At 58.9% G+C, this 450,876-nt stretch carries 435 protein-coding genes, 6 tRNA genes, 2 other RNA genes, 10 pseudogenes and 2 riboswitches (1 of these 455 only partly in view); of the genes and pseudogenes, 234 read left to right on the plus strand and 219 right to left on the minus strand.

From position 1 onward, the window contains the following. The 10 genes from MKS11_RS00580 to MKS11_RS00625 all read right to left on the minus strand — a co-directional run. A protein-coding gene (locus MKS11_RS00580; protein ID WP_048325837.1) for a hypothetical protein crosses the window boundary here: on the minus strand, positions 1–294 show its 5' end (the start). Its footprint begins 810 nt before the window's first position; 294 of the gene's 1,104 nt are visible here — the first part of the coding sequence; it begins with the start codon at positions 292–294; its stop codon lies off the left edge, out of view. 16 nt (positions 295–310) lie between these two features. Next, the gene (mdcE, locus tag MKS11_RS00585) at positions 311–1,192 is read right to left on the minus strand and encodes a biotin-independent malonate decarboxylase subunit gamma (protein WP_017899904.1); all 882 of its coding nucleotides are present in this window, start codon (positions 1,190–1,192) and stop codon (positions 311–313) included. After that, positions 1,192–2,121, minus strand: coding sequence for a biotin-independent malonate decarboxylase subunit beta (locus MKS11_RS00590; RefSeq protein ID WP_017899903.1), 930 nt, complete (start codon positions 2,119–2,121; stop codon positions 1,192–1,194). The genes mdcE and MKS11_RS00590 overlap by 1 nt, the downstream gene beginning before the upstream one ends. After that, positions 2,114–2,446: a malonate decarboxylase acyl carrier protein gene (mdcC, locus tag MKS11_RS00595; RefSeq protein ID WP_017899902.1), complete on the minus strand. Its 333-nt coding sequence runs from the start codon at positions 2,444–2,446 to the stop codon at positions 2,114–2,116. The genes MKS11_RS00590 and mdcC overlap by 8 nt, the downstream gene beginning before the upstream one ends. An 11-nt stretch (positions 2,447–2,457) precedes the next feature. After that, entirely contained in the window at positions 2,458–4,125 is a 1,668-nt protein-coding gene (gene mdcA / locus MKS11_RS00600; RefSeq protein ID WP_064187867.1) for a malonate decarboxylase subunit alpha, read from the minus strand. A 12-nt stretch (positions 4,126–4,137) separates the two neighbouring features. Then, the gene (gene madB / locus MKS11_RS00605; protein WP_284109345.1) at positions 4,138–5,346 is read right to left on the minus strand and encodes a Na+-transporting malonate decarboxylase, carboxybiotin decarboxylase subunit; all 1,209 of its coding nucleotides are present in this window, start codon (positions 5,344–5,346) and stop codon (positions 4,138–4,140) included. 167 nt (positions 5,347–5,513) lie between these two features. After that, positions 5,514–6,392, minus strand: a complete 879-nt coding sequence (citG, locus tag MKS11_RS00610; RefSeq protein ID WP_043520976.1) for a triphosphoribosyl-dephospho-CoA synthase CitG — start codon at positions 6,390–6,392, stop codon at positions 5,514–5,516. 203 nt (positions 6,393–6,595) lie between these two features. Next, entirely contained in the window at positions 6,596–7,603 is a 1,008-nt protein-coding gene (locus tag MKS11_RS00615) for a luciferase-like monooxygenase (protein WP_284109346.1), read from the minus strand. Between the two features lie 143 nt (positions 7,604–7,746). Further along, a complete protein-coding gene (locus MKS11_RS00620) occupies positions 7,747–8,625 on the minus strand; it encodes a U32 family peptidase (RefSeq protein ID WP_284109347.1) in 879 nt (292 codons plus the stop codon). Between the two features lie 5 nt (positions 8,626–8,630). Further along, entirely contained in the window at positions 8,631–9,626 is a 996-nt protein-coding gene (locus MKS11_RS00625) for a peptidase U32 family protein (protein ID WP_004206164.1), read from the minus strand. A gap of 221 nt (positions 9,627–9,847) precedes the next feature. Between MKS11_RS00625 and MKS11_RS00630 the strand changes: the two genes are divergently transcribed. Then, positions 9,848–10,372, plus strand: coding sequence for an SCP2 domain-containing protein (locus MKS11_RS00630; RefSeq protein WP_002918231.1), 525 nt, complete (start codon positions 9,848–9,850; stop codon positions 10,370–10,372). Continuing rightward, on the plus strand, positions 10,366–10,869 hold the full coding sequence (locus tag MKS11_RS00635; RefSeq protein WP_004206163.1) for a GNAT family N-acetyltransferase: 504 nt from the start codon (positions 10,366–10,368) through the stop codon (positions 10,867–10,869). The genes MKS11_RS00630 and MKS11_RS00635 overlap by 7 nt, the downstream gene beginning before the upstream one ends. Here the strand turns inward: MKS11_RS00635 and MKS11_RS00640 are convergent. After that, positions 10,856–11,146 (minus strand): GIY-YIG nuclease family protein, encoded by a 291-nt coding sequence (locus MKS11_RS00640; protein WP_025999208.1) that lies wholly within the window; start codon positions 11,144–11,146, stop codon positions 10,856–10,858. The genes MKS11_RS00635 and MKS11_RS00640 overlap by 14 nt on opposite strands. Before the next feature lie 49 nt (positions 11,147–11,195). Here MKS11_RS00640 and MKS11_RS00645 point away from each other — a divergent pair, with 49 nt between their 5' ends. After that, complete coding sequence (locus tag MKS11_RS00645) at positions 11,196–11,639, plus strand: YhbP family protein (RefSeq protein WP_065903871.1); 444 nt, start codon at positions 11,196–11,198, stop codon at positions 11,637–11,639. On the opposite strand, the gene MKS11_RS00650 is transcribed toward MKS11_RS00645, so the two are convergent. Further along, positions 11,601–12,137: a type 1 glutamine amidotransferase domain-containing protein gene (locus tag MKS11_RS00650; protein ID WP_004206160.1), complete on the minus strand. Its 537-nt coding sequence runs from the start codon at positions 12,135–12,137 to the stop codon at positions 11,601–11,603. The genes MKS11_RS00645 and MKS11_RS00650 overlap by 39 nt on opposite strands. A gap of 128 nt (positions 12,138–12,265) precedes the next feature. Here MKS11_RS00650 and MKS11_RS00655 point away from each other — a divergent pair, with 128 nt between their 5' ends. Then, a complete protein-coding gene (locus tag MKS11_RS00655) occupies positions 12,266–12,913 on the plus strand; it encodes an NAD(P)H-binding protein (protein WP_048325826.1) in 648 nt (215 codons plus the stop codon). 75 nt (positions 12,914–12,988) lie between these two features. After that, a complete protein-coding gene (locus MKS11_RS00660) occupies positions 12,989–14,029 on the plus strand; it encodes a permease (RefSeq protein WP_284109348.1) in 1,041 nt (346 codons plus the stop codon). A gap of 121 nt (positions 14,030–14,150) precedes the next feature. Here MKS11_RS00660 and dolP read toward each other — a convergent pair whose 3' ends face one another. The 4 genes from dolP to MKS11_RS00680 are packed head-to-tail and all read right to left on the minus strand — an operon-like array spanning position 14,151 to position 17,804. After that, on the minus strand, positions 14,151–14,726 hold the full coding sequence (gene dolP, locus MKS11_RS00665; protein WP_002918214.1) for a division/outer membrane stress-associated lipid-binding lipoprotein: 576 nt from the start codon (positions 14,724–14,726) through the stop codon (positions 14,151–14,153). A 9-nt stretch (positions 14,727–14,735) separates the two neighbouring features. Beyond that, positions 14,736–15,326 carry a DnaA initiator-associating protein DiaA gene (gene diaA, locus MKS11_RS00670; RefSeq protein WP_002918211.1) on the minus strand — a complete coding sequence of 197 codons (591 nt, stop codon included), beginning with the start codon at positions 15,324–15,326 and terminating at the stop codon, positions 14,736–14,738. Positions 15,327–15,351: 25 nt separating this feature from the next. Continuing rightward, complete coding sequence (locus MKS11_RS00675; protein WP_087770958.1) at positions 15,352–15,738, minus strand: YraN family protein; 387 nt, start codon at positions 15,736–15,738, stop codon at positions 15,352–15,354. Continuing rightward, on the minus strand, positions 15,696–17,804 hold the full coding sequence (locus MKS11_RS00680) for a penicillin-binding protein activator (protein WP_064187864.1): 2,109 nt from the start codon (positions 17,802–17,804) through the stop codon (positions 15,696–15,698). Before MKS11_RS00680 ends, MKS11_RS00675 begins: the two co-directional genes overlap by 43 nt. 63 nt (positions 17,805–17,867) lie before the next feature. On the opposite strand from MKS11_RS00680, the gene rsmI reads away from it, so the two are divergent. Beyond that, positions 17,868–18,731, plus strand: a complete 864-nt coding sequence (rsmI, locus tag MKS11_RS00685) for a 16S rRNA (cytidine(1402)-2'-O)-methyltransferase (RefSeq protein WP_004144878.1) — start codon at positions 17,868–17,870, stop codon at positions 18,729–18,731. Between the two features lie 200 nt (positions 18,732–18,931). Here rsmI and garD read toward each other — a convergent pair whose 3' ends face one another. Then, positions 18,932–20,503 carry a galactarate dehydratase gene (gene garD, locus MKS11_RS00690; protein WP_057212880.1) on the minus strand — a complete coding sequence of 524 codons (1,572 nt, stop codon included), beginning with the start codon at positions 20,501–20,503 and terminating at the stop codon, positions 18,932–18,934. 564 nt (positions 20,504–21,067) lie between these two features. Between garD and garL the strand changes: the two genes are divergently transcribed. The 4 genes and pseudogenes from garL to rnpB all read left to right on the plus strand — a co-directional run bounded on the left by garL (position 21,068) and on the right by rnpB (position 23,387). Then, a complete protein-coding gene (gene garL / locus MKS11_RS00695; RefSeq protein ID WP_048295626.1) occupies positions 21,068–21,838 on the plus strand; it encodes a 2-dehydro-3-deoxyglucarate aldolase in 771 nt (256 codons plus the stop codon). Between the two features lie 26 nt (positions 21,839–21,864). Then, a complete protein-coding gene (gene garR / locus MKS11_RS00700) occupies positions 21,865–22,755 on the plus strand; it encodes a 2-hydroxy-3-oxopropionate reductase (protein WP_004206137.1) in 891 nt (296 codons plus the stop codon). A 71-nt stretch (positions 22,756–22,826) separates the two neighbouring features. Next, positions 22,827–22,972, plus strand: a pseudogene (locus tag MKS11_RS00705) (glycerate 2-kinase); the annotation flags it as partial. A gap of 32 nt (positions 22,973–23,004) precedes the next feature. After that, positions 23,005–23,387: RNase P RNA component class A (gene rnpB, locus MKS11_RS00710), an RNA gene on the plus strand. A gap of 225 nt (positions 23,388–23,612) precedes the next feature. Here the strand turns inward: rnpB and MKS11_RS00715 are convergent. After that, positions 23,613–24,077 carry an OB-fold putative lipoprotein gene (locus tag MKS11_RS00715; RefSeq protein WP_080936100.1) on the minus strand — a complete coding sequence of 155 codons (465 nt, stop codon included), beginning with the start codon at positions 24,075–24,077 and terminating at the stop codon, positions 23,613–23,615. Positions 24,078–24,391: 314 nt separating this feature from the next. Between MKS11_RS00715 and MKS11_RS00720 the strand changes: the two genes are divergently transcribed. After that, positions 24,392–24,802, plus strand: a complete 411-nt coding sequence (locus MKS11_RS00720) for a Spy/CpxP family protein refolding chaperone (RefSeq protein ID WP_004206135.1) — start codon at positions 24,392–24,394, stop codon at positions 24,800–24,802. A gap of 73 nt (positions 24,803–24,875) precedes the next feature. Here the strand turns inward: MKS11_RS00720 and MKS11_RS00725 are convergent, their stop codons facing one another. Both MKS11_RS00725 and MKS11_RS00730 read right to left on the minus strand, forming a co-directional pair. Continuing rightward, the gene (locus MKS11_RS00725; protein ID WP_004206134.1) at positions 24,876–25,043 is read right to left on the minus strand and encodes a hypothetical protein; all 168 of its coding nucleotides are present in this window, start codon (positions 25,041–25,043) and stop codon (positions 24,876–24,878) included. A gap of 24 nt (positions 25,044–25,067) precedes the next feature. After that, positions 25,068–25,769, minus strand: coding sequence for a pirin family protein (locus tag MKS11_RS00730; protein ID WP_017900661.1), 702 nt, complete (start codon positions 25,767–25,769; stop codon positions 25,068–25,070). Between the two features lie 104 nt (positions 25,770–25,873). Between MKS11_RS00730 and MKS11_RS00735 the strand changes: the two genes are divergently transcribed. Next, positions 25,874–26,770 carry a LysR family transcriptional regulator gene (locus MKS11_RS00735; RefSeq protein ID WP_004144865.1) on the plus strand — a complete coding sequence of 299 codons (897 nt, stop codon included), beginning with the start codon at positions 25,874–25,876 and terminating at the stop codon, positions 26,768–26,770. Between the two features lie 40 nt (positions 26,771–26,810). Here MKS11_RS00735 and MKS11_RS00740 read toward each other — a convergent pair. The 11 genes and pseudogenes from MKS11_RS00740 to MKS11_RS00790 form a co-directional block, all read right to left on the minus strand. Next, positions 26,811–27,179 (minus strand): annotated as a pseudogene (locus tag MKS11_RS00740) (DUF805 domain-containing protein). Between the two features lie 126 nt (positions 27,180–27,305). Continuing rightward, complete coding sequence (locus tag MKS11_RS00745) at positions 27,306–28,292, minus strand: glutathione S-transferase family protein (RefSeq protein WP_064178183.1); 987 nt, start codon at positions 28,290–28,292, stop codon at positions 27,306–27,308. 76 nt (positions 28,293–28,368) lie between these two features. Continuing rightward, positions 28,369–28,761 (minus strand): DoxX family protein, encoded by a 393-nt coding sequence (locus MKS11_RS00750; RefSeq protein ID WP_002917920.1) that lies wholly within the window; start codon positions 28,759–28,761, stop codon positions 28,369–28,371. Positions 28,762–29,116: 355 nt separating this feature from the next. Further along, positions 29,117–29,413, minus strand: coding sequence for a YqjK-like family protein (locus MKS11_RS00755; protein ID WP_017900664.1), 297 nt, complete (start codon positions 29,411–29,413; stop codon positions 29,117–29,119). Then, positions 29,410–29,808 carry a phage holin family protein gene (locus MKS11_RS00760; protein ID WP_004206125.1) on the minus strand — a complete coding sequence of 133 codons (399 nt, stop codon included), beginning with the start codon at positions 29,806–29,808 and terminating at the stop codon, positions 29,410–29,412. The genes MKS11_RS00755 and MKS11_RS00760 overlap by 4 nt, the downstream gene beginning before the upstream one ends. A 2-nt stretch (positions 29,809–29,810) precedes the next feature. Continuing rightward, positions 29,811–30,116 carry a YqjD family protein gene (locus MKS11_RS00765; RefSeq protein ID WP_002917916.1) on the minus strand — a complete coding sequence of 102 codons (306 nt, stop codon included), beginning with the start codon at positions 30,114–30,116 and terminating at the stop codon, positions 29,811–29,813. A 45-nt stretch (positions 30,117–30,161) separates the two neighbouring features. Further along, positions 30,162–30,530 (minus strand): DUF1090 domain-containing protein, encoded by a 369-nt coding sequence (locus tag MKS11_RS00770; RefSeq protein WP_004206124.1) that lies wholly within the window; start codon positions 30,528–30,530, stop codon positions 30,162–30,164. 149 nt (positions 30,531–30,679) lie between these two features. After that, entirely contained in the window at positions 30,680–31,057 is a 378-nt protein-coding gene (gene mzrA / locus MKS11_RS00775) for an EnvZ/OmpR regulon moderator MzrA (RefSeq protein WP_072096611.1), read from the minus strand. An 8-nt stretch (positions 31,058–31,065) separates the two neighbouring features. Then, a complete protein-coding gene (yqjA, locus tag MKS11_RS00780; RefSeq protein ID WP_004206121.1) occupies positions 31,066–31,728 on the minus strand; it encodes a DedA family general envelope maintenance protein YqjA in 663 nt (220 codons plus the stop codon). 341 nt (positions 31,729–32,069) lie between these two features. Then, complete coding sequence (gene exuR, locus MKS11_RS00785; protein ID WP_004206120.1) at positions 32,070–32,846, minus strand: transcriptional regulator ExuR; 777 nt, start codon at positions 32,844–32,846, stop codon at positions 32,070–32,072. A 130-nt stretch (positions 32,847–32,976) separates the two neighbouring features. Then, positions 32,977–34,278 carry an MFS transporter gene (locus MKS11_RS00790; protein ID WP_004206119.1) on the minus strand — a complete coding sequence of 434 codons (1,302 nt, stop codon included), beginning with the start codon at positions 34,276–34,278 and terminating at the stop codon, positions 32,977–32,979. 480 nt (positions 34,279–34,758) lie between these two features. Here MKS11_RS00790 and uxaC point away from each other — a divergent pair, with 480 nt between their 5' ends. The 3 genes from uxaC (at position 34,759) to MKS11_RS00805 (ending at position 38,361) form a co-directional block, all read left to right on the plus strand. Then, positions 34,759–36,171 (plus strand): glucuronate isomerase, encoded by a 1,413-nt coding sequence (uxaC, locus tag MKS11_RS00795; protein WP_004206118.1) that lies wholly within the window; start codon positions 34,759–34,761, stop codon positions 36,169–36,171. 18 nt (positions 36,172–36,189) lie between these two features. Beyond that, on the plus strand, positions 36,190–37,677 hold the full coding sequence (locus tag MKS11_RS00800; RefSeq protein WP_004206117.1) for a UxaA family hydrolase: 1,488 nt from the start codon (positions 36,190–36,192) through the stop codon (positions 37,675–37,677). Positions 37,678–37,806: 129 nt separating this feature from the next. Beyond that, entirely contained in the window at positions 37,807–38,361 is a 555-nt protein-coding gene (locus MKS11_RS00805; protein WP_004206116.1) for a YgjV family protein, read from the plus strand. A 15-nt stretch (positions 38,362–38,376) separates the two neighbouring features. Here the strand turns inward: MKS11_RS00805 and sstT are convergent, their stop codons facing one another. From sstT to MKS11_RS00830, 5 genes are all read right to left on the minus strand, one after another. After that, complete coding sequence (gene sstT / locus MKS11_RS00810; protein WP_004206115.1) at positions 38,377–39,624, minus strand: serine/threonine transporter SstT; 1,248 nt, start codon at positions 39,622–39,624, stop codon at positions 38,377–38,379. Between the two features lie 267 nt (positions 39,625–39,891). Then, complete coding sequence (locus MKS11_RS00815; RefSeq protein ID WP_087770956.1) at positions 39,892–40,863, minus strand: TerC family protein; 972 nt, start codon at positions 40,861–40,863, stop codon at positions 39,892–39,894. A 272-nt stretch (positions 40,864–41,135) separates the two neighbouring features. After that, positions 41,136–42,125 carry a Gfo/Idh/MocA family protein gene (locus MKS11_RS00820; protein WP_023319189.1) on the minus strand — a complete coding sequence of 330 codons (990 nt, stop codon included), beginning with the start codon at positions 42,123–42,125 and terminating at the stop codon, positions 41,136–41,138. A gap of 73 nt (positions 42,126–42,198) precedes the next feature. After that, the gene (locus tag MKS11_RS00825) at positions 42,199–42,699 is read right to left on the minus strand and encodes a M48 family metallopeptidase (protein ID WP_004206113.1); all 501 of its coding nucleotides are present in this window, start codon (positions 42,697–42,699) and stop codon (positions 42,199–42,201) included. Between the two features lie 19 nt (positions 42,700–42,718). Continuing rightward, positions 42,719–43,321: a helix-turn-helix domain-containing protein gene (locus MKS11_RS00830; RefSeq protein ID WP_064178188.1), complete on the minus strand. Its 603-nt coding sequence runs from the start codon at positions 43,319–43,321 to the stop codon at positions 42,719–42,721. Between the two features lie 43 nt (positions 43,322–43,364). On the opposite strand from MKS11_RS00830, the gene MKS11_RS00835 reads away from it, so the two are divergent. After that, on the plus strand, positions 43,365–44,072 hold the full coding sequence (locus MKS11_RS00835) for a B3/4 domain-containing protein (RefSeq protein ID WP_087770955.1): 708 nt from the start codon (positions 43,365–43,367) through the stop codon (positions 44,070–44,072). 85 nt (positions 44,073–44,157) lie between these two features. Further along, on the plus strand, positions 44,158–45,288 hold the full coding sequence (gene rlmG, locus MKS11_RS00840; protein ID WP_017900669.1) for a 23S rRNA (guanine(1835)-N(2))-methyltransferase RlmG: 1,131 nt from the start codon (positions 44,158–44,160) through the stop codon (positions 45,286–45,288). A gap of 131 nt (positions 45,289–45,419) precedes the next feature. Here rlmG and MKS11_RS00845 read toward each other — a convergent pair whose 3' ends face one another. The 3 genes from MKS11_RS00845 to lsrR form a co-directional block, all read right to left on the minus strand. Beyond that, on the minus strand, positions 45,420–47,441 hold the full coding sequence (locus MKS11_RS00845) for an NADPH-dependent 2,4-dienoyl-CoA reductase (protein WP_101865369.1): 2,022 nt from the start codon (positions 47,439–47,441) through the stop codon (positions 45,420–45,422). A 364-nt stretch (positions 47,442–47,805) separates the two neighbouring features. Next, positions 47,806–49,404, minus strand: coding sequence for an autoinducer-2 kinase (gene lsrK / locus MKS11_RS00850; RefSeq protein WP_080882060.1), 1,599 nt, complete (start codon positions 49,402–49,404; stop codon positions 47,806–47,808). A 37-nt stretch (positions 49,405–49,441) separates the two neighbouring features. Then, the gene (gene lsrR, locus MKS11_RS00855; protein WP_087770953.1) at positions 49,442–50,413 is read right to left on the minus strand and encodes a transcriptional regulator LsrR; all 972 of its coding nucleotides are present in this window, start codon (positions 50,411–50,413) and stop codon (positions 49,442–49,444) included. 218 nt (positions 50,414–50,631) lie between these two features. On the opposite strand from lsrR, the gene lsrA reads away from it, so the two are divergent. Genes lsrA through lsrG form a run of 6 tightly spaced genes read left to right on the plus strand, consistent with a single transcriptional unit; the run spans position 50,632 to position 56,357 of the window. After that, positions 50,632–52,119, plus strand: a complete 1,488-nt coding sequence (gene lsrA, locus MKS11_RS00860; RefSeq protein WP_048295619.1) for an autoinducer 2 ABC transporter ATP-binding protein LsrA — start codon at positions 50,632–50,634, stop codon at positions 52,117–52,119. Further along, entirely contained in the window at positions 52,116–53,150 is a 1,035-nt protein-coding gene (gene lsrC, locus MKS11_RS00865; protein WP_057212898.1) for an autoinducer 2 ABC transporter permease LsrC, read from the plus strand. The genes lsrA and lsrC overlap by 4 nt, the downstream gene beginning before the upstream one ends. Further along, a complete protein-coding gene (gene lsrD, locus MKS11_RS00870; RefSeq protein WP_032456642.1) occupies positions 53,151–54,155 on the plus strand; it encodes an autoinducer 2 ABC transporter permease LsrD in 1,005 nt (334 codons plus the stop codon). Beyond that, positions 54,152–55,165: an autoinducer 2 ABC transporter substrate-binding protein LsrB gene (lsrB, locus tag MKS11_RS00875; protein WP_032456641.1), complete on the plus strand. Its 1,014-nt coding sequence runs from the start codon at positions 54,152–54,154 to the stop codon at positions 55,163–55,165. The genes lsrD and lsrB overlap by 4 nt, the downstream gene beginning before the upstream one ends. 11 nt (positions 55,166–55,176) lie before the next feature. Next, complete coding sequence (gene lsrF / locus MKS11_RS00880; protein ID WP_004206100.1) at positions 55,177–56,064, plus strand: 3-hydroxy-5-phosphonooxypentane-2,4-dione thiolase; 888 nt, start codon at positions 55,177–55,179, stop codon at positions 56,062–56,064. After that, the gene (gene lsrG, locus MKS11_RS00885; protein WP_004181386.1) at positions 56,061–56,357 is read left to right on the plus strand and encodes a (4S)-4-hydroxy-5-phosphonooxypentane-2,3-dione isomerase; all 297 of its coding nucleotides are present in this window, start codon (positions 56,061–56,063) and stop codon (positions 56,355–56,357) included. The genes lsrF and lsrG overlap by 4 nt, the downstream gene beginning before the upstream one ends. A 70-nt stretch (positions 56,358–56,427) precedes the next feature. On the opposite strand, the gene ygjG is transcribed toward lsrG, so the two are convergent. Both ygjG and MKS11_RS00895 read right to left on the minus strand, forming a co-directional pair. Beyond that, the gene (gene ygjG / locus MKS11_RS00890; RefSeq protein ID WP_032426172.1) at positions 56,428–57,807 is read right to left on the minus strand and encodes a putrescine aminotransferase; all 1,380 of its coding nucleotides are present in this window, start codon (positions 57,805–57,807) and stop codon (positions 56,428–56,430) included. A 257-nt stretch (positions 57,808–58,064) separates the two neighbouring features. Beyond that, on the minus strand, positions 58,065–58,619 hold the full coding sequence (locus tag MKS11_RS00895; protein ID WP_087770952.1) for a PadR family transcriptional regulator: 555 nt from the start codon (positions 58,617–58,619) through the stop codon (positions 58,065–58,067). Positions 58,620–58,857: 238 nt separating this feature from the next. Here MKS11_RS00895 and MKS11_RS00900 point away from each other — a divergent pair, with 238 nt between their 5' ends. Continuing rightward, a complete protein-coding gene (locus MKS11_RS00900) occupies positions 58,858–59,634 on the plus strand; it encodes a siderophore-interacting protein (RefSeq protein WP_176377249.1) in 777 nt (258 codons plus the stop codon). A 163-nt stretch (positions 59,635–59,797) separates the two neighbouring features. On the opposite strand, the gene MKS11_RS00905 is transcribed toward MKS11_RS00900, so the two are convergent. The 5 genes from MKS11_RS00905 to MKS11_RS00925 all read right to left on the minus strand — a co-directional run bounded on the left by MKS11_RS00905 (position 59,798) and on the right by MKS11_RS00925 (position 65,026). Continuing rightward, complete coding sequence (locus MKS11_RS00905; protein ID WP_017899724.1) at positions 59,798–61,447, minus strand: glycerone kinase; 1,650 nt, start codon at positions 61,445–61,447, stop codon at positions 59,798–59,800. 74 nt (positions 61,448–61,521) lie between these two features. Further along, a complete protein-coding gene (gene dhaM, locus MKS11_RS00910) occupies positions 61,522–62,943 on the minus strand; it encodes a dihydroxyacetone kinase phosphoryl donor subunit DhaM (RefSeq protein ID WP_087770949.1) in 1,422 nt (473 codons plus the stop codon). 10 nt (positions 62,944–62,953) lie between these two features. Continuing rightward, positions 62,954–63,586, minus strand: a complete 633-nt coding sequence (gene dhaL, locus MKS11_RS00915) for a dihydroxyacetone kinase subunit DhaL (RefSeq protein WP_017899726.1) — start codon at positions 63,584–63,586, stop codon at positions 62,954–62,956. A 10-nt stretch (positions 63,587–63,596) separates the two neighbouring features. Next, positions 63,597–64,667, minus strand: a complete 1,071-nt coding sequence (dhaK, locus tag MKS11_RS00920) for a dihydroxyacetone kinase subunit DhaK (protein WP_004206091.1) — start codon at positions 64,665–64,667, stop codon at positions 63,597–63,599. A 173-nt stretch (positions 64,668–64,840) separates the two neighbouring features. Continuing rightward, the gene (locus tag MKS11_RS00925) at positions 64,841–65,026 is read right to left on the minus strand and encodes a hypothetical protein (RefSeq protein ID WP_087770974.1); all 186 of its coding nucleotides are present in this window, start codon (positions 65,024–65,026) and stop codon (positions 64,841–64,843) included. A gap of 251 nt (positions 65,027–65,277) precedes the next feature. Here MKS11_RS00925 and MKS11_RS00930 point away from each other — a divergent pair, with 251 nt between their 5' ends. Beyond that, positions 65,278–66,375 carry a glycerol dehydrogenase gene (locus MKS11_RS00930; RefSeq protein WP_008806556.1) on the plus strand — a complete coding sequence of 366 codons (1,098 nt, stop codon included), beginning with the start codon at positions 65,278–65,280 and terminating at the stop codon, positions 66,373–66,375. Positions 66,376–66,476: 101 nt separating this feature from the next. Next, positions 66,477–68,402, plus strand: a complete 1,926-nt coding sequence (gene dhaR, locus MKS11_RS00935) for a dihydroxyacetone kinase operon transcriptional regulator DhaR (RefSeq protein WP_087770947.1) — start codon at positions 66,477–66,479, stop codon at positions 68,400–68,402. Here the strand turns inward: dhaR and MKS11_RS00940 are convergent. The 3 genes and pseudogenes from MKS11_RS00940 to MKS11_RS00950 form a co-directional block, all read right to left on the minus strand. After that, positions 68,380–68,511: pseudogene (locus tag MKS11_RS00940) on the minus strand (cobalamin adenosyltransferase); the annotation flags it as partial. The gene dhaR and the pseudogene MKS11_RS00940 overlap by 23 nt on opposite strands. Before the next feature lie 80 nt (positions 68,512–68,591). After that, a complete protein-coding gene (gene hdeB / locus MKS11_RS00945; protein ID WP_004206087.1) occupies positions 68,592–68,897 on the minus strand; it encodes an acid-activated periplasmic chaperone HdeB in 306 nt (101 codons plus the stop codon). Between the two features lie 26 nt (positions 68,898–68,923). Next, positions 68,924–69,499 carry an HdeD family acid-resistance protein gene (locus MKS11_RS00950; RefSeq protein ID WP_023319177.1) on the minus strand — a complete coding sequence of 192 codons (576 nt, stop codon included), beginning with the start codon at positions 69,497–69,499 and terminating at the stop codon, positions 68,924–68,926. Positions 69,500–69,738: 239 nt separating this feature from the next. Between MKS11_RS00950 and MKS11_RS00955 the strand changes: the two genes are divergently transcribed. Then, positions 69,739–70,401, plus strand: coding sequence for a YfdX family protein (locus MKS11_RS00955; protein WP_072140371.1), 663 nt, complete (start codon positions 69,739–69,741; stop codon positions 70,399–70,401). A gap of 89 nt (positions 70,402–70,490) precedes the next feature. Here MKS11_RS00955 and MKS11_RS00960 read toward each other — a convergent pair whose 3' ends face one another. Beyond that, the gene (locus MKS11_RS00960; protein ID WP_284109349.1) at positions 70,491–73,733 is read right to left on the minus strand and encodes an ATP-binding protein; all 3,243 of its coding nucleotides are present in this window, start codon (positions 73,731–73,733) and stop codon (positions 70,491–70,493) included. Between the two features lie 4 nt (positions 73,734–73,737). Beyond that, positions 73,738–74,352, minus strand: coding sequence for an acid-sensing system DNA-binding response regulator EvgA (gene evgA / locus MKS11_RS00965; protein ID WP_004205283.1), 615 nt, complete (start codon positions 74,350–74,352; stop codon positions 73,738–73,740). A 300-nt stretch (positions 74,353–74,652) separates the two neighbouring features. On the opposite strand from evgA, the gene MKS11_RS00970 reads away from it, so the two are divergent. Then, positions 74,653–75,018, plus strand: coding sequence for an HdeA/HdeB family chaperone (locus tag MKS11_RS00970; protein WP_072140372.1), 366 nt, complete (start codon positions 74,653–74,655; stop codon positions 75,016–75,018). 68 nt (positions 75,019–75,086) lie between these two features. Here MKS11_RS00970 and MKS11_RS00975 read toward each other — a convergent pair whose 3' ends face one another. Both MKS11_RS00975 and MKS11_RS00980 read right to left on the minus strand, forming a co-directional pair. Then, on the minus strand, positions 75,087–75,359 hold the full coding sequence (locus MKS11_RS00975; protein ID WP_087770945.1) for a hypothetical protein: 273 nt from the start codon (positions 75,357–75,359) through the stop codon (positions 75,087–75,089). 568 nt (positions 75,360–75,927) lie between these two features. Further along, a tRNA-Ile gene (locus MKS11_RS00980) sits at positions 75,928–76,003 on the minus strand. 124 nt (positions 76,004–76,127) lie between these two features. Between MKS11_RS00980 and mug the strand changes: the two genes are divergently transcribed. Further along, positions 76,128–76,634 (plus strand): G/U mismatch-specific DNA glycosylase, encoded by a 507-nt coding sequence (mug, locus tag MKS11_RS00985; protein ID WP_004205266.1) that lies wholly within the window; start codon positions 76,128–76,130, stop codon positions 76,632–76,634. A 99-nt stretch (positions 76,635–76,733) separates the two neighbouring features. Here the strand turns inward: mug and rpoD are convergent, their stop codons facing one another. The 3 genes from rpoD to rpsU form a co-directional block, all read right to left on the minus strand. Further along, the gene (gene rpoD / locus MKS11_RS00990) at positions 76,734–78,575 is read right to left on the minus strand and encodes an RNA polymerase sigma factor RpoD (RefSeq protein WP_004174339.1); all 1,842 of its coding nucleotides are present in this window, start codon (positions 78,573–78,575) and stop codon (positions 76,734–76,736) included. A gap of 219 nt (positions 78,576–78,794) precedes the next feature. After that, entirely contained in the window at positions 78,795–80,540 is a 1,746-nt protein-coding gene (dnaG, locus tag MKS11_RS00995) for a DNA primase (protein WP_017899733.1), read from the minus strand. A 111-nt stretch (positions 80,541–80,651) separates the two neighbouring features. After that, positions 80,652–80,867 (minus strand): 30S ribosomal protein S21, encoded by a 216-nt coding sequence (rpsU, locus tag MKS11_RS01000; RefSeq protein ID WP_001144069.1) that lies wholly within the window; start codon positions 80,865–80,867, stop codon positions 80,652–80,654. A gap of 237 nt (positions 80,868–81,104) precedes the next feature. On the opposite strand from rpsU, the gene tsaD reads away from it, so the two are divergent. Beyond that, positions 81,105–82,118, plus strand: coding sequence for a tRNA (adenosine(37)-N6)-threonylcarbamoyltransferase complex transferase subunit TsaD (tsaD, locus tag MKS11_RS01005; protein ID WP_002916879.1), 1,014 nt, complete (start codon positions 81,105–81,107; stop codon positions 82,116–82,118). A 44-nt stretch (positions 82,119–82,162) separates the two neighbouring features. On the opposite strand, the gene MKS11_RS01010 is transcribed toward tsaD, so the two are convergent. The 8 genes from MKS11_RS01010 to MKS11_RS01045 all read right to left on the minus strand — a co-directional run bounded on the left by MKS11_RS01010 (position 82,163) and on the right by MKS11_RS01045 (position 88,873). Continuing rightward, positions 82,163–83,770 carry a cytosine permease gene (locus MKS11_RS01010; protein ID WP_004205264.1) on the minus strand — a complete coding sequence of 536 codons (1,608 nt, stop codon included), beginning with the start codon at positions 83,768–83,770 and terminating at the stop codon, positions 82,163–82,165. A gap of 152 nt (positions 83,771–83,922) precedes the next feature. Continuing rightward, entirely contained in the window at positions 83,923–84,540 is a 618-nt protein-coding gene (gene ureG, locus MKS11_RS01015) for an urease accessory protein UreG (protein WP_002916877.1), read from the minus strand. An 8-nt stretch (positions 84,541–84,548) separates the two neighbouring features. Continuing rightward, the gene (locus MKS11_RS01020) at positions 84,549–85,223 is read right to left on the minus strand and encodes an urease accessory protein UreF (protein WP_017899735.1); all 675 of its coding nucleotides are present in this window, start codon (positions 85,221–85,223) and stop codon (positions 84,549–84,551) included. A gap of 1 nt (position 85,224) precedes the next feature. Further along, on the minus strand, positions 85,225–85,701 hold the full coding sequence (gene ureE, locus MKS11_RS01025) for an urease accessory protein UreE (protein WP_017899736.1): 477 nt from the start codon (positions 85,699–85,701) through the stop codon (positions 85,225–85,227). Positions 85,702–85,710: 9 nt separating this feature from the next. Then, positions 85,711–87,414, minus strand: coding sequence for an urease subunit alpha (gene ureC, locus MKS11_RS01030; protein ID WP_087770944.1), 1,704 nt, complete (start codon positions 87,412–87,414; stop codon positions 85,711–85,713). After that, positions 87,407–87,727, minus strand: coding sequence for an urease subunit beta (locus MKS11_RS01035; protein WP_017899738.1), 321 nt, complete (start codon positions 87,725–87,727; stop codon positions 87,407–87,409). The genes ureC and MKS11_RS01035 overlap by 8 nt, the downstream gene beginning before the upstream one ends. Positions 87,728–87,736: 9 nt before the next feature. Continuing rightward, complete coding sequence (locus MKS11_RS01040) at positions 87,737–88,039, minus strand: urease subunit gamma (RefSeq protein ID WP_002916871.1); 303 nt, start codon at positions 88,037–88,039, stop codon at positions 87,737–87,739. Between the two features lie 9 nt (positions 88,040–88,048). Next, positions 88,049–88,873: an urease accessory protein UreD gene (locus tag MKS11_RS01045; protein WP_048325760.1), complete on the minus strand. Its 825-nt coding sequence runs from the start codon at positions 88,871–88,873 to the stop codon at positions 88,049–88,051. On the opposite strand from MKS11_RS01045, the gene MKS11_RS01050 reads away from it, so the two are divergent. Continuing rightward, entirely contained in the window at positions 88,863–89,009 is a 147-nt protein-coding gene (locus tag MKS11_RS01050) for a hypothetical protein (RefSeq protein ID WP_032426100.1), read from the plus strand. The genes MKS11_RS01045 and MKS11_RS01050 overlap by 11 nt on opposite strands. Positions 89,010–89,019: 10 nt before the next feature. On the opposite strand, the pseudogene MKS11_RS27560 reads toward MKS11_RS01050, so the two are convergent. Beyond that, positions 89,020–89,120: pseudogene (locus MKS11_RS27560) on the minus strand (hypothetical protein); the annotation flags it as partial. A gap of 149 nt (positions 89,121–89,269) precedes the next feature. Next, on the minus strand, positions 89,270–89,887 hold the full coding sequence (plsY, locus tag MKS11_RS01055) for a glycerol-3-phosphate 1-O-acyltransferase PlsY (RefSeq protein ID WP_004205257.1): 618 nt from the start codon (positions 89,885–89,887) through the stop codon (positions 89,270–89,272). A gap of 107 nt (positions 89,888–89,994) precedes the next feature. Between plsY and folB the strand changes: the two genes are divergently transcribed. Further along, on the plus strand, positions 89,995–90,378 hold the full coding sequence (folB, locus tag MKS11_RS01060; protein ID WP_004150923.1) for a bifunctional dihydroneopterin aldolase/7,8-dihydroneopterin epimerase: 384 nt from the start codon (positions 89,995–89,997) through the stop codon (positions 90,376–90,378). A gap of 198 nt (positions 90,379–90,576) precedes the next feature. Next, on the plus strand, positions 90,577–91,398 hold the full coding sequence (gene bacA / locus MKS11_RS01065) for an undecaprenyl-diphosphate phosphatase (protein WP_004205255.1): 822 nt from the start codon (positions 90,577–90,579) through the stop codon (positions 91,396–91,398). 11 nt (positions 91,399–91,409) lie between these two features. Here the strand turns inward: bacA and MKS11_RS01070 are convergent, their stop codons facing one another. Then, a complete protein-coding gene (locus MKS11_RS01070; protein WP_017899740.1) occupies positions 91,410–92,651 on the minus strand; it encodes a multifunctional CCA addition/repair protein in 1,242 nt (413 codons plus the stop codon). Positions 92,652–92,712: 61 nt separating this feature from the next. Further along, positions 92,713–93,333, minus strand: coding sequence for a TIGR04211 family SH3 domain-containing protein (locus tag MKS11_RS01075; protein WP_004205252.1), 621 nt, complete (start codon positions 93,331–93,333; stop codon positions 92,713–92,715). 214 nt (positions 93,334–93,547) lie between these two features. Between MKS11_RS01075 and MKS11_RS01080 the strand changes: the two genes are divergently transcribed. Genes MKS11_RS01080 through hldE form a run of 3 tightly spaced genes read left to right on the plus strand, consistent with a single transcriptional unit; the run spans position 93,548 to position 99,196 of the window. Continuing rightward, positions 93,548–94,846 carry an inorganic triphosphatase gene (locus tag MKS11_RS01080; protein WP_087770942.1) on the plus strand — a complete coding sequence of 433 codons (1,299 nt, stop codon included), beginning with the start codon at positions 93,548–93,550 and terminating at the stop codon, positions 94,844–94,846. Between the two features lie 20 nt (positions 94,847–94,866). Then, positions 94,867–97,704, plus strand: coding sequence for a bifunctional [glutamate--ammonia ligase]-adenylyl-L-tyrosine phosphorylase/[glutamate--ammonia-ligase] adenylyltransferase (glnE, locus tag MKS11_RS01085; RefSeq protein ID WP_176377248.1), 2,838 nt, complete (start codon positions 94,867–94,869; stop codon positions 97,702–97,704). A 58-nt stretch (positions 97,705–97,762) separates the two neighbouring features. Further along, complete coding sequence (gene hldE, locus MKS11_RS01090; protein ID WP_017899743.1) at positions 97,763–99,196, plus strand: bifunctional D-glycero-beta-D-manno-heptose-7-phosphate kinase/D-glycero-beta-D-manno-heptose 1-phosphate adenylyltransferase HldE; 1,434 nt, start codon at positions 97,763–97,765, stop codon at positions 99,194–99,196. 80 nt (positions 99,197–99,276) lie between these two features. On the opposite strand, the pseudogene MKS11_RS01095 reads toward hldE, so the two are convergent. Then, positions 99,277–99,423, minus strand: a pseudogene (locus MKS11_RS01095) (hypothetical protein); the annotation flags it as partial. Between MKS11_RS01095 and glgS the strand changes: the two are divergent. Next, on the plus strand, positions 99,415–99,612 hold the full coding sequence (gene glgS / locus MKS11_RS01100; protein ID WP_004205248.1) for a cell surface composition regulator GlgS: 198 nt from the start codon (positions 99,415–99,417) through the stop codon (positions 99,610–99,612). The pseudogene MKS11_RS01095 and the gene glgS sit on opposite strands and share 9 nt — an antisense overlap. A 34-nt stretch (positions 99,613–99,646) precedes the next feature. Here the strand turns inward: glgS and ubiK are convergent, their stop codons facing one another. After that, on the minus strand, positions 99,647–99,919 hold the full coding sequence (gene ubiK, locus MKS11_RS01105) for a ubiquinone biosynthesis accessory factor UbiK (protein WP_049015101.1): 273 nt from the start codon (positions 99,917–99,919) through the stop codon (positions 99,647–99,649). A gap of 120 nt (positions 99,920–100,039) precedes the next feature. Continuing rightward, positions 100,040–100,191, plus strand: a riboswitch (FMN riboswitch). Positions 100,192–100,296: 105 nt separating this feature from the next. Here ubiK and ribB point away from each other — a divergent pair. Continuing rightward, positions 100,297–100,950, plus strand: coding sequence for a 3,4-dihydroxy-2-butanone-4-phosphate synthase (ribB, locus tag MKS11_RS01110; RefSeq protein WP_017899745.1), 654 nt, complete (start codon positions 100,297–100,299; stop codon positions 100,948–100,950). Positions 100,951–101,013: 63 nt separating this feature from the next. On the opposite strand, the gene zupT is transcribed toward ribB, so the two are convergent. After that, positions 101,014–101,784, minus strand: a complete 771-nt coding sequence (zupT, locus tag MKS11_RS01115; RefSeq protein WP_017899746.1) for a zinc transporter ZupT — start codon at positions 101,782–101,784, stop codon at positions 101,014–101,016. Between the two features lie 185 nt (positions 101,785–101,969). On the opposite strand from zupT, the gene ygiD reads away from it, so the two are divergent. Then, positions 101,970–102,761, plus strand: coding sequence for a 4,5-DOPA dioxygenase extradiol (ygiD, locus tag MKS11_RS01120; protein WP_049093667.1), 792 nt, complete (start codon positions 101,970–101,972; stop codon positions 102,759–102,761). Positions 102,762–102,805: 44 nt separating this feature from the next. Here ygiD and MKS11_RS01125 read toward each other — a convergent pair whose 3' ends face one another. The 3 genes from MKS11_RS01125 to tolC all read right to left on the minus strand — a co-directional run bounded on the left by MKS11_RS01125 (position 102,806) and on the right by tolC (position 106,271). Further along, the gene (locus MKS11_RS01125; protein WP_017899748.1) at positions 102,806–103,966 is read right to left on the minus strand and encodes a glutathionylspermidine synthase family protein; all 1,161 of its coding nucleotides are present in this window, start codon (positions 103,964–103,966) and stop codon (positions 102,806–102,808) included. Between the two features lie 5 nt (positions 103,967–103,971). Continuing rightward, positions 103,972–104,643 carry a DUF1190 family protein gene (locus tag MKS11_RS01130; protein ID WP_284109350.1) on the minus strand — a complete coding sequence of 224 codons (672 nt, stop codon included), beginning with the start codon at positions 104,641–104,643 and terminating at the stop codon, positions 103,972–103,974. A gap of 167 nt (positions 104,644–104,810) precedes the next feature. Further along, positions 104,811–106,271, minus strand: a complete 1,461-nt coding sequence (gene tolC / locus MKS11_RS01135; protein ID WP_004205242.1) for an outer membrane channel protein TolC — start codon at positions 106,269–106,271, stop codon at positions 104,811–104,813. A 196-nt stretch (positions 106,272–106,467) separates the two neighbouring features. On the opposite strand from tolC, the gene nudF reads away from it, so the two are divergent. Genes nudF through parE form a run of 5 tightly spaced genes read left to right on the plus strand, consistent with a single transcriptional unit; the run spans position 106,468 to position 110,872 of the window. After that, positions 106,468–107,100 (plus strand): ADP-ribose diphosphatase, encoded by a 633-nt coding sequence (gene nudF / locus MKS11_RS01140; protein WP_004205241.1) that lies wholly within the window; start codon positions 106,468–106,470, stop codon positions 107,098–107,100. Next, positions 107,097–107,519 carry a DUF1249 family protein gene (locus MKS11_RS01145; protein ID WP_004205239.1) on the plus strand — a complete coding sequence of 141 codons (423 nt, stop codon included), beginning with the start codon at positions 107,097–107,099 and terminating at the stop codon, positions 107,517–107,519. Before nudF ends, MKS11_RS01145 begins: the two co-directional genes overlap by 4 nt. Positions 107,520–107,543: 24 nt before the next feature. Continuing rightward, on the plus strand, positions 107,544–108,371 hold the full coding sequence (gene cpdA / locus MKS11_RS01150) for a 3',5'-cyclic-AMP phosphodiesterase (protein ID WP_004205237.1): 828 nt from the start codon (positions 107,544–107,546) through the stop codon (positions 108,369–108,371). Beyond that, on the plus strand, positions 108,371–108,946 hold the full coding sequence (yqiA, locus tag MKS11_RS01155; protein ID WP_004205236.1) for an esterase YqiA: 576 nt from the start codon (positions 108,371–108,373) through the stop codon (positions 108,944–108,946). The genes cpdA and yqiA overlap by 1 nt, the downstream gene beginning before the upstream one ends. Before the next feature lie 30 nt (positions 108,947–108,976). Then, entirely contained in the window at positions 108,977–110,872 is a 1,896-nt protein-coding gene (parE, locus tag MKS11_RS01160) for a DNA topoisomerase IV subunit B (protein ID WP_087770941.1), read from the plus strand. Positions 110,873–110,945: 73 nt separating this feature from the next. Here parE and MKS11_RS01165 read toward each other — a convergent pair whose 3' ends face one another. The 4 genes from MKS11_RS01165 to qseB form a co-directional block, all read right to left on the minus strand. After that, positions 110,946–111,260, minus strand: a complete 315-nt coding sequence (locus MKS11_RS01165) for a putative quinol monooxygenase (RefSeq protein WP_004205233.1) — start codon at positions 111,258–111,260, stop codon at positions 110,946–110,948. An 81-nt stretch (positions 111,261–111,341) separates the two neighbouring features. Then, the gene (locus MKS11_RS01170; protein WP_023319164.1) at positions 111,342–111,923 is read right to left on the minus strand and encodes an NAD(P)H-dependent oxidoreductase; all 582 of its coding nucleotides are present in this window, start codon (positions 111,921–111,923) and stop codon (positions 111,342–111,344) included. 106 nt (positions 111,924–112,029) lie between these two features. Beyond that, entirely contained in the window at positions 112,030–113,379 is a 1,350-nt protein-coding gene (qseC, locus tag MKS11_RS01175) for a quorum sensing histidine kinase QseC (RefSeq protein ID WP_087770940.1), read from the minus strand. Further along, a complete protein-coding gene (gene qseB, locus MKS11_RS01180; RefSeq protein WP_023319162.1) occupies positions 113,376–114,035 on the minus strand; it encodes a quorum sensing response regulator transcription factor QseB in 660 nt (219 codons plus the stop codon). Before qseB ends, qseC begins: the two co-directional genes overlap by 4 nt. 149 nt (positions 114,036–114,184) lie before the next feature. On the opposite strand from qseB, the gene MKS11_RS01185 reads away from it, so the two are divergent. The 6 genes from MKS11_RS01185 to MKS11_RS01210 all read left to right on the plus strand — a co-directional run bounded on the left by MKS11_RS01185 (position 114,185) and on the right by MKS11_RS01210 (position 122,650). Further along, positions 114,185–114,592 (plus strand): YgiW/YdeI family stress tolerance OB fold protein, encoded by a 408-nt coding sequence (locus tag MKS11_RS01185; RefSeq protein WP_023319161.1) that lies wholly within the window; start codon positions 114,185–114,187, stop codon positions 114,590–114,592. Positions 114,593–114,669: 77 nt separating this feature from the next. Beyond that, entirely contained in the window at positions 114,670–115,539 is an 870-nt protein-coding gene (locus MKS11_RS01190; protein ID WP_284109351.1) for a GyrI-like domain-containing protein, read from the plus strand. A 120-nt stretch (positions 115,540–115,659) separates the two neighbouring features. Next, positions 115,660–117,918 carry a DNA topoisomerase IV subunit A gene (gene parC / locus MKS11_RS01195; protein ID WP_004205224.1) on the plus strand — a complete coding sequence of 753 codons (2,259 nt, stop codon included), beginning with the start codon at positions 115,660–115,662 and terminating at the stop codon, positions 117,916–117,918. A 191-nt stretch (positions 117,919–118,109) separates the two neighbouring features. Then, positions 118,110–118,847 (plus strand): 1-acylglycerol-3-phosphate O-acyltransferase, encoded by a 738-nt coding sequence (gene plsC / locus MKS11_RS01200; RefSeq protein ID WP_004205223.1) that lies wholly within the window; start codon positions 118,110–118,112, stop codon positions 118,845–118,847. A gap of 83 nt (positions 118,848–118,930) precedes the next feature. Beyond that, on the plus strand, positions 118,931–120,343 hold the full coding sequence (gene ftsP, locus MKS11_RS01205; RefSeq protein WP_004205222.1) for a cell division protein FtsP: 1,413 nt from the start codon (positions 118,931–118,933) through the stop codon (positions 120,341–120,343). 33 nt (positions 120,344–120,376) lie between these two features. After that, positions 120,377–122,650 (plus strand): YgiQ family radical SAM protein, encoded by a 2,274-nt coding sequence (locus MKS11_RS01210; protein ID WP_176377247.1) that lies wholly within the window; start codon positions 120,377–120,379, stop codon positions 122,648–122,650. Positions 122,651–122,736: 86 nt separating this feature from the next. Here the strand turns inward: MKS11_RS01210 and dkgA are convergent, their stop codons facing one another. Then, the gene (gene dkgA / locus MKS11_RS01215; RefSeq protein ID WP_087770938.1) at positions 122,737–123,564 is read right to left on the minus strand and encodes a 2,5-didehydrogluconate reductase DkgA; all 828 of its coding nucleotides are present in this window, start codon (positions 123,562–123,564) and stop codon (positions 122,737–122,739) included. A 144-nt stretch (positions 123,565–123,708) separates the two neighbouring features. Beyond that, positions 123,709–124,872 carry an alcohol dehydrogenase gene (gene yqhD, locus MKS11_RS01220; RefSeq protein WP_087770937.1) on the minus strand — a complete coding sequence of 388 codons (1,164 nt, stop codon included), beginning with the start codon at positions 124,870–124,872 and terminating at the stop codon, positions 123,709–123,711. 196 nt (positions 124,873–125,068) lie between these two features. Between yqhD and MKS11_RS01225 the strand changes: the two genes are divergently transcribed. After that, complete coding sequence (locus MKS11_RS01225; protein WP_023319156.1) at positions 125,069–125,968, plus strand: AraC family transcriptional regulator; 900 nt, start codon at positions 125,069–125,071, stop codon at positions 125,966–125,968. Between the two features lie 50 nt (positions 125,969–126,018). On the opposite strand, the gene yghB is transcribed toward MKS11_RS01225, so the two are convergent. Next, a complete protein-coding gene (gene yghB, locus MKS11_RS01230; protein WP_004205217.1) occupies positions 126,019–126,678 on the minus strand; it encodes a DedA family general envelope maintenance protein YghB in 660 nt (219 codons plus the stop codon). 131 nt (positions 126,679–126,809) lie between these two features. Next, on the minus strand, positions 126,810–127,997 hold the full coding sequence (gene metC / locus MKS11_RS01235; protein WP_004205213.1) for a cystathionine beta-lyase: 1,188 nt from the start codon (positions 127,995–127,997) through the stop codon (positions 126,810–126,812). 250 nt (positions 127,998–128,247) lie between these two features. Here metC and exbB point away from each other — a divergent pair, with 250 nt between their 5' ends. The 7 genes from exbB (at position 128,248) to MKS11_RS01270 (ending at position 134,547) form a co-directional block, all read left to right on the plus strand. Further along, entirely contained in the window at positions 128,248–128,979 is a 732-nt protein-coding gene (gene exbB, locus MKS11_RS01240) for a tol-pal system-associated acyl-CoA thioesterase (protein ID WP_004174395.1), read from the plus strand. Positions 128,980–128,985: 6 nt separating this feature from the next. Then, a complete protein-coding gene (gene exbD / locus MKS11_RS01245; protein WP_002916785.1) occupies positions 128,986–129,411 on the plus strand; it encodes a TonB system transport protein ExbD in 426 nt (141 codons plus the stop codon). Positions 129,412–129,615: 204 nt separating this feature from the next. Beyond that, positions 129,616–131,034 carry a glycoside-pentoside-hexuronide (GPH):cation symporter gene (locus MKS11_RS01250; protein ID WP_002916782.1) on the plus strand — a complete coding sequence of 473 codons (1,419 nt, stop codon included), beginning with the start codon at positions 129,616–129,618 and terminating at the stop codon, positions 131,032–131,034. A gap of 13 nt (positions 131,035–131,047) precedes the next feature. Beyond that, on the plus strand, positions 131,048–132,571 hold the full coding sequence (locus MKS11_RS01255) for a glycoside hydrolase 43 family protein (protein WP_023319155.1): 1,524 nt from the start codon (positions 131,048–131,050) through the stop codon (positions 132,569–132,571). Positions 132,572–132,677: 106 nt separating this feature from the next. Continuing rightward, entirely contained in the window at positions 132,678–133,172 is a 495-nt protein-coding gene (locus MKS11_RS01260; protein ID WP_004105804.1) for a TIGR00645 family protein, read from the plus strand. Between the two features lie 121 nt (positions 133,173–133,293). Further along, on the plus strand, positions 133,294–134,181 hold the full coding sequence (gene yghX, locus MKS11_RS01265; RefSeq protein ID WP_043520944.1) for a YghX family hydrolase: 888 nt from the start codon (positions 133,294–133,296) through the stop codon (positions 134,179–134,181). Between the two features lie 78 nt (positions 134,182–134,259). Then, positions 134,260–134,547, plus strand: a complete 288-nt coding sequence (locus tag MKS11_RS01270; RefSeq protein ID WP_004205207.1) for a DUF2623 family protein — start codon at positions 134,260–134,262, stop codon at positions 134,545–134,547. 35 nt (positions 134,548–134,582) lie between these two features. Here MKS11_RS01270 and yghU read toward each other — a convergent pair whose 3' ends face one another. Beyond that, the gene (yghU, locus tag MKS11_RS01275) at positions 134,583–135,449 is read right to left on the minus strand and encodes a glutathione-dependent disulfide-bond oxidoreductase (protein ID WP_002916742.1); all 867 of its coding nucleotides are present in this window, start codon (positions 135,447–135,449) and stop codon (positions 134,583–134,585) included. Positions 135,450–135,496: 47 nt separating this feature from the next. Further along, complete coding sequence (locus MKS11_RS01280) at positions 135,497–136,057, minus strand: thioredoxin domain-containing protein (protein WP_284109352.1); 561 nt, start codon at positions 136,055–136,057, stop codon at positions 135,497–135,499. A gap of 34 nt (positions 136,058–136,091) precedes the next feature. Here MKS11_RS01280 and MKS11_RS01285 point away from each other — a divergent pair, with 34 nt between their 5' ends. The 3 genes from MKS11_RS01285 to MKS11_RS01295 all read left to right on the plus strand — a co-directional run bounded on the left by MKS11_RS01285 (position 136,092) and on the right by MKS11_RS01295 (position 139,473). Beyond that, positions 136,092–136,199 carry a hypothetical protein gene (locus tag MKS11_RS01285; RefSeq protein ID WP_032426103.1) on the plus strand — a complete coding sequence of 36 codons (108 nt, stop codon included), beginning with the start codon at positions 136,092–136,094 and terminating at the stop codon, positions 136,197–136,199. Positions 136,200–136,275: 76 nt separating this feature from the next. Further along, positions 136,276–138,141 (plus strand): bifunctional glutathionylspermidine amidase/synthase, encoded by a 1,866-nt coding sequence (gene gss, locus MKS11_RS01290; RefSeq protein ID WP_004205206.1) that lies wholly within the window; start codon positions 136,276–136,278, stop codon positions 138,139–138,141. A gap of 150 nt (positions 138,142–138,291) precedes the next feature. Further along, positions 138,292–139,473: a PLP-dependent aminotransferase family protein gene (locus tag MKS11_RS01295; protein WP_004205205.1), complete on the plus strand. Its 1,182-nt coding sequence runs from the start codon at positions 138,292–138,294 to the stop codon at positions 139,471–139,473. A gap of 195 nt (positions 139,474–139,668) precedes the next feature. Here MKS11_RS01295 and MKS11_RS01300 read toward each other — a convergent pair whose 3' ends face one another. The 3 genes from MKS11_RS01300 to MKS11_RS01310 form a co-directional block, all read right to left on the minus strand. Then, entirely contained in the window at positions 139,669–139,857 is a 189-nt protein-coding gene (locus MKS11_RS01300; RefSeq protein ID WP_065696808.1) for a hypothetical protein, read from the minus strand. Positions 139,858–140,062: 205 nt separating this feature from the next. Continuing rightward, positions 140,063–140,401, minus strand: coding sequence for a hypothetical protein (locus MKS11_RS01305; protein WP_032426102.1), 339 nt, complete (start codon positions 140,399–140,401; stop codon positions 140,063–140,065). Between the two features lie 86 nt (positions 140,402–140,487). Then, entirely contained in the window at positions 140,488–141,090 is a 603-nt protein-coding gene (locus MKS11_RS01310) for a short chain dehydrogenase (protein WP_087770935.1), read from the minus strand. A 97-nt stretch (positions 141,091–141,187) separates the two neighbouring features. Between MKS11_RS01310 and MKS11_RS01315 the strand changes: the two genes are divergently transcribed. Continuing rightward, entirely contained in the window at positions 141,188–142,099 is a 912-nt protein-coding gene (locus MKS11_RS01315) for a LysR family transcriptional regulator (RefSeq protein WP_053809955.1), read from the plus strand. On the opposite strand, the gene MKS11_RS01320 is transcribed toward MKS11_RS01315, so the two are convergent. The 4 genes from MKS11_RS01320 to MKS11_RS01335 all read right to left on the minus strand — a co-directional run bounded on the left by MKS11_RS01320 (position 142,100) and on the right by MKS11_RS01335 (position 146,089). Next, positions 142,100–143,248 (minus strand): PLP-dependent aspartate aminotransferase family protein, encoded by a 1,149-nt coding sequence (locus tag MKS11_RS01320; protein WP_284109353.1) that lies wholly within the window; start codon positions 143,246–143,248, stop codon positions 142,100–142,102. Positions 143,249–143,258: 10 nt separating this feature from the next. After that, positions 143,259–144,635, minus strand: a complete 1,377-nt coding sequence (locus MKS11_RS01325) for a cystathionine beta-synthase (RefSeq protein ID WP_074194133.1) — start codon at positions 144,633–144,635, stop codon at positions 143,259–143,261. Positions 144,636–145,194: 559 nt separating this feature from the next. Further along, positions 145,195–145,270 (minus strand) — tRNA-Phe (locus tag MKS11_RS01330). A gap of 105 nt (positions 145,271–145,375) precedes the next feature. Continuing rightward, positions 145,376–146,089, minus strand: coding sequence for a DUF554 domain-containing protein (locus MKS11_RS01335; protein WP_004205197.1), 714 nt, complete (start codon positions 146,087–146,089; stop codon positions 145,376–145,378). Between the two features lie 419 nt (positions 146,090–146,508). Here MKS11_RS01335 and MKS11_RS01340 point away from each other — a divergent pair, with 419 nt between their 5' ends. Next, entirely contained in the window at positions 146,509–148,647 is a 2,139-nt protein-coding gene (locus MKS11_RS01340; protein WP_004900586.1) for an ornithine decarboxylase, read from the plus strand. 42 nt (positions 148,648–148,689) lie between these two features. Here MKS11_RS01340 and MKS11_RS01345 read toward each other — a convergent pair whose 3' ends face one another. From MKS11_RS01345 to mutY, 4 genes are all read right to left on the minus strand, one after another. Next, on the minus strand, positions 148,690–149,943 hold the full coding sequence (locus MKS11_RS01345) for a nucleoside permease (protein WP_023319141.1): 1,254 nt from the start codon (positions 149,941–149,943) through the stop codon (positions 148,690–148,692). Positions 149,944–150,133: 190 nt separating this feature from the next. Further along, on the minus strand, positions 150,134–151,216 hold the full coding sequence (gene mltC / locus MKS11_RS01350; RefSeq protein WP_002916629.1) for a membrane-bound lytic murein transglycosylase MltC: 1,083 nt from the start codon (positions 151,214–151,216) through the stop codon (positions 150,134–150,136). A gap of 48 nt (positions 151,217–151,264) precedes the next feature. Then, the gene (locus MKS11_RS01355; protein WP_004105744.1) at positions 151,265–151,540 is read right to left on the minus strand and encodes an oxidative damage protection protein; all 276 of its coding nucleotides are present in this window, start codon (positions 151,538–151,540) and stop codon (positions 151,265–151,267) included. 27 nt (positions 151,541–151,567) lie between these two features. After that, entirely contained in the window at positions 151,568–152,626 is a 1,059-nt protein-coding gene (mutY, locus tag MKS11_RS01360; protein WP_017899765.1) for an A/G-specific adenine glycosylase, read from the minus strand. A gap of 136 nt (positions 152,627–152,762) precedes the next feature. On the opposite strand from mutY, the gene trmB reads away from it, so the two are divergent. The 3 genes from trmB to MKS11_RS01375 are packed head-to-tail and all read left to right on the plus strand — an operon-like array spanning position 152,763 to position 154,578. Beyond that, positions 152,763–153,482 (plus strand): tRNA (guanosine(46)-N7)-methyltransferase TrmB, encoded by a 720-nt coding sequence (trmB, locus tag MKS11_RS01365; protein ID WP_004205192.1) that lies wholly within the window; start codon positions 152,763–152,765, stop codon positions 153,480–153,482. Continuing rightward, positions 153,482–153,808, plus strand: coding sequence for a YggL family protein (locus MKS11_RS01370; protein ID WP_002916620.1), 327 nt, complete (start codon positions 153,482–153,484; stop codon positions 153,806–153,808). Before trmB ends, MKS11_RS01370 begins: the two co-directional genes overlap by 1 nt. Before the next feature lie 50 nt (positions 153,809–153,858). Then, positions 153,859–154,578 (plus strand): DUF2884 domain-containing protein, encoded by a 720-nt coding sequence (locus MKS11_RS01375; RefSeq protein ID WP_004205190.1) that lies wholly within the window; start codon positions 153,859–153,861, stop codon positions 154,576–154,578. Between the two features lie 47 nt (positions 154,579–154,625). Here the strand turns inward: MKS11_RS01375 and MKS11_RS01380 are convergent, their stop codons facing one another. From MKS11_RS01380 to MKS11_RS01415, 8 genes and pseudogenes are all read right to left on the minus strand, one after another. Next, positions 154,626–155,927: a TRAP transporter large permease gene (locus tag MKS11_RS01380; protein WP_087770933.1), complete on the minus strand. Its 1,302-nt coding sequence runs from the start codon at positions 155,925–155,927 to the stop codon at positions 154,626–154,628. Further along, positions 155,920–156,429, minus strand: coding sequence for a TRAP transporter small permease (locus tag MKS11_RS01385; protein ID WP_004205188.1), 510 nt, complete (start codon positions 156,427–156,429; stop codon positions 155,920–155,922). Before MKS11_RS01385 ends, MKS11_RS01380 begins: the two co-directional genes overlap by 8 nt. 46 nt (positions 156,430–156,475) lie before the next feature. Beyond that, positions 156,476–157,462, minus strand: a complete 987-nt coding sequence (locus tag MKS11_RS01390; protein ID WP_087770932.1) for a TRAP transporter substrate-binding protein — start codon at positions 157,460–157,462, stop codon at positions 156,476–156,478. Positions 157,463–157,766: 304 nt separating this feature from the next. Then, complete coding sequence (gene hemW / locus MKS11_RS01395; protein ID WP_049116089.1) at positions 157,767–158,903, minus strand: radical SAM family heme chaperone HemW; 1,137 nt, start codon at positions 158,901–158,903, stop codon at positions 157,767–157,769. Further along, positions 158,896–159,489 (minus strand): XTP/dITP diphosphatase, encoded by a 594-nt coding sequence (locus MKS11_RS01400; RefSeq protein ID WP_004205185.1) that lies wholly within the window; start codon positions 159,487–159,489, stop codon positions 158,896–158,898. The genes hemW and MKS11_RS01400 overlap by 8 nt, the downstream gene beginning before the upstream one ends. 12 nt (positions 159,490–159,501) lie before the next feature. Further along, positions 159,502–159,792 (minus strand): DUF167 family protein YggU, encoded by a 291-nt coding sequence (gene yggU, locus MKS11_RS01405; protein WP_004205183.1) that lies wholly within the window; start codon positions 159,790–159,792, stop codon positions 159,502–159,504. Next, positions 159,789–160,355 (minus strand): annotated as a pseudogene (locus MKS11_RS01410) (YggT family protein). Before MKS11_RS01410 ends, yggU begins: the two are co-directional and overlap by 4 nt. A 20-nt stretch (positions 160,356–160,375) precedes the next feature. Next, on the minus strand, positions 160,376–161,077 hold the full coding sequence (locus MKS11_RS01415) for a YggS family pyridoxal phosphate-dependent enzyme (RefSeq protein WP_004205181.1): 702 nt from the start codon (positions 161,075–161,077) through the stop codon (positions 160,376–160,378). A gap of 16 nt (positions 161,078–161,093) precedes the next feature. On the opposite strand from MKS11_RS01415, the gene MKS11_RS01420 reads away from it, so the two are divergent. Together MKS11_RS01420 and MKS11_RS01425 are read left to right on the plus strand one after the other, a co-directional pair. Continuing rightward, on the plus strand, positions 161,094–162,074 hold the full coding sequence (locus MKS11_RS01420) for a type IV pilus twitching motility protein PilT (protein ID WP_087770931.1): 981 nt from the start codon (positions 161,094–161,096) through the stop codon (positions 162,072–162,074). A 347-nt stretch (positions 162,075–162,421) separates the two neighbouring features. Then, on the plus strand, positions 162,422–163,075 hold the full coding sequence (locus tag MKS11_RS01425) for a LuxR family transcriptional regulator (protein WP_004205179.1): 654 nt from the start codon (positions 162,422–162,424) through the stop codon (positions 163,073–163,075). Positions 163,076–163,126: 51 nt separating this feature from the next. Here the strand turns inward: MKS11_RS01425 and ruvX are convergent, their stop codons facing one another. The 8 genes from ruvX to metK all read right to left on the minus strand — a co-directional run bounded on the left by ruvX (position 163,127) and on the right by metK (position 170,384). Then, positions 163,127–163,543, minus strand: coding sequence for a Holliday junction resolvase RuvX (gene ruvX, locus MKS11_RS01430; protein ID WP_049004129.1), 417 nt, complete (start codon positions 163,541–163,543; stop codon positions 163,127–163,129). Then, complete coding sequence (locus tag MKS11_RS01435; protein WP_002916603.1) at positions 163,543–164,106, minus strand: YqgE/AlgH family protein; 564 nt, start codon at positions 164,104–164,106, stop codon at positions 163,543–163,545. The genes ruvX and MKS11_RS01435 overlap by 1 nt, the downstream gene beginning before the upstream one ends. 174 nt (positions 164,107–164,280) lie before the next feature. Then, on the minus strand, positions 164,281–165,231 hold the full coding sequence (gene gshB / locus MKS11_RS01440) for a glutathione synthase (protein ID WP_004205176.1): 951 nt from the start codon (positions 165,229–165,231) through the stop codon (positions 164,281–164,283). Positions 165,232–165,251: 20 nt separating this feature from the next. After that, positions 165,252–165,983, minus strand: coding sequence for a 16S rRNA (uracil(1498)-N(3))-methyltransferase (gene rsmE / locus MKS11_RS01445; RefSeq protein ID WP_017899770.1), 732 nt, complete (start codon positions 165,981–165,983; stop codon positions 165,252–165,254). A gap of 91 nt (positions 165,984–166,074) precedes the next feature. Continuing rightward, positions 166,075–166,782: a deoxyribonuclease I gene (gene endA / locus MKS11_RS01450; RefSeq protein ID WP_004205174.1), complete on the minus strand. Its 708-nt coding sequence runs from the start codon at positions 166,780–166,782 to the stop codon at positions 166,075–166,077. 94 nt (positions 166,783–166,876) lie between these two features. Further along, positions 166,877–167,377 (minus strand): SprT family zinc-dependent metalloprotease, encoded by a 501-nt coding sequence (locus MKS11_RS01455; RefSeq protein ID WP_284109354.1) that lies wholly within the window; start codon positions 167,375–167,377, stop codon positions 166,877–166,879. Positions 167,378–167,454: 77 nt separating this feature from the next. Further along, positions 167,455–168,849 (minus strand): sugar porter family MFS transporter, encoded by a 1,395-nt coding sequence (locus MKS11_RS01460; protein ID WP_004205171.1) that lies wholly within the window; start codon positions 168,847–168,849, stop codon positions 167,455–167,457. Positions 168,850–169,229: 380 nt separating this feature from the next. Next, positions 169,230–170,384 (minus strand): methionine adenosyltransferase, encoded by a 1,155-nt coding sequence (gene metK, locus MKS11_RS01465; protein WP_004205170.1) that lies wholly within the window; start codon positions 170,382–170,384, stop codon positions 169,230–169,232. 701 nt (positions 170,385–171,085) lie between these two features. Between metK and yqgB the strand changes: the two genes are divergently transcribed. The 3 genes from yqgB (at position 171,086) to speB (ending at position 174,356) form a co-directional block, all read left to right on the plus strand. After that, positions 171,086–171,217, plus strand: coding sequence for an acid stress response protein YqgB (gene yqgB / locus MKS11_RS01470; RefSeq protein WP_002916578.1), 132 nt, complete (start codon positions 171,086–171,088; stop codon positions 171,215–171,217). A gap of 8 nt (positions 171,218–171,225) precedes the next feature. Further along, positions 171,226–173,202, plus strand: coding sequence for a biosynthetic arginine decarboxylase (speA, locus tag MKS11_RS01475; RefSeq protein ID WP_004205167.1), 1,977 nt, complete (start codon positions 171,226–171,228; stop codon positions 173,200–173,202). A gap of 233 nt (positions 173,203–173,435) precedes the next feature. Beyond that, positions 173,436–174,356 carry an agmatinase gene (speB, locus tag MKS11_RS01480; protein WP_004205166.1) on the plus strand — a complete coding sequence of 307 codons (921 nt, stop codon included), beginning with the start codon at positions 173,436–173,438 and terminating at the stop codon, positions 174,354–174,356. 127 nt (positions 174,357–174,483) lie between these two features. Here the strand turns inward: speB and MKS11_RS01485 are convergent, their stop codons facing one another. Beyond that, the gene (locus MKS11_RS01485) at positions 174,484–175,704 is read right to left on the minus strand and encodes an MFS transporter (protein ID WP_087770930.1); all 1,221 of its coding nucleotides are present in this window, start codon (positions 175,702–175,704) and stop codon (positions 174,484–174,486) included. Positions 175,705–176,131: 427 nt separating this feature from the next. On the opposite strand from MKS11_RS01485, the gene MKS11_RS01490 reads away from it, so the two are divergent. The 14 genes from MKS11_RS01490 to MKS11_RS01555 all read left to right on the plus strand — a co-directional run bounded on the left by MKS11_RS01490 (position 176,132) and on the right by MKS11_RS01555 (position 188,847). After that, entirely contained in the window at positions 176,132–176,455 is a 324-nt protein-coding gene (locus MKS11_RS01490; RefSeq protein ID WP_004151769.1) for a non-heme iron oxygenase ferredoxin subunit, read from the plus strand. Further along, positions 176,452–176,760 (plus strand): recombinase-like helix-turn-helix domain-containing protein, encoded by a 309-nt coding sequence (locus MKS11_RS01495; protein ID WP_004144765.1) that lies wholly within the window; start codon positions 176,452–176,454, stop codon positions 176,758–176,760. The genes MKS11_RS01490 and MKS11_RS01495 overlap by 4 nt, the downstream gene beginning before the upstream one ends. A 10-nt stretch (positions 176,761–176,770) precedes the next feature. Beyond that, a complete protein-coding gene (locus tag MKS11_RS01500) occupies positions 176,771–177,793 on the plus strand; it encodes an aromatic ring-hydroxylating dioxygenase subunit alpha (protein WP_004205160.1) in 1,023 nt (340 codons plus the stop codon). After that, the gene (locus MKS11_RS01505) at positions 177,793–178,542 is read left to right on the plus strand and encodes an SDR family oxidoreductase (RefSeq protein WP_004205159.1); all 750 of its coding nucleotides are present in this window, start codon (positions 177,793–177,795) and stop codon (positions 178,540–178,542) included. Before MKS11_RS01500 ends, MKS11_RS01505 begins: the two co-directional genes overlap by 1 nt. A 13-nt stretch (positions 178,543–178,555) precedes the next feature. Then, complete coding sequence (locus tag MKS11_RS01510; protein ID WP_048325708.1) at positions 178,556–179,344, plus strand: IclR family transcriptional regulator; 789 nt, start codon at positions 178,556–178,558, stop codon at positions 179,342–179,344. A gap of 88 nt (positions 179,345–179,432) precedes the next feature. Further along, positions 179,433–180,359 (plus strand): VOC family protein, encoded by a 927-nt coding sequence (locus MKS11_RS01515; protein ID WP_087770929.1) that lies wholly within the window; start codon positions 179,433–179,435, stop codon positions 180,357–180,359. After that, a complete protein-coding gene (locus MKS11_RS01520; protein WP_114267668.1) occupies positions 180,356–181,552 on the plus strand; it encodes an NAD(P)/FAD-dependent oxidoreductase in 1,197 nt (398 codons plus the stop codon). Before MKS11_RS01515 ends, MKS11_RS01520 begins: the two co-directional genes overlap by 4 nt. A 26-nt stretch (positions 181,553–181,578) precedes the next feature. Further along, positions 181,579–182,835 (plus strand): MFS transporter, encoded by a 1,257-nt coding sequence (locus MKS11_RS01525; RefSeq protein WP_284109356.1) that lies wholly within the window; start codon positions 181,579–181,581, stop codon positions 182,833–182,835. A 10-nt stretch (positions 182,836–182,845) separates the two neighbouring features. Next, positions 182,846–183,376, plus strand: a complete 531-nt coding sequence (locus MKS11_RS01530) for a cupin domain-containing protein (RefSeq protein WP_025999198.1) — start codon at positions 182,846–182,848, stop codon at positions 183,374–183,376. A 9-nt stretch (positions 183,377–183,385) separates the two neighbouring features. Next, positions 183,386–184,156, plus strand: a complete 771-nt coding sequence (locus tag MKS11_RS01535; RefSeq protein WP_017899776.1) for an alpha/beta fold hydrolase — start codon at positions 183,386–183,388, stop codon at positions 184,154–184,156. Then, positions 184,140–184,934 carry an SDR family oxidoreductase gene (locus MKS11_RS01540; protein WP_017899777.1) on the plus strand — a complete coding sequence of 265 codons (795 nt, stop codon included), beginning with the start codon at positions 184,140–184,142 and terminating at the stop codon, positions 184,932–184,934. Before MKS11_RS01535 ends, MKS11_RS01540 begins: the two co-directional genes overlap by 17 nt. 9 nt (positions 184,935–184,943) lie before the next feature. Continuing rightward, positions 184,944–185,708, plus strand: coding sequence for an aspartate dehydrogenase (locus tag MKS11_RS01545; RefSeq protein ID WP_017899778.1), 765 nt, complete (start codon positions 184,944–184,946; stop codon positions 185,706–185,708). Positions 185,709–185,723: 15 nt separating this feature from the next. Continuing rightward, positions 185,724–187,193 (plus strand): aldehyde dehydrogenase, encoded by a 1,470-nt coding sequence (locus MKS11_RS01550; RefSeq protein ID WP_004205148.1) that lies wholly within the window; start codon positions 185,724–185,726, stop codon positions 187,191–187,193. A gap of 13 nt (positions 187,194–187,206) precedes the next feature. Beyond that, complete coding sequence (locus tag MKS11_RS01555) at positions 187,207–188,847, plus strand: thiamine pyrophosphate-binding protein (RefSeq protein WP_064187787.1); 1,641 nt, start codon at positions 187,207–187,209, stop codon at positions 188,845–188,847. A 136-nt stretch (positions 188,848–188,983) separates the two neighbouring features. Here the strand turns inward: MKS11_RS01555 and MKS11_RS01560 are convergent, their stop codons facing one another. Together MKS11_RS01560 and MKS11_RS01565 are read right to left on the minus strand one after the other, a co-directional pair. After that, positions 188,984–190,252: an OprD family outer membrane porin gene (locus MKS11_RS01560; protein WP_087770927.1), complete on the minus strand. Its 1,269-nt coding sequence runs from the start codon at positions 190,250–190,252 to the stop codon at positions 188,984–188,986. Positions 190,253–190,629: 377 nt separating this feature from the next. After that, positions 190,630–191,388 (minus strand): M48 family metallopeptidase, encoded by a 759-nt coding sequence (locus MKS11_RS01565; RefSeq protein ID WP_017899781.1) that lies wholly within the window; start codon positions 191,386–191,388, stop codon positions 190,630–190,632. A gap of 279 nt (positions 191,389–191,667) precedes the next feature. Here MKS11_RS01565 and tkt point away from each other — a divergent pair, with 279 nt between their 5' ends. The 7 genes from tkt (at position 191,668) to MKS11_RS01600 (ending at position 200,146) form a co-directional block, all read left to right on the plus strand. Next, positions 191,668–193,659, plus strand: a complete 1,992-nt coding sequence (gene tkt / locus MKS11_RS01570) for a transketolase (RefSeq protein ID WP_017899782.1) — start codon at positions 191,668–191,670, stop codon at positions 193,657–193,659. A 386-nt stretch (positions 193,660–194,045) separates the two neighbouring features. Further along, on the plus strand, positions 194,046–195,074 hold the full coding sequence (gene epd, locus MKS11_RS01575) for an erythrose-4-phosphate dehydrogenase (protein WP_004205289.1): 1,029 nt from the start codon (positions 194,046–194,048) through the stop codon (positions 195,072–195,074). A gap of 39 nt (positions 195,075–195,113) precedes the next feature. Next, complete coding sequence (pgk, locus tag MKS11_RS01580) at positions 195,114–196,277, plus strand: phosphoglycerate kinase (protein WP_004205291.1); 1,164 nt, start codon at positions 195,114–195,116, stop codon at positions 196,275–196,277. A 97-nt stretch (positions 196,278–196,374) separates the two neighbouring features. After that, positions 196,375–197,454, plus strand: a complete 1,080-nt coding sequence (gene fbaA, locus MKS11_RS01585; protein ID WP_004205292.1) for a class II fructose-bisphosphate aldolase — start codon at positions 196,375–196,377, stop codon at positions 197,452–197,454. A 190-nt stretch (positions 197,455–197,644) separates the two neighbouring features. Continuing rightward, positions 197,645–198,502: a small-conductance mechanosensitive channel MscS gene (locus tag MKS11_RS01590; protein ID WP_017899785.1), complete on the plus strand. Its 858-nt coding sequence runs from the start codon at positions 197,645–197,647 to the stop codon at positions 198,500–198,502. A 151-nt stretch (positions 198,503–198,653) separates the two neighbouring features. Then, positions 198,654–199,289, plus strand: a complete 636-nt coding sequence (gene argO, locus MKS11_RS01595; protein WP_048295582.1) for an arginine exporter ArgO — start codon at positions 198,654–198,656, stop codon at positions 199,287–199,289. Positions 199,290–199,378: 89 nt separating this feature from the next. Beyond that, a complete protein-coding gene (locus MKS11_RS01600) occupies positions 199,379–200,146 on the plus strand; it encodes an oxidative stress defense protein (RefSeq protein ID WP_004205295.1) in 768 nt (255 codons plus the stop codon). Positions 200,147–200,200: 54 nt separating this feature from the next. Here MKS11_RS01600 and argP read toward each other — a convergent pair whose 3' ends face one another. Then, complete coding sequence (gene argP, locus MKS11_RS01605) at positions 200,201–201,094, minus strand: DNA-binding transcriptional regulator ArgP (protein ID WP_002916497.1); 894 nt, start codon at positions 201,092–201,094, stop codon at positions 200,201–200,203. Between the two features lie 167 nt (positions 201,095–201,261). On the opposite strand from argP, the gene rpiA reads away from it, so the two are divergent. Further along, complete coding sequence (rpiA, locus tag MKS11_RS01610; protein ID WP_002916495.1) at positions 201,262–201,921, plus strand: ribose-5-phosphate isomerase RpiA; 660 nt, start codon at positions 201,262–201,264, stop codon at positions 201,919–201,921. A 269-nt stretch (positions 201,922–202,190) separates the two neighbouring features. Continuing rightward, positions 202,191–203,423 carry a phosphoglycerate dehydrogenase gene (gene serA / locus MKS11_RS01615; protein WP_043520934.1) on the plus strand — a complete coding sequence of 411 codons (1,233 nt, stop codon included), beginning with the start codon at positions 202,191–202,193 and terminating at the stop codon, positions 203,421–203,423. A gap of 83 nt (positions 203,424–203,506) precedes the next feature. Here serA and MKS11_RS01620 read toward each other — a convergent pair whose 3' ends face one another. The 3 genes from MKS11_RS01620 to zapA form a co-directional block, all read right to left on the minus strand. Then, positions 203,507–204,103, minus strand: a complete 597-nt coding sequence (locus MKS11_RS01620; protein ID WP_048295581.1) for a 5-formyltetrahydrofolate cyclo-ligase — start codon at positions 204,101–204,103, stop codon at positions 203,507–203,509. A gap of 99 nt (positions 204,104–204,202) precedes the next feature. Further along, positions 204,203–204,386: non-coding RNA, 6S RNA (gene ssrS, locus MKS11_RS01625), on the minus strand. Positions 204,387–204,427: 41 nt separating this feature from the next. After that, positions 204,428–204,757: a cell division protein ZapA gene (zapA, locus tag MKS11_RS01630; RefSeq protein WP_004205298.1), complete on the minus strand. Its 330-nt coding sequence runs from the start codon at positions 204,755–204,757 to the stop codon at positions 204,428–204,430. Positions 204,758–204,923: 166 nt separating this feature from the next. Between zapA and MKS11_RS01635 the strand changes: the two genes are divergently transcribed. The 8 genes from MKS11_RS01635 to MKS11_RS01670 all read left to right on the plus strand — a co-directional run bounded on the left by MKS11_RS01635 (position 204,924) and on the right by MKS11_RS01670 (position 214,986). Further along, a complete protein-coding gene (locus tag MKS11_RS01635; protein ID WP_002916486.1) occupies positions 204,924–205,502 on the plus strand; it encodes a YecA family protein in 579 nt (192 codons plus the stop codon). Between the two features lie 23 nt (positions 205,503–205,525). Next, positions 205,526–206,842, plus strand: a complete 1,317-nt coding sequence (gene pepP / locus MKS11_RS01640; RefSeq protein ID WP_048295580.1) for a Xaa-Pro aminopeptidase — start codon at positions 205,526–205,528, stop codon at positions 206,840–206,842. After that, the gene (gene ubiH / locus MKS11_RS01645) at positions 206,839–208,017 is read left to right on the plus strand and encodes a 2-octaprenyl-6-methoxyphenyl hydroxylase (RefSeq protein WP_043520932.1); all 1,179 of its coding nucleotides are present in this window, start codon (positions 206,839–206,841) and stop codon (positions 208,015–208,017) included. Before pepP ends, ubiH begins: the two co-directional genes overlap by 4 nt. A 10-nt stretch (positions 208,018–208,027) precedes the next feature. Next, positions 208,028–209,230 carry an FAD-dependent 2-octaprenylphenol hydroxylase gene (ubiI, locus tag MKS11_RS01650; RefSeq protein WP_017899791.1) on the plus strand — a complete coding sequence of 401 codons (1,203 nt, stop codon included), beginning with the start codon at positions 208,028–208,030 and terminating at the stop codon, positions 209,228–209,230. Positions 209,231–209,653: 423 nt separating this feature from the next. Next, positions 209,654–210,748, plus strand: a complete 1,095-nt coding sequence (gcvT, locus tag MKS11_RS01655) for a glycine cleavage system aminomethyltransferase GcvT (RefSeq protein ID WP_004205303.1) — start codon at positions 209,654–209,656, stop codon at positions 210,746–210,748. Positions 210,749–210,772: 24 nt separating this feature from the next. Next, positions 210,773–211,162 (plus strand): glycine cleavage system protein GcvH, encoded by a 390-nt coding sequence (gene gcvH / locus MKS11_RS01660; RefSeq protein WP_002916479.1) that lies wholly within the window; start codon positions 210,773–210,775, stop codon positions 211,160–211,162. 145 nt (positions 211,163–211,307) lie between these two features. Continuing rightward, a complete protein-coding gene (gcvP, locus tag MKS11_RS01665) occupies positions 211,308–214,181 on the plus strand; it encodes an aminomethyl-transferring glycine dehydrogenase (RefSeq protein WP_087770926.1) in 2,874 nt (957 codons plus the stop codon). Positions 214,182–214,242: 61 nt separating this feature from the next. Next, entirely contained in the window at positions 214,243–214,986 is a 744-nt protein-coding gene (locus MKS11_RS01670; RefSeq protein WP_043520930.1) for an SDR family oxidoreductase, read from the plus strand. 194 nt (positions 214,987–215,180) lie between these two features. On the opposite strand, the gene MKS11_RS01675 is transcribed toward MKS11_RS01670, so the two are convergent. From MKS11_RS01675 to MKS11_RS01700, 6 genes are all read right to left on the minus strand, one after another. After that, on the minus strand, positions 215,181–215,684 hold the full coding sequence (locus MKS11_RS01675) for a protein disulfide oxidoreductase (RefSeq protein WP_004205308.1): 504 nt from the start codon (positions 215,682–215,684) through the stop codon (positions 215,181–215,183). Next, positions 215,674–216,285, minus strand: coding sequence for a DsbA family protein (locus tag MKS11_RS01680; protein WP_017899795.1), 612 nt, complete (start codon positions 216,283–216,285; stop codon positions 215,674–215,676). The genes MKS11_RS01675 and MKS11_RS01680 overlap by 11 nt, the downstream gene beginning before the upstream one ends. Position 216,286: 1 nt before the next feature. Beyond that, complete coding sequence (locus MKS11_RS01685; RefSeq protein ID WP_109938289.1) at positions 216,287–218,296, minus strand: protein-disulfide reductase DsbD; 2,010 nt, start codon at positions 218,294–218,296, stop codon at positions 216,287–216,289. 49 nt (positions 218,297–218,345) lie between these two features. Then, on the minus strand, positions 218,346–218,705 hold the full coding sequence (locus MKS11_RS01690; protein ID WP_087770925.1) for a copper resistance protein: 360 nt from the start codon (positions 218,703–218,705) through the stop codon (positions 218,346–218,348). Between the two features lie 124 nt (positions 218,706–218,829). After that, positions 218,830–220,263, minus strand: coding sequence for a 6-phospho-beta-glucosidase BglA (gene bglA / locus MKS11_RS01695; protein ID WP_004205314.1), 1,434 nt, complete (start codon positions 220,261–220,263; stop codon positions 218,830–218,832). Positions 220,264–220,381: 118 nt separating this feature from the next. Continuing rightward, the gene (locus MKS11_RS01700) at positions 220,382–221,110 is read right to left on the minus strand and encodes a MurR/RpiR family transcriptional regulator (protein WP_004205316.1); all 729 of its coding nucleotides are present in this window, start codon (positions 221,108–221,110) and stop codon (positions 220,382–220,384) included. A gap of 49 nt (positions 221,111–221,159) precedes the next feature. On the opposite strand from MKS11_RS01700, the gene yqfB reads away from it, so the two are divergent. Next, positions 221,160–221,471, plus strand: coding sequence for a N(4)-acetylcytidine aminohydrolase (gene yqfB / locus MKS11_RS01705; protein WP_004205318.1), 312 nt, complete (start codon positions 221,160–221,162; stop codon positions 221,469–221,471). Between the two features lie 162 nt (positions 221,472–221,633). Further along, the gene (gene trhA / locus MKS11_RS01710) at positions 221,634–222,293 is read left to right on the plus strand and encodes a PAQR family membrane homeostasis protein TrhA (RefSeq protein WP_004205319.1); all 660 of its coding nucleotides are present in this window, start codon (positions 221,634–221,636) and stop codon (positions 222,291–222,293) included. A 98-nt stretch (positions 222,294–222,391) separates the two neighbouring features. Here the strand turns inward: trhA and ygfZ are convergent, their stop codons facing one another. Further along, positions 222,392–223,375 carry a tRNA-modifying protein YgfZ gene (gene ygfZ, locus MKS11_RS01715; protein ID WP_017899798.1) on the minus strand — a complete coding sequence of 328 codons (984 nt, stop codon included), beginning with the start codon at positions 223,373–223,375 and terminating at the stop codon, positions 222,392–222,394. A 245-nt stretch (positions 223,376–223,620) separates the two neighbouring features. Between ygfZ and sdhE the strand changes: the two genes are divergently transcribed. Together sdhE and MKS11_RS01725 are read left to right on the plus strand one after the other, a co-directional pair. Beyond that, positions 223,621–223,887 (plus strand): FAD assembly factor SdhE, encoded by a 267-nt coding sequence (gene sdhE / locus MKS11_RS01720; RefSeq protein WP_002916312.1) that lies wholly within the window; start codon positions 223,621–223,623, stop codon positions 223,885–223,887. Next, a complete protein-coding gene (locus tag MKS11_RS01725; RefSeq protein WP_004205323.1) occupies positions 223,868–224,278 on the plus strand; it encodes a protein YgfX in 411 nt (136 codons plus the stop codon). Before sdhE ends, MKS11_RS01725 begins: the two co-directional genes overlap by 20 nt. Positions 224,279–224,284: 6 nt before the next feature. On the opposite strand, the gene fldB is transcribed toward MKS11_RS01725, so the two are convergent. Further along, entirely contained in the window at positions 224,285–224,806 is a 522-nt protein-coding gene (gene fldB, locus MKS11_RS01730; RefSeq protein ID WP_004205324.1) for a flavodoxin FldB, read from the minus strand. 100 nt (positions 224,807–224,906) lie between these two features. Between fldB and xerD the strand changes: the two genes are divergently transcribed. From xerD to lysS, 5 genes are all read left to right on the plus strand, one after another. Continuing rightward, a complete protein-coding gene (xerD, locus tag MKS11_RS01735; protein ID WP_004144729.1) occupies positions 224,907–225,803 on the plus strand; it encodes a site-specific tyrosine recombinase XerD in 897 nt (298 codons plus the stop codon). A 22-nt stretch (positions 225,804–225,825) separates the two neighbouring features. Continuing rightward, complete coding sequence (gene dsbC, locus MKS11_RS01740; protein ID WP_004205326.1) at positions 225,826–226,539, plus strand: bifunctional protein-disulfide isomerase/oxidoreductase DsbC; 714 nt, start codon at positions 225,826–225,828, stop codon at positions 226,537–226,539. 5 nt (positions 226,540–226,544) lie between these two features. Then, positions 226,545–228,278, plus strand: a complete 1,734-nt coding sequence (gene recJ / locus MKS11_RS01745; RefSeq protein WP_087770924.1) for a single-stranded-DNA-specific exonuclease RecJ — start codon at positions 226,545–226,547, stop codon at positions 228,276–228,278. A gap of 85 nt (positions 228,279–228,363) precedes the next feature. Beyond that, positions 228,364–229,462 (plus strand): peptide chain release factor 2 gene (gene prfB, locus MKS11_RS01750; protein WP_095858446.1). Its coding sequence is split into 2 segments (ribosomal slippage): positions 228,364–228,438 and positions 228,440–229,462, totalling 1,098 coding nucleotides; the frame shifts between segments, so codons are not numbered across the junction. Between the two features lie 9 nt (positions 229,463–229,471). Then, a complete protein-coding gene (gene lysS / locus MKS11_RS01755) occupies positions 229,472–230,989 on the plus strand; it encodes a lysine--tRNA ligase (RefSeq protein ID WP_002916299.1) in 1,518 nt (505 codons plus the stop codon). A gap of 246 nt (positions 230,990–231,235) precedes the next feature. On the opposite strand, the gene idi is transcribed toward lysS, so the two are convergent. Beyond that, positions 231,236–231,790 carry an isopentenyl-diphosphate Delta-isomerase gene (gene idi / locus MKS11_RS01760; protein WP_004205328.1) on the minus strand — a complete coding sequence of 185 codons (555 nt, stop codon included), beginning with the start codon at positions 231,788–231,790 and terminating at the stop codon, positions 231,236–231,238. A 313-nt stretch (positions 231,791–232,103) separates the two neighbouring features. On the opposite strand from idi, the gene actS reads away from it, so the two are divergent. Both actS and MKS11_RS01770 read left to right on the plus strand, forming a co-directional pair. Beyond that, positions 232,104–232,817: an amidase activator ActS gene (gene actS, locus MKS11_RS01765; protein WP_017899801.1), complete on the plus strand. Its 714-nt coding sequence runs from the start codon at positions 232,104–232,106 to the stop codon at positions 232,815–232,817. An 80-nt stretch (positions 232,818–232,897) separates the two neighbouring features. Next, positions 232,898–232,971: transfer RNA gene (locus MKS11_RS01770), tRNA-Gly, on the plus strand. A 168-nt stretch (positions 232,972–233,139) separates the two neighbouring features. Here MKS11_RS01770 and MKS11_RS01775 read toward each other — a convergent pair. Further along, positions 233,140–234,528, minus strand: a complete 1,389-nt coding sequence (locus MKS11_RS01775; RefSeq protein WP_048295570.1) for an MFS transporter — start codon at positions 234,526–234,528, stop codon at positions 233,140–233,142. 129 nt (positions 234,529–234,657) lie between these two features. On the opposite strand from MKS11_RS01775, the gene MKS11_RS01780 reads away from it, so the two are divergent. Then, positions 234,658–235,575 carry a LysR family transcriptional regulator gene (locus MKS11_RS01780; RefSeq protein WP_004205331.1) on the plus strand — a complete coding sequence of 306 codons (918 nt, stop codon included), beginning with the start codon at positions 234,658–234,660 and terminating at the stop codon, positions 235,573–235,575. 247 nt (positions 235,576–235,822) lie between these two features. On the opposite strand, the gene MKS11_RS01785 is transcribed toward MKS11_RS01780, so the two are convergent. The 4 genes from MKS11_RS01785 to MKS11_RS01800 are packed head-to-tail and all read right to left on the minus strand — an operon-like array spanning position 235,823 to position 238,573. Further along, complete coding sequence (locus tag MKS11_RS01785; protein WP_048295568.1) at positions 235,823–236,626, minus strand: carboxymuconolactone decarboxylase family protein; 804 nt, start codon at positions 236,624–236,626, stop codon at positions 235,823–235,825. Between the two features lie 32 nt (positions 236,627–236,658). Further along, complete coding sequence (locus tag MKS11_RS01790; RefSeq protein WP_284109357.1) at positions 236,659–237,678, minus strand: aldo/keto reductase; 1,020 nt, start codon at positions 237,676–237,678, stop codon at positions 236,659–236,661. A gap of 20 nt (positions 237,679–237,698) precedes the next feature. Further along, positions 237,699–238,262 carry an NAD(P)H-dependent oxidoreductase gene (locus MKS11_RS01795; RefSeq protein ID WP_004205334.1) on the minus strand — a complete coding sequence of 188 codons (564 nt, stop codon included), beginning with the start codon at positions 238,260–238,262 and terminating at the stop codon, positions 237,699–237,701. A 2-nt stretch (positions 238,263–238,264) separates the two neighbouring features. Continuing rightward, positions 238,265–238,573 (minus strand): hypothetical protein, encoded by a 309-nt coding sequence (locus tag MKS11_RS01800; protein ID WP_017899806.1) that lies wholly within the window; start codon positions 238,571–238,573, stop codon positions 238,265–238,267. Between the two features lie 138 nt (positions 238,574–238,711). Between MKS11_RS01800 and MKS11_RS01805 the strand changes: the two genes are divergently transcribed. Both MKS11_RS01805 and MKS11_RS01810 read left to right on the plus strand, forming a co-directional pair. Then, a complete protein-coding gene (locus MKS11_RS01805; RefSeq protein ID WP_017899807.1) occupies positions 238,712–239,611 on the plus strand; it encodes a LysR family transcriptional regulator in 900 nt (299 codons plus the stop codon). Positions 239,612–239,771: 160 nt separating this feature from the next. Then, a complete protein-coding gene (locus MKS11_RS01810; RefSeq protein WP_017899808.1) occupies positions 239,772–240,035 on the plus strand; it encodes a hypothetical protein in 264 nt (87 codons plus the stop codon). 3 nt (positions 240,036–240,038) lie between these two features. Here MKS11_RS01810 and MKS11_RS01815 read toward each other — a convergent pair whose 3' ends face one another. After that, on the minus strand, positions 240,039–240,611 hold the full coding sequence (locus MKS11_RS01815) for a DUF1349 domain-containing protein (protein WP_087770923.1): 573 nt from the start codon (positions 240,609–240,611) through the stop codon (positions 240,039–240,041). A gap of 18 nt (positions 240,612–240,629) precedes the next feature. After that, the gene (locus MKS11_RS01820; protein WP_087770922.1) at positions 240,630–240,923 is read right to left on the minus strand and encodes a YciI family protein; all 294 of its coding nucleotides are present in this window, start codon (positions 240,921–240,923) and stop codon (positions 240,630–240,632) included. Positions 240,924–241,142: 219 nt separating this feature from the next. On the opposite strand from MKS11_RS01820, the gene MKS11_RS01825 reads away from it, so the two are divergent. From MKS11_RS01825 to MKS11_RS01845, 5 genes are all read left to right on the plus strand, one after another. Continuing rightward, entirely contained in the window at positions 241,143–241,472 is a 330-nt protein-coding gene (locus MKS11_RS01825) for a metalloregulator ArsR/SmtB family transcription factor (protein ID WP_004205342.1), read from the plus strand. A gap of 51 nt (positions 241,473–241,523) precedes the next feature. Further along, positions 241,524–242,816, plus strand: coding sequence for an arsenic transporter (locus MKS11_RS01830; protein WP_032456594.1), 1,293 nt, complete (start codon positions 241,524–241,526; stop codon positions 242,814–242,816). 9 nt (positions 242,817–242,825) lie between these two features. Then, a complete protein-coding gene (gene arsC, locus MKS11_RS01835; RefSeq protein ID WP_043520910.1) occupies positions 242,826–243,248 on the plus strand; it encodes a glutaredoxin-dependent arsenate reductase in 423 nt (140 codons plus the stop codon). A 471-nt stretch (positions 243,249–243,719) separates the two neighbouring features. After that, a complete protein-coding gene (locus MKS11_RS01840) occupies positions 243,720–245,273 on the plus strand; it encodes a peptide MFS transporter (protein WP_017899270.1) in 1,554 nt (517 codons plus the stop codon). A gap of 184 nt (positions 245,274–245,457) precedes the next feature. Next, complete coding sequence (locus MKS11_RS01845; RefSeq protein ID WP_004205347.1) at positions 245,458–245,757, plus strand: DUF1889 family protein; 300 nt, start codon at positions 245,458–245,460, stop codon at positions 245,755–245,757. A 264-nt stretch (positions 245,758–246,021) separates the two neighbouring features. Here the strand turns inward: MKS11_RS01845 and MKS11_RS01850 are convergent, their stop codons facing one another. Genes MKS11_RS01850 through MKS11_RS01865 form a run of 4 tightly spaced genes read right to left on the minus strand, consistent with a single transcriptional unit; the run spans position 246,022 to position 250,721 of the window. After that, positions 246,022–247,470 (minus strand): MdtP family multidrug efflux transporter outer membrane subunit, encoded by a 1,449-nt coding sequence (locus tag MKS11_RS01850; RefSeq protein ID WP_087770921.1) that lies wholly within the window; start codon positions 247,468–247,470, stop codon positions 246,022–246,024. Further along, the gene (gene mdtO / locus MKS11_RS01855) at positions 247,467–249,404 is read right to left on the minus strand and encodes a multidrug efflux transporter permease subunit MdtO (RefSeq protein WP_087770920.1); all 1,938 of its coding nucleotides are present in this window, start codon (positions 249,402–249,404) and stop codon (positions 247,467–247,469) included. Before mdtO ends, MKS11_RS01850 begins: the two co-directional genes overlap by 4 nt. A gap of 12 nt (positions 249,405–249,416) precedes the next feature. After that, positions 249,417–250,442: a multidrug transporter subunit MdtN gene (mdtN, locus tag MKS11_RS01860; RefSeq protein ID WP_023319101.1), complete on the minus strand. Its 1,026-nt coding sequence runs from the start codon at positions 250,440–250,442 to the stop codon at positions 249,417–249,419. A gap of 6 nt (positions 250,443–250,448) precedes the next feature. Then, positions 250,449–250,721 (minus strand): YtcA family lipoprotein, encoded by a 273-nt coding sequence (locus tag MKS11_RS01865; RefSeq protein WP_004205353.1) that lies wholly within the window; start codon positions 250,719–250,721, stop codon positions 250,449–250,451. A 224-nt stretch (positions 250,722–250,945) separates the two neighbouring features. Here MKS11_RS01865 and yjdI point away from each other — a divergent pair, with 224 nt between their 5' ends. Next, entirely contained in the window at positions 250,946–251,176 is a 231-nt protein-coding gene (gene yjdI / locus MKS11_RS01870) for a 4Fe-4S mono-cluster protein YjdI (RefSeq protein WP_004205354.1), read from the plus strand. Between the two features lie 11 nt (positions 251,177–251,187). Further along, entirely contained in the window at positions 251,188–251,460 is a 273-nt protein-coding gene (locus MKS11_RS01875; RefSeq protein WP_002916201.1) for a GNAT family N-acetyltransferase, read from the plus strand. An 83-nt stretch (positions 251,461–251,543) separates the two neighbouring features. On the opposite strand, the pseudogene MKS11_RS01880 reads toward MKS11_RS01875, so the two are convergent. The 10 genes and pseudogenes from MKS11_RS01880 to fimB all read right to left on the minus strand — a co-directional run. Continuing rightward, positions 251,544–252,194, minus strand: a pseudogene (locus MKS11_RS01880) (fimbrial protein); the annotation flags it as partial. Next, on the minus strand, positions 252,191–253,096 hold the full coding sequence (locus MKS11_RS01885; protein ID WP_004205356.1) for a fimbrial protein: 906 nt from the start codon (positions 253,094–253,096) through the stop codon (positions 252,191–252,193). The gene MKS11_RS01885 and the pseudogene MKS11_RS01880, both read right to left, overlap by 4 nt. Before the next feature lie 17 nt (positions 253,097–253,113). Then, entirely contained in the window at positions 253,114–253,599 is a 486-nt protein-coding gene (locus MKS11_RS01890; protein ID WP_072500825.1) for a fimbrial protein, read from the minus strand. Between the two features lie 27 nt (positions 253,600–253,626). Next, positions 253,627–254,154 carry a fimbrial protein gene (locus MKS11_RS01895; protein WP_004205358.1) on the minus strand — a complete coding sequence of 176 codons (528 nt, stop codon included), beginning with the start codon at positions 254,152–254,154 and terminating at the stop codon, positions 253,627–253,629. Positions 254,155–254,164: 10 nt separating this feature from the next. Further along, positions 254,165–256,777 (minus strand): fimbrial biogenesis usher protein, encoded by a 2,613-nt coding sequence (locus tag MKS11_RS01900; protein WP_080847500.1) that lies wholly within the window; start codon positions 256,775–256,777, stop codon positions 254,165–254,167. 81 nt (positions 256,778–256,858) lie between these two features. After that, entirely contained in the window at positions 256,859–257,542 is a 684-nt protein-coding gene (locus tag MKS11_RS01905; RefSeq protein ID WP_369707419.1) for a fimbria/pilus periplasmic chaperone, read from the minus strand. A 70-nt stretch (positions 257,543–257,612) separates the two neighbouring features. After that, positions 257,613–258,149 carry a fimbrial protein gene (locus tag MKS11_RS01910; protein WP_065696828.1) on the minus strand — a complete coding sequence of 179 codons (537 nt, stop codon included), beginning with the start codon at positions 258,147–258,149 and terminating at the stop codon, positions 257,613–257,615. 71 nt (positions 258,150–258,220) lie between these two features. Beyond that, positions 258,221–258,769, minus strand: coding sequence for a type 1 fimbrial major subunit FimA (fimA, locus tag MKS11_RS01915; RefSeq protein ID WP_004205364.1), 549 nt, complete (start codon positions 258,767–258,769; stop codon positions 258,221–258,223). A gap of 481 nt (positions 258,770–259,250) precedes the next feature. Beyond that, positions 259,251–259,859 carry a type 1 fimbria switch DNA invertase FimE gene (fimE, locus tag MKS11_RS01920; protein WP_004205365.1) on the minus strand — a complete coding sequence of 203 codons (609 nt, stop codon included), beginning with the start codon at positions 259,857–259,859 and terminating at the stop codon, positions 259,251–259,253. A gap of 454 nt (positions 259,860–260,313) precedes the next feature. After that, positions 260,314–260,919, minus strand: coding sequence for a type 1 fimbria switch DNA invertase FimB (gene fimB, locus MKS11_RS01925; protein ID WP_004205366.1), 606 nt, complete (start codon positions 260,917–260,919; stop codon positions 260,314–260,316). Positions 260,920–261,087: 168 nt separating this feature from the next. Here fimB and MKS11_RS01930 point away from each other — a divergent pair, with 168 nt between their 5' ends. Next, complete coding sequence (locus MKS11_RS01930; RefSeq protein ID WP_017899261.1) at positions 261,088–261,348, plus strand: hypothetical protein; 261 nt, start codon at positions 261,088–261,090, stop codon at positions 261,346–261,348. 348 nt (positions 261,349–261,696) lie between these two features. Here the strand turns inward: MKS11_RS01930 and MKS11_RS01935 are convergent, their stop codons facing one another. Further along, positions 261,697–261,942, minus strand: a complete 246-nt coding sequence (locus MKS11_RS01935) for a hypothetical protein (protein WP_043520897.1) — start codon at positions 261,940–261,942, stop codon at positions 261,697–261,699. A gap of 385 nt (positions 261,943–262,327) precedes the next feature. Between MKS11_RS01935 and MKS11_RS01940 the strand changes: the two genes are divergently transcribed. Further along, positions 262,328–263,284, plus strand: coding sequence for a nickel/cobalt transporter (locus tag MKS11_RS01940; RefSeq protein WP_053810906.1), 957 nt, complete (start codon positions 262,328–262,330; stop codon positions 263,282–263,284). Here MKS11_RS01940 and MKS11_RS01945 read toward each other — a convergent pair. Beyond that, positions 263,281–263,787: a MarR family winged helix-turn-helix transcriptional regulator gene (locus MKS11_RS01945; protein WP_004205381.1), complete on the minus strand. Its 507-nt coding sequence runs from the start codon at positions 263,785–263,787 to the stop codon at positions 263,281–263,283. The genes MKS11_RS01940 and MKS11_RS01945 overlap by 4 nt on opposite strands. A gap of 81 nt (positions 263,788–263,868) precedes the next feature. Between MKS11_RS01945 and MKS11_RS01950 the strand changes: the two genes are divergently transcribed. After that, positions 263,869–264,765 (plus strand): EamA family transporter, encoded by an 897-nt coding sequence (locus MKS11_RS01950; protein WP_048295557.1) that lies wholly within the window; start codon positions 263,869–263,871, stop codon positions 264,763–264,765. A gap of 95 nt (positions 264,766–264,860) precedes the next feature. Here the strand turns inward: MKS11_RS01950 and MKS11_RS01955 are convergent, their stop codons facing one another. Further along, a complete protein-coding gene (locus MKS11_RS01955) occupies positions 264,861–265,070 on the minus strand; it encodes a DUF1471 domain-containing protein (protein ID WP_002916131.1) in 210 nt (69 codons plus the stop codon). A 705-nt stretch (positions 265,071–265,775) separates the two neighbouring features. Between MKS11_RS01955 and mrkA the strand changes: the two genes are divergently transcribed. The 5 genes from mrkA to mrkF all read left to right on the plus strand — a co-directional run bounded on the left by mrkA (position 265,776) and on the right by mrkF (position 271,314). Further along, on the plus strand, positions 265,776–266,384 hold the full coding sequence (gene mrkA / locus MKS11_RS01960; RefSeq protein ID WP_000756959.1) for a type 3 fimbria major subunit MrkA: 609 nt from the start codon (positions 265,776–265,778) through the stop codon (positions 266,382–266,384). A 95-nt stretch (positions 266,385–266,479) separates the two neighbouring features. Further along, complete coding sequence (gene mrkB, locus MKS11_RS01965; protein ID WP_087770918.1) at positions 266,480–267,181, plus strand: type 3 fimbria chaperone MrkB; 702 nt, start codon at positions 266,480–266,482, stop codon at positions 267,179–267,181. A gap of 11 nt (positions 267,182–267,192) precedes the next feature. Beyond that, complete coding sequence (mrkC, locus tag MKS11_RS01970) at positions 267,193–269,679, plus strand: type 3 fimbria usher protein MrkC (RefSeq protein ID WP_004205384.1); 2,487 nt, start codon at positions 267,193–267,195, stop codon at positions 269,677–269,679. After that, complete coding sequence (gene mrkD, locus MKS11_RS01975) at positions 269,670–270,665, plus strand: type 3 fimbria adhesin subunit MrkD (protein ID WP_004205385.1); 996 nt, start codon at positions 269,670–269,672, stop codon at positions 270,663–270,665. Before mrkC ends, mrkD begins: the two co-directional genes overlap by 10 nt. A gap of 13 nt (positions 270,666–270,678) precedes the next feature. Next, a complete protein-coding gene (gene mrkF / locus MKS11_RS01980) occupies positions 270,679–271,314 on the plus strand; it encodes a type 3 fimbria minor subunit MrkF (RefSeq protein WP_023319092.1) in 636 nt (211 codons plus the stop codon). A 33-nt stretch (positions 271,315–271,347) separates the two neighbouring features. On the opposite strand, the gene MKS11_RS01985 is transcribed toward mrkF, so the two are convergent. The 6 genes from MKS11_RS01985 to MKS11_RS02010 form a co-directional block, all read right to left on the minus strand. Next, entirely contained in the window at positions 271,348–272,064 is a 717-nt protein-coding gene (locus tag MKS11_RS01985) for an EAL domain-containing protein (RefSeq protein WP_004205387.1), read from the minus strand. 143 nt (positions 272,065–272,207) lie between these two features. Beyond that, positions 272,208–272,780, minus strand: a complete 573-nt coding sequence (locus MKS11_RS01990) for a LuxR C-terminal-related transcriptional regulator (protein ID WP_004205389.1) — start codon at positions 272,778–272,780, stop codon at positions 272,208–272,210. 17 nt (positions 272,781–272,797) lie between these two features. After that, the gene (mrkH, locus tag MKS11_RS01995) at positions 272,798–273,502 is read right to left on the minus strand and encodes a transcriptional activator MrkH (RefSeq protein ID WP_004205390.1); all 705 of its coding nucleotides are present in this window, start codon (positions 273,500–273,502) and stop codon (positions 272,798–272,800) included. Between the two features lie 383 nt (positions 273,503–273,885). After that, the gene (locus MKS11_RS02000) at positions 273,886–274,764 is read right to left on the minus strand and encodes an aldo/keto reductase family oxidoreductase (RefSeq protein WP_017899257.1); all 879 of its coding nucleotides are present in this window, start codon (positions 274,762–274,764) and stop codon (positions 273,886–273,888) included. A 120-nt stretch (positions 274,765–274,884) separates the two neighbouring features. Beyond that, on the minus strand, positions 274,885–276,114 hold the full coding sequence (locus tag MKS11_RS02005) for an amino acid permease (RefSeq protein WP_064187434.1): 1,230 nt from the start codon (positions 276,112–276,114) through the stop codon (positions 274,885–274,887). Between the two features lie 123 nt (positions 276,115–276,237). Further along, positions 276,238–276,699: a multidrug/biocide efflux PACE transporter gene (locus MKS11_RS02010; RefSeq protein ID WP_087770916.1), complete on the minus strand. Its 462-nt coding sequence runs from the start codon at positions 276,697–276,699 to the stop codon at positions 276,238–276,240. Between the two features lie 102 nt (positions 276,700–276,801). On the opposite strand from MKS11_RS02010, the gene MKS11_RS02015 reads away from it, so the two are divergent. The 3 genes from MKS11_RS02015 (at position 276,802) to ompK26 (ending at position 279,913) form a co-directional block, all read left to right on the plus strand. Next, positions 276,802–277,671 carry a LysR family transcriptional regulator gene (locus MKS11_RS02015; RefSeq protein WP_087770915.1) on the plus strand — a complete coding sequence of 290 codons (870 nt, stop codon included), beginning with the start codon at positions 276,802–276,804 and terminating at the stop codon, positions 277,669–277,671. A 118-nt stretch (positions 277,672–277,789) separates the two neighbouring features. After that, a complete protein-coding gene (locus MKS11_RS02020) occupies positions 277,790–278,968 on the plus strand; it encodes an acetyl-CoA C-acetyltransferase (protein ID WP_004205397.1) in 1,179 nt (392 codons plus the stop codon). 249 nt (positions 278,969–279,217) lie between these two features. Continuing rightward, positions 279,218–279,913: a KdgM family porin OmpK26 gene (gene ompK26, locus MKS11_RS02025; RefSeq protein WP_284109358.1), complete on the plus strand. Its 696-nt coding sequence runs from the start codon at positions 279,218–279,220 to the stop codon at positions 279,911–279,913. Between the two features lie 134 nt (positions 279,914–280,047). Here ompK26 and MKS11_RS02030 read toward each other — a convergent pair whose 3' ends face one another. After that, complete coding sequence (locus MKS11_RS02030) at positions 280,048–281,223, minus strand: oligogalacturonate lyase family protein (RefSeq protein ID WP_004205399.1); 1,176 nt, start codon at positions 281,221–281,223, stop codon at positions 280,048–280,050. Positions 281,224–281,706: 483 nt separating this feature from the next. Here MKS11_RS02030 and kduD point away from each other — a divergent pair, with 483 nt between their 5' ends. Both kduD and MKS11_RS02040 read left to right on the plus strand, forming a co-directional pair. Further along, positions 281,707–282,468 (plus strand): 2-dehydro-3-deoxy-D-gluconate 5-dehydrogenase KduD, encoded by a 762-nt coding sequence (gene kduD, locus MKS11_RS02035; protein ID WP_012540639.1) that lies wholly within the window; start codon positions 281,707–281,709, stop codon positions 282,466–282,468. Between the two features lie 295 nt (positions 282,469–282,763). Continuing rightward, positions 282,764–284,184: pseudogene (locus MKS11_RS02040) on the plus strand (sugar porter family MFS transporter). Here the strand turns inward: MKS11_RS02040 and MKS11_RS02045 are convergent. Continuing rightward, complete coding sequence (locus MKS11_RS02045; RefSeq protein ID WP_064150848.1) at positions 284,181–285,176, minus strand: LacI family DNA-binding transcriptional regulator; 996 nt, start codon at positions 285,174–285,176, stop codon at positions 284,181–284,183. The pseudogene MKS11_RS02040 and the gene MKS11_RS02045 sit on opposite strands and share 4 nt — an antisense overlap. A 94-nt stretch (positions 285,177–285,270) precedes the next feature. On the opposite strand from MKS11_RS02045, the gene MKS11_RS02050 reads away from it, so the two are divergent. The 4 genes from MKS11_RS02050 (at position 285,271) to MKS11_RS02065 (ending at position 289,577) form a co-directional block, all read left to right on the plus strand. Next, entirely contained in the window at positions 285,271–285,405 is a 135-nt protein-coding gene (locus MKS11_RS02050; RefSeq protein WP_017899252.1) for a hypothetical protein, read from the plus strand. A gap of 12 nt (positions 285,406–285,417) precedes the next feature. Continuing rightward, entirely contained in the window at positions 285,418–286,659 is a 1,242-nt protein-coding gene (locus MKS11_RS02055) for an MFS transporter (RefSeq protein ID WP_004205406.1), read from the plus strand. A gap of 19 nt (positions 286,660–286,678) precedes the next feature. Further along, a complete protein-coding gene (locus MKS11_RS02060; RefSeq protein WP_087770912.1) occupies positions 286,679–288,112 on the plus strand; it encodes a glycoside hydrolase family 32 protein in 1,434 nt (477 codons plus the stop codon). 121 nt (positions 288,113–288,233) lie between these two features. Next, positions 288,234–289,577 (plus strand): carbohydrate porin, encoded by a 1,344-nt coding sequence (locus MKS11_RS02065; protein ID WP_087770911.1) that lies wholly within the window; start codon positions 288,234–288,236, stop codon positions 289,575–289,577. A 71-nt stretch (positions 289,578–289,648) separates the two neighbouring features. Here MKS11_RS02065 and MKS11_RS02070 read toward each other — a convergent pair whose 3' ends face one another. From MKS11_RS02070 to MKS11_RS02090, 5 genes are all read right to left on the minus strand, one after another. Continuing rightward, positions 289,649–290,935: an ABC transporter substrate-binding protein gene (locus tag MKS11_RS02070; RefSeq protein WP_284109359.1), complete on the minus strand. Its 1,287-nt coding sequence runs from the start codon at positions 290,933–290,935 to the stop codon at positions 289,649–289,651. Between the two features lie 16 nt (positions 290,936–290,951). Continuing rightward, a complete protein-coding gene (locus MKS11_RS02075) occupies positions 290,952–292,079 on the minus strand; it encodes an ABC transporter ATP-binding protein (protein WP_017899248.1) in 1,128 nt (375 codons plus the stop codon). Between the two features lie 12 nt (positions 292,080–292,091). Then, complete coding sequence (locus tag MKS11_RS02080) at positions 292,092–292,994, minus strand: carbohydrate ABC transporter permease (RefSeq protein WP_004205418.1); 903 nt, start codon at positions 292,992–292,994, stop codon at positions 292,092–292,094. Then, positions 292,987–293,877, minus strand: coding sequence for a carbohydrate ABC transporter permease (locus tag MKS11_RS02085; RefSeq protein WP_004205419.1), 891 nt, complete (start codon positions 293,875–293,877; stop codon positions 292,987–292,989). Before MKS11_RS02085 ends, MKS11_RS02080 begins: the two co-directional genes overlap by 8 nt. A 452-nt stretch (positions 293,878–294,329) precedes the next feature. Next, complete coding sequence (locus tag MKS11_RS02090; RefSeq protein WP_004205420.1) at positions 294,330–294,656, minus strand: cupin domain-containing protein; 327 nt, start codon at positions 294,654–294,656, stop codon at positions 294,330–294,332. 139 nt (positions 294,657–294,795) lie between these two features. On the opposite strand from MKS11_RS02090, the gene MKS11_RS02095 reads away from it, so the two are divergent. Then, positions 294,796–295,491 (plus strand): aspartate/glutamate racemase, encoded by a 696-nt coding sequence (locus tag MKS11_RS02095; RefSeq protein ID WP_062914414.1) that lies wholly within the window; start codon positions 294,796–294,798, stop codon positions 295,489–295,491. Here MKS11_RS02095 and MKS11_RS02100 read toward each other — a convergent pair. Continuing rightward, positions 295,475–296,401 carry a LysR family transcriptional regulator gene (locus MKS11_RS02100; protein WP_053810907.1) on the minus strand — a complete coding sequence of 309 codons (927 nt, stop codon included), beginning with the start codon at positions 296,399–296,401 and terminating at the stop codon, positions 295,475–295,477. The two genes, MKS11_RS02095 and MKS11_RS02100, sit on opposite strands and share 17 nt — an antisense overlap. A gap of 136 nt (positions 296,402–296,537) precedes the next feature. Here MKS11_RS02100 and lysA point away from each other — a divergent pair, with 136 nt between their 5' ends. After that, entirely contained in the window at positions 296,538–297,800 is a 1,263-nt protein-coding gene (gene lysA, locus MKS11_RS02105) for a diaminopimelate decarboxylase (RefSeq protein WP_004205426.1), read from the plus strand. Here the strand turns inward: lysA and MKS11_RS02110 are convergent. Continuing rightward, positions 297,793–298,794: a LacI family DNA-binding transcriptional regulator gene (locus tag MKS11_RS02110; RefSeq protein ID WP_004229436.1), complete on the minus strand. Its 1,002-nt coding sequence runs from the start codon at positions 298,792–298,794 to the stop codon at positions 297,793–297,795. The genes lysA and MKS11_RS02110 overlap by 8 nt on opposite strands. 299 nt (positions 298,795–299,093) lie before the next feature. On the opposite strand from MKS11_RS02110, the gene MKS11_RS02115 reads away from it, so the two are divergent. The 4 genes from MKS11_RS02115 (at position 299,094) to MKS11_RS02130 (ending at position 303,183) form a co-directional block, all read left to right on the plus strand. Next, positions 299,094–300,431, plus strand: coding sequence for a PTS sugar transporter subunit IIC (locus MKS11_RS02115; RefSeq protein WP_004205429.1), 1,338 nt, complete (start codon positions 299,094–299,096; stop codon positions 300,429–300,431). A 7-nt stretch (positions 300,432–300,438) separates the two neighbouring features. Next, positions 300,439–301,866, plus strand: coding sequence for a glycoside hydrolase family 1 protein (locus tag MKS11_RS02120; protein ID WP_087770908.1), 1,428 nt, complete (start codon positions 300,439–300,441; stop codon positions 301,864–301,866). Between the two features lie 67 nt (positions 301,867–301,933). Continuing rightward, entirely contained in the window at positions 301,934–302,707 is a 774-nt protein-coding gene (locus MKS11_RS02125) for a GntR family transcriptional regulator (protein WP_004205433.1), read from the plus strand. After that, positions 302,704–303,183, plus strand: coding sequence for a GNAT family N-acetyltransferase (locus tag MKS11_RS02130; RefSeq protein ID WP_284109360.1), 480 nt, complete (start codon positions 302,704–302,706; stop codon positions 303,181–303,183). The genes MKS11_RS02125 and MKS11_RS02130 overlap by 4 nt, the downstream gene beginning before the upstream one ends. Here MKS11_RS02130 and galR read toward each other — a convergent pair. Then, positions 303,144–304,160, minus strand: coding sequence for an HTH-type transcriptional regulator GalR (galR, locus tag MKS11_RS02135; protein WP_002915981.1), 1,017 nt, complete (start codon positions 304,158–304,160; stop codon positions 303,144–303,146). The two genes, MKS11_RS02130 and galR, sit on opposite strands and share 40 nt — an antisense overlap. Before the next feature lie 93 nt (positions 304,161–304,253). Here galR and MKS11_RS02140 point away from each other — a divergent pair. The 3 genes and pseudogenes from MKS11_RS02140 to lplT all read left to right on the plus strand — a co-directional run bounded on the left by MKS11_RS02140 (position 304,254) and on the right by lplT (position 308,127). Further along, positions 304,254–304,518, plus strand: a pseudogene (locus tag MKS11_RS02140) (hypothetical protein). 263 nt (positions 304,519–304,781) lie between these two features. Continuing rightward, positions 304,782–306,941 carry a bifunctional acyl-ACP--phospholipid O-acyltransferase/long-chain-fatty-acid--ACP ligase gene (gene aas, locus MKS11_RS02145; protein WP_004205437.1) on the plus strand — a complete coding sequence of 720 codons (2,160 nt, stop codon included), beginning with the start codon at positions 304,782–304,784 and terminating at the stop codon, positions 306,939–306,941. After that, a complete protein-coding gene (lplT, locus tag MKS11_RS02150; RefSeq protein ID WP_023319080.1) occupies positions 306,934–308,127 on the plus strand; it encodes a lysophospholipid transporter LplT in 1,194 nt (397 codons plus the stop codon). Before aas ends, lplT begins: the two co-directional genes overlap by 8 nt. Before the next feature lie 198 nt (positions 308,128–308,325). On the opposite strand, the gene MKS11_RS02155 is transcribed toward lplT, so the two are convergent. The 5 genes and pseudogenes from MKS11_RS02155 to MKS11_RS27565 form a co-directional block, all read right to left on the minus strand. Beyond that, positions 308,326–309,366, minus strand: coding sequence for an NADP(H)-dependent aldo-keto reductase (locus MKS11_RS02155; protein ID WP_004205439.1), 1,041 nt, complete (start codon positions 309,364–309,366; stop codon positions 308,326–308,328). A gap of 221 nt (positions 309,367–309,587) precedes the next feature. Beyond that, entirely contained in the window at positions 309,588–309,806 is a 219-nt protein-coding gene (locus MKS11_RS02160) for a YgdI/YgdR family lipoprotein (RefSeq protein ID WP_002915974.1), read from the minus strand. A gap of 123 nt (positions 309,807–309,929) precedes the next feature. Next, positions 309,930–310,643 carry a TerC family protein gene (locus tag MKS11_RS02165; RefSeq protein ID WP_004205441.1) on the minus strand — a complete coding sequence of 238 codons (714 nt, stop codon included), beginning with the start codon at positions 310,641–310,643 and terminating at the stop codon, positions 309,930–309,932. A gap of 63 nt (positions 310,644–310,706) precedes the next feature. Then, positions 310,707–311,402: a DNA mismatch repair endonuclease MutH gene (mutH, locus tag MKS11_RS02170; RefSeq protein ID WP_023319078.1), complete on the minus strand. Its 696-nt coding sequence runs from the start codon at positions 311,400–311,402 to the stop codon at positions 310,707–310,709. An 88-nt stretch (positions 311,403–311,490) separates the two neighbouring features. Beyond that, positions 311,491–311,631: pseudogene (locus tag MKS11_RS27565) on the minus strand (hypothetical protein); the annotation flags it as partial. Positions 311,632–312,084: 453 nt separating this feature from the next. Here MKS11_RS27565 and rppH point away from each other — a divergent pair. The 12 genes from rppH (at position 312,085) to recD (ending at position 330,572) form a co-directional block, all read left to right on the plus strand. After that, positions 312,085–312,615 carry an RNA pyrophosphohydrolase gene (gene rppH, locus MKS11_RS02180; protein WP_004205443.1) on the plus strand — a complete coding sequence of 177 codons (531 nt, stop codon included), beginning with the start codon at positions 312,085–312,087 and terminating at the stop codon, positions 312,613–312,615. Between the two features lie 12 nt (positions 312,616–312,627). Next, a complete protein-coding gene (gene ptsP / locus MKS11_RS02185) occupies positions 312,628–314,874 on the plus strand; it encodes a phosphoenolpyruvate--protein phosphotransferase (RefSeq protein WP_004205444.1) in 2,247 nt (748 codons plus the stop codon). 243 nt (positions 314,875–315,117) lie between these two features. Then, positions 315,118–315,993 (plus strand): prolipoprotein diacylglyceryl transferase, encoded by an 876-nt coding sequence (gene lgt, locus MKS11_RS02190; RefSeq protein ID WP_004205445.1) that lies wholly within the window; start codon positions 315,118–315,120, stop codon positions 315,991–315,993. Between the two features lie 6 nt (positions 315,994–315,999). Continuing rightward, positions 316,000–316,794, plus strand: coding sequence for a thymidylate synthase (gene thyA / locus MKS11_RS02195; protein ID WP_023319077.1), 795 nt, complete (start codon positions 316,000–316,002; stop codon positions 316,792–316,794). Positions 316,795–316,984: 190 nt separating this feature from the next. Beyond that, positions 316,985–317,536, plus strand: a complete 552-nt coding sequence (locus tag MKS11_RS02200) for a prepilin peptidase-dependent protein (protein WP_284109361.1) — start codon at positions 316,985–316,987, stop codon at positions 317,534–317,536. Next, positions 317,533–318,090: a prepilin peptidase-dependent protein gene (locus MKS11_RS02205; RefSeq protein WP_087770907.1), complete on the plus strand. Its 558-nt coding sequence runs from the start codon at positions 317,533–317,535 to the stop codon at positions 318,088–318,090. The genes MKS11_RS02200 and MKS11_RS02205 overlap by 4 nt, the downstream gene beginning before the upstream one ends. Next, positions 318,087–318,494, plus strand: a complete 408-nt coding sequence (locus MKS11_RS02210) for a DUF2509 family protein (protein ID WP_087770906.1) — start codon at positions 318,087–318,089, stop codon at positions 318,492–318,494. The genes MKS11_RS02205 and MKS11_RS02210 overlap by 4 nt, the downstream gene beginning before the upstream one ends. Then, positions 318,479–318,802 carry a prepilin-type N-terminal cleavage/methylation domain-containing protein gene (locus MKS11_RS02215; protein WP_023319073.1) on the plus strand — a complete coding sequence of 108 codons (324 nt, stop codon included), beginning with the start codon at positions 318,479–318,481 and terminating at the stop codon, positions 318,800–318,802. Before MKS11_RS02210 ends, MKS11_RS02215 begins: the two co-directional genes overlap by 16 nt. A gap of 12 nt (positions 318,803–318,814) precedes the next feature. Further along, entirely contained in the window at positions 318,815–322,192 is a 3,378-nt protein-coding gene (recC, locus tag MKS11_RS02220; RefSeq protein WP_087770905.1) for an exodeoxyribonuclease V subunit gamma, read from the plus strand. A 120-nt stretch (positions 322,193–322,312) separates the two neighbouring features. Further along, entirely contained in the window at positions 322,313–325,198 is a 2,886-nt protein-coding gene (ptrA, locus tag MKS11_RS02225; protein ID WP_284109362.1) for a pitrilysin, read from the plus strand. Continuing rightward, positions 325,195–328,731, plus strand: coding sequence for an exodeoxyribonuclease V subunit beta (gene recB, locus MKS11_RS02230; RefSeq protein ID WP_087770903.1), 3,537 nt, complete (start codon positions 325,195–325,197; stop codon positions 328,729–328,731). The genes ptrA and recB overlap by 4 nt, the downstream gene beginning before the upstream one ends. Next, positions 328,728–330,572 carry an exodeoxyribonuclease V subunit alpha gene (gene recD / locus MKS11_RS02235; protein ID WP_114267677.1) on the plus strand — a complete coding sequence of 615 codons (1,845 nt, stop codon included), beginning with the start codon at positions 328,728–328,730 and terminating at the stop codon, positions 330,570–330,572. The genes recB and recD overlap by 4 nt, the downstream gene beginning before the upstream one ends. A gap of 57 nt (positions 330,573–330,629) precedes the next feature. Here the strand turns inward: recD and MKS11_RS02240 are convergent, their stop codons facing one another. Both MKS11_RS02240 and argA read right to left on the minus strand, forming a co-directional pair. Beyond that, complete coding sequence (locus MKS11_RS02240; protein ID WP_053809986.1) at positions 330,630–330,950, minus strand: hypothetical protein; 321 nt, start codon at positions 330,948–330,950, stop codon at positions 330,630–330,632. Positions 330,951–331,177: 227 nt separating this feature from the next. Further along, positions 331,178–332,509 carry an amino-acid N-acetyltransferase gene (argA, locus tag MKS11_RS02245; RefSeq protein ID WP_004149616.1) on the minus strand — a complete coding sequence of 444 codons (1,332 nt, stop codon included), beginning with the start codon at positions 332,507–332,509 and terminating at the stop codon, positions 331,178–331,180. A 227-nt stretch (positions 332,510–332,736) separates the two neighbouring features. Between argA and amiC the strand changes: the two genes are divergently transcribed. Continuing rightward, the gene (gene amiC / locus MKS11_RS02250) at positions 332,737–333,990 is read left to right on the plus strand and encodes an N-acetylmuramoyl-L-alanine amidase AmiC (protein ID WP_017899228.1); all 1,254 of its coding nucleotides are present in this window, start codon (positions 332,737–332,739) and stop codon (positions 333,988–333,990) included. A gap of 17 nt (positions 333,991–334,007) precedes the next feature. Then, positions 334,008–335,084, plus strand: coding sequence for a threonine-phosphate decarboxylase CobD (gene cobD / locus MKS11_RS02255; protein ID WP_043520857.1), 1,077 nt, complete (start codon positions 334,008–334,010; stop codon positions 335,082–335,084). A gap of 3 nt (positions 335,085–335,087) precedes the next feature. On the opposite strand, the gene MKS11_RS02260 is transcribed toward cobD, so the two are convergent. From MKS11_RS02260 to pduA, 21 genes are all read right to left on the minus strand, one after another. After that, complete coding sequence (locus tag MKS11_RS02260) at positions 335,088–335,954, minus strand: L-threonine kinase (protein ID WP_065696839.1); 867 nt, start codon at positions 335,952–335,954, stop codon at positions 335,088–335,090. A 92-nt stretch (positions 335,955–336,046) separates the two neighbouring features. Then, a complete protein-coding gene (locus tag MKS11_RS02265) occupies positions 336,047–337,261 on the minus strand; it encodes an acetate/propionate family kinase (RefSeq protein ID WP_004205466.1) in 1,215 nt (404 codons plus the stop codon). Further along, positions 337,261–337,701: a propanediol utilization protein PduV gene (pduV, locus tag MKS11_RS02270; protein ID WP_004205468.1), complete on the minus strand. Its 441-nt coding sequence runs from the start codon at positions 337,699–337,701 to the stop codon at positions 337,261–337,263. Before pduV ends, MKS11_RS02265 begins: the two co-directional genes overlap by 1 nt. Positions 337,702–337,705: 4 nt before the next feature. Continuing rightward, on the minus strand, positions 337,706–338,056 hold the full coding sequence (pduU, locus tag MKS11_RS02275) for a propanediol utilization microcompartment protein PduU (RefSeq protein ID WP_004205469.1): 351 nt from the start codon (positions 338,054–338,056) through the stop codon (positions 337,706–337,708). Next, the gene (gene pduT, locus MKS11_RS02280; RefSeq protein ID WP_284109363.1) at positions 338,056–338,610 is read right to left on the minus strand and encodes a propanediol utilization microcompartment protein PduT; all 555 of its coding nucleotides are present in this window, start codon (positions 338,608–338,610) and stop codon (positions 338,056–338,058) included. Before pduT ends, pduU begins: the two co-directional genes overlap by 1 nt. Before the next feature lie 2 nt (positions 338,611–338,612). Then, positions 338,613–339,968, minus strand: coding sequence for a cobalamin reductase PduS (gene pduS, locus MKS11_RS02285; protein ID WP_087770901.1), 1,356 nt, complete (start codon positions 339,966–339,968; stop codon positions 338,613–338,615). Further along, positions 339,965–341,077 carry a 1-propanol dehydrogenase PduQ gene (pduQ, locus tag MKS11_RS02290; RefSeq protein WP_087770900.1) on the minus strand — a complete coding sequence of 371 codons (1,113 nt, stop codon included), beginning with the start codon at positions 341,075–341,077 and terminating at the stop codon, positions 339,965–339,967. The genes pduS and pduQ overlap by 4 nt, the downstream gene beginning before the upstream one ends. Before the next feature lie 11 nt (positions 341,078–341,088). Beyond that, positions 341,089–342,483 carry a CoA-acylating propionaldehyde dehydrogenase PduP gene (gene pduP, locus MKS11_RS02295; RefSeq protein WP_087770899.1) on the minus strand — a complete coding sequence of 465 codons (1,395 nt, stop codon included), beginning with the start codon at positions 342,481–342,483 and terminating at the stop codon, positions 341,089–341,091. After that, positions 342,480–343,490: a two-domain cob(I)yrinic acid a,c-diamide adenosyltransferase PduO gene (gene pduO / locus MKS11_RS02300; RefSeq protein WP_048295513.1), complete on the minus strand. Its 1,011-nt coding sequence runs from the start codon at positions 343,488–343,490 to the stop codon at positions 342,480–342,482. Before pduO ends, pduP begins: the two co-directional genes overlap by 4 nt. 9 nt (positions 343,491–343,499) lie before the next feature. After that, a complete protein-coding gene (gene pduN / locus MKS11_RS02305; RefSeq protein WP_000549823.1) occupies positions 343,500–343,775 on the minus strand; it encodes a propanediol utilization microcompartment protein PduN in 276 nt (91 codons plus the stop codon). 3 nt (positions 343,776–343,778) lie between these two features. Continuing rightward, complete coding sequence (pduM, locus tag MKS11_RS02310; protein ID WP_043520838.1) at positions 343,779–344,270, minus strand: microcompartment protein PduM; 492 nt, start codon at positions 344,268–344,270, stop codon at positions 343,779–343,781. After that, positions 344,267–344,899, minus strand: a complete 633-nt coding sequence (locus MKS11_RS02315; protein ID WP_087770898.1) for a phosphate propanoyltransferase — start codon at positions 344,897–344,899, stop codon at positions 344,267–344,269. Before MKS11_RS02315 ends, pduM begins: the two co-directional genes overlap by 4 nt. After that, positions 344,899–345,381, minus strand: a complete 483-nt coding sequence (locus tag MKS11_RS02320; protein ID WP_087770972.1) for a BMC domain-containing protein — start codon at positions 345,379–345,381, stop codon at positions 344,899–344,901. The genes MKS11_RS02315 and MKS11_RS02320 overlap by 1 nt, the downstream gene beginning before the upstream one ends. Positions 345,382–345,384: 3 nt before the next feature. Continuing rightward, positions 345,385–345,660: a propanediol utilization microcompartment protein PduJ gene (gene pduJ, locus MKS11_RS02325; RefSeq protein ID WP_001057755.1), complete on the minus strand. Its 276-nt coding sequence runs from the start codon at positions 345,658–345,660 to the stop codon at positions 345,385–345,387. A gap of 19 nt (positions 345,661–345,679) precedes the next feature. Next, entirely contained in the window at positions 345,680–346,030 is a 351-nt protein-coding gene (gene pduH / locus MKS11_RS02330; RefSeq protein WP_087770897.1) for a propanediol dehydratase reactivase beta subunit PduH, read from the minus strand. Then, on the minus strand, positions 346,020–347,852 hold the full coding sequence (gene pduG, locus MKS11_RS02335) for a propanediol dehydratase reactivase alpha subunit PduG (protein WP_284109364.1): 1,833 nt from the start codon (positions 347,850–347,852) through the stop codon (positions 346,020–346,022). Before pduG ends, pduH begins: the two co-directional genes overlap by 11 nt. 15 nt (positions 347,853–347,867) lie before the next feature. Further along, positions 347,868–348,389, minus strand: a complete 522-nt coding sequence (gene pduE / locus MKS11_RS02340) for a propanediol dehydratase small subunit PduE (RefSeq protein WP_043520826.1) — start codon at positions 348,387–348,389, stop codon at positions 347,868–347,870. A 14-nt stretch (positions 348,390–348,403) separates the two neighbouring features. Then, positions 348,404–349,078, minus strand: a complete 675-nt coding sequence (gene pduD, locus MKS11_RS02345) for a propanediol dehydratase medium subunit PduD (RefSeq protein ID WP_043520824.1) — start codon at positions 349,076–349,078, stop codon at positions 348,404–348,406. A gap of 10 nt (positions 349,079–349,088) precedes the next feature. Continuing rightward, complete coding sequence (gene pduC / locus MKS11_RS02350; protein WP_004105132.1) at positions 349,089–350,753, minus strand: propanediol dehydratase large subunit PduC; 1,665 nt, start codon at positions 350,751–350,753, stop codon at positions 349,089–349,091. Between the two features lie 18 nt (positions 350,754–350,771). Beyond that, positions 350,772–351,584: a propanediol utilization microcompartment protein PduB gene (gene pduB, locus MKS11_RS02355; RefSeq protein WP_004205485.1), complete on the minus strand. Its 813-nt coding sequence runs from the start codon at positions 351,582–351,584 to the stop codon at positions 350,772–350,774. Further along, the gene (pduA, locus tag MKS11_RS02360) at positions 351,581–351,865 is read right to left on the minus strand and encodes a propanediol utilization microcompartment protein PduA (RefSeq protein ID WP_001183618.1); all 285 of its coding nucleotides are present in this window, start codon (positions 351,863–351,865) and stop codon (positions 351,581–351,583) included. Before pduA ends, pduB begins: the two co-directional genes overlap by 4 nt. Positions 351,866–352,390: 525 nt before the next feature. Here pduA and pduF point away from each other — a divergent pair. The 21 genes from pduF to cobT all read left to right on the plus strand — a co-directional run bounded on the left by pduF (position 352,391) and on the right by cobT (position 370,610). Further along, positions 352,391–353,191 (plus strand): propanediol diffusion facilitator PduF, encoded by an 801-nt coding sequence (pduF, locus tag MKS11_RS02365; RefSeq protein ID WP_004105118.1) that lies wholly within the window; start codon positions 352,391–352,393, stop codon positions 353,189–353,191. A gap of 188 nt (positions 353,192–353,379) precedes the next feature. Further along, entirely contained in the window at positions 353,380–354,291 is a 912-nt protein-coding gene (gene pocR / locus MKS11_RS02370; RefSeq protein ID WP_004205486.1) for a transcriptional regulator PocR, read from the plus strand. A gap of 280 nt (positions 354,292–354,571) precedes the next feature. Next, a riboswitch (cobalamin riboswitch) is annotated at positions 354,572–354,750 on the plus strand. 91 nt (positions 354,751–354,841) lie between these two features. Next, complete coding sequence (locus tag MKS11_RS02375; protein WP_087770895.1) at positions 354,842–356,218, plus strand: cobyrinate a,c-diamide synthase; 1,377 nt, start codon at positions 354,842–354,844, stop codon at positions 356,216–356,218. Beyond that, entirely contained in the window at positions 356,215–357,174 is a 960-nt protein-coding gene (gene cbiB, locus MKS11_RS02380) for an adenosylcobinamide-phosphate synthase CbiB (RefSeq protein WP_087770894.1), read from the plus strand. Before MKS11_RS02375 ends, cbiB begins: the two co-directional genes overlap by 4 nt. Positions 357,175–357,184: 10 nt before the next feature. Then, entirely contained in the window at positions 357,185–357,820 is a 636-nt protein-coding gene (locus MKS11_RS02385) for a cobalt-precorrin-8 methylmutase (protein WP_004205491.1), read from the plus strand. Next, on the plus strand, positions 357,817–358,956 hold the full coding sequence (cbiD, locus tag MKS11_RS02390; RefSeq protein WP_048295501.1) for a cobalt-precorrin-5B (C(1))-methyltransferase CbiD: 1,140 nt from the start codon (positions 357,817–357,819) through the stop codon (positions 358,954–358,956). The genes MKS11_RS02385 and cbiD overlap by 4 nt, the downstream gene beginning before the upstream one ends. Continuing rightward, entirely contained in the window at positions 358,950–359,555 is a 606-nt protein-coding gene (locus tag MKS11_RS02395; protein ID WP_017899210.1) for a cobalt-precorrin-7 (C(5))-methyltransferase, read from the plus strand. The genes cbiD and MKS11_RS02395 overlap by 7 nt, the downstream gene beginning before the upstream one ends. Further along, positions 359,545–360,114: a decarboxylating cobalt-precorrin-6B (C(15))-methyltransferase gene (locus MKS11_RS02400; protein ID WP_023319048.1), complete on the plus strand. Its 570-nt coding sequence runs from the start codon at positions 359,545–359,547 to the stop codon at positions 360,112–360,114. Before MKS11_RS02395 ends, MKS11_RS02400 begins: the two co-directional genes overlap by 11 nt. Beyond that, on the plus strand, positions 360,107–360,880 hold the full coding sequence (locus MKS11_RS02405; RefSeq protein ID WP_004149602.1) for a cobalt-precorrin-4 methyltransferase: 774 nt from the start codon (positions 360,107–360,109) through the stop codon (positions 360,878–360,880). The genes MKS11_RS02400 and MKS11_RS02405 overlap by 8 nt, the downstream gene beginning before the upstream one ends. Further along, entirely contained in the window at positions 360,861–361,916 is a 1,056-nt protein-coding gene (gene cbiG / locus MKS11_RS02410) for a cobalt-precorrin 5A hydrolase (RefSeq protein ID WP_087770893.1), read from the plus strand. Before MKS11_RS02405 ends, cbiG begins: the two co-directional genes overlap by 20 nt. Further along, positions 361,916–362,641 (plus strand): precorrin-3B C(17)-methyltransferase, encoded by a 726-nt coding sequence (locus MKS11_RS02415; protein WP_064795100.1) that lies wholly within the window; start codon positions 361,916–361,918, stop codon positions 362,639–362,641. The genes cbiG and MKS11_RS02415 overlap by 1 nt, the downstream gene beginning before the upstream one ends. Continuing rightward, on the plus strand, positions 362,638–363,423 hold the full coding sequence (locus MKS11_RS02420) for a cobalt-precorrin-6A reductase (RefSeq protein WP_064795101.1): 786 nt from the start codon (positions 362,638–362,640) through the stop codon (positions 363,421–363,423). Before MKS11_RS02415 ends, MKS11_RS02420 begins: the two co-directional genes overlap by 4 nt. Before the next feature lie 10 nt (positions 363,424–363,433). After that, a complete protein-coding gene (gene cbiK / locus MKS11_RS02425) occupies positions 363,434–364,228 on the plus strand; it encodes a sirohydrochlorin cobaltochelatase (protein WP_087770892.1) in 795 nt (264 codons plus the stop codon). Further along, a complete protein-coding gene (locus tag MKS11_RS02430; RefSeq protein WP_087770891.1) occupies positions 364,225–364,935 on the plus strand; it encodes a cobalt-factor II C(20)-methyltransferase in 711 nt (236 codons plus the stop codon). The genes cbiK and MKS11_RS02430 overlap by 4 nt, the downstream gene beginning before the upstream one ends. Continuing rightward, positions 364,935–365,672: a cobalt ECF transporter S component CbiM gene (gene cbiM, locus MKS11_RS02435; protein ID WP_004205506.1), complete on the plus strand. Its 738-nt coding sequence runs from the start codon at positions 364,935–364,937 to the stop codon at positions 365,670–365,672. Before MKS11_RS02430 ends, cbiM begins: the two co-directional genes overlap by 1 nt. 1 nt (position 365,673) lies before the next feature. After that, on the plus strand, positions 365,674–365,955 hold the full coding sequence (locus MKS11_RS02440) for an energy-coupling factor ABC transporter substrate-binding protein (protein WP_004205507.1): 282 nt from the start codon (positions 365,674–365,676) through the stop codon (positions 365,953–365,955). Next, positions 365,942–366,619 (plus strand): energy-coupling factor ABC transporter transmembrane protein, encoded by a 678-nt coding sequence (locus MKS11_RS02445; RefSeq protein WP_064187447.1) that lies wholly within the window; start codon positions 365,942–365,944, stop codon positions 366,617–366,619. The genes MKS11_RS02440 and MKS11_RS02445 overlap by 14 nt, the downstream gene beginning before the upstream one ends. A gap of 8 nt (positions 366,620–366,627) precedes the next feature. After that, a complete protein-coding gene (locus tag MKS11_RS02450) occupies positions 366,628–367,452 on the plus strand; it encodes an energy-coupling factor ABC transporter ATP-binding protein (protein ID WP_064187448.1) in 825 nt (274 codons plus the stop codon). Further along, positions 367,449–368,972 carry a cobyric acid synthase gene (locus MKS11_RS02455; protein WP_064187449.1) on the plus strand — a complete coding sequence of 508 codons (1,524 nt, stop codon included), beginning with the start codon at positions 367,449–367,451 and terminating at the stop codon, positions 368,970–368,972. Before MKS11_RS02450 ends, MKS11_RS02455 begins: the two co-directional genes overlap by 4 nt. After that, positions 368,966–369,511 (plus strand): bifunctional adenosylcobinamide kinase/adenosylcobinamide-phosphate guanylyltransferase, encoded by a 546-nt coding sequence (gene cobU / locus MKS11_RS02460; RefSeq protein WP_064187450.1) that lies wholly within the window; start codon positions 368,966–368,968, stop codon positions 369,509–369,511. Before MKS11_RS02455 ends, cobU begins: the two co-directional genes overlap by 7 nt. A gap of 43 nt (positions 369,512–369,554) precedes the next feature. Further along, on the plus strand, positions 369,555–370,610 hold the full coding sequence (cobT, locus tag MKS11_RS02465) for a nicotinate-nucleotide--dimethylbenzimidazole phosphoribosyltransferase (RefSeq protein WP_043520794.1): 1,056 nt from the start codon (positions 369,555–369,557) through the stop codon (positions 370,608–370,610). A gap of 95 nt (positions 370,611–370,705) precedes the next feature. Here the strand turns inward: cobT and MKS11_RS02470 are convergent. The 3 genes from MKS11_RS02470 to MKS11_RS02480 all read right to left on the minus strand — a co-directional run bounded on the left by MKS11_RS02470 (position 370,706) and on the right by MKS11_RS02480 (position 371,001). Continuing rightward, positions 370,706–370,782: transfer RNA gene (locus MKS11_RS02470), tRNA-Met, on the minus strand. Between the two features lie 32 nt (positions 370,783–370,814). Further along, a tRNA-Met gene (locus MKS11_RS02475) sits at positions 370,815–370,891 on the minus strand. A gap of 33 nt (positions 370,892–370,924) precedes the next feature. Next, positions 370,925–371,001, minus strand: a tRNA-Met gene (locus MKS11_RS02480). Between the two features lie 210 nt (positions 371,002–371,211). Here MKS11_RS02480 and mltA point away from each other — a divergent pair. Together mltA and tcdA are read left to right on the plus strand one after the other, a co-directional pair. Then, the gene (gene mltA / locus MKS11_RS02485; protein WP_002915579.1) at positions 371,212–372,309 is read left to right on the plus strand and encodes a murein transglycosylase A; all 1,098 of its coding nucleotides are present in this window, start codon (positions 371,212–371,214) and stop codon (positions 372,307–372,309) included. 87 nt (positions 372,310–372,396) lie between these two features. After that, the gene (gene tcdA / locus MKS11_RS02490) at positions 372,397–373,206 is read left to right on the plus strand and encodes a tRNA cyclic N6-threonylcarbamoyladenosine(37) synthase TcdA (protein WP_012540708.1); all 810 of its coding nucleotides are present in this window, start codon (positions 372,397–372,399) and stop codon (positions 373,204–373,206) included. A 141-nt stretch (positions 373,207–373,347) separates the two neighbouring features. On the opposite strand, the gene csdE is transcribed toward tcdA, so the two are convergent. Then, entirely contained in the window at positions 373,348–373,785 is a 438-nt protein-coding gene (csdE, locus tag MKS11_RS02495) for a cysteine desulfurase sulfur acceptor subunit CsdE (protein WP_087770890.1), read from the minus strand. Beyond that, the gene (gene csdA, locus MKS11_RS02500) at positions 373,785–374,990 is read right to left on the minus strand and encodes a cysteine desulfurase CsdA (protein WP_080838198.1); all 1,206 of its coding nucleotides are present in this window, start codon (positions 374,988–374,990) and stop codon (positions 373,785–373,787) included. Before csdA ends, csdE begins: the two co-directional genes overlap by 1 nt. 197 nt (positions 374,991–375,187) lie before the next feature. Here csdA and MKS11_RS02505 point away from each other — a divergent pair, with 197 nt between their 5' ends. From MKS11_RS02505 to rlmM, 4 genes are all read left to right on the plus strand, one after another. After that, positions 375,188–375,412, plus strand: a complete 225-nt coding sequence (locus MKS11_RS02505) for a YgdI/YgdR family lipoprotein (RefSeq protein WP_002915549.1) — start codon at positions 375,188–375,190, stop codon at positions 375,410–375,412. 351 nt (positions 375,413–375,763) lie between these two features. Beyond that, entirely contained in the window at positions 375,764–376,681 is a 918-nt protein-coding gene (gene gcvA, locus MKS11_RS02510) for a glycine cleavage system transcriptional regulator GcvA (protein ID WP_002915545.1), read from the plus strand. 19 nt (positions 376,682–376,700) lie between these two features. Beyond that, positions 376,701–377,096 (plus strand): DUF423 domain-containing protein, encoded by a 396-nt coding sequence (locus tag MKS11_RS02515; protein WP_002915543.1) that lies wholly within the window; start codon positions 376,701–376,703, stop codon positions 377,094–377,096. Then, complete coding sequence (gene rlmM / locus MKS11_RS02520) at positions 377,089–378,189, plus strand: 23S rRNA (cytidine(2498)-2'-O)-methyltransferase RlmM (protein WP_004205518.1); 1,101 nt, start codon at positions 377,089–377,091, stop codon at positions 378,187–378,189. Before MKS11_RS02515 ends, rlmM begins: the two co-directional genes overlap by 8 nt. Before the next feature lie 52 nt (positions 378,190–378,241). Here rlmM and fucR read toward each other — a convergent pair whose 3' ends face one another. From fucR to fucP, 5 genes are all read right to left on the minus strand, one after another. Continuing rightward, positions 378,242–378,952 (minus strand): L-fucose operon activator, encoded by a 711-nt coding sequence (fucR, locus tag MKS11_RS02525; RefSeq protein WP_087770889.1) that lies wholly within the window; start codon positions 378,950–378,952, stop codon positions 378,242–378,244. 58 nt (positions 378,953–379,010) lie between these two features. Further along, a complete protein-coding gene (gene fucU, locus MKS11_RS02530; RefSeq protein ID WP_017899197.1) occupies positions 379,011–379,433 on the minus strand; it encodes an L-fucose mutarotase in 423 nt (140 codons plus the stop codon). Position 379,434: 1 nt separating this feature from the next. After that, the gene (gene fucK, locus MKS11_RS02535) at positions 379,435–380,853 is read right to left on the minus strand and encodes an L-fuculokinase (protein WP_023319036.1); all 1,419 of its coding nucleotides are present in this window, start codon (positions 380,851–380,853) and stop codon (positions 379,435–379,437) included. A 107-nt stretch (positions 380,854–380,960) separates the two neighbouring features. Then, positions 380,961–382,736 (minus strand): L-fucose isomerase, encoded by a 1,776-nt coding sequence (gene fucI, locus MKS11_RS02540; RefSeq protein ID WP_062913570.1) that lies wholly within the window; start codon positions 382,734–382,736, stop codon positions 380,961–380,963. Positions 382,737–382,768: 32 nt separating this feature from the next. Further along, complete coding sequence (fucP, locus tag MKS11_RS02545) at positions 382,769–384,079, minus strand: L-fucose:H+ symporter permease (RefSeq protein ID WP_023319034.1); 1,311 nt, start codon at positions 384,077–384,079, stop codon at positions 382,769–382,771. Positions 384,080–384,645: 566 nt separating this feature from the next. Here fucP and fucA point away from each other — a divergent pair. Further along, positions 384,646–385,293, plus strand: coding sequence for an L-fuculose-phosphate aldolase (fucA, locus tag MKS11_RS02550; RefSeq protein WP_002915470.1), 648 nt, complete (start codon positions 384,646–384,648; stop codon positions 385,291–385,293). 27 nt (positions 385,294–385,320) lie between these two features. Beyond that, positions 385,321–386,469 (plus strand): lactaldehyde reductase, encoded by a 1,149-nt coding sequence (gene fucO / locus MKS11_RS02555; protein ID WP_053810008.1) that lies wholly within the window; start codon positions 385,321–385,323, stop codon positions 386,467–386,469. A gap of 58 nt (positions 386,470–386,527) precedes the next feature. Here fucO and xni read toward each other — a convergent pair whose 3' ends face one another. Together xni and MKS11_RS02565 are read right to left on the minus strand one after the other, a co-directional pair. After that, positions 386,528–387,283 (minus strand): flap endonuclease Xni, encoded by a 756-nt coding sequence (gene xni, locus MKS11_RS02560; protein WP_023319031.1) that lies wholly within the window; start codon positions 387,281–387,283, stop codon positions 386,528–386,530. Positions 387,284–387,379: 96 nt separating this feature from the next. Continuing rightward, the gene (locus MKS11_RS02565) at positions 387,380–389,323 is read right to left on the minus strand and encodes a sigma-54-dependent Fis family transcriptional regulator (RefSeq protein WP_087770888.1); all 1,944 of its coding nucleotides are present in this window, start codon (positions 389,321–389,323) and stop codon (positions 387,380–387,382) included. Between the two features lie 272 nt (positions 389,324–389,595). Between MKS11_RS02565 and ssuD the strand changes: the two genes are divergently transcribed. From ssuD to MKS11_RS02605, 8 genes are all read left to right on the plus strand, one after another. Next, on the plus strand, positions 389,596–390,768 hold the full coding sequence (gene ssuD / locus MKS11_RS02570) for an FMNH2-dependent alkanesulfonate monooxygenase (protein ID WP_004205532.1): 1,173 nt from the start codon (positions 389,596–389,598) through the stop codon (positions 390,766–390,768). Between the two features lie 46 nt (positions 390,769–390,814). Next, entirely contained in the window at positions 390,815–392,212 is a 1,398-nt protein-coding gene (locus MKS11_RS02575; RefSeq protein WP_087770887.1) for an FAD/NAD(P)-binding protein, read from the plus strand. A gap of 73 nt (positions 392,213–392,285) precedes the next feature. Then, positions 392,286–393,692, plus strand: coding sequence for an LLM class flavin-dependent oxidoreductase (locus MKS11_RS02580; protein ID WP_023319027.1), 1,407 nt, complete (start codon positions 392,286–392,288; stop codon positions 393,690–393,692). Further along, positions 393,689–394,711, plus strand: coding sequence for a methionine ABC transporter ATP-binding protein (locus MKS11_RS02585; protein ID WP_023319026.1), 1,023 nt, complete (start codon positions 393,689–393,691; stop codon positions 394,709–394,711). Before MKS11_RS02580 ends, MKS11_RS02585 begins: the two co-directional genes overlap by 4 nt. Further along, complete coding sequence (locus tag MKS11_RS02590; protein ID WP_017899192.1) at positions 394,708–395,406, plus strand: methionine ABC transporter permease; 699 nt, start codon at positions 394,708–394,710, stop codon at positions 395,404–395,406. Before MKS11_RS02585 ends, MKS11_RS02590 begins: the two co-directional genes overlap by 4 nt. After that, positions 395,403–396,281, plus strand: coding sequence for a MetQ/NlpA family ABC transporter substrate-binding protein (locus MKS11_RS02595; protein WP_004205538.1), 879 nt, complete (start codon positions 395,403–395,405; stop codon positions 396,279–396,281). Before MKS11_RS02590 ends, MKS11_RS02595 begins: the two co-directional genes overlap by 4 nt. Positions 396,282–396,474: 193 nt before the next feature. Then, positions 396,475–397,896 carry an MFS transporter gene (locus tag MKS11_RS02600; protein ID WP_017899191.1) on the plus strand — a complete coding sequence of 474 codons (1,422 nt, stop codon included), beginning with the start codon at positions 396,475–396,477 and terminating at the stop codon, positions 397,894–397,896. A gap of 10 nt (positions 397,897–397,906) precedes the next feature. Next, entirely contained in the window at positions 397,907–399,130 is a 1,224-nt protein-coding gene (locus MKS11_RS02605; protein WP_032456532.1) for an acyl-CoA dehydrogenase family protein, read from the plus strand. Positions 399,131–399,175: 45 nt separating this feature from the next. Here MKS11_RS02605 and MKS11_RS02610 read toward each other — a convergent pair whose 3' ends face one another. From MKS11_RS02610 to queF, 5 genes are all read right to left on the minus strand, one after another. After that, positions 399,176–400,117, minus strand: a complete 942-nt coding sequence (locus MKS11_RS02610) for a sulfonate ABC transporter substrate-binding protein (RefSeq protein WP_032456530.1) — start codon at positions 400,115–400,117, stop codon at positions 399,176–399,178. Between the two features lie 131 nt (positions 400,118–400,248). After that, positions 400,249–401,616 carry an L-serine ammonia-lyase gene (locus MKS11_RS02615; protein ID WP_017899189.1) on the minus strand — a complete coding sequence of 456 codons (1,368 nt, stop codon included), beginning with the start codon at positions 401,614–401,616 and terminating at the stop codon, positions 400,249–400,251. 65 nt (positions 401,617–401,681) lie between these two features. Then, entirely contained in the window at positions 401,682–402,971 is a 1,290-nt protein-coding gene (locus tag MKS11_RS02620; RefSeq protein ID WP_004205549.1) for an HAAAP family serine/threonine permease, read from the minus strand. A 500-nt stretch (positions 402,972–403,471) separates the two neighbouring features. Further along, positions 403,472–404,839 carry a nucleotide 5'-monophosphate nucleosidase PpnN gene (gene ppnN / locus MKS11_RS02625; protein ID WP_004205551.1) on the minus strand — a complete coding sequence of 456 codons (1,368 nt, stop codon included), beginning with the start codon at positions 404,837–404,839 and terminating at the stop codon, positions 403,472–403,474. Positions 404,840–404,950: 111 nt separating this feature from the next. Further along, a complete protein-coding gene (queF, locus tag MKS11_RS02630) occupies positions 404,951–405,796 on the minus strand; it encodes an NADPH-dependent 7-cyano-7-deazaguanine reductase QueF (RefSeq protein WP_004205552.1) in 846 nt (281 codons plus the stop codon). Between the two features lie 68 nt (positions 405,797–405,864). On the opposite strand from queF, the gene syd reads away from it, so the two are divergent. The 8 genes from syd (at position 405,865) to MKS11_RS02670 (ending at position 414,351) form a co-directional block, all read left to right on the plus strand. Continuing rightward, complete coding sequence (gene syd, locus MKS11_RS02635; RefSeq protein WP_004205553.1) at positions 405,865–406,410, plus strand: SecY-interacting protein; 546 nt, start codon at positions 405,865–405,867, stop codon at positions 406,408–406,410. Positions 406,411–407,042: 632 nt separating this feature from the next. Then, entirely contained in the window at positions 407,043–407,372 is a 330-nt protein-coding gene (locus MKS11_RS02640) for a YqcC family protein (RefSeq protein ID WP_002915249.1), read from the plus strand. Then, on the plus strand, positions 407,372–408,166 hold the full coding sequence (gene truC, locus MKS11_RS02645) for a tRNA pseudouridine(65) synthase TruC (RefSeq protein ID WP_004205557.1): 795 nt from the start codon (positions 407,372–407,374) through the stop codon (positions 408,164–408,166). The genes MKS11_RS02640 and truC overlap by 1 nt, the downstream gene beginning before the upstream one ends. Before the next feature lie 4 nt (positions 408,167–408,170). Further along, entirely contained in the window at positions 408,171–408,614 is a 444-nt protein-coding gene (locus tag MKS11_RS02650) for a flavodoxin (protein ID WP_004205560.1), read from the plus strand. 470 nt (positions 408,615–409,084) lie between these two features. After that, entirely contained in the window at positions 409,085–410,437 is a 1,353-nt protein-coding gene (locus MKS11_RS02655; protein WP_004205562.1) for an MFS transporter, read from the plus strand. A 2-nt stretch (positions 410,438–410,439) separates the two neighbouring features. After that, positions 410,440–411,780, plus strand: coding sequence for an enolase C-terminal domain-like protein (locus MKS11_RS02660; RefSeq protein ID WP_087770885.1), 1,341 nt, complete (start codon positions 410,440–410,442; stop codon positions 411,778–411,780). 18 nt (positions 411,781–411,798) lie between these two features. Beyond that, positions 411,799–413,139 carry a glucarate dehydratase gene (gene gudD, locus MKS11_RS02665; protein WP_032456528.1) on the plus strand — a complete coding sequence of 447 codons (1,341 nt, stop codon included), beginning with the start codon at positions 411,799–411,801 and terminating at the stop codon, positions 413,137–413,139. Positions 413,140–413,211: 72 nt separating this feature from the next. After that, entirely contained in the window at positions 413,212–414,351 is a 1,140-nt protein-coding gene (locus MKS11_RS02670; RefSeq protein WP_064150787.1) for a glycerate kinase, read from the plus strand. 227 nt (positions 414,352–414,578) lie between these two features. Here the strand turns inward: MKS11_RS02670 and barA are convergent, their stop codons facing one another. Further along, positions 414,579–417,329 carry a two-component sensor histidine kinase BarA gene (gene barA, locus MKS11_RS02675; RefSeq protein ID WP_004205572.1) on the minus strand — a complete coding sequence of 917 codons (2,751 nt, stop codon included), beginning with the start codon at positions 417,327–417,329 and terminating at the stop codon, positions 414,579–414,581. Positions 417,330–417,441: 112 nt separating this feature from the next. On the opposite strand from barA, the gene rlmD reads away from it, so the two are divergent. The 5 genes from rlmD to eno all read left to right on the plus strand — a co-directional run bounded on the left by rlmD (position 417,442) and on the right by eno (position 425,306). Further along, complete coding sequence (rlmD, locus tag MKS11_RS02680; protein WP_004205574.1) at positions 417,442–418,746, plus strand: 23S rRNA (uracil(1939)-C(5))-methyltransferase RlmD; 1,305 nt, start codon at positions 417,442–417,444, stop codon at positions 418,744–418,746. A 121-nt stretch (positions 418,747–418,867) separates the two neighbouring features. After that, entirely contained in the window at positions 418,868–421,105 is a 2,238-nt protein-coding gene (relA, locus tag MKS11_RS02685) for a GTP diphosphokinase (RefSeq protein WP_004205575.1), read from the plus strand. Between the two features lie 111 nt (positions 421,106–421,216). Next, positions 421,217–422,008, plus strand: a complete 792-nt coding sequence (gene mazG, locus MKS11_RS02690; protein WP_087770884.1) for a nucleoside triphosphate pyrophosphohydrolase — start codon at positions 421,217–421,219, stop codon at positions 422,006–422,008. A 280-nt stretch (positions 422,009–422,288) separates the two neighbouring features. Then, positions 422,289–423,926 carry a glutamine hydrolyzing CTP synthase gene (pyrG, locus tag MKS11_RS02695; protein WP_004205579.1) on the plus strand — a complete coding sequence of 546 codons (1,638 nt, stop codon included), beginning with the start codon at positions 422,289–422,291 and terminating at the stop codon, positions 423,924–423,926. A gap of 81 nt (positions 423,927–424,007) precedes the next feature. Further along, positions 424,008–425,306 (plus strand): phosphopyruvate hydratase, encoded by a 1,299-nt coding sequence (gene eno, locus MKS11_RS02700; RefSeq protein WP_002915213.1) that lies wholly within the window; start codon positions 424,008–424,010, stop codon positions 425,304–425,306. Positions 425,307–425,369: 63 nt separating this feature from the next. Here the strand turns inward: eno and MKS11_RS02705 are convergent, their stop codons facing one another. After that, positions 425,370–426,479 (minus strand): SDR family oxidoreductase, encoded by a 1,110-nt coding sequence (locus tag MKS11_RS02705; protein WP_004205581.1) that lies wholly within the window; start codon positions 426,477–426,479, stop codon positions 425,370–425,372. Between the two features lie 478 nt (positions 426,480–426,957). On the opposite strand from MKS11_RS02705, the gene queE reads away from it, so the two are divergent. After that, a complete protein-coding gene (gene queE, locus MKS11_RS02710; RefSeq protein WP_049004707.1) occupies positions 426,958–427,629 on the plus strand; it encodes a 7-carboxy-7-deazaguanine synthase QueE in 672 nt (223 codons plus the stop codon). Between the two features lie 40 nt (positions 427,630–427,669). On the opposite strand, the gene queD is transcribed toward queE, so the two are convergent. Continuing rightward, positions 427,670–428,035 (minus strand): 6-carboxytetrahydropterin synthase QueD, encoded by a 366-nt coding sequence (queD, locus tag MKS11_RS02715; RefSeq protein WP_162825595.1) that lies wholly within the window; start codon positions 428,033–428,035, stop codon positions 427,670–427,672. Between the two features lie 316 nt (positions 428,036–428,351). On the opposite strand from queD, the gene cysJ reads away from it, so the two are divergent. From cysJ to cysH, 3 genes are all read left to right on the plus strand, one after another. Next, a complete protein-coding gene (gene cysJ / locus MKS11_RS02720; RefSeq protein ID WP_087770883.1) occupies positions 428,352–430,151 on the plus strand; it encodes an NADPH-dependent assimilatory sulfite reductase flavoprotein subunit in 1,800 nt (599 codons plus the stop codon). Further along, positions 430,151–431,863 (plus strand): assimilatory sulfite reductase (NADPH) hemoprotein subunit, encoded by a 1,713-nt coding sequence (gene cysI, locus MKS11_RS02725; RefSeq protein WP_004205585.1) that lies wholly within the window; start codon positions 430,151–430,153, stop codon positions 431,861–431,863. The genes cysJ and cysI overlap by 1 nt, the downstream gene beginning before the upstream one ends. Positions 431,864–431,961: 98 nt before the next feature. Continuing rightward, a complete protein-coding gene (gene cysH / locus MKS11_RS02730; RefSeq protein WP_004205586.1) occupies positions 431,962–432,696 on the plus strand; it encodes a phosphoadenosine phosphosulfate reductase in 735 nt (244 codons plus the stop codon). Between the two features lie 67 nt (positions 432,697–432,763). Here the strand turns inward: cysH and MKS11_RS02735 are convergent, their stop codons facing one another. Next, entirely contained in the window at positions 432,764–433,810 is a 1,047-nt protein-coding gene (locus tag MKS11_RS02735) for an aminopeptidase (protein ID WP_017899183.1), read from the minus strand. 246 nt (positions 433,811–434,056) lie between these two features. Here MKS11_RS02735 and cysG point away from each other — a divergent pair, with 246 nt between their 5' ends. From cysG to rpoS, 13 genes are all read left to right on the plus strand, one after another. Then, a complete protein-coding gene (cysG, locus tag MKS11_RS02740; protein WP_165455571.1) occupies positions 434,057–435,463 on the plus strand; it encodes a siroheme synthase CysG in 1,407 nt (468 codons plus the stop codon). Between the two features lie 9 nt (positions 435,464–435,472). Beyond that, on the plus strand, positions 435,473–436,381 hold the full coding sequence (gene cysD, locus MKS11_RS02745) for a sulfate adenylyltransferase subunit CysD (protein WP_002915160.1): 909 nt from the start codon (positions 435,473–435,475) through the stop codon (positions 436,379–436,381). Positions 436,382–436,390: 9 nt separating this feature from the next. Next, positions 436,391–437,818, plus strand: coding sequence for a sulfate adenylyltransferase subunit CysN (cysN, locus tag MKS11_RS02750; RefSeq protein ID WP_004205589.1), 1,428 nt, complete (start codon positions 436,391–436,393; stop codon positions 437,816–437,818). After that, a complete protein-coding gene (gene cysC, locus MKS11_RS02755) occupies positions 437,818–438,423 on the plus strand; it encodes an adenylyl-sulfate kinase (RefSeq protein WP_002915158.1) in 606 nt (201 codons plus the stop codon). The genes cysN and cysC overlap by 1 nt, the downstream gene beginning before the upstream one ends. A 50-nt stretch (positions 438,424–438,473) precedes the next feature. Next, complete coding sequence (locus tag MKS11_RS02760) at positions 438,474–438,800, plus strand: DUF3561 family protein (RefSeq protein ID WP_004205590.1); 327 nt, start codon at positions 438,474–438,476, stop codon at positions 438,798–438,800. 140 nt (positions 438,801–438,940) lie between these two features. Continuing rightward, positions 438,941–439,258, plus strand: a complete 318-nt coding sequence (gene ftsB / locus MKS11_RS02765; protein ID WP_002915156.1) for a cell division protein FtsB — start codon at positions 438,941–438,943, stop codon at positions 439,256–439,258. Between the two features lie 19 nt (positions 439,259–439,277). Continuing rightward, positions 439,278–439,988 (plus strand): 2-C-methyl-D-erythritol 4-phosphate cytidylyltransferase, encoded by a 711-nt coding sequence (ispD, locus tag MKS11_RS02770; RefSeq protein ID WP_087770881.1) that lies wholly within the window; start codon positions 439,278–439,280, stop codon positions 439,986–439,988. Beyond that, positions 439,988–440,467, plus strand: coding sequence for a 2-C-methyl-D-erythritol 2,4-cyclodiphosphate synthase (gene ispF, locus MKS11_RS02775; protein WP_004181093.1), 480 nt, complete (start codon positions 439,988–439,990; stop codon positions 440,465–440,467). The genes ispD and ispF overlap by 1 nt, the downstream gene beginning before the upstream one ends. After that, positions 440,464–441,513, plus strand: coding sequence for a tRNA pseudouridine(13) synthase TruD (truD, locus tag MKS11_RS02780; RefSeq protein ID WP_004205599.1), 1,050 nt, complete (start codon positions 440,464–440,466; stop codon positions 441,511–441,513). Before ispF ends, truD begins: the two co-directional genes overlap by 4 nt. Continuing rightward, entirely contained in the window at positions 441,494–442,255 is a 762-nt protein-coding gene (surE, locus tag MKS11_RS02785; protein WP_004205600.1) for a 5'/3'-nucleotidase SurE, read from the plus strand. Before truD ends, surE begins: the two co-directional genes overlap by 20 nt. Next, positions 442,249–442,875 carry a protein-L-isoaspartate(D-aspartate) O-methyltransferase gene (locus tag MKS11_RS02790; RefSeq protein WP_004205602.1) on the plus strand — a complete coding sequence of 209 codons (627 nt, stop codon included), beginning with the start codon at positions 442,249–442,251 and terminating at the stop codon, positions 442,873–442,875. Before surE ends, MKS11_RS02790 begins: the two co-directional genes overlap by 7 nt. A gap of 125 nt (positions 442,876–443,000) precedes the next feature. After that, the gene (gene nlpD, locus MKS11_RS02800; RefSeq protein WP_004205605.1) at positions 443,001–444,131 is read left to right on the plus strand and encodes a murein hydrolase activator NlpD; all 1,131 of its coding nucleotides are present in this window, start codon (positions 443,001–443,003) and stop codon (positions 444,129–444,131) included. Positions 444,132–444,289: 158 nt separating this feature from the next. After that, positions 444,290–445,282 (plus strand): RNA polymerase sigma factor RpoS, encoded by a 993-nt coding sequence (rpoS, locus tag MKS11_RS02805; protein WP_002915106.1) that lies wholly within the window; start codon positions 444,290–444,292, stop codon positions 445,280–445,282. Between the two features lie 52 nt (positions 445,283–445,334). Here rpoS and MKS11_RS02810 read toward each other — a convergent pair whose 3' ends face one another. Together MKS11_RS02810 and MKS11_RS02815 are read right to left on the minus strand one after the other, a co-directional pair. Then, positions 445,335–445,712: a DUF4440 domain-containing protein gene (locus tag MKS11_RS02810; RefSeq protein ID WP_032456524.1), complete on the minus strand. Its 378-nt coding sequence runs from the start codon at positions 445,710–445,712 to the stop codon at positions 445,335–445,337. Beyond that, entirely contained in the window at positions 445,709–446,911 is a 1,203-nt protein-coding gene (locus tag MKS11_RS02815) for an MFS transporter (RefSeq protein ID WP_004205608.1), read from the minus strand. The genes MKS11_RS02810 and MKS11_RS02815 overlap by 4 nt, the downstream gene beginning before the upstream one ends. A gap of 108 nt (positions 446,912–447,019) precedes the next feature. Here MKS11_RS02815 and MKS11_RS02820 point away from each other — a divergent pair, with 108 nt between their 5' ends. Beyond that, positions 447,020–447,907 carry a LysR family transcriptional regulator gene (locus tag MKS11_RS02820; RefSeq protein ID WP_004205610.1) on the plus strand — a complete coding sequence of 296 codons (888 nt, stop codon included), beginning with the start codon at positions 447,020–447,022 and terminating at the stop codon, positions 447,905–447,907. 8 nt (positions 447,908–447,915) lie between these two features. Here MKS11_RS02820 and MKS11_RS02825 read toward each other — a convergent pair whose 3' ends face one another. Next, positions 447,916–448,323: a MarR family winged helix-turn-helix transcriptional regulator gene (locus MKS11_RS02825; protein WP_004205611.1), complete on the minus strand. Its 408-nt coding sequence runs from the start codon at positions 448,321–448,323 to the stop codon at positions 447,916–447,918. Between the two features lie 172 nt (positions 448,324–448,495). Between MKS11_RS02825 and MKS11_RS02830 the strand changes: the two genes are divergently transcribed. The 3 genes from MKS11_RS02830 to MKS11_RS02840 are packed head-to-tail and all read left to right on the plus strand — an operon-like array spanning position 448,496 to position 450,763. Next, positions 448,496–449,089 (plus strand): non-oxidative hydroxyarylic acid decarboxylases subunit B, encoded by a 594-nt coding sequence (locus MKS11_RS02830; RefSeq protein WP_002915099.1) that lies wholly within the window; start codon positions 448,496–448,498, stop codon positions 449,087–449,089. After that, complete coding sequence (locus MKS11_RS02835) at positions 449,089–450,516, plus strand: non-oxidative hydroxyarylic acid decarboxylases subunit C (protein ID WP_004205612.1); 1,428 nt, start codon at positions 449,089–449,091, stop codon at positions 450,514–450,516. The genes MKS11_RS02830 and MKS11_RS02835 overlap by 1 nt, the downstream gene beginning before the upstream one ends. A gap of 10 nt (positions 450,517–450,526) precedes the next feature. Continuing rightward, complete coding sequence (locus tag MKS11_RS02840; protein WP_002915098.1) at positions 450,527–450,763, plus strand: non-oxidative hydroxyarylic acid decarboxylases subunit D; 237 nt, start codon at positions 450,527–450,529, stop codon at positions 450,761–450,763. Positions 450,764–450,876: the final 113 nt, after the last annotated feature.

The raw sequence follows: 450,876 nt of genomic DNA on the forward strand, positions 1-450,876 counted from the left end.
CACCATATGCTGCCCTGCGGTTACGCCGCATTCCGCCAGCACACGCCTACCCGCCGCGATACGCAACGGCAGTTCGTTCTGCGTTACGCCGACGATGTTTTGAAATGCGCTGCTGCCGGTGGTAAAGGTAACCAGCGCCAGATTCAACGGCGTATGGATCTCCTCGATAACGTGAGCCGCCGTGGGGCCAGCGATGCCTTTATCGCTCAGCGTGCGGCGCGGCATCTCCGTCAGCGTGGGGATACCCTGCTGGGCGTCAACCAGCCATTCGAGTGTGGCGATGGGATCGTTCATAGCGCGAACTCCAGAATCAGGCCGGTTGATACCGCGCCGCGACCGCCCGATACTCCTCGCGCATCTGCGCCAGAATCACGTTGCGCATTTTTCTGCCGCCGCGCGCTTCGCCTGCGATCCCACGCCCCTGCGGACCTGTCGCCGTCACGCCAGCCGCCTGTTTCTGCTGGCGCACTTCTGCGATATGGCGAACGATCGTCCCTTTCATCTCCGGGATCGCCTGGATCAGCGCTTCCACCCCGCCCAGTTGCCAGAAGAACTCCGGCCCGGCCGCGAAGACCGGATTGGTTCGGGAAAGTTCGCTCAGACGCTCCACGTCCTGGCGGGTAATACGCGCGATACTGCTCAGCGGCATAACGTGGATCATGGTGCCAAATTCCGACGTCAGGCTCAGGATATGATCGGCCTGTAAACCGTGGCAGAGAAACGCGCCGCTAATGGCGCGACCGATAACCATCGCGATAATCGGGTGCCCGGCATGGCGCGCCTCAGCCAGCGCCAGCTGATAGGCACCGGTGGCTTTATTCATGCCGATGATCTCTTCCAGCTTGCCCGGCCCGTTGCCGGGAGTGTCGACGATCAGCACCAGCGGACGTTTCTCGCCGACGGGCTTGTCTTTATCCATGGCCAGCGTGCGATAGACCGCCAGCGCCATTTTGTAGCCCTCTTCCAGCCCGATAACCCCGGCGTAGACCACCGGAAAACGCGGGTTAAAGGTCATGGCGTCGTTAGCAATAACGGTGCAGACTTCACCGCTAATGCGGGCGCTGCCGATGACGGCCCCTGGTCCGTAATCCTCATAAGGCAGCTCGAGATCCGCCAGCGCGTTCTCTTCGAAGCTGTTTTCGTCAACAATCAAATCGATAGCGGCGCGGCCCTGGCCGAGTAAATTTTCCATTATGCTTCCTCCACCGGCAGGCGTTTAACGTTGCTCAGGAACGTGTCGAGATCCATATCCACCAGAGACTGGGGCGCGGTATTGCCCGCCATCGCCCAGACATCCCGCGCATCTGATGGCTCTGACTCGCTGATTTTTTGCGTGAGCGCCATCTGGGCGCGTACTTTTGCTTCGCTGCCGATGCGGCGCATGGCTTCAATCTGCGGCCAGGGCAGGTCGGCAATCAGCGCGGCCTGCTGGTGGAAGGCTGCCAGCGAGTCGGCAATCAGATAGTTGCAGTCGCCGACGATATACTTGTGCTTACCGCCGGTGGTGCGGAACACCAGCGCGCGGTCAGAAGCGTCGAACTCGCTGCGGCCCATCTCCTGTTCGATGACCTCAGGCCCGGTCAGCCCCAGGCGGCCCGATTCGCTCATCACGATGACGTCGGTAGCGGCAGCGACAAACCCCATCCCGCCAAAGCAGCCGATCTTGCTGCCAATCATTGCCACCACCGGTACGCGACCGCGCAGGGTTTGCAGCATGTCCATGCACTCGGCGTGGGCCAGCAGTCCGGCGTTAGCCTCATGCAGACGCACGCCGCCGGTTTCAAAGGAGATGAGGACGATCGGGCGGCGGGCAGGGTCGGTGGTCTGCGCCGCCAGTTCGTCCGCCAGCATCAGCGCGCCGACCATCTTGGCGCCGCCCACTTCACCCACTGCCCCCCCGATAAAGCGCCCCTCCTGGGAGATGACGATGGCCGGGTGCTGGCCCAACAGGCCGATACCGGTGACGATACCGTCGTCAAATTCAACCGCCTCATTGAGCACGGGCAGGTGCGGGCTGGTTCGTTTGGCCGCCGGGCCGATCAGTTCAGTAAAGGTGCCTTTATCCACCAGCGAACTGGCGCGAACCCGGGCGCTGGCTTCCAGAAAACGCAGATCATTCATGATGGGTTTCTCCCGGCATAGCCTGCTGTAACGCTTGCTGAATTCGTAAAGCCACTACCGCCGGCGTGGCGTTATTGTCATTGATGCTGACCTGCATGTTGCCCAGCGGTCCATTTTCCAGAAACCGTTTCAGCACAATCTCCCAGATATGATCGAAACCGGTCACCGGCGTGGATATAGTGACTTCAATACCGCCCGCCAGCGCTTTCGGCTCCAGCAGGACCTCCAGATCGCCAGAGCCTACCACGCCGCAGTGCACGGTTTGCGGCAGAGATGCTCTTTCGCGGGTGCCGCTGAAATGATGTGATATTTGATGTAGAGCCATGTCCTTTTCCCCTACCAGTTACGGAATCGAGCGGGCGGGTTATAGAGTCCGCCAGACCAGTCAACCAGATCGCGAATGCTTTTCGCCGCCAGCATCTGACGGTTGGCGCGGCGGCGATCAATGCCTAAATCTTCCGGCGTTTTGACAATGCCAGCCTCTCGCAGCTGTGCGGTCTGTGCCGGATCGGCGGCAAGGCCAATGCCGGTGTAGCCCGCCACGGCGCGAATGGCCGCCATGCGCTGTTCCAGCCCTTCGCAGCGGTGCAGATAGGCGATGCCCTCTTCGGTCAGTACGTGGGTGACGTCATCGGCGTACACCATGACCGGCGGCAGGGCGAGGTTGGCTTTTTCCGCCAGTTCCCAGGCGTCCAGCTTGTCGACGAAAGCGGGCTGGCGCTTCTCGCGGAAGGTTTCCTGCATCTGCACCACCAGACGTTTGCCGCGCGGCATATCGCCAATCAGCTGCTGTTGGGTGGCCTTGAACTCTTCGCCGCATTTCAGCCAGGATTGCGTTGCATGACGGCGGCCTTTGGCGTCGCAGCCCATATTCGGCGCGCCGCCAAAGCCTGAAACGCGGCTGGCGGTGGCGGTGCTGCTGTTTCCGTACTTATCGATCTGCAGCGTGCCGCCGATAAACATATCGAGCGCGTAGTGACCCGCAGCCTGGGCGAAGGCGCGATTGGAGCGAAGCGTGCCGTCCTGGCCGATATAAAAGACGTCCGGGCGTTCGGCGACATATTTCTCCATGCCCAGTTCACCGCCGAAGCAGTGCACCGACTGGATCCAGCCGCTTTCGATCGCCGGGATCAGCGTCGGATGCGGGTTGAGTACCATATGGGTACAGACCTTGCCTTTCAGCCCCAGCTCCTCGCCGTAGGTGGGCAGCAGCAGCTCAATGGCAGCGGTGAAGAAGCCAATGCCGTGGTTAATGCGCTCAACGCCGTATTCGGCATAGATACCTTTCAGCGCCATCATTGCCATCAGCACATGGGTGTCGGTAATAAGCCCTGGATCGCGGGTAAAAAGCGGCTCGACGTAGAACGGGCGCGGCGCTTCAATCACCGCATTTACCCAGTCGCCGGGGATATCAACGCGCGGCACTTTATCGACAATCTTGTTGACCTGCGCGATCACAATCCCCTGGCGGAAATGGGTGGCTTCGGCAATAACAGGCGTATCTTCGGTGTTAAAGCCGGTGTAGAGATTGCCGTCTTTATCCGCTTCAAAGGCGGTGATTAGCGACACGCGCGGCGTGAGGTCGACAAAGTAGCGGCTGAACAGCTCCAGATAGGTGTGGATGGCCCCGAGCTTAATCTTACCGTCCTGGATCAGCTTCGCCAGACGGCCATCCTGCGGTCCGGCATAGGCGAAATCGAGCTTTTCAGCGATGCCCTTTTCAAACAAATCCAGATGGCTGGACAACGGTACGGATGACTGCACCATATGCAGGCCGGAGATCTTTTGCGGATCAAGCTGGCACAGGCATTCGGAGAGAAAATCCGCCTGTTTCTGGTTATTGCCCTCAATATTGACGCGATCGAAGCTTCGAATAACGGCTTCCAGCGCGGCGACAGTATCTTTGGCGTCGATAATTTTGCCGTCACGGAAATACGGGGCCAGCTGATTCAGGCGCTGTACCGTATCGTCCTTGAGTTGATGCCAGTTGTGCTCTTTTAGCATGGGTTGACTCCATTAATTCAGCAGGAATAGCGTGGAGATAAAGATCCCGGTGGCGATAGCCGAGACGATCAGACCGCTCACGCCCGCACCCATTGCCAGCGGCAGAATGATGGCGTAGGGGTTCTCATGGTTAACCTCTTTCTGCGCGATTTTTGCCGTCGTCGGCAGGCAGGAGACGCCCGCGATACCGATAGCCGGGTTATAACGCCCCTTCGAGATAAACCAGATAAACCAGCCGCCCAGCAGAGCGCCGACGGCGGAAATGGCCAGCGCGCCGATACCAAGGATCAGGATGATGGCCACTTTCGGGTCGAGAATCGTTTGCGCTTCGCACAGTGTGCCCAGCAGCAGGCCGAGAAACAGCGTTACGGTATAGGTCAGCGTGGATTCCAGTAATTTCTGGAACGGTTCGATCTCCGCTTCTTTAATCGCGATTCCGAGGAAGAACGAGAGGATCAGCGGCGCGGCGACCGGCAGCAGCAGGCACAACAGCAGGCAGGCGCAGACGGTAAAGATGAATTTCGCTTTCTTCGATACGGTGGGGTATTCAATTTCAACTTCCATGCCACGGTATTTTTTCGGTACCAGCAGGCGCACCAGGTACGGATAACCGGCATAGGTCAGGCTCAGGTAGAGATAAGCGATAATGGCGATGGGGACGAACAGATTCGGTGCGAGGATAAGGGAGGCAAAGAGCACCATCGGCCCATCTGCGCCGCCGATAGTGGCAATCGACGCGGCTTCGTTGGCAGGCAGGCCGAATACTTCAATACCCAGCAGCAGCGCGGCGAAGGTTCCCGCCTCGGCGAACAGGGCGACAACAATGCTGGCCCAGGGACGGAGCAGAATAAAGCTGATGTCGCTCATTGCGCCAATGCCGAAGAAAACGATACAGGCGATGAGGCCATTGCTAAAGGTGAAGTTATAGACCGGCTGCAGAAAGTTTACCTGCATCAGGTTTACCAGCTCGTTAGGCTCGCTGACCATCGGGTCGAGAATTAAGGTCCCGGTTTGTCCCCCCGCCAGAAACAGTACCCCGGCGTTAACCGCGATCATACCGAGGCCCATCGGCACCATAATTAACGGTTCAAGCTTACGGCGGAATCCCATCCAGGCCAATATAAAGCCGAGAACAATGAGCAGAAAACGTGCAATGGCTATTTTCGGATCTTCTATAAAAAAAGTGCCAATGCCCGAAAAGAGCTTAACAAAGATATCCATAACTATATTCCTGATGGCAAAGGTAAAGTTCGTAAATTAATCGTCGGTGATATTTAATTTATTCATCATCTTGTTGACGCCAACAATGATGCCGACAACCGCAAATGAAATTACAATCGTTAAGCCATACGTTAATAAAGTATAAAAATAGATGTTCATATTCTTCCTTATGTCATATCTCCTTGCGGCTGGCGGCAAAGAAAATACATCGCCAGACACAGCGCTAATAAATCGGCCGAACCGCCAGGGCTGACCCACCTATCCAGGCACCATGAATTAAAATCAGCCAGTTCCTGCTCGATCGCAGGGTTAAACATTCCGCCCTGCGTCATCAGACGCCGGGCATATTGCTTCATTTCCGCCAGCGCCTGCTGGCCGCCGCGAAACAGCACGGTTGTGTCATCGCAATGGGCCATTAGGGTGAGCAGCGTATGAATTAGCGCTTCCCGCCAGGCCAGCCCGTTGTCCAGCGCCTGATGCAGCGCGGGTAAGCCAATCTGGCAAACCAGTGGGAAGCCTTGCTCTGCCTCGCCGCGCACGCCGGTAATGCCGAATCCGACATACAATTTCTCACCGTGGGTTTGCGCCGGGCGTTCGGTCAGGACGGAGAAATCCCGACGGCAGAGATCGCGGCAGAGTTCAGCGACGCACTGGCTTAAGGCGTGATAAGAGAGGGTTTTCCCGCGCCCGGAAAGCCATCCTGCCGCTGTCGCCAGAACCGCGCCGGAAAAAAGAATGCCGCGCTGAGTATTAACCTGCTGTGTTGCCCGCAACAGCGTATTTTCATATTGAATGCCAATGGCACGTATTGTTGTAAAGAGTTCCCCTGGTGAGCCCTGATGATTTTCCCCGGCATGGGCGCAGGCGCTAAAACAGGGGGCAATAGCCGATGTGCTGGTAATAAATAACCAGATATCCATATCTTTATGCGCCCCTTGTGAATGGGGTGTAACAAGGCCGGGTTTAGGCCAGGCGGAGACCTCCATTAACAGCGCTTTTAATAAGCACTCGCCGATCCACATAGCACGGGCAGTTGGTTGGCTCATGGGTATTCTCTTTTACCAGATTCAGGGTTGAAAAATAAAACAGAGGAAAATTAACACCGTTGAATGAGGGGGACAATTACGCCAGAGGTAATGTAATTACGCTCAACGTAATAAGACGGGGGTTATGCGAAAATATGAATGAAGACGATCACAAAATGGTTTAGCGGGCGAAAAGAAATGCGGCAAAAATGCCGCATAGCTCACTATCCCAACAATTCCTCTTTCACCTGCATCGCTAAATCGAAAGAATGCAGCCGCGCCTGGTGGTCGAAGATCTGGCCATTGACCATGATTTCGTCCGCCTCGGTTTCCCGCATAATCGACTCTAAGCCGTGGCGGACTTTAGTTTTATCACCCACCAGCGACATGCGCAGCGCCTGCTGCACGCCATACTGCTCGGACGCTGACCATAGCTGATGCATATTTTCCACCGGCGGCGGCAGCTGTCCGGTTTCGCCGCGACGCAGCTTCACAAACGCCTGCTGCATGGAAGTGAAGAGAAACTCCGCATCGCGGTTGCTGTCGGCGGCGATGATATTGATGCACACCATGGCATACGGTTTTTCCAGCCGCGCGGAGGGCGTAAAGTTGCTGCGATACAGGTGCAGGGCCTGGAACAGCATATCCGGCGCGAAGTGCGAGGCGAACGCGAACGGCAAACCGAGCTGCGCCGCCAGCTGGGCGCTGTAGAGGCTTGAACCCAGCAGCCACACCGGAATGCGCTCCCCGTAGCCGGGAACCGGGCGCACGTGCGGGTTCGGATCGCGGGCGTCAAACCAGTCCACCAGTTCCGCCACGTCGCGCGGGAAGTTATCGACATCGCCGCTCATATGGCGACGCAGGGCGCGCATGGTGGGCTGATCGCTGCCCGGCGCGCGGCCAAGGCCGAGGTCGATACGCCCGGGATAGAGGGTGTTCAGGGTGCCGAACTGCTCGGCGATCACCAGCGGCGAATGGTTGGGCAACATCACGCCACCGGAACCCAGATGCAGGGTAGTGGTATTGGCGGCGAGATAGCCAATCAGCACCGAGGTCGCTGCGCTGGCAATGCCGACCATATTGTGGTGCTCCGCCAGCCAGTAGCGGTGATAACCGCGCGATTCGGCCAGCCGGGCGAGATCCAGAGAGTGGGTAAAGGCTTCTTTGGCAGAAGATCCTTGCGGGATCGGCGCCAGATCGAGCACCGAGGACGGAACAGATTTGTCAGTCATAAAGGCTCACTTTGCTACAGCATCGTCATCAGATTGAAGGTCTTCTTCCAGCCTGGCGCATCCAGGACGCGCCAGCCAGAAAAGCTGCATCTTTAATAATGCATTAAAATCTGAGCACTGCTGTTAACAAAGTGAGCGGTTTATCAGGCCTGCAGCGCCAGCCCGGGCAGCCGTTTCCAGTAGCCGTTGCAATCGCTGTTGCCGGTGAGCGCCAACGGCGCAGCGCCGTTTTCATTGGCGCGGAAGGCGTCGAGCATGGCGAAGGTCTCGTTGCCCATCGGCGACAGGCGTACCATATCCACCAGTCCGTGCATGGACGTCAGCTCATTGCCCAGGTTGTAGACACAGCCGCTCATGGTCTGGATACCGTTGAGCACGAACACCTGCTGGTTCTCCTGGGACAGCATGCTGCGTCCGGTTGGGTATTTGATGCAGCAGGTCTCGCACTCATCCTTTGGCCTATCTTCCGAGCGGGCGGTAAAGCAGCGGGCGGAATAAGCCAGCGGCAGATGGCCGTAGCTCAGCACTTCGACTTCAAACTGATTGCGAATGCCCAGCTCTTCGCACTGGGTCAGTAAATTAGCCAGCCAGTCGCGGGAAAGCTCCACCGGCATGCACCAGCGCACCATGCCCTGTTTTAACAGCAGGCGCAGGGTAACGGCGTTGTAGCAGTTCAGCGCATGCCCGGCGACGAACGGCAGCTTGCGTTCGGCGCAGAGGTTAACCACGCCCAAATCGCTGGCCTCAATCAGGAACTCCCCGTTATCGACATAGCGCTTCAGCTCGCCCAGTTCGGAGGAGGCCTGCACCAGCGCGAGGGTAGACAGCACCACCTGTTTGCCGTTGCTCGCCAGCGCTTTCGCCATCTCAATCCAGTCGCCGACTTTGGTGGCACGGCGTTTGCTGCACACCGCTTCGCCGAGATAAATGGTGTCGGCGCTGCAGTTGGCTGCCTGCTGGTAAAAATCTTCCAGCGTCTCTTTTGGCCAGTAGTAAAGCACTGGCCCTAATGAATATTTCATGTTTCTCACTGCCATTTACGGTGGTAGGCGCCAAGGGTGGTTTGTGTCCCTTCGGACATGGAGCCAAGGGTTTCCATCCATGCGGATTGCGGCACGAAATTCTGTGGATCGGCTTTGCAGCGATCGATCGCCTGGCGCCAGACTTTCGCTACCTGGGTGACGTAGGCCGGGCTGCGCTGACGGCCTTCGATTTTCACTGAGGCGATATTGGCGGCCATCAACTCCGGCAACAGTTCCAGGGTATTGAGGCTGGTGGGCTCCTCCAGCGCGTGATAGCGCTCGCCATCGACCAGGTAGCGGCCTTTACACAAGGTCGGATAACCGGCGTTTTCCCCATCCTGATAGCGGTCAATCAGCACTTCATTGAGGCGCGATTCCAGCCCCTGTGGGGTTTGCTGCCAGCGCACGAAGCGGGCAGGCGAGCAGGCGCCGACGGTGTTGGGCGATTCGCCGGTCAGGTAGGAAGAGAGATAGCAGCGGCCTTCCGCCATGATGCACAGGCTGCCGAAGGCAAAGACTTCCAGCGGCACCGGCGTGGCGCGAGCCAACTGTTTCACCTGGTGAATAGATAACACCCGCGGCAGTACGACGCGCGCCACGTCGAAGTTGCGATGATAGAAGCGAATGGCCTCTTCATTGGTGGCGGAAGCCTGTACCGACACATGGCGTTCTATATGCGGATAGCGCTCCGCGGCGTACTCCAGCATGGCGATATCGGCCAGAATGAGCGCATCGGCGCCCAGCTGAGCTGCCATATCCACCGCGCGCTGCCAGCGGGCGTAGCCGTCGGGGTGGGCGAAGGTGTTGATGGCGATATGCAGCTTACGACGGTGCTGATGCACAAAGCTGACGGCTTCCTGCAGTTTCTTTTCGGTGAAATTAAGGCCGGCAAAGTGGCGGGCGTTGGTGTCATCTTTCAGCCCGATATAGACGGCATCGGCGCCGTTTTCGATGGCCGCCTTAAGCGCCGGAAGGTTACCGGCTGGGCAGAGCAGCTCCATAATTTTTCCTGAAAAATGCGGCCCGTCAGGGACGCTGAATGGTTAACGAGCAGGGATTTTAGTTAACCTTCTGGTGACAATTTTTGATTTGAGGCAGTTAAAAGTGTATTGGCGGCGCCAATAACGGGCTGCCGTCATCGCGTTTTTGTTGATTTACGCCGCTATGTTGTTTATGTGATATGGCACAATAGCGGCACAATTGCATTCATGGAGTAAAGCTTGTGTTGGATAAACTGCGTTCCCGGCTGGTCCACTTTGGCCCGTCTTTAATGAGCGTGCCGGTTAAGCTGGCGCCTTTTGCCCTCAAGCGCCAGGTGCTGGAGCAGGTGCTTAGTTGGCAGTTTCGCCAGGCGCTGGCGGAGGGAGAGCTGGAGTTTCTCGAGGGGCGCTGGTTAAGTATTCATGTGCGTGACATCGGTCTGCTGTGGTATACCTCGGTAGTCGATGGTCGCCTGGTGGTCAGCCAGCAGGCGGACGCCGACGTCAGCTTCAGCGCCGACGCCAGCGATCTGTTAATGATCGCCGCGCGCAAGCAGGATCCGGATACGCTATTCTTCCAGCGTCGTCTGGTTATTGAAGGCGATACGGAGCTGGGGCTGTATGTAAAAAATTTGATGGACGCCATTGAGCTCGAGCAGATGCCCAAAGCGCTGCGCGTGATGTTGCTGCAACTGGCGGATTTTGTCGAAGCTGGACTGAAGAGCCCGCAGAAACCTGAACAGACATCGGTAGGTGAGGCATGCTGATTCGAGTGGAAATTGGGATTGATGCACCGGGAATCGACGCGCTGCTGCGTCGTACCTTCGGCCGCGATGCCGAAGCGCAGCTGGTGCACGATCTGCGTGAAGATGGACTGATCACGCTGGGGGTAGTGGCGACGGATGATGAAGGCCAGGTGATCGGCTACGTTGCCTTCAGCCCGGTTGCGGTGGAAGGTGAAGAGCTACAGTGGGTCGGCCTGGCGCCGCTGGCGGTGGATGAACGCTACCGTGGACAGGGCATTGGCCGGCAGCTGGTCTATGAAGGGCTGGATTCGCTGAATGAGTTTGGCTATGCCGCGGTGGTGACGCTGGGCGACCCGGAGTTATACCGTCGCTTTGGTTTTGAACCGGCCGCGCGCTTCGATCTCCGCTGCCGCTGGCCGGACAGCGCGGAGGCGTTCCAGGTGCACCGCCTGGCGGATGACGCCCTCGAAGGTGTCCACGGCCAGGTCGAATACAGCGACCACTTTAATCGTTTTTGAGCCTTGCCAGCAGGGTTTCGACGGTATCTTCTCCGGCAACGAGGCGCTCTTTTTCGCGCTTCGTTAGCTGCTTAATGCGGTATTCCAGCCGCAAAGCAAGTGAGTGTTCACCAACTTCATGGCTAAAGGCCAGCTGCAGGTCGCCTTTGCCGCGCAACGCCTTCGCGCCTTTCCCTGCCTGATGCTGGCGAAAGCGGCGCGGCACATCGGTGGTGATGCCGGTATAGAGGCGATTATCCGCGGTTCGAATGAGATACAGAAACCAGCACACGGTTATAAAGTCACTATGGTAAGGTGTAGGCACCATAGCATAATGGAGAAGAAAGATGGATACGCTTGCCGCCATTGGCCGCTGGCTGAGTAAACAGCACGTCGTCACCTGGTGCGTCTCCCACGACGACGAGCTGTGGTGTGCGAACGCCTTTTACGTCTATGACCCGGATAGCGTGGCCTTTTACGTGCTCAGCGATGAGCACACCCGCCACGGCCAGATGACCGGCGAGCGGGCAAAGGTGGCCGGCACGGTCAACGGCCAGCCAAAAACCGTGGCCCTGATCCGCGGCGTGCAGTTCCAGGGCGAGATCCGCCGACTGCGCGGCGACGAAGAGGCGCGTATGCGTCAGCGCTACGTCAAGCGCTTCCCGGTGGCCCGCATGTTGTCGGCGCCGGTTTGGGAGATTCGTCCGGACGAAATCAAGTTTACCGACAACACGCTGGGGTTCGGGAAAAAGCTACACTGGCGGCGCGATGCCGGCGCCGAGCAGGCGTAGCGCTTCGCGATTGAAGGCCGGCAGATCGTCCGGCGTTCTGCTGGTGACCAGCTGTTCGTTATCGACCACCACCTCCTGGTCGTAAAACTCGCCCCCGGCGTTTTTCACATCCACCACGATAGGCTTCACCGCCGTGAGCTTACGCCCGCGGATCACATCGGCGCTGATCAGCAGCTGCGGGCCGTGGCAGATGGCGAAGACCGGCTTCCCGCCGTTGACAAAATCGCGGGTAAAGGTGACAAAGCGTTCATCCCCGCGCAGCTGGTCAGGGGAATAGCCCCCGGGCAGCAACAAGGCATCAAATTCACCCGGTGTGACGTCATCAATGGCCCGATCGATGGCGACCTCTGCTTCTCCCTGTTTACCCTTCACCGTCTTGCCAGCCTGCTTTTCGATGGTCACGACCTGATGCCCGGCGAGCTTAAACGCCTCGGCGGGAGAGGTAAATTCAGAATCTTCAAAGTCGTCGGTAATGAGCACGGCTATCTTTTTACTCATGTTTCCTCCGCTATCTGGATGGTCAATGAGGTAATTCCATGATGATGGTGGATACTTACCTTGTAAGGTATTAAGCCTGGAACATGAGCCCGAAAGTGCAAGGCGGAGAATTCTGTAAAGGAGAATCAATGAGTCAGGTATTATTGACCGGCGCGACCGGGTTAGTTGGCGGTCACTTACTTCGGCTGCTGCAGAATGAGCCGAGCATCAGCGCCATCGCCGCCCCGACGCGTCGCCCACTGGCGCCGGCGGAAGGGGTTTTTAATCCGCACGATCCCCAGTTGACCGATGCCCTGGCGCAGGTGGTTGACCCGGTGGATATCGTTTTCTGCTGTCTGGGAACGACGCGCCGGGAGGCCGGGAGCAAAGAGGCCTTTGTCCATGCTGACTACACGCTGGTGGTTGATACCGCGCTGACCGGCAAACGGCTGGGTGCGCAACATATGCTGGTGGTCAGCGCGATGGGCGCCAACGCCCACTCGCCGTTTTTCTACAATCGGGTGAAGGGGGAAATGGAGGCGGCGCTGATCGAGCAGGGTTGGCCGCGGCTGACCATTGCCCGGCCGTCGATGCTCTCAGGCGAGCGGGAAAAAAAGCGGGCCAATGAGACTTTCCTCGAACCGCTGTTCCGACTCTTACCGGGGAACTGGAAATCCATTGCGGCCCGCGACGTGGCGATTGCCCTGCTGGCGGAGGCGCTGTCGTCTACTCACGAAGGGGTGCAAATTCTCTCATCGTCCGAGCTACGGGAGCGTGCCGCGCGGCAGGCGGAATAGCGGTTTGCAAACGCAGGCTTCCGGCGTAGTATTCACGGCTTCAATTCATATCCACATTTCTTGCTGGGGAATGCTATGGCTGGTCAGTCTTCATCTCAGGCGGCGTCACCATTTCAATGGTGGAAGCCCGCGCTTTTCTTTCTCGTCGTGATTGTCGGCCTGTGGTTCGTCAAATGGCAGCCATACTACGGGAAAGCCTTCACCGCTGCGGAAACCCACAGTATCGGTAAATCCATTCTCGCCCAGGCCGACGCTAACCCGCTGAAGGCGGCGTGGGACTACGCGGTGGTTTACTTCCTTGCCGTCTGGAAAGCGGCGGTGCTCGGCGTGCTGCTCGGGTCGCTGATCCAGGTGCTGATCCCGCGCGACTGGCTGCTGCGCACCCTGGGACAATCGCGTTTTCAGGGGACGCTGCTGGGGACGATTTTCTCGCTGCCAGGCATGATGTGCACCTGCTGCGCCGCGCCGGTCGCGGCCGGGATGCGCAAACAGCAGGTGTCGATGGGCGGGGCGCTGGCGTTCTGGATGGGCAACCCGCTGCTCAACCCGGCGACGTTGGTGTTTATGGGCTTCGTGCTGGGCTGGCAGTTTGCGTTGGTTCGCCTGGTGGCGGGCCTGGCGACGGTGTTGATTGTCGCGACGCTGGTGCAGAAATGGGTAAAAGAGGCGGCGACGCAGCCTGCCGTGGTGCCTGAAGCGCAAGCGAAAGCGGCCCAGGGCGGCTTCTTTAGCCGCTGGCTGCGGGCGCTGTGGACGTTGTTCTGGAACACCATCCCGGTTTATATCCTCGCGGTACTGGTGCTGGGGGCGGCGCGCGTCTGGCTGTTCCCGCACGCCGATGGCGTGGTGGATAATACCTTGTTCTGGGTCATCGCGATGGCGATTGCCGGCTGTCTGTTTGTGATCCCTACCGCGGCGGAAATTCCGATTGTCCAGACGATGATGCTGACGGGGATGGGCGTTGCGCCGGCGCTGGCGCTGCTGATTACGTTGCCGGCAGTGAGCGTGCCATCGTTGATTATGCTGCGCAAAGCCTTTCCGGCTAAAGCGCTGTGGCTGACTGGCGGACTGGTGGCGCTGTGCGGGGCGATTGTCGGTGCGCTGGCGCTGGTGTAGTTTGCCGTAAACGTACGCATAGCCGGATTGGATGCCGGGTGGCGGCTACGCCTTACCCGGCTCACAACGGACAGGGGGCGGTAGCCCGGCTAAGCGCAGCGCCAGCCGGGAAATTGCAGCTTTATTTAATATAGGTAAAGGCGGTGGTCACCCGGGACACGCCGCTCACCCGGCTGGCGATATCCGCCGCCGCGCGGCCTTCACGGTCGGTCACCAGTCCCATCAGGAAGACTTCGCTGTTTTCCGTGGTCACCTTCACGTTCGAGGATTTGACCTGATCGGTGCTCAGCAGCTGCGAACGCACCTTGGTGGTAATCCAGGTATCAGAAGAGGCGGTGCCTAAACCAATCGGCTGGCCCTGGCGCACTTCGTTAAACACTTCCGTGGTTCCTTCCACGCCCATGGCGATTTGCTTGGCGCGGGCAGAGAGATCCGGCGTCGGCGACTGACCGGTCAGCAGGACTTTGCCCTGATAAGCGGTAACGTTGATGCGGGCCTGTTTCTTAATCTGTTCATCTTTCGACAAGGCGCTATTGACGCGCAGTTCCAGGGTGCTGTCATCGACCTGGGTTCCCACCGTACGCGGGTCCGTTGCGGCTTTAGTGCCGACTGCTGCCGTTCCGACAACCGCGGCGGCAACGCAGCCCTGCAGCAGTAGTGCTGAAAGCAGGATGGCGAGGGGCGAGAGAGCCTTCATGTGTTCTCCTTAATCGTCCTGGTGTGGAAAAAGAGTGTTATCTATCAAATCGCACAGACAGTTGACGGTCAGCATATGCATCTCCTGGATACGCGCGCTGCGGTGTGAGGGGATGCGGATTTCGACATCCTGCTGACCTAACAGGCCCGCCAGCTCACCGCCGTCATAGCCGGTTAACGCGACGATGGTCATGTCGCGGGTCACGGCGGCTTCCACCGCCTTGACGATGTCCCGACTGTTACCGCGTGTGGAGATTGCCAGCAGCACATCGCCAGCGTGTCCCAGGGCGCGCACCTGCTTGGCGTAAATCTCGTCATGCAGGCGATCGTTAGCGATGGCAGTTAAGACCACATTATCGGTGTTTAGTGCAATGGCGGGTAAACCAGGGCGTTCCGTTTCAAAACGATTAATCATGCTGGCAGCAAAATGCTGTGCGTTGGCGGCGGAAGTGCCATTACCACAACAGAGGATTTTGTTGCCGTTGAGCAGGGACTGCACGAGCGTCATCGCCGCCCGGGAGATGGCGTCCGGGAGTGCTTCTGCTGCGGCAATTTGGGTTTGAATGCTTTCGGTAAAGCAGGCTTTGATTCTGTCGAGCACGGGATCCCTTACTTCTGGTATTACGCTATTCGCCAAAGGCGTTTTTTAGCCATTGGATGTCGTTTCCGGTGAAGGCTACCACATCGAAACGGCAATCCACAGTCTCAAAGCTCCCATTCTGTCGGCAGAGCCACAAACGGGCGGCTTTAAGCAGGCGTTGCTGTTTTTGCGGGGTGACGCTGGCCGCCGCGTCACCGTACAGAGCGCTGCGGCGGTAGCGCACCTCGACAAAGACGGTGACGGCGCCGTCGCGCATAATGAGGTCAATTTCGCCGCCACGCTCGCGAGCATTGGCTGCAATAAAACGCAGGCCCTGGCTTTCCAGCCAGCGGCGAGCACGGTTTTCCCATGCATGGCCGGTCTGTTTGCTTAGCTGGCCGGGACGATTTGTCCCTGCTGGTATTTGAGCCATGACAGTTTCCTGGTAATCACGCAGTCCTGAGTCGCCGTCAGATCGCCGGTATTCCCGTTCAGCTCGAAGCCCGGCGTCTGGCGCATTTGCGTGAAGTGGTTTGCCAGCGACCAGGCGTCAGCGCCCATCGCATACAGACGCGCCAGCGAGTAGTCATTGCGCACCGCAGACAGCGCCTGCTGCATCAACGCCGGGTTGCTGCCAGCCAGCATCGGGATTTCGCTATACTGCAGGCCTTCCATCTCCAGACGGAAATCCGGACCTGCGGTGCCCTGTGCGCTGCGCGAGCTGGCGTACAGGGTGACATTGCTCTGGCTGCCGTTGCGCATCGCGATCATGGGTTTGATATAGCCAATCTGTTCCGGGGTGGCGAGGATATAGGCCGCGTCGACGCTGCCGCCGCTGCTAACCGGCATTTCATCCGCCGTGCCGAGGACGCTGTTCTGCGCTGATGGCAGGGTGGAGACTGGGGTGCCGCTCAGCGCAATGCCCCCTCCGCCGTTAACGCCGGCGCGCAGCTCCGCCGTGGAGCCAAAACGCTGCTGCAGGACGCTGGCGCCGCCCAGCTTCAGCCACTCGTCGGCAAACGCGTTGACCACACGATCGCCCAGCGCGCCGCGCGGAACCAGCAACAACGGCGTCTGTTTGCCCTGTTGATGGATGTGTCGGGCGGCGTCACGCGCTTCGTCTTCCGGTGACAGCGCGAAATAGCAGATATTAGCGCGGCCTTCGACCTTCTCCGGCTGGTTGAGCGCCAGCACGTTGAGCGGCGTATTGCTCTTGAGAACATCTTCGACATTCTCTTTTAGCAGCGGCCCGACGACGAGGGTGGCGCCGTCCTGCTGAGCCTGGGCAAGGAGCTGGCCGATCGGCTGGCTGGTGGTATCGTAAATTTTCAGTTCCGCAGAGGGATTGGCGGCGGTGGCGACCACTGGCTGCGGCTGTGCGGCCGGGGCGGTGACCGGCTGGGTGACCGGGGACGCGGTGGTCTGCGGCGTGGTGGTCGCTTCCGGCGCCTGAGCCGCCGGCTCCGCCGCTGGCGTTGCCTGAGTTTGCGCCGGGGCCTGCACCGGTTCGGCGCGACTTCCGGCAGCCGTCAGATCGCTAATTTCCGCCTGCGACGGGCTTACCACGTCATCGTTACCGGACGTGTTCGCCGCCTGAGCGACCTGAGCGGGAACCGCGCTGCCCGTCACCGACGGCGCGCCGTTTTTGGCGGCTTCGAAGCCCTGCTGGATGGTGCGGCCGAAGATCGAGGCCTGGCCGTTCAGCGGCAGGAAAAGCGCAATCTTGTTGATGGAGGCGGGCTTATAGTTTTGCATGTTCACCAGCGCCGTTGGCAGCATTTTGGCGCCAGGGTTTTGCGGGTAGCGCGTCTGCCAGTCTTTGACGCCGGCTTTCAGCAGCGTGGGATCGTTGCGGTTGTCAAACCACATCCGCTGCAGATCCAGCCAGCCCTGGAGGGTGTTTTCATCGGCATTGATCACCAGCGCATTGGCCTGATCCTGGGTCATCGCAGTCAGCGCTTGCCAGGTCGCGTCAATATTTTGCTGGCGCTGTTTGGCATCGCTCAGCAGCGGCTGCTGGGCGATTAAGGCGCGCAGCAGAGTCACCGAGGGTTTGCCCTGGCTGGCATCGATTTGCGCCTGCCAGTAGCGCGCCTGCTGAGGCTGCTCCAGGCTTGCCGGGTCAAGCTTAGCCAGCAGAGTACGGGCCCCCTGATAGTCGTTCTGCGCCAGCTTTACTTCTATTGCCAGCAGTGACTGTTCACGGGCCTGGGTGCTGTCCAGGTTTGACGGCAGCTGGTTAAACAGGTCGATGGCCTGCTGCTGCTTTCCTTCCTGCAGCAGTGCACGAATGGCGAGTAATTGCCAGTTGGTCTTGCTATCATTCGTGCTTTGCTGCATCTGCTGCAAGTAGAAACTGGAGTTTGCCTGCGACGTACCCTGCATAAACGCCGTGCTTTGATCCTGCGTGTGGGTGCCGCAGCCAGCAAAAAGAAGAGTCGCCAGCAATACGGGCAGACAGCGCGCGGGCTTAGAACGAAGAAATGTTGACGGTACCATAAGTGTCCAGTGATATTTTTTTGGCTCAATGCTCAATATTAAATCGGCAATACGGACGAGACAATGAAACAACACGAATCAGCGGATAATTCTCAGGGGCAGCTCTATATTGTGCCCACTCCGATAGGAAATCTGTCTGATATCACGCAGCGCGCACTGGAAGTGTTGCAAGCCGTTGATTTAATTGCTGCGGAGGATACCCGCCACACCGGTTTGCTGCTGCAACATTTTGCGATTAACGCCCGTTTATTTGCGCTTCACGACCATAACGAGCAGCAAAAGGCGGAAACACTTCTCGCTAAACTGAAAGAAGGGCAAAACATCGCGCTGGTCTCCGATGCGGGCACGCCGCTGATTAACGACCCAGGCTATCATCTGGTGCGTACCTGCCGCGAAGCCAATATCCGCGTCGTGCCGCTGCCGGGTCCTTGTGCGGCTATCGCCGCCCTGAGCGCCGCTGGCCTGCCTTCCGACCGTTTCTGTTATGAAGGCTTCCTGCCGGCGAAATCGAAAGGCCGTCGCGATACCCTTAAAGCGCTGGAAGAAGAGCCGCGCACCCTTATCTTCTATGAGTCGACCCACCGGCTGGTGGAGAGTCTGGAAGATATCTGCGCGGTACTGGGAGAATCTCGCTATGTGGTGCTGGCCCGCGAGCTGACCAAAACCTGGGAATCGATCCACGGCGCGCCGATTGGCGAGCTGGTGGCGTGGGTCAAGGAAGACGAAAACCGTCGCAAAGGCGAGATGGTGCTGATCGTCGAAGGTTTTAAGGCGCAGGAAGAGGCGCTGCCGGCAGCCGCGCTGCGGACTCTGGCGCTGCTGCAGGCGGAACTGCCGCTGAAGAAAGCCGCCGCGCTGGCCGCGGAAATCCACGGCGTGAAGAAAAATGCGTTGTATAAGTATGCCCTGGAGCAGCAGGGGGAGTGATCCTGTAGACCCAATTGAAGTCTGGCAAGCAGCCCTTCAGATAGTGAAGAGCTGCTTGAGCGTCATCCGACATGTCGGAAGAAATGTCGGAAGAAATGTTGGATGAAAAGTGCAGCCCCGCCTTCCTTGCCGCACAGCATTCCTAGCCAACAAGCCCGGATAAATCCGGGCTAAAAATGGTTAAAGCCTTACGCTCTCGATCAGGTCACCGGCGCCGGGTTGAATACCGCCAGTTGGTTATGCAAGCCCCACTGATCGGAGAAGGTTTTCTTGCGTCCGCTGGCGACGTCGAGAATAAATTCGAACAGCTTCAGCCCCACCTCCTCAATCGTCTCTTCGCCGGTGGCGATGGTGCCGGCGTTAATGTCCATTAAGTCATACCAGCGGTTAGCCAGCTCGGTGCGAGTCGCCATTTTTATCACCGGTACCGCCATCAGTCCGTAAGGCGTGCCGCGGCCGGTGGTGAACACCTGCACCGTGATGCCAGAGGCCACCTGCTGGGTGCCGCAGACAAAATCGCTGGCGGGGGTGGCGGCGTAAATCAGGCCACGTTTGGTCGGGCGCTGCCCGGGGGAAAGCACCTCAACGATGGCGCTTTTTCCTGATTTGGCAATCGACCCCAGCGCTTTTTCCACCACGTTGGCCAGGCCGCCTTTCTTGTTACCGGGTGAAGGGTTGGCGCTGCGGTCGGTTTTGCCCATATCGAGATAGTTATCGTACCAGGCCATCTCTTCCAGCAGGCGTTTACCCACCTCTTCGTTGATCGCCCGCGGCGTCAGCAGATGGATAGCGTCGCGGACTTCGGTCACCTCTGAGAACATCACCGTCGCGCCGCAGCGCACCAGCAGATCGGAAGCGTAACCCACCGCCGGGTTGGCGGTCACGCCGGAGAAAGCGTCGCTGCCGCCGCACTGCATACCCACCACCAGTTCAGAAGCCGGGCAGGTTTCCCGCTGACGCTGGTTGAGTTTCGCCAGATGGCGCTCGGCGACCTGCAGAATGTCATCGACCATCGATTTAAAGCCCACGTGCTTTTCATCCTGCAGGCTGACGATACTGGCGCTGTCCACCGGGATGCTTTTGACATCTTCCGTCCCCTGCAGCAGCCGCTCGGGCTGCAGCTTTTCACAGCCAAGGCCAATGACCATCACTTCGCCGCCGAAGTTCGGGTTAAGGGCGATATTGTGGATGGTGCGTATCGGCACCACCGCCGCTGGCGCATTAATCGCAACGCCGCAGCCATAGAGGTGATTCAGACCCACCACGCCGTCGACGTTGGGATATTTCGGCAGCAGGTCGCGTTCAATGAGTTTCACCACGTAATCGACCACGCCCGCAACGCAGTGCACGCTGGTGGTGATACCCAGCAGATTTTTGGTGCCCACGCTGCCGTCGGCATTGCGGTAGCCTTCGAAGGTGTAGCCTTCCAGCGGCGGCAGCGGGGCGGGCACTTTGGTGGCCAGCGGCAGGGTGTTCAACGGCGGGGCGGTGGGCAGCTCCACTAACGACTCGTCAATCCAGCTTCCCTGGGGGATGTCGCGCACCGCGAAGCCAATGACTTCTCCGTAACGGATAATTTCACCGTGGGCTGGGATATCCACCAGGGCGACTTTATGACCCTGTGGAATGTGCTCGATGAGCGTCAGGCCGTCCGGGAAACGCGTTCCGGCGGTTAATCCCCGATCGTTGACAATAATCGCCACATTATCTGTCGGGTCAACTTTTATATAAAACGCGGTAGGCGATTGTTGTCGAATTGAAATATCAGCCATTGTCCAGTTATCTCCAAACAGGTGCTAAAAATATCATTAAATGGTAATTCTGGCGCTGTTAAGCGGAATAATGAAATAAAGCATGTCAGGTGTGTCGGCGTGAAGATGTGATCTGAATCACTCCTTGTCGCCATGGACGCGCGCGGAGGGTGGGGAATCGTAAGAAGTGTGGATTAGCGCCCATAGCTTAAGGCGATTGCCCAACTAAGGCTTTAAAAAATGTGTTTATATTGTGTTTATGCATAGTGTCTGGCGAGTGGGAGCTGACTATACTGAGTCGTGTTTTTGTGACGTCCGATATGCGCATGGTTTGCCTTTTAATCGCGGGTTAATAATTTAGCAGTCACCTAACGAATATTAAAAGATGGTTAATTTGCGATGGGCTTACATTTTCCGGACTCAAGGGCAGGAAATAAAAAAGGACACCCATTCGCTGGTTTATTCTGCGGATAATATTTGGGGTCAGGCGATACGCTTTTCCAGCCTAATGGGGCTCTCTCGCCGGGCTGGTGATATAACGAATGAATTGCAGAAGTTAGCAACGATTAACGCAAGGTAAAAATCATGGATAACGCAATTTTCCCGAACAAATTTAAGGCCGCGCTGGCGGCTCATCAGGTGCAGATTGGCTGCTGGTGCGCGCTGGCCAATCCGATCAGCACCGAGGTGTTGGGTCTGGCGGGTTTCGACTGGCTGGTACTGGACGCGGAACACGCGCCGAACGACGTCACCACGCTTATCCCACAGCTTATGGCGCTGAAAGGCAGCTCCAGCGCTCAGGTGGTGCGCGTGCCGACCAACGAGCCCATCATCATTAAACGCATGCTGGATATCGGCTTCTATAACTTCCTGGTGCCATTTGTCGAGACAGCGGAACAGGCGGCGCAGGCGGTGGCTTCTACTCGCTACCCGCCGGAAGGGATCCGCGGAGTCTCCGTTTCCCATCGCGGCAATATGTTCGGCACCGTGCCGGACTACTTCGCCCAGTCCAATAAAAACATTTCCATTCTGGTACAGATTGAGAGCCAGACTGGGGTGGACAACGTCGAGGCGATTGCCGCGACCGAAGGTGTCGACGGCCTGTTCGTCGGCCCGAGCGACCTGGCCGCCGCGTTAGGTCATCTGGGCAATGCCGCCCATCCTGAGGTGCAGCGCGCCATCCAGCATATCTTCGCCAGCGCGAAGAAGCACGGTAAGCCAAGCGGCATTCTGGCGCCGGTAGAGGCCGATGCGCGGCGCTACCTGGAGTGGGGCGCCACTTTTGTCGCCGTCGGCAGCGATCTGGGGGTCTTCCGTTCCGCAACCCAGAAACTTGCTGATGCCTTTAGAAAATAATCACCAGGATGAAGAGAGAGAACAATATGACAATCAAAGTGGGTTTTATCGGTCTTGGCATTATGGGCAAGCCGATGAGCAAAAATTTGCTGAAGGCGGGTTACTCGCTGGTGGTGTCTGACCGTAATCCGGAAGCGATTGCCGACGTGATTGCCGCGGGCGCAGAGACCGCGGCCACGCCGAAGGCGATTGCCGAGCAGTGCGATGTGATCATCACCATGCTGCCGAACTCGCCGCATGTCAAAGAGGTGGCGCTGGGGGAAAACGGCATTATTGAAGGCGCGAAACCGGGCACCGTGGTGATCGACATGAGCTCTATTGCGCCGCTGGCCAGCCGGGAAATTAGCGAAGCGCTGAAGGCCAAAGGTATTGATATGCTGGACGCGCCGGTAAGCGGCGGCGAACCAAAAGCGATCGACGGCACCCTGTCGGTGATGGTCGGCGGCGACAAGGCGATCTTCGACAAATATTACGATCTGATGAAAGCGATGGCCGGCTCCGTGGTGCATACCGGCGACATTGGCGCGGGCAATGTGACCAAACTGGCCAATCAGGTGATCGTCGCCCTGAACATCGCTGCCATGTCCGAAGCGCTGACCCTGGCCACCAAAGCCGGCGTCAATCCGGATCTGGTTTATCAGGCGATCCGCGGCGGTCTGGCGGGGAGTACCGTGCTGGATGCCAAAGCGCCGATGGTGATGGATCGTAACTTCAAGCCGGGCTTCCGGATCGATCTGCATATTAAAGATCTGGCCAATGCGCTGGATACCTCCCATGGCGTGGGCGCTCAACTGCCGCTGACAGCGGCGGTAATGGAGATGATGCAGGCGCTGCGTGCGGACGGTCTGGGCACCGCTGACCATAGCGCGCTGGCATGCTACTACGAAAAGCTGGCGAAAGTGGAAGTGACTCGCTAACAAGAAGAGCCCCTGCGCGGCCTGGTGGTTATGCCTGGTGCAACAGTGCCAGACTGCCACGGCGGGGCTAGCATGGACGCGGTATTGATGCCGTTTCCGCGTGTTAACCTCAGTTGTGACGCAGGAAGCGGCGTTTCGCGGCGCGTTTGATAATATTTATCATGCATCGCGCAATATCGCCGCCACCCTGCTGGTCGGGATGACGACAGAGGGATGACAACGGGCGGTAAACCCACTATACTGCGCGCCGAAGCTGACCAGACAGTCGCCGCTTCGTCGTCGTCCTCCTTCGGGGGGAGACGGGCGGAGGGGAGGAAAGTCCGGGCTCCATAGGGCAAGGTGCCAGGTAACGCCTGGGGGGTGTCACAGCCCACGACCAGTGCAACAGAGAGCAAACCGCCGATGGCCCGCGCAAGCGGGATCAGGTAAGGGTGAAAGGGTGCGGTAAGAGCGCACCGCGCGGCTGGTAACAGTCCGTGGCACGGTAAACTCCACCCGGAGCAAGGCCAAATAGGGGTTCATAAGGTACGGCCCGTACTGAACCCGGGTAGGCTGCTTGAGCCAGTGAGCGATTGCTGGCCTAGATGAATGACTGTCCACGACAGAACCCGGCTTATCGGTCAGTTTCACTCCTTAGAAAACCCCGCTTCGGCGGGGTTTTTGCTATCTGAATACCGGACGCAGGATGAATGACTGTCCACGACGCTATACCAAAAGCACGCGGCTTACCGGTCAGTTTCACCTCTTTATGTCAAAACCCCGCTCCGGCGGGGTTTTTGCTATCTGAATCCGTGACGCGAATGAATGACTGTCCACGACGCTATACCAAAAACGCGCGGCGTAGCGGTCAGCTAGCGTTATTTAACCACCTTAGGATTCTGCAGCGTCGGTACCGTAGAATCTTGCACCTGATGAACCTGGCCGATAATCGTGGCGATGCTGCCGTTGCTTAAAGACTCGACGTCTGCGCTGTTATGCGATCCAAAATTAAAGGTCAGACGTTTATCCGTTTTATTCTGCTCATCGCGCATGGTCACGGTAAAATAGTAGCTGCCGGCGATGCCGCTCATTCTGCGAATGTCGACAATCACGCCGCGCACCTTAACCCATTTACCCAGATAATCGCTGCTGGCCTTCGCCGGATTGAGAGTAAACGGCTGCAGAAACTGCGCGACGGAATACGTTTGCATCGAAGCGACGGCGTCATCTCCCGGCTGAAATAATTTATCGCCTGCGGAATAAAAGGCTTTAGAGGCCAGGCCGCAGCCGCTTAACAACGATATGAAAAATACCAACGGTAATACACGAAAGCGTAATAACATACCTATCTCCCTATTTATTTTTTTAATGATATCCCTGATTCACTGGATAACGTGATGTGCGCTGATTAAATTAAAGAAAAAGTCACCACTGTCAACTATTTGATCTGCTTCTTTAATTGAAAGTAATGAGTTAATGTTGTTGTATGGAGTGTACGAATTAACATAGTGACCTCATTCATGTAATCAATGTGTTTGGTGTTTTTATTCTTATCACGAATGAAAATAATCTTTAGGTATTATTTTTTACAATTATTCACTCCCGGCTGTAAAATAATAAACCGCTATTTCTGGCAATTTCACATCAGGATAAGACAATGAAATTAATAACCCGTATTGCGTTCGCCACCCTTCTGACCAGCGGTTTCTCTCTGACGGCACAGGCCGCGGACGTGCAGGCGGCGCCAGCGCCAGCGCAGGATCCTATTGTCCAGCACTTAAAACTCACCAGCGATCAGGTGGCGAAAATTAAAAGCCTGCATCAGCAGCTGGAAAATAATGTGCAGCAGATTTCACAGCAAGACATTAAAGATGGCGCGCTGATTAACGTGATTGATTCCGGTAAATGGAATGAGAAAGCGGTGAAGGATCAGCTGGCGGCTTTCAGTAAAATTGATCAACAGGTACGTTATTATCGCGTGAAGTACTATTTTGATGTGAATCAAGTACTAACACCCGAGCAGCGTACCCAGGTGAAAAAAGATCTTGCCGACGCGCTGAGTGAATAATGCCATCGGCCCCTTTCGGGGCCGATATAAGTGGGAAGTCATCAAGGATAGCCGAATAATCCATACTGCAGGTTCAGGCGAGACTTTCTTCATCCCGCAGGCGAATCTCCGCCTCGGCAACAATGGCTTCCAGTTCGCTAAGCATCTCATCATAACCAAAGCTGACGACGCCGACGGTTTCCGGCGGCGTCGGGGCTAGCGGCGTCGGAGACGCCTTTTTTCTGTTTTTCTTCTTACTCACTGACAGACTCCATCACTTCCGTTGTTACACCGGTAAATCTATCAACAAAGCGCGCAGCGGCGTATCGGCGACGAGGGTAATGTTAGCTTCGTCACGAATAAATGCCCCATCACCACAGGTGAGAGCCTGTTTTGGTTGTTCCTGCGCGATGGCATGGACCGTGCCGTGGATCGACTGCAGGTAGGCGCGTGGCCCATGCAATTGCACGTTGATCTGCTCACCTTTTTCCAGCGCGATATGATAGACCCAGGCTTGCTGGCGAAGCTGGAGGCTATTATTCCCCCCATCCGGTGAGGCCAGCAGCTGTAGCGGCGCGTTGGCGACCTCGATTTTCTGCTGCAACGGGTTTTCCCGCTGCGGGCAGGCATCGAGCCACAGCTGCATCCGCGTTAACGACTGCTCTTTGCTCAGATTATGCTCGCTATAGCTCACGCCAGGCTGGGTGGCGATAAGCAGTGCTTCACCGGCTTTTGCCTGCACGTGGTTGCCGTCGCTGTCGCGATACTCCGCTTCGCCTTCCAGAATCAGGTTCAGGATATCGACTTTTGGGTACGTTCTGGCCTGGAAGGAAGCGCCTGGCGCCAGCACTTCCTGATTGAGAACGCGTAAGGACGCGAAGCCCAGTAATTTCGGGTCGAAGTAGTGGCCAAAGGAGAAGGTGTAGCGGGCCTGCAGCCAGCCGAAGTCTGCTTGTCCGCATTGTTTGGCTGTTCGGGTAGTAATCATGTTCTTGACCTCTCTTTACACTAAATCAATGGTAAAGGTATGGACGCTGTATTGTTAGCCAGATATTCTGCCCGGTATGTTCAAATTTCCTGAATGAGAAAGCGATGGCCAAAGAGAGAGCATTAACGCTGGAAGCGTTACGCGTGATGGATGCGATCGACCGTCGCGGGAGCTTCGCTGCCGCGGCTGATGAGCTGGGACGCGTGCCTTCCGCCCTGAGCTACACCATGCAAAAACTGGAGGAGGAGCTGGACGTGGTGCTGTTTGACCGCTCAGGTCATCGCACAAAGTTCACCAATGTCGGACGGATGCTGCTGGAGCGCGGGCGCGTGCTGCTCGAGGCGGCGGACAAGCTCACCACCGACGCCGAAGCCCTGTCACGCGGCTGGGAAACTCACCTGACGATCGTCACTGAAGCGCTGGTGCCCACGCCGGATCTGTTTCCGCTGATTGAGAAACTGGCGACCAAGTCCAACACCCAGCTGTCGATTATCACCGAGGTGCTGGCCGGTGCCTGGGAGCGGCTGGAGCAGGGGCGGGCGGATATCGTTGTCGCGCCGGATATGCATTTTCGTTCCTCCTCGGAGATTAACTCGCGCAAACTCTATTCGGTGCTCAGCGTGTACGTCGCGGCGCCGGACCACCCGATCCACCAGGAGCCTGAACCGCTCTCTGAGGTCACCCGCGTGAAATACCGTGGCGTCGCGGTGGCGGATACCGCGCGCGAGCGGCCCGTTCTCACCGTTCAGCTGCTGGATAAACAGCCGCGCTTAACGGTGAGCACCATTGAAGATAAGCGCCAGGCGCTTCTGGCCGGGTTAGGCGTGGCGACCATGCCCTATCCGCTGGTGGAGAAGGATATTGCCGAAGGACGCTTGCGGGTGGTTAGTCCGGAATATACCAATGAAATTGACATTATCATGGCCTGGCGACGGGACAGCATGGGCGAAGCGAAGTCCTGGTGCCTGCGCGAGATCCCTAAGCTTTTTGCCGGCAGATAGTCGAGAACGCTCCTCCCGCTAGCGGGAGGAGCAGGAAGATTTAGTATGAAAAGGGTTTTGGATCGGGCCCGAATCGGTTGTTGCCTTCCGTTCCGCGCTGGCAGTTAAAGATCAGAATCACCAGCCAGCCGATGACCGGGATCAACAGCAGCAGCAGCCACTATGCCGAGCGGTCGGTGTCGTGCAGACGCCGAAACTGCACCGCCCACCACGGTAAAAAGACCAGTATGCCATAGATGGTCGTCAGAATGCCTTCGCCGCCCGCCCGCTGCCAGCCCAGCATTTTATCGATGATGCTCAATACGCCGGTCAGGATGAGGTTGACCAGAATAAACATCCAGTACTCTTTGCGCCGCGCACGGCCGCCAAATCCTATATAGTTTTTTAATACCTTGAGATACCAGTCCATTTCTACGCCTCAATTAACCGTCAATCACTTGTTTTTTAAGCGATCGCAATAAGAATAGACGTGAATGAATGGTGGGTAAATATCTGTTTTATGAATTATTGGGCGCCATCACTGGCGCCCGACGGATCAACGGAAGCGCTGGTCGCGACCGTGCGGTTCGCTGAGATCCTGCTGCGGCCCAATGGAGATGATGCCGGTAGGGTTAATGGTTTTATGGCTGCGGTAATAGTGGTGACGAATATGCGGAAGACTCACCGTCTCCGCGATACCCGGCATCTGGTAGATGTCGCGCAGGAAACCGTAGAGATTGAGATAATCGCTGATGCGTCGTTTGTCGCATTTAAAATGGGTCACATACACCGGGTCGAAGCGTACCAGCGTCGTCCACAGGCGAATATCCGCTTCCGTCAGCTGATTGCCCGTCAGGTAACGATGCTGACCGAGGATCTGCTCCAGCCGCTCCAGTGAGGTAAACACCGCATCCACCGCTTCGTCGTAAGCCTGCTGACTGGTGGCAAAGCCGGCTTTATACACGCCGTTATTGACGTTGTCGTAGATCCAGCCGTTCAGCTCATCAATTTGTTCCCGCAGCGCCGGCGGGTAGTAATCCCCGGCTCTGGCGCCCAGGCCATCGAAGGCGGTATTAAACATACGGATGATTTCTGCCGACTCATTGCTGACGATGGTCTGCTGTTTTTTATCCCAGAGTACCGGGACGGTGACGCGGCCGGTGTAGTGCGGGTCGGCGTGCAGATACAGCTGATAGAGAAAATCGTGCTGATAAAGGTTGTCACCGGTGGCTTCCGGGAAGCTGTCGTCAAAGGTCCAGCCGTTTTCCAGCATCAGCGGATGTACCACGGAGACAGGAAGAAAGGGCTCCAGTCCTTTCAGCTTACGCATAATTAACGTGCGATGCGCCCACGGGCAGGCGAGAGAGACGTACAGATGATAGCGATCTTTTTCCGCCGCAAATCCCCCTTCGCCACTCGGGCCGGCCGCGCCATCGGCGGTGAGCCAGTTACGGAAGGCGGAAACGGAACGCTTAAAACGCCCACCGGTGGATTTTGTGTCATACCAGGTATCCTGCCAGACGCCGTCGACTAATTGTCCCATCTTTGTTCCTCCTTCAGACTTCAGATAGCAAAAGCGAGGAGTGGTCTCCTCGCTTTTTTCATTCAGTATAGTGCGCTTACCATTTCTTATTCAGTACACGGTCGATGCTGAATGCGCCCGGTCCGGTAATGGCCAGCAGCAGGTAACCGCCAGCGATGGTCAGGTTTTTCATGAACATCAGGGAGTTCACGCCTTCCGCAAAGTTGCTGTGGAACAGGAACGCGGTCAACAGGGTAAAGCCTGCGGTGAACAGCGCGGTGGTCCGGGTCAGGAAACCGAACAGAATCGCCAGTCCGCCGCCGAATTCAAGGAGGATGGTCAGTGGCAGCAGCGCACCCGGTACGCCCATGGCTTCCATATACTGCTGGGTTCCCGCATAACCGGTGATTTTGCCCCATCCTGCAGTGATAAACAGAATCGGCATCAGAATGCGCGCTACCAGTACACCAACATCTTCTAATTTTTTCATTTCTTACTCCAGAAAACCCAAAGGGCGGCGGTTTTGTTTTTTAGCGCAATCCCGCGTAGTTACACGGTGTTGCTGTCGATGGAGAGGATAGTAGCGAGGCGGAGAGGGAATTGTTAGCAAGGAAAACTGTAGATCTAGTTCAAAGTTTCTGAGTAATCGGCAAGAGGGGGGGGGGGCGAAAGATTCCTGAACGCGATAGATCACTACCGCTCCTGGTATAGGCCTGGCCAGGCGGGTAAGAGGACTGGCTGACCGCGGATGGCGGCCAGGAGGCAAGCTGTTACGAACGGCGTTGCGTATCGGGCGGGGAAGTGGCAGAGCGGGGCGCCGGGAAAAGCGCCCGCGCTCCGGGCGGCTAGCGGACTGTCGACTGGCGCAGGATCCCGCGGACCAGCCGCCAGGTACTCCATAAACCCAGTCCGCGTTTGGTCCAGCGCATTAAAAAATGCGGGTGCCGTACGGACCACACGGCCATCAGACCGCTGCCTACCATCAGCCACGAACGTAAACTGAGCAGCGTATGCCAGCCTCGGTCTAAGGGCGCAGTCGCATCCAGCCAGTGGCGGCGACAGGCGCTCAGCTCCAGCCGTTGCTGCTGGATCTGGCGCAGCAGCTGCGCCTTTTGCCGTTCACGCTCCTGTCGGCCATTCATGGTTTATCTTCCTCCAGAAGGGCACGGTCGTTCTCCAGCTCTTTCCGAGTCAGGCGCAGCAGCGTGGAGCGTCGCGCCTTACGTAAGGTAAGGATTCCGACAATCGCGGCGGCGAGTAGCAGCACGACGGTGGTGGCGATCATGACGTGCAGGCGGTACTGAGCGTCAACGGCCCAGATAACCAGCACCAGCAGACTCATGAGGCCAAACGCGGCAAATAGCAGCGTCAGTCCGGTCATGATCAGCAACTGGAAGAGGTTGGCTTTCTCCTCCTCCAGCTCCACGACGACCAGGCGCAGCCGTGTTTCCACCATTTCGACCAGCAGCGTAACGATACGCTGGCCAATGGAGAAGACGCGCTGACCCGGCCCCTGCGTGTGTTGTGTATTCGCCATAATCAGCGACGCGACAGCAGGACACCCAGCACCAGCCCGACGGCGGCGCCAATCCCGACCCCAGTCCACGGATTTTCGCGAACATAATCATCCGCTCGCGCGGCGGTCTCACGAGTTTGACGCAAAATCGCTTCGCTGGTCTCACCCAGGCGGGCGCGGCTCTCTTTCAGCGCGCTCTCCGCTTTACTGCGCAGTTTACCCATCTCTTCTTTCGACTTGTCCGCCGAGGAATTCAGTACTTCCTCCAGGGTGTCCGCCAGCGTTTTCAGTTCTGCACGAAGGTCGTCAGTCACATTCTCTTTAGCCATGTCGTTCTCCTGTAGCGTGGTCCGTATTGCGAAAGTTAATGGTGATTAGTAATCCCGAGACTCCAGCGTTTTCAACTCCTGTTGCGCTTCATTGAGTTTATGCTGGCGTTTGTTGATTTTGTCCGCATCGCCTTTCTTCCGGGCTTCCTGCAGATCGCGCTGACGTTCAGCGATCTCTTCCCGCTGTTTGGCAATTTTTTGCTGATGATCGGCTTTGAGTTTACTGTCGCTGCAGTTCTCCCGTACCTGACGTAGCGCGGTATTTAGCCCATCAATGCGACTTTGATTGTGATGCTTTTCGGCATAGCTGATCTCTCGTTGAATATCCTGCTCTTTTTCCTGGCAGGGAGAGGCGGCTATGGCGCTGGCGCTAAGTGAAGACAGGGCCAGAAGCAGAGCGATGCGGTGTTTCATGGATAGTACCTTCCATTGTCTTAGGGTATACCCGGAGGATAAACCCGTTCCCGTTGGTAAACGTGAATGCGTTGATTCACGCAGGTTTAAGCATAGTAACAAATGCGGGAAACCACCAGACTGCGTTGAAAACGCAGTCTGACGGCCGTTTACCCGAGCCGATGCGGCGCGTCGCGCAGGCGGGATAACCAGGCGGTGGGCGAGTTATCGTCCTCCAGCAAGGCGATAATATAACCATGTGGCAGAGCGCGACCGAGAACCTCTTTCGCCGCCGCGCCCTGGGCGGTGGAATCAAACTTAATCAGCAGGCCATCCTTTTGCGGCGTAATGCTCTTGAAGCGGATACCGTTAGCGTCGAGGTGATGCCAGACGGAGAAACCATCCGGCATACTGACGCCCTGGCCAACCGGACGGATCGCCAGCGTGGCCTCCTGCTGCTGCACCGCCAGCCAGAGCCAGAACAGCGCGCAGAGCAAAAGAGAGCCACCCAGCAGCCAGCTGAGCTGGCGCAGGGAAGGGCGTTTTATGACCATCATCAGCCCCGGCTTCTGTATTTTTTCTTCCACAGCACCACCAGCGAGCCGATCAGTCCGAAGACCAACAGCGCAACCGGCAGGAGCATCAGGCAGGACATCAGCTGATCTTCATACTTAAGGAATACCGGGGTTTTGCCCAGCAGATAGCCCAGCGAGGTCAGGATGAGCACCCACAGCAGGCCGCTCATCCAGTTAAAGAACTGAAAGCGGGCGTTATTGAGACCGGAAAGCCCGGCGATGGTCGGCAGCAGCGTGCGCACGAAGGCGATGAAGCGGCCGATCAGCAGCGCGGAGAGGCCATGCTTATGAAACAGGTGATGCGCGCGCTGATGATAGTGAGAGGGCAGATGCGACAGCCAGTTTTGCACGATCCGTGTGTTGCCTAGCCAGCGCCCCTGGATATAGCTCAGCCAGCAGCCGAGGCTGGCGGCGGCGGTGAGCAGCAGCAACGTTTCCGGAAAGCCCATCGCCCCTTTGGCGATCAGCACGCCCACGAGCACAAGCAGGCTGTCCCCCGGCAAAAACGCGGCAGGCAGTAACCCGTTCTCAAGGAACAAAATCATAAACAAGACAAAATACAGCATGCCAATCATGGAGGGATTCGCGAGCGTTTCGTAATCCTGAGCCCACAAGGCATTCAATAACTGGGTTAATAGTTCCATTCACGATTCCTGGTACATCGGTTAACGGCACGTCTGAGCGCGTGGCATGTAGGGCGACAAGATTTTTATGAGATTATGGTCGCTGCTTCGGCGCTCTGAACGCTTCCCTGTATAAAACTGAAGTAAGTCAATACCTACTCCCAGAACGGCAAAATGCATCTAATTGTAACAAATCGCCTGACTTTCCGTCAGAGAAATTGCAAGGTGTTGCTCGTTGATTTTGCTGATTGCGGCGATGTGAGGCGAGAGGATTTACACAGGCTGACACTATATATGTTTTGCTTACCTCAGCCTGCCTGGGGAACAGGCGCGCAGGGGCCGCGCGCCGGGGGGATAAAGGCTTATTTCGCGCCGTTGGCCGCCGTATCGAGATGAACCACCGGGTTTTCGGCAAATAAGTAGCGATCGGCATTAAATTCAAAGTCGTCGCTGGTTTCGTTAAACAGCATTTGCTTGGTATTTTCCAGATGCTGCCACATCGCCAGTTTGGCGGCGTTCGGATCTTTTCGCAGCAGCGCCTTCAGGATCTGATCGTGGTCGTCGCACCAGTTATCGACGGTGCGCAGGTCAATATGCTCATGCAGCTTTTTCCAGTACGGGTTATGCACGCGCTGGGTCCACATTTTTTCCACGATCGCCGCCAGGGCGCTATTCTGCGTGGCCAGCGCCACCTGGACATGAAACTGCAGATCCCACTCGGAGTCGCGGAAACACTTCTCGTTGCGCGCTTTCTCCTGAATCTCCATCAGCTTCATGATGTCCTGCTTGGTCACCTGAGTGGCCGCGAATTCGGCGATATTGCTTTCAATAAGCTGCCGCGCCTGCAGCAGCTCAAAGGGGCCATAGTTGGCGAACTCAAGGCTTTCATCGGCCACTTGCTGGTATTTCGGATGGTTAGAGATAACGTGAATGCCCGACCCTTTGCGGACTTCGACATACCCTTCCACTTCCAGCATGATAATGGCTTCACGAACCACGGTGCGGCTAACGTTTTTTTCATCGGCGATAAAGCGCTCGGCGGGCAGCTTATCCCCTACAAGGTAGACACCTTGTTCGATGCGCGTCTTCAGCTCAGCGGCAAGCTGCTGATAAAGACGGCGTGGTTCAATGATTTCCATATTCGCTCCCGCAAGATGGCGACAATATTCGATTTGTTATACCACTTTTACGCGATTTCCACCACTGGCAGGGATGAAAAAGCCGCCTGAGAAGGCGGCTTGGCAGGCGATCACCTTAGCATCAGCGTCTCTAACTCTGGGTGGCCGGTTTGCGGCTGCTAAGCGGCGGCGTGTCATCGTCAGCCGGTTTGTTTTTCAGCACCGTCCAGATGACCAGCGCGCCCAGCAGGTCAAAGACCGCCAGTACCGCAAACAGCGGGCTGAAGCCGATGGTGTCTGCCAGCGCGCCGACGACCAGGGCGAACATGGTGCTCGCCAGCCAGGCGGCCATCCCGGTCAGACCGTTGGCGGTAGCGACTTCGTTACGGCCAAAGACGTCGGAAGAGAGGGTAATCAACGCCCCGGACAGCGCCTGGTGAGCGAACCCGCCGATGCACAGCAGGGCAATCGCCACGTACGGGCTGGTGAACAGGCCGATCATCCCCGGGCCAATCATCAGCAGGGCGCCCATGGTGACCACCATTTTACGCGACACGATCAGATTGACGCCGAACCAGCGCTGGAACAGCGGCGGCAGGTATCCACCGACGATGCAGCCGAGGTCGGCGAACAGCATCGGCATCCAGGCGAACATGGCGATCTCTTTCAGGTTAAAGCCGTAAACCTTAAACATGAACAGAGGGATCCAGGCGTTAAAGGTACCCCAGGCCGGCTCGGCGAGAAAACGCGGCAGGGCGATACCCCAGAACTGACGGTTGCGCAGGATCTGCCACGGCGACATTTTCTTCGCGTTATTGGTCTGGTGTTGAGACTCCTGGCCGCCAATGATGTAGTCGCGTTCTTCGTCAGATAATTTCTTCTGATCGCGCGGGTGTTTGTAGAAGATCAGCCAGGCGATGGCCCAGGCGAAGCTCAGCACCCCGGAGATAATGAACGCCATCTGCCAGCTGTGCATGACAATCGCCCACACCACCAGCGGCGGCGCGATCATGGCGCCGATAGAGGAACCCACGTTGAAGTAGCCCACCGCGATAGAGCGCTCTTTCGCCGGGAACCATTCGGAGCTGGCTTTCAGCCCGGCGGGGATCATCGCTGCTTCCGCCGCGCCCACCGCGCCGCGGGCCAGCGCCAGGCCACCCCAACTGCCGGCGAGGGCGGTCGAGCCACAGAATATCGCCCAGGCGATAGCGAAGAAGGCATAGCCGACTTTAGTCCCCAGAATATCAAGGACATAGCCTGCGACAGGCTGCATGACGGTATAGGCAGCGGAATAGGCTGCAATGATATAGGAGTACTGTTGGGTCGAGATGTGTAACTCTTCCATCAGCGTCGGCGCGGCCGCCGCCACGGTGTTACGGGTCAGGTAGCCCAGCACGGTGCCCAGCGTCACCAGTGCGATCATGTACCAACGTAACCCTTTAATTTTACGCATGTAAACCTCATCGTCTGTAATTTCTCCGCACCAGGTGCGGCCTCTCCTGACGGCGATACGCGGTCGGGAAAGCGAAACGGAGGGTTCAGGAGGGCGGTCCCCTCTGGCCCGAACCTTACCATCAGTTGTTATGTAAAAAGTCGGTATCCATTCCGTATAAGCCGATGCCATCAACACCGGTAAAGCATTCCGTCGGTTTATATGTTGCGACGGCAGAAAGATAACTTGTCATACAACTTTAAAAGTTGAGTGCTGTCACAAAAGTGGGAAAGTTAGTGTGGTCTTTATGACTGGCGAGGAAAGCCAGATACGGCGCGCCCTGGCGAGACGTTTGCCGTGGAGAGGCGGTTTTTTTTATCAACGTTTATTGATCTAACTCACGAAAAACAGTTCGGTCTGTGGAAATTGGTGTGATAACTTTGTCAGCATTGTAGTCAATCATCTGAAAGGCTCCTGTTCCGGAGCGAAGAGGACACACGAATGACACCGTTTATGACCGAAGATTTTCTACTCGATAGCGAATTTGCCCGCCGCCTGTACCACGATTACGCGAAAGATCAGCCTATTTTCGACTACCATTGTCACCTTCCGCCGCAGCAGGTTGCCGAAAATTATCGTTTCAAAAATCTGTATGACATCTGGCTGAAAGGCGATCACTACAAATGGCGCGCGATGCGCACTAACGGCGTGCCGGAGCGTCTGTGTACCGGGGATGCCTCCGATCGCGAGAAATTTGACGCTTGGGCAGCCACCGTGCCTCACACGATTGGCAACCCGTTATACCACTGGACCCATTTAGAGCTGCGTCGCCCATTTGGTATTACAGGTAAGCTGCTGTCACCTTCCACCGCCGATGAGATCTGGGAACAGTGCAATGCGTTACTGGCGCAGGACGCCTTCTCCGCCCGCGGGATCATGAAGCAGATGAACGTGAAGATGGTCGGCACCACCGACGATCCGATTGATTCCCTGGAACACCATGCGGTTGTCGCCAAAGACACTTCATTTGATATCAAGGTGTTGCCGAGCTGGCGCCCGGATAAAGCGTTCAACATCGAGCAGGCGACCTTCAATGACTATATGGCTAAGCTGGGTGAAGTGTCCGACACCGATATTCGCCGTTTTGCGGACCTGCAAAGCGCGCTGACCAAACGTCTGGACCACTTTGCCGCTCACGGTTGCAAAGTCTCCGACCACGCCCTGGACGTGGTGCTGTTTGCGGAAGCGACTGACGCCGAGCTGGACGCCATTCTGGCGCGTCGCCTGGCTGGCGAAACCCTCAGCGAACGCGAAGTGGCGCAGTTCAAAACCGCGGTGCTGGTGTTCCTCGGCGCAGAGTATGCTCGTCGCGGCTGGGTGCAGCAGTACCACATCGGCGCGCTGCGCAATAACAACCTGCGTCAGTTCAAATTGTTAGGCCCGGACGTGGGCTTTGACTCGATCAACGATCGTCCAATGGCTGAAGAGCTGTCTAAGCTGCTGAGCAAGCAGAACGAAGAGAACCTGCTGCCGAAAACCATTCTCTACTGCCTGAACCCGCGCGATAACGAAGTGCTGGGCACCATGATCGGTAACTTCCAGGGCGAAGGGATGCCGGGCAAGATGCAGTTCGGCTCCGGCTGGTGGTTCAACGATCAGAAAGACGGCATGGAGCGGCAGATGACCCAGCTGGCGCAGCTCGGCCTGCTGAGCCGCTTTGTCGGGATGCTGACCGACAGCCGCAGCTTCCTCTCCTACACGCGCCACGAATACTTCCGCCGCATTCTGTGCCAGATGATCGGCCGTTGGGTGACCGCCGGCGAAGCGCCTGCGGATATCGCGCTGCTGGGCGAGATGGTGAAAAACATTTGCTTTAACAATGCGCGTGACTATTTCGCCATTGAACTGAACTAAGACCAGAGGTCGGTTGATATGCAATACATCAAAATCCATTCGCAGGATAACGTCGCGGTCGCGCTGGCGGATATGACGGCCGGTAGCGTGGTGACGATCGACAATGACCCGGTCACCCTCGGTCAGGATATCGTTCGCGGACACAAGTTTGCACTGCGCGCTATCGCGAAAGGGGAAAACGTCGTTAAGTATGGGCTGCCGATTGGCCATGCGCTGGCGGATATCGCGCCGGGCGAGCATGTCCATGCGCACAATACGCGCACCAATCTCAGCGACCTTGACGCGTATCGCTATCAACCGGAGCAGGTTGCCCAACCGCCGCAGCCAGCGGATCGCGACGTGCAGATTTATCGTCGCGCCAATGGTGACGTCGGCGTGCGCAATGAGCTGTGGATCCTGCCGACCGTCGGCTGCGTCAACGCCATGGCCCGCCAGATGCAGAACCGTTTTCTGAAAGAGGCAAACGGCGCTGAGGACATCGATGGAGTGCATCTCTTCAGCCATACCTATGGCTGCTCGCAGCTCGGGGACGATCACCTCAATACCCGCACCATGCTGCAGAATATGGTTCGCCATCCGAACGCCGGGGCGGTGCTGGTGGTGGGCCTTGGCTGTGAAAACAACCAGGTGGAGGCCTTTCGCGAAACGCTGGGCGAGTATGATCCGCAGCGCGTGCACTTTATGGTTTGTCAGCATCAGGACGATGAAGTGGAGGCGGGAGTGGCGCATCTCCACCAGCTGTATGACGTGATGCGTCAGGATAAACGTCAGCCGGGTAAGCTGAGCGAGCTGAAGTTTGGCCTCGAGTGCGGCGGGTCTGACGGCCTGTCCGGTATTACCGCCAACCCGATGCTGGGGCGCTTCTCAGACTACGTGATCGCCAACGGCGGCACCACCGTGCTGACCGAAGTGCCGGAGATGTTCGGCGCTGAACAGCTGCTGATGAGCCACTGCCGCGACGAAGCGACCTTCGACAAGCTGGTGACTATGGTCAATGACTTTAAGCAGTACTTTATCGCGCACGACCAGCCTATTTACGAAAACCCCTCGCCGGGCAACAAGGCCGGGGGGATCACCACCCTCGAGGATAAGTCGCTGGGCTGTACCCAGAAAGCGGGCTCCAGCCAGGTCGTGGATGTCCTGCGCTACGGCGAACGTCTGAAGGTTCATGGTCTGAACTTGCTGAGCGCGCCAGGCAATGATGCCGTCGCCACCAGCGCGCTGGCCGGCGCCGGCTGCCATATGGTGCTGTTCAGCACCGGCCGCGGCACACCGTACGGCGGCTTTGTGCCGACGGTGAAGATCGCCACCAACAGCGAGCTGGCGGCAAAGAAAAAGCACTGGATCGACTTCGATGCCGGACAGCTGATCCACGGCAAAGCGATGCCACAGCTGCTGGAGGAGTTCGTGGATACCATTGTGGCTTTCGCCAACGGCAAACCGACCTGTAATGAGCAGAATGACTTCCGCGAGCTGGCCATCTTTAAAAGCGGTGTTACCCTGTAAAGGCGCATTCATATTGGCGCCCGGGCGGCGTTGATCGCGCATTGGCCTGATAGCGCAGCGTCATCGGGTAAGCAGCAGCGGCGTTTCAGCCTGTGAAGCGCCGTTTGTTTTTTCTCTCAGGGAGCTTTCATGACCGCGTATTGGCTGGCTCAGGGCGTCGGCGTCATCGCCTTTCTTATCGGCATTACCACCTTTATCAACCGCGACGAACGTCGCTTCAGGCTTCAGCTGGCGGTCTATAGCGCCGTTATCGGCGTCCATTTTTTCCTGATGGGCGCCGCGCCTGCCGGGATGAGCGCCGGGCTTAATGCGCTCCGCACGGTCATTTCCCTGCGCACCCGCAGCCTGTGGGTGATGACAGTCTTTATCCTGCTGACGTTGATCCTCGGCCTTGGCAAGCTGCAGCATGCTATGGAGCTGCTGCCGATTATTGGCACTGTCGCCAGCACCTGGGCGCTGTTTCGCTGTAAAGGGCTGACCGTCCGCTGCGTGATGTGGTGCTCCACCGCCTGCTGGGTGACGCATAACCTGTGGCTGGGTTCGATTGGCGGGACGCTGATTGAAGGCAGTTTCCTGATCGTCAACGGCCTGAATATCATTCGCTTCCGCCGGATGCAAAAGCGGGGTATCGATCCGTTCAGGGTTGAAAACGCGGTGCAGGAAGAGAGCCCCTCCGCGCGGTAGCGGAGGGGAAAGGCATTAACTGCGCAGGGCGTTTTTCGCCAGCTGGTCGTCTTCCGCCATGCAGGCGGCGGCGGTAAACAGGGCGTCGGTGGAGGAGTTCAGCGCGGTTTCGCAGGAATCCTGCAGCACGCCGATGATAAAGCCGACGGCAACCACCTGCATCGCCACATCGTTCGGAATACCAAACATATTACAGGCCAGCGGGATCAGCAGCAGCGAACCGCCCGCCACGCCGGAGGCGCCGCAGGCGCACAGCGAAGCGACCACGCTCAGCAACAGCGCCGTCGGCAGATCCACCGGAATGTTCAGCGTATGGACCGCCGCCAGCGTCAGCACGGTAATCGTGATTGCCGCGCCCGCCATATTGATGGTCGCCCCCAGCGGAATGGAGACCGAATAGGTATCGCGATCCAGGTTCAGCTTCTCGCATAGCGCCATATTCACCGGAATATTGGCGGCGGAGCTGCGGGTGAAAAACGCGTAGACGCCGCTTTCGCGCAGGCAAGTCAGCACCAGCGGATAGGGGTTACGGCGAATCTTCCAGAACACCAGCAGCGGGTTAATCACCAGCGCCACCAGCAGCATACAGCCCACCAGTACCAGCAGCAGCTGGGCGTAGCCCCACAGCGTTTCAAAACCGGTGGTCGCTAGGGTGGAAGAGACCAGGCCGAAGATCCCCAGCGGCGCAAAGCGGATCACCACTTTAACGATAAAGGTCACCGCGTGGGAGATATCGTTGATCAGGTTTTTCGTGGTGTCGTTACCATGGCGCAGGGCGAAGCCAAGCCCCACCGCCCACACCAGAATACCGATATAGTTGGCGTTCAGCAGGGCGTCGACCGGGTTGGACACCATGCTCATCAGCAGACTACGCAGCACCTCAACAATCCCCGACGGCGGCGTGATGCTGTCGGCGGCGGTGGTTAAGTGCAGAGTCGACGGAAAGAGAAAACTGAACAACACCGCAGTCAGCGCCGCGCTAAAGGTGCCCAGCAGATAGAGAAACAGAATAGGGCGAATACTGGTTTTTTGTCCGTGCTGATGGTTGGCGATCGAGGCCATGACGAGCATCAATACCAGCACCGGCGCTACCGCCTTTAACGCGCCGACGAACAGGGTCCCCAGCAGGCCGACGGCGATAGCCGCTGGCTTAGAGACCAGCGCCAGCAGCACGCCAAGCACCAGGCCGATTAAAATTTGTTTCACCAGGCTGCCTTGCGCCAGGCGGGAGAGCCACCCTGATGGGGGAGTGCGTGTTGTCATAATTCATTCCTTCCAGTGATGTAGCAAGCCATCCCAGCCACGTATTATTTGTTACGTTTATGTCAGGATGTAAATAGATGTTTGCATAGCCGAGTATACGGAAAGAAAGCCTGGCGGGAAGCGTAAAATACTGTGATTTTAATCTGGATCTTATTTTTTAACTACGCAGTAACATAATTGTGACATGAGCAGGCATTCTCGTTATGAGAAGGTCTGCTATAGCCGATTACCGCGCCGCCAGCGGGAGCCGACGGCGCGCCAGGCAGGTTATTCAGGCAGTTTGCGCTGCTTGTCGTGCTGCTTGTTGACCCAGGCGTTAATCAACAGCGTGACGGTCAGGATGCCGCCCACGACCCCCAGCGAGATGGCGACCGGGATATGGTAGAAGTCGACGATCAGCATCTTCACGCCAATAAACACCAGGATCACCGACAGGCCATATTTGAGCATCGAGAAGCGCTCAGCGACCCCCGCCAGCAGGAAGTACATGGCGCGCAGGCCGAGAATGGCAAACAGGTTCGAGGTCAGCACGATAAACGGGTCGGTGGTGACCGCGAAGATCGCCGGGATACTGTCGACGGCGAATATCACATCGCTCAGCTCGACCAGAATCAACACCAGCAGCAGCGGCGTGGCGAACAGCACCCCGTTTTTACGGGTGAAGAAGCGCTCGCTCTCGATTTTATCGGTCATTCGCAGATGGCTGCGGATCCAGCGCACCAGCGGTTTGTCGCCGATGCCGGAATCATCCTCTTTCGCCAGCGCCATCTTCACGCCGGTAAACAGCAGGAAGGCGCCGAAGACGTACAACAGCCAGTCGAACTGGGAGATAAGCCAGCTGCCGGCGAAGATCATAATGGTGCGCAGAATAATCGCCCCGAGGACGCCATACACCAGCACCCGGCGCTGCAGAGCAGGCGGCACGGCGAAGTAGCTGAACAGCATCAGCCAGACGAAGACGTTATCGACCGCCAGCGCTTTTTCAATCAGATAACCGGTGAGGAAGGCCAGGGCCTGCGGATCGGCGACGGCGCGGCCCTGGGTTTGCACCAGATACCACCAGAACGCGGCGTTGAACAACAGAGAAAGTGTGACCCAGAGGATAGACCAGCCAGCGGCCTGCTTCATGGTCATGCTATGCGAACCGCGTCGTCCCTGAAGCAGCAGGTCGATCGCCAACATGATCGCGACGACGACAGCGAATCCACCCCATAGCAACGGCGTGCCGACAGTATTCATTTGATATTCCTTACATAAAAACAAAAACGGCTGACGTCGGAAGACGGCAGCCGCTGCGCTTTTATGCATAGACCTCGCCTTCCGGCAAGGTCTCACTTACAACAACCAAAGTTCATCGCGATGGGCTTTGGTGATTGCCCGGCGACCGGATGCGGTATTACACGCATCGTAATGACGATCGGCCGGCAAGGAAGTTACTCCCCTTTGCTCGTAACAAAATATGTCACGAGGCGGTTTTCGTCAATGGCGGCCAGACGGGCCTTTACACTCTTTTACGCCAGCGGCTGCGTATCGGCCGGGAAGATCACCCCGGTCTGGCGACGAATTTCGCTCGACAGTTTCGCCGTGATACGGCTCACAGCCAGGCCCGGATGGTCGACATCCTCTGTTTCCACCAGCCGCGCGAAGGTCTCCGCCTCATACAGCATAGTATTGATATGCTGCGGCTGCGTCAGGTCCTGGGCTTTGCCGCCGCGCGGCACAAACGCCAGCTTCTGGCACTCGGAGATTTTTTCGATCACCAGTACCCCCTCTTCCCCCTGAATTTCGCTGGGGATCGCCGAGTCGCTCACCTTGGAGTGATGCAGCGTCACGTCGAAGTCGTCATAGCTCAGCACCACGGTGCCCTGGGCGTCCACGCCGCTGTCCAGCAGGCTGGCGGTGGCATGAACGGCCCGCGGTTCGCCCCACAGCGCCACAGCGGACGCCAGGCAATAGAAGCCGATATCCATAATCGAACCGTTGGAGAACGCCGGATTAAAGGTGTTGGGGTTTTCGCCGTCGAGGTAGCGCTGGTAGCGCGAAGAGTACTGGCAGTAGTTAATGAAGGCTTTACGCAGTTTACCCACTTTGCCGAGGGTTTCCTTCAGCAGCAGAAAGTTGGGCAGGCTGGCGGTTTTGAAGGCTTCAAACAGCACCACGTGGTTGGCTTTCGCCACCGCGATGGCCGCCTCGACCTCCTGTAGATTCGACGCCAGCGGTTTTTCGCAAATGACGTGCTTCTTGTGGCTCAGGAACAGCCGCGTCTGCGGGAAGTGCAGGGAGTTCGGGCTGGCGATATACACCGCATCAATGGCGTCGCTTTGCGCCAGCGCCTCCAGCGAGGTATACAGATGCTCGACCGGATAGTCATTGGCGAAGGCTTGCGCCTGTTCGAGGCTGCGGGAGTAGATGGCGGTAAGTTTATATTTGCCGGTTTCATGGGCGGCATCGACAAACTGCTTAGTGATCCAGTTTGTGCCAACAACTGCGAAACGTATCATAAACGGTGACGAACTCCATTAAAGGGAACCTGTCGCCACTCTATCATGCCCCCATGACAAAACCAGTGCGTGACTACGCAGAACGCTTCAACGAAAGGTGCGTCAGCCACAGGCGGGTGTCGAACTCCAGCTGGTGGTATTGCGGCTCCATATGGCAGCACAGCTGATAGAAAGCCTTGTTGTGATCCTTCTCTTTCAGATGCGCCAGCTCATGAACCACGATCATCCGCAGAAAGGCCTCCGGCGCGTCGCGAAATACCGTCGCCACGCGGATCTCCGCTTTGGCTTTCAGCTTGCCGCCCTGAACGCGCGAAATGGCGGTATGCAGGCCGAGCGCATTGTTCAGCACGTGGATCTTACTGTCATACATCACTTTGTTGATCGGCGCCGCGCCGCGCAGAAAGCGGTTTTTCAAATCCTGGGTGTACTGATATAGCGCTTTATCGCTGTTAACGTCGTGCCCATGCGGATAGCGCTTTTGCAGCACCTCTCCAAGGCGGTTTTGCTCGATTAACGTGGTCACCTGCGCCAGCAGCGATTCAGGATAGCCCTGTAAATAAATGAGTTTTGTCATCGTCTTATCATTATGTCTGTCAGGAGGGCAGTTCAGCCACGGTCATGGTAAAGACCAGCGGCGCGGGTCCCGCATTCCGGTACCCGTGCTCTGTTTCGGTGCGGGCCACCGCGGATTCTCCGACCGCCACCGTGCGGCAGGTCTCGCCAAGCGTCAGCGTCAGCGCGCCGGCTTCCACGTGCAGCAGCTCGAAGGTCGTCGCCGGGTGGCCGGGCGAGGTAAAGGCTTCGCCGGGCTGCATCTCCCAGCGCCACAGCTCAATCATATTCGGCCCGGCGGTGCCGGCGAGAAGCCTGGCGCTGCCTCCCAGCGGGCCTTGCCAGAGGGTGGGGATCTGCTCGGCGGGAATAATATGCAACGCGGGTTCGCTTGCCACATTGACGATATCCGCCACCGAAACGCCCAGCGCGGCGGCGAGTTTGCAGAGGATCGCAATGCTGGGGTTGGCGGCCTCTTTTTCCATCTCGACCAGCATACCTTTGCTGATGCTGGCCCGGCGCGACAGCTCGTCCAGCGACATTTTTTTCGCTTTACGGTAGGCCTTCAGCCGCGTGGCGACGGCGCGACTTACCTGGTCGACATCAGCTCCTGAATCGGTCGTTATATTGACTTTTACGTTCATTGGTCACTATGATGAAACAAATTGGTCATTACAGGATTATCGAATGCGTAGCGTAACGCCGTCAATCGAATCTGCGGTCAGCCGCCTGGCGCCGGGCTTTCGGGCATTAAGTATTGTGGTGGAGAGTGCGCCGGTGGCCAACCCCGCCATCGCGGAGCAGGCGCTGGCCGAGGCCTGCCAGGCGGTGCAGCAGGATGATGTGCCCTGGGCGCAAGCGCACCTGGCGGCATGGGATGAAGCCTTCAGCGCCTTCGGCGCGAAGGCGAAACGTACCCCCTGTTCGGCGCAGGCGCTGCGCAAGCGGGTGCTGAAAGAGGGGAGCCTGCCGGCCATCGATCCGGTAGTGGATATCTACAACGCGATCAGCATTGGCTATGCCGTCCCGGTCGGTGGGGAAAATCTGGCCGCCTACCGTGGCGAACCGCGGCTGGCCATTGCCCGCGGCGATGAGCCATTCGATACGCTAAAATCGGCAGAGCCGGTGGTGGAATATCCGGAGCCGGGCGAAGTCATCTGGCGGGATGATATAGGCGTAACCTGCCGACGCTGGAACTGGCGACAGGGCGTACGTACCCGGCTAGACAGCGGCGCGCATACGATGTGGTTTATTCTCGAAAGCCTGCCGGCGATGCCGTTGTCGGCCCTGCAAGAGGCGGGAGAGCGGCTGGTAGGCTATCTGCAGCAGCTGATGCCCGGTGCCCGCGCGTCGATAACGCTGCTGCAAGCCGATGGCGAGGGCGATCTACGCTGAGCGGCGATGATCAGCGATCTCTCTTCAACTGGACAGGATTTGCGTATAAACTCGCGGGTTTTACTATTCCGGAGGCGGAGAGGCGATGAGCCAGGCAGAGTTAAACGGTGAGTTATTCACATTAGAGCGGTTCCCACCTAACGCTGAAGAAGAAGCGCTTCAGGCGTGGGAAGCGGCGGATGAATATCTGCTGCAACAGGTGAATGACGTCGACGGCCTGACGCTCATCTTCAACGACGGCTTCGGCGCGCTCGCCTGCGCGCTGGCGGAGCGCAACCCCGTCAGCATCAACGATTCCTTTATTTCCGAGCTGGCGACCCGCCACAACCTACGGATGAACGGCATTGATGAAGAGAGCGTGCGCTTTCAGGATAGCCTGAGCCCGCTGCCGGCCTCGCCGGCGCTGGTGCTGATTAAGGTGCCAAAGCAGCTGGCGCTGCTGGAACAGCAGCTGCGCGCCCTGCGCCAAGTGGTGACGCCGGAAACCCGCATTATCGCCGCGGCGAAAGCCCGCGATGTGCATAACTCGACGCTGGCGCTGTTTGAAAAAATTCTCGGTACCACCACCACCTCGCTGGCATGGAAAAAAGCGCGTCTGATCCACTGCGTTTTCACCGCCCCTGAGCTGGCCGATGCGCCGCAAACCTACAGCTGGAAGCTGGACGGCACGCCGTGGACCATCCACAACCATGCCAACGTTTTTGCCCGCAGCGGTCTGGATATCGGCGCGCGCTTCTTCCTGCAGCATTTACCGTCTAATTTAGAAGGCGAGATCGCCGATCTCGGCTGCGGCAACGGGGTGATTGGCCTGCAGGCGCTGGCGCAGAACCCGAACGCGCGGGTCATGTTCACCGATGAGTCGCACATGGCGGTGGCTTCCAGCCGGTTGAACGTCGAGCACAACCTGCCGGACGATATCGACCGCTGTGAATTTATGGTCAACAACTCGCTCTCCGGCATTGAGCCGGACCGCTTTACGGCGATCCTGTGCAATCCGCCGTTCCATCAGCAGCACGCCATTACCGACCATATTGCCTGGCAGATGTTTAACGACGCCCGCCGCAGCCTGAAATACGGCGGCGAGCTGTACGTCGTCGGCAACCGCCACCTCGATTACTTCCGTAAGCTGAAGCGCGCGTTTGGTAATTGCACGACGATTGCGACGAACAATAAGTTTGTCATTTTGAAAGCGACCAAGGTGCGTAAGCAGCGCTGATGCTTGTCGCAGTTTACCCGGCTTGCGGCTGTCGCCTTAGCCGGGCTACCGGCTGACGCCTTCGCCGGGCTAGCGTGCGGGATTATCGTGGTAGCCCGGGGAAGGCGCATCGCGCCGCCCCCGGGACACGGCTAAATCGTCAGCGCCAGCTTCGTGCCCTGGGCAATCGCCCGGCGCGCATCCAGCTCCGCCGCCACGTCGCAGCCGCCGATCAAATGCACCGTTTTCCCTGCCTCGCGCAGCGGTTCCGCCAGATCGCGGCGCGGCTCCTGACCGGCGCAGACAATCACATGATCCACCGCCAGCAGCTGGCGTTCACCGCCGATAGTCACATGTAACCCCTCATCATCGATCTTCTCATAGCTGACCGCCGGGATCATTTTCACGCCGCGCGCCAGCAGCGTCGCGCGATGGATCCAGCCGGTGGTTTTGCCGAGCCCTTCGCCCGGTTTGCTCGCTTTGCGCTGCAGCATCACAATTTGTCGCGGGCTTTGACTCAGTTGCGGGCCCTCAGGACTCAGCCCTCCCGCCGTTTGCAGGCTGGTATCGATACCCCATTCGCGACAGAATTCGCCGATATCCTGGCTGGTGGCCACGCCCGACTGGCTTAGGTACATCGCGGTGTCGAAGCCGATGCCGCCGCAGCCGATGATCGCCACCTTCGCGCCAACCGGCGCTTTGTCGCGCAAGACATCCAGGTAGCTGAGCACCTTGGGATGATCGATCCCGGCGATCGCCGGCAGGCGCGGGGCGATACCGGTGGCGAGGATCGTCTCATCGAAAGCCAGCAGATCATCTGCCGTAACGCGGGTGTTCAGGCGCAGATCGACGCCGTTAAGATCGAGCATGGTGCGGTAGTAACGCAGCGTCTCGTGGAACTCCTCTTTGCCAGGGATCTGTTTGGCGATATTAAACTGGCCGCCGATCTCCAGCAGCGCATCGAACAACGTGACCTGATGGCCACGGGCGGCGGCGTTAACGGCAAAGGCCAGACCGGCCGGCCCGGCGCCGACCACCGCCAGCCGTTTAGGCGCGTTGGCAGGCAGGACCGGCATCAGGGTTTCATGACAGGCGCGCGGGTTGACCAGACAGGAGGTGACTTTGCCGACGAAGATCCGATCGAGACACGCCTGGTTGCAGCCGATGCAGGTGTTGATCTGATCGGCACGATCGTTCTGCGCTTTTGACATAAATTCGGCGTCGGCGAGGAACGGGCGGGCCATCGATACCATATCGGCATCGCCGCGGGCGAGAATATCCTCCGCGACCTGCGGATCGTTGATGCGGTTGGTGGTGATCAGCGGGATCGACACCGCGCCTTTCAGCTTGCGGGTGACCCAGCTAAAGGCGCCGCGCGGTACCGGCGTGGCGATGGTTGGAATGCGCGCTTCGTGCCAGCCGATCCCGGTGTTGATGATGGTCGCTCCCGCCGCTTCAATCGCTTTGGCCAGTTCAGTGACTTCCGCCAGCGTGCTGCCGTCGTTGACCAGATCGAGCATCGATAGGCGGTAGATGATAATGAAATCGTGACCGGCGCGCTGGCGCACGGCCTTGACCACTTCAACGGCGAATCGCATACGGCGCGCGTAATCGCCGCCCCATTGATCGCTGCGCTGGTTGGTGCGCGCGGCGAGAAATTCGTTAATCAGATAGCCCTCAGAGCCCATCACCTCGACGCCGTCATAGCCTGCTTCCCGCGCGAGCTGGGCGCAGTGGGCAAAATCATCGATCAGCGTGAGGATCTCGTCGTGGCTCAGCTCATGAGGGGTGAACCGGTTAATCGGCGCCTGCAGAGGCGAGGGGGCGACCAGCGCGGGCTGGTAGCTGTAGCGCCCGGTGTGCAGGATCTGCAGGGCGATTTTACCGCCCTCCTGATGTACCGCGTCGGTGATCTGGCGATGATGCGCCAGGTGGCTGGCATCGTTGAGCACCGCGCCGCCGGCCATGGTCACGCCGGACGGGGCGGGAGCGATGCCGCCGGTGACGATCAGTGCCACGCCGTGACGCGCGCGCTCGGCGTAAAAGGCCGCTAACCGCTGCGCGCCGTCGGGCAGTTCTTCCAGACCGGTATGCATGGAGCCCATCAACACGCGGTTTTTAAGGGTGGTGAAGCCCAGCTCAAGCGGGGCGAAAAGCGACGGATAGCGGCTCATAATGGCTTCCAATGTAAAATTATTGTTATGTGGTCGGATGAGTTACTAATTTAGCCGTCGTGGAGAAAAAGGGAAAAGGGGAGTGCGGTGATTGTGATGGGATTCAAAGAACGGCGAAGCGTTGCCCCTCACCCCGGCCCTCTCCCAAAGGGAGAGGGAGAAAGGCGGACCAGCACTGGTATTCAGGCTTGCGCCAGACGGTTCCTTCTCCCGCCGGGAGAGGGTTAGGGTGAGGGCGAAGACGGGCACCGATATCCAGGCCAGCGCCGGACGGTTCCCTCTCCCGCCGGGAGAGGGTTAGGGTGAGGGCGAAGACGGGCACCGATATTCAGGCCAGCGCCGGACGGTTCCCTCTCCCACCGGGTTAGGGTGAGGGGGAAGACGCAACGCGCTGGCGGCGTTCCAGACCCGGCGCCTGCCACATCGATGTTGTCAGCCCGCTATCGACAAGACCAAGCTGATCGGCATACACCGACTGCCATTTACTCATCATCTCCTGATAAAGCTCGCGATGTTGCGGATTAGGGCTGAATTCGCGGTGCCAGCTCACTAACTTTTCTCCAGCGCTGGCCATATCGCCGTACAGCCCGGCGCCAGCGCCGGCGGCAATGGCGCAGCCGAGGGCAGTGGCTTCGCGGACCACCGGTACCCGCACCGGCAGGCCGGTGACGTCGCTGAGGATCTGGCTCCACAGCGCGCCTTTAGAGCCGCCGCCGGCAAACACCAGGCTGTCGAAAGTCACCCCGGAAAACTGCGAAATCTGCGCCAGGTTGCAGGCGGAGACAATCGCCGCGTTCTCCTCCAGGGCCCGGAACAGGGTGGCTTTATTGCACTTCTCCGGATCGATGGAGAGGTTAATAAACGATGGCGCAGCGTGGTACCACTGCTTAAAGTGCATGGCGTCGGAAAAAATAGGCATCACGCCGTGGGAACCGGCGGGTACGCGGCTGGCCATCTCCTCCAGCAGCGAATAGGCATCGACGCCGAGACGCTCGGCAATCAGCTTTTCTTCAGCGCAGAAGGCGTCGCGGAACCAGCGCATGGTCAGTCCGGTAAAGAAACTGATCGATTCCGCCTGCGCCATGCCGGGGATCACGTGAGGATTGACGCGGATATTCATCTGCGGGTCGGTGCGCACCTGCGGCAGATTGACCACCTGCTGCCAGAAAGTGCCGCCGAGTACCGCGCTTTGCCCGGCGCGTACCACCCCGAGCCCGAGGCAGCCGAGCTGCACGTCGCCGCCGCCCATCACCACCGGCGTCCCGGCGCGCAGGCCGCTCTGCTGGGCTGCCGCTTCGGTGACGGCGCCCAGCAGCGTGCCGGTCTCTTTCACCGGCGAGAGCATATCGGCGCGCAGCCCGGCCATATCCAGCAGCGCCGGGCGCCAGTCGCGGCTGAACAGATCGAGCATGCCGGTGGTGCCTGCGTTTGACGGGTCGACCGCCAGCTCGCCGGAAAGCTTCGCCGCCAGCCAGTCGCTGATCATGGTGATAGTCGCCGCCTTGCGGTAGATATCGGGACGATGGTGCGCCAGCCACAGCAGGCGTGGCATGGCGCTGAGCGCCAGCGTTTGCCCGGAGACCTCGTACACCTCGGATTCAAAACGATAGTCGTGGATCTCCTTAAGCTCCGCCACTTCGCGGCTGGCGCGGGCATCAACGTTGGCGCAGGCCCAGATGGCCTCGCCGTTGCGGTCATAGAGGACGATCCCTTCGCGCATCGAACAGCAGGCGACGGACTGAATATCGGCGGCAGAGAGCCGGGCGGCGTCGAGAGCCTGGCGAATGCACTGGCAGGCCAGCTGCCAGTTGGTGGTAAGGTCGAACTCCATCGAGCCGGGGACGTTATCGACGCTCAGGTGTTTCCATTCGGCCTGGCCCACCGCCAGCTGGCGGCCATTAAGATCGAAAATGACCGCCCGTATGCTGCCGGTCCCGGCATCTAACGCTAACAGGTAACTCATGACATGCGCCTCACTGTTGTCGCGCGGCGCCGGGCCGTCAGGAGGCCAGTGTGAGCACCGCGCGTGCTGTTGTCTCTTCCGTTACCAGGCCATTAATGCGCTTGCCAATCAGAGCGGCATGAATCGCCTGCGCTTTTTGTTCTCCCCCGGCGACGCCGACGATGGTCGGCAGCTGCGCCAGCTCATCAAGGGTCACGCCGAGCAGTTCCCGATGGATCTCCAGTCCTTCTACCGGCCGGCCGTCGGCCTGCAGGAAATAACCTAAAATGTCGCCGACCGCCCCTTTGCGGGCGTACATCAGCTGTTCGCCCTCGCTGATATAGCCGGAGCGCAGAATGGTCGCGTCGCGCCGCTGATCGATAGCGCCAATGCCAACCACCGCCGCGTCCGCCGCCGTCGCCGCCAGCATCACATCGCGCACGCTGGATTCGCGGCGCAGGATCTCAGCGACCTCCGCCGACGAGACCCGCAGCGGCGCCGGAATAATACTGACGCTGCAGGCGGCATCCAGTTGGCCGATGCCGGTCATATAGGGGCCGACGCCGCCGGAGAGAGTGACCAGTCGCACCTGCTGCGAGCCGATAAAGCCGCTGAGATGCTGCAGGCAGCTCATGGTGGCTTCGCCGAAGCCGACCGCCAGCAGCTGTCCCGGTTGCAGAATGCCCATCAGCGACTGCGCGGCACCGATCCCCAGCCGGGTATTCATCGGCGGGGTGTTGAGCGCCGGCAGCACACGGGCAATCTTGAGGCCAAAGCGCTGCTGGAGTTCACTTTCCAGCGCCAGACAGCCCTCATAGCGCGAGTTGATCTGCACGCGAATCACCCCGGACTGGCGGCCTTTCTCCAGCAGGCGGGAAATCTTCAGCCGCGGCAGCCCCAAACGCTCGCCGATGTCGTTTTGCGTCAGGCCGTCGTGGTAGTAACACCACGCCACCCGCGCCACCAGCTCTTCCTCGGCTAACGCCAGCCCGGCGTAGCGATGGTCTTCCGTAATGCGTTTTTCGCTCATAAATTGAACTCTTATAAAAATTTAGATCATATGTTCGCTATTGCGCGGCCGGAAAGTGTGAGCCGACTGGCAAAACGGATCTTTCATCTCTGGCCGCTTTTTTCCGGACGATCTAAAGCGCCAAACTGTGATCTTCGCACGGTTGTAAATATAGTTCACCGTCTACGCTTTTGAACATTATTAAATTTAAAAATCATTTGTTCAAACGAGGCGCGACGATGAAGCCACTGCTTGAAGCTCGCCAGATCCGCAAACAGTTCTCCGGCGTTGCCGTGCTGAAGGGCATCGACTTTACGCTATGCGCGGGCCAGGTGCATGCGCTGATGGGGGGCAACGGCGCGGGTAAATCGACGCTGATGAAGATCATCGCCGGCGTCGAAACCCCGGATAGCGGTGAACTGACGATCGGCGAACGCGCGTTTGCGCGCCTTAACCCGGCGTTGGCCCACCAGCTGGGCATCTATCTGGTGCCGCAGGAGCCAATGCTGTTTCCCAACCTCAGCGTGCGCGAGAACATTCTCTTTCGTCTGCCGAAGCGGGCGGATACCAACGCGCGGCTGCAGGAAAAACTGCAGCAGCTGAACTGCCAGATCAACCTCGATGCCAGCGCCAGCATGTTGGAAGTGGCCGATCAACAGATGGTCGAGATCCTGCGCGGCCTGATGCGCGAGGCGCGGATCCTGATCCTGGATGAACCCACCGCCTCTTTAACGCCGGGTGAAACCGAGAGACTGTTTAGCCAGATCCGCGCGTTACAGGCGCTGGACGTTGGGATCGTCTTTATCTCGCACAAACTGCCGGAAATCCGCCAGCTGGCCAGCCATGTGTCGGTGATGCGCGACGGGGCAGTGGTGCTCAGTGGCGAAACGGCGGGCTACGGCGACCAACAGCTTATCAGCGCCATGACGCCGGCCAGCCGCGACCATGCGCTGAGCGACACGCAAAAGCTGTGGCTAGCGCTACCGGGCAACCGCCGTACCCAGGCGCAGGATTTTCCCGTGCTGCGGGTGGAGGATCTCACTGGCGAAGGTTTTATCGATCTCAGTCTGGAGATCCGCGCCGGGGAGATCGTCGGCCTTGCCGGGCTGGTGGGATCCGGGCGCACCGAATTTGCCGAAACCTTATACGGCCTGCGTCCGCCGCGCGCCGGGAGGATCTGGCTGGAGAACCGCGAGATTAGTCAGGAGAGCACCCGCGCCAGGTTGGCCAGCGGGCTGGTCTATCTGCCGGAAGACCGCCAGGTCTCCGGGCTGTTTCTCGATGCGCCGGTGCGCTGGAACACGGTGATGTTCAATCAGCCGTCGTGGTGGCAGCAGGGGAAACGGGAGGCGGCGGTGGTCGAGCGCTATCACCGGGCGCTGGGGATCAAGCTGGCCGATGGCGACCAGCCGGTACGCACTCTCTCCGGCGGCAACCAGCAGAAGGTGCTGCTGGCGCGCTGTCTGGAAGCTAATCCGTTGCTGCTGATTGTCGATGAGCCGACGCGCGGCGTGGATGTCTCCGCCCGCGCCGATATCTATCAGCTGCTGAAAAGCGTCGCCGCGCAAAATGTGGCGGTGCTGATGATCTCTTCCGATGTGGAGGAGTTCGTCGGTCTGGCCGACCGGGTGCTGGTGATGCATCAGGGCCGCCACAGCGGCGAGCTGGCGCGGCAGGCGGTGACCGTCGATCGCATGATGACCCTGGCCTTCGGAGGGCAGGCATGAAAACGTTATTCAAGAATCGCGAACTGAGCGCCTTTTTTGCCATCGTGGCGCTGTTTGCCGTGCTGGTGGCGCTCAATCCGGCCTATTTCAGCCTGCAGACGCTGGCGATGATTTTCGCCAGCTCACAAATCCTGTGCCTGCTGGCGCTGGGGGCGACGCTGGTGATGCTGACCCGCAATATCGACGTGTCGGTGGGCTCCACCGTTGGCCTGAGCGCCATCGCCGTTGGGGTAGCGCTGAACAACGGCTACGGGCTGGCGACGGCGATCGCCTTCGCGCTGGCGATAGGCGCACTGGCCGGGGCTTTTAACGGCCTGCTGGTGGTGGGGCTGCGCATTCCGGCGATCGTCGCGACGCTCGGCACGCTGGGGTTGTATCGCGGGGTGATGCTGCTGTGGACCGGAGGGAAATGGATCGAAGGCTTGCCCGACAGCCTGAAATCGCTCTCGGAGCCCGCGTTTATCGGCGTCTCGCCGCTGGGCTGGCTGGTGCTGGCGCTGCTGCTGGCGGGCGGCTGGCTGCTGTCGCGCACCGCCTTTGGTCGTGATTTTTACGCCGTTGGCGATAACCTCGCCGCTGCCCGCCAGCTGGGCGTGGCGGTCAATCGCACACGGATGCTGGCTTTTACCCTCAACGGTATGCTGGCGGCCTGCGCCGGGATCGTCTTCGCCGCGCAGATTGGCTTTGTGCCCAATCAGACCGGCAGCGGCCTGGAGATGAAAGCCATCGCCGCCTGCGTGCTGGGCGGAATATCGCTGCTCGGCGGCACCGGTACGCTGCTCGGCGCGTTTCTCGGCGCCTTTTTCCTCACCCAAATCGACACCGTGCTGGTGCTGTTCCGCCTTCCTGCCTGGTGGAATGACTTTATCGCCGGCCTGGTGCTGCTCGGGGTGCTGGTGCTTGATGGACGCCTGCGCCAGGCGCTGGCCCGCCATCAGCGGGCGCTGAAGTACAGTCGTTTCCAGCCCGGCAACAAAGGGGGCAAACAGGTTGCCCGCTTTCCCGAACGCAAAAGCAAAGAGGTGGCTTAAATGAAGCTGAAGCTTAACTGGGAAAGCGCGCTGCTGGCGTTATTAGTCGTGGAAATCCTGCTGTTCGGCGCGCTGAATCCGCGCATGCTGGATCTCAATATGCTGCTCTTTAGCACCAGCGACTTTATCTGCATCGGCATCGTCGCGCTGCCGCTGACGCTGGTGATTATCAGCGGCGGGATCGATATTTCGCTGGGCTCGACCATCGGACTGTGCGCCATCGCCCTCGGGGTGATGACCCAGGCGGGCTGGCCGCTGTGGCTGGCGGTGTCGCTGACGTTGCTGCTGGGGCTGCTGTGCGGGCTAATCAACGCCGCGCTGATCCACTACACCGGCATCAGCCCGCTGGTGATCACCCTCGGGACGCTGTATCTGTACGGCGGCGGCGCGCTGCTGCTTTCCGGCATGGCCGGCGCCACCGGTTATGAGGGGATCGGCGGCTTTCCCGACAGCTTCACCGCCTTCGCCAATTTAACCCTGGGCGGGCTGCCGCTGCCGCTGGTGCTGTTCGCGGGTATCACCTTTCTCTTCTGGCTGCTGGCCCATCGCGGGCGCTTTGGCCGCCACCTCTTTTTACTCGGGCAAAACCCGCGCGCCGCCCGCTATGCGGCTCTGTCGGTGAACGGCATCCCGTATGTGCTGTATGGCCTGGTCGGTATTGCCTCGGCGGTCGCGGCGCTGGTGATGGTCTCCTATTTCGGCTCGGCGCGTTCGGATTTAGGCCGTGACCTGCTGATGCCGGCGCTGACCGCGGCGGTGCTCGGTGGGGCCAATATTTACGGCGGCTCGGGATCGATACTGGGTACCGCGCTGGCGGCATTGCTGGTGGGGTATCTGCAACAGGGTTTACAGATGGTCGGCATCCCCAACCAGGTGTCGAGCGCGCTGTCAGGGGCGCTGTTGGTTGTGGTGGTGATGGGGCGTTCGCTGAGCCTGCACCGTGAATGGGTGCACACGACCTGGCGGCGTCTTTTCTCGCGTAAAACAATCGGAGCACAACAATGAAAACAAAACGTATCCTGCAGGTCAGCACGCTGGCGCTGGCGATGAGCGTGGCAACCGCGCAAGCGGCGGACCGTATCGCCTTTATTCCTAAGCTGGTCGGCGTCGGCTTCTTTACCAGCGGCGGCAACGGCGCGAAAGAGGCGGGGAAAGCGCTGGGCGTGGATGTTACCTATGACGGCCCAACCGAGCCCAGCGTCTCCGGCCAGGTGCAGCTTATCAACAACTTCGTCAACCAGGGCTACAACGCGATTATCGTCTCAGCCGTCTCACCGGACGGCCTGTGTCCGGCGCTGAAGCGGGCGATGCAGCGCGGGGTGAAAGTCCTGACCTGGGATTCCGATACCAAGCCGGAGTGCCGCAGCATCTATATCAATCAGGGCACGCCGCAGCAGCTCGGCGGCCTGCTGGTGGAGATGGCGGAAAAGCAGGTGACGAAGCCCGCTGCCAAAGTGGCGTTTTTCTACTCCAGCCCGACGGTGACCGACCAGAACCAGTGGGTGAAGGAAGCCAAAGCCAAAATCGAAAAAGAACATCCGCAGTGGCAAATCGTCACCACCCAGTTTGGCTATAACGATGCCACCAAATCGCTGCAAACTGCCGAGGGGATCTTAAAAGCGTATCCGGATCTCGACGCCATTATCGCGCCGGATGCCAATGCCCTGCCGGCGGCGGCGCAGGCGGCGGAGAACCTCAAGCGTCAGGGCGTGGCGATCGTCGGCTTTAGTACACCCAATGTGATGCGCCCCTACGTGGAGCGCGGCACGGTGAAAGCCTTTGGTCTGTGGGATGTGGTTCAGCAGGGCAAAATTGCGGTTAACGTCGCCGATCGATTACTGAAAAAGGGCGATCTTAACGTCGGCGATAGCGTTGAGGTGAAAGATATCGGCTCGCTGAAGGTCGAACCGAACAGCGTGCAGGGCTACCAGTATGAGGCGAAGGGCAACGGTATCGTGTTGCTGCCGGAGCGCGTGGTGTTCAGCAAAGAGAACATCAATAACTACGACTTCTGACGGAGGATGAGATGGCTGATTTAGATGATATCAAAGAGGGCAAGGACTTCGGCCTCGACCGCCCGCAGCAGAACACGCTGTACACCCTGAAAGGCTGCGGCTCGCTGGACTGGGGCATGCAGTCGCGGCTGGCGCGCATTTTTAATCCGCACAGCAACCGCACGGTCATGCTGGCCTTCGACCACGGTTACTTCCAGGGGCCAACCACCGGGCTGGAGCGTATCGACCTGTCGATTGCGCCGCTGTTCGAGGAGACCGACGTGCTGATGTGTACCCGCGGCGTATTGCGCAGTCAAGTACCGGCGGCGACCAATAAACCGGTGGTGCTGCGCGCCTCCGGCGGTAACTCGATTTTGAGTGAACTCTCCAACGAATGCGTGGCGGTGGCGATGGAGGACGCCCTGCGTCTCAACGTTTGCGCGGTGGCGGCGCAGGTCTATATCGGCAGCGAATACGAACATCAGTCGATCAATAACATCATCAAACTGGTGGACGCCGGCAACCGCTACGGTATGCCGGTACTGGCGGTCACTGGCGTCGGCAAAGAGATGGCCCGCGACGCCCGCTACTTCTCGCTGGCCAGCCGGATTGCCGCCGAAATGGGGGCGCAGTTTGTGAAGACTTATTTTGTTGAGGACGGTTTTGAGAAAGTGACCGCCAGCTGCCCGGTACCGATCGTCATCGCCGGGGGCAAAAAGCTGCCGGAGCATGAGGCGCTGGAGATGTGCTGGCGGGCGATCGACCAGGGGGCGTCCGGGGTGGATATGGGACGCAATATCTTCCAGTCCAGCGCCCCACGGGCGATGCTGAAGGCGGTGAAAAAGGTGGTGCATGAGAATCTGAACGCGCGCGAAGCGTACCAGTTCTGGCAGGAAGAGAAACAGGGAGAGCGGAAATGAACGTGACGCTGGTGGAGATCAATATCAAACCGGAGCGGGTCGACGAGTTTCTCGAGGTATTTCGCGCCAACCACGAAGGCGCGCTGCGGGAGCCGGGCAACCTGCGCTTTGATGTCCTGCAGGATCCGGAAGTGAAGACCCGCTTTTTTATCTACGAAGCCTATAAAGACGATGAGGCGGTGCTGGCGCACAAGAAAACCCCGCACTATTTAGCCTGCGTCGAAAAGCTGGAGGAGATGATGTCGCAGCCGCGGCAGAAGCGCAGCTTTATCGGCCTGCTGCCGCAGGTGTGAGAGAAAACCAGAGGAGAAGGTAACCCCGGCCCTCTCCCATGGAGAGAGGGTCGGGGGGAGGGGCAGTGTATTACGCCTCTGCAACCGAGACGCGCAGGGCCGCCAGCGCCTTACGCGCCGCCTTCAGCACCTGCTCGCACTGCTCAAGGGTGAGCGTCAGCGGCGGTTCAACGCGGATCGTCTTGGCGTTGTTTAACGTCCCGGCGACCAGCACCCGCTGTCTGAACATCTCGCTGGCAAAGTCGTAGCCAATCTCGTTATCGACAAACTCGATGGCCATCAGCATGCCTTTCCCGCGCACATCATTCACCAGGTCCGGATACTCCTGCGCCAGCAGGCGGAAACCGTCCAGCAGTATATCGCCTTTCTGCGCCGCCTGCGCCGGCAGGTTTTGCGTCAACAGCACGTTGATGGTCGCCAGCGCCGCCGCACAGGCCAGCGGGTTGCCGCCGAAGGTGGTGGTGTGCAGGAACGGGTTGTCGAACAGCACCGAGAAGACCTCCTCCGTCGCCACCGTCGCGCCGATCGGCATCACGCCGCCGCCGAGCGCTTTCGCCAGACACAGGATGTCAGGCTGAACGTTCTCATGCTCGCAGGCGAACATCTTGCCGGTGCGGCCCATACCGGTCTGCACTTCGTCGAGGATCAGCAGGGCGCCAAACTCGTCGCACAGTTTGCGCACCGCCGGCAAATACCCCGTCGGCGGCAGGATCACCCCCCCTTCGCCCTGAATCGGCTCAAGGATCACCGCCGCGACGTCGTCGCCGGTTTTCTTGCACTCGCTCAGCATGGTGCGCATGGCGTTGATATCGCCGAACGGCACATGGCGGAAGCCCGGCAGCAGCGGCATAAACGGTTTGCGGAAAGTCGACTTGGCGGTGGCTGACAGCGCCCCCAGCGATTTGCCGTGGAAGGCGCCGCTGGTGGCGATGAAGGTGAATTTACCTCGCGGCGACTGATAGGCTTTCGCCAGCTTGATGGCCGCCTCTACCGATTCGGTACCGCTGTTGCAGAAGAAGCTGTACTTCAGTTTGCCGGGCGTTAAGGCCGCCAGGGTTTTAGCCAGCATCGCGCGTAGCGGGTCCAGCAGTTCCTGACTGTGAAGCGGTTGTTTCGCGAGTTGATTCTCGACGGCGGATACCACAACTGGATTACGGTGCCCTACATTGAAGATGCCAAACCCGCCAAGGCAGTCGATAAACTCCTGTCCCTGGGTGTCGACAAGCGTATTTAACCCTCCCGCTTGCCACTCTACGGCTCCGTAATCCCCGCCGGCTGTGACCGATTTTCGATACTCTAAAAACCCCGGATTCACATGCTCTTTAAAGTATTCTCTAACCTCCTGGTTAAGTGCTTTCATTTCCTCATGGTCAAGCGTGCGCTTTTCAATGAGATTCAGTGCGTGTGCGCTGCAGGCCAGAGCCGATGCGCTGGAAGGTAACCTGTTCAAAATGTGCTCCTGGGGCGGACGTATCACACGATACTGGATTAAGTATTGCAGGGATTACGCCAGTTCGGCAGAAGCGGTGAAAATCGGGATAAATGCAAAGTAAAAGACGAAATGTGTAAAATTTAATCTCATGGCGCCATTATTGGCACGTTTTATTCCTGAGCTGGCGAGATTTTCTGCCTTGCGGCCTTTAGCGGGACGAGCCGTCGTGGTGCGGGCTGCCCCAGCGCGGGGCAGCCGATGGTGAGAAAAGAGGCTTAATCTAGCTGGGAGATCTCCATCGCCGCATGGTCGATAATGCCAATGATCTGCTTGAGCTGGGCGGTGCTGCTGGCCTGCTGGTTCACTTTCAGGTCGAGGACCGCTTTGAAATTCTCCAGCGCGCGCTTCATCTGCGGATCTCTGCGCAGCTCGCAGCCGACCATCCGCGCCTGCAAACGCGCCTGGATATGGGCCAGGTGCTCCTGGTTCTCCGCGTGCAGCTGTTTCCCCTCTTCGCTGATGACGATTTTTTTGCGTCCGTTGTCGTCTTCCACGCTGATAAGGCCCTGGTCCTGGAGCAGATCCAGCGTCGGGTAGATCACCCCCGGGCTGGGGCTGTAGTTCCCCTGGGTGAGGGTTTCGATCTCTTTGATCAGCTCATAGCCGTGGCTGGCGCTGCGGCTGAGGATGTCCAGAATAATCAGCCGCAGTTCGCCGTGGCCAAAGAAACGCTGGCGACGTCCGCCGCCGCGACGGCCATGGTCGCCGTGTTCGCTGGGATCGCTGTGGCGCCCGCGTGGCCCACGCCCCTCTTCATGATGATGTCGCATGGTTACCTCTCGTTGTGTTTTGATATATCTAATTTATATCTAAAAAATGAATATTCGCAATGCAACTTACGATTTATTTTTTAATGTTTTGATATTTATATATTTATTTATGATGTGCGTATTTTAATGCGGTTTGTTTTGACTATATCAAAAAAAGACTTGCATTCTTTTTAGTTGGCAATCATTATCATTTGCATCGAGTTTAGATATATCTATTTACTGTTCACGAAGGCGATCGATGATGACAAAAACCAAAGCAGACAAGTACCCGCAGCGTGTCCGCAATGAGCTGCGTTTCCGTGAGCTGACGGTGCTGCGCGTGGAGCGCGCAGGCGCGGCCTTCCAGCGCATCGTGCTGGGAGGCGAGGCGCTGGAAGGTTTCGTTTCCCGCGGCTTTGACGACCACACCAAGCTTTTCTTCCCGGGACCGGGCGCGGCGTTTGCGCCGCCGCAGGTGACCGAGGAGGGGATCGACTGGGGTGAGGGCGTGCGGCCTGCTACCCGCGACTATACGCCGCTGTACGATGCCGAACGCCATGAGCTGGCGTATGACTTCTTTATCCACGATGGCGGAATTGCCAGCCGCTGGGCGCTGGAGGCAAAAGTGGGCGATAAGCTGGTGATCGGCGGTCCGCGCGGCTCGCTGGTGGTGCCGGAGGATTACGCCTGGCAATTATATGTCTGCGATGAGTCCGGTATGCCGGCGCTGCGTCGTCGCCTGCTGGGATTGCGTCAGCTGGCGGTGACGCCGCAGGTGACGGCCATCGTCACTATCGCTGATGCGTCATATAAAGATTATTTGGCGGATCTCGACGGCTTTAACATCGAGTGGGTGGTGGGCCACAATCCGGCGTTCGTCGCCGAGCGTCTGGCCCAGGAGAAGGTGCCGGCGGAGGATTATTTCATCTGGCTGACCGGTGAAGGCGCGGTGGTGAAATCGCTGCTGGCGCGCTTTGAAGATGAGAGCATCGATCAGCAGCTGGTGCGTTCGCAGGCGTACTGGCACAGCAAGTAAAGCAAGTAAAAAGCCATCGTGGTAAAACCCGGATAGCGGCGCGTAGTGCCTTATCCGGGCTAACCGCGATGCCGTTTTTTGTCGGGTGTCGGCTAACGCCTTACCCGACCTACCCTTCGGCGCTGTGACGTTGCCCCGGTAAGCGCAGCGCCACCGGGGAGGCTTATCGTTCCGCCAGCGCCTTAAACACCATCGCCACCGCGTGGGCGCCTGGGTCCATGTTGCCGAGCAGGCTGTCGCTGTTGAGATAGGACGCTCGTCCGGCGCCGGCTTTGCTCGACTGGCAGGTGCGATCCGCGCCGGCCTGCGCCGCGGCAAAAGCGGCCTGCAGGTTCTCCGGTTCGGCCAGCAGCGCCGTCAGCGCCGGCTGCAGAGCATCGATCATTGTCCGGTCGCCTTCATCGGCGCCGCCGTAAAATTTCATCTGCTCCAGACCAGCGTTCAGCGCCTCGGCCACGCTGGCGCCTTGCTCCAGTTTCTGCCCGGCAGCGGTGAAGAAGATCGACATCAATACCCCGCTGGAGCCGCCCATCACCACCGTCAGGCGTTCGCCCGTCAGCGCAAACAGCGTGGGCAGGTCGTTCAGCGGCAGCTGCTGGCGCTGCAGCAGGTCGGCAATCTCACGCGCCCCGGCGGCGAAGGTGGAGCCGGTATCGCCATCGCCCACTTTGGCATCCAGCGCGTTGAGATGATCTTCAAGCCCGACGAGGGTGCTGGTCACCTGCGCGACGTAATCGCCCACCTGCGGGTTGGCAGAGGGCGTAAAGTCGACGCGTGCGCTGGCGAGAGTGGAGGGCATGATGTTAACTGTCCGCGGCTGCACCGGCCGTGGCCAGCCGGCGGTTTCCACATCCGCCAGCAGCGCTTTCTCAATACTCTCTTCCAGCACGATGGCGCTCAGCGAGAAACCCTTCATATCCAGGGCCGTCACCAGCGAGGCCGGGCCAATCAGCCAGTCAACGCGTGCCTGCAGCGGCGTGTTAGCCAGTTCGCGGGTCAGGATCGCCATTTCGGCCACCGACACGCCGCCGAGGTTATTGAGCATCACCGCCAGACGGCCGGTTTCCGGCAGGGCGGCGGTCAGTTTTTCCACCATCAGGTTGATGATGTCCGCACTGTTTTGCGTGGCGATGGTGGAGGCGCCAGGCTCGCCGTGGATGCCCATTCCCAGCTCGGCGTGACCGGCCTGATGGCGCGGCGCGCTGTCGGCCTCCTGTGGCAGATGGCAGCTGGCCAGCGCCACCCCGATGCTGGCGGTGTGGTTGGCGGCGTACTGCGCTTCGCGCAGAACGGTGGCGAGGTTGTAGCCGCGTTCGGCAAAATAGCCCGCCACCTTATGGACGAACAGCGTACCGGCGATGCCCCGCGGCTGTTTATTATCCGGCAGCGAAATGTCGTCGCCAACGATCAGCATTTCCACGTTGTAGCCAAGACGGCGCGCTTTCTCCGCCGCCAGGCCAAAGTTCAGCCGGTCGCCGGTATAGTTTTTTACGATCAGCAGGCAGCCCGCCTCGCCGGTCACCGCCTGAATGGCGGTAAGCACCGCGTCGACGCTCGGCGAGGCGAACAGATCGCCACAGACTGCGGCGGTCAGCATGCCTTTACCAATAAAGCCGACGTGCGCCGGTTCGTGGCCGGCGCCACCGCCGGAGATCACCGCCACGTTGTTTTTATTCAGGTCGCGACGGACCACCACCCGGATCGCCGGGTCGCTCTCCAGCCGGGCGAGGTTATTCCACGGACTGGCGATGATGGTTCCCTCAATCACGTCGTTGACGAGGCTGGCGCGCTGGTTAAAAAAGAATTGAGACATAGTGGTTCCTGAAGAGTAAGCGAAAACTCACCCTCCGGAGGCAGACCTCCGGAGCGGTAATGGTCAAAGTGGATTTAGTGGCGGATAAGGCGCTGGTGGCGCATATCGAGCGTGATGGGCTCGCCGGGCTGCACGCTATTCAGCGCCTCGCCCTGCTGGCACAGCCAGGCGATCCCCGCCGCGCGGGCGATAATCGCGCCGTGGGCCTGTTCGCTGCCGTCGCGCAGGCACAGACCTTTGACGCGACTGGCATCCAGTTGCAGGACGGTCGACGGGAACATGTTGTCGGCGATAATGATGGTCGGCTCGCCGGGCGTCGGCAGCGTCTCCTGAACGTCCTGCAGATGGCGCAGGGTGCGCTGCAGAATATCTTCGATATCGATATAGCGCGCCTGCAGATAGGGGTCATCCAGCTGGCGATACTGCTGGCTGAGCTCCATCAGCACCTGATGCCACGCCCATTCCGCCGAGCACGGCTCGGTGAGCAGACGATCGTTGGCAGCATCAAACAGATCCTCATCGTCGAGCAGGGTGTGGTGCCCGGCGAAAATCGCCGCGATGTCGGCGTTAAATTTATTCTCCGCCAGCCCGGTCAGGGCGGTGAGCTCCGCCAGCGTCTGGTCGATGGCCCGGCGCAGTCGCTGCTGCTCGCGGGCGACATCGGCGGCGGCCGGACGCACAGGTTGGATCAGGGCCAGCGGATAGCGCAGCGCGATGCCTTCGACGCGCCCGGAGGCGGCAGGGGCTGCTGCCGGTTGCGCCGCAGGCGATTCGCCGAAGTTATCGGCGGCCAGCGCCTGAAACGCCGCCAGCGCCGCATCGGCCTCTGGCCCACGGGCCAGCAGGCGCAGCTTGTCGTTGCGTCGCACCTGCAACAGGGCGATTTGGTTGAGGCTGTCCGGTTTGACGCACTTCCCGTTTTTCTCCAGCAGCAGATCGGCGTTAAAGCCTGCCAGCGCGGCGACCAGCTTCGACGCCGGACGCACGTGCAGGCCGTTGTGGTTCTGTATGACCACCGCAAGCGATTTGCTGTCGCCATCGTCGGCAAGCGTCGGCGTCGGGGCGGCGTCAGGGGTTGGCGAAGGTAAACCCAGCTGGATCCGTTTGGCCTCCAGGGCGTTCATGGCGTCGGCGATCACTTTGTCGATCCCGGCGCCGGAAGCGGCGCTGACGGTGGCCGCCAGCGTCCCCTCCACCAGCGGCGCGGCGCACAGCCGCACCTTCGCGGCAATCGCCGGTTCGAGCAGATCGAGAGCGGTCTCGGCGCTGAGCAACGCGCTGCCGATATCCATCATCACCAGCACGTGGTCGGTGTCGGCGACGGATTCGATCGCTTCCATGACCTTGATCGGGTCGGTGCCGATCGGGCTGTCGGGGTCGTCGATCCCGGCGGCGATCGCCAGCTTGCAGCCGTCGTTGATTAACATCTGCCGGGCCAGTTCTCCGACACCTTCGCCCAGCCGGGCGCTATGAGAAACAATAACCAGGTTTACCATCGCGATTTCCTTACTCTTTGGCCGCGGCGGCCAACATCTGCATCATAAACATCACTGACGTGGCGCCCGGATCCTGATGGCCGATGCTGCGTTCGCCAAGGTAGCTGGCGCGGCCTTTGCGCGCCTGCATGGTGATGGTGCTGTGGGCGCCGGCTTCCGCTGCTTTGCAGGCGGCATCCAGCGCGGCGGCGATCGACAGGTGCTGCTCGCTGGACTGGCGCAGGGAGTCCACCACCGGCAGCCAGACGTCGCACATGGTTTTATCCCCCGGCTCCGCTTTGCCGCGGTTGACGACGCCGTCCGCGCCTTCGCGGATCATCAGGTACAGTTCGTCGAGCGTCAGGCTCTGGTGAGCCTGAGTGACCTGCGCGGCGCGAATGAAGAAGGTGCCGAACAGCGGGCCGCTGGCGCCGCCGACGTTGGAGAGCAGCGTCATGCCAGTGTTTTTGAGGATAAAGCCAATATCTTTATCGGCAATCGACGGCAGCTTTTCCACTACCTTGCTGAAGCCGCGGTGCATGTTCAGGCCGTGATCGGCATCGCCGATCTCTTTATCGAGGCCGGTGAGAAAATCGCTCTCTTTGGTGAAGATATCGCCGCAGCGGTACAGCCAGTCGACGATTTGCGTTCTGTTCAGTGACATGTCGTGCTCCTTAGTTTCCCCAGTTCAGCGCCGGGGTATGAACCGGGGCGTCCCATAGCGCCAGCGTCTCATCATCCACTTTCAGCAGAGTGATGGAGAAGCCCGCCATATCCAGCGAGGTGCAGTAGCTACCGACGAGGTTGCGTTCGATGATGATGCCGGACGCTTCGCAGCGCTGGGCGAGACGGTGATACACACCGTACAGTTCGGACAGCGGGGTGGCGCCGAGGTTATTGACCAGCGCGATGACCCGGTCGCCGTTTTGCAGCGCGGTTTTGCTCTGCTTCACTTCCTGCCACGCGCCCTTGACGGTATCCCACTGGCGCAGCGTGCGGCTGTAGGCGCCATTCTCCAGCAGGGTATCGAACATCTCATCGACGGTTTGGTCCAGCGAGCTGAAGCGACGGCGGTCGATGCCCGGCTCGCCGTGAATGCCGACGCCGAACTCCATTTCATCGTCCTGCAGGGTAAAGGAAGGTTGTCCGGCGGCAGGTACGGTGCAGGCGCCGAGGGCGATGCCAATGGAGTGGCCGAGATTATTCAGGCGGCGCCCCAGTTCAGCGCAGGCCTCCAGCGAATCGCCGCGCTCGGCGGCGGCGCCGACCAGTTTTTCGATCAGTACGGTATTGGCGACGCCGCGGCGGCCTGCGGTATAGAGACTGTCCTTCACCGCCACGTCGTCGTCGACCACCACGGTGGTGACTTTAATGCCGCTCTCATGCAGCAGCTCGGTGGCGGTTTCGAAGTTCAGGATGTCGCCGGTGTAGTTTTTGATAATCAGCAGGACGCCTTCGCCGCCGTCAATCTGCATCGCGCATTCGAACATTTTATCTGGCGTCGGCGAGGTGAAGATTTCCCCCGGGCAGGCGCCAGAAAGCATCCCCTGGCCGATATAGCCGCAGTGCATTGGCTCATGGCCGCTGCCGCCGCCGGAGAGGAGGGCGACCTTGCCGGCCACCGGCGCATCGGCGCGGGTGACGTACAGCGGGTCCTGATGCAGGGTAAGCTGCGGGTGGGCTTTAGCCAGCCCCTGTAATTGTTCATTCAGTACATCTTCAACACGGTTAATCAGCTTTTTCATTATTCAGTGCTCCGTTGGAGAAGGTTCGATGCGGCCTCTCTGCTGGCGGAGGCGGTCATCGCGTAGGGGTATCGTCTGACGGTGCAGCGTGCCTGGCGATATGATGATTCTGGCTGAGCGGACGAAAAAAAGAATGCCCCGGCGATTGGGTTTCATTACGAAACATCGCCTGCTTATTTTGTTTCTTTATGGAACGTTTTTGCTGAGGAAACGGTGAAAATGCGAGCTGGCGCGCTTTTTTTCCTCTGCCTTAAGCGCCGGTCATCGCGGCTGGCGCAGCGGGCGGAAAAAAAATTTTTGCTAAATTTCCCCCGGCTGTGGGGAAAAAGCCTGCCGCTAAAGGGGGATAGTAGGGGAATTATGCGGCAGAGGAGCGGATCGGGATCGCAATCCTGACGGAGAACAGGGCTTTTTGTTCCAATATGGAACGTAAGAATTTAACCTGTGTTTCATATCAGAACAAAAAGGCGAAAGATTTTTTTGTTCCCTGCCGGCCCTACAGTGATCGCACTGCTCCGGTACATTCCGTTGAGGCCGCGCTTTACCGGCCGGCGCGGATAACGCCAGGGCTCATCATGTCTACATGCGCACTTATTTGAGGGTGAAAGGAATGCTAAAAGTTATTCAATCTCCAGCCAAATATCTTCAGGGTCCTGATGCTGCTGTTCTGTTCGGTCAATATGCCAAAAACCTGGCGGAGAGCTTCTTCGTCATCGCTGACGACTTCGTGATGAAGCTGGCGGGGGAGAAAGTGGTGAATGGCCTGCAGAGTCACGATATTCGCTGCCATGCGGAACGGTTTAACGGCGAATGCAGCCATGCGGAAATTAACCGCCTGATGGCGATTTTGCAAAAACAGGGCTGCCGCGGCGTGGTCGGCATCGGCGGCGGTAAGACCCTCGATACCGCGAAGGCGATCGGGTACTACCAGAAGCTGCCGGTGGTGGTGATCCCGACCATCGCTTCGACCGATGCGCCGACCAGCGCGCTGTCGGTGATCTACACCGAAGCGGGCGAGTTTGAAGAGTATCTGATCTATCCGAAAAACCCGGATATGGTGGTGATGGACACGGCGATTATCGCCAAAGCGCCGGTACGCCTGCTGGTCTCCGGCATGGGCGATGCGCTCTCCACCTGGTTTGAGGCCAAAGCCTGCTACGATGCGCGCGCCACCAGCATGGCCGGGGGGCAGTCCACCGAGGCGGCGCTGAGCCTGGCCCGCCTGTGCTATGATACGCTGCTGGCGGAGGGCGAAAAGGCCCGTCTGGCGGCGCAGGCCGGGGTGGTGACCGAAGCGCTGGAGCGCATCATCGAGGCAAACACCTACCTCAGCGGCATTGGCTTTGAAAGTAGCGGCCTGGCCGCCGCCCACGCGATCCACAACGGTTTCACCATTCTGGAAGAGTGTCACCACCTGTATCACGGCGAGAAAGTGGCCTTCGGCACCCTGGCGCAGCTGGTGCTGCAGAACAGCCCGATGGACGAGATTGAAACCGTGCTGGGCTTCTGCCAGCGCGTCGGCCTGCCGGTGACCCTCGCGCAGATGGGCGTCAAAGAGGGGATCGACGCGAAAATCGCCGCGGTGGCGAAAGCCACCTGCGCGGAAGGAGAGACCATCCACAATATGCCGTTCGCGGTGACCCCGGAAAGCGTGCACGCCGCTATCCTCACCGCCGATCTGTTAGGCCAGCAGTGGCTGGCGCGTTAATTCGCGGTGGCTAAACCGCTGGCGCCGGTCAGCGGTTTTTCTTTCTCCCCTCTGGCAGTGGCTGCCGGAGGGGTTCTCTATGGTAAAACGCGGAAAACAGTATGACTGTTCAGACTCAGGATACCGGGAAGGCGGTCTCTGCCGTCATCGCCCAGTCATGGCATCGCTGCAGCAAGTTTATGCAGCGTGAAACCTGGCAAACGCCGCACCAGGCCCAGGGCCTGACTTTTGACTCTATCTGTCGGCGTAAAACCGCGCTGCTGACCATCGGTCAGGCGGCGCTGGAGGACGCCTGGGAGTTTATGGACGGTCGCCCCTGCGCGCTGTTTATTCTTGATGAGACCGCCTGCATCCTGAGCCGCTGCGGCGAACCGCAAACGCTGGCGCAGTTGGATGACCTGGGATTTCGCGACGGCAGCTACTGCGCGGAGAGCATTATCGGCACCTGCGCGCTGTCGCTGGCCGCGATGCAGGGGCAGCCGATCAACACCGCCGGCGATCGGCATTTTAAGCAGGCCCTGCAGCCATGGAGCTTTTGTTCGACGCCGGTGTTCGATAACCACGGGCGCCTGTTCGGCTCTATCTCGCTTTGCTGTCTGGTGGAGCACCAGTCCAGCGCCGACCTTTCCCTGACGCTGGCCATCGCACGCGAGGTGGGCAATTCCCTGCTCACCGACAGCCTGCTGGCGGAATCCAACCGCCACCTTAATCAGATGTACGGCCTGCTGGAGAGTATGGACGACGGGGTGATGGCGTGGAACGAACAGGGGGTGCTGCAATTTCTCAATGTTCAGGCGGCGAGTCTGCTGCATCTTGATGCCCAGGCCAGCCAGGGGAAAAATATCGCCGATCTGGTGACCCTTCCGGCGCTGCTGCGCCGGGCCATCAAACACGCCCGCGGCCTGAATCACGTTGAAGTTACCTTTGAAAGCCAGCACCAGTTTATCGACGCGGTGATCACCTTAAAACCGATCGTCGAGGCGCAAGGCAACAGCTTTATTCTGCTGCTGCACCCGGTGGAGCAGATGCGGCAGCTGATGACCAGCCAGCTGGGCAAAGTCAGCCACACCTTTGAGCAGATGTCAGCCGACGATCCGGAAACCCGGCGGCTGATCCACTTTGGCCGCCAGGCGGCGCGCGGCGGCTTCCCGGTGCTGCTGTGCGGTGAAGAAGGGGTGGGGAAAGAGCTGCTGAGCCAGGCCATCCACAATGAAAGCGAGCGGGCGGGCGGCCCCTATATCGCCGTCAACTGCCAGCTGTATGCCGACAGCGTGCTGGGCCAGGACTTTATGGGCAGCGCCCCCACTGACGATGAAAATGGCCGCCTGAGCCGCCTTGAGCTGGCCAATGGCGGCACCCTGTTTCTGGAAAAAATTGAGTATCTGGCGCCGGAGCTGCAGTCGGCCCTGCTGCAGGTGATTAAGCAGGGAGTGCTTACCCGCCTCGACGCCCGCCGCCTGATCCCGGTGGATGTGAAGGTGATCGCCACCACCACCGTCGATCTGGCCAACCTGGTGGAACAGAACCGCTTTAGCCGCCAGCTGTACTATGCGCTGCACTCCTTCGAGATTGTCATCCCCCCGCTGCGCGCCCGGCGCAACAGCATCCCGTCGCTGGTGCATAACCGGCTGAAGAGCCTGGAGAAGCGTTTCTCTTCGCGGCTGAAAGTGGACGATGACGCGCTGGCCCAACTGGTGGCCTACTCGTGGCCGGGAAATGATTTTGAGCTTAACAGCGTGATAGAGAACATTGCCATCAGCAGCGACAACGGCCACATTCGGCTAAGCAACCTGCCGGAATATCTCTTTTCCGATCGGCCGGGGGTCGATAGCGGCTCATCGCTGCTGCCGGCCAGCCTGACCTTTAGCGCCATCGAAAAAGAGGCCATCATTCACGCTGCCCGGGTGACCAGCGGGCGGGTGCAGGAGATGTCGCAACTGCTGAATATTGGCCGCACCACCCTGTGGCGCAAAATGAAGCAGTACGATATCGACGCCAGCCAGTTCAAGCGCAAGCATCAGGCCTAGCCTCCTCGATACGCGCCATGGAGAACAGGGCGTCCGACAGACGATTGCTGTAGCGTTTGAGCGCGTCGCGCAGTGGGCCAAATTGACCATCCTCTGCCGTGCGAATGCGCTAGCGATGAGTGTGACGGGGCCCGCCGCATAACGGCGGGTAACGAGGTTAACTTTCCCCGGCAAGCGCCGGGGGAAGGCTTATTTTTTAATAACCGAGTTGAGGTCGCCGAGTTTAGCGGCGGGGTTCTTGTGGCACTGCTGCAGCATTTTCGGCACCGAGACGGTCTCGACTTCATGCCAGTCGACATAGTCCCCGCCGCTGAAGTCGGTGTTGCGATTCACTACCCAGAAGGCCACCGGGGTCATGCTTTTCGGGTTCATATCCATAAATTCCTGACAGGTCATATTCTGCGGTGTGGTTTCCTGTACCGCGAATGCCGGGCTGGTCATCAGACAGAATGTGGTCGCCGCCACGGTCAATACGAGTGCTTTAGGTAAATTCATTTTCTTCTCCAGTCATAAAATACGGCTTAAGCCCGAGCATGCTTCATCTTATTTCTCAGGACCAGAAAGCCGATGGCGCTAAATATCATTTCAACGCCGATAAATGCGGTAATAAATAACCAGCTTTGCTGCGGGTTCATTGCCAGCCACAGGCAGGCGATAATTAAATCCAGCAGGCCGATAAAAATATTCCAGCCAGCGCCGCTTTGTTTTCGGGTTTTACATCCGCTGACGATGCGGGAAATACCGCCGAGAACAAATAAAAAGCCGAATAAAAAGGCCAGACTGCTCATGCCGTTGAGGGGATTGACGACAAAACTCAGGCCGAGCACGATCCAGGCGATGGCGAAGATCAGCGCCACCAGGCGTGATTTCCAGTGCTGCTGACGGAAAACAATCAGGCTGTATAGCGAATAGAAGCCGCAGATCATGAACAACATGCCGGTCACCGTGGCGAGATACCAGCCGGCGACCAATGGCCAGGCCAGACAACAGGCTCCGCAGATAAACAGCAGGGCGGCCATCATGCCGGCATGCCGTTTATATCGAATGAAGACGCGTGGGCTAAACGCATTTAAGGTGTAATGGCTAAACATAAACATAATTGCTCCGCAGATCCGGTTGGCGGCCTGACGCTGAATAAAATACGTTATGATTTATTCAGCGGGCCAAAAGAAATGTCTGAGGAAAATAGTAGGCCGTGCCATCGCCAGGCGTAAATAAGAGTGCTGAGGTCACTTTATACGCCTTGTCTGACAGCTGTCAGACAAGGCCCGCAATATCGATTCCGGGCTCTGATTCTCAATAACCACGATATTTTTTAAGCTGGCTGCGTTTGGTGATGCTTACCGATTTTAATCAGGAGTTAACGATGAAAAAAGTCATTCTGGCGAGCCTGCTGGCAACCATGATGGGTACCTCTCCGGTGTGGGCAGCAGATAACGCGACGGCAGCGCCTGCCGCGGCAGCCACAGCGCAGGTGCAGAAAGAAGCCGCCGATGTGTTACAGGTGGCGGTTCAGGGCGCGAACGCGATGCGCGACGTCCAGTTCGCCCGTCTGGCGTTGTTTCACGGCCAGCCGGAGAGCGCCAAAAAACTGACAGACGACGCCGCCGCGCTGCTGGCCGCCGATGACGCCAGCTGGGCGAAGTTCGTGAAAACCGACGCGACAGCCAAAATGATCGCCGATCGCTATGTGGTGATCAATGCGACCATCGCCTTGTCTGAAGACTATGTGGCCACCCCGGAAAAAGAGAGTGCCATTAAATCTGCCAACGAAAAACTGGCGAAAGGCGATCAGAAAGGGGCTATCGATACCCTGCGCCTGGCCGGTATTGGCGTGATTGAGAACCAGTATCTGATGCCGCTTAACCAGACCCGTAAGGCGGTGGCGCAGGCGCAAAAACTGCTGAAAGCCGGGAAGTATTACGAAGCGAATCTGGTGCTGAAAGGCGCTGAAGAGGGCATCGTGGTGGACAGCGAGATGCTGGTGGCGGGTAACTGATACCTGTTCCACCCTGAGAGAGCGCAGAGGAAGAGACTGACAAGGATGTCCCCTTAACGGTCGGGCAGCGGACTGCCCGACCGGAACGGCTAGCGGCCGATGAGGGCGTCGATTTCGCCATCGATCTCGCGCATGACGCCGGTGATGCGCTGTACCACCTCCAGACAGCTTGCCGGCGTCAGCGAATCAGGCCGCTTAGCCTCAAAAGGGGCGCACAGTTGTTGTAGCGCAGTAATCCCCAGGATTTGTGCTGAACCGTGCAGACGGTGCAGCGCCCGCAGAAAGGTCTGCGGTTCATGCCGGGCGATAGCCTGTCCGGCGGCCTGTAAATCTGTGGCCGACGCATCGCGGAACGTCTCCAGCATCTCAGCCATCAGCGCCTGGTCTCCCCCCGTATTTTCGGTCAGCACGCTGAGCTTCAGATGCCGGGCGGCGTTAGGTGATGCGTGGCCCACCGCTAAGCGGCTGAGCTCATGGCTCAGCGTCTGAACCGACACTGGCTTAAACAGACACATATTCATGCCGCTGGCCAGACATGCCTCCCGCGACTGCGGCAGCGCGCTGGCGGTCACTCCCCAAATCACCAGGCTCGGGTAGCGTCGGCGTAACGACGCCGCCAGCGCCAGGCCATCTTTCTTCGGCATATTGAGGTCCGTGATCAGCAGATCGTAATGTTTGCCGGCGAGCTTATTCTCCGCTTCTTCACCGTCGCAGGCTTCATCGACACTGTAGCCGATAGTGTTGAGCTGGCGTTTGAGCAACAGCCGGTTGGTGGGGTGGTCGTCCGCTATCAATATCGACAGCCCGGGCAGGGCCTGCGGCCTAGCGGGCAACGCCTGTGGCGCGTGAATCGCGCAGCGACTCACCCTGACCGGCAGCGTGATGGTGAAAGTGGTCCCCACACCCGGACGGCTGACCATCTCCAGCCGGCCCTGCATCAACGTAACCAGCTCCTGGCAAATGACCAGCCCCAGCCCGGAGCCGGTCTGCTGGCGTCCCTGGCGCGCCTGGGCATAGCGATGAAAGAGGGTGGCCTGCTCTGCTTCACTGATCCCGCAGCCGCTGTCGCTAACGATGAGGGTCAGCTCTCCCTGTGTCTCATCCGCCTGCGCCAGCCGGCAGGAGATCTGAATCGCGCCCTCGGCGGTAAACTTCAGCGCATTGCCGATGAGATTATTGAGAATTTGCCGCAGCGCCTGAGGGTCGACCCACAGCGCGATCCCCTCCTGCAGAGGGAGATGGCTATGCAGCGCGATCCCCTTCTGCTGCGCCAGCGCGCCGAAGGTGTGGCACTGCTGCGACACCACCTGCGCCACATCGCTCCACTGTGGGGTGATCTGGTATTTTCCCGACTCAATCTTGTCGATATCGAGAATATTGCCGATAAGTCCCAGCAGGGTTTGCGCCGTCGACCCCGCCAGCTCGATCGCCTCTTTACGCTGACCGACGTTCAGCTCCGGTTTCGCCAGCAGTTCCAGAAAGCCGACGATGGCGCTCACCGGCGTGCGCAGCTCGTGGCTCATGCTGGCCAGAAAGCGACTCTTGGCTTTTGTCGCTTGAATCGCTTTGTCTTTTTCCCGCTCCAGCGCGCAGGAGAGGGCTTCCTTCTGCGCCAGCTCCTCTTCCAGCCGCTGCTGAGAGTCTTTGCGTTTGCGTACTTCCCGGCACAGGGAGAGTCCCCAGCCGAGGCTGATGGCGATCAGCACCAGCGCGAAGGCGATCAGCTGGTAAAACTGGCGGCTGTACTGGCTCCAGTTCTCTATTTGCTGGCTGGAGATTTTCGACCACTTCTCGGTCATCTGCAGAATATCCCGCGGCGGAATGGCCTGCAGCGCTTTGTTGAGCACGGCGGCCAGCACCGGTTCATCGCGTGGGATCGCCAGCCGAATGGCGGCGACCGGGAGTCCATCGATGCGGGTGTAGTGAAGATCTTGCGGATAGTAGTGATCGATCATATAGCGGGCGGAAAGCTCCGAGGCCACGGCGGCATCCGCCTCGCCTTCCTCCACCATCTTCATGGCGACACCAACGTTATCCGTCTCCACCCAGTTAACCTGCGGAAAGCGCGCTTTCAGGTCGTGGGCGGCGATCGGCCCCACCGGCAGGGCGATCCGTGCCGGGCGCGTCAGCAGATGCGGGTCGGGCGCGCTGCCGCGGGCGACCAGCACAAAGGCCACGTTAATGAGCGGCTCGCTGAGGGTGACGTAAGCCTGCGGCTGCGGGGTCAGGGTCGCGGCGGGCATGATCGCCCAATCCTCTTTTTCCATGCGCTTTGCCAGATCCTGACGATTGCGCACCAGAATAGGGTCAAACTGCAGCCCGGTCTGTAGTGAGAAAATATTCAGCATATCGGCCATGATGCCGCGCAGCTCATTTTCGTCATCCACCAGGGGAAAAGGTGGAAAGTAGGGGTTAACCAGCAGGCGGATGTGACGATGCTTCCGCAGCCAGCGCTGCTCCTCAGCGGTAAAAGGCAACGGGGTATTAAGAAACGACAGATCGCCGCGGTTGAGCCAGTTTTGCATGATCCGCATCGCGGTATCGCTGTCGATGGCGTGGATAAAACGGTCAAGGAGCTGGTGCAGCGCCGGTCGATCTTCACGGGTGACAAAGCGGTTGTGCTGCTCCTGCTGACGAAAATAGTGCGTGATGACCAGCGATTGCGAGAAATATTTCGAGATGCAGTGGCCGGTGGTGATGTTATTGCCGATGAAATACTGATTCTCGCCGCTGACCACCGAGGCGAGGGCCTGATAGTCGCTATCATAAAGGGTGATTTTGGCGTTGGGAAACGCCTGTTGAATAATATCGAAAAAGGCGCAATCGCGGGTGCAGGCTAGCTTGACGCGGCGGTCGGTGGTTAGCGGCGGCAGGGGGGATTTTAGCGAGGTGACCAGCGTCGGCCAGGTTTTGATCAGCGGTGCGGATTGAACCAGGCCCGGGGCGAGCGCATCCCGGTGCGCCACCTGAGTGAGCAGGGTATCGACCTGGCGGTCGGCCAGGGCGGCCAGCGCCTGCTGCTCGGTGTCATATTGGCGGATAACCACCTTTAGCCCGAGGCTGTGCGCCATCAGCGCCAGATAGTCGGCGTTAATCCCCTGATAGCTTTCTTCGTCGCTGTCGTAGACGACGGGCGTCATCTCAGGGAGCCAGGTGCCGACGATCAGCGTTGGCTGGGCGGCCAGCCAGGCCTTTGCCTTATCGTTGAGCGGAATGTCGATCGCCGCAATGTGGGCATGGCTTTTCAGCTCCAGTTGCTTCATGGCAAACGCGGAGGGAGAGAGACTCAGCGCCAGCCCGACAATCAGGGATAAAATAAGACGAATGACCATGCCATCACCCTATTTTATTGCGTTGCGCAAAGTCATAAAGCTCAAGCAGGGAGCTGCAGCCTAATTTATCCATCAGACGGACCTTATAGGTGCTTACCGTCTTATTGCTGATATTCATTTTGCTGCCGATGGTGGTGTAGTCGATGCCGCTGAGAATATAGCGGAAGACCTTCATCTCCTGCGTTGACAGCGTATCCAGTCGGTCCTGATCGGTGATGCCGTGGGTGCAGAAGCGCTCCAGTGAAAAAGGGAAATAGCTGTAGCCATTATTGGCCGCGTCGATCGCGGCGAGGATATTATTCATTCCCTCTTTTTTACTCACAAAACCATTGGCCCCGCAGTCGGCGCTACGTTTGCCGTAAAACAGTTCATTCTTGGCGGAAATGACGATGATTTTTCCCCGGTAGCGGCGTTTTCGCAGCTGCTCCAGAACGTCTATGCCGCTGAGTTCCGGAATATCAACGTCGACGATCAGCAGGTCAGGCTGCATGGTTTCGGCGGTCTGTACCGCATGGGCGCCGCTGTCGAGTTCCGCTGCGACGGTAATGCCGTTGCTGTCGAGAAGGTTGCGAATGGCGATACGTGCCAATGGATGATCGTCAATGATTATCGCATTCATGGGGGCGTAAATCCTGATATGAAAAAAGAGGGCGATGCCTGATGCAGGTGCGGCGGGGGTTATTTTTATCGGTGCCGTAATAAGGCGCAATTGTAACACAAATCGTTTTCGGCCGGGAAAATATTGTGGATGTGTGCCTGCCGAATATATTTGCATATCGGGATGACAGCTGTAGGAAAAGGCGTTCGCTTGCTTCAGCGCTGTCTGCTGTTAAAAAAAATGCAAACGATTAATCTGCGCTTTTTAAGGTGAGGTGCCGGGAATATCGTCCGGTGACAGCTGGCAGGTAAAATAATAACAATGGTAAAAGCAAAGCGCCCCCTCTGGCGAAAATGGGCTTGGAAACGTCTGATGGCAGGAATAATCGTCCTGGCAATAAGTAACGCCGCGGTGGGAAAGGACGTGACGACCACTGAGGCGCGGACGCGCGATATGATGCGCTGTCAGGATTATCTGCAGCTGGATCCGCGCACCTGGACGCCGATGGTGATCTGGCTGATGAACGATCCTTTTTCCCTGCAGCCGCCGGAGTGGACCGACTTCCATGAAGCCGAGCTGGTGCTGACGCCGATCCTCACCGAAATCTGCCGTCAGGAGCCAGATGCCTGGCTGACTTCGCTGCGGGAACGGCTCAATTCTTATCAGCAGGTGCGGTCGCTGAACTAAGCGACCGCGGTAAAGCGGCAGAAAAAGTGACTAAACGTGCAGTTAGCGGCCAATTTCTGCGCCGAAGATCAGCAGCGGCCCGCTTTTTTCGACAGGGCGTCGCAGGTTTTGCTCGCTGGCGTCGGGTTGGCGCCGGCACAGATGGCATCCGAGACGGTGCTACTGCCGCCCAGCGGGATCAGTCCATACAGTTTCGGCTCGGCGGCTTTAGTCACATAGCAGCGATGGCGGTTGTTGCCGATGGTCGCCACAAAGTTGGTTTTCACATCCTGCTGCTTCGCATCGGAAATGGTCACCTGCGAAACATCGACATTAAAGGCAAAAGCGGCGGCTTCTTTCATTTCGCTTTCCGTCGCCATCGGTGGTTTAGCTACGCAACCCGTTAATAACAGTGCCAGACAGGTACTGACTGATATATCCCGTATTTTCATATTTTCATCCTTTTGTGTGAGTCAGCGGGTTGTATATATGAGCGACGGGAGGGGGGTGTTGATTTTGATCAGCTGGTACAGGGAAGGGGTATTTTTCGGAAATTGGCCTGAATTGTTAAAGTTATCGTGAGCAGTATGAATTCCAGCGTTGCGGGAATGAAAGGTGTTTTATGCCGACCTTGCGTAGTAAGACAGAGTAAACAGGAACGCGGCAATGATGGACTGGTTTCGGGAGGTGGGCAACGCAGATGGCCTGCGCAAACTTTTGCCAGGATAGAGCACTGTCTATTTTAGCGTAAGCGTAAATTTTCCTTTTCGCGATAACGGATTTTTTATCCTCTTAGCGGAATGGCAAGAAAATGCTGACCACGCGCATTACTCAACGGCTTATGTTGCCATTTTATCGCTATTCTAAAATTTAGAAACAAAAAAGCCACTCTTTAGAGTGGCCTAACTGTATGTATTTACTGCTAAAATTTGGTGGCCCCTGTTGGGTTTGAACCAACGACCAAGCGATTATGAGTCGCCTGCTCTAACCACTGAGCTAAGGGGCCGTGGCGAGGGATTATAAAGTAACTGACGGTTGCAATCCAGCGTAAAGCGCGCAGCTGCTGTTTTTATAAACAATGCATTTTCAATCCTTTATAATCATGTTTTAGCCATACAGCCGGAGAAAACATGATTAGCGATATCCTTGCGCCGGGCCTGCGCGTCGTCTTTTGCGGTATCAACCCGGGGAAGTCTTCCGCCCATACCGGCTTTCATTTTGCCCATCCTGGCAACCGCTTCTGGAAGGTCATCCATCAGGCCGGTTTTACCGATCGGCAGCTCAGGCCGGAAGAGGAGCTGCAGCTGCTGGATACGCGCTGCGGCATCACCATGCTGGTTGAGCGTCCGACGGTGCAGGCCAGCGAGGTTGCCCTGCAGGAGCTGCGCAGCGGCGGCCGTGAGCTGGTGAAGAAGATTGAGGAGTATCAGCCGCAGGCCCTGGCGGTGCTCGGCAAGCAGGCCTTCGAGCTGGCCTTTAACCAGCGCGGGGCGAAGTGGGGGAAACAGGCGATGACCATTGGCACGACCCAGGTGTGGGTGCTGCCCAATCCCAGCGGTTTAAACCGGGCGACGCTCGATAAGCTGGTGGCGGCCTATCGTGAACTGGATGATGCCCTGGCGACCCGCGGTCAGTAGCGGAGAGCGGCGGCTTTCCCCGAGCGGCCAGCGAAACGCCATAAAAAAAGCTCCCCGCAGGGAGCTTTTTAACCGGCTTTGGACGCTGTTCCGCGACGATTAATCGTCGAGGAAGCTACGCAGCACTTCAGAACGGCTCGGGTGGCGCAGTTTACGCAGCGCCTTCGCTTCGATCTGACGGATACGTTCGCGAGTAACGTCGAACTGTTTACCCACTTCTTCCAGCGTGTGGTCGGTGTTCATGTCGATACCGAAACGCATACGCAGGACTTTCGCTTCACGAGCGGTAAGGCCGGCCAGCACGTCGTGCGTTGCCGCACGCAGGCTCTCGGTGGTCGCGGAATCCAGCGGCAGCTCGAGGGTGGTATCCTCGATGAAATCCCCCAGATGCGAATCTTCATCGTCGCCGATCGGCGTTTCCATGGAGATAGGCTCTTTGGCGATCTTCAGCACCTTACGGATTTTGTCTTCCGGCATCAGCATGCGCTCGGCCAGCTCTTCCGGGGTCGGTTCACGGCCCATCTCCTGCAGCATCTGACGGGAGATACGGTTGAGCTTGTTAATGGTCTCAATCATATGCACCGGAATACGGATGGTGCGCGCCTGATCCGCGATAGAGCGGGTGATCGCCTGACGGATCCACCAGGTAGCGTAGGTCGAGAACTTGTAGCCGCGACGGTATTCGAACTTATCCACCGCTTTCATCAGACCGATGTTGCCTTCCTGAATCAGATCGAGGAACTGCAGACCGCGGTTGGTGTATTTCTTGGCGATCGAGATAACCAGACGCAGGTTCGCTTCCACCATCTCTTTCTTCGCACGGCGGGCTTTCGCTTCACCGATGGACATACGGCGGTTGATGTCTTTAACCTGCTCGATGGTCAGGCCGGTCTCTTCTTCGATCTGCTGCAGCTTCTGCAGGCCGCGCTGCACGTCTTCTTTCACTTCCAGCAGCTTCTCGGACCACGGCTTGTTCATCGCCACCGCGGCGTTGAACCAGGTTTCGCTGGTTTCGTTGCCGGTGAACAGGGTGATGAAGTTTTTCTTCGGCATTTTGCACTGCTCAACGCACAGCTTCATGATGATACGTTCCTGAGTACGAACGCGATCCATCATGCTACGCATGCTGTTGACCAGGTAATCGAACTGCTTCGGCACCAGGCGGAACTGCTTGAAGACTTCAGACAGCTTCAGGATCTCTTCCTGGGCGGCGGCATGGCTACGACCTTTGGCTTTGATAGTGTCGCGGGTCAGCTCGTACTGGGTACGCAGCTCGGCGAACTTCTCACGGGCCAGCTCAGGGTCGATGCTGTTGTCGTCATCGCTGTTGTCGTCGGCGTCTTCATCTTCGTCTTCGTCTTCGTCGTCATCCATCTCTTCCTGAGACAGCTCGGAGCCAACGTGGGTGGCGGTCGGCGCCATATCTTCTTCGGCGTTCGGATCGACGAAACCGGTGATCAGATCGGACAGACGGGCTTCTTCCGCTTCCACGCGGTCGTACTGCTCAAGCAGGTAGGTGATCGCTTCCGGGTATTCGGCAACGGAGCACTGCACCTGGTTGATGCCGTCTTCAATGCGTTTGGCGATGTCGATTTCGCCTTCACGGGTCAGCAGCTCTACGGTACCCATTTCACGCATGTACATGCGCACCGGGTCGGTCGTACGCCCGATTTCGGATTCCACGCTGGAGAGCACCTGCGCGGCGGCTTCGGCAGCATCTTCATCCGCGGTGTTTTCGGCAAGCATCAGATCATCGGCATCCGGTGCTTCTTCCATCACCTGAATGCCCATGTCGTTGATCATTTGGATGATGTCTTCGATCTGATCGGAATCGACGATATCTTCCGGCAGATGGTCATTGACCTCGGCATAGGTCAGATAGCCTTGCTCCTTACCACGTTGGACAAGAAGCTTCAGCTGTGACTGCGGGTTTTGCTCCATAAGACGGTATCCACACTTAATTCGTTTGATTGGTGTCGACAGGCGGGCTGTCGACATTTAAAGCGAGGGCGTACTTATATTATTGCCGCTGCGCCTCTGCGCGGCTGTCGGGGGCTTCCCGATCGATACTCGGCACTTAAGCCGTTAAATACGGTGTCCTTCACGTTGCTCTGCGTTCTGCTGCTGCATCAATGCAACGTGAATGACTGAGTCTGTCATTTATTTCTTCGCCAGCTCCTGGCTGATGGTCCAGAGCTCCCGGCGTTCCTCACTGCTTAAACCGTGTGTGCGATCGCGAGCAATCAACTCTTCCTGTCGCAGTTCCAGCAGTGAATCAAACATATGGTTGAGCGAGTCGGTGAAGGTTTGTTCAGCGATATCTTTATCTGCTATATCGTCCCACATCGACAGTTTTTCAAGGGTTGCGGCCTCTTTTGTGCCGCGATATTGCTCTAAAAGTTGCCCGGTAGTCAGACCAGGCTGCGCCAGACAGCTCTTCACCAGCTCGCCGAACAGGCTCAGCCCCGGCATTTTGCGCGAGTCCAGCCCCTCCAGCGGTGGGACTAACGGCGCCAGATCCGGGTTTTGCACCAGCAGTCCTATCAGTATACGCATGGTCGTGCGTTTTAGCTGTGGTGCGGGGCGCGGGGCGCCATTTTCCGCCTGTTTTGGCATTAAACGTTCAAGCTGGGCGTCATCTAAAATGCCCAGCTTGTTGCCCAGCTCCTGACGCAAATAGATGCGCAGGGTTTCGCCCGGTACCTGGGTTATCAGCGGCAGCGCCAGCGTGCTCAGCTGCGCGCGCCCGTCCGGCGTGCTGAGGTCGACCTGCGGCAGCAGGCTGTTAAACAAGAACGTGGAGAGCGGCTGAGCCTGCTCCATCCGCGCCTCGAACGCCGCTTTGCCCTCTTTACGCACCAGCGTATCCGGGTCTTCGCCGTCAGGCAGAAACATAAAGCGCAGCTGGCGACCATCGGTCATGTACGGCAGCGCCGTCTCCAGCGCGCGCCAGGCGGCATCGCGGCCGGCCCGGTCGCCGTCGTAGCAGCAGATGACGTTATTGGTCACCCGGAACAGCAGCTGGATATGATCGGCCGTGGTCGAGGTACCCAGCGAGGCGACAGCATAATTGATGTCGTACTGCGCCAGCGCCACGACGTCCATATAGCCTTCGACAACCAGCAAACGCGGTGGTTCGGGGTTGTCCTGCTGCGCTTCATACAGGCCATATAGCTGACGGCCTTTATGGAATATGTCGGTTTCCGGGGAGTTGAGATACTTCGGCAGGGCATCGCCCAGCACCCGTCCGCCAAACCCAATCACCCGGCCTCGCTTATCGCGGATGGGGAACATCACCCGTTCGCGGAAGCGGTCGTAACTGCGTCCCTGATCGTTGGTGACCAGCATGCCGGCATCAATAAGCGACTGGCGGTTTTCCTGATTGCCGCCAAAACGTTTTAAAACGTTATCCCAACCTGGGGGAGCATAGCCGATGGCAAAGCGCGTAATCACCTCGCTGCTTAACCCCCGTTTTGCCAGGTACTGGCGCGCAGGGTCGGCGGCGGGCTGCATCAGAGACTGTTGATAAAACGTATTCAGACCATCCAGTAACTGGTAGAGGTTCTGCCGTTGATGGCGCTCTATCTGGCTGGGTCCGTTGCCTGCTTCATAAGGCACTTCGAGGTTGTGCATGGCGGCCAGCTCTTCGACCGTTTCCACGAACTCGAGCTTGTCGTAGTTCATCAGGAAATCGATAGCATTGCCGTGCGCCCCGCAGCCGAAGCAGTGGTAAAACTGTTTTTCACCGTTGACGGTGAAAGAGGGGGTTTTTTCGTTATGGAACGGACAGCACGCGTGAAAATTTTTGCCCTGCTTTTTCAGCTTTACCCGCGCATCGATCAGATCGACGATGTCGGTTCTGGCAAGCAGATCGCTAATAAATACACGTGGAATTCGTCCAGCCATAAGCCCCGTTATTTCTGATGACTATAAACGAAAATAAGCCGCGCATTCCTTTCGGAAGCACGGCCTTACAACTACAACTCGGTCTGAATTGAGAGCGTCGCTCTCAACAGATTAGTACAGACGAGTACGGCGTGCGTTTTCGCGAGCCAGTTTCTTCGCGTGACGTTTCACTGCAGAAGCTTTAGCGCGCTTACGTTCGGTAGTCGGTTTTTCATAGAACTCACGACGACGAACTTCCGCCAGAACACCTGCTTTTTCGCAGGAACGCTTGAAGCGACGCAGAGCTACGTCGAACGGCTCGTTTTCACGTACTTTAATTACCGGCATGTGCCTCTCACCTTTGATTAATTCGGTTTGCCGCTGGCCGCAATGCCAGCTTATTTCAAAATGGTGCGGAATTTTACTGCAACTACTGCTGCTTTGTAAAGCACCTGCGCCTTTTTTGAAAGGGACTTTTATAAGGGTGGGGAGTATACACGAAGAGAACACCAGGGGTGAGCAAAGTTTTACATCGCCGGTCATTGGACCTACACTGCGCGGTATTGAAGCGAGGTAAAACAACTCATGCGTGTACTGGGCATTGAAACATCCTGCGATGAAACCGGCATCGCGATTTATGACGACCAGCAAGGTCTGTTAGCCAACCAATTGTATAGTCAGGTGAAACTGCATGCGGACTACGGCGGCGTGGTGCCGGAGCTGGCATCGCGCGACCACGTGCGCAAAACGGTGCCGCTGATCCAGGCGGCGCTGAAAGAGGCCGGCCTGACGGCGAAAGATATCGACGCCGTCGCCTATACGGCGGGTCCTGGCCTGGTCGGCGCGCTGCTGGTCGGGGCGACCGTTGGCCGGTCGCTGGCCTTCGCCTGGAACGTGCCGGCGATCCCGGTACACCATATGGAAGGGCACCTGCTGGCGCCGATGCTGGAAGATAACCCGCCGGCGTTCCCGTTCGTCGCGCTGCTGGTTTCCGGCGGCCATACGCAGCTGATCAGCGTCACCGGTATCGGCCAGTACGAACTGCTGGGCGAGTCGATTGACGATGCGGCGGGCGAAGCCTTTGATAAAACCGCGAAACTGCTGGGGCTGGATTATCCCGGCGGGCCGATGCTGTCGAAAATGGCGTCCCAGGGTACTGAAGGCCGCTTCGTCTTCCCGCGTCCGATGACCGACCGTCCGGGGTTGGACTTCAGCTTCTCCGGACTGAAGACCTTCGCCGCCAACACCATTCGCAGCAACGGCGACGATGAACAAACCCGCGCCGACATCGCCCGCGCGTTTGAGGATGCGGTTGTCGATACGCTGATGATTAAATGTCGCCGCGCGCTGGAGCAAACCGGCTTTAAGCGTCTGGTGATGGCGGGAGGCGTGAGCGCCAACCGCACCCTGCGGGCGAAGCTGGCGGAGATGATGCAAAAACGCGGCGGTGAGGTATTCTACGCCCGCCCTGAGTTCTGTACCGATAACGGCGCGATGATCGCCTACGCCGGCATGGTGCGTCTGCAAACCGGCGCCAAAGCTGAGCTCGGCGTGACGGTCCGCCCGCGCTGGCCGCTGGCCGAACTACCTGCCGCCTAAAGCGTCCTGAAACAGGCCGACGTCACGTCGGCCTGCCTACCTGACTACTCCATACTTTTACACAGTGAGCAGATGGCACCCTGATGCTTATGTGAATGCATCACGTCCGGGCGCTCGTACTCTTCCTCACAGCTAACGCATTGATACACGGTGGTCGAGGCGTTCCCCGCCGCGTCATAGCGCGGTTCGGCGATCCCGTCATCCACCTGCTTAATATAGTAGCGCCCGCGGGTGAGGATCCCCATCAGCGGGGTCATGACAAAGGCGACGACCAACGCGATCAGCGGCGAGAACGGCGCCAACGTCGTCCCCAGCAGGCCGAAGAAAGCGCAGATCGACAGCCCGGCGGCCAGGCCAAAGGAAACCACGCCCACCGGGTTAACGTTGTAGATCATGCCGCGACGATATTCCGGCTGCGCCGGGGCCAGCTTGAGCAAGCCTTTATTAAAGGTGATGTCGGTCGCCACCACCACGACCCAGGCGATAGCGAAGTTGGAGTAAAAGCCGAGGATCCACGACAGGGCGCTGAACATATCGCCTTCCATCAGCGCCAGGGCAATCGCCAGATTGACCACCACAAAAATAATCCGCCCCGGATAGCGTTTGGTGGTGCGGGTCCAGGCGCTGGTCCACGCCAACGAGCCGGAGTAGGCATTGGTGACGTTAATTTTGATCTGCGAGATCACCACCAGCACCACCGCCAGCGTCAGGGCCAGCCAGCCGGGCACCAGATTATCGAAGACGCTGACGAACTGCTGCACCGGTTCGGTATTGTGCACCGCCGGAAAACGGGTCAACAGATAGAAGCCGAGGAAGGCGCCGATGATCTGTTTGATCGCGCCTAGCACCACCCAGCCCGGACCGGCGGAAAAGACCGCCAGCCACCAGCTTTTACGGTTCTCCGCGGTTTTAGGCGGCATAAAGCGCAGGTAATCAATTTGCTCGCCAATTTGCATGATCAGCGACAGGCATACCCCGGCGCCGAGCATGATGGCGGTGATATCCACCGTCGACGCGCTGTTTTTACCAGCGAAATGCAGGAAGCCGTCCACCAGCTGCGGATCTTTGACAATCAGCCACACCACCGGCACCACCATCAGCACCAGCCACAGTGGAGTGGTCCATACCTGCAGGCGGGTCAGGGCTTTCATGCCATAGACCACCAGCGGGAGCACCATCAGGGTGGCGATCAGATACCCCATCCACAGCGGTATCCCGAGGCCCACCAGCAGCCCCTGGGCCATGATCGAGCCTTCGAGGGCGAAGAAGATAAAGGTGAAGCCGGCAAAAATAATGCTGGTGATCACTGAGCCGAAATAGCCGAAGCCGGCGCTGCGGGTGATCAGGTCAAGGTCAATGTTGTAGCGCGCGGCAGTGATCGCCAGCGGAATGCCGGTGAGGAAGATCACCAGCGCCGCCACCAGGATCGAATAGATGGCGTTGCTGGTGCCCCAGGCCATACCGATGCTGGCGCCGATGGAAAAGTCCGCCAGATAGGCGATGCCGCCCAGCGCCGTGACCGCGACGACGCCCGGTCCCCAGCGGCGGAAGCTCAGCGGGGCGTAACGTAAGGTGTAATCTTCTAAGGTTTCCCGGGAGCCGGAAGTCCGCGCTGTCGCGGGTAATTCAGGGTTGAGATCCAGTGATGACATAGTCATTCCTTAATGGTTAGGCATGACTTGAATTAGCAAACCTTATGCCATATTGCAGGGCAGGCGTGGCGGGGAGGGGAGCGCAGGGTGATAGAAGAGAGAGCATGGGTTGCACCATCCGGACGCGTCTGCGCCCGGCTGGTGCAACAGGCCTATTTGCCGAGCATGCCTTTGTCTTCGAGGAAGGCGATAATGGTGCTCAGGCCGTCTCCCTGCTTCAGATTGGTGAAGGTCCATGGGCGATCGCCGCGCATACGCTGGGTATCGCTGGCCATCACCTCCAGCGAAGCGCCGACATAGGGGGCAAGGTCGGTTTTATTGATCACCAGAAAATCGGATTTGGTGATCCCCGGCCCGCCTTTGCGCGGGATCTTCTCCCCTTCGGCCACGTCAATGACGTAGATGGTCAGATCCGCCAGCTCCGGGCTGAAGGTGGCGCTCAGGTTATCGCCGCCGCTTTCCACGAAGATAAGGTCGAGGTTACCGAACTTTTCACTCAGCGCTTCCACGGCGGCGAGGTTCATCGAGGCATCTTCGCGGATCGCCGTGTGCGGGCAGCCGCCGGTTTCTACACCGACAATGCGTTCAGGGGCCAGCGCGCCCGCTTCGGTGAGGATGCGCTGATCTTCTTTGGTATAGATGTCGTTAGTGACCACCGCCAGCTGCCAGGTATCGCGCATGGCTTTGCACAGCGCTTCCAGCAGGGCGGTTTTACCGGAGCCGACCGGGCCGCCGACGCCGACGCGCAGCGGGTGTTTATAAGAATTCATGGCTTCTCCTAGGAACGGAATAATCGGGAGTATTGGGTTTCATGCCGGGCAGAGGCGATGGCGGCGAGCGGCGTGGCCGATCCGATATCGCCGTCCGGCGCGGCCAGTGCGCGGGGCATCGCCGCCGCGTAGTGGTCGCAAAGACGTAAAATGAGCTGCTGGGCGGCCTGCTGGCCGAAGGGCACCAGCTTGACGCCGGCCATTACGGCGCTCTCAATCCAGCTGTAGCCCAGGCTTAAGGCCATCTCGGGCAGCGCGATGCGCCAGCGCACGCCGAGCCAGGCCATCCCGGCGAGCTGGCTTTGCTGGCACAGCGTGCGCCACGGCGGCGGGCAGTCCGGCTGCCAGTCGCTCAGCAGGCGGGCAAACGCCGCGCCGCGGTTGCGCTCTTCCTCCCGCAGTTCACGGGTCTCCCGGCAGGCCAGCAGATAAGCCGTCCAGCGCCGGGCCGCGGCGATATCGCCTTGTTCGCAGGCGCGGTACAGGCGGGCGAACAGCGGCAGGTCAACGGTAAAAAAGCCTTCCGTCATCTGCCGTCGCTGCCAGCGCTCGAAGGCCGCGACGTCCGGCACCCAGCCGGCTTCCACAGCCCACTCCAGCCCCTGGGACCAGCTGTAACCTCCTACCGGCAGGTTGCTGCTGGCCAGCTGCATCAGCCGCAGGCGTTGTTCCGCTGTCGACATGCTAGTGGCTGTGAGCGTGGTGGTCATGATGAGCATGATGATGACCGTGGCTTTCGCTGGCGTAAGCGCCGGCTTCCGGCTCGAACGGCAGCTGGCCAAAGGTCACCGTCAGGCCGAACTGGCGCAGCATATCGTCCAGCACGTGATCGTGATGGTAGCGCAGCTCGCCTGGCATAATCTGCAGCGGTACGTGACGGTTGCCGAGGTGATAGCAGGCCTTCGCCAGCATAAACGGGTCGTCGCAGCGCACCACCGACACCCCTTCATCAGCGGCAATCACCTGCACAAATTCGGTGCCGTCTTCGTTACTCAGCACATCGCCGCCGCGCAGCAGCAGGCCGCGGGGCAGCAGCAGACCGGCTTCCCGGCCATCGTTGAGGGTGACTTTTACCCGGCTTTTGACGCGAACATCAATCGGCAGCGTAACGCTGGCGGTCGCGGCGGCGGGGGTCTCCAGACGTTGAGTTAAATAAAGCATCCGCACTCCTTAAAACAGAAAATAACGTTGCGCCATCGGCAGAACCTCTGCCGGCTCGCTGGTGATGAGTTCGCCATCCGCCCGCACCTCATAGGTCTGCGCGTCGACGGTGATGTTAGGCTGCAGGCTGTTGTGCACCATGTCGGCTTTCTGCACCGTGCGGCAGCCTTTCACCACGGCAATCGCGCTGCGCAGGTTCAGCCGCTCGGCTACGCCATGGTCCGCCGCTGCCTGCGACAGGAAGGTGAGGCGGCAGTGATGGCGGGCGCTGCCCAGCGCGCCAAACATCGGACGGTAGTGTACCGGCTGCGGGGTCGGAATAGAGGCATTGATATCGCCCATCGGCGCGATGGCGATCATGCCGCCCTTGATCACGGTGGCCGGTTTCACGCCGAAGAAGGCAGGCGACCAGACCACCAGGTCCGCCAGCTTACCCACCTCAATGGAGCCGACTTCGTGCGCGATGCCGTGGGTCAGCGCCGGGTTGATGGTGTATTTGGCGATGTAGCGCTTCACGCGGAAGTTGTCGTTATCCCCGGTCTCCTCCGCCAGCGCGCCGCGCTGCACCTTCATGCGGTGCGCCACCTGCCAGGTGCGGAGAACCACTTCTCCGACGCGGCCCATGGCCTGCGAATCGGAGGAGGTGAGCGAGAAGGCGCCAAGGTCGTGCAGCACGTCTTCTGCGGCGATGGTTTCCCGGCGAATGCGCGACTCGGCAAAGGCCACGTCCTCGGCGATGTCCGGGTCCAGATGGTGGCAGACCATCAGCATATCGAGATGTTCGTCGATGGTGTTGAGGGTGTAGGGCAGCGTTGGGTTGGTGGAGGACGGCAAAATGTTCGGGTGGGCGCAGGCGGTGATGATGTCCGGCGCATGGCCGCCGCCGGCTCCTTCGGTATGGAAGGTGTGAATGGTGCGCCCGCCGATGGCGGCAAGGGTATCTTCCACAAAACCGGACTCATTGAGGGTGTCGCTGTGCAGGGCGACCTGAATATCCATCTCATCGGCGACGGTTAATGCGCAGTCGATCGCCGCCGGGGTGGCGCCCCAGTCCTCATGGATCTTCAGGCCAATAACACCCGCCGCCACCTGCTCGCGTAGAGCGTCCGGCTGAGAAACGTTGCCCTTGCCCAACAGGCCGATATTAACCGGCAGGCTGTCGGCCGCCTGCAGCATGCGTGAGATATACCATGGCCCCGGGGTGCAGGTGGTGGCATGGGTACCCGCCGCCGGGCCAGTACCGCCGCCGACCATGGTGGTCACGCCGGAGACCAGCGCCTCTTCCGCCTGCTGCGGACAGATCCAGTGAATATGGGTATCGATCCCGCCGGCGGTGACGATTTTTCCTTCGGCGGCAATCACTTCCGTCGCGGCGCCGATGGGGATGGTGACGTTGGGCTGGATGTCGGGGTTGCCGGCTTTGCCGATGGCGAAGATCCGGCCGTCCTTCACGCCGATATCGGCCTTAACGATGCCCCAGTGATCGACGATCAGCGCGTTGGTGAGCACCAGGTCAACACAGTCGGCGGCCAGCATCTGTCCCTGGCCCATCCCGTCGCGGATCACTTTGCCGCCGCCGAATTTGACCTCTTCCCCGTAGGTGGTCAAATCGTCCTCCACCTCGATCCACAGCTCGGTATCGGCCAGGCGCACCTTATCGCCGACGGTGGGGCCGAACATGTCGGCATAGGCCTGGCGTGAAATATTACTCATCGTTTGCCTCCAGTGGGCCCATGACTTCGCCGCGGAAGCCGAAGACGGCGCGGTGACCGGCGAAGGCCACCAGCTCAATCTCGCGTTTCTGGCCAGGTTCAAAGCGTACCGCCGTGCCGGCCGGGATATTCAGGCGATAGCCGGTGGCCTGCTGACGGTCGAACTTCAGCGCCGGGTTGACCTCGGCGAAATGGTAGTGCGAACCGACCTGAATCGGACGATCGCCGTGGTTTTCAACGACCACGCGACAGGTCGCCCGGCCGGTGTTGAGGGCTATCTGGCCGGGCTTAACGTGATATTCACCAGGGATCATGGCGCTGCCTCAGATAATCGGGTTGTGAACGGTGACCAGCTTCGAGCCGTCCGGGAAGGTGGCTTCGACCTGGATATCCGGGATCATTTCCGGGACGCCTTCCATCACCTGCTCGCGGGTCAGGACGTGACGACCTTCCTCCATCAGCGAGGCCACGCTTTTGCCGTCGCGGGCGCCTTCCATAATAAAGGCGCTGATCAGGGCCACGGATTCCGGATAGTTGAGCTTCAGGCCGCGGGCCAGGCGGCGTTCTGCCACCAGCGCGGCGGTAAACAGCAACAGCTTGTCTTTTTCTCGGGGGGTCAGTTCCATAACGTTCTCTTAAGTCAGCCAGATTCGGGGGAGTACGGGGGACTTGCCGGTGAGATGAGGGCGCAGAAACTGCCAGACGTCGCGCATCACCTGCTGGCAAATCAGATTATCGTCACTGAGGAAGCGCACCGTCAGCAGGCGGTCGGTCAGGCTGGCGCCGGCGTAGAGGCCGAGCGGCGCCAGCGCGTCGCGCACCCCGTCGAGCAGGGCATCGGTTGCCGGATAGCACAGCAGCGTGCCGACCCAGGGACGTCCAGCGATGCTGGAGAGCTCTCCCTCCTGCAGGTGCAGGCGCTCGACCAGCAGCGGCTCATTGTCCACCCATACCTCCAGCCGGTTGCTGAGGGTGCCGTGGCTGAAGGTTTCGCCGATCACCGGGCGGCCAAGGCAGAGCAGATCCCAGGCCAGCAGGGTGCTGGAGGCACACAGGTGAAAGGTGGTGGACAGCCGGGCGTTCGCCCCGGGAAAGAAGATGGCATCCTGCGGGAGCCACTCCAGGGTCGCCTGCGGGGCGAGGGTCAACTGCTGGCGCAAAAGCGCTTGCGCGCCGCTGCTGCGGTAAAACTTGCTGGCGCCAGGCATGGTGATCAGGGTATGGCAGCCGGGATCAAGGTGGGCGCTAATCGTCAGTTCATCACCGCCGACGATGCCGCCGGGGGGGTGAAGCAGATAGAGGTGACAGGTCTCTTCTTCCGGGTAAAACGGGCGCTGGACGGTCAGCGGGCCGACGTGTTGGGCGCTGGCGAGAACGGTCTTGCCGCCGGCCTGCTGAAAGCGCAGATCCAGCGTGGCCTGCCAGCCTTTTTTGAGTGGTGGTAACACGGTGCCGTGCAATGTTGCGCCCCTGCAAAATCAAGATAAAACAGCAGCAATGAGTATTGATCGGCGGGAGATTATCCCGGTCATACGAAACGCTTATGTCATCTGTTACCCGCAGCGTCGCATTGGGCGCGAGGGGAAAGCGGCATAACCGCTCCGGATTATTCACCCGGATAATCATTGCCGTCAATATCCTGATCCGCTGCCTGGCCGCTGCGGAAAAGGCGCCAGCGGGGGGACGCCGCGCCGCTGGTCGCTGGCGTGATTTTTGCTGTGGGTCACCGCTAACGCATTGTTACAAAAGAGGGATGTGGTGAAGATCGCCAATCATGACGACGTAAGGCGAAAAGGCGGGTGAGACAGGTAAATAGAGGCGGGGATCCCTCCGGCTGGCGGGGCCGGGAGGGGAGATTACTTCTCTTCTGGCGTTTTTTTCTTCTTCACACGCGTCCAGATTTTGCTCTCCTGGCGGCGCCACAGACGCTGAATGTTGTCGTGATGGCGCAGGAGGATCAGGCAGGAGAGCATCGACACCGGGAAGGTGTACTGCGGTTTAAACCACCAGACGTAGAACGGAGCGATCAGCGCGCTGACGATAGCGCCAAGGGAAGAGTAACCGCTGAGCAGGATGGTCAGCAGCCAGGTCCCGGCCATCACGCCGGTCAGGTCGAGGCCGATGGGGGCGATAGCGCCGAAGGCCGTGGCGACGCCTTTACCGCCGCGGAAATGAAAGAAAACCGGCCAGATATGGCCCACGCAGGCGGCAATCGCCACTAAACCCAGCCAGAACGGCGTCAGGCCCAGCGCCCAGGCGCCCCATACCGGCAGCATGCCCTTCAGCACATCAAAAATAAGTACCGCTACGGCCGCCCCTTTTCCGCCAATTCGTAGTACGTTAGTGGCCCCGGGGTTGCCTGAGCCGCTGTCGCGTGGGTCGGGCAGGCCAGCAAGGCGACATACCAGAATGGCGCTGGAAATGGAGCCGCAGAGGTAGGCGAGGAGTACCAGTCCAGGCGCGATTGCACTCATAACGCTGTTCCGTTTTGAAAATGTCGTTGTATTCTCTGCATCTGTGGATAATACGCATAATTCGCCGGAAGTGGTATCCGGTTTAGCTAAAAAGCAGGCAGGGCGTGATGGATATTGTATTTATAGAGCAACTTTCGGTAATCACCACCATTGGTGTTTATGACTGGGAACAAACCATTGAGCAGAAGCTGGTGTTCGATATCGAAATTGCATGGGATAACCGCAAGGCGGCCGCCAGCGATGATGTCAGCGATTGCCTCAGCTATGCTGATATCAGCGAGCGCGTCATCGCGCATGTTGAGGGGGGAAAATTCGCGTTAGTGGAGCGGGTGGCGGAAGAGGTGGCCGACCTGCTGCTGGAGACATTCCAGTCGCCATGGGTGCGCATTAAAGTCAGCAAACCTGGCGCCGTGGCTCGCGCGGCAAACGTCGGGGTGATTATTGAACGTGGCCTTAATCTGAAACAAAACTTTTCAGGTCATACTTGTTAAACAAATTGCGTTTATACCGGTCATAGCATCCGGTCATCAGGCAATTTTACTGGCGATCTTCTACCAGAACGGCAGGCGAATCCTTGTGTACGCCGTGTATGCTGCGGATTGCGCGCCCTCTGGCAGTCGGGTTGTGCCTGTTGAACGATACCGTGTTCCTGGTTTTTTTCATTTTACTTTTTTAAAGGGTTTAATTGGATGAGCGATATACACTCGCTGCTGGTGGCGGCAATATTGGGTGTGGTTGAGGGGTTGACAGAGTTTTTACCTGTTTCCAGTACCGGTCATATGATTATTGTTGGTCACCTGCTGGGGTTTGAAGGTGATACGGCAAATACCTTTGAAGTGGTTATTCAGCTAGGCTCGATACTCGCCGTGGTGGTCATGTTCTGGCGTCGCCTGTTCGGCCTGATCGGCATCCATTTCGGCAGGCCGCCGGAGCACGAAGGTAAAGGCAGCGGTCGCTTGTCGCTTATCCATATCCTTCTCGGCATGATCCCCGCGGTGGTGATGGGGCTTATTTTCCACGACACCATTAAATCTTTGTTTAACCCGGTAAACGTGATGTACGCCCTGATTGTCGGCGGTGTGCTGTTAATTGCGGCGGAAGTGCTGAAGCCGAAACAGCCGCGCGCGGTCGGGATTGACGATATGACCTATCGTCAGGCGTTCGTTATCGGCTGCTTCCAGTGCCTGGCGCTGTGGCCGGGCTTCTCCCGCTCAGGGGCGACCATCTCCGGCGGCATGCTGATGGGCGTCAGCCGCTACGCGGCGTCGGAATTCTCATTCCTGCTGGCGGTACCGATGATGATGGGCGCCACGGTGCTGGACGTCTACAAGAGCATCGGCTTCCTCAACATGGGCGATGTCCCGATGTTTGCCGTCGGCTTCGTGATGGCGTTTATCGTGGCGCTGATTGCGATTAAAACCTTCCTGCAGCTGATCAAACGGATCTCGTTCATTCCGTTCGCTATCTACCGCTTTATCGTCGCGGCAGCGGTTTACGTGGTCTTCTTCTAAGGCCTGCGCCCTCAGCCTTGCGGCTGGGGGCAACGCTGTTCCTTCCACTGCGCCACCGCCGCAATTCTCCGCCGCGTCAGCTCCTCGCGAATTTCCGCCCCTTTAAACCCCGCCGCCACCACCTCTTTGGTGGAGACTGACCTCGCCACCTCCCAGGCCTCTAATAGCAGGCGCCCCTGCGGATAATCGCTAGCCTCGAAACCGGTGCGCCCGCGAACGTCGGCTTCGCTGGTGAGGGCGATCTGCTGCACGCGCTGCGGTTTACGCCAGGCGTCAATGCTGTCGAAGAGTTTGACGAGGGTTTTCGGCTGCAGGATCGGCAGGGTGTGGATCAGATCATGATACTCCGCCACCAGTTTCGCGAGATCGCGGATATCGTTCGGCACCCGCAGACGCGCGCAGAGCTGTTCCACCAGCTTGACTCCCGCCGGGCCATGGCCGTGGTGACGCGGCCAGAGCGCTTTCGGCGTCAGCCCTTTGCCGAGGTCATGGCATAGGGTGGCGAAGCGCACATCGACGTCCGGCGACAGCATCGCGGCCATCGTGACGGTCATCAGGGTGTGCAGGCCGGTGTCGATTTCCGGGTGCCATTTGGCCGGGGCCGGCACGCCGTACAGGGCGTCAATCTCCGGGAACAGCACCTTGAGGGCCTGGCAGTCGCGCAGCGTCTGAAAAAAGACCTGCGGGTTGCGGGTGGTCAACGCGCTTTCCGTCTCTTTCCACACCCGCTCCGGCGTTAAATGGGCCAGTTCGCCGGCCTCAACCATGGCGGCCATCAGGGTCTGGGTCTCTTCGGCAATGCGAAAACCGAGATGGGCATAGCGGGCGGCAAAGCGCGCCACACGCAGCACGCGCAGCGGATCTTCGCTAAAGGCGGGGGAGACATGGCGCAGCAGACGCTGGCGGAGATCGTTTTGTCCGCCGTAGGGGTCGATAATTGCGCCGTCGGCGTCCTGGGCGAGGGCGTTGACCGTCAGGTCACGGCGCAGCAGATCCGCTTCGAGGGTGACGTCCGGGGCGGCATAGCAGGTAAAACCGGTATAGCCTGCGCCGGATTTGCGCTCGGTGCGGGCCAGGGCATACTCTTCCCGGCTTTGCGGATGAAGGAACACGGGAAAGTCGCGGCCTACCTGCTGATAGCCCGCGTCAAGCATCTGTTGCGGGGTGGCGCCCACCACCACCCAGTCTCGGTCTTTGACCGGCAGTCCTAACAGCGCGTCGCGCACCGCACCGCCGACCAGATAACTCTTCACGCCTGATTCTCCCGTATCTGTTTTTTGCAAGATGATACGTAAGTCTGGCAGAGAAGACGAATTAGTTCATCCACCGGTCTTTACGTTTGCGGCTTGGCACCAGATGCGGCAGCACCAGACCCAGCAGCAGACCGACGCCCAACACGCCGCCGCCGTACATAAACCACTGCATGATAATGGTGCGCTGTTTGTCATCAAGCTGCAGATTCGCCGCATTCACCTTCTTCTGCGCGACAACCAGCTCATTTTTCAACTTTTGGTTCTCGTCTTTCAGCGCGTTGATCACGCTGTCGCTGCCGGCGACTTTCTTCTGCATATCCGCCGTGCGCTGGTTCCAGGTGGCGTCGATATTATTCAGCTTATCGGTCAGCGTTTTGACCTGGTTTTCCAGATCCGGGACGCGGGTGCGCAGGCTGGGCTCGTTGCTCAGCTCTTTCAGCGGGATCCAGGCAGTACGCCCATTGGCGTCGCGGATCTGCGCGTAACTGGTGCTGTCGTTGGTTTGCAGCACCGCCACTTCTTCCCCGGCGTTGATGGTGCCGACCAGACGATAATTATCGCCCGGGCCGCTGCGAACCCAGGTGTTCAGCTCATCGGAAACGTAGCGCTTTTCTTCTGCGTGAACCGCCGTGGCGGCGCTAAGCGCGAGCAAAGTAAAAGTAATCAGGCGTAATTTTGGCATCAGGTCATCGTTTGGTCATAAAAAGTGGAACGATAGTAGAGGCATCGCCAGAGCGACGCAAAGTTTTCCGCCACAATCGGAATCATCCAGGAGGTGGCCCGGCAAAAAGCGCGTTGCATGGCGATTCGCCGCAAAATACTATCTACTGACAAAAAATATCGTCGTAAGTTCGCCGCAATTTGTCGGCGCAGCACAGAAGCGGAAGAATTCAGTCATGGCTCAAGAAATCGAACTTAAGTTTATCGTCGCTCAGGATGGGGTAGAGACGCTGCGCGAGCAGCTCAATGCGCTCGAGGCGAAACATACGCCCGCGGGCCAGTTGCTGAACATTTATTACGAAACCGCCGATAACTGGCTGCGTCGTCACGACATGGGGCTGCGCATCCGCGGCGATCAGGGGCGTTATGAAATGACGCTGAAAATCGCCGGTCGGGTGGTGGGCGGCCTGCACCAGCGCCCGGAATACAATATTCCCCTGGATAAACCGGAGCTGGCGCTTGAGCGCCTGCCGGCGGAGGTTTGGCCGCAAGGGGAACTTCCGACCGCGCTGGCGGAGCATGTCCAGCCGCTGTTCAGCACCGATTTTGCCCGTGAACGCTGGGTGATCCAGGAAGGAAAGAGTGAGATTGAGATTGCCCTCGATCGCGGCGAAGTGAAGGCGGGCGAGCATCAGGAGCCGATCTGCGAGCTGGAGCTGGAGTTGCTCGCCGGGGAGACCGCCGATCTGCTGCGCTTCGCGCAGCGTTTGCTGGAGAGCGGCGTCCTGCGTCAGGGGAGCCTGAGCAAAGCCGCGCGCGGGTATCATCTGGCGCAAGGCAACAATGAACGCCCGGTGGCCCGGTTGGCGGTGCTGCCGGTGGCGGCGAAGGCCAGCGTGGAGCAGGGGCTGGAGGCGGCGCTGGAGAGCGCCCTGGCGCACTGGCTGTATCACGATGAGGTCTGGCTGCGCGGCAACGCGAAAGCTAAAGCGGAAATCCTGCTGGCGTTGGCCCGCGTGCGCCATGCCCTCGTGCTGTTCGGCGGCATCGTGCCGCGGAAGGCGACCACCCACCTCCGCGCCTTGCTGAACGACGCCGAAGCCGCGCTGCTGGCCGCGGACACCGCCGAGGAGGCGTTATTCTGCCCCGAGGTCGTCGCCGCCAAACTGGCGCTGACCGAATGGCTGGTCCAGCGCGGCTGGCGTCCGTTCCTCAACGAGGCGGGAGAGAAAAAAATAGCCGGATCGTTCAAACGGTTTGCCGATATTAACCTCTCGCGGGTGGCGGCCGAGCTGCGCGGCGCCGTGCAGCATCTGGCGGTTGAAGATGCCGCCGACCAGTTGCCGAAGCTGTCCCGCGATATCGACAGCGTCCAGTTGCTGGCGGGCGCCTATGGCGACGCCGTCGCGCCGTGGCTGGAGAACTGGCAGGAGCTTCAGCGTGCGATAGAGCATGACGACCGCAGCGTCTTTGAATATTTCCGTCGCCAGGCGCTGGCTGCCGAGCCGTTCTGGCTGCATAGTGGAAAACGATAATTACAGGCCAGGGAGCCCCTATGATGCCGCTTTCTTCGCAGTTACAGCAGCACTGGCAGACGGTCGCTGACCGCCTGCCAGCGGATTTTCCCGTCGCCGAACTGAGCCCGCAGGCCCGGTCGGTGATGGCGTTCAGTGATTTTGTCGAACAGAGTGTGATCGCCCAGCCAGGCTGGCTGAACGAGCTTGCGGACTCCTCGCCGGAGGCGGAAGAGTGGCGGCATTACGAGACCTGGCTGCAGGAGCGCCTGCAAGCGGTGGCTGACGAAGCGGGGTTGATGCGAGAGCTGCGTCTTTTCCGCCGCCAGATGATGGTCCGCATTGCCTGGGCGCAGGCGCTGTCGCTGGTAAGCGAAGAAGAGACGCTGCAGCAGCTGAGCGTCCTGGCAGAGACCCTGATTGTCGCCGCTCGCGACTGGCTGTATGCCGCCTGCTGTAAGGAGTGGGGAACGCCCTGCAACGCCGAGGGCCAGCCGCAGCCGCTGCTGATCCTCGGGATGGGAAAGCTGGGCGGCGGCGAGCTGAACTTCTCTTCCGATATCGATCTGATTTTTGCCTGGCCTGAGCATGGTGCCACCCGCGGCGGCCGCCGCGAGCTGGATAACGCCCAGTTCTTTACCCGCCTGGGGCAGCGGCTGATCAAGGCGCTCGACCAGCCGACGCAGGACGGCTTTGTCTATCGGGTGGACATGCGCCTGCGACCGTTTGGCGACAGCGGGCCGCTGGTGCTCAGCTTTGCGGCGCTGGAGGATTATTACCAGGAGCAGGGCCGGGACTGGGAACGCTACGCGATGGTGAAAGCGCGGATCATGGGCGATAACGACGACGCCTACGCCAGCGAGCTGCGCGCGATGCTTCGCCCCTTCGTCTTCCGCCGCTATATCGACTTCAGCGTGATCCAGTCGCTGCGTAACATGAAAGGGATGATCGCTCGTGAAGTGCGGCGTCGCGGGCTGAAAGACAACATCAAGCTCGGCGCCGGCGGGATCCGTGAAATTGAGTTTATCGTGCAGGTCTTTCAGCTGATCCGCGGCGGTCGCGAACCTGCGCTGCAGCAGCGGGCGCTGCTGCCGACGCTGGCGGCGATTGATGAGCTGCATCTGCTGCCGGAAGGCGACGCGGCGCTGCTGCGCGCGGCCTATCTGTTCCTGCGCCGGCTGGAAAATCTGCTGCAGAGCATCAACGATGAGCAGACCCAGACTCTGCCGCAGGATGAACTGAACCGCGCCAGGCTGGCGTGGGGGATGCATACTGACGACTGGGAGACGCTGAGCGCGCAGCTGGCGAGCCATATGGCCAGCGTGCGGCGGGTGTTTAATGAGCTGATCGGCGATGATGAGGCTCAGTCGCCGGATGAGCAGCTCGCCGAGTACTGGCGCGAGCTGTGGCAGGATGCGCTGGAAGAAGATGACGCCAGCCCGGCGCTGGCGCATTTAAACGACGCCGACCGCCGCAGCGTGCTGGCGCTGATTGCCGATTTCCGTAAAGAGCTGGATCGGCGCACCATCGGCCCGCGCGGCCGCCAGGTGCTGGATCAACTGATGCCGCATCTGCTGAGCGAAATCTGCTCGCGCGCCGATGCGCCGCTGCCTCTGGCTCGGATCACGCCGCTGTTGACCGGGATCGTCACTCGCACCACCTATCTTGAACTGCTGAGCGAATTCCCCGGCGCGCTGAAGCACCTGATTACGCTCTGCGCCGCGTCGCCGATGGTCGCCAGCCAGCTGGCGCGCCACCCGCTGCTGCTTGATGAGCTACTGGATCCCAACACTCTCTATCAGCCGACGGCGACCGATGCATATCGCGATGAGCTGCGTCAGTATCTGCTGCGGGTGCCGGAAGAGGATGAAGAGCAGCAGCTGGAGGCACTGCGCCAGTTCAAGCAGGCGCAGCAGCTGCATATCGCCGCGGCGGATATCGCCGGCACGCTGCCGGTGATGAAGGTCAGCGATCACTTAACCTGGCTTGCCGAAGCGATCCTCGACGCGGTGGTGCAGCAGGCATGGGGACAGATGGTGGCCCGCTACGGCCAGCCGACCCATCTGCACGATCGCCAGGGGCGCGGCTTCGCCGTCGTCGGCTACGGCAAGCTCGGCGGCTGGGAGCTGGGCTACAGTTCCGATCTCGACCTTGTGTTCCTCCATGACTGTCCGGCGGAGGTGATGACCGACGGCGAGCGGGAGATCGACGGCCGTCAGTTCTACCTGCGGCTGGCTCAGCGGATCATGCATCTGTTCAGCACCCGCACCTCGTCCGGTATTCTCTACGAAGTTGACGCCCGGCTGCGCCCTTCCGGCGCGGCGGGGATGCTGGTCACCACCGCCGACGCGTTTGCCGACTATCAGCAGAACGAAGCCTGGACATGGGAGCATCAGGCGCTGGTGCGCGCTCGCGTGGTCTATGGCGACCCGGCGCTGCAGGCGCGATTTGACGCCATTCGTCGCGATATCCTGACCACCGCGCGGGATGGCGCGACCCTGCAGACCGAAGTTCGCGAGATGCGTGAGAAGATGCGCGCCCACCTCGGCAATAAACATGCCGATCGTTTTGATATCAAAGCCGATGCCGGTGGGATCACGGATATTGAATTTATTACCCAGTATCTGGTCCTACGCTATGCCAGCGACAAGCCGAAGTTGACCCGCTGGTCTGATAACGTGCGTATTCTCGAGCTGCTGGCGCAGAACGACATCATGGACGAGGAGGAAGCGCGAGCCTTAACGCACGCGTACACCACCTTGCGTGATGCGCTCCATCACCTGGCCCTGCAGGAGCTGCCGGGACACGTGGCGCCAGAGGCATTCAGCCGGGAGCGTGAGCAGGTCAGCGCCAGCTGGCAGAAGTGGCTGATGGCTTAACTATAAAATCGGGTGTGCTATTATCGCGCGCAAAGTTTGCGTCTCGCAGGAGAGAGTCATGAAAGTAACGCTGCCGGAGTTTGAACGTGCAGGAGTGTTGGTGGTGGGTGATGTGATGCTGGACCGCTACTGGTACGGCCCCACCAGTCGTATTTCCCCGGAAGCCCCGGTGCCGGTGGTGAAGGTGGAAAATATCGAAGAACGTCCCGGCGGCGCGGCAAACGTAGCGATGAACATCGCCTCCCTGGGGGCAACGTCGCGCCTGGTGGGATTGACCGGGATTGATGACGCCGCTCGCGCGCTGAGCCAGGCGCTGGCCAACGTCAATGTGAAGTGCGACTTCGTCTCCGTCCCGACTCACCCGACCATCACCAAGCTGCGGGTGCTGTCGCGCAACCAGCAGCTGATCCGCCTCGACTTTGAAGAGGGCTTCTCCGGCGTTGATCCGCAGCCGATGCACGAGCGCATTCAGCAGGCGCTGGGCGCCATTGGCGCGCTGGTTCTCTCGGATTACGCCAAAGGGGCGCTGACCAGCGTCCAGACGATGATCAAGCTCGCCCGTGAAGCAGGCGTGCCGGTGCTGATCGATCCGAAAGGCACCGATTTCGAACGCTATCGCGGCGCAACGCTGCTCACCCCGAACCTCTCTGAGTTTGAAGCGGTGGTGGGCAAGTGCCAGGATGAAGCGGAGATCGTTGAGCGCGGCATGAAGCTTATCGCCGAATTCGAACTGTCAGCGCTGCTGGTGACGCGCTCAGAGCAGGGGATGACGCTGCTGCAGCCGGGGCGTCCGCCGCTGCATATGCCGACCCAGGCTCAGGAAGTGTACGATGTCACCGGCGCCGGCGACACGGTGATTGGCGTACTGGCGGCGACCCTGGCGTCCGGCAACACCCTGGAAGAGGCCTGCTATTTCGCTAACGCCGCGGCGGGCGTGGTGGTCGGTAAGCTGGGAACCTCCACCGTTTCTCCTGTCGAACTGGAAAATGCGGTTCGCGGCCGGGCTGAGACCGGCTTCGGCGTGATGAGCGAAGCGGAACTCAAACAGGCGGTAGCGGCCGCGCGCAAGCGCGGCGAGAAAGTGGTCATGACCAACGGCGTCTTCGACATTCTGCACGCCGGCCATGTCTCCTATCTGGCGAATGCGCGCAAACTGGGCGACCGTCTGATCGTGGCGGTCAACAGCGATGCCTCCACCAAACGACTGAAAGGCGAAACCCGCCCGGTAAACCCGCTGGAGCAGCGGATGATCGTGCTGGGGGCGCTGGAGGCGGTCGACTGGGTGGTCTCCTTCGAAGAAGATACACCGCAGCGCCTGATTGCCGGGATCCTGCCGGATCTGCTGGTGAAAGGCGGCGACTACAAACCGGAGCAGATCGCCGGCAGTGAAGAGGTCTGGGCGAACGGTGGCGAAGTGCTGGTGCTCAACTTTGAAGATGGTTGCTCAACCACCAACATTATTAAGAAAATACAAAAAGATAGCGAAAAATAACCGTTTCGTTATTCCCCCGCCATAACGGTGCGGCATCACGGCCTGCGATAGCGATATCGCGGGCCGTTTTTATTTAATGATGTGGAAAATGATTTGGCGCAATAAATAATCATATTAAGCGCATTTTTCGTACAAATGGCGTTAAGGTAAGCGTAAATACTGAAGTGAGTAAAAGGCATATGACTGATCAGAACATCCACCGCTGAAGGAGTATGCGCATGAACCATAACGACATGTATTCAATGAAGAATTTTGATTTTTTGGCGCGGAGTTTCGCCAGAATGCACGCCCAGGGCCAGCCAGTTGATCTTCAGGCCATTGTCGGCAATATGGATGAAGAACATCGTGAATGGTTTTGCCAGCGCTATGAACTGTACTGTCGTCAGGTGAACAGCCCGGCGGAAGCCGCACACTAAGCCAACGCAAACGGGCCCCTGAGGGCCCGTTTTTTTACTGCTGCTCTTCGCTGCCAGGCGTCGTCGCCGGGCGGTTTTCGAGGTCATTCAGGCGCTGTTCCAGCAGCGCCAGTTTTTCGCGGGTCCGCAGCAGAACCTGAGTCTGCACGTCAAACTCTTCGCGGCTAACCAGGTCCAGACGGGTCAGCTGCGACTGCAGCACCTGGCGGATTTTCTTTTCAACATCCTCACCCAGATCGCGAAGTCCTTTTGGCATCGACTCATGGACCTGGCGGGCGATTTGTTCAATTTTTTTCGGGTCAATCATGGTGGTTTCCTGCTCGGGTCGGATGATTGATCATTGTAGTGCGAACCAGGCCGCCTATAAACCAGAAATGTTTGAAGCTTATGCATTGCCGAGGATAGTCAATAGCGTTATAGTTATCTCGCTTATTCTCAGGGCGGGGCGAAATTCCCCACCGGCGGTAAATCAACCATGGCGTTGAAAGCCCGCGAGCGCTTCCCGTGACTACGGGAAGGTCAGCAGATCCGGTGTAATTCCGGGGCCGACGGTTAAAGTCCGGATGGGAGAGAGTAACGGCACAGTCGGGCCCAGGCCCGCTCGCGTTGACTTTTGCCGCTAAACCGGCGCTCCTAAGACTGCCCTGATTCTGGTAACCATAATTTTAATGAGGTTTTTTTACCATGAATCAGACGCTCCTTTCTTCTTTTGGTACCGCTTTTGAACGTGTGGAACACGCTTTGGACGCTCTGCGCGAAGGCCGCGGCGTGATGGTGCTTGACGATGAAGACCGTGAAAACGAAGGCGATATGATCTTCGCCGCCGAAACCATGACCGTAGAGCAGATGGCGCTGACCATTCGTCACGGCAGCGGCATTGTGTGCCTGTGCCTGACTGAAGATCGCCGCAAACAGCTGGATCTGCCGATGATGGTGGAGAACAACACCAGCGCCTACGGCACCGGCTTTACCGTCACCATCGAAGCGGCGGAAGGCGTGACCACCGGCGTTTCCGCTGCTGACCGCGTGACCACCGTCCGCGCGGCGATTGCCGACGGCGCGAAACCTTCCGATCTCAACCGTCCTGGCCACGTTTTCCCGCTGCGGGCGCAGCCGGGCGGCGTACTGACCCGCGGCGGCCATACCGAAGCCACTATTGACCTCGTGACCCTCGCTGGCTTCAAACCGGCAGGCGTGCTGTGCGAGCTGACCAATGACGATGGCACCATGGCGCGCGCGCCGGAGTGCATCGCGTTCGCTCAGCAGCACAATATGGCGGTGGTCACGATTGAAGATCTGGTGGCCTATCGTCGCGAACATGAGCGTAAAGCCAGCTAATCAGCGGCTCACAACGCCAGTGAAAACAGCCCGCTTATTAGTGGGCTGTTTTGTTTCTGTGCCTTAACCGATGCCCATCGTCTGGAGCACCACCAGACTCAGCCCCATCACCGACATCCCGCACAGGACGCCATAGCTCGGGTTGCTTTGCGGATCGATCTCTTTCGCCAGCGGCATCAGTTCATCGACCGACAGCGCCACCATAATCCCGGCGACGGCGGCCATGATTGCGCCCATGACCATCGGCGAGACCAGGCTACCCAGAATCAGCCACGCCAGCACGCCGCCCAAAATCTCCGCCATGCCGGAAAGACCGGCCCAGAGCACCGCCTTACTGCGCGATCCGGTGGCGGCATATACCGGCCCGGCAACGGCCAGTCCTTCAGGAATATTGTGCAGGGCGACGGCAAGCGCCACTCCCATGCCAAGCTCGAGGTTGTTGCTGGCCGTGACATAGGTGGCGATCCCTTCCGGAAAGTTATGCAGGCTGATACCCAACGTCAGTAGAATGGCGGTGCGGCGTAAATTGCGCGGGCGCGGCGCGGCGGGGGTCATCAAATCCTGCGGGTGGGCATGCGGCAGCAGGCGATCGAGACCAAAGTAGCCCAGCAGGCCGAAAACAAACATTCCGTAGCCGAGCAGCGGCGACATGTCCTCGGCGGCCAGCGCGGCAGGCAGCATTTCCATCAACGAAATCAACAGCATGATCCCGGCGGCAAAGCCGAGGGAGAAGCCCAGCAGGCGGTTAGAGGGTTTCTGGCCAATCACGCCGAAAATGGCGCCTATAAAGGTTGCGCTACCGGCTAACAGCGTCAATATTAAGGGTGATGACATCGCTTCTCTCCCTGCGAAAAAAGTGCATAGGAGTATATTGCCTGAGGATGCGCGTACGGGACAGCTCCCTTTACCGCGAATTACATTCAAATTTTCTGACGATCATCATCATGGTTATCTGAGTTTATCCTGGCGCAAAAGCGCGTAATGTGAGCACATCACATTGACACCCTAAGGATATCATCATGTCCCGTACCCGAATGCCCGCGTTGTTTCTCGGCCATGGCAGCCCAATGAACGTGCTGGAAGACAACCGCTATACCCGCGCCTGGGCTCACCTGGGCGAAACCCTGCCGCGTCCGAAAGCGATCGTGGTGGTCTCTGCGCACTGGTTCACCCGCGGTACGGGCGTGACGGCGATGGAGGCCCCGAAGACCATTCACGACTTCGGCGGTTTCCCGCAGGCGCTGTATGACACCCATTACCCGGCGCCGGGCTCCCCGGCGCTGGCGCAACGGCTGGTGGAGCTGCTCTCGCCGGTGCCGGTCACTCTCGATAAAGAAGCCTGGGGATTTGACCATGGCTCGTGGGGCGTGCTGATCAAGATGTATCCGCATGCGGATATCCCGATGGTTCAGCTGAGCATCGACAGCACCAAACCGCCGGCCTGGCATCTCGAAATGGGGCGAAAGCTGGCCTCGCTGCGTGATGAAGGGATTATGCTGGTGGCCAGTGGCAACGTGGTGCACAACCTGCGTACCGCCCGCTGGCATGGCGAGAACACGCCGTATCCGTGGGCGGAGTCCTTCAACAACTACGTGAAGGCGAATCTGCAGTGGCAGGGCCCGGACGATCAGCACCCGCTGGTTAACTACCTGGCACACGAAGGGGGCTCGCTCTCCAACCCCACGGCGGAGCATTTCCTGCCGCTGTTATACGTGCTGGGGGCATGGGATGGCGTGGAGGCGATTTCGACCCCGGTCGATGGCATCGAGATGGGCTCGCTGAGTATGCTGTCGGTGGTGGTTGGCGCCTGATAAAAATTGAGCTCCGGCGGCGATATCGTCGCCGGAGCGCGACATTATTCGACGAAAATGTGCGGATAGAAACGCGACAGATCCTGGGTAATCAGCGCCCGGTCTTCACGAATGCCGATCCCGGCGGGCTGATCGTTGATGAGCCAGCTGCCAATCAGCGTGTAGCTGTCACCAAACTTCGGCAGCGGGTAAAATTCCTGCACGATAGTGCCTTCTTCCCCATACGGACCTTCCACCGACTCCACCACCTTGCCCTGTTCAACGATCGATACGTTGGCGCCTTCGCGAGAGAAGATCGGCTTAATGACGTACTTCTCCATCTCCGGATGGGCATCTTCGCTGAAGTAAGCCGCCAGCAGATTTGGGTGATTGGGGAACATTTCCCACAGCATCGGCAGCAGCGCTTTGTTGGAGATGATGCTCTTCCACGCCGGCTCCAGCCAGCGAACGCCGGCGTCTTCCAGCTTGGTGGAGAACATCTCCCGCAGCATAAACTCCCACGGATAGAGCTTGAACAGGTTGCCAATCACCTGATCCTGGAGATCGGTAAACTGGCCTTTTTCACCCAGCCCAATATCTTCGATGTAGAGGAATTCCGTCGCCAGCCCCGCCTCGGCGGCGCAATCCTGCAGATATTGCACGGTGCCGCGATCTTCAACGGTATCGCGGCAGCAGGCCATATGCAGCAGCTGGAAGCCAAACTGCTCGCGCAGCTCACCGAAGCGATCGATCAGCTTCTCCTGCAGGCTATTGAACTGGTCGCTGCCCGCCGGCAGCTTGCCGGCGTTGAGCTGGTCTTCCAGCCAGATCCACTGGAAGAAGGCCGCTTCATACAGCGAGGTTGGCGTGTCGGCATTGTTCTCCAGCAGCTTCGGCTCGCCGACGCCATCCCAGGCCAGGTCGAGACGTGAGTAAAGTGACGGCTGGTTGGTTTTCCACGACTGGCGCACAAAGCCCCAGGTGTGTTTAGGGATGCGGAATTTGGCCATCAGCTCATCGCTGGCGATCACTTTTTCCACCACCTGAAGACACATCTGATGCAGCTCGGCGGTGACCTCCTCCAGCTTTTCCACCTGGGCGAGGCTCAGCTTGTAATAAGCCTCTTCGCTCCAGTAGGGCTCGCCGTACATGGTGTGGAAGTTGAAGCCGTATTCGGTCGCTTTCTCGCGCCAGTCCGGGCGCTCGGTAATGCTGACTCTTTCCATGTTGCTTAGCCGCCCATTGAGCGAGAAGAAGAGCTTGAGCCTGCGGCGCTACGCTGCATAGTCGACTGCTTCGCCACCGACTCGCCGAAGCCCCCGCGGGTGACGGTCGTGGTGGTTGCCGGTTTCGGCGCCATCGCGGTTTTCGGCACGTTCATGGTGCGGCCCGGCTGGGCGGCGCCATAGCTCTTACCGCTGGCGTCAGTGTACTGACCGTAGGCCGGGCTGGCAGGGTTTTTGGAGCTGAACAGCGGCTGCTGTTGCGCCATGCCGCCGCCCATCAGGCGGCCCATCATGTAGCCGGCCATCAGCGGCATCCAGAAGCTGCCGCTGCTTTGCGCCTGGGCCTGGTTTTCCGGGGCGACGCCCGCCTGGGCAGGCGTTTGCTGGCACTGACCTTCGCCAAACTCGGCGACGCAGTCTTCGCGGGTGGCATATTTCGGCGCGGTGCGCTCTGCCTCTTTCACCGCGTTGGTGTAGGCCGTGGTGCATTCGGCTGCTTTGCCCGGGTTGGCGGCGGAGCAGTCATCGGCGTTCTGGTACAGCGAGACCGTTTCGTCGCTTTTTTCACAACCGGCAAGCATAAAGACCGCGGTGACGGCCAGGGCGACCGGCGTCAGGTGGCGTGCGCTCCAGCTTTTGCGGAACGACGAATGATTAATATTTTTTGTCCGTTTCATATTTGTCTTCCAGGACCCAGTGGTATGGCGTGTGTTAACGCTCAGGATAGAGGATGAGTGGTGGAAAATGAAGCGAAGAGGGGCGCTAAGCGGGGGATCTTTACGTTGCCTTACGTTTAACGCATCGCCTGTCCGACGGACAGGCGATGCGCGTCACAGTATGAAAATTACTGACGGAACGGATTGCTGCCGCTGCTATGGGTCGTCGTCCGTGCGGACGCCGGCTTCATAGCCGCAGTCGTGTTGCCGTAACCATCGGCAGTAGCATCCTGCTGCGGATTTTCCGGCGCGACGCTGTCGGCAGAGGTCGAGATCGGTTTGCCCAAGGTATTGTTCAGGGCGATCAGATCCTGCTCGTTCAGCGTACCTAACGCCGACTTGATGTTCAGCTCGTTGATCAGGTAGTTGTAGCGCGCATTAGAGAGCTGCTGTTTGGCGTTGTACAGCGTGGTGGTGGCGTCGAGGACGTCAACGATAGTACGGGTACCCACCGAGTAGCCAGCTTCCATCGCATCCAGGGAGCTTTGCGCAGAGACCACCGCCTGTTTGTAGGCGTTGATGCTGCTGATAGAGGCATTCACGTTGTTAAACGAAGAACGCACGGTCTGGACCACGCTGCGGTGAGCGCTTTCCAGCTGCTCGCTGGCGCCGACGAAATTGTACTGCGCCTGTTTGACCTGCGAGTTAACCATCCCGCCCTGGTACAGCGGCAGGGAGAAGCTCAGGCCGATTTTATTCTGACCGATATCAGCATCTTGCGAGATGCTTTTTGAGCCGCTGTAGCGGTTGTTGGAAACGCCAGACGAGGCGTTTAAATCCAGGGTCGGCAAATGGCCGTCCTGCGCCTGGCGAATCTGCTCGCGGGCCAGGTCCTGATTCAGACGCGCCTGCAGCAGCGACAGGTTGCGGTTCTCCGCTTCCTTCAGCAGGGCGTTCACCGCCTGCGGTTTGCTGGTTTTGAAGCCGTCTACGTTCAGGGAGGCCAGCTCCGGGTAGTAGTTGCCGGTAACCTGGCGCAGTTCTTCCACGGCGTTGTCGAGATCGTTACGCGCGGTCACTTCGTTCGCCAGCACGGCGTCGTATTGTGAGCGGGCGTTCTGCACGTCGGTGATCGCCACCAGACCGACGTTAAAGCGCTGGGTGGTTTGATCCAACTGACGGTAAATAGCCTGTTTCTGCGCTTCGGTATAAGAGAGCGTATCGATGGCGGCCAGCACTTTGAAATAGGCCGTCGCGGTATTCAGAATCAGCGTTTGCTGATCGGTCTGATACGTGACATCCTGAATGCCTGCCGCTTTTTCCTGCAGCGTCAGGGCGCGCCATTTCGACATATCAAACAGAACCTGCGTTAACTGCAGCGAGCCGCTGGTGACGTTAGAATTCTGGTCTTTATAATCACGGAAGCCGCTGGTATAGGTATAATCCGCTCCCAGCCCGAGCTGAGGCAGTAATGGACTGCGCGCTTCGTTGATCTTTTCGAATGCGGCGTCACGATCGGCTGCCGATTTACGCAGATCGGGGTTGCTGATGCGCGCCTGCTGGTAAACCTGAAGCAGGTTTTCCGCCTGGCTCATGGCGCTGAACCCGGTCAGGCTCAGGCCGATAAGAATGGGGAGCAATTTCTTCATTTGCATTCCTTGTTGTGAAGCATTTAGCGCTGGTCTAATTCTAAGAAAAATTCCGCTGATTGTATCGATTCTGCCGCCGTAAAAAGTTGGCGTTACGTGCCATCCGGCGGTAATTTGCACCAATCTAACATACGGACCGTAAAACGGTAGCCAAACGGTCTGGAAATCCCTCATTTCGGATTAGCAGGACATAACAATGAGCAAACCCATCCACCAGGGAATTACCTTCTCCAAAAATGATGTAGAAATTATTGCACGCGAAACGCTGTATCGTGGTTTTTTTTCACTCGATTTATACCGTTTTCGCCACCGCCTGTTTAACGGCGGCATGAGCGGCGAAGTCACCCGTGAAATTTTTGAGCGCGGGCATGCCGCCGTCTTGCTACCCTTTGACCCGGTGCGGGACGAAGTGGTGCTGGTCGAACAAATCCGTATCGCCGCCTATGATACCAGCGAGAGCCCTTGGCTGCTGGAAATGGTCGCCGGCATGATCGAGGCGGGTGAGACGGTGGAAGATGTCGCCCGTCGGGAAGCGCTGGAAGAGGCCGGGCTTGAAGTTGGGCGGACGAAACCAATATTAAGCTATCTGGCCAGTCCTGGCGGCACCAGTGAACGGTTATCGATCCTGGTGGGCGAAGTTGATGCATCGACGGCAAAAGGCATTCACGGCCTGGCCGAGGAAAATGAGGATATTCGGGTGCATGTGGTAAGCCGGGAACAGGCTTACCAGTGGGTAGAAGAGGGGAAAATCGACAACGCAGCCTCTGTCATCGCCTTGCAATGGCTGCAATTGCATTATCACAATTTACGAAACGAGTGGACAAAATGAAGCGTTATACACCTGACTTCCCTGAGATGATGCGCCTGTGCGAGACCAATTTCGCCCAGTTGCGCCGCCTGTTGCCGCGAACGGATGCAGCGGGTGAGAAGGTGAGCTATCAGGTGGGAAGCGCGCAATATCGGTTAACGATAACGGAATCAACCCGCTACACTACTCTGGTGGCGATAGAGCAGACTCTGCCAGCGGTGAGCTACTGGAGTCTGCCATCCATGACCGTTCGCCTCTACCATGACGCCATGGTGGCCGAAGTGTGTTCGAGTCAGCAGATCTTTCGCTTCAAAGCGCGATATGATTATCCTAATAAAAAGTTGCATCAACGCGACGAAAAGCATCAAATTAACCAGTTTCTGGCCGACTGGCTGCGTTACTGTTTAGCACATGGAGCGATGGCGATTCCGGTTTGTTAGCGTCGTTAAACCTAAGGACACCATTTGGAAAGCCTGTTAAACCTACCTCTGGCTGGTGAGGCCAGAGTCAGGATCTTACAAATTACTGATACTCACCTGTTTGCTGAAAAACATGAAACGTTGTTAGGCATCAATACCTGGGAAAGCTATCAGGCCGTACTGTCGGCCATTCATGCCTCACAGCGTCCATGCGATTTGATTGTCGCAACAGGCGATCTGGCGCAGGATCACTCCTCCGCGGCCTACCAGCATTTTGCTGAGGGCATCGCGAGTTTTGCTGCACCCTGCGTCTGGCTACCGGGCAACCATGATTTCCAGCCGGCGATGTACAGCACCCTGCAGGAGTCGGGTATTTCCCCCGCCAAGCGCGTGTTTCTCGGCGACCACTGGCAGATCCTGCTGCTGGACAGCCAGGTGTTTGGCGTTCCCCATGGCGAGCTGAGCGACTTCCAGCTGGAATGGCTCGAACATAAGCTGGCGGAGGCGCCGGAGCGTTATACCTTACTTCTGCTGCATCATCATCCGCTGCCGGCCGGCTGCAGCTGGCTGGATCAACACAGTCTGCGCAACGCCGGCGCGCTGGACAGCGCGCTGAGCGCCTGGCCGCGGGTGAAGCATCTGCTGTGCGGCCATATTCATCAGGAACTGGATCTCGACTGGAATGGCCGACGTATGATGGCGACGCCGTCGACCTGCGTTCAGTTCAAGCCGCACTGCGCCAATTTCACCCTCGATACGGTGTCGCCGGGCTGGCGCTGGCTGGAGCTTCACCCTGACGGAACGCTGACCACCGAAGTGTGCCGCCTGGAAGGCGCGGCGTTTCATCCGGATATTGCTTCAGAAGGCTACTGATGGCGACGCTTCTTTATCTGCACGGCTTTAACAGTTCCCCGCGCTCGGCGAAGGCGACGGCGTTAAAGACCTGGCTGGCGCAGCACTATCCTGAGATCGCCATGGTGGTGCCTGAGCTGCCGCCTTACCCGGCGGAAACGGCGGAGCTGCTGGAGTCCATCGTGCTGGAGCACGGCGGCGAGCCGCTGGGGGTCGTAGGGTCGTCGCTGGGCGGCTACTACGCCACCTGGCTGTCGCAATGCTTTATGCTGCCAGCGGTCGTGGTTAACCCGGCGGTGCGGCCGTTTGAGCTGCTGAACAATTTTCTCGGCCACAATGAGAATCCGTACACCGGGCAGCAATATGTGCTAGAGTCTCGCCATATTTACGATCTCAAAGTCATGCAAATCGACCCGCTCGAAGCGCCGGATTTACTCTGGCTGCTGCAGCAGACCGGGGATGAAGTGCTTGATTACCGCCAGGCCGTTCATTACTACGCCTCCTGCCGGCAGACGGTGGAGGAGGGCGGTAATCACGCATTTGTCGGCTTTGACGATCATTTCACTCAGATTATCGAATTTCTCGGCCTGCGCTAAACGGCCCTGAACGACCTACGAATACACACCATGACGCAATCTTCATATAACGCTGATGCCATTGAGGTACTCACCGGGCTAGAGCCGGTGCGCCGCCGTCCGGGCATGTATACCGACACCACCCGTCCTAACCATCTTGGTCAGGAAGTGATTGATAACAGTGTGGACGAAGCGCTGGCAGGCCACGCCAAACGCGTGGAAGTGATCCTTCACGCCGACCAGTCCCTCGAGGTGATTGACGACGGGCGCGGGATGCCGGTCGACATTCACCCGGAAGAGGGGGTGCCGGCGGTTGAGCTGATCCTCTGCCGACTGCACGCGGGCGGTAAGTTTTCCAACAAAAACTACCAGTTTTCCGGCGGCCTGCACGGGGTGGGGATTTCGGTGGTCAACGCCCTGTCTAAACGCGTGGAGGTCAACGTGCGTCGCGACGGTCAGGTCTACAGCATCGCCTTTGAGAATGGTGAGAAAGCAGAAGACCTGCACGTCACCGGCACCTGCGGTAAACGCAACACCGGGACCAGCGTCCATTTCTGGCCTGACGAAAGCTTCTTCGATAGTCCGCGCTTCTCCGTTTCGCGTTTGACCCACTTGTTAAAAGCGAAAGCGGTGCTGTGCCCGGGCGTGGAAATTGTTTTCCGCGATCAGGTCAACAACAGCGAGCAGAGCTGGTGCTATGCCGATGGCCTTAACGACTACCTTAGCGAAGCGGTGAACGGCCTGCCGCTGCTGCCGGAAAAACCCTTCGTCGGCACCTTCTCCGGTGAGACGGAGGCAGTGGACTGGGCGCTGCTGTGGCTGCCGGAAGGCGGCGAGCTGCTGACCGAGAGTTATGTCAACCTGATCCCGACCATGCAGGGCGGGACGCACGTCAACGGCCTGCGCCAGGGGCTGCTGGACGCGATGCGTGAGTTCTGCGAGTACCGTAATATTCTGCCGCGCGGGGTGAAACTGTCGGCGGAAGATATCTGGGATCGCTGCGCCTACGTGCTGTCGGTGAAGATGCAGGATCCGCAGTTCGCCGGGCAAACCAAAGAGCGCCTGTCGTCGCGTCAGTGCGCGGCGTTCGTCTCCGGCGTGGTGAAAGACGCCTTCAGCCTGTGGCTGAACCAGAACGTGCAGGCTGCGGAGCTGCTGGCGGAGATGGCCATCTCCAGCGCCCAGCGTCGTCTGCGCGCCGCCAAGAAAGTGGTGCGCAAAAAGCTGACCAGCGGTCCGGCGCTGCCGGGTAAGCTGGCCGACTGCACCGCCCAGGATCTGAACCGTACCGAACTGTTCCTCGTCGAAGGGGACTCGGCGGGCGGGTCAGCCAAGCAGGCGCGCGATCGTGAATATCAGGCGATCATGCCGCTGAAAGGCAAGATCCTTAATACCTGGGAAGTCTCTTCCGATGAAGTGTTAGCTTCGCAAGAAGTGCACGACATTTCGGTGGCGATTGGTATTGACCCGGATAGCGATGATTTAAGCCAGCTGCGCTACGGCAAAATTTGTATCCTGGCGGATGCGGACTCCGATGGCCTGCACATTGCCACGCTGCTGTGCGCGCTGTTCGTGAGACATTTCCGGACTCTGGTGAAAGAGGGGCACGTCTACGTGGCGCTGCCGCCGCTGTACCGTATCGACCTCGGCAAAGAGGTTTACTACGCGCTAACGGAAGAAGAAAAGACCGGCGTGCTGGAGCAGCTGAAGCGCAAGAAAGGCAAGCCAAACGTCCAGCGCTTTAAAGGTCTCGGCGAGATGAACCCGATGCAGCTGCGGGAAACTACCCTCGACCCAAATACCCGCCGCCTGGTGCAGCTGGTGATCAGCGATGAGGATGAGCAGCAGACCACGGCGATGATGGATATGCTGTTGGCCAAGAAGCGTTCTGAAGACCGTCGCAACTGGCTGCAGGAGAAGGGCGATATGGCGGACCTGGAAGTGTAAGACCGCACGCTGCGCCAGACGTAAAAGGGAGCCTCAGGCTCCCTTTTCTTATTCCGTTTCAGCGTCGGCGGGCTTAGACGCCGGCCTGCAGGATACGGATGGTGGTCTCCAGCACATCGCCTTTGACCGCTTCCGACCAGGCTTTCATGTGCGGGGTCTGCAGGTGCGCTTCAAGATGCGCGACGCTTTCCCACTGCTCCACCATGACGATAGAGTCAGGAGCGGTGGTCTGGAAGCTGACGCCAGCGGCATGATCCACCATAGGCGCATAGCCGTGGCAGCCGGCTTCCTGCAAAACGGTCGGAATAATTTTCGCGAACTGATCGAGAACCGCCTGGCGGTGGTGCTGGCCCGGACGGGTACGGATTTCTGCAATCACTGTTAACATGGTTAACTCAACTCCTTCTGTGTGGATCTTGTCATACTCCAGGTTCCAATAACTCGAAATATGTAGAGCATAGACCCCTAGTTAACCAAAAATTTCCGCCAGATGCTTGCGATATTCTGCGATATACCGTGGGACATCAGGCATTTTTATCACGTCGTTGGCGATAAAGGTTGGCAGCGCCTCCATACCCAGGAACTGGTTGGCTTTATGGAACGGCAGGTAAACGCCGTCAACGCCAACGCCGTGGAAGAACTGCTCTTTGTCGGTGAAGGCCTCCATTGGCGCGTTCCAGGTCAGGGAGAGCATATATTTTTTCCCCTGCACCAGGCCGCCGGAGCCATATTTTTTGCTGGCGTCGGAGCGGGTACGGCCGTCGCTGGCGTACAGCGAACCGTGGCCTTCGGTAAAGACGTCATCCATATATTTTTTCACCGTCCACGGGGCGCCCATCCACCAGCCCGGCATCTGCCAGATCACCACATCGGCCCAGAGGAAATTCTGCACTTCGGCTTTTACGTCGTACTCGCTTTCGGCGCGAACGCTTTTAACATCGTGCCCGGCGTCGCGCAGATAACTCTCCGCGACCTCGGTCAGGGTGTCGTTCAGTTGGCCATTCGAGTGGGCGAATTTTTTTGCGCCATTGATAATCAGGATGTTGCTCATCATTTGTCCTCAATCTTGAAAATTTGCCGACGATCTTACCCCGCGAAGCGGGGCAGTAAAATGAGCAAAATGTGCAAAGTCTTTTGCTAAATGAGCAATAATCCCGCTACCAGCCAACGCGGGCTTCGAAGCCGCCGTCGCGGGCGTTGGCAAACTCGACGCGCATGCCATGCAGCGAGGCGATGCGCCGGACGATAGACAAGCCCAGGCCGCTGCCCGGAGCATCCTGACCCGGTGGGCGATAGAAACGCTCGCCGATGCGCGCCAGCGCCTGCGGGCTGATGCCGGGGCCGTTATCGCGGACCCGAAACTCGCGGGCGTTGAGGGTGATATCGACCTGGCTGCCGCGCGGGCTGTAGCGCACCGCGTTATCCAGCAGATTGCGCACCAGCAGGCTGAGGAGCAGCGGCTGGCCGGTGCGGGAGATGCCAGAGGCATTAAGATGCAGGCGCAGCTCAATCCCGGACTGCTGCGCCGGGTGGTACATCTCCATTACCGCCGACTGCAGCAGGTCGTCGAGGGCGACCGGCTGCAGGTCGTCCAGCTGGGCGAGCGAGTCCAGCCGCGACAGCGTCAGCAGCTGATCCACCAGACGGGTGGCGCGATCGATCCCCTGATGGAGCTGAGCCAGGGCTTTCTCCCACCCTTGTGGATCGTCCAGAGAGAGCTGGGCGACTTCAGTCTGCACCTTCAGCGCCGCCAACGGGCTGCGCAGCTCGTGGGCGGCATCAGAGGTAAACCGACGCTCGCGCAGCATGACGTCGTGGGTGCGCTGGAACAGCTGATTCAGGGCTTCGACCAGTGGGCGGACTTCAGGGGGGATCTTCTCCACGCTGAGCGATTCCGCCGAGTCCGGCGCGCGCAGACGCAGCGTGCGCGCCAGATGTTTCAACGGCGCCAGTTCGCGGCTTAACAGCACGATGAGCAGCACGAACATCAGCGGCAGGGCGACCATCCACGGAGTGAGCTGCGAGGTGACAATGTCCATCGCCATTTCGCGGCGATAATCCCACTCCTGGCCGACGGCGATGCGGTGGCGGCCATCGGCGGTGGTTAACCACAGGAAGCGCCACTCGTCATCATCGCCGCGCAGGTAGCCATCGCTAAAGCCCTCACGCTGCGAGTGCCACTGTATATCCTCTCCGTTCTCGCCGTCGTTAAGCACCATTTTGCCGTCGCGGGTGAAGATGGCGAACGCCAGCGCATCGTCGTCGATATGCCCGTGGCGCACCTTTTTCTTTTCCCCGAGCGATACCGGCGGGGCGCGCAGTTCATCGAAATGCATGGCGCTCAGGCGGCGGGCGAACAGCAGCTGCTGGGTATCAAACAGCTTATCCAGCTTTTTACTGGTCTGCTGCCAGGCGATCACGCTGGCCACGCCCCAGGCGGCGGCGGTCAGCACGGCAAACAGCAGCGTCAGGCGCAGGCGCAGGCTCAGGCGGGCAAGTCGTTTCATGCGTCACCCAGGGTATAGCCGATGCCGTGGACGGTGCGGATAAATTCACTGCCGAGTTTGCGCCGCAGATGGTGGACGTGAACTTCCACGGCGTTGCTGGAGACCTCGTCGTCCCAGTTGTAGAGCTTTTCTTCAATAAGCTTACGCGGCAGCACGCGCCCGGCGTTACGCAGCAGCAGTTCCAGCAGGGCGAACTCCTTCGGCTTCAGCGTCAGGCTTTCGCCGTCGAGGCTGGCGGTTAAGCGGTTCGGGTCAAGGCGTACCTTGCCGTGGCGCAACTCGCTGCTGCTCTGGCCGTGGGCACGGCGGATCAATGCTTCGAGGCGGGCCGCTACCTCAATCAGGGCGAAAGGTTTGCACAGATAATCATCGGCGCCCAGGCGCAGCCCCTCCACCCGCTGGCTGAGCGCATCGCGGGCGGTGAGGATCAGCACCGGTTCATGGCGGCCTTTGTCGCGCCACTCGCGCAGAATATCGAGGCCATCAACGCCAGGAAGAGTGAGATCAAGAATTGCCGCGTCGTAGGGGGCGCTGTATAGGGCGTTTTTGCCCTCCAGCCCGGCGGTAAACCAGTCGATGCTGAAGCCCATTTTGCTCAGCCCGGCCTTGATGCCATCGCCGATTAACTTGTCATCTTCCACCAATAATATGCGCATGTTTCCCTCTGACGATCCTGATTCTTTGCGCAGTAAACCGCGTTGAAGCGGGTGATGTACAGCATTAAAATTTCTTTTTTCCGCTTAAGAAGTCGTTAAGTTTTGTCGGGCGTAATAGGAGCCATATCAACACGAAGGGAGAACACATCATGAAGAAAATTGCTGCGATGACCGCGATCGTTGCCCTGGTTTCCATGCCGGTGCTGGCTGCCGGACAGGGCGGGTATACCGGTCCTTCTGCGACCACGCCGGCAAGTTCAACCACCCAGGGCGGCGGCTTCACCGGCCCGAGCGGCGCGGTCACCACCGTCACCAATGTCAAATCGCTGCGGGACGATACCTGGGTGACCCTGCGCGGCAAAATCACCGAGCGCGTTTCCGACGATCTGTATAAGTTCCAGGATGCTACCGGAGTGATCAATGTCGATATCGACCACAAACGCTGGAACGGCGTCACCGTCGGCCCACAGGACACGGTAGAAATTCAGGGGGAAGTCGATAAGGACTGGAACTCGGTGGAAATCGACGTTAAACAGATCCGTAAAATCGCGCCATAAGTCTCCGTCGGATAAGCGCAAGATCGGTCAGGCATCGCTATCCTCGCTCTGTCAGAGTATGTCGCGAGGAGGAGACGATGAACGATATTAAGGCCAGCCCGGCGTATGTCGGGCGCTTTCAGCGCGTCTGTAGGTACATTGCGCACCATCTTGATGAGCCGCTGTCGCTGGAGATGCTGAGCGCGATAGCGCACAGTTCGCCTTACCATTTTCACCGGCAATTTAGCGCTTATACCGGCATTCCCTTGTACCGGTATATTCAGTGGTTGCGTCTGCGACGCGCCTGTTGGCGCCTGGCGTTCAACCCCCGCGATAAAGTCATCGATATTGCCCTTGATGCCGGATTTCAGAATGCGGAGTCGTTCAGTCGTGCCTTCCGTACCGCGTTTGACCAAAGCCCGACCCAGTTCCGTCAGCAACCGGACTGGGCCGAGTGGCATCGGCGCGTACCGAAACATACGCTACAGGAGCAAACGTCGATGGACGTCAACATTATTTCGTTCCCCACCACCCGGATAGCCGTACTGCAACATCGCGGCAGCCCGGACCTTGTCAACGCCACCGCCGCGCGTTTTATTGCCTGGCGTAAAACGAGCGGATTATCGCCCATCACCACCTGCGATACCTGGGGGATCGCCTGGGACGATCCGCAGACCACCCCGCAGGGGGAATTTCGTTTTGACATCTGCGGTACGGTCGCACGGCCGGTCGGTCAAAACGCCTTTGGCGTGATTAACGGCGAAATCCCCGGCGGACGCTGCGCCGTCGTGCGCCATCACGGCTCGCTGGACACGCTGGCGAACAGCGTTTGGTTTCTCTATCGCGACTGGTTACCCGCTTCAGGCGAGACGTTACGGGATTTTCCGGTGTACTTCCGTTACCTCAATTTTGTCCATGAGGTGGCTGAGCATGAGCTGCAAACCGATATTTATCTGCCGCTGGCCTGATTAAGGTGACGGAATCCTCAACCGATCTCACGGCCTGTGACTCAGGGCGTGAGATCGGGTATTATCGCGGGTAGTTTTGCCGTCCGAACGGTCGGTACCCAGATTGAGGATCCACGATTAATGAGCGATATGGCAGAGCGCCTTGCGCTGCATGAATTTACGGAAAATGCTTACCTGAACTACTCCATGTACGTGATCATGGACAGGGCATTACCGTTTATTGGCGATGGCTTAAAACCGGTCCAGCGTCGCATCGTCTATGCGATGTCCGAACTGGGGCTGAACGCCAGCGCCAAATTCAAAAAGTCCGCCCGCACCGTCGGCGACGTGCTGGGTAAATATCACCCGCACGGCGACAGCGCCTGCTATGAAGCGATGGTGCTGATGGCGCAACCCTTCTCCTATCGCTATCCGCTGGTGGATGGCCAGGGGAACTGGGGGGCGCCGGACGATCCGAAATCCTTCGCCGCCATGCGTTACACCGAATCCCGCCTGTCGAAGTATGCCGAGCTGCTGCTCAGCGAGCTGGGGCAGGGGACGGTCGACTGGGTGCCAAACTTTGACGGCACGCTGCAGGAGCCGAAAATGCTGCCGGCGCGCCTGCCAAACATTCTGCTCAACGGCACCACCGGCATCGCGGTGGGCATGGCGACCGATATTCCGCCGCACAACCTGCGTGAAGTAGCGAAAGCGGCGATTACGCTGATTGAGCAGCCGAAAACGACCCTCGACGAACTGCTGGATATCGTCCAGGGGCCGGATTTCCCGACCGAGGCGGAGATCATCACTTCGCGGGCGGAAATTCGCAAAATCTACCAGAACGGACGCGGCTCTGTGCGCATGCGCGCGGTGTGGAGCAAAGAGGACGGCGCGGTAGTGATCAGCGCGCTGCCGCACCAGGTCTCCGGCGCCAAAGTTCTGGAGCAAATTGCGGCGCAGATGCGCAATAAAAAGCTGCCGATGGTGGATGACTTGCGCGACGAATCGGACCACGAAAATCCGACCCGTCTGGTGATCGTCCCGCGCTCCAACCGGGTGGATATGGAGCAGGTGATGAACCATCTGTTCGCCACCACCGATCTGGAGAAGAGCTACCGCATCAACCTCAATATGATCGGTCTCGACGGCCGCCCGGCGGTAAAAAACCTGCTGGAGATCCTCAGCGAATGGCTGGTGTTCCGTCGTGATACCGTACGTCGCCGTCTGAACCACCGGTTAGAGAAGGTCCTTAAGCGCCTGCATATCCTCGAAGGTTTGCTGGTGGCGTTCCTTAATATCGATGAAGTCATTGAGATCATCCGCACGGAAGATGAGCCGAAGCCAGCTCTGATGTCGCGCTTTGCCATCAGCGAAACCCAGGCGGAAGCGATTCTGGAACTGAAGCTGCGCCATCTCGCCAAACTGGAAGAGATGAAGATCCGCGGCGAGCAGAACGAGCTGGAAAAAGAGCGCGATCAGCTGCAGGCGATTCTGGCCTCTGAACGTAAGATGAACAATCTGCTGAAGAAAGAGCTGCAGGCCGATGCCGATGCTTTCGGCGACGATCGCCGCTCGCCGCTTCACGAGCGTGAAGAAGCGAAAGCGATGAGCGAGCATGACATGCTGCCGTCTGAGCCGGTGACTATCGTTCTGTCGCAGATGGGCTGGGTGCGCAGCGCCAAAGGGCACGACATTGACGCCCAGGGCTTAAGCTATAAGGCGGGCGACAGCTGGAAAGCCTCGGCGAAGGGCAAGAGCAACCAGCCGGTGGTGTTTATCGATACTACCGGGCGCAGCTATGCCATCGATCCGATTACTCTGCCCTCGGCGCGTGGCCAGGGTGAGCCGCTGACCGGTAAGCTCACGCTGCCGCCGGGCGCGACCGTGGAACATATGCTGATGGAAGGCGACGATCAGAAACTGCTGATGGCCTCCGACGCCGGCTACGGTTTTGTCTGCACCTTTAACGATCTGGTGGCGCGCAACCGCGCCGGTAAAGCGTTGATCACCCTGCCTGACAACGCGCATGTGATGCCGCCGCTGGTCATTGAGGACGAGTCCGATATGCTGCTGGCCATCACCGCCGCCGGGCGGATGCTGATGTTCCCGGTCAGCGATCTGCCGCAGCTGTCGAAAGGCAAGGGCAACAAAATCATCAACATTCCCGCGGCGGAAGCCGCCGCCGGACAGGACGGTCTCGCACATCTGTTTGTCCTGCCGCCGCAGAGTACGCTGACCATTCACGTCGGCAAACGGAAGATCAAACTGCGTCCGGAAGAGCTGCAAAAAGTCACCGGCGAGCGCGGCCGCCGCGGTTCGCTGATGCGCGGGCTGCAGAAAATAGACCGTGTTGAAATTGACTCGCCGCGCCGCGCCGCGGCAGGCGATAGCGAAGAGTAAGCGCTTCTCCTCCCGTCTTTGACGGGAGGAGGCGAAAAAATGCCGCAAAATCGTTGTTTATTCAGGCGTTGCGATTAACAATGTCCATCATCAGGGACCCAGGAAGAACGGTCCCGGCCTGCGCAGAACTCGTGAGCCTGCCTTCTGCCAGCAGCGAATAATTCTAAGCGGTTTGGGTTTTAGAGGTAGCTATGCTATTCATTTTTCGAGTAATTTTCGTGGTCATTTATTGCATCGTGGTGTGCATACTTGGCTGTCTGTACTGCTTGTTCAGCCCGCGTAATCCAAAACACGTTGCCACTTTCGGCCATCTGTTTGGCCGCTTATCCCCGGTGTTTGGCCTCAAGGTGGAGCTGCGCAAACCTGCCGACGCGGAAAGCTATGGCAACGCGATCTACATCGCTAACCACCAGAACAACTATGATATGGTGACGGCGTCTAACATCGTGCAGGCCCCGACGGTTACCGTGGGGAAAAAGAGCCTGCTGTGGATCCCGTTCTTTGGCCAGCTGTACTGGCTGACCGGTAATCTGCTGATTGACCGTAATAATCGAACCAAAGCGCACGGCACCATTGCCGAGGTCGTTAACGCCTTTAAAAAGCGTAAAATTTCGTTCTGGATGTTCCCGGAAGGGACCCGCAGCCGCGGCCGCGGTCTGCTGCCGTTTAAAACCGGCGCCTTCCACGCGGCTATTGCCGCCGGAGTGCCGATTATTCCGGTGTGTGTCTCGAATACATCGAATAAAATAAAGCTCAATCGCTGGAACAACGGTCTGGTGATTGTGGAAATGCTGCCGCCGGTGGATACCAGCCAGTTCGGTAAAGACAACGTGCGCGCGCTGGCGACGCATTGCCGCGAGCTGATGGCCGCCAAAATCGCTGAGCTGGACAACGAAGTGGCCGAGCGCGAAGCGGCCGGCAAGCAATAAGACAGGAAACGCCGCCACCGCGCGCGTATTGCTGGCGGGAAACGAATTCCCTTTTTCATTTGTCAGTATGTCATGGAGTTAATATGTCACTCAGTCGGCGTCAGTTTATTAAGGCTTCCGGCGTAGCGCTGTGCGCTGGCGCCGCGCCGCTGAAGGCCCATGCCGCCGGCCAGCAGCCTGCGCTGCCGGTTCCGCCGCTGCTGGAATCCCGTCGCGGTCAGCCGCTGTTTCTGACGCTGCAGCGTTCGCACTGGTCGTTTACGCCAGGCACCCGCGCCCCCGTCTGGGGGATCAATGGCCGCTATATGGGGCCGACGATCCGCGTCTGGAGCGGAGACGACGTCAAGCTTATCTACAGCAACCGTCTGACAGAGAACGTCGCGATGACCATCCGCGGCCTGCAGGTGCCGGGCCCGCTGATCGGCGGCGCGGCGCGCATGATGTCGCCGAACGCCGACTGGGCGCCGGTGCTGCCGATCCGCCAGAGTGCGGCGACGCTGTGGTACCAGGCCAATACGCCGAACCGGATGGCGAAGCAGGTCTATAACGGTCTGGCCGGCATGTGGCTGGTGGAGGATGAGGTGAGCAAGAACCTGCCGATCCCTAACCACTATGGCGTCGATGACTTCCCGGTGATAATTCAGGATAAACGGCTGGATAACTTCGGCACGCCGGAATATAGCGAACCGGGCAGCGGCGGCTTCGTCGGCGACACGCTGCTGGTCAATGGCGTGCAGAGCCCCTATGTCGAAGTGTCGCGCGGCTGGGTGCGACTGCGCCTGCTGAACGCCTCCAACTCCCGGCGCTATCAGCTACAGATGAGCGATGGCCGACTGCTGCATGTCATTTCCGGCGACCAGGGGTTCCTGCCGGCGCCGGTTTCGCTCAAGCAGCTGTCGCTGGCGCCGGGGGAACGGCGTGAAATCCTGGTCGATATGACCAACGGCGATGAAGTGTCCATTACCTGCGGCGAAGCGGCGAGCATTGTCGACCGTATCCGCGGCTTTTTTGAACCGTCCAGCATTCTGGTCTCCACGCTGGTGCTGACCCTGCGCCCGACCGGGCTGCTGCCGCTGGTCACCGACAGTCTGCCGGTGCGTCTGCTGCCGACCGAGCTGCTCTCCGGTACGCCGATCCGCAGCCGGGATATCACCCTCGGCGACGATCCAGGGATTAACGGCCAGCTATGGGATCCGCAGCGTATTGATATTACGGCGCAGCAGGGGACCTGGGAGCGCTGGACAGTGCGCGCCGACCGCCCGCAGTCGTTCCATATTGAAGGGGTGATGTTCCAGATCCGTAACGTCAACGGTTCGACCCCTTTCCCGGAAGACCGCGGCTGGAAGGACACCGTGTGGGTCGACGGGCAGGTCGAATTGCTGGTCTACTACGCCCAGCCGTCGTGGCCGCACTTCCCGTTCCAGTATCTGAGCCAGACGCTGGAGCTGGCCGACCGCGGTTCGATTGGCCAGATGCTGGTGAATCCTGCGCCATAATCTCTTCGACCCTGGCCGGCATACGGTCAGGGTTTGAGAAAATCCTCCTTCATTTCCACTATCATTCCGGCTTATAATCCACGCCCTTTTGGTTATTTTTTTATCATTTTCCCCGGAAGCAATATGAGCGCAATATCCCTGATCCAACCGGATCGTGACCTTTTTTCCTGGCCGCAATACTGGGCTGCCTGTTTCGGCCCTGCGCCATTTTTACCGATGTCGCGTGAAGAGATGGATCAACTTGGCTGGGATAGCTGCGACATTATTCTGGTGACCGGCGACGCCTACGTCGACCACCCGAGCTTCGGGATGGCCATCTGCGGCCGAATGCTGGAAGCGCAGGGGTTCCGCGTGGGGATCATCTCCCAGCCGGACTGGAACACCAAAGACGACTTCATGCGTCTGGGCAAACCGAACCTGTTCTTCGGCGTGACCGCCGGCAACATGGACTCGATGATCAACCGCTACACCGCCGACCGTAAGCTGCGTCATGATGACGCTTACACCGCCGGCAACGTAGCGGGCAAGCGTCCGGACCGCGCCACCCTGGTCTACACCCAGCGCTGTAAAGAGGCGTGGAAAGATGTGCCCGTGATCCTCGGCGGCATCGAAGCCAGCCTGCGCCGTACCGCCCACTATGATTACTGGTCCGATACCGTGCGCCGCTCGGTGCTGGTGGACTCCAAGGCCGATATGCTGATGTTCGGCAACGGCGAGCGTCCGCTGGTGGAAGTGGCTCATCGCCTGGCGATAGGCGAAACCATCGATCAGATCCGCGATGTGCGCAATACCGCCATCATGGTGAAAGAGGCCCTCCCGGGCTGGAGCGGCGTTGACTCCACCCGTCTGGATACCCCGGGCAAAATCGACCCCATCCCGCACCCGTATGGTGAAGATCTGCCGTGTGCAGACAACAAACCGGTGGCCCCGAAAAAAGCCGAGGCTAAAGCCGTTGTCGTGCAGCCGCCGCGGCCAAAACCGTGGGAAAAGACCTATGTGCTGCTGCCCTCCTTCGAGAAGGTGAAAAGCGATAAGGTCCTGTACGCTCACGCCTCGCGCATTCTGCACCATGAAACCAACCCCGGCTGCGCCCGGGCGCTGATGCAAAAGCACGGCGAGCGCTACATCTGGATCAACCCGCCGGCAATCCCGCTCTCCACCGAAGAGATGGACAGCGTTTTCGCGCTGCCCTACAAGCGCGTGCCGCATCCTTCCTATGGCGATGCGCGCATCCCGGCGTATGAGATGATCCGCTTCTCTATCAACATCATGCGCGGCTGCTTCGGCGGCTGTTCGTTCTGCTCGATCACCGAGCACGAAGGACGCATTATCCAGAGCCGTTCTGAGGATTCGATCATCAATGAGATCGAAGCCATTCGCGACACGGTGCCGGGCTTTACCGGCGTGATCTCCGATCTCGGCGGACCCACCGCCAACATGTATATGCTGCGCTGCAAATCGCCACGAGCCGAGCAGACCTGTCGCCGTCTCTCCTGCGTCTACCCGGATATCTGCCCGCACATGGATACCAACCATGAGCCGACGATCAACCTTTACCGTCGCGCCCGCGAGCTGAAGGGCATCAAGAAGATCCTTATCGCCTCCGGGGTACGCTATGACATCGCGGTCGAAGATCCGCGCTATATTAAAGAGCTGGCGACCCACCACGTCGGCGGCTATCTGAAGATCGCGCCGGAGCATACCGAAGAGGGCCCGCTGTCGAAGATGATGAAGCCGGGAATGGGCAGCTACGACCGCTTTAAAGAGCTGTTCGACACCTATTCGAAGCAGGCGGGTAAAGAGCAGTATCTGATCCCGTACTTTATCTCCGCCCACCCGGGGACCCGTGATGAAGACATGGTGAACCTGGCGCTGTGGCTGAAGAAGCACCGCTTCCGTCTCGACCAGGTGCAGAACTTCTATCCGTCGCCGCTGGCGAACTCGACCACCATGTATTACACCGGCAAAAACCCGCTGGGCAAGATCGGCTATAAGAGTGAAGAGGTGGTGGTGCCGAAGGGCGATAAACAACGCCGTCTGCACAAAGCGCTGCTGCGCTATCACGATCCGGCCAACTGGCCGCTGATCCGTCAGGCGTTGGAGGCGATGGGCAAGAAACACCTGATTGGCTCTCGTCGCGACTGCCTGGTGCCGGCGCCGACCCTGGATGAGATGCGCGAAGCGCGTCGCCAGAACCGTCATACCCGCCCGGCGCTGACCAAGCACACGCCGATTGCGCATCAGCGTTCTAACGGTGGCGCAACGGCGAAAAAGCCCGTCAAACGGGGTAAAGTCGCCGGGCGTTAAGCCTGACTTTGCGCCCGGCTGCGTTTCGCTGGCCGGGTGGTTTCTCAAGCCGGGCACGCATCAGCGCAGCCCGGCTTTTTTACCTGTTATCCGCCGAACTGATCCGGGTCAGGACCCAGACGCTTGCCCTGATCCAGCTTCGCAATCTCACCCAGTTCCTCTTTATCCAGGCGGAAATCCCAGACGTTAAAGTTTTCAGCGATGCGCGACGGCGTGACGGATTTCGGGATCACCACCAGACCGCTGTCGAGATGCCAGCGGATGACAATCTGCGCCGGCGTTTTACCATATTTATCAGCCAGCTGATGGATGACTTTCTGATCGAAGACGCCCTTACCGCCCTGGGCCAGCGGGCTCCAGGATTCGGTCTGGATCTTGTGGGTGGCGTTCCAGGCGTGCAGCTGCCGCTGCTGAAGCAGCGGATGCAGCTCTATCTGGTTGATCACCGGCGCGACGCCGGTTTCATCAATCAGCTTCTGCAGATGCGGCACCTGGAAATTACACACGCCGATGCTCTTCGCCAGCCCCTGCTGCTGCAGCTCAATCAGCGCCTGCCAGGCCTCGACGTAATGGCCGATAGCCGGCACCGGCCAGTGGATTAAATAGAGATCCACATAGTCCAGTTTCAGCTTGCTGAGACTCTCTTTCAGCGCCTCGTGCGGCCGTTTTTGATCGTCGTTCCATAGCTTGGTGGTGATGAACAGCTCATCGCGATTGACGCCAGCGCTTTGCAGCGCGTTGCCGACGCCAGCCTCATTTTGGTACGCGGCGGCGGTGTCAAAAGAGCGATAACCGACTTCCAGCGCCTTATGAATGGCGGAGACGACTTCCTCGTTGCCAGCTTTCCACACGCCGAGACCCAGCTGCGGCATCAGGTTGCCGTCGTTTAGTTTTATAACGGTTGGATGTGTCATGCCTTCCTCCTGTTAATGAACTCGGCGAAGCAGGATCCGCCGAGGGGTAGCATTAAGTCTGGACGAAATAGCTAAAAACGGTAGTAAAAACACCCCTCCCCGACGTTTGTTTAACGTAAGGAGAGGTGAATCAGGCGGGGTAACTTAGCGGGCAGCCTCGTAGATACGGCGGCTGACGTCCAGGGTGATATCCTGATGCTCGCCCAGTTTGGTCATGCCGTGCTCTTCCAGTTTCGCCAGCAGCGCCGGGATGGAGCTCCCGTCGAGACCGTAATCGGAAAGGCGGGTCGGCACGCCCATCTGCTCGAAGAACTGGCGCGTCGCGGCGATGGCGGCATCGATGCGCTGGTCGTCGGAGCCCTCGGTGATATGCCACACGCGCTCAGCATATTGCAGCAGCTTCTCGCGCTTGGTATCGCGCTTCTCATTCCACAGCGCCGGCAGAACGATAGCCAGCGTCTGGGCGTGATCGAGACCATGCATCGCCGTCAGTTCGTGACCAAGCATATGCGTTGCCCAGTCCTGCGGCACGCCAGCGCCGATCAGGCCGTTCAGCGCCTGGGTCGCGGCCCACATAATGTTGGCGCGCACGTTATAATTTTCCGGCTCCTGCAGCGCTTTCGGGCCATCCTCGATCAGGGTCAGGAGAATGCCTTCGGCGAAGCGGTCCTGAATTTTGCCGTCAACCGGGTAGGTGACGTACTGTTCGACGGTATGGACGAAGGCGTCAACCACGCCGTTGGCGACCTGGCGCGGCGGCAGGGTATAGGTGTAGACCGGGTCGAGGATCGCGAACTGCGGCTGAACGTGCGAAGACATAAACGCGCGTTTGTCGCCGGTAGTTTTCCGCGAAATCACCGCCCCTTTGTTTGATTCAGAACCGGTCGCCGGCAGAGTGAGAACCGAGCCCATTGGAATGGCGCTGGCGATCTTACTGCCATAGGTTTCCAGAATTTCCCACGGATCAATGTTGGCGTCATAGTGGGCTGCTGCCGCGATAAATTTGGTGCCATCCAGCACCGAACCGCCGCCGACCGCCAGCAGGAAAGTGACCTTCTCTTCGCGGGCGAGCTTCACCGCATTCATCAGGGTTTCGTAAGACGGGTTCGGCTCGATGCCGCCAAATTCAAGGACGTCCAGGCCATTCAGGGCGGTCAGTACCTGATCCAGGACGCCCGTTTTTTTCACGCTGCCGCCGCCGTAGGTGATCAGTACGCGAGCTTCCGCCGGGATCTGTTCACGCAGCTTTTCAATCGCGCCTTTGCCAAACAGAATGCGGGTTGGGATATGCAGGTCAAAATTATTCATTGCTTGGGTCCTCCAAAGAGTAAAACTGCCGACAGGGACGATACCGCTGCCCGATGACGGTTATTGTGGTCCTCGCGCCGCTGCCCCTCAATGCACATTTCTGCCTATGTCTTGCCTATTTCTCCATATGGCTGGAGAATCCGTGGCGACCTGCGCACAATATATAGGTGAAGAAACATCGGGAGAGACGGTGGCAATGCAACACGCAGAGATATGTCGGACACTGACAGAGAAGGTTAACCAGCTGAAAGATAAGCACGAAATGTTAAGTTCGCTGCTACCTGACGTTCGCCTGCTGTACGGGACGCAGCCGGGACCGCGGATGCCGGTGATGTACCAGCCGGGGATCGTTTTTCTCTTTTCTGGCCATAAAATTGGTTATATCAATGAGCGGACGTTTCGCTACGATACAAACGAATATCTACTGCTGACCGTACCGCTGCCCTTCGAGTGCGAAACCTTTGCCACCCCGGAGGTGCCCCTGGCCGGGATGCGCCTGAACGTCGATATCCTGCAGCTGCAGGAGCTGCTGATGGACATTGGCGAGGATCCGCTGTTTCAGCCCGCCGTTGCCTCCAGCGGGATAAACTCCGCAGTGCTTTCGGAGGACATCTTGTGCGCTGCTGAACGGCTGCTCGACGTGATGGAACGGCCGTTGGACGCGCGGATCCTTGGCAAGCAGATCGTCCGTGAAATCCTCTACTATGTGCTGACGGGACCCTGCGGCGGCGCGCTGCTGGCGCTGGTCAGCCGGCAGACCCACTTCAGCCTGATTAGCCGCGTGCTCAAGCATATCGAGAGTCAGTACACCGAAAACCTCAGCGTCGATCGGCTGGCGGCCGAAGCGAATATGAGCGTGTCGGCGTTTCACCATAATTTTAAAGCGGTGACCAGCACTTCGCCTCTGCAGTATCTGAAAACCTACCGTTTGCACAAGGCGCGCATGCTGATGATCCATGACGGTATGAAGGCCAGCGCGGCGGCGATACAGGTGGGCTATGAAAGTCCTTCCCAGTTCAGCCGCGAGTTTAAGCGCTACTTCGGGATGACGCCCGGGGAAGACGCCGCGCGTATTCGTATGATGCAGGGGATGTAAGACCGGGGGAGGGAGCAGGCCGGGCGGGCGCAGCCCCCCGGCAGTCAACGTCAGGCGCTGCAGTATTTCTTTTTGATCACCACGAACAGCGTGCCGAGCAGGCCAGCCAGCAGCAGGGCAATTGGCAGGATCATCAGGCAGGTCATCACCTGATCTTCATGACGTTTCACGAACGGGATCATGCTCAGCGCATAGCCGAGGCCCGTGACCACGCCGACCCACAGCAGGGCGCTCAGCCAGTTGAAGAACTGGAAGCGGCGGTTCGGCAGACCGGAAATCCCCGCCATGGTTGGCAGCAGGGTACGGACAAAGGCCAGAAAGCGGCCCGCGAGCAGCGCCAGCAGACCGTGGCGGTCAAACATGCAGGTGGCGCGCTGATGGTACTTATGCGGCAGGTGCGCCAGCCAGCCTTTCACCGTTTGCGTATTGCCCAGCCAGCGCCCCTGTACATAGCTCAGCCAGCAGCCGAGGCTGGCGGCGGCGGTCAGAATGGCGATAGTGGGCACAAAGTCCATGACGCCTTTAGCAATCAGCGCGCCGGCGAGCAGCAGCAGGCTGTCTCCAGGTAAAAAGGAGGCAGGCAGCAGCCCGTTTTCCAGAAACAGGGTCGCGAACATAACCAGATATACAACGCCCACAACATGAGGGTTCGCCAGTGCGGCAAAATCATGTTGCCACAGCGCGGCGACAATCTCTTGAATGACAACCATGGACTTTCCTAAGTGGTACCGTATTGTTGACTAGTGTACTCCTGAAGAGACCCGAGCACCTTGATCCCGGGCGCAACAAAAGCGGCCGCTCCGATAAAAAGCGTCCGCTATTGTTGCCACTGACTGTCACTTTACACGATACGCGCGAAGCCCGCTGCTAAATCCGCCTGCAGATCGTCAACATTTTCGAGACCAATGTGCAAACGGATCAGCGTGCCGCTGAAGTCGACTTCCGCATCCGGTCGGATGTGAGCGATTTGCTCCGGCTGATTGGCCAGTATCAGCGATTCAAAGCCGCCCCACGAGTAGGCCATGCTGAACAGGCTGAAGTTGTCGAGATACTCTGCCAGCTCAGCGTCGTTGAGACGCTTGTTGAGCACAAACGAGAACAGCCCGCTGCTGCCGGTAAAATCGCGTTTCCAGAACTCATGGCCTTTACTGCCGGGCAGGGCGGGGTGGTTGACCCGCGCCACCTGCGGATGCTGCGCCAGCCACTCGGCGATGCGCAGGCTGCTTTCATGATGCTGACGCAGGCGGACGCCCAGCGTGCGCAGGCCGCGGCTGGTCATATAGGCGGTATCGGCGTCCAGCATTTGCCCCATCAGATAGGCATTCTCACGCAGCTGCGGCCAGCAGCGCGCGTTCGCCACCGCGGTGCCGACCATGGCGTCGGAGTGGCCAATCAGGTATTTGGTGCCTGCCTGGATGGAAATATCAATGCCAAAATCCAGCGCTTTGAACAGGATCCCCGCCGCCCAGGTGTTATCGATCATGATAATCGCTTCCGGCGCGACCTGACGCACGGCGGCGACAATCGCTGGCACATCATGCACTTCCATGGTGATGGAGCCGGGTGATTCCAGGAACACCACGCGGGTCTCCGGCCGAATAAGTTGGGCAATATCAGCGCCGATTAAGGGATCGAACCAGCTGGTGGTGACGCCGAGTTTAGCGAGAATTTTGGTACAAAAGTCCTGGCTTGGCTCATAAGCGGTATTGGTCATCAGCACATGGTCGCCCTGCTCGACAAACGCCAGGATAGTGTTGGCTACCGCGGCGGCGCCGCAGGGGAAGAGGGCGCAGCCGGCGCCGCCTTCCAGCTCGCACATCGCTTCCTGCAGCGAGAAGTGGGTCAGGGTGCCGCGACGCCCGTAAAACAGCTCGCCGTTGGCCCGATTGCGAGTGGCGTGCTTTTTGGCCTCTACGGTGTCGAAAACCAGCGATGACGCGCGCTGGATCACGCTGTTCACTGAGCCCTGGGTGTACTTTTTGCTCCGCCCGGCGTTGACCAGCGCGGTATCAAGATGTTTATCAGCCATGTTGATGAACCTGTTTTTATACGTCTGGACGTCTAAACTAGCATGATTCTTCTTTTCTGTACCAGCGCGCTGCCGATACAGGCGAAAATTTTACCAGGCCCGCGGTTAGCCACTTTTTTACTGCGTAAGCGCAAGGAAAATAAACGTGATTTGCTGCACAGTGTAAATACTAATGAGAACCACTATCAATTCGATGTCGTTTTGATATTATTGAGGGCAGATTTTGTGATTATCGTCGTGGAGATAGAGCGTGGGTAATAATTTGATGCAGGCGGATCTCTCCGTTTGGGGTATGTATCATCATGCTGATATTGTCGTTAAGGTGGTGATGATTGGCCTGATTCTGGCGTCAGTCGTCACCTGGGCCATCTTCTTCGGCAAAGGGGCGGAAATCCTCGCCAGTAAGCGTCGCCTCAAACGCGAACAGCAGCAGCTGGCGGAAGCCCGCTCTCTCGATCAGGCCAGCGATATCGCCAGCGCCTTTGAGGCGAAAAGCCTCACCACCCAGCTTATCAATGAAGCGCAGAACGAACTCGAACTCTCCGCCGGCGCCGAAGACAATGAAGGCATCAAGGAACGAACCGGTTTCCGCCTTGAGCGCCGCGTCGCGGCCGTCGGTCGCCATATGGGGCGCGGCAACGGCTACCTGGCCACCATCGGCGCCATTTCGCCGTTCGTTGGCCTGTTCGGGACCGTCTGGGGCATCATGAACAGCTTTATCGGCATCGCTCAGACCCAGACCACCAACCTTGCGGTGGTGGCGCCGGGCATCGCGGAAGCGCTGCTGGCGACGGCCATCGGCCTGTTCGCCGCCATCCCGGCGGTGGTCATCTATAACATCTTCGCCCGCATGATCGGCAGCTATAAGGCCTCACTCGGTGACGTCGCCGCTCAGGTACTCCTGCTGCAAAGCCGCGACCTGGACCTCAGCGCCAGCGGCGTGAAGCCGGTGCGCAGCGCGCAGAAATTACGGGTAGGTTGATCGGCTATGGCGATGCGTCTTAATGAAAATCTGGACGATAACGGCGAAATGCATGAGATCAACGTGACGCCGTTTATCGACGTCATGCTGGTTCTGCTGATTATCTTTATGGTGGCCGCGCCGCTGGCGACGGTCGACGTGAAGGTGAATCTGCCGGCCTCCTCCAGCCAGCCGCAACCGCGACCGGAAAAACCTATCTACCTGTCGGTGAAGGCGGATAAGAGCATGTTCCTCGGCAACGACCCGGTGACCGAAGCGAATATGATTAACGCCCTGGATAGCCTGACCGCCGGCAAAAAAGATACCACCGTCTTCTTCCGCGCGGATAAAACCGTCGATTACGAGACGATGATGAAAGTGATGGATACCCTGCATCAGGCGGGATATCTCAAGATCGGGCTGGTGGGCGAAGAGACCGTCAAAGCGAAGTAACCTACCCCTTTTCACTTATCTCCTCAGGCTGGCCTTGCGCCAGCTTTTTAATAGGTGATGCAATAACTTGTAAGACCAATCTTATAGATGTGTGACAACTTTCTCAGTTAACAGAAAACATAAACCCGTTGCGAAAAATGACAATAGGATAGTTTTTATCCTGCCTCTACAGTGAATACCACTTCATCTGAGAGGGGTTATATTGTGAATCACGATAATAAACTGTCATTTGCGGAGAAGCTGGGATATGGCATGGGAGATGCAGCCTGCGGTATCGTTTACTCTTCGGTAACCATGTTTTTGACATGGTTTTATACGGATATTTACGGGCTCTCAGCTGCCGCAGTCGGAGTGATGTTCCTGGTGACGCGGGTTCTGGATGCGATTACCGATCCGCTAACCGGCATTGTTGCAGACCGTGTAAAGACCCGCTGGGGCCATTTTCGCCCGTGGCTTATCTGGTTTGCCGTACCTTATGCCGTGCTGGCGGTAATGACCTTCACGACCCCGGAATTTGGCGCATCGGGTAAACTGGTTTATGCCTACCTGACCTACACCTTACTCATGCTGTGTTACACCTTTATCAATATTCCTTACTGCGCATTGGGCGGAGTCATTACGCGTGATGAGAAGGATCGCCTTTCAGCCCAGTCATATCGTTTTACGATCTCTTCTCTGGCCGGTCTGATGGTTTCTGTCGCAACCCTGTTCCTGGTGGATTTTTTCGGTAAGGAAAATAAGCAGTTTGGTTTTCAGGCCACAATGGGAATCATGGGCGCGATCGCTATTGTAATGCTGGCTTTTTGCTTTTTCTCTACCAAAGAACGCGTGGCTCCAGCTGTTGAACAGCAGGGGAGCATACGCGAAGATCTCCGTCAGCTGCTGGCGAATGACCAGTGGCGTATTGTGGCGATAATTACTTTTTTCTCCAGTATGGCCGGGGTTATGCGCAGCGCCGCCACGCTCTATTATGCAACCTACCTGATGTTAGGCGGCGTGGAGTCAGCGGCAGGAACGGCCATGAAATCAGCATTTGTTTCCACCAGCGTCGTTGGCACGATTATCGGCAGCATCGCCGCCGGATGGCTGGCCAAGCGCTATCGTGCGGTATCGCTGTTTAAAAATATCAACCTCCTGCTGGTCCTGGTTGGCGTCGTAATGTTCTTTGTGCCGCCGACCTGGCTGCCGGTGGTGTTCCCTTTATACTTCCTGGTCGGCTTCTTCCATCAGATGTACCAGCCGTTTAAATGGAACATGATGGCCAACGCTGCCGATTATGGCGAATGGAAGTTTGGCCGTCGCATCACGGGATTATCCTATTCCGGTAATCTGTTTGCTTTGAAAATGGGCATGGCGGTTGCTGGTGCCGCCGTAGGTTTTTCGCTTGGGCTATTTGGCTATCAGGCGGGCGTAACGGCGCAGACTCCGCTGGCGACAATGGGAATTGTGGGGCTGTTAACGCTCGGTCCATCACTATCTTACCTGCTCCTGTGGTGGCTGGCGCGTTTCTATAAGCTGGATGACAAAATGATGCAGACAATTCAGCGCGAGCTGTCCATGCGTCAGCAGCAGGGGCATTCAGAGACGCATTTGCCGCTAAACGCCGTTCCGGAAAAGGCCTGAGGAGATGCGAAACATGACCCCTTCTGAATACCAGAATCCTATCTTATGCGCCGATTATTCCGACCCGGATATCGTGCGCGTAGGCGATGATTTCTTTATGGTCTCTTCCAGTTTTAACCATATGCCCGCTTTACCGATCCTGCATTCAACGGACCTGGTTAATTGGACTATCATCAACCACGTTATGGATGAACTGCCGCTACCTGGTTATGACCGGTATCAGCCGGGTAAGGGCGTATGGGCGCCGTCGATTCGCTGGCATGATGGCAAGCTGTGGGTCTGCTTCAGCACGCCAGATGAAGGTATTTTTATCTGCCATACCGAGGATCCATGGGGGGAATGGAGCGCTCCGCACTGCCTGCGCGAGGCCAGAGGTTGGATAGATCCCTGCCCGTTCTGGGACGACAATGGTCAGGCCTGGTTGGTACATGCCTTCGCCCATAGCCGCAGCGGCATCAAGCATAAATTGCAGTTGTTTGCGATGGCGCCGGACGCCAGCGAATTGCTGGGCGAAGGGCAGATTATCTATGACGGCTGCTGCGATTTACCTACCCTTGAGGGGCCAAAGGTTTATCAACGCGCCGGTTGGTACTACATCTTTGCTCCTGCGGGCGGGGTTGAAAATGGCTGGCAGACGGTACTGCGCGCGCGACAGATGACGGGGCCTTGGGAAGCCAAAAACGTGCTTTTCCAGGGAAACACGTCGATAAATGGACCACATCAGGGCGGCTGGGTGGAGGGTGAGAAGGGCGAATGCTGGTTTGTTCATTTCCAGGACTTACATCTCTATGGCCGCGTGGTTCACCTCCAGCCGATGTACTGGGGTAACGATGGCTGGCCGCGTATCGGTGAGCAGATTGGCAACTGCGGCGTCGGACAGCCGGTTTTACGTTGGCCGCGTCCTAAAGGGTTAACGCCTTCACCGGCATTGGCGCCGCAAACCAGCGACTATTTTGCGCAAGGCCAACCGGGTATACAGTGGCAGTGGCAGGCTAACCCCAGCCCTGAGTGGCTGTTGCCGGCGGAAGGCGAACTTCGATTACGCTGCGTCCCATTATCCGAAGTCGATGGACAGAGAGCGTTATACTGGGCGCCGCAGCTGTTGCTGCAGAAATTTCCGGCGCTAACTTTTAGCGCGAAAACAAGCGTAACGTTATATGCCGCTCAGGACGGTGATGCCGGAGGCCTGATCGTATACGGCGAACGCTACGCCGCTTTGCTGGTGGAGTTTGGGCAAGGGAGTTACCGGCTCGTGTGGCGACACGGTTGGATGAGCGATGCGGGCGTAGTGCGCGAAACTCGTCAGGTTCTTGCTGAGCTTAAGTGCGGCAAGTGTCAGCTGCAGGTTGCCGTAGGCGAAGGCGGCCTGTGTCAATTTTCCTGGCGAGCCGAGGAGGAGTGGCGGAAGGTTCCTCTTTGTTTTGCTGCCGGGAAGGGAAAATGGGTCGGTGCGAAATTTGGCCTGCTGGCTGCTTCAATGGTTGGCCTACAAAGCGAGGGCTACTCCGCTTTGCAGGACTTTGAGGTCATACTTTAAAGAAACCGTTTCTGGCCGCCTGCAGATGACGCGGGCGGCTGATGTTGCATAAGCGTTACCCTGTTGCGATATAATGGCGGCCGTTTATGTTAACTGACAGGATCTTATGGAACGCTTTCTGGAAAATGCTATGTACGCCTCGCGCTGGCTGCTGGCGCCGGTTTATTTTGGCCTCTCGCTCGGTCTGATTGCGCTGACCATCAAATTTTTTCAGGAGATCTTCCACATACTGCCGCATATTTTTAGCGTCAGTGAGTCGGATATGATTCTGACCCTGCTGTCGCTGGTGGATATGACCCTGGTGGGCGGTTTGCTGGTGATGGTGATGTTCTCTGGATATGAAAATTTTGTCTCGCAGCTGGATATTAACGAGGGTAAAGAAAAACTTAGTTGGCTGGGCAAAATGGACGCGACTTCGCTGAAAAATAAGGTTGCCGCCTCCATCGTGGCGATCTCCTCTATTCACCTGCTGCGGGTGTTTATGGATGCGAAAAACGTCCCGGACAATAAGCTGATGTGGTACGTGATTATCCACCTGACCTTCGTGCTGTCGGCCTTTGTGATGGGCTACCTCGATCGTCTGACCAAAGTGAAACACTAATCCCTTCTCTCCCGGCGGTGGCAGCTGCCGGGCTTTTTTCTCCCCGTTTCTGCTTTACTGCGCTGGCGTATGTCCGGGCTTCTGCTTTGCTTAAAAGGCGATAAACAACGGAGGCAGGGTGATGACGCGATTAACGGCCAAAGATTTCCCGCAGCAGCTGCTTGAGTATTATGACTACTATGCCCACGGTAAAATCAGCAAACGCGAGTTTCTCCAGCTGGCGGGGAAATATGCCGTCGGCGGGATGACCGCGCTGGCGCTGTTTAATCTGCTGAAGCCCGACTATGCCCTGGCAGAGCAGGTACCGTTCACTGACCCGGATATCCGCCCGGAGTATATTCATTATCCCTCTCCTGACGGCCACGGCGAAGTGCGGGCTTACCTGGTGACGCCGACGAAAATAGCCGATAAAGCGCCCGCCGTTGTGGTGGTACATGAGAACCGCGGCCTGAATCCCTATATTGAAGACGTCGCCCGGCGGGTAGCGAAAGCGGGGTATATTGCGCTGGCGCCGGATGGCCTGAGCTCCGTCGGCGGCTATCCGGGGAATGATGATGAAGGCCGCGCGCTGCAGCAGAAAGTCGATCCCGTGAAGCTGATGAATGACTTTTTCGCCGCGGTCGCGTTTATGGCGAAGCATCCGCAGGCGACGGGGAAGGTTGGTATCACCGGTTTTTGTTACGGCGGCGGCGTCAGCAACGCGGCGGCGGTCGCCATTCCGGAGCTGGCCTGCGCGGTGCCGTTTTACGGCCGCCAGCCGCCGCTGAAGGAGGTCGATAAAATTCAAGCGCCGCTGCTGCTGCATTACGCCGGACTCGATAGCGGCATTAATGAAGGCTGGCCCGCCTATGAACAGGCGTTGAAGGAACACCATAAAGTCTACGAGGCCTATCTCTATCAGGGCGTGAATCACGGCTTTCATAATGATTCTACGCCGCGCTACGATCGGGCTGCGGCGGATCTGGCCTGGCAACGCACGCTGGCATGGTTTGATAAGTATTTACGCTAACGCAAACGTCATAAATAGCGCTACCGCTCGCTCAAAAAAACGCTATATAATTTATTATATAACGATTGGGAGAGCTTGATGGAAAATCATTTTGGCAAAGGCTTAATGGCGGGGCTACAGGCATCCTATGCTGATACCGCCGCGCATGCGGCGAATTTTTGCGCCGACTATAAACGCGGGTTTGTGCTTGGTTACTCGCACCGCATGTTTGAAAAAACCGGCGACCGCCAGCTCAGCGCGTGGGAGGCGGGGATCCTGACCCGTCGCTATGGCCTTGACAGAGATATGGTGATGGACTTCTTCAAAGAGAGTGGTTCCTCGACCGCGATGCGCTACTTTATGGCGGGCTATCGGCTGGAAAGCTAACAACCGGAGGCGGTTGCCTCCGGTGGGTCAGAGCGTTACGCCTGGCGCTTATCTTCCGTTTGGGTGTCAAAGTCGCGGGCGTCGTGGCGCTCATGCAGCTGCTCATTGAGCGGGCCGTTGGTGCGGTTCACGATGCGTCCCCGCTTGACCGCCGGGCGGTTGCCCACATCCTGCGCCCAGCGCAGCACGTTTTTATAGCTCCCGGCGTCGAGAAACTCCGCTGCGTTATAGACATTGCCCAGCACGACGTTGCCATACCACGGCCAGACAGCCATATCGGCGATGGTGTACTCCTCGCCGGCTACATAGCGACCACGGGCGAGCTGTTTGTCCAGCACGTCGAGCTGGCGTTTGGCTTCCATCGTAAAGCGGTCGATCGCGTACTCGATCTTCACTGGCGCATAGTTATAGAAGTGGCCGAAGCCGCCGCCCAGGAACGGCGCCGCGCCCTGCAGCCAGAACAGCCAGTTGAGGGTTTCGGTGCGACCGGCAGGATCTTTCGGCAGGAAGAAACCAAATTTTTCCGCCAGATAGAGAAGAATGTTGCCGGACTCAAATACCCGGGTCGGCGGCGTGGTGGAATGGTCGCTGAGGGCCGGGATCTTCGAGTTCGGGTTGATCTCGACAAAGCCGCTGGAAAACTGATCCCCTTCGCCAATGCGTATCAGCCAGGCGTCGTACTCCGCGCCGCTGACGCCTAACGCCAGCAGCTCCTCCAGCATGATCGTCACCTTCTGGCCGTTGGGCGTGCCGAGTGAGTATAGCTGGAGCGGATGGGTTCCCACCGGCAGGACGCGTTCATGCGTCGCGCCGGAAACGGGACGGTTGATGTTGGCGAACGCGCCGCCGCTGTTTTGCTTCCATTCCCACACTTTTGGTGGCTGGTAGTTTTGCTCTGACATGCTGGTTTGCCTTTTTCGTGGATGTACAAAAAGTGTAGCAGGTGACCTCAGGCCATAATCCGCGCGGCCCACACGCTGACATCATCGCCGCTGCCCAGATCCGGCTGCACCAGGCCATTGACCATAAAGGTCGGCGAGGCATGGATGCCGTTCTGGCGGGCATATTTACTGTGCCATTTGATCACGTCCTGCAGCTCCGGGCGGGGAAAGGCGGCCCCCAGCAGCACGTGACTGTAGCGCTCAATGCGTTCAATGATTTGCTGCGGGGTGGCGTTCATGTTCGGCCCGCTGCAGTGATCGGTAAACTCAAACTCTTCCCGATGGTCTGCCACGGCCTGCATCACCTTATGCGCCTGCTCTCTGCCATGCGGCAGGGTGGACGCGGCGAGGATGCAGCGGACAATCACCCCGGAGAACAGATGCCACGGCTGCGATTGCAGCCGTATCTTGATGGTGACGTTATCGGCGCCGACCTCATCGAGCAGATCGTCGAGTTTATTAAACGCGCGGACAGAGTAGGGGCAGGTGGGCTCAAGGAACACCTCAAACGTCCGCGGGCCGTGTCCCCAGACCAGCGGTTGGGCATTCAGATGCGAGGGTGTGCTCATTGTCGACTCCTGATGTTGCGTTGTTTTTTGTTATATCACCGATAACGATATCACTTCTGCTTCCGGCTGCAGGGTTATTTTCCTTAACGGCACGATTAGCGAAACGAATGAGTGGTATCATCGTTACACCTCTGTCTGGTAAGTGCCTGCGGCAGGATAAGAAGAGGGAGTTTTGTTTCGCCAACTGCCCGGGCTGCATTAATTTGAGGTCAGGCTAAATGAGCAAAGGATCGACAAGCAGTGACGCCCCGTTTGGGACATTGTTAGGCTACGCGCCCGGCGGCGTAGCGATTTATTCATCGAATTACAGTAGCTTAAATCCACAGGATTATCCGGATGACGCGACGTTTCGCAGCTACATCGGCAATGAGTATATGGGGCATAAATGGCAGTGCGTGGAGTTTGCGCGCCGCTTTCTGTTCCTGACCTACGGGTTTGTCTTTACCGATGTGGGGATGGCCTATGAAATCTTCTCCCTGCGCTTTCTGCGCGAAGTGGTCAATGACAACATTCTCCCGCTTCAGGCCTTCGCCAACGGCTCCCGTCGTCCGCCGATCGCTGGTTCGCTGCTGATCTGGCAGAAGGGCGGCGAGTTCAAGCACACCGGCCATGTCGCGGTGATCACCCAGCTTGTCGGCAATAAGGTGCGTATCGCCGAGCAGAACGTCATTCACTCGCCGCTGCCGCAGGGCCAGCAGTGGACCCGCGAGCTGACCCTCGAGGTCAACGCCGGCCGGTACACCATCAAAGATACCTTTGCCGATACCGAAATTTTAGGCTGGATGATCCAGACCGCCGATACCGAACACAGCCTGCCGCAGCCGGTACTGCCGGGTGAGGCGATGGCGATCAAGGGCGCGCGGCTGCCGAACAACGGCCAGTTCCGCGGCAAATGGCTGAACGAGAAAGATCCGCTGCAGAAAGCCTACGTGGCGGCCAACGGCCATTTTATCAATCAGGATCCTTATCAGTATTTCACTATCAGCGAAAGCGCCGAACAGGAGCTGATTAAAGCCACCAACGAGCTGCACCTGATGTATCTGCACGCCACCGATAAGGTGATGAAGGATGATAACCTGCTGGCGCTGTTCGATATCCCGAAAATCCTCTGGCCGCGTCTGCGTCTCTCCTGGCAGCGCCGGCGTCATCATATGATCACCGGGCGCATGGATTTTTGCATGGACGAGCGCGGGCTGAAGGTATACGAGTACAATGCCGACTCCGCCTCCTGCCATACCGAAGGCGGGCTGATCCTCGAGCAGTGGTTGAAGCAGGGCTACTATGGCACTGGTCACAATCCGGCGGAAGGTCTGCTCGATGAACTGGCGGGAGCGTGGAAACACAGCCGGGCGCGGCCTTTCGTGCACATCATGCAGGACAAGGATCTGGAAGAGAATTACCACGCGAAGTTTATCCAGCGTTCGCTGACCCAGGCCGGTTTCGAGAGCAAAATTCTCTTTGGCCTCGATGAACTGCGCTGGGATGCGGCCGGCCAGCTGATCGACGCCGACGGGCGGCTGGTCAACTGCGTCTGGAAAACCTGGGCATGGGAAACCGCCATTGAGCAGGTGCGCGAAGTCAGCGCCGATGAGTACGCGGCGGTGCCGATTCGTACCGGGCATCCACAGAATGAGGTGCGACTGATTGACGTCCTGCTGCGTCCTGAAGTATTGGTATTCGAACCCCTGTGGACGGTGATCCCGGGCAACAAAGCGATCCTGCCGGTGCTGTGGTCGCTGTTCCCGCATCATCGCTATCTGCTGGATACCGATTTTGTGGTTAACGACGAGCTGGCGAAAACCGGCTATGCGGTGAAGCCCATTTCCGGGCGCTGCGGGAACAATATCGACCTGATCGGGCCTCAGGATGAGGTTCTGGATAAGACCAGCGGCCAGTTTGTCGATCGCAAGAATATCTACCAGCAGCTGTGGTGCCTGCCGAAAGTGGATGGCAAGTATATCCAGGTGTGCACCTTTACCGTCGGCGGTAACTACGGCGGTACCTGCCTGCGCGGCGATTCGTCGCTGGTGGTGAAAAAAGAGAGCGACATAGAGCCGCTGATCGTATTGAAAGACAAAGCGTGACGTGCTGACCCCGGATAGCGGCTCCTGCCCTGTCCGGGGAGAGCGCAGAGACACGAACAAGGATAGCCCGGACTGGTAAGCGCCGCCGGGGAACACCTGCAACAAAGCCAAGATAATTAACACAACAACAAGACAGAAAAGGAAAATAGTATGCACGATCGGCGTCTCGCCGCCCGCGCGGGTGAACTCAAGCCCTCCGCCGTCCGCGAACTTCTCAAGCACAGTAAACTGCCGGGCGTGATCTCGCTTGGCGGCGGCATTCCGGCCCCGGAACTGTTTGATACCGAAGGCCTGGAGCTGGCGGTGCAGAAGGTGATGAGCGAGCGTTTTCATGACGCATTTCAGTACGGTCTGACGGAAGGCTACCCGCCGCTGCGTCAGGCGGTGAGTGAAATCTGCCACTCCCGTGGCGTGACCTGTTCAGCCGCTCAGGTCTATATCACCTCCGGCTCCCAGCAATCGCTGGATATCGTTGCCCGCACGCTGCTCGATCCAGGCGATACTATCGTCGTTGAGCGACCCACCTATCTGGCGGCGCTGCAGGTGTTTCAGCTGGCGCAGGCCAATATTCTCAGCGTCGATACCGATGATGACGGGATGCTGGTGGAGCAGCTGGCTGACCTGCTGGAGACCACCCGCGTCAAAGCCGTCTACCTGGTGCCGACGTTCGGCAACCCCGGCGGTAAAACGCTGAGCGAGGCGCGTCGTCGCCGGCTGGTCGAGCTGGCGAAAAAATATGACTTCGTCATTCTGGAAGACGATCCCTACGGTGAAATTAGCTTTACTGACGCCGTGCGACGCCCGCTCTATCAGCACGCTGTTGAGCTGGGCTGTGAAGATCAAGTGGTTTACACCTCGACGTTTTCAAAGATCCTCGCGCCGGGGATGCGTATCGGCTGGATCGTCATGCCGGACTGGCTGGCGCAGCAGACGGTGATCGTGAAGCAGGCGGCGGATCTGCATACCAATATGCTGTCGCAGGTGATCACCGCGGAATACCTCAGCCTGAACCGGCTGGATAACCAGATTGCGTTGATTCGCGAAGACTATCGCAAGAAGTGCGTGGCGCTGGCCGATGCGCTGGAAAGCCGCCTTGGCGAGCACCTGGAATTCAGCCGCCCGCAGGGGGGGATGTTCCTGTGGGCGCGTTTCCGCTATCCGTTCGATACCATGGAATGGATGAAGAAAACGCTGGAAAACGGCGTGGTATACGTTCCGGGGGAAGCGTTTTATCACGATAATCCGGATACCCGTACCCTGCGTCTTTCCTACTCAACGGTGTCGGAAGCCGGGCTGCTGACCGCCGTTGAGCGGCTGGCGGCCTCCCTGTAACGGTCCTGCTGTGCGCCGCTTAGCGGCGGCGCATCCTCTTCGCTTCAATAGCGAGAGGGAGTGACGCTAGCGTTCAGCGCTGGGGTCACTCCGTATCGACGATGCGATCATCCAGCCAGACCAACATCAGCGCTGCGAGAAAAGCCACCGCAAAGGTACCAATAAACAACCACATAGATGTCCCTCACGGGTTAATTATTTTGCTGATTTTACCGGAGAATGATCGTTTCGGTCGGAGATGGAGATTTTTGTCCCAGCCGAATGGCTGGCGAGAGAGAAAAAGTCATCGGCATCAATATCGAAGTTAAGAATAATTTCCCTGTATTCCCCACCGTTAATTAACGCTTTGGCTTCTTTAACACTACTGGCAATAATGACAGGCATCAGTTTTATCTCATTTTGAAAACTGAGAAGCAAAATAAGAGTTAGTTCGTACCAGATCAACTACTTTTTATCGTATACGACTGCAGAAAAAAACGTCCTCCTGTGGCTCGGTGATAGAGGAGGATTTTGTGACAGCGATCGGCTCGTCAACAGCGGGATCTTATCGGGCGCTGTGACGGGCTGCGGTTTCGCCAGCCCGCCGGGATTATTTACCCTGCTGTTTTGCTCGTAATATCTCGCCACAGCGCTGCTGGTCCTGACGCAGCGCCTGCTGTTCCTGCGGGCTGAGCTGATGCCAGGTGTCCAGCATCCGCTGCCCCAGCGCCGGCAGGTAATGTGCTTTATGCAGCGCGTAGTCAGAATTCCCCCCCTCGACGATATTCTGCATATCGTGGAGGAACTGGCGGCTGTCGTCATGATCGATCACGCAAAATACCGCCCGGTAGTAAGCTTCGTCTTCCTCGGTGTAATGCGGAGTGAACCACCAGACCAGCAGCACGGTAAGCGCCAGCAGCGGGATAATTAAGGATAATTTTTTCAACATCAGTTTTTCGGCCGGAGACAATCAGCCGTCAGTGTACCTGCAACGACGGCCTGATGTAAGCGCCGGCCCCGGCGGGCCGGCACAGGCTAGTAGCCGACCGGGTAGATGCGGCCGGTTTGCACCCCTTCAATGCTGCGGCGATAGGCCTGTGCTACGGCGGCGGCGGGAACGCTGGCAAAGCCAGGGAAAAAGTCGCCGTAGGCCGCCAGCGACTCGCTGAGCACGGTGGGGCTGATGAGATTGATGCGGATCCCGCGCGGCAGTTCGCAGGCGGCGGCCCGCACAAAGCCTTCCAGACTGGCGTTGACCGTCGTGGCATTGACGCCCTGAGCAATCGGCTCCTGCGCGACAATGCCGCTGACCAGGGTAATCGACCCGCCGTCGCCCAGGAAATGCTGGCCGACCAGCGCCAGGCGAATTTGCCCCAGCAGTTTGTCCTGCAGACCGAGGTTGAACTGGCTGTCGGTCATGGTGCTTAACGGCCCAAAGTGTAGATTACCGGTGGTGGAGACGATGGCGTCTACTTCGCCGGTCTGCGCAAACAGCGCCTCGACGCTCTCCTGCGAGGTGATATCCACCTGATAATCCCCCCGGGTGCGGCCGACGCGGATAACGTCATGTCTCTGGCTCAGTTCTTCGCTGACCGCGCGACCAATGGTGCCGCTGGCACCGATAACGATAATTTTCATGGCAGACTCCTGATGAGGTGAGAGGCTATTCTTTAATAAAACGGATATCGGATAAACTGGCTAAAAGTTAGAACATTACTAACCAGAGGTTAGCAATATGGATAAGCTGCGAGGGATGGAGACGTTTATTGCCGTGGTGGAGTGCGGCAGCTTTACCGGGGCGGCGTCGCGCCTGGGGCTGTCGGCGGTGATGGTCGGGAAATATATCGCCCAGCTGGAAACCCAGCTGGCGACGCGCCTGCTGGAGCGTAACACCCGACGCCAGAGCCTCACCGACGCCGGGCGGGTCTATTTTGACGAAGCGAAACGGGTGATGGAGCAGGTCTCCATCGCCGAAAGCGCCGTTGAGCGGCTGCGGCTGGCGCCCACCGGCACCCTGCGGGTGAGCGCGCCCACCTCGTTCGGCGCCAGCGTGATCGCGCCCCTGACCGCCACCTTTCTGCAGGCCTGGCCAGCGGTCCGGGTGGAACTGGATCTGACCAACCGGATGGTCGATCTGGTGGATGAGGGGTTCGACCTGGCGATCCGCATTGGCGAGATCCATCAGGAGGATCTGGTGGCTCGCTACCTGGCGCCGTATCGGATGGTGATCTGCGCCGCGCCGGCTTATCTGGCGCGTTACGGAACGCCCGGGAGGCCGGAAGATCTCGCCGATCATCTCTGCCTGTCCCATACGGTCTGGACCGCCCGCAACGAGTGGCGGCTGCCGGGCATGGAAGGGGAAGTGCGCTGGAAGCGCGATGCGGTTTTGCGCTGTAACGATGGCTATGCGCTGCGCCAGGCGGCGATCGCCGGGGCTGGGCTGCTGATGCAGCCGGAGGTACTGCTGGCCGATGCGCTGGCCAGCGGCAGCCTGGTGCGGGTGCTGGAGGCGTGGACCCCACAGCCGAGGCCCGTGCATCTGCTCTGGCGCCAGGATCGCCGGCCCCTGCCGAAGTTGACGCAGTTTATCGCCCACCTTCAGCAGGGAATGCCTGACGCGCTGGCGACGACCCGCGCGTCGGAATAATCACTCCTCCCGAAGCGCCTGCTGCCAGTCGGCAATCAGATCGTGAGGATCTTCGATCCCGACCGACAGGCGGATCAGCTGCGGCGTGATGCCGTTCGCCAGGCGCTTCTCCAGCGGGATCGAGGCATGGGTCATGCTGAAGGGCTGGCTCACCAGGCTCTCGACGCCGCCCAGACTCTCCGCAAGGGTGAACCAGCGCAGCTTGCTGATGATGCGTTCGGCGTAACCGTCATCGCCTTTCACCACTACCGAAATCATGCCGCCGGGCAGGGCCATTTGCCGGCGCGCCAGCTGATGGTGCGGGTGCGAGGCCAGCCAGGGGAACCAGACTCGCTCTACCTCCGGCTGCTGTTCCAGCCATTCGGCGAGCTGCAGCGCGTTCGCGCTGTGGCGCTCCATCCGCAGCGCCAGGGTGCGGATGCCGCGTAGCGTCAGGAAGCTGCTGAACGGGTCGAGTACGCCGCCTACCGCATTCTGCAGGTAGCCAAGCTTCTCCGCGAGCGCGGCGTTATCGCCGACCACCGCCAGGCCGGCGACGACATCGGAATGGCCATTGAGGTACTTAGTCGCGGAGTGGACCACAATATCAAACCCGTGCTCCAGCGGGCGATGGATCGCCCGCGAGGCGAAAGTGTTATCGGCGACGCTGATCAGGTTATGGCGGCGCGCGATAGCGGCGATAGCGCTGAGATCCGCCAGCTTCAGCAGCGGGTTGGTGGGCGTTTCCACCCAGATCATGCGCGTATCGGGGCGGATCGCCGCTTCAATTCCCGCCAGGTCGTCGGGTTTCACCCAGCTCACCTGCAGACCAGCGCTACGGCGGCGAACGTTTTCCAGCAGACGGTAAGTGCCGCCATACACATCATCGACCGCCACCAGGTGACTGTCCTTATCCAGCAGCTCCAGCACGGTGGCGATGGCGGCCAACCCGGAGGCGAACGCGTAGCCGCGCGTACCGTTTTCCAGGTCGGCGATCGCCGTCTCCAGCGCATGGCGGGTAGGATTCCCGCTGCGGGAATATTCATAGCCGGTATGCTGCCCCGGCGCCGGCTGAGCGAAAGTGGAGGTGGCATAAATAGGCGGCATCACTGCGCCGTGGCTGTCGGTGAAGGTTCCGCTATGTACGCTCAGGGTGTGGATAGATGACATAAAAAATTCCTTATTGTGCTACTCGGTTACGCCAGGCGGTCAGTACATCGCTGCGGGTGACCAGGCCAAGAAAACGCGCGTTGTCAGCGATCACCGCCACCAGACCGCGATCGAGAATGGCCTGCAGTTCGCTCTCTGGCGCACGCTTATCGAGAGTTTCAACATGGCGGCTCATCGCTTCGCTGACCGGCAGGGAGAAGCGTTGGCGATCGCCCTGTACGTGGCGGATCAAATCCCACTCATCGACGATGCCGACCACGCGGCCATCCTCCAGAACCGGCAGTTGGGAGATGTCATACAGCCGCATGCGGGTAAAGACCGCGGCCAGGGTGTCGTCCGGCGCGGCCGTGACGGTAGCGCCTTCGTCATGGCGCAGGGCGATAAAATCACTGAGATCGCCCTGTTCGGGGCGGGCGATCAGCCCTTGCTGGCGCATCCAGTCGTCGTTGAACATTTTTGACAGGTATTTATTGCCGCTGTCGCAGGCGAAGGTCACCACCCGCTTCGGACGGCTTTGCGCCCGGCAGTAGCGCAGTGCGGCGCTGAGCAGGGTGCCGGTGGAGGATCCGGCCAGCACACCCTCGACCTGCAGCAGCTGGCGCGCGGTGTGGAACGCTTCGCGGTCGCTGACGCGATAGGCGGTATGCACCCCCTCCAGCCTGGCCAGCGGCGGGATGAAATCTTCTCCAATCCCTTCGACCAGCCAGGATCCCGTTTCGCCGTAGCGTCCGGTATCAACCTGATCGGCAAGGATCGAGCCCGCCGGATCGGCGAGGATAAATTCCGTTTTCGGCGAGTGTTCTGCAAACCAGGCCTGAAGCCCGCCCAGCGTGCCGCCAGAGCCAACGCCGACGACGATGGCGTCGATGTCGCCCTCCAGCTGCTGGAAAAGTTCTGGCGCGGTGGAGGTCGCGTGCGCCAGCGGATTAGCGTCGTTGTTAAACTGGTCGATATAAAAAGCCCCCGGCGTTTCATCGGCAAGGCGGCGGGCATAATCCTGGTAATAGGCCGGGTGACCTTTATTGACGTCGGAACGGGTGAGCAGCACCGTCGCGCCCAGCGCCCGCAGGTGAAAGATTTTCTCGCGGCTCATTTTGTCCGGCACCACCAGGATCAGGCGGTAATTTTTCTGCGCCGCGATCAGCGCCAGGCCGAGGCCGGTATTGCCGGCAGTGGCTTCGATAATTGTCCCGCCGGGCGCCAGTTTGCCCTCGCGCTCGGCTTCGTTAATCATCGACAGCGCAACCCGATCTTTAATTGATCCGCCCGGGTTCTGATTTTCCAGTTTTAAAAACAGACTGCAGGGCCCGGTATCCAGTTTGTGCAACTGGAGCAGGGGAGTATGACCGATCAGGTCGCTCACGGAATGAAACAGTGACATAACCATTTACCCACTCGTTTAAGATATTTTTGCATGGTAGGTCTGTGAAATCGGTAATTTAAAGAACATTTCTCTGTCATTTAGCGCAAAATGGAATATAAGATGCTGTTCAGCCATCCGGAGGGAAAGCAGGGTAGCCGCCTGGGCGGATCGATTGCCAGAAAAGGGCGTTTTTAGCCGCTTTTAACGACAGAATGGCGATTTGAATCAGCGGGTTATCTGATATTTGAAAATGTATTTGCGAAAAGATTCTATGGGGAGAGGCGGTCTGCGCTGGCCGTTAAGTGGCAGCTGGCTCACCAGGAGAAAAGTGCAGCAGAGAATCACGTGTTAGCGTTGTTCGATAAAGAGTCCGGCTACAGAAACGCAAAAACCCGCCTTGTGGGCGGGTTCTTTAAATAGTGGTGCCCGGACTCGGACTAACGCCGCAGGCGTTGAACAGCGCGCGTGTCGCGCTGGCCCCGAAGGGGTGAGCCGCTGCGCGGCGAATAATCGAACGGAGTTCGATGAAGAGTCCGGCTACAGAAAAGCAAAAACCCGCCTTGTAGGCGGGTTCTTTAAATAGTGGTGCCCGGACTCGGAATCGAACCAAGGACACGGGGATTTTCAATCCCCTGCTCTACCGACTGAGCTATCCGGGCAACGGGGCGCATTAAACCGTAATCGCCGCGCCTCGTCAACGAAATTTATCTGTTTTGCAGCAGACTGAACAATCTATCACCACATTGCGCTAAAAGCACGCGTCTTCAGGCAAAAAACAGCGTCCAGGCCGCTGAGATCGGCATCGCCAGCACCAGCGCAGGCAGCATATTCACCACGGCAAACATTTTTATTCCGCAGATGCGCAGCCCGGTGGCCACCAGCAGCATACCGCCGACGGCGCTGAAATCCGCCAGCATCATCGGCGTGGTGAGCGGCATAATGATCGCCGCGCAGGCCGCGAGAGTCAGCTGGATAAGTAGCATAGGTACGCTGATGGCGGCGACGGCAATGCCCAGGGTACAAGCGAAAATGGTGGCGGTGAAAAAATCGAGAAACGCTTTGGCAATCAGAATGCTGGCGTCGCCGGTCATCCCTTCGCGCATGGCGCCGAAGACGCCGGTGCCGCTGGCGCAGAACAGGACGATAATCGCCACATAGCTCTGAATATAGGAGTCATGAGCCGAGGCTTTTTTCTTACCCTTCGGCGTCAGCAACTGCTGGAGTTGACTGACCAGCGTATTAATCCCTTTTTCCATATTACAAATTTCGCCGAGCAGCGTTCCCACCAGGGTCGACAGCACCATCACCGGCAAATTGGCGCATTTGATCACCAGTAAAATGCCGATGCCTAATGACGCCAGACCAAAAATTGAGGTCATGGATGTGCGGATCCGTTCCGGCAACCGCTGGCTGAGTAAGGCGCCTAACACGCCGCCGACCAGCACCGCGCTGGCATTAATAAAAGGTCCTGTAACCACGCTGACTCCTGTTAAATATCCCTGATAACCGAATGATTATGACGTTAACCCGCCGTGAAAGCTTGTGTATCCGTGATATAAGTGCATACGGTTTTCATCTTGCGCCTGTCGGGGAAAGGTGCCATGATTGCGCGAATTTTCTCCTCCCTGATATGAGGCCGCCGATGACGACACTGCCATTACCTCGCCAGCGACGCCGCGCACAGATGCGTGGGCTGCCTCATCTTGCTACGCTTACCCCTCTGTTCACCATGCGGTGAAGGACACGTATGCTCACTGTAGGGCAACAGTAAGATCGGACGCGTCTGCTTTTACTGATGTCCGGCGGTCGGAGCTGAATCCGTCAGACCCGGACACATCGTTGGGCAAGGTTTCCCTTGCCTGAGATTTTTACACTCCCGATACGGGCATTTGCGCTTATGAAATCCATGCACATTGCCGCCAGCTGCGAGCTGGTCACCCGCTTGTCCACCCACCGTCGCGTTGTGGCGCTGGACAGTACCGATTTTACCGATGTGGCGGCAGTCGTCATCACCGCGGCGGACAGTCGCAGCGGCATCCTCGCCCTCCTCAGGCGTAGCGGATTTAACCTGCCGGTCTACCTGCTGAGCGAGACGGCGGTCGATAAGCCGGAGGGGGTACAGGCGGTGATCGCCGGTAAAGATCAGGAGTGGCTGGAGCTGGAAGCGGCGGCCTGCGATTATGAAGCGCGTCTGCTGCCGCCGTTTTTCAATACGCTGACCCAGTACGTCGAAATGGATAACAGCACCTTTGCCTGTCCGGGACACCAGCACGGGGCCTTTTTCAAAAAGCATCCCGCAGGCCGCCAGTTCTATGACTTTTTTGGCGAAAACGTCTTTCGCGCCGATATGTGTAACGCCGACGTAAAATTAGGCGATCTGCTGATCCACGAAGGGTCGGCCAAGCACGCGCAGAAGTTTGCCGCGAAGGTCTTTAATGCGGATAAAACCTACTTCGTCCTTAACGGCACCTCGGCGGCCAACAAAGTCGTGACCAACGCGCTGTTGACCCGTGGCGATCTGGTGCTGTTCGATCGCAACAACCACAAGTCAAACCATCACGGGGCGCTGATTCAGGCTGGAGCGACGCCTGTCTATCTTGAAGCCGCGCGCAATCCGTTCGGCTTTATCGGCGGTATTGACGAGCGCTGCTTTGATGAGCGCTACCTGCGGGATCTCATCCGCGAAGCGGCGCCAGAGAAAGCCACGGCCTCTCGCCCGTTTCGTCTGGCGGTGATCCAGCTCGGAACCTATGACGGCACGGTCTATAACGCCCGCCAGGTGGTCGATAAAATCGGCCACCTCTGCGATTACATCCTGTTCGACTCGGCGTGGGTGGGCTATGAGCAGTTTATCCCGATGATGGCCGACTGTTCGCCGCTGCTGCTGGAGCTGACCCCGGACGATCCGGGCATTTTTGTCACCCAGTCCGTTCACAAGCAGCAGGCCGGTTTCTCGCAGACGTCGCAGATCCATAAAAAGGATAACCATCTGCGCGGCCAGGCGCGCTTCTGTCCGCACAAGCGGCTGAATAACGCCTTTATGCTGCATGCCTCTACCAGCCCGTTTTATCCGCTGTTCGCCGCACTGGACGTCAACGCCAAAATCCACGAAGGCGAGAGCGGCCGCCGCCTGTGGGCCGAATGCGTGGCGCTGGGCATCGAGGCGCGCAAAGCGATCATCGCCAATTGCAAGATGATCCAGCCTTTTATTCCGCCGATAGTGGCGGGGCGCCCGTGGCAGGATCACCCGACTGAGGCGATCGCCCGGGAGCGCCGTTTCTTCAGCTTCGAACCGGGCGCGCGCTGGCATGGCTTCGAGGGCTATGCCGACGACCAGTATTTTGTCGACCCGTGCAAGCTGTTGTTGACCACCCCGGGCATCGACGCGGAGAGCGGGGAGTACAGTGAGTTCGGCATCCCGGCGACCATTCTGGCGCATTACCTGCGGGAAAACGGCATCGTGCCGGAGAAGTGCGATCTCAACTCGATTCTGTTCCTGCTGACGCCGGCGGAAAGCGCCGAAAAAATGGCGCAGCTGGTGGCGATGCTGGGGCAGTTTGAACAGCATATTGAAGCGGATACGCCGCTGGCCGATGTGTTGCCGACCATCTATAACAAATACCCGGTGCGTTATCGCGACTATACCCTGCGCGAACTGTGCCAGGAGATGCACGATCTGTACGTCAGCTTTGACGTGAAGAGCCTGCAAAAAGAGATGTTCCGTAAACGGAGCTTCCCGCGGGTGGTGATGAATCCCCAGGATGCCAACCGCGAATTTATCCGCGGCGACGTGGAGCTGGTGCGTCTGAGCGAGGCGGAGGGCCGCGTCGCGGCGGAAGGGGCGCTGCCGTATCCGCCGGGGGTATTATGCGTGGTGCCCGGTGAGGTCTGGGGTGGCGCTGTACTGCGCTATTTCCTCGCGCTGGAGGAGGGGGTTAATATGCTGCCGGGCTTCTCGCCGGAGCTGCAGGGGGTATATAGCGAGACGGATCCGGACGGCATTAAGCGGCTGTATGGCTACGTGCTGAAGGGATAAAAAATGCCCCGCTGAACCGGCGGGGCGTTTTGCTTTTGACGATCACGCGCTCTGCTGCGCGGCGGTCGGTTGTCTGACGTGTTTGTATTTGAACAGCGCCACGAAGGCAAAAGCCAGCACCAGCGAATAGCCGGCGAAAATCAGCCACACGCTCTGCCAGTTAGTGATCCCTTCGACGGTAAAGTGCTCCACCACTTTGCCGCTCACCATGCCACCGAGGATACAGCCGAAGCCGTTGGTCATCATCAGGAACATGCCCTGGGCGCTAGCGCGGATTTCCGGACGCACCTCTTTCTCCACGAACACTGAACCAGAGATGTTGAAGAAGTCGAAAGCGCAGCCGTAGACGATCATCGACAGCACCAGCAGCACGGTGCCGAACGGTGTCGGATCGCCGAAGGCGAACAGGCCGAAGCGCAGCATCCACGCCACGATACTGATAAGCATCACGTTCTTAATGCCGTAGCGGCTGAGGAAGAACGGAATGGTCAGGATAAACAGCGTCTCGGAGATCTGCGAGATCGACATCAGCACCGAGGCGTGTTCGACGATAAAGCTGCCGGCAAACAGCGGATCTTTATCGAAGCTGTGCAGGAAGGTATTACCGAACATGTTGGTGATTTGCAGCTCGGCGCCTAGCATCATCGAGAAGATAAAGAAGATTGCCATGCGCTTGTTTTTAAACAGCGCAAAAGCGTTAAGCCCCAGCATCTCCGTCCAGCTTTGATTACGCTGGGCGTTAGCCACCGGGATCGTCGGCAGCGTCAGGGTGAACAGCGTCAGCAGGACCGACAGCGTCGCGCCAATGTACAGCTGCATATGGCTCAGTTCGAAGCCGGAGAAGCTGACGCCCCACATGGCGAAGATAAAGCCGATGGTGCCCCAGATCCGGATCGGCGGGAAATCGGTGACGATATCCAGCCCCGCCGACTGCAGGCGGTAGTAAGAGATGGTGTTAATCAGCCCCAGCGTCGGCATATAGGCCAGCGAGTTGAGGAGGATCACAAGGAACATCTCGCCCGGCGTGGTGACCTGCGCCGCCAGATACAGCGTCAGCGCGCCCACCAGATGGCAAGCGGCATACACCCATTTGGCGCTGATCCACTTATCGGCGACGATGCCGAGCAGCGTCGGCATCAACACCGCGGCGATACCGAGCGAGCTATATACTGCGCCGATAGCCGCGCCATCAAACTTCAGCGTGACAAACATGTATGAGCCAAGCGTGGTGAGCCAGCTCCCCCAAAGGCAGAACTGCAGGAACGACAGTATTTTGAGCTGCAGCTTAAGATTCATGTAGTTATCCTCACGAATGTGGGCTTGTTATGTTTTTAAAATAACATTAATCCCGTTATTTTGATGCGATTCTATCATTCACCAGCTGAAGGCTTCTGTTAACTGCCGCAGAAAACCGAAAGATATTCCACAGTATGGCGCAGAAAAAAAGCGGCCTCAGCGCGTGGCAGAGGCCGGTGTCAGGAGGGGGTTATTTACGGCGGTAGCTTTTCTGCGCCGTGTTAACTTTATACAGATAGCGGCGCGATTCCGCCGACGGATGACGGGTGGTCAGCGTCTGGTAGACGTCACCTGGCGCCATGCTGTTGATGATATTGGCCGCCTGGACTTTATCGCTGGAGAAGACCCGCAGCACGCTGCCGGCGCCGCCGTTATAGGCGGTGATCACCGCGTAGCGACGCGAGGTGGGGTTATCGATGCCAGCAAGGTAGACATTGTTCAGCATCGCCAGGTAGGCAGTACCGGTGTCAATGTTATTCGCCGGGTCGAACAGATAGCTACGGCTTGGCAGGCCCGATTTACCCTGGGAACGGAAGACGTCTCTTCCGGCGCTGTGCTGGACTACCTGCATCAGCCCCATGGCGTCGGCATGGCTGACCGCATAAGGGTTAAAGGAGGATTCGGTCTGCATAATCGCGAGGATCAGCGACTCATCAACCCCGTACTTACGCGAGGCCTGACGCACCATGCCGAGGTATTTATGCGCACGTTTGTCGAGGTGGTTCGGCACCAGGTTGATGGTGATGCTGTAGACCACGCGCAGGCCGTTGTTGCGGCTCTTCAGGCGGGTTTGCAGCAGATAGTCGGCAAAGCGCGCGGCGCGCCACTCCCAACGAATCGATGCCCCGGTGTTATCCACCACCTGGCCATAGAGGAACGGCTCTTTGGAGATCTGAATGTCATCGACATCGGAATAGAGGTCGATGGAGTTGGGGTCATCGCCCATCAGCAGGGTTTTGACGATCGCCTGGCGCAGTCGTCCGCGCGGATCGGTGCCGGCGATGGTCTCGACGGTGATCGTCCCTTCATCGAAGTTGATGTGGCTGCGGGTTTGATACTGGTCGGTGTATTTGACGTAGTCCTTCGGCCCGGCGAGCAGGACTTCGTTGTACCCCCAAATGTTCTCGATGTTGTGGGCAAACTGGCCCATCAGGATATCAAAACCGTTGGTATCCTTGACCCAGGCCTCGTTGTATTCGGCGCCTTTTTTATTGGAGCTGGAACACGAAACGAGCAACGGCGCAATCAGCGCGAGCGCTAAGTATTTTTTCATCATTCCGGGCGTGCGTGTTGTGTTTGTTTTTAAAAGGCCGCAGGGCCCTTACTGTTTTTCCGGCGGCGTATAGCCTTCGATGTGCACGTCTTTCCCTTCGAACAGGAACTGCACCATCTCCTGCTCCAGCAGCTTGCGGTGCTCCGGGTTCATCATGCTGAGCTTTTTCTCGTTGATCAGCATGGTCTGCTTGTGCTGCCACTGCGCCCAGGCTTCTTTGGAGATTTCGTTGTAAATGCGCTTCCCGAGTTCGCCCGGATACAGCTGAAAATCCTGGCCGTCCGCTTCACGCTGCAGGAAGGTACAAAAAATGGTTCTGCTCATAATCAATCCTCTTTGATAGCCGAAAATTTATACCGGCGTTCCGGCTTTTAACTGTTGCAACAAACGCTCCACGGGAGCCGCCAGACCGACCGACGGCGGCTGCGCTAAGTTATACCAGAGTGCGTTGCCTTCATCCATGCATGCGCCAGATGAGTGCACTGTAAGCCACATCGGCACAATATCCAGGTGGAAATGGCTGAAAGTGTGGCGAAAAGCGGTGAGCTGCGTCAGATTATCGGCCTTAATCTGGCGCTGTGCCAGCCACTCGCGCAGGCCCGCTTCGTCGGCAAACTGCGGAAAACAGAACAATCCGCCCCACAGACCCACCGGCGGACGTTGGGCGAGAAACACCTCGTCACCGTGCTGCATCAGCAGAAAATAGCCGGTGCGTTCCGGAATGGTCTGCTTCGGTTTTTTGCCCGGATATTCTGCCCATGAATGATTGGCGTAGGCCACGCAGCCGTTGCTCAGCGGGCACAGTTCGCACTTCGGCTTCGAGCGGGTGCAAACCATCGCCCCGAGATCCATCATCGCCTGGTTAAAGCGCTCCACGCCCTTCGCCGGCGTGACCGCTTCGCTGATCTCCCACAGCCGTTTTTCCACCTCTTTTTTCCCCGGCCAGCCGCTGACAGCATAGCAGCGGGCGAGTACGCGCTTCACGTTGCCGTCGAGAATCGGATAATGCTGACCGAGCGAAAGCGATAAAATGGCCCCCGCCGTTGAGCGCCCGACGCCGGGAAGCGCCGCCACTTCGTCAAAAGTCTGCGGGAATTCGCCGCCGTGCTGCGTCGCCACCTGCTGCGCCGCTTTGTGTAAGTTGCGCGCCCGCGCGTAATAACCCAGTCCGGTCCACAGATGCAGCACTTCATCCAGCGGCGCGTTGGCGAGATCGACCACCGTAGGGAAACGCGCCATAAAGCGTTCAAAATAGGGGATAACCGTGGTCACCTGGGTTTGTTGCAACATCACTTCGGAGAGCCATACTTTGTAGGGCGTCTTGGCGATTTGCCAGGGCAGGGTTTTACGCCCGTATTTGTCGTACCAGTCCAGGACCTGGGCTGAAAATTGCGTGGCGAGAAAAGTCAAAGCTACGGCTCCGGGATCGCGATTACAGGGGGGCAGATTGCAGCATAAGGGCGAGTGGCTGTAAACCCTTGCATCCGCCGGGTAACTTTGGATAATGCCCGTTTTCCGAACACATTCACAAGCAGACCAAACTTTTATGAAAAACGACGTCATTTCTCCGGAATTCGATGAAAACGGTCGCCCGCTGCGCCGTATTCGTAGCTTCGTCCGTCGCCAGGGCCGCCTGACGAAAGGGCAGCAGCATGCGCTGGATAACATTTGGCCGGTGATGGGCGTTGAATTCAACGATGCGCCGCTCGATTTCGCCGCCCTGTTTGGCCGCGAAGCGCCGGTCACCCTCGAAATTGGCTTCGGGATGGGCGCCTCGCTGGTGGCGATGGCAAAAGCCAAACCGGAACAGAATTTCCTCGGCATCGAAGTGCACTCCCCGGGCGTCGGCGCCTGTCTGGCCTCGGCCGAAGAAGAAGGTGTGCAAAACCTGCGCGTGATGTGTCACGATGCGGTGGAAGTGCTGCACACTATGATTCCGGATAACTCGCTGAATATGGTGCAGCTGTTTTTCCCTGACCCGTGGCATAAAGCGCGCCATAATAAACGTCGTATCGTACAGCCGCCTTTCGCCGAGCTGGTGAAAAGTAAACTGAAGCTCGGCGGCGTCTTCCATATGGCGACCGACTGGGAAGCCTATGCCGTCCATATGCTGGAAGTGATGTCCTCGCTGGAAGGATATCGTAACCAGTCGGCAAGCAACGATTACGTACCGCGCCCGGAATCGCGCCCGGTAACCAAATTTGAACAGCGTGGCCATCGTCTCGGCCACGGCGTATGGGACTTAATGTTCGAGAGGGTGAAATAATGGCCAAGAATCGTAGCCGTCGTCTGCGTAAAAAAATGCATATCGACGAGTTTCAGGAGTTAGGCTTCTCCGTCGCCTGGCGTTTCCCGGAAGGGACCAGTGAAGAGCAGATCGACCAGACGGTCAACGATCTGATCGAAGAGGTGATTGAGCCGAACAAGCTGGCCTTTGACGGCAGCGGCTATCTCTCCTGGGAGGGGCTGATCTGCATGCAGGAGATCGGTAAATGCACCGAAGAGCATCAGGCCATCGTGCGCAAATGGCTGGAAGCGCGTAAGTTAGAGGATGTGCGCACCAGCGAACTTTTTGACGTCTGGTGGGACTAAGTTTGACAAGGGTCGGCAACTGCCGGCCCGTTTTGTCTTAAGGGAGTTTTATGATGCGTAAAACGCTGCTGGCGGTGGCGCTCTCCGTCACCGCTTTGTCTGCCCATGCGGACTACCAGTGTAGCGTCACGCCGCGTGACGATGTGATCCTCACCCCTCAGCAGGTACAGGTGAAAGGGGAAAACGGCAATCTGGTGATCAAACCGGACGGCAACCTGACCTTTAACGGCAAGGCTTATGCGCTCAGCGCCGCCCAGCGCGAACAGGCGCAGGATTACCAGGCCAGTCTGCGTAGCAGCCTGCCGTGGATTGACGAAGGCGCGCGTTCGCGAGTCGAAAAAGGCCGCAAGGCGCTAGATAAAATCATTACCGAACAGGTCGGCGCCAATAGCAGTATGCACGGTCGTCTGACCAAGCTGGACGCGCAGCTGAAAGAACAGATGAACCGCATCATTGAGCGCCGCAGCGATGGCCTGACCTTCCACTATAAAGCCATCGACCAGGTGCGCGCCGACGGCCAGCAGCTGGTAAATCAGGCGATGGGCGGCATTTTGCAGGACAGCATTAACGAGATGGGGGCGAAAGCGGTGCTCAAAGGCGGCGGCAACCCGCTGCAGGGCATTCTCGGTAGCCTCGGCGGTCTGCAAACCGCTATCCAGGATGAGTGGAAAAACCAGGAGGCCGATTTCCAGCAGTTTGGTAAAGACGTCTGCAGCCGGGTGGTCTCCCTTGAGGACAGCCGCAAAGCGCTGGTTGGCTCGTTAAAATAGCTTGATTTCGCTACCTGCGCCCGCAGGTAGCGACGACGCTCAGGCGATCACATCAGCCCTAGCAGCTGTGGAATAAACAGCGAGATCGGCGGGATATAAACAATCATCATCAGCGCGATCAGCAGGGCGGCGTAGAACGGCAGCAACGGTTTGATGAGCTGCTGAATTTTCACCCCTGAAATGGAGCAGCCGACAAACAGCGCGCTGCCAACCGGCGGGGTCAGCAGGCCGATGCACAGGTTAGCGACCATCATGATGCCGAAATGAACCGGGTTCATGCCCAAATCCTCAGCAATGGGCAGAAATATCGGCGTGAAAATCAGCACCGCTGGGGTCATATCCATAAAAATGCCGACGATTAGCAGCACAATGTTAATCAGCAGCAGGATCACCACCGGGTTTTCCGACACCCCCATTAGCGCATCGCTTATCATGTAGGGAATATCGGCATTGGTCATCGCCCACGACATGCCGACCGAAAAGCCAATCAGCAGCAGAACGATAGAGGTCATCACCACCGACTCCAGAATCAGCTGCGGCAGATCGCGCCATTTGACTTCACGATAGATCAGCACCGAGAGAATAAAGGTGTAGACCACGGCGATGGCGGACGCCTCAGTGGCGGTGAAAATACCGCCGAGGATCCCGCCCATCACAATAATGACCAGCAGCAGGCTGGGTAGGGCGTCGGAAAAAGCCTTTGCCGCCTGGGCACAGGTCGGCCGTTCGGAAACCGGATAGCCGCGGCGTTTAGCGATGCAACCGCAGACCAGCATGATGGACAGACCCATCAGAATGCCCGGCAGATAACCGGCCATAAACAGCGAGGCGACCGAGACGCCGCCGGCTGTCAGGGAAAAGACGATCAGCACGTTTGACGGCGGAATAAGCAGACCCGTGATGCAGGATGAGACGTTTACCGCTGTGGAAAAGGTCGGATCGTAGCCTTTTTGCCTCTGAATGGGATTCAGCGTCCCGCCTACCGCCGCGGCGGCCGCGACGGCTGAACCGGAAATCGAGCCGAACATCATATTGGCCAGCACGTTAACGTGCCCCAGCGATCCGGGCACTCGCCCAACCATCACCTGCGCCAGATTGATTAAGCGTATTGCAATCCCGCCGCTGTTCATCAGGGTTCCGGCAAAGATAAAAAAGGGGATGGCCAGCAGCGCGAAGTTATCAAGCCCGTTCGCCAGGCGTTGAGACACGGTTATCACCGCGATATCCCAGGGAAACATCAGCAGCATCGAGCCAACGGTAGCAATACCGATGGCGAAGGAGATGGGAACGCCGATAAAAACCAGAATAAAGAAAACGCCAAACAGCGTCAGTGCTATAGCGCTATCCATGAGTTGCTCCTTCTTCTGCATGTTTCATGTTTTTCAGGCCGTTATTGATAAAACACAATGCGTAAAACATCATCATGATGCCGGTGAGCGGCAGGATCAGATACACGTAGCCCATGGGGATCTGCATCGCGGCTGAGACCTGGGCGGTCGACAGCGTTTTTGCAATCAGTTTTACGCCGCCGGTCACAATCACTGCGCCGGCAAACAGCAGGATCAGCAGGTTAATAATGACGCTGAACAGCGCCTGCCTGCGGGGAGAGAGCGTCATGGTGAGTAAATCAATCGCCAGGTGACGCTGGGCGCCGACGGTGTAGGCCGCGCCCAGTAGCCCGACCCAGATCATTAAGAAGCGCGCCAGCTCATCGGTCAGGGTGCTTGGCTGGTTAAGCACGTAGCGGCTGAATACCTGCCAGACGACGCAGACAACCAGCGCAATCATAACAGCGACAGAGAAGGCGGCGATGGTGCGGTCCACCGCCAGCTTGATGCGGTTAAGTATCATCGTTGATTTCCTGGTGAAGACGGGCCAGCGGCTGGCCCGTTAATGGTTATTCCGCGGCAGCTTCAAATTTGGCCAGCAGGGCGGCCTGAGCAGGATCTTTTTTAAAGTCATCGAATAGCGGCTGCACGGCGGCGCGGAACGGCGCTTTATCCACTTTGATAATTTCGCCCCCCATGGCTTTGGCCTGCGCGCGGGTATCGGCGTCGATTTTCCGCCACAGCTGTTGCTGATAAACCTCTGACGCTTTCGCCGCTTTGATCAGGATTTGTTGCTGATCCGGCGTCAGCTTGTCCCAGGTTTTACTGGAGATAACGAGGAAATCAGGGATGGAGGCATGCTCATCTTCAGAGAATACTTTCGCGATTTCGATATGGCGCGTCTGCACCCAGGAGGGAACGTTATTCTCCGCGCCGTCCACCACCCCCTGCTGCATGGCGGTATAAACTTCACCAAAGGAGATGGGGGTTGGGGAACCGCCCATTAATTCGACCATTTTTAACGTTGTCGGACTGGCCTGAACGCGGATCTTCAGTCCTTTTAAATCTTCCGGCCTGGTGATGGGCTTTTTTGCATAAAAACTTCGCGTCCCGGCGACATAAGCGGAAAGGGCAAAAAATCCTTTCTCTTTCGTCGAGTTCATTATTTCTTTACCCACCTCGCCGAAGACCACGTTATTGAAGTGGTTCTGGTCGTTAAACAAGAATGGTAAATTATATATGGCGTAAATATTATCGAAAGATTCCAGATCGCTGGCGGAACCTTTGGTCATATCCAGCGCGCCATTTTGTAATAACTCCATGGTCTCGCGCGCGCTGCCCATCTGACTACTGGGGTAGGTGCGAATCTTCATCTTACCGTCAGAAAGCTGGTTTACCTCTTTGGACATCTCCTCAAACGCCTGATGCACCACATGGCTGCGCTCAAGGTTATGCGCCAGTTTTAATATTATTTTTTCAGCCGCGACGGCACCTGCAGAGAGTAGGGCCAGTAAAACTATACCTACCAGAGAACGAGAAAAAGGATATTTTTTCATGAGTTGGCTCCATGCACTTGGGGTAATGGGTCAATATCTTAAGCATCATGCTTTATTTCTGTATGACATATTATCTTTGTTGTCGTACATCTTTAAGTTGCCTGACTCACACTTTCTGGTAATGAGATGGTGAAATAACCGGTCTTATTGAAGAATTGATATTTGGATTGTATTAATTAATGCGAATTAATTTTAGGGTTAAATATTTAATAACAATGGAACGGATGTAATGAGGTATATATGGCGGAGGAATCGAGTGATTCCCATTCCCGAAATATTGCTGCCGGGAATGGGATGACGATATTTATTCGCTGAGGAATAGTTCGAGAAGAGAATTTAAAAACAGCTTTCCATGCACGGTAATCTGCCAGTTCTGCTCGTCTTCCTGCAGATAGCCCTGGGCTATCGCCGCGTCCAGCTGCGGACGGATCGCCGCTTCATCAAGACCGGTATATCGGCGGAATTCCGCGCGCGGCGCGGCCTCCAGCAGGCGAAAACGGTTCATAAAGAACTCAAACGGTTTATCCGCCTCCTCCACATCATGCTGACGTTCGAGGTAGCGGCCTTCCATATAGCCGCGCGGGTGGCGGGTTTTGGCGGTACGCAGGATGCGCCCGTCCGGGAAGGTTATCTTGCCGTGCGCGCCGCAGCCGATGCCGAGATAGTCGCCAAAGCGCCAGTAGTTGAGATTGTGCTGACACTGATAGCCCGGTTTGGCGTAAGCGGAAGTCTCGTACTGCTGGTAGCCGGCGGCGCTCAGCAGCTGATGTCCCTGCTCAAAAATATCCCATAGCGCGTCGTCATCCGGCAGCACCGGCGGCCGGGAACCGAACAAGGTGTTCGGCTCAATGGTCAGCTGGTACCACGAGAGATGCGGCGGGTTGAGAGCAATGGCCTGACGCAGATCGTCCAGCGCCTCCTCCAGCGACTGGTCCGGCAAACCGTGCATCAGGTCGAGATTGAAACTGCGCAGGCCCAGGCCGCTGGCGAGGCGTGCCGCGCGTTTGGCCTCTTCCGGGCCGTGGATCCGCCCCAGCCGCTGCAGCTTTGGTTCGCTAAAGCTTTGTACGCCGATAGAGATGCGATTCACCCCGGCGCGCTGGTAATCAACGAAGCGATCGGCCTCCACGGTGCCCGGGTTGGCTTCCATGGTGATTTCCGCCCCGGCAGCCAGCGGCAGGCAGGCGCGGACGCCATCGAGCAGGGTTTGCATGGCCGGGCCTGACAGCAGGCTCGGCGTACCGCCGCCGATAAAAATGGTGCCTATTTCCCGTCCCTGGGCATACTGCGCATCGGCCCGCAGATCGTTCAGCAGATGCTGGACGTAGTCATCGTGCGGCACCTCGCCTTTCAGTGCATGCGAATTAAAGTCGCAGTACGGGCATTTCTGCACGCACCAGGGAATATGGATATAGAGACTCAGCGGTGGCAAATTAGCCATTACGTAATGCATCCAGTAACAGTTTAAGCGCCTGCCCGCGATGGGAAATGGCGCTCTTTTCTTCACGGCTCAGTTCGGCCGCGGTTTTTCCCTCTGACGGGACGAAGAAAATCGGGTCGTAGCCGAAGCCGCCATGACCTGCGGCTTCCCGGGCGATCACCCCAGGCCAGCTGCCGTGGCACACCAGCGGCGTGGGATCTTCGGCATGGCGTAGATAGACCAGTACGCAGTGGAACTGCGCCTGGCGCTGGTCGTCCGGCACGTCCTGCAGGGCGTCGAGCAGTTTCTCAAGATTCTGCTGGTCGCTGGCGTCGACGCCGGCATAGCGGGCGGAGTAGATGCCCGGCGCGCCGCCAAGGGCATCGACGGCCAGACCGGAATCGTCGGCGATAGCCGGCAGGCCGGTGATCTGCGCCGCATGACGCGCTTTCAGAATCGCGTTTTCAATGAAGGTCAGGCCGGTCTCTTCCGCAGACTCGACGCCGAGCTCGGTCTGAGCGACGATATCGAGACCAAAATCTTCCAGCAGCGAGGCCAGTTCGCGCACTTTACCGGCGTTGCCGGTAGCGAGGACGACTTTTTGCATGATGAATCCTGTTTATTCAGTTAGCGCCGCGACCGCAGTCGGGATCTGTTGTGGGGCGATGATTTTAACTTGCTTATGGCGGCCCAGCTCGCCTTTTTCAATCAGTACCTGGCTTTTGGCGACGCGGAACTGTTTGGCGAGAAATTTCACCAGATGGGCATTGGCCTGGCCATCAACGGGCGGGGCGGTAATGGCGACTTTGAGCTCGTCGCCATGTACGCCCACGATGCTGTCACGGCTGGCCTTCGGCTGAATATACAGCCTCAGCACCAGCCCGTCAGCGCAGCTTTCAACGGCACTCATAGCGCCATCCACAGCCCCGGCAGCAGTACGTTACCGGTAGCCTGCAGCACCTCGGCGACCCCCATATTGATCACGTACAGCAGCAGCACCAGCACCATCGGTGAGAAATCGATACCGCCCATCGACGGCAGCAGGTTGCGGATTGGACGCAGCAGCGGGTCCGCCAGCTGCATCAGCACATACTCCACCGGGCTGCGTCCCTGGCTGACCCAGCTCATGATCGCCATCAGCAGCAGCACCCAGAAGATCAGCGAGCCGATGGTTTTCAGCAGAATAAGCAGGGCGGAGATCCAGATGATCGGCTGGAAGGTGATCACCATAAACAGGACGATCGCTTTGATGACGCAGAGGATGAATGCCACCAGCAGCGAGGCGCTGTCAATCGGCCCCATTGCCGGGATGATCCGGCGCAGCGGCCCGACAATCGGCTGGGTGGCCTTTACCACAAACTGCGAAAACGGGTTGTAAAAGTCGCAGCGCGCCCACTGCATCCAGACGCGTAACTACACGACCATTGTGTAAAGCTCAATGACCGTTGAAAGCAGGAAAGTCAACGTCTTCATGGCGTTCCTCAGATTCCTTATTATTTGCTGTAGTCGCGCGCACCAAAAATGGCCGTGCCGATGCGCACCATCGTGCTTCCCGCCGCGATAGCGGCTTCCATATCGTCCGACATTCCCAGAGACAACGTATCGACCGTGGGGTACCGCGTTTTTAACCGCGCAAATGCTACCGCCATTTGCTGGGCGACGGCAAACTGCCTTACATATTCTGACTCAGGCGCGGGGATCGCCATCAGGCCGCGCAGCTCCAGATGAGGTAACTCAGCGATCTCCGCGGCTAAGGCATCGAGCGCTTCCAGCGGGATGCCGGATTTACTCTGCTCATCGCTGATGTTGATTTGAATCAGCACCTTCAGCGGCGGCAAATGCGCCGGGCGCTGCTCGTTCAGGCGGGTGGCGATTTTCAACCGATCGACGGTGTGGCACCAGTCAAAATGTTCGGCCACCAGCCGGCTTTTGTTGGACTGCAAGGGACCAATAAAGTGCCACTGCAATCCGCTGACGCCTGCCTGCTGGAAATGGTTAATCTTCTCCACACCCTCCTGGACGTAGTTTTCACCAAATGCCCGCTGGCCTGCCGCGATGGCTTCTTCGATCGCGCTCGCAGGTTTCGTTTTACTCACTGCAAGCAATGTCACTTCTTCTGGCGCACGCCCGCAACGGGCGGCGGCACCGGAGATTTTGTCCCGGACCTGTGCCAGGTTATGCGCAATATCGTTCATATTCCGAGGATGAGTTATGAAGCTGGAAGAAATCGTAGCCCTTAGTGTAAAGCATAATGTCTCCGATCTACACCTGTGCAATTCCGCCGCACCGCGCTGGCGGCGGCAGGGTAAGCTGGAGCCCGCGCCCTTTCCCGCACCGGATATTGCGGATTTACTCAACGACTGGCTCGATGCCGCACAGTTACAGCACTGGCAGGAGCACGGCCAGATAGACTTTGCGCTGACTCTGGCCTATGGTTCACGGTTACGCGCCAGCGCTTTCGCCCATACGCGCGGAATATCGCTGGTGCTGCGCCTGCTGCCCAGCCAGTGTCCGCGCCTGGAGGCGCTGGGCGCGCCGCCTGCGCTAAGCGAGCTGCTGGCGGAAGAGAGTGGCTTGCTGCTGGTCACCGGGGCGACGGGCAGCGGCAAGTCGACCACCCTGGCGGCGATGGTCGGCCATCTCAACCAGCATCTTGATGGCCATATTCTGACGCTGGAGGATCCGGTGGAGTTTATTCATCACAGCGAGCGATGCCTGATTCAGCAGCGGGAGATTGGCCGGCACTGTCCTTCGTTCTCCGCAGCGCTTCGCGTGGCGCTGCGTCAGGATCCGGATGTGATCCTGCTCGGCGAGCTACGCGACAGCGAAACCATTCGTCTGGCGTTAACTGCGGCGGAGACCGGGCATCTGGTGATGGCGACATTACACACCCGCGGCGCGGCGCCGGCGGTGGAGAGATTGATCGATGTCTTTCCGGCAGAGGAGAAAGATCAGGTTCGTAGCCAGCTGGCCGGAAGCCTGTGCGCGGTGCTGGCGCAAAAATTATTACCCGCACGTCAGGGCGGCAGAGTTGCGCTATACGAGCTTCTGGTTAATACGCCGGCGGTAGCGAATTTGATCCGCGAAGGAAAAGTGCACCAGCTGCCCGGTGTAATGCAGACCGGGATGCAGGCCGGAATGTTGACATTTACCCAGAGTTTTCAGCAACGTGTGGCCGCAGGCGAGCTGTAAGGGGAGTGTGAAGCGAGTTGGGTGGTTGAAATGGTGTGTTAACTAAATGTTTAAAAGCTGTTTCTGGATATTATTTGATAATACAAATAATCTTTGTGAATAAATTCAAATAAGATATTCAGTTGAGATATGTCGGCAGTGAATACGCATTTCCAGGAAAAAAGTTTGATTACCTTTTGACAGCTTTGAGTCATTCGATTTATGCTGTTTACGGGAATAGGATGATTCTCATGGAATAACGTTTCAATTTGTAAATTGCCAATGCTATTTATAAATTCACGGCTGATTGTATATTTTTTTATTCATTTAACCACCATGACGGTGGATAACTGCTAAGGAGAATTTAAGTGATTAATTTAAATGGAAATTCATCATCTTCTCGTCAGGTAACCTTTATTACCCACCCGTCTATTCAAAGCAAAGCCTTTGCCAGCTATCTGAGCGAAACCCTGATGGCACCGGTGGTTTTACAAAATATTAATAAACCGCTGGCGCAGCGTCTGGCAAAAGATTCTGTAATATTATTTGATATTGCAGTGTCAAATAAGAAATTAAACGGGGTGTGGCGGGATATTATTCGCTTGCAGGCAGATAATCCTCGTTTGTTGATTATTAATAGCGCACAAAAGTATGAGTTATACGAAATGGCGCAGTGGCCGGCTTTATATGGCGTGTTCCGCCATGACGATGATGAATCGCGCTTAATTGAGGGCGTCAAGGCCGTGCTGAACGGCGAACAGACGGCTGAATTGAGCGTGATGCACCCGGCGATGTACGCTGCGGACCATGCATCGGCGCCGGTTGAGAACTCGCCGCTGACCGAACGAGAATGCGAGATCCTCAACGAACTGCGCTGCGGCGCGACCAACCTCGATATTGCCCGCGCGCTGTTTATCAGTGAGAACACGGTGCGGACGCACCTGTATAACGTGTTCCGTAAGCTGAGCGTTAAGAATCGCACCCAGGCGGTGAGCTGGGCTAACGAACATCTGCGCCACTAGGCGGGGGAGCTGCGCCGTCTGCGGTTCGCCGGCGGCGCAGAAGAGCAGGGCTTAAAAGCTCTGCTCGAAGTAGCTTTCCAGAATGACCACCGCAGAGGCCGAATCGACGCTGCCTTTATTCAGCGCCCGATAGCCGCCATGTTCGAACAGGCCCGCCCGGGCCTCAACCGTACTCAGACGTTCATCGTGGAGAAGGATCGCGACGCCAAAGCGGCCATGAATTTTATTGGCGAAATTACGCGCGCGCGCGGTCAGCGGTTGCTCAGTGCCGTCCATATTCAGCGGCAGGCCGACGACTACCGCCTCAGGCTGCCACTCCTTAAGCAATTTTTCGATGATATTCCAGTCCGGTTTACCGTCCTGCGCCTTCAGCGCCGGCAGTGGCCGGGCGGTTGCGGTGATCCGTTGCCCTACCGCCACACCGATGCTTTTGGTCCCGAAATCAAAGCCGAGAAAGGTACCGCTCATTATGCATGCCCCGCGACGCCTGGCATCGTCACGATGTCGATGCCAATCAGTTTAGCCGCCTCGCGCCAGCGATCGGCGATGGGTGTACGGAAGAGAATGTTCTGGTCCGCCGGGGCGGTGAGCCAGGCATTATCTAAAATCTCCTGCTCCAGCTGCCCTTTCTCCCACGAGGAGTAGCCCAGGGCAACCAGCACGTTGCCCGGTTGCCGGTCGGTGCCTAAGGTTTCGAGGACATCCCGCGAGGTGGTGATCACCGTGTTATCCGAGATACGGATGCTTGAGGAAAAGTCAGAGGGCGGGGTATGTAAAATAAAGCCGCGGTCTTCCGCCAGTGGGCCGCCCAGCATCACCGGTTTATCCAGGCGGATCTCCGGATTACGCGGCTCCGGGACAATTTTGAGCTTCTCAAGGATCCCTTCCACCTGCAGATTTTCCAGCGGCTTATTGATAATAATGCCCATGGCACCCTCGTCGTTATACTCGCAGATATAGACCACGGAGCGGCGGAAAATGGGGTCCTGAAGCGCAGGCATGGCAATCAGAAAGTGATGCTGTAAATTCATTGTCAGAGGTTCTGTTCCTGGTTCAAAAAGCAACACCCAGTATGCGGGCAAAGTAGAATGGTGTCGATGCACTTTATCTGGCAGGCGCCCGAGCGGCGCCTGGCTGGAAGGGTTTCACCAGCGCGGCAATCCGCGCTCGCTGTGCCCTGAGCGGACGTTCGTCCGCCGTAGTGCTTATCGGGCGAGACGTCTTTCGATAGCGTCCATCAACATGCCGGTGATCGAAATATCCGGGAAGGCGGCCTCGATCTCACGGACGCAGGTCGGGCTGGTGACGTTAATTTCCGTCAGACGGTCGCCAATGATATCCAGGCCAACGAAAATCAGGCCTTTAGCCTTCAGCGTCGGGCCGACGCGGCGGGCTATATCCCAGTCGCTTTCGGTTAGCGGGCGGGCTTCGCCGCGGCCGCCGGCAGCCAGATTGCCACGAGTCTCGCCGCCCTGCGGAATGCGCGCCAGGCAGTAAGGTACCGGCTCGCCATCCACCACCAGCACGCGCTTGTCGCCATCTTTAATGGCCGGCAGATAGTTCTGCGCCATGCAGTAGCGGCTGCCCAGCTCGGTCAGCGTCTCGGCGATCACGCCGAGGTTCGGATCGCCGGCTTTGACGCGGAAAATAGAGGCGCCGCCCATGCCGTCGAGCGGCTTCATGATGATATCGCCGTGCTTTTCCCAGAAGGCTTTCAGCTGGGCTTTATTGCGGGTGACCAGCGTTTCCGGGGTCAGTTCGGAGAACCAGGCGGTGAACAGCTTCTCGTTACAGTCGCGCAGGCTCTGCGGCTTGTTGACGATAAGCGTGCCTTTCTCTTCCGCTCGTTCCAGAATATAGGTCGCATAAATAAATTCGGTATCGAACGGTGGATCCTTACGCATCAGAATGACGTCAAGATCCGCCAGCGGCAGATCCTGCTCGCCGGTAAAGTCATACCATTTGTCGTAGTTCTGTTCGACGCTCAGTGTGCGCGTCCGGGCGCGGGCCTCGCCGTTGATCAAATAAAGGTCGTTCATCTCCATGTAATGGAGTTCATAGCCGCGACGCTGCGCCTCCAGCAACATAGCGAAGCTGGTGTCTTTCTTGATGTTGATGGTTGCGATGGGATCCATCACGATGCCGAGCTTGATCATGGTTCTTCTCCGTTAACGCCTCAACCTAAGTCGCCAAAACGCACCTGCAGGGCAGTAATGGCGGTGAGCGCAGTAGTCTCTGTACGCAGAACGCGCGGTCCCAACAGGATATCAGTAAACTGGTATTTCGCGGTCATTGCTATCTCTTCAGCCGACAGCCCGCCTTCCGGGCCAATCAGCAGACGGACGCGTTCAACCGGCAGCGGCAGCGTGTTAATGCTGGCGCTGGCGCGCGGGTGCAGGTTGAGCTTCAGCCCGCTGTCCTGCTCGGCGCACCACTCCTCCAGCTGCATCGCCGGACGAATTTCCGGTACCACGTTACGACCGCTCTGTTCGCAGGCGGCAATAGCGATTTTCTGCCACTGCTGGATCTTTTTCTGCAAACGTTCGGCGTCCAGTTTAACGCCGCAGCGCTCGGAAAACAGTGGCGTTATGAGGCTTACTCCGAGTTCGATCGATTTCTGGATGGTGAATTCCATTTTTTCGCCGCGGGACATCACCTGGCCTAAATGGATATGCAGCGGCGATTCCCGATCGTCGGGTTCGCCACTGAGGACTTCAACCGTGACGTTTTTCTTACCGGCCTCGGTAATGACGGCGTCAAACACCTGGTTACTGCCGTCGAATAGCTGAAGGTGCTGACCGGCGGTCATGCGCAGAACGCGCCCGACGTGGTTGGCCGCGTCATCACTCAGCGCGATCAGGCTGCCGACAATGAGGGGTTCTGGATGATGGATGCGAGGAATGCGCATGCTTGATATTCCGTTCTTTGCGCAGATGCCAGCTTCCCGCCATTAGGCGGGAAGCACAGGGCTGCAAATTAACAATTGCCGCTAGTGTAGGTTAGCTCTTTTGCGCCTGGCAAGCCTGCTGGACATAAGGATTATGGTTGCCCTGCACTTTCGCGATGCGCTCATCACGTTCACACTCCCAGGCGGTGACCGGATACTGTTTGTTCCAGGCGGTAAACAGCTGAGTTTGCTGGCGGGAAAGATTTAACTGGTAGCGGTCGCGCATATAGAAGTAGGTGCGGGCGATGGCGCCGCGGGCGCGGGCAGGGGGCTCAGCGATTTTATCTTTAAAATCGACCTTCATGGTGCACTGGCCGTACTGGCCTTCACCGCCGTTCCACTGGCTGTACATAAAGTTGCCGCGATCGCCATTCACTTCTCCCACCGCCGGCTGCAGATTGTGCATGTCGCTTTCCATCTTGCGGTACTCCGGATCTTTGGCGCAGTTTTTACGACCACCCTCCTGCCAGCACTGGCGCTGATGGCCGAACTGCCACGCCGGCACCACGTGTTCCCATTCAACCCGGCTGGCGCGGTTCTCATTTTTACGCACTTTATAGCCACAAGATTCCAGATCGATAACGCCTTTTTTACCCTGCCAGGCAATTTTACAGCCGCAGTAAAAGTCGCCGGGAACGTCGGCGTTTACTTTGACGCCAGCGGCCTTGGCCTGGGAAAAACTGGTAATTTCTGCGGCCGCAAGCGGGCCACTCACTGCCGTGCTCAATACTGCAACGGCTAAAACATGCATACGGGACATCGTTCACTCCGTGTCAAAACGAGCCCGCAACGTAGCGAATGAGGGTGCCGGATGCAATCAGTCAGATCAGAAAGTTTCTAATTAATTCCAATGGTTATTCTTCAGCCACCAGCAGATCGCCGCAGCGCACGCAGCGGTAAGTGGCTTCGCCGCGCATCACCCGGTTATGGCGACGGATGGTGAGCTGATGCTGCTGGCAGCGGCAGCGGTAGGGGAAGGTATTCTGGCGGACCGAATCGAGTTCAAAGCGATGGGTGCGACGCGCGGGAACGCCCAGCACGCTCTCCATCATCCATTTCCACTCTTTACCGTGCGGGGCTACCCGGCCAAAGTGTTGCCACACCAGCAGGTGCGCCAGCTCATGGGGCACCACTTCATCGATAAACGCCTGCTGATTTTCCAGCAGCAGCACCGGATTTAACCGAATTTCGTTTTTCTCCAGCCAGGCGGTGCCGGCGGAGGTACCGCGCTGCTGGTAGACCAACGTCGGCTCTGCGTAGCGGCGTTCCAGCTTGAGGTTCGCTTTGGCGAGATGCTCCCGCAGGCTGCGCATCACGGCCTGCTGAATAGCGATGGGAATACGGGGTGTTTTCATAGCGCCAGAGGATAGTGCGGCGGAGGGGGGAGAGCAAGCGGAAGCTTCCTCCCGGAAGGGGAGGAAGCTCAGACGGATTAATCGCGGGCGCCGATCTCGCGCAGCGGACGACCCTGCATCAGGTTGCGTTCGATATGTTCCAGCGAGACGTTTTTGGTTTCCGGGATCAGCCACAGCGTCAGCAGAATAAACAGCACGTTCAGACCGCCGTAGACCCAGAAGGTGTTGGCGCTGCCCAGCGAATTGAGCATGGTCAGGAAGGTGGCGCCGACAATCATGTTGGCAATCCAGTTGGTCGCCGTTGAGCAGGTGATACCGAAGTCGCGGCCTTTCAGCGGCTGGATTTCGGAACACAGTACCCAAATCAGCGGGCCGGCGCTCATGGCGAAACCGACGATAAACATCAGCAGCATCAGGACGGCGATGTACTGGGCGGTTGAGGAGTGAATACCGATGTGCATCATGCTGCCCAGGACGCCCATTCCCGCTGCCATGACGATAAAGCCAAGGATCAGCGTCGGTTTACGGCCCCAGCGGTCGACCAGACCGATGGCGATAAAGGTGGCCAGCACGTTAGTCAGACCGACAATGACCGTCCCCCACATCTGTTCGGTGGTGTTGGCGTAGCCTGCCAGCTCAAAGATCTTCGGCGCGTAGTACATGATGACGTTCATCCCGGTGAACTGCTGCATTACCTGCAGCAGTATGCCGAGGAACACCGCGCGGCGGAAGTTGCTGTTGTCTTTAAACAGCGACCAGCCGGACTGTTTTACCTTCAGGCTTTCGCGGATTTCGTCGAGCTCGCGTTTCGCTTCGGCGCTGGTATCGCGCAGGCGCAGCAGCACGCGCTCGGCATCGACAAAGCGGCGTTTGGCGGCGAACCAGCGCGGGCTGTCCGGCAGGAAGATAACGCCGATCAGCAGCAATACCGCCGGAATAATGATCACGCCGAGCATCCAGCGCCATGCGCCGCTGTAGCTAAAGGCGGTGTCGGAGAGGTAAGCGCCAAGGATCCCGATGGTGATCATCAGCTGGTACATGGAAATCATACTGCCGCGAATTTTCTCCGGAGCGATTTCCGATAGATACAGCGGCGCGGTGTATGAGGCGACGCCTACCGCCAGGCCCAGCAGCACGCGGGAAACCAGCAGGATCTCGACGTTTGGCGCGGCGGCGGAGAACAGAGAGCCGGCGACAAAGAGGATGGCGCCGATCATCAGGCTCTTTTTACGGCCCAGTTTGAAGGAGAGCCAGCCGCTGCCGACCGCACCGACGGCGGCGCCGAACATCATGGAGCTGACCACCCACTCCTGAGTGTGGGCGGAAATCTGGAACTCATTGGCAATAAAGGGTAAGGCACCCGCAATAACACCGATATCAAGGCCAAACAGCAGGCCAGCCAGCGCGGCGAGGAAACAGACGAAGAACGTCATGGTCTTGTTTGAACGCCCTTGTTTTTTGTTGTCAGGCATAACGCCCTCCAGTTGAGTTATTGATTCTGTCGATGGTTAGCGTAGGACACTCGTCGGTAAAAAAACGTGATTATAATCACGGCTGTGTAATCGTTTCCACAAAGGTAAAGAAAAGTAATGCATTAAATGCTTTTTAAATCAGCAATATAAACAAGGATAGTCGACAATTTGAAAAACGGTAATCAGAGTTAACCGAAACAATATGTAACATTGTGAAAAACACCCCTATGAGATGACGCACGCAGGCAGCAATCGACCATTACCATAATGTAATCGCTTTCATTGAGATGTTGCGCTACGTTGAAGCAAGGTTCGGCAGGGAAGGTCAGGGAATAAAAAGGCCAGCGCGAGGCTGGCCTTAAAGAGAGGAAGCGGAGAGATTATTTCAGACCGGCCGCTTCGCGCAGCAGGGCCGCTTTGTCGGTTTTTTCCCAAGGGAAATGTTCGCGACCAAAGTGACCGTAGGCAGCGGTTTCTTTGTAGATCGGGTGCAGCAGATCCAGCATCTGAATCAGGCCGTACGGACGCAGGTCGAAGAACTCGCGCACCAGCAGGGTCAGCTGTTCAGAAGGCACTTTTTCAGTACCAAAGGTTTCCACCATGATGGACGTCGGCTCTGCAACGCCGATGGCGTAGGAAACCTGAATTTCGCAACGGTCAGCCAGGCCTGCGGCAACGATGTTTTTCGCTACATAGCGAGCCGCATAGGCTGCAGAACGGTCAACTTTAGACGGATCTTTACCGGAGAACGCGCCGCCGCCGTGACGAGCCATGCCGCCGTAGGTATCGACGATGATCTTACGACCGGTCAGACCGCAATCGCCCATCGGGCCGCCGATGACGAAACGGCCGGTCGGGTTGATGAAGAATTTGGTGGACGCGCTCAGCCATTCGGTCGGCAGAATCGGTTTGATGATCTCTTCCATCACCGCTTCCTGCAGCGATTTCTGGTCGATATCTTCGGCGTGCTGCGTGGACAGCACCACCGCGTCGATGCCGACGATTTTGCCGTCGTCATACTGGAAAGTCACCTGGCTTTTCGCATCCGGACGCAGCCACGGCAGGGTGCCGTTTTTACGTACTTCAGCCTGGCGCTGCACCAGACGGTGAGCGTAGGTCACCGGCGCCGGCATCAGCACGTCGGTTTCGTTGGTGGCGTAGCCAAACATCAGCCCCTGGTCGCCTGCGCCCTGTTCCAGCGGATCGGCACGGTCAACGCCCTGGTTGATGTCCGGAGACTGTTTACCAATGGCGCTCAGTACGGCACACGAGTTGGCGTCAAAGCCCATATCGGAATGCACGTAGCCAATTTCGCGGACGGTGTTGCGGGTGATCTCTTCGATGTCAACCCATGCGCTGGTGGTGATTTCGCCGCCTACCAGCACCATGCCAGTTTTGACATAGGTTTCACATGCGACACGCGCTTTCGGATCCTGCTCGAGGATCGCATCCAGCACGGCATCGGAGATTTGGTCAGCAATTTTGTCAGGATGCCCTTCTGATACGGACTCAGACGTAAAAAGGTGTTTTGCCATATTTTATTTCACCTGTGGACGATTCGGATAGCTCATACTGTTGTGTAATGTGGCTTTGGTGGATAATCAGCGCAAAGCCGCGCAGGTAGCGACACGAGCAGTCTGAGTGTTAATCAGTATAGACGGATTAACTTCTGGACGGCCATTTTAGGTCAAATCTTGAGCCTATTTCCAGCCTTTTTTGATGGCGGTCGCATTTATCGAAAAACTCGCCTGGCAAAATTTCCTGACAACCGCGCAAACGGGCACATTTTTATTTTGCTTTTTACCCCGCTTCTCGGTATAAAACGCCGCGCGCGGCTCATTAAAAAAGCGCACGGGGCATGGCCCTGTGGTGCCACTTCCAGCCGGGTTAAGCAGTCTGTATTTACAGAATCTCGCAACGGCATAGCGCTTGTTGCCCGGTATGTATAGCTTTGGCTTGTCGCCGACCCTGTCGCAGGGCGGTGTGGAGGTGATACCAGATAATGAACCAACGTTTTTCGCTTGTTTCGTCGCGTCGTTCTGTCGCGCGTCAGCACTCCGCAACCTGCATCTCTCTCATGCAAACCAGCCGATGTTCACCCCATCTCGGCGCTTCTCAGGATTCCAGGGCCGGTCGGCCGTCAGAAAACTGAACAAGGGCGCTCTTGCCAGGCAAGAGTTTTCTCGTGGTTTCTCCGGACTGTCATACTCTGTTCGGCTACGTGTTTTACGATGATATGAATAAGAAACCGGTCGCGCAGTCGCAAAACCAGCAGATAGTGCTGGGCTTTAGGACTGTTCATGGGTTGTTATCGCATCTTTGGACTGCGATAGTAGTTAACTGTCTTACACTTATTATTAAAAATTGAGGTTCGCTATGTCTGACGACATGTCTATGGTTTCGCCTTCGTCAGCAGGCGAACACGGTGTACTACGTTCCATGCAGGAGGTAGCGATGAGCTCCCAGGAAGCCAGCAAGATGCTGCGTACTTATAATATTGCCTGGTGGGGCAATAACTATTATGACGTCAACGAACTGGGCCACATCAGCGTTTGCCCGGATCCGGACGTCCCGGAAGCGCGCGTTGATCTCGCTGAATTAGTCAAAGCGCGCGAAGCGCAAGGGCAGCGCTTGCCGGCGCTGTTCTGCTTCCCGCAGATCCTGCAGCACCGCCTGCGTTCAATCAACGCCGCGTTCAAGCGCGCGCGCGAATCCTACGGCTATAACGGCGATTACTTCCTGGTCTACCCGATCAAGGTGAACCAGCATCGTCGCGTCATCGAATCGCTGATCCATTCCGGCGAGCCGCTGGGTCTGGAAGCCGGTTCGAAAGCGGAACTGATGGCCGTGCTGGCGCACGCCGGGATGACCCGCAGCGTCATCGTCTGTAACGGTTATAAAGACCGCGAATACATCCGTCTGGCGCTGGTGGGCGAGAAGATGGGCCACAAGGTCTATCTGGTCATCGAGAAGATGTCGGAAATTGCCATCGTGCTGGAAGAAGCCGAGCGCCTGAACGTGGTGCCGCGCCTTGGCGTGCGTGCGCGTCTGGCCTCGCAGGGGTCCGGTAAATGGCAGTCCTCCGGCGGCGAGAAGTCTAAGTTCGGTCTCGCGGCCACCCAGGTTCTGCAGCTGGTGGAGATCCTGCGTGCCGCAGGGCACCTCGACAGCCTGCAACTGCTGCACTTCCACCTCGGCTCGCAGATGGCCAACATTCGCGATATCGCCACCGGCGTGCGTGAATCGGCGCGTTTCTACGTCGAGTTGCATAAGCTGGGCGTTAATATCCAGTGCTTCGACGTCGGCGGTGGCCTGGGTGTGGATTACGAAGGAACCCGCTCGCAGTCCGACTGCTCGGTGAACTACGGCCTGAACGAATACGCTAACAATATTATCTGGGCCATCGGCGACGCCTGCGAAGAGAATGGCCTGCCGCACCCGACGGTCATCACCGAGTCCGGCCGCGCGGTGACCGCGCACCACACCGTGCTGGTTTCCAATATCATCGGCGTGGAGCGCAACGAATACACCGAGGCGACCCCGCCGGCGGAAGACGCCGCGCGTCCGCTGCAGAGCATGTGGGAAACCTGGCTGGAGATGCACGAAACCGGCAATCGCCGCTCGCTGCGCGAATGGCTGCACGACAGCCAGATGGACCTGCACGATATCCATATCGGCTACTCCTCCGGCACTTTCAACCTGCAGGAGCGCGCCTGGGCAGAACAGCTGTATCTGAACATGTGTCATGAAGTGCAGAAGCAACTCGACCCGAGCAACCGCGCTCATCGTCCGATTATCGATGAGCTGCAGGAGCGCATGGCGGATAAAATCTACGTCAACTTCTCGCTGTTCCAGTCGATGCCGGATGCGTGGGGGATCGATCAGCTGTTCCCGGTGATGCCGCTGGAAGGACTGAACAAGTCGCCGGAACGCCGCGCGGTGCTGCTGGACATCACTTGCGACTCTGACGGCGCCATCGATCACTACGTGGACGGCGACGGGATCGCCACCACCATGCCGATGCCGGAATATGACCCGGAGAACCCGCCGATGCTGGGCTTCTTTATGGTCGGTGCCTATCAGGAAATCCTTGGCAACATGCACAACCTGTTCGGCGATACCGAGGCGGTGGACGTGTTTGTCTTCCCTGACGGCAGCGTTGAGGTTGAGCTGTCCGACGAGGGCGATACCGTGGCGGATATGCTGCAGTACGTGCAGCTGGATCCAAACACGCTGCTGACCCAGTTCCGCGATCAGGTGAAAAACACCGGCCTGGACGACGCGCTGCAGCAGCAATTCCTCGAAGAGTTCGAGGCGGGTCTGTACGGGTACACTTATCTGGAAGACGAGTAGCCGCTGATGCCCGGTGGCGCTGCGCTGACCGGGCCTGCGTATGTCGGCCGCATAAGGCGAAGCCGTCATCCGGCAGACGGCGATACTCACTTGAACCCGTATGCATTACCGGCGATAATTCACGCCAATAAGCGATTTATCTATCAAACCCTTCCTCGTCGGGCCTAACGACGCGGAGGGGTTTTTTTATACTTATTTTTTACGTTCCACGACTGTGAAAAGAGGTCATATCCATGAGCACTTTAGGTCATCAATACGATAACTCCCTGGTATCCAATGCCTTTGGCTTCCTGCGTTTACCAATGAATTTCATGCCTTACGACAGCGATGCTGACTGGGTCATCACCGGCGTACCGTTCGATATGGCGACCTCCGGGCGCGCGGGCGGCCGTCATGGCCCGGCGGCGATCCGTCAGGTGTCCACCAATCTCGCCTGGGAGCACAACCGTTTTCCGTGGAACTTCGACATGCGCGAACGCCTGAACGTGGTTGACTGCGGGGATCTGGTGTATGCCTTCGGCGACGCGCGCGAAATGAGCGAGAAGCTGCAGGCCCACGCCGAGAAGCTGCTGGCGGCCGGCAAGCGCATGCTCTCCTTTGGCGGCGACCACTTTGTTACGCTGCCGCTACTGCGCGCCCACGCCAAACACTTCGGTAAAATGGCGCTGGTGCACTTCGATGCCCACACCGATACCTACGCCAACGGCTGCGAGTTCGACCACGGCACCATGTTCTACACCGCGCCGAACGAAGGGCTTATCGATCCCAACCACTCCGTACAGATCGGTATTCGCACCGAATTCGATAAAGATAACGGTTTCACCGTGCTTGATGCGGGCCAGGTTAACGACCGCAGCGTCGATGATGTGATTGCCCAGGTGAAGCAGATCGTTGGCGATATGCCGGTGTACCTGACCTTTGATATCGACTGCCTGGATCCGGCGTTTGCGCCAGGAACCGGTACCCCGGTGATCGGCGGGCTGACTTCCGACCGCGCGATCAAGCTGGTGCGCGGCCTGAAGGATCTGAACATCGTCGGGATGGACGTGGTGGAAGTCGCCCCGGCCTACGATCAGTCCGAAATCACCGCCCTGGCGGCGGCGACTCTGGCGCTGGAGATGCTGTACATCCAGGCGGCGAAGAAGGGCGAATAAATCTGTTCCCGTCATATTTCAAGTTGCATAGGCGTGGGCAATAACTCGGCCCATCCCTGGGCCTCGTCCTTACAGGGCCAGCGCAAGCGCTGTTCAAAACGGCTAGCCGTTTTGTCCTGCAACTTATTTAGGGTATAGACGCGTTTACTGCTGCTGCGCGACGCATACGCAGCAGCAGTACGCCGCCGGCGCACAGCGTAATCAGCTGCGATGCCACCAGTACGGAAAAACCTGAACTGACCGATCCCACTGATTTCATTACCACTCCCATCAGCAGCGGAATAAACGCCGCGCAGATGTTGCCAATGCCGTTAATGATCCCATAGGCGCTGCCCACCGCTTCGCGCGGGGCGTGATGCTGAACCACCGCGGGGATCGCTGCCCCCTGTAATCCCCAGAACACGTTCGCCGCCAGCATAAACAGCGCCAGCATCGCCGGCTGTTCGCTGAGGATTAGCGCCAGCACGGAACCGGCGGTGAGTAGACCGCCAATAATAAACAACAGCGGCGCCTGCTCCGGGCGCATTTTGTCGAGGAGCACGCCGCCAAGGAACTTTGAGCCCAGGCTTAACAGAAAGGGGACAGCCGCCAGCAGGCCGGTGGCCTGTAGCGAGAAATGATGCTCATCGCGCAGCCAGGCTGGCAGCCAGGCGCTACTCCCCCACAGATAACTGAGGGTGGCAATTTCTATCAGCAGGATCCAGCCAAGCAGCGGCGTACGCCAGGCGAGGGCAAAAGTTTGGCTAAAGCCAGACTTCGCGCGCTGTGAGGTTACTTGTGGCGCGGGGAGAAACCGCCAGATTAACCCGCCGCCGAGCAGGAGATTCATCAGCGCCAGCGCATAGAAGGAGCCGATCCAGCCAACGTGCGCCATCAGCCAGGTGACCAGTGGGAAGCCTACCGCTAGCCCCAACGATACGCCAAGGGCGGTTACCGCATTCGGTTTGCCGATTTCATCGGCGCCAAAGTTGTCGTTGATAAAGCGTGTTTTCAGTGAAAACAGCGGTCCCTCCGCCACGCCAAGCACGATGCGCGCGATCAACATTCCCACCAGTGAACCGAGTAATGGGGAAATGGCGCACACCAGCGCCCATATAACAATGCTGATTAACAGCCCCTGACGATAATGCCATCTACTTTCTATAACTGGTGTTAATAATAATGCCGAAAACCCATAACCCAGAAGAAAGCATGTCATTAGCATGCCTTGTAACATTCTGTTTTCATTTAACTGGAAATGGGCAGCGAATTCCGGGTTAAGGATCATCACCGAGATATTTACCCGATCGACGTAGGAAATAATTATTAACAAAAGTAATGCTATTACCCCTTGCCATCTTGCCGCCATTCGTTGTCTCCACGCTTAATTTAATGATTGCCAGTTATTATTTTTTAACGCCAGAAATAGTTACGTGAGTAAAATGGTTTACCTGTGAAACTCATTGTTTTTAAATGATTAAATAAAGAGTTGTTTCATGGGTGAAACACCATGGTTTCCGCTGCTGCCCATTTTTAATGATCGATTTGAAAAGAAGTCAATAGTCGTATGTGAAATTTAAATCGGAATTTTTATTTATAATGGATCACCGCTTTAAATATCATCATTTCATCTGAATGCAGTTTTTCGTGATCAATTGCACACTTAGCTAATTTAAAAGCCATTCATTAACAAGTTCGTCACATTAACGCTTGACGAAACATTCGCCGCTTTTATATTGGTCGTATTAAATAAGAAACACAGTTTCATATATGAAACAACGGCCTGGAGGATTGCGATGAGCTGGATAGGCGTATGTGACGCGGAGCAAGTACAAGAAGATTTTCCATATAGCGGCAATATCGACGGTAAGGAGATCGGCATTTATCTGATTGATGGTGAATATTACGCGCTGGAAGACGTTTGTCCTCACGCCTATGCGCTACTGAGCCAGGGCTTTGTCGAAGATGGCAAAGTGGAATGCCCGTTGCATGAGGCGGTATTCGACGTGAAAACCGGCCAGTGCCTGCATGGCCCCGGCGGTCGCAACCTTAATCGTTACCCGGTGCGGGTATACGACAATCAGATCCAGATTACCTTTATCGAGGAGAACGTGGCATGAGCGAATCCCTGGATTTCAACCCGGCGCTACCGGAAAGCCGCCAGTTTACGCCACCGGCGGAAGGCGGAAACGGCAATATCCATAAGCCCGGCGACTATCACAATCTGATCTGGCAAACCCGCAGCCGGGTGCCGGAAAACTGGGAACTGCAGCTTATCGCCACCCTGGAAACGTTGTTCGAGCAGGGCGCGGAAAGTCTCGGTGAACTGGTGAACGGCCTCAATGGCGTCAGGATGCATGACCAACAGGGCGAACCATGGAGCGAAAGCAGCTTCCAGGCATTTTTACAGGTCAACGGCTACTGAGGATACAGCGATGACGACAACGGTACAAAACTATCTTGATAAAGGACTGCGCGGCCTGTGGTATCCGGTGCTGGCGAGCTGGGAAGTGCAGTCTGCGCCGGTAGGCATTACCCGTCTCGGCGAGCAGATCGTGGTCTGGCGGAATAAAGACGGTCAGGTGCAGGCCCTGGAAGACCGCTGCCCGCATCGCGGCGCGCGCCTGTCGATGGGCTGGAACTTAGGCGATCGTATCGCCTGCTGGTATCACGGCGTGGAAGTCGCCGGCAACGGCGAAGTGAAAGACGTCCCGGCGGTGGACCGCTGCCCGCTGGTCGGCCAGCAGTGCGTGCGCAGCTACAACGTGCAGGAAGCGCACGGGGCAATCTTCCTGTGGTTCGGCGTCACCGCCGACCAGCAGCCTGATGAACTGAGCTTCCCGGAGGAGCTGGCCGACCACAAAAAATACAGTCACTTCCTGTGCACCGCGGCGTGGAAATGCAACTACCAGTACGCGCTGGAAAACGTGATGGACCCGATGCACGGTACCTATCTGCACTCGTCATCGCACTCGATGGCGGAAGGCGATCGCAAAGCCGATATGGTGCTGCAGCCGACGAAAACCGGCTTTATCTTCGAGAAAAAAGGGCAGAGCGGCGTCAACTTTGACTGGGTTGAACTGGGCAACAGCGGCGCCTACTGGATGCGCCTGTCTATTCCGTACAAAAAGCGTTTCGGGCCGGGCGGCCACTTCTGGATCGTCGGCATGGTGGTTCCGGAAGATAACGACAACTGCCGCGTCTTCTTCTGGCGCATCCGCGGCGTTCAAGGTTGGCAGCGCGATCTGTGGCGCTTTATGTACCGCAACCGTCTGGAAAAACTGCACTGGGAAGTACTGGAGCAGGATCGCGTGGTGCTGGAAAGCCTGGCGCCGAACGCCCGCGATCATGAATACCTTTATCAACATGACGTCGGTCTGTCCCGCCTGCGCCGCATGATGCAGAAAGCGGCGAAAGAGCAGTTAGCGCTTCGCGAAGCGCAGCAGGGTGCCGCCTGATGAACGGCCTGCTGAACGGTAAACGTATTGTCGTCACCGGCGCGGCGCGCGGCCTCGGTTACCATTTTGCCGAATCCTGCGCCGCGCAGGGCGCGACGGTGGTGATGTGCGACATCCTGCAGGGGGAGCTGGCGGAAAGCGCTCATCGCCTGCAGCAGAAGGGCTATCAGATCGAATCCCACGCCATCGATCTTGCCAGTCAAGCGTCGATCGAGCAGGTCTTCAGCGCCATCGGCGCGCAGGGGCCTGTCGATGGCTTAGTCAATAACGCGGCGATGGCCACCGGCGTCGGCGGTAAAAATATGATCGATTACGATCCGGACCTGTGGGATCGGGTGATGACGGTCAATGTCAAAGGCACCTGGCTGGTGACCCGCGAGGCGGTACCGCTGCTGCGCGAAGGGTCGGCGATCGTCAACGTCGCTTCGGATACCGCGCTGTGGGGCGCGCCGCGGCTGATGGCCTATGTCGCCAGTAAGGGCGCGGTGATTGCGATGACCCGTTCCATGGCCCGCGAGTTGGGTGAAAAGCGGATCCGTATCAACGCCATCGCGCCGGGACTGACCCGCGTTGAGGCCACGGAATACGTTCCCGCCGAGCGTCATCAGCTGTATGAGAACGGCCGCGCGCTCAGCGGCGCGCAGCAGCCGGAAGATGTCACCGGCAGCGTGGTCTGGCTGCTGAGCGATCTTTCGCGCTTTATCACTGGCCAGCTGATCCCGGTCAACGGCGGTTTTGTCTTTAACTAACAAGTGAGGCGGTATGGCGAACGATCAGGAAGTGAAGTACCTGGTACCGGGTCTGGAGCGCGGTTTACAACTGCTGCTGGCGTTTGGCGAACAGCATCGCGATCTGACCTTTGCCGAGCTGCATCGGCTGGTGGATATGCCGAAAGCGACCGCCTATCGCGTGGTGCAGACGCTGGAATATATGGGCTTTCTCGAGCGTAACGCCCGCACCAATACCTTTTCGCTGGGTATGAACGTACTGCGTCTGGGCTTTGAATATATCGCCTCACTGGATGTCGCTCAGGTGGGTCAGCCGGTCATCGAGCAACTGCGCGATATCAGCCAGTGCAGCAGCCATCTGGCGATCCGCGACGGCCGCGACATTATCTACATCGCCCGCGTCAGCGCTGCCGGTTCGCGCATCAACCAGGTCAGCGTCGGAACGCGGCTACCGGTGCACTGCACCTCGCTTGGCCGCATGCTGCTGACCGATGTTTCCCGCAGCGAGTTTGAACAATTGTTCCCGGATGAACGGCTGCCGGGCAATACGCCGGGCCAGTTGCATGACCGCGAAGCGCTGTGGCAGATGGTGCAGCAGGATAAAGCTCGCGGCTACGTGATTGGCGAATCGTTCTACCGCCACGGTATCTCATCAATTGTCTATCCGGTCTTTGACCGCAGCGGTCGGGTGGCGGCGGTAGTCAGCATCCTGGTGCCGTCGGACGAGATCCCGCAAAGCGATCGCGAACGGTTACAGAACGAGGTCAGTATGGCAGCCGACAAAATTTCCGGCTTCCTCGGATATTTATCACAGGCAAGTTAAATCAATAAGTTAACAGCAGGCGCTTGATTGCGTCGGGCATGTCTTACGCCCAAATTCGGGCGACTGAACGGTAAAGAGGCGACGAATAATGAGTATTACCGGAATTGAAAAGCTGGAATTTGGCGTAGACGACCTGAACCACTGCGCCAAATTTATGCGCGATTTTGGCCTGACCGCCGACGCCAGCGGCCGCGCGTTTACCACCCTCAGCGGCGCGCGGGTCGAACTTAACCCAACCGATGCCGCTGACTTACCGCCAGCTTTTGAGGCGGGCAACACCCTGCGTCGCATGACCTGGGGCGTTGCGGATCGGGCGACGCTGGATGCGCTGCGCCCGAAGCTGGAACGTCAGCCCGGTTTCCGTGAAATCGATGGCGCGCTGGAGTGTCGTGACCCTAACGGTATGACGCTGCGGGTGCAGGTTAGCCAGCAAACAGCGGTGGAACTGAACGTCGAGCCGATTAACCAGTGGGGCGATGTGCGTCGCATCGACACTCCGAGCCCGGTATACGACCGCGCGCAGCCCATTAATGTCGGCCACGTCGTATTCTTTGTTGAAGAGCTGGCGGCGGTGGAAAGTTTCTATCGCGAAGTACTCGGCTTCCAGGTGTCAGACCGTTACATCAATCGCGCGGTGTTCCTGCGCTGCGGCGTGCGCGGCGGCCACCATAACCTCTTCTTATTGCAGTTGCCCAACCGCAAGCGCGGGCTAAACCACGTCGCGTTTACCGTACGGGATATTCATGAAGTGATCGGCGGCGGCATTGCGATGAATAAAAACGCGTGGAGTACTTTTATCGGTCCAGGTCGCCATCCGGTCTCCTCGGCCTACTTCTGGTATGTCAACAGCCCGACCGGCGGCGCTTTTGAGTACTACACCAACGATGATTATCTGACGGAAAACTGGCAGCCGCGCGAGCTGGAGCATTCACTCGTGTCCTTTACCGAATGGGCGGTGGAAGGCGGTATCGATCACGATACCCGTCGCCAGCAGAAAAAACCGGAGGCGGTATGACGGCGCGGATAGTCATTATCGGCGGCGGCCAGGCTGGCGGCTGGGCAGCGAAAACGCTGCGTGATGAAGGGTTTAGCGGCGAGATTTGCGTGGTTGCCGAAGAGCAATGGGATTTTTACGAGCGCCCGCCGTTGTCGAAGGCGGCGTTGCTGGAGGCCGAACCGGCGCTGCCGCGGTTATTTAGCGCCGAGGCGCAGCAGGCGCTGAACCTACGCTGGTATCGCCCGCTGCGTGCGGAATCGATCGATCGGCAAAATAAAACCCTGGCGCTGAGCAACGGTGAAACGCTGGCATATGACCAACTGTTGATCGCCACCGGCGGCCGGGCGCGACTGCCGTCCGAGGGCTGGGCGCAGCATCCGCAGGTTTATACCCTGCGCCACTGGCAGGACGCGCAGCGTCTGAAGCAGCGGCTGGCATCGGCAACGCGGCTGGCGATCGTTGGCGGCGGCTGGATTGGCCTCGAAATCGCCGCCTCGGCGCGCAAAAGCGACGTGGCCGTAACCCTTTACGAGCAGCAGCCGGCGCTGTGCATGCGCTCGGTCAGTATGGAGGTCTCGCAGGCGCTGGCGCAACTACATCGCCAGCAGGGCGTTGAGATTCGCGGCGGCTGCGGCGCGCTGGAGCTGGAAGAGGATAACGGCCTGCCGACTCTGCACTGCGACGGCCAGCGGGAAACCTTCGATGCGGTAGTGGTGGGGATCGGCGTCGATCTGAATCTCGAACTGGCGCGCGATGCCGGGCTCACTGTCGATCGCGGGATTGTCGTTAATGCCCAGGGGCGCAGTAACGATCCGGCGATTTTCGCCGCTGGCGATGTCGCTCAGCACCATCAGTACGGCCTGTGCATTCAGTCGTGGGCCTTTGCGCAAAATCAGGCCATCGCAACGGCGAAAGCGATGCTCGATCCGCAGGCCAGCGGCTACGACGAGGCGCCCTGGCTGTGGTCGGATCAATACGATCGCAATATCCAGATCCTCGGGATCCCGCAGGCGGGCAGCCGCACCATTGTGCGTGACGAGCCGCAGGGCGCGATCTACTTCTCCCTGAATGCCGATGGACGCTTAACTCAGCTGGTGGCCTTCAATAATGCACGTATCGTGAAGCTGGCGAAGCGCTGGATGGCGGCGGGAAGGGATCTCTCTAACGTCCCGCTCGCTGACCCGACTTTCTCGCTGATGTCATTGCGATAAGTAACGCGAACCCTTAAGGGGGAGAAATGACCACATTAGAGACCAACGCCGCGCCTGCAGAGGCGAGCGGCGAGGGCGTCCGCACGCCTGAAAAAGCAGTTCGTTGGGCCATTCCGCTGTCCCTGCTGGCCTGCGTGCTGCTGGCTTTTTTCGACAAAATCAGTATCGCCGCGCTGTTTTCCGATAATCACTTCCAGCAGGCGATGGGCATCGATTTCGACACCACCCGGCTGGGCATTCTGATGAGCGCCTTTTTGCTGAGTTACGGCTTCTCGTCAGTGTTATTAAGCGGCCTTGGCGACCGGATTGCGCCGCTGCGTCTGCTGACTGGAATGATGGTGGTGTGGTGCATCCTGATGGTGATCATGGGTTTCACCCACAACTACGCGCTGATGGTGATGCTACGCGTCCTGTTGGGCATCGCCGAAGGGCCGCTGTTCCCGCTGGCGTTTGCCGTGGTGCGCCACACCTTCCCGCAGCGGCTACAGGCCCGCGCCACCATGCTGTGGCTGCTCGGCACGCCGGTTGGCGCAGCGTTGGGATTCCCGCTGTCAATTTGGCTACTTAATACTTTCGGCTGGCAGAGCACATTTTTCGTGATGGCGATGCTGACGGTACCTGTGCTGATTTTTGTGCGCATCGGGCTGCGCGGCGTGCAACTGGAGGCGAGAGCGAGCAGCGATAAAACCTCGCAGGAAGCGCGGCGCAGCGCGCGTCGCGAGCTCTTTGTGAGTCCGCATTTTTGGATGATATGCATCTTCAACATCGCCTTTCTCGCCTATCTGTGGGGGATCAACGGCTGGCTGCCGGGCTACCTGATTAAAGGTAAAGGCATTCATCTGGAACACGCCGGCTGGCTGTCGTCGATGCCGTTTATCGCCATGTTGCTAGGCGAAATTATCGGCGCCTGGCTGTCCGACCGCGTCGATAGGCGCGCCGCAGCCTGCTTTATTTCCCTGGCAGGCGCGGGTATTGGCCTGGCGGCAGTGATGCATTTCACCACGCCGCTGCCGGTAATCGCGGCGATGAGCTTTAGCACCTTTATGTGGGGCACCGGCGCGCCGAACATTTTCGCCCTACTGGCTAAAGCGACCCATCCACGGGTCAGCGCCACGGCGGGGGGGATTTTCAACGGGCTGGGAAACTTTGCCGGGGCGCTATCGCCGGCGGTGATGGGCGCGCTTATCGCCTTCACCCATAGCATGGATTCCGGGCTGATTTTTCTGGCAGTGATGGCGGCGGTGGGTTGCGCCCTGTTACTGCCGCTGCTGAGACGTTACTGAGGATAAAACGATGACTGATTCAACCGTAACTGCAAAACAGAGTTTGAAACCTGACCATTTGACGATGGAAGAGTGGGTGGAGTCGCGTATCGCGCGCTTCGAAGGCCGTAAATACGACTGGAATGCGCTGAAATTCCAGGCCGATTTCGACCCCAAATATCGCCGCGCGCAGATGCGCTACATCGGCACCGGCGCCACCGGCGTCGCCAGCGATACCAACACCGTTCCGGCGGAGCACTTCACCTTTTCCACCATGGTGTTGCCGTCCAAATGTGAAGGCCCGCTGCATCTGCATGATGACGTAGAAGAGGTGTTCTTCATGCTCAAAGGGCAGATCACCCTGATGATTCAGGATGGCGACAACTATACCGAAACGGTACTGCGCGAACGCGATCTGATCTCGGTGCCGCCCGGAATCTATCGCGGTTTGTTTAACCACGGCGAAGAGGAGGCGCTGATGTGCGTGATGCTGGGCACGCCGAAACCGCATGTTCCGACTTATCCGGAAGATCATCCGTTGTCAAAAGTGAAGCGTAACTAAGGAGCGATGATGACGGGTTTTCGTGAACAAGGATGCGGGGTACCGCTGACGCTGCTGCACGGCATCAGTTCCGGCGCAGCCTCCTGGCATAAACAGATGGCGCTGCCCGGCTACCGCGTCCTGGCCTGGGATATGCCCGGTTATGGCGAAAGCCCGATGCTTGCGGCGGCGCCGGCGGATGCTGGCGATTACGCTGACGCGCTGGCGCTGATGCTGGACCGTGCCGGGGTAGAACAAACCGTACTGGTCGGCCATTCGCTGGGCGCGTTGGTGGCGGCTGCCTTCGCCGCGAAATATCCGCAGCGGGTGCTTTATCTGGTGCTGGCCGACGTCGCGCAGGGCTACGGTCAGGCGGAGGTCGCACAGCGGGAAAACGTCTGGCTAGGGCGTCAGCAGCAGATAGCGCAAGGCGGCGAGGCGATGGCCCAGGGGCGAGCGGCAAAACTTCTGCGCCCTGGCGCGCGCGAAGCTGATGTGGCGACGGTGGCGGCGGGGATGCGCAGGCTACGCCGCGACGGTTATCTCGCCGCGGCCTGGATGCTGGCTCATGACGACATTCACCGTTGGCTCGCCGACTATCGCGGTCGTCTCTCCGTGTGGTGTGGCGAGCAGGATGCCATTACCCAACCGGAGTTAGTGCAAGGAGTGGCGCTGCGTTACGGCGCTCCTTACATCGCCATCCCGCAGGCTGGGCATGCCAGCTATCTCGATAACGAAATCTTTTTTAATCAACAGCTTTTACGCATAGGGGAAGAGGTGCGCGATGAATGCACAAATTGAAGGACGCGTCGCGGTCGTCACCGGCGGTTCGTCAGGAATCGGCTTTGAAACGCTGCGCCTGTTGCTAGGCGAAGGGGCGAAGGTCGCCTTTTGCGGCCGCAACCCGGATCGTCTGGCCAGCGCCTATGCAGCACTGCAAAACGAATATCCAGAAGGCGAGGTGTTCTCCTGGCGCTGTGACGTACTGAACGAAGCGGAAGTTGAGGCGTTCGCCGCCGCGGTCGCCGCGCGTTTCGGCGGCGTCGATATGCTGATTAATAACGCCGGCCAGGGCTATGTCGCCCACTTCGCCGATACGCCACGCGAGGCCTGGCTGCACGAAGCCGAACTGAAACTGTTCGGCGTGATTAACCCGGTAAAGGCCTTTCAGTCGCTGCTTGAGGCGTCGGATATCGCCTCGATTACCTGTGTGAACTCGCTGCTGGCGTTACAGCCGGAAGAGCACATGATCGCCACCTCTGCCGCCCGCGCCGCGCTGCTCAATATGACGCTGACTCTGTCGAAAGAGCTGGTGGATAAAGGCATTCGTGTGAATTCCATTCTGCTGGGGATGGTGGAGTCCGGGCAGTGGCAGCGCCGTTTTGAGAGCCGAAGCGATAAGAGCCAGAGTTGGCAGCAGTGGACCGCCGATATCGCCCGTAAGCGGGGGATCCCGATGGCGCGTCTCGGTAAGCCGCAGGAGCCAGCGCAAGCGCTGCTATTCCTCGCTTCGCCGCTGGCCTCCTTTACCACCGGCGCGGCGCTGGACGTTTCCGGCGGTTTCTGTCGCCATCTGTAAGGAAAGATGATGAAAAAGGTCATGTTAATTGGCTATGGCGCGATGGCCCAGGCGGTGATTGAACGCCTGCCGCCGCAGGTGAGGGTGGAGTGGATCGTGGCGCGCGAATCGCATCACGCAGCGATCTGCCTGCAGTTTGGTCAAACGGTGACGCCGCTTACCGATCCGCTGCAATGCGGTGGGACGCCGGATCTGGTGCTGGAATGCGCCAGTCAGCAGGCGGTCGCGCAGTACGGCGAAGCGGTGCTGGCGCGCGGCTGGCATCTGGCGGTGATCTCGACCGGTGCGTTGGCGGACAGCGAACTGGAACAGCGTTTACGCCAGGCGGGTGGCAAGCTGACGCTGCTGGCTGGCGCGGTGGCCGGAATAGATGGCCTGGCGGCGGCGAAAGAGGGGGGGCTTGAACGAGTGACCTATCGGTCGCGTAAAAGCCCGGCCAGTTGGCGCGGTAGCTATGCTGAACAGCTTATCGACCTCAGCGCGGTCAATGAAGCGCAGATTTTCTTTGAGGGCAGCGCCCGCGAGGCGGCCCGGTTATTCCCTGCGAATGCCAACGTGGCGGCAACCATCGCGCTGGGCGGTATCGGCCTTGACGCGACCCGGGTACAGCTGATGGTCGATCCGGCTACGCAACGCAACACCCATACGCTACACGCCGAAGGATTGTTCGGCGAGTTTCACCTGGAGCTGAGCGGCCTGCCGCTCGCCAGCAATCCGAAAACATCGACCCTCGCGGCACTGAGCGCGGTACGCGCCTGCCGTGAACTGGCATAACGCAGAGAGGCTGAGATGGACGAATTAGACATTTTTATCGGCGGCCAGTGGCGTCGCGGCGGCGGCAATTTGATGCACAGCCAGTTTCCGGCGGATGGCGCTATTAACGCGGCGCTGCATGCGGCAAGCCTCGATGATCTGCAGGAGGCGATCGACTGTGCCGACCGCGCCTGGCGGGAGCCAACGTGGCGGGCGATGCTGCCGCATCAGCGGGCGAAGATCCTGCATAAGGTCGCGGAACTGATAGAGGTGCAACTTGATGAGTTAAGCCAAAAGCAGAGCCGCGATAACGGTAAGCCGCTGGCTGAGGCGCGGGGACTGGTGATGAGCGCGGCGGGGACGGCGCGCTATTTTGCCGCCGCCTGTGAACTGCTGGAAGGCGAGCTGCCGACGCCGCGGCAGGCGGATCTATTGACCCTGAGCCGCTATGAGCCGCTGGGCGTGGTGGCGGCGATCACCCCGTGGAACTCGCCGATCGCCAGCGAAATGCAGAAGGTGGCCCCGGCGATCGCCGCCGGAAATGCGGTGATCCTCAAACCGGCGGAAGCCACGCCGCTGATGGCGCTGGAGCTGGCGAAGATCTTTGAGCAGGCCGGTTTACCCGCCGGACTGCTGAGCGTGCTGCCGGGTAAAGGATCGATTATCGGCGATGCGCTGGCCCGCCATCCTAAGGTGCGCAAAATTTCCTTTACCGGCGGCACCACCACCGGACGTCACCTGGCGCATGTGGCGGCGGAAAAACTGATCCCGGCGTCGCTGGAGCTGGGCGGCAAATCACCGACCATCGTGCTGGAAGATGCCGATATCGAACAGGCGGCGCGGGGCATCTGCTACGGCATTTTCAGCTCCGGCGGCCAGGCCTGTATTGCCGGCTCGCGGCTGTTTGTTCATGACAGAGTGTACCCGCAATTAATGGCCCGCCTGCTGGAGTTAACCCAAGGGCTGCGGGTTGGTCACCCGTTCAACGCTGGCACCCACGTCGGGCCGCTGATCAACGATAAACACCGCCAGAGCGTGCAGGAGTACGTCGAGCTGGCGAAACGCGAAGGCGGCAGGGTGCTATGCGGCGGCGAGATCCCGGCGGATCCGGCACTGGCGGCAGGCAGCTATTTCCTGCCGACCATCATTGAAGGGCTGAACAATCAGGCCCGCGTTTGCCAGGAAGAGATCTTCGGGCCGGTACTGGTGGCGATGCGTTTTCGCGATGAAGCGGCGTTAATCCGTGAGGCCAATGATTCGGTCTTTGGGCTGGCGGCGGGGATCTGGACGCGCGATACCGGCCGCGCGCTGCGTCTGAGCGAGCAGCTGGAAGCCGGTACGGTGTGGATCAACACCTACAAAGTTTTCTCCATTTCGACCCCGTTTGGGGGCTTTAAAGAGAGCGGTCTGGGCCGCGAAAAAGGGATCCAGGGGCTGAAGGCCTGGATGCAGCAAAAGAGCATTTATCTGGCGACGGGTAATAGCGTCAACCACTGGTGCGACTGAGAAAGGGTGAGCAATGAGCGAAATGATAACCGTCGGCGATGCCATCGCCAGAACGCTGGAGCAGTATCACGTTGAAGCCATTTATGGCGTCATTTCTATCCATAACCTGCCGATCGCCGATGCCGTCGGCCAGCGGGAAAAAATCCGCTTTGTTCCGGCGCGAGGTGAAGCGGGCTCGGTGACCATGGCTGACGCCCACGGCCGTTTTTCCGGGCTCGGCGTGGCGCTGACCAGTACCGGCGCGGGGGCGGGTAATGCGGTCGGCGCGCTGGTTGAGGCGATGAACGCCGGTACGCCGCTGCTGCACCTGACCGGACAGGTCGAAAAAGCCTGGCTGGACGCCGACACCGGTTTTATTCACGAAACCCGCGATCAGTTGACCTTTCTGAAAGCCAGTTCGAAGCGCGCTTACCGCATTAGCAACGCCAACCAGGCGGTGGCTATCCTGCATAAGGCGATTCAGGAGGCGCAGACGCCGCCGTGCGGCCCGGTCTCGGTGGAGATCCCAATCGACATTCAGAGCGCCAAAATACCGCCTTCACTGCTGACCGCGCCGCTGAAACGCGCTCCGGCGGTTGAGCCGGAACCGGCGATGGTCGATGCGCTGTGGGCGCAGCTTAAGCAGGCGAAGCGGCCCTTGCTGTGGCTTGGCGGCGGCGCGTTAGAGAGCGGCGAGGCGGTGAAGACGCTGGCGGATGCCGGGGTGACGGTGATCTCCAGCACCCACGGCCGCGGCATTCTGGCAGACAGCCATCGCGCCAGCTTGCGCGCGTTTCATAATTCTCCCTCGGTTGAAGCGCTGATTTCACAATGTGATTTCACACTTGTGGCCGGTTCCCGGCTGCGCAGCAACGAAACGCGCTCGTGGACGCTGGCGCTGCCCACGCCGAGGGTGCAGATTGATATCGACCCGGCGGCGGCCAGCCGTAACTACCTGATGGACAACACGCTGGTGGCGGACTGCCGCGCTTTATTAGACGCGCTGGCGAAGCGGGTACAGGGCCGGATGTGGGGCGATGCGCATTGGGATAGCCAACTTAAAGAGGCGGTAGAGGCGGCGGAGCAGGGGCTGCGCGACCAGTGCGGCGCTTACGCTAAATTGAATGACGCGATTGCGCAGGCGCTGCCCGATGACGGCATTCTGGTGCGCGATATTACCGTTTCCGGCAGCCTGTGGGGCAGCCGTCTGTTCCGCGCTCACGGTCCGCTGATGAATATCCATTCTCTGGCCGGAGCCATCGGTATGGGGCTGCCGATGGCGGTGGGCACCGCGATTGCCAATCCGCAACGGAAAGTGGTCGGCCTGGTTGGCGACGGCGGCCTGAGCCTGAACCTTGGCGAAGTGGCGACTCTGGCGCAGGAGAAGGCCAACGTGACGCTGTTGATTATGAACGACGGCGGCTACGGCGTAATGCGCGGTATTCAGGATAAGTACTTTGGCGGTCGCCAGTATTACAACGAGCTGCACACGCCGGACTTTACCCTGCTGGCGCAGGCGATGGGTCTGCAGGCGTGGAGCGTGGATCGGGCTGAGGATTTTCAGGCGGTGATGACCGAGGCGCTGGCGATGCCGGGGCCATCGGTGGTGGAAGTGAAGATGGGCCAGATTGGCGCGCTGCGCTTTGCCGGCCCGCCGCAGAAGACGCTGTATTAATGATAACCCAGTGACCCCAACCCTCTCCCTTCCGGGGAGAGGGTACCGTACGGCACAGGGGGTTAATCAAGGCGCCGGACGGTTGCTCCTGCGCGCCGGGAGAGGGCCGACCCGCAGGAGAGGGTTCATGACGTGCTTAAAACACGTTAAACGGATATTCGACGTAGAACCGCACTTCATTGCCGCTGACGTTATAGTCGCTGGCGTTGCTGGAAACCCGCAGTACCGAATACCGGAGTCTGAATTTCAAATCTTTCGCCGCCCCGTTTTGCACCTGGTATTGAACCTGATTGAACCATTCGTGTTCTTTGCCGTTGCTGGTCTCTGACGTTTTAATGTTATCCCCGCGCACGTAGGCGGTGGTCCAGGTCAGCCCCGGTAGCCCCAGCCCGGCAAAATCCAGTCCGTACGATGCCTGCCAGGAACGTTCATCTTCCCCGTTAAAATCAGACCAGTAGGAGTTGGCCAGCCAGATGGTGTTCCCGCCATCGCCGACGCCGCCCTGGTTCTGGTAGCTGCCATAGTGGTAGCCAGTGCTGCCGCTGCTTTGCTGGTAAGCGACTTTAAAGGTGTGAATATCCCAGATATAGCTGGCGGCCAGACTCCAGATGCTGTTACTGCGTCCGGTGTCATTGGCATCGGCATATTCTTGATCCAGACGTGAGTGATAGCCGTTGAAATCGAGAATCAGCTGCTGGCTGGCGGCGAACGGCTGCTTAAAGTAGAGGCCAAGATACTGTTTGTTCAGCACATCTTCGACATGCGACGCGTACAGCGCGCCGCTGAGCTGGTCGTTGAACCGGTAGCTTGCCCCGCCGAAGGTGAGGCTTTTCAGACCGCTGTTGTGGCTGTCGTCACTTTTACGCTGCTGATCGGTCAGGTAGCCGGCGTTAATGTCCAGACCGTCGATTTCGCGTGAGGTCAGCATGGTGCCGGTATAGCTCTCGTAGAGCAGGCGCGAGTCGTCGGCGTAGACGATGGGCAGCATTGGGCGCTGGCTGCCGTAGCTGAGCACGGTATTCGAAAAGCGCATTTTGCCGGTGGCGCCGAATTTCGCGAGGTCGGATTTTGCCCGGCCGTCGTCATCCTGGGCGAAAAAGTCGATGCCGCCCGCGCCGCTACGGCCGCGGCCGCCGTCGAGGCGCACGGCGTACTGCGCAATGCCGTCAACGCCGAAGCCGACCGGCCCCTGGGTAAAGCCGGATGCGAAGGTGGCGATAATTCCCTGGCCCCATTCGGCTTTATCCGGCAGCCCATCGCGATAATCGCGTTTGATATAAGCGTTACGTAAAAAGAGATCCAGATGACTGTCGTCAATAAAGCCCTGGCTGGTCGATTGTTGGCTGGCGAAAGCCGGTGCGGCGGCAATAATGCCAAGTGCGATGAATGGTAATTCTTTTTTCACTGAGGGCACTTCTCTGTCTGTCGATATATTCAAGGGAATCACTGCAATCGCGATATTCTCCTGAAATAATGTCGAAAGCAATCATTGTGTGAGCAATGGTATCGGCAGGAAACAAGCGGTGTGGCGCGCGCTGGCTGCGTTTGGCGAAGAGGGGTGGACTATTTAATATTTGGTCGAACCCGGTTCTGAAAGGCGGATTGCGTACGCCGTTTTTCATTTGCCAAATAATATATTGCTGAGTAACAGCGTATAAAATAATTGGCTGCGACGAGGTGCAATCATAATTAACGGTTTGTGCGCTTAAGTTATCAATTGATGCGGCTAAATATTTTTACTGGTAGATAAAAAAGGGAGGCAGACATGCCTCCCGCTGGCGGTTATTTAATCCCGTCGGCCTTCATGCGATCGCGAATATGCTGGGCGCGCGCTTCGGATGCCGGGTGATCGTCAAACATCGAGCTCTGACGGCCGGCTTCCAGCTTGGCCAGTTTTTCGAAGCTGGTGGCCAGTCCCGACGGATTGATGCCGCGCTTACGCAGCAGATCGTAAGAGTAGTCGTCCGCTTCCGATTCCTGGCGCTGGGAGAACTGCGAGTTCACCAGTTTTTCACCCAGATCGCCGAGCTGCGACTGGGACAGGCTGCCGACGATGCCGCCGGCGGAGGCCGCCGCCGCGCGCACAGCGTTGGTGCCCAGGGCAACCTGCATCCCTTTCTTCACGTGGCCCAGCGCGACGTGGCCCATTTCGTGGCCGATCACCGCCTCGACTTCATTATCGTTCATCAGATCCATCAGCCCGCTGTAGACGCGGATGCAGCCGTTGGCCATGGCGAAGGCGTTGACATCCTTGGTCTCATAGACCTTGTAGTTCACGGGCTGACCATTGATGTTATCGCCCAGCGCAGCCGCGATTTTGTTCAGCCGCTGGCTGTATTCACTGCTGGCCGGGGCGATTTTCGCTTTGGCGTCCATCTCTTTACAGGCCTGGTCGCTTAAGGTTTTCACCTGCGCGTCGCTGAGGGAGTATGCCTGGAAGGCTTCGGCCCCTGAGCTGAGCAGACCGTTGGAGTCCATGTTCTGACATCCGGTGAGCGTTGCTGCGATCCCAAGAGCAAGTACGGTTGAGCGAATTTTCATTTTTTATCTTCCACAATCTTATGGTTGTTTATCCGACAATACGGCGACGGCAGGGAACCGTATTCTGCGTAAATTATAAAGAGTATCGCAGGATACGGGCGAGCGGATTCCGGCGTAGCACAACCTGTTCCAGAGATTTCTTAAAGGGCAAAAGGATGCTCCATGTACATGACTTGTCGCTTGGGTTACATTGTTCACACTTTTTTCCGGCGTAGCCCAAAACGCGCTCTCGTCAAGTCGTTAAGGGCATGGCCTTCAACAGTCCGAACTGGAGTCAAAATGTCCTCACGTAAAGAGCTTGCTAACGCTATTCGTGCGCTGAGCATGGACGCTGTACAGAAAGCCAAATCCGGCCACCCGGGTGCCCCGATGGGTATGGCTGACATTGCCGAAGTGCTGTGGCGTGATTTCCTGAACCATAACCCGAACAATCCGGCCTGGGCTGACCGTGACCGTTTTGTACTATCCAATGGCCATGGTTCGATGCTGATTTACAGCCTGCTGCACCTCACTGGCTACGATCTGCCGATTGAAGAGCTGAAAAACTTCCGCCAGCTGCACTCTAAAACGCCGGGCCACCCGGAAGTCGGCTACACCGCGGGCGTGGAAACCACTACCGGTCCGCTGGGCCAGGGTATCGCTAACGCGGTCGGGATGGCTATCGCCGAGAAAACTCTGGCGGCGCAGTTCAACCGTCCGGGGCACGACATCGTCGACCACTACACCTACGCTTTCATGGGCGATGGCTGCATGATGGAAGGCATTTCTCACGAAGTGTGCTCCCTGGCCGGTACCCTGAAGCTGGGCAAACTGGTGGCCTTCTATGATGACAACGGCATCTCCATCGACGGCCACGTTGAAGGCTGGTTCACCGACGATACCGCCAAACGCTTTGAAGCCTACGGCTGGCACGTGGTGCGCGGCGTTGACGGTCACGACGCTGACGCCATCAAACGCGCGGTAGAAGAAGCGCGCGCGGTTACCGACAAACCATCCCTGCTGATGTGCAAAACCATCATCGGTTTCGGTTCGCCGAACAAAGCCGGTACCCACGACTCCCACGGCGCGCCGCTGGGCGACGCCGAAATCGCCCTGACCCGCGAAGCGCTGGGCTGGAAACACGCGCCGTTTGACATCCCGTCTGACATCTATGCGCAGTGGGATGCCAAAGAAGCTGGCCAGGCGAAAGAAGCAGCCTGGAATGAGAAGTTCGCTGCCTACGCCAAAGCTTTCCCGCAGGAAGCCGCCGAATTCACCCGTCGTATGAAAGGCGAGATGCCGTCTGACTTCGACGCGAAAGCCAACGAGTTCATCGCGAAGCTGCAGGCCAACCCGGCGAAAATCGCCAGCCGTAAAGCCTCTCAGAACGCCATCGAAGCGTTCGGTCCGCTGCTGCCGGAATTCCTCGGTGGCTCCGCAGATCTCGCGCCATCTAACCTGACCCTGTGGTCTGGTTCTAAGCCGATCAACGAAGATACTGCCGGTAACTACATTCACTACGGCGTGCGTGAGTTCGGTATGACCGCTATCGCCAACGGTATCGCGCTGCACGGCGGTTTCCTGCCGTACACCTCCACCTTCCTGATGTTCGTGGAATATGCGCGTAACGCGGTACGTATGGCGGCGCTGATGAAGCAGCGTCAGGTGATGGTCTACACCCATGACTCCATCGGTCTGGGCGAAGATGGCCCGACTCACCAGCCGGTAGAGCAGGTGGCTTCCCTGCGCGTGACCCCGAACATGTCCACCTGGCGTCCGTGTGACCAGGTGGAATCCGCGATTGCGTGGAAATATGGCGTTGAGCGTCAGGACGGCCCGACCGCGCTGATCCTGTCCCGTCAGAACCTGGCGCAGCAGGAGCGTACCGCAGAGCAGCTGGCGAACGTGGCCCGCGGCGGTTACGTGCTGAAAGATTGCGCCGGCCAGCCGGAGCTGATCTTCATCGCCACCGGTTCGGAAGTTGAGCTGGCGGTTGCCGCGTGGGACAAACTGACCGCCGAAGGCGTGAAGGCGCGCGTGGTCTCCATGCCGTCCACCGACGCGTTCGACAAGCAGGATGCGGCTTATCGTGAATCCGTACTGCCGAAAGCCGTGACCGCGCGCGTTGCTGTGGAAGCGGGTATCGCTGACTACTGGTTCAAATATGTTGGCCTGAACGGCGCTATCGTTGGCATGACCACCTTCGGTGAGTCTGCGCCGGCTGAGCAGCTGTTCGAAGAGTTCGGCTTCACCGTCGACAATGTGGTCGCTAAAGCGAAAGCGCTGCTGTAATCGCTGGTACGGTGCGGGCTAATGCCCTCACCCCAACCCTCTCCCACAGGAGAGGGGGCAAGCACCAAAAACGGTAACCCCTGGGTTACCGTTTTTGCTTTTACCTCGCCACCCGGCTTTTTTGTATCTGCTATTCCTGAACCATGTAATACGGTTGTAAATTATTCCAGCAAAAATGTGATGTGAGTCATATAGCTGGTTTATTGCGCTGGACAAACATTCCTTTTATTCCTTGTTTGGCTTATTCTAGCTGAAGCGTTTCAGTCGTTTAAATGTTCGACAATTAATCAATCAGTCGCAGTTTGCAGCTGGTAAGGTTTCCCTCAGAGCGTAGCTGGATTACTCTGTCAGCCACCTCATCACAGGGACAGCCTTGCAGGAGATCTATGACCATTCGCATCGCGATTAATGGCTTCGGTCGTATTGGACGCAATGTGGTTCGTGCGCTATATGAATCCGGGCGCCGTGCGGAAATCACCGTGGTGGCAATCAATGAGCTGGCGGATGCTGCGGGCATCGCGCATTTGTTGAAATATGACACCAGCCATGGCCGTTTCGCCTGGGATGTTCGTCAGGAGCGCGAGCAGCTGTTTGTTGGCGATGATGCCATCCGTCTGCTGCACGAGCCGACCATTGCGGCGCTGCCCTGGCGCGAGCTGGCGGTAGACGTGGTGCTCGACTGCACCGGCGTTTACGGAAGCCGTGAGCACGGTGAGGCGCACCTGCAGGCGGGGGCGAAGAAAGTGCTCTTCTCCCATCCCGGCGGCAACGACCTCGACGCGACGGTGGTGTATGGCGTCAATCAGGATGAACTCCGCGCCGAGCACCGTATTGTCTCCAACGCCTCCTGTACCACCAACTGCATTATTCCGATCATTAAACTGTTAGATGATGCCTATGGCATCGAGTCCGGCACCGTCACCACCATTCACTCGGCGATGCATGACCAGCAGGTGATTGACGCCTATCATCCGGATCTCCGGCGTACCCGCGCGGCCAGCCAGTCGATCATTCCGGTGGATACCAAACTGGCGGCAGGGATAACCCGTATTTTCCCGCAGTTTAACGACCGTTTTGAAGCGATTGCCGTGCGGGTGCCGACGATAAACGTGACGGCAATTGACCTGAGCGTGACGGTTAAAAAACCGGTAAAAGCATGTGAAGTCAACCAGTTGCTGCAAAAAGCAGCACAAGGTGCATTTCATGGTATAGTTGACTATACGGAATTACCGTTGGTCTCGACAGATTTTAACCACGATCCGCACAGTGCTATTGTTGATGGCACGCAAACCCGGGTCAGTGGCGCGCATCTGATCAAAACGCTGGTCTGGTGCGATAACGAATGGGGCTTTGCTAACCGAATGCTCGACACGACGTTAGCGATGGCGGCTATTGGTTTCAGGTTCGACGCGTAAACGTCGACAAAACTTTATGAATCAACGAGAGGATTCACCATGTCTGTAATTAAGATGACCGATCTGGATCTGGCTGGTAAACGCGTTTTTATCCGTGCGGATCTGAACGTACCAGTTAAAGACGGGAAAGTAACCAGCGACGCGCGTATCCGTGCATCTCTGCCGACCATCGAACTGGCGCTGAAGCAGGGCGCGAAAGTGATGGTAACCTCCCACCTGGGTCGTCCGACCGAAGGCGAGTACAACGAAGAATTCTCTCTGCTGCCGGTTGTTAATTACCTGAAAGACAAACTGTCCAACCCGGTACGTCTGGTTAAAGACTACCTGGACGGCGTTGAAGTGGCTGCCGGCGAGCTGGTGGTGCTGGAAAACGTTCGCTTTAACAAAGGCGAGAAAAAAGACGACGAAGCGCTGTCTAAAAAATACGCCGCGCTGTGCGACGTGTTCGTGATGGACGCCTTCGGTACCGCGCACCGCGCGCAGGCTTCCACCCACGGTATCGGCAAATTTGCTGACGTGGCGTGCGCAGGCCCGCTGCTGGCCGCTGAACTGGATGCGCTGGGTAAAGCGCTGAAAGAGCCGGCTCGTCCGATGGTCGCTATCGTCGGTGGTTCTAAAGTATCCACTAAGCTGACCGTGCTGGATTCCCTGTCTAAAATCGCTGACCAGCTGATCGTCGGCGGCGGTATCGCTAACACCTTCGTTGCCGCCCAGGGCCACAACGTCGGCAAATCCCTGTACGAAGCGGACCTGGTTGATGAAGCCAAGCGCCTGCTGAGCACCTGCGATATCCCGGTTCCGACTGACGTTCGCGTCGCGACCGAGTTCTCCGAAACCGCAACGGCGACTCTGAAATCTGTTAACGACATCAAAGATGATGAGCAGATCCTGGACCTTGGCGACGTTTCCGCACAGAAACTGGCTGAAATTCTGAAGAACGCCAAAACCATTTTGTGGAACGGCCCGGTTGGCGTATTCGAATTCCCGAACTTCCGTAAAGGGACTGAAATCGTGGCTAACGCTATCGCGGACAGCGAAGGTTTCTCCATCGCCGGCGGCGGTGACACCCTGGCAGCGATCGACCTGTTCGGCATCGCTGACAAAATTTCCTACATCTCCACTGGCGGCGGCGCGTTCCTTGAATTCGTCGAAGGCAAAGTCCTGCCGGCAGTAGCGATGCTCGAAGAGCGCGCTAAGCAGTAATTCAGTTCAGGCGGGGAAACCCGCCTGTTTTTCAGCGCGCTTAAGGGCTCGCGAACCTTCTTCAACGGTCGAAGATACAGATACAGGACTAAGTAACATGTCTAAAATTTTTGATTTCGTAAAACCGGGCGTCATCACTGGCGACGACGTTCAGAAAGTGTTCCAGGTAGCGAAAGAAAACAACTTTGCACTGCCAGCGGTAAACTGCGTAGGGACTGACTCCATCAACGCCGTTCTGGAAGCTGCTGCGAAAGTACGCTCTCCGGTTATCGTTCAGTTCTCTAACGGCGGCGCAGCGTTCATCGCAGGTAAAGGCGTGAAAACTGACGTTCCTCAGGGTGCTGCTATCCTCGGCGCTATCTCTGGCGCGCACCACGTGCACCAGATGGCTGAGCACTACGGCGTGCCGGTTATCCTGCACACTGACCACTGCGCGAAGAAACTGCTGCCGTGGATCGACGGCCTGCTGGACGCGGGTGAAAAACACTTCGCCGCTACCGGCAAACCGCTGTTCTCTTCTCACATGATCGACCTGTCTGAAGAGTCCCTGCACGAAAACATCGAAATCTGCTCTAAATACCTGGCGCGCATGGCCAAAATGGACATGACCCTGGAAATCGAACTGGGTTGCACCGGTGGCGAAGAAGACGGCGTGGACAACAGCCACATGGACGCTTCCGCCCTGTACACCCAGCCGGAAGACGTGGATTACGCGTACACCGAGCTGAGCAAAATCAGCCCGCGCTTCACCATCGCCGCTTCCTTCGGTAACGTACACGGCGTGTACAAACCGGGTAACGTCGTTCTGACCCCGACTATCCTGCGCGATTCTCAGGAATATGTTTCCAAGAAACACAACCTGCCGCACAACAGCCTGAACTTCGTCTTCCACGGCGGTTCCGGTTCTTCCGCTCAGGAAATCAAAGACTCCGTCAGCTACGGCGTAGTGAAAATGAACATCGATACCGACACCCAGTGGGCAACCTGGGACGGTATCCTGCAGTACTACAAAGCGAACGAAGCTTACCTGCAGGGCCAGCTGGGTAACCCGAAAGGCGAAGACCAGCCGAACAAGAAATACTACGACCCGCGCGTATGGCTGCGTGCTGCACAGACTTCCATGGTGACTCGTCTGGAGCAGGCATTTAAAGAGCTGAACGCGATCGACGTTCTGTAAGAAAAATCTGTTTCTTACCCCGAAGCCCGCAGCAATGCGGGCTTTTTTATTATCTTAACAACAGGATAGCTCAGCAGAAAACTGTGATCCATTTGGCAAAACGTGCACTTATTGTTTACCCTATAACCTGACTGCCCTGTCGCAGGCTGAGTTATTTACTTCCCCCTGGGGGATTCATAAGGAATGTTAAATGGAAGATTTGAACGTTGTCGATAGCATCAACCACGCCGGAACGTGGCTGGCACGCAACCAGGAGCTGCTGCTGAGCTATGCCGTCAACATCGTCGCGGCTATCGCTATCCTGATCGTCGGGATGATCGTGGCGCGCGTCGTCTCTAATACCGTCAACCGCCTGATGCTGGCGCGTAAAATTGACGCCACCGTTGCCGATTTCCTCTCCGCGCTGGTGCGCTATGCGGTTATCGCCTTTACGCTGATTGCCGCCCTGGGACGCGTGGGCGTGCAGACCGCCTCGGTCATTGCGGTGCTGGGCGCCGCGGGTTTAGCCGTCGGTCTGGCGCTGCAGGGATCACTGTCTAACCTCGCGGCTGGCGTACTGCTGGTGATGTTCCGCCCTTTCCGCGCCGGCGAATATGTCGACCTTGGTGGTGTAGCGGGTACGGTGCTTAACGTACAGATTTTCTCCACTACCCTGCGTACCGCCGACGGTAAAGTGGTGGTGGTACCGAACGGCAAAATCATCGCCGGCAACATCATTAACTTCTCCCGTGAACCGGCGCGCCGCAATGAGTTTATTATCGGCGTCTCTTACGATGCCGATATCGACAAGGTGAAGCAGCTCCTGACCTCGATTATCGAATCTGACGATCGTATTCTGCGCGATCGGGAAATGACGGTTCGCCTGAACGAACTCGGCGCCTCGTCGGTGAACTTTGTGGTGCGCGTCTGGAGCAAAAGCAGCGATCTGCAAAACGTCTACTGGGATATCCTCGAGCGCATCAAGCGTGAATTTGACGCCAACGGCATCAGCTTCCCTTATCCGCAGATGGATGTTCATGTGGTGCGTCTGCCGGAAAAAGCCGAGTAAACCGCCACTCAGTGACTCAGGCCGGCGATGCCGGCCTTTTTTAATGGCTCATTATTAGCTTTGCTTATTAATGATTAATACTTTCAATTTCCGCTAATAATTTATTCGCGTTATAGTCAGCGCCACTCTCGAACACAGCGGAAAAATCCTCATGTTTACCTATTACTTTCAGGGCCTTGCCCTGGGGGCGGCAATGATTTTGCCGCTTGGCCCCCAAAATGCTTTCGTGATGAACCAGGGGATCCGTCGTCAGTATCACCTGATGATTGCCTTGCTGTGCGCCGTCAGCGACTTGCTGCTGATCTGCGCCGGCATTTTTGGCGGCAGCGCGCTGCTGATGCAGTCCCCCTGGCTACTGGCGCTCGTGACCTGGGGCGGCGTGGCCTTTTTACTGTGGTACGGCTTTGGCGCATTGAAAACAGCGTTCAGCCAGAATCTTGAGCTCGCCAGCGCCGAGGTGATGCAGCAGGGGCGCTGGAAAATCATTATCACTATGCTGGCGGTCACCTGGCTGAATCCGCACGTTTATCTGGATACCTTTGTGGTGTTGGGCAGCCTGGGAGGCCAGCTGGCGATGGAGCCGAAGCGCTGGTTTGCGCTGGGAACCATTAGCGCCTCTTTCCTGTGGTTCTTTGGTCTGGCGCTGTTGGCCGCATGGCTGGCGCCGCGGCTGCGTACCGCCGGAGCCCAGCGGATCATCAACATTGTGGTCGGCGCCGTCATGTGGTTTATTGCGTTTCAGCTGGCAAAAGAGGGCGTCGGCCATATCCAGGCGTTGCTCAACTAAGCGTTGTCCGATGGACTTTCCCGCTGTACGCGCTAAGCTTGCTGGCATGCGTCCCGTAAGGGCGATTTAAGTAACATGGAGAAACGACAGTGAAGTTAAAAGTCTTAGCCCTGGCGGCAACACTCGGATTTAGCACGATGGCGGCACAGGCCAGCGAATTGCCGGACGGTCCGCATATTGTGACTTCAGGCACAGCAAGCGTTGCTGCGGTTCCGGATATCGCCACCCTGGCGATCGAAGTGAACGTGGCGGCAAAAGATGCCGCATCGGCAAAAAAACAGGCTGACGATCGCGTTGCGCAATACCTCTCTTTCCTCGAAAAGAGCGGCATTGCGAAAAAAGACATCAACTCGGCGAATCTGCGCACCCAACCTGATTACGACTATCAGAACGGGAAAAGCATTCTGAAAGGCTACCGCGCGGTGCGCACTGTCGAAGTGACCTTGCGCCAGCTGGATAAACTCAACGGTCTGCTGGACGGCGCCCTGAAAGCCGGTCTGAACGAAATTCGCTCCGTCTCGCTGGGCGTTGCGCAACCGGACGCCTACAAAGATAAAGCGCGTAAAGCGGCGATCGACGACGCCGTGCATCAGGCGCAGGAGCTGGCCGCAGGTTTCCACAGCAAGCTGGGTCCGGTGTACAGCGTGCGCTACCACGTCTCTAATTATCAGCCGAGCCCGATGGTTCGCATGATGAAGGCCGCTGACGCTGCGCCGGTTTCCGCCCAGGAAACCTACGAGCAGGCCACAATCCAGTTTGACGACCAGGTCGACGTCGTGTTTGAACTGCAGCCGGCGCAGGCTGCGGCCCCGGCCACGCCGGCGAAACCGGCTGAAGCGCCGAAACCGGCCCAGTAAGCGATAGAAACAAAAAAGCCACTTCAGCGAAGTGGCTTTTTTTATGCCCGCGGCTTAATCCTGACGCAGCACCTTGTGGCCGTAGTCGATGAGCGCATCGGTCACCCGGCGCATCATGCGGCTTTCCGGGGCAAAGCGGTGCCAGTAAAGCATACGGCGCTGAAACAGGCCGGGAGTGAGGTCGATAAGCTCGCCGCTGTTGAGCTCTTTTTCGATCTGCAGATGGGGGATCATGCAGCAGGTGGTGCCCTGGCGCGCCAGCTGGACGAAGGCTTCCGACGAGTTGACGATATGGCAGGGGACGCTACCCGGCGGCAGGTCGAAGTTTTGCTGCAGAAATGCCTGATGCATATCATCCAGATGATCGAAAGCGACGACCGGCGCTTTCAGCAGCGCCGAGCGCGTTACGCCGTTGGGGAAATAGCGTTGCGCAAACTCTTTTGAGGCGACAAACAGGTAATCGAGCGCGCCGAGCTGATCCACCAGGCAGCTTGGCAGCGCCTGCGGCTGGATACTTACCGCGCCGACCACTTCGCCACGGCGCAGGCGTTCCTGGGTGCGGGTTTCATCTTCCACCTGCAGGTTGAGACGAATAGGGGAGTCCGACAGCACATTAGCCAGCGCCGGCAGCAGCCAGGTCGCCAGACTGTCGGCGTTCACCGCCAGCGACAGCAGCAGCGGCGTGGAGCCAGTCTGCTCGTCCCCCAGCCACTCTTCCTCCAGCAGTTCAACCTGGCGCAACAGCGCCAGCAATTTTTGCCCTTGCTCGGTTGGGCGCGGCGGCACGGTACGTACCAGCAGCGGCTGGCCGAACATATTTTCCAGTTGCTTAATACGCTGTGAGACGGCGGACTGGGTAATACATAGCTTCTGCGCGGCGCGCTCAAATCCTCGTTCTCTAATCACCGCGTCCAGCGCTTGTAGTGTCCTGTAGTCCGGTCGTTTCATTATTCTGGCGTGCCCCCATAACTAATCGTTATCTCGCACTATGACATAAATTTTTATTTGATACAGACGAAATTGGTCTGCTCTGTTGTGTGATCTGCATCGCAGGGACATTTCCACTGTCGATGTTCTATAATGCGCCACAGGCATTCACATCTCGGACCATAATTATGACGCAGGATGAACTGAAAAAAGCGGTAGGTTGGGCGGCGCTGCAATACGTACAGCCAGGGACCATTGTGGGCGTAGGCACCGGCTCGACGGCGGCCCATTTTATTGACGCGCTGGGCACCATGAAGGGGCAAATCGAAGGGGCGGTTTCCAGCTCCGATGCCTCCACCGAGAAGCTGAAAAGCCTCGGGATCACCGTCTTCGATCTCAACAGCGTCGATCGCCTGGGGATCTACGTTGACGGCGCGGATGAGATCAACGGCCACATGCAGATGATCAAAGGCGGCGGCGCGGCGCTGACCCGTGAGAAGATCATCGCCTCGGTAGCGGATAAATTTATCTGCATCGCCGATGCCTCCAAGCAGGTCGATATTCTGGGTAAATTCCCGCTGCCGGTTGAGGTCATTCCGATGGCGCGCAGCGCCGTGGCGCGCCAGCTGGTCAAGTTGGGCGGCCGTCCGGAATACCGTCAGGGCGTGGTGACCGATAACGGCAACGTGATCCTTGACGTGCACGGCCTGGAAATTCTCGATGCTATCGCGCTGGAAAACGCGATTAACGGCATTCCTGGCGTCGTGACCGTGGGGCTGTTCGCCAACCGCGGCGCCGACGTGGCGCTGATCGGCACCGCTGACGGTGTGAAAACCATCGTAAAATAGTCTGTCCGCAGGGAGCCAACCGGCTCCCTCGCAAATATTTTTTCACCTGGCGCAATTTAGTGACTTCTGTCACATTTGTGCAACCATTCTGATTAACGCGCTACCGTTCATTATCTTTCTGGTGTTTTGTCCTGCCATTTCCTTCTGAATGGCATTTCTTCAGGACAGCGACGCAAACGTTCATATTGCCGCGATAGTTTTTTTTGATATGTTGCTGAGACGAACTTTCGTTCAGCACGACATCAGTTAAGACAAAACAGGACGGGGAAATGGCTAAGGTATCACTGGAAAAAGACAAGATTAAATTTCTGCTGGTTGAAGGTGTGCATCAAAAGGCAATCGATAGCCTTCGCGCGGCAGGTTACACCAACATTGAATTTCATAAAGGCGCGCTGGATTCCGAACAGCTGAAAGCGTCGATCCGTGATGCCCATTTCATCGGCCTGCGTTCCCGTACCCACCTGACTGAAGAGATTTTCGCCGCGGCGGAAAAACTGGTTGCCGTCGGCTGCTTCTGCATCGGTACCAACCAGGTCGATCTGGACGCCGCCGCGAAACGCGGTATTCCGGTGTTTAACGCGCCATTCTCCAATACCCGTTCGGTGGCCGAGCTGGTGATCGGTGAGCTGCTGCTGCTGCTGCGCGGCGTGCCGGAAGCCAACGCCAAGGCGCATCGCGGCGTATGGAATAAGCTGGCGGTGGGGAGCTTTGAAGCGCGCGGCAAGAAACTGGGGATTATCGGTTACGGCCACATCGGCACCCAGCTCGGCATTCTGGCGGAATCGCTGGGGATGCATGTCTTCTTCTATGATATTGAAAACAAACTGCCGCTGGGCAACGCCACTCAGGTACAGCATCTCTCCGACCTGCTGAACATGAGTGATGTGGTTAGCCTGCACGTGCCGGAAAACGCCTCCACCAAAAATATGATGGGCGCGGAAGAGCTGGCGCTGATGAAGCCGGGCGCGCTGCTGATCAACGCCTCCCGTGGTACCGTGGTGGATATTCCGGCGCTATGCGATGCGCTGGCGAGTAAGCATCTGGCCGGGGCGGCGATCGACGTCTTCCCGACCGAACCCGCGACCAACAGCGACCCCTTCACTTCGCCGCTGTGCGAGTTTGATAACGTGATCCTGACGCCGCATATCGGTGGCTCCACTCAGGAAGCGCAGGAGAACATCGGTCTGGAAGTGGCCGGCAAGCTGGCGAAGTACTCTGACAACGGGTCTACCCTGTCGGCGGTCAACTTCCCGGAAGTTTCTCTGCCGCTGCACGGTGGACGCCGTCTGCTGCACATCCATGAGAACCGGCCGGGCGTCCTGACCGCCATCAACCAGATCTTCGCCGCGCAGAGCATCAATATTGCCGCCCAGTATCTGCAAACGTCGCCGCAGATGGGTTACGTGGTTATTGATATCGAAGCGGAAGAAGATGTTGCCCAGCAGGCGCTGCAGGCGATGAAAGCGATCCCGGGGACTATCCGCGCCCGTCTGCTGTTCTAACCATTTTTGCCTCTCGGGCAGGTCGCGTGCCTGCCCGTTTTTTTGTTAACACCTTCCAGGCAGAAATTCTTCTCCCCACGTACCTACCAACACCAGGTTTTGCCCGGGGTGATCACCGCCGGCAGCGGGATATCCCACTCTTCGCTCGGCAGGGTGTCCACCTGCTGGCAGTCGTGCGCGTAGCCCACCGGCTGCAGGCGATACTGCTGCCAGTTTTGCAGCGTCCGGTCGTAAAAACCTCCACCCATCCCCAGCCGTTGTCCGCCGGCATCGAAGGCCACCAGCGGGGTGACCAACACATCGAGATCAGCGAGCGGCAGCACGTCGCGCACGTCGAGCTTCGGTTCACGGATCTTCAGGCGATTCACTATCAGTTCGCTCTGCGGATGGTAATGTAAAAACAACAGGTTACCGTGGCTAAACGGATGCAGCACCGGGAGATACACCCGCTTGCCGGCCCGCCAGAGCTGGTCAATCAGCGGTTGGGTGTCCAGCTCGCCGTCAAAGGAGAGAAACAGCGCCACGGTGTGGGCGAGAACCACCGGCGGCCAGGCCATCATTCGCTCTGCGGCCTGCAGGGCAAACTGCCGCTGTTGCTCAGGGCTGAGCGCGCGTCGACGCTCGCGGATCTGCTGGCGAATATGCTGGCGGGAAAGCAGGGTATCGGGCTGTAGGGTCATGCAGGTCTCATGGCGAGCAGGCGAAACAATAGAAAGCAGTGTAATACAGTGCGGCGTCAGCCGAAAACAGGTGTGGGGAAATAATGCGAAGTGAGGAAGGGAATCTCCGAGATGCCGCCGCAGGCTGTAACCCTTGAACCCTTGGTTCAAGGTGAATGTGTCGTCACGGTTTTAAGGCTTCTCGGACGGACCGAGCATGCTCACCAACCGTGGAGCGCCACATTCTTGTGGTATGAAATATCGGCTCAGGGGACTGGCCCGCTTGCAAACATCTCAGAGAAATTTTGTTCCTGGAGTTACTCTAACACAGTTAACTGCAAAGTGTTATTCAAACTTCGACCCTGGTCTTTCGCTTATGCGACCTTGCTCAAGCAATGCTTGCTCGATGGTCTGCTGAAGCATGCGAATGCGCTGCTCCATGCTGGAAGCGTAGTCGCGGGTCTTCGCTTTTTCCTGAGTCAACTCATAGCTGATGTTCAACGCGGCGATGAAGACCAGCTGCTCAGTATTTGTGACTCTAGTGCGTTCTTTTAAATCTTGCAACCGCTGATTAAGGTCTTCAGCTGCCTGATTCAGGGCATCCCTTTGTTCAGGCGGGCAATTCACTCGCAGTGAACGGCCGAAAATTTGGAGATCTACGGGTTGTGCAGACATGCCACCTTCCTGCTGATTGACTGCGCTGCCTTCACACCCTGACCCGGGTCTGCGAAGGGGCGACACTATAGCTACCCTGGTGCGAAGATACAAGCCCTATTCTGGTTCACCAGGGTCCAAAGTGGTAGCATACCATGAATATTCCTCCCAACGATGACGAATGCGCATGTCTATACAGAACGAAATGCCTGGTTACAACGATGTAGACCAGTTACTGAACCAACAAGGGGTAGGGCTTACCCCGGCCGAGATGCACGGTTTGATCAGCGGATTGCTGTGCGGCGGCAACACGGACAGCAGCTGGCAGCCGCTGGTGCACGACCTGACCAACGAAGGTCTCGCCTTCGGCCATGAGCTGGCCCAGGCGCTGCGTAACATGCATTCCGCCATCAGCGACTCACTGGATGACGACGGCTTCCTCTTTCAACTGTATCTGCCGGAAGGCGATGCGGTGAGCGTCTTTGATCGCGCCGACGCTCTCGCCGGCTGGGTCAACCACTTCCTTCTTGGCCTTGGCGTGAGCCAGCCGAAGCTGGATAAAGTGAAAGACGAAACCGGGGAAGCGATTGACGATCTGCGTAATATTGCCCAGCTAGGCTACGATGAAGACGAAGATCAGGAAGAGCTGGAGATGTCTCTGGAGGAGATTATCGAGTATGTCCGCGTTGCCGCACTGCTGTGCCACGACACCTTTGCGCGTCAGCAGCCAACCGCACCGGAAGTCCGCAAACCGACATTACACTAACTAAAATTCGTTCAGGGGGCGTCATGACTCAGCAGGAATTTCTCTCGCGTCGCCAGGCGCTGTTGGCGCAGATGCAGCCAGGCAGCGCGGCGCTGATTTTCGCCGCACCGGAAGCGGTGCGCAGTGCAGATTCGGAATATCCCTACCGGCAGAACAGCGATTTTTGGTACTTCACCGGCTTCAACGAACCGGAAGCGCTGCTGGTGTTGATTAAAAGCGATGAAACCCACAACCATAGCGTGCTGTTCAACCGGGTTCGCGATCTGACCGCTGAGATCTGGTTCGGTCGCCGTCTGGGCCAGGAAGCCGCGCCGGCGAAGCTTGGCGTTGACCGGGCGCTGGCGTTCAGCGAAATCAACCAGCAGCTGTATCAGCTGCTCAACGGTCTGGACGCTATCTATTTCGCCCAGGGCGAATATGCCTATGCCGATCAGATTGTGTTCAACGCCCTCGAAAAACTTCGCAAAGGCTCGCGCCAGAACCTGCAGGCGCCGAACTCGGTCATCGACTGGCGGCCCATTGTGCATGAGATGCGCCTGTTCAAATCGGCGGAAGAGCTGGCCGTGATGCGCCGCGCCGGTGAAATTAGCGCTCTGGCCCATACCCGGGCGATGGAAAAATGCCGCCCAGGCATGTTCGAGTATCAGCTGGAAGGCGAAATTCTTCATGAATTCAATCGCCACGGCGCGCGTTTCCCCTCCTATAACACCATCGTTGGCGGCGGCGAAAACGGCTGCATTCTGCACTACACCGAAAATGAATCTGAACTGCGCGACGGCGATCTGGTGTTGATTGACGCCGGCTGCGAGTATCGCGGCTACGCCGGCGACATTACCCGCACCTTCCCGGTGAACGGCAAATTCAGCCAGCCGCAGCGCGAAATCTACGATATCGTGCTGGAATCGCTGGAGACCGCGCTGGAACTCTACCGCCCGGGCACCTCAATCTGCCAGGTGAATCAGGAAGTGGTGCGCATCATGATCACCGGCCTGGTGCGGCTCGGGATCCTCAAAGGCGAGGTTGACGAGCTGATCGCCAACAACGCCCACCGCCCGTACTTTATGCACGGTCTGAGCCACTGGCTGGGGCTGGATGTGCACGATGTCGGTAATTACGACACCGACCGTTCGCGCGTCCTGGAACCGGGAATGGTGCTGACCGTCGAGCCGGGGCTGTATATCGCCGCCGACGCCGACGTACCGGCGCAGTATCGCGGCATCGGCATTCGTATTGAAGATGACATCGTGATTACTGAAGACGGCAACGAAAATCTCACCGCCAGCGTGGTGAAGAAGGCGGATGAGATCGAGGCGCTGATGGCGGCGGCGCGCCAGTCATGAGCGTGCTGATTGTCGGCGGCGGGATGACCGGCGCGACGCTCGCCCTGGCCATCTCCCGTATGACCGGCGGCGCGCTGCCGGTCCATCTGATTGAGGCGCAGGATCCCCAGTCGGCTCGCCATCCCGGCTTCGACGACCGGGCGATCGCCCTGGCCGCCGGCACCTGCCAGCAACTGGCGCGCATCGGCGTCTGGCAACGTCTCGCCGAGCGGGCGACGCCTATCCAGCGGGTACACGTCAGCGACCGCGGCCATGCTGGTTTTGTGAATCTGGCGGCGGCGGATTATAGCCTGTCGGCGCTGGGTCAGGTGGTTGAACTCCACGATGTCGGCCAGCGACTGTTTAGCCTGCTGCGCGAGGCACCGGGCGTGACGCTACATTGCCCGGCGAAAGTGGAAGCGGTCAGCCGTCGCCAGGAGAGCGTCAGCCTTACCCTTGAGGGGGGCGAAACGATCAGCGGTAAGCTGCTGGTGGCGGCGGACGGTTCGCGTTCGTCGCTGGGCGCCCGCTGCGGCATCAGCTGGCAACAGCAGCCCTATGAGCAACTGGCGATTATCGCCAACGTGAGCACCGCGCTGCCCCACGAAGGCCGCGCGTTCGAACGTTTTACCGAGCATGGCCCGCTGGCGATGCTGCCGATGTCGCAAGGGCGCTGCTCGCTGGTGTGGTGTCATCCGCAGTCGCGCCGCGATGAGGTGCTGAGCTGGTCTGACGAACGTTTTTGTCAGGAGCTGCAGCAGGCGTTCGGCTGGCGGCTGGGGCGCATTACTCACGCCGGGAAGCGCAGCGTCTATCCGCTGGCTCTCACCACCGCCAGCCGCGCGGTGTCGCACCGCCTGGCGCTGGTCGGCAACGCGGCGCAGACGCTGCACCCGATTGCCGGGCAGGGCTTTAATCTCGGCCTGCGCGATGTGATGAGCCTGGCGGAGTTGCTCGCTGACGCCCATCTCAGCGGCGAAGATGTCGGCCATTATCCGCTGCTGTGTCGCTATCAGGCGCGCAGGGCAGGGGATAAAGCCGCCACCATCGGCGTGACCGATGGGCTGGTGCATCTGTTTGCCAACCGTTGGACGCCGCTGGTGGCGGGGCGCAATGTCGGTCTGATGGCCATGGAATTATTTACCCCGGCGCGCGATGCGCTGGCGCAGCGTACCCTCGGTTGGGTTCCCCGTTAAGGAGTAGAACGTGCAAAGTGTTGATGTTGCCATTGTTGGCGGTGGAATGGTGGGGCTGGCGGTAGCCTGCGGTTTACAGGGCAGCGGCCTGCGCGTCGCGGTGCTGGAGAAAGCGGAGCCGCAGCCGCTGGCCGCCGATGCGCCGCCGGCGCTGCGCGTGTCGGCAATTAACGCCGCCAGCGAAAAGCTACTGACCCGCATCGGCGTCTGGTCAGAGATCGTCGCCCAGCGCGCCAGCTGCTATCACGGAATGGAAGTGTGGGACAAAGACAGCTTCGGCCGCATTAGCTTTGATGACCAGAGCATGGGCTTCAGCCATCTGGGCCACATTATTGAAAACGCTGTGGTGCATTATGCGCTGTGGCAGAAGGCGCAGCGCTGCGCCGACGTCACCCTGCTGGCGCCTGCGCAACTGCAGCAGGTGGCGTGGGGCGAGAATGAAGCCTTTCTCAGCCTGCAGGACGGCAGCATGCTCACCGCGCGGCTGGTGATCGGCGCCGATGGTGCCAATTCATGGCTGCGCAATAAAGCCGATATTCCGCTGACTTTCTGGGATTACCATCATCATGCGCTGGTGGCGACCATCCGTACCGCTGAGCCGCATCAGGCGGTGGCCCGCCAGGCGTTCCATGGCGACGGGATCCTCGCCTTCCTGCCGCTCTGCGATCCGCATCTGTGCTCGATCGTCTGGTCGCTGTCGCCGGCGGAGGCGCAGCGGATGCAGGAGGCTGATGAAGCCACCTTTAATCAGGCGTTGAATATCGCCTTCGATAATGGCCTTGGCCTCTGCCAGCTGGAAAGCGCACGTGAAGTCTTCCCGCTGACCGGCCGCTATGCCCGCCAGTTCGCCGCCCACCGCCTGGCGCTGGTCGGCGATGCCGCGCATACCATCCACCCGCTGGCCGGGCAGGGCGTCAATCTCGGCTTTATGGATGCCGCCGAGCTTATTGACGAACTGAAGCGCCTGCACGCCCAGGGCAAGGATATCGGCCAGCATCTTTATCTGCGCCGCTACGAGCGTAGCCGCAAGCACAGCGCCGCGCTGATGCTGGCGGGCATGCAGGGCTTCCGCGACATGTTTTCCGGTAGCCATCCGGCGAAGAAATTCATCCGCGACATGGGGCTGAAACTGGCCGATACGCTGCCGGGCGTGAAACCGCAGCTGATTCGCCAGGCGATGGGCCTCAACGATCTGCCTGCCTGGTTACGTTAACCGCGTCACACTTCTTTCACCCGGCCTGCGCGCCGGGTTTTCCCCCTCATTTGAAATATTCTAATTTCACCTCTTTTTTCGCATTAGATTTATTAATGCGTCCTTTTTTTTGTTAAAGAAATTAGGACGATAAAATCGCACAAAACACCATCATTCCCTAATCAGTGCCGCCTTAATGTTAATTTTATGTGGCATAAATCGCTTTTTTCCAGTCAATAACTCTGTAGGCTTTTCGGCGGATTTTAGTCATAAGCTAATGTGATGCCCTGAATGAGCTTATGGTTTAGTGCCGGGTTCGGTGGTAAGTTCAGGCAAAAGAGAACGTTTGCGTCGGCGTTCGTCAGCGATGCCGACACCCGATTTCGTGGCGAAAAATCGCCGACAATCTTGTGGCTGGTTCCGTTTTTATTCGATGAGGAAAAGATGGCTCAACAGACTCCGTTGTATGAACAACACACGCTGTGCGGCGCGCGCATGGTGGATTTCCATGGCTGGATGATGCCGCTGCATTACGGATCCCAGATTGATGAGCACCATGCGGTGCGCGGCGACGCAGGCATGTTCGATGTGTCGCATATGACCATCGTTGATTTCCATGGCAGCCGGACCAGAGAGTTCTTGCGCTATTTGCTGGCCAACGACGTGGCGAAGCTCACCACCCCAGGCAAAGCGCTCTACACCGGCATGCTGACCGCCTCCGCCGGCGTCATCGACGACCTGATTGTCTATTTCCTCTCTGAAGATTATTTCCGCCTCGTTGTTAACTCCGCCACCCGCGAAAAAGACCTCGCCTGGATTTCCGAACAAGCTGAACCCTACGGCCTCGAAATCATCGTCCGCGACGATCTGTCGCTGATCGCGGTCCAGGGTCCGCAGGCGAAAGCGAAGGCGGCGACGCTGTTTACCGACGCGCAGCGTCAGGCCGTGGAAGGTATGAAGCCGTTCTTCGGCGTGCAGGCCGGCGAGCTGTTTATCGCCACCACAGGCTATACCGGCGAAGCGGGCTATGAAATCGCCATGCCGAACGAGCAGGCGGCGGATTTCTGGCGCGGTCTGCTGGACGCTGGCGTTAAGCCATGCGGTCTCGGCGCGCGCGATACCCTGCGCCTGGAGGCCGGAATGAACCTGTATGGCCAGGAGATGGACGAAGGCGTCTCTCCGCTGGCGGCGAATATGGGCTGGACTATTGCCTGGGAACCGGCGGATCGTAACTTTATCGGTCGCGAAGCGCTGGAGATGCAGCGTGAAAAGGGCACCGAACAGCTGGTTGGCCTGGTGATGACTGAGAAAGGCGTCCTGCGCGGCGGCCTGCCGGTGCGCTTTACCGATAGCGATGGTAACCAAAAAGAAGGCATTATCACCAGCGGCACCTTCTCGCCGACGCTGGGCTACAGCATCGCGCTGGCTCGCGTGCCGGCCGGGATTGGCGACACCGCGGTGGTGCAAATTCGTAACCGTGAAATGCCGGTAAAAGTGACTAAACCTGGTTTTGTACGCAATGGCAAAGCCATTGTGTGATTTCCCTTTTTTGGAGATGAATTGATGAGCAACGTACCAGCAGAACTGAAATACAGCAAAGAACACGAATGGCTGCGTAAAGAAGCGGACGGCACCTATACCGTCGGGATCACCGAGCATGCGCAGGAGCTGCTGGGCGATATGGTATTCGTTGATCTGCCGGAAGTGGGCGCCACCGTCGAAGCGGGCGCCGATTGCGCGGTTGCCGAATCCGTGAAAGCGGCTTCTGATATTTATGCCCCGATTAGCGGTGAAATCGTTGCCGTTAACGAAGAGCTGAACGACTCGCCGGAACTGGTCAACAGCGACCCGTACACCGACGGCTGGATCTTCAAGATCAAAGCCAGCGACGAAGCGCAGGTTGCCGCGCTGCTGGATGCCGCCGCCTATGAAGCTCTGTTAGAAGACGAATAAATACGCGTCATCCTTCACGCTGCAGGGGCGTTGGCTTCCTGCCGCGCGAATGATTTTGCGTATTCCGGCCCGGTAAGCATCAGCGCTTGCCGGGCAAACCAGTCAGACAATCACGATTCACCGCACGTTTCAGGAACCATCGCTCATGACTCAGACTTTAAGTCAGCTTGAAAACCGCGACGCCTTTATTGAACGTCACATTGGCCCGGACGCTCAGCAGCAGCAAGAGATGCTGAAGACCGTCGGCGCGGATTCGCTTAACGCCCTGATCGGCCAGATTGTGCCGCAGGATATCCAGCTGGCGACCCCACCGCAGGTGGGCGACGCGACAACCGAATTCGCCGCGCTGGCAGAGCTGAAGGCGATCGCCGGTCGCAACAAGCGCTTCAAGTCTTACATCGGCATGGGCTACACCGCCGTGCAGCTGCCGCCGGTTATTCAGCGCAACATGCTGGAAAATCCGGGCTGGTATACCGCCTATACCCCTTACCAGCCGGAAGTCTCCCAGGGCCGCCTGGAATCGCTGCTCAACTTCCAGCAGGTCACTCTCGATCTCACCGGGCTGGATATCGCTTCCGCTTCGCTGCTCGATGAAGCGACCGCCGCCGCCGAAGCGATGGCGATGGCCAAACGCGTCAGCAAACTGAAAAAAGCCAACCGCTTCTTCGTTGCCGCCGATGTCCATCCGCAAACCCTGGACGTGGTGCGCACCCGTGCGGAAACCTTCGGCTTCGACGTGATCGTCGATGACGCCGACAAAGTGCTCGATCACCAGGATGTCTTCGGCGTGCTGCTGCAGCAGGTGGGCACCACCGGCGAAATCCACGATTACAGCAAACTGATCGCCGAGCTGAAAGCGCGCAAAGTGATAGTCAGCGTCGCCGCCGACTTTATGACGCTGGTGCTGCTGACGGCGCCGGGCAAGCAGGGCGCGGATATCGTCTTCGGCTCCGCCCAACGCTTCGGCGTGCCGATGGGCTACGGCGGCCCGCACGCGGCCTTCTTCGCGGCGAAAGATGAATTCAAACGCTCCATGCCGGGCCGGATTATCGGCGTATCGAAAGATGCGGCGGGTAACACCGCGCTGCGCATGGCAATGCAGACTCGCGAACAGCACATCCGCCGCGAGAAAGCGAACTCCAACATTTGTACCTCGCAGGTGCTGCTGGCCAACATCGCCAGCTTGTACGCGGTTTTCCACGGCCCGGCGGGTCTGAAACGTATCGCAGGCCGCATACATCGCCTGACCGACATTCTGGCCGACGGCCTGCAGAAGAAAGGGCTGAAGCTGCGCCATGCTCACTACTTCGACACCCTGTGCGTGGAAGTGGCGGATAAAGCCGCGGTGCTGGCGCGTGCCGAAGCCCTGCAGATTAACCTGCGCAGCGATATTCATGGCGCGGTGGGCATTACGCTCGACGAAGCGACCACCCGCGAAGACGTGCTCAACCTGTTCCGCGCCATCGTCGGCGACGATCATGGTCTGGACATCGATACCCTGGATAAAGATGTGGCGCTGGACAGCCGTTCCATCCCGGCGGCGATGCTGCGCGACGATGCGATCCTCACCCATCCGGTGTTCAACCGCTACCACAGCGAGACCGAGATGATGCGCTACATGCACGCCCTGGAGCGTAAAGATCTGGCGCTGAACCAGGCGATGATCCCGCTGGGTTCCTGCACCATGAAGCTGAACGCCGCGGCGGAGATGATCCCGATCACCTGGCCGGAATTCGCTGAGCTGCACCCGTTCTGCCCGGTCGAGCAGGCGGAAGGGTATCACCAGATGATCGCACAGCTCTCCGACTGGCTGGTGAAACTGACCGGCTATGACGCCGTCTGCATGCAGCCGAACTCCGGCGCGCAGGGCGAATATGCTGGCCTGCTGGCGATTCGCCACTATCACGAGAGCCGCAACGAAGGCCATCGCGATATCTGCCTGATCCCAAGCTCCGCGCACGGCACCAACCCGGCTTCCGCGCAGATGGCGGGTATGCAGGTGGTGGTGGTTGCGTGCGACAAAAACGGCAATATCGATCTCGCTGACCTGCGTGAAAAAGCAGAGCAGGCGGGGGCGAATCTCTCCTGCATCATGGTCACCTATCCGTCGACCCACGGCGTATATGAAGAGACCATTCGCGAAGTGTGCGAGATCGTGCACCAGTTCGGCGGCCAGGTTTACCTTGACGGCGCTAACATGAACGCCCAGGTCGGGATCACCTCTCCGGGCTATATCGGCGCCGACGTTTCGCACCTCAACCTGCATAAAACGTTCTGCATTCCGCACGGCGGCGGCGGCCCGGGTATGGGCCCAATCGGCGTGAAAGCGCACCTGGCGCCGTTCGTGCCGGGTCACAGCGTGGTGCAGATTGAAGGGATGTTGACCCGTCAGGGCGCGGTTTCCGCCGCGCCGTTCGGCAGCGCGTCCATCCTGCCGATCAGCTGGATGTATATTCGCATGATGGGCGCGGAAGGGCTGAAGCAGGCGAGCCAGAACGCGATCCTTAACGCCAACTACATCGCCACCCGTCTGAAAGACGCCTACCCGGTGCTCTACACCGGTCGCGATGGTCGCGTGGCGCACGAATGTATTCTCGATATTCGTCCGCTGAAAGAAGAGACCGGCATTAGCGAACTGGATATCGCCAAGCGTCTGATCGACTTTGGCTTCCATGCGCCAACCATGTCCTTCCCGGTAGCGGGTACGCTGATGGTTGAGCCGACGGAATCGGAAAGCAAAGTGGAGCTGGACCGCTTTATCGACGCGATGCTGGCGATCCGCGCTGAAATCGACCGCGTCAAAGCCGGTGAATGGCCGCTGGAAGACAACCCGCTGGTGAACGCACCGCACACCCAGGGCGAGCTGGTGGGCGAGTGGAACCATCCGTACAGCCGCGAGCTGGCGGTATTCCCGGCTGGGTTGCACAACAAGTACTGGCCGACGGTGAAACGTCTGGACGATGTGTACGGCGACCGCAACCTGTTCTGCTCCTGCGTACCGATGAGCGAATACCAGTAAGTTTGCGTATTATCTATACTTTTAAAGGCGCTGCGGCGCCTTTATTTTTTGGAGGGAAGGTATGGGAATCGCTCTGATAAGCGGCGCGAGCCGCGGAATAGGCCGGGCGACGGCGCTGCTGCTGGCGCAGGAAGGGTATACCGTGGCGGTCAATTACCATCACAACATTAACGCCGCCACCGAGGTGGTGAATACCATTTTGGCGTCTGGCGGCAAAGCCACGGCGCTGCGGGCGGACATCAGCGATGAAGCGCAGGTGATGGCGATGTTTGAGGCGATTGACCGCATGGGCGAGCCGCTGACGGCGCTGGTCAACAACGCCGGGATCCTCTTTACCCAGTGTACGGTGGAGAGCCTGAGCGCCGAGCGCATTAACCGCGTGCTGGCGACCAACGTCACCGGCTATTTCCTCTGCTGCCGCGAGGCGGTCAAGCGCATGGCGCATCGGCATGGCGGTAAGGGCGGGGCGATAGTTAACGTGTCGTCGGCGGCGTCGCGCCTTGGCGCGCCGGGGGAGTACGTTGACTATGCCGCGTCGAAAGGGGCGGTAGATACCCTGACCACCGGGCTGGCGCTGGAGGTGGCGGCGCAGGGGATCCGGGTCAACGGCGTCCGTCCGGGGCTGATTTATACCGAAATGCACGCCTCCGGCGGTGAACCGGGGCGCGTGGATCGAGTGAAAGGTTCGCTACCGATGCAGCGCGGCGGCCAGCCGGAAGAGGTCGCTCAGGCCATTGCCTGGCTGCTGAGCGACAAAGCGTCGTATGTGACGGGTAGCTTCCTTGAACTGGCGGGCGGGAAATAACCCGTAGATGTCTATTGCCCGGCGGCGCTGCGCTTGCCGGCCCTACGGGGTCAAAGCCGAATGGTAGGCCGGGTAAGGCGTAGCCGCCACCCGGCATAAAAACCGCTAAAGCCCGACGGTCTAACAGGAGGCCGGCCACAGCCTCAGTACCCGTAGCCCGGCTAAGCGCAGCGCGAGCCGGGTAACCCGGCGGCCTACCAGGAGGCCAGCCACAGCCGCAGGCGCATTCCCCAACTGCTGGTCCAGCCGGTGGTAACCGACTTCACCTCGCCTCGATAAATCACCACCAGCGTTGGCGTCACCCGAATATCCCACTGCCGCGCCAGCTGGCCGCTCGGGTCATTTACCGTCGGCAGCGTCAGTTTCTTTCTGGCAAGCCACGTCTCCAGCGCGGCGTTATCGCCGGAGCGCAGGGCCACCGTCAGCACATTGCCGCCGTCGGCGGCAAGCGATGCCACCGACGGCGTGGTGTAGCGACAAACTCCGCACCAGGTGGCCCAAACGTACAGCAGCAGCGGCTTTTGCTGGCTCATGGCGTTCAGATCCACCGTCCTGCCGTCGAGGGCGTGCAGCGATGTGGCGCTGACGTTTTGCGGCAGCGCGGGCTGGCGAAAATAATCCACCGCCAGGCTCACCGCCGCGCCAATCAGCAGCCACACCGCCAGCTCGCGCAGCCAGCGCCTGATTTTACTGGCCACGGGCTTTCGCCAGCTGCTCTTTCACCAGCCCCTCCAGCTCATCAGCAGGGATCGCGCCGGCCACCATCTGATCGCCGATGATGGTCGCCGGGGTGCCCTGAATATTCAGCACCTGCGACAAAATCAGGTTCATCTTCAGCGAATCCATGGTCTTGTCATCGATATTTACACTATCGGTGGCGGTTTTCTTCTGCGCCGCGGCGATGCTGGCGTCATCGTGATAGCCTTTTTTCGCCATCAGCCGCTGATGCAGCGCCCAGAACTTATCGGGCTGCTGGCGCCAGGTCGATAGCGCCGCTTTGGCGGCATTGACCGAACTTTGCCCCTTGAACGGCAGCAGCTTAACGATCAGCTGAATGTCCGGGTTATCGTGGACGATTTTTTCCAGCAGCGGATCAAACTGTTTGCAGTAAGGGCAGTTGTAATCGGTAAACGAGACGATCGTCAGTTTTGGCGCTTTCGCGCCGGTGCGCGGGCTGTTCGGATCGTTAAACAGCAGCTGCGCCAGCTGGTCATTAGCGTTTGCTTGTGGTTCTTCCGCCGGGGCGGCGAAGCTGAAGGCGGATATGCACAGCAGCAATAAGGCGGTGATAGCTCTCATGTTATTTTCCTTGGGCGACGGACAGGGTGGCGAGAAGGTGTTCGCGATCTAACAGCGCAGGCAGGATCTCTCCCTGCGGCGATCCCGGTCCGTAAATCTGGTTAAACGGCACAGCGGCGCTGCCGCGAGTGGTTAAAAACTGACTAATCGTGGCGGAGGGGCGGCTCCAGTCGCCGCGCAGGGCGACCACGTCCGGCGCTAACAGCGCCTGCTGGACGTCATCGCGCAGCAGCACGTTGTATTTATTGGCTTTACAGGTCACGCACCAGTCGGCGGTGACATCAATAAACACCCGCTTATGTTCCGCCAGGGCGCTGGCGATAGCCTGCTCGCTGAGCGGCTGCCAGTTAACCCGGTCGCGGCGCGGGCCCTCGCCGTCAGATCGGGAGACTAAGGCGACGGCGCCCGCCACCACGATGGCCAGGGCGCCCGCGCGCAGCGCCGTCCGCCAGCGGTAGCGCCAGGCGGTGGCCACTAGCAGGGCGATGGACAGAATTACCAGCAGGGTAAGCACCGGCGTACGGCCGATGTGGATCGTCAGCAGGCTGACCAGCCATAGCGCTGAACCAAGCATCATTAGCCCCAGCAGTACGCGCAGATGATTCATCCAGCGGCCGGGACGTGGCAGTCGTTGCGCCAGCCCCGGCCAGGCAACGATCAGCAGCCACGGCAGGCTCATGCCGATCCCCATGGCGAAGAAAATGCCCCACAGCAGCGGCAGAGGCGCCACCAGCGCCACCGACACGGCGGTGCCAAGGAACGGCGCGGTGCAGGGGGTCGCCAGCAGGGTGGCGAAGGTGCCCTGCCAGAAATGGCCCATTAAGCCGTTGCCGCCGCGGGTGGCGAGGAAGGTACTGGCGCTGGAGGAGAGGCGGATTTCGAACAGCCCCAGCAGACTGGCGCTGAACAGGATCATCACCAGCGCCATGGCGCCGATAAACCACGGGCTCTGGAACTGGATCCCCCAGCCGAGCGCCTGATTACCCAGGCGTAGCGCGGTCATCATCAGCGCCAGTGCCAGGAACGAGACGACGATCCCGCACGCCGAAGCGAGGAACTGTCGGCGTACCGCGCCGCGTTCGCGATGTTCGGTTTGCACCAGCGAGCCGAGCTTCATGGCCAGCACTGGCAGCACGCAAGGCATCACATTGAGGATAAGCCCCCCGGCCAACGCCATCAGCAGCACCCAGCCTAACGTCAGCTCCGGCGCGGCGCTGCCGGCGCTGATGGCGATCTGGCTTTCCTGCGCCTGGCCGCTATCCGCCAGCACCAGCGACAAGGTTTTACCGCGCAGATCCGGTGCCGCTTCGCCCCAGCTATCGGTGACCGGTATGGTGGCGGTCAGCGTATCGCCGCGGCTGGTAAAGCTCGGCTTGCCGAAATCGACATCCTCCATGCTGTCGATAAACAGCGCTGGCTGCTGCCAGCCGGCATCGCGGCGAGCGGTCACCGTCAGTTTGCCGCTGACGTAGCTGGCGGTCAGCTGCGAAGTCAGACCATCGCCCAGCGGCAGCGTGCCCATCGCGCGGGTGAAATCGTAGCCAAAACCCTCCCCTGGCGGGGCCGTCATATCCAGCGAAAAGGGATAGTCAGTAAGAATGCAGACATTGCTGCAGGTGGATAACGTCAGTACGCCGCTGAGCGTCGGTGGTATCTTCCCGCGCAGCGTCATCGGGAAGCTGACGTCACCGTGATAGCCCTGAGTGGAAATGCCCGCGACGTCGAAGCGCTGCGGCGTCGGCCAGCGCCAGTCAACCTCCAGCGGCGTGTGCCAGGCGATAGCCGGCGCGATGCCGCCTTCCCCCGGCGAGCGCCAGTAGGTTTTCCAGCCCTTTTCCAGCGCCACGTCTAAAAGCAGGCGGGTATCGCCATTGCTCTCGGTTTGCGCCCGCAGGCGGACGCTGGCGTGTTGATTGTCGGCGGCGCGTAGCCAGCCGCTGTCGGCGGCCTGACTGACGGGCAGCCATAGCCAAAGCAGGCAGACCAGTAGTCGCCTGAATAACATAGACATAAATTTGCTCCATAAATGATGAATTAACCTGAACTGTCAGGAAAATCAGTCACTCACGGAAGACGCATAATCGCAGATGCACCCGCAATCGGGGCGGGGAGATAACGCGGGGAGGCCACTGGCGCTCGATACGCGGCGGGATCGCCGCCAGCACCGCCAGCAGCAGGGTGATAGCCAACAGCGCCCCTTCAAACAGCATCGGCGGGACGGCCATCAGCGACTTGGCGCTGAGTTCGCACGGCGTGACCGGCGCGTCGGCTTTATCCTGGGTTTGCTGTAGTGACGGGCTGTCGACGGTGAGGTTCATGACCAGCGCGTGCATCCCGGCCATTCGCTGGGCGGTGCAGACCAGCACCACCAGACAGGCCAGGAGGACAAAAAGAATGGCTTTGCGTTGTCGCTTAATCATGAGCGCCTCAAATATTCACGAGGCCTATCTTATCGGGCGAACGCGTTTTGGCAATGGTAAAGCTGTAAAGAAGTGTCTGGCAGATAAGCGATTTGCCCTCTCCCGGCCGGGAGAGGGCGGTCAATTACAGATTCTCGCCGTTGCTGGCGATGACTTCTTTGTACCAGTTAAAGCTCTTCTTGCGCGAGCGGGACATGTCGCCGGTGCCGTCGTCGTGTTTGTTGACGTAGATGAAGCCGTAGCGTTTGCTGTACTGCCCGGTAGTGAAGGAGACGCAGTCGATGCAGCCCCATGGGGTATAGCCCATCAGATCGACGCCGTCATAAGTGACCGCTTTGATCATCTCTTCGATGTGGGCGCGCAGATAGTCGATGCGGTAGTCATCGTTGATGCTGCCGTCGGCTTCGACTTTATCGTAGGCGCCAAAGCCGTTCTCGACGATAAACAGCGGCTTCTGGTAGCGCTCATACAGTTCACACAGGGAATAGCGCAGACCGACCGGGTCAATCTGCCAGCCCCAGTCGGAGGCTTTGACGTGCGGGTTCGGCACGCTGCCTTCGAAGCCGGAAATGGCGTCGCCGGTGCCGCCTTCGGCTTTCACCGCGTTGGTCATGTAGTAGCTGAAGCCGAGGTAAGCGCAAGTGCCTTCGCGCAGGATCTGCGCATCGCCATCTTCCATCTTGATGTTGAAGCCGCGGCGCTCCCACTCATTCAGCACATAGCTCGGGTAGTAACCGCGCAGTTGGACGTCGGTAAAGACGTAGCGCTCGCGCATCGACTCCTGGGCAAACATGACATCTTCCGGTTTGCAGGAGTAAGGGTAGAGGGCGACCATCGCCAGCATGCAGCCGACCTGCATGTCCGGGTTGATGCGCCGCGCCGCTTTCACCGCCAGCGCGCTGGCGACGAACTGATGGTGCAGCACCTGGTACATGGTCTCTTCCGGATTGTCATGCTCGGTATAGACCACCCCGGAGCAGCAGTAGCCGAACAGCGGCGCGCGCCAGTTGCGCTGGTTGTTGATCTCGTTGAAGGTCATCCAGTATTTCACTTTGTGCTTATAGCGCTCGAAAACCACTTCGGCAAAGCGCACAAAGAAATCGACCACTTTGCGGTTGGTCCAGCCGCCGTACTGCTGCACCAGGTGCAGGGGCATCTCGAAGTGGGAGAGGGTGATCACCGGCTCGATGTTGTATTTCAGCAGCTCGTCGAACATGTCGTCGTAGAACTTCAGTCCCTCTTCATTCGGCTGGGTTTCGTCACCCTGCGGGAAGATGCGGGTCCAGGCGATGGAGGTGCGGAAGCATTTGAAGCCCATCTCGGCGAACAGTTTGATGTCTTCTTTGTAGCGGCCGTAGAAATCGACCGCTTGGTGGTTGGGGTAATATTTGCCGGCTTCCACCTGGTGGGTGATTTCACGCGGCACGCCGTGCGCCCCGCCGGTCAGCACGTCGCAGATGCTGGGGCCTTTGCCGCCCTGATCCCAGCCGCCTTCAACCTGATGCGCGGCAACCGCGCCGCCCCATAAAAAATCTTTCGGAAGGGTTAATTTTTTCATCCTGGCTAATCTCTCTAATAACTATTGCGCTCGAGTCTAGCAAAGTGAAATTGAATGTCACGATATAACAAATTTCTCCAAAGGTAATATGTTACATCAAAAAAACAGGCTGTTATTTTTAGCTGATTTTGCGCGCTAATTTACGCCCGAGCGATTCGAGAATATAGATCACTGGAATTTGCGTGGTAATATCGTAGACGCCGCCAATGCGGGTCTGCGGGACGTGCCAGGAGAGATTGAAATCGGCCAGTTTGGCCAGCCGCGAATGCTCGTGACTGGTAATCGACATCACCTTGCAATGATGCAGGCTGAACTGGCTGGCGAAACGCAGGATCTCTTCTGTTTCGCCGGAGACGGAAAGCACGATCGCCAGCGCGTTGCGGGCCATATCGTTGGTCACCGGAAAATAGGGGTCGTCAATATGGTTGCTAAATTTCCCGACGTTGGAGAAGAAACGGGCGCCATATTTCGCCAGCGCGCCCGAGGTGCCCGCGCCGACAAAAATAATACGTTCTGAGGCGAGAATAATATCGACGGCCTGGTCTAGTAACCCATCGAACTCGTCATTATTAACGCTTTTAAAAAAGCTCATGATTTCACTGGCGCCGATATTTGCCTGTTGAGGCTCGTTCTGCTCAAGATATAATTTAAAACGTACGCGAAATTCAGAGTAGCCCTCGCACTGCAGTTTGCGGCAGAAGCGCAACACGGTGGTGGTGGAGACGCCGGCGGCTTCGGCCAGTTCGCGGATGGTCATGTACATCACTTTGTCGCGATTCTTTATGACGTAGTGGTAGACCATCATCTCAAGATTATTGAGACTGGCGACAGCGGCGTGGGAGAACATACTCACAGGGCGAACTCACAATTCATAATGACCAGGACGGAATTATATCATGCAGGCCAATGACATTACCTTTTTTCAGCGTTTTCAGAACGACATCCTCGCCGGGCGCAAAACCATTACTATTCGCGATGCGGCGGAGTCGCACTTTAAGGTCGGCGATGTGCTGCGCGTTGGGCGCTATGAAGACGACGGCTATTTTTGCACCATCGCCGTGACCGCGACCTCGACAGTGACCCTCGATACGCTGACTGAACAGCATGCTCAACAGGAGAATATGACCCTGGGGCAGCTGCGGCAGGTCATCAGCGACATCTATCCTGGCGAGAGCCAGTTTTATGTCATTGAATTCAAAACGCTTTAAGGTAAGCAGGAACAGCTGTGAGTTGAAATAAAAATTTAACCTTTTGATTTTAATGTATTTACAAATATACATCTTTTTATTTTAGCTAACAGGTGTTCACTGGAATCATTCTCAGTTACCCTAAGTGAGCAATGAAAGCGTTCTTGTTTTCAGGAGTCCAATATGGTGCGCAAACCATTAATCACTCAGGGATATTCTCTGGCAGAGGAAGTTGCCAACAGCATCAGCCACGGGATCGGGCTGGTGTTCGGTATCGTCGGGCTCGTGCTATTGCTGGTGCAGGCGGTGGACACCAACGCCAGCGCGACGGCGATCACCAGCTACAGCCTGTACGGCGGCAGCATGATTATGCTGTTCCTCGCCTCCACGCTCTATCACGCGATCCCGCATCAGCGGGCGAAACAGTGGCTGAAGAAATTCGACCACTGCGCTATCTACTTGTTAATCGCCGGGACCTATACGCCGTTTTTGCTGGTGGGGCTGAACTCGCCGCTGGCGAAGGGGCTGATGATCGTCATCTGGAGCCTGGCGCTGCTGGGGATCCTGTTTAAGCTGACCATCGCGCACCGCTTTAAAATTCTGTCGCTGGTGACCTATCTGACCATGGGCTGGCTGTCGCTTATTGTGGTCTATCAGCTGGCGGTGAAGCTGGCGGTGGGTGGCGTAACGCTGCTGGCGGTTGGCGGGGTGGTGTACTCACTGGGGGTCATCTTCTACGTCTGCAAACGTATTCCCTATAACCACGCTATCTGGCACGGCTTCGTGCTCGGCGGCAGCGTGTGTCACTTCCTGGCGATTTATCTTTACATCGGCCAGTCCTGATAAACATCCCACGGTGGCGCTGCGCTTACCGTGGCTACGATACTCTGCGGCCGGGTAGCCCGGCTAAGGCGCAAGCGCCGCAAGCCGGGAACTTTTCCTTAATCTTCTTCCAGCGAATACGGCAATGGTTTGATGCTCAGACTGCCGGCATCGTCGCGCACGCGGAACACGCTGTCCGGTTCCATGTCATTATTCATCACTACCTGGACCATCAGGCTTCCGTCATCCAACTGTACGGCTGCCAGCACCGTACCGGTGCGGCGCCAGTTGTCGCCCATCTTCAGCTCCAGGTCTTCCCCGGCCTCCGGCACCCGGCTGGCGGTACCTGACAGCGTCCACAGCGCGCGCTTATTGGCGCCGCGGAATTTCGCCCGCGCCACCATCTCCTGACCGGTGTAGCAGCCTTTTTTGAAGCTGATGCCGCCCAGCGCCTGCAGGTTGGTGGCCTGCGGAATGAACTGCCCGCTGTTGGCGCTGTCGATAACCGGCAGACCGGCTTCAATATTCAGCGCCAGCCACTGCTGGCTGTTGTTGAGCTGCGCTTCGCCGCGCAACGCGTCGGTGACGCGGTTGGCGGTGTCGACATCGGTCACCAGCAGGAAGCGCTCGCCCGGGTGCTCAAACCACAGCAGGCTGGTGGCGCCTTCGCTGACCACCGGAGTGGCGGCGTCGGGCAGAGCGGCGAACAGCGGCGCCAGCGCGGCGCGCGCCTGGAAGCCGGCCACCCCCAGCAGAACCAGATCGTCGTTGGCGGCGATGGTGACTTTGGAGAAGACGGCATATTTTTTCAGCTCGGTCAGCTGCGCGTCGCGCAGGCTGCGGCGTTCAATCCACGCGAAGCCGCCGTCGCGACGGAATACGCGCAGGTTGCTCCACATCTTGCCTTTGGCGTCACAGTGGGCGGCAAGCAGATGCTGAGCATCGGTGAGACTGCTCACATCGGCGGTAATCTGCCCCTGCAGGTATTTTTCGCTGTCTGGCCCGCTAATCGTCGCCAGCGCCCAGTCATCCAGGGTCATCAGCGTTAACGGCAGACGAGCGGAAGAGGAAGGCTGACGCGGAGGAAAAGGTGTAAAAGCCATAGTCATATCCTGAATCGCTTAACGCAGTGTGTGTGACCAATGGTAAAAGAGCTATAGTGCATTGCAAGTGCTTTCAACAGGCCATTTGTGCGCTGACGTTTGGTGAAGGCCCGGCGCGGGAAAACAATAAGCCCATCATTATTTTATGGTTTTTATGGAAGGATGCTCGCATTCAGCGATATTCCTGTAAAGTTACGGCAGAAAACGGGTTAAACTAACCAATATTTTGCTGCTGGAAGGTCAACATGGACATTAACAATAAAGCACGTATCCACTGGGCATGCCGCCGCGGGATGCGCGAACTCGACATCTCCATCATGCCGTTCTTTGAGTATGAGTACGATACCCTCAGCGACGCTGACAAACAGCTGTTCATTCGCCTGCTGGAAAATGACGATCCGGATCTGTTCAACTGGCTGATGAACCACGGCAAACCGGCCGATGCGGAGCTGCAGCGGATGGTAACCTTAATTCAGACACGGAATCGGGAACGTGGTCCTGTGGCAATCTGATCTCCGTATCTCCTGGCGCGCGCAGTGGTTTTCCCTGCTGCTCCACGGCGTTGTGGCGGCGCTGGTGCTGCTGGTTCCCTGGCCGTTAAGCTACACCCCGATCTGGCTGCTGCTGCTGTCACTGGTGGTCTTTGACTGTGTGCGCAGCCAGCGACGGATCCATGCCCGTCGCGGCGAGATAAAACTGCTCACCGATTCCCGGCTGCGCTGGCAAAACGCCGACTGGGAGATCCTCGGGACGCCGTGGGTCATCAACAGCGGAATGCTGCTGCGTTTGCGCCATGTCGATACCCGACGCGGTCAGCATCTGTGGCTGGCGGCGGACAGCATGGATGCCGGAGAGTGGCGGGACCTGCGCCGGTTGGTGCTGCAAAAACCGGCGCAGGAGTAAGCCGCGTCAGGAAAAGTGTTCGGCCATTTCGCCGAGGATCTGCTCGCACCAGCTCTGGATGCGCTCGTCGCTCAGGTCGTACTGGTTGGTTTCATCCAGCGCCAGGCCAACGAACAGTTGGCCATCCGCGATCACCGGTTTCGGGCTGGTGAACTCATAGCCTTCGGTTGGCCAGTAGCCGACAAACTTCACGCCTTTGGTCGCCAGCTTGTCATGCAGCATGCCCAGCGCGTCAAGGAACCATTCGCCGTAGCCCAACTGATCGCCCATGCCGTAGAGCGCGACGATTTTGCCCTCCAGGTCCAGGGTGTCCAGCTGGTCCCAGACCGCTTCCCAGTCTTCCTGAATTTCGCCGAAATCCCAGGTCGGGATGCCGAGGATCAGTACGTCGTACTGGCTCATCAGCGCGGGGGAGTCATCTTTCAGATTGTGCAGCGTCACCAGCTCGGGGCCGATGATATCGCGGATTTTCTCCGCGGCCATTTCGGTATAGCAGGTACTGGAGCCGTAAAACAGACCTATATTCATCGCGTAAACATCTCGATTCTTGCCGTGAATGGCGGGCAGTGTACCAGAAAGGCGTCCTCTTAAGGCATAATGAGAGCGTTTAACGAACAAAGAGGCCGATGTGAAACAGGATCTGGCACTAATCGAACAGTTTCTCGATGCCCTTTGGCTGGAGCGCAACCTGGCGGAGAATACGCTCAGCGCCTATCGTCGTGATTTGACGATGCTCGTGGAGTGGCTGCACCATCGCGGTCTGTCGCTGGCAAGCGTCGGCAGCGACGACCTGCAGGCGCTGCTGGCCGAGCGGCAGTCCGGCGGCTATAAAGCCACCAGCACCGCGCGCCTGCTGAGCGCTGTGCGTCGCTTCTTCCAGCATCTGTACCGGGAAAAAATTCGCCCGGACGACCCCAGCGCGCTGCTGGCCTCGCCAAAGCTGCCGCAGCGGCTGCCGAAGGATCTCAGTGAGGCGCAGGTTGAGCGTCTGCTGCAGGCCCCGCTGGTGGAGCAGCCGCTGGAATTGCGCGATAAAGCGATGCTGGAGGTGCTGTATGCCACCGGCCTGCGCGTTTCGGAGCTGGTGGGGCTGACGATGAGCGACATCAGCCTGCGACAGGGCGTGCTGCGGGTGGTGGGGAAAGGCAACAAAGAGCGGCTGGTGCCGCTGGGGGAAGAGGCGGTACTGTGGGTGGAAAATTACCTCGAGTATGGTCGCCCCTGGCTGCTGAACGGCGTGGCGTCGGATGTCTTATTTCCCAGTCAGCGCGCCCAGCAGATGACGCGCCAGACCTTCTGGCACCGGATTAAACACTATGCCGTGCTGGCGGGGATCGACAGCGAAAAGCTCTCCCCGCACGTGTTGCGCCATGCGTTCGCCACGCATTTGCTCAATCATGGCGCCGACCTGCGTGTGGTGCAGATGCTGTTAGGACACAGCGATCTCTCCACCACGCAGATTTACACCCACGTGGCGACCGAGCGTCTGCGACAACTTCATCAACAGCACCACCCGCGGGCGTGAGTGCTGAATAAAAGGACTGAGTATGAAAAAAGGTTTATTGATGTTCACCCTGCTGGCGGCTTCCCTTTCCGGGGCGGCGCATGCCGATAGCGCGGCAATTAAACAGTCGCTGGCGAAGCTGGGTGTACAGAGCACCGATATTCAACCGTCGCCGGTTTCCGGGATGAGCACGGTGCTGACCGACAGCGGCGTGCTGTATGTCACCGACGATGGCAAGCACATCATCCAGGGGCCGATGTACGACGTGAGCGGCGCGCAGCCGGTCAACGTCACTAACCAGCTGCTGCTGGGGAAGCTGAACGCGCTGAGCAACGAAATGATTGTCTACAAAGCGCCGAAGGAGCAGCACGTCATTACCGTCTTCACCGACATCACCTGCGGTTATTGCCACAAGCTGCATGAGCAGATGAGCGACTACAACGCGCTGGGGATCACCGTGCGCTACCTGGCCTTCCCGCGCCAGGGACTGCAGAGCCAGGCGGAGCAGGACATGAAGGCCATCTGGTGCGCGAAAGATCGCAACCAAGCGCTGGATGACGCCATGAACGGCAAGGGCGTGCAGCCGGCGAGCTGCAGCGTGGATATCGCCAAACATTACACCCTCGGCGTGCAAATGGGCGTCAACGGCACCCCGGCGATGGTCCTCAGCAACGGCATGGTGCTGCCGGGCTATCAGGGGCCGAAAGAGCTGAAGGCGTTCCTCGACGAGCATAAAAAACAGACAAGCGGTAACTGATTCGCGTGAAACAACAGATACAACTACGCCGCCGCGAGGCGGTTGACGGCGTCGATTTACCCGCCGATCTGCCGCCGCTGCTGCAGCGGCTGTATGCCAGCCGCGGGGTGCGCAGCGCCCAGGAGCTGGAGCGCAGCGTCAAAGGCATGCTCCCCTGGACACAGCTCACCGGCGTTGAAAAAGCGGTCGGGATGCTGCACGACGCATTTCAGAAAGGGCTGCACATTGTCGTGGTCGGCGATTTTGACGCCGACGGCGCCACCAGCACCGCGCTCAGCGTGCTGGCCCTGCGCGCGCTGGGCTACGACAACGTCTCCTACCTGGTGCCGAACCGTTTTGAAGACGGCTACGGCTTAAGCCCGGAAGTGGTCGATCAGGCTCACGCCCGCGGCGCGCAGATGATCATGACCGTCGACAATGGGATCTCGTCCCATGCCGGCGTCGATCATGCCCATGCCCTGGGGATCCCGGTGCTGGTGACCGATCACCACCTACCGGGGGAGACGCTGCCGGCGGCGGAGGCCATCGTTAACCCTAACCTGCGCGATTGCGACTTCCCATCGAAATCGCTGGCCGGGGTGGGGGTGGCGTTCTATCTGATGCTGGCGCTGCGCACCTTTCTGCGTGATAACGGCTGGTTCGACGCCCGCGGCATCGCCGCGCCGAACCTTGCCGAGCTGCTGGATTTGGTGGCGCTTGGCACCGTTGCCGACGTCGTGCCGCTGGATGCTAACAACCGTATTCTCACCTGGCAGGGGTTAAGCCGCATTCGCGCCGGCAAGTGCCGGCCCGGCATTAAGGCGATGCTGGAGATTGCCAACCGCGATCCGCAAAAGCTGGCGGCCAGCGACCTCGGTTTCGCCCTCGGGCCGCGCCTGAACGCGGCGGGACGGCTGGACGACATGTCGGTCGGCGTCGCGCTGCTGCTGTGCGATAACATCGGCGAAGCGCGCGTGTTAGCCAACGAGCTTGACGCGCTCAACCAGACGCGCAAAGAGATCGAGCAGGGGATGCAGGCGGAAGCGTTGACCCTGTGTCAACAGCTGGAACGCAGTAGCGACACCCTGCCCGGCGGGCTGGCGATGTACCATCCGCAGTGGCACCAGGGGGTGGTCGGCATCCTCGCCTCGCGAATTAAGGAACGTTTCCACCGGCCGGTGATCGCCTTTGCGCCCACCGGCGACGGCACGCTGAAAGGCTCCGGCCGCTCCATTCAGGGGCTGCATATGCGCGATGCGCTGGAGCGCCTTGATACGCTCTATCCGGGGCTGATCCTGAAGTTCGGCGGCCACGCGATGGCGGCAGGATTATCGCTGGAAGAGGCGCGCTTTGAGGAGTTTCAGCAGCGCTTCGGCGAGCTGGTGACCGAGTGGCTGGATCCCGCGCTGTTGCAGGGCGAGGTGGTCTCCGACGGCCCGCTGACGGCGGCGGAGATGAGCATGGAAGTAGCGCAGATGCTGCGCGACGCCGGGCCGTGGGGACAGATGTTCCCGGAACCACTCTTTGACGGCCGTTTCCGTCTGCTGCAGCAGCGGCTAGTGGGCGAGCGTCACCTGAAGGTGATGGTCGAGCCAGTTGACGGCGGCCCCCTGCTGGACGGTATCGCCTTCAACGTGGATACTTCCATCTGGCCCGACAACGGCGTGCGCGAAGTCCAGTTAGCCTACAAGCTCGACATCAATGAGTTCCGCGGCAACCGCAGCCTGCAGCTGATCATCGATCACCTCTGGCCAAATTGACAACAGTGTATGAATAAGGGCGCGAATCCGGTAGAATTCCGCTCTTATCACCGCATTTTGACAAATCCATTAAAAGAAACCGACCATGTTTGAAATAAATCCGGTAAAAAACCGCATTCAGGACCTCACGGAGCGCTCCGACGTTCTTAGGGGGTATCTTTGACTACGATGCCAAGAAAGAGCGTCTCGAAGAAGTAAACGCCGAGCTGGAACAGCCGGACGTCTGGAACGAACCTGAACGCGCTCAGGCGCTGGGTAAAGAGCGTTCTTCCCTGGAAGCCATCGTAGATACCCTGGATCAGATGTCCCAGGGGCTGGAAGACGTTGCCGGCCTGCTGGATCTGGCCGTGGAAGCGGACGACGAAGAGACCTTCAACGAAGCCGTCGCCGAGCTGGATACGCTGGAAGAGAAGCTGGCGCAGCTTGAGTTCCGCCGCATGTTCTCCGGCGAATACGACAGCGCCGATTGCTACCTTGATATTCAGGCCGGTTCCGGCGGCACCGAAGCCCAGGACTGGGCCAGCATGCTGATGCGCATGTACCTGCGCTGGGCGGAAGCGCGCGGCTTTAAGACCGAAATCATCGAAGAATCCGAAGGTGAAGTCGCAGGGATTAAATCCGTGACCATCAAGATCATTGGTGATTACGCCTACGGCTGGCTGCGTACCGAAACCGGCGTTCATCGTCTGGTGCGTAAGAGCCCGTTCGATTCCGGCGGCCGCCGTCATACCTCCTTCAGCTCCGCGTTCGTTTACCCGGAAGTCGAAGACGATATCGATATCGAAATTAACCCGGCCGACCTGCGCATTGACGTATACCGCGCCTCCGGCGCCGGTGGGCAGCACGTTAACCGTACAGAATCCGCGGTGCGTATTACCCACATCCCGACCGGGTTGGTAACGCAGTGCCAGAACGACCGTTCGCAGCACAAAAACAAAGACCAGGCCATGAAGCAGATGAAAGCGAAGCTTTATGAGCTGGAGATGCAGAAGAAAAATGCCGAGAAGCAGGCGATGGAAGACAACAAGTCCGATATTGGCTGGGGCAGCCAGATCCGCTCTTACGTGTTGGATGACTCGCGTATTAAAGATCTGCGTACCGGGGTGGAAACCCGCAACACTCAGGCGGTGCTCGACGGCAGCCTGGACCAATTTATCGAAGCAAGTTTGAAAGCAGGGTTATGAGGAACCAACATGTCTGAACAACAAGCACAGGGCGCTGACGCGGCAATTGACCTTAATAATGAACTGAAAACCCGTCGCGAGAAGCTGGCTGCGCTGCGTGAGCAGGGCGTCGCTTTCCCGAACGATTTCCGTCGTGACCATACCTCTGACCAACTGCACGCTGACTTCGATGGCAAAGAAAACGAAGAGCTGGAAGCGCTGAACGTTGAAGTGGCCGTGGCTGGCCGCATGATGACCCGTCGTATCATGGGTAAAGCGTCCTTCGTCACCCTGCAGGACGTTGGCGGCCGCATCCAGCTGTACGTGGCGCGTGACGATCTGGCGGAAGGCGTTTACAACGACCAGTTCAAAAAATGGGACCTCGGCGACATCATTGCCGCCCGCGGTAAGCTGTTCAAGACCAAAACCGGTGAGTTGTCTATCCACTGCACCGAGCTGCGTCTGCTGACCAAAGCCCTGCGCCCGTTACCGGACAAGTTCCATGGCCTGCAGGATCAGGAAGCGCGCTATCGTCAGCGTTACCTCGACCTGATCTCCAACGATGAATCGCGCAAGACCTTCAAAGTGCGTTCGCAGATCCTGGCGGGCATCCGTCAGTTCATGGTTGGCCGCGGCTTTATGGAAGTGGAAACCCCGATGATGCAGGTGATCCCGGGCGGCGCTTCCGCGCGTCCGTTTATCACCCATCATAACGCGCTGGATCTGGACATGTACCTGCGTATCGCGCCGGAACTGTACCTCAAGCGTCTGGTGGTGGGCGGCTTCGAACGCGTCTTCGAGATCAACCGTAACTTCCGTAACGAAGGGATCTCCGTTCGTCATAACCCAGAGTTCACCATGATGGAACTCTACATGGCTTATGCGGATTACAAAGATCTGATTGAGCTGACCGAATCCCTGTTCCGCACCCTGGCGCAGGACATCCTCGGCAACACTGAAGTGCCTTACGGCGACCAGGTGTTCGACTTCGGCAAGCCGTTTGAAAAACTGACCATGCGCGAAGCGATCAAGAAATACCGTCCGGAAACCGAGATGGCGGATCTGGATAACTTCGATTCCGCGAAAGCGATCGCTGAGTCTATCGGCATCAAAGTGGAGAAGAGCTGGGGTCTGGGCCGTATCGTGACCGAGATCTTCGAAGAAGTGGCGGAAGCGCACCTGATTCAGCCGACCTTCATCACCGAATACCCGGCGGAAGTTTCTCCGCTGGCGCGCCGTAACGACGTGAACCCGGAAATCACCGACCGCTTTGAATTCTTCATTGGCGGCCGTGAGATCGGTAACGGCTTTAGCGAGTTGAACGACGCCGAAGACCAGGCGCAGCGCTTCCAGGATCAGGTTGATGCGAAAGCCGCAGGCGACGACGAAGCAATGTTCTACGATGAAGACTACGTGACCGCGCTGGAGCACGGCCTGCCGCCGACCGCCGGTCTGGGTATTGGTATCGACCGCATGGTGATGCTGTTCACTAACAGCCACACCATCCGCGACGTGATCCTCTTCCCGGCAATGCGTCCGCAGAAATAATCGCGTCTTGTGCATTGCAAAAAACCCGGCTTGCCGGGTTTTTTTATGTCTGACGTGAGGTCTGAAGGCTGGCGTAACCCGACTCAGCGCAGGCCGGGGGCTCCCGGATGGCGGCGTAAACGCCTTATCCGGGCTACGCAACAGCGCAGAACCGTAGGCCTGTGCAAGCGTAGCGCCGCCAGGCAACGATGACCGTTATGGCGCCGCTTTTTACGCCGGGTGGTGGCGGCAGCGAGACGAGTCAGCTTACCCGCGCAGACGCGCAACAAAGTCGGTCAGCGCCTGGCGGGCGTCCCGATTTTCCGCTTCCAGCACCATCCACGGGCTAAACGCCCAGGGCGTGGCGGCCAGCGCGCTTAACATCGTTGCCAGGTCAACCCACTGATAATCCATGACTTCATCGTCATTAGGCTGCACTTCGCTCACCACGCGCGCGGCATACACCGGGCATACTTCGTTCTCAACGATACCGTTTGGGGCGACCGCCCGGTAGCGGAAGGCCGGGTGAACCGGCGCGATATCGGCGATCTCCACGCCGAGTTCGAAGCGGCAGCGGCGCGTGACGGCCTGCTCGAAGGTCTCGCCCTGCTGGGGGTGTCCGCAGACCGAGTTGGTCCATACCCCGGGCCAGGCTTTTTTGCCCAACGAACGACGAGTGACCAGCAACTGACCCTGCTGGTTAAACAGCCAGCAGGAAAACGCGAGATGTAAAGGGGTATCAAGCGTATGGGCGGCATACTTCTCCAGCATACCGGCAGGCTGATCCTGCTCATCCAGTAAAATGACGTGTTCCCCGGCCATGACGACTCCTGAAAATAAAAAAAGACCCGGCACAAACCCGCCGGGTCATGTACTCAGGCCACTAGGTTAGCCCATAAATGGCAGAAAGGCATTACCAAAACAAGCCCTGGAGGCGGCTCTGTGAGCGGCCACCCGCATGTTGGGGAAGACCATCATGACGTGCGGCACCAACAGCAATCACTGTTCGTCACGGGCCGTATTCGATGGCTGGGGGGATTGGTTTCGCCATCAGGGATGACGCCCTGCGCCGCGGACTGGTATGATATTCGCCCTGATTGCGAGGTAAGTGGTTGTGTTAAGTGCAGGATGCCTGATGATGAAACGCGTTTATATGACACTGATGCTGGTGGTAAGCCTGGCGCTGGCTGGCTGCTCCAGCACCTCCGATTCCGGTACGACCTACACCGTTAAACGCGGCGATACCCTGTATGGCATCTCCCGCACCACCGGCACCAGCGTTCGCGATCTGGCCCGCCTGAATAACATCTCCCCGCCTTACACCATTGAGGTGGGGCAGAAGCTGAAGCTTAACGGCAGCAGTTCAACGAAGACAACGAAGAAAAAATCTTCCTCTACGCGCACCGCGGCGGTCACGCCTTCGTCCGCAGTACCTCAGTCCTCCTGGCCGCCGGTGGGGCAGCGCTGCTGGCGCTGGCCGACCAGCGGCAAAGTGGTCCTGCCTTATTCCACCGCCGATGGCGGCAATAAAGGCATTGATATCGCCGGAACCCGCGGCCAGCCGGTGTATGCCGCCGGGGCGGGCAAGGTAGTCTACGTCGGCAATCAGCTGCGCGGCTATGGCAATCTGATCATGATTAAGCACAGCGAGGATTACATCACCGCCTATGCCCACAACGATAAGCTAATGGTGAATAATGGCCAGAGCGTGAAGGCCGGCCAGCAAATTGCCACCATGGGCAGTACGGATGCCGACTCAGTGCGGCTGCATTTCCAGATCCGCTACCGGGCGACGGCCATCGATCCGCTGCGTTACCTGCCGCCGCAGGGAAGTAAACCTAAGTGCTAAAAGGTTATTTTATCGCCAGTCAGCATCCGGCAGGCTTGTCACAGGGTGCGTAAGGGCTATAATGCTTCTCGCACCTCTTCGCGGGCGTAGTTCAATGGTAGAACGAGAGCTTCCCAAGCTCTATACGAGGGTTCGATTCCCTTCGCCCGCTCCAATTTCAAGTCTCCTGAAGTCTACCCAACTCAATTTTCCCTTGAAAAATAAGCGGTTATAGCTTTCTGTTAGTCTATTGAACTCCGACGGAGGACTCCACTTTGGTTGCCGGATCGGCGTTTTTGCTCTGCTGGCGCTGGAGTCGTAGCGTTTAGTGATATTTTCGCACTTATCCTGTTTCCGCAGGATGAGTGATTTTACGCAACCGGCTCGCGCTGACGACGACCGATACCGCAGAGGCCGCGGCGGCGCTCCACAGCGCAACATGAATTGCCCTTTCATCTGCTGCCAGCAGAACGCCTACAGCGGCGGCTCCCAGGCACTGCCCGAAAGTGCGCATAATGGATAAAACACCGGACGCATAACTCGCGTGCTCACGAATAACGTTTGAGAGCATTTCCCGGTTATTGGGACTCTGAAAGCAGCCAAACCCTATTCCGCACACCAGACTTCGCAGGCAGATATCCCACATTGAAGGGCTGGCGGGTAACGTCGCCAGCAGGATCAAACCGACGACAAATATCACCAGCCCCAGAGTGGATATCGCCGGGGCTGATATCGTGTCCGCCCAACGGCCTGCATGCGGCGCAATCACCACGATCCCTAATGGCCACGGCGTAAACAGCAGGGCAGACACTACCGGACTGTAGCCGTATTCGCTCTGAAACAGGAAGGGTAGCGCAATAAAGGTGATCCCCTGGCTGACAAAAGCAATCATCGACGTGAAGGCCGCGAGGGTAAAACGTTCATTTTTAAACATGGTCGGCGGCAGTAAGGGATGACCCGTACGGCGGATTTGCCAGATAAAAGCCATGCCGCTCAGCGCAGCGAGAGCCATCCAGCAAAGGCTGCCGAATTGATAAGTGGCGTTCTGTAGGCTGTTCGCCGCCATGATCGTCGAACCCAACAGCAGCGCCGACAATATGGCGCCCAGGGTGTCGAAGGGCGCCTGTATACGGATCGCATCCCGCGGCAGCGCTCTGACCGCCAGCAGTAAGGCGAGGGTGCCGGGAAGAACGTTTATCGCAAACAGCCATTGCCAGCTCAGGGTGTGAAGGATCGTACCACCCAATACCGGGCCGATAGCGGAGCTGGAGGCAATGAGCAGGGCATGGAACCCCAGAATGCGGCCAAGTAATCGTCCGGGAAATACGGACCTGAGTATTGCGGGGGCAATACTCAGCGTTGCCGCGCCGCCGATCCCCTGAAGCACGCGCATACCGATAAGCACTTCGGGCTTATTCGCCAGCGCGCAACCCAGTGATGTCAGGGTAAAGGTCGTCAGGCCCGCCAGAAATACGGGGCGATAACCCAGACGGGCCGCAAGCGCCGCGAATATCGCCAGCGTCATCGCAGCCGCCAGCAGATACCCGTTGGCGAACCAGACGGCAATACCGGCAGGTACCTGCATCTCCTGAGCCATTGAGGGCAGGGCAATGTTGATCATGGTGCCATCAAACACGCCCATTAAGGTGGTGGTCATGATTGCGGCCATCACCCGTGCGCGCGCCGGCCCAGGCAGTCCTTCGTCGCCGGGTTGGCTGGAAAAGAGCGTCATCATTTGTCCTCTGAGAAGAGTGTATGGATGACAAAACTATAAAGATGGCTTTTACTGGGCGGAAGGCGCACTATTTTCACTTTATTGTTGCATCAAACGCCTTATCTTAATGTGCTGGGAGAAAGGGTAATGTCTGATCCCGATTTTAATTTGCTGGTAGCTCTCGACATATTGCTGAGTGAAGCGAGTGTCGCAGGTGCGGCACGTCGTCTGAACCTCAGCACCTCGGCCATGAGCCGAACATTAAGCAGATTACGCGATGTCACAGGAGACCCGATTCTGGTGCGCGCCGGGCGTAACATGGTACTGACCCCGTGGGCCGAAGCGACCCGGGATCGCGCCAGGCGTGCAGTGCACGAGGCCAGGGCAGTATTGCAGCCCTCAACGGAAACGTTCTGCGCGCGAAGTCTGGCGCGTCTTTTTACCATCAGGGCAAACGATGGTTTTGTGGTGGCGTTTGGGCCTGCGCTCATCGCAGCGGTTGCCGACGCCGCGCCTGACGTCTGTATACGCTTCGCGCCTAAGCCGGAAAAAACGTCGCGCTATCTTCGGGAAGGGCTGGTTGATCTGGAGATTGGCGTTCAGAGTAATATGGGGCCAGAAATACGGCTGCAACGACTGTTTGAGGATCGGTTTGTTGGCGTCGTGCGTAAAGGGCACCCGCTGGCTAAGCAGGCAGAAATAGGCGTGGGTGATTATGTCGCCTGGGGCCATGTGGTAGCGTCACCCGAGGGCGCGTTGCACGGATCCGTTGACGATGCGCTGGCCGAACTGGGGACAAAACGTAAAATTGCGAGCGTCGTACCGGGATTTCCGACAGCACTGTCCGTGGCGCTGGAATCGGATCTTATCGCCATGATACCCGCACTCTATTTACTCAATCAGCAGGTAACGGACCAGGTACACGTTTTCGAGCTGCCGTTCAAAAGCCGTCGTATTACGGTATCGCAGATGTGGCACCCAAGGATGGAACGCGACCCCGGTCACCGCTGGCTGAGAAAGCAAATTCTTGCGATATGCGGTGGGGGGAGGTCAGTCATGGCCTGACCAAATAGACATGTCCGCGCTACAGTCTCGCCACAGCGATCGCTGCTTTCAAAGGATGAGACTCATGACGGCATACGGAACGGAAATTTTCTCAATGAGCGATCTGAACAGATTCACGTTCGAAGTCTCCATACTTCGATAGACCGTTTATGTTCTTTCCGTGAGACCTAATCGAAAGCCCTCGTGGTACCTTTAAATTAACAATTAACGACGAATAAAGGACAGCTTCCCTGTCCTTTATTCTTTTTTATTCAGTTTTGCTCTCGCGCGATCGCAATACCTCACCGACCACAGGAGCAGCGGTAAACGCATTTGGCCATCCCGCGTAGAACGCCGCCTGGGCAACCACTTCTCCGGCCTCTTCAGCCGAAAGCCCATTATCCATGGCTCTGTTTAGGTGGTAGCCAATCTGCGCGCTCTGTCCGGCGGCGATTAACGCGCTGACCGTCACCAGGCTTCTGTCGCGGGGCGTTAGCGCGGGCCGTTGCCAGAGGTCGAGAAACAGCGGGTCGGCGGTAAATTTAACCAGGCCAGGTGAAATGGGGCCGACATTTTTTTCGACGGTGTCTGCACGCTGTTTCTCTACCTGTTCATTGAGGGGCAGCAGCGTCGGCGAGGCGGCGGGGAGGGACTCTGCCGTCACGCCCCTGGCTTCAAAGATGGCTTTAGCGACGCTGACGGCTGACATCGCATTGGGCCAGCCAGCGTAGAAGGCGAGGTGAGTAATGATCTCTGACACTTCCGCTGGCGTCACGCCGCTATCGAGCGCGACGGCAATATAGTGCTTCAGCTCTTCTGGCTGGTTGCGGGCAATCAGCATCGCCATGGTCACGATGCTACGGTCGCGGGCGGACAGGGCGTCACGTTGCCAGAGGTCGTTGCTGATGGCCTCGCGGCCGAAGCGCGCCAGCGCCGGCGACACCGCTTGAATATCAGCGTCCGTAAGGGTAGAAGGGGTAATTTTCATCATAGCTTCATCTCTTTGTTCGTTGGCATAAGCAAAATCAGACAGCACAAGCGACAAGGCTGCCGCGGCAATCACGTTTTTCATATTTGCTCCTTTCCGATCCACTGGGCGGATCGTTATCGCGTCCACACCTGAGGATGGTCTTTGGCTTGCGGCGTGTTTTGCGCCATCACGCCTGTGAGGAAGTGCGGCTGATAGGCTTCTTCCAGATAGCGGATTTTTTCCGGGCTCAGTTGAAGGGCTACAGCGTTGACCGCGCCGTCAACATGATGCTTTTGCGTGGCGCCGACCACCGGGGCGGTGACTTTAGTCAGCAGCCAGGCCAGCGAAATTTCGGTCATGGAGACCTGATGCCGTTCGGCAAGTTCGGCGACGCGGGCAATAATGCTCCGATCCTGCTCTGCCGTGCGGTCGTATTTGCCCCGGGCATAATCATCTTCCACCGCTCGCCGCGTGTGGCCTTCTAAGCGGGCGAGACGGCCGCTGGCCAGCGCGCTATAGGGAGTCATCGCGATATTATCTTCCGCGCACAGCCCGAACAGCTCTCGTTCGTCTTCACGCATAATCAGGTTGTAGTGGCTCTGCACAGAAACAAAGGACGTCAGCCCTTCGCGTTCGGCAAGGGCGTTCGCCTTCGCCAACTGCCAGGCATAACAATTGGAAATGCCAATCGCGCGCACCTTGCCGGCGGCGACAGCGGCATGCAGCGCCTCCAGCACGTCGATAACCGGGGTGTTGTAATCCCAAATGTGGTAAATGTAGAGGTCGATGTAGTCCATCCCGAGGTTTCGCAGACTCTGGTCAAGCGAGCGGGTGATCGCCTGTTTTCCGCTGATCCCCCCGGCAATCTGGGCAGCGGTTCGTGGCAGAAACTTGGTGGCCAGCACCACATCCTCGCGTTTTGCCATCTCCCGCAGCGCCCGGCCAACGTACCGTTCGCTGGAGCCGTTCTGATAGGCGATGGCGGTATCGTAAAAATTGATGCCCTGTTCCAGCGCGTAGCGGATGATCTCCCTGCTGGCTGTTTCGTCCAGCGTCCAGCGATGCTGGCCCGTTGACGGATCGCCAAACCCCATACATCCCATGCAGATGCGGGAGACCAGTAAGTCACTCTTCCCGAGCCGGGTATACTGCATCTTTATTTTCTCCCTTTGGGTTATTCCACCAGAGTTTTAAGCCGTGCGATCAGTCTGGCCGCGTGTTCCCGGGCACGCGTTTTTTGCTGAGCGATTTTGTCGGCATCCCGGTCGGCGTAGCTAATGCCGCAGGTATAAACCGGCGCCAGCAGCTCAAGATTGCACAGCCTGGCCGTGGTCTCGAAGGGAAGGAGATACTCCTCAATGGCATAGCCAAAGAAACCGTCAGCGGTATAGAGCGTCTGTGGCGCTCCCGTGGTGAAGGAGAGGATCAGCTTTTTACCACCCAGTTTCGCCGTTGAGCCATGGGCGAAGCCGTGGACAAAGACCTCGTCCAGCCACTGTTTCATTAACCCGGGCAGCCCATACCAGCTAAAGGGAAACTGCCAGACAATCACATCCGCCTGCAGCAGGCTTTCCTGCTCTGCGGCGATGTTGAATTTGCCGTCCGGATAGAGCCAGTCCAGACGACGGATTTCCGCATCAGGCAGGGCGGTCGCCAGCTCATCGAGGATGGTGGCGTTGGCGATGGAATGGTTAAGATCCGGATGCCCGGAAACGATAAGGATATGAGGCTTTCTCATCGTTACTCCTGAGGTTTAAATTCGGCAGAGAAGAGGTTTTCCCAGTTAATAAACGAGCCGAGTGGAATACACTCGAAGGTTAATAAACCCGCCTTCGCCAGTGGAAATTCGGCCATGATGTTATTCGCCTCTTCCACGGTGTCGCACTCGAGGAAAATAGCGACGCCGGGTCGGTCCTGACGGAAATAGATGTCGCGGATAAAGCCAGATTTATACAGGCCCCAGGCATGGAGGGCTTCCGCGGTAAGGTGCGGCGCATAGTGTTCCAGCGTTGCGCCGGGCGCGGGGATATCCAGACATAAAATTCGCATCGTTGTCTCCGGAAAGTCGTTATCAGCGGGAAGAGACAAAAGTATACGAGCCACAGGGAGTGAAGATTAGGCGGTCATTGACTTAAGAATATTTAGCCTGTACTTAATAATCAGGCGAGACTGTCGCAAGGAGATGCTATGAATAACGCCCTTTATAATCAAATACGCATCTTTCAGAGCATTGCGCGCGAAGGCAATATCTCGGCCGCGGCGAGGAAATTAGAAATCACGCCGCCGTCTGTTAGCAATGCCCTCAAGTTGCTGGAGGAGCATATCGGTCATCCGCTTTTTGTGCGTACCACCCGGCGAATCGAGCTGACGGAAACCGGCCAACAGCTGCTGGAGCAAACCGCTGCGGCGGTCGAGGTCCTGGAAACATCGCTGGAGAGCCTCCGCGATCAGAATCGGGAACCCTCCGGGGCGGTGAGAATTACGCTCTCGCGCTTTGCCTACCTGCTTATTCTTAAACCGGCGATGGCGGCTTTCTGTCAGCAATACCCGGGGATCCAGCTGGAAATATCGGTCTATGACGGTACCGTCAATATCATTGAAGAACGATTCGACCTTGGGATCCGCTTTGGCGATATTCTCGAAGGCGGGGTGGTCGCCCGCCCGTTAATGAAACCGTTTCGCGAAGGGTTATATGCCTCCTCAACCTATCTGGCCGAATATGGCGTGCCTGAGTCGCCCGCCGATCTCAGCCATCACCGGCTGATTGGCTATCGCTTTATTACCAACCACCGCATCCTGCCGCTGATCCTCAATGACCACGGCGAGCAACTCACCGTGGAGATGCCGGGGCAGTTAATCAGCAATGATATTGACGTCATGGCAGACGGTATCCGCCATGGACTGGGGATTGGCCGCTTGTTTGAACCTATCTGGCGGCTACAGCCCGATCGTGAACAGTTTCTACCGGTGATGGAGGACTACTGGAAAACCTATCCGCCGGTTTATCTCTATTACCCGAAAAACGCGGGTAAAACGAAAAGGGTGAAAGCCCTGATTGATTTTCTGATAGCGCATACTGCGGCATAAAGGCTATTTTGCGTGCGAAATGTCTGAAGACACCGGCCCTGTCTTTCCCTCTGCCTTAACCCTATACTCCCTGCGGATAAAGCAGTTTTTTATCGCGGTGTAACGGCTTATCCCATCGTCAACGCGATGGACGGGGAATTTCAATAAGGGAGAGGCAGCAATGGGCAGACGCTTAATGGTCTGTGTGTTCGCGCTGGTGGCGTTTTCAGCGACTGCAGCGCATGGCCATCACGGCCAGTCGGTAATATCGGGCGCCGACGGCGGCAACGGTTCGGACGGCGGCAGTAGCGATAACTCCTCGGGGCGGGCAGGGTGCCCGGGCGGCACCGATCCCGATAAGCACGGCCATTTTTACCTGCCCGGCACCCGCGAACCCTGCAATCCTGGCCCTCAGGATGCAGAGAAAGTCGGGTCTTCCCGCTAGCGTTCAGCTCAGATCGTGCAGCGCTTTGTCCAGCGGCGGGGAAAGCTGAATATCCCGAAATGCAACCGCCAGTCCGCCGCGCTCCGGTGAGCAGCACATGACGCCGGCTTTTACCGGGCCTGACGGAAAGTAGCCGAGACGCAGCAGCGGCCAGCGCTCGCCGTCGGTCGAATACTGCAGCCTTAACGCATCGCCTTTGCGGGTCAGCCGTAGCCAGAAAGTGCGCGGGTCGCCGGGGAAAAGCCCGGTGGCCCAGTCGGAGCGGGTTAACGTCAGCACGCTGCCGATGGCCGGGGCATCGTCATTAAACTCAATCCCCGCCTTCAGCCAGGTCTGCTCGTTCGCCATCATCATCAGCCCGGCCTGGTCGTAAAGCGTGGTGAAATCCGCACAGATTTTTGCCTGCAGGGTAAAATCGCCCTCCACCTCAGCGGCATAAAGATGGCCGGAGAAGCGTTCGAAGCCATACCAGGTATGGCGCCAGAAGTCGGTATGCTTATCGGTGACCACCGTCAGGCCGTCGGCATCGCGGTGCCACTCGGCAGGTTCATTAATCCAGTGAAAGGATGGCTGCATTTTTCCTCCGGAACAGGCTTATAACAGCGACTGCAGCGCGGGCGACGCCATGCTGGCCTCAAAGGGAATAATCTCCGTATGGGCGAGGCCCAGCTGCTGGAAGGGATCCTGGCCCAGACGCGATTCCAGAATTTCCCGGCTGTCGCATTTCGCCAGAATCACCCCGCCGGTACGAGGACTACGGCGGCCGGAGGCGAGAAAGAGGCCGTCAGCATAGCATTTTTTGAGCCATTCGACGTGGGCGGGGATCGCGTTGTCAATCTCTTCGAGCGGTTTTATATACGTTAAAACAACCACATAAATCGTACTCATCCTGAAAACCCTGTCAATCCGATGGGATCTTCAGCCTGACACATTTCAATGATGGATAAAAGAAAACGCGGCATTTTTGCGTGCTATTGAGCAGGAGGCGCGTGCTGCAACTGCAGGGAGATTTATCGCAGCTGTGAAAAAAACATATATGTATTTTCGAATGTATATTGATCTTTAATCGTGGTCCCGTATGCTGTCCGTCACGCTTGAGGAGAAACCATGTCTTTATTACCCCTGCAACTGTTCAAAAACCTCGCCGATGAAACCCGGCTGGGGATCGTGCTGTTGCTCAAGGCGCGGGGAGAGCTGTGCGTATGCGATCTCTGTACGGCGCTCGCCCAGTCCCAGCCCAAGATCTCCCGCCATCTGGCAATGCTGCGGGAGAGTGGGCTGCTGCGGGATCGAAAACAGGGTAAGTGGGTCCATTATCGCCTCTCTCCGCAGATGCCGGCCTGGGCGGCGCAGGTGATTGAGCAGGCCTGGCTAAGTCAGCAGGACGATGTGCGGCTGATGATCAGCAGACTGACTGACGGGCCGGGTTGTCGGTAAAAAATTTATCTTATCATATATGATTTTTCGAATGTGATTGGTGGAGGAACGATGTTGCTGGCAGGTGCGATTTTTGTCCTGACCCTGGTGCTGGTGATCTGGCAGCCGCGGGGTTTAGGGATCGGCTGGAGCGCGGCCTTTGGCGCGGCGCTGGCGCTGGTCACCGGTGGCGTACAGATAGCCGATATCCCGGTGGTGTGGCATATCGTCTGGAATGCCACCGCCACGTTTATCGCCGTGATCATTATCAGCCTGCTGCTCGACGAGTCCGGCTTTTTTGAATGGGCCGCGCTACACGTTTCCCGCTGGGGAAGAGGGCGGGGTCGTCTGCTGTTTACCTGGATTATCCTGCTCGGCGCGGCGGTGGCGGCGCTGTTTGCCAACGACGGCGCGGCGCTGATCCTCACGCCCATCGTGATTGCCATGCTGCGGGCGCTGGGGTTCAGTAAGGGAACGATGCTGGCCTTTGTCATGGCTGCCGGGTTTATTGCCGATACCGCCAGCCTGCCGCTGGTGGTGTCGAATTTAGTGAATATCGTGTCGGCAGATTTCTTTGCCATTGGCTTCAGGGAGTACGCTTCGGTGATGGTGCCGGTCGATCTCGCGGCAATCCTCTCCACCCTGGCGATGCTGCACCTGTTCTTTCGCAAGGATATCCCACCCGCCTGGGATATGGCGTTACTGAAAGCGCCGGCCACGGCGATAAAAGATCCGGCGACGTTCCGTACCGGCTGGGGCGTGCTGCTGATGTTGCTGGTCGGCTTTTTCGTTCTTGACCCGCTGGGGATCCCGGTCAGCGCCATCGCGGCGCCGGGAGCGGGGATCCTGTTTGCTGTCGCGAAGCGCGGGCGAGTGATTAACACCGGCAAGGTGCTGCGCGGCGCCCCATGGCAGATTGTGATCTTCTCGCTGGGGATGTATCTGGTGGTGTATGGCCTGCGAAACGCCGGATTAACGGATTATCTGACCACGGTGCTAAACATGCTGGCGGAGCGCGGGCTGTGGGCCGCGACGCTGGGCACCGGTATCCTGTCGGCCTTCCTCTCTTCGATCATGAATAATATGCCCAGCGTGCTGGTCGGCGCCCTGTCGATTGATGGCAGCGCGGCAACAGGGACGATCAAAGAGGCCATGATATATGCCAACGTCATCGGCTGCGATCTGGGGCCGAAAATCACGCCGATTGGTAGCCTGGCCACGCTGCTCTGGCTGCATGTGCTGACGCAGAAGCACATCACCATCGGTTGGGGTTATTATTTCCGCTGCGGCATCACCATGACCCTACCGGTGCTGCTTGTGACGCTGGCCGCGCTGGCGCTGCGTCTCTCCTTCAATCAGCCATGAGAACGTGCTATGAGCATCACCATTTACCATAACCCTGAATGCGGCACCTCGCGTAATACCCTGGCGCTGATCCGCAACAGCGGCGCTGAGCCCACCATTATCTATTATCTGGAGACGCCGCCGTCGCGCGATGAGCTGCGTCAGCTGATCGCCGCGATGGCGATCCCGGTGCGGGCGCTGCTGCGGCAAAACGTCGAACCCTACGATGCGCTGGGCCTGGCGGAAGACCGGTTTACAGATGACCAGTTAATCGACTTTATGCTCCAGCATCCGATCCTGATTAACCGCCCGATCGTGGTGACGCCGCGGGGCACCCGACTCTGTCGCCCGTCAGAGGTGGTGCTGGAGATCCTGCCGGCGCCGCAAAAAGGCGCCTTCGTGAAGGAAGACGGTGAGCGGGTCATTGATCGGGCGGGGCAGCGTGTGAAATAGCGCGCAAAATGGCGCCGGCTATAGCAGCCGGCAAGCCTTGTAAATCCTGCCGCACGGTTGGCTCTCCGGGGGTAGCACCTGGATGGCTTAACAATATTCTCCCTTAGCGCTATTTCTGCCTCCTCCGGCCCGTTTCCCTTACTTTTCCTGTCGTTATATGCCCTGCCCGTACCGACGGTTTTTGTCCTTTGTTAATCAATCAACTTACTGTTTTTAATAAATAAAATTATGTATTCTGCACAATGGCATAATGTCAACGCCGTTTACGTTTTTGCGAACATTAAATCTATAAAACTAGATGTTTGTCGACTTTTCATCTAAAAAGGAACGGTAAGGGGCTGGACAAAACCACTGCATGGTTATCAAATGGTTAAAAATGCTCGTATCTGATGTTAAGACAAACAAATTATAAATCGTCAGCCCGCTTTATACGGTTAACTTGCGCTGCGGCGCACCTTTTCTGGAGAATTTATGCATTCCTCTGTTAATAAAAACGAAAGCCGTACCTTTTTCGGCCATCCTTATCCGCTGGGCTCCCTGTTCTTCACTGAAATGTGGGAGCGTTTCTCGTTTTACGGGATCCGTCCCTTACTGATCCTGTTTATGGCGGCGACGGTTTACGACGGCGGGATGGGGCTGGCGCGGGAGAACGCCTCGGCGATCGTCGGGATTTTTGCCGGCAGTATGTATCTGGCCGCGCTGCCGGGCGGGTGGCTGGCGGATAACTGGCTAGGCCAGCAGCGCGCCGTCTGGTACGGCTCGATTCTTATCGCCCTCGGGCACCTGTCGATCGCCCTGTCGGCATGGCTGGGCAACGACCTGTTCTTTATCGGCCTGATGTTTATCGTCCTCGGTTCCGGGTTGTTTAAAACCTGTATCTCGGTGATGGTCGGTACCCTGTATAAAAAAGGCGACGCGCGCCGCGACGGTGGTTTTTCGCTGTTCTACATGGGGATCAACATCGGCTCGTTTATCGCGCCGTTAATCTCCGGCTGGCTGATTAAATCCCATGGCTGGCACTGGGGCTTCGGCATCGGGGGGATCGGGATGCTGGTGGCATTGATCATTTTCCGTGTCTTTGCCGTACCGTCGATGAAGCGCTATGACGCGGAGGTTGGCCTCGATTCCACCTGGAACAGCCCGGTGGCGAAAAAGAATGGCGTTGGGGCGTGGCTGCTGGCGCTGGCCCTGGGAGTGGCGGTGCTGGTCACGCTCATTAGCCTGGGCACGATCGTGATTAACCCGGTGGCGGTGGCCAGCGTGCTGGTCTATGTGATTGCCGCCTCCGTGGCGCTCTATTTCATCTGGCTGTTCGTCTTCGCCGGCCTGAGCCGTAAAGAGCGGGCGCGCCTGCTGGTATGCTTTATTTTGCTGGTCTCGGCGGCCTTTTTCTGGTCCGCGTTTGAACAGAAACCGACCTCCTTCAACCTGTTTGCTAACGACTACACTAACCGGATGATCGGCGATTTTGAGATCCCCGCGGTCTGGTTCCAGTCGATTAACGCCTTGTTTATCATTCTGCTTGCGCCGGTCTTCAGCTGGGCGTGGCCAGCGCTGGCGCGCAAAAACGTCCGTCCAGGCAGTATGACCAAATTCGTCATTGGCATCCTGTGCGCGGCGGCGGGCTTTGGCCTGATGATGCTGGCGGCGCAGAACGTCCTGAACAACGGCGGGGCCGGTGTGTCGCCGCTGTGGCTGGTGGGCAGCATCCTGATGCTGACGCTCGGCGAACTGTGCCTGAGCCCGATTGGTCTGGCGACCATGACCCTGCTGGCGCCGGAGAGAATGCGCGGCCAGATGATGGGGCTGTGGTTCTGCGCCAGCGCGCTGGGTAACCTGGCTGCGGGGCTGATTGGCGGTCATGTGAAGGCCGATCAGCTGTCGCTGCTGCCGGACCTCTTTGCCCGCTGCTCTATCGCGCTGCTGATCTGCGCCGCCGTACTGGCCGTGCTGATTGTCCCGGTCCGCCGGATGCTGGAGAACAGTCAGTCCAGCGCCGCGCAAAAATCCGTCAGCAACGCCTGACGCGATCCCCAGGCCGGTCCCCCGGGACCGGCTTGTTTTTTGTCCAACCCCCGCCTCAGCTGTGCAAAATCCCCTTTTCTGAATGCGCGATGTCCCATAACGTGAGCGTGTTCTTTGAAATCACGTCGCTTTCCGGTCCATAGTGTAGTCAGGTTTACTATGTGGTTAATATAAGGACACACCTATGCCAGCAGTCATTGATAAAGCATTGGATTTCATTGGTGGTATGAATACGTCTGAGCCAGTACCACAGTCTATGGATGAAAGTACCGCGAAGGGAATTCTCAAATATTTGAAAGAACTGGGCGTGCCAGCCAGCCCGGCCGATGTCGCTGAGCGCGGTCAGCAGCAGGGCTGGAGCGCCGGGTTTACCGACAAAGTGGCGGAGTGGGCTGAACGGGTCGCCGCCGGCGAACGGCTGGTGATTAAGCATCCGGAATTCTTTTCCACCTACATGCGCGAAGAGCTGCGCGCGCTGGTGTAATCGCCGCGCATCAATCCCGCGTCTTCTGTTAAATGCCTTCCCCATCCGGGAAGGCATTCTTGCTGATGACAAACCTGTTTGGTTATTGTGCCCGCCTTTCTGCCGGGCGGCGGCTTCGCCTTACCCGGCCTACGAAAGGCAGCAATATCAAACCGTTATGCGGTTGGCTGTAGGCCCGCGCAAGCGCAGCGCCGCCGGGCAACCCCTGAAGATTGCCCTTTGGCTGCAGTCTGAATGCCTTCCCCTCCGGGGAAGGCATTTTTGTTACTGGCCGCGGTAGCCGCCGCCCAGGGCTTTGATCAGGGTAATGTCGATGCTCAGCCGCTGGGCCTCAATGTCCAGCAGCAACAGCTGCTGGGCAAGAACCGCCCGTCGGGCCTCTTCGGCGGCGTAGCGGCTGAGCAGGCCGCGCTGATAATGTGCGCGAGCGCTGTCGGTGGTGGTCTGCGCCGCGGTGACCTTCAGCTGCTGCAGCGCGCGCTGCTGATTCAGGTCGTTAAGCTGGCTGGAGCTGATGGCGACATCGCGAACCGCGTCCAGCACCGCCTGGTTGTACTGTTTGATCAGAATATTGCTGGCGGTGCGCACCGACTGCAGATTGGCGTTCAGACGACCGCCGTCGAAGATCGGCAGATAGAGCCCGGGCAGCAGGTTGATCTGCTGGAAAGAGGACTTAAACAGATCCCCGACGCTCAGGGCGTTATAGCCCCAGAACGCTTTGATATCAAAATGGGGATAGAAGGCCGCTTTCGCCGCGTCGACCTGGCTCAGGGAGGCGGTCACGTATCCGCGCAGCGCTTGCAGGTCCGGGCGGCGGGCCAGCAGCTCGAAAGAGAGCGACGGCGGCAGCGTCTCCTGGAGCGCAGGCAGCGCTACCGGATGGATCGCCGGCATGCTTTGCGCATCGGCGCCGATCAGCGCCCGCAGGGTTTCACGATACTGGGTCAGCATCCCCTCGGCGCTAATGATCTGCTGGCGGGCGGCGAGCTGTTCGGCCTGGGCGTTGGCCACGTCCACACTATCCTCCACACCGCGTTGGGTCCGGTGCTCGTGGGCCGCCACCGAGAACTGGGCAATGCCCTCCAGCTCCTGCAGCAGCGCGATTTTCTGGAATGTCGCCTGCATGGCGAAATAGAGCTGCGCCACGCTGCTGGCGATGTCGAGCTCAATGCCGGCGGTCTCCGCCAGCCGGGCGTTTTTCTCGCCAATGGCGGCGGCGACCCGGGCGCGATCGGCTCCCCAGAGATCGATATTCAGCTGCGCCCCGACGCCAACGGTGTTCAGCGTATACCACGGACCGTTCTTATCCACCGGCAGGGAGTAGGAGTAGGGCCAGCTAAAGGATTTGTCGGTGATCCGCAGGCGGTTTTGCGCCGCGACGGCGGTGGCCTGCAGGCCCATCGCCGACTGGGCGAGTTCCACCGTAGACTGCGACTGGGAGATGCGCAGCCGGGCGGCCTGCATGGTCGGCGAATTCTGCAGCGCCCGGTTGATCAGCATATTGAGCTGAGGGTCATCGTAGGCCTCCCACCAGCGGGCTGCCGGCCAGTTGCTGTTCGCCAGGTGGATCACCTGCGCCAGCTGGGCCTGCTGCGGATTGACGATGGCGACCTGGGCAGGCTCGTCCTGAATCAGCGCGCAGCCGCTGAGCAGCGTCAGCGTCAGGGTAAGGAGAGTGCCGCGCAGCCGCGCGGAGAAAGGAAGGATCATCATGACGTTTTAGCCTGTTGCTCAGTCGCTATCGGTGTCGGGCCCCAGTCGGGCAGGGTGGCCAGCGCGGCGGCCAGCGCTGGGCCAAAGGGGTTAGTCAGGTCGGTGGCCAGCGGTTCGGCAGGGGCCGTTGCCTCCTGTTCGATACGTTCGGCGTAGCGCCGCAGCTGTTCGGCGCAGCGGGCCAGGGTCGGGTCTCCCGGCGCGGCGTTGAGCCGGTATCCTTCGCTGAGGCGGGCGATCTCCTCGGCCCGGGCGAGGGTGGCGCGCATCGGCCAGTTTTTCGCCTGGGGCCAGGGGTGGGCATACGTGCCCAGCGGTTCGGCGCGAACCCGATGGATAAGTGCTTCGCTGTCGGTGAAGGCGACAAACAGAGGGGCCAGCGGCACCACATCGTGCGGGGCGGCGAGGCAGTCCGCCAGCCGGCGATAGAGTCCGGCGAGGCGCGATTTCAGCTGCGGCGCTTCGCTGTCCGGCCAGAGATATAAATGGACAATGGAGGAGACCAGCACCCCGAGCAGGATACCCAGCACCCGGTCCCGTAGCTCGGTGAGGTTAGTCAGCGGACCAAACCAGCTGAGGAAGGCCAGCGCAAAGGTGAAGCCAATCTGGATCCCGGCGTAGGCGATACGCTCCGAACCGGCGGCAATCCAGGCCGCCAGCGCCAGCACTGGCAGGGACATCGCCAGCAGCCCCGACAGCGAGTCGGTCCAGGGCTGGACAAAAACGATTAACAGCAGCGCCAGCAGAGTGGCGAACAGCGCGCCGCCGATGCGCAGCCACGTCTTTTGCATCGTGGCGCCCAGCCCGGGCTGGGCGACGATCACGCAGCTCAGCATAATGGTATGCAGTCCCTGCCAGTCGGCAGCGGTATAGAAGACATAGCAGATTAGCGTCGCCAGCAGGGTCTTGAGCGCAAAATGGAGATACGCCGGGTTGCGCCAGGCGTCCGGCGCCAGCAGGGGCGGCTTCTCCACCTCGCCCTGCGGCAGAGCAACGGGCTCACCCAGGGCCAGCCGCTGCAGAAGGGCTACCATCTCCTGCAGAACGGCGCGATTGACGCCGCGGCCGCTGAGCGCCAGGGGAGGAATAGCGCCGTCAAACGGCCCCTCGCTGAGGGCACTCTTCAGCTGCAGCACCGCCTGCGACAGCCGCAGGCGATCGTCGCTATCGGCCTCGTCCGCTTGCAGCAGCGCCGCCAGCTGGTAGCAGCGCAGGGTGGCGGCCAGCCGCGAGCGCCAGGCCTGGGGATCGGCGGCGATCTCCGGCGTCGCCCGGCTGGCCTGGGCGAACAGCGACTGCAGCTGGTTGAACTGCGCGGCGGTCTCGCCGAAGGTCGGTGGCGCTTCAGCGTCCGGGTCTGCCAGCCGGCTGGCGACCGCCTGCAGCATCTCCGCCAGACGCGCCTTAAACTGGTTGCCGGGAAAGGCCTGCTGAAAACAGGCGTTGACCAGCAGGGTGACGAGGATCGCGGTGTTAATCGCCACCCACAGCCAGAGCAGCAGCCGCACCAGGATTTCACTCTGGCTGGTCATCGACGGGAAGGTTTGGGCGTAAATCACCGCCAGCGCCACCACGAAAAAGGCCAGTCCCAGCTTGCCCAGCACCCGCATCAGATAGATGGCGCAGAAAAAGAGCGCCACGGAGGCCGCCAGGCGGATCAGCGGGTAGTCATAGGTCCACTTGATGATCAGCAGCACGCCGCCGAGCGCCACGCTGACGGTGACAAAAAAGACCACGCTGACTAACTTAATCATCAACACGTTAGGCTGGCTGACGTAGAACACGACGATCAGCGCGACGGCCAGAAAGGGGATCTGCAGGGTCATGAACAGGGTGATGAGCACCGCACAGCTCAGCGTCAGGCGCAGCGTGTAGCTGGCGCGTCCCGGTGCGTCGCGCAGTTCCTGGCGTAAAAAATGGGCGAGAGGAAACATCGCGTCGCCCGGCTACGGCTGCAGCACGGCGCTGGCCGAGGCGCCCATGCGGAACAGTTCAGGATCGGGATCGCTGACGGCGATTTTCACCGGGAAGCGCTGCGAGACGTGGACCCAGTTAATGCTTTTCTGGATCAGCGGCAGGCCTTCGATGACGCTCCCGCCTTCGGGCAGGACGCCGGAGCCGACCGAATCCACCACCCCGTTAAAGGTCCGGTTGTGGTTGGTCATCACGGTGATGCGCGCCGCCACCCCGGGGCGCACGTTGTTCAGGTCGGTTTCGCGGAAGTTAGCGATCACATACCAGCGGTCGTCATCCAGCAGGGTGAAGACTGGCTTCAGCGCCGAAGCGTACTGGCCGACGGTGGTTTTCAGCGCCACCACCACGCCGTTGAACGGCGCGCGCACTTCGGTGAATTCCAGATGCAGTTCGGCGAGGGCGATTTGCGCCAGGATCCCGGCGCGTTGCGCCACCATGGCATCCACGCCGGTCACAGCCGCCGAGGCCTGTCTGGCCTGCAGCAGCGTGGCCTCCAGCTCCGCCCGCGCCGCTTTCTCGGCGGTGCGCGCCTGATCGAGATCTTCCTGCGAGGCAAACCCCTGCGGCACCAGCGGCTCAAGGCGGATGCGCGTGGAGGTGGTCTGCTTGACCAGCGCTCTGGCGCGCTCGACGGCGGCCGCCACCGACTGGGCGTTATACTCCTGCGCTTTGATGGTGCGCTGGGTCAGCATAATCTGCGCGTCGAGGGTCGTCAGCCGCGCTTTCGCGTCATCGAGCATCGCCTGATAGGGGCGGGGGTCGATGCGGAACAGCAGATCGCCTTTTTTCACCCGCTGGTTATCGCGAATGGGCATCTCCACGATGCGCCCGCTGACCTCGGGCACCACATCGATGGTATCGGCGTAGACATAGGCGTCATTGGTCTCTGGCGACGTTTGCAACTGCCAGATAACCAGGATCAACGCCAGGATGGCGGCCAGGACCAGCGCCAGCAGAGGCCATTTCTTGCGTAACAGGGGAGTGCGGGAAGTAGTCATAAGCGATCAGTGAACAAAAAACAGAAACCACAGCAGTGTGGCGAACAGGAACATCAGCGCGACATAGCTGAAGACCAGGGGAGAAAAGCGCGGCTGCCAGCCTTTACGGGTAATCAGGATATGGCAGGGGATCAGTAAAAACGCCCCGCCCAACAAGCAGAAAAACCAGCCGGGGAATGCGGCGCCCAGTACCGGGATCGCTGGTGAGAGTGAGCAGCCGGTCAGCGGCAAGACGAGCAGTAGCCGCGCTGGGCGGGCTATGGTGGCAATATGATTCAATGGAACATCCCTGAGTGCTCTTACCAGTGTGTCATGAGTGTAATCGCCTCGTTGCGGGAATGAAAGTCAACCGTTCGTTGACTGCGGGATCCTTGCGCGCCGGGAGAGGGGGAGGATGCGCCAAATCGCTCTCCTCACGCCCATTACCGACTTGTGCATAGTCAGCCGTCAAGCGGAGGACTATGCTTAGCCTGAAAGTCATAAAACAAGACCGAGGCAATGTCATGGATAAGGAATTACTGGAAGCCGGCTACCGGGCCTACACCGGGGAGAAAATCGACGTCTACTTTAATACGGCGATCTGTCAGCATTCCGGGAACTGCGTGCGCGGCAGCGCGAAGCTGTTCAATCTCAAGCGTAAGCCGTGGATCATCCCGGATGAAGTAGATGTCGCGACGGTGGTGAAGGTGATCGATACCTGCCCGAGCGGCGCGCTGCAATATCGTCATAAATAAGCGAGGAGAAGATGGAAATACTGGAAGGGCACAACAAATTTTATGTTAACGACGCGCAGGGTAACCAGGTCGCGGAGATTGTTTTTGTTCCCACCGGCGAACACCTCAGCATTATCGAACATACCGATGTCGATCCCAGCCTGAAAGGCCAGGGGGTGGGGAAACAGCTGGTGGCGAAGGTGGTGGAAAAAATGCGCCAGGAGCAGCGGAAGATTATTCCTCTCTGCCCGTTTGCCAAACATGAATTCGATAACACCCGTGAATACGACGATATTCGCGCCTGACGTACCGGCACCGGTGTCAACCGGTGCGCTTTTCTCTCGCCAGCGAATCCACGCCTTTAGTCACTCATCGCTTCCCCTCATGCCTGTACAAATGCCGACCGTGAGTTTGCTGATGAACGAGGCGGCTGCCTGTGCGGAAAGCGAGGGGCCAGATGCGGGTGATATTCCACCAGCTTTTTCACTCCCGCCAGCCGCTGAGTGTAGAGCGTTTTCTGGCTCAATCCGAGACGTTGCGACTGCTCGCCTATCGTCTGCCCTTGCAGCAGGGCGAGGAGCGCTTTGAGCTCGGCATGACTTAAACCGGCGGCCCGTTTTCGGTGGATCAGGGCGGCTTCACTGGCAAGGCGTTCAAGCCGCGGCGCGTTCTTCAGCCGATGGATCAGTTGCGCGCAGGGGAGGTCGGCAGGAGCGGCATGGACGTTGCGCAAACGATCCGGATGGCTCACCTGATAAAGCAGCGTTCGCCACAGCCAGATGGCCGGGCTGCGGCTAAGCATCAGCATCGGCAACGGGCGTGATGCCTGGTCGAGCAGCCTGGCCGCCTGGCGCAGTGTGGTGAGCATCCACAGGGGATCGTCAGGAAGAAAGACCACGATCCGCTTCACCGCGGCCAGCTCCCGCAGAGAGACGCCCTCCACCGGCAGCACGACGGGCCGCTTCCCCGCGTTGTGCATCAGCTGGCTCAACCCACGGGCGGCCAGCGAGCAGGGAGAGAGGATGTACTCGGTCATCATTGATAGACAAAGGTAATGCCGATGATCGACTGCACGTTGCCGGCGGTGACCTGGCCTGTGGTCCGGGCGTAGGTCGCCGTCAGGCCGAGATTGACCGGCGAGGTTCCGACGGTGCCCAGTGAGACCGTGCTGTTCGCCGGCACGGCGCTGCCGTTGCGGGTAAGCTGGACGCCTATCCCTTGCGCCGGCGAGGCGGAGGCGGTGTTAGTGAAGATCGCGTTAGCGCTGTCCGCGGTGGCGCCGGAGAGGTAATACCCCAGCTGTTGGCTCTGCGCGCAGTGCACGGTGAGCGGCACGGCCATGGAGCCCGGGTAGTCGGGGAGGGTGACGGTGACATCGCGGGCGGAGACATCGCAGCCGCCGGTGGGGACCACCACGTCGTTATTGGCGTAGATATTCCAGATGAACTGGAAGGAGTCGCTATTGTAGTTGTTAGTCTGATGCAGGATCAGCACCGCGATTAACGATCCTGCGGTGATCGCCACCCCGCCGGCGGTGCTGACCGGCGTCAGATACAGGACGGCCGGCCAGGGCTTATCGGTCCGGGAATCGTAAATCACCCGCGCCGTTTCCGTGGTGGTCGGGAAGGGGTAAGAGGTGCCGTTATATTTCACGGTGCCAGAGAAACTTGACAGCACACCGCCATAGGCGGATCCGCGCTGCAGGGTCACGTAGTCAGTGATCGTTTCCGGATAGTCGTTATGGCAAAAAATCTGCGTGGAGAGGTCGACCACCAGGTTTTGCCCGACGTTGACCGCCGGGGTCAGGTTAACGTAGACGTTGGCTGAGCCGCCGCCGATGGGGATCGTCGCGCCGGTGGCTGTTTTGCAGGCGAAGGACCAGGCGTTCATCGACCAGCCCAACAGCAGCAGGGTGGTGAATAAAGGGATAATTTTTTTCATCATGATGCTCTCCTGGCTCAGGCGTAGGTATAGGTCACGTTAATCACCGCCTGAATGGTGCCTTGCGTGGCGCCGCCGTTGACCGACAGGGCCCTGACCTGCAACGGGAAGCGGGCGGACTGGCTGGCCTCATCCACCTGTACCGACTGGCTGCTGCCATTGTTCAGCGTGGTGCCATCCTCGCTCTGCAATTCGAGCTGAATATTGCCCGCCGTCCCCTGGTTTTTGTAATAGCCGGTGCTGTCCGCGGTCCCGCTGAAGGTGGCCTTCACCCGTGAGGTACCGACGGGGCAGTTGCTGAGATCCAGCGCCACGCTGTGCCAGGCCGATGCCGATCCTGCGCCAATCAGGCTGAAGGTGTAGAGATCGCCCAGCTCGACGGTGGCATTGACGGTGGAGACCGTGCAGGGTCTGGCCACCACTTTCCCGTTGACGGTAAGGGTGACGTCGGCCGACCGCAGGGAAGGGCTCGCGGTTAACAGGCCGGCCAGCAGCCAGCCCACGTGGGTCCATTTCATTTCAGCCTCCACTTACTGAAATTCCAGGGTGAATGTTGCTGTCGCATTGACATGCCCGGCGGTGACGGGCACCTGCGTGGCCATCAGACGGGCGTAAAAGTTCAGGATGTTGGTCTGGCCCGGCGTCAGCGTGGTCCAGGCGATGGCTGACGACGGGGCATTGACAGGCAGCCGGGACTGCTGCTGGTCGAGAATGTCCACCCCCATTCCCGCCGCCGCCGAGGCGCCGGCGTCAAGTTTTAACAGGCTGGTATTGACGCTGTCCGCCACGCCGGTGAAACCGACCTTCACCGCGGTGACGGAAGTGCCGCAGGGCGATAGCACGATACGGAACGGCACCGGCGGGGTCGTCGCCCCGACGGCGTAAAACTGCTTCGCGGCGTTGTCCTGCAAATCGACGGTGAAATCCTTCGACTCTCCGGCCACCGCGCAGGCGTTGTCGCGCACATAGCCGCTGATGGCGATCGTGCTGTCGGCAGCGAAGGCCAGCGGCGCAAACAGAGCGAGCAGGGCGCTCAGCAGAAACTGCGGTGTTCTCATCATCATCTCCTTAGCGACACGCGACGGACAGCTGGCTGAGCGACTGCTGCTGGCTCTCCGGCGGCAGACGATAATCGGCCACGCACTGGGCGTCCGGGCCATCGCCCCATTTCACCCGCACCTTGCCCGCCAGCGGCATCCCGCTGAGGTAGACCTGACCGTTATCCGCGACGATGCTGCCGCTCTGGTTGCTGTCGCTGGTGGCGAGGGCGCCAAACGGCACCGGTTTGCCGCGATGGGTCAGCGTCATCAGAATCTTCATTCCCACCTGGGCGTTAAAGCTGGCGCGGACGATCGCCCCATGGGTAGGCACCACGCTGACCACTGCATCGTCAAGATCGACATTGTCGGCCAGGGTATTGGTGTCCAGCGCGACCCGGTTTTCGCGATACTCGGTGGCATACGGCAGGACGGCATACCCGCGCCAGTCGGTGCGCACCCCGGTCTGGTTTTCTACCTTCACGCCGCCGGCGCCGGGGGCTTTCACCAGCACTACGGTATCGTTCAGCGGCTGGCTCAGGGTGATGCCGTTGGCGTGCGCCAGCACGCCGCCGCTGACCCCGTAGTAGAGCTGTTTGAAACCATCGCTGCGGCTGTAGCCGACGTTGGCGTTGCCGTAGCCGCCGCGGTAGTTGAGCGCGGTATAGCCGGTGCTCCCGCTGTCGCCGTTGCCGCCGCCCGCATAGCCGGTCTGCACGCTATAGCTGAGGTTATTGTCTTCCAGCAGGGTGCCGTACAGGCCCGCCAGATTGGTCATGCGGCCATTGAGATCGTGCGACAGGCTGTAGCTGGCGCTGGCGTGCCGCCAGACCGAACGGCTATCGGAACGCAGCCAGTGGCTGAAGGGGATATTGACGTTGACCGCCAGCATCTGATCGCGCCCCTGCTGCCAGGCATTTTTCGTCAGGCTGTAGCTTAGCGACCAGTTGATATCGTCTACGGCGGCGTTGAGGCCGGCCTGCAGTTGCTCATCGGCATCGTCGGTGCCCCAGTAGGTCTGGTGGCTGCCGCTCAGATAGAGGGTGGCGGTGCGCCCCAGCTGTTGGGTCACGCTCAGCTGCACCTTACCGCGCTTGCTGTAAGCCAGATTGTAGTAGTCGGTAAATTTGGGTTTCACCTGGATAACCCCGTCCTGGGTTTCCACGCTGTAGCCGCTCATCCGGCGGTAGGTGGTATCGGCAAAGTTATAGTAGCCGCGGGTGGAGTAGCGGTAGCCCACCAGCTGCAGGTTGGTGCCGGTCTCATCCAGTGACTTGTTATAGAGAAAACGCACCGACTGTCCCTGATGCTCGCTGTCGTCAGGCAGGGTGGCGTTGGCCTGGGTGATATCCAGCGATAAGGCGCCGAAATAGCCCATGTTTTTCCCCACCCCGAGGTTAAAGGCGCGATAGCGGTCCGCCAGCTGGGTGCCGCCGTACAGGGTCCAGCCGGCCGGCAGGCCATGCATGGCCGTGCTCTGGAAAAAATCGGGCGTTTCCTGCTGGCTGTTGCCGCTGCGGTACTCCCCGGCGGTGAGGGCGAAGCGGGTATGGCCTTCGCGCTGCAGCACCGGCACCGTTGACCAGGGCACGCTGAAGACCTGGCGGGTGCCATCCGCTTCTTTAATGGTGACCTGCAGATCGCCGCCGTTGCCCGCGGCGTAGAGATCGTCGATGGTAAACGGCCCCGGCGGCACCGTGCTCTGGTAGATTTCGTAGCCGTTTTGTTTGACTGACACCTGCGCGGTGCCGCGGGCGATCCCGTGGATCACCGGCGCGAAGCCTTTCTGGCTGTCCGGCAGCATATTGTCATCCGAGGCCAGCTGCGCGCCGCGGAAGTTGATCCCGTCGAAGACATCGCCGTTGGTGTAGCTATCCCCGAGGGTAAGCCGCGAGCGCAGGGAAATGATGTCCCGCTCAAGCCAGCTGTTGACGTGCTGCCAGCGGTTCTCATTGGATGACGCGCTGCCGCCGCTGCTGTAACTCCAGGTGCTGTTGTCGCGCAGGCGCCACGGACCGAAGTTCAGACCGCTCTGCAGGTTCAGATAGGCGTAACGGCTGTTGCCCCCGGTGGTGTTATGGACGTTATTACCGGTGAAGTTATAGTTAATCAGCCCGGCGGTGATGCCGTTATCCCATAGCTCCGGCGGGATATACCCGCGGGCGTGGCTGCCCATAAACGCCTGGGGTACGGTGAGATACAGGCGCTGTTGGCCGACATCGAAGCGGGTGGTGGCTTCGCTGATGAGCGTCGTTAGCGGCACGCAGGCCGTACTGTCCAGGGCCGCCATGCCCGTCACCCGTCCGGTATCCACCCCCATGCTCGCCAGCTGGCCGCGGGTCAGGCAGGGCGACAGGCCATTGCCTTGCGCATCGGCCTGGAAAGTGACGTCCCGGGTGGTCATATAGCCGTTATTGAGATAAATATCGACGCGATAGGTGCCCGGCGGGACCTCCTGGCCTTTTTCAAATCCCGACAGGTCTGCCACCGCCGCCGGATCGTCAGCTAAAAAGCGGGGGTTAAAATAGAGGTCCGCCTGCGCGGCGAACGGCTGTGAGCAGAGCCACAGCGTCAGCGCCGGCGTAATCAGGCGCCGGGCGCTTCGGCGACCCCCATGGTCCAGTCCATATTTTCGATGTGACATAATCCCTCCGGTCCGACGTTGCCCGGCTGTCAGTGCTTCTGGTCATGCGCAGCGTGGCCCGCGCGGCGGGGCACACCAGATTTAACGCAGTACGCCATTCATTTTCGGCGTCAGCGCGCCGTAATCGTTAATGGTGCGATAGGTGATGGTGTTGCCGGCATCCGCGGGCAGCTTGACGCTGGTTTTACCCATCGGCGGCACCAGGGCGTTTTCCAGAATGCGCGTTCCGGCGTTCAGTTCGGTCACCGTCAGGTAATAAGGGGTTGGATTCGTCAGCGTTAGCGACGATCCGTTGCGGCTAAAGGTCAGCTTGTCCGCCGCCTGATCCGGGGGCAGGGTCAGTTTTGCCGGTCGGTAGTAGAGCTTGATGCGGCTGATAATCGCCAACTGGAGGGTGTTGTCGCTGAGCTTCGATTTATCCATTGAGGGAATAGCCTTCACGTTCATCCAGAACAGGCTTTCCCGATCCTGCGGCAGCTGGTTATTGGTCGCATCGATAATGCGCAGGGTGTTCTCTTTTTTGCCCTGCATGGCAAACAGCGGGGGAGTGATAACAAACCGGCCGTCTCGCTGCCCATCGGCATTTTCCACCCATGACTGAATAAGCCAGGTGCTGTTGTCGTCGTTATTGGTCACCGCCAGCTGGACCTGTTTCTGACCCGCCGGGTAGATAACCCGGGTCGCGCCCAGCGCGACGCCCGCGTGCGCGCTGGCGCTCAACGCGCCGGCGGCGAAAAGCACACATCCCGTCAGTATGCCGCGTATCGTCGTTGCTGTTTTTCTCACATTATCTCCTTGTCTGCTCACGGTGTTGTCCTGCTGGTCTGCGGGTTGATTACTGATAAGTTAATGAGAACCAGGCCTGGGCGTTGGCCGCGCCGCCGATGACCTGGCGTCCGGTCGCCCGATATTTGGCGACGAAATTTAGCGTCGTCGGTCCGCGGTAGAGCGGTATCCAGCGATCCGGCGGACGATTGAGAGGCAGCTGCTGGCCGTGACTGTCGAACAGCGCGATGCCGATCCCGCTGGCGATCCCCGGGCCTTCACCCACCGACAGCACGTCGGGGTTTTTGCCGTCAGCCACGCCGTGAAATGCCACCCCGACATGCTGGCTGACTGCCGTACTGCAATCCTGTAAATGAATCGTGAAAGGGATCGGGTTGCTGTCTTCGCCCACGTCGTGAAATCGGTTACTGCTGATCTGTCCCAGATTGACCGTCATCTGCCGATCGCCGGCTTCGACGCGGCAGGAACTGGCCATAATCAGGCCCTGAAAGCGCATGCTGCCCCCCGGCAGCGTGACGTTCCACTGATTACCGGCCAGCGCCAGCGGAGGCAGCAGCAGTAGCAGACCCGATTTCATTCCCTGCATCGTTTCACCCCGGTTGCAAAATTAAGCGCGGGCCCTCCTGGCCCGGATGGCTTCCTTGCCTGATGTTTGCCTTACTCGTACTGCACTTTGAAGGTGGCGTCAGCGTTCGCGATACCGGCGGTCGCGGCGCCAGTGGCGTAGTAACGCGCCTGGAACGGAATGATGTTGGTGCCGTCATTCAGCGTGGTGGCTGCGCTGAAGGTGGCGCCGTCCAGCGCCAGCGGCGTGCCGGTGTTGTCGAGGATCTGCACGCCGACGTTGGTCGCGCTGCCGGCGGCAGAGTTTTGCAGCGCCAGAACGGTGGTATTGCTGCTGTCGATGGCCGTACCGGCGAAGGCGACGGACGCTTTGGTTGCTACCGTGGTGTCGCAATCATCCAGCTGAATGTTGAAACCAACGGACGAACTGGTGCTCCCCGCCGTGGCCAGCTTCGCGGAACGCACCTGGCCCAACTGGACGGTTTGATCGATAGAGCCGGCATCCACCGCACAGGCCGCGTTAACGACTTCCCCTTTAAAATGGACGGTCCCGCCGTTAACCGTGGTGGTATCGGCCAGGGCCGCCGCGGAGCTCAGAGACAGGGCTGACACAACAATCATTGCCAGTGTTTTGATTTTCATACTGTTTTCCTTTGAACGATGTCGAAATAACGAACCGGATTGGCAGCCGTTGTGCCTTCCAGGCATTTCAGATTTCAGCCGAGTGGTCCGGCTGCCGGCTCTGCACAGTTTTCGCCCAACCGATGAGACAATTGGGGCCATTTTGACTCGTTGAGATAAACGATCTGTTCGTTGTTTAATCTTGCCTGTTTTCCGGTATTAAACTCTGTTTAGTGTGGTTTTATTGGTTATTTAATCTGGTGGTATTGGCGAGAGTGCGAAAGGAAGAGAGATACCGCTGGCGAAGGCGCGCCAATGCAACGGGAGGGCAGGGTGGGGAAAAGTGCGTAATTGACGCTTTAAAAATATATTAAAAACATGTAGTTAATAATTTTTCTGCAGAAATATGGCGTGGTGAGTTGCAAAATATGTCAAAACATTTTTATGATATAAACAGTTTGGCCCCAATTGACCTGTTCACGGTTTATTTTTTTAATTAAATTCAATCAGTTGTATCAACTCCCGATTCTGCAATGCTTTCTCCAATAAGATTATTTCTTTCCCATATTCCAGCGAAACGCGCCGCATTGCTGGCGGTGTAGCGTACCGTGTGTCGAATATTACGATGACCGAGGTAATCCTGGATCAAACGGGTATCTGTACCTCTTTCCGCCAGTTCGTAGCCGCAGGCGTGACGCAGCATATGGGGGTGGGTCTGCGTCACGGTACCCGCCTTTTCCCCGGCGGAGCGAATAATACGATACGCCTGCTGGCGTGAGAGCGGGGTCCCGCGACGGGAGATAAAAAGCGCGTCGGTTTTGGCCGCCGCTTTCCAGCCGGCGCGGACCTGACTCCAGCGCTCAATGGCCTCACGTTCATCAAAGCGCAGCGGGTGAATAGTTGAAAAACCGTTCTTCAACCGCCGCACATTGACCCGGCCTTCCCGTAGATCCAGATCGTGATAGTGCAGATCCAGCAGTTCGCTGATGCGCATCCCGTGGCGAAAGGCGAGAAGGATGAGGCAGTAGTCCCGCTCGCCGGTGGCGCCCTGACGCGCGGCCTGCATCATAGCCTGAACTTCTTTGGCGGTAAGAAAACGACGTCGGTTCACAATAATTACTCCTGAAAAAGAGGTGAGGGGTCGTCATGGCGAAACCATACGCCATGACGGAAAAGATCCGTAATGTAAGAACGGTACAAGGTGAAGGCGATTAACCACGTATAGATAGCATATTATATTTACAGCCAGTCAAAATATCGCCTGGCGATAATTCTTAATTTTAGAGATTTTAAGCAAGGTCACAATAGATCTGCTCGGGTTTTATAGCATGTGCATAAAATAAAAGGGATTTTTCACTCGGTAGATTTTAAAAAATAGCGGGGTGGATTTTTAGCCAACAATAAAGAATCACGGCAAAACCGGAATTAATACAGGGTCAATTTAACGATGAGATCGCAGGATTAAATAAGAACTTGCGGGAACAGTAATCATAATTAACTGAGGGTTAATTTATTGCTATTTAATTTCCCCGCAACGCGGTACAACGCCATCCGTGGCGTCAGGCTTACTGAAGCAGCGACAGGCGCTGTTTGTCGCGCGTATTGTCCCAGATACCATAGAAGCGTCCCGCGTTGCTGGCGGTATACCAGACGGTATGGCGAATATTGCGGTGTCCGAGATAGTCCTGGATCAGACGGGTATCGATACCCATATTGGCCAGCGCAAAGCCACAGGAGTGGCGCAGCATGTGCGGGTGGATCTCCAGCGGCAATCCCGCCTGGTCGCCAGAGGAGGCGATAATTTGATAAAACTGCTGGCGGGAAAGGGGATTGCCTTTGCGGGAGAGAAACAGCCACTCGCTGGCGGCCTGTGGCCAGGTGTTGCGAATGGCCAGCCAGCGCTTTAGGGCGTGGATCTCTTTATTCAGCAAAGGGTGGGTGGTCGAAAACCCCTTTTTTAGCCGATGGATATAAACGCAGCGGGAAGCAAGGTCGATATCGGATATTCTCAGGCGACAGATCTCGCTGGCGCGCAGACCATGGATGAAGCACAGCAGCGTCAGGCAATAATTACGTGCGGCATAGGGACCGCTATCGGCGGCTTTAAGTAGTGACTCGATTTCATTCTGAGTCAGGAAGTTCCTTTTTTTAATCTCGGCGTTATTCGTCATAGTGTTCCCTTTTATGGCAGGCAAATATTACGCTTTCCAGGCCTGCGTCAGGTCATTGTTAAATGCGACTGCCTTTTTATTTTTAAACAGCGTGCTGATAACGTTTTTATTTGCTACGGGAGCATGCGGTATCATGGGCTATCGCCATCCCCAGCGATAAGACGCCGTATGCTGAAGGGTAAAGAAAGGGTTAGCTGGTTGAACTGGCGAATCTTTCCTGGAGGTTTCCACGTCCTGTACATCCCTGATCCTCTTGATGATGCCCGCTTGATGATGGAGGCACTGGCTTCCGGCCACGGCAAGGCGGCCATCAATGCCGTCATGATTTATTTCCCGGCAGTTGGGGCGGCACGGCGTCAGCCAGCCGGCCTCCCGTATCTCAGCGACGGGAATGGCATGAGTAATTTCTCAGACAGAATACAACCTTGAACCGTCTGGATAGCATTCACTGCAAAACTACAACAGAGATTAAACCATACTGCAAAAAGCCTGGGGATAATAGCCATTGTCTCTGTGAGGGCACTTTACGTCTTATTTAACGGGTTGAGCTTAATCTTAATGGTGCTGTGGGAGCGCGGGCGGTAATCGGCGGAAGCGGTGATATCAGGCGGTGGGTATAAGAGAGGCATAGGCTGCAGACTGGTGTGGGTAATATTCTGCTGCGAGCTAAGAATAAAGAGCAGGTAGGGGACAGACGCGACGGTCCGGTGTCGCAGGCGGTGTTAAAGGCTCCGGTGGCAGAAGTCCGCGATCTGATATCCACCGGAGCAGGCTGACTTACCATTTTTCGTCGCGGGCTTCCTGACGACCTTCGCGGCGGTTTTCCCGCTTATCGTGACGGCAGCTGGCGTTGCTTTGATTATTATTTCTGACGCACTCTTGCTTGGTTTCACGGCCCTGCTCGCGGCTATCCTGGCGGATATCGCGAGCGTCCTGGCGCTGGTCGCTGCGCCAGGTCGCCTGCGCCGAAAGCGAGGGCGTCAGCAGCGCGACGCACGCCAGGGCGAGTAAGCATCTTTTCATGGGGGTGGTCCTGTTAATGAATATATTAAATTAATAGCAGTTAATGAATATTCGTGCCTGATGCGCAGGATGATAAAGTACAAAAAGTGCCAGGATAGCGATAACTGATTTATTTTTATCTTTTTTAGGTGTGTAACGATTGCTCTAATATGTTATGCAGGGCGTCAACAGCAAAAACAAACGTCTGTGGTATGCTGAAAATATGAAAATGCTTTGTGCAAAGGTAGGGCAGAGGGTAGGTGTAGGAGCCCGCTGATGCTGATAATGCGGAGCCTTGTGACCTTAAGCATTGACGAGAAAAATCCGACAAATTATCCAGGCACTATTGTTCGCCGGGCATGAGATTGTCGTCTGGCGGTTGATCTCTTTTCACCATGGCTTACCGATGATGATACCGACTTCGCAACGCGACTGGCGCCTGCTGGCCGCCGGGAGCGGCGGCCTTCTTCTGCTGGCCGCCGGCATCACCTTGCACAGCCACTGGAGCGACTTCCTCCAGTGGTGCCTCGCCACGCAAATTACCTTGCATCGCTATCTGGTGATGTACCTTCTGCTGCTGAACAACCATCAGTACAGCGGCGGCGTCTGGCTGCTGGTGGGCGCTTTTCTCTACGGCGTGCTCCACGCTATCGGACCGGGCCACGGCAAGTTTATCGTCACCACTTACCTGAGCACCAATCAGGAGAGCCTGACCGCGGCGCGGGTGGTGCCTTTTCTCGGCAGCCTGCTGCAGGGCGTCAGCGCCATCCTGTTTGTCTTTATTCTCGCGGTGGGGCTGAATCTGGCCGCTGGCGATCTCAGCGCCAGCCGCTGGTACGTCGAGAAGATCAGCGCCCTGACCATCGCCGCCTTTGGGGTTTACGTTATCTGTCGTGCGCTGCAGAGCCTGCTGCCGGGTAAAAGGAGAATACGCGCCCTGAGGCCGGCGCATCAGCATGATGCCTCGTGCGGCTGCGGGCACCACGGCGTGGGACACGACCTGCAGGGCGCCGACTGGAAGACACGCCTGGGCGTGGTGCTGGCCATCGGCGCCCGGCCCTGCAGCGGAGCGATTATGATCCTGCTGTTCGCCAACGCGCTGGGGATCGTCAGCTGGGGCATCGCCGCGGTGATGACCATGGCGCTGGGCACCGCGCTGTCGATCCTTGGTCTGTCGCTGGCGGTGCACTATGCCCGTCACCGTACCGTCAACCGGCTGACGGCGACCAGCCGTCCGCGGCCCTGGCTGGTGCCGCTGGTGAAGATCCTCGGCGGGCTGGCGCTGATCCTCTTTGCCGCGACATTGTTTTTCACCGTGGTGCCGATCAGCGCTAACGGCGACTTTATCGCCGCCGGCTGTTAACGGCTCTCCAGCAGGCGCATCAATACCCGCAGCGCCTGATCCAGCTGCTGGCGCTCGCCATCGCTGAGCCCCGCCAGCAGCTGCCGTTCATTATCGACATGGGTCTCCACCGCTTCATCGATGCGTTCACGTCCGGCGGGCGTCAGGGCGACCAGCATACTGCGGGCGTCTTCCGGATTGGGCAGGCGGGTAATAAATCCGCGTTTCTCCAATGCCTTCAGGCGATGAGTCATGGTGCCGGAGGTGATCATCAGCGTGGAGAAGAGCTGGGTAGGCGAAAGAATAAACGGCGCCCCGGCGCGGCGCAGCGTCGCCAGCATGTCAAACTCCCAGCGCACCAGCTCATGGCGTGTAAAAGCCACTTCCACCTGCGGCTCCAGCAGCATGGCGCATCGTTTCAGACGGCCAATTGGCCCCATTGGGCTGCAGTCGAGGTCCGGCCGCTCGCGCTGCCACTGGGCGAGGATCCGATCAACGGCGTCGATCGGCGGTGATTTGTCCATAAGTGCTCACTTGTCTTGATATCAAGATAATTGCGTGTACATACTTGCGGCACCAATTTAACTTGAAGTGAAGATAAAATCATGGCTTTTCTCTCGCGTAGTCTGATGCTCGACCTGCTGCTCACGGCGCTGGCGCCCGCTATCTGGGGGACGACCTACATCGTCACCTCCCAGTTTCTTCCCCCCGACCGGCCGTTTATCGCCGCCCTTCTGAGGGTTTTGCCGGCAGGCATCGCCCTGCTGATCTGGAGCCGCCGCTTTCCACAGCGCGGCGAATGGCTAAAGCTTATCGTTACCGGCATCTTAAATATCGGCGCATTTCAGGCGCTGCTGTTTATCGCCGCCTATCGCTTACCCGGCGGTCTGGCGGCAGTGATTGGCGCGATCCAGCCGCTGCTGGTGATGCTTCTCGCCTGGTGCGTAGACCGGCAGCGCTCGCCCTGGCTGGCGGTATTCTCAGCCCTCGCCGGCATACTCGGTATGGCCATGCTGCTGCTGTCGCCGCGCACCGTCCTCGACCCGCTGGGCATCGGCGCGGCGTTTCTCGGGGCGATCAGTATGGCGCTGGGCACCTGGCTCTCCCGCCGCTGGGCGCTCTCCCTGCCGATCGTCGCGTTAACCGGCTGGCAGCTGGCGATCGGCGGGGTGGTGCTGGCGCCCGTGGCGCTGATCGTTGATCCCCCTTTACAACAGGTGACAGCGCTGCAGGTGGCCGGCTATCTGTGGCTGTGCGTGGCGGGCGCGATGCTGGCCTATGGCCTGTGGTTCCGGGGGATTGGCCGCCTCTCGCCGGTGGCGGTATCGGCAATGAGCCTGCTGAGCCCGGTGACCGCCGTGGTGTTGGGGTGGATTTTCCTTGGCCAAAAGATCCAGGGGATGGCGCTGGTCGGGCTGATCGTGGTGCTGGCGAGCGTGTTGTCTATTCAGCGCGCGCTGGCGCGTCAGGCGGCGGGGGCAAAAACGAAAAAAGCCCCATAACGGGGCTCGACATTGCTGTGTGCGGGGTGGGCGGCGGGAGCCAGACCAGCCGCCCGCAGGCGGCCTGTCCGGCAGCTCCCTCTGCAACCATTCGCTTATTTAGAGAGCTCGGCGGTCATATGGACCTGGTTGCCGGTGTACGCTTCAGTGATGTGGTAGGAAGCGCCTTGTTCTTTCGCAATGGTCGCGATTTTCGCTTCTGCGCTGTCCAGGGTGTCTGCTGTTACGCTCACCGGATGAGCGAAGCTAGCGAAAGAGACCAGGGAGAGCATACCGGCAGCGGCGAGTAATTTTACGTTTTTCATGGTGTTTGTCCTTTTAACTTTTATGGTGGAAAGCGTGTTTGCTTTCGATGGGCTTATAATAAGTCTGCTAACTATAACGCGCGTGGCAAAAAGTGCGATTTAGATCACATTTTTATGGCGGTTTGATGACGGAGATATGAATGTTTCTCTATTTTTTAATTTAAAAACAATGGATTATTGATTATTTTTTGATGGGAGTATCACGCGGACTGCCTGCGATCAGAATGTAGAATGCGCCTCATTTACGCGGTTACCATTCGTTGTATGAATTAGTTGGGCGGTTTTTAGCCGCCGTTGGGGCGGATTCGGACGATTCGCAATAGCCCTCTGGCGGCCATTTCGGCATGCTGAGACGGCCATTTCTCTCATGCCCTGGCGTTAGGCTTTCCGCGCTGTAAACATCCATCACCCCGTTTTGATCTATCAATAAGCATTTATTAATAGTTATCGATTATCTGTTATATAACTTAATGAAACGTGAACAAATGTATATTTGTCGGCGAATAAATAGCATTCTTTGACGCCGATAGCACCAGCGAACTTATATTTTTAAGTTCGTTACCTGACGCCTTAAATATTGCGGCTCCCGGTCAGTCGAAGATTCTATTAGCAGTGGCATAAATCAGCATCGCCTGATGTTTCTGGTTCTATGCGAATTCACAGTGTGCTCATTGATTCGTAATTCACTCTGACAAGGAAATGGCAATGAAAAAGGTTCTTCTCTCTGCAGCAATGGCAACCGCGTTTTTTGGCATGACTGCTGCCCATGCAGCTGATACCAATGTTGGCGGCGGCCAGGTTAATTTCTTCGGTAAAGTTACCGATGTATCCTGTACTGTTTCTGTTAACGGCCAGGGCAGCGATGCGAACGTTTACCTGTCTCCGGTAACTCTGACTGAAGTTAAAGCGGCAGCAGCGGATACTTACCTGAAACCGAAATCTTTCACCATTGACGTCTCTAACTGCCAGGCTGCTGACGGCACCAAACAGGATGACGTAAGCAAACTGGGCGTAAACTGGACCGGCGGTAACCTGCTGGCTGGCGCTACCAGCAAACAACAGGGCTACCTGGCGAACACCGAAGCTTCCGGTGCTCAGAACATCCAGCTGGTACTGTCTACTGACAACGCTACCGCACTGACCAACAAAATCATCCCGGGTGACAGCACTCAGCCGAAAGCGAAAGGCGACGCTTCCGCTGTCGCTGATGGCGCGCGTTTCACCTACTACGTAGGCTACGCCACCAGCGCGCCGACCACTGTGACCACTGGTGTGGTTAACAGCTACGCGACTTACGAAATTACTTACCAGTAATTCCGTCAGAAAATAAAACTGCCCCGCGATGGGGCAGTTAATAACAATAATAAAGCGGCGATGACCGCCGCTTGTATTTTTATTCTGAGGTCAGCATGAAGCGTATTGCCCTTTTTTTCTGTTTCATTTTTAGTTTTGCGGCCCACGCCAACAATATTATTGTTAACGGTACCCGCTTTATTTATCCAGGAAATGAAAAAGAAATAACGGTACAGCTTTCAAATAACGCCGACCGTCCGGCGCTGGCGCAGGCCTGGCTGGATAACGGCGATGCCGATGCCACACCGGATACCATTACCACCCCGTTTATTATCACCCCGCCGATTTCGCGCGTTGACGCCAAGAGCGGCCAGACGCTGCGTATTAAGCTCGACAGCAGCGCCGGTCTGGCGAAAGATAAAGAGACGCTGTGGTGGCTGAATCTGTTGGAAATACCGCCGGTGGTGGCCAATCAGAAAAATGAAGGCCAGAACGTGCTGCAGCTGGCGATCCGTTCGCGCTTTAAATTTATTTATCGTCCTGCCGGACTGGGCAACCGCGATGCGGCGGCCGAGAAGCTGACCCTGACCGCCAGCGGCAGTAGTCTCGCCATCAACAACCCGACGCCGTTCTACATTACCGTCAGCCGTATTTCCCGCGACGGCGGTAAAGCCCTGAACAGCAAAACCGTGATGCTGGCGCCGCAGTCCAGCCAGACGGTGGCGCTTTCCTCAGCCGTCAACCGCGGCGAAACCCTGACCGTTAACAACATTAATGACTATGGCGCCGATGTCGCAGTGAAAGTGGCCGTTAAATAAGGGAAAAGCTAATGAAGCAGAGGTCATTCTGCCCGGGAAGATTAAGCACCGCGATCGCCATCGCGCTGTGCTGCTTTCCGCCATTTTCCAGCGGACAGGAAAACCCGGGAACGGTATATCAATTTAACGACGGCTTTATTGTCGGCAGTCGCGAAAAGGTCGACCTGTCACGCTTCTCGACCAGCGCGATTACCGAAGGCACTTACTCCCTTGACGTCTACACCAACGACGAATGGAAAGGGCGCTACGATCTGCGCATCGCGCGCGACAAAGACGGTAACCTTGGGGTCTGCTACACCAAAGCGATGCTGACGCAGTACGGCATCGCGGCGGAAAAGCTCAATCCGCAGCTGAGCGAACAGGAAGGCTACTGCGGTAGCCTCAAATCCTGGCGCAACGAAGACAACGTCAAAGACAACCTGGTCCAGTCCTCCCTGCGGTTGAACATTTCGGTGCCGCAGATCTATGAAGATCAACGCCTGAAAAACTATGTCAGCCCGGAGTTCTGGGACAAAGGCATTACCGCGCTTAATCTTGGCTGGATGGCCAACGCCTGGAACAGCCACACCTCTTCGGTCGGCGGGTCGGATAACAGCAGCGCCTACCTTGGCGTCAATGCCGGCCTGTCGTGGGACGGCTGGCTGCTGAAGCATATCGGTAACCTGAACTGGCAGCAGCAGCAGGGTAAAGCGCACTGGAACAGCAACCAGACCTATCTCCAGCGGCCGATCCCGCAGATCAACTCCATTGTCAGCGGTGGGCAGATCTTTACCAATGGTGAATTTTTCGACACCATCGGTCTGCGTGGGGTTAATCTTTCCACCGATGACAATATGTTCCCGGACGGCATGCGCTCCTATGCCCCGGAAATTCGCGGCGTGGCGCAGAGCAACGCCCTCGTCACCGTGCGCCAGGGCAGCAACATTATCTATCAGACCACCGTTCCGCCGGGGCCGTTTACGCTGCAGGATGTCTATCCATCCGGCTATGGCAGCGATCTTGAGGTTTCGGTAAAAGAGGCGGATGGCTCGGTGGAAGTGTTCAGCGTGCCTTACGCCTCCGTTGCTCAGCTGCTGCGTCCGGGCATGACCCGCTACGCGCTCTCCGCCGGTAAAGTGGACGACAGCGGGCTGCGCAATAAGCCGATGCTCTATCAGGCGACCTGGCAGCACGGGATCAATAACCTGCTGACCGGCTACACCGGGGTCACCGGCTTTGACGACTATCAGGCCTTCCTGGTGGGCACCGGGATGAACACCGGGATCGGCGCCCTCTCTTTTGACGTCACCCATTCTCGGCTGAAAAGCGATAGCCATGATGACTCGGGGCAGAGCTATCGCGCCACCTTTAACCGCATGTTCACCGATACCCAGACCAGCATCGTGCTGGCGGCGTATCGCTACTCGACGAAAGGTTATTACAACCTCAACGACGCGCTGTACGCCGTCGATCAGGAAAAAAACAGCCGCAGCAACTACACCCTGTGGCGGCAAAAAAACGGCATGACCTTTACGGTAAACCAGAACCTGCCTGACGGCTGGGGCGGGTTTTATCTCAGCGGTCGTATTTCCGATTACTGGAACCGCTCCGGGACCGAGAAGCAGTATCAGGTCAGCTATAACAATTCGTTTGGTCGTCTCTCCTGGTCGGCGAGCGCCCAGCGCGTCTATACCCCGGACAGCTCCGGCCATCGCCGCGACGATCGCATTTCACTCAACTTCAGCTACCCGCTGTGGTTTGGCGACAACCGCACCGCCAACCTGACGTCGAACACCTCGTTCAACAACTCGCGCTTTGCCAGCTCGCAGATTGGTATCAACGGTTCGCTGGACAGTGAAAACAACCTTAACTACGGCGTGTCGACCACCACCGCCACCGGCGGTCAGCATGATGTGGCGCTCAACGGCAGCTACCGTACGCCATGGACCACCCTCAACGGCAGCTACAGCCAGGGCGAAGGCTATCGTCAGAGCGGCATTGGCGCCAGCGGGACGATGATCGCCCACAGCGGCGGCGTGGTGCTCTCACCGGAAAGCGGCTCGACGATGGCGCTGATTGAAGCCAAAGACGCGGCCGGCGCTATGCTCCCGGGATCGCCGGGCACCCGCGTGGACAGCAATGGTTACGCCATCCTGCCGTATCTGCGCCCGTACCGAATTAACGCCGTCGAGATCGACCCGAAAGGCAGCCATGACGACGTGGCCTTCGATCGCACCGTGGCGCAGGTTGTACCGTGGGAAGGCAGCGTGGTTAAGGTGGCGTTTGGCACCACGGTGCAGAACAACCTCACCCTGCAGGCGCGCCAGGCGAACCATGAGCCGCTGCCGTTTGCGGCGAGTATTTTCTCCCCCGACGGCAAGGAGATCGGCGTCGTCGGTCAGGGCAGCATGATGTTTATCAGCGATGCGAACGCCAAACGCGCGATTGTGAAGTGGAGCGGCGGGCAGTGTTCGGTGGATCTGGGACAGCAAACAACAAAGGATAGCGTATGTCGCTGAGGAAATTACTGACGCTTTTTATCGTCTTGATGGCGCTGGGCACCACCTCGTCCTGGGCCGTCTGTACGCGCCTTTCTTCGCCAACGGTGATGCTGGACATGGTGGTGGGCAGGGTGGTGGTACCCCCGGATCTGCCGGTGGGTTCGGTGATCCTTACCCGCGACTGGACGATGAGCGCCCCCGGCGGGGCGAGCTATCGCTGTACCTCCGGCACCAACCGCTTCGCGGCGAAGATCGTGTCGCCAGGGGCCACGGACCTGGGGAATAAAATTTATTCCACCAACGTGCCGGGAATTGGTATGCGTTTCAGCCGCGGCGGCGCGACGGTGAATATCGTCTATCCCGACGTCTATTCGTCCCGAGTGTATAACACCACCAACTATTCCCTTGAAGGATCACGTTTTACGCTGGAGATTATCAAAACCGCGGCAACCACCGGCAGCGGTACCCTCGCGGCGGGAAAATACACCTCCTACGACTGGGAGAGCGGCGGCAACCCGATCCTCGAAACCTATCTGAGCGCCAACGCGATCACCGTGGTCTCGCCCTCCTGTTCGGTATTGAGTGGGAAAAATATGAATGTTGATGTGGGCGCCATCAGACGTACTGACCTGAAAGGGGTTGGCACCACCGCGGGCGGGAAGGATTTTAATATTGAGCTGCAGTGCAGCGGCGGCCTGAGTGAAACGGGATATGCCAACATCAGCACCTCTTTCTCCGGCACCCTGGCTACCAGCACCACCGCCACCATGGGCGCCTTGCTGAATGAAAAGGCCGGCAGCGGGATGGCGAAAGGCGTCGGCATCCAGGTGCTGAAGGATGGATCCCCGCTGCAGTTTAATAAGAAATATACCGTTGGCCGCTTGAATAATCAGGAGACCCGCTACATCACCATACCGCTGCACGCGCGCTTTTATCAGTATGGCCCGACGACCAGCACCGGCGAGGTGGAGTCGCATATGATCTTTAACCTGACGTACGATTAATACGGGAGGGGGAATGAAGGGATTGCCGAAACATACTATCGCGTGGCTGCTGCTCTGCGGCAGCCTCGCCGCCCCCTCGGCGTGGGGTTTCGAGACCAATTACGACCGCGGACGGGTCGATTTTGCCGGGCGGGTGACGGATATCTCCTGCAGCGTCGCGCTCAATGGCGGCCAGCATGCCGGTAGCGGCAACGTCTGGCTGGCGCCGGTCAGCCTGGCGGAAGTGCACGATCGCGGGGCCGGCGCGTTTATGAAGCCGCAGCCTTTTACCCTGGCGCTGTCAAACTGCCAGCTACGTCATGACGGCGGCGCCGCTTCGCAGGACGAGGTGCGACGGGTCAGCGTTCGCTGGATCGACGGTTTTTTACTGACGGCGGTTGGCAATGAGAACGCGGGCTATCTGGCCAATACCTTGCCAGACGGCGCGCAGAATATTTATCTGGCGCTGTCGACCAATGATAATAATACGCTGGATAAGAGTAATAAAATTGTCCCTGCGGATCCGCAGCAAAATCAGGTGCATTTACAGGAAAACGCGGTCAGCGGCGGCCTGTTCACCTATTATGTGGGCTACGTTTCGCCGACCCCGAAAAGCGCCACCAGCGGGCCAATTACCAGCTGGGCAACGTGGGAATTAGTTTATAATTAAGCGGGACGAAAAAGCCGGGCAAGCCCGGCTTTTTTATATGCCAATATCGTCGGCAACCAGTTGCTCAATGCTGACTTCCTGCCAGTAATGCCCCTGAATAGCAAACCACTCCATACCCTGCAGCCATTTTTTATGGGCTTCGCTTTCCACGCCTTCAATAATCACGTTGTGATGATTGCGGGATAAAAAGGTGACCAGCGCATCCATCAGCTGACGGCCGGACTCTTTGCGCATCAGATGCCAGAAAAAATCTTTATCAATTTTGACATAGTCAAAATGATAACCGCTGATGGCGTTAATCCCCGCGTAGCCAGAGCCGAAGTCATCGAGCCACAGCGAGGTATCCTGCGGGCTTTGCCAGGCGGCCAGGGAATTATTCAGAAGTTTCTCGGCGTTTTCGGTCACTTCAAAATGGACGCAGGTCAGGGCGGCGATTTTCTCTTTTATTTCCTTCTGGCGCAGCAGAGTCAGGATATGGTCATCAACGTTAATGGTAGCGGAAATATGGTTACGTAAAAACCATGCTTTATGCTGTTCAATCAACCCCAGTTGCTCGAGAAAAATACGTTCACGAACTGCCGCGGTGGCATGGCGGAAAAAATATTCTGGCGAAACGGGAAGATTATCGAAGCGGCTTAAGCATTCAACCGCGACTAAGGTACCTTGTGGGGAAAACATTTTCTGAAAGACGTAGCGTACAGCGATATCATTACGAGATAAAATGTTGTCTTCGAATATTTTAGTGTTCATTATCCCTCTTCACGAGGTTAGTCAGACAATAAGCAGAGGATAGGTTAATTATAGGCTACCTGATGATTAATGGGAATGGCAGGAAATGTAAATCAACAACGAATAAGTACGCTTTATCCGCTATTGATTTACCTCTGCGTAATTTAGCATTGATGGAGGGCGGCAATACGCTGGTTCATCGTGCGGGAATTATCAATGCCCAGCTTTTGCATGATATGGATTCGATGGCTGTGGACCGTTTTATGGGCAATGCCGAGCAGGGCGGCAATCCGCTTATTATTATTGTTGGCAATCAGCAGCTCGAGGATCTGGCACTCCCGCGGCGACAGCTGTTTGCGCAATCGTCGCGGCGGTTGTTCGCTGGCGCCCTTCGCCCGCTGGATAATAGAAGCAAACATAGATAGCGGCGATTTTTCACTAATAATCATGGCATTATCGACGGTTATTAACTCTCTGCACAGTCCGGCAATGTCGCTTTTTATCATCAGCACCGGCTGCTGGCAGCGTTGCAGGGAAAGGCGGAGCGCATTCAATAGATCAACGATTCTGATGGCAGAAATATCCTTATTGATTAAATTGAAAATAACCGTTTGGGCCTCAGGCAGCTGTTTCCCATGGATGACTTCGTCATAGCCAAAACGGGTGGCGTTTTCATGACTATCAATAAGGTAGTGATAGATTGAGTGACCAATGAGATTATCATTGGTGTACAGCAATATACTTTCCAAGGGTATCAGATTCTCTTTTTTCGCTTGGCTTCTAAGATCAGGTCGAGCAGAATTTTCTCTATTCTGCGCTGGTCGTCGAGATGGCGGAACTTAAACTGGCAGGATATCTGATAGTAGCTTTCGCTCTCTTCATTAGGGTCATCAAGGGTGATAATAATGACATTCTTTACCACCAGGTCGATGGTGATCTCGCCATATTCCGCCAGCATCAGTACGGCGTTTTTCAGCAATGCGTTATGACTGAGGAATTTCAGATTCGGCGTTTTGGTCATCAGTGCGCAACCGCCGTCTGAAATGTCCTTGATGTCGAAAAGATAGTTTTCGCCATTTTTATGGCGACCGCGGCAATAAAAATCATGCTCGTGGCGTAAACGAAAGCGGGGATCGCGGCGACGCTGCACCACCTGCAGGCATTCAGGCAAGGAAAAGGCGTAGCGGATACCTTTATCGACACCGCTATTGTCATGTTTTGTCAGGGCCGCATTAAACTCTATTTTCCCTGAATCGCTATGCAGGAGAAAGCGAATTTTATGCCCGGGCGGGATTTTGCGATGGGTCTGAATATGGAACTCGGCAAAGTCCACGCGCGTCAGTTGGGTTATGATACTGGTGTTGTTAAAAAATATTTCAATTTCAGTACGTTTGCGCAACTCCTCTCTGAAAATAGCAATAATTTCATACTTACTGGTCTTTATCGTTCCCTCTGTCATGTGCATCCCTTGTAAATAGTTGTCGTGAGGCGTTTGATTTTTCTTATAGCAATAGCAACATTCTGATTGGGTTAATCAGATGTTTTTATGAGCGTTTGATGTTATTGACTATCTTTGCAGCCAGATTGATATGTATAAACTTGGAATTCGATATTGTGTTTCCTGTAATCAAGCGTTTCAAATTTTGGTCATGACAAAAACGACAACGGCCTCCAAGCTGGAGACCGGTCGAAGGATAAAAAACTTAAGTTTAATTAACGGGGATAATGAGAGAACGATCGTCGATCACGCCCCATTTGTAGGATCTATAGTGCCAGCAGTGATGAGGTTTTTCCAGGCAAATATTGAGGAGGGAAGTCGTTCCCTCCTTTCGGCCTGACGGGTCAGGGATGCTTGCGGGTGGCGATATTATCCAGGGTGCGCAGCGCATCCGCCGGCAAAATTAGCCCGGCGGCGGCAATATTTTCCGCCAGGTGCGTCCGGGATGAGGTGCCTGGGATCAGCAGAATATTGGGCGCGCGCTGGAGTAGCCAGGCGAGGGCGACCTGCATCGGCGTCGCCTCAAGCGAGGCCGCGACCTCGTTCAGCTCCTGCGCCTGCAGGGGAGTAAAACCGCCCAACGGGAAGAAGGGAACCCAGGCGATGTGCTGGGCGGCCAGCGCATCCACCAGCGCGTCGTCGGCGCGATGGGCAATGTTATAGAGGTTTTGCACGCAGACGATAGGCGTCATTTTCTGTGCATCCGCCACCTGCTTTGCCGTCACGTTGCTGAGGCCAATATGGCGGATCAATCCTCGCTCCTTCAGCTCCAGCAGGGTGGCGAGCGGCGCCTCCAGCGACCCTTCTACCGGGCCGTGGGGGCTCAGCATACTGCGCAGGTTCACCACCTCCAGCACGTCGAGCCCCAGGTGACGCAAATTGTCCTCGACGGCCTGGGTCAGTTCAGCGGGCGACATGGCCGGCAGCCAGTTGCCTTTCTCGTCACGACGGGCGCTGACCTTGGTGACAATGCACAGATCGTCGGGGTAGGGGTGGAGCGCTTTGCGGATCAGCTGATTGGTCACATGGGGGCCATAGAAATCCGAGGTATCGATATGGTTTACCCCGGCTTCGACGGCGGCCTGCAGCACGCGCACCGCTTCTTCTGGATCTTTCGGCGGGCCGAAAACGCCGGGGCCGGCCAGCTGCATGGCGCCGTAACCCAACCGATAGACCTGGCGATCGCCGAGCGTGCCGCGACCGGATAAGGTGACACTGGACATAGGAACTCTCCTCACGGTGGCTAAGCCGTAAGTGTAATGCGCTAACAAGGAAGAGAAGGGTGAGAATATTGTCAGAATGTGCGACAGCGGCTCAGGCAAGCCGCTGTCGCCGGAGACGGATTAGCCGAAGAACATCACGGAGACGCAGAGCAGGCCGACCACCAGAGTGATGGCGTTACCCACCGAGCGATACGCCTTCAGCGCCGGGATAAGCCAGGTTGACAGCGTGGGCATGATAAACAGGATCATGGCGATAAGCGGTCCGCTGATGGCGTAGATCATCGAGATCGCATTCGGGTTGATAAAGCACACCGCAAAGGTGAAGGCAGAGACCAGCATGATCGACATCGCGCGGTTGAAGGCGCGGCTCTTGCGCACGCCCATCAGGCCCAGCGAGCTTTTGACGATTTCGCTGGCGCCTTCAATGACCCCGAAGTAGGTGCCGAGAAAGGATTTCGACATGGCGACCACGGCGACAATAATGCCGGTCACCGCCAGCCAGCCCGGCGCGCCCGGCACCATCGACAGGGCGGAGAGGATGGTCACCCCCTGATCGCGGGCGGTCTCAATATAGGTCGCCGGGATGGCCAGCAGGCAGCTGAAGACGAAAAACAGCACGCTGGCGCAGATGATGGTATAGGCCACCTTCATGATTTTTTTGCATTTACCCATGGCCAGGTCGCCGTGCTTCTCCTGCTGGTCGATAGCAAAAGTCGAGATGATCGGCGTATGGCTAAAAGCGAAAACCATCACGGGTATGGAGATCCAGACCTGGTGGAGCGTCTGCGAGCTGAACTGCATCTGGCTGGTGAGATGTTCCGGATGCCAGTCGCGGATTAAATAGAGGGAGAGAAACAGGAAGCAGGCGATAAGCGGGAAGACCAGAAAGCCCATCACCTTGATGGTGATTTGCCGGCCCATGAGAAAGATCAGGTTAAGGACCAGCACGACCCCCAGGCTCAGCAGCGCGCGTAGCGCAGGCGTCATCGGCGTGCGATGTGCCACCTGCTCGGCCAGCGAGTTGGTGATGGCCACGGCGTAGATCAGCACGACCACAAAGAAGGCGAGGAAATAGAGCCCGGTGATCAGGTTGCCAATTTTCTTACCATAGTAGTGATTTACTGCGCCGGTGATCCCGGTTCCCGGCGCGATATTGGCCGAGAGAATAAACTGGCTCAGCGCTTTGTGAGGCCAGTAGGTGAGCGGCCAGGCGACCAGCGCGGTGATGAAAAGGACAATGGCGCCAGCCGAACCCAGCTGGATCGGTAGAAATAGCGTCCCAGCGCCTACTGCAGTGCCATATAAGGCAAAACTCCATAGAGTTTCTTCTTTAGACCAAATTTTAGACATTATGCGACTTTATCAACCGTCAAACCAAAAAAAAGGAGTGCAATTTACCATATTTATGGTTCGTCTGTTGCGATAGTTTTTGGTGATAAAGTGGCAGCGGATCGCGAAGGATCCGCCGCGAGGCTAGCCGCGCGCCGCCTGGCGCGGGCGGCGGTGACGGATAACGCGCTCGCGCAGGGTGTCCCAGACCCAGTTAAACGCCATGGTGTAGGGCAGGAAGAAGAGCATGAAGCCGATCTCCAGCATAAACGCCTGCAGCAGCGATACCCCCAGCACGATGGCTACCATGGTGACGCCGATGATAACAAAGCCGGTCTCGAAGCCGATCGCGTGCAGCGCCCGCACTTTCAGCTGGCGAGGGACGCGGGAGACTGGCCACAGGCGATCGAAAGCCGCGTTATAAATGATGTTCCATACCATCGCCAGGGTGGCGAGCAGAATGCTCAGTCCGCCCATCTCCACCACCGAACGCTGCATCAGCCAGGCGGCGGTGGGGGCGAGGATCAGCGTCGCCAGCCCTTCGAAGGTGATGGCGTGGATAACGCGCTCGGTGAGCGTCTTGCGCTGATGTGGGGTCTGTTGCATGGCGAGCTACCTCCAGTTTTAGCCTGAACAGGAAATTACCCGGCAGTTTATGGAAAAATGTGATAAACAAAAGATAGAAACCATCGATAAAGTAGATACATCATGCGTTATTCACCGGAAGCGTTAACCGCCTTTGTCGAGGCCGTTGACAGCGGGTCGTTCTCCGCCGCCGCCCGTCGCCTGCGCAAAAGCCAGTCGACGATCAGTACCGCTATCGGCAACCTGGAGGCTGACCTCGGGGTGACTCTCTTCGATCGGGCAACGCGGCAGCCGACGCTGACGCCGCAGGGGGAGCAGGTGCTGAGCTATGTCAAAGCGATCCTCGCCGCCAGCGAGCGGCTGGATGAGCTGGCGGTATCGCTGTCAGGCGAGACGGAGCCGCGGCTGACCTTTGTGCTCTCGGACACCCTGCACCCGGACGTGCTGGAAGATCTGCTTGTGCAGTTTGACCGCCGCTTCCCTCATACCGACTTTGAATGTTTGATTGGCGAAGATGAGGACGTGATCGATCTCCTGCAAAAATCCCGCGCCCAGGTGGGACTGATTGAGGCGAGAGAGCGCTACCCGACCGATATCGGCAGCACCCGCCTGCCGCTGCAGACGGCGATGGGCATTTACGTGGCGCCTGACCATCCGCTGGCGGGGCAGGGCAAGGTTGTCTGGGATGAGCTGCGCAGCTGGCGCGAGCTGCGTTTGAGCACCTTTCTGGCCAGCGCGACGGAGCCTGCCGCCGGGCAGGTCTGGTCGGCGCCAAACTACCTGCTGCTGCTCAGCATGGCGGTGCAGGGCTTCGGCTGGTGCATTCTGCCCTGTGCGCTGGTGGCGGAGTTTGCGCCGCAGGGCGGACTGGTGGCGCTCGATATCCCCGGCTGGCCGCGGGCGATTTCGGTGGATCTGCTGTGGAATAAGAAAGCGCCGCCCGGGGCGGCCGGCAGCTGGCTGCGTCAGCATCTGCAGCGGCGTGAGCGTTAACGAATAGCTATTTCTTTGTGATTGGCTTCACTTTTTTTAAACAATTACAAAGTTTTTTGATAACAATTATCTAGTATATCGCTGTTTCTTTGCGCAAAAGCACGGGCAGGGGTAGAGGATGAAGGATGTCGTGATCGTCGGGGCGCTACGTACGCCGATTGGCTGCTTTCAGGGCGCGTTATCACGCCATTCAGCCGTTGAGCTGGGCAGCGTGGTGGTGAAGGCGCTGGTGGAGAAGACGGGAATCGATCCGCAGAGCGTGGATGAGGTGATCCTCGGCCAGGTGCTGACCGCGGGAACCGGGCAAAACCCGGCCCGTCAGTCTGCTATTCGCGGCGGGTTGCCCAACACCGTATCGGCGATCACCATTAACGACGTCTGCGGTTCCGGCCTGAAAGCCCTGCACCTCGCCACCCAGGCGATCCAGTGCGGGGAGGCGGACGTGGTGATCGCCGGCGGCCAGGAGAACATGAGCCGCGCTCCGCATGTCCTCACCGACAGCCGCACCGGCGCCCAACTGGGCAACAGCCAGCTGATTGACAGCCTGGTCCATGACGGCCTGTGGGACGCCTTCAACGATTATCATATGGGCGTCACGGCGGAGAACCTCGCCCGGGAATATGGCATCAGCCGCGAACTGCAGGACGCCTGGGCGCTCAGCTCGCAGCAGAAGGCGCGCAAGGCGATTGATTCCGGACGCTTTCGCGATGAGATTGTCCCGGTCGTTACCGAGCATAACGGCGCGGCGCGCACCGTGGATACCGATGAACAACCGCGGGTGGATGCCAGCGCGGAAGGGCTGGCCAGCCTGCAGCCTACCTTCGATCGTCTCGGATCGGTAACCGCCGGCAACGCCTCCAGCATCAATGACGGCGCGGCGGCGGTGATGATGATGAGTGAGGCGAAAGCCGAGGCGCTGGGGCTGCCGATCCTTGCGCGGATCCGCGCCTTCGCCAGCGTCGGCGTCGATCCGGCGCTGATGGGCATCGCGCCGGTGCACGCCACTCGTCGCTGTCTTGAGCGGGCCGGCTGGCGGCTGGACGACGTCGATCTGATCGAAGCCAATGAGGCCTTTGCCGCTCAGGCTATCTCCGTTGGCCGGGTACTGGAGTGGGATGAGCGACGGGTCAACGTTAACGGCGGCGCGATCGCCCTCGGCCACCCCATCGGCGCCTCCGGCTGTCGGATTCTGGTGTCGCTGGTGCATGAAATGATCAAGCGCGATGCGCGTAAAGGGCTGGCGACGCTGTGCATCGGCGGCGGTCAGGGCGTGGCGCTGGCGGTAGAACGCGCGTAGCGCTGCATGTCGATTTCCATGGCCTCCTGCGGGAGGCCTTTTTTATGCGCCGCGCTTTGCCGACCCCCTCTTTTTTCTCCCGTATTTCCCTCACCCACCGCCAATTTATTGAGCTCCGTCACGTCTTGTTGTGCCACCTTTTTTGAAACAAATAACTACGATCCTGGTCACTAAAACTAAGGTGCTTAAAAAATAAAATAACGTTTCATAAAAACAAAATGACATTTTATTTATTATAAGGGGTACCCTATGTTGAAACGATCTCTGGTTCTGGCCGCCCTCTGCGGTATGTCTTTTGCGGCAACCGCGGTCACGATAGATTTACGTCATGAATTTATTGATGGCGGCAAGAGCGATAAAAGCAATGCTGACCGCGTCTCGGTGTCCCACCGCTTCGCCAACGGGCTAGGCTTTACCGTAGAGGCCAAATGGCGTTCAGGCGGCGACAACGGTTCGCAACCCTATTCGGACGTGGTGGGCAACGGCCATGAAGACACCATCAGCTGGCGCTGGAAAGCGACATCGAACCTGTTCCTCACCCCCGGGTTTACCATAGAGAGCAACGACAGCCGCTCCATCTACAAGCCGCACCTGCACGTACAATACAGTTTCGACAATGGCTTCTATGTCGCCGCTCGCTATCGCTATGAGTACACCCGCTATCCGAATGATGGCGGCAAAGATGATGACAAGGTGAATCGCGGCGACGCGTGGGCCGGGTTTGCTCTCGGCGACTGGCGCACCGAGCTGAACTATGTCTATGCCCGCAGTTCGGAAGGGGTGAACCGCAACGACAACAAACCCTACTCGCAGGAATATAACGTGAAGGTGGCCTATAAGCTGGATAACAACTGGTCGCCGTATGGTGAAATCGGCAACGTCGGCGTGAATGACCGCAGCGATCGCCAGACCCGCTTCCGCGTCGGGGTGGCCTACTCGTTCTGATTTCCATCAGGCACTCATCGTCTGTTTTCCCCGGCGCCGTCAGCCGGGGTTTTTTATGGGCCAAAGCGGGGGAACAAAAAAAAGCCCTCCGCGAAGGAGGGCAAGGCCAGTTACAGAAAAACGTTCGCCGGGGCTCAGGCGCTCAGCATCGGCGGATGGTCAGGTAATTTCGCGATATAGATGGCCGGCTTGCCGTCTTTATCGGAGCTGAACAGAATGGCGCTGTCGTCCGGCGTAAACGAGGGGTGCGGGTGCGTCACCTGGCGGCTGTTGGCCACCGTCGCCCACGAGGTATCATGGCGCGCGACGCGGAAGTAGCGCTTCTCCGCCACGTTAAAGACGTACAGATAAGGATCGTTATCAATGGAGTAGCCGCCGGTATCTTTGACATCCACCGGCGTGCCTGATCCATCGCCCACCAGCAGCGTACCGTCGAAATTGCTCATCAGATGCGAGCAGGCGGGCATCGTCATCAGGGCCTCGTTGACGCCGCTCTCCGGATCAAAGCGATAGATCGTCCGCCCCTGCTGGCCTTTCAGATAGGAGACGTAGATCAGCGCTGAACCGTCCGGGACCCAGAATTCATGGGTGCAGCTTTCCCCCGGGGCATGCGCTTTGACTTTACGCACGTTGCTGCCATCTTCATTGACCAGCCACATGCGGGCGTCAACCAGATCGTGCGGCCCTTCATGGCAGAAGGCGACGGTATGGTCGTCGAAGGGACGATAGATCGGGTGTCCCAGCCAGATTTTTTCCTCATGGATCACCTGGCTCTCACCGCTGCACAGGTCGACGCGCAGCAGGCGGCAATGCGGTCCTTTGTGGAAGAAGTCATGGAAAATCTGCCAGTCGTTGAGCGGCGTCCAGTCGCTTTTCGCAATCTCAATGCCTACCAGTTTGCTGCAATCGCTGTTTGCCACCCAGGTGCCATAGCCGACCCACGCCTCGCTGACGCGGTAAACTTCACGCTCGGCGAGGGTGGTGAGGTTCACCTCCAGCAGGGTACGGTCATTTTTCACGTAATAGAGTGACTTATCGTCCGGGGAGAGGAAGCCGCCGAAGGTGTTATCCCCGGCGCCTTCCGTCAGCTGGACGGCTTCGGCGCTGGCGATATTCAGCAGATAGTAGTTCCAGTGGCCGTCAAACTCGCCGGCGAACAGTAAATGGCTGCCATCGTTAAAAAAGCACTTCTGATAGAAGTAGTTGCGATGACAGGTGACCTCCGGGGGGGTTAAGCGGGTGACTTCCGCCCCGGTATCCGGATCGCGGCTGACGTGGTAATTCAGTTTGACCCGCATGCCTTTAGCCATGTAGTGCTCCTTTCTTTCCTGCGATGCCGCTGGACCAGAGGCGTGTCGCTGAGTGATATGTTTTAAAAGATGGGTGTTAATTTATCAAAACAACGTTTCATTATTTGTGATGTCCCACGCAGTTCGGCGTAATTCCTGCATCTTCTGCGGCCTGCTGGCCTCACTTTGGCCGCCTCTCCGGACAACCGATTGAATCATCATCCTTTTAAAACCGCTTCCTGTCCGGTGCGGGTTACCGGATCCGTTCGCGTTTTCTTTTTTTGTAATCGGCGTCATAAAAAATGAAACAACGTTTTAAATATCATTGAAAATGACAGAGGGCGGGGCTAAGATGGCACCCATCAGTAAAACGGAACTCTGTTTTATTTTTATGATGGGCTATGCCCGTGAGTTCGCCCTACGCTCAGTCGCGCCGCCGGCGCGAGCCGGGCCGAGAGAACCTTGCCTGCATACTGCAGGCTCTGAACGACTAAGGAACACATTATGATTCTTGATGCATTCTCCCTGCAGGGAAAAGTGGCCGTCGTGAGCGGATGCGATACCGGTTTAGGTCAGGGGATGGCCCTCGGGCTGGCGGAAGCGGGCTGCGATATCGTCGGTATCAATATTGTCGAGCCGGTGGAAACCATCGAGCGGGTGACGGCGCTGGGACGCCGCTTTCTCAGCCTGACCGCCGACCTGCGCCAGATCGACGGTATCCCTCAGCTGCTGGAGCGGGCGGTGGCGGAGTTTGGCCATATTGATATTCTGGTCAACAATGCCGGCCTGATCCGCCGCGAGGACGCGCTGGCGTTCAGCGAAAAGGACTGGGACGACGTGATGAACCTCAACATCAAGAGCGTATTTTTCATGTCCCAGGCGGCGGCGAAGCACTTTATCGCCCAGGGCAGCGGCGGGAAGATCATTAACATCGCCTCGATGCTGTCGTTCCAGGGCGGGATCCGTGTGCCGTCGTATACCGCGTCCAAAAGCGCGGTGATGGGCGTTACCCGCCTGCTGGCCAACGAGTGGGCTAAACACAATATCAATGTCAACGCCATCGCCCCGGGGTATATGGCGACCAATAACACCCAGCAGCTGCGCGCTGACGAGCAGCGCAGTAGCGAAATCCTCGACCGCATTCCCGCCGGGCGCTGGGGCCTGCCGGCCGACCTGATGGGGCCGGTGGTCTTCCTCGCTTCCCCAGCCTCCGATTACATCAATGGCTACACGGTGGCGGTGGACGGCGGCTGGCTGGCGCGCTAACCGACGGCGACGGCCGGCGCGGCACACACCGCTCCGGCCGTCTGAGCAATTATTGTCCATACCGTAAAATGAGGATCGTCCATATTCCATAATGCAGAATTAATGTTACCGCCCTGTATGAACAGGGTTATTAACGATGCGAAACGAATTTTTCGTTACGTTGAAAGTTTAATGTCCATCACAAACCCATCTTGCCAGCAAAATAGTCCATATCTTTGGCGTATCCAGCCTGACAAACTCCTCCGCCAGTCACGTACTTTCGTCCTATGTCTTTCTCTGTGTGGCAGGAATAAAAATGACTTCAATCAGTAACGACTCTGCATTAACGCCGCGGGCGCAACGTGACACCCGGCGGATGAACTGGTTTGTTTCTATCGCCGCGGCGGTGGCGGGGTTGCTCTTTGGCCTGGATATCGGCGTGATATCCGGGGCGCTGCCCTTTATTACCGACCACTTCACCTTATCCAGCCAGCTTCAGGAGTGGGTGGTCAGCAGCATGATGCTGGGGGCGGCGATAGGCGCGCTGTTTAACGGCTGGCTGTCGTTCCGCCTTGGCCGCAAATACAGCCTGATGGCGGGGGCCGTGCTCTTTGTCGCCGGCTCTATCGGCTCCGCTTTTGCCGCCAGCGTCGAAGTGCTGCTGGTGGCCCGCGTGGTGTTGGGGGTGGCCGTTGGGATCGCCTCTTACACCGCGCCGCTGTACCTCTCCGAAATGGCCAGCGAGAACGTGCGCGGCAAAATGATCAGTATGTATCAGCTGATGGTGACCCTCGGCATTGTGCTGGCGTTTCTTTCCGATACCGCCTTTAGCTACAGCGGTAACTGGCGCGCCATGCTGGGCGTGTGGCGCTGCCGGCGGTGATCCTGATCGTTCTGGTCGTCTTTCTGCCGAACAGCCCGCGCTGGCTGGCGGAGAAAGGGCGCCATATCGAAGCGGAAGAGGTGCTGCGGATGCTGCGCGATACCTCGGAGAAGGCGCGCGCTGAGCTTAACGAGATCCGCGAAAGCCTGAAGCTGAAGCAGGGCGGCTGGGCGTTGTTCAAGGTCAATCGTAACGTACGCCGGGCGGTGTTCCTTGGCATGCTGCTGCAGGCGATGCAGCAGTTCACCGGCATGAACATCATCATGTACTACGCCCCGCGTATTTTCAAAATGGCGGGTTTTACCACTACCGAACAGCAGATGATCGCCACCCTGGTGGTGGGCCTGACCTTTATGTTTGCCACCTTTATCGCGGTGTTCACGGTGGATAAAGCAGGCCGCAAGCCGGCGCTGAAAATCGGCTTCAGCGTGATGGCGCTGGGCACCCTAGTGCTTGGCTACTGCCTGATGCAGTTCGACAATGGCACCGCCTCCAGCGGCCTCTCCTGGCTTTCCGTCGGCATGACCATGATGTGTATTGCCGGGTATGCGATGAGCGCGGCGCCGGTGGTGTGGATCCTCTGCTCCGAGATCCAGCCGCTGAAATGCCGCGACTTCGGCATCACCTGCTCCACCACCACCAACTGGGTGTCGAACATGATCATCGGCGCCACCTTCCTGACGCTGCTTGACGCGATCGGCGCCGCCGGGACCTTCTGGCTCTACACGGTGCTCAACGTGGCCTTTATCGGCGTCACCTTCTGGCTGATCCCGGAGACCAAAAATGTCAGCCTTGAACACATTGAGCGCAACCTGATGGCGGGCGAGAAGCTGCGCAATATCGGTAACCGTTAATGTGAGGCGCGCGGCAACCACGGGCTGGCGACCTTGCGCGTCTCCCGATGGTTGTCGCCGTGAATGATATGCAGGGCGCTCAGGCGCCCGATGTCGTAGTGCGGCAGCTGCACCGTGGAGAGCGGCGGCAGAAACAGATCGCCAATGCCCACCATATTGTCGTATCCCACCACCGCCACGTCCTGTGGAATGCGTAACCCCTGGCCCAGCAGCGTCTGATAGACCATAAAGGCGATGCGATCGTTACCGCAGATCACCGAGTCGAAGCCGGGTTTACCCTCGCGGATATGCGCCAGCACCACCGCGGGAATATCGTGGTAATGCTCATCGCCCTGGGCCATATACGAGTGGGTCAGGCTCTCAGGTTCGATGCCCGCCTCCCGGCAGGCGCGCTCCAGCCCCTGGCGGCGGCGGATTGTCGCCAGCTGGCTGGCGGGTAAGTGCAGGCACAGCGGACAACGATAGCCGGCGGCAAGCAGGGCTTTTACCGCGTCGTACTGGCCCTGTTCATCGTCCGGGATATAGCTGGCCACCGGTTGGCTGAGGCTTTCGCAGTTAGCCAGCACGCAGGGCAGGGTCAGCAGTTTGTCCGGCAGCGGCACCTGACGCAGGCCCATGGTGGTAAAGATGATGCCGTCCGGACGGTGGGAGAGGAGCAGGTCGACCACTGCTTCCGGCCGATCGTCAGAAAACATATTGACCACAAAGCTGTTCCAGCCGTGGGCGCGGGCCGTTTCTTCGATCGACAGGGTGATTTCCACGGAAAAGGGCGTGGTGACGGTATCCAGCGCCAGCACGCCGATGGTGCTGGGGGTGGCCCGCGCCCCGCGGATCTTTTTCGCCGAGAGGTCGGGGACGTAGTTGGTTTCGGCGATGGCGGCCTGCACGCGGGCCAGCGTCTCCGGCTTGAGCCGCTCCGGGGTGTTCAGCGCCCGTGAGACGGTCATCAGAGATACATTCGCCAGTTTTGCTACATCTTTCAGGGATGCCATTTTTTCCTCCGCCATTGCTGTAGAGTACAGGCTATACAACTAAGTCGCTGATGTAAAAGCGTGAAACGATTTTCTGCTAACGCCGTCGTGAGCGATGTTGCGGTTGATTTTTGATCGCGATCGCATCTTCATTATGTTAACGTTAACTTTTGTGATTAACATCATATATCGCAGCGAATCCCTCTGCGCTTTGTTTTTTGTTAACGTTACCATAATTGCATTCCTCTAACACGAGAATGTCATGATGAAAGCGCATCACTCACACAGCTACCCGTTGCTCAGTGCCTTACTGTTTTTCTTTTTCGTGACCTGGTCGTCATCCGGCTCCTTGCTTTCCATCTGGCTGCACCAGGAGGTGGGGCTGAAGGCCGGCGATACCGGTATCATCTACGCCGTGCTGTCGGTTTCCGCGCTGTTTGCGCAAGTTTGCTATGGCTTTATCCAGGATAAGCTGGGGCTGCGCAAACATCTGCTCTGGTATATCACCGCGCTGCTGATCCTCTCCGGTCCGGCGTATCTGCTGTTCGGCCATCTGCTGAAAATTAACGTCCTGCTGGGCAGCATCTTCGGCGGGATCTACATCGGCTTGACCTTTAACGGCGGCATTGGCGTGCTGGAATCCTATACCGAGCGCGTGGCGCGCCAGAGCCAGTTTGAATTCGGCAGGGCGCGGATGTGGGGCTCGCTGGGCTGGGCGGTGGCCACCTTCTTCGCCGGTCTGCTGTTTAACATCAACCCGCAGCTTAACTTCCTCGTCGCCAGCTGCTCCGGACTGGTGTTTTTTATTCTGCTGGCCCGGCTGCGCGTCTCCTCGGCACCGCATGCGATGCAGGAGGCGGTTTCGGGCGGCAAGGTGACCCTGGAAGATGCGCTGCGCCTGCTGACGCTGCCGCGCTTCTGGGCGCTGGTCTTCTTCGTCATCGGCACCTGCATCTACGGCGTCTATGACCAGCAGTTCCCGGTCTATTTCTCATCGCAGTTCGCGACCCTGCAGGAAGGCAATGAGATGTATGGCTACCTTAACTCCTTCCAGGTGTTCCTCGAGGCGGCCGGCATGTTCTGCGCGCCGTGGCTGGTGAACCGCATCGGGGCCAAAAACGGTCTGATTTTCGCCGGCATGGTGATGGCGATGCGCATGGTGGCCTCCGGCCTGGTGGAGGGGCCGCTGCTGATCTCCATCACCAAACTGCTGCACGCGGTGGAGCTGCCGATACTGCTGGTGGCTATCTTTAAGTACAACAGCATCAACTTCGATAAACGCCTCTCCTCCACCCTCTATCTGGTGGGCTTCGCCTGCACCAGCTCGATTATCGCCAGCGTATTGTCGCCGCTGGCGGGCTACAGCTATGAAAAATATGGCTTCGCCCAGTCCTATCTGATCATGGGCCTGCTGGTGTTCTGCACCACCTTTATTTCCATCTTCTTGTTGCGCTCCGGCAAATCCTCCGCCGATCCGCTGATGTCGCAACCTACCGCTATCTGAATCAAAAAGAGTGAAAACGATGACTTACACAATCTCCAGGGCTGAACAGGTACTCCAGACACAACGCCAGGCGCTCAATCTGCGCTGGTATCCGCACTATCACCTGGCGGCCCGCGCCGGGTGGATCAACGACCCAAACGGTCTGGTGTGGTTCGACGGCTGGTACCATGCTTTTTATCAACATCACCCGTACTCCACCCAGTGGGGGCCGATGCACTGGGGGCATGCACGGAGCAAGGATCTGGTGCACTGGGAGCATCTGCCGGTGGCCCTGGCGCCGGAGGGGCCGGAGGATAAAGACGGCTGCTTCTCCGGCTCGGCGGTGGTCGATGGCGATACCCTGGCGCTGATTTACACCGGGCATAAATTCCACGGCGACCCTGGCGACGAAGCCAATCTGTATCAGGTACAGTGCCTGGCCACCAGCCGGGACGGGATCCACTTCGAGCGCCAGGGGATGGTGGTCGACACTCCGCCGGGCATGCACCATTTCCGCGACCCGAAGGTCTGGCGGGAGGGAGACAGCTGGTACATGATCGTCGGCGCGCGCGAAGGCGACACCGGTCAGGTACGGCTGTACCGTTCAGCCGATCTGCGCCAGTGGCAGGACGCGGGGGTGCTGGATGAAGCGGAAAGCACCATGGGCTATATGTGGGAGTGCCCGGACTTCTTCACCCTCAGCGGCAAACGCGTCCTGATGTTTTCCCCGCAGGGGATGCAGGCCGAGGGGTTCCGCAACCGCAACCTGTTCCAGAGCGGCTATCTGATCGGCGAGTGGCAGCCGGGGCAGCGATTCGTCCGTCACGGCGAGTTCACGGAGATGGATCACGGCCACGATTTCTATGCGCCGCAAAGCTTCGCCACCCCCGATGGCCGGCGGATCGTGATTGGCTGGCTGGATATGTGGGAATCGCCGCTGCCGGAGCAGCAGGACGGCTGGGCGGGCATGCTCTCCCTGCCGCGCGAGCTGAGCCTGAGCGCGGATAACCGCCTGCAGATGCGCCCGGCGAAAGAAGTGGAGAGCCTGCGCGGCGCCTGGTTCCCGTGGCCGGTAAGCACCCTGAACAATCAGCAGACCACGATGGTCGACAACTGCGAGGCGATGGAGGTCAACCTGCGCTGGAACTGCGCCAGCAGCAGCGCCGAGCAGTATGGTCTGCGCTTTGGCGATGGCCTGCGCCTCTACGTGGATGCCCAACAGCAGCGTCTGATGCTGGAGCGGCATTATCCGCAGTATGGCCTGTGCGGGACGCGCAGCGTACCGTTGACCGCCGGGGCGGATCTCAATCTGCGGATATTTTTCGATAGCTCTTCGGTGGAGGTTTTTGTCAATGACGGCGAGGCCTGCCTGAGCAGCCGTATCTATCCGCAGGCTCCCCGCCGTGAATTAGCGTTATTTGCCTGGAGCGGTTCGGCGGCATTAACCGAAGCCGGAGCCTGGCAGCTCGAATAATAAAAAGGCTGTTGTCGTTAATAACCCGTCTTTGACGATGGGCGGGTTATTATTGCCTGTATCGTCGTGCATTACCCATTAATAAAAAATTCAGTTCATTCCATAATAAAAGGGTTTACCGATGAATAAAATCTGGGTCGGGTGTTTTCTCACGTCTCTGTATCTGCCACAGGCGATGGCGCAGGCGCCGTTATCGCTGGAAGAGCGGCTGGCGCAAATGGAGCTGCGGCTGAAGGCGACGGAGGCGCGCGCCGCCAGCGCAGAGGCGGAGATTAAGACGCTGAAAGGCCAGCAGCAGGCCACGACGGTCGCCCGCGCGGCGCCGGCTACGCCGCGCCTGCAGCTGAACGACAATGGCGAATTAAAATTTTATGGCGACGTCGAATTTAATCTTGATGGCGCCAGCCGCACCGGTAGCCTGACGTCGGTCAAAACCAGCGCGAATAAAAGTTGGGCGCCCGGCGAGAAAGAACGCTGGGATATTAATGGCCGTATTCTGCTGGGTTTTGATGGCAGACGTAATGGCGACGACGGGAAATATGCCGGATTCAGCGTGCAGCCGCTGGCGGATATGGATGGCAAAATGAATCTCGACGATGCGGTATTTTTCTTTGGTCAGCAGGATGACTGGAAAATAAAAATAGGCCGCTTTGAAGCCTGGGATATGTTCCCCCTGAATCAGGATACCTTTATTGAATATTCAGGAAATACCGCCAACGACCTTTATTCCGACGGCTATGGCTATATTTACATGATGAAAGAGGGGCGCGGGCGCAGCAGCAGCGGCGGCAACCTCCTGTTCAGCAAAACCGTAGATAACTGGTATTTCGAGGTCAATACCCTGGTGGAGGACGGCAGTTCGCTGTTTGTCGATCAGAACTATCACGGTAATGCGCTGGAAAACCGCAAAAACGTAGTGTACGCGCGGCCGGTGGCGGTGTGGCAGTCCGGCGCCTGGTCGGCGGCGGCAGCGATAGAGAGCAACCTCGTCAACAACGCCTACGGCTATCAGAGTCAGAGCGGGCGCTGGGTCGACCAGTCAAACCGCACCGGCTACGGGATGACCATGAGCTGGAACACCCTGAAAAGCGATCCGCACGATGGGGCGGTGGTCAATCTGAGTACTGCCCTGCTGGACGCGGCGGATGAAACCGACTTCAGCGCCGGAATCAATGCCCTGTGGCATCGCGTGGAGCTGGGCTATATCTACGCGCATAACAAAATCGATCAGTTCAACATGGCCGGGGTGAATGGCGAGTGCGATGGCGACTGCGCAATCCTCGCGCCGGGGCGCTATGACATCCATACCGTGCATACATCCTGGCAGTTGCCGAATATTATGGCGATGCCGAACTTCAATATTTACCTTGGCGCCTACGCCTCGTGGCTCGATTCCACGGCGGCGAAGAGCGGGAATCCCGACGAACGCTATGGTGCCCGGGTGCGCTTTAAATATTTCTTCTGATATTTCTTCTGACAGGATACTCAGGCGGGCTCTCCCGCGGCGGACGCCGCGGGAGAGTTCAGGCAGGCAGGTTAACGCATCGCGCGGCGCAGAATGCGGTCGGTCTGGCGCTGGAAGTCCTCGGCCGCTTCTTCCACCGACTTTTTACCATAGTCGATGTACTGCAGGGTGGTGCCGAACTGGGCGACGATCTGTGGGTCGTCGAAGTACGGCGAGACCGGCAGGGTGGTGGGCAGGGATTGCGCCAGCTTCAGGCCGGACACCGCCGGATCGTCGGCTTTGATGATCCCGTCCTCGGTCAGGTAGGTGACCGCCGCTTTGCTCAGCGGCACGCCACGCTCCAGACCCAGAATATCCACCCCTTCTTTACTGTTCAGCAGGAAGTTAATCAATTTCGCCGCCGCCTGCGGGTTTTTCGTCGATTTGCCAATGGACAGCATCTGCGCAGGCTTGAAGAACAGTCCGGCATCGGTGGCGCTGGGGAGCATCGGGTATTCCCCCAGCACCAGCTTCGCCGGCGGCTTCAGATTGTCGGAATATTTATTGATGGTGGAGTTCCACATGTAGGTCCCGCCCCATTCACCCTGGATCCACGGCTTCATCTCGTACATGTTGCTCTTGCCGAACGAGGCATAGTAGCGGGTGTCCGGCATCACATGGCTGTCGATAAGCTTCTTATACATGCCGAAGAAGTCCGCCCACTGCGCTTTGCTGTAGGAGAATTTGCGGCCCTTCTCATCGATGGCCGGCTGGTTGTATTTTTGCACCATGTAAGAGTTGAGCAGGGCCAGCACGTCCTGGTGCTCAAGCACCACCGGGTAGTACTGTTTCCCGAGTTTGCTTTCGAAAGTTTTCCCCGCCGCCAGCAGTTCATCCCAGGTTTTCGGGAAAGGGATGCCCGCCTTTTTCCACGCTTCGTCGTTAAAGTAGAAAACGCGGGCGGTGACCGACACCGGGATGCCGTTGAGCTTGCCGTTGACCATGGTGGACTGCAGCTCTTTGGCGTCAAACTGGCTGAGATCGATCTCGTCTTTCAGAGTATTGAGATCGTAAAAGCCATCGCCATTTTTCGAAAAGATCGGCAGCCAGTTCCAGTTGGTCTGCATCACGTCAGGCTCGGTGCCGCCGGCTATCTGGGTGGTCAGGCGCGAAAGATGGCCGTCCCAACCGGTATATTCCGCTTTGACATTGATATCAGGATATTGCTGGTGAAAAGCCTCCAGCGCCTTGAGGGTCACCTGATGGCGGCCATTGCCCCCCCACCAGGACATGCGCAGGTCGACATCCTGCGCCAGCGAGGAGAAGGCGCTAAGGCCCAGGGTGGCGGAGAGGGTGGCGCTTATCAGCACGTTTTTCATTGTTATGCTCCAGGGTTCACAGAGAGAGGTTCTGTTCGGTTTTGGCGTCAAAGATGTGACACTTGTTAAGATCAAAGGTGAAATAGACTTTTCGATTCAGTCCCTTAGCAATCATCGGCTTCGCATCGTCCGACGGCACGCGAGCGGTCAGCTCGTAGCCCGCGACCTGCAGATAGACAAAGAACTCATGACCCATGTTTTCCACCCGCACCATCTCGCCCATGCAGCCGCCTTCGGCGAACGGTGCGTCGGAGAGCGACACGAATTCCGGGCGGACCCCGTAGAACACCTCCTGATGCTGATAGGCGCCGACTTTCTCCGCCAGACGGTCGTTCAACGGCAGGCGCTGGTCGCCAAGGGTCAGGCACAGGCGGCCGTCGTGCTCAACCAGCTGGCTGGGGCGAATATTCATCTCCGGCGCGCCGATAAAGCCGGCGACAAACATATTTTTCGGCTGGTGGTAAAGGTTGTCCGGGGTATCGACCTGCATAATGTGGCCGAGCTTCATCACGCAGATGCGGTCGCCCATGGTCATCGCTTCCGTCTGATCGTGGGTAACGTAGACGGTGGTCGCCGGTTTACCGGATTTCTTCAACTGCTTATGCAGATCGGAAATGCGAATGCGCATCGAGGCGCGCAGCTTGGCGTCCAGGTTGGAGAGCGGCTCGTCGAACAGGAAGACGTCCGGTTTTTTGACGATCGCCCGGCCCACCGCCACGCGCTGCGCCTGGCCGCCGGAGAGCTGGCGCGGCAGACGTTCCAGCAGCTCCTCCAGTTCGAGGATTTTCGCCGCTTCCTCCACCTGCCGATCAATCTGCGCCTTGGGCAGCTTGCTCAGCTTCAGGCCAAAGGCGAGGTTTTCGCGCACCGTCATATGCGGATAGAGGGCGTAGTTCTGGAACACCATCGCAATACCACGGGATTTAGGCGCCAGGTTGTTGACGATCTTGTCGCCGATCCGCACCTCGCCGCCGCTGATGGTCTCCAGACCCGCCAGCATGCGCAGGGTGGTCGATTTGGCGCAGCCGGAAGGGCCGACGATCACCATAAATTCGCCATCGGCAATCTTCAGGTCGATACCATGCACCGCTTTAAACCCGTTGGAGTAAACTTTTTCCAGTTTGTTGAAAATCACTTCAGCCATGATATTTCCCTCTTAACCTTTGATTCCGCTGCTGGTCACGCCCTGCACGAAGTAGCGTTGAGCCAGGAAGAAGACGATGATGGACGGCAGAATGGAGATGCTCGCCATTGCCAGAATTTCGTTCCACGGCGCGCCTTCCGTGACGTCGATAGACATTTTTAGCGCCAGCGCGATGGGATACTTATCGACGCTGTAGACGTAGATCAGCGGACCGATAAAGTCATTCATCGACCACATGAACTGGAACAGCGCCACCGAGATAATGGCCGGCTTGAGGATCGGCACCACCACATACCACAGCACCTGGATGGAGTTGCAGCCGTCGATCTGCGCCGCCTCTTCCATATCGCGCGGCACGCCGCGCAGAAACTGGATCAGCATGAAGACGAAGAATCCCTGGGTGGCGAAGGCCAGCGGCAAGTACAGCGGCAGATAGCTGTTCAGCATCCCCATTTCGCGGAACATCAGGTACTGCGGGATCAGCAGGACGGTGCTCGGCAGCAGCATGGTGGTGATGAGCGTCGCGAACCAGAACTTCTTCCACGGGATCTCAAAGCGCGCAAAGCCGTACGCCACGATGGTGGAGGAGATGATGGTTAACACCACCTTCGGGATCACATACTTAAAGGTGTTCAGCATATAGTGGCCGAAATGGTATTCGGTGCCGGTCTTCCAGCCGTTGATAAACCCGTCCCAGGTGGCGTGGGTCGGCCACAGCCCGAGGGTGGTGAAGATCTCATGGTTCGGCTTGAACGAGGCGGAGAACATCCACGCCAGCGGGTAGAGCATCAGCAGGCCGACGAATATCAGCACGACATAGCGCACCACCCGGCTCACTTTTTCCCGGCGCAGCGTACGGGCGACCTCACGATCGGCGTCGCTCATCACCGGCGCCATCTGTTGAATATCAGCCATTTTTGCCTCCCTTATCGGCGGAGTAGAAGACCCAGTATTTAGATGACTTAAAGGCGATCGACGCAAAGACCGCCACGACGAGGAACAGCACCCACGCCAGCGCGGCGCCATAGCCCATGTCGAAGTACTTAAAGGCGGTATCGTAGATGTAGAGCGAGAACAGGTAGGTGTAATAGGTCGGGCCGCCGCCGGTTATCACGTACGGGCCGGTAAACTCCTGGAACGCCTGGGTAGTCTGCATAATAAAGTTGAAGAAAATCACCGGGGTGATCAGCGGCACGGTGACCTTCATAAACATCTGCCACTTCGAGGCGCCGTCGATCATTGCCGCCTCATACTGCGACTGCGGGACGTTCTGCAGGGCGGCGAGGAAGATGACCATCGCGGAGCCAAACTGCCAGACGCGCAGCAGGGTGACCGACATTAAAGCCAGCGAGGGTTCCCCCAGCCAGTTGACGGCATCGATGCCAAAGACGGCGAGAAAGCTGTTCAGCAGGCCGTCAATGGCGAACAGGGCGCGCCACAGCACGGCAATCGCCACCGAGCTGCCGAGGATCGACGGGATGTAGTAGGCGGTTCGGAAAAAGCCGATGCCGCGAAGTTTGAAATTGAGCACAAAGGCAATGCCGAGGGCGAAAGCCAGTTTTAAGGGGATGGTTAAAAAGACGTAGGCAAAGGTCACCCCCATCGATTTCCAGAACAGGCTATCCTCGGTCAACATATAGCGATAGTTTTCAATGCCGTTAAATACCGGCGGACTCATCAAGTCGTACTCAGTAAAACTGAGAAAGAAAGATGAAACAAAAGGAAAAGCAGTAAAGACAATCAGCCCGATGATATAGGGCGATATCCATGCCAATCCCAGCAGCTTGTTTTCATTCATACATACCTACCTGGCTTACGAGTTGTAATACGGATCGGGTGACGCGGCGCTGTCGGCCTTTTGCCGCGACCAACGCAAAAAGTCTGAACGTTTCCTCTGGTTAACATATCCTTGTTAATGAATGGCTTAAGTTTTATCTGGCCCAGCGTGGAGGGGCCGTCAGGTTCTTTTTCATGCTGATCTTTTTTTTATAAAACACCGTTTTAATTTCATTTTATTGCGATTTATTTCCGCGTCATGCAGATCTGGATGGAAATGTGATCAAAGTCGAAACGATGTTTCAAAAAGGTGAGGTGGTAAGCACTTTAAGGATCTTAGGGAGCTTGAAAACAAGGAATAATCAGTCTGAACTGAGCGGGAAATATTATTACCAGGATAATGATTGGGGCGGCATCTTTTTTAGCGCGTGCTGTGAAACCTGGATCGGGGGCGGCGATCGCCCCCGTCTTTCATCAGCGTGCGAGAAAATCTTCGCGGATCGGGGTAAAGGTGTCGAGCAGCGTGCCGGGCTGCAGACAGACGCAGCCGTGCATGATCCCCGGCTGCTTATACAGCGTATCGCCAGCGCTGACGACGCGCGTCTCCTCGCCGATAGTGAACTCGAACTCGCCCGAGAGCACATAGGTGAGCTGTTCGTGAGGATGGTTATGCATCGGGCCGACGGCGCCGGCGGCAAAATTCACCTCTACGGCCATCATTTTGCCGTCGTGCGCCAGAATGCGGCGGGTTACGCCATTGCCGAGGTCTTCAAGGGTGGTGTCTTTATGGAAAATAAACATCGGGCGATCCTGTTGTTAAAATGAAACGTTGTTTCACTTAACTTATCCCACTCTTCATGAAAAAGAAATACGCGGCCAGAGAAGTGGAAAGTTGATCACAAGTTTGTTTCACTGGCAGAAACGACATAAGGAGCAGAAGATGAAAACCATTGGCCTGTTAGGCGGCATGAGCTGGGAGTCAACGATCCCTTACTATCGCCTGATTAATGAAGGCGTGAAGGCGCGACTGGGCGGGCTGCACTCCGCCAGCCTGGTGCTGCACAGCGTCGATTTTCACGACATCGAAGCCTGTCAGTCCGCCGGCGACTGGGATCGCGCCGGGGCGATCCTTGCCGAAGCCGCGGTCGGGCTCCAGCAGGCGGGCGCCGAGGGCATTGTCCTGTGCACCAACACCATGCACAAGGTAGCGGATGCCATCGCCGCCCGCTGCCAGGTTCCCTTTCTGCATATCGCCGATGCCACCGGGCGGGCGATTGCCGCCAAAGGCCAGCGGCGGGTCGCGCTGCTGGGCACTCGCTATACCATGGAGCAGACCTTTTATCGCGGTCGTCTGCAGGAGCAGTTTGCCATCGAGACGCTGATCCCCGAGGCCGACGATCGGGCGCGGATCAATCAGATCATCTTCGACGAGCTCTGTCTCGGCACCTTCAGCGAGGCGTCGCGGGACTATTATCTGCAGACGATCGCCGCCCTGGCGGAGCAGGGAGCGGAAGGGGTTATTTTCGGCTGTACGGAGATAGGCCTGCTGGTGCCTGCCGAGCTCAGCCCGCTGCCGGTCTTTGACACCGCGGCGATCCATGCGGAAGACGCGGTCAACTTTATGCTCTCTGCATGACCGACGCCAGCGGCGCGAGGATCTGCGGCAGACTCTGCTGCAGGTGCGTCACGAAGGCATCGACCAGCGCCGAGCGCGGGCGATGGAGCGGGCGGATCAGGCTGACGGTAAACGGTACCTCAACGCTGAAGCGGCGCACCACCACGCCGCTATCGGCATAGTCCAGGGCGGTCAGCGGGTTAACCACCGAGATCCCGGCGCCGGCGCGCACCATGGCGCAGATCGAGGCCGCACTGTGGGTTTCGACCACCATCCGCCGTTTAACCTGATGCTCAAGGAACAGGGCGTCGAGCAGCTGGCGATAGCTGTCGGTGCGCGACAGGCTGATGTAGTTTTCGCCCTGAAAATCGGCGGGGGTCAGCGTCGTCTGCGCCGCCAGCGGATGGCCGGCAGGCAGCACGCAGACTTCATTCAGCGTCAGCAGCGGGGTGCGTTCGGTGCCCGCCGGGGTATGCAAGGTCTCCGTCAGGCCAAGGTCATGGCGCTGGGCGGAGAGCCACTCCTCCAGCAGCGGCGACTCCTGAGGGACGATCTGCAGGCTGACCTCCGGGTAGCGGGCGAGAAACGGCGGCAACAGCAGCGGCAGAAAGGACTGGGAAAACACCGGCAGGCAGGCGATCGACAGCTCGCCCTGGCGAAACTCGCGCAGGCTCTCAGCGGCGCTGACGATGCGGTCCAGGCCGTACCAGGAACGCTGAACCTCCTCAAACAGGCGCAGGCCCTGCACGGTTGGCTGCAGGCGACCGCGGGTCCGCTCAAACAGCTGAAGGCCGAGCACCTTCTCAAAGCGCGCCAGCTCGCGGCTGACGGTGGGTTGCGAGGTGTGCAGCATCCTCGCGGCTTCGGTCAGGTTGCCGGTGGTCATCACCGCGTGAAAGATTTCGATATGGCGCAAATTGACGGCTGGCATGCGGTCTCCCTGAGGCTCGGCTGTAACCATATCATTTTTGCATAGAGTCGCGATAAAACGATATTTTTTATTGGTCAGGCACTGTGGCGTAATCAGAAAAAACAGCGACCAACACACGCACTGCACCGGAGTTTTTATGCCACATTCGCTTTACGCCACTGATACCGATCTAACCGCGGACAACCTGCTGCGCCTGCCGGCGGAATTTGGCTGCCCGGTCTGGGTCTATGATGCGCAGATTATTCGCCGCCAGATTGCCCAGCTCAGCCAGTTTGACGTGGTGCGTTTTGCGCAAAAAGCCTGCTCTAACATCCATATTCTGCGTCTGATGCGTGAGCAGGGGGTGAAGGTGGACTCGGTGTCGCTGGGGGAGATCGAGCGTGCGCTGGCGGCAGGCTACGATCCGCAGCAGAATCCAGAGGATATTGTCTTCACCGCCGATCTGATCGACGACGCCACCCTCGATCGCGTCAAGGCGTTACAGATCCCGGTGAACGCCGGTTCGATCGACATGCTAAGCCAGCTGGGGGAGGTGTCGCCGGGCCATCGCGTCTGGCTACGCGTCAACCCGGGCTTTGGCCACGGCCACAGCCAGAAAACCAATACCGGCGGTGAGAACAGCAAGCATGGCATCTGGTACAGCCATCTGCCGGCGGCGCTGGAAGTGATGCGTCGTTATCAGCTGCAGCTGGTGGGGATCCATATGCATATCGGCTCTGGCGTCGACTACGGTCACCTGGAGCAGGTGTGCGGCGCGATGGTGCGCCAGGTTGTCGACTTTGGCCAGGATCTGCAGGCCATCTCCGCCGGCGGCGGCCTGTCTATTCCTTACCGCGAGGGTGAAGAGGCCATCGACACCGCCCACTATTACGGCCTGTGGAACCGCGCCCGGGAGCAGATCGCCACCCATCTGGGGCACCCGGTGAAACTGGAGATTGAACCCGGACGCTTCCTGGTGGCCGAGTCCGGCGTGCTGGTGTCGCAGGTGCGCAGCGTGAAAGAGATGGGCAGCCGCCACTTCGTGCTGATTGACGCCGGCTTTAACGACCTGATGCGCCCGGCGATGTACGGCAGCTATCACCATATCACCGCTCTGGCGGCGGATGGCCGCGATCTCAGCGCCGCGCCGCAGGTGGAGACCGTGGTGGCCGGGCCGCTGTGCGAGTCCGGAGACGTCTTTACCCAGCAGGAAGGGGGTAAAGTCGAGACCCGTCTGCTGCCGGCGGTGGCCCCAGGGGATTATCTGGTGCTCCATGACACTGGCGCCTACGGGGCCTCGATGTCATCCAACTATAACAGCCGTCCGCTGCTGCCGGAGGTGCTGTTTGATGGCGGCAAGGCGCGGCTGATCCGTCGTCGCCAGACCATCCAGGAGCTGCTGGCCTTAGAGCTTATTTAAAAAAAGGTCCCGTCGTTACCGACTCGCGCAACACCAGCGTGCCGGTGAACGGCGGGATCGTTTCGATCGGCTGCTGATTAGCAAGCTTGATCGCCTGATCGATAGCCGTGGTGATCATGTTGTCGATGGGCAGATAGACCGTCGACAGCCCCGGCTCCAGCCATTTCGCGCTTGGCGCATCGTCGAAGCCAAACAGCGACACATCCTGCGGAATACGCAGCCCCGCCTGATGCAGCGCCTTTGAGGCCCCCAGCGCCATATCATCGTTACAGGAAAACAGCGCGCTGAAGCGGGCTTTCTCGTCCAGCAGTTCCCGGCACAGCTCGTAGCCGCGGGTCATCGTCGAGTCCCCGTATTTCACCCGGCTCGGATCCCATTCAATACCATGTTTTATCAGCGCGTTGCGATAGCCCTGCAGGCGCGCCTGGCCGGTGGGGGTGTGCATCGGGACGGTGATGCAGGCGATATCGCGGTGGCCCTGGGTAATCAGATACTCCACGGCCTGGAAGGCGGCTTCCTGCTGTTCGAAAAACACGCAGCGTTCGCGGGCCTGCGCCACATCACGGTTAATCACCACCAGCGGCATGGCGATCGAGTTAATCAGCGACATGATCGCCTTCTCGCTCATATGCCGGGTATAGAGGATGATCGCATCGCACTGCCGGTCGGCGAGCATCTGCACCGCTTCCTCTTCGCGCTCCGGCGTATCATGGCCGTCGGTGACGATAAGCTGTTTTCCCCAGGCTTCGGTCTGGCGTGATGCCTGCTGCAGCAGACGGCCAAAGTAGAAGCCGTCAAAGGTGGAGACAACCAGCCCGATACTGTTGCTGGTCTGATTGGCCAGCGAGCGGGCAAGGAAATTCGGCCGGTAGCCCAGCTCTTCCATCGCTTTAAAGACCTGTTGGCGGGTGCTCTCTTTCACCTGACCTGTGCCGTTCAACACGCGGGAAACCGTCGCTTTCGAGACGCCTGCGCGAATTGAGACATCCAGCATTGTAGCCATTCATCGATTCCTGATTTCACGTGGTAAGGCGCAGTTTATCACAGACCGAAAAGGGACATATCGACGGGGCGGGGCGGAAAAACCATCGCGATCACGCTTTTAGCAGGAACTGACCAACCGGCGTTATCTGGTATGCCAATGGCTGTTTTTATCGATATTTGGGATACCACGAAGCGGGTTGCGAGCGCTGTCACAGAACAATTTTTGCCTGGCGACTATGTTTTGGTATGCCAAAAGTCACTGGCTGTCCACCTGGCCGCAATAAGCCCTTTACTCTGAGGTACTCTTTTATGGCATTACAGGACAAACTGATCGACGCGCTGGGGCGTTTCGCGACGACATTCAACAGCTATCGCTACATTATGGCGATCAAATCGGCGTTTATTACCCTGATGCCGGTGATCATCGTCGGGGCCTTTTCGGTGCTGATCTCCAATATGGTGCTGGATCCGAAGAATGGGCTCGCCAGCTTTTCCTCACTCTCCTTTCTCGCGGCGCTGAAGCCGATCACCAGCGCGCTGAACTACGCCACGCTCAACTTCCTCAATATCGGCGCCGTGTTTCTGATCGGCATTGAGCTGGGGCGGATCAACGGCATCAAAAGCCTGTTTCCCGGCCTGCTGGCGGTGATCTGCTTTATCTGCGTCACGCCGACCACGGTGGAGATGATGGTCGATGGCCAGATGCACGTGGTGAAAGATGTCCTGCTGCGTCAGTTCTCCGATACCCGTAGTCTGTTCCTCGGAATGTTCATCGCCATTCTGTCGGTCGAGATTTACTGCTGGCTGGAGGGGCGCAAGGGGCTGAAGATCAAGATGCCGGATACCGTGCCGCCGAACGTTTCTGCCTCTTTTTCCGCGCTGATCCCGGCGATCATCACCACCACCGCGATCGCCACCTTTGGTTTTCTCTTCCACCAGCTGACGGGAATGTATCTCTACGATGCGGTCTACCAGGTGGTGCAGCAGCCGCTGGAGCGGGTGGTGCAGAGCCTGCCGGGGATCCTACTGCTGATGTTCGTCGCCCAGCTGTTCTGGGTGATCGGTATTCACGGCAACCAGATGATCAAGCCGATCCGCGAGCCGCTGCTGCTGGGGGCGATCACCGTCAATATGAGCGCCTTTGAGCAGGGGAAAGAGGTACCGAACATCATCACGATGCCCTTCTGGGATGTTTACATGAGCATCGGCGGCTCGGGGCTGACCATCGGCCTGCTGATTGCGGTGATGATCGCCACCAGGCGCAAAGAGATGAAAGAGATCGCCAAGCTGTCGATAGGCCCGGGGCTGTTCAATATTAACGAGCCGGTGATCTTCGGGATGCCGATCATGCTCAACCCGATCCTCGCCATCCCGTTTATCATCACCCCGCTGGTGACCGGCAGCATCGGCTATTTCGCCACCCTGACCGGCTTCGCCGGCAAGGCGGTGGTGATGGTGCCCTGGACCACGCCGCCGCTGATCAACGCCTGGCTGTCCACCGCCGGCTCGATGGGAGCGGTGGTGACCCAGCTTATCTGCATCGTCGTCGCGGTGCTTATCTATCTGCCTTTCGTCAAAATTGCCTCCCGCCGTGCCGATGCCGCACAGCGTCAGGCCGACAATCAACAGACCGCCAACCCTGTCTGAGGAGCCTATGACTACCGTACGGATGACCATTCCCGATGATTTTATCCTTGGCGCGGCGGCTTCCGCCTGGCAGACCGAGGGCTGGAGCGGGAAAAAACCGGGGCAGGACTCCTGGCCCGATCTCTGGTACAAAAACGACCGCCACGTCTGGCATAACGGCTATGGCCCGGCGGTGGCTACCGATTTTATTAACCGCTTTCAGGAAGACGTGCAGCTGATGAAGCTGGCCGGGCTGACCCACTACCGCACCTCGATCAACTGGTCGCGCTTTCTGATCGACTATGAAAACGTCACGGTGGATGAGGAGTATGCGGCCTATTACGACCAGCTGTTCGACGCGCTACTGGCCAACGGCATTACGCCGATGATCTGCCTTGAGCATTACGAATTACCGGGCTATCTGCTGGAAAAGTATGGCGGCTGGGGGTCGAAAAAAGTGGTTGAGCTGTTTGTGCGCTACGCGGAGCAGGTCTTTGCCCGCTACCACCTGAAGGTAACCCGCTGGTTTACCTTTAATGAGCCGATCGTGGTGCAGACTCGGGTCTATCTGGATGCCCTGCGCTGGCCCTATGAGCAGAACACCAGCACCTGGATGCAGTGGAACTACCATAAGGTGCTGGCGACCGCCTGCGTGGTGAAGCGATTTCGCGAACTCGGCTATCCCGGGACCGTCGGCTGCATCCTCAATCCGGAGGTGACCTACCCACGCTCCCGCGCCCCGCATGACCTGCGCGCGGCGGAGATCTACGATCTATTCTACAACCGTATGTTTCTCGACCCGCTGGTGCACGGGGTCTGGCCGCCGGCGCTTCTCGCGCTGCTTGAGCAGCATCAGGTGACGTGGGAGGCCAGCGCGGAGGAGCTGGCGATTATCCGCGAGCACACCGTCGATGAGCTGGGGATTAACCTTTACTATCCGCACCGGGTCAAAGCCCCGTCGCGGGCCTGGCATCCGCATACCCCGTTCCATCCAGCCTGGTATTATGAGGCGTTTGAGCTGCCCGGCCGGCGGATGAACGCCTCCCGCGGCTGGGAAATCTACCCGCAAATCATCTTTGATATGGCGATGCGGATCAAAAATGACTATCGCAACATCCCGTGGTTCGTGGCCGAGAGCGGGATGGGGGTGGAAAACGAAGGCCAGTTCCGTAACCGCGAAGGCGTCATCGATGACAGCTACCGCATTCGTTTTATCAGCGAACATCTCTGGCACACCCTGCGCGCCCGCGAGGCAGGGGCCAACTGCCAGGGCTATATGCTGTGGGCGTTTACCGACAACGTGTCGCCGACGAACGCCTTTAAAAACCGCTACGGGCTAATCGAAATCGATCTGCAAAACCATCGCGCCCGGCGGCCCAAAGCGTCGGCGCACTGGTTTCGTCAGCTCGGCGAACGGCGTGAGCTGGTGCTGGATATCGACGATGAATACCGCTAGCCGGGAGCAATCTTTGCTAAGATAGCGGCGTATTTGACTCGCAGGCATGTAACGCACAGGTGATTTTGTGGAAAAAGCGATAATTCCGCCGGAAAAGAAGCCCTATCAGGAGATTGGTGATGACCTGCGCGCCCAGATTGCGCAGGGGCGCTACCCGGTCGGGTCGCGTTTGCCGCCGGAACGCCATATTGCCGAAACCTATGGCGTCAGCCGGACCATTGTGCGCGAAGCGCTGCTGATGCTGGAGCTGCAGGGGACGGTGGATATCCGTCAGGGATCCGGGGTGTACGTCATGCGTATCCCGCATGAAAACGACAGCGAAGAAGAGCAGTTGCTCAGCAGCGACGTCGGTCCGTTTGAAATTCTCCAGGCGCGCCAGCTGCTGGAGAGCAATATCGCCGCCTTTGCCGCGAAAATGGCCACCCGCGCCGATATCGACAATCTGAAGCGGATTATCGAGCAGGAGCAGCGGGCTATCGCCCTCAACGACACCGCCCAGGATAACGCCCGCCTGTTCCATCTGGTGCTGGCCGGGGCGACGCAGAACCAGATGCTGTTGGCGACGGTGGAGCGGATCTGGCTGCAGATGGACAGCAGCCCGCTGTGGCAGCAGTTCAATGTGCATATTGCCAGCCGCGCCTGGCGGCTGAAGTGGCTCGGCGACCGGCAGACGCTGCTCGCCGCGCTGCGGCGTCGCGATGTGATGGGCGCCTGGCAGGCGATGTGGCAGCATCTGGAAAACGTCAAAAACAGTCTGCTGGAGCTGTCCGATGAAGACGCCCCGGACTTTGACGGCTATCTGTTCGATTCGGTGCCGATTTTTCAGGGGAAGCTGGTATGACGATCCTGCCGCTGTACGCCGCGCCGCAATTCGCCCGGCAGGTGACCGACTGGCTGTGGCAGGCCTTTGGCGGCGAGGCGCTGCCGCGGGAATTTTTCGCCAGCATTGTGCAGCATAGCCAGACGGCGGAGGCGCTACCGCTGACCTTTATTGCCGTGGAAGGGGAGCAACAGCTCGGAACGATTGGCCTCTGGCGCTGCGATTTGATAAGCCGCCAGGATCTGTTTCCCTGGCTGGCGGCGCTGTACGTCGCGCCCGCCGCTCGCGGTCAGGGGCTGGCCGGACAGCTGCAGCGGCATGTGATCGATTATGCCCGCCGCGCGGGCTATCAGGAGCTTTATCTCTACTCCGCTTGCCGCGATTTTTATGAACGCTTCGGCTGGCGCTACATCGGCGAGGGGCTGGATTACCCGGCCACCGCCGTGCATCTCTATCGCTACGACTTATCGCCTTCCTGCGGGGCCACCACCGAATGACGGCGCACCAGCGTCGGGCTGAACAGGTGGGTGATCTCCGGCGCCGGGCGCTGCTCCGCCAGGGCTAAGGCCAATTCGGCCGCCTGGGTCGCCATTGTGACGATCGGGTAACGGACAGTGGTCAGCCGCGGGCGGACATAGCGCGAAATCAGGACATCGTCGAAGCCGATCAGCGAAATTTCCCGCGGGACGTCGATACCGTTGTCGTTCAGCACCCCCATCGCGCCGGCGGCCATCGAGTCGTTATAGCAGGCGACAGCGCTAAAGTGGCGGCCGCGGCCAAGCAGTTCGGTCATCGCCTGTTCGCCGCCGCTTTCATCCGGCTCGGCAAACGTGACCAGCCGGTCGTTGCACGGCAGGCCGCTCTCCTCCAGCGCCGCGTAGTACCCCTGCAGGCGATCTTCCGCATCAGAGATATCGTGGTTTGAGCACAGATAGCCGATACGCGTGTGCCCCTGCTGGATCAGATGGCGGGTCGCCAGCCAGGCGCCGTAGCGATCGTCCAGCGCCACGCAGCGGGTTTCATATCCGGGCAGGATGCGGTTGATCAGCACCATGCCGGGGATCTGTTTCATCAGCCCGGCGAGTTCCTCATCGGGGATCATTTTGGCATGCACCACCAGCGCCGCGCAGCGGTGGCGGATCAGCTGCTCTATCGCCTGGCGCTCCTTTTGCACGTTGTGGTAGCCATTGCCAATCAGCAAAAAATTGCCGGTGCGGTAGGCCACCTGTTCGACGGCTTTGACCATCGCGCCGAAGAAGGGGTCGGAGACATCGCCCACCACCAGGCCGACGGTTTCCGTGGACTGCTGGGCCAGCGCCCGGGCGTTCGCGTTGGGGTGATAGTTGAGGGTTTCCATCGCCGCGCCCACGGACTGACGCGAGGCTTCGCTGGCTTTGGGAGAGTTGTTGATGACGCGGGAGACGGTAGCGACGGAGACTCCTGCGAGTCGGGCTACATCCTTAATTGTCGCCATACCATGCCTTTTATAGGGTAAGCGTTTACATACTGCTATGTTACGGGAAAGAGCGGCAGATTCAAGGCGCGGCGGCGAAGGAATGGCGCAAATGTGATTCAGAGCGGGCTTATCGGTGACCTGTTTACATTGACGCTATCAGTAATTGAAACCGGCTCGGGGAAATACAAACCTTTGCTTACACTTTGCGATGCGCTGTTGCGAATGTTCGCTGGTTTGTCCGCCGAGCAGGTTGATATTCTGGCTATCCCAGAGGTATTGATAGGTGGAGTCAACGTCAAGTTGACCACTTTACTTACACCAGCCTGCGCAGATGCGCAGGTTTTTTTTTGCCCGTCGCCGGCGTTGTTACAGATAGCGAAAATCGTAATAACTGGTTGCACTTAGGCTCACTCACTTGCGTTTTCCCGCTGGCCCGAAGCGGGCGAAAAACGCGACAATCGAGATCCCAGAGGTATTGATAGGTGAGTTTCTCAGGTACGCTCTTCGTACTGGACGTCTTACACCAGCCTGCGCGGATGCGCAGGTTTTTTTTTATTCTGAAAATCCCCCCGCCGCACTGCTTTCCCACGCCTTCTCGTGTAACCTGCTTTGACTCATCACCGGTCACATGGAGTTGTTATGCTATTGGGATTTTTCAGACTGCTGTTCAAGGGGTTATACCGGGTCAGATTGACCGGCGACACGCAGGCTTTGCACCAGCAAAAAGTCTTAATTACCCCGAACCACGTCTCTTTCCTCGACGGCATTCTGCTGGCGTTGTTTTTGCCGGTCCGACCGGTTTTTGCCGTCTATACCTCAATCAGCCAGCGCTGGTTTATGCGCGCGCTGACGCCGATTATCGATTTTGTGCCGCTGGACCCGACCAAGCCGATGTCGATCAAACATCTGGTGCGCCTGATCGAACAGGGGCGGCCGGTGGTCATCTTCCCGGAAGGGCGAATCTCGGTCAGCGGCTCGCTGATGAAAATTTATGACGGCGCCGCCTTTGTCGCCGCCAAATCGCAGGCGACCATCGTGCCGCTGCGCATTGAAGGCGCTGAACTGACGCCCTTCAGCCGGCTGAAGGGGCTGGTAAAGCGTCGCCTGTTCCCGCGGATTCAGCTGCACCTGCTGCCGCCTACCCATCTGCCGATGCCCGAGGCGCCGCGCGCCCGCGACCGGCGCAAAATCGCCGGGGAAATGCTGCATCAGATCATGATGGAGGCCCGGATGGCGGTGCGCCCGCGGGAAACCCTGTATGAGTCGCTGCTGGCGGCGCAAGACCGCTTCGGCGCGCGCAAACCCTGCGTGGAGGATATCAACTTCCAGCCGGATACCTATCGCAAGCTGCTGACCAAAACCCTGTTTGTCGCCCGCATTTTGGAAAAATACAGCCAGCAGGGTGAGAAGATAGGCCTGATGCTGCCCAACGCCGGCATCAGCGCAGCGGTGATTTTCGGCGCGATCGCCCGCGGGCGCATTCCGGCGATGATGAACTATACCGCCGGGGTGAAAGGACTCAGCAGCGCCATCGCCGCCGCGGAACTCAAGACCATTTTTACCTCGCGTACCTTCCTTGATAAAGGCAAGCTCTGGCACCTGCCGGAGCAGCTGACCCAGGTGCGTTGGGTGTTCCTGGAAGATCTCAAAGGCGATATCACCCCCGCAGACAAACTGTGGATTTTCGGCCATCTGCTGGCGCCGCGTCTGGCGCAGGTTAAGCAGCAGCCGGAAGACGCGGCGATGATCCTCTTCACCTCCGGCTCGGAGGGCAACCCGAAAGGGGTGGTGCACAGTCATAAAAGCCTGCTGGCCAACGTCGAGCAGATCAAAACCATCGCCGACTTTACCGCTAACGACCGCTTTATGTCGGCGCTGCCGCTGTTCCACTCTTTTGGCCTCACCGTCGGCCTGCTGACGCCGCTGCTTACCGGCGCGGAGGTGTTTCTCTATCCCAGCCCGCTGCACTATCGCGTGGTGCCGGAGCTGGTCTACGATCGCAACTGCACGGTGCTGTTCGGCACCTCGACCTTCCTCGCCAACTATGCTCGCTTCGCTAACCCCTATGATTTCTATCGTCTCCGCTACGTGGTCGCCGGGGCGGAGAAGCTGCAGGAGAGCACCAAACAGCTATGGCAGGATAAATTCGGCCTGCGTATTCTCGAAGGCTACGGTGTGACCGAGTGCGCCCCGGTGGTCTCGATCAACGTGCCCATGGCGGCGAAGGTCGGCACCGTGGGGCGGATTCTGCCGGGGATGGACGCCCGCCTGCTGGCGATGCCTGGCATTGAGCAGGGGGGACGACTGCAGCTGAAAGGGCCGAACATTATGAAAGGCTACCTGCGGGTGGAAAATCCCGGGGTGCTGGAAGCGCCGACGGCGGAAAATCAGCACGGTGAAAAGGAAGCGGGTTGGTATGACACCGGCGATATCGTGACTTTTGATGAGCAGGGCTATGTCCGCATCCAGGGCCGTGCGAAGCGCTTCGCCAAAATCGCTGGCGAAATGATCTCTCTTGAGATGGTGGAGCAGGTGGCCCTCGGCGCGTCGCCGGACAAAATGCACGCCACGGCGATTAAACAGGACGCCAGCAAAGGCGAGGCGCTGGTGCTGTTTACCACCGATAATGAACTGACTCGCGAAGCCCTGCTGCGCTACGCTCGCCAGCACGGCGTACCGGAGCTGGCGGTGCCGCGCGATATACGCTGGCTGAAACAGCTGCCGGTGCTCGGCAGCGGCAAGCCAGACTATGTCACCCTGAAAAATATGGTCGACGAGGCGGAAACAACCCATGAGTGAGTCAGTGCATACTAACCCGTCGCTGTATTCGAAAGGGATGATGGCAGTGATCTGCGCCCAGTTCCTGTCGGCCTTCGGCGACAATGCGCTTCTCTTCGCCACCCTGGCGCTGATGAAGCAGCTCTATTATCCGGAGTGGAGCCAGCCGGTCCTGCAGATGTTGTTTGTGGGCGCTTACATCCTTTTTGCCCCCTTTGTCGGCCAGTTCGCCGACAGCTTTGCCAAAGGCCGGGTAATGATGGTGGCCAACGGCCTGAAGCTGCTTGGCGCCGGCTGTATCTGCTTCGGCGTGAATCCGTTTATCGGCTATACGCTGGTGGGGATTGGCGCCGCCGCCTATTCGCCGGCCAAGTATGGCATTCTCGGCGAACTGACCACCGGCGATAAGTTAGTGAAGGCTAACGGACTGATGGAGTCCTCGACCATCGCGGCGATCCTGCTGGGCTCCATGGCCGGCGGGATCCTCGCCGACTGGCACGTGCTGGCGGCGCTGATCGTCTGCGCGCTGGTCTACGGTGGGGCGGTGGTGGCTAACCTGTGGATACCCAGGCTGCCGGCGGCGCGTCCGGGGCAGTCATGGCGTTTCAAGCCGATGACGCACAGCTTCTTCAGCGCCTGCCGCACGCTGTGGCGCAACGGCGAAACCCGCTTTTCGCTGATGGGCACCAGCCTGTTCTGGGGCGCTGGCGTGACCCTGCGCTTCCTGCTGGTGATCTGGGTGCCGGTGGCTCTGGGCATTACCAGCAACGCCATGCCTACCTATCTTAATGCGATGGTGGCGGTGGGGATTGTACTGGGAGCCGGGGCGGCGGCGAAGCTGGTGACCCTGGAGACAGTGTCGCGCTGTATGCCGGCCGGGATTTTGATCGGTATCGCGGTGATAGCCTTTGCCGTGCAGCAGTCGCTGCTGCCGGCGTTCGGTCTGTTGCTGCTGCTCGGGGTGTTCGGCGGCTTCTTTATCGTGCCGTTGAACGCGCTGCTGCAGGAGCGCGGGAAACATTCGGTCGGGGCGGGTAACGCCATTGCGGTACAGAACCTGGGCGAAAACGTGGCGATGCTGCTGATGCTGGGGCTCTATTCTCTGGCGGTAAGTGTGGGCGTGCCGCCGGTCGCTGTGGGAATAGGCTTTGGCGCGGTGTTTGCTGTGGCCATCGCCGCGCTGTGGGTCTGGGGGCGGCGTAAATAACTTCTCGTCGCGGTTGACTTGAAATCGTCGCCCCTGCCAGGCGCGCGGCAGAGAGAAGCCCCCGGGTTGCGGCTTGCGCCTGATCCGGGCTACCGCGGCTACTGAGGCGGCTACCCGCCCTGGGTAGCGTAGGCCCGGTAAGGCGTAGCCGCCACCGGGCAACAACGCGACGCCAGAAGCTGGCGTCGACAGGTCGTGCTACGGTGCCGGGTAGGTATAAACCTGATGCACCGCTTCAATCTCCGCTAATACCTCTTCGCTCAGCTCAAGCTGCAAACTTTCCACGTTGGCCTGCAGCTGCGCCATGGTCGTCGCCCCCAGCAGGGTGCTGGCGACAAACGGCTGCCGACGCACAAAGGCCAGCGCCATTTGCGCCGGATCGAGGCCGTGACGTCGGGCGATATCCACATAGGCCGCCACCGCTTTCTGCGACTGCTCGCCGCTGTAGCGCGTAAAGCGGCTGAACAGCGTATTGCGCGCCCCCGCCGGCTTCGCGCCGTTGAGGTACTTCCCGGTCAGGGTGCCGAAAGCCAGGCAGGAGTAGGCCAGCAGCTCCACGCCTTCGAACTGGCTCACTTCCGCGAGGCCGACTTCAAAGCTGCGGTTCAGCAGGCTGTAGGGGTTCTGAATGGTCACGATCCGCGGCAGGTCGTGCTTATCCGCCAGGTGCAGATAACGCATCACGCCGAAGGCGGTTTCATTCGATACGCCGATGTAGCGGATCTTGCCGGCGCGCTGGAACTCGGTCAGCGCCTCGAGGGTATCCAGCAGGGTCACCGCGGGGGCGGCGTCGGCCCAGGTGTAGCCGAGCTTGCCAAAGCAGTTGGTGGGGCGCTGCGGCCAGTGTACCTGGTACAGGTCGAGATAATCGGTCTGCAGACGCTTCAGGCTGGCGTGCAGCGCCTCGCGGATATTTTTCCGGTCCAGGACGTGGTTTGGTCGAATACTGCTGTCGTTATTGCGCGCGGGCCCGCTGACCTTCGAGGCGAGCACCAGCTTTTCGCGATTGCCGCGTTTCGCCAGCCAGTTGCCGACGTAGGTTTCGGTCAGCCCTTGGGTCTCCGGGCGCGGCGGGACAGGGTACATTTCGGCGACATCGATCAGATTGATGCCGTTGGCGACTGCGTAATCGAGCTGCTGATGGGCATCAGCTTCGCTGTTTTGCTCGCCAAAGGTCATAGTTCCCAGCCCGAGGGTGCTGATTTCAAGTGAACTGTGTGGGATACGGTGATACTGCATAGCCAGCTTCCTTTTTATTTATAAGGTCAGGCATTCCCCGACAAAGGAGTATCAACATGGCAGAGGGTGAGAAAAAGAGGAAGTAAAAAAATCAAAAAAGCCGGGTGACGAGGAGGGGCGGTGGGTGGAACCCGCGGTGTCCTGGTGTGTCCCGACTCTTCTCAGAAGGCTGGTTGTCGGTAAGCGCAGCGTCAACAGAGGCTGGGGCCGACGGGGAAAAATTAACGCTTAATGATTTGCGAAACGTCGTCACGATTGATCTGCATTTTATTACCCTGCTGATCTTCGTAGCTGATAAGACCGGTATCGTCATCCACGGTAGGTTTACCGTCGGTCAGGATCATGCGCCCATCTTTGGTCGCCATGACGTAATCGCTGCTGCAACCGGAAACCGAGAACGCCAGTCCTACGGCGGAAATCAATACTGCCCATTTTTTCATCGTCATCACCTCTTGAGTAGCTGCACCCCATACCCGTCTATTAATAGCCTGATTTGTGAGACATAAAAAGCAGTAAAGTCTGAAAAAGGGTTGCAGCCTGTGACCAGGCTGCAATTTTGTGGTTTACAGCGGGTTTTTCTTATTGCGCAGCAGGTTAAGACTCTCAACGGCAATAGAGAAGAACATGGCGAAGTAGATGTATCCCTTCGGCACATGGACGTCGAAACTTTCCAGCATTAGGGTAAAGCCGACGAGGATCAGGAACGACAGCGCCAGCATTTTCACCGACGGATGACGGTCAACGAAATCGCCGATAGGTCGTGCGGCGAACATCATTACCCCCACCGCAATCACGACCGCCGCCATCATAATAAACAGATGGTCCGACAGACCGACGGCGGTGATCACCGAGTCGAGGCTAAAGATGATGTCCAGCAGCATGATCTGCACGATGGCGCCGAGGAAGGAGTGAACGTTAGTTTTCAGCCCCTCCTCTTCACCTTCGATAGACTCATGGATCTCTTTACTGGCTTTCCAGATAAGGAACAGTCCGCCTAACAGCAAGATCAGATCGCGAAACGAAATCTCCTGACCGAGGACGGTGAAGAGCGGGTTGGTCAGCTTAACGACCCAGGCGATAGAGGCCAGCAGCGCCAGGCGCATGACCATCGCCCCCATTAAACCGATCCGTCGCGCGTGAGCGCGCTGGGCGGTGGGGAGCTTGGCCACGACCAGAGAGAGAAAAATAATATTATCGATCCCGAGCACGATCTCCAGCAGCGTCAAGGTGCCCAGCGCCAGCCAGGCGTTAGGATCGGTTATCCATGCAAATAACATTGTTCAAAGTCCTGCAAAATAGAAAGCAGCAATTATATGCACGCCCCAACGCAGAACAAAAAATTAATCGTGTTGTAACAAGAAATGGCGGGCGAGCAGGGCGGCGGTGAAATTCTTTTTCAGGTAGAAACCGCGCGGCAGGGTGAGGATCGTCTCCCCGCGGGCGCCGATGGCTTCGGTCAACGCCTTGCTGTTGGCCGCTTTCGGTCTTAACTGCAGCACCTCGCCGTGGCGGGCGGTAATGCGCTCCACCTCACCGAGGACAATAAGATCCATCAGCTCTTCCCAGTCCATGCGCAGCTGGCGCTCCTCTTCTTCGTTCGGACTCCACAGCAGCGGTGCGCCGACGCGTCGCGCCGCCAGAGGAATGGTGCGCTCTCCTTCCACCGGGATCCACAGGACGCGCTGCAGCTTATGCCGCACATGGCTGCTCTCCCAGGTGACGCCGCTATTGCCGGTTAACGGAGCGACGCAGACAAAGGTGGTCTCCAGCGGACGACCCCGGCTGTCGATAGGGATCGTTTTGAGCTCCACCCCCAGCGCGGCGAAATCCTGTTCGGGTTTACTGCCCGCGCTGGCCCCCAGCCACAGCTCCAGCAGGATGCCCGTCCAGCCTTTATCACGCTTCAGATCGCGGGGAATGGGGATCCCGGCCAGCGCCGCCAGCTCGCCCAGCGTATAGCCGGCCAGCTGTCGGGCCTGGGCCAACAGCTGTTCCTGACTTTGCGGCGGAGAGGAGAGAGGAGCGATAGCGGGCATAGGGTGACACCTTTGGCTAAAAAATGAGCGCTAATTTTGCGCGTTGTGGATAGAGTTTACCGTTTTCTGAGTAACTATACCAATCCCATGATTTATATGCCTTTTTAAGGTCATTGCGCTGCAGGTGAAAACCATGAAAACAGGTTTTCCAGAACTGGTCACTGACAATAAACAGGATCTTACACCATGTTATCCACAGAAAAGTGGGATAACTGGGGAAAAGCCCCACTACTGGTTCGATTTACAGCCTTGACGTGCGACGAAAATCGAATTTTTAGAGAAAATCTGCCCGCGACCTGCGCGTAATCTGTGGATAAAATCGACATTGTTCGATCTTTCATCAGTCGGCGGATCGTATGTGTGATGATCGTCACGTTATGCTGTAATAAGTGAAAGGAATATATTCTAACTCAATGAATATGCTATCATTATTAGAAGGTGTTAGCGGTGCGATGTTCAGATTACTCCGGGTTTTCCCGGGTTAATTCCGTACTTCTTCACAACTCTATCCACAGAAAAAGTGAATAAAATCGGCCGTCGGGCGCTTTCGCTGTTTATAACTCTGGCAATTACTGTGAGTTATTCAAATGTTATCCGTTCTCAGTGTGCGAACAGAGTGGTTTACCGTTTCCGACGAGTGTGAAACAATCATTCACATTGAAGCTTATCTTGAGGTAGTCCGGTGATTGATGACGATGGCTACCGCCCAAATGTCGGTATTGTAATCTGTAATCGTCAGGGCCAGGTCATGTGGGCCCGACGCTATGGTCAGCACTCGTGGCAGTTCCCGCAAGGGGGCATAAATCCAGGAGAATCCGCAGAGCAGGCGATGTATCGGGAATTGTTTGAAGAGGTCGGGTTAAGCCGTAAAGATGTGCGGATCCTGGCCTCAACCCGTAACTGGCTGCGTTACAAGTTGCCTAAACGTTTGGTGCGTTGGGACACAAAGCCGGTTTGTATCGGCCAGAAACAAAAGTGGTTTCTTTTGCAGTTGATCGGTAACGACGCGGACATCAATATGCAAACCAGCAGCACGCCTGAATTTGATGGCTGGCGCTGGGTGAGTTACTGGTACCCGGTTCGTCAGGTGGTGTCGTTCAAACGCGACGTCTACCGCCGGGTGATGAAAGAGTTCGCCAGCGTAACCATGTCGCTGGCGGAGAGCGCCCCTAAGCCGCAAAGCGCGCCTGCTTATCGACGTAAAAGAGGTTAAGCCACGCACATTATGCTCACTCGGTTGCGAGAAATAGTCGAGAAGGTCGCGAGTGCGCCGCGTTTAAACGAGGCGCTGGATATTCTGGTGACAGATGTCTGCCAGGCGATGGAGACGGAAGTCTGCTCGGTTTACCTGGCTGACAATGACCGACGCTGCTATTACCTGATGGCCACCCGCGGGTTAAAAAAACCTCGCGGGCGCACCGTTGCGCTGGCGTTCGATGAAGGCCTGGTGGGGCTGGTTGGCCGCCTGGCGGAGCCCATCAACCTCGCCGATGCGCAAAAACACCCCAGCTTCAAGTATATCCCCGCCGTCAAAGAGGACCGCTTCCGCGCCTTCCTTGGCGTGCCGATCATCCAGCGCCGCCAGCTGTTGGGCGTGCTGGTGGTCCAGCAGCGTGAGCTGCGCCAGTTTGATGAAAGCGAAGAGTCTTTCCTCGTCACCCTCGCCACCCAGATGGCGGCGATCCTCTCCCAGTCCCAGCTGAACGCCCTGTTTGGCCAGTATCGTCAGACGCGCATTCGCGCGCTGCCGGCCTCTTCCGGGGTTGCGATCGCCGAGGGCTGGATGGACGTCAGCCTGCCGCTGATGGAACAGGTGTATGAAGCCTCGACGCTGGATACCGCCTCGGAACGTGAACGCCTGACCGGCGCGCTGGAAGAAGCGGCCAACGAGTTTCGTCGCTACAGCAAACGCTACGCCGCCGGCGCGCAAAAAGAGACGGCGGCGATCTTCGATCTCTACTCGCACCTGCTCTCCGACGCCCGCCTGCGTCGCGAGCTCTTTGCCGAAGTCGACAAAGGCGCCGTCGCCGAGTGGGCGGTCAAAAAGATCATTGAGAAGTTCGCCGAACAGTTTGCCGCGCTGAGCGACGGCTATCTGAAAGAGCGGGCCGGCGACCTGCGCACGCTGGGTCAGCGTCTGCTGTTCCATCTCGACGACAGTATTCAGGGCCCCAACACCTGGCCGGCGCGCATTATCCTCGTGGCGGACGAGCTGTCGGCCACCACCCTCGCCGAAGTGCCGCAGGATCGCCTGGCCGGCGTGGTAGTGCGCGATGGCGCCGCCAACTCCCATGCCGCCATTATGGTGCGGGCCCTTGGCATCCCAACGGTGATGGGCGCCGATATTCAGCCCTCGCTGTTGCATGGCCATACGCTGATTGTCGATGGCTATCGCGGTGAGCTGCTGGTGGATCCTGAACCTGTTCTGTTACAGGAATATCAGCGCCTTATCAGTGAAGAGAACGAGCTCAGCCGCCTGGCGGAGGACGATCTCCAGCGTGCGTCGGAGTTGAAAAGCGGCGAGCGGGTAAAAGTCATGCTCAACGCCGGCTTAAGCCCGGAGCACGAAGAGAAGCTCGGCAGTTTTGTGGACGGCATTGGTCTGTACCGTACCGAAATTCCCTTTATGCTGCAGAGCGGCTTCCCCTCTGAAGAGGAGCAGGTCGCCCAGTATCAGGGCATGCTGCAGATGTTTAACAGCAAACCGGTGACCCTGCGTACCCTGGACATCGGCGCGGATAAACAGCTGCCGTACATGCCGATCAGTGAAGAGAACCCATGCCTCGGCTGGCGCGGGATCCGCATCACCCTCGATCAGCCGGAGATCTTTTTGATCCAGGTGCGGGCGATGCTGCGCGCCAACGCCGCCACCGGCAACCTCAGCATTTTGCTGCCGATGGTGACCAGTCTGGAAGAGGTCGATGAGGCCCGCCGACTGATCGACCGCGCCAGTCGGGAAGTGGAAGAGATGATCGGCTACGCCATCCCGCGTCCGCGTCTGGGGGTGATGCTGGAGGTGCCGTCGATGGTCTTTATGCTGCCGCAGCTGGCCAGCCGGATCGATTTTATCTCGGTAGGAACGAACGACCTGACCCAGTACCTGCTGGCCGTCGACCGTAACAATACCCGGGTCGCCAGCATGTATGACAGCCTGCATCCTGCGGTATTGCGGGCGCTGGCGATGATCGCTCATGACGCGGAGCGCTTTGGCATCGATCTGCGACTGTGCGGCGAGATGGCAGGCGACCCAATGTGCGTGACGATCCTTGTCGGTCTCGGTTATCGCCACCTGTCGATGAACGGCCGCTCGGTGGCGAGGGTGAAATATCTGCTGCGCCGCATCGATATCGAAGAGGCGCAGGAGCTGTCTCGTCGCAGCCTCGAAGCCCAGATGACCGCCGAGGTGCGCCATCAGGTGGCGGCCTTTATGGAGCGTCGCGGTCTCGGCGGCCTGATCCGCGGCGGGCGGTAGCGATAGCCCGGGTGAGGCGTAAGCCGTAACCCGGGAATACTCTGTTCACACCATCCGGCAAAATACAGTACAGCCGGTGAAACGGCTTCTGTTAGCATCCGTATACATATCTTTTACACGCCGGCGCGGATCGCACTCCTGGCTTATGCTATGATTCGCCTCCTTCGGCGTGCCCGTTTTAATCGGGCATGGATCATCACCGCTGTCCACTTTCGGCGGAATAACAAGTCTTTATGGTGACAGATGAATAGTGGCTACCTGCATTTTCCGGAGTTCGATCCGGTCATTTTTTCTCTAGGCCCGGTCTCCCTCCACTGGTACGGTTTGATGTACCTGGTGGGCTTTGTCTTTGCGATGTGGCTGGCCACCCGTCGGGCCAATCGTCCGGGCAGCGGCTGGACGAAAAATGAAGTGGAAAACCTGCTTTACGCGGGCTTCCTCGGCGTCTTTCTGGGCGGCCGTATCGGTTACGTGCTGTTCTACAACCTGCCGGTATTTCTTGCCGATCCGTTGTATCTGTTCCGCGTCTGGGACGGCGGCATGTCGTTCCACGGCGGCCTGATCGGCGTGATCCTGGTGATGATTATCTTCGCCAGACGCACCAAACGCACCTTCTTCCAGGTCTCCGATTTTATCGCGCCGCTGATCCCGTTTGGCCTTGGCGCCGGGCGTCTGGGCAACTTTATCAACGGCGAGCTGTGGGGCCGCGTGGACCCGAGCTTCCATTACACGATGATTTTCCCGGGCTCCCGTGCCGAAGATCTGGCGCTGCTGCCGACCCATCCGGAATGGCAATCGCTGTTTGATACCTACGGCGCGCTGCCGCGCCACGCGTCGCAGCTGTACGAGCTGGCGCTGGAAGGCGTGGTGCTGTTCCTGATCCTGAACCTGTTTATCCGTAAACCGCGCCCGACCGGTTCCGTTTCCGGCCTGTTCCTGATTGGCTACGGCCTGTTCCGCATTATCGTGGAATTCTTCCGCCAGCCCGACGCCCAGTTCACCGGCGGCTGGGTGCAGTACATCAGCATGGGGCAGATTCTTTCGATCCCGATGGTGCTTGCGGGTATCATCATGATGGTTTGGGCTTACCGCCACCGTCCGCAGCAACTGAATTCTTGAGGAACCATGAAACAGTATCTTGATTTGATGCAGAAAGTGCTCGCCGAGGGCACGCCAAAAAATGACCGCACCGGCACTGGCACGATCTCTATTTTCGGCCATCAGATGCGTTTTAACCTGCAGGAAGGCTTCCCGCTGGTGACCACCAAGCGCTGTCATTTACGCTCCATCATCCATGAACTGCTGTGGTTCCTGCAGGGCGACACCAACATCGCCTATCTGCACGACAACAACGTCACCATCTGGGACGAGTGGGCAGATGAAAATGGCGACCTGGGACCGGTCTACGGCAAACAGTGGCGTTCCTGGCCTGCGCCGGACGGTCGTCATATCGACCAGATCAGCACGGTGATGGACCAGCTGAAAAACGACCCGGACTCCCGCCGGATCATCGTCTCGGCGTGGAACGTCGGCGAGCTGGATAAAATGGCCCTGGCGCCGTGCCACGCCTTCTTCCAGTTCTACGTCGCTGACGGCAAGCTCTCCTGCCAGCTGTATCAGCGCTCCTGCGACGTATTCCTCGGCCTGCCGTTCAACATCGCCAGCTACGCGCTGCTGGTGCATATGGTGGCGCAGCAGTGCGATCTGCAGGTCGGCGATTTCGTCTGGACCGGTGGCGACACTCATCTGTACAGCAATCATCTCGAGCAGACCAATCTGCAGCTGAGCCGCGAACCGCGTCCGCTGCCGAAGCTGGTCATCAAACGCAAGCCGGCGTCGATATTCGACTACCGCTTTGAAGACTTCGAGATTGAAGGTTACGATCCGCACCCGGGAATCAAAGCGCCGGTGGCGATTTAACCCCCTCTGCAGATATGACCAACCGGCGTCCGATGGCGCCGGTTTTTTTATGCCGTTTTCACCACCTGCATAGGGGGGGCTACCCTCGTTGCCATTACGATAGGAACGCTTCATCCCGCCCGCTGGCCGCAGGCGTTGGTGGGCGGGAAAGCTGGAAAGAGGCTCGCAAAAAAATGTTCTGCTGTTGGTCATGCAAACCTTTTTTGCGTGTCTGGCCGGGAAAGCCATTTTCCGTCGTCGCGCCAGGGCTAACCGCAGCGGCATACTCTGCGCCATGAACAGAGAACATGGTTATACCCTGATGGAAACCCTGGTGACGCTGACGTTAATGATGATCCTCAGCGTCGGCGGCCTGTACGGCTGGCAGCGCTGGCAGCAGCAGCAACGACTGTGGCAAACCGCCGTCCAGGTGCGGGATTTCCTGGTTTTCCTGCGCGATGACGCCAACGCCTACAACCGGGACCGCGTGCTTCGCGTCGGCCAGGATGAAGAGGGATGGTGCCTGAGTGCCCAGGGGGAGGGGCCGGCGTGTGCCTCCGGGTCGCCCTTGACGCTGCGCCCGCGCTGGCCGGGGATCTCGCTGGCAGGCGTCACCCCTAGCCTGGGATTCTATGGCCTGCGCAGCACTGCCTGGGCGGGGAATCTGCGTCTGCAGAGCGAGGCCGGCAGCTGGAGCATGGTGATTTCACACTGGGGGCGGATTCGTTTATGCCGCAGTGACAGCGCAGGAGGATGTCAGTGAGCCGCCGCGGATTTTCCCTCGCGGAGGCGCTTATCGCCATGGCGATAGGCTCGCTGCTGCTGATCGGCGCCTGCCGCTTTCTACCCGCTCTGCAGCGCCATATTCTGCGTCACGGCGAACAGCTGGCCCTGGAGAATGAACTGTGGCAGCGGGTGCATGCCGTGGGGAAGCATCTGCAGCGCGCCGGATACTGCCGGGGAGTGTGCGGCGGAGCCGGGCTGGAGCTCGCCGCCGACGGCGAGTGCCTGATTGTGCGCTGGGACGCGAACAGCAATGGGACATGGGAAACCTCCCCCGCGGCAGCGGCGGAGAGCACCGGCTTTCGCCTGCGCGACGGCGCGCTGGAGACTCTGCGCGGAGCCAGCGACTGCCGCGGCAGCGGATGGGAGAAAATCACCAATCCGGCCGCTATCGTGGTGACGCGCTTTGCGGTGCAGCATCGGCTGACCGAGGGCTTCGCGCCGGAGCTGAGCGTGACGCTGGCAGCGCGCTCTGCCCGGCAGATGGGGCTGGCGGCCGAGGTGGAGCAGCGGGTGACGGGGTATAACCTGTGATCCGCCAGCGTGGAATGTCGTCGCTGTTGATGGTGCTCCTGTTGCTGACTCTCGGCAGCCTGCTCCTGGAGGGGCTTAACCTGCAGCAGCGGGCGCTGCTGGCGCAAACCGCCAGCGAAACGCAGGTGATCCGCGATACGGCGGTGGCCCATTCGGCGCTACAGTGGGGAAAACAGCAGGCCTGGTCGGCGCAGGCGCCGCTGGCCTGCCGCGAGCAGGCGCAGCAGGGCTGGCGCGCCTGTCTGCGCATCTTCGACGACGGTTCGCTGCTGCTCAGCAGCGCCAGCGGCGAGGTGCAGGTCTGGCAGTCCGGCGAGGTGCGCGGCGGGCAAGTGCATTTCTCCGCCCATGGCTGGAGCGATTTTTGCCCGCTCAGGGAGGTGAGCCTATGTCAAATGCCATGAAGCGCCAGCGGGGTTTTAGCTTGCCGGAGACCGTTCTGGCGATGGCGCTGATGGTGCTAACGGTCACCGCGCTGGGCGGCTATCAGCGCGGAATGGCGCAAGGGGTCCACCAGCTCAACCAGACGCGTCAGCTATGGCGCGACGCCTGGCGCTATAGTCAGCTCTCTGCGCCGTCTCCGCCGGCAGGCGGACAGGTAAGCCGTATGCAGACATCGGCGCAAAGATGTGTCAGCATCACGGTAACGATCAGTATGCCCGTTGCAAAGCGGGCGCAGATGACCCGGCTGCATTGCCCGGTCAGCCAGTAGTCAGGAGCAATTATGTTAAGGGTTTACCACTCAAACCGGCTGGATGTTCTCGAGGCGTTGATGGAGTTTATCGTCGAGCGCCAGCGGTTGGATGACCCTTTTCAGGCTGAAATGGTGCTGGTGCAGAGTACCGGTATGGCGCAGTGGCTGCAGATGACCCTGGCCTCGCGCTTCGGCATTGCCGCCAACATCGAGTTCCCGCTGCCGGCGAGCTTTATCTGGGATATGTTCGTGCGCGTCCTGAAGGATATCCCTGGCGAAAGCGCCTTCAGCAAGCAGAGCATGAGCTGGAAGCTGATGACTCTCCTGCCGCAGCACCTGGAAGAGGACGATTTTATCCTGCTGCGCCAGTATCTGAGCGATGACGGCGACAAGCGCAAGCTGTTTCAGCTGGCCGCCCGGGTAGCGGATCTCTATGACCAGTATCTGGTTTATCGCCCGGAATGGCTGATGCGCTGGGAGGCCGACCAGCGGGTTGACGGCCTCGGCGACGCCCAGCAGTGGCAGGCGCCGCTGTGGAAAGCGCTGGTGCGCTATACCGCCGAGCTGGGGCAGCCGCAGTGGCACCGCGCCAATCTCTATCAGCGCTTTATCAGCGCCCTGGAAAAGGCGGATGAACCGCCCGCCGGGCTGCCGTCGCGCGTCTTTATCTGTGGAATTTCCGCGCTGCCGCCGGTCTATCTTCAGGCGCTGCAGGCGCTGGGTAAGCATGTCGATGTCTATGTGCTGTTCACCAACCCCTGCCGCTATTACTGGGGTGATATTAAAGATCCGGCGTTCCTGGCGAAGCTGCTATTGCGTCAGCGGCGCCATCACCGCGAGGCGCGCGCGCTACCCCTGTTTCGCGACACCGAGCAGGCGCCGGGGTTGTTTAATGACGCCGGGGAGCAGGATGTCGGCAACCCGTTGCTCGCCTCCTGGGGTAAATTGGGGCGCGATTATATCTACCTGCTGGCGGGGCTGGAGCGCTATGAGGAGCTGGACGCCTTTGTCGATATCGTTCCCGATAACCTGTTGCATAATCTGCAGTCGGATATCCTGGAACTGCGCAACGCGGCGGTGGCCGGGCAGAGCGCGGAGGCTTTCGCCCACAGTCGTGACAAACGTCCGCTGGCGCAGGATGACCGCAGCCTGAGCATTCATGTCTGCCACAGTCCGCAGCGTGAAGTGGAGGTTCTGCACGATCGGCTGCTGGCGATGCTGGAGGCGGATCCGACGCTCACGCCGCGGGATATCATCGTCATGGTGGCGGATATCGACAGCTACAGCCCCTATATACAGGCGGTGTTTGGCGCCGCCAGCGGCGACCGCTGGCTGCCGTGGGCGATCTCCGATCGCCGCGCCCGCGAGTCGCACCCGGTGCTGCAGGCGTTTATCACTTTGCTCTCGCTGCCCGACAGCCGCTTCGCCAGCGAAGATGTGCTGGCGCTGCTGGACGTGCCGGTGCTGGCGGCGCGCTTTAACATCAATGAAGAGGGTCTGCGCTACCTGCGCCAGTGGGTCAACGAGTCCGGGGTCCGCTGGGGAATGGATGACGACAACGTCCGTGAGCTGGACCTGCCGGCGACCGGCCAGCACACCTGGCGGTTCGGCCTTACCCGCATGCTGCTGGGCTACGCGATGGACAGCCGGGAGGGCGAATGGCAGTCGGTGCTGCCCTATGACGAATCCAGCGGTTTGATCGCCGAGCTGGTAGGTAACCTCGCATCGCTGCTGATGCAGCTTAACCTGTGGCGACGCGGTCTCGCCCAACAGCGGCCGCTGGCGGAGTGGCTGCCGGTCTGCCGCGATCTGCTGAATGACTTTTTCCTGCCGGACAGCGAGACCGAAGCGGCGCTGGCGCTGATTGAGCAGCAGTGGCTGGCGGTGATTGATAGCGGTCTGGAGGCGCAGTATGGCGACCAGGTGCCGTTGACGCTGCTGCGCGATGAGCTGGCCCAGCGCCTCGATCAGCAACGGATCAGCCAGCGCTTTCTCGCCGGCCCGGTCAATATCTGCACCCTGATGCCGATGCGCTCTATTCCTTTCAAAGTGGTTTGCCTGCTGGGGATGAACGATGGGGTTTATCCGCGAACGCTGCCGCCGCTGGGTTTTGATTTAATGAGCCAGAAGCCGCAGCGCGGCGACCGCAGCCGGCGCGATGATGACCGCTACCTGTTCCTGGAGGCGCTGATGTCCGCCGAACAGACGCTGTATATCAGCTACATCGGCCGTTCTATCCAGGACAACAGCGAGCGCTTTCCCTCGGTGCTGGTGCAGGAGCTGGTGGATTACGTCGGCCAGAGCCACTGTCTCGCCGGCGATGAGGAGCTTGATTGCGACGCCAGCGAGGCGCGGGTTAAAGCCCACATCACCCATCTGCATACCCGCATGCCGTTCGACGTCGCTAATTTCCAGGATAACGAGAATAAGAGCTACGCCCGGGAATGGCTGGCTGCCGCCGGCCAGCAGGGGGAGGCGCATAGCGACTTCATTCAACCGCTTACCCCGCCGCCGATAGACAGCCTGCCGTTCGAGCAGCTCCTGCGCTTCTGGCAGCACCCGGTTCGCGCGTTCTTTCAGCAGCGTCTGCGGGTCAATTTCCGTGCGGAAGAGGATGATATTCCCGATGACGAGCCCTTCACCCTGGAAGGGCTGAGCCGTTATCAACTGAACCAGCAATTGCTTAATACCCTTATCGAGGAGCAGGACGTCTCGGCCATGTTCCGCCGCTTCCGCGCCGCCGGCGAGCTGCCGTATGGCGCCTTTGGCGAACTGGTGTGGGAGACGCAGCGACTGGAGATGCAGGCCCTGGCCGAGCGGGTGATGGCCGAGCGCCAGCAGGCGCAGAGCATGGAGATCGATCTCCAGTGCGGCGGCGTAAATCTGACCGGCTGGCTGCAGCAGGTGCAGCCGGACGGGCTGCTGCGCTGGCGGCCTTCGCTGCTGAGCGTCTCCCAGGGGATGCAACTTTGGCTGGAACACCTTGTCTACTGTGCCAGCGGCGGTACCGGCGAGAGCCGGCTGTTTGTGCGTAAAGAGGGAGAGTGGCGTTTTCCGCCGCTGGCGCCCGCCGAGGCGCAGGCGTACCTGAATGAGCTGGTGGATGGCTATTTGCTGGGGATGTCGCAGCCGCTGCTGCTGCTGCCGGAAAGCGGTGGCGCCTGGCTGAAAGCCTGTTATGACGCCGAAAAGGATGTCATTTTAATGGACGAAGAGACGCAGCAGAAAGCGCGGAGCAAATTCCTGCAGACCTACGAAGGTAACATGGTGGTCAGCGGGGAGGGGGCCGATATCTGGTATCAACGCCTGTGGCGTTCGCTGGAGCCGGCGCATTACGAAGAAATCATTGCCCAGACGCAGCGTTATCTGTTACCGCTATATCGTTACCATCAGTCCACACAAATTTAAATAGTATAAAAATTGCGCAGTGAATGGCGGTTCATTTATTATGCGCAACGTATCACGGACTGATGGACATAAAAGGCTGCACGCTGTGCAGCGCAAGTTTGTTAATGATGAGGTTCGTGAATGCCCCGCAGTTTATGGTTCAAGATTTTTGTTGTGCTGGCCGCCCTCTGGGCGCCGTTTAGTCAGGCCGACACCGGATGGCAGCCTGTTCAGGAGACGATCCGCAAAAGCGAAAAAGATACGCGTCAGTATCAGGCGATCCGTCTTGATAACGACATGGTCGTGCTGCTGGTTTCCGATCCGCAGGCGGTGAAATCGCTGTCGGCGCTGGTGGTGCCGGTGGGATCCCTGCAGGATCCGGCCGATCATCAGGGGCTGGCGCATTTTCTGGAACATATGACGCTGATGGGGTCACAAAAATATCCCCAGCCTGACAGTCTGGCAGAGTTTCTTAAACTGCACGGCGGCAGCCATAACGCCAGCACCGCGCCCTACCGCACCGCGTTCTATCTCGAAGTGGAGAATAATGCGCTGGACGGGGCCGTAGACCGCCTGGCGGATGCCATTGCCGCGCCGCTGCTGGATAAAAAATATGCCGACCGCGAACGTAACGCGGTCAACGCCGAGCTAACCATGGCCCGGACGCGAGACGGGATGCGCATGGCCCAGGTCAGCGCAGAAACCATTAACCCGGCTCACCCGGCGGCCCACTTTTCTGGCGGCAACCTCGAGACGCTCAGCGATAAGCCCGGCAGCCCGGTACTTGATGCGCTGCATACCTTCCGCGATAGCTGGTACTCCGCCAATCTGATGAAGGCGGTGATCTACAGCAACAAGCCGTTGCCGGAGCTGGCGCGCATGGCCGCTGACACCTTTGGCCGCGTGCCGAATCGTCAAATCAGCAGGCCGGAAATAAGCGTGCCGGTGGTAACCGATGCGCAAAAAGGCATCATTATTCACTATGTGCCGGCGATGCCGCGTAAAGTGCTGCGCGTCGAGTTTCGCATCGACAACAACAGCGATCGCTTCCGCAGCAAAACCGATGAGCTGGTCACTTACCTGATCGGCAACCGCAGCCCGGGGACGCTCTCTGACTGGCTGCAAAAGCAGGGACTGGCGGAAGGCATCCGCGCGGATTCTGACCCGGTGGTGAACGGCAACAGCGGCGTGCTGGCGATCTCTGCCACCCTCACCGATAAAGGCCTGGCGCACCGCGACGAAGTGACGGCGGCCATATTCAGCTACCTCGACCTCCTGCGTACCCAGGGCGTCGACAAACGTTACTTTGACGAGCTGGCGCATGTGCTGGCGCTGGATTTCCGCTATCCGTCGATCAACCGTGACATGGATTACGTGGAATGGCTGGCGGATACCATGATCCGGGTGCCGGTCGAGCATGCGCTGGACGTGGTCAACATTGCCGATCGGTACGACCCGCAGGCGATCAAAGATCGGCTGGCGATGATGACCCCGCAGAACGCGCGCATCTGGTATATCAGCCCGCAGGAACCGCATAACAAGACCGCCTATTTTGTTGATGCGCCGTATCAGGTGGATAAGATCGGCGAGCAGACCTTCGCTGACTGGCAGCAAAAGGCGCAGGCTATCAAGCTGCAGCTGCCGGTGCTCAACCCCTATATTCCGGATGATTTCAGCCTCATCAAAAGCGATAAAGCCTGGCCGCACCCCCAGCTGATCCTCGATGAACCGACGTTGCGGGTGGTTTATGCCCCGAGCCAGTATTTCGCCAGCGAACCGAAGGCGGATATCTCCCTGGTGCTGCGTAATCCCCAGGCGATGGACAGCGCTCGCCGGCAGGTGATGTTTGCCCTCAACGATTATCTCGCCGGCATCGCCCTCGATCAGCTTAGTAACCAGGCGGCGGTCGGCGGCATTTCGTTCTCCACCGGCGCCAATAACGGGTTAATGGTCAATGCCAACGGCTATACCCAGCACCTGCCGGCGCTGTTCAGCGACCTGCTGCAGGGATACTTCAGCTATATGCCGACCGAGGAGCAGCTGGAGCAGGCCAAATCGTGGTATGCGCAAATGATGGATTCCGCTGAGAAGGGCAAAGCCTACGATCAGGCGATAATGCCGATCCAGATGGTCTCCCAGGTACCGTATTTCCAGCGCGAAGTACGCCGGGCGTTGCTGCCTTCCATCACCTTGCAGGAGGTGCTCGACTACCGCGCCAACCTGAAAACCAAGGGGCGCCCTGAACTGATGGTGATCGGCAATATGTCCGCCGATGCCGCCACGACGCTGGCTCGCCAGATCCAGCAGCAGCTGGGCGCTGACGGCAACGAATGGTGCCGCAATAAAGATGTGGTGGTGAACCGGCAGCAGCTGGCGATCTTCAACAAAACGGGCAACAGCACCGACTCTGCGCTGGCCGCGGTGTTCGCACCGCCCAACGTGGATGAGTTCAGCAGCACCGCCGCCAGCACCCTGCTGGGACAGATTATTCAGCCGTGGTTCTATAACCAGCTGCGTACCGAAGAGCAGCTCGGCTACGCGGTCTTTGCCTTCCCGATGAACGTGGGACGTCAGTGGGGCATGGGCTTCCTGCTGCAAAGTAGCGATAAGCAGCCGGCTTTCCTCTGGCAGCGGTTCCAGGCCTTCTTCCCCACCGCGGAGGCGAAGCTGCGGGCGATGAAGCCGGAAGAGTTTGCCCAGCTCCAGCAAGCGGTGATAAGCCAGATGATGCAGGCGCCGCAGACGCTGGGCGAAGAGGCATCGAAACTGAGCAAAGATTTCGATCGCGGTAATATGCGTTTTGATTCACGTGATAAAGTAGTGGCTCAGATTAAACTGCTGACGCCGCAAAAACTTGCTGACTTCTTCCATCAGACGGTGGTGGAGCCGCAGGGCATGACGATATTGTCCCAGATTTCCGGTAGCCAGAATGGCAAAGCGGACTATGCCCAGCCGGCAGGCGGCAAAGTGTGGGAAAACGTCAGCGCATTGCAGCAATTCTTACCCCTGATGCGAGAGAATGAATGACCGACACCGCTGAGTCTTTGGATCCCCTGCGCTTGCCCTTGAGGGGCGAGCGCCTGATAGAAGCCTCTGCGGGCACCGGAAAAACCTTTACCATCGCCGCGCTGTATCTGCGGCTGCTGCTGGGGCTGGGCGGCGAGGCCGCCTATCCCCGCGCCATCAGCGTTGAAGAACTGCTGGTGGTGACCTTTACCGAGGCGGCGACCGAAGAGCTGCGCGGGCGTATCCGCAGCAACATCCACGAGCTGCGCATCGCCTGTATGCGCGGTGAATCCGATAACCCGCTCTACAGCGCGCTGCTGGCGGAGATCGTCGATAAAGACGACGCCGTAAAGACATTGCTGCTGGCTGAACGGCAGATGGACGAGGCGGCGGTGTTCACCATCCACGGTTTTTGCCAGCGGATGCTGAGCCTTAACGCCTTCGAATCGGGCATGCTGTTCGAGCAGCAGCTGATAGAGGATGAATCCCGCCTGCGCTATCAGGCCTGCGCCGACTTCTGGCGCCGTCACTGTTATCCGCTGACCCGCGATATCGCGGCGGTGATCCACGATGTCTGGAAAGGGCCGCGCGATCTGCTGAAGTCCCTTGACCGCTGGCTGCAGGGCGAAGCGCCGCAGCTTAAGTCGCCGCCAGCCGCCGACGAGACGCTGGCCGAACGCCATCAGCAAATCATCGACCGCATTGACTCGCTCAAGCAGCAGTGGCGCGAGCAGGCGGGCGAGATCGAAGGCGTGCTTGAAGATTCGGGTCTTGACCGGCGGAAGTTCAATCGCGGCAACCAGGGCAAATGGCTTGAGAAAGTGACCGCCTGGGCGCAGGAAGAGACGTTGAGCTATCAGTTACCCGACGCGCTGGAAAAATTTGCCCAGTCGTTTCTGCTTGAGCGTACCAAAGCCGGTGGCGAACCGCCCGTACATCCTCTGTTTAGCGCCGTAGAATCGCTGCTGGCCTCGTCGCTGACGCTCACCGATCTGGTGCTGGCGAGAGCGATGGTCGAGATCCGCGATGCGGTCGCGCGCGAAAAGCGCCGCCGCGGCGAGCTGGGGTTTGACGATATGCTCAGCCGGCTTGACGAGGCGCTGCGCGGCGACAGCGGCGAGGCGCTGGCCAGCGCCATTCGCCAGCGTTTTCCGGTGGCGATGATCGACGAATTTCAGGATACCGACCCCCAACAGTACCGGATTTTCCGCCGTATCTGGCGCCAGCAGCCGGAGACGGCGCTGCTGCTGATCGGCGATCCGAAGCAGGCCATCTACGCCTTTCGCGGCGCCGATATCTTTACCTATATGAAAGCGCGCGGCGACGTTGCCGCGCACTATACGCTAGACACCAACTGGCGCTCCTCGCCGGGCATGGTGGGCAGCGTCAACCGGCTGTTCAGCCTCAGCGATAACCCCTTCATGTTTCGCGAGATCCCGTTCCTGCCGGTGAAGGCGGCGGCGAAGAACCAGGGGCTGCGCTTTACCGTTGACGCGGCGGACGTACCGGCGATGAACGTCTGGTTGATGCCCGGCGAGACCGTGGGCGCCGGCGATTATCAGACGTTTATGGCGCAGCTCTGCGCCACGCAGATCCGCGACTGGCTGAGCGCCGGCCAGCAGGGGCGCGCGCTGCTGTGGCGTGGGGAAACCTCGCGCCCGGTGCAGGCTTCGGATATTACCGTGCTGGTGCGCAACCGGCTGGAGGCGGCGCAGGTGCGTGAAGCGCTGCAGACGCTGGGCATCCCTTCGGTCTACCTCTCCAACCGCGACAGCGTTTTTGAGACGCTGGAGGCCCAGGAGCTGCTCTGGCTGCTGCAGGCGGTGTTGTCCCCGGAGCGGGAAAATACCCTGCGCAGCGCGCTGGCGACCTCGATGTTTGGCCTGACCGCGCGGGATATTGAAAATCTCAATCAGGATGAGCAGGCGTGGGACGCGCTGGTGGAGGAGTTCAGTGAATACCGTCAGATCTGGCGTCAGCGCGGGGTGATGCCGATGCTGCGGGCGCTGATGACGGCCCGGCATATCGCCGAGAACCTGCTGGCGACCCGGGGCGGCGAGCGGCGCTTAACCGACATATTGCACATCAGCGAACTGCTGCAGGAGGCGGCCAGCCAGTTGGAAAGCGAGCACGCCCTGGTGCGCTGGCTGACGCAGCATATCGCCGAGCCGGACAGCAACGCCGCCAGCCAGCAGATGCGTCTGGAAAGCGATAAGCACCTGGTGCAAATCGTCACTATTCATAAGTCAAAAGGGCTGGAATATCCCCTGGTCTGGCTGCCGTTTATCGCCCGGTTTCGCAAACAGGACCAGGCGTTCTATCACGATCGCGAGACGTTCGCGGCGGTGCTGGATCTGGGCCAGGATGAGGCCAGCCTCGAACTGGCGGAGGCGGAGCGGCTGGCGGAAGATCTGCGCCTGCTGTACGTCGCCTTGACCCGCGCGGTCTGGCACTGCAGCCTCGGCGTAGCGCCCCTCAGCAGCCGAAAGTCCGGCAACAGCGATTTTCATCTGAGCGCCCTGGGGCGGCTGCTGCAGGCGGGCGAAGCCATGGATGCCGCCGGGCTGGCCGCGCGCTTAGCGGACTTCTGCCATGGCGATATTGCATTGCAGAGGCCGGGCGAGCTGGATCTGACCCCGTGGCAGGCGCCGGCGGCGAGCATCCCCCCGCTGTCGGCGCGCGAGCTGCAGCGCCGCATCGCCGATGACTGGCGGGTAACCAGCTATTCCGGTCTGCAGCAGCATGGCTTCAGCAGCGGGCAGGATCTGCTGCCACGTCTGGATATCGATGCCGTCGGCGTCGGCGAGGTGGTGGAAGAGCCGCAGCTGACCCCGCACCAGTTCCCGCGCGGCGCTGCGCCGGGGACCTTCCTGCACAGTCTGTTTGAGGAACTGGACTTTACCCAGCCGGTGCCGGACGGATGGATGGCGGAGAAACTGCAGCTGAGCGGGTTTGACGCACAGTGGGCGCCGGTGCTGACCGACTGGCTGGGGGGCGTGCTGAAGACCCGCCTGCCGGGGCCGGATATCGCGCTCAATCAGCTTGCGGCGCGGGATAAACAGGTGGAAATGGCATTTTACCTGCCCATCGCGCAGCTGCTGACGGCGGAGCGCCTTGATGCGCTTATCCGTCAGTACGATCCCCTTTCCGCCGACACGCCGCCGCTGGATTTCCGCCAGGTGCGCGGCATGCTGAAGGGTTTTATCGATCTGGTCTTCCGCCACGAAGGCCGCTATTACCTGCTGGATTACAAATCCAACTGGCTGGGGGAAGATCGCGAGGCCTATACCCGGCCAGCGATGGAGCAGGCGATGCGGGCCCACCGCTACGATCTGCAGTATCAGCTGTACAGCCTGGCGCTGCACCGCTATCTGCGCCACCGGCTGGCCGATTACGACTATGACCGCCACTTCGGCGGCGTGATTTATCTCTTCCTGCGCGGCATGGACGGTCAGGAGGGGGGGCAGGGGATCTTCACTACCCGGCCGGTGCGACCGCTGATTGACGGTCTGGATCAGCTTTTTGCCGGAGAAACTCAGGAGGAGGCCTCATGACTTTTGATCAACTACTGCTGGCGGCGGTGGAGCAGCGTCTGCTGCGGCCGCTGGACGTCCAGTTTGCCCTGATGGTGGCGCAAAACGACCCGCCGGCGGTCAAGCTGGCGGCGGCCTTGCTGAGCCGTGATGCCGGAGAGGGGCACGTGTGCCTGCCGCTCTCGCGGCTGAGCGGCGACGAGGTGCTGAGCGGGAAAGCGGGGGAGATCCGCGATCGGCTGCTGGCCGACGCCGGCGCGCCGGAGGACTGGCCCGCGCTGCTGCTCGCTTCGTCGGCGGTGAGCTGCGGCGATGCCCCGGCGCCGATGATTTTATGCGGCGACCGGCTCTATCTGAACCGGATGTGGCGCAACGAACTGACCGTCGCCCGCTTCTTCAACGAAGCCAACCGGGTGCTGGAGATGGATGAGGCCCGGCTGGCGGCAACCCTCAATGCCCTGTTCCCTGCCACCGGCGAAACCGACTGGCAAAAAGTGGCCGCGGCGGTGGCGCTGACCCGCCGCATCTCGGTGATCTCCGGCGGTCCCGGGACCGGGAAGACCACCACCGTGGCCAAACTTCTGGCGGCGCTGATCCAGATTGAAGATAGTCCGCGCTGTCGTATTCGTCTGGCGGCGCCGACGGGGAAAGCGGCGGCGCGCCTGACCGAATCACTGGGCGCGGCGCTGAGAAAACTGCCGCTGACCGACGCGCAGAAAGCGTTGATTCCCACCGAGGCCAGCACGCTGCATCGTCTGCTGGGCGCCCAGCCAGGCAGCCAGCGCATGCGCTATCACGCCGGCAACCCGCTGCATCTCGACGTGCTGGTGGTGGATGAAGCCTCGATGATCGACCTGCCGATGATGTCGCGGCTCATCGACGCGCTGCCGGCTCACGGGCGGGTGATCTTCCTCGGCGATCGTGACCAGCTGGCCTCCGTAGAAGCGGGGGCGGTGCTGGGCGATATCTGCGCCTGGGCGAGCTCGGGCTACACCGCCGCGCGGGCGCAGGAGCTGACCCGGCTGACCGGTTCGCCGGTACCAGCGGGCGAGGGGGCTATCGCTGGCGCGCTGAGAGACAGCTTGTGCCTGCTGCAAAAGAGCTATCGCTTCGGCAGTCACTCCGGCATCGGGAGCCTGGCGCGGGCGGTGAACGCTGGCGCGCGCGCGGAGATGAAGGCCACGCTGCGCCAGCCGTTTGACGATATCGCGCTTCATCCCCTCAGTACGACCGAAGAGTACGAAGCCATGCTCGGCGCGGCCCAGCAGGGCTATGAGCGCTACCTGCAGCTGCGCCGCGAGCGGGCGGAACCGCAGGCCATGCTGGCCGCCTTCAGCGAGTTTCAGCTGCTGTGCGCGCTGCGGGAAGGGCCGTACGGCGTGAGCGGCGTCAATGAGCGGCTGGAGCAGCGGCTCAACCGCCAGCGGGCGATCGCCCTGCCGCGCCACTCCCGCTGGTATGACGGCCGGCCGATTATGATCGCGCGCAACGACAGCGCGCTGGGGCTGTTTAACGGCGATATCGGCATCGCCCTGGAGCGCAACGGCGAGCTGCGGGTATGGTTCCTGATGCCCGACGGCGCCATCAAGTCGGTGCAGCCGAGCCGCCTTCCGGAGCATGACACCGCCTGGGCGATGACCGTGCATAAATCGCAGGGCTCCGAGTTCGACCATGCGGCGCTGATCCTGCCGGCGCGCAGCGTTCCTCTGGTGACACGCGAACTGGTCTATACCGCGATCACCCGCGCAAAACGGCGATTGTCGCTCTATGCCGACGAGCAGGTGCTCTCCCAGGCCATTGTGACCCGCACCGAGCGGCGCAGCGGCCTGGCGGAGATTTTCGCCGGGTGTGAAGCCCCCTGAGACGCCGGGTCCGGGCGATGGAAAATGCTGCAGCCGTTGCCCGGGCTGGCGGAAAAATCAGTAACTGAAGAACAGAGGGATAAGCCAGAGCGCCGAGATCGAGTTCATGGCGAAAAAGCGGACTGCTGCGCCGCCGGCCAGCGGTGGGGTGGAACAGCGGGCACAAAAAATCACCAGCGAGGAGATGAGAAGATTCATGCCGGACGTCAGGGCCAGCAGAAATAATATCGCCACGGCGGCGCCAAGCGCGGCATAGCCATTCTGATGATGACGCTGGTTGTCCCAGAGCAACAAAATCAACAGCAACCACGGATAGAGGGCGACCGCGGCGGTAATGAGGTTGATATGTCTGATCAGCCAGTTCGGTTGGGTTTCCATTCGTTAAGCGATCCTTGCAGGGCGGGTGGTGGCCGTGGCGCCAGTCGATATCCTGTCGACAGCCAGTAGCATATCGGTGAGCCAGCGAGAAAGATATGGTCTGCGTGGAAACCAGGAATTTAGCCCTCGTGCCGCACGTCAGATCGGCGCGAAGAGGGGGATACCGGCCGGGGTTAACGTGATGAGCGTCGCGCTATCCTCGGCCGTTAGAAAGGGGGGAGAAAGAGCTAAGCGAGGTCGGCCATCAGCACCTTCGACCGGCGCTGATAGTTATACATCTGCTTTTTACTCTCCGGCAGCAGGTCGATATCCACCGGCGTGAAGCCGCGCTCCTGGAACCAGTGAATGCTGCGGGTGGTTAACACGAACAGCTTGCTCAGGCCCATCTGTCTGGCCTGGGCGGCAATACGCTCCAGCAGCACCTCTCCCCGCGACGAGCTCCGGTAATCCGGATGCACCGCCACGCAGGCCATTTCGCCGATCTTCTCTTCCGGGAAAGGATAGAGGGCGGCGCAGGCGATGGTGGTGTTATCGCGCTGAATAATGGTGAACTTGTCGATCTCCATCTCCAGCTGTTCGCGGGAGCGGCGCACCAGGATGCCCTGCTGCTCCAGCGGGCTTATCAGCTCAAGAATACCGCCGATATCGTTGATGGTCGCCCGACGGATCTGCTCCGCGCTCTCCATGACGATCTGGGTGCCGATGCCGTCGCGTGAGAACAGCTCCTGCAGCAGCGCGCCATTTTCCTGATAGCTGATCAGGTGGCAGCGCCGCACGCCGCTGCGGCAGGCCTTCACCGCCCCGCGCAGGAAGCGCACGGTGCCAGAGTTATAATCTTCGTCCGCTTCCAGCTCTTCGACGCGGGCCTGCGCTTCATTGGGGAACAGTTCAGAGACAATTTCCCCGGCCTGGTTGTAAACCCCTTGCGACGAACAGAAGCCGATCATTTTCTCCGCCTTCAGCTTGATGGCCAGCTGGGTGGCGATCTCCTCCGAAGTCAGGTTAAAGCTCTCGCCGGTGACCGACACCGCGACCGGCCCCATCAGGACAATGGCGCCGCTGTCGAGCTGGCGATGAATCGCCTCTTCGTCAATGCGGCGAATGCGCCCGCTGTGGCAATAATCGACGCCGTCATCGACGCCCAGCGGCTGGGCGATGATAAAGTTGCCGCTGACGACATTGATATGGGCCCCCTGCAGCGGGGTGTTGTTGAGGCTCATCGACAGGCGGGCGGTGATCTCCAGCTGCAGCATCCCCGCCGCCTGCTTAACCAGCTCCAGCGTTTTGGCGTCAGTCACTCGCGTCTGCTTGTGATAGACCGGCTCGTGGTGGTGCTCGGCGAGATTAGCGTCAATCTGCGGGCGGGCGCCATAGACCACCACCAGGCGAATGCCCAGGCTATGCAGTAGTCCTATGTCATTGACAATATTTGAGAAATTTTCATGCTCAATGGCTTCACCGCCCAGCATGATGACAAACGTTTTTCCCCGATGGGCATTTATATAGGGAACAGAATGGCGGAATCCTTCTACCAGTTCAGTGCGACGTTCCTTCACCATGACAAACCCTCAATGCATGATTATTCGTAATTATTGTATTTTTATTCTGTTTTGCCGTTAAACGCAAGCCCCAATTTGAGGCTAAGCCACGAAAAACATGTGACCCGGCGCAGGGTGTCAATGAATGTTTACCCTTTTATAGATGACAGGTTATATGCCTTTCGTTAAAGTTTCTGGTCAATCTGTTTGTTTTGGGTATAAATGCGTTTTTATTGCTTGGGAGTGGCATGTCGGGAAACAACTCTGGATTAAGCCGTCGCCGTCTGCTGCAGGGCGCGGGCGCCATGTGGTTAATGAGCGTGAGCCCCGTTGGGCTGGCCGCCGCCGCGCGGGTGGTCGCTGTTCGCGTCTGGCCAGCATCGACCTACACGCGCGTCACGGTGGAATCGAATCATGTGCTGAAATACCGGCAGTTTGCCCTCAGTAATCCGGAACGGGTGGTGGTGGATCTGGAAGGGGTTAATCTCAACTCGGTGCTGAAAGGCATGGGGGGGCAGATCCGCGATGACGATCCCTTTATTAAGTCCGCCCGCGTGGGCCAGTTTGATCCGCAAACCGTGCGCATGGTCTTCGAGCTCAAGCAGAACGTTAAGCCGCAGCTGTTTGCCCTCGCGCCGGTAGCTGGCTTTAAAGAGCGTCTGGTGATGGATCTCTACCCCGCCAACGCCACCGATGTTCAGGATCCGCTACTGGCGCTGCTCGAGGATTACAACAAAGGCGATCTGGAGCGACAGGTGCCGCCGGCGCAAAGCGGGCCGCAGCCGGGCAAAGCCGGGCGCGACCGGCCGATTGTCATCATGCTCGATCCCGGCCACGGTGGCGAAGACTCTGGCGCCGTGGGCAAGTATCGCACCCGCGAGAAAGACGTGGTGCTGCAAATTGCCCGCCGCCTGCGGGCGCTAATCGACAAAGAAGGCAATATGAAGGCCTATATGACCCGCAACGAAGACGTGTTTATCCCGTTGAAGGTGCGTGTCGCCAAGGCGCAGAAGCAGCGCGCCGACCTGTTCGTTTCGATTCACGCCGACGCCTTTACCAGCCGCCAGCCCAGCGGCTCCTCGGTGTTTGCGCTCTCCACCAAGGGGGCCACCAGTACCGCGGCAAAATATCTCGCCCAGACGCAGAACGCCTCGGATCTGATCGGTGGGGTCAGCAAGAGCGGCGATCGCTATGTCGACCACACCATGTTCGATATGGTGCAGTCCCTCACCATCGCCGACAGCCTCAAATTTGGTAAGGCAGTGCTGGAGAAAATGGGCAATATCAATAACCTGCACAAGAACCGGGTAGAGCAGGCGGGCTTTGCGGTGCTGAAGGCGCCGGATATCCCCTCCATTCTGGTGGAGACGGCGTTTATCAGTAACGTGGAAGAGGAGCGGAAGCTGAAAACGGCCAAATTCCAGCAGCAGGTGGCCGAGTCGATCCTCGCCGGGATTAAAGCCTACTTCGCCGACGGTGCGACGCTGGCCCGCCGCGGATAACCACACAGGAAAGGGACATGGCCTTACTGAAAAGCGCCCATGGCGGCAATATCCGCGAGGCCGCCGCCCTGCTGGGCATTGCGCCCGGCGAACTGCTGGACTTTAGCGCCAACATCAATCCGCTGGGAATGCCCGCCTCGCTCAGGCAGGCGATCGTCGACAATCCCGGCTGCGCCGAGCGCTACCCTGACGTTGAGTATCAACAGCTGCATCAGGCGCTGGCAGCCCACCATCGGCTGCCGGCGGCGCATATCCTCGCCGGCAACGGCGAAACTGAATCGATCTTCACCCTTGTCCACGGCCTTAAGCCGCGGCGGGCGATGATCGTCATTCCCGGATTCGCAGAGTACCGGCGCGCGCTGCAGACTGTGGACTGCGAGGTGGTGGAGTATGCCCTGCAGGAGCGCGATGGCTGGCAGCTGACCGACGGGATCCTCAATGCTCTCACGCCGGCGCTGGACTGCCTGTTTCTCTGCACCCCGAACAACCCCACTGGTCTGCTGCCGGAGCGTGGCCTGCTGGAAGCCATTGCGCAACGCTGTCGGGCGCTGAATATCAGCCTGATCCTCGATGAAGCCTTCCTCGACTTTATTCCCGATCAGCCGGGGTTTATTCCCCTGTTGGCGCAGTATCCGCACGTTTGGGTTCTGCGCTCGCTGACCAAATTTTATGCTATTCCGGGGCTGCGTCTAGGCTACCTGCTCAACGCTGACGCCCGGGCGGTGGCCCGGCTGCGCGAGCGACAAATGCCATGGTCAATCAATGCCTATGCCGCTCTGGCAGGGGAGATCATTCTTCAGGACCGGGCGTATCAGCGGGCCACCTGGCAGTGGCTGCAGGAGGAGGGAGCGCGTTTCTACGCGCAGCTTCAGGAGATGGCCGGGCTGACCGTGTGGCCCGGGCGCGCCAACTACCTGTTCTTGCGCTGTGACAGACCCGATCTTGACCTGCAATACGCCCTGCTGCGCCAGCACGTGTTGATCCGCAGCTGCGCCAACTACCCGGGGCTGGATAGCCGCTATTTCCGGGTGGCGATCCGCAGCGCCGGCGAAAACGACCAGCTGCTGGCGGCGCTGCGCCGGGCGCTGGCCTGAGCCCTACTGCAGGGTGACGCCCCCCGGCACCATCGCCAGCAGATGCTGTTGCGGCCAGTGGGCGGCGATGCCGCGCTCTGCCAGCCGCCATTGCAAAAAATCCACGTCATGACGACGGCGGTCCAGCAGCAGGCCGACGACGCTGCCGCTGTGCGCCACGTTGAGGCCATACAATCCTGCGCTTTCCACCAGCTCCAGCAGCGCGTCAAACCCCGGCTTGGGCAACAGCTGCTGGCTGGCGATGGCGCTAATAGTGGCCGCTTCGCCCAGCAGCTGCGGGCTGCCATGCTGGCAGGCCTGCTGCACTTTCTCCCACGCCAGCTGCAGCCGGGAGGCGTTAGCCAGCAGACCCGCCTCGCGCGGCAGCTGATGGTAGTCGGTGGTACGCAGCGTCAGCGGGCTCTCCAGCACTAACAGGTCGAGCGCCGGTGGCGCAGGGCAGGCGATTTGGGTAGCGGCGGTATTATGATCGAACAGCGTCAGTTGGTGGAACAGGGTGCTGTCGGTGGGCTCCAGCGCGACGCACAGACGCGCCAGCGTCGGCTCATCCAGCGCGTGGCCCAGATGATGGGCGGTGGCCACCGCGGTGGCGGCGATATCGGCGGTGCTGCTGGCCATCCCTTTGGCTACCGGGATCGTCGAGTGCAGGGTGATGCGGATCTGCTGACTCAGCGCCGCCGGGTAGCCCCAGTGGGCCAGCAGTTGGTCGACCATCGCCCGCGACAGCGGCCGCTCATCGTTGCGCGGTTTGCCGGTCTCGACCTCGACGGTGCTGTACCAGTCCACCGGGCAGGAGACCAGCTTCTCGCTGCCGAGGATCCAGCCCTGGATAAGTTCTCCGCATGAGGCGGGACATTGTGCAACGGCCACGTTTTCACCTTTCCGCTTACCTTCGCCAGGGCGCATAGTGGCACGGCGACCCGCCGGTTACCATGATTCTCCGCAAAGGGGAGATGCGTCGTTTAGGCTGGTACCGCCAGCTCGCGCGCCTGCGGCAGCGCCAGGCGCATCACATCGCGGGCGATCATCAGCTCTTCATTGGTATTGATCACCGCCACTTTGACCATCGCATTTTCGGCCTGAATAAAGGTGGCGTTGTGCTGGTTTTTCTCTTCATCGACCGAGAGCCCGAGGAAATTCAGGTTATGGCAGATGGCGCTCCTGGCTCGGGCGGAGTTTTCGCCGATGCCGCCGGTAAAGATCAGCGCGTCCAGGCCGCCCATCTGCATAATATAGCTGCCGATAGTGGCGCGAATGCGCTCAGCAAACAGCGAGAGCGCCAGGGCTGCCTGACGATTACCGCTGTCCGCCGCCTGCTCGACATCGCGATAATCGTGCGAGACGCCGGAAACGCCCAGCAGGCCGGACTCGTTATTCAGCAGCTGATTCAGCTGCTCCGGCGTTTTACCCTCATGCAGCGCCAGCCACGGTAGAATCGACGGATCGATATCGCCGCTGCGGGTGCCCATCATCACCCCAGACTGCGGCGTAAAGCCCATTGAAGTGTTAACCGAGCGCCCGCCTTTGATTGCGCAAACGCTGCTGCCGTTGCCGAGATGACAGCACACTACGCGCAGAGCGCTCAATGGTACGCCCAGCTTTTCCGCCAGCGTCGCGCTGACGTACTTATGGCTGGTGCCGTGGAAGCCGTAACGGCGAATGCCCAGCTCGCTGTAGTAGCGCCACGGCAGCGGATAGATAAAGGCGCGCTCATCCAGCGTCTGGTGAAAAGCGGTATCAAACACCGCCACCGACGGCGCGTCGGGCAGCAGCTGGCGGAACACTTTGATGCCTAAGGCATTTACCGGGTTATGCAGCGGGGCCAGCTCTGCCAGGCGCTCGATTTCCGCTAAGGTTTCATCGGTGACCGGCGTTGAATCCTTAAAGCGCTCCCCGCCGTGCGCCACGCGGTGGCCGACGCCATCGATATCCTGCAAGCTCTGGATAATCCGATGGTTGAGGAGCTTTTCAAGCAGCAGGGTGACGGCTTCACGGTGATCGGCGATCGGCGCCGTCTCCTGCCATTTCTGCTCCGGCGTTTTGAGAGTCACCTGGGCGTTTGCCATGCCGATACGTTCGATTAATCCCTGGCAGAGCATGTCGCCCTGCGGCATCTCCAGCAGCTGGAATTTTAACGATGAACTGCCGGCGTTAATGGCCATGATTTTGTAAGACATCATAAAGGTTCCTTCGAATTCAGAAAATCCAGCACGGCGTCGAGACCTGAATTATTCAGCGCGCTGGTAACAAAAATCTGCCGGGCGCCAGCCTGCTTAAGCCACTCTCCGATAAGCGAGATACGCTGCGGGTCAGCGAGGTCAGCTTTGGTGACCAGGCCGATGGTCGGGCGATTCATCGGGACGGTAAACCCCGGAGAAAACGGCGACCACTGGGCATCGGCATTCAGCACCAGCGCGATAACGTCGGCCTCGCAGGCGCTGGTTAACAGGGCGCTATAAAGGCAGCGGTTCTCCAGATATTCGCCCGGCGTGTCGATGGCCATTGGCGACCACTCAATAGCCTGGGTTTTCTTGTAATGGAGCGCTTCACCTCGCAGACCCTGGGTGAGCGAGGTTTTCCCACACTGGCTGGGACCGATAAGCATCAGACGTTTCATCGCGTTACGTCCGGGTGATAGTGCAGGTTGTAAACTGCATCATTTCACCCAGCGTGCGCGTCACCTGCTTGAGGGCATACTCGACGGCGGAAACGTCGCCGGTCAGCACCACGGCGCCGGTAAAGCGGTCAAGAAAACCAATTTCTACTGCGCCGGATTTAGTGGCGATATCGCAGGCGATAATCGACGCCTCGCTGGGCGTAATGGTGAGGATGCCAATGGCGGATACCGCATCCTGCAGGCCCAGCTTCTTAAAGAGATCTTTCCCTGGATTGGCAATCAGGTGCGCGAGGGTCACCTGTTTTCCGGGAACATATTCCTGAATCATGCGATCCGTTGTTGGCTGCCTTTCCATCATCCCTCCACCATCTGTCGCCACATCGCTTCATGCGGGCGCGGGATCACCGAGCGGTAAACCAGCAGCCCTTTTTCGCCCGCGCTTTCGCTGGCAACCGTCACCGCGTTGTTGACATCAGAAACGTCGCCCGCCACCACCATGTAGCATTTACCGCCGATGCCGAAGGCCATATGCACCCGCACCAGGGTGACGTTTGAGCCTTTTACCGCCCGGTCAGCGGCGCTGATGCAGGCCGCCACGCTCCAGGTTTCGACGATACCTACCGCCTGGCGCTTATCGACGATATTCAGGCCGCTGATGGCCGGAAGGTCGCTGGGATGAATATTCGCCAGCACCAGGCTGTCGACGAGCATTTCGCCGGCCTGCGAAGTGCCGGTTTCAATGGCCTGCTGGACAGCGCCGATATCGCCGCCGAGCATCAGCAAAAACTTCCCCGGACAGATGGTCTTACTGACCAGCAGATTGACGTTGGCGCTTTTCAGCATCGCATCGCCGAGTTCCATCCCTTTGGCAATGCTGGTGAGTTCTAAAATTCCTATAGCCTGAGACATGGTTAACCTCTTACCACCGTGATGGCCTGTTCGCTGATGGTCGTAACAACGCCATCAATGCTGGCGTGAACCGGCGCGCCTAATGCACCTGCCGGAATATCGGCAACGCATTGTCCGCGCGTTACGCGCTCCCCAACCGCAACGTTGGGCACCGCGCCGGCGCCGATATGCTGGCGCAGCTGCAAAGTCACTTTTTCTACTGATGGTTGGTCTTCAACCAGCGGCGCCTCCTGGTACCAGGGGCTTAATCCCAGTTTGGCGATCAATCGCTTCACCGGTACGAGGCGGTATTTCGCCATTTCGTCGGCAGGATACAGCGGCCCTTCATAGCGCTGGTTTTGCGCGCGCAGCTCGCGTTTCAGCATGCGGTTGATGCGCATCGGCGAAATGCCGACCGGGCAGGCCACGCTTTCGCAGACGTTGCACTCCGAGCAGGTGAGGGCGCTAAGCAGCAGCTGCGGCGTAGCGGCCTGATGAAAGTTCACTGCCCGCACCAGCAGGTGCGGAGAGAGTTCGTGGCCGATCAGATGCCGTGGGCAGAGATCGGTACACAGCCGGCACTGCTCGCAGACGGTGCGAGCCACGGAAAGCACCGTGCGTTCGTCCTGCATTCTCCGCTGAATAAGCGGATGGCTTTTCGGCAGCACCAGCAGGCCGCCGGTGGTTTTGGTCACCGGGTTATCGAGAGAGGTGATCAGGCCGCCCATCATCGGACCGCCGTTAATAAAACCGGGGTCATCGACCGTCGCGCCGCCCGCCAGCGCCAGTACTTCGCGCAGCGGCATGCCGATGGGGACCGTGACGGTCAGCGGTCGGGCGACCGCGCCGTTAACGGTCAGCGTGCGGCGGGTCACCGCAAACTGCTGCTCAACCGCACGGGCAATATTGAGGACCGTTTGCACGTTATTGACCACCACGCCGACGCTGGCCGGCAGCGCGGCGGGCGCGACCCGGCGACCGGTTGCCAGCCAGATGGTCAGCACTTCATCGCCCGCGGGATAGACATCCGGCAGAATATGCAGACGGATACCGGCAGGCAGCAGCGGGGTAAGGGCGTCGATAGCCCGGCGGTATTTTTCTTTCAGGGCAATGACCCCTTCGCGCGCGCCGGTCGCCGTCATGGCGTACTGCACGCCGCGCACAAGGCGAGCAGCCTGCTGCCACATCAGCTGTTGGTCAACTTTGAGCATCGGTTCGCACTCGGCGGCGTTGACCAGAAAAATCTCTACCTGCGCCTGTAGCTTAACGTGGGCGGGAAACCCCGCTCCGCCCGCGCCGACGACGCCCGCTGCGCGCACGCGCTCGCGGATTTCATCGGCGCTATGGGTTATTTCAACCGCGTTGACCGCGCTATTCATAGCAGTTCCTCCAGCAGTTCGCGAATTTCCCCGGCGCTAGCCGGGCGCGGGTTGGTGCGTAGCGTGACGTCCGCCAGCGCGGCCTGCACCATTGCCGGAATACGCGCGGAAAAGTCGGATCTTCCTTCTTTAAGCGCAACGGCCAGTGAAGGCAGCGCACAGCTCTGCTTGAGTCGTTCGATCTGCTGAATCAGCGCATTGATCGCTGTGACGTCGTTGGCCTCTGCCGGGCAAAAGCCGCAGGCTTTGGCCAGCCGCGCATAGCGTTTGCCAGCGCGGGGAACAGCGGCGTTAAAGCGGATAACCGTGGTTAACAGCAGCGCGTTTGCCAGGCCATGCGGCAGATGAAACTGCCCGCCAAGCTGGTGGGCAATAGCGTGATTAAGCCCCAGTCCCGCCTGGCTGAAGGCCATCCCGGCGAGGGTTGAGGCGTTATGCATTTTCCCGCGCGTCGCCACGCAGTCGCCTTTTTCTACCGCCGTGGGCAGATACTGGAACACCAGTTTGGCGGCTTTTTCCGCCAGCGCGTCGGTAAAGTCGCTGGCGTGCGGCGAAACCCACGCCTCCAGCGCATGGGTCAGCACGTCCATACCGGTGTTGGCCGTAATCTGCGGCGGTACGCTGACCACCAGCTCCGGGTCCAGGATCGCCATATCCGGATACAGCGCATTGTTGAACATTGGATACTTAATGCCTTTATCCGGGTCGCTAATTACGCAGGCGCTGGTCACTTCCGAGCCGGTGCCGCTGGTGGTTGGTATGGCCACGCAGGTTTCGATGTTGATGCCGCTCTGCTGGCTGAACCAGACGATAGCTTTCGCCGCGTCCATTGCCGAACCGCCGCCGAAGCCGATGACCACCTGCGGACGCAGGGCCTGCATTTGCGCAATCCCCTGCACCACGGTATGGATAGTAGGGTCCGGCGTTATCTCGCTAAAGACGCTGATGCGGTTATCTGCGGGCAACGCGTTACGCAGGGTATCCAGCAGCGGCGAGCGCGCCAGAAAGCCATCGCAGATTATCCAGATGTGCTTATTGGTAAAGCGCTTGAGCACCGCCAGACTGCCATGACCGCTGTACAACCGCGTTTGTAGTGAGAAAGTATTCATCGCGACCTCGGTTAGCGGATGGAAAAGCCGTTGGTCAGCACGCAGCGCCGGGAGCGGGCAAAGGTGCGCGCCGACGTTGTCCCTTCACCGGTTGGTGTGGCAATGGTAAAGGTGGTAAAACCTTCGCCGCCGACGCCGATCCCGGCATAAGAGGGGCCGTTTTTGACGAAAATCGAGGTTTGCAGGGTGCGGGCCGCAAGGTTCAGGCGCGATACGTTCTGCGAGTGCATAATCGCGGTATGATGCAGACCCTCTTCAACCTTCAGCGCCAGCGCCAGCGCGCTATCGAAATCGCGGACTTTCACCACCGGCAGCATCGGCATCAGCTGTTCGCTGGTGACCCACGGGTCGTCGGCATTGACGATGGCAATCAGTAGACGCGGCGCTTTTGCCGGAACGGCGATCCCGGCGGCTTCCAGCATGGCCGATGGGCTTTTGCCGACCAGCTTTTTATTCGCCTGGCCTTCAGGCAGACAGGTGGCGCGAAGTTTGTCGGTATCGGCTGGACTGAGCAGCAGTGCGCCGAAGGTTTGCATTTGTTGCACCAGCCGTTCAGCCACGCTCTCCACGACAATCAGGCTCTTCTCGGCAATGCAGGGCAGGTTGTAATCGAAGGAGGCGCCGTTGATGATATCTTCCGCCGCTTTTACCAGATCCGCCGTTTCATCAACGATACAGGGCGGGTTGCCCGCGCCAGCGCCAATGACTTTCTTACCGCTCTTCATGCCCATCGCCACAATGCCCGGGCCGCCGGTAATGGCCAGAACCGCAATGCGCGGATGGGCCATCATCTGCTGGGTGGCTTCAAACGTCGGTTCCGCCACGGTGACCACCAGATTGCGGATGCCGCAGCAGCGGAAGGCAATCTCCTCTATCAGGCTGATGAGCTTGAGAGAGACCTTTTTCGCCCCCGGATGCGGACTAAAGTAGACGCTGTTGCCTGCCGCCAGCATGCTGATGCTGTTGTTGATGATGGTTTCCGTCGGGTTGGTGCTTGGCGCGACGGACCCGATAACGCCAAATGGTGAGTATTCAAAGAGCACCATGCCGCCGTCGCCGGTCAACGCGGTGGTGGTGAGATCTTCTACGCCCGGCGTGTTGTCGAGCGCGGCCTTGTTTTTCAGGAATTTATCTTCTTTGTTGCCCATCCCCGTTTCATTGGCGCTCTCTTCCGCCAGGCTCGCCAGCAGCGGCGTCAGCTCCTGACGTATTGCGCTGATGATGGCGCTGCGGGTTTTTAGCGGGCACTGCTGATAACGTAAGAACGCCTGGTGCGCGGCGTCGATGGCCTCGCTGACGGACTGGAAAATCCCTTTGCCCTGTGGCTGGGCCGGCGTTTGCGCTGGCGTGGTTAATTGCTCGCTAAGAATAGTGCGAATCAGGGTTTCGAGTTCAGAAGTATTCATTGATGTGTTCCCACGTTAATGGCCGCAATGGCGGTCTGTGCGATATCCATGTCCTGTTCAACGCTGCCGCCGCTGATGCCAAGACCCCCAATTAATAAGCCGTCGCGCCACAGGGCGTAACCGCCGCCAAAGGTGACCACTTTTCCCTGTAAATGCGTTTCCAGACCGTAAAGCGCCGCGCCCGGCTGAACGACATCGCTCAGCTCATGGGTCGCCGTTTTCATCGCCACCGCGGTCCAGGCCTTTTTCGGCGCCAGTTCGCTGCTGACCAGCAGGGCGTCCGGCATCCGCCAGGTGACGGTTTCCGTACCGTGGGCATCAACGATGCTAATCACCACCGGCACCTGAAGCTGCTGCGCGCGCTCAACCGCGGCGCGGGTGAGCTGGTGCAGATCGTGGAATGAGAGTGCCACGGGCGTCGTCTCCTTGCTGTGGCTCGGCTGGCTGGCGGCCAGATAGCGCCTGCTAACCTCACGAATAATATTGTTCTGGTGCGCATCGCTATCTTCCGCGCGGGCCAGGGCGTACAGGCAATCTGATAAGCGGTTGATGTAGCGCATCAGCACCTGGCGTACGTTGACTTCCGCCGCCAGCTCAACCAGACGGCGTTCGGCGCGGCGGGCCAGCGTGCGGGCAAAATGCAGGCGGCTCGCGGCTTCGCAGCGGCCGGGTAAAATAAAGCTATGCAGCGGTTCGACGCGGGCCATGGCCCGATCGATGGCGGCTTCCAGGGCGGAAATCTCTTCGCTGCTGATGTAGCGCTGTTTGGGCGACGGCTGCTCGCTGTCGCTGGCCAGTTCTGCGCTAAACCAGAATATTTGCTGCTGGATGGCTTCGAGCAGGGCGCGGTGATTTTCATCCGCGGCGGCGCAGGCGCACAGGCTCAGCGCGGCGTTCAGTTCGTCCAGCGTGCCGTAGGCTTCAACCCGCGGGTGGGTTTTACTCACCCGCTGGCCGGTAAAGAGTGAGGTGGTGCCAGCGTCGCCCGTTCGGGTATAAATCGCCATATTCGCTCCTTAACGTGAAAGCGTATCGACAATGCCGACAACGGCGAGGTCGATGGCCTCGTTTGGCCCGGAAAAAACGTGTCTGGCGCTGGAGCCGCCGCTGAGCAAGACCAGCTCGCCGATCCCCGCGCCGACGGAATCGACGGCGACTTCATCGCCGGAGGTGGGGGAGGCGGGGAGTTCGCCATCGGCGCTGACCCGCCGCACCAGCAGCAGCTTTTTGCCGATCAGGGAAGGCGATTTTTGCGTGGAGACAACCGCGCCCGTGACTCGTGCCAGATGCATGATTTACTCCTGCTTAATGAATTGAATATGCCGCGCCTGTGCCGCTTCGCGCGCCAGCGCGGTCACGATGCATTTGCGGTGGATAACCAGACGCCCCTGGCCCAGCTGCGCGACGTCGCGATAGCTCAGCACTGAACCTGCATGCAGGATCAGCGGCCGTCCGCGCTCGTCGGTGAATATCACCGGCAGGCGCGCCAGTTTTTTGAGCGGGATAACCGGCAGCAGCTGGCTGTGCAGGGTGAGCTGCACGCGGATGCCGAAAGCCAGCGCCTCGTGAATTTTCCGCGCCGCGGCATCGTCGGTTTCCGCATCCGCAAGCTGAGCCAGCAGCGGCAGGTCAACGAGCAGGATGCGCAGCGAGGCGTGCTGACAGAACAGCGCTGGACAGTCGGCATCACGGAGCTGCGCAACGCTCAGCGTCGCCGTGCTATGGGCGCGACGCTGCAGCCTGGAGACGATTTCCTCCACAATGCGCTGCAAAACTGCGCCGTTCATCGCGGGCCTACCAGCCGGGCAAAGGCCTGCGGGTTATCTGCACCGGCGGCGTTGGCTTCATCGGTATCAATGTGCATTTCGAGGCGCATGTCCGGTGACACGCGAATCGCCACGTTGTTGAAAATCAGCCCGCGCTCGTCGCCTTCAATGGCCACGGAGACCCTGTCGCCATGAGAAACCCGCAGGATAAGCGCATCGAGCGGCGACATATGGATATGCCGCTGCGCGACGATAACCCCGGAAGGTAACTCCAGTTCGCCAAAAGGGCTGACCAGGCGGATACCCGGCGTCCCCTTCAGGTTGCCGGACATCCTCAGCGGCGCCGCAATTCCCAGGGTTCTGGCATCGGTACGCGAAATTTCCACCTGGCTTACCGAGCGCAGCGGGCCGAGCAGACGCACATTTTTGAGCTGCCCCTTCGGCCCTACCAGGGTGACGGTTTGCTCCGCGGCGAATTGTCCCGGCTGCAACAGCGCTTTTTTCTCGCTGATGGGATGACCGGGAAACAGCCTTTCATAATCCTGTGCGGACAGGTGGATATGACGGTTTGAGACGCCCAGCGGAATAGGCCGCTGGCGCATCTCATCAAGGACTTTACTGACCGTTGATTGCAGAAGTTCTTTATTCATTACGCTTCACCTCGCTTGCCGGGATGAATGCAAAGCGAACGAGGCTCGCCCTTCTGGCGCGGACATTTCGGATCCAGGCACAGGTTGCAGCTGACCAGTTCTGGTTCCTGCGGGACCTCTTCTGCTGGCGCTTCAGAAGCGACATCAGCCGCATCTGACTCTTCAGGTTCAGATTTTATGACGGAGGGGGGAGGGGTCTCTGCTGGCAGGATCCCTTCTCCGGGTCTGGCGATAACCTTATGGGCCACCAGACCATTTCGCTGTTCGGCAAATTGTGCACCGGTGGTGATAGCCGCCTGTACGGAAGCCACATCACCGGTAATTTTAATGACCATCCAGCCTGAACCATTGGTCTTTTCGAGGGCGACCAGCGTGATAGAAGCGGATTTCGCCATGATATCGGCGCAGCTAATAGCCAGTGCCAGACCACAAACTTCAAGTAATCCCAGTGATTGCTTCACGCGGTGCTCCTTATTCGCCATCAATCAGGCTGATTTCGGTAAAATGGCCTCAACGTCGCTGTGCGGACGCGGGATCACGTGGCAGGATTTCACTTCACCCACCACGCTTGCCGCCGCGCTGCCCGCATCCACTGCCGCTTTAACCGCGCCGACATCACCGCGAACCATGACGGTCACCAGGCCGGAGCCAATTTTTTCGTAGCCGACCAACTGTACGTTGGCGGATTTCACCATGGCGTCGGCAGCTTCAATGGCGCCTACTAACCCTTTTGTTTCAACCAGTCCCAGTGCGTTATTCATACTGCAGTTCTCCTGTTGCTTAGCTATTCAGATCCCGGAAAGGGATCCCTTTGACCAGCCGTGCCGCGTTATTACCGGTATTGCGATGGGCCTGACTGTCCTGATGATGCATCAGCGTAAAAAGCGGCGCCGATGCGGGTAAATTCTTGTAGTGCACGACCAGCGTATGGCGATCGCAGGCGATGCCCACCAGCAGCGGCGAGCTGTGCGCCGCCTGCCAGGCGCTGTCCACGACATCCCCGGCCGGGTGATGCTGGAGCAGGAAAGGAATGCCTTCCTCTTCGATACCCAGCAGCACTTCGCGCCACAAGCCATCGCAGCCGTCGATGGCGGCGATCACAATAGCCGGGGCGCTGTGATTACTGTCCATGTGCAAACTCCTTATGCCAGGAGAGAATCAGCCCGGTAGCTACCGCGTTTCTGGGGCCTTCGCTGCCGCGAATATTTCCCCGCCCGGCCACCAGCCGGTAGTGCGCCAGCGCATCGGTGACCAGCTGAGGGATCTCAAAATCGAGGGACGAGCCGCCCACCAGCACCACGAAGGGGATATCGCGAATGTTGCCGGTCGGGCTGACCTGGCGCAGCGCGCGCAGGGCGTTGGTGACAAAGACGCGCTCTTTGGCGCTGCGGCGAATGGCGCGCACTTTTTCCAGCGCTAAGTCGCCGGGAAGCGGCACCAGTTCGTCCGGTTTCACCACGCAGACGCGGGCGAATACGGCGGGGGGCAGCGGCGTGGAGAAGAACTGCACGCTGCCGTCCTCGTGGCGCAAATGGAACAGGCTTTCGACCTTAGCCAGCGGGCATTTCTTGATCTCTTCCGCCAGGTAGCGATCCTCCAGCCCCAGCTCGCGGGCAATGATCATGGTGACCATATCGCCAGCTCCGGCGAGGTGAGCGGCGATGATTTCGCCTTTGGGGTTGATGATGGAGGCATCGGTGGAGCCTGCGCCGAGGTCGAGGATCGCCAGCGGACGCGTGGTGCCGGGGGTGGTCAGCGCGCCGAGAATGGCGGCTTCGGCCTCTGCGCCGCCGATCTGCACGTCGATATTGAGCTTCTGCTTGATCTCGCGGGCAATCATCGCCATCTGCAAACGGTCAGATTTCACCATGGAGGCGATGCCCACGGCCTGCTCCAGCGAGAACTCCCCGGCAAGACCGCCGGTGACGCTCACCGGAACCGAGGTGTCAACGGCCAGCAGATCCTGAATAAAAATCTCGCTGCTGGGCTTGTTGGTCAGCTCGGCCATGGTCTGGCGCACGTGTTCCAGCATGCCGCCGATATTGGTCCCCGACTCGCCGGTGACGTTATCGAGTTTGCCGCAGCCGTCGACCGCTTTCATGATGGCTTCGGCGCCGGCGGCGACATCCACGCGCACGCTCCGGCCCTGGGCCAGCAGCTCAATGTTACCGGCGGGTATCGCGCGCGCTTTGACGTCACCGGATGGCGTTTTGACCACCACGGCGGAACGGTTGCCAATCAGCGCTCGCGCCATCGGGACGATGTTTTTCGTCTCCTCGGCGTTGAGGTGGAATACGGTGGCGATGCCGTAGGGGTTAGAGAGCGTTTCGATGACCTTCCCCGGGACGGCGACCTCAATTGCCGCCAGCATCCCCAGCGGAATGCGGTCGATGTACAGCACTTCGTCAACGATCGGCAGCGGTTTTTCCAGCCGGTTGCTGACCAGCACGCCATCGTCACGTTGCAAAATGACGCCGGTAATCTGATATCCGGCGCGCAGGGAAGCGTTAATCACGCTGGCGATATCGGCAAAGTCAAACGCCGACGACACCACCAGGATATAGGGCGCGTCCGCCGGGCGGGTTAACAGCTCCTGCGGCGTAATGGTGATGCCCACGCCAAGCCCCGCGCCGCCGGGCGTTTTCGGGTTATGGCCGATCATGGTTGATTCGGTGATGATGGTTTCGGTAATGGTTTCCATCGCCACATCGCCAATCACCGGCGTCGCTTCGTTAATGCGGATGAGCGAAATATCGCTGACACAGATCCCCGCGCGCTTTGCGACCAGCGCGAGGGCCTCCTGAATGCCGAACACGTTACGCAACGTGCCTTTGATCCCGGTGGTTTCCGCCAGCGCGCTGTGCGTAATCGTCAGCGCGCCAGCTTCATTCAGGGTCGCCAGGGCGACTTCCGTCGATGAGTTGCCGATATCAATGCCAGCTATATATCGCATCACATGCCCCTGTAATTAATCGTCGCCCTTGAGTTTTTTACGCTCGACGTACAGCGTTGCCGCTTCGCGAACGAAAGCGGCGCAGATCTTCGCCTGGTAGCGGCTTTCGAGATCGTCGGCGATCGTCAGCAGCTCCTCTTTCGTCGAGCGATAGGGGCGGAGGGCGTTGTAGATTTCAAGAATGCGATCGTCCGGTACCGCGGTCAGTTCGGCGGCGCGTTCGAAGTTCATCGCCAACCGGTCGCGGCCCGCGTCCCTGGCGATAGAAGCCTGTAAGCGCAGCGTTTCCGGGGTAATACGCATATCCTGAGCGGTAACGTTGTTGCTCAGCACGTTTTCCAGCGTAAAGTCGTCCAGCGTTTTATTGGTGGCGGTTTTCACCCATTCCGGGTGCTTATTCGCCAGCGGGTAGTCGCTGACCTTTGCGCTACGGGGCGCGCCGCCAGCCGCCGGAGCCGCCGCTGGCGCCTCGCCCTGCAGGCTGTTCATACGGCTTAATACGTCGCGCACCATCGATTCAATTGCGTCGGTATTCATGGAGTTATCCTTTATCAAAGCGCCACGCGCAGTTCCTGCGGGTTTTTGCCCGTCACCACGTACTTGGTCTCTTTAATGTGCAAAATGGCCGATTTCGCCTGGTATTTTGGCCGCGCCATCTGGTCGTTCAGCGTCGGGACCGGCTGCGGCGATTCGCGTTTCGCATAGCGGGCGGCGTTTTTACCAATCTGGCGGTAGGTTTCCAGGGTCAGCAGCGGCGCCTGGGGGAACAGCTCCAGGTTAGAGAGCGGCGGCAGCCCCTGCTGGTGAATCACCGTGGTGCCTTTTGACTGGATGCCGATAGAGATGCCGGAACCGCTCAGGCGGTTGCCTTCAACGGCGACGAAGGCCACGTCGGAGGATTTAAAGCAGCGAATCACGCGCGCCTTAATGCCTTCTTCTTCAATACCGGCAATCACTTCGCGCAAAATGCTCTTATGCGGTATGCCGACGATATTGACGGTCTGCGCCAGGCCGAAAGCCGGGCCGACGGCGATAATCACTTCGTCCTGCTGCGTGCCCTGACGCGCTTCGCCCACTTCCGTCAGGAAGCCGTCGGCAGCAGGCGCGGTTGCCTGCGGCGCAGTCGAGGCCGCCGGCGCATGAAACGAGACCGGTTTATCGCTGCCCTTCATTTCGCTAAGCACTTCTTCAATTATCTGGCGCAGCAATTTTTCATTAATTTCCATTTCTCACCCCTTAATCAATCTCGTTGGGATCAAGAGCGCCAGGGATGTTTTTAATCTCTTCCCAGCGTTCGCCCTGCAGGCGATAGCCCGTTGCCGGACCGGCATAATCGTTAACGTCGTTGACGGCTGATAGCACTTGTCCGTCGCCGACGATGATTGCGGAGGTATGCAGATAGTCCCCGGTCAGCTTGGCTTTCTGGATGTTGAGCATGTCCTGGGCCACGTCGGTGAACCCGCCCTGCGCCAGCGCTTTCACCACTTCCAGTCCGTTGCGGTTTTTATTGATGATCTCCTGGGCGAACTTGATGTCTTCGACGATGTTGCGCTCCGGCATATCTTTCGAACCGTGGGCGTAGGTCGCGGCTTCCACTTCTTCATCGGTAATCGGCGGCAGCCCCATTCCGGCAAACACGGCCTGCAGCGCGCGGGCGGCTTTGTTACGGATGGCGATAACATCTTCTTCGCGAACCGGACGCAGACCGCCGTCGACCTTCAGGTCGCGCTGGATAACGTTGTAGTCGTCAAAGTCTTCGGCATCTTCGTTGGAACCGGCGAACATGTTGTCGTAGTTCGGCACCGCGGAATAACCGGAGGAGATAAAGTCGGTTCCCGGCAGGAACTGCATCAGCAGGCGCGCGGTACGACGCATATCGGAGTGGGTGAAGGTCTGGTCGTTACTGGAGGCGCACTCCAGATCCAGCGACGAACAGATCAGGTTTTCCGCCAGCACCGCGCGAATGCCTGACGGCACCGCAGACGGTACGCCGATGCAGCTTACCGAGCCGTTTTGCAGCCCCTGCACGCCAGCGGCTTTGGTGATGTAGATGCAGCGCGCTTCCAGATACAGCATGGATTTGCCTTCGGCGTAGCCCATTTGTACTTCCGAGCCGGAGCCGGAGGTGAAGCGCATTTTCAGGCCGCGGGAGGCGTAGGACGAAGCTAAGAAACCTTTCGACCATGGCGTATCGTCACCGTCGGTGAAGACCGGCTCGGTACCGTAGACGGAAATGGTTTCGGCGTAGCAGGTGTGGCCCAGCATGCCAAGCTTCAGTTCGGTCGCTTCTTCCAGCGAGCACTGGGTTAGCACGCCCGGACGGCCTACCTGCGAGCCGACCAGCAGCGCGATGGCGTTAAACGGCGCATAGCGCGCGACTGCAACCGTGGTTTCCTGTTCGTCAAATCCGCGCCATGCGCCTTCGGCGGCGTCGGCGGCAATCTGTACCGGGTTATCTTTGACGTTGGTGACGTGCGCCTGCTGGGACGGGGTGCGGCGGGCGCGCATTTTCTGCATCGCCATCATCATCTCAACGACGTTCATATGCGAAACCACTTCGACAATTTTTGCCGGCGTCATCGCGGTGGTCAGCGGGACGATTTCGCTACGCTTGACGTTCGGATCGCAGAGCATATTGGCCAGTTTGACCGAATCCATCGCCATCACTTCTTCGGCGCGATTCAGGTTGATACCGTAGCGGGCGATAAAGTGGTCGATCAGGTCAAAATCGCTCACCGGTTTCCCGTCCAGCTCGGTCACCGCGCCGTTAACGATTTTTATCGACGGTTTCGGATCGTTCGGGCTTTCCATCGCGATAAAGCCTTCTTCGATCCACTCCTTAACGAAGCCGTCCTGATTCACAGGGCGTTTCGCCAGTGCTTCAAATCTTTTCGATCTCATGAATCAGCCTCGCGGGTATCAGATGTAGGAGGGGCGATCGTTTTTCGGTTCAGCACCGAGGGTCGCAAGGACGGTTTTACCGATTTCGCGCGCGGAGGTGACTGCCTGGCGGACCGCGCCGGAGTCGCCGGAAATCACCAGGATGGCTTCGTTACTGAAGCTTGTGCCGTGCGCCGGAGAGCTATACGCCACGACTTCTACGTTGGCTGACTTCAGGGCGGTATCGGCCATCAGCACGCCAACGGAGGCCGGTGCGCCGACGATAATGCCGCAGGCGCGGCCAATCGGCGCGCCGAAGGCTTTTTCCAGGGCGTAGCTGGCGCGGGCGGTGTACTGCAGCTCGATATGTCCGGCTTCATTGCCGTAAACATCGCCAAAGGTGCGGTCGAGCTCTTTCAGCGCGACTTCGATACCGCGCTTAACATCGGAAACGTCGTTGCCGCCTAAAATAATCAGCGAACCGTGGCCCGCGCCGCCTTTGGTATCACGCGGAAGCTCAATGCTGACCACTTCGGTGTTGGTGGCTTTCACCGCTTCGTCCGCCGCCATAATGTGCGGGCCTGCGCCGGTGCGGGCGCCGAGAATGCCGATGGAGCGATAGCGTTTTTCAAGCTTCATCGCGTCCAGCAGGGCGGTATCGACGTTGGCGATCACCAGGCCCAGGGTGTCGCCAATGGCGGTCCCGACAAATTCCGTTAAACTGCAGCTTTTTTCTGCCATAGCTGTCTCTCGTATTGGATGGTTTTCAGTAGGGATGGCCTGCTGTTCCGGCGTTGCCACACGGGCAATCACCTGAGCCATGATCTGTTCAACCAGCTCATTGCTGCTCATTGGCTAATTCCCTTCGGTAAGATTTTTTCTACATCGGTGTGAGGGCGTGGGATGACGTGTACGGCTTTCACTTCTCCCACGTTACGTGCGGCGGCGGCACCGGCATCGGTGGCCGCTTTCACCGCGCCAACGTCGCCGCGCACGATGACGGTGACCAGCCCGGAGCCAATCTTTTCATAGCCCACTAACATCACATTGGCTGACTTAACCATTGCATCAGCGGCCTCTATGGCTGCGGTTAAGCCTTTGGTTTCTACCATTCCTAGTGCTTCTTGTTGCATAAAGACCTCGCATGGAGTGTTCCGATAGTGGGGACTATAAGAAGATGCGAGGAAAAAGAATGGCTGACTTCAATGTGATGGTGAAAAAATAGTGGGTATTGGATAATATAAAATTGTCTTTTATTTATTTAAGTGTTTGATGTTAATTAATATTTTTATTTGTGTTGATGTGATTATCTTGTTTTGTATATTCCATATTTACAAATTTGTTCATGACGATTTCAATTTTATCTGCTATGCGCGAGAAACTGATTTGTGATGTTTGTTGGAAAACGATGAGCTGGTTTTAGCAATATTTTTGCATGCCATGGTGGTGGCATAATGGCGAAAGCCGCGCGTGAGCAATGCAATTCTGCGTTATTTAATGACAATAATTTGTTATTGATGCCCGAATTTTCCGGAGGCTGCCGTCAGCAGGTTGCCAACAATTTGCGGACGGGAGTTCATATAGTGGTGCCCGTTGTACTCTACTGCCAGCAGGATGTTGGCTGGTCAGGACACGAACTCTGCTAAGAAGGTGTCATAATGAATGATTCGTTAAAAGCGCAATGTACCGCCGAGTTTTTGGGCACCGGGCTATTTTTGTTTTTCGGCATCGGCTGCCTGAGCGCGTTAAAGGTGGCGGGAGCCAGCCTCGGACTGTGGGAGATATGCATTATCTGGGGGCTGGGGATCTCGCTTGCCGTGTATCTGACTTCGGGGATCTCCGGCGGCCATCTCAACCCGGCGGTGACCGTCGCGTTATGGCTGTTTGCCTGCTTTCCCGGACGCAAAGTTTTCCCCTATATCGTTTCACAGGTTGCCGGCGCCTTTGGCGGCGCGGTGCTGGCCTATGTGCTGTACAGCACGATGTTTACCGAGTTTGAATCCGCCCACCATATCGCGCGCGGCAGCGTAGAGAGCCTGCAGCTGGCGAGTATTTTCAGCACCTACCCGGCGGCATCGCTGAGCATCTGGCATGCGGCGCTGGTTGAAGTGGTGATCACCTCCATGCTGATGGGGATGATTATGGCGCTGACCGACGACGGCAACGGCGTACCGAAAGGGCCGCTGGCCCCGCTGCTGATCGGCCTGCTGGTGGCGGTCATTGGCGCTTCAACCGGGCCGCTGACCGGCTTTGCAATGAATCCGGCGCGTGATTTTGGGCCGAAGCTGTTTACGTGGATGGCGGGTTGGGGCGATATCGCGATGACCGGCGGAAGGGATATACCGTACTTTATTGTGCCGATTATTGCGCCGCTGATCGGCGCCTGTCTCGGCGCGGCCATCTATCGTTATCTGATTGGTAATAATCTACCGTGTAATACCTGTAAATTAGAGGATTAATGCATCCGCTGAAATAGCGAAAAATTTTCATGAACCGGTATCACGAACTGGCTAAAAACGTCTCCCACGGATGGGAGACTTTTGCTATCGTAATATTCTTTTATCGTTGGCGGTAAATGATGATGAAAGGAAGTGAATATTAAAGAAATGTTTTATTTATAACAAAAAATTAACTGAGAGGTTTTATCATGATTTCTGCGAGCACACTGAACTCAGAACTCATTAATAAAATCGCACAGGATTTTGCGCAGGCCACCAGTCTGGCGGTTGTGGTTGTCAATATTCACGGTGATGAAATATCTGAACTGTTTAACTTCACCCCTTTCTGCCAGCTGATGCGCCAGCACCCCCAGCACAGCTCCCGCTGTCGCATGAGCGACCGCTGCGGCGGCCTCGAGGCCTCGAAAACCGATGCGCTCTGTATCTACCGCTGCCACGCCGGGTTAACCGATTTTTCCATTCCGCTGGTTATCGCCGGGCACCTTGTGGGCTTTGTGCTCTGCGGTCAGGTTCGTCTGAGCAACGATATCGAACTGGTGGACATCCTTAACGTGGATGACCGCTGGCAGGACGATCCGGCGCTGGTTCAGGCGTTCCGCGATGTGCCTGAGATGGACTATTCGCGGGTTATCGCCTCTGCGGATCTGCTCAAGCTGATCGTCGAGAATTGCCTGAAAAAACAGCTTAACTTCGTGGTTATCAAGGATAACCCGCCGCAGAACGACCCGGCGCAGAGCAGCCGGGCGGCCTCGCCGCACGATGGCAAAATGAAGAAGGCGCTGCGCTATATCGACGCGCATCTCTCTGATGAACTGCGTCTGGAGGAGGTGGCGGCGCACGTCTATCTCAGCCCGTACTACTTCAGCAAATTGTTTAAAAAATATCAGGGGATCGGCTTTAACGCCTGGGTCAATCAGCAGCGGATGGCGAGCGCAAAAGAACTGCTTTGCCACAGCGACTGGAGCATTGCCAGCATTGCGCGGAATTTAGGTTTTTCGCAAACCAGCTATTTTTGTAAAGTGTTTCGCCAGACCTATCAGGTAACGCCGCAGGCGTTTCGTCAGCAAATTAATGCCGGATCACAAACTGAGTCATTTTAAATGACAATATTTTGCTATTGCCGATTTTTGATATCCCGGAGTATCTTCATCATTATAAAATGAAAAAAACGACAGTAGAGCAATAAATTGTCATAGCGCAACAAAATAATGATATTCGAGGGATAAACTACACCAGTTTTTATTTTTGTGATGGGATAGAGTGTCCGTTAATACGAGACCGATGATTATTCAAAACCGCTTCACTCCGCAGGCGTCATTCTGGCGGGGGATAAGGCGGTAAAAGTAAGCTTGAAACATTAACCGCCGATGCAGGGCGCATCGGCGAATAAAACCGACAGGTTCGACACCAGTTTGGTGTCAGGGAAGGGGGTGTCAATCCCCCGCAGCCCCCGCTGCTGTGATGCTGACGACCCCGTAAAAACCACTGATCGTAAGATTGGGAAGGGCGGGCGAGAACGAAGCTAAGCCAGAAGACCTGCCTGCCGGTAACAGACCAACAACTTCGGTGGGAAGTGGGTGGCTTAGCGGTGCGTGGTCGCAGGACCAGGCATGCGCGCAGCTATACTCTGACCACCTGAACAGGACAGGTATGGCAACCAGGCGTGCGTTCATTCTTGCGGGTACCGGTAGCGGTTGTGGCAAAACCACCGTGACGCTCGGCCTGCTCAGCTTGCTCCAACAGCGCGGTTTGCGGGTGCAACCCTGTAAAGTGGGGCCAGACTATTTAGACACCGCCTGGCACACTGCCATCAGCGGCGTCGCCTCCCGCAATCTCGACAGCTTTATGCTTCCCGCCCCGATACTCAACGCGCTGTTTGCCGACCAGCTGCAGCAGGCCGATATCGCAGTCATTGAAGGGGTGATGGGCCTCTATGACGGCTACGGCACCGACCCCAACTACTGCAGCAGCGCGGCGATGGCCAAACAGCTTGGCTGCCCGGTGATTTTGCTGGTGGATGGCAAAGCGGTCTCGACCTCCATCGCCGCCACGGTGATGGGCTTTCAACATTTTGATCCGGCCCTCAATATCGCCGGCGTGATCGTTAATCGCGTCAACAGCGACACCCACTTCCAGCTGCTGAAAAGCGCCATTGAGCGCTACTGCCAGGCGCCGGTGCTCGGTTATGTGCCGCGCGTGGAAGGCGTGGCGCTGCCCGAGCGGCATCTGGGGCTGGTGACCGCCCGCGAGTCGGTGGTTAATCAACAGGCATGGCGGGATTTTGCCAGCCTGCTGGGGCGCACCCTCGACATCGACCGGCTGCTGTCCCTCAGCGAACTGGCGAACCTGCCGGCCGGCGAGTGGGGGGAGCAGCTTGCCGCCGACGCCGGCGAAGGGCTGACGCTGGCCCTCGCCGACGACGAGGCCTTCAATTTTTATTATCCCGATAACCTGGCGCTGCTGGTCCGCTGCGGCGTGAAGATCGTGCGCTTTAGCCCGCTGCGCGATCGCCATCTGCCGGCCTGCCAGATGATCTGGCTTGGCGGCGGCTACCCGGAGCTGCACGCGGCCGGCCTGTCAGCCAACCAGGAGATGCTGGCGCAGCTCCGCGCGGCGCACCGGCGCGGGGTGGCGATCTACGCCGAGTGCGGCGGCCTGATGTATCTGGGCTCCGCCCTGGAGGTCACCGGCGGCGAGCGCTATGCGATGGCGGATATCATTCCCGGCTACAGCCGGATGGGGACGCGTCTGACCCGGTTCGGCTACTGCGAAGCGCAGGCGCAGCAGCAGACGCTGCTGGCCGCCCCCGGCGAGTGGCTGCGCGGCCATGAATTTCATTACTCCGATTTTACTCCCGCCACCGCCGCCGTGCTGGCCTGCCGTAAACAGCGGGATGGCAAGACGCTTCAGCAGTGGCAGGGAGGATGGCAGTCCGGCAGCGCCTTTGCCAGCTATCTCCATGTCCATTTTGCCCAGCGACCCACCATGCTCAACCACTGGCTGCAGGCGGCAAGGAGGGCGCTATGATTCTTCTCGCCTGGTGTGTGGCCTGGATACTCGATGTCGTCATTGGCGATCCGCCGCATTGGCCGCATCCGGTGCGCTGGATAGGTCGTCTGATCAACATCAGCCAGTGCGTGGTGCGGCGGGTCTGCCATAGCGAGCGGGCGCTGCGCATTGGCGGCGGGGTGATGTGGCTGGTGGTGACCGGCCTGACGTGGGCTGTGGCCTGGGGCGTACTGGCGCTGGCGCGCGGGATCCACCCCTGGCTGGGATGGCTGGTGGAGGTATGGATGATCTTCACCGTGCTGGCGGGGCGCTGTCTGGCGCAGTCGGCGCGGGACGTCGAGCGACCGCTGCGCGCGGGGGATCTGGCGGAAAGCCGTAGCAAGCTGTCGTGGATTGTCGGGCGCGACACCACACAGCTCCAGCCGCAGCAGATTAACCGCGCGGTGGTGGAAACCGTGGCGGAAAACACCGTCGACGGCATTATCGCGCCGCTCTTCTTCCTGCTGCTCGGCGGCGCGCCGCTGGCCATGGCCTATAAGGCGGTCAACACCCTCGATTCCATGGTCGGCTATAAGCACGAAAAATACCGGGCGATCGGCATGGTCAGCGCCCGTCTTGACGATGTGGCCAACTTCCTTCCCGCCCGGCTGAGCTGGCTGCTGCTTAGCCTCGCCGCCGTGGTATGTCGGGAAGATGGCGCCCGGGCGCTGCGGACGGGCTGGCGCGATCGCTATCAGCACAGCAGTCCTAACTGCGCCTGGCCGGAAGCGACCGTCGCCGGCGCGCTGGGGATCCGCCTTGGCGGCCCGAACGACTACTTCGGCCAGCGCGTTGAAAAACCCTGGATAGGCGACGCCGTCCGCGACATTGCGGTGGACGATATTTCCCGAACCATTCGATTGATGTGGGTGGCGTCAACCCTGGCGCTGGCGCTGTTTATCGGCCTGCGCTACTGGCTGGTCGGCGCGGCCTGAGGAGAACCTGATGCAGTACATACAACAACCGCAGGCGATTGAGGCGAAAAGCTTCGACATTATCAGCGAGATCATCGCCGAAACGCGACCGGACTACCGTTTCGCCAGCCCGCTGCACGAGGCGATTATCAAGCGGGTGATCCACACCACCGCTGACTTCGAGTGGCTGGATATTCTGTGGTTTTCTCCGGATGCCCTGATCGCTCTGAGCGAGGCGCTGAGCCGGCCCTGCACCCTGTATACCGATACCACCATGGCGCTGTCCGGGATCAACAAAACCCTGTTAGCCCGCTTTGGCGGCGAATGCCGCTGCTATATCAGCGACCCGCGGGTGGTGCGCGAGGCGCAAAGCCGGGGGATGACCCGCTCGATGGCGGCGGTGGATATTGCGGTGCAGGAGCCCGGGGAGAAAGTGTTTGTCTTTGGCAATGCGCCAACTGCGTTGTTTCGCCTGCTGGAACACCGCGAAACGGCCATCGGCGGCGTGGTGGGGGTGCCGGTCGGGTTCGTCGGCGCCGCGGAGTCGAAAGCGGCGCTCAGCGAGAGCGGCCTGCCGGCTATCGCTGCGCTCGGCCGCAAAGGGGGAAGCAACGTGGCGGCAGCAATTGTGAACGCCCTGCTGTACCACCTGCGGGAGGCGCAATGAGCGATCAGGCCTTTGACGACCCGGTGTGGCATCACGGCAAAGCGCTGCGCAAGGGCTACACCACCGGCTCGTGCGCCACGGCGGCGGCAAAGGTGGCGGCGCTGATGGTGATGCGCCAGCACCTCATTCATCAGGTCTCCATTGTCACCCCTTCCGGCGTCACGCTGTGTCTTAACGTCGAATCGCCGCACGTCGAAGGGCAGCAGGCGATCGCCGCCATCCGTAAAGACGGCGGCGATGACGTTGACGCCACCCACGGGATGCTGATTTTCGCCCGCGTGACGCTCGACGACTCCGGCGAGATAACCCTGCGCGGCGGCGAAGGTATCGGCACAGTCACCCGCAAAGGGATCGGCCTGCCCATAGGCAGCCCGGCGATTAACCGCACCCCGCGGCACACCATCGAGTCGGCGGTGCGCGAGGCGATTGGCCCGTCGCGCGGGGCGACGGTAGAGATTTTCGCCCCGGAGGGCGAGGTGCGGGCGCAAAAAACCTATAACGCGCGGCTGGGGATCCTCGGCGGGATTTCGATTATCGGCACCACCGGGATCGTCACCCCGATGTCGGAAGAGAGCTGGAAGCGCTCGCTCTCCCTCGAGCTGGAGATCAAACGCGCCGCCGGACTGGAGCGCGTGGTGCTGGTGCCGGGGAACCACGGCGAGCGCTTCGTACGCGAGCAGATGGGCATCGACTCGCAGGTGGTGGTCACCATGAGCAACTTCGTCGGCTACATGATTGAAGAGGCCGTGCGCCTCGGGTTCCGTCAGATCGTGCTGATTGGCCATCCCGGCAAGTTGATTAAAGTCGCCGCCGGGATCTTCCATACCCACAGCCATATCGCCGATGCGCGCATGGAAACGCTGGTCGCGCATCTGGCGCTGCAGGGGGCACCGCTGGCGCTGCTGCAGCTGGTGAGCGAATGCGATACCACCGAAGCGGCGATGGAGCACATCGACGCGTACGGTTTTCAGCCTATCTATAACCATCTTGCTGAACGCATCTGTCTGCGGGTGATGCAGATGCTGCGCTTTACCAAAGCGCCGCCCGTCTGCGACGCCATCATGTTCTCCTTTGATAACAAGGTCCTCGGCAGCAATCGGCCGATCGCCGAGATTGCGCGGGAGATGTCATGTTAACGGTGGTTGGCATGGGGCCGTCAGGCCTGCATCTGATGACGCCGGCGGCGCAAGATGCGGTCGCCAGCGCGGATGCGCTGGTAGGCGGTAAGCGGCATTTAGAGCAGTTCCCCGGATTTCGCGGCGAACGGTTTGCGCTGGGCGCCAATATTGCCGAACTGCTGGTCTGGCTCGGCGAACGCGCAGCGCAGAAGGTGGTGGTGCTGGCCTCAGGCGACCCACTCTTTTACGGCATCGGCACGCGGCTGATCGCCCACTTTGGCATCGAGCGCGTGCGCATTATCCCCGGCATCAGCGCGGTGCAGTATCTCTGCGCGAAGGCCGGTATCGATATGAACGATATCTGGCTGACCAGCAGCCACGGACGGGACGTCTGTTTTGATGAGCTGGCGCGCCAGCGCAAGGTGGCGATGGTGACCGACGGGCGCTGCGGGCCGCGGGAAATCGCCGCCCAGCTGGCGGCGCGGGGTAAAGGGTATCGCTGGATGGTGATTGGCGAAAATCTGGCGATGGATAACGAGCGGATCCACTGGCTACCGGTCAGTGAGGTCGATGCCGAATATGAGATGAACGCGGTGGTGATCCTCGATGAAAGATGAGCTTTTTCTGCGCGGCGAGAAGGTGCCGATGACCAAAGAGGCGGTTCGCGCGCTGGCGCTGGCCAAACTTGAGCTACACCGGGCAAGCCACTTGATTGATATCGGCGCCGGTACCGGCAGCGTGTCGATTGAGGCGGCGCTGCAGTATCCCTCTTTGCAGGTAACCGCCATCGAACGCAACCCCGCGGCTCTCCGGCTGCTGGACGAAAACCGCCAGCATTTCGCCTGCGGCAATATTGAGATCCTGCCCGGCGAAGCGCCGATGGTGATGACCGAACGCGCCGACGCCATTTTTATGGGCGGCAGCGGCGGCCGCCTCGACGAGCTCATTGACTGGTCGTGGCAGCAGCTCTATCCCGGTGGCCGTCTGGTGATGACTTTTATCCTGCAGGAGAACCTGAATGCGGCTCTCGACTATCTGCAGCAGCGGGGGATTACACAGATTGATTGCCTGCAGCTGAACGTCTCATCGCTGACCACGCTGGGCAGCGGCCACTACTTCAAACCCCATAATCCCGTTTTTGTCATCGCCTGTCAGAAGGAAGGAAACCATGGCTGAGACTTTTGATCCCCATTGCGTGTGGTTCGTCGGCGCCGGTCCTGGCGATCGCGAACTGATTACTCTCAAAGGCTACCGTCTGCTGCAGCAGGCGCAGGTGGTGATCTACGCCGGGTCGCTGATCAACACCGAGCTGCTGGCCTACTGTCCGCCACAGGCGGAGTGTCACGACAGCGCCGCGCTGCATCTGGAGCAGATCCTCGATCTGATGGAAGCGGGCGTGAAGGCGGGAAAAACGGTGGTGCGCCTGCAGACGGGGGACGTCTCGCTGTACGGCTCGGTGCGTGAGCAGGGCGAAGAGCTGACCCGCCGCGGGATCCGCTGGCAGGTGGTGCCGGGCGTCAGCGCCTTCCTCGGCGCGGCGGCGGAGCTGGGGGTGGAATATACGGTGCCCGAGGTATCGCAAAGTCTGATTATTACCCGTCTGGAAGGGCGCACGCCGGTTCCTGCGCGCGAACAGCTGGAGGCCTTTGCCAGCCACCAGACCTCGATGGCGATTTACCTGTCGGTGCAGCGTATTCACCGGGTGGCGGAGCGGCTGGTGGAGGGCGGCTACCCGGCGACCACCCCGGTCGCGGTGATCTATAAGGCCACCTGGCCGGAAAGCCAGACCGTCCGCGGAACCCTTGCGGATATCGGCGATAAGGTACGCGACGCCGGGATCCGCAAAACGGCGCTGATCCTCGTCGGTCCCTTCCTCGGCGATGAGTATCACTACTCCAAACTGTACGCAGCGGATTTTAGCCATGAATACCGTAAAGCCTGAATCCATTGCCCTGTTTTGCCTGACGCCCGGCGGCGTGCGGCTGGCAAAAAGGCTGGCGGCGATGCTGCCGCTCACCTGCTACACCAGCGAGGCGCTGCAGGAGGAGGGGTTTATCCCCTTCAACGGCGGCTTTGCCAGCGCTGCCCGCGAGGCGTTCAGCAGCTTTTCGGCGCTGATTTTTATCGGCGCCACCGGGATTGCCGTGCGGGTGCTGGCGCCGCTGGTGAATGACAAGCTCAGCGACCCGGCGGTGGTGGTGATTGATGAGCACGCCCGGCACGTCATCAGCCTGCTCTCCGGCCATGCCGGGGGGGCGAATGCCCTGACCCGCTATCTCGCCGGGATGCTCGGCGCCGACCCGGTGATCACCACCGCAACCGACGTCAACGAGTTGGCCGCCCTCGACACACTGGCTGTTGAGCTGAACGCCCGGATGACCGATTTTCGCGCGACGGTGAAAACCGTCAATCAGATGCTGGTGAGTGGTAAGCGGGTGGGACTGTGGTGCGACGCTGAATTTACCGAGGCGCTAAGCCGCTGCGACCAGCGCGGCTTTATTTCGGTGAGGGACCTTACGCGCTTGCCGTCGCTCGACGCGCTGATCTGCATCACCGTGCGCCGATCGCTGCCGCCGCTGCCGATACCTCACTGGAAGCTGGTGCCCCAGCGGGTGGTGGCGGGGATCGGCTGCCGGCGCGACACCCCCTGCGCGCTGCTCAGTACGCTGCTGGAGCGACAGCTTGCTGCCCAGCGCCTTGACCCACTGGCGTTGAAAGCGATCGGCAGCGTGAGCCTGAAGGCAAACGAGCCGGGGCTCCGCCAGCTGGCTCATCGCTGCCAGGTGCCGTTCGAAACCTTCAGCGCCGAGGCGCTGCGCGAGCACGAGCACCGCTTTCCGGCCTCGTCTTTTGTCCGGGAGACGGTCGGCGTCGGCAGCGTCTCCGGCCCGGTGGCCTGGCTGCTGAGTCAGGGGAACCTGTCCGGCGAAACCCTGCGCGAGCAGGGCGTCACTATTACTTTGGGAGTTTCACACTGATGTTAAGCGTAATCGGAATTGGCCCTGGCTCGCAGGCGATGATGACCATGGAAGCCGTGGAGGCCCTGCAGGTGGCGGAGATTGTGGTGGGCTACAAGACCTACACCCACCTGGTAAAAGCCTTTACCGGTGACAAGCAGGTGATCAAAACCGGGATGTGCAAAGAGATTGAGCGCTGCCAGGCGGCGATTGAGCTGGCGCAGGCCGGGCATAACGTGGCGCTGATCAGCAGCGGCGATGCCGGCATCTACGGCATGGCGGGGTTGGTGCTGGAGCTGGTTAATAAGCAGCGGCTGGACATTGAGGTCCGCCTGATCCCGGGGATGACGGCCAGTATCGCCGCCGCCTCGCTGCTCGGCGCGCCGCTGATGCATGATTTCTGCCATATCAGCCTCAGCGATCTGCTGACGCCGTGGTCGGTGATTGAAAAACGCATTGTCGCCGCCGGGGAAGCGGACTTCGTTATCTGTTTTTACAACCCCCGCAGCCGCGGCCGCGAAGGGCATCTGGCGCGCGCCTTTGCGCTGCTGGCGGCCAGCAAAAGCGCGGATACGCCGGTTGGCGTGGTCAAATCCGCCGGGCGTAAAAAGCAGGAGAAATGGCTGACCACCCTCGGGGAGATGGATTTCGCCCCGGTGGATATGACCAGCCTGGTGATCGTCGGCAACAAAGCGACATACATCGATAACGGTCTGATGATTACCCCGCGAGGCTACGCGCTGTGAACCACGGCGACGTGCTGGTTATCGGGGGCACCAGCGATGCGCGGGCGATCTGCCAGCAGCTGGACGCCGCCGGCGTGCGCTACACCCTGTCGGTGGCGACCTCCACCGGCGAGCAGCTGGCCGGCGCTATCCGTGGCCAGATACGCTGCGGGCGCATGGAGTGGCAGCAGATGGCGGAGTGGCTGAAGGCGCAACGCACCCGCTGGGTGATCGATGCCTCTCACCCCTACGCCGAGGTGGTTAGCAAGAATATTGTACGCGCCTGCGCCAGCGTCGGAGTCTTGCTCAGCCGCTATCAAAGGCCGGAGCAGCTGAGCGATCTGCGCCATCCGCTTCTTCACGTCGTCGGCGATCTGAACGAGGCCTGCGCGGTAGCCCATCGCCTCGGCGAGCGGATCCTGCTGACCACCGGCAGCAAAGATCTGGCGGCCTGGCGGGCGGGGCTGGCGGAGAAAACGCTGCTTGCCCGGGTGCTGCCGGTGCCGGAGGTAGTTCAGCACTGCAGCGAACTGGGATTTGGCGTGGGGGAGATCTTTGCCCTCTGCGGGCCGTTCAGCGCTGAATTTAACGCCGCCTTTTATCGCCAGTGCCGGGCCGACGTCGTGGTGACGAAAGCCTCGGGGGCGGAAGGGGGCTATCAGGAAAAAGTACAACCCTGTCTCGATGCGGGGATCCCCTGCATCGTCATTACCCGTCCGGCGCCGCTGGTGACGGGCGATGAATTACTGCAAAGCCAGGCCGATTTCGCTGCGCGGCTGACGCGCTGGCTGTCGGCGACTTGAGGAACAGGATATGAAAAAAGCACTTCTGGTGGTGAGCTTTGGCACCAGCTATCACGACACCCGCGAGAAGAACATCGCCGCCTGCGAGCGCGATCTGGCCGCCAGCTGCCCGGACCGCACGCTGTTTCGCGCCTTCACCTCGGGGATGATTATTCGCAAACTGCAGCAGCGCGACGGCATCCATATCGATACCTCGCTGCAGGCCCTGCAAAAGCTGGCCGAGCAGGGGTACCAGGATGTGGCGATCCAGTCCCTGCACATTATCAACGGCGACGAGTACGAGAAGATCGTTCGCGAAGTGCAGAGCATGCGCCCGCGCTTTCAGCGTCTGACGCTGGGCGCGCCGCTGTTGAGCGGTCATGGCGATTACGTGCAGCTAATGCAGGCCCTGCGCCAGCAGATGCCGCCGCTGGCGGCGACGGAACGAGTGGTATTTATGGGGCATGGCGCCAGCCACCACGCCTTCGCGGCCTACGCCTGTCTGGATCATATGATGGCGGTGCAGGGTTTTCCGGCGCGGGTGGGGGCGGTGGAAAGCTATCCCGAAGTGGACATCGTGATTAACGAACTCGCTCGCCAGGGCGTGACCGGCGTGCACCTGATGCCGCTGATGCTGGTGGCCGGCGACCACGCCATTAACGATATGGCCTCGGACGAAGAGGACTCCTGGAAAACGCTGTTCAACGCCGCCGGTATCACGGCAACGCCGTGGCTGAGCGGGTTAGGGGAAAATCCGGCGGTGCGGGCGATGTTCGTCGCCCATCTGCAGCAGGCGCTGAATAACGCGATGGAGAAAGCAGCATGAGCGGCAAACTGTACGCCCTGAGCACCGGGCCGGGGGCGGCCGATCTGATCACTGTGCGTGCGGCGCGGATCCTCGGCCAGCTGGATGTGCTGTATGCGCCAGCCGGTCGCAAAGGCGGCGACAGCCTGGCCCTCTCCATCGTGCGCGAGTACCTTGGCGCACACACGGAGGTCCGCTGCTGCTATTTTCCGATGAGCGCCGACAGCGCGGAAAAAGAGGCGGTGTGGAACGATGTCGCCGCGGCGCTGGCCCAGGAAGTGGCGGCGGGCAGGCAGGTCGGATTTATCACCCTCGGCGATGCCATGCTGTTCAGCACCTGGGTCTTTCTGCTGCAGCGGATTGGCTGCCCGGACTGGCTGGAGATTGTCCCTGGCGTTACCTCCTTCGCCGCCATCGCTGCGCGGGCGAAAACCCCGCTGGCCATGGAGCAGCAGTCGCTGGCGGTGATCTCCTGCACCGCGCCGGAGGCGGACATTGCCGCGGCGCTGCGCCAGCATGACAGTCTGGTTCTGATGAAAGTCTACGGCCGCTTCGCCCGCATTAAGGCGCTGCTGGCGCAGGCGGGGCTGCTGGATGCGGCGCTGATGATGTCAGAGGCCACCCTGCCGGGTGAGCAGTGCTGGCGCAGCCTGCGCGAGGTCAGCGATGACCAGCCGCTGCCCTATTTCTCGACCATCCTGGTTAACAAACAGTGGGAGGAGGCGTAATGAATCAGGTGCAATCGCTGAAGCAGCTTTCGTATGGGGGGCTGGCGGCTGCTGTTCTGCTGATCATCGTCCCACAGGAGGCGTTCGCCATGCATATCATGGAGGGCTTTTTGCCGCCGATGTGGGCGCTGGCGTGGTGGCTGCTGTTTTTACCCTGCCTGTGGTACGGCCTGGTGCGCCTGCGGCGTATCGTCCAGGAAGAGAGCAATCAGAAGGTGCTGCTGGCTCTCTGCGGGGCGTTTATTTTTGTTCTTTCGGCGCTGAAGATCCCGTCGGTGACCGGCAGCTGCTCGCATCCCACCGGCGTTGGTCTGGCGGTGATCCTCTTCGGGCCGGGCGTAGTGGCGGTGCTGGGGGCGATCGTTCTGCTGTTCCAGGCGCTGCTGCTGGCGCATGGCGGCCTGACCACCCTTGGCGCCAACGGGATGTCGATGGCGGTGATCGGTCCGATGGTCGGCTATCTGGTGTGGAAGCTGGCCTGTCGGGCGGGGATCCGTCGCGATGTCGGGGTCTTTCTCTGCGCCATGCTGGCGGATCTGATGACCTACTTTGTCACCTCCGTCCAGCTCGGGGTGGCCTTTCCCGATCCGGCAACCGGCGCTGGTGGATCGATCGCCAAGTTTATGGGCATCTTCTGCCTGACGCAGATCCCCATCGCCATCGCGGAAGGGTTGCTCACCGTGATGATCTACGATCAGCTAACCAAACGGCGACTGATCGCCGCGGAGGGACATTAATATGAAAAAGACCCTGATCCTGTTGGCGATGGTGGTCGCCCTGATGATCCTGCCATTTTTTATTAACCACGGCGGCGAGTTTGGCGGCTCGGACGGCGAAGCGGAGAGCCAGATCCAGGCGGTGGCGCCGGATTATCAACCCTGGTTCCAGCCGCTATATGAACCGGCGAGCGGAGAGATTGAGAGCCTGCTGTTTACCCTGCAGGGCTCGCTGGGCGCGGCGGTGATTTTTTACATTCTCGGATATGCGAGGGGCAGACAGCGCCGTGATGACCGGGTTTGACCGACTCAGCTACCAGAGCCGCTGGCTGCAGGTGGCGCCAGAGCGGAAGTTTCTGCTCTGGCTGCTGCTGATGGCGCTGGCCTTTACGCTTCCGGCATGGGGCCAGGCGCTGACGCTGGCGCTAACCGCCGCGCTGACCTGCTGGCTGCTACGGGTCTCATTCTTGCGCTGGTGCCGCTGGATGGCGCTGCCCTTTGGCTTTTTGCTGGTCGGCGTGCTGACCATTCTGTTCAGCGTCAGCCGCGACCCGCAGATGCTGTTAGCGAGCTTTCGGCTGGGCGCTTTCTCGATAGGGATTTCCGCCCAGGGGCTGGCCGTGGCCGGGGAGACTTTCTGGCGCAGCCTGGCGGCGATGGCGGCGACGCTCTGGCTGGTGCTCAATCTGCCTTTCCCGCAGTTGATTATTTTACTCAAGCGCGGTCGTGTACCGCGACTGCTGACGGAGCAGATCCTGCTGACCTGGCGCTTCATTTTTATTCTGTTGGACGAGGCGATGGCGATTCACCGCGCGCAAACCCTGCGTTTTGGCTATGGTAGCGTGCCGCAGGGCTATCGCTCGCTGGCGATGCTGGTGGGACTGCTGTTCACCCGCGTCCTCCTGCGCTATCAACAGATGAGCTCGGCGCTGGATATCAAATTGTACCAGGGTGATTTTCACCTCTAAGGATAAGTATGCTTGCCACAACCGATCTCTGGTTTCGCTATCAGGATGAGCCGGTGCTTAAAGGGCTGACGCTGGATTTTTCCCGCCATGCGGTGACCGGCCTGGTGGGGGCCAACGGCTGCGGAAAGTCGACGCTGTTTATGAACCTGAGCGGCCTGCTGCGCCCGCAGAGCGGGGCGGTGCTATGGCAGGGAAAACCGCTGGACTACAGCAAGCGCGGCCTGCTGGCGCTGCGCCAGCAGGTGGCGACGGTGTTTCAGGATCCGGACCAGCAAATCTTCTATACCGATATCGACAGCGATATCGCTTTTAGTCTGCGTAACCTCGGGGTGGCGGAAGAGGAGATCGCCCGCCGGGTGGACGAGGCGCTGACCCTCGTCGATGCCCAGGGATTTCGCCAGCAGCCGATCCAGTGCCTCAGTCATGGGCAGAAAAAACGGGTGGCGATCGCCGGGGCGCTGGTGCTGCAGGCGCGCTACCTGCTGCTTGACGAGCCCACCGCGGGCCTCGATCCCCGCGGGCGCGCGCAGATGATCGACATCATCAAGCGCATTGCCGATCGCGGCAACCACGTGGCGATCTCCAGCCACGATATCGATCTGATCTATGAGGTGAGCGACGCCGTTTACGTTCTGCGGCACGGCGAAGTACTGGCCGAGGGGGATCCCGGCGAGGTGTTTGCCTGCGCGGAGACCATGGCCCGGGCGGGATTGACCCAGCCGTGGCTGGTGAAACTTCATAGCGAACTGGGGCTGCCGCTGTGTAAAACCGAAGCGGAGTTTTTTCAGCGGATGCGCAACGATGCGATAGGCGCGATTAAGGAGGCGTCATGACGCTGGCGATTATGTTACAGGGCACCGCTTCCGACGTCGGGAAAAGCGTGCTGGTGGCGGGACTGTGCCGCATTTTTTATCAGGATGGACTGCGCACCGCGCCGTTTAAATCACAGAATATGGCGCTGAACTCCGGCATTACGCCGGATGGCAAAGAGATGGGCCGGGCGCAGATTTTCCAGGCCGAAGCAGCCGGGATCGCCCCGGATGTCCGCATGAATCCGATTTTGCTCAAGCCCACCAGCGACCGTCAGGCGCAGGTGGTGCTGATGGGGGAGGTGGCGACCAGCATGGACGCGGTGAGCTATCACCAGTACAAGCCACGCCTGCGCGAGCAGATCCTCGCGGTCTACCAGAGCCTGGCCGGGGAGTATGAGGCGCTGGTGCTGGAAGGGGCCGGCAGCCCGGCGGAAATTAACCTGCGCGACCGCGATATCGTCAATATGGGCATGGCCGAAATGGCGCAGTGCCCGGTGATCCTGGTGGCCGACATCGACCGCGGCGGGGTATTTGCCGCGATTTACGGCACGCTGGCGCTGCTGCAGCCCGAGGAGCGAGCGCGGGTGAAAGGCGTGATTATCAATAAATTCCGCGGCGATGTGGCGCTCCTGCGCTCGGGGATCGAGCAGATCGAGGCGTTGACCGGCGTGCCGGTGCTGGGCGTTATGCCGTGGCTTGAAGTTGACCTTGAGGATGAGGACGGCGTCGCGCTGCAGGCCGGGAAATACCACCGCACCGACCGGCGCGATATCGACATCGCCGTCGTTCACCTGCCGCATATCGCCAATTTTACCGACTTTAACGCCCTGGCGGCGCAGCCTGACGTCCGGGTGCGCTATGTCCGCGACGCGCAGGCGCTGGCCGACGCCGACCTGGTCATTCTCCCGGGCAGTAAAAATACCCTCGGCGATCTGTGCTGGCTGCGTGAAAGCGGCATGGCGCACGCGGTCGAGCAGGCCCGGCTGCGCAAGGTGCCGCTGCTGGGGATCTGCGGCGGCTATCAGATGCTCGGCGAAACCATTATCGATGAGGTGGAGTCTGGCCTTGGCACCCAGCCCGGACTGGGGGTGCTGAAGACCGTGACCCACTTCGCCCAGCGCAAAACCACCACTCAGGTGCAGGCGACCCTGGAGGCTAACCTCCCGGACTGGTTAGCCGACGCGGCGGGGCTGCGGGTCAGTGGCTACGAAATTCATATGGGCGAGACGCGCCGTGAGGCAGGCTGCGCGCCGCTGCTGCAGCTGCATAAAGCGGGACAGTCAGTGGCAGACGGCGCGGTCAGCGACGACGGCCTGGCGTTCGGCACCTATCTCCATGGCCTGTTCGACAACGATGCCTTTACCCGCGCGCTGGTTAATGGCCTGCGTCAGCGCAAAGGGCTGGCGCCGCTGGACAGCGCCCTGGAGTATGCCCGCTATAAAACCCGCCAGTTTGACCAGCTGGCCGATGCCATGCGCGAACATATCGCCATCGATCAAATTTACGCCATCATGCGCCAACATCAGGAGCCCCTATGCTGACTTTAGTGACCGGCGGCGCGCGCAGCGGCAAAAGCCGCCATGCCGAGGCGCTGATTGCCGATGCGCCGCAGGTTTTATATATCGCCACCTCGCAAATCTTTGACGACGAGATGGCCGCAAGGATCCAGCATCATCGCGACGGCAGGCCCGCCCACTGGCGCACCGCCGAGCGCTGGCAGCAGCTTGATGAACTGATCACCCCGGATATCGCCCCAGAGGAGGCGATTTTGCTGGAATGCATTACCACCATGGTCACCAACCTGCTGTTCGCGCTCGGCGGCGACAGCGACCCCGACGGCTGGGATTACGCCGCCATGGAGCGGGCTATTGATGACGAAATTGGCGTGCTGATTGCCGCCTGTCAGCGCTGCCCGGCGCACGTCGTGCTGGTGACCAACGAGGTGGGGATGAGCATTGTGCCGGAGAACCGCCTGGCGCGGCATTTTCGTGATATCGCCGGGCGGGTCAATCAGCGCCTGGCGGCCGCGGCGGATGCTGTCTGGCTGGTGGTCTCCGGCATCGGCGTCAAAATCAAATAACTCAATCGCTGGCCGACCGGGCCAGCCCTGGCAGGGATTCTGTATGCAAAGCGTAAACGAGGTACTGCGGGCGATCCCCGCGCCGGACGCCGACGCCATGGCGCGGGCACAGCAACACATCGACGGCTTACTCAAGCCCCCCGGCAGCCTCGGGCGTCTGGAGGCGCTGGCGGTGCAGCTGGCGGGAATGCCCGGCCTGGGCGGCCAGCCGCAGGTGGCGAAAAAGGCTCTGCTGGTGATGTGCGCCGACCATGGGGTATGGGACGAAGGGGTGGCGATTTCGCCGAAGGCGGTCACGGCCATCCAGGCCGCCAATATGACCCGCGGCACCACCGGCGTCTGCGTGCTCGCCGCCCAGGCCGGGGCGCAAGTGCACGTGATTGATGTCGGGATCGATAGCGAACCGCTGCCCGGCGTGGTGAATATGCGGATGGCGCGGGGCTGCGGCAATATTGCCCGCGGCCCGGCCATGAGCCGCGAGCAGGGGCAGGAGCTGCTGCTGGAGGTGATGCGCTACACCCGCGCGCTGGCGCAGGAGGGCGTGACTCTGTTTGGCGTCGGCGAACTGGGGATGGCCAATACCACGCCGGCGGCGGCGATGGTCAGCGTCCTGACCGGCAGCGATGCGCAGGAGGTGGTCGGGATTGGCGCCAATTTGCCGCTGGCGAAGGTTGGCAACAAGGTGGAGGTCGTGCGGCGGGCTATCGCCCTTAATCAGCCCGACCCGAAGGATGGCCTCGACGTGCTGAGCAAAGTCGGTGGATTTGATCTGCTGGGGATGACCGGCGTCATGCTGGGGGCGGCGTCCTGCGGGCTGCCGGTGGTGCTGGATGGCTTTCTCTCTTACGCGGCGGCGCTGGCGGCGTGCCGGATAGCGCCGGCGGTAAAACCGTATCTGATCCCGTCCCACTATTCGGCGGAGAAGGGGGCGCGTATCGCGCTGGCGCACCTCGGACTCGAACCGTATCTCAATATGGGTATGCGGCTGGGGGAAGGCAGCGGCGCGGCGCTGGCGATGCCGATCGTCGAGGCGGCCTGTGCGATGTACCATCGCATGGGCATGCTGGCGGCCAGCAATATTGTGTTACCTAAGGGGTAAGCAGGAGATGGGGGCGGCAATGGCCGTTCCCGTTTTCGGCAGAGGTTTTGCCGGCGGCAGAAACAAAAAAACACCCTTGAGGGTGTTTATGATGTTGGTTGCGGGGGCCGGATTTGAACCGACGACCTTCGGGTTATGAGCCCGACGAGCTACCAGGCTGCTCCACCCCGCGTCACCGTACTGCTTCACGTTGTCAAATTTGATTGGTTGCGGGGGCCGGATTTGAACCGACGACCTTCGGGTTATGAGCCCGACGAGCTACCAGGCTGCTCCACCCCGCGTCACCGTACTGCTTTACTTCATCAAATTTTAATTGGTTGCGGGGGCCGGATTTGAACCGACGACCTTCGGGTTATGAGCCCGACGAGCTACCAGGCTGCTCCACCCCGCGTCCGTGGAAGCGCACTATACTCCGCTAGCGAGATGATGCAACCTTTTTTCGACCAAATCGACATTTTTGTAAGAATTGGCTTATAAAACGCCACGTTGTGGTGTTTTTTTACACAAATCTGTGCCATCGATGAGATCGCGCATTTCAATAGCTCTGGCGCTTTGTTATCTTCAACACGCACTAAGGCTTCGCAGCAAAAGATGAGACACCATGAAAGGACGTTGGGCAAAATACGTAGCGACGGGGGCAATGCTGGCTATGCTCGCCGCCTGTTCCTCAAAACCGACCGACCGCGGTCAGCAATATAGCGATGGCAAGTTCACCCAGCCGTTTTCACTGGTAAACCAGCCGGATGCCGTCGGGGCGCCGATCAACGCCGGCGACTTCTCCGAGCAGGTTAATCAAATTCGTAACGCCTCTCCGCGCCTCTATAACAGCCAGAGCAACGTCTATAACGCGCTGCAGGAGTGGCTGCGCGCCGGCGGCGACACCCGCACGCTGCGCCAGTTTGGCATCGACGCCTGGCAGATGCAGGGCGTCGACAACTATGGCAACGTCCAGTTTACCGGCTACTACACGCCGGTGGTGCAGGCGCGCCACACCCGTCAGGGCGAATTCCAGTACCCCATTTACCGGATGCCGCCGAAGCGCGGCAAGCTGCCGTCCCGCGCCAGCATTTATGCGGGCGCGCTGAGCGACAACTATGTGCTGGCGTACAGCAATTCGCTGATGGATAACTTCATCATGGACGTGCAGGGCAGCGGCTATATCGATTTTGGCGACGGTTCGCCGCTCAACTTCTTTAGCTATGCCGGGAAAAACGGCTGGCCCTATCGCAGCATCGGCAAAGTGCTGATCGACCGCGGGGAAGTGAAGAAAGAAGATATGTCGATGCAGGCGATCCGCGAGTGGGGTGAAAAGCACAGCGAAGCGGAAGTGCGCGAGCTGCTGGAGCAGAACCCGTCGTTCGTGTTCTTTAAACCACAGTCTTTCGCGCCGGTGAAAGGCGCCAGCGCCGTGCCGCTGATCGGCCGCGCCTCGGTGGCCTCCGACCGGTCGATTATTCCGCCGGGAACCACCTTGCTGGCCGAGGTACCTCTGCTGGATAATAACGGCAAGTTTAACGGCCAGTACGAACTGCGTCTGATGGTCGCCCTCGACGTTGGTGGGGCCATCAAAGGCCAGCATTTCGACATCTATCAGGGCATTGGGCCTGACGCTGGCCACCGTGCCGGCTGGTATAACCACTACGGCCGCGTATGGGTGCTGAAAAACGCGCCAGGCGCGGGAAATGTTTTTAGCGGCTAACACCCCTGGCCGTGCCTGTTGACCAGGGCGCCCGGATGACGCCGTTTGCGGCGGCCTCCGGGCGCTGTCATTTTGTTCTGAGGTCCTATGTCTGTTGTAATCAGCGATGCCTGGCGCCAGCGTTTTGGCGGTACGGCACGTTTATATGGTGAAAAAGCGCTGCAATGTTTTGCCGACGCCCACGTCTGCGTGGTCGGGATCGGCGGGGTCGGCTCGTGGGCGGCGGAAGCGCTGGCGCGGACCGGCATCGGGGCGATCACCCTTATCGATATGGACGATGTCTGCGTTACCAATACCAACCGCCAGATCCACGCCCTCAGCGGCAACGTCGGGCTGGCGAAAGCGGAGGTGATGGCGGAGCGTATTCGCCTGATCAACCCGGAGTGCCGGGTGACGGTGGTGGATGATTTCGTAACCCCGGAAAACGTGGCCGAATACCTTGGCGCCGGCTTCAGCTATGTCATCGACGCCATCGATAGCGTCCGGCCAAAAGCGGCGCTTATTGCCTGGTGCCGCCGCTACAAAGTGCCGCTGGTCACCACCGGCGGGGCAGGCGGCCAGATTGACCCAACGCAGATCCAGGTCGCTGACCTGGCGAAGACCATCCAGGATCCGCTGGCAGCTAAACTGCGCGAGCGTCTGAAAAGCCAGTTTGGGGTGGTGAAAAACAGTAAAGGCAAGCTCGGCGTGGACTGCGTATTCTCTACGGAAGCGCTGGTCTACCCGCAGGCGGACGGCAGTGTCTGCGCGATGAAGAGTACGGCGGAAGGGCCGAAGCGGATGGACTGCGCATCCGGCTTTGGCGCCGCGACGATGGTGACCGCGACCTTTGGTTTTGTCGCCGTCTCCCATGCGCTGAAGAAAATGCTGGCGAAGGCGGAGCGGCAGACGACGTAAACTCCCGGGTCGCGGCGCAGGCGCCTTACCCGGTCTACAGGACAATTCCCCGGAGGCGGCGCTGCGCACCTGTCCGGGCGACAAAACTGCACGAGCCCGTAGCCCGGGCAAGGCGCGTCAATCGCCGCCCCCGGGATGAGCTTAAACCCCAACCTCGCGGGCGGCGGCGAGCACCGCCTCGCTCAGGGCGCTGAGGCCCTGGCTGCGTGAGGCGCTGAGCTGGCCGCGCAGCCCCAGCTCGTCGAACAGCGCCAGCGGATCCTGCGCCAGGATCCCGGCGCGGGTTTTTCCTTCCACGGCAGTTAAAAGTACCGCCAGCAGACCGCGCACAATCCTTCCTTCGCTGTCGCCAAAGAAGTGCAGCCTGCCCTCGGCGTCCTCCTCATAGCCCAGCCAGACGCGGTTCTCACACCCGGCAATCTCATGGGCCTGCGCTTTGCGCTCATCGGTCAGCGTCGGCAGCTTTTTGCCCAATAAAATCAGCTGCCGATATTTATCCTCCCACTGGTTCAGCGGGGCGAAGGTCTGGCGCAGCGTGGCGTCGGTAATGGTCGTGCCGAAGGGGTGCAGGGTCGTCATTAATCCACCAAAATTTCCAGGGCGCGATCCACCGCGTGGACCAGCGCTGCAACATCGTCTTGGGTATTGTAGGGGGCGAAAGAGGCCCGCAGCGTGCCGCTGACTCCTAAAGCCGCCAGCAGCGGCTGGGCGCAGTGCTGCCCGGCGCGCAGGGCAATGCCGGACTCGGCCAGCAGCGTCACCAGATCGCTGTGATGAATACCGTCGAACTCAAAGGCGAGCAGGCTTGACTGCTGGCAGCGGAAAGAGCGGAAGCCCGGCCGTTTCGCCAGCGCCTCTTCCGCCAGGCTCGCCAGGCTGCGGCTCCAGTTTTCCGCCTGGCCGATATCGCTCTGCGCCAGCCACTCCAGCGCGGCGCTGAGGCCGATAACCCCGGCGACATTGGGCGTACCGGCCTCAAGGCCATAGGGCGCCGGCTGTGGCGTAAAGCCGTCAAAGCTGACCTCGGCGATCATCTTCCCGCCGCCGAGCCAGGGCGACATCGCCGCCAGCAGTTCGCTTTTGCCGTACAGGGCGCCGATCCCGGTCGGGCCATACAGCTTATGGCCGGAAAAGGCGTAAAAATCGATATCCAGCGCCTGCACGTCCGCGGGGAAATGCACCGCCCCCTGCGCGCCGTCGACCATCACCACCATCCCGGCGGCGTGAGCAAGGCGGATGGCCTGAGCCAGGTCCGGGCAGCCGCCGGTGACGTTGGACATCTGGCCGATGGCCAGCACCCGGCTGCGCGGGGTAATGAGCGCGCTGAGGCTGGCGATCTCCGGCAGACGGTCGGCGCCGAGCGGCAGCTTGACCACTCTGGCGCCGGTTTGCCCGGCCACCATCAGCCAGGGCACGAGGTTGGCATGATGCTCGGCTTCGCTAACGAGAATTTCATCGCCAGGCTGCAGGCGCGGCCGGACGTAGCTCTGCGCCACCATATTGATGGCCTCGGTGGTCCCCCGCGTCCAGACGATATCTTTGCCTGAGGGGGCGTTCAGCCACGCCGCCACGCGCTCGCGGGCCGCCTCATAGCGCTCGGTCAGCCGCTGGGCGGCGGCGAATTGACTGCGGTGGACGTTGCCGGCGCTCAGGCGATAAAACTGGTCGCTGGCGTCGATCACCGCCTGCGGTTTGAGCGCCGTCGCCGCGCTGTCGAGATAGACGCCGGCATCGGCCAGAGCCGGAAACTGCGCGCGAAAGTGCGCAGGGTTGAATGCGTTCATGGAATTCCTCGTATCAATACCGCGATCGTCGCGCAATTTGTCGGGCGTGACAAGGCCTCTGCGCTCTGTGGAATTGTCCGAATGTGACTCCACGTGGGTCAAAGAGGGTTATGCTGAAAAGTGTTGGGTTTGTGTTTTAACCTATTACTTAACGAGTCACGAATAGTATAAATAGCCGTAAGGAGAGAAAAATGAAAATGACTAAGGCCGCTGCGATTATCTCTGCCTGTATGCTGACTTTAGGCCTGAGCGCCTGTTCCTCTAACTATGTGATGCATACCAATGATGGGCGGACCATCGTTACCGACGGGAAACCGCAAACCGATAATGATACTGGCATGATCTCGTATAAGGACGCGTGGGGCAACAAACAGCAGATCAATCGCTCTGACGTGAAACAGCTGGGTGAGCTGGACGAGTAAGGCAGTAAAAAGGCAAAAAAAAGCACCGCGCGTTGCGGTGCTACATTAAATCACTATGGACAGACAGGGTAAATGTACAGGAAGTGAAAAGGGGTAGCCTTGCTACCGGGGTCTGCAAAGACAGACCAATTGCAAACACAACAACACAACATCACAACCGTAAGCCAAAAGCTTGATGGAACACGCATTCCAAAAAAAGCTTCTCGTTCCGGCTCAGGAAGTGCCGCCACTATAGGTATTTGCTGGTAGAACCTCAACGGACAATTTATAATGGCTCAGATAAAAAAAACTAATAGGTTAACCATTGTTTCCTATTTGTTAAATTGAGTTAACATCTAAGCCAGAATAACCATGTCGAAGCGATTACCTCCTCTGAATGCATTACGTGTTTTTGATGCAGCCGCACGCCATCTCAGCTTCACTCGGGCAGCCGATGAGCTTTTTGTGACGCAGGCCGCAGTCAGCCACCAAATCAAGTCTCTCGAGGATTTTCTGGGCCTTAAGCTGTTCCGTCGGCGCAATCGTTCGCTGCTGTTAACGGAAGAAGGGCAGAGCTATTTTCAGGATATTAAAGAGATTTTTTCGCAACTGACGGAAGCGACGCGTAAACTGCAGGCGCGCAGCGCCAAAGGGGCATTAACGGTCAGTTTATTGCCAAGTTTCGCCATCCAGTGGCTGGTGCCGAGACTGACAAGCTTTAACTCAGCTTATCCGGGAATCGACGTCAGGATCCAGGCGGTGGACCGTCAGGAGGATAAGCTGGCGGACGATGTCGATGTGGCGATTTTTTACGGTCGCGGCAACTGGCCGGGCCTGCGTGTGGAAAAACTGTACGCCGAGTATCTGCTGCCGGTCTGTTCCCCGCTGCTGCTCACCGGCGATAAAGCATTGAAAACGCCTGCCGATCTGGCGCAACATACGCTGCTTCACGATGCGTCCCGCCGCGACTGGCAAACTTATACCCGCCAGCTTGGTCTAAGCCATATTAATGTGCAGCAGGGGCCGATTTTCAGCCACAGCGCGATGGTGCTGCAGGCGGCCATTCACGGGCAGGGCGTGGCGCTGGCCAACAATGTCATGGCGCAGTCCGAAATTGAAGCCGGTCGCCTGGTGTGTCCATTTAATGATGTTCTGGTCAGTAAGAATGCGTTTTACCTTGTTTGCCATGACAGTCAGGCAGAACTGGGTAAAATAGCCGCTTTCCGGCAGTGGATTCTGGCGAAAGCGGCAAGTGAACAAGAAAAATTCCGCTTTCGTTATGAACAATAATTACTTGTAGGGTAACAACATGACCAGCCGTTTTATGCTGATATTCGCCGCGATTAGCGGCTTTATCTTTGTGGCTCTGGGTGCCTTCGGCGCGCATGTCTTAAGTCAATCGCTCGGCGCGGCGGAGATGGCCTGGATCCATACCGGCCTGGAGTATCAGGCCTTCCATACCCTGGCGATTTTTGGTCTGGCGGTGGCGATGCAGCGTCGGATCAGTATCTGGTTCTACTGGAGTAGCGTGTTTCTGGCGTTAGGGACCGTGCTGTTCAGCGGCAGCCTCTACTGCCTGGCGCTCTCTCATTTACGCCTGTGGGCGTTCGTGACCCCGGTGGGCGGCGTGAGCTTCCTCGCCGGCTGGGTGTTAATGTTAATTGGTGCAATTCGTCTGAAACGTAAGGGCGTTGTTCATGAATAAGGTTGTCCTCTATTGTCGCCCTGGGTTTGAGAAAGAGTGCGCAGCAGAAATTACCGATAAGGCAGCCCGCCTCGAGGTGTTTGGTTTTGCCCGGGTCAAAGAAGACTCTGGCTATGTGATTTTTGAAGGCTATCAGCAGGATGATGGCGAGAAGCTGGTGCGCGATCTGCCGTTCAGCTCGCTGATCTTCGCCCGCCAGATGTTTGTGGTGGGCGAACTGCTGCGCGACCTGCCGCCGGAGGATCGCATTACGCCGATCGTCGGCATGTTGCAGGGCGTGGTGGAGAAGGGCGGCGATCTGCGCGTCGAGGTGGCGGACACCAACGAAAGCAAAGAGCTGATGAAGTTCTGCCGCAAGTTTACCGTGCCGCTGCGCGCGGCGCTGCGCGAAGCGGGCGTCCTGACCAGCTATGAAACGCCGAAGCGTCCGGTGGTGCATGTGTTCTTTATCGCCCCGGGCTGCTGCTATACCGGCTACTCGTACAGTAACAATAACTCGCCGTTCTATATGGGCATTCCGCGGCTGAAGTTTCCGTCCGACGCGCCGAGCCGCTCCACCCTCAAGCTGGAAGAGGCGTTCCACGTTTTTATTCCGGCGGACGAGTGGGACGAGCGCCTGGCGAACGGCATGTATGCCGTCGACCTCGGCGCCTGCCCGGGCGGCTGGACCTATCAGCTGGTGAAACGCAACATGTGGGTCTCTTCGGTCGATAACGGCCCGATGGCCCAGAGCCTGATGGATACCGGCCAGGTGACCTGGCTGCGTGAAGACGGTTTCCGCTATCGTCCTAACCGCAATAACATCTCGTGGATGGTCTGCGATATGGTGGAAAAGCCAGCGAAAGTGGCGGCGCTGATGGCGCAGTGGCTGGTCAACGGCTGGTGCCGGGAGACCATCTTCAACCTCAAGCTGCCGATGAAAAAGCGCTATGAAGAGGTGTCGCAGAATCTGGCCTACATTCAGGCCCAGTTGGACGAGCACGGCGTTAACGCCCAGATCCAGGCGCGTCAGCTGTATCACGATCGTGAAGAGGTGACCGTTCACGTGCGTCGCCTGTGGGCCGCCGTTGGCGGACGTCGCGACGAGCGTTAATCACTCACCCTGAGGCCAGAGACGCGCATGTCCTCTGGCCTTCGCCGCATGCTTAAGGCTCCGGCGCATCCGACACAATATGCGTCACCTCATCCAGATGACCAATCCTCGCTTCGCCGGAGCGGTTGAACTTGCTTTTATCGATCAGCAGCAGCGACTGCGCCGCCCGCTTAAGCAGGATCGATTTGAAGTCGGCATTGAAGGCATTGGAGTCCCACAGCGCGCCCTGCGGGTCGATGCCTTCGCAGGAAAAAATAAACAGATCGATCTCCAGCGATTTCAGCTGGGAAATCAGCGCCGGGTTAACGTAGCAGCCATATTTCCGCTGCAGAGTACCGCCGGAGCAGGTGAGCATGATCTGGTCGCGTTTAGCCAGCTCCTGACAGATGGGCTGGCTGTTGGTAAAGACGTGCAGCGGGCGGTCCGGCAGCTGGCGGGCGAGATACCAGCAGGTGGAGCTGGCATCGAGGGCGATGACCATCCCTTCGTCAATCCAGGCCAGCGCTTCGCGGGCGATATCGGCTTTATGCGCGTAATGGCTTTTCAGCCGCATGTGAAAAGGGTCGCCGCTGTCCTGGCTGCGCTGGTGGATCACTTTAGCCCGGCCGTGGTTGCGCAGCACTTTGCCCTGCGCCTGCAGCTCGCTGAGATCGCGGCGAATGGTTTCCCTGCTGACGTTGAGCTGTTTTGACAACGTTTCGGTGGTCAGGCTGCTGTGGTTGATCAGGAGATCGACGATCGCCTGCTGGCGGGCCGCTTTCATTTATTCTCACCCCATCATTGATTGAGCGTCTGCATCAGGCAGACGCTCCGGCATGAGATTACGGCGTGACTCCTTTTTTTAAAAGGATATTTCCGTACTTAGCGCACTCTCCTGTGATAACGATCGCAAAGGCTTTTTGCGCCCGGTCGTAGAAGGCAAAGCGGTCAATCCGCACGATATCCGGGCAGGGGGCCTGCGCCGAAAGCGCCTGCCGATAGCGCTGTTCCACCGTCGGGTCGAGCGCATCGCCTTCGACGGCGGCCATCATCACCAGCGGCGGCGCATAGCTGTCTAACTCGAACAACGGGATAATCGCCTGCAGCAGATCGCTGACCCGCAGGCCGTCGGCCCGAATCACCTGCGGACCCATGCTGTGCGCCGGGAAGTGGGCATCGGAAAAAATAATTTCATCCCCATGGCCCATTTCGGCCAGCACTTTCAGCAGTTCCGGCGATATCAGCGGGGAAATGGTTTTGAGCATCTCAGGCTTCCTCTGTTAATTCAGGTTCAGTTTGCGGCCAAAAATAGCGGTAGCGGTACGCGACCTGCGCTCTGGCCTGTTCCGGGGAAGAGAACTCGCCCACGCCATACCAGCCAAACATCGCCGCGCCGGCCACCGTGGTTTCGGCATCGTCGAGAACTTTGATCGGTATTCCCAGCCGGTCAGCCTTGATCTGGTTCCACAGCGCGTTGCGGCTGCCGCCGCCGACCAGCAGCAGCTCTTGCGCCCGGAAGCGGCCGATGTTTTCCAGGGTTTGCAGATGCTTCGCCAGCTGGTCGCTTAACCCCTCCAGCGCGGCGCGGTAAAAATGGCCGCGGGTGGTGTTGAGCGTGACGCCCTGCCAGCCGGCGTGCTGGCTGGCGAGCAGGTCGCACTGCATTCTGACGCCCTGGGCACCGGGCGGGATCGCCTGCGCTTCGTCAATCAGCGTTTGCCACGGCGTGTCAGTGTTCCACAGTAGCTTGCGCACCCACTCGAGCACGCCGGAGGCCAGCCACTGCATCCCCGGGTTATAGCGTCCCGGCTGGCTGTCCAGCTCGCAAGTGGAGCCGCTGTAGTCGCAGAGCAGCGAGGTGTCGACCTGCGCGCTGCGCACCATCAGGATCTCCCAGGTCCCTGAGGAGAGCACCGGCTCATCCTGCCCGGCGCCGGCGCCAAACAGGGCGAACTGGGTGTCGTGCCCGGCCGAGATAACCGGGACCCCGACGGGAAGGCCCAGCAGCGCAGCGGCCTCCGGCAGCAGGGCGCCGATCGGCTGGCCTGCTTCAACCAGCTGCGGGAACAGGCGGCGCGGCAGGCCGGTCGCCTGCAGGATCGGCGCGCTGAAATCGCGCTGCCGGAGATCGAGCATCTGGCTGGTGCCCGCCATGGTGAGGTCGGTGGTGAACTCCCCGGTCAGCCGATGGTTGATCAGCGACGAAATAAACAGCCAGGCATGGGCCTGCGCCAGCAGCTGCGGGTGGTTCTCTTTCAGCCAGATCAGCTTATACAGGGTGTTGAATGCAAAGGCGCCGACGCCGGCGATTTGCTGCAGCTGGCGCGCGGACATATACCGGCTGATGGTGTCCATTACCGCCGCGGTGCGCGGGCATTTCCAGCTGATTATCGGATACAGCAGCGCACCCTGCTCATCCACCAGCGCGCCATCGACGCCAAAGGTCGTGACGGTGATGCCGCGCACCGTGCAGGAGGCCAGCTGGTCATGGATCTGCCGACAGCAGTCGGCAAAGCGCTGCATAATGGCCTCCAGCGACCACTGGTGCCAGTCGCTTTTTTCCGCCGCAATGTCGCTGGCGTTCGCCGTTGCGGCGCGGGCGATAATGTTCCCCTGTCGGTCAACGGCCATCGCCCGCACGTTCGTGGCGCCGCAGTCGAGGACCAGGATTACGTCTTGCTTCATAGTGACTCCCGAAACAACATTGCCGAATGGCGCGGCGCTTATCCGGCCTACAAACAGCGCGCGTCTGTAGGCCCGGTAAGCCTGCGCCACCGGGCTAAACCCACCTGTTAACGCTTATACAGCGGCCCGTAGTTCTGGCAGGCGCGGTAGTCCTGGCCTTCGATGTCCATACCGTGCGCGGCCCAGGCGGAGGGGCGGTAGATTTTCGCCGCTTCCACGTTGTGCATGCAGACCGGAATGCGCAGCATGGCGGCGAGGGTAATGAAATCCGCGCCGACATGGCCGATGGTCAGCACGCCGTGGTTGGCGCCCCAGTTAGCCATGACCGAGTACACATCGCTGAACGGGCCTTTGCCGGTCAGGCGAGGGGCAAACCAGGTAGTGGGCCAGGTGGAGTTGGTGCGGGCGTCGAGCTGGTCGTGCATCGCTTTGGGCAGCGCCACGCTCCAGCCTTCGGCGATTTGCAGTACCGGTCCCAGGCCTTTGATGATGTTCACCCGGGTCATGGTGAACGGCACGCCGCCTTCGGTCAGGAAGCGGGAAGAGAAGCCGCCGCCGCGGAAGTATTCATGGATCGCCGGGCACCATTCGGTGGCCGCGAGGCAGGCATCCGCCTCGTTCTGCTCAATCTCCCAGTGAGGTTTCATCGTCGGGTTGCCCTGCGCGTCGCGCTGCTGGCAGGAGCCGTCCAGCGCCGCGGAGCCGGAGTTAATCAGGTGAATGATGCCGTGCTCCGCCCGGCCGGTGAGCGGCTGCCCGGTGACCCGTTCAACGGCATCCGGCGACCAGTAGGTGCGTACGTCGGCAAACACCTGGGCGGTGCCGGTGAGCTGATGGCCCATCAGCATGGCCACGCCGTTGAGGCTGTCGTTTTCGGTGGCGACGACAAACGGTTCGCGCACCCCGTTCCAGTCAAAGGAGCTGTTGAGCAGCGCTTCGGCGGTATCGCCATTGGGGTATTGATCGGTCCAGTGGCGCTGACCCTGGAAACCGGCGGCGATGGCGTTGTAGCCCAGCGACTCCTCCACCAGCCCTTTTTCCGCCAGCTTCGCGTTGCCCTGCATCATGTCGCGGATGCACATCGCCATCAGCAGGCTCTCTTTCAGCACCGCGCGGCTCTGCGCCTCATTGCGCTTATACTGCTCGGCGTTCTGATCTTCGCCGTAGCGGAAATGTTTATCCGCCCACGCCAGCGCCATCTCCAGCTCGATTTCATCATAGATTTTCTGATCGATTCGCCGGCGCAGCTCCGTCATGTCGACAGCCTGAACCTTCATCCCGAGCCAGGATTCAAAGAAGTTGTGGTCGACGATGGAGCCGGCGATGCCCATTGAGACGCCGCCCAGCGACAGATAGCTTTTCCCTTTCATACTGGCGACCGCCAGGCCAGCGCGAGCGAAGCGCAACAATTTTTCTTCGACATCCGCCGGGATCGAGGTGTCATCGGCATCCTGCACATCATGCCCGTAGATGGAGAACGCCGGGATCCCTTTCTGGCTGTGGGCCGCCAGCGCCGCGGCCAGATAGACCGCTCCCGGACGCTCGGTGCCGTTGAAGCCCCAGATGGCCTTCGGGCGCAGCGGATCCATATCGATGGTTTCGCTGCCGTAGCACCAGCAGGGGGTGACGGTGATGGTGACGCCAACGTTCTGGCTGCTGAATTTCTCTTCACAGGCGGCCGACTCGGCCATGCCGGCGATGCAGGTATCGGCGATCACGCACTCCACCCGGGCGCCGCAGGCATGGCGCAGCTTCTCACTGATAAGCGCGGCGGTGGCTTTCGCCATGTTCATGGTTTGCGCTTCCAGCGATTCGCGAACCCCCATGCGACGACCATCGATTACCGGGCGGATACCGATCTTCGGTAAGCTGATTTTTTTCATTACAGATCCCTCAGGTTATGCGGATAACAGGTTTAGTTCGTCGCCGCTTGCGAGCGGAAACGGGCAAAAATAAAGATGATGGCGAAGCACAGCGCCGGAACCAGTTCGGCGGTCGGGATATTGCCGGCGGCGTCGCTGACAAAGCCCATTACCGGGGTGACGATCCCGCCGCCGATGATGGTCATGACGATAAATGACGAGCCATATTTGGTGTCCTGGCCCAGGTGCTTAATCCCCAACGAGAAGATGGTCGGGTACTGAATGGACATAAAGGCGCTGCACAGGGTCAGGGCCAGCAGACCGACGTGGCCGCCGCTGAAGGCGGAGAGCAGACAGAGCAGCATGGCGATAAGCGCATAGACCGCCAGCACGTTATGCGGCGCGAAGCGGCGGATCAGCCAGGTGCCGGTGAAACGGCCAATAAAGAAACAGACCATGGTGCCGGTCAGGTAGTTGGCGGCGAAACCGGCCGTCATGCCCGGTATCTCTTCGACAGCGTAGCGAATCAGATAGCTCCAGCAGGCGGTTTGCGCACCGACATAGCAGAACTGAGCCAGTACCGCCCAGCGCCAGTGGCGGATGCGCATCAGGCGCGACAGCGAGGCGAGAAACGTGCTCTGCGCGCTGTCGCTGTGGTCATCGCTTTGCAGCGACGGGAAACGGGTACAGACGATCAGCAGGGCGACCAGCAGCACGATGGCCACGATAATCATATAGGGGGTTTGTACCGACAGGACCAGGCTGTGCTTCCAGGCGCCGAGCTGCTCTGGCGTCATTTTATCCAGCACCTCCTGCGGCTGATGCGGGACGTTGGACAAAATAAGGCTCTGGCCAAATACCACGGCAATAATGGCGCCAAATGAGTTAAAGGTCTGGGCCAGATTCAGGCGGAAGTGACCGCCGCTTTCCGGACCGAGGACGGTGACAAATGGGTTGGCCGCGGTTTCCAGACAGCCAAGCCCGGCGGCGATAATAAATAACCCAATCAGGAATAAGGTGTAATTCATTACTTCGGCGGCAGGCCAGAACAGCGCGGCGCCGCAAGCATATAAAAACAGACCCGTAAGAATGCCGGCTTTATAGCTGAATTTTTTCATCAGCATCCCGGCGGGGATGGGAATAATAAAATAGCCAAAATAAAAAGCCGACTGGATTAATCCGGCCTGAAAATTAGTCAGGGTAAAGGCCTGTTGAAACTGCGGTAATAAAATATCATTGAGATTATTGGCCACGGCCCACAGAAAAAAGAGGGAGCACAGCAGAGCAAAAGGAATAATGTAGCTCTTACTTTGCCCGCTCTCCATGGCGCGGTAACTTTGCGTTGGTATCGTTGTGTTTCCCATAGCGTCCTCATCAGTTCAGAAGCATTTACAACAGCATTCAGGGCGCAGTCTGGTGCTGCAGCAGACCGCAAAATTAAGTGAGCTCAGGTGACGCGCCGGTGAGTGAAATGAAAGTCACGGCGGAACTCATGGCTTCATTTTCAAATAAAAACCGCCTGTTAATATGATGAGGGTCACACTTAACGCTCTGTGGACCATTTTATGTGATAATTGTCACTTTAATTTTTCAAAATGACTGACCGTTTGAGGAAATAAATTCACAAAACCACAACGCCAATGACCGATTGAATATATATCGTGGAAAACGGGCAAATGTTACAGAAAAATAAAATGCCCGCTTGAAGAAATATTTTTAAGAACGGGCATTTTCAACATCCGCTTAACCAGTTACATCCCTTTTTTTATGATGGAATAATTGACGTGGTTCACAAAATATAGCGATGGAAATTCCCCTGCGATTATTCAGGCTGAAGATGGAGATCATTATTCAACCTATCCCACGGTCGCCAACAATAATTATGTTGCCCTGCCGTTGACGGATGATGAGTCGCTAAAAGAGGAAAACAATGGAAAGAAACAGACTGGCCCGGCAGATTATCGATACCTGCCTGGAAATGACCCGCCTGGGGTTAAATCAGGGGACCGCCGGCAATGTCAGCGTGCGCTATCAGGGGGGGATGCTGATCACGCCCACCGGCATCCCGTATGAAAAACTGACGGAAGACAAGATCGTCTTTATTGATGCCGACGGTCAGCATGAGCAGGGAAAACTGCCCTCCAGCGAATGGCGTTTCCATCAGGCGGCCTACCAGACGCGGCCCGATGCCCAGGCGGTAGTTCACAATCACGCAGTCCATTGTACGGCGGTGTCGATCCTCAACCGACCCATTCCGGCCATCCACTATATGATCGCCGCCGCCGGCGGGAATTCGATCCCCTGCGCGCCCTATGCCACCTTCGGCACCCGCGAACTGTCTGAGCATGTCGCGGTGGCGCTGAAGCACCGCAAAGCCACGCTGCTGCAGCATCATGGCCTGATCGCCTGCGAGGCCAGCCTGGAGAAAGCGCTCTGGCTGGCGCATGAAGTGGAAGTCCTGGCCCAGCTCTATCTCAGCACCCTGGCGATTACCGACCCGGTCCCCGTGCTGGATGACGAGGCGATCGCCATCGTGCTGGAGAAGTTTAAAACCTACGGATTACGCATTGAAGAGTGATGCCGCAACCCTAACAGGAGAGACGCGATGGCAAACCGAATGATCCTCAACGAAACGGCGTGGTTTGGCCGGGGGGCGATAAACGCATTAACCGATGAAGTGATGCGGCGCGGTTATCGCAAGGCATTGATCGTGACCGACAGGACCCTCGCGAAGTGCGGCGTGGCGGCAAAAGTCACTGACAAACTGGACGCCGCCGGGCTGGCATGGGACATGTTCAGCGACGTGATCCCGAACCCCACCATCGCCGTGGTTCAGCAGGGGTTGCAGGCCTTTCAGCGCAGCGGGGCGGATTACCTGATCGCCATCGGCGGCGGTTCGCCGCAGGATACCTGTAAGGCGATCGGTATTATTCAGCGTAACCCGGCGTTCGCCGATGTTCGCAGCCTGGAGGGGCTGTCGCCCACCCGTCAGCCCAGCGTGCCGATCTTCGCGGTGCCGACCACCGCGGGGACCGCGGCGGAGGTGACGATTAACTATGTCATCACCGATGAAGAACAGCGGCGCAAATTCGTCTGCGTCGACCCGCACGATATTCCGCAGGTGGCCTTTATCGATGCCGATATGATGGACGCCATGCCGCCGACGCTGAAGGCGGCCACCGGCGTGGACGCCCTGACGCACGCTATCGAAGGGTACCTCACTCGCGGCGCCTGGGCATTGACCGATGCGCTGCACCTCAAGGCCATCGAGATCATCGCCGGCGCGCTACGCGGCTCGGTTGCCGGCGACGCCGGAGCGGGGGAAGCTATGGCGCTCGGCCAGTATGTGGCGGGAATGGGATTTTCCAACGTCGGGCTTGGCCTGGTGCACGGCATGGCGCATCCGCTCGGCGCTTTTTACAACACGCCGCACGGCGTGGCGAATGCCATCCTGCTGCCGCACGTGATGCGCTTTAATGCTGAGGCGACCGGGGAAAAATATCGCGATATCGCCAGGGCGATGGGCGTCAAAGGGGAAGCGTTAAGCCTGAGCGCCGCGCGTCTGGCGGCGGTGGAGGCGGTGTGCCAGCTAAACCGCGATGTCGGTATTCCCGGCCATCTGCGCGAGGTGGATGTCAGGAAAGAGGATATTCCGGCGCTGGCCCAGGCGGCGCTGGCGGATGTGTGTACCGGCGGCAACCCGCGCGAGGCGAGCCTGGCCGATATCGTCGCGTTATATCAGGCGGCCTGGTGAGGGGCCGGCCCGGGGGAAGCAGGCGGTGCCGCCGCGCCGGCACCACGCTCGGGTAGGGTCAGCGCGTCAGCCGCAGCTGCTGCAGATTGCCATCCAGCTGTAGGTCGGTCTGCAGGCGGGCCACTTCCCGGCAGGTGAAGGCCATCTCCTGATGCGCTGCCAGCTTTTTGCGCCACTTTTCCGGGACCTCTGCCAGGCGGGCATACAGCCCCTCCAGGTCCTGAAACTCGTTCAGCAGCTGGGCGGCGCTTTTCGGGCCAATGCCCGCCACGCCCGGCACCTTCGAGCTGCTGATCCCCGCCAGCCCCCAGTAATCCGCCAGCTGCTCCGGGGTGACGCCGAACTCACTGGCGATGAAGGGGGCGTCCAGCCAGCGCTTCTGAAAGTAGTCGCGGATGCGGATGGTGGGCGACAGCAGCTGGCAGTAGCCTTTGTCGGTGGAGACAATGGTGGCCTGATGGCCCGCCTGGGCCACCTTCACCGCCAGGGTGGCGGCGAGATCGTCCGCTTCGCTGCCCGGCGAGGCCCAGCAGCGGATCCCCCGCTGTTCGAAGGCGGCCCGCAGCGCCGGCATCTCGGCGACCAGCGTATCCGGCATCGGCGCGCGGCCGGCTTTGTACTCCGGCAGGCGCTGGTGGCGCCAGCCGTGGGCGCGATCCTCATCATCAAACACCGCCACCGCGTGGGTGGGCTGACTGTGGACAATCAGCTGCTCCAGCGCATGCAGGCAGGTATCGACGCAGGGCGAACCCTGCACCGCGTGGATGCGGCGGATCAGATTTAACGCGTCGACGATTAACAGATGAACAGCCACAGATACCCCCTTATTCTCAGCGTCTTTAGGGTAACATCGCCATCGGATCGAGGCTATCTGCGCCTGAACAATCAGGAAGATAACGCGCAATTTTCGCTAACTGACCGCCATCAGCGAGCTGGCGACGCCGGGCGCGGGCTCGCCGTACCACACCGCTTCCCGCACCGGAACCGGTTTGGTGATAAGCCCGAGGGCGTAAAAGCGATCGGCGATGGTCTGCTGGGCGCGGATCACCGACAGATCCATCGGCCTTGGGCGATGGCTACGGCGGGCGAGGGCGATGCGTAGCGACCGGGCGTCAATCCCCAGCTCTGCTGACAGTAAGCGGGCCGCTTCGCCACGATGCGAGTCGATAAACTGCCCGGTGTGGGTCAGCTCCGTCAGCAGGCGGCGCATGATATCGCCGTGCAGAGCGAGATAGTCCCGTCGCGAGAGATAAAACTGATGGTTGTTAACCCGTCCTTCGCCGCTGGCGACCACCCGCAGCTCGCCGGTGTGTTCGGCGTCGCTGAGCAGCGGATCCCACATCATCCAGGCGTCCACCGCCAGATAGTCGCTGGCGGTCAGCGGGTATTTCGGCGGGGTATAGACCACCCGCACGTCGTTCAGCCCCAGCCCGGCGTCCTCGAGGATCTGCAGCAGCAGCCAGTGGACATTCGACCCTTTATTGAGGGCGATGCGTTTTCCGCGCAGATCGCTGAGCTGGCGAATGTCGCTCTCCTGCGGGACGACCATCGCCACGCTGCGCGGCGCCGGCGGCTCCCACGCCACGTACATCAGTTCGCTGTTGCTGGCCTGGGCGAACACCGGCGGCGCTTCTCCGGTGGTGCCAAAGTCGATCTCGTTGCAGGCGAGGGCGTGAAGGAGCTGCGGTCCGGCGGGAAACTCGCTCCACAGCACGTTGACGCCGAGGCTGGCGAAGGCGGTCTCCAGACTCTGGCGGGCTTTCAGGATCCCGAGGCTGCCGAAGCGCTGGTAGCCAATGCGCAGCTCGCGATCGGCCCCGGTCGCGCTGGCGAATGCCCGCGGCGGCGCAGGCGGACGGCGGCGGCTTTTGATCAGCCCGAGGTTAGCGAGCTGGGTGCGTAAGGTATGCCGACTGATCCCTAACAGCGCGGCCGCCTGGCTCTGATTATCGTCGCAATGCGCCATGGCGTGGCGGATCAGCGCGCTGGTCACCCGCTGCCACAGCGGCTCGCCGGGAAGCGCCAGCTGGTGGCGAATAAAGTCGTCCAGTTCATGATCGCTCGCCGGCGACGGGGCGTCGTTGAGCGTCGCCAGGCGCAGCTGGGCGGGGCTAATCTCCTCTTCTTTACTGAGCAGCACCGCGTTGTGCAGGGTGTTTTCCAGCTCACGAATATTACCCGGCCACGCATAGTCCATCAGCCGGGCCAGCGACTCCGGCGCCAGACGCAGGGTTGGCCGGCCGAGGCGGCGGGCATAGAGCGATAAAAAGTGGTGAGCCAGCTGCGGGATATCCTGCCGACGCTGGCGCAGCGGCGGCAGCGGCACCACCGCGATATTCAGCCGATAGTAGAGATCTTCGCGAAAGCGGCGCTCGCGGATTGCCTGGGCCAGGTCGACGTGAGTGGCGGCAATCACCCGGACATTCACTTTAATCGCTTTGCGCGAGCCGACGCGGGTAATTTCGCGCTCCTGCAGCACCCGTAACAGCTTGACCTGCAGGGGCAGGCTTAATTCGCCGATCTCGTCCAGCAGCAGCGTCCCCCCTTCCGCGGCTTCAAACCAGCCGGGCTGTCCCTGCTGCGCGCCGGTGAAGGCGCCTTTCTCATGGCCGAACAGTTCGGCTTCGGCAAGGCTCTCGGTTAGCGCGCCGCAGTTAACGGCCAGAAACGGCTGCTGGCGGCGGGGACTGTGGTGATGGAGATAGCGCGCCACCACCTCCTTGCCGGTGCCGGTTTCGCCCACGATCAGCACGGTAGCCTCCGTCGGCGCGAGCTTGTCCAGCAGGCTCTGGAAAGCCTTCGATGCCGGGTCGATCAGCGCGGGCGCGGTGGAAGGGGATTCTGGGTTCAGCATAGCGGGCCTCCGGTCGTTGACCTCCTGAACTTATCCTGCGGCGGCGGCGGAAACCAGAGGGGGAAAGGCCGACGGCTGTTGCAAATGCGCCAGCGGATGCGCGGCGGCTGCGGGATTTGCAACAGCACGACGCGCGTGGGATGTTTTCAATTCCTTGATTTTAAAAATGTAATTTTTTATTCACCATTGGCATGATTATCGCTAACACTCATATAACCAAATTAAAACTTCTCTTCGATAAATATCGGATATGGTTATATAGGAAATAGATAATGACGCAGCAAGTTCCCGACAAGATCAATGTCTTCTGGTTCTTACCTACCCATGGCGATGGCCGCTATCTGGGCACCACCGAGGGTGGACGTCCGGTCGATTTACCTTATCTGCAGCAGGTGGCGCTGGCGGCCGACAGCCTGGGTTATTACGGCGTGCTGATCCCCACCGGTAAAAGCTGTGAAGATTCGTGGCTGGTGGCCTCGGCGCTGGCGCCGTTGACCCGCCGTCTGCGCTATCTGGTGGCGGTCAGACCGGGTCTGCAGCCGCCCACTCTGGCGGCGCGGATGGCGGCCACCCTCGACCGTTTATCGGAAGGACGGCTGCTGATCAATGTCGTCACCGGTGGCGACCCGGTGGAAAACAAAGGCGATGGCATCTTTCTCAGTCACAGCGAACGCTACCAGGTGACTCGCGAATTTCTCGACGTTTACTCCCGCCTGCTGCGCGGGGAGAAAGTGGACTATCACGGGGAGCATATTCATGTCGAGGGGGCGGAAGTGCTGTTTCCGCCGGTTCAGGAGAATGGCCCGCCGCTGTACTTCGGCGGCTCTTCTGAGGCGGCTATCGATGTGGCGGCCGAACAGATCGACAGTTATCTAACGTGGGGCGAACCGCCGGAACTGGTGGCGGAGAAGCTGGCGGTGGTGCGCGAGCGCGCCGCGGCCCGCGGACGCACCCTGCAATATGGCATCCGTCTGCACGTTATCGTGCGCGAAACGGAAGAGGAGGCGTGGGCCGCCGCCGACCGGCTGATCGCCCATCTTGACGACGACACCATCGCTCAGGCGCAAAAGATCTTCGCCCGTATGGACTCGGCTGGCCAGGCGCGGATGAGCGCCCTGCATCAGGGATCGCGCGACAATCTGCGTATTGCCCCTAATCTGTGGGCCGGCGTCGGGCTGGTGCGCGGCGGCGCGGGAACCGCGCTGGTGGGTAATCCGCAGCAGGTGGCGGAACGCATCCGCGAATATCAGGCGCTCGGCATCAGCAATTTTATCTTTTCCGGCTACCCGCATCTGGAAGAGGCACACCGCTTTGCGGAACTGGTGATGCCTCTGCTGCCGCTGGAAAACGCGGCCTCGTCGAAGGCGCGCAGCGTGAACACCGGTCCGTTTGGCGAAACCATCGGCGGCGATAAGCGCCCGGTGCGCCAGGCCAGCGCCAGCTGATGGCCAGGAGCGCGACCATGAGACAGCATACCGGAGGAGGGCAGCGATGAGTGCAGAACCGCATATCGTGATTATCGGCGGCGGCTTTAGCGGCGCGGCGGTGGCGATTGAGCTGCTGCGCCTGGCGCCGAACGGGGTGCGCGTGACGCTGCTGGAGCCGCGTCAGACTCCCGGCGCCGGGGTGGCCTACTCCACCGCGGAGCCGACGCACCGGATTAACGTCCCGGCCGCCCGTATGCAACTGACCGGTGATGAAGAGGGCGCCTTCGATCGCTGGTACCGCCGTCAGCCTGCCTTTGCCGCCGATGCGCAGGCGCTGCGCCCGGACGGTTCCGTCTACCCTCAGCGCGGCCAGTTTGGTCGCTATGTGGCACAGCGTTTTTCCGACGCCGCGGCCGCCAGCGGCGGACGGCTGCGCCACCTGCGCGATCGGGCGTTCGCTTTTGATCAGGGGACGGTTCGCACCGAGGGTGGACTGCAGCTTAAGGCCGACCTGCTGGTGCTGGCGATCAGCCATCCACCGCCTTCGCTGCCGGCGCAAGCCGAAGCCTGGCGTCACCATCCGGCGCTGATTGCCAACCCGTGGCAGCCTGGCGCGCTCGACGCCATCGCCCCGCACGCCCGGGTGGCGGTGATGGGCACCGGATTAACCATGGCCGATACGGTCGCGACGCTGGACCGGTTGGGCCACCGCGGCAGTATCATCGCCTTTTCGCGCCACGGCCTGCTGTCGCGCGGTAACCTCAGCGGCGCGGGGGCAGCATGGCCCGGCGACTATCAGCAGGGCAACTTGCGCCAGCGCCTGCGCCAGATCCGCCTCGATGTGGCGTATGCGGCGGAGCAGGGCCTGAGCTGGCAGGTGGTGCTGGATGCGGTCCGCCAGCAGGGGCAGCGGATCTGGCAGGCGCTCAGCGTCGCCGATCGCCAGCGTTTTCTGCGCCATCTGCGCCATTACTGGGATGTCCACCGCTACCGCGTGGCGCCGCAGGTCGCCGAGGTGCTGGAGGCGCGCCAGCGCACGGGCAGTCTGCAGGTGCAGGCGGCCAGGCTACTGTCGATGAGCGCTGAAGGCGAGACGCTGCGTCTGACGCTGGCGCGGCGCGGCGGCGGCGTGCAGACCCTGAGCGTCGATCATCTGATCCTGACGACCGGACCCGCGCACCGTGCCCTAACCGACAGCCAGCCATTTTTACAGGACCTTGCCCGCCGCGGCCTTATTCGCGCTGATGCTCTCGGCATGGGCCTGGAGGTGGACAGCCGTTCCCGGGCAGTGGCTGATCCGCAGGTTGAGGCGCCGCCGGTGCTGGTGGCCGGTCCGGCCGCCCGCGGGCGTTTTGGCGAACTGATGGGCCTGCCGCAGGTAGCCGACCATGCCGCTGAGGTGGCGGCGCAAGCGTTACTCACGCTCGGGATCCCGCAGGACTCCCGATGTCCAGCGTACTGAATACCTCCCTTTACCTTCCCTGATTCATTTTGACGCGTGCGCCCCGGCGACGGGCCGCGCTATGGAGATTACTATGTCATCACAACGTGAAATTCGTCTTAACGCTTTCGATATGAACTGCGTCGGTCATCAGTCGCCGGGCCTGTGGGCGCATCCCCGGGATCGCTCCTGGCAGTATAAAGATCTGGAGTACTGGGTGGATCTGGCGCGACTGCTGGAGCGCGGCAAGTTCGACGGGCTGTTTATCGCCGACGTGCTTGGCGTCTACGACGTGCTGAACGGCAGCGGCGACGCGGCGATCCGCCAGGCGACGCAGGTGCCGGTCAACGATCCGCTGGCCCTGATCACTCCGATGGCGCTGGTGACGGAGCATCTGGGCTTCGGTCTGACCGCCTCGCTGTCGTTTGAGCATCCTTACCCCTTCGCCCGTCGTCTGTCGACGCTCGACCATCTGACCAAAGGGCGGGTGGGCTGGAACATCGTCACCTCCTATCTGGAGAGCGGGGCGCGCAATATCGGCCAGCAAACTCAGACCGACCACGACACCCGCTATGACTATGCCGATGAGTATTTGCAGGTGATCTACAAACTGCTGGAGGGAAGCTGGGAGGACGGGGCGGTGCTGCGCGACAGAGAGCGCAAGATCTTCAGCGATCCGCGGAAAATCCATCCCATTAACCATCAGGGACAGTTCTTTTCCGTGCCGGGGATCCACCTCTGCGAGCCATCCCCGCAGCGCACACCGGTACTGTATCAGGCGGGAGCGTCCAGCCGCGGCAAACAGTTCGCCGCCGGCCATGCCGAATGCGTCTTCGTCGCTGCGCCGTCGAAAGTGCTGCTGAAGAAGACGGTGGCGGATATTCGCCGCCGGGCGGCTGAGGCCGGGCGCGATCCGCACAGCATTCTGATCTTCAATCTGCAGACGGTAATTGTTGGCGACACCGACCGCGAGGCGCAGGCGAAATGGCAGGAATATAAGCAGTACGTCAGTTATGAAGGCGCGCTGGCGCTGCTCTCCGGCTGGACGGGGATCGATTTCGGCCAGTATCAGCCGGATCAGGTGCTGAAGTATCTGCACACCAACGCCATTCAGTCGGCGGTGGAGGCCTTCTCCACTGCGGACCCGAACCGGCAGTGGACGGTGCAGGCCCTGGCCGACTGGGCCGGTATCGGCGGCTTCGGCCCGCTGGTGGTCGGCAGCGCGCAAACCGTGGCGGACGAACTGCAGTCCTGGGTCGAAGAGACGGATGTCGATGGCTTTAACCTTGCCTATGCCGTCACCCACGAAACCTTCCGCGACGTCGTCGAGCTGCTGGTGCCAGAGCTGCAAAAGCGCGGCGTCTTTAAGCAAGAGTACCGTGAGGGGACCCTGCGCGAAAAACTGTTCGGCGCTGGTCCGCGTCTGGCCGCGCCTCACCCGGGCGCCAGCTACCGACGCGATGCGCGCACGGCGGCATCGGTAGAGGAGAAGGTGACATGATCGCTATCGATGATCTGCATAAAAGCTACCGCACGGCGGATGGCCGGCTCAGCGCGGTGCTGAAAGGGCTGTCGCTGCAGGTGCCTGAGCGCTCCATCACCGCGGTGGTGGGGCCGAGCGGCGCCGGTAAATCAACTCTCGCGCGCTGCATCAGCCTGCTGGAGCGCCCGGACAGCGGCAGCATTCGTATCAATGGCCTGGATCTGTCGGTGCTGTCCGGCGAGGCGCTGCGCCGGGAGAGGCGGGCGATTGGCACCGTTTTCCAGTCTTCGGCGCTGCTGAGCCGCAGGACCGCCTGGGAGAATGTCGCCCTGCCGCTGGCGTGGCTTGGCGTGGTGGAGCGCGATATCAAGGCGCGGGTCGGTGAGCTGCTGGAGAGCGTCGGCCTGAGCCACAAAGCAGATGCCTGGCCGGCCCAACTCTCCGGCGGCCAGCGCCAGCGGATCGCCATTGCCCGCGCGCTGGCGCTGCGCCCGTCCGTTCTGCTGGCGGATGAAGCCACCTCCGGCCTCGATCCTCAGGCCACGGCCTCGGTGCTGACTCTGCTCAAGCGGCTGCGTGATGAGTACCAGTTGGCGATCGTCCTGATCACCCATGAAATGGACGCCGTGCGCTCGGCGGCGGATGCGGTGGCGGAGATCCGCGACGGGACGATCGTCCAGTACGGGCGGCTCGAAGATCTGCTGGCGCGTCCCGATTCCCTGCTCGGCCAGCAGCTGTTGCCGCTGACGCCGGCGGCAGCGGCCCACAGTGATTTGCTGCTGCGTCTGAGCTACCGCTGGGATGTGCCGGTGGCCACCGACTGGATCAGCCGCCTGAGCCAGCAGTGGGCGCTGCAGATCGATCTCCTTGGCGGCCACGTCGAGGTGATTAACGGTCGACTGGCCGGTCGTCTGCAGGTTGGAGTGCGCTTTCAGGGCGAACGCCTGTCGCCCGCGCGGCTGCAGGGCCTGCTGGCGCAGCTCGGCATGACGGCGGAGATCCTCGACAGCGCGCCGTTGCTCAGGGAGGCGGTATGAAACCGACAGTCATCAGCCAGGACACCCCCTGGAGCGAAATCCCTTCGCTGCTGCTTCCCGCCTATGGCGAAACCTGGCTAATGGTGGCCATTGTGATGCTGTTTGTCGTCACGCTGGGAGGGCTGGTGGGGGTGGTGCTATTTAACGCCTCGCCGCGGGGATTATTTCCGCACGCACTGCTGTACCGGCTGCTGAACTGGGTGGTCAACATGGGACGTTCGCTGCCGTTTCTGGTGCTGATGGCCGCTATTATCCCGTTCACTTACTGGCTGACCGGCACCACGATTGGCATCCCCGCCGCGGTGGTGCCCATGATCGCCGCCGGCGTCCCGTTCTTTGGCCGTCTGGTGGAGAACGCGCTGCGCGAGCTGCCGGCGGAGGTCACCGCGGTGGGCGTCGTCTGCGGTGGATCGCGCTGGCAAATCATTGCCAGCGCGCAGCTCAGTGAAGCATTGCCGGCGCTGGTGGCGGCGGTGACGCTAAACCTGGTCTCGATGATCGAGTATTCGGCTATCGCCGGGACCATCGGCGCCGGGGGCATCGGCTACCTGGCCGTGGTGTACGGCTATCAGCGCTTCGACAACCATATCATGATCGCGACGATCGTGGCCCTGATCGCCACGATCCAGGTGATTCAATTTTTGGGTGACCGCCTGGTCAACCGTTTACGCCACACGCAGGGGAACCTTGTATGACAACAGAGCAATTTGAGTTACGTAAAGCGCGGCGCTGGCCCTGGCTGGCGGCGCTGGCGGTGATTATCCTGCTCGCCATCGCTTTCTGGTGGTGGCGGGGACATACCCAAAGCCAGCAGGTGGTCTTCGGCAGCACGTTAAAAATTCACTATGAGCCGGCGATGGCCGGCGAGCAGCGGATTATTGAATATATTAATCAGCATATTGCGCCCGATTACGGCCTGAAGCTGGAGGCGGTGGGGGTGCAGGATCCGGTTCAGGCTGACCGCGCGGTAGCGGAAGGACAGTATGCCGGGACGATCTATCAGCATCAGTGGTGGCTTAAACAGGTGGTGGACGCCAACGGCTTTGCGCTGTCGACTACGGTGCCGGTGTTCCAGTGGGCGTTCGGCATCTATTCCGACCGCTACTCGTCGGTACAGGCGTTGCCCAACGGCGCGACCATCGTGGTGCCTGACGACGGCGCCAATCAGGGACAGGCTCTGTGGCTGCTGCAGCGCATTGGTTTGATCTCGCTCGACCCGGCGGTAGAGCCGCGCACGGCGAAGCTGAAAAATATTGTCGACAACCCGCATCAGTTTGTCTTTAAAGAGCTGGATCTGCTGACCATGCCGCGGGCGTTAAATTCGGTGGATGCCGCCATCGGCTATGTCTCGCAATTTGACGCCGGAAAAGTGCCGCGTGAGAAAGGCATTTTATTCCCGCCGGCGCCGCGCACCTTTGCTTCGCAATTAGTGATTGGTACGCCGTATTTATCGCAGGAAAATATCGTCAAATTAAAACAGGCCTTTTCTGACCCACGGATCCAGACGTGGTTAAAAACCACCAACGATCCGCTGGTAAAAGACGTATTAGTTCCGGTATCGGCGGAATAAGCGTCCTGCACGACGTCTCTTTTCGTTGTTATTTACTTCCTTTTAGGATGCGCGAAAGCGCGTCCTTTTTGTGCTGGTGATTTTAATTAACTTATTGATTATATTGATTTTTATAGTATGAATTGTTGTTTTGATTCTCGCCGCTCGAGGTTTATAACCGCTGATGACCTGCACAAAATAATAAGGTGAAAAAATGAGTACATTACCAGTGGATAATCCCGGTATCGCTTCGGTACCGGTCAGTAGCGTCGGGGATGTGGCGCGGCTAATTAATTCCGGCAGGGAACAGGCGAAATATGCGCGGATGATTGTCTTCCTCGCGCTGGGCGGCGTTTTTCTCGACGCGTATGACTTAACCACGCTCTCTTACGGTATTGATGACGTCGTGCGTGAATTTCAGCTCTCGCCGCTGCTGACCGGCCTGGTGACCTCCTCCATTATGGTCGGGACCATTGTCGGCAATATTATTGGCGGCTGGCTGACCGATAAATATGGTCGCTATTCGGTGTTTATGGCCGATATGTTCTTTTTCGTTATTTCGGCTATCGCCGCCGGGCTGGCGCCAAACGTCTGGGTGTTGATTGGCGCTCGCTTCCTGATGGGCATCGGCGTCGGCATCGACCTGCCGGTGGCGATGTCCTATCTGGCCGAGTTTTCCCGCTTTGCCGGCAAAGGCAACAAAGCGGCTCGCCTCGCGGCGTGGTGCCCGATGTGGTACGCCGCCTCAACCGTCTGCTTTCTTATTATCTTCGGTCTCTATTTCCTGTTGCCACAGGAGCATCTTGACTGGCTGTGGCGCGCCTCCCTGCTGTTCGGCGCCGTGCCGGCGCTGCTGATTATCGCCGTCCGCAGCCGGTTCATGAACGAATCCCCGCTGTGGGCGGCAAACCAGGGCGATCTGACCTCTGCGGTGCGCATCTTACGCGACTCCTGGGGGATCCATGCCCATGAGGTCCCGACGGCGAAGCCGGCGCCGGCGCCGAAAGTGAGCTTTCGCGTGCTGTTCGAAAAACCCTACCGTGAGCGGACTATCGTCGCCGGGGTGATGAATATCTGTATCTCCTTCGAGTACACGGCGATTGCCTTTTTCCTGCCGTCAATTCTTGCCCAGTTTCTCGGGGCTGGCGTCTTCGAAACTATTTCGGCATCACTGGGGCTGAACGCCCTGTTTGCCTTTACCGGCGGGCTGCTTGGTATGCATCTGGCGTGGAAATATCCTTCGCGTCATGTGGCGATAGCCGGCTTTGCCCTGCAGTTTGTGGCGCTGATTGTGCTGGCGCTGGTGGGGCAACCGCACGCGACGGCAGGCATCGTACTGGCCATCGCGATGCTGGGACTGTGGCTGTTCGCCGAAGGATTTGGCCCGGGGGCGCAGCTGATGATCTACCCGGCGCTCTCCTATCCCACCGCCATTCGCGCCACCGGGGTCGGTTTCAGCCGGGCGCTTTCCGGGATCGGCAGCGCGCTGGCGCTGTTTATTCTGCCGCTGCTGCAGGCCTCGCTCGGTACGCAGATGTTCTGGGTGGTCTCGCTTGCCGCCATTATTCCCATTTTCTTCCTGCTGGCGGTCCGTCATGAACCGACACGAGAAGATATTGACGCAATTCATGAATAAGGAACCGACTATGACCTTGCTCTCCACTGGCACCGATTATGACGCGCTGGCGGCCGCCTTCCGCCCGATATTCACCCGCATCGCCCAGGGCGCCGCGGAACGCGAACAGCAGCGCGTTCTGCCCGAGGAGCCGATCCGCTGGCTGAAAGAAGCGGGCTTCGGCACGCTGCGTATCCCGCGCGAGAAGGGCGGCTGGGGTGCTTCGCTGCCGCAGCTCAGCGCGCTGCTGATTGAGCTGGCGCAAGCGGATTCTAACCTGCCGCAGGCCCTGCGCGCACACTTTGCTTTTGTGGAAGATCAGCTGAATCAGCCGGATTCCGCCGGGCGCGACCGCTGGTTTCGTCGCTTCCTTGACGGCGAGCTGGTGGGCAGCGGCTGGACGGAGATCGGCGCGGTTAAGCTGGGGGAGGTGAACACTCGGGTGACGCCGGCAGAGGGCGGCTGGCGACTCGACGGCGAGAAGTTCTACAGCACCGGCGCACTGTACGCCGACTGGATCGATGTGTTTGCCCGGCGCAGCGATACCGGTGGCGATGTGATTGCCCTGGTCAGCACCCAACAGCCCGGCGTGGCGCGGGAAGATGACTGGGATGGCTTTGGCCAGCGGCTGACCGGCAGCGGGACCACCCGCTTCACCGACGCCCGGGTGGAAACCGACCACGTCTACGACTTTGCCCAGCGCTTTCGCTATCAGACCGCCTTCTATCAGCATGTGCTGCTGGCGACCCTCGCGGGCATCGGCCTGGCGGTTGAGCGGGATGCCGCGCAGGGCGTCAAACACCGGTCCCGGATGTACAGCCACGGCAACGCCGCCGTACCGCGCGATGATGCCCAGGTTCTGCAGGTCGTTGGGCAGATTAGCAGCTGGGCATGGGCGACCCGGGCCGCGGTCCTGCAGGCCGCAGAATCGCTGCAGCAGGCCTATGTGGCGCACGTCAGCGACGACGAAGCGCTGATCGCCCGGCGCAACCAGCTGGCGGAAGTGGAAGCGGCGCAGGCGCAGGTGATCGCCAGCGACTGGATCCCGCGGGCGGCGACGGAGCTGTTCAATGCCCTCGGGGCGTCGGATACGCGTACCCGTCTTGCGCTGGACCGTCACTGGCGCAATGCGCGGACGGTCGCCTCGCATAATCCGGTGATTTACAAGGCGCGCAATATCGGAAACTGGCTGGTGAACGGTGAGGCGCCGACCTTCATCTGGCAGATTGGCAATGGTGAGAAAACGGCGGGATAAGTCCGTCGGCGACGGGGGGCGCAATGCCTCCCGCCGCCGGGAAAACTAAGGTTTATCCAGCGACCAGGTGGCGCTGCGTACGTCGACTTTCACCGGCAGCAGGCCGATGCGCGTAAAGGTATCCGCCAGCGCCTGCTGTTCGTTATACACCGCCGGCGTCATGCGTTCAGCGCCGTAGGGCAGGCGGGCCAGGGTCTTTAGCCAGATGGCTTTATCCAGCCCGGTTGAGGTCGACAGAAGGCCGGCGGCCTCGTCCTGATGGCTGTTCGCCCACACACTGAGTTTACCCAGCTCATCCACCACCTGTTTTGCCGTCTCCGGGTAGGTATCCGCAAACTTACGGCTGGCGAGATAGAAGGTGTAGTGCGGCACCAGCCCCTCGGCGTTGCGTATTTGTCGGGCTTTCGCGTTGGTTTCCACTTCCGCGAGGAACGGATCCCAGATCACCCACGCATCAATCGCCCCGCGCTGGAAAGCGGCGCGGGCGTCCGCCGGCGGCAGATAGACCGGGGTGATGTCTTTATAGCTGAGGCCCGCTTTTTCCAGCGCGGCGACCAGCAGGTAGTTGACGTCGGACCCCTTGTTCAGCCCCACGCGCTTGCCCTTCAGATCGGCTACGCTGCGGATCGTCGACTGCTCCGGGACCACAATCGCTTCCGTTTTTGGGTTAGCGGGGGAGTGGGCAAGGTAGACCAGATCGGCTTGTGCCGCCTGGGCAAAGGCCGGCGGCGCATCGCCGGTGGCGGCCAGATCGATACTGCCGACGTTGAGCCCCTCCAGCATTTGCGGACCGGCGGGGAATTCGACCCAGCGGACGGCAATGCCCTGTTTTTTCAGGCTCTCATCCAGGGTGCCGCGATATTTCAGCAGCGCGAAGATGTTCGCCTTTTGATAGCCGATGTTGACGGTCTCCGGCGCTTTGGCCAGCGCGGAGGCGGAAAGGGCGGCGAGGACCAGCAGCCAGGCGGGGCGGAATCGGTTGGACATTGTCTGTTCTCCTTAGCGTTTTGCGTAAGGTAACAAACAGCGCTTATAACCATTAAATAACTAAATTTTAATTGATATAACAAAAGGTGGGTGAGAGGGCCCGCCGCGGCGACGCGTGGCGGGCCAGCAGGTTAATCGCAGGCGACAATCTTCATCGCCAGACCACCGCGGGAGGTTTCCCGGTACTTGGCGTTCATGTCTTTGCCGGTTTCGTACATGGTCTCAATGACTTTATCGAGGCAGACGCGCGGCTCGCTGGTCCGGCGCAGCGCCATTCGCGCGGCGTTGACCGCTTTCACGGCGGCGATAGCGTTGCGTTCGATGCAAGGCACCTGCACCTGGCCGGCGACCGGGTCGCAGGTCAGACCGAGGTTATGCTCCATGGCGATCTCTGCCGCGATGCACACCTGGCCCGGGCTGCCGCCCAGCAGTTCCGCCAGACCGGCCGCCGCCATTGAGCAGGCGACGCCCACTTCACCCTGGCAACCCACTTCGGCGCCGGAGATCGAGGCGTTCATCTTATACAGCGAACCAATCGCGCTGGCCACCAGCATATAGCGGGCCAGGGAGTTGCTGTTCACCTTGCGGATAAACTTGTCGTAATAGGCCAGCACTGCCGGCACGATACCGCAGGCGCCGTTGGTCGGCGCGGTTACCACCCGGCCGCCGGCGGCGTTCTCTTCGTTCACCGCGAGGGCGAACATATTGATCCAGTCGACCACCGCCATCGGGTCGCTGTTGGTAGTGTCCTGGCTCACCAGCATGCGGCGCAGCGCGGCGGCCCGGCGCGGAACGCGCAGTTTGCCCGGCAGGACGCCTTCGGTGGTAATGCCGCGCTCAATCCCGGCGCTCATCACTTCCCACACCGCGGCGAAGTGTTGCTCCAGTGCCTCTTTACTGTGTAGCGCCAGTTCGTTCTGCATCATCAGGCCGGAGAGCGACAGCCCGGTTTCGCGGCAGTGACGCTGCAGGTCGGCGGCGTTTTTATAGGGGTAAGGGACGGCCACCGGCGCGTCGGTGGTCTGGCCGAAGTGCGCTTCATCGACGATAAAGCCGCCGCCGATGGAGTAGTACGTCTGGCTGTAGAGCACCTGGTCGCCGGCCAGGGCGGTGATGCGCATGCCGTTCTCATGCAGCGAAAGGTTGTCGGCATGGAAATTCATGCACTGATCGACCGGGAAGTCCACTTCGTGCTGGCCGTTGGCCAGCATCAGGCGACCATGGGTGTTAACGTCCTGAATAAATCCCGGAATGGCGTCAATGTCGACGGTGTCCGGCAGGTTGCCGGCGAGCCCCATGATAATCGCGATATCGGTATGGTGGCCTTTACCGGTCAGGGAGAGGGAGCCGTAGACGTCGACGACGACTTTGCTCACCTCGGCCAGCAGGCCGCGCGCGATCAGGTCGTCAGTAAATTGTTTGCCCGCTTTCATCGGTCCAACGGTATGGGAGCTGGAAGGGCCAATGCCGATTTTAAAGATATCGAATACGCTGATCATATGTATTCCCGTGCTGTCGGAAAGCGCGCCGCCGTTCAGCGGCGCGGGGGGAGGTGTTGACTGAATTAGCTGAACAGCGAGTAGAAGATCGCGGAGATGGCAATCAGACCCATAATCACCACGAAGACGTTGCTAACGTGGCCGCTGTATTTACGCATCGCCGGCACTTTCTGAATCGCGTACATCGGCATCAGGAACAGGATCATCGCGATAATCGGGCCGCCCAGGGTCTCGATCATGCCGAGGATGCTCGGGTTCAGCGTCGCTACAATCCAGGTGGTAACCAGCATGAACAGCGCGGTCAGCTTGTTCAGTTTGTTGATTTCGATCGATTTGCCTTTACCGCGCAAGGACTTAATCACCATGCCATTAAAGCCTTCGCGGGCGCCAAGGTAGTGGCCGAGGAAGGATTTGGTGATGGCGATCATCGCGATGATCGGCGCCATCCAGGCAATGATTGGCGCGTTAAAGTGGTTCGCCAGGTAAGACAGAATCGAGATGTTCTGCTCTTTCGCCGCAGCCAGGTCTGCCGGAGACAGGCTCAGGACGCAGCTGAAGACGAAGAACATCACGGTCAGCACCATCATGATGTGGGCGCGAGCCAGGATGCTGGAGCATTTTTTCTCGGCGCCTTCGCCGTACTCTTCACGCTTGGCAACCGCGAAGGAGGAGATGATCGGCGAGTGGTTGAAAGAGAAGACCATTACCGGGATCGCCAGCCACAGGGTCATCAGCAGGCCGTTGCCGGTGACGGAGGCGCCGCTCAGGGAGAGGGTCTCCAGCGCCGCGCCGTTCCACTGCGGGATCAGGTACAGCGCCAACACCATCAGGGCGATAACGAACGGGAACACCAGCACGCTCATCGCTTTTACAATCATCTGCTCACCGAAACGCACGATAGTCATCATGCCGACGATCAGGATCAGCGACAGAATAGCGCGCGGCGGCGGCGTCATGTGCAGCTGGTGCGCCATGAAGCTTTCGACGGTATTGGTGATCGCCACGCTGTAGACCAACAGGATTGGATAGATAGCGAAGAAGTAGAGCAGGGTAATCAGCTTACCTGCGCCTACGCCGAAGTGTTCTTCAACCACTTCAGTAATGTCTTCGCCCGGGTTTTTGCCGGAGAGCACGAAGCGGGTCATACCGCGGTGGGCGAAGAAGGTCATCGGGAAGGCCAGAATCGCCATGATAATCAGGGGGATCATGCCGCCGACGCCGGCGTTGATCGGCAGGAACAAGACGCCCGCGCCGATCGCTGTACCGTACAGGCCCAGCATCCACATGGTGTCGGTTTTACGCCATCCGCTGCGGGTTTCGCCCGAAACGATGGTGCTGGTTTGAGTGGTTTCCATCTGTATCTCCTGGAGGAATCAACAAAATCTAATGAACAAATACAATTGCGTAACACGAAATTCGTTTAATTACGGTTTTTTTAGAAATTTTCTCCGTAATAATTGGGCCGGAAAGATACATTTATATGGTTTATGCATCAGTGATCGCGATCTCAAATGCAATAATCCACTTTCAATGTGCGTATTTTTAGTCCAACAGCCTGTTTCTGGTGATCAGCCAGCGATTTGTGGCGCGCAGGCTACCATTTGCAGCATATGAGATAAAAGCGGGGCGGCGTAATAACGAGGGATTTACTGTAAAAAAGAGAAGTGGTCGACGTTTTTGCGCTTAAAACCATTTTTTGCAGTGATAATTGTCGCAGTTTTTACCAACGCAAACGATTGGCTATGTAAAAACAATTCAGGTGTTTGATTAGTCACAGAAAGGTTTTTGGCGCGTTTTGGAAGTCAGAGAAAGCGTGCCCGCCGGGGCAACAGGCGCTGCCCCGGCGGGACGGAAATCAGGCGATGATTTCGTAGCAGGGAATATAGGCGGTACCGCCAGGAAGCTTCATGCGGTGCTGGGCGACGAAGCCCTGCAGCAGATCGTCCATGCGGCGCATCATCTCCGGGTCGCCGTGCAGCTTGTATGGACCGTACTGCTCGATGGCCTGGATGCCCACCTCTTTGACGTTACCTGCGACAATGCCGGAGAAGGCGCGGCGCAGGTCGGCGGCCAGCACTTCCACCGGCTGGTCCGGGGAGAGTTTGAGGTTGGCCATGTTTTCATGGGTCGGATCAAACGGCATCTGCAGGTCCGGCGAGATACGAATCGACCAGTTGAAGCTGTAGGCGTCGTCGGTCTCGCGACGGCTCTCTTTCACCAGCGGCATCGCTTTTTTCATCTGCCGCGCCACTTCCGCCGGGTCGTCGATGATGATCCGGTAGTGGCGACGGGCGGATTCGCCCAGGGTATGGGTGATAAATTCGTCCAGCACGCGGAAGTAGTCAGCGCTCTCTTTCGGTCCGGTGAGGATCAGCGGCAGCACCTGCGCTTTGTTATCCGGATGCATCAGAATACCCAGCAGGTAGAGCAGTTCTTCGGCGGTGCCTACGCCGCCCGGGAAGATGATGATCCCGTGGGCGATGCGCACGAAGGCCTCCAGACGCTTTTCGATGTCCGGCATGATGATCAGTTCATTGACCAGCGGGTTTGGCGGTTCTGCGGCGATAATGGACGGTTCGGTCATGCCGATAAAGCGGCTGTCTTTGTAGCGCTGCTGCGCGTGGCCGACGGCGGCGCCTTTCATCGGCGCTTCCATCGCGCCAGGCCCGCAGCCGGTGCAGATATTCAGTTCCCGCAGTCCCAGCTGCGTACCGACGCGGCGGGCGTAGAGATATTCGTTTTCGTTGATCGAGTGGCCGCCCCAGCAGACGATCATGTTCGGCGCTTCGCCGACGTGTAGCGCGCGGGCGTTGCGCAGGATCGAGAACACCAGGTTGGTGATATGGACCGAACTTTCGAGATCGAGGTTCGGGAAGCGAACGGTATTGTGGATCTGGCCGTACACGAAGAGGATGTCGCGCAGTACGGCGAACAGGTTGGCCTGCAGGGAACGAATAATGCGCCCGTCAACGAAGGCGTCTTCCGGCGGGTTGATCAGTTCCAGCTTCACGCCGCGTTCGCGACGTAGCACGTTAATATCGAAATTTTCAAAACGGGACAGGAGCTCCTTGCTGTTATCGGTCAGGCTCCCCGAGTTGAGCACAGCAAGCGAGCAGTTGCGAAACAGTTGATACAGGTCGCTGCTGGCGGTGCGCTTAAGCATATCCACTTCCAGCTGCGACAGCATATCCATTGAACCAAGCGGGCTAACATGTGTAATCAAGTGAACTCCTTACAGGACGCTTATGGTCTTCCTGTGATTACAATAGCCCTGCGAGCGGCGTTTTCACAACCTTGCGCGCGCCTAAACGCACGCAAATTGTGAAAATGTTTATTATTGTCGGGCGAGGCGGCCGGTGGCAGGGGAAAAGTCGCCGTTGCTGCGCCAGGGGTTGATATCCAGACCACCGCGTCGCGTATAGCGGGCGTAAACGGAAAGCGATTCCGGCTGGCAGAAACGGAGAATATCGTTAAAGATGCGCTCGACGCATTGCTCATGGAATTCGTTATGGTGGCGGAACGAAACCAGATAGCGCAGGAGCTGCTCGCGGTCGATTTTCGCCCCACGATACTGGATCTGCACCGAGCCCCAGTCCGGCTGGTGGGTGATCAGGCAGTTGGACTTCAGCAGATGGCTGACCAGCGTCTCTTCCACGATTTTGCCGCTGGCGGCGCCCTGCAGGTAGTCGGCGCTGAACTGATAGTTATCGATCTCGATATCCTGATCGTCGATGCAGGCGCCGTGCAGGTGGGCAATCGGCTGGCCTTCCAGTTCATCCAGCCGATACAGCGACACCTTGACCTCGCCCTGCGCGCAGGCGCTCAGATCGCGGGTTAGCGTCTCTTCAACCTCCTGCCAGCTGGCGAAACGCGTCTGGTTGAAGCTGTTGAGATAGAGCTTAAAGCTTTTTGATTCCACCAGATTGACGGTGGTGTCGGGCAGTTCGACGTGGCCGACGGCCACCTGCGGCAGGCCTTTGCCGTTCAGCCAGGAGAGTTCGTAGAGCGTCCAGATATCGGCGCCGTGAAACGGCAGGTTGTCGGCATGCAGGCCAAGCGGGTCGCGGTTAAGGCTGCGCGGAACGCCCTGCAGCAGCGAGGCGTCATAGGTATCGCGGTAATCGGTTGATTTACCGAGCGTCAGGCCGGCCAGCGCCTGATGATTATCGTAAGAAGACATGTTTCACCATAGTAAAGCGGGTACACTATTACCCCAGTGTATCCTGTCTAACGTGAAGAGAGAAACCGGTGGACCATCAGACCGCAGAAGCGCTGCATGCTTTTACCCAACGTTATTGCGCCGCCTGGCAGCAGCAGCGCCACAGCCTGCCGCGCAGTGAAGAGCTTTACGGCGTCCCGTCGCCTTGCGTCGTCGACACCCAGGACGAGGCCGTTTTCTGGCAGCCGCAGCCGTTTTCGCTGGCGCAAAATATCAGTGCGGTTGAACGCGCCCTGGATATTGTGGTACAACAGCCGCTTCATTCTTATTATACCACTCAGTTTGCCGGCGATATGACCGGCCGGTTCGCCGGCGAAACGCTAACGCTGCTGCAGACCTGGAGTGAAGAGGATTTCCAGCGGGTGCAGGAAAACCTCATCGGGCACCTGGTGGTGCAGAAGCGGCTGAAGCTGGCGCCGACGCTGTTCATCGCTACCCTCGAGAGTGAACTGGATGTCATTTCCGTCTGTAATCTCAGCGGTGAAGTCGTCAAAGAGACCCTCGGCACCGCCAAACGCCTCACCCTTTCCCCCTCGCTTGCGGGTTTCCTCAACCAGCTTGAGCCGGTGCTGTAATCCAGTCTGCCTGGTCATTTGTGAGAGATCTCTTACAAAACCTGTAAGAGATCATCATCATTTAAGGCAAATTTAATCCAATCTTTTTTTGTTAAGTTATTGGTATTAAATTAGATCTTAATTTTTTCGTCCTTTTGAGTGGGGACTAATCTTAAGAGATTGTCTCAAGAAGGGTTGTAAGAAGAGGCAGAATCAGTGATCCTATGTCTGTCGACAGGAAGTCGCGAAATGAAGCGAACATCAGGATGATGGCGCTTCTGCAGGACCCGCCAGGATGGCGTTGCAAGGACAGGCTTCAGGATGAAGCAAGGATAACGCAGGATCGCGTAATGGACACCTCCAGGATGGAGAATGAGAGCCGCTCAGGATGAACGGTGGATCAGGAAGATCGGGACAAACTTAAGGATAAGTCATTTCACATCGGGGTGGTGTGAAAGCAGGATGCACGAGTTTATGGATGAACATGGTCAGGAGACCTCAGGAAAAGTTTTCAAGGACGAGCAGGGAGCACCAATGTAGCGGGAATGCTGCAAAACGAACCGGGAGCACTGTTTATACAGTGCTCCCTTTTTTTATTTCTCCTGCGGATTTGCTATCCTGCGCCCGGTTTTTAACTCATCGAGGTTTCCCCCATGACTCTTCACGATAGCGTGCGCGATCGCCTGCGCGCCATTGAAGCCCTGCTGCGCGAAACAGAGCACTGGCAGGAGACGGCGCCGGACAGCAGCGCCTTCGCCAGCGATAAGCCGTTTTGCCTGGATACCCTGGAGCCGCTGGAGTGGCTGCAGTGGGTCCTGATCCCGCGTATGCATCAGCTGCTGGAGAGCGGCCAGCCGCTGCCGCAAAATTTCGCCGTTGCGCCGTATTACGAAATGGCGCTGGATCAAGCCCACCCGGTTCGCGAATCCATGCTGGCGGAGCTGCTGCTGCTGGACGCGCTGTTTGCCGGTGAGCAGGCCTGATGCTGGAGATAATCTACCAGGACGACTGGCTGGTGGCGGTCAACAAACCGTCGGGCTGGCTGGTGCACCGCAGCTGGCTCGATCGCGATGAGAAAGTGGTGGTGATGCAGACCGTGCGCGACCAGATCGGTCAGCACGTTTTTACCGCCCATCGCCTCGACCGGCCCACCTCCGGCGTCCTGCTCATGGGACTGTCAAGCGAGGCGGGTCGGCTGCTGGCGCAGCAGTTCGAGCAGCATCAGATCCAGAAGCGCTACCATGCGATCGTCCGCGGCTGGCTGATGGAAGAGGCGCTGCTCGATTATCCGCTGGTGGAAGAGCTGGATAAAATCGCCGATAAGTTCGCCCGCGAAGATAAAGGCCCGCAGCCGGCGGTGACCCATTATCGTGGTCTGGCGACGGTAGAGATGCCGGTCGCTACCGGGCGTTATCCCACCACGCGCTACGGGCTTGTGGAACTGGAGCCGAAAACCGGCCGCAAGCACCAGCTGCGCCGCCATCTGGCCCACCTGCGTCATCCGATCCTCGGCGACAGCAAGCACGGCGATCTGCGGCAAAACCGCAGCGCCGCGGAGCATTTCGGCTGCCACCGACTGATGCTGCACGCCAGCGAACTGTCGTTAACTCATCCCTTTACCGGTGAGCCGCTGACCCTGCGCGCCGGTTTTGACGACGTCTGGATGCGTGCGCTGTCGCAGTTTGGCTGGCGCGGGCTTCTCCCGCTAAATGAAAGGGTTGAGTTTGCCGACGACTGCGGTCAGGATGAAGAGAATAAGGACAATCCTGGGAGATAATAGCATGGCGGAAGTCGGAATTTTTGTCGGCACCATGTACGGCAACTCGCTGCTGGTTGCGGAAGAAGCAGAAGCGATCCTCAGCGGACTGGGACACAAGGCTACCGTGTATGAGGATCCGCAGGTCAACGACTGGGAATCCTATACGGGGAAGTATGTGCTGGTGGTCACCTCCACCACCGGGCAGGGCGATCTGCCGGACAGCATCGTCCCGCTGTATGAGGGCATCAAAGATATGTATCAACCTCACCTGCGCTACGGCATTATCGCGCTGGGCGACAGCACCTACGCCAACTTTTGCGGCGGCGGCCTGAAGTTCGATCAGCTACTGCAGGAGCAGGGCGCGAAGCGCATCGGCGAGATGCTGAAGATTGACGCCAGCGAAGATCCGGAGCCGGAGAGCGTCTCTAATCCATGGGTTGAGCAGTGGGCTACCCTGCTAGAATAAAAGCGCTGCCCTCTCCCTACGCAGAGGGCGCCCTTTCAAGCTGTCGCGGCCAGATACGCGGACAGCAAAAGTGTAGCCCTTTTCGGGCCGCACGCCTTCAGGCAAATGCACAATATCCTTAGCAATATCATGGGTTAAGCTAGCCAGTTTCACCGCGTCAAGAGAGGTATTTCACACTCCGGCTCTTTTTGCTGCCCTTTTGACCACCCGCGGCGCTGGTTTTTCATTTCCGTGAACTTCCCCCCATTCTTTCAGGCATACGCCATAAACCACCTGCAATAGCGGCATAAAAGCTGTGTAGATGCACGGTGAGCCGCGGTGTGCCTCTTCATATACTGCTCCAGCCAGTGACAAATGCAGTGCCAGATATAACGACAACTATCAAAACACGACCACGTCATTCTGATTACCCTACAGGTTGTGCTGTTCAGAATGAACGTAGCTAAACGCTATGATTCAGGAGTACAACAATGAGTTCATTAAGTCAGGCGGCGACGGCGGCTGAAAAGCGCACCAATGCCCGCTACTGGATAGTGGTGATGCTGTTTATCGTCACCTCTTTTAACTATGGCGACCGGGCGACGCTGTCGATCGCCGGTTCGGAAATGGCCAAAGATATCGGCCTGGATCCGGTGGGGATGGGGTATGTCTTCTCCGCGTTCTCATGGGCTTATGTCATCGGCCAGATCCCGGGCGGCTGGCTGCTCGACCGTTTCGGTTCGAAGCGCGTCTATTTCTGGTCGATCTTCATCTGGTCGATGTTTACCCTGCTGCAGGGCTTCGTCGACATCTTCAGCGGCTTTGGCATTATCGTCGCGCTGTTTACCCTGCGTTTCCTCGTTGGCCTGGCCGAATCGCCGTCGTTCCCGGGTAACAGCCGTATCGTGGCCGCCTGGTTCCCGGCGCAGGAGCGCGGCACGGCGGTGGCGATCTTCAACTCCGCTCAGTACTTTGCCACCGTTATCTTCGCGCCGATCATGGGCTGGCTGACGCATGAGGTGGGCTGGTCGCACGTCTTCTTCTTTATGGGCGGCCTGGGGATTGTGATTAGCTTTGTCTGGCTGAAAGTGATCCACGATCCGAACAACCATCCGGGAGTAAACAAGAAGGAACTGGAATATATCGCCGAAGGCGGCGCCCTGATCAACATGGATCAAAAGAGCAGCGCGCAGAAGGTGCCGTTCAGCGTCAAAATGGGCCAAATCAAGCAGCTGATCGGATCGCGGATGATGATCGGCATCTATATCGGTCAGTACTGCATTAACGCCCTGACCTATTTCTTTATTACCTGGTTCCCGGTTTACCTGGTGCAGGCGCGCGGCATGTCGATCCTCAAAGCGGGGTTTGTCGCCTCCGTTCCGGCGGTGTGCGGGTTCGTCGGCGGGGTGCTGGGCGGGGTGATCTCTGACTGGTTAATGCGCCGCACCGGCTCGCTGAACATTGCCCGCAAAACGCCGATAGTACTGGGGATGCTGCTCTCTATGACCATGCTGATGTGTAACTATGTCAACGTGGAGTGGATGGTGATTGGCTTTATGGCGATGGCCTTCTTCGGCAAAGGGATCGGCGCGCTTGGCTGGGCGGTGATGGCGGATACCGCGCCGAAAGAGATTAGCGGTCTTTCCGGCGGCCTGTTCAACATGTTCGGCAATATCTCCGGTATCGTCACCCCGATCGCTATCGGCTATATCGTCGGCACCACCGGCTCGTTCAACGGGGCGCTGGTTTACGTCGGCATCCATGCCCTGGTGGCAGTGCTGAGCTACCTGGTGCTGGTGGGCGACATCAAACGTATTGAACTGAAACCTGTAGCGGGACGTTAATCATGACTACCCAATCCAGCCCGATTATCACAGAGATGAAGGTCATTCCGGTGGCCGGACACGACAGCATGCTGCTGAACATCGGTGGGGCGCATAACGCCTGGTTTACCCGCAATATCGTGGTGTTGACCGATAACGCCGGCAACACCGGCGTGGGCGAAGCCCCTGGCGGTGAGGTTATCTACCAGACGCTGCTGGCGGCGATCCCGCAGGTGGTAGGTCAGGAGGTCGCCAGGCTGAATCGCGTGGTGCAGCAGGTACACAAAGGCAATCAGGCGGCGGATTTCGCCACCTTTGGCAAAGGAGCGTGGACCTTTGAACTGAAAGTCAACGCGGTAGCGGCGCTGGAGGCCGCGCTGCTCGATCTGCTCGGCAAGGTGCTCAATGTGCCGGTCTGCGAGCTGCTGGGGCCGGGCAAGCAGCGTGATGCCGTCACCGTGCTGGGCTACCTGTTCTATATCGGCGATCGGCAGAAAACCGACCTTGGTTATCTGGACCATACGCCGGGCGATCACGAATGGTATCGCCTGCGCCACCAGCAGGCGTTGAGCAGCGAAGCGGTGGTGCGCCTGGCGGAAGCCGCTCAGGATCGCTACGGTTTCAAAGATTTTAAGCTGAAGGGCGGCGTGCTGCCCGGCGAGCAGGAAATTGGCACCGCCCGGGCGCTGAAAAAGCGCTTTCCGGACGCGCGCATCACCGTCGATCCTAACGGCGCCTGGCTGCTGGATGAAGCGATCGCCCTGTGCAAAGGGCTGCAGGATGTTCTGACCTACGCCGAAGATCCGTGCGGCGCCGAGCAGGGTTTTTCCGGCCGGGAGGTGATGGCCGAGTTCCGCCGCGCCACCGGGCTACCGGTCGCCACCAATATGATCGCCACTAACTGGCGCGAGATGGGTCATGCGGTGATGCTCAACGCCGTCGATATTCCGCTGGCGGACCCGCACTTCTGGACGCTCTCCGGCGCGGTACGAGTGGCGCAGCTGTGCGACGAATGGGGGCTGACCTGGGGCTGCCATTCCAACAACCATTTTGATATTTCCCTTGCGATGTTTACCCACGTCGGCGCCGCGGCGCCGGGTCAGCCCACCGCCATCGACACCCACTGGATCTGGCAGGAAGGCGAGGCGCGCCTGACCAAAAATCCGTTGCAGATTATTAACGGCAAGATTGCCGTGCCAGACGCGCCGGGACTCGGCGTGGAACTTGACTGGGAGCAGGTGCGCAAAGCCCATGAGGCCTATAAAGCGCTGCCGGGCGGCGCGCGCAACGACGCGGGCCCGATGCAGTACCTGATCCCCGGCTGGACATTCGACCGCAAACGTCCCGTTTTCGGCCGCCACTAATTACAAAAGGATGATGCTATGACGACTTTCTCTTCCACGCCCGTTGTCACCACCATGCAGGTGATCCCGGTTGCCGGCCATGACAGTATGCTGATGAATCTGAGCGGGGCCCACGCTCCGTACTTCACCCGCAATATCGTGATTATCAAAGATAACGCCGGCCATACCGGCGTCGGTGAAATTCCGGGGGGCGAAAAAATTCGCCAGACTCTGGAGGATGCCATTCCGCTGGTGGTGGGCAAAACGCTGGGCGAGTATAAAAACGTGCTCGGCGCGGTGCGCAATCAGTTCGCCGACCGCGACGCCGGCGGCCGCGGCCTGCAGACCTTTGACCTGCGCACCACCATTCACGTGGTGACCGGAATCGAAGCGGCGCTGCTGGACCTGCTGGGCCAGCACCTTGGGGTCAACGTCGCCTCGCTGCTCGGCGATGGACAACAGCGCAGCGAAGTTGAAATGCTGGGCTACCTGTTCTTTATCGGTAACCGCCACGCCACGCCGCTGGCCTATCAGAGCCAGCCGGATGAACAATGCGAGTGGTATCGCCTGCGCCATGAAGAGGCGATGACGCCGGATGCGGTGGTCCGCCTCGCGGAAGCGGCGTATGAAAAATATGGCTTCAACGACTTTAAGCTGAAGGGCGGCGTGCTGGCCGGTTTTGAAGAGGCCGAAGCGATCGGCGCCCTGGCGAAGCGCTTCCCGAATGCCCGCGTGACCCTCGATCCGAACGGCGCCTGGCTGCTTGAAGAAGCCATTCAGATTGGCAAGCAGCTGAAGGGAGTGCTGGCCTATGCGGAGGATCCGTGCGGCGCTGAGCAGGGCTTCTCCGGCCGCGAAGTGATGGCGGAGTTCCGTCGCGCGACGGGCCTGCCGACCGCCACCAATATGATCGCCACCGACTGGCGGCAGATGGGCCATACGCTCTCCCTGCAGTCGGTGGATATCCCGCTGGCGGACCCGCACTTCTGGACCATGCAGGGATCGGTTCGCGTGGCGCAGATGTGCCATGAGTTTGGCCTGACATGGGGTTCGCACTCTAATAACCACTTCGACGTGTCGCTGGCGATGTTCACCCACGTTGCGGCTGCGGCGCCGGGCAAGATCACCGCTATCGATACCCACTGGATCTGGCAGGAGGGCAATCAGCGTCTGACCAAACAACCATTTGAAATTAAAGGCGGAATGGTGCAGGTGCCGAGCACGCCGGGTCTGGGGGTTGAGCTGGATATGGACCGCGTAATGCAGGCAAATGAGCTATATAAGAAACATGGCCTTGGCGCCCGCGACGATGCGATGGCGATGCAGTACCTGATCCCGGGCTGGACCTTTGACAACAAGCGTCCATGCATGGTGCGCTAAAAGGCCGCCGGCCTCTGCGGGGGCCGGCATTGCGCGATAGCCACAAGGGTTAGCTCAGAGTAAGGACTGCAGATGAAAATAGTGATCGCACCGGATTCCTGGAAGGAGAGCCTGAGCGCGCTGGAAGTAGCCAGTGCGATAGAGCAAGGCTTTCGCGAGATTTATCCTGACGCGGAATATGTCAGGCTGCCGGTTGCCGACGGCGGGGAAGGGACGGTGGAAGCCATGGTGGCGGCGACCGGCGGGCATCAGGTTCCGCTGACGGTGACCGGGCCGCTGGGGGAGCCGGTAGAGGCATTTTATGGGCTGTCCGGCGATCGCCAGTGCGCCTTTATCGAAATGGCGGCGGCCAGCGGGCTGGAAAGCGTTCCCCCGGCGCAGCGTAACCCGCTGCTGACCACCTCCTGGGGCACCGGGGAGCTCATCCGCCATGCGCTGGACGCTGGTGTGCGGCAGATCATTATTGGCATTGGCGGCAGCGCGACCAATGACGGCGGCGCCGGCATGGCGCAGGCGCTGGGGGCGAAACTGCTGACCGCCGACGGTCAGCAGATCGCGCCAGGGGGCGGTGCGCTGGAGACGCTGGCGCGCATCGATCTTAGCGAGCTGGATCCACGGCTGGCAGATTGTCGGATTGAAGTGGCCTGCGACGTTACCAACCCGTTGACCGGCCCGCAGGGCGCCAGCGCGGTATTCGGCCCGCAAAAAGGGGCGACGGCGCAAATGATTGACCGGCTTGACGGCGGCCTGCGGCACTATGCCTGGATCATCGCCCGTGATTTAGATTGCGACGTGCTGAGCCTGGAAGGCGGCGGCGCGGCGGGCGGGATGGGCGCGGCGCTGTATGCGTTTTGCGGCGCTCAGCTGCGCCCGGGCATTGAGATTGTCACCGATGCGCTGCAGCTGGCGGAGCGGGTGGCGGATGCTGATTTAGTGATCACCGGCGAAGGGCGTATCGACAGTCAGACTATCCACGGTAAGGTGCCGGTGGGGGTGGCCCGGGTGGCGAAGCGATTTAACGTACCGGTGATCGGGATTGCCGGCAGCCTGACCGCCGATGTCGGCGTCGTGCATCAGCACGGGCTGGATGCGGTATTCAGCGTGTTGTACACCATCTGCACTCTGGATGAAGCGCTGGCCAATGCCGCCGCCAATCTGCGGATGACGGCGCGAAACGTCGCCGCGGTTTTGCAGATGGGCGGTAAGCTGTAATTGAGGGATCCCGGCTGGCGCGGCTTCCCGGGAATGTCTCAGCGATGTTGAGGCCGCCAGCACCGCCAGTTTCAGCAGCGCAAGTGGGTAAATTTACGGCAAGCCGCACAGACCGTAGGCCGGGCAAGGCACCGCTGCCGCCCGGCGCAAAAGCGGCTCTCTTCCCACAACACGGCCCGAAGGCCTATACCTGGCGAGCCGGGTGCAGGCCGGGAAGCCCTGCGGTTTTAGACGCCCATCCGGCACGATTCGCGCGCCACATTGTCCATCTCATCTAACAGCTCAAGCAGCTCCGGCTCCAGATCCTCGGCGGCGGTGCCTGCGCGCAGCTGGCTCTCCAGGGTGTGGCACAGCTTTTTCAGCCGCGGCACGCCGCTGTAGCTGCAGCTGCCATGCAGTTTGTGGATCAGATCCACCAGCCCTTCCGGCTGCTCGCCAACCAGTTGCTCTTCCACTTTGTTACGTACCTCCGGCATAAAAGCGATCAGCATCTGCAGCATCTCCCTCGCCAGATCTGGCTTCATCGCCGCCTGGCGCAGCGCCAGCTGCCAGTCGAGCGTCTGGTTATGGTCGATGACCGGCTCTGTGGGCGGTATCGCCGCCGGGGCGATGCTGTGTACTCCGGGCTGATAGCGCAGCAGCAGGGCGTGCAGTTTCTCTTCTTCGATCGGCTTCGCCAGATAGTCGTTCATGCCGGCGCTCAGGAGCTTCTCGCGCTGGCCCTCCAGGGCGTGTGCGGTGACGGCGATAACCGGCGTTAGCTGGTGATGCGGCAGATGATGGATAAGCTCACAAGCGCGGATGCCGTCCATATCCGGCATCTGAATATCCATCAGGATCAGATCCATCTGCAGTTGCTTGGCCTTGTCCACCGCCTGCTGGCCGCTGTCGCAGAGGATCACCTGCTGCACAAGGTCATCCAGCAGGGCGCCAATGAGCTTCAGGTTTGCCGGGTTGTCGTCGACGGCCATCACGGTCATCGGCAGCTTATGGCTGTCGGCCTGCGTCAACGGCGCGGAGGCTGTCGCATGATTGGTGGCCACCAGCGCTGGCAGTAAACGGGTGGTGGTGAGCGGTTTCAACAGGCAGGCGGCGACGCCATCGCGTTTCAGGGCTTCGGCGCTAACCTGGGCATGACACGGCAGAGCCAGCAGTACGTTGTCTGACATCGCGCAGGCTTTGGCTAATTTTTCCCGGTGCGGTGACAAATCGCGCATTGAGACCGGGATACCGACCAGCAGAATGTCGTACTGGGCTTCCGCCAGCGAGGAGAAGGTGGGGCTGTAGATCACCTCCAGCGGCGTGGCGGCCAGCATCTCCAGCGTGCACTGCGCCGCCGTCGCGTTGGCTTCCACATAGGCCAGACGCTTGCCCGCCAGCCCGTCGGTATTCAGCATATCCGGGATGGCGTTCGGGTTGAGATCGAGGTTGATATGGAACCAGAAGGTGGAGCCGCGGTTCGGCTGACTGTGAAACGAGATATCGCCGCCCATCTCCTTGACCAGACGCTGGGTGATCACCAGCCCGAGCCCGGTGCCGCCGTGGCGGCGTGAAATACTGGCATCGGCCTGACGGAAGGCCTGGAACAGCCGGGACTGATCGCGCTCGGGGATGCCGATGCCGGTATCGTGGATCTGAATTTCGATCTGCACCCGAGAATTACTGATGGCCCGCTGCTCCACCAGCACGTCGATATTACCGTGCTCGGTAAATTTGATGGCGTTGCCCACGAGGTTGGTCACAATCTGCTGCAGACGCAGCGGGTCGCCGATGACGTTATCCGGCACGTTGTTCTTAATGTTCAGCGTCAGCTCCAGCCCCTTATCATGCGCGGAATGCGCCAGCAGGGTGACCACCTCATCAAGCGAGGTGCGCAGCAGGAACGGAATGCTCTCCAGGATGAGTTTCCCCGCCTCCAGCTTGGAAAAGTCGAGCACGTCGTTGATGATCGCCAGCAGATTATTGGCCGAGCGTTCGATGGTGGTCAGGTGGTCGCGCTGCGTGGCGTTGAGATCGGTTTTCAGCGTCAGGCGGGTAAAGCCGATCACCCCATTGAGCGGGGTGCGCAGTTCGTGGGACATATTGGCCAGGAATTCAGACTTAATGCGCGCCGCCTCCTGGGCGCGCTTTTTCGCCAGGTCCAGTTCGACGTTCTGAATCTCCATCTGCTCAAGGGTTTCCCGCAGATCGGAGGTGGCCTGGTCGACGTTGTGCTGCATCTCCTCATGGTACGCCGCCAGCGACATGGCCATCGAGTTGATGCCGTTTTTCAGCATATCCAGCTCGCCGAGCATAAAGCCCTCGACCCGACTGTCCAGCTGCCCACGGCGGATGCGGTCGACGGTATTGACCATATTGCGGATAGGGCCGGTGACGTCGCGCATCAGGCGCCAGCCGAAGATCAGCGCAATGCCGATGCAGAACAGCATCATCACGCTGGAGATGAAAATCTCTTTGTACTGCTGCAGGCGGACCGATTTCAGATCCAGCTCCAGCGCGACGTAGCCCAGCATATTGCCCGGCATTTTGGCATCGGATTCGGGGGATTCATCCGGCGAATAACTTTCCGAGACGATCGGCGTGCGCAGGATCATCATGTCGCCGTCGCGGATGACGCTGAGACGACGGGGAAACGCCTCGCCTTTTGGGATCTGCAGGTCGCTGGGGTTGAGCTGGTAATTGGAGGTGACAAACAGGCGGTTATGCGAATCGTACACCGAGATGGCCCGCACGATCTCCGAGTGGCGACGATGCAGAACGCTGATCAACTGGCCGATGGATTCGCGGTTTTGCAGATTCATGCCATATTCGCTGGAGACCGCCAGCGGCTCAATAATGCTGGTGCCGGCGTCCTCCAGCTGACGTTGCAGGTCGTTATAACGGTGAGCGACAAAGAAAACACTGAGCAACAGCCCTATCAGGACGGTTGGCGCCAGAATCAGAATCATCATGCGAGCACGCAGGCTGTAGTTGGTCATGCGGTTCCATTATGGGAGAATATAGACATCATCGTTCGGTGCGCGTCGGTGCGCTTCGCGGCGCTGCCGCTCTGAACGAGCTCGTTTTATTTGATTGAGACAACTCTCTACGATGGCGCAATTCTACTCTGCAAAACGGCGTGTGACGACGCGCCAGATCATAACCGTTACAGTCAACGACCTCGATCCCTTTGGCCAGGGCGTGGCCCGCCACCAGGGGAAAGCGCTGTTCGTCGGCGGCGTGCTGCCGCAGGAGCAGGCTGAGGTGGTGCTGGTGGAAGACAAAAAGCAGTACGCCCGCGCCCAGGTGAAACGCCGTCTGACCGACAGCCCGCAGCGCCAGGCGCCGCGCTGCCCCCATTTTGGCGTGTGCGGCGGCTGCCAACAGCAGCATGCCAGCATCACGCTTCAGCAGCAAAGTAAACGCGCCGCGCTGGCGCGCCTGATGAAGCGCGAGGTGGATGAGATCATCGCCGGCGAGCCGTGGGGCTATCGCCGTCGCGCGCGCTTAAGCTTGAATTATCAGCCAAAGACCCAACAATTGCAGATGGGTTTTCGTCAGGCCAGCGACAAAGCGATCGTCGATGTGGTGCAGTGCCCTGTTTTGGTGCCCCAACTTGAGGCGCTGCTGCCCGCCGTGCGCGAGTGCTTAAGCGCGCTGAGCGCATTACGCTGCCTTGGCCACGTCGAGCTGGTGCTGGCGGACAACGGCCCACTAATGGTGCTGCGCCATACCGCTGCGCTGCCGGCCGCTGACAGGGAAAAACTGGAACGTTTTTCGCAAACTCACGGTCTTTCCCTGTACCTCGCGCCGCAAAGCGAGATACTGGAACATATTCACGGCGAAGCGCCATGGTATACCTCAGACGGACTACGCTTAGTGTTCAGTCCGCGGGATTTTATCCAGGTCAACGACGGCGTGAATCAGCAGATGGTGCGTACCGCGCTGGCGTGGCTGGATCTGCAGCCCGAAGACCGGGTGCTGGATCTGTTCTGCGGGATGGGCAATTTTACCCTGCCGCTGGCGACTCGCGCCGCCCACGTGGTCGGGGTGGAAGGGGTGCCGGCGCTGGTGGAGAAGGGGCGGGAAAATGCCGCCCTCAATGGTTTATCCAATGTCACCTTCTTCCATGAAAATCTGGAAGAGGATGTCACCCGCCAGGCCTGGGCGAAGCACGGCTTTGATAAAGTGCTGCTGGACCCGGCCCGCGCCGGCGCGCCGGGCGTGATGCCGCATATTATAAAACTGGCGCCGCGGCGGGTGGTGTATGTTTCCTGCAACCCGGCGACGCTGGCGCGAGACAGCGAAACCCTGTTGCAGGCTGGATATCAGATTCAACGCCTGGCGATGCTGGATATGTTCCCGCATACCGGTCATCTGGAATCAATGGTGTTGTTTGAGCGCAGGCTTACATAAGGTCATTCACAACGTCGCAGAAGAGCCGCCCCGGCCATCAATGCTGACGTGACCTGCAGGATGACATGTAGAAAGTTGAGGCTTGCCGACTTCGGCAGGCCGGTCCCTTAAGGAGAGGACAATGGTTGCGGTAAGAAGTGCACATCTTAATAAAGCTGGTGAATTTGACCCGAAGAAATGGATCGCGAGTCTGGGGATTTCCAGCCAGCAGTCGTGTGAGCGCTTAGCCGAAACCTGGGATTATTGTCGCGAAAAAACGCAAGGACACCCGCTGGCGGACCTGCTGCTGTGGCGGGGCGTCGAAATGGTGGAGATCCTCTCCACCCTAAGTATGGATATCGATACCCTGCGCGCGGCGCTGCTGTTCCCGCTGGCCGACAGCGAAGTCGTCAGCGAAGCGGTCATGCAGGAGAGCGTGGGTAAATCGGTCGTGACCCTGATTCACGGGGTACGGGACATGGCCGCCATCCGTCAGCTGAAAGCTACTCATACCGACTCAGTATCTTCCGAGCAGGTGGATAACATTCGCCGCATGCTGCTGGCGATGGTGGACGATTTCCGCTGCGTGGTTATCAAGCTTGCCGAACGTATCGCGCATCTGCGCGAGGTCAAGGACGCGCCGGAAGATGAGCGCGTGCTGGCGGCGAAAGAGTGCACCAATATCTATGCTCCCCTGGCGAACCGCTTAGGTATCGGCCAGCTGAAGTGGGAGCTGGAAGATTACTGCTTCCGCTACCTGCACCCGGCAGAGTACAAGCGTATTGCCAAACTGCTCCACGAACGCCGTATCGACCGTGAGCATTATATCGACGAGTTCGTCGGCCACCTGCGGGCAGAAATGAAAGCCGAAGGGGTCAAGGCCGAGGTCTATGGTCGGCCGAAGCATATCTACAGCATCTGGCGCAAAATGCAGAAAAAACACCTCGCCTTTGACGAGCTGTTTGACGTTCGCGCGGTGCGCATCGTGGCCGAGCGGTTGCAGGATTGTTATGCCGCGCTGGGGATCGTTCATACTCACTACCGTCATCTGCCGGATGAATTCGATGATTACGTGGCCAACCCGAAACCCAACGGCTACCAGTCTATCCACACCGTGGTGCTGGGGCCGAGCGGCAAGACGGTGGAGATTCAAATCCGCACCCGGCAGATGCATGAAGACGCCGAGCTGGGCGTGGCCGCGCACTGGAAGTACAAAGAGGGCGCGGGAGCGGGTACCAGCGGCGGTCGCGGCTATGAGGACCGTATCGCCTGGCTGCGCAAGCTGATTGCCTGGCAGGAAGAGATGGCCGACTCCGGCGAAATGCTCGACGAAGTGCGCAGCCAGGTCTTTGACGACCGGGTGTATGTCTTTACGCCGAAAGGCGACGTGGTGGACCTGCCGGCGGGGTCGACGCCGCTCGATTTTGCCTACCATATCCACAGCGACGTCGGTCATCGCTGCATCGGCGCTAAAATCGGCGGCCGCATCGTGCCGTTTACCTATCAGCTGCAGATGGGCGATCAGATCGAAATTATTACCCAGAAGCAGCCGAACCCGAGCCGCGACTGGCTCAACCCTAACCTCGGCTACGTTACCACCAGCCGCGGACGCTCCAAAATTCACGCCTGGTTCCGTAAGCAGGATCGCGACAAAAACATTCTTGCCGGCCGGCAGATCCTTGACGATGAGCTGGAGCATCTGGGCATCAGCCTGAAGGATGCGGAAAAGCACCTGCTGCCGCGCTACAATTTCAACGAGCTCGATGAACTGCTGGCGGCCATCGGCGGCGGCGATATCCGTCTCAACCAGATGGTCAACTTCCTGCAGGCGCAGTTCAATAAACCGAGCGCCGCCGAGCAGGATGCGGCAGCGCTGAAGCAGCTGCAGCAGAAAACCTATGCTCCGCAGAACCGCACCAAGGATAATGGCCGGGTGGTGGTGGAAGGGGTTGGCAATCTGATGCACCATATTGCCCGCTGCTGCCAGCCGATCCCGGGCGATGAGATCGTCGGCTTTATCACTCAAGGGCGCGGGATTTCCGTGCATCGCGCCGACTGCGATCAGCTCGCTGAACTGCAGTCGCATGCCCCGGAGCGCATTGTCGATGCGGTATGGGGCGAAAGCTACTCGGCGGGATATTCGCTGGTGGTCAGGGTGGAGGCGAACGATCGCAGCGGGTTACTGCGCGATATCACCACCATCCTCGCCAATGAGAAGGTGAACGTGCTGGGCGTCGCCAGCCGCAGCGATACCCGTCAGCAGCTGGCCACCATCGATATGACCATCGAGATTTACAACCTGCAGGTGCTGGGCCGGGTGCTCGGTAAGCTGAACCAGGTGCCCGATGTGATCGACGCGCGTCGTCTGCACGGCGGTTAATTCGTCTCCAGGCCGGATAAGGCGAAGCCGCCATCCGGCAATTTCGCAACGTCGGATAAGGTCGAAACGCCTTATCCGGCCGACTTTTTTTTGAATTTCCAGGATTGTCACATGACTCAGATTGACCGCTTGCTCGGCATCATGCGCCGCCTGCGCGACCCGGAAAACGGCTGCCCGTGGGATAAAGAGCAGACCTTTGCCACCATCGCCCCCTATACCCTCGAAGAAACCTATGAAGTGCTGGACGCTATTTCGCGAGAGGATTATGACGACCTGCGCCGTGAGCTGGGCGATCTGCTGTTCCAGGTGGTGTTCTATGCGCAGATGGCGCAGGAAGAGGGACGTTTTAACTTTGACGATATCTGCGCCGCCATCAGCGACAAGCTGGAGCGCCGCCATCCCCATATTTTCGCTGATGCCACCGCGGGAAACAGCAGCGAAGTCCTGGCCCGCTGGGAGCAGATCAAAAGCGCGGAGCGGGCGGAAAAAGCCCAGCACTCGGCGCTGGACGACATTCCGCATAGCCTGCCGGCGCTGATGCGCGCGCATAAAATCCAGCGTCGCTGCTCGGCGGTCGGTTTTGACTGGACCTCGCTGGGCCCGGTGCTCGACAAAGTGCATGAAGAAATTGATGAAGTGATGCATGAAGCGCAGCAGGCGGTGGTGGATGAAGCGAAACTGGAAGAGGAAGTGGGCGATCTGCTGTTCGCCACGGTGAATTTATCCCGCCATTTAGGGGTCAAAGCCGAGGTGGCGCTGCAAAAAGCGAACCGCAAATTCGAGCGGCGCTTTCGCGAAGTCGAGCGCATTGTCGCCGCCCGCGGCCTGGAAATGACCGGCGTCGACCTCGATACCATGGAAGAAGTATGGCAACAGGTAAAACGCCAGGAAACTGATCTCTAACGAGTTTTCGTGATCAAGCGCGATTTGTGTGATTTTATAAATAACAAGCGCTTGATTTACGTCAAAAACATTTCGCCAAAAGCGTCTATTTTCTCTTTCCGTTATGTCGTTGAAACACCATGTAGCCTGCCTCTTCGAGTTGTTCGGGTCGCAACACAGGTGCAACTTGAAGAACGAAGGGGAGGGGAAGAATGAAAGTTTGTGGCGTCACGCATGTTCGGGTATACTACTTTCCCGTCCTGGTTATTCCATCGTTTTACCCTAACTTCTCAGGTTCAGCATGACAACGAACTATATTTTTGTGACCGGCGGGGTCGTATCCTCTCTGGGTAAAGGCATTGCCGCAGCCTCCCTGGCAGCCATTCTTGAAGCCCGTGGTCTCAACGTGACCATCATGAAACTGGATCCGTATATCAACGTCGATCCGGGCACCATGAGCCCAATCCAGCATGGGGAAGTGTTCGTTACTGAAGACGGCGCAGAAACCGATCTGGACCTGGGCCACTACGAGCGTTTCATCCGCACCAAGATGACTCGTCGTAACAACTTCACCACCGGTCGAATCTACTCCGACGTGCTGCGTAAAGAGCGCCGTGGCGACTATCTGGGCGCAACCGTACAGGTTATTCCGCACATCACCAACGCCATTAAAGAGCGCGTACTGGCTGGCGGCGAAGGCCATGACGTGGTGCTGGTGGAAATCGGCGGTACCGTAGGCGATATCGAATCCCTGCCCTTCCTCGAAGCTATTCGTCAGATGGCGGTAGAGATCGGCCGCGAGCATACCCTGTTTATGCACCTGACTTTAGTGCCGTACATGGCCGCCGCCGGTGAAGTCAAAACCAAACCGACTCAGCACTCCGTGAAAGAGCTGCTCTCCATCGGTATTCAGCCTGACATCCTGATTTGCCGCTCCGATCGCGCGGTTCCGGCCAACGAACGGGCGAAAATTGCTTTGTTCTGTAACGTTCCGGAAAAGGCTGTTATTTCTCTGAAAGACGTCGATTCCATTTATAAAATTCCAGGCCTGTTGAAATCTCAGGGGCTGGACGATTATATTTGTAAACGATTCAGCTTAACTTGTCCGGAAGCAAACCTGGCCGAATGGGAACAGGTAATCTATGAAGAAGCCAATCCGGCAGGCGAAGTCACCATCGGCATGGTCGGTAAGTACATTGAACTGCCGGACGCCTACAAGTCGGTGATTGAAGCGCTGAAACACGGTGGTCTGAAAAACCGCGTTACCGTCAACATCAAGCTGATCGATTCGCAGGATGTGGAAACGCGCGGCGTCGAAATCCTCAAGGATTTAGATGCTATCCTTATCCCGGGCGGCTTCGGCTACCGCGGTGTGGAAGGTAAGATCGCCACCGCGCGCTATGCGCGTGAGAACAATATTCCTTATCTGGGCATTTGCCTGGGTATGCAGGTTGCGCTGATTGAATTCGCGCGCAACGTAGCGGGTATGGAAAACGCCAACTCGACGGAATTTGTGCCAGACTGTAAATACCCGGTTGTGGCCCTGATTACCGAATGGCGTGACGAAGATGGCAACGTTGAAGTCCGCTCTGAGAAGAGCGATCTGGGCGGCACCATGCGCCTGGGCGCGCAGCAGTGCCAGCTGGATGAGGATTCTCTGGTACGCCAGCTGTACGGCGAGCCGACCATCACCGAGCGCCATCGTCACCGCTACGAAGTCAACAACATGTTGTTGAAACCGATTGAAGCTGCCGGTCTGCGCGTTGCGGGCCGTTCCGGGGATGATCAGTTGGTCGAGATCATCGAAGTGCCGAACCATCCGTGGTTTGTGGCCTGCCAGTTCCACCCGGAGTTTACTTCGACGCCGCGTGATGGACACCCGCTGTTTGCCGGCTTTGTGAAAGCCGCCAGCGAGTACCAGAAACGCCAGGCGAAGTAAAAAGAGTTAGAACGGCAATGCACCCATCCGGGTGCATTGTTTGTCTGGAGTTTTAGTTTAACTTGTACTGAGGAAAACCTAATGTCCAAAATCGTTAAAGTCATCGGTCGTGAAATCATCGACTCCCGTGGTAACCCGACTGTTGAAGCCGAAGTACACCTGGAAGGTGGTTTCGTCGGTATGGCAGCTGCTCCGTCAGGTGCTTCTACTGGTTCCCGCGAAGCGCTGGAACTGCGCGATGGCGACAAATCCCGTTTCCTGGGTAAAGGCGTAACCAAAGCTGTTGCTGCGGTAAACGGCCCGATCGCTCAGGCAATCCTGGGCAAAGATGCCAAAGATCAGGCTGGCATCGACAAGATCATGATCGACCTGGACGGTACTGAAAACAAATCTAACTTCGGTGCGAACGCAATCCTGGCCGTTTCTCTGGCGAACGCCAAAGCAGCTGCTGCCTCCAAAGGCCTGCCGCTGTACGCGCACATCGCTGAACTGAACGGCACTCCGGGCAAATACTCCATGCCGGTTCCGATGATGAACATCATCAACGGCGGTGAGCACGCTGACAACAATGTCGACATCCAGGAATTCATGATTCAGCCGGTTGGCGCGCCGACCCTGAAAGAAGCAGTACGCATGGGTTCTGAAGTGTTCCATCACCTGGCGAAAGTGCTGAAGTCCAAAGGCATGAACACTGCCGTTGGTGACGAAGGCGGCTACGCGCCGAACCTGGGTTCCAACGCCGAAGCGCTGGCTGTTATCGCTGAAGCGGTTAAAGCAGCAGGCTACGAGCTGGGCAAAGACATCACCCTGGCGATGGACTGCGCAGCGTCTGAATTCTACAAAGACGGTAAATACGTTCTGGCCGGCGAAGGTAACAAAGCGTTCACCTCTGAAGAGTTCACTCACTTCCTGGAAGAGCTGACCAAACAGTACCCGATCGTCTCCATCGAAGATGGCCTGGACGAATCTGACTGGGAAGGTTTCGCTTACCAGACCAAAGTACTGGGCGACAAAATCCAGCTGGTTGGTGACGACCTGTTCGTAACCAACACCAAGATCCTGAAAGAAGGCATCGAAAAAGGCATCGCTAACTCCATCCTGATCAAATTCAACCAGATCGGTTCTCTGACCGAAACTCTGGCTGCTATCAAGATGGCGAAAGACGCTGGCTACACCGCTGTCATCTCTCACCGTTCTGGCGAAACTGAAGACGCGACCATCGCCGACCTGGCTGTGGGTACCGCTGCAGGCCAGATCAAAACCGGTTCTATGAGCCGTTCTGACCGCGTTGCTAAATACAACCAGCTGATTCGTATCGAAGAAGCGCTGGGTGAGCAAGCGCCGTTCAATGGTCGTAAAGAGATCAAAGGCCAGGCTTAATCCTGTCCTTGTGAAATAACCATGCCAGCCTTCGGGCTGGCATTTTTTTTATACCTGCGACCATTATTTAAAGTCGACGGCCATTTGCTGAGGGATCGACAGCCCGCGGGTGGTTTCCACGCAGCGGTCGATGTAATCGGTAAAGCGCGGCGGTTTTGGCATCCCCATGCTTAGCAGCTTGTCGTTGCTAAAGCGCACGTTCAGCGTGGCGAACGCGCCATATAAGCGCATCGCTTTCAGCATCAGTCGCTCATTGCACGGCCCAAAAATTCCTTTCAGTTCGCGACGCATTTTGACCAGCGTTTCATAACTCACCTGGGCGTACTTATCTCCCACCGGCGCCTGCTCCAGCGCCAGGGCCATCGCCCGGTCGATGTCGGCAAACTTCACGCTGTTCTCCTCACCGGCAGAGATATGCACTACCTCGCCGTGGGCCAGCGGCTGGTTAAGCAGCATCAGCAGGGCGTCGGCGCAGTAGTCCACCGGGATAACATCGATTCGGTCCTCCATCGCGCACATAAATTTCTGCAGCATCAGTCCCATGCTGAATACCCAGAAAATACTGCTGGAAGGCCGGCAGCCGTGATGAGTATGGCCCACCACAATAGAAGGGCGGGCAATGACCAGCGGTAGCGTAGGGCAGTGCTGCTGCATCAGTTGCTCGATGGCCGATTTCGAGTGGGTATATTCCACCAGATGCTCGGCGCGCTGCCGAAACTCCGCGCTCTCGGCGACCAGCGAATCCGGCTCCGGTGAGCAGGACATTGCGGTGCCGACGTGGAGAAAACGCTGCAGACCCGCCACCTGCGCCATCCGTTGCGCCAGACGCAGCGTACCCGTAACGTTAACCTTCCAGATGAGCGGGTTGCTGCCAAACGAGGCGACAGCGGCGCAGTTGAGAACATGGGTGACTTGCTCAAGCCGCGGATCGTTAAGAAAATGCTCCGGAGAGGCGAGATCGCCCAGCAGGATCTGCTGCGGTCGCAGCATCGCCAGTTTCTCCTCGGCGATGTTGAACTTACGCATGTTTTCCTTGACCCGTTCCAGGCCTGCCTCGGGGCTGTTGGCACGCACCAGTAGCAGCAGATCTAATTGGCTATCCTGATGGAGTATTTTCTCTAACGCCGCGCCGCCCAGAAAACCGGTGACGCCGGTAATGAATAATGTGGTCATAAACGCTATCTCATTATGGTTGGTCTGCGGGATTCTAGGAGGGCCAAAGTAAACGACGATTAAATAAAAAATGGCGGGCAGCAGGACTTTATTAAGAGGGGCTTAAGCTTATTTTCGGCGGCGGATTGGATTCGACTCTCAGACCAGGTAAATAATTCACTCTTTCATGTATCAATTTGTACATGCATGTATTTAAACATGTTTTTTATTTTTCCGCTGACGTTTTTTATGTTCTGGTATATAACACGAAAAACATCTTCTGTTACATCTTTCTTCGCTGCAGTACGCTCCGCTGTTTATTTAAATCCTTACCACACTAATGAAATAAACGAAAACAGATGCATACTTTTAATTAACAATGAATAACGTCCGGGGTGAGAAAGCGACCCCGTGAGGGAAAAACGATCGCAGCGCAGGACAAGACCTGGACAGTGAAATCTGCGATAATAAGCGTTTATCACCCTAAACAGAGATGACTATGCAGTACCCGATTAACGAGATGTTCCAGACCCTGCAAGGCGAGGGTTACTTCACCGGCGTGCCTGCCATTTTTATTCGTCTGCAGGGATGCCCGGTAGGATGCGCGTGGTGTGACACCAAGCATACCTGGGACAAACTGACCGATCGGGAAGTGTCGTTGTTCAGTATCCTGGCGAAAACCAAAGAGAGCGATAAGTGGGGGCCGGCAAGCAGTGAAGATCTGCTGGCGATTATCGGTCGTCAGGGGTGGACTGCCCGCCACGTGGTCATTACCGGCGGTGAGCCCTGCATTCACGACTTAACGCCGTTAACCTCGCTTCTGGAACAAAACGGCTTTAGCTGTCAGATTGAAACCAGCGGCACCCATGAAGTGCTTTGCAGCCACAACACCTGGGTGACGGTTTCCCCGAAGGTCAACATGCGCGGCGGGTATGACGTGCTGTCTCAGGCCCTGCAGCGGGCGGATGAGATCAAGCATCCGGTAGGGCGCGTCCGCGACATCGAAGCGCTGGACGAACTGCTGGAAACGCTGAGCGATGACAAACCGCGGATCATCGCCCTGCAGCCGATCAGTCAGAAAGAAGACGCGACGCGCTTGTGTATCGACACCTGCATCGCCCGTAACTGGCGCCTGTCCATGCAGACGCATAAATATCTGAATATCGCCTGATAAAAAAGCCCGGTAGCATACTGACCGGGCTTTTTTTCGCTTACTCGCCGCGATAGACGCAGCCGGCGGTGCAGGTCTCTTTCACCATCACGGCGCTCAGCAGCGGCACCCGCGGTTTCATCTCATCCCAGATCCATTTGGCCAGCACTTCGCTGGTAGGGTTTTCCAGACCGGGGATATCGTTCAGATAATAGTGGTCCAGGCGATCGTAGGTCGGCTTGAAGGCGGCCTTCAGCTCGGCGAAATCCATGATCCACCCGGTATGGGGATCGACTTCACCGGTTATCTCCAGACGCACCATAAAGGAGTGGCCATGCAGGCGACCGCATTTGTGTCCTTCCGGGACGTGCGGCAGGTAGTGGGCGGCTTCGAAGGTGAAATCTTTAAACAGCGTGGTGGACATCATTGACTCTCAACAGGACGAAAAAAACCGCCGTAGGGTACCGGAAAGTACATTTTTTCGCATTAACTAAAACGGCCCTGAACAGAAAATCGACACATTTATCTGGGTTAAGTCCATAAAGTTTCGATATTTCAGATGGTTATTTAATCGATTTTGTTGTTAATAACTACAACTAAAACCGGTTAGTCCATTTGGTTATTTATTATTTCCATCCCTTCTTTAATTGTTACTATGCCCGCCGTTAACCTTCTATTCTCTTCTGTTTTTGTCGCGCTGACAGGGTGCGAATAACAGCTTTGCTTACTGGAACAAACGACGCATGACGACACAGGCCCCACCTTCCAACTTGCTGCCGCTCAACCCGGAGCAACTGGCGCGCCTTCAGGCGGCCACCACTGACTTCACGCCCACTCAGCTCGCCTGGGTGTCTGGCTATTTCTGGGGCGTGCTGAATCAGCACTCTGGCGCAGCGGCAGCCGCTCCCGCCCCGGCCGCCGAGGTCCCGACGATCACGCTGATTTCCGCCTCGCAAACCGGCAACGCTCGCCGCGTCGCCGAAGCGCTGCGTGACGATCTGCTGGCGGCGAAGCTGAACGTGAAGCTGGTGAATGCAGGTGATTATAAATTCAAACAAATTGCTGCTGAAAAACTGCTGGTGGTCGTGTCCTCCACCCAGGGGGAAGGTGAGCCGCCGGAAGAAGCGGTCGCATTGCATAAGTTTCTGTTCTCTAAAAAAGCGCCGAAGCTGGACGGAACCGCATTCGCCGTCTTTGGCCTCGGCGATACCTCTTATGAATTCTTCTGCCAGTCCGGCAAAGATTTCGACAGCAAGCTGGCCGAACTTGGCGCGGAACGCCTGCTCGATCGCGTCGACGCCGACGTTGAATATCAGGCTGCGGCCGCTGAATGGCGCGCGCGCGTCGTTGAGGTGCTGAAGGCTCGTGCGCCGGTCGCCGCGCCCGCTCAACTGGCCGCCAGCGGCGCAGTGAACGACATTCATACCAGCCCATACACCAAAGAGGCTCCGCTAACGGCGACCCTGTCGGTCAACCAGAAAATCACCGGCCGCGATTCAGAAAAAGATGTACGCCATATCGAAATTGACCTCGGTGATTCCGGTCTGCGCTATCAGCCGGGTGACGCGCTGGGCGTCTGGTATCAAAACGATCCTCAGCTGGTGAAAGAGCTGGTGGAGCTGCTGTGGCTGAAAGGCGACGAGCCGGTAACCGTCGAGGGCAAAACCCTGCCGCTGGCGGAAGCCCTGCAGTGGCATTTTGAGCTGACGGTCAACACCGCCGCTATCGTTGAGAACTATGCCACCCTGACCCGCAGCGAATCGCTGCTGCCGCTGGTGGGCGATAAAGCTCAGCTGCAGCAGTATGCCGCCGCGACGCCGATCGTCGATATGGTCCGTTTCTCCCCGGCGCAGCTGGACGCCGAGGCGTTAATCGGTCTGCTGCGCCCGCTGACGCCGCGTCTGTACTCCATTGCCTCCTCGCAGGCGGAAGTGGAGAGCGAAGTGCATGTCACCGTGGGCGTGGTGCGCTATGACATTGAAGGCCGCGCCCGGGCTGGCGGCGCCTCCAGCTTCCTCGCCGACCGCGTGGAAGAGGATGGCGAAGTCCGCGTCTTCATCGAGCACAATGACAACTTCCGTCTGCCGGCTAACCCGGAGACGCCGGTGATCATGATTGGCCCGGGCACCGGTATTGCGCCGTTCCGCGCCTTCATGCAGCAGCGAGCAGCGGACGGGGCGCCAGGTAAGAACTGGCTGTTCTTCGGCAACCCGCACTTCACTGAAGATTTCCTCTATCAGGTGGAGTGGCAGAGCTATGTAAAAGAGGGGCTGCTGACCCGTATCGATCTGGCCTGGTCCCGCGATCAACAACAAAAAATCTATGTGCAGGACAAACTGCGTGAGCAGGGGGCCGAGCTGTGGCGCTGGATCAATGATGGCGCCCACATTTATGTCTGCGGCGACGCCAATCGTATGGCGAAAGACGTGGAACAGACTTTACTGGAAGTGATTGCCGAATACGGCGCGATGGACGCCGAAGCGGCGGACGAATTTTTAAGTGAGCTGCGCGTTGAGCGCCGTTATCAGCGAGATGTCTACTAATGAGCGAAAAACATCCGGGGCCTTTAGTGGTCGAAGGTAAACTGACCGATGCCGAGCGTATGAAGCTCGAGAGCAACTACCTGCGCGGCACCATTGCGGAAGATTTAAACGACGGTCTGACCGGCGGTTTTAAAGGCGATAACTTCCTGCTGATCCGTTTCCACGGTATGTACCAGCAGGACGATCGCGATATCCGCGCGGAACGCGCCGCTCAGAAGCTGGAGCCGCGCCATGCAATGCTCCTGCGCTGCCGTCTGCCGGGCGGGGTGATCACCACCACCCAGTGGAAGGCGATCGATAAGTTTGCCGCCGAGAACACCATTTACGGCAGTATTCGCCTGACCAACCGGCAGACTTTCCAGTTCCACGGCATTTTGAAAAAGAACGTCAAGCCGGTGCATCAGATGCTGCACTCGGTGGGGCTGGACGCGCTGGCCACCGCCAACGATATGAACCGTAACGTGCTGTGCACCTCCAACCCGTACGAGTCGCAGCTGCACGCCGAGGCCTACGAGTGGGCGAAAAAGATCTCCGAGCATCTGCTGCCGCGCACCCGCGCCTATGCCGAAATCTGGCTGGATCAGAAAAAGGTCGCCACCACTGACGAAGAGCCGATCCTCGGTCAGACCTATCTGCCGCGTAAGTTTAAAACCACGGTGGTGATCCCGCCGCAGAACGATATCGATCTGCACGCCAACGACATGAACTTCGTGGCGATCGCCGAAAACGGCAAGCTGGTGGGCTTTAACCTGCTGGTGGGCGGCGGTCTGTCTATCGAACACGGTAACAAAAAAACCTACGCCCGCACGGCGAGCGAATTCGGTTATCTGCCGCTGGAGCATACTCTGGCGGTGGCGGAAGCGGTCGTGACCACCCAGCGCGACTGGGGTAACCGTACCGACCGTAAGAATGCGAAAACCAAGTACACCCTTGAGCGCGTTGGCGTCGAAACCTTCAAGGCGGAAGTGGAGCGCCGGGCAGGTATTAAGTTTGAGCCGATCCGCCCGTACGAATTCACCGGGCGCGGCGACCGCATCGGCTGGGTGAAGGGGATTGATGATAAATGGCACCTGACGCTGTTTATTGAAAACGGCCGCATTCTGGATTATCCGGGGCGCCCGCTGAAAACCGGTCTGCTGGAGATTGCTAAGATCCATCAAGGCGAATTCCGCATCACCGCCAACCAGAACCTGATCGTCGCCAGCGTACCGGAAGATCAGAAGGCGCGGATCGAGAAGCTGGCGCGGGATCATGGCCTGATGAATGCCGTCACCCCGCAGCGCGAAAACTCGATGGCCTGCGTCTCCTTCCCGACCTGCCCGCTGGCGATGGCGGAAGCCGAGCGTTTCCTGCCGTCGTTTATCGACAAGGTGGAAGGGGTGATGAGCAAGCACGGCGTGAGCGATGAGCATATCGTCACCCGCGTCACCGGCTGCCCGAACGGCTGCGGTCGCGCGATGCTCGCGGAAGTGGGGCTGGTGGGGAAAGCGCCAGGTCGCTATAACCTGCACATCGGCGGTAACCGCAGCGGCACCCGCATCCCGCGGATGTACCGGGAGAACATTACCGAGTCGGAAATTCTCGACTCGCTAGACCAACTGGTAGGGCGCTGGGCGAAAGAGCGCGAAGCGGGTGAAGGCTTCGGCGACTTTACGGTGCGTGCGGGCATCATTCGCCCGGTGCTCGATCCAGCCCGCGATTTCTGGGAGTAACATCCTGGTGCCCGGTGGCGCGTAGCGATCCGGGCCTGTAAAACCCGTAGGCCGGGCAAACGCAGTGCCGCCCGGCAAAACAGGCAAACGAGGTTCTTATGTCCGTACTCGATCTAAACGCGCTTAATGCATTGCCGAAAGTGGAACGCATTCTGGCACTCGCGGAAACCAACGCCCAGCTGGAAAAGCTCGACGCCGAAGGGCGTGTGGCCTGGGCGCTGGAAAACCTGCCGGGAGACTATGTGCTGTCGTCAAGCTTTGGCATTCAGGCGGCGGTGAGTTTGCACCTGGTGAACCAGATCCGCCCGGACATTCCGGTGATCCTTACCGATACCGGTTACTTGTTCCCGGAAACCTACCAGTTTATTGATGAGCTGACGGACAAACTCAAGCTGAACCTGAAGGTCTACCGCGCGGCTGAAAGCGCGGCCTGGCAGGAGGCGCGCTACGGCAAGCTGTGGGAGCAGGGCGTTGAGGGCATTGAGAAATACAATGAGATCAACAAGGTTGAACCGATGAACCGGGCGCTGAAAGAGCTCAACGCGCAGACGTGGTTTGCCGGTCTGCGCCGCGAGCAGTCGGGCAGCCGGGCTACGCTTCCGGTGCTGGCGGTCCAGCGCGGGGTGTTCAAGGTGTTGCCGATTATCGACTGGGATAACCGGACGGTGTATCAGTACCTGCAAAAGCACGGGCTGAAATACCATCCGCTGTGGGATCAGGGCTATCTGTCGGTAGGCGATACCCACACCACCCGCAAATGGGAGCCGGGCATGGCAGAAGAAGAGACCCGGTTCTTCGGGCTTAAACGCGAGTGCGGATTGCACGAGGGTTAATAGCGCCTCCTGAGGGAAAGGTGTGCAAGAGAACACGCGGGTGATGCCGCGTGTTCATTTGCAGCCGTCAGCTTTTCTTCTCCACCTTCGCCAGCTCTTTCACCAGCGGCAGCATCACTTTCACGACATCGCGCCCGCGATGCTCGATCCGTCCCGGCAGCGCGTGGTCGATATACTGCTGATTATCCAGCTGCACGTCATGCCAGCTGATGCCCTGCGGGAAGCTGCGCGATTTGCTCCGCTGCTGATAGCCATCTTTCTTGCCTAATGACCAGTTGGTCGCTTCCACCGACAGCACCGGGATCCCCGCGTTGTCGAAGACGCTGGCGTCATTACAGCAGCTGGTGCCTTTCGGGTAAGCCGGATTGAGTCCCGGATTGGTGTAGGCGGCAATGCCTTTGCTGCGGGCGATAGCCAACGCGCGATCGCGGGTCAGCTTGCGTACCGAGGCCGGCGTGCGGCGGCCGCTGTTGAAGTAAAGCTTATCGCCTACCACCAGGTTATCGAGATTGATCACCAGCAGGGTATTTTTCTTTTCCGCCTCGCTCATCCGCTGCAGCAGGTTTTGCGCGCCGAGACGACCTTCCTCTTCGCCGCTGGTGGCGATAAAGCGAATGCCATAGCGGGTGGGGACGTTCTTTAAATGCTCCGCCAGCTCCAGCATCACCCCGAGCCCCATTGCGTTGTCGTCAATTCCCTGCAGCGTCAGGCCGCCGAGGTTGTTTTCGACGTCTTTATCGCTCTGCGGCGCGTAGGTATCAAGGTGGGCCATGATGATGATTTGCTGGCGAGACTGGCCTTCATGGGCGGCGATCACCGTACTGCCGGTGGCGTTATGCCAGTTTTTACGCTGGTTGCTGTCGGTATAGATGTAGCGGGTATTGAAGCTCCGCACGTCGCTCTGATAGCCCATCCGGGCGAACTGCTGGCGCAGATAGTCAGCTGAGAGCATTTCCGGGGGCGTTCCGGTCATACGTCCCGGGAAGACGGTGGCGATATGGCGAGCCTGACTACTGGCGGTGTCGCCCAGCGCACAGAAGGCGGGGGCGGCGGCGAAAACAAAACCGGTGCCGAGCGCCAGCGGAAGCAGACGGCGGCACAACGCGGAAAACATAAGGGGTCCTTACACGAACGAGACAATTTGACGCGTACAGTATGAAACTGTGACCGCGGTTAAACAATTTCAATTGCTCTTAAATAGCGGAAAAATAGCGTGTTAAGCACTTTTTGATATTTGGATTTCCATCGCGTTATTCCTTTGTGTCACAACTCATTCCATTTCGTAATTTCATTTGCTCTAAGGCGCACCCTATAGTCGCAGTATCGCTGATTGTAAGAGAGTTGTTACCCCGTGGATTACTTGCCCCTTTTTGCCGAACTGAAACAAAGGCCCGTACTGGTGATCGGCGGCGGTGAGATTGCCGAGCGCAAGATCAAGTTCCTGCTGCGAGCCCAGGCGCAGGTGCAGGTGGTCGCCGGGACGTTGTCTCCGGCGCTGGCCGATCTGGCGGCGCGCCAGGCGCTTAGCTGGCGGGCGACGGAATTTAGCGACGCTCTGGTGGACGATGTCTTTCTGGTGATTGCCGCCACGGAGGACGAGGCGCTTAACCAGCGGGTGTTTGCGGCGGCTAACGCGCGCTACCGACTGGTCAACGTAGTGGATAACCAGGCGCTGTGCTCGTTTGTTTTCCCTTCTATCGTCGACCGTTCGCCGCTGCTGGTGGCGATCTCCTCCAGCGGGAAAGCGCCGGTGCTGTCGCGCATTCTGCGCGAAAAAATCGAAGCGCTGCTGCCGACGAACCTCGGGCGTCTGGCGGAATCGGCGAGCTACTGGCGCAACCATCTCAAAACCCGTCTGACGACCACCGAAGCGCGTCGCCGCTTTTGGGAGCGGGTCTTTACCGGTCGCTTCGCCAGCCTGATGGTGGCGGGCAACGCTGCGGAGGCGGAAAAGGCGCTGCAGGATGAGCTGGATAAGCCCGAACGCGAAACGGGTGAAATTATTCTGGTAGGGGCCGGACCGGGCGATGCCGGGCTGCTGACCCTGCGTGGCTTGCAGGCGATCCAGCAGGCGGACGTGGTTTTCCACGATCATCTGGTGACCCAGCCGGTTCTCGAGCTGGTGCGCCGCGATGCCGAGCTGGTTTGCGTCGGCAAACGCGCCGGCGAGCACTCGGTGCCGCAGCATGAAACCAATCAGCTGCTGGTGGAGGCGGCGAAGGCGGGGAAAACCGTCGTGCGCCTGAAAGGCGGCGATCCGTTTATTTTTGGCCGCGGCGCTGAAGAGCTGCAGGCCGCCGCCGCTGCGGGCATCCCGTTCCAGGTGGTGCCTGGCGTCACTGCCGCCGCCGGCGCGACGGCCTACGCCGGTATTCCGCTGACCCATCGCGATTATGCGCAAAGCGCCGTCTTTGTCACCGGGCACTATAAGCCGGACAGCACCCCCTTCGACTGGGCGCTGTTGGCGAAGAGCCAACAGACGCTGGCGATTTACATGGGCACCATGAAGGCGGCGGAAATCAGCGCCCAGCTGATTGCCCACGGTCGCGACAGCAATACGCCGGTAGCGGTGATATCCCGCGGTACCCGCGACGATCAGCAGACGATAACCGGCACATTGCAACAACTCGAACACCTGGCGAAAGACGCCCCGATGCCCGCCCTGCTGGTGGTCGGCGAAGTGGTGCAGCTGCATCAGCAGCTCGCCTGGTTTCAACATACATCATCCGCCGAGGGGTTTAACTCTTCGGTGGTCAATCTGGCTTAAGGAACGGTTATGGACCAAAAACGACTCACTCACCTGCGGCAACTGGAGGCGGAAAGCATCCATATTATTCGTGAGGTGGCCGCCGAATTTTCTAACCCGGTGATGATGTACTCCATCGGGAAAGATTCCAGCGTAATGCTGCATCTGGCGCGCAAAGCGTTTTATCCGGGAACCCTGCCGTTCCCGCTGCTGCACGTCGATACCGGCTGGAAATTCCGTGAGATGTATGAGTTCCGCGACCGTACCGCCAAAGCCTATGGCTGCGAGCTGCTGGTGCATAAAAACCCGGAAGGGGTGGCGATGGGCATTAACCCGTTCGTCCACGGCAGCGCCAAGCATACCGATATCATGAAAACCGAAGGGCTGAAGCAGGCGCTGAACAAATACGGCTTTGACGCCGCATTCGGCGGCGCGCGCCGTGATGAGGAGAAATCCCGCGCCAAAGAGCGCATCTACTCCTTCCGCGACCGCTTCCACCGCTGGGACCCGAAAAACCAGCGTCCGGAGCTGTGGCACAACTACAACGGCCAGATTAACAAAGGCGAAAGCATCCGCGTCTTCCCGCTCTCCAACTGGACCGAGCTGGATATCTGGCAGTACATCTATCTGGAAAACATCGAAATCGTGCCGCTGTATCTGGCCGCTGAGCGCCCGGTGCTGGAGCGCGACGGCATGCTGATGATGATCGATGACGACCGTATCGATCTGCAGCCGGGCGAAGTGATTGAAAAGCGGATGGTGCGTTTCCGTACCCTCGGCTGCTGGCCGCTGACCGGCGCAGTGGAGTCTGAAGCGCAAACGCTGCCGGAAATTATTGAAGAGATGCTGGTATCCACCACCAGCGAACGTCAGGGGCGCGTCATTGACCGCGACCAGGCCGGCTCGATGGAGCTGAAGAAACGTCAGGGGTATTTCTAAGGAGCCGCCATGAACACGACCATTGCCCAACAAATTGCTAATGAAGGCGGCGTAGAAGCTTATCTGCACGCGCAACAGCACAAGAGCCTGCTGCGTTTTCTGACCTGCGGCAGCGTCGATGACGGTAAAAGCACCCTGATTGGCCGTCTGCTGCACGATACCCGCCAGATCTATGAAGATCAGCTCTCTTCGCTGCATAACGACAGCAAGCGCCACGGCACCCAGGGCGAAAAACTGGACCTGGCGCTGCTGGTGGATGGCCTGCAGGCCGAGCGCGAGCAGGGCATCACCATCGACGTGGCCTATCGCTATTTCTCCACCGAGAAGCGCAAATTTATCATCGCTGACACCCCGGGGCACGAGCAGTACACCCGCAATATGGCCACCGGCGCGTCCACCTGCGATCTGGCGATCCTGCTGATCGACGCGCGCAAAGGCGTGCTGGATCAGACCCGCCGTCACAGCTTTATCTCCACCCTGCTGGGCATTAAACACCTGGTGGTGGCGGTCAACAAAATGGATCTCGTCGAGTTTAGCGAAGCGCGCTTCAACGAGATCCGTGAAGCTTACCTGACCTTTGCCGAGCAGCTGCCGGGCAACCTCGATATCCGCTTTGTACCGCTGTCGGCGCTGGAGGGCGATAACGTCGCCAGTCAGAGCGCGAACATGCCGTGGTACAGCGGCCCGACCCTGCTGGAAGTCCTCGAAACCGTGGAGATCCAACGGGTAGTAGAGAGCCAGCCGCTGCGCTTCCCGGTGCAGTATGTTAACCGTCCGAACCTCGATTTCCGCGGCTTCTCCGGTACGGTCGCCTCCGGCACCGTGCAGGTCGGCCAGCGCCTGAAGGTGCTGCCGTCGGGCGTCGAATCGAGCGTAGCGCGGATCGTCACCTTCGACGGCGATCTGCAGGAAGCCGCCGCCGGGGAAGCCATTACCATTGTGCTGAAAGATGAAATCGACATCAGCCGCGGCGACCTGCTGGTTGACGCGCAAGCCACGCTGCCGGCGGTGCAAAGCGCCAGCATCGACGTAGTATGGATGGCCGAGCAGGCGTTGACCCCGGGGCAGAGCTACGACATCAAAATCGCCGGTAAGAAGACCCGCGCCCGCGTGGACGCTATCCGTTACCAGGTGGATATTAACAACCTGACCCAGCGTGAAGTTGAGTCTCTGCCGCTGAACGGCATCGGGCTGGTGGAGCTGACCTTTGACGAACCTTTAGTGCTGGATCCGTATCAGCAAAACCCGGTGACCGGCGGGCTTATCTTTATCGATCGTCTGACCAACGTCACCGTCGGCGCCGGGATGGTCAACGAGCCGCACCTGCAGGCGTCGACGTCGGCATCGCAGTACAGCGCTTTCGAGCTGGAACTGAACCAGCTGATCCGCAAACACTTCCCGCACTGGGACGCCCGCGACCTGCTGGGAGGCAAATAATGGCCCAGCATGACGAAAACGTCGTCTGGCATGCCCACCCTGTGACCCAGCAGCAGCGGGAACAGCATCACGGCCATCGCGGCGTGGTGCTGTGGTTTACCGGCCTTTCGGGGTCGGGTAAATCCACCGTCGCCGGGGCGCTGGAGGAAGCCTTGCATGAGCGCGGCGTCAGCACCTATCTGCTGGACGGCGATAACGTGCGTCATGGCCTGTGCAGCGACCTGGGATTCAGCGATGAGGATCGCAAAGAGAACATTCGCCGCGTCGGTGAAGTGGCCAGGCTGATGGTCGATGCCGGGCTGGTTGTATTGACGGCATTTATATCTCCGCACCGCGCGGAGCGACAGATGGTGCGCGAGCGCCTGGGGGAGGGACGCTTTATCGAAGTGTTCGTCGATACCCCGCTGGCCATTTGCGAGGCGCGGGATCCGAAAGGATTGTATAAGAAGGCGCGGGCAGGGGAATTACGCAATTTTACCGGCATAGACTCGGTCTATGAGGCACCGGAAAAGGCGGAAATTCATCTGGATGGTGAACAATTGGTAACAAATTTGGTGCACCAACTATTAGACCTGCTGCAACAGAGCGATATTATCAGATCCTGAAACGGCAGCGGCATCGAGGGGTGCCGGTTGCCCGGTCTACAGGATTCGATATGCGCAATACCCAGAACCTCAGTATTATTCGTTCAGAACCGCCTCCGGCGACCGGCGACGAGACCACCTGGTCTTTGTCGGGCGCTGCCGTGGGCTTTATTTCATGGCTGCTGGCGCTGGGTATTCCCTTCCTTCTCTATGGCAGTAATACACTTTTCTTCCTCCTCTACACCTGGCCATTCTTCCTTGCGTTGATGCCAGTGGCGGTGGTGGTCGGTATTGCGCTGCACTCTCTGCTCAATGGCAAACTGCTCTATAGCGCCAGCGCGACCATCCTGACCGTCGGGCTGATGTTTGCGCTACTCTTCCTCTGGCTGTTGGGATAACCCGTTTCTGGTATGAATCAAGCATGGGTATCAGCGGCAAAAATATGGTACAGTCCCCGCGTTACGCGGCATCGTCCGCGCGCCCCGGTAGCGTACCCGGGCGAGTTTTGGGATGATGATGCCGTTTTTCAGGGGGCAGGATGGGTAAACTAACGCTGCTATTATTAGCTTTGCTGGTCTGGCTACAGTATTCGCTGTGGTTCGGTAAAAACGGCCTGCATGACTACACGCGGGTTAACGACGACGTCACCGCCCAGCAGGCGACTAACGCCAAATTAAAAGCACGCAACGATCAGCTGTTTGCCGAAATTGACGACCTCAACGGCGGTCAGGAAGCGATCGAGGAGCGTGCGCGCAATGAACTCAGCATGACCCGCCCGGGCGAAACCTTCTATCGTCTGGTACCGGATGCGTCTAAACGCAACCAGGCATCGGGGCAACAGCAGAACAATCGATAACCAGGCCCAGGATTACGACATGGCAGCCACTTTTCCGGGCATTTGCGCCGTGGTGCCGGCAGCCGGTTTTGGCCGCCGCATGCAAACGGAATGCCCGAAACAATATCTCTCAATCGGTAACAAAACGATTCTCGAACATGCGGTCGCCGCGCTGCTGGCGGATCCGCGCGTCCAGCGCGTGGTGATTGCCGTCAGCCCCGGCGATCGGCGCTTCAGCCAGCTGCCGCTGGCCCAGCACCCGCAAATTACCGTCGTGGATGGCGGCGCCGAGCGCGCCGATTCGGTACTCGCCGGCCTGCAGGCGTTACCGGAAGCGCAGTGGGTGCTGGTGCATGACGCCGCGCGCCCCTGCCTGCATCAGGATGACCTCAGCCGCCTGCTGGCACTCTGTGAAACCAGCCGCATCGGCGGGATCCTCGCGGCCCCGGTGCGCGACACCATGAAGCGCGCCGAGCCGGGCAAAACCGCCGTCGCCCATACCGTCGATCGTAATGACCTGTGGCACGCGCTCACCCCGCAATTTTTCCCTCGCGAGCTGCTGGTGGATTGCCTCACCCGGGCGCTGAACGAGGGGGCCACCATCACCGATGAAGCCTCGGCGCTGGAGTACTGTGGCTTCCATCCGCAGCTGGTCGCCGGACGCGCTGATAATATTAAAGTGACGCGCCCGGAAGATCTGGCGCTGGCGGAATTTTACCTCACCCGTTCCCGACACCAGGAGAAAGCTTAATGCGAATTGGACATGGTTTTGACGTACACGCTTTTGGCGGTGAAGGCCCAATCATCATTGGCGGGGTACGCATTCCTTATGAAAAAGGGCTGCTGGCCCACTCCGACGGCGACGTCGCGCTGCATGCGCTGACCGACGCGCTGCTGGGCGCCGCGGCGCTCGGCGATATTGGCAAGCTGTTCCCGGATACCGATCCGGCGTTTAAAGGCGCCGACAGCCGCGAACTGCTGCGCGAAGCGTGGCGCCGCATTCAGGCCAAAGGCTATACGCTCGGCAACGTCGACGTCACCATTATCGCCCAGGCACCGAAAATGCTGCCGCATATCCCGCAGATGCGTGTCTTTATCGCTGAAGATCTCGGCTGCCATATGGACGACGTCAACGTGAAAGCGACCACCACCGAGAAGCTGGGCTTCACCGGCCGCGGGGAAGGGATCGCCTGCGAAGCGGTCGCGCTGCTGCGTAAGGCCGACAAATGATCGCCTTTGACCAACTGACCTGGCTGCACGGCAAGCCGCAGAGCAGCGGGCTGCTGAAAGCCAATCCGGAAGATTTTCTGGTAGTGGAAGACCTGGGCTTTGCCCCGGACGGCGAAGGCGAGCACGTGCTGGTGCGGATCCTTAAAAACGGCTGCAATACGCGCTTTGTCGCCGACGCGCTGGCGAAATTCCTCAAAATCCATGCCCGTGAAGTGAGCTTCGCCGGGCAAAAAGATAAGCACGCCGTCACCGAGCAGTGGCTGTGCGCTCGGGTGCCCGGCAAAGAGATGCCGGATCTGAGCAAATTTCAGCTTGAGGGCTGCCAGGTACTGGAATATGCCCGCCATAAGCGTAAGCTGCGATTAGGCGCGCTGAAGGGCAACCAGTTTACCCTGATCCTGCGCGAGATTAGCGATCGCCAGGAGGTGGAGACGCGTCTGCAGGCCATCGCTGAACGGGGCGTGCCGAACTATTTCGGCGCTCAGCGCTTCGGCATTGGCGGCAGTAACCTGCAGGGCGCGCTGCGCTGGGCGGAGAGCGGCGCGCCGGTGCGCGATCGCAATAAGCGCAGTTTTTGGTTGTCGGCGGCCCGCAGCGCGTTGTTTAATCAGCAAGTCAGTATTAGATTAAAAAAAACGGAATTTAATCAGGTTGTTGATGGCGATGCGCTACAATTAGCGGGGCGTGGGAGCTGGTTTGTCGTCACACCGGAAGAACTCGAGGTTTCGCAGGCGCGGGTGCACAACCGCGAACTGATGATCACGGCTGCGCTACCGGGCAGCGGCGACTGGGGAAGCCAGCGCGACGCCCTGGCCGCCGAGCAGGCCGCCATCGCCGAGGAAACCTCGCTGCAGACACTGTTGGTGCGGGAGAAAGTCGAGGCGGCGCGCCGGGCGATGCTCCTCTATCCGCAGCAGTTGAGCTGGAACTGGTGGGATGATGTAACCGTTGAACTGCGTTTCTGGCTGCCGGCGGGCAGCTTCGCCACCAGCGTGGTCAGGGAGCTTATCAATACAACGGGTGACTATGCGAATATTGCTGAGTAACGATGACGGGATCCATGCGCCGGGGATACAGACCCTGGCGAAGGCCTTAAGGGAGTTTGCCGAGGTCCAGGTGGTTGCACCCGATCGTAACCGCAGCGGGGCTTCGAATTCGCTGACGCTGGAATCGTCATTGCGCACCTTTACCTATGAAAATGGCGATATCGCCGTCCAGATGGGGACGCCGACGGACTGCGTCTATCTTGGCGTGAACGCGCTGATGCGCCCGCGCCCGGACATCGTCGTTTCCGGCATCAACGCCGGACCCAACCTGGGCGATGACGTCATTTACTCCGGCACCGTGGCGGCGGCGATGGAAGGCCGCCATCTGGGGTTCCCCGCGCTGGCCGTGTCGCTCAATGGCTATCAACACTACGACACCGCCGCGGCGGTGACCTGTACTCTCCTGCGCGGACTCAGCCGTGAACCGCTGCGCACCGGGCGGATCCTCAACGTCAATGTCCCGGACCTGCCCCTTGACCAGATCAAAGGCATCCGCGTGACCCGCTGCGGCAACCGCCATCCTGCCGATCAGGTGATCCCGCAAAAGGATCCGCGCGGCAATACCCTGTACTGGATAGGCCCGCCGGGCGATAAGCGCGACGCCGGGCCGGGCACCGATTTTGCGGCAGTGGATGAAGGCTATGTTTCCGTTACGCCATTGCACGTCGATTTAACCGCCCATCAGGCGCATGAGGTGGTCACCGATTGGCTGGAACGTGTCGGGGTTGACAGGCAATGGTAAGTAAACGTGTTGAAAGTTTGTTGAATCAACTGCGCACGCAGGGCATCGTCGATGAACGTGTCCTCGAGGCGATCGCGCGCGTCCCGCGCGAAAAGTTTGTTGATGAAGCCTTTGAACATAAAGCGTGGGAAAACACCGCGCTGCCGATTGGCCAGGGGCAAACCATCTCCCAGCCGTACATGGTGGCGCGGATGACCGAGCTGCTGACGTTGACGCCGGAGTCGCGGGTGCTGGAGATCGGCACCGGTTCCGGTTACCAGACGGCCATCCTGGCGCATCTGGTGCATCACGTTTGCTCGGTAGAGCGAATTAAGAGTTTACAGTGGCAGGCGCGTCGTCGCCTGAAACAACTTGATTTACATAATGTTTCAACCCGTCATGGCGATGGGTGGCAAGGTTGGCAGGCGCGGGCGCCGTTTGATGCCATTATTGTGACGGCGGCGCCGCCGGAAATACCGACCGCGCTGCTGGCGCAGCTGGATGACGACGGCGTGCTGGTACTGCCGGTTGGCGAGGAGCATCAGTTTCTCAAACGGATCCGTCGCCGGGGCAACGAATTTATCATTGATACCGTCGAGGCCGTTCGCTTTGTTCCCCTGGTGAAAGGGGAGCTGGCCTGAGACCCGGATTATTCCAGGTTTTTTTTGCCTGACTTTAGGCGTAGGGTGGACACATTTTTCAGTGTCCTGGCCGGGCGTCGCCCGGTAAGCAAGATATTGGCAGTTAACATATTCCTGGGGGATAAATGAGCGCGGGAAGCACCAAATTTACCGTCAGCCGTATTGCGGCTCTTTCACTGGTTTCACTCTGGCTGGCCGGATGTACCAACACCAATAATCCGCCTGCGCCGGTCAGCTCTGCCGGCGGTGCCGCCTCTTCCAGCACCAACTCCGGCATGTTGATTACGCCGCCATCCTCCGGCGTCAAGTCTGCTCCTCAGGCGCAGCCGATCCAGCCGGTACAGACCCAGACCATTCAGCCGCAGCCAATGGCGCAGGAGCCGGTGCAGACGGTGAATGGCAAGATCGTTTATAACCGCAAATATGGCGATATTCCGAAAGGTAGCTATACCGGCGGCAGTACCTATACGGTCAAACGCGGCGACACGCTGTTCTATATCGCCTGGGTCACCGGCAACGATTTCCGTGACCTGGCGCAACGCAACAATGTCCCGGCCCCGTACGCTCTGAACGTCGGCCAGGTGCTGCAGGTCGGCAACGCTTCAGGCCAGCCGATCACCGGTGAAAATGCCGTTTCTCAGGCCAGCGCAAGGGCGAGCGGCGGTGCGACGGCCACCACAACTTCTGCACAAAAATCGACCGCGGTGGTTGCTTCACAACCGACTATTACGTATTCTGAATCCTCAGGTGAACAAAGTGCTACCAAGATGTTGCCTAATAATAAACCAGCGACCACGACCTCGACGGTCGTCGCGCCGGTGACGGCACCAACAACGGTGAGCACAACCCAGCCGACTGCAAGCAGTACGTCAACCAGTTCGCCGATCTCATCATGGCGCTGGCCGACTGATGGCAAAGTTATCGAGAACTTTAGTGGCGCGGAAGGCGGCAATAAAGGTATCGACATTGCAGGCAGTAAGGGACAGGCTATTGTCGCGACCGCCGATGGGCGCGTCGTCTATGCCGGTAACGCACTGCGCGGCTACGGTAATCTTATTATCATCAAACACAACGATGATTACCTGAGTGCCTACGCTCATAACGATACCATGCTGGTTCGGGAGCAACAGGAAGTCAAAGCGGGGCAGAAAATCGCTACCATGGGTAGCACCGGAACCAGCTCAACAAGATTACATTTTGAAATTCGTTACAAGGGGAAATCCGTCAACCCGCTGCAGTACTTACCGCAGCGATAATTTGGCAAAGTACGGATAAGCGAAGCATTAGCTAACAGGCGCCAGGGCGGTGTCTATGCGCCTCTCGCAGAGAGGAGTAGGGGAAATCGTCCTGGCGTCTTTTGTTGATGCACCGTGGAAGGTGCTTTGCTCAGGGATCACGGGTAGGAGCCACCTTTATGAGTCAGAATACGCTGAAAGTTCATGATTTAAATGAAGACGCGGAATTTGATGAGAACGGAATTGAGGTTTTCGACGAGAAGGCCTTAGTAGAAGAGGAACCCAGTGATAGCGATCTGGCTGAGGAAGAGCTGCTGTCGCAAGGCGCAACGCAACGCGTGCTTGACGCCACTCAGCTTTATCTTGGAGAGATTGGTTATTCCCCACTGCTGACCGCGGAAGAGGAAGTCTATTTCGCGCGTCGCGCACTGCGTGGTGATGTCGCTTCACGCCGTCGCATGATTGAAAGCAACCTGCGTCTGGTGGTGAAGATTGCCCGTCGTTACAGCAATCGTGGTCTGGCGCTGCTGGATCTGATTGAAGAAGGTAACCTCGGCCTGATCCGCGCCGTTGAGAAGTTTGACCCGGAACGTGGGTTCCGTTTTTCGACCTATGCGACCTGGTGGATCCGCCAGACCATTGAACGGGCGATCATGAACCAAACCCGTACGATCCGTTTGCCGATCCACATTGTCAAAGAGCTGAACGTCTATCTGCGTACCGCGCGCGAGTTGTCCCATAAGCTGGACCACGAGCCGAGCGCGGAAGAGATTGCCGAACAGCTGGACAAACCGGTCGATGACGTCAGCCGTATGCTGCGTCTGAACGAGCGCATCACCTCGGTGGATACCCCGCTGGGTGGCGATTCAGAAAAAGCGCTGCTGGATATTCTGGCCGATGAGAAAGAGAACGGCCCGGAAGACACCACGCAGGACGATGATATGAAACAAAGCATCGTTAAATGGCTGTTCGAACTGAACGCCAAGCAGCGTGAGGTTCTGGCGCGTCGTTTCGGTCTGCTGGGTTATGAAGCCGCCACCCTGGAAGATGTGGGCCGTGAAATTGGCCTCACCCGCGAGCGTGTGCGTCAGATCCAGGTGGAAGGTCTGCGTCGTCTGCGGGAAATTCTGCAGGGGCAAGGACTGAATATCGAAGCGCTCTTCCGCGAATAAGATCTTTTCTCTCAAAAAGGCCCCCTCGAAAGTCGGGGCCTTTTTCTTTGCGCTAGCCGCGGCGGGTTTCCTGCAGATGGCGCCAGACAATTTTCCCTTCCGCTTGCTGAAAAATCGCCGTCGACCAGCGTACGTTCTCACTGCCATCCGCCAGCGTTTGGCGTTCACGGTATAGCACGGCGGCGCCGTCGTGCCACTCGCTGATGATTTTCGTCTGATCCACCACGATGTGTAATCCCGGACGGCTTGCGCCCGCCTGGTGGAAAAAACGGCTCACCGTCGGGTAGTCCATCTTATCGCCGCTCAGAGGGATCATAGTGAATTCGGCGGCAAAACGGCTCATCAGCGCCTCAGCGCTCCCTTCCCCCTGGCTTAACCAGCGTTCGATAAGGACATGGGCGTCGAGGACTTCCTGCAGATACGGGTTCATGACTTCTCCAGAGTGGTGTGCAGGCGATGGATAATCGCCCGATTATTCAGCCGCAGGCAACACAGCAGCGGCAACAGGGTTATGGCGGCGGCGCAGCTAAACGCGCCTTGCCAGGCGTAGGCCGGCGGGAATATCCTCAGCAGCAGAGCGAGCAGCGCGCTGCCGGCAAAGAAGCTGAGCTGGCGGTTAAGGTTCCACAGCGCGCTGGCGTCAGGCATCTCTTCGCCAGGCGTATGCAGGAAAGCGCTGCTTTGCGCGGTGCTGCTGCATAAGCTACCTCCGCCGCCCATCAGCGTAAAGGCCAGAATCAACAGCGCCAGCGGGCTGTGCGCATCGACCTGCAGCAGCAGCAGGATCCCTGCCGCCTGAAGCAGGCAGCCGACTATCACCAGAGGCCGCGGTCCGAAGCGGTTGAAATACCTGCCGGTAAAGGTGATGGCGACAAACGAGGCCAGCGACCAGGGCACCATCAGGGCGCCAATGGCCCCCGGCGCCATCCCGGTGACGCGTTGCAGGTAGAACATTCCCACGACGTTGACGCCAATAAACATTCCCGGTACGCAGAGATAAATAAGCATGGCGAAGCGCAGGAGAGGATCGGCCAGCAACGACAGCGGGAGCAAGCGGGCCGGCCGGACAGGGGCGGAGGTGTCGTTCAGCCATCGCGCCGCCAGCATAAAGGTAAGCAGGGCGACAGGCAGGCTGGCGAAAAAGACCCAGCGCCAGCTGAAGGCCTGGACTAGCAGACCGCCGATCGCCGGCGAGCAGGCGGGCGCCAGCAGGCCGACCAGCATCACCGCCGCCGATAGCTTCGCCCGCTCCTGCGGCTGAAACAGCGGCCAGGTCAGCGCCTGACCGAGGGGGATTAGCAGCCCGCCGCCCATCCCCTGCAACGTCCGCCAGAAAATCAGCGCACCCAGGCTGTGGGCCAGCCCTGATGCCAGCGCGCCGAGGCTGAACAGCCCCAGCGAGAGTAAAAACAGCCGTTTTGGTCCACAGCGCTGGCTGAGCCAGGCGCTGAACGGCACGACGACCGTCAGGCCAAGAATATAGGCATTGCTGACCCACGCCAGCTGCGAGACGGATACCGCCAGCGCGTGGCTGATAGCCGGGAAGGCGATGCTGGCGATAAACATATTGATTAAGTCGAGAAAAAAGCCGAACAGAAAAACGGTGGCAACGCGGTGGCGATAGGTCATGATTCACTCCCTCAGACAGGCGGCTACTGTAAACCCGGCGCCACGGGGGATAAACGGGGTGAATCGGGATATACTGTCTGAATATTTTTGACAATCATCCGGACGACGATGCTAAACCTTCAGCGCGTGACCATGTTTATCGCCGTGGTGGACGCCGGCAGCTTCACCCAGGCCGCCGCGGCGCTGGGGCAGACCAAAGCGGTGGTCAGCTTTAACGTAAGGCAACTGGAAAATGAGCTGGGGGTGACCCTGCTGCTGCGTTCGACGCGCCGTCTGCGGCTCACTGACGCCGGGGCGCTGTTCTATCAGCGTGGGGTGGCGTTGCTGAAAGCGGCGGAAAATCTGCAGGATGAGGTTCGGGCCAGCCATAGCGGTTTAAGCGGAGAGCTGCGGATCACCACTACGCCGGAGTATGGCGCACAGGTTATCATCCCGGCGCTGGCGGCGTTTTCCCGTCATCATCCGGCGTTACGGGTGCGGCACGTCTCGTCCTCCCATCATGCGGATCTTATCTCCGAACGATTTGACGTGGCGATACGCCTCGGCACGTTGGCCGATTCCCGCTACCGGGCGACGCGGATTGCCAGTTTTGCGATCCTGCCCGTCGCCTCACCGGCCTGGCTGGCGAGCCATCCGCTGCAGACGCTGTCCGATCTGGCGCAAGCTGACTGGATTATTCACGAGCGTCTGCCGGCGCCGCTGCGCTGGCAGCTGCGAACGGATGAACAGGCAGAGGTGGATTTTACGATAGTCAACGCGCCACGGTTTTCAGCCGACAGCGCCACGGCGCTGATGAGCTTTGCTCTGGCCGGATGCGGCGTCGCTTTGCTGCCTGCCTGGCTGGTGGCCGGGAAACTGGCGCAGCGGGAGCTGGTGGCTGTCCTGCCGGAATACCATTTCCCGCCGCAGGGCGTTTATGCCCTTTTTCCCGATGCGCAGCATATGCCGACCCGGGTGCGGGCGTTTATCGACTTTCTGCGTGAGCAGCTCGACTAGGCGCTTGCTCAGGGAACCATCATCTTACGCACCAGCCGGGAGAACTGCTCGCGTTCATCATCGCTCAAGCGGCCGAGAAACTCGTCATCGACCTCATTGCCTTGCGGAATGGAACGGTTAAGCAGCGCCTCGCCTTCGTCGGTCAGAAAGACAAAACGGCGGCGTTTATCGGCCGGATCGTGCTCCCGGCGCACCAGGCCGCGCGCTTCCATCCGGCTGAGCATCTCCGCCAGCGTGGCCTTAGTACTGACCGCCGCTTCAATCAGCACCACCTGTTCGATCCCCGGCTGCTCGGCAACCGAGCGCATCACCGCATACTGAGGCTTAGTCAGGTCCGGTAACGCCTGCTGCCAGCGGGCGGTATGTTGTTGAAAAAGCTGGCGCAGCAGGTGGAATGCTTCGTTTCGTAACTCCATGAATACTCCGTAACAAAACTGTCACCTCTATGATAGCTGTTCGTACGCCTTTTTATACCTTTTCCCTGTTTGATTAAAAATGCGCACGTATACGAACGATCTTGTCATTTGGCTCAGGAGTGGGTAATTTAAGTACAAAGTTCGTATACGAACAAAATGAATGAGGTGTGGAATGAAACTGATTATTGGGATGACGGGGGCCACCGGGGCTCCGCTTGGGGTGGCATTGCTGCAGGCGCTGCGCGATATGCCGGAGGTGGAAACCCATCTGGTGATGTCGAAATGGGCCAAAACCACCATCGAGCTGGAAACGCCGTGGACGGCACGGGAAGTGGCCGCGTTGGCGGACTTTTCCCACAGCCCGGCCGACCAGGCCGCCACCATCTCATCAGGTTCATTTCGCACCGACGGCATGATCGTTATTCCCTGCAGTATGAAGACGCTGGCGGGCATTCGCGCGGGCTATGCCGAAGGGCTGGTGGGCCGCGCGGCGGACGTGGTGCTTAAAGAGGGGCGCAAGCTGGTGCTGGTCCCGCGGGAAATGCCGCTCAGCACGATCCATCTGGAGAACATGCTGGCGCTGTCCCGGATGGGCGTGGCGATGGTGCCGCCGATGCCGGCTTACTACAACCACCCGGAAACGGTTGACGATATCACCAACCATATTGTGACCCGGGTGTTGGATCAGTTTGGCCTCGACTACCACAAGGCGCGCCGCTGGAACGGCTTGCGTACGGCAGAACAATTTGCACAGGAGATCGAATAATGGCTTTTGATGATTTGCGCAGCTTTTTGCAGGCACTGGATGACCAGGGACAACTGCTGAAAATCAGTGAAGAGGTGAACGCTGAGCCAGACCTGGCGGCGGCGGCCAATGCCACCGGACGCATCGGCGACGGCGCCCCGGCGCTGTGGTTCGATAATATTCGCGGCTTTACCGACGCCCGGGTGACGATGAACACCATCGGCTCGTGGCAGAACCATGCCATCTCGCTGGGCCTGCCGCCCAACACGCCGGTGAAAAAGCAGATTGATGAATTCATCCGCCGTTGGGATAACTTCCCGGTGACGCCAGAGCGCCGCGCCAACCCGGCATGGGCGGAAAACACCGTGGATGGCGACGATATCAACCTGTTCGATATTCTGCCGCTGTTCCGCCTCAACGATGGCGACGGTGGCTTCTACCTCGACAAAGCCTGCGTCGTTTCGCGCGATCCGCTTGACCCTGACAACTTCGGTAAGCAAAACGTCGGTATCTACCGTATGGAAGTGAAAGGCAAGCGCAAGCTCGGCCTGCAGCCGGTGCCGATGCACGATATCGCCCTGCATCTGCATAAGGCGGAAGAGCGCGGGGAAGACCTGCCGATCGCCATTACCCTCGGTAACGACCCGATTATCACCCTGATGGGCGCCACGCCGCTGAAATACGATCAGTCAGAATATGAAATGGCCGGCGCGCTGCGCGAGAGCCCATATCCCATCGCCACCGCGCCGCTGACCGGCTTTGACGTGCCCTGGGGTTCGGAAGTGATCCTCGAAGGGGTGATTGAAGGCCGCAAGCGTGAGATAGAGGGACCGTTCGGTGAGTTTACCGGCCACTACTCCGGCGGTCGTAACATGACGGTAGTGCGCATCGACAAAGTCTCGTATCGCAGCAAACCGATTTTTGAATCGCTCTATCTCGGTATGCCGTGGACCGAAATCGACTATCTGATGGGCCCGGCCACCTGCGTGCCGCTGTATCAGCAGCTGAAGGCAGAGTTTCCGGAAGTGCAGGCGGTCAACGCCATGTACACCCACGGTCTGCTGGCGATCATCTCCACCAAAAAACGCTACGGCGGCTTTGCCCGCGCGGTGGGACTGCGGGCGATGACCACTCCCCACGGCCTCGGCTATGTGAAGATGGTGATTATGGTTGATGAAGACGTCGACCCGTTCAATCTGCCGCAGGTGATGTGGGCGCTCTCCTCTAAGGTTAACCCGGCGGGAGACCTGGTGCAGTTGCCGAACATGTCGGTCCTTGAACTTGACCCAGGCTCCAGCCCAGCGGGCATCACCGACAAACTCATTATCGACGCCACCACCCCGGTTGCGCCGGACCTACGCGGCCACTACAGCCAGCCGGTGCAGGATCTGCCGGAAACCAAAGCCTGGGCTGAAAAACTGACCGCCATGCTGGCCAACCGTAAATAAGGAGAAGAAGATGATTTGTCCACGTTGCGCCGATGAAAAGATTGAAGTCATGGCAACATCGCCGGTGAAAGGGGTCTGGACTGTGTATCAGTGCCAGCACTGCCTTTATACCTGGCGGGATACCGAGCCGCTGCGCCGCACCAGCCGCGAGCACTATCCGGAAGCGTTCCGGATGACGCAGAAAGATATTGATGAGGCGCCGCAGGTGCCGCACGTACCGCCGCTATTGCCGGAAGATAAGCGTTAATGAAAAGGGCCCGCTAAGGGCCTATTTCATTTGGGCTATTTTACCGGCCATATTAAAACTGGGCAGTGCGCAAACTGCCTGCGACAAATACGCCGACTGGGATAATCTCTCAG

This window comes from Klebsiella sp. K5-45, assembly GCF_030128605.1.
Taxonomy (GTDB): domain Bacteria; phylum Pseudomonadota; class Gammaproteobacteria; order Enterobacterales; family Enterobacteriaceae; genus Klebsiella; species Klebsiella quasipneumoniae.

Excerpts from the sequence above, each read along its gene's own strand:
- mdcE (WP_017899904.1), bottom strand. The coding sequence starts at position 1,192 with ATGGAAAATTTACTCGGCCAGGGCCGCGCCGCTATCGATTTGATTGTT.
- MKS11_RS00590 (WP_017899903.1), bottom strand. The coding sequence starts at position 2,121 with ATGAATGATCTGCGTTTTCTGGAAGCCAGCGCCCGGGTTCGCGCCAGT.
- mdcC (WP_017899902.1), bottom strand. The coding sequence starts at position 2,446 with ATGGCTCTACATCAAATATCACATCATTTCAGCGGCACCCGCGAAAGA.
- mdcA (WP_064187867.1), bottom strand. The coding sequence starts at position 4,125 with ATGCTAAAAGAGCACAACTGGCATCAACTCAAGGACGATACGGTACAG.
- madB (WP_284109345.1), bottom strand. The coding sequence starts at position 5,346 with ATGGATATCTTTGTTAAGCTCTTTTCGGGCATTGGCACTTTTTTTATA.
- citG (WP_043520976.1), bottom strand. The coding sequence starts at position 6,392 with ATGAGCCAACCAACTGCCCGTGCTATGTGGATCGGCGAGTGCTTATTA.
- MKS11_RS00615 (WP_284109346.1), bottom strand. The coding sequence starts at position 7,603 with ATGACTGACAAATCTGTTCCGTCCTCGGTGCTCGATCTGGCGCCGATC.
- MKS11_RS00620 (WP_284109347.1), bottom strand. The coding sequence starts at position 8,625 with ATGAAATATTCATTAGGGCCAGTGCTTTACTACTGGCCAAAAGAGACG.
- MKS11_RS00625 (WP_004206164.1), bottom strand. The coding sequence starts at position 9,626 with ATGGAGCTGCTCTGCCCAGCCGGTAACCTTCCGGCGCTTAAGGCGGCC.
- MKS11_RS00635 (WP_004206163.1), top strand. The coding sequence starts at position 10,366 with ATGCTGATTCGAGTGGAAATTGGGATTGATGCACCGGGAATCGACGCG.
- MKS11_RS00645 (WP_065903871.1), top strand. The coding sequence starts at position 11,196 with ATGGATACGCTTGCCGCCATTGGCCGCTGGCTGAGTAAACAGCACGTC.
- MKS11_RS00650 (WP_004206160.1), bottom strand. The coding sequence starts at position 12,137 with ATGAGTAAAAAGATAGCCGTGCTCATTACCGACGACTTTGAAGATTCT.
- MKS11_RS00655 (WP_048325826.1), top strand. The coding sequence starts at position 12,266 with ATGAGTCAGGTATTATTGACCGGCGCGACCGGGTTAGTTGGCGGTCAC.
- MKS11_RS00660 (WP_284109348.1), top strand. The coding sequence starts at position 12,989 with ATGGCTGGTCAGTCTTCATCTCAGGCGGCGTCACCATTTCAATGGTGG.
- dolP (WP_002918214.1), bottom strand. The coding sequence starts at position 14,726 with ATGAAGGCTCTCTCGCCCCTCGCCATCCTGCTTTCAGCACTACTGCTG.
- MKS11_RS00675 (WP_087770958.1), bottom strand. The coding sequence starts at position 15,738 with ATGGCTCAAATACCAGCAGGGACAAATCGTCCCGGCCAGCTAAGCAAA.
- MKS11_RS00680 (WP_064187864.1), bottom strand. The coding sequence starts at position 17,804 with ATGGTACCGTCAACATTTCTTCGTTCTAAGCCCGCGCGCTGTCTGCCC.
- rsmI (WP_004144878.1), top strand. The coding sequence starts at position 17,868 with ATGAAACAACACGAATCAGCGGATAATTCTCAGGGGCAGCTCTATATT.
- garD (WP_057212880.1), bottom strand. The coding sequence starts at position 20,503 with ATGGCTGATATTTCAATTCGACAACAATCGCCTACCGCGTTTTATATA.
- garL (WP_048295626.1), top strand. The coding sequence starts at position 21,068 with ATGGATAACGCAATTTTCCCGAACAAATTTAAGGCCGCGCTGGCGGCT.
- garR (WP_004206137.1), top strand. The coding sequence starts at position 21,865 with ATGACAATCAAAGTGGGTTTTATCGGTCTTGGCATTATGGGCAAGCCG.
- MKS11_RS00715 (WP_080936100.1), bottom strand. The coding sequence starts at position 24,077 with ATGTTATTACGCTTTCGTGTATTACCGTTGGTATTTTTCATATCGTTG.
- MKS11_RS00720 (WP_004206135.1), top strand. The coding sequence starts at position 24,392 with ATGAAATTAATAACCCGTATTGCGTTCGCCACCCTTCTGACCAGCGGT.
- MKS11_RS00730 (WP_017900661.1), bottom strand. The coding sequence starts at position 25,769 with ATGATTACTACCCGAACAGCCAAACAATGCGGACAAGCAGACTTCGGC.
- MKS11_RS00735 (WP_004144865.1), top strand. The coding sequence starts at position 25,874 with ATGGCCAAAGAGAGAGCATTAACGCTGGAAGCGTTACGCGTGATGGAT.
- MKS11_RS00745 (WP_064178183.1), bottom strand. The coding sequence starts at position 28,292 with ATGGGACAATTAGTCGACGGCGTCTGGCAGGATACCTGGTATGACACA.
- MKS11_RS00750 (WP_002917920.1), bottom strand. The coding sequence starts at position 28,761 with ATGAAAAAATTAGAAGATGTTGGTGTACTGGTAGCGCGCATTCTGATG.
- MKS11_RS00755 (WP_017900664.1), bottom strand. The coding sequence starts at position 29,413 with ATGAATGGCCGACAGGAGCGTGAACGGCAAAAGGCGCAGCTGCTGCGC.
- MKS11_RS00760 (WP_004206125.1), bottom strand. The coding sequence starts at position 29,808 with ATGGCGAATACACAACACACGCAGGGGCCGGGTCAGCGCGTCTTCTCC.
- MKS11_RS00765 (WP_002917916.1), bottom strand. The coding sequence starts at position 30,116 with ATGGCTAAAGAGAATGTGACTGACGACCTTCGTGCAGAACTGAAAACG.
- MKS11_RS00770 (WP_004206124.1), bottom strand. The coding sequence starts at position 30,530 with ATGAAACACCGCATCGCTCTGCTTCTGGCCCTGTCTTCACTTAGCGCC.
- yqjA (WP_004206121.1), bottom strand. The coding sequence starts at position 31,728 with ATGGAACTATTAACCCAGTTATTGAATGCCTTGTGGGCTCAGGATTAC.
- exuR (WP_004206120.1), bottom strand. The coding sequence starts at position 32,846 with ATGGAAATCATTGAACCACGCCGTCTTTATCAGCAGCTTGCCGCTGAG.
- MKS11_RS00790 (WP_004206119.1), bottom strand. The coding sequence starts at position 34,278 with ATGCGTAAAATTAAAGGGTTACGTTGGTACATGATCGCACTGGTGACG.
- uxaC (WP_004206118.1), top strand. The coding sequence starts at position 34,759 with ATGACACCGTTTATGACCGAAGATTTTCTACTCGATAGCGAATTTGCC.
- MKS11_RS00800 (WP_004206117.1), top strand. The coding sequence starts at position 36,190 with ATGCAATACATCAAAATCCATTCGCAGGATAACGTCGCGGTCGCGCTG.
- MKS11_RS00805 (WP_004206116.1), top strand. The coding sequence starts at position 37,807 with ATGACCGCGTATTGGCTGGCTCAGGGCGTCGGCGTCATCGCCTTTCTT.
- sstT (WP_004206115.1), bottom strand. The coding sequence starts at position 39,624 with ATGACAACACGCACTCCCCCATCAGGGTGGCTCTCCCGCCTGGCGCAA.
- MKS11_RS00815 (WP_087770956.1), bottom strand. The coding sequence starts at position 40,863 with ATGAATACTGTCGGCACGCCGTTGCTATGGGGTGGATTCGCTGTCGTC.
- MKS11_RS00820 (WP_023319189.1), bottom strand. The coding sequence starts at position 42,125 with ATGATACGTTTCGCAGTTGTTGGCACAAACTGGATCACTAAGCAGTTT.
- MKS11_RS00825 (WP_004206113.1), bottom strand. The coding sequence starts at position 42,699 with ATGACAAAACTCATTTATTTACAGGGCTATCCTGAATCGCTGCTGGCG.
- MKS11_RS00830 (WP_064178188.1), bottom strand. The coding sequence starts at position 43,321 with ATGAACGTAAAAGTCAATATAACGACCGATTCAGGAGCTGATGTCGAC.
- MKS11_RS00835 (WP_087770955.1), top strand. The coding sequence starts at position 43,365 with ATGCGTAGCGTAACGCCGTCAATCGAATCTGCGGTCAGCCGCCTGGCG.
- rlmG (WP_017900669.1), top strand. The coding sequence starts at position 44,158 with ATGAGCCAGGCAGAGTTAAACGGTGAGTTATTCACATTAGAGCGGTTC.
- MKS11_RS00845 (WP_101865369.1), bottom strand. The coding sequence starts at position 47,441 with ATGAGCCGCTATCCGTCGCTTTTCGCCCCGCTTGAGCTGGGCTTCACC.
- lsrK (WP_080882060.1), bottom strand. The coding sequence starts at position 49,404 with ATGAGTTACCTGTTAGCGTTAGATGCCGGGACCGGCAGCATACGGGCG.
- lsrR (WP_087770953.1), bottom strand. The coding sequence starts at position 50,413 with ATGAGCGAAAAACGCATTACGGAAGACCATCGCTACGCCGGGCTGGCG.
- lsrA (WP_048295619.1), top strand. The coding sequence starts at position 50,632 with ATGAAGCCACTGCTTGAAGCTCGCCAGATCCGCAAACAGTTCTCCGGC.
- lsrC (WP_057212898.1), top strand. The coding sequence starts at position 52,116 with ATGAAAACGTTATTCAAGAATCGCGAACTGAGCGCCTTTTTTGCCATC.
- lsrD (WP_032456642.1), top strand. The coding sequence starts at position 53,151 with ATGAAGCTGAAGCTTAACTGGGAAAGCGCGCTGCTGGCGTTATTAGTC.
- lsrB (WP_032456641.1), top strand. The coding sequence starts at position 54,152 with ATGAAAACAAAACGTATCCTGCAGGTCAGCACGCTGGCGCTGGCGATG.
- lsrF (WP_004206100.1), top strand. The coding sequence starts at position 55,177 with ATGGCTGATTTAGATGATATCAAAGAGGGCAAGGACTTCGGCCTCGAC.
- lsrG (WP_004181386.1), top strand. The coding sequence starts at position 56,061 with ATGAACGTGACGCTGGTGGAGATCAATATCAAACCGGAGCGGGTCGAC.
- MKS11_RS00895 (WP_087770952.1), bottom strand. The coding sequence starts at position 58,619 with ATGCGACATCATCATGAAGAGGGGCGTGGGCCACGCGGGCGCCACAGC.
- MKS11_RS00900 (WP_176377249.1), top strand. The coding sequence starts at position 58,858 with ATGATGACAAAAACCAAAGCAGACAAGTACCCGCAGCGTGTCCGCAAT.
- MKS11_RS00905 (WP_017899724.1), bottom strand. The coding sequence starts at position 61,447 with ATGTCTCAATTCTTTTTTAACCAGCGCGCCAGCCTCGTCAACGACGTG.
- dhaM (WP_087770949.1), bottom strand. The coding sequence starts at position 62,943 with ATGGTAAACCTGGTTATTGTTTCTCATAGCGCCCGGCTGGGCGAAGGT.
- dhaL (WP_017899726.1), bottom strand. The coding sequence starts at position 63,586 with ATGTCACTGAACAGAACGCAAATCGTCGACTGGCTGTACCGCTGCGGC.
- dhaK (WP_004206091.1), bottom strand. The coding sequence starts at position 64,667 with ATGAAAAAGCTGATTAACCGTGTTGAAGATGTACTGAATGAACAATTA.
- MKS11_RS00930 (WP_008806556.1), top strand. The coding sequence starts at position 65,278 with ATGCTAAAAGTTATTCAATCTCCAGCCAAATATCTTCAGGGTCCTGAT.
- dhaR (WP_087770947.1), top strand. The coding sequence starts at position 66,477 with ATGACTGTTCAGACTCAGGATACCGGGAAGGCGGTCTCTGCCGTCATC.
- hdeB (WP_004206087.1), bottom strand. The coding sequence starts at position 68,897 with ATGAATTTACCTAAAGCACTCGTATTGACCGTGGCGGCGACCACATTC.
- MKS11_RS00950 (WP_023319177.1), bottom strand. The coding sequence starts at position 69,499 with ATGTTTATGTTTAGCCATTACACCTTAAATGCGTTTAGCCCACGCGTC.
- MKS11_RS00955 (WP_072140371.1), top strand. The coding sequence starts at position 69,739 with ATGCTTACCGATTTTAATCAGGAGTTAACGATGAAAAAAGTCATTCTG.
- MKS11_RS00960 (WP_284109349.1), bottom strand. The coding sequence starts at position 73,733 with ATGGTCATTCGTCTTATTTTATCCCTGATTGTCGGGCTGGCGCTGAGT.
- evgA (WP_004205283.1), bottom strand. The coding sequence starts at position 74,352 with ATGAATGCGATAATCATTGACGATCATCCATTGGCACGTATCGCCATT.
- MKS11_RS00970 (WP_072140372.1), top strand. The coding sequence starts at position 74,653 with ATGGTAAAAGCAAAGCGCCCCCTCTGGCGAAAATGGGCTTGGAAACGT.
- MKS11_RS00975 (WP_087770945.1), bottom strand. The coding sequence starts at position 75,359 with ATGAAAGAAGCCGCCGCTTTTGCCTTTAATGTCGATGTTTCGCAGGTG.
- mug (WP_004205266.1), top strand. The coding sequence starts at position 76,128 with ATGATTAGCGATATCCTTGCGCCGGGCCTGCGCGTCGTCTTTTGCGGT.
- rpoD (WP_004174339.1), bottom strand. The coding sequence starts at position 78,575 with ATGGAGCAAAACCCGCAGTCACAGCTGAAGCTTCTTGTCCAACGTGGT.
- dnaG (WP_017899733.1), bottom strand. The coding sequence starts at position 80,540 with ATGGCTGGACGAATTCCACGTGTATTTATTAGCGATCTGCTTGCCAGA.
- rpsU (WP_001144069.1), bottom strand. The coding sequence starts at position 80,867 with ATGCCGGTAATTAAAGTACGTGAAAACGAGCCGTTCGACGTAGCTCTG.
- tsaD (WP_002916879.1), top strand. The coding sequence starts at position 81,105 with ATGCGTGTACTGGGCATTGAAACATCCTGCGATGAAACCGGCATCGCG.
- MKS11_RS01010 (WP_004205264.1), bottom strand. The coding sequence starts at position 83,770 with ATGTCATCACTGGATCTCAACCCTGAATTACCCGCGACAGCGCGGACT.
- ureG (WP_002916877.1), bottom strand. The coding sequence starts at position 84,540 with ATGAATTCTTATAAACACCCGCTGCGCGTCGGCGTCGGCGGCCCGGTC.
- MKS11_RS01020 (WP_017899735.1), bottom strand. The coding sequence starts at position 85,223 with ATGTCGACAGCGGAACAACGCCTGCGGCTGATGCAGCTGGCCAGCAGC.
- ureE (WP_017899736.1), bottom strand. The coding sequence starts at position 85,701 with ATGCTTTATTTAACTCAACGTCTGGAGACCCCCGCCGCCGCGACCGCC.
- ureC (WP_087770944.1), bottom strand. The coding sequence starts at position 87,414 with ATGAGTAATATTTCACGCCAGGCCTATGCCGACATGTTCGGCCCCACC.
- MKS11_RS01035 (WP_017899738.1), bottom strand. The coding sequence starts at position 87,727 with ATGATCCCTGGTGAATATCACGTTAAGCCCGGCCAGATAGCCCTCAAC.
- MKS11_RS01040 (WP_002916871.1), bottom strand. The coding sequence starts at position 88,039 with ATGGAACTGACCCCCCGAGAAAAAGACAAGCTGTTGCTGTTTACCGCC.
- plsY (WP_004205257.1), bottom strand. The coding sequence starts at position 89,887 with ATGAGTGCAATCGCGCCTGGACTGGTACTCCTCGCCTACCTCTGCGGC.
- folB (WP_004150923.1), top strand. The coding sequence starts at position 89,995 with ATGGATATTGTATTTATAGAGCAACTTTCGGTAATCACCACCATTGGT.
- bacA (WP_004205255.1), top strand. The coding sequence starts at position 90,577 with ATGAGCGATATACACTCGCTGCTGGTGGCGGCAATATTGGGTGTGGTT.
- MKS11_RS01075 (WP_004205252.1), bottom strand. The coding sequence starts at position 93,333 with ATGCCAAAATTACGCCTGATTACTTTTACTTTGCTCGCGCTTAGCGCC.
- MKS11_RS01080 (WP_087770942.1), top strand. The coding sequence starts at position 93,548 with ATGGCTCAAGAAATCGAACTTAAGTTTATCGTCGCTCAGGATGGGGTA.
- glnE (WP_176377248.1), top strand. The coding sequence starts at position 94,867 with ATGATGCCGCTTTCTTCGCAGTTACAGCAGCACTGGCAGACGGTCGCT.
- hldE (WP_017899743.1), top strand. The coding sequence starts at position 97,763 with ATGAAAGTAACGCTGCCGGAGTTTGAACGTGCAGGAGTGTTGGTGGTG.
- glgS (WP_004205248.1), top strand. The coding sequence starts at position 99,415 with ATGAACCATAACGACATGTATTCAATGAAGAATTTTGATTTTTTGGCG.
- ubiK (WP_049015101.1), bottom strand. The coding sequence starts at position 99,919 with ATGATTGACCCGAAAAAAATTGAACAAATCGCCCGCCAGGTCCATGAG.
- ribB (WP_017899745.1), top strand. The coding sequence starts at position 100,297 with ATGAATCAGACGCTCCTTTCTTCTTTTGGTACCGCTTTTGAACGTGTG.
- zupT (WP_017899746.1), bottom strand. The coding sequence starts at position 101,784 with ATGTCATCACCCTTAATATTGACGCTGTTAGCCGGTAGCGCAACCTTT.
- ygiD (WP_049093667.1), top strand. The coding sequence starts at position 101,970 with ATGTCCCGTACCCGAATGCCCGCGTTGTTTCTCGGCCATGGCAGCCCA.
- MKS11_RS01125 (WP_017899748.1), bottom strand. The coding sequence starts at position 103,966 with ATGGAAAGAGTCAGCATTACCGAGCGCCCGGACTGGCGCGAGAAAGCG.
- MKS11_RS01130 (WP_284109350.1), bottom strand. The coding sequence starts at position 104,643 with ATGAAACGGACAAAAAATATTAATCATTCGTCGTTCCGCAAAAGCTGG.
- tolC (WP_004205242.1), bottom strand. The coding sequence starts at position 106,271 with ATGAAGAAATTGCTCCCCATTCTTATCGGCCTGAGCCTGACCGGGTTC.
- nudF (WP_004205241.1), top strand. The coding sequence starts at position 106,468 with ATGAGCAAACCCATCCACCAGGGAATTACCTTCTCCAAAAATGATGTA.
- MKS11_RS01145 (WP_004205239.1), top strand. The coding sequence starts at position 107,097 with ATGAAGCGTTATACACCTGACTTCCCTGAGATGATGCGCCTGTGCGAG.
- yqiA (WP_004205236.1), top strand. The coding sequence starts at position 108,371 with ATGGCGACGCTTCTTTATCTGCACGGCTTTAACAGTTCCCCGCGCTCG.
- parE (WP_087770941.1), top strand. The coding sequence starts at position 108,977 with ATGACGCAATCTTCATATAACGCTGATGCCATTGAGGTACTCACCGGG.
- MKS11_RS01165 (WP_004205233.1), bottom strand. The coding sequence starts at position 111,260 with ATGTTAACAGTGATTGCAGAAATCCGTACCCGTCCGGGCCAGCACCAC.
- MKS11_RS01170 (WP_023319164.1), bottom strand. The coding sequence starts at position 111,923 with ATGAGCAACATCCTGATTATCAATGGCGCAAAAAAATTCGCCCACTCG.
- qseC (WP_087770940.1), bottom strand. The coding sequence starts at position 113,379 with ATGAAACGACTTGCCCGCCTGAGCCTGCGCCTGCGCCTGACGCTGCTG.
- qseB (WP_023319162.1), bottom strand. The coding sequence starts at position 114,035 with ATGCGCATATTATTGGTGGAAGATGACAAGTTAATCGGCGATGGCATC.
- MKS11_RS01185 (WP_023319161.1), top strand. The coding sequence starts at position 114,185 with ATGAAGAAAATTGCTGCGATGACCGCGATCGTTGCCCTGGTTTCCATG.
- MKS11_RS01190 (WP_284109351.1), top strand. The coding sequence starts at position 114,670 with ATGAACGATATTAAGGCCAGCCCGGCGTATGTCGGGCGCTTTCAGCGC.
- parC (WP_004205224.1), top strand. The coding sequence starts at position 115,660 with ATGAGCGATATGGCAGAGCGCCTTGCGCTGCATGAATTTACGGAAAAT.
- plsC (WP_004205223.1), top strand. The coding sequence starts at position 118,110 with ATGCTATTCATTTTTCGAGTAATTTTCGTGGTCATTTATTGCATCGTG.
- ftsP (WP_004205222.1), top strand. The coding sequence starts at position 118,931 with ATGTCACTCAGTCGGCGTCAGTTTATTAAGGCTTCCGGCGTAGCGCTG.
- dkgA (WP_087770938.1), bottom strand. The coding sequence starts at position 123,564 with ATGACACATCCAACCGTTATAAAACTAAACGACGGCAACCTGATGCCG.
- yqhD (WP_087770937.1), bottom strand. The coding sequence starts at position 124,872 with ATGAATAATTTTGACCTGCATATCCCAACCCGCATTCTGTTTGGCAAA.
- MKS11_RS01225 (WP_023319156.1), top strand. The coding sequence starts at position 125,069 with ATGCAACACGCAGAGATATGTCGGACACTGACAGAGAAGGTTAACCAG.
- yghB (WP_004205217.1), bottom strand. The coding sequence starts at position 126,678 with ATGGTTGTCATTCAAGAGATTGTCGCCGCGCTGTGGCAACATGATTTT.
- metC (WP_004205213.1), bottom strand. The coding sequence starts at position 127,997 with ATGGCTGATAAACATCTTGATACCGCGCTGGTCAACGCCGGGCGGAGC.
- exbD (WP_002916785.1), top strand. The coding sequence starts at position 128,986 with ATGGCGATGCGTCTTAATGAAAATCTGGACGATAACGGCGAAATGCAT.
- MKS11_RS01255 (WP_023319155.1), top strand. The coding sequence starts at position 131,048 with ATGACCCCTTCTGAATACCAGAATCCTATCTTATGCGCCGATTATTCC.
- MKS11_RS01260 (WP_004105804.1), top strand. The coding sequence starts at position 132,678 with ATGGAACGCTTTCTGGAAAATGCTATGTACGCCTCGCGCTGGCTGCTG.
- yghX (WP_043520944.1), top strand. The coding sequence starts at position 133,294 with ATGACGCGATTAACGGCCAAAGATTTCCCGCAGCAGCTGCTTGAGTAT.
- MKS11_RS01270 (WP_004205207.1), top strand. The coding sequence starts at position 134,260 with ATGGAAAATCATTTTGGCAAAGGCTTAATGGCGGGGCTACAGGCATCC.
- yghU (WP_002916742.1), bottom strand. The coding sequence starts at position 135,449 with ATGTCAGAGCAAAACTACCAGCCACCAAAAGTGTGGGAATGGAAGCAA.
- MKS11_RS01280 (WP_284109352.1), bottom strand. The coding sequence starts at position 136,057 with ATGAGCACACCCTCGCATCTGAATGCCCAACCGCTGGTCTGGGGACAC.
- gss (WP_004205206.1), top strand. The coding sequence starts at position 136,276 with ATGAGCAAAGGATCGACAAGCAGTGACGCCCCGTTTGGGACATTGTTA.
- MKS11_RS01295 (WP_004205205.1), top strand. The coding sequence starts at position 138,292 with ATGCACGATCGGCGTCTCGCCGCCCGCGCGGGTGAACTCAAGCCCTCC.
- MKS11_RS01300 (WP_065696808.1), bottom strand. The coding sequence starts at position 139,857 with ATGCCTGTCATTATTGCCAGTAGTGTTAAAGAAGCCAAAGCGTTAATT.
- MKS11_RS01305 (WP_032426102.1), bottom strand. The coding sequence starts at position 140,401 with ATGTTGAAAAAATTATCCTTAATTATCCCGCTGCTGGCGCTTACCGTG.
- MKS11_RS01310 (WP_087770935.1), bottom strand. The coding sequence starts at position 141,090 with ATGAAAATTATCGTTATCGGTGCCAGCGGCACCATTGGTCGCGCGGTC.
- MKS11_RS01315 (WP_053809955.1), top strand. The coding sequence starts at position 141,188 with ATGGATAAGCTGCGAGGGATGGAGACGTTTATTGCCGTGGTGGAGTGC.
- MKS11_RS01320 (WP_284109353.1), bottom strand. The coding sequence starts at position 143,248 with ATGTCATCTATCCACACCCTGAGCGTACATAGCGGAACCTTCACCGAC.
- MKS11_RS01325 (WP_074194133.1), bottom strand. The coding sequence starts at position 144,635 with ATGGTTATGTCACTGTTTCATTCCGTGAGCGACCTGATCGGTCATACT.
- MKS11_RS01340 (WP_004900586.1), top strand. The coding sequence starts at position 146,509 with ATGAAATCCATGCACATTGCCGCCAGCTGCGAGCTGGTCACCCGCTTG.
- MKS11_RS01345 (WP_023319141.1), bottom strand. The coding sequence starts at position 149,943 with ATGAATCTTAAGCTGCAGCTCAAAATACTGTCGTTCCTGCAGTTCTGC.
- mltC (WP_002916629.1), bottom strand. The coding sequence starts at position 151,216 with ATGAAAAAATACTTAGCGCTCGCGCTGATTGCGCCGTTGCTCGTTTCG.
- MKS11_RS01355 (WP_004105744.1), bottom strand. The coding sequence starts at position 151,540 with ATGAGCAGAACCATTTTTTGTACCTTCCTGCAGCGTGAAGCGGACGGC.
- trmB (WP_004205192.1), top strand. The coding sequence starts at position 152,763 with ATGAAAAACGACGTCATTTCTCCGGAATTCGATGAAAACGGTCGCCCG.
- MKS11_RS01370 (WP_002916620.1), top strand. The coding sequence starts at position 153,482 with ATGGCCAAGAATCGTAGCCGTCGTCTGCGTAAAAAAATGCATATCGAC.
- MKS11_RS01375 (WP_004205190.1), top strand. The coding sequence starts at position 153,859 with ATGATGCGTAAAACGCTGCTGGCGGTGGCGCTCTCCGTCACCGCTTTG.
- MKS11_RS01380 (WP_087770933.1), bottom strand. The coding sequence starts at position 155,927 with ATGGATAGCGCTATAGCACTGACGCTGTTTGGCGTTTTCTTTATTCTG.
- MKS11_RS01385 (WP_004205188.1), bottom strand. The coding sequence starts at position 156,429 with ATGATACTTAACCGCATCAAGCTGGCGGTGGACCGCACCATCGCCGCC.
- MKS11_RS01390 (WP_087770932.1), bottom strand. The coding sequence starts at position 157,462 with ATGAAAAAATATCCTTTTTCTCGTTCTCTGGTAGGTATAGTTTTACTG.
- hemW (WP_049116089.1), bottom strand. The coding sequence starts at position 158,903 with ATGGCTAATTTGCCACCGCTGAGTCTCTATATCCATATTCCCTGGTGC.
- MKS11_RS01400 (WP_004205185.1), bottom strand. The coding sequence starts at position 159,489 with ATGCAAAAAGTCGTCCTCGCTACCGGCAACGCCGGTAAAGTGCGCGAA.
- yggU (WP_004205183.1), bottom strand. The coding sequence starts at position 159,792 with ATGAGTGCCGTTGAAAGCTGCGCTGACGGGCTGGTGCTGAGGCTGTAT.
- MKS11_RS01415 (WP_004205181.1), bottom strand. The coding sequence starts at position 161,077 with ATGAACGATATTGCGCATAACCTGGCACAGGTCCGGGACAAAATCTCC.
- MKS11_RS01420 (WP_087770931.1), top strand. The coding sequence starts at position 161,094 with ATGAAGCTGGAAGAAATCGTAGCCCTTAGTGTAAAGCATAATGTCTCC.
- ruvX (WP_049004129.1), bottom strand. The coding sequence starts at position 163,543 with ATGAGCGGTACCTTTCTCGGCTTTGATTTCGGGACCAAAAGCATCGGT.
- MKS11_RS01435 (WP_002916603.1), bottom strand. The coding sequence starts at position 164,106 with ATGAATTTACAGCATCACTTTCTGATTGCCATGCCTGCGCTTCAGGAC.
- gshB (WP_004205176.1), bottom strand. The coding sequence starts at position 165,231 with ATGATCAAGCTCGGCATCGTGATGGATCCCATCGCAACCATCAACATC.
- rsmE (WP_017899770.1), bottom strand. The coding sequence starts at position 165,983 with ATGCGCATTCCTCGCATCCATCATCCAGAACCCCTCATTGTCGGCAGC.
- endA (WP_004205174.1), bottom strand. The coding sequence starts at position 166,782 with ATGTCCCGTATGCATGTTTTAGCCGTTGCAGTATTGAGCACGGCAGTG.
- MKS11_RS01455 (WP_284109354.1), bottom strand. The coding sequence starts at position 167,377 with ATGAAAACACCCCGTATTCCCATCGCTATTCAGCAGGCCGTGATGCGC.
- MKS11_RS01460 (WP_004205171.1), bottom strand. The coding sequence starts at position 168,849 with ATGCCTGACAACAAAAAACAAGGGCGTTCAAACAAGACCATGACGTTC.
- metK (WP_004205170.1), bottom strand. The coding sequence starts at position 170,384 with ATGGCAAAACACCTTTTTACGTCTGAGTCCGTATCAGAAGGGCATCCT.
- yqgB (WP_002916578.1), top strand. The coding sequence starts at position 171,086 with ATGAATAAGAAACCGGTCGCGCAGTCGCAAAACCAGCAGATAGTGCTG.
- speA (WP_004205167.1), top strand. The coding sequence starts at position 171,226 with ATGTCTGACGACATGTCTATGGTTTCGCCTTCGTCAGCAGGCGAACAC.
- speB (WP_004205166.1), top strand. The coding sequence starts at position 173,436 with ATGAGCACTTTAGGTCATCAATACGATAACTCCCTGGTATCCAATGCC.
- MKS11_RS01485 (WP_087770930.1), bottom strand. The coding sequence starts at position 175,704 with ATGGCGGCAAGATGGCAAGGGGTAATAGCATTACTTTTGTTAATAATT.
- MKS11_RS01490 (WP_004151769.1), top strand. The coding sequence starts at position 176,132 with ATGAGCTGGATAGGCGTATGTGACGCGGAGCAAGTACAAGAAGATTTT.
- MKS11_RS01495 (WP_004144765.1), top strand. The coding sequence starts at position 176,452 with ATGAGCGAATCCCTGGATTTCAACCCGGCGCTACCGGAAAGCCGCCAG.
- MKS11_RS01500 (WP_004205160.1), top strand. The coding sequence starts at position 176,771 with ATGACGACAACGGTACAAAACTATCTTGATAAAGGACTGCGCGGCCTG.
- MKS11_RS01505 (WP_004205159.1), top strand. The coding sequence starts at position 177,793 with ATGAACGGCCTGCTGAACGGTAAACGTATTGTCGTCACCGGCGCGGCG.
- MKS11_RS01510 (WP_048325708.1), top strand. The coding sequence starts at position 178,556 with ATGGCGAACGATCAGGAAGTGAAGTACCTGGTACCGGGTCTGGAGCGC.
- MKS11_RS01515 (WP_087770929.1), top strand. The coding sequence starts at position 179,433 with ATGAGTATTACCGGAATTGAAAAGCTGGAATTTGGCGTAGACGACCTG.
- MKS11_RS01520 (WP_114267668.1), top strand. The coding sequence starts at position 180,356 with ATGACGGCGCGGATAGTCATTATCGGCGGCGGCCAGGCTGGCGGCTGG.
- MKS11_RS01525 (WP_284109356.1), top strand. The coding sequence starts at position 181,579 with ATGACCACATTAGAGACCAACGCCGCGCCTGCAGAGGCGAGCGGCGAG.
- MKS11_RS01530 (WP_025999198.1), top strand. The coding sequence starts at position 182,846 with ATGACTGATTCAACCGTAACTGCAAAACAGAGTTTGAAACCTGACCAT.
- MKS11_RS01535 (WP_017899776.1), top strand. The coding sequence starts at position 183,386 with ATGACGGGTTTTCGTGAACAAGGATGCGGGGTACCGCTGACGCTGCTG.
- MKS11_RS01540 (WP_017899777.1), top strand. The coding sequence starts at position 184,140 with ATGAATGCACAAATTGAAGGACGCGTCGCGGTCGTCACCGGCGGTTCG.
- MKS11_RS01545 (WP_017899778.1), top strand. The coding sequence starts at position 184,944 with ATGAAAAAGGTCATGTTAATTGGCTATGGCGCGATGGCCCAGGCGGTG.
- MKS11_RS01550 (WP_004205148.1), top strand. The coding sequence starts at position 185,724 with ATGGACGAATTAGACATTTTTATCGGCGGCCAGTGGCGTCGCGGCGGC.
- MKS11_RS01555 (WP_064187787.1), top strand. The coding sequence starts at position 187,207 with ATGAGCGAAATGATAACCGTCGGCGATGCCATCGCCAGAACGCTGGAG.
- MKS11_RS01565 (WP_017899781.1), bottom strand. The coding sequence starts at position 191,388 with ATGAAAATTCGCTCAACCGTACTTGCTCTTGGGATCGCAGCAACGCTC.
- tkt (WP_017899782.1), top strand. The coding sequence starts at position 191,668 with ATGTCCTCACGTAAAGAGCTTGCTAACGCTATTCGTGCGCTGAGCATG.
- epd (WP_004205289.1), top strand. The coding sequence starts at position 194,046 with ATGACCATTCGCATCGCGATTAATGGCTTCGGTCGTATTGGACGCAAT.
- pgk (WP_004205291.1), top strand. The coding sequence starts at position 195,114 with ATGTCTGTAATTAAGATGACCGATCTGGATCTGGCTGGTAAACGCGTT.
- fbaA (WP_004205292.1), top strand. The coding sequence starts at position 196,375 with ATGTCTAAAATTTTTGATTTCGTAAAACCGGGCGTCATCACTGGCGAC.
- MKS11_RS01590 (WP_017899785.1), top strand. The coding sequence starts at position 197,645 with ATGGAAGATTTGAACGTTGTCGATAGCATCAACCACGCCGGAACGTGG.
- argO (WP_048295582.1), top strand. The coding sequence starts at position 198,654 with ATGTTTACCTATTACTTTCAGGGCCTTGCCCTGGGGGCGGCAATGATT.
- argP (WP_002916497.1), bottom strand. The coding sequence starts at position 201,094 with ATGAAACGACCGGACTACAGGACACTACAAGCGCTGGACGCGGTGATT.
- rpiA (WP_002916495.1), top strand. The coding sequence starts at position 201,262 with ATGACGCAGGATGAACTGAAAAAAGCGGTAGGTTGGGCGGCGCTGCAA.
- serA (WP_043520934.1), top strand. The coding sequence starts at position 202,191 with ATGGCTAAGGTATCACTGGAAAAAGACAAGATTAAATTTCTGCTGGTT.
- MKS11_RS01620 (WP_048295581.1), bottom strand. The coding sequence starts at position 204,103 with ATGACCCTACAGCCCGATACCCTGCTTTCCCGCCAGCATATTCGCCAG.
- zapA (WP_004205298.1), bottom strand. The coding sequence starts at position 204,757 with ATGTCTGCACAACCCGTAGATCTCCAAATTTTCGGCCGTTCACTGCGA.
- MKS11_RS01635 (WP_002916486.1), top strand. The coding sequence starts at position 204,924 with ATGTCTATACAGAACGAAATGCCTGGTTACAACGATGTAGACCAGTTA.
- pepP (WP_048295580.1), top strand. The coding sequence starts at position 205,526 with ATGACTCAGCAGGAATTTCTCTCGCGTCGCCAGGCGCTGTTGGCGCAG.
- ubiH (WP_043520932.1), top strand. The coding sequence starts at position 206,839 with ATGAGCGTGCTGATTGTCGGCGGCGGGATGACCGGCGCGACGCTCGCC.
- gcvT (WP_004205303.1), top strand. The coding sequence starts at position 209,654 with ATGGCTCAACAGACTCCGTTGTATGAACAACACACGCTGTGCGGCGCG.
- gcvH (WP_002916479.1), top strand. The coding sequence starts at position 210,773 with ATGAGCAACGTACCAGCAGAACTGAAATACAGCAAAGAACACGAATGG.
- gcvP (WP_087770926.1), top strand. The coding sequence starts at position 211,308 with ATGACTCAGACTTTAAGTCAGCTTGAAAACCGCGACGCCTTTATTGAA.
- MKS11_RS01670 (WP_043520930.1), top strand. The coding sequence starts at position 214,243 with ATGGGAATCGCTCTGATAAGCGGCGCGAGCCGCGGAATAGGCCGGGCG.
- MKS11_RS01680 (WP_017899795.1), bottom strand. The coding sequence starts at position 216,285 with ATGAGAGCTATCACCGCCTTATTGCTGCTGTGCATATCCGCCTTCAGC.
- MKS11_RS01685 (WP_109938289.1), bottom strand. The coding sequence starts at position 218,296 with ATGTCTATGTTATTCAGGCGACTACTGGTCTGCCTGCTTTGGCTATGG.
- MKS11_RS01690 (WP_087770925.1), bottom strand. The coding sequence starts at position 218,705 with ATGATTAAGCGACAACGCAAAGCCATTCTTTTTGTCCTCCTGGCCTGT.
- bglA (WP_004205314.1), bottom strand. The coding sequence starts at position 220,263 with ATGAAAAAATTAACCCTTCCGAAAGATTTTTTATGGGGCGGCGCGGTT.
- MKS11_RS01700 (WP_004205316.1), bottom strand. The coding sequence starts at position 221,110 with ATGTTCTCCCACGCCGCTGTCGCCAGTCTCAATAATCTTGAGATGATG.
- yqfB (WP_004205318.1), top strand. The coding sequence starts at position 221,160 with ATGCAGGCCAATGACATTACCTTTTTTCAGCGTTTTCAGAACGACATC.
- trhA (WP_004205319.1), top strand. The coding sequence starts at position 221,634 with ATGGTGCGCAAACCATTAATCACTCAGGGATATTCTCTGGCAGAGGAA.
- ygfZ (WP_017899798.1), bottom strand. The coding sequence starts at position 223,375 with ATGGCTTTTACACCTTTTCCTCCGCGTCAGCCTTCCTCTTCCGCTCGT.
- sdhE (WP_002916312.1), top strand. The coding sequence starts at position 223,621 with ATGGACATTAACAATAAAGCACGTATCCACTGGGCATGCCGCCGCGGG.
- fldB (WP_004205324.1), bottom strand. The coding sequence starts at position 224,806 with ATGAATATAGGTCTGTTTTACGGCTCCAGTACCTGCTATACCGAAATG.
- dsbC (WP_004205326.1), top strand. The coding sequence starts at position 225,826 with ATGAAAAAAGGTTTATTGATGTTCACCCTGCTGGCGGCTTCCCTTTCC.
- lysS (WP_002916299.1), top strand. The coding sequence starts at position 229,472 with ATGTCTGAACAACAAGCACAGGGCGCTGACGCGGCAATTGACCTTAAT.
- idi (WP_004205328.1), bottom strand. The coding sequence starts at position 231,790 with ATGGCCGGGGAACACGTCATTTTACTGGATGAGCAGGATCAGCCTGCC.
- actS (WP_017899801.1), top strand. The coding sequence starts at position 232,104 with ATGATGAAACGCGTTTATATGACACTGATGCTGGTGGTAAGCCTGGCG.
- MKS11_RS01775 (WP_048295570.1), bottom strand. The coding sequence starts at position 234,528 with ATGACGCTCTTTTCCAGCCAACCCGGCGACGAAGGACTGCCTGGGCCG.
- MKS11_RS01780 (WP_004205331.1), top strand. The coding sequence starts at position 234,658 with ATGTCTGATCCCGATTTTAATTTGCTGGTAGCTCTCGACATATTGCTG.
- MKS11_RS01785 (WP_048295568.1), bottom strand. The coding sequence starts at position 236,626 with ATGAAAAACGTGATTGCCGCGGCAGCCTTGTCGCTTGTGCTGTCTGAT.
- MKS11_RS01790 (WP_284109357.1), bottom strand. The coding sequence starts at position 237,678 with ATGCAGTATACCCGGCTCGGGAAGAGTGACTTACTGGTCTCCCGCATC.
- MKS11_RS01795 (WP_004205334.1), bottom strand. The coding sequence starts at position 238,262 with ATGAGAAAGCCTCATATCCTTATCGTTTCCGGGCATCCGGATCTTAAC.
- MKS11_RS01800 (WP_017899806.1), bottom strand. The coding sequence starts at position 238,573 with ATGCGAATTTTATGTCTGGATATCCCCGCGCCCGGCGCAACGCTGGAA.
- MKS11_RS01805 (WP_017899807.1), top strand. The coding sequence starts at position 238,712 with ATGAATAACGCCCTTTATAATCAAATACGCATCTTTCAGAGCATTGCG.
- MKS11_RS01810 (WP_017899808.1), top strand. The coding sequence starts at position 239,772 with ATGGGCAGACGCTTAATGGTCTGTGTGTTCGCGCTGGTGGCGTTTTCA.
- MKS11_RS01815 (WP_087770923.1), bottom strand. The coding sequence starts at position 240,611 with ATGCAGCCATCCTTTCACTGGATTAATGAACCTGCCGAGTGGCACCGC.
- MKS11_RS01820 (WP_087770922.1), bottom strand. The coding sequence starts at position 240,923 with ATGAGTACGATTTATGTGGTTGTTTTAACGTATATAAAACCGCTCGAA.
- MKS11_RS01825 (WP_004205342.1), top strand. The coding sequence starts at position 241,143 with ATGTCTTTATTACCCCTGCAACTGTTCAAAAACCTCGCCGATGAAACC.
- MKS11_RS01830 (WP_032456594.1), top strand. The coding sequence starts at position 241,524 with ATGTTGCTGGCAGGTGCGATTTTTGTCCTGACCCTGGTGCTGGTGATC.
- arsC (WP_043520910.1), top strand. The coding sequence starts at position 242,826 with ATGAGCATCACCATTTACCATAACCCTGAATGCGGCACCTCGCGTAAT.
- MKS11_RS01840 (WP_017899270.1), top strand. The coding sequence starts at position 243,720 with ATGCATTCCTCTGTTAATAAAAACGAAAGCCGTACCTTTTTCGGCCAT.
- MKS11_RS01845 (WP_004205347.1), top strand. The coding sequence starts at position 245,458 with ATGCCAGCAGTCATTGATAAAGCATTGGATTTCATTGGTGGTATGAAT.
- MKS11_RS01850 (WP_087770921.1), bottom strand. The coding sequence starts at position 247,470 with ATGATGATCCTTCCTTTCTCCGCGCGGCTGCGCGGCACTCTCCTTACC.
- mdtO (WP_087770920.1), bottom strand. The coding sequence starts at position 249,404 with ATGTTTCCTCTCGCCCATTTTTTACGCCAGGAACTGCGCGACGCACCG.
- mdtN (WP_023319101.1), bottom strand. The coding sequence starts at position 250,442 with ATGACTACTTCCCGCACTCCCCTGTTACGCAAGAAATGGCCTCTGCTG.
- yjdI (WP_004205354.1), top strand. The coding sequence starts at position 250,946 with ATGGATAAGGAATTACTGGAAGCCGGCTACCGGGCCTACACCGGGGAG.
- MKS11_RS01875 (WP_002916201.1), top strand. The coding sequence starts at position 251,188 with ATGGAAATACTGGAAGGGCACAACAAATTTTATGTTAACGACGCGCAG.
- MKS11_RS01885 (WP_004205356.1), bottom strand. The coding sequence starts at position 253,096 with ATGAAAAAAATTATCCCTTTATTCACCACCCTGCTGCTGTTGGGCTGG.
- MKS11_RS01895 (WP_004205358.1), bottom strand. The coding sequence starts at position 254,154 with ATGAGAACACCGCAGTTTCTGCTGAGCGCCCTGCTCGCTCTGTTTGCG.
- MKS11_RS01900 (WP_080847500.1), bottom strand. The coding sequence starts at position 256,777 with ATGTCACATCGAAAATATGGACTGGACCATGGGGGTCGCCGAAGCGCC.
- MKS11_RS01910 (WP_065696828.1), bottom strand. The coding sequence starts at position 258,149 with ATGCAGGGAATGAAATCGGGTCTGCTACTGCTGCTGCCTCCGCTGGCG.
- fimA (WP_004205364.1), bottom strand. The coding sequence starts at position 258,769 with ATGAAAATCAAAACACTGGCAATGATTGTTGTGTCAGCCCTGTCTCTG.
- fimB (WP_004205366.1), bottom strand. The coding sequence starts at position 260,919 with ATGACGAATAACGCCGAGATTAAAAAAAGGAACTTCCTGACTCAGAAT.
- MKS11_RS01930 (WP_017899261.1), top strand. The coding sequence starts at position 261,088 with ATGCTGAAGGGTAAAGAAAGGGTTAGCTGGTTGAACTGGCGAATCTTT.
- MKS11_RS01935 (WP_043520897.1), bottom strand. The coding sequence starts at position 261,942 with ATGAAAAGATGCTTACTCGCCCTGGCGTGCGTCGCGCTGCTGACGCCC.
- MKS11_RS01940 (WP_053810906.1), top strand. The coding sequence starts at position 262,328 with ATGATGATACCGACTTCGCAACGCGACTGGCGCCTGCTGGCCGCCGGG.
- MKS11_RS01945 (WP_004205381.1), bottom strand. The coding sequence starts at position 263,787 with ATGGACAAATCACCGCCGATCGACGCCGTTGATCGGATCCTCGCCCAG.
- MKS11_RS01950 (WP_048295557.1), top strand. The coding sequence starts at position 263,869 with ATGGCTTTTCTCTCGCGTAGTCTGATGCTCGACCTGCTGCTCACGGCG.
- MKS11_RS01955 (WP_002916131.1), bottom strand. The coding sequence starts at position 265,070 with ATGAAAAACGTAAAATTACTCGCCGCTGCCGGTATGCTCTCCCTGGTC.
- mrkA (WP_000756959.1), top strand. The coding sequence starts at position 265,776 with ATGAAAAAGGTTCTTCTCTCTGCAGCAATGGCAACCGCGTTTTTTGGC.
- mrkB (WP_087770918.1), top strand. The coding sequence starts at position 266,480 with ATGAAGCGTATTGCCCTTTTTTTCTGTTTCATTTTTAGTTTTGCGGCC.
- mrkC (WP_004205384.1), top strand. The coding sequence starts at position 267,193 with ATGAAGCAGAGGTCATTCTGCCCGGGAAGATTAAGCACCGCGATCGCC.
- mrkD (WP_004205385.1), top strand. The coding sequence starts at position 269,670 with ATGTCGCTGAGGAAATTACTGACGCTTTTTATCGTCTTGATGGCGCTG.
- mrkF (WP_023319092.1), top strand. The coding sequence starts at position 270,679 with ATGAAGGGATTGCCGAAACATACTATCGCGTGGCTGCTGCTCTGCGGC.
- MKS11_RS01985 (WP_004205387.1), bottom strand. The coding sequence starts at position 272,064 with ATGAACACTAAAATATTCGAAGACAACATTTTATCTCGTAATGATATC.
- mrkH (WP_004205390.1), bottom strand. The coding sequence starts at position 273,502 with ATGACAGAGGGAACGATAAAGACCAGTAAGTATGAAATTATTGCTATT.
- MKS11_RS02000 (WP_017899257.1), bottom strand. The coding sequence starts at position 274,764 with ATGTCCAGTGTCACCTTATCCGGTCGCGGCACGCTCGGCGATCGCCAG.
- MKS11_RS02005 (WP_064187434.1), bottom strand. The coding sequence starts at position 276,114 with ATGTCTAAAATTTGGTCTAAAGAAGAAACTCTATGGAGTTTTGCCTTA.
- MKS11_RS02010 (WP_087770916.1), bottom strand. The coding sequence starts at position 276,699 with ATGCAACAGACCCCACATCAGCGCAAGACGCTCACCGAGCGCGTTATC.
- MKS11_RS02015 (WP_087770915.1), top strand. The coding sequence starts at position 276,802 with ATGCGTTATTCACCGGAAGCGTTAACCGCCTTTGTCGAGGCCGTTGAC.
- MKS11_RS02020 (WP_004205397.1), top strand. The coding sequence starts at position 277,790 with ATGAAGGATGTCGTGATCGTCGGGGCGCTACGTACGCCGATTGGCTGC.
- ompK26 (WP_284109358.1), top strand. The coding sequence starts at position 279,218 with ATGTTGAAACGATCTCTGGTTCTGGCCGCCCTCTGCGGTATGTCTTTT.
- MKS11_RS02030 (WP_004205399.1), bottom strand. The coding sequence starts at position 281,223 with ATGGCTAAAGGCATGCGGGTCAAACTGAATTACCACGTCAGCCGCGAT.
- kduD (WP_012540639.1), top strand. The coding sequence starts at position 281,707 with ATGATTCTTGATGCATTCTCCCTGCAGGGAAAAGTGGCCGTCGTGAGC.
- MKS11_RS02045 (WP_064150848.1), bottom strand. The coding sequence starts at position 285,176 with ATGGCATCCCTGAAAGATGTAGCAAAACTGGCGAATGTATCTCTGATG.
- MKS11_RS02050 (WP_017899252.1), top strand. The coding sequence starts at position 285,271 with ATGTTGCGGTTGATTTTTGATCGCGATCGCATCTTCATTATGTTAACG.
- MKS11_RS02055 (WP_004205406.1), top strand. The coding sequence starts at position 285,418 with ATGATGAAAGCGCATCACTCACACAGCTACCCGTTGCTCAGTGCCTTA.
- MKS11_RS02060 (WP_087770912.1), top strand. The coding sequence starts at position 286,679 with ATGACTTACACAATCTCCAGGGCTGAACAGGTACTCCAGACACAACGC.
- MKS11_RS02065 (WP_087770911.1), top strand. The coding sequence starts at position 288,234 with ATGAATAAAATCTGGGTCGGGTGTTTTCTCACGTCTCTGTATCTGCCA.
- MKS11_RS02070 (WP_284109359.1), bottom strand. The coding sequence starts at position 290,935 with ATGAAAAACGTGCTGATAAGCGCCACCCTCTCCGCCACCCTGGGCCTT.
- MKS11_RS02075 (WP_017899248.1), bottom strand. The coding sequence starts at position 292,079 with ATGGCTGAAGTGATTTTCAACAAACTGGAAAAAGTTTACTCCAACGGG.
- MKS11_RS02080 (WP_004205418.1), bottom strand. The coding sequence starts at position 292,994 with ATGGCTGATATTCAACAGATGGCGCCGGTGATGAGCGACGCCGATCGT.
- MKS11_RS02085 (WP_004205419.1), bottom strand. The coding sequence starts at position 293,877 with ATGAATGAAAACAAGCTGCTGGGATTGGCATGGATATCGCCCTATATC.
- MKS11_RS02090 (WP_004205420.1), bottom strand. The coding sequence starts at position 294,656 with ATGTTTATTTTCCATAAAGACACCACCCTTGAAGACCTCGGCAATGGC.
- MKS11_RS02095 (WP_062914414.1), top strand. The coding sequence starts at position 294,796 with ATGAAAACCATTGGCCTGTTAGGCGGCATGAGCTGGGAGTCAACGATC.
- MKS11_RS02100 (WP_053810907.1), bottom strand. The coding sequence starts at position 296,401 with ATGCCAGCCGTCAATTTGCGCCATATCGAAATCTTTCACGCGGTGATG.
- lysA (WP_004205426.1), top strand. The coding sequence starts at position 296,538 with ATGCCACATTCGCTTTACGCCACTGATACCGATCTAACCGCGGACAAC.
- MKS11_RS02110 (WP_004229436.1), bottom strand. The coding sequence starts at position 298,794 with ATGCTGGATGTCTCAATTCGCGCAGGCGTCTCGAAAGCGACGGTTTCC.
- MKS11_RS02115 (WP_004205429.1), top strand. The coding sequence starts at position 299,094 with ATGGCATTACAGGACAAACTGATCGACGCGCTGGGGCGTTTCGCGACG.
- MKS11_RS02120 (WP_087770908.1), top strand. The coding sequence starts at position 300,439 with ATGACTACCGTACGGATGACCATTCCCGATGATTTTATCCTTGGCGCG.
- MKS11_RS02130 (WP_284109360.1), top strand. The coding sequence starts at position 302,704 with ATGACGATCCTGCCGCTGTACGCCGCGCCGCAATTCGCCCGGCAGGTG.
- galR (WP_002915981.1), bottom strand. The coding sequence starts at position 304,160 with ATGGCGACAATTAAGGATGTAGCCCGACTCGCAGGAGTCTCCGTCGCT.
- aas (WP_004205437.1), top strand. The coding sequence starts at position 304,782 with ATGCTATTGGGATTTTTCAGACTGCTGTTCAAGGGGTTATACCGGGTC.
- lplT (WP_023319080.1), top strand. The coding sequence starts at position 306,934 with ATGAGTGAGTCAGTGCATACTAACCCGTCGCTGTATTCGAAAGGGATG.
- MKS11_RS02155 (WP_004205439.1), bottom strand. The coding sequence starts at position 309,366 with ATGCAGTATCACCGTATCCCACACAGTTCACTTGAAATCAGCACCCTC.
- MKS11_RS02160 (WP_002915974.1), bottom strand. The coding sequence starts at position 309,806 with ATGAAAAAATGGGCAGTATTGATTTCCGCCGTAGGACTGGCGTTCTCG.
- MKS11_RS02165 (WP_004205441.1), bottom strand. The coding sequence starts at position 310,643 with ATGTTATTTGCATGGATAACCGATCCTAACGCCTGGCTGGCGCTGGGC.
- mutH (WP_023319078.1), bottom strand. The coding sequence starts at position 311,402 with ATGCCCGCTATCGCTCCTCTCTCCTCTCCGCCGCAAAGTCAGGAACAG.
- ptsP (WP_004205444.1), top strand. The coding sequence starts at position 312,628 with ATGCTCACTCGGTTGCGAGAAATAGTCGAGAAGGTCGCGAGTGCGCCG.
- lgt (WP_004205445.1), top strand. The coding sequence starts at position 315,118 with ATGAATAGTGGCTACCTGCATTTTCCGGAGTTCGATCCGGTCATTTTT.
- thyA (WP_023319077.1), top strand. The coding sequence starts at position 316,000 with ATGAAACAGTATCTTGATTTGATGCAGAAAGTGCTCGCCGAGGGCACG.
- MKS11_RS02200 (WP_284109361.1), top strand. The coding sequence starts at position 316,985 with ATGCAAACCTTTTTTGCGTGTCTGGCCGGGAAAGCCATTTTCCGTCGT.
- MKS11_RS02215 (WP_023319073.1), top strand. The coding sequence starts at position 318,479 with ATGTCAAATGCCATGAAGCGCCAGCGGGGTTTTAGCTTGCCGGAGACC.
- recC (WP_087770905.1), top strand. The coding sequence starts at position 318,815 with ATGTTAAGGGTTTACCACTCAAACCGGCTGGATGTTCTCGAGGCGTTG.
- ptrA (WP_284109362.1), top strand. The coding sequence starts at position 322,313 with ATGCCCCGCAGTTTATGGTTCAAGATTTTTGTTGTGCTGGCCGCCCTC.
- recB (WP_087770903.1), top strand. The coding sequence starts at position 325,195 with ATGACCGACACCGCTGAGTCTTTGGATCCCCTGCGCTTGCCCTTGAGG.
- recD (WP_114267677.1), top strand. The coding sequence starts at position 328,728 with ATGACTTTTGATCAACTACTGCTGGCGGCGGTGGAGCAGCGTCTGCTG.
- MKS11_RS02240 (WP_053809986.1), bottom strand. The coding sequence starts at position 330,950 with ATGGAAACCCAACCGAACTGGCTGATCAGACATATCAACCTCATTACC.
- argA (WP_004149616.1), bottom strand. The coding sequence starts at position 332,509 with ATGGTGAAGGAACGTCGCACTGAACTGGTAGAAGGATTCCGCCATTCT.
- amiC (WP_017899228.1), top strand. The coding sequence starts at position 332,737 with ATGTCGGGAAACAACTCTGGATTAAGCCGTCGCCGTCTGCTGCAGGGC.
- cobD (WP_043520857.1), top strand. The coding sequence starts at position 334,008 with ATGGCCTTACTGAAAAGCGCCCATGGCGGCAATATCCGCGAGGCCGCC.
- MKS11_RS02265 (WP_004205466.1), bottom strand. The coding sequence starts at position 337,261 with ATGTCTTACAAAATCATGGCCATTAACGCCGGCAGTTCATCGTTAAAA.
- pduV (WP_004205468.1), bottom strand. The coding sequence starts at position 337,701 with ATGAAACGTCTGATGCTTATCGGTCCCAGCCAGTGTGGGAAAACCTCG.
- pduU (WP_004205469.1), bottom strand. The coding sequence starts at position 338,056 with ATGGAAAGGCAGCCAACAACGGATCGCATGATTCAGGAATATGTTCCC.
- pduT (WP_284109363.1), bottom strand. The coding sequence starts at position 338,610 with ATGTCTCAGGCTATAGGAATTTTAGAACTCACCAGCATTGCCAAAGGG.
- pduS (WP_087770901.1), bottom strand. The coding sequence starts at position 339,968 with ATGAATAGCGCGGTCAACGCGGTTGAAATAACCCATAGCGCCGATGAA.
- pduQ (WP_087770900.1), bottom strand. The coding sequence starts at position 341,077 with ATGAATACTTTCTCACTACAAACGCGGTTGTACAGCGGTCATGGCAGT.
- pduP (WP_087770899.1), bottom strand. The coding sequence starts at position 342,483 with ATGAATACTTCTGAACTCGAAACCCTGATTCGCACTATTCTTAGCGAG.
- pduO (WP_048295513.1), bottom strand. The coding sequence starts at position 343,490 with ATGGCGATTTATACCCGAACGGGCGACGCTGGCACCACCTCACTCTTT.
- pduN (WP_000549823.1), bottom strand. The coding sequence starts at position 343,775 with ATGCATCTGGCACGAGTCACGGGCGCGGTTGTCTCCACGCAAAAATCG.
- pduM (WP_043520838.1), bottom strand. The coding sequence starts at position 344,270 with ATGAACGGCGCAGTTTTGCAGCGCATTGTGGAGGAAATCGTCTCCAGG.
- MKS11_RS02315 (WP_087770898.1), bottom strand. The coding sequence starts at position 344,899 with ATGAATAAAGAACTTCTGCAATCAACGGTCAGTAAAGTCCTTGATGAG.
- MKS11_RS02320 (WP_087770972.1), bottom strand. The coding sequence starts at position 345,381 with ATGGCGAATAAGGAGCACCGCGTGAAGCAATCACTGGGATTACTTGAA.
- pduJ (WP_001057755.1), bottom strand. The coding sequence starts at position 345,660 with ATGAATAACGCACTGGGACTGGTTGAAACAAAAGGGTTAGTAGGCGCC.
- pduH (WP_087770897.1), bottom strand. The coding sequence starts at position 346,030 with ATGGACAGTAATCACAGCGCCCCGGCTATTGTGATCGCCGCCATCGAC.
- pduG (WP_284109364.1), bottom strand. The coding sequence starts at position 347,852 with ATGCGATATATAGCTGGCATTGATATCGGCAACTCATCGACGGAAGTC.
- pduE (WP_043520826.1), bottom strand. The coding sequence starts at position 348,389 with ATGAATACCGACGCAATTGAATCGATGGTGCGCGACGTATTAAGCCGT.
- pduD (WP_043520824.1), bottom strand. The coding sequence starts at position 349,078 with ATGGAAATTAATGAAAAATTGCTGCGCCAGATAATTGAAGAAGTGCTT.
- pduC (WP_004105132.1), bottom strand. The coding sequence starts at position 350,753 with ATGAGATCGAAAAGATTTGAAGCACTGGCGAAACGCCCTGTGAATCAG.
- pduB (WP_004205485.1), bottom strand. The coding sequence starts at position 351,584 with ATGAGCAGCAATGAGCTGGTTGAACAGATCATGGCTCAGGTGATTGCC.
- pduA (WP_001183618.1), bottom strand. The coding sequence starts at position 351,865 with ATGCAACAAGAAGCACTAGGAATGGTAGAAACCAAAGGCTTAACCGCA.
- pduF (WP_004105118.1), top strand. The coding sequence starts at position 352,391 with ATGAATGATTCGTTAAAAGCGCAATGTACCGCCGAGTTTTTGGGCACC.
- pocR (WP_004205486.1), top strand. The coding sequence starts at position 353,380 with ATGATTTCTGCGAGCACACTGAACTCAGAACTCATTAATAAAATCGCA.
- MKS11_RS02375 (WP_087770895.1), top strand. The coding sequence starts at position 354,842 with ATGGCAACCAGGCGTGCGTTCATTCTTGCGGGTACCGGTAGCGGTTGT.
- cbiB (WP_087770894.1), top strand. The coding sequence starts at position 356,215 with ATGATTCTTCTCGCCTGGTGTGTGGCCTGGATACTCGATGTCGTCATT.
- MKS11_RS02385 (WP_004205491.1), top strand. The coding sequence starts at position 357,185 with ATGCAGTACATACAACAACCGCAGGCGATTGAGGCGAAAAGCTTCGAC.
- cbiD (WP_048295501.1), top strand. The coding sequence starts at position 357,817 with ATGAGCGATCAGGCCTTTGACGACCCGGTGTGGCATCACGGCAAAGCG.
- MKS11_RS02395 (WP_017899210.1), top strand. The coding sequence starts at position 358,950 with ATGTTAACGGTGGTTGGCATGGGGCCGTCAGGCCTGCATCTGATGACG.
- MKS11_RS02400 (WP_023319048.1), top strand. The coding sequence starts at position 359,545 with ATGAAAGATGAGCTTTTTCTGCGCGGCGAGAAGGTGCCGATGACCAAA.
- MKS11_RS02405 (WP_004149602.1), top strand. The coding sequence starts at position 360,107 with ATGGCTGAGACTTTTGATCCCCATTGCGTGTGGTTCGTCGGCGCCGGT.
- cbiG (WP_087770893.1), top strand. The coding sequence starts at position 360,861 with ATGAATACCGTAAAGCCTGAATCCATTGCCCTGTTTTGCCTGACGCCC.
- MKS11_RS02415 (WP_064795100.1), top strand. The coding sequence starts at position 361,916 with ATGTTAAGCGTAATCGGAATTGGCCCTGGCTCGCAGGCGATGATGACC.
- cbiK (WP_087770892.1), top strand. The coding sequence starts at position 363,434 with ATGAAAAAAGCACTTCTGGTGGTGAGCTTTGGCACCAGCTATCACGAC.
- MKS11_RS02430 (WP_087770891.1), top strand. The coding sequence starts at position 364,225 with ATGAGCGGCAAACTGTACGCCCTGAGCACCGGGCCGGGGGCGGCCGAT.
- cbiM (WP_004205506.1), top strand. The coding sequence starts at position 364,935 with ATGAATCAGGTGCAATCGCTGAAGCAGCTTTCGTATGGGGGGCTGGCG.
- MKS11_RS02440 (WP_004205507.1), top strand. The coding sequence starts at position 365,674 with ATGAAAAAGACCCTGATCCTGTTGGCGATGGTGGTCGCCCTGATGATC.
- MKS11_RS02445 (WP_064187447.1), top strand. The coding sequence starts at position 365,942 with ATGACCGGGTTTGACCGACTCAGCTACCAGAGCCGCTGGCTGCAGGTG.
- MKS11_RS02450 (WP_064187448.1), top strand. The coding sequence starts at position 366,628 with ATGCTTGCCACAACCGATCTCTGGTTTCGCTATCAGGATGAGCCGGTG.
- MKS11_RS02455 (WP_064187449.1), top strand. The coding sequence starts at position 367,449 with ATGACGCTGGCGATTATGTTACAGGGCACCGCTTCCGACGTCGGGAAA.
- cobU (WP_064187450.1), top strand. The coding sequence starts at position 368,966 with ATGCTGACTTTAGTGACCGGCGGCGCGCGCAGCGGCAAAAGCCGCCAT.
- cobT (WP_043520794.1), top strand. The coding sequence starts at position 369,555 with ATGCAAAGCGTAAACGAGGTACTGCGGGCGATCCCCGCGCCGGACGCC.
- mltA (WP_002915579.1), top strand. The coding sequence starts at position 371,212 with ATGAAAGGACGTTGGGCAAAATACGTAGCGACGGGGGCAATGCTGGCT.
- tcdA (WP_012540708.1), top strand. The coding sequence starts at position 372,397 with ATGTCTGTTGTAATCAGCGATGCCTGGCGCCAGCGTTTTGGCGGTACG.
- csdE (WP_087770890.1), bottom strand. The coding sequence starts at position 373,785 with ATGACGACCCTGCACCCCTTCGGCACGACCATTACCGACGCCACGCTG.
- csdA (WP_080838198.1), bottom strand. The coding sequence starts at position 374,990 with ATGAACGCATTCAACCCTGCGCACTTTCGCGCGCAGTTTCCGGCTCTG.
- MKS11_RS02505 (WP_002915549.1), top strand. The coding sequence starts at position 375,188 with ATGACTAAGGCCGCTGCGATTATCTCTGCCTGTATGCTGACTTTAGGC.
- gcvA (WP_002915545.1), top strand. The coding sequence starts at position 375,764 with ATGTCGAAGCGATTACCTCCTCTGAATGCATTACGTGTTTTTGATGCA.
- MKS11_RS02515 (WP_002915543.1), top strand. The coding sequence starts at position 376,701 with ATGACCAGCCGTTTTATGCTGATATTCGCCGCGATTAGCGGCTTTATC.
- rlmM (WP_004205518.1), top strand. The coding sequence starts at position 377,089 with ATGAATAAGGTTGTCCTCTATTGTCGCCCTGGGTTTGAGAAAGAGTGC.
- fucR (WP_087770889.1), bottom strand. The coding sequence starts at position 378,952 with ATGAAAGCGGCCCGCCAGCAGGCGATCGTCGATCTCCTGATCAACCAC.
- fucU (WP_017899197.1), bottom strand. The coding sequence starts at position 379,433 with ATGCTCAAAACCATTTCCCCGCTGATATCGCCGGAACTGCTGAAAGTG.
- fucK (WP_023319036.1), bottom strand. The coding sequence starts at position 380,853 with ATGAAGCAAGACGTAATCCTGGTCCTCGACTGCGGCGCCACGAACGTG.
- fucI (WP_062913570.1), bottom strand. The coding sequence starts at position 382,736 with ATGAAAAAAATCAGCTTACCGAAGATCGGTATCCGCCCGGTAATCGAT.
- fucP (WP_023319034.1), bottom strand. The coding sequence starts at position 384,079 with ATGGGAAACACAACGATACCAACGCAAAGTTACCGCGCCATGGAGAGC.
- fucA (WP_002915470.1), top strand. The coding sequence starts at position 384,646 with ATGGAAAGAAACAGACTGGCCCGGCAGATTATCGATACCTGCCTGGAA.
- fucO (WP_053810008.1), top strand. The coding sequence starts at position 385,321 with ATGGCAAACCGAATGATCCTCAACGAAACGGCGTGGTTTGGCCGGGGG.
- MKS11_RS02565 (WP_087770888.1), bottom strand. The coding sequence starts at position 389,323 with ATGCTGAACCCAGAATCCCCTTCCACCGCGCCCGCGCTGATCGACCCG.
- ssuD (WP_004205532.1), top strand. The coding sequence starts at position 389,596 with ATGACGCAGCAAGTTCCCGACAAGATCAATGTCTTCTGGTTCTTACCT.
- MKS11_RS02575 (WP_087770887.1), top strand. The coding sequence starts at position 390,815 with ATGAGTGCAGAACCGCATATCGTGATTATCGGCGGCGGCTTTAGCGGC.
- MKS11_RS02580 (WP_023319027.1), top strand. The coding sequence starts at position 392,286 with ATGTCATCACAACGTGAAATTCGTCTTAACGCTTTCGATATGAACTGC.
- MKS11_RS02585 (WP_023319026.1), top strand. The coding sequence starts at position 393,689 with ATGATCGCTATCGATGATCTGCATAAAAGCTACCGCACGGCGGATGGC.
- MKS11_RS02590 (WP_017899192.1), top strand. The coding sequence starts at position 394,708 with ATGAAACCGACAGTCATCAGCCAGGACACCCCCTGGAGCGAAATCCCT.
- MKS11_RS02595 (WP_004205538.1), top strand. The coding sequence starts at position 395,403 with ATGACAACAGAGCAATTTGAGTTACGTAAAGCGCGGCGCTGGCCCTGG.
- MKS11_RS02600 (WP_017899191.1), top strand. The coding sequence starts at position 396,475 with ATGAGTACATTACCAGTGGATAATCCCGGTATCGCTTCGGTACCGGTC.
- MKS11_RS02605 (WP_032456532.1), top strand. The coding sequence starts at position 397,907 with ATGACCTTGCTCTCCACTGGCACCGATTATGACGCGCTGGCGGCCGCC.
- MKS11_RS02610 (WP_032456530.1), bottom strand. The coding sequence starts at position 400,117 with ATGTCCAACCGATTCCGCCCCGCCTGGCTGCTGGTCCTCGCCGCCCTT.
- MKS11_RS02615 (WP_017899189.1), bottom strand. The coding sequence starts at position 401,616 with ATGATCAGCGTATTCGATATCTTTAAAATCGGCATTGGCCCTTCCAGC.
- MKS11_RS02620 (WP_004205549.1), bottom strand. The coding sequence starts at position 402,971 with ATGGAAACCACTCAAACCAGCACCATCGTTTCGGGCGAAACCCGCAGC.
- queF (WP_004205552.1), bottom strand. The coding sequence starts at position 405,796 with ATGTCTTCTTACGATAATCATCAGGCGCTGGCCGGCCTGACGCTCGGT.
- MKS11_RS02640 (WP_002915249.1), top strand. The coding sequence starts at position 407,043 with ATGACTCTTCACGATAGCGTGCGCGATCGCCTGCGCGCCATTGAAGCC.
- truC (WP_004205557.1), top strand. The coding sequence starts at position 407,372 with ATGCTGGAGATAATCTACCAGGACGACTGGCTGGTGGCGGTCAACAAA.
- MKS11_RS02650 (WP_004205560.1), top strand. The coding sequence starts at position 408,171 with ATGGCGGAAGTCGGAATTTTTGTCGGCACCATGTACGGCAACTCGCTG.
- MKS11_RS02655 (WP_004205562.1), top strand. The coding sequence starts at position 409,085 with ATGAGTTCATTAAGTCAGGCGGCGACGGCGGCTGAAAAGCGCACCAAT.
- MKS11_RS02660 (WP_087770885.1), top strand. The coding sequence starts at position 410,440 with ATGACTACCCAATCCAGCCCGATTATCACAGAGATGAAGGTCATTCCG.
- gudD (WP_032456528.1), top strand. The coding sequence starts at position 411,799 with ATGACGACTTTCTCTTCCACGCCCGTTGTCACCACCATGCAGGTGATC.
- MKS11_RS02670 (WP_064150787.1), top strand. The coding sequence starts at position 413,212 with ATGAAAATAGTGATCGCACCGGATTCCTGGAAGGAGAGCCTGAGCGCG.
- barA (WP_004205572.1), bottom strand. The coding sequence starts at position 417,329 with ATGACCAACTACAGCCTGCGTGCTCGCATGATGATTCTGATTCTGGCG.
- rlmD (WP_004205574.1), top strand. The coding sequence starts at position 417,442 with ATGGCGCAATTCTACTCTGCAAAACGGCGTGTGACGACGCGCCAGATC.
- relA (WP_004205575.1), top strand. The coding sequence starts at position 418,868 with ATGGTTGCGGTAAGAAGTGCACATCTTAATAAAGCTGGTGAATTTGAC.
- mazG (WP_087770884.1), top strand. The coding sequence starts at position 421,217 with ATGACTCAGATTGACCGCTTGCTCGGCATCATGCGCCGCCTGCGCGAC.
- pyrG (WP_004205579.1), top strand. The coding sequence starts at position 422,289 with ATGACAACGAACTATATTTTTGTGACCGGCGGGGTCGTATCCTCTCTG.
- eno (WP_002915213.1), top strand. The coding sequence starts at position 424,008 with ATGTCCAAAATCGTTAAAGTCATCGGTCGTGAAATCATCGACTCCCGT.
- MKS11_RS02705 (WP_004205581.1), bottom strand. The coding sequence starts at position 426,479 with ATGACCACATTATTCATTACCGGCGTCACCGGTTTTCTGGGCGGCGCG.
- queE (WP_049004707.1), top strand. The coding sequence starts at position 426,958 with ATGCAGTACCCGATTAACGAGATGTTCCAGACCCTGCAAGGCGAGGGT.
- queD (WP_162825595.1), bottom strand. The coding sequence starts at position 428,035 with ATGATGTCCACCACGCTGTTTAAAGATTTCACCTTCGAAGCCGCCCAC.
- cysJ (WP_087770883.1), top strand. The coding sequence starts at position 428,352 with ATGACGACACAGGCCCCACCTTCCAACTTGCTGCCGCTCAACCCGGAG.
- cysI (WP_004205585.1), top strand. The coding sequence starts at position 430,151 with ATGAGCGAAAAACATCCGGGGCCTTTAGTGGTCGAAGGTAAACTGACC.
- cysH (WP_004205586.1), top strand. The coding sequence starts at position 431,962 with ATGTCCGTACTCGATCTAAACGCGCTTAATGCATTGCCGAAAGTGGAA.
- MKS11_RS02735 (WP_017899183.1), bottom strand. The coding sequence starts at position 433,810 with ATGTTTTCCGCGTTGTGCCGCCGTCTGCTTCCGCTGGCGCTCGGCACC.
- cysD (WP_002915160.1), top strand. The coding sequence starts at position 435,473 with ATGGACCAAAAACGACTCACTCACCTGCGGCAACTGGAGGCGGAAAGC.
- cysN (WP_004205589.1), top strand. The coding sequence starts at position 436,391 with ATGAACACGACCATTGCCCAACAAATTGCTAATGAAGGCGGCGTAGAA.
- cysC (WP_002915158.1), top strand. The coding sequence starts at position 437,818 with ATGGCCCAGCATGACGAAAACGTCGTCTGGCATGCCCACCCTGTGACC.
- MKS11_RS02760 (WP_004205590.1), top strand. The coding sequence starts at position 438,474 with ATGCGCAATACCCAGAACCTCAGTATTATTCGTTCAGAACCGCCTCCG.
- ftsB (WP_002915156.1), top strand. The coding sequence starts at position 438,941 with ATGGGTAAACTAACGCTGCTATTATTAGCTTTGCTGGTCTGGCTACAG.
- ispD (WP_087770881.1), top strand. The coding sequence starts at position 439,278 with ATGGCAGCCACTTTTCCGGGCATTTGCGCCGTGGTGCCGGCAGCCGGT.
- ispF (WP_004181093.1), top strand. The coding sequence starts at position 439,988 with ATGCGAATTGGACATGGTTTTGACGTACACGCTTTTGGCGGTGAAGGC.
- truD (WP_004205599.1), top strand. The coding sequence starts at position 440,464 with ATGATCGCCTTTGACCAACTGACCTGGCTGCACGGCAAGCCGCAGAGC.
- surE (WP_004205600.1), top strand. The coding sequence starts at position 441,494 with ATGCGAATATTGCTGAGTAACGATGACGGGATCCATGCGCCGGGGATA.
- MKS11_RS02790 (WP_004205602.1), top strand. The coding sequence starts at position 442,249 with ATGGTAAGTAAACGTGTTGAAAGTTTGTTGAATCAACTGCGCACGCAG.
- nlpD (WP_004205605.1), top strand. The coding sequence starts at position 443,001 with ATGAGCGCGGGAAGCACCAAATTTACCGTCAGCCGTATTGCGGCTCTT.
- rpoS (WP_002915106.1), top strand. The coding sequence starts at position 444,290 with ATGAGTCAGAATACGCTGAAAGTTCATGATTTAAATGAAGACGCGGAA.
- MKS11_RS02810 (WP_032456524.1), bottom strand. The coding sequence starts at position 445,712 with ATGAACCCGTATCTGCAGGAAGTCCTCGACGCCCATGTCCTTATCGAA.
- MKS11_RS02815 (WP_004205608.1), bottom strand. The coding sequence starts at position 446,911 with ATGACCTATCGCCACCGCGTTGCCACCGTTTTTCTGTTCGGCTTTTTT.
- MKS11_RS02820 (WP_004205610.1), top strand. The coding sequence starts at position 447,020 with ATGCTAAACCTTCAGCGCGTGACCATGTTTATCGCCGTGGTGGACGCC.
- MKS11_RS02825 (WP_004205611.1), bottom strand. The coding sequence starts at position 448,323 with ATGGAGTTACGAAACGAAGCATTCCACCTGCTGCGCCAGCTTTTTCAA.
- MKS11_RS02830 (WP_002915099.1), top strand. The coding sequence starts at position 448,496 with ATGAAACTGATTATTGGGATGACGGGGGCCACCGGGGCTCCGCTTGGG.
- MKS11_RS02835 (WP_004205612.1), top strand. The coding sequence starts at position 449,089 with ATGGCTTTTGATGATTTGCGCAGCTTTTTGCAGGCACTGGATGACCAG.
- MKS11_RS02840 (WP_002915098.1), top strand. The coding sequence starts at position 450,527 with ATGATTTGTCCACGTTGCGCCGATGAAAAGATTGAAGTCATGGCAACA.